This window comes from Methylosinus sp. PW1, from assembly GCF_000745215.1.
Lineage (GTDB): Bacteria > Pseudomonadota > Alphaproteobacteria > Rhizobiales > Beijerinckiaceae > Methylosinus.
The window spans coordinates 1,510,495-1,968,707 of sequence record NZ_JQNK01000009.1 but is presented as its reverse complement, the minus strand read 5'-3'; the positions used below and the strand labels follow the sequence as shown (position 1 = coordinate 1,968,707).

415 protein-coding genes, 4 tRNA genes, 6 pseudogenes, 1 CRISPR repeat array and 1 riboswitch (2 of these 427 only partly in view) are annotated in these 458,213 nt (G+C 65.2%); of the genes and pseudogenes, 226 read left to right on the top strand and 199 right to left on the bottom strand.

From position 1 onward, the window contains the following. Nucleotides 1-290: the 5' portion of an amino acid permease gene (locus K369_RS18990; RefSeq protein WP_036293309.1), read on the bottom strand. It extends 1,186 nt beyond the left edge of the window; the window shows 290 of its 1,476 coding nt (coding positions 1-290); the start codon lies at nt 288-290; the stop codon falls past the left edge of the window. Nucleotides 291-600: 310 nt separating this feature from the next. Here K369_RS18990 and K369_RS18985 point away from each other — a divergent pair, with 310 nt between their 5' ends. Next, nucleotides 601-1,572, top strand: a complete 972-nt coding sequence (locus tag K369_RS18985) for an LLM class flavin-dependent oxidoreductase (protein ID WP_051949408.1) — start codon at nt 601-603, stop codon at nt 1,570-1,572. Nucleotides 1,573-1,651: 79 nt separating this feature from the next. Here K369_RS18985 and K369_RS18980 read toward each other — a convergent pair whose 3' ends face one another. After that, on the bottom strand, nt 1,652-2,146 hold the full coding sequence (locus K369_RS18980; protein ID WP_036293307.1) for a heme-binding protein: 495 nt from the start codon (nt 2,144-2,146) through the stop codon (nt 1,652-1,654). A gap of 299 nt (nt 2,147-2,445) precedes the next feature. On the opposite strand from K369_RS18980, the gene K369_RS18975 reads away from it, so the two are divergent. The 12 genes from K369_RS18975 to K369_RS18920 all read left to right on the top strand — a co-directional run bounded on the left by K369_RS18975 (nt 2,446) and on the right by K369_RS18920 (nt 15,331). Beyond that, complete coding sequence (locus tag K369_RS18975; RefSeq protein WP_036293302.1) at nt 2,446-3,075, top strand: helix-turn-helix domain-containing protein; 630 nt, start codon at nt 2,446-2,448, stop codon at nt 3,073-3,075. A gap of 246 nt (nt 3,076-3,321) precedes the next feature. Then, on the top strand, nt 3,322-4,269 hold the full coding sequence (locus K369_RS18970; RefSeq protein WP_018267496.1) for a family 2A encapsulin nanocompartment shell protein: 948 nt from the start codon (nt 3,322-3,324) through the stop codon (nt 4,267-4,269). A 200-nt stretch (nt 4,270-4,469) separates the two neighbouring features. Continuing rightward, complete coding sequence (locus tag K369_RS18965) at nt 4,470-6,674, top strand: family 2A encapsulin nanocompartment cargo protein cysteine desulfurase (RefSeq protein WP_036293301.1); 2,205 nt, start codon at nt 4,470-4,472, stop codon at nt 6,672-6,674. Nucleotides 6,675-6,940: 266 nt separating this feature from the next. Beyond that, nucleotides 6,941-7,384, top strand: a complete 444-nt coding sequence (locus tag K369_RS18960) for an Rrf2 family transcriptional regulator (RefSeq protein WP_024881605.1) — start codon at nt 6,941-6,943, stop codon at nt 7,382-7,384. Between the two features lie 249 nt (nt 7,385-7,633). After that, nucleotides 7,634-9,967, top strand: a complete 2,334-nt coding sequence (locus tag K369_RS18955) for a DUF1549 and DUF1553 domain-containing protein (RefSeq protein WP_198033160.1) — start codon at nt 7,634-7,636, stop codon at nt 9,965-9,967. 37 nt (nt 9,968-10,004) lie between these two features. Next, the gene (locus K369_RS18950; RefSeq protein WP_036293300.1) at nt 10,005-11,462 is read left to right on the top strand and encodes a DUF1501 domain-containing protein; all 1,458 of its coding nucleotides are present in this window, start codon (nt 10,005-10,007) and stop codon (nt 11,460-11,462) included. Between the two features lie 128 nt (nt 11,463-11,590). After that, entirely contained in the window at nt 11,591-12,004 is a 414-nt protein-coding gene (locus K369_RS18945) for a hypothetical protein (protein ID WP_024881602.1), read from the top strand. Between the two features lie 20 nt (nt 12,005-12,024). Next, on the top strand, nt 12,025-12,915 hold the full coding sequence (locus K369_RS18940; RefSeq protein ID WP_036293297.1) for a dienelactone hydrolase family protein: 891 nt from the start codon (nt 12,025-12,027) through the stop codon (nt 12,913-12,915). A 19-nt stretch (nt 12,916-12,934) separates the two neighbouring features. Continuing rightward, nucleotides 12,935-13,462 carry a sulfurtransferase gene (locus tag K369_RS18935; RefSeq protein ID WP_051949547.1) on the top strand — a complete coding sequence of 176 codons (528 nt, stop codon included), beginning with the start codon at nt 12,935-12,937 and terminating at the stop codon, nt 13,460-13,462. A 7-nt stretch (nt 13,463-13,469) separates the two neighbouring features. Further along, on the top strand, nt 13,470-14,033 hold the full coding sequence (locus tag K369_RS18930) for a peroxiredoxin (protein ID WP_036293294.1): 564 nt from the start codon (nt 13,470-13,472) through the stop codon (nt 14,031-14,033). Nucleotides 14,034-14,065: 32 nt separating this feature from the next. Continuing rightward, the gene (locus K369_RS18925) at nt 14,066-14,557 is read left to right on the top strand and encodes a cytochrome c (protein ID WP_036295858.1); all 492 of its coding nucleotides are present in this window, start codon (nt 14,066-14,068) and stop codon (nt 14,555-14,557) included. Nucleotides 14,558-14,587: 30 nt separating this feature from the next. Continuing rightward, nucleotides 14,588-15,331: a cytochrome b/b6 domain-containing protein gene (locus K369_RS18920; RefSeq protein WP_051949407.1), complete on the top strand. Its 744-nt coding sequence runs from the start codon at nt 14,588-14,590 to the stop codon at nt 15,329-15,331. 206 nt (nt 15,332-15,537) lie between these two features. Here the strand turns inward: K369_RS18920 and K369_RS27395 are convergent, their stop codons facing one another. Further along, nucleotides 15,538-15,903 carry a hypothetical protein gene (locus K369_RS27395; protein ID WP_156967979.1) on the bottom strand — a complete coding sequence of 122 codons (366 nt, stop codon included), beginning with the start codon at nt 15,901-15,903 and terminating at the stop codon, nt 15,538-15,540. 30 nt (nt 15,904-15,933) lie between these two features. Between K369_RS27395 and K369_RS27390 the strand changes: the two genes are divergently transcribed. After that, on the top strand, nt 15,934-16,296 hold the full coding sequence (locus tag K369_RS27390) for a hypothetical protein (RefSeq protein ID WP_156967978.1): 363 nt from the start codon (nt 15,934-15,936) through the stop codon (nt 16,294-16,296). Nucleotides 16,297-16,739: 443 nt separating this feature from the next. Here K369_RS27390 and K369_RS18910 read toward each other — a convergent pair whose 3' ends face one another. Then, entirely contained in the window at nt 16,740-18,785 is a 2,046-nt protein-coding gene (locus K369_RS18910) for a hypothetical protein (RefSeq protein WP_156967977.1), read from the bottom strand. Between the two features lie 97 nt (nt 18,786-18,882). On the opposite strand from K369_RS18910, the gene K369_RS18905 reads away from it, so the two are divergent. The 3 genes from K369_RS18905 to K369_RS18890 all read left to right on the top strand — a co-directional run bounded on the left by K369_RS18905 (nt 18,883) and on the right by K369_RS18890 (nt 28,770). Next, the gene (locus K369_RS18905) at nt 18,883-19,458 is read left to right on the top strand and encodes an invasion associated locus B family protein (protein WP_051949406.1); all 576 of its coding nucleotides are present in this window, start codon (nt 18,883-18,885) and stop codon (nt 19,456-19,458) included. Nucleotides 19,459-19,761: 303 nt separating this feature from the next. After that, complete coding sequence (locus K369_RS18895; RefSeq protein ID WP_051949405.1) at nt 19,762-27,279, top strand: hypothetical protein; 7,518 nt, start codon at nt 19,762-19,764, stop codon at nt 27,277-27,279. 93 nt (nt 27,280-27,372) lie between these two features. Beyond that, nucleotides 27,373-28,770 (top strand): M48 family metalloprotease, encoded by a 1,398-nt coding sequence (locus K369_RS18890; RefSeq protein WP_036293288.1) that lies wholly within the window; start codon nt 27,373-27,375, stop codon nt 28,768-28,770. Between the two features lie 34 nt (nt 28,771-28,804). Here K369_RS18890 and K369_RS18885 read toward each other — a convergent pair whose 3' ends face one another. Together K369_RS18885 and K369_RS28305 are read right to left on the bottom strand one after the other, a co-directional pair. Then, nucleotides 28,805-29,212 carry a type II toxin-antitoxin system HicB family antitoxin gene (locus tag K369_RS18885; RefSeq protein ID WP_036293281.1) on the bottom strand — a complete coding sequence of 136 codons (408 nt, stop codon included), beginning with the start codon at nt 29,210-29,212 and terminating at the stop codon, nt 28,805-28,807. A 40-nt stretch (nt 29,213-29,252) separates the two neighbouring features. Next, nucleotides 29,253-29,573 (bottom strand): type II toxin-antitoxin system HicA family toxin, encoded by a 321-nt coding sequence (locus K369_RS28305; RefSeq protein WP_084570824.1) that lies wholly within the window; start codon nt 29,571-29,573, stop codon nt 29,253-29,255. On the opposite strand from K369_RS28305, the gene pdxA reads away from it, so the two are divergent. The 7 genes from pdxA (at nt 29,527) to rplA (ending at nt 33,986) form a co-directional block, all read left to right on the top strand. Beyond that, entirely contained in the window at nt 29,527-30,528 is a 1,002-nt protein-coding gene (gene pdxA, locus K369_RS18880) for a 4-hydroxythreonine-4-phosphate dehydrogenase PdxA (protein ID WP_036293277.1), read from the top strand. The genes K369_RS28305 and pdxA overlap by 47 nt on opposite strands. Next, nucleotides 30,525-31,388 (top strand): 16S rRNA (adenine(1518)-N(6)/adenine(1519)-N(6))-dimethyltransferase RsmA, encoded by an 864-nt coding sequence (gene rsmA / locus K369_RS18875; protein WP_036293276.1) that lies wholly within the window; start codon nt 30,525-30,527, stop codon nt 31,386-31,388. The genes pdxA and rsmA overlap by 4 nt, the downstream gene beginning before the upstream one ends. Before the next feature lie 33 nt (nt 31,389-31,421). Further along, nucleotides 31,422-31,643 carry a hypothetical protein gene (locus K369_RS18870; protein WP_036293274.1) on the top strand — a complete coding sequence of 74 codons (222 nt, stop codon included), beginning with the start codon at nt 31,422-31,424 and terminating at the stop codon, nt 31,641-31,643. Between the two features lie 175 nt (nt 31,644-31,818). Then, complete coding sequence (gene secE / locus K369_RS18865; protein WP_036293272.1) at nt 31,819-32,010, top strand: preprotein translocase subunit SecE; 192 nt, start codon at nt 31,819-31,821, stop codon at nt 32,008-32,010. Between the two features lie 60 nt (nt 32,011-32,070). Then, on the top strand, nt 32,071-32,601 hold the full coding sequence (nusG, locus tag K369_RS18860; protein ID WP_024881586.1) for a transcription termination/antitermination protein NusG: 531 nt from the start codon (nt 32,071-32,073) through the stop codon (nt 32,599-32,601). A 247-nt stretch (nt 32,602-32,848) separates the two neighbouring features. Further along, nucleotides 32,849-33,277 (top strand): 50S ribosomal protein L11, encoded by a 429-nt coding sequence (gene rplK / locus K369_RS18855; protein ID WP_018267520.1) that lies wholly within the window; start codon nt 32,849-32,851, stop codon nt 33,275-33,277. 4 nt (nt 33,278-33,281) lie between these two features. After that, a complete protein-coding gene (rplA, locus tag K369_RS18850; protein ID WP_018267521.1) occupies nt 33,282-33,986 on the top strand; it encodes a 50S ribosomal protein L1 in 705 nt (234 codons plus the stop codon). A 39-nt stretch (nt 33,987-34,025) separates the two neighbouring features. On the opposite strand, the gene K369_RS18845 is transcribed toward rplA, so the two are convergent. Together K369_RS18845 and K369_RS26660 are read right to left on the bottom strand one after the other, a co-directional pair. Then, on the bottom strand, nt 34,026-34,646 hold the full coding sequence (locus K369_RS18845; protein WP_084570734.1) for a PAS domain-containing protein: 621 nt from the start codon (nt 34,644-34,646) through the stop codon (nt 34,026-34,028). A gap of 264 nt (nt 34,647-34,910) precedes the next feature. Beyond that, complete coding sequence (locus K369_RS26660; RefSeq protein ID WP_156967976.1) at nt 34,911-35,249, bottom strand: hypothetical protein; 339 nt, start codon at nt 35,247-35,249, stop codon at nt 34,911-34,913. A 458-nt stretch (nt 35,250-35,707) separates the two neighbouring features. Here K369_RS26660 and rplJ point away from each other — a divergent pair, with 458 nt between their 5' ends. From rplJ to rpoC, 4 genes are all read left to right on the top strand, one after another. Next, nucleotides 35,708-36,229: a 50S ribosomal protein L10 gene (gene rplJ, locus K369_RS18835; protein ID WP_018267525.1), complete on the top strand. Its 522-nt coding sequence runs from the start codon at nt 35,708-35,710 to the stop codon at nt 36,227-36,229. Nucleotides 36,230-36,281: 52 nt separating this feature from the next. Continuing rightward, entirely contained in the window at nt 36,282-36,659 is a 378-nt protein-coding gene (gene rplL, locus K369_RS18830) for a 50S ribosomal protein L7/L12 (protein WP_018267526.1), read from the top strand. 151 nt (nt 36,660-36,810) lie between these two features. Beyond that, nucleotides 36,811-40,956, top strand: a complete 4,146-nt coding sequence (rpoB, locus tag K369_RS18825; protein WP_036293267.1) for a DNA-directed RNA polymerase subunit beta — start codon at nt 36,811-36,813, stop codon at nt 40,954-40,956. Between the two features lie 235 nt (nt 40,957-41,191). Continuing rightward, a complete protein-coding gene (gene rpoC / locus K369_RS18820; protein ID WP_036293265.1) occupies nt 41,192-45,382 on the top strand; it encodes a DNA-directed RNA polymerase subunit beta' in 4,191 nt (1,396 codons plus the stop codon). Nucleotides 45,383-45,683: 301 nt separating this feature from the next. Here the strand turns inward: rpoC and K369_RS18815 are convergent, their stop codons facing one another. From K369_RS18815 to K369_RS18795, 5 genes are all read right to left on the bottom strand, one after another. Continuing rightward, on the bottom strand, nt 45,684-46,859 hold the full coding sequence (locus tag K369_RS18815) for an IS4 family transposase (RefSeq protein ID WP_036289774.1): 1,176 nt from the start codon (nt 46,857-46,859) through the stop codon (nt 45,684-45,686). Between the two features lie 170 nt (nt 46,860-47,029). Further along, the gene (locus K369_RS18810; RefSeq protein ID WP_245278244.1) at nt 47,030-47,890 is read right to left on the bottom strand and encodes a hypothetical protein; all 861 of its coding nucleotides are present in this window, start codon (nt 47,888-47,890) and stop codon (nt 47,030-47,032) included. 67 nt (nt 47,891-47,957) lie between these two features. Continuing rightward, a complete protein-coding gene (gene infC / locus K369_RS18805) occupies nt 47,958-48,485 on the bottom strand; it encodes a translation initiation factor IF-3 (RefSeq protein WP_024881579.1) in 528 nt (175 codons plus the stop codon). Nucleotides 48,486-48,685: 200 nt separating this feature from the next. Continuing rightward, on the bottom strand, nt 48,686-48,913 hold the full coding sequence (locus tag K369_RS18800) for a zinc ribbon domain-containing protein (protein ID WP_036293264.1): 228 nt from the start codon (nt 48,911-48,913) through the stop codon (nt 48,686-48,688). Nucleotides 48,914-48,991: 78 nt separating this feature from the next. Continuing rightward, nucleotides 48,992-49,609 carry a DUF2239 family protein gene (locus K369_RS18795; protein WP_036293263.1) on the bottom strand — a complete coding sequence of 206 codons (618 nt, stop codon included), beginning with the start codon at nt 49,607-49,609 and terminating at the stop codon, nt 48,992-48,994. 122 nt (nt 49,610-49,731) lie between these two features. Here K369_RS18795 and K369_RS18790 point away from each other — a divergent pair, with 122 nt between their 5' ends. The 3 genes from K369_RS18790 (at nt 49,732) to K369_RS18780 (ending at nt 51,797) form a co-directional block, all read left to right on the top strand. Beyond that, nucleotides 49,732-50,916 (top strand): sorbosone dehydrogenase family protein, encoded by a 1,185-nt coding sequence (locus K369_RS18790; protein WP_036295843.1) that lies wholly within the window; start codon nt 49,732-49,734, stop codon nt 50,914-50,916. Between the two features lie 69 nt (nt 50,917-50,985). Next, nucleotides 50,986-51,294, top strand: a complete 309-nt coding sequence (locus tag K369_RS18785; RefSeq protein ID WP_051949403.1) for a DUF1778 domain-containing protein — start codon at nt 50,986-50,988, stop codon at nt 51,292-51,294. 11 nt (nt 51,295-51,305) lie between these two features. After that, nucleotides 51,306-51,797: a GNAT family N-acetyltransferase gene (locus K369_RS18780; RefSeq protein ID WP_051949402.1), complete on the top strand. Its 492-nt coding sequence runs from the start codon at nt 51,306-51,308 to the stop codon at nt 51,795-51,797. On the opposite strand, the gene K369_RS18775 is transcribed toward K369_RS18780, so the two are convergent. Beyond that, the gene (locus K369_RS18775) at nt 51,794-52,945 is read right to left on the bottom strand and encodes a MiaB/RimO family radical SAM methylthiotransferase (RefSeq protein WP_036293258.1); all 1,152 of its coding nucleotides are present in this window, start codon (nt 52,943-52,945) and stop codon (nt 51,794-51,796) included. The two genes, K369_RS18780 and K369_RS18775, sit on opposite strands and share 4 nt — an antisense overlap. Further along, nucleotides 52,942-53,808: a diaminopimelate epimerase gene (gene dapF / locus K369_RS18770; RefSeq protein ID WP_036295841.1), complete on the bottom strand. Its 867-nt coding sequence runs from the start codon at nt 53,806-53,808 to the stop codon at nt 52,942-52,944. The genes K369_RS18775 and dapF overlap by 4 nt, the downstream gene beginning before the upstream one ends. A gap of 90 nt (nt 53,809-53,898) precedes the next feature. On the opposite strand from dapF, the gene K369_RS18765 reads away from it, so the two are divergent. Next, on the top strand, nt 53,899-54,648 hold the full coding sequence (locus tag K369_RS18765) for a GyrI-like domain-containing protein (RefSeq protein ID WP_036293256.1): 750 nt from the start codon (nt 53,899-53,901) through the stop codon (nt 54,646-54,648). Between the two features lie 16 nt (nt 54,649-54,664). Here K369_RS18765 and K369_RS18760 read toward each other — a convergent pair whose 3' ends face one another. The 3 genes from K369_RS18760 to K369_RS18750 all read right to left on the bottom strand — a co-directional run bounded on the left by K369_RS18760 (nt 54,665) and on the right by K369_RS18750 (nt 55,844). Further along, nucleotides 54,665-54,952, bottom strand: a complete 288-nt coding sequence (locus K369_RS18760; RefSeq protein ID WP_036293254.1) for a DUF1778 domain-containing protein — start codon at nt 54,950-54,952, stop codon at nt 54,665-54,667. A 98-nt stretch (nt 54,953-55,050) separates the two neighbouring features. After that, nucleotides 55,051-55,275, bottom strand: coding sequence for a helix-turn-helix transcriptional regulator (locus tag K369_RS18755; RefSeq protein WP_036293252.1), 225 nt, complete (start codon nt 55,273-55,275; stop codon nt 55,051-55,053). Between the two features lie 5 nt (nt 55,276-55,280). After that, on the bottom strand, nt 55,281-55,844 hold the full coding sequence (locus K369_RS18750) for a DUF2975 domain-containing protein (protein WP_036295839.1): 564 nt from the start codon (nt 55,842-55,844) through the stop codon (nt 55,281-55,283). 118 nt (nt 55,845-55,962) lie between these two features. Here K369_RS18750 and K369_RS24910 point away from each other — a divergent pair, with 118 nt between their 5' ends. From K369_RS24910 to K369_RS18730, 4 genes are all read left to right on the top strand, one after another. Further along, a complete protein-coding gene (locus K369_RS24910; RefSeq protein WP_051949400.1) occupies nt 55,963-56,595 on the top strand; it encodes a hypothetical protein in 633 nt (210 codons plus the stop codon). A 94-nt stretch (nt 56,596-56,689) separates the two neighbouring features. After that, on the top strand, nt 56,690-57,391 hold the full coding sequence (locus K369_RS18740) for a TerC family protein (protein WP_036293250.1): 702 nt from the start codon (nt 56,690-56,692) through the stop codon (nt 57,389-57,391). A 2-nt stretch (nt 57,392-57,393) separates the two neighbouring features. Then, nucleotides 57,394-58,224: an alpha/beta hydrolase gene (locus K369_RS18735; RefSeq protein ID WP_051949399.1), complete on the top strand. Its 831-nt coding sequence runs from the start codon at nt 57,394-57,396 to the stop codon at nt 58,222-58,224. An 88-nt stretch (nt 58,225-58,312) separates the two neighbouring features. Further along, nucleotides 58,313-59,299: a phosphoribosylaminoimidazolesuccinocarboxamide synthase gene (locus K369_RS18730; protein WP_051949398.1), complete on the top strand. Its 987-nt coding sequence runs from the start codon at nt 58,313-58,315 to the stop codon at nt 59,297-59,299. 61 nt (nt 59,300-59,360) lie between these two features. Here the strand turns inward: K369_RS18730 and K369_RS18725 are convergent, their stop codons facing one another. Both K369_RS18725 and rpsU read right to left on the bottom strand, forming a co-directional pair. Continuing rightward, a complete protein-coding gene (locus tag K369_RS18725) occupies nt 59,361-60,236 on the bottom strand; it encodes a tetratricopeptide repeat protein (protein WP_036293248.1) in 876 nt (291 codons plus the stop codon). Nucleotides 60,237-60,342: 106 nt separating this feature from the next. Further along, on the bottom strand, nt 60,343-60,582 hold the full coding sequence (rpsU, locus tag K369_RS18720; RefSeq protein WP_018267543.1) for a 30S ribosomal protein S21: 240 nt from the start codon (nt 60,580-60,582) through the stop codon (nt 60,343-60,345). 303 nt (nt 60,583-60,885) lie between these two features. On the opposite strand from rpsU, the gene K369_RS18715 reads away from it, so the two are divergent. Together K369_RS18715 and thrS are read left to right on the top strand one after the other, a co-directional pair. Continuing rightward, nucleotides 60,886-61,740, top strand: a complete 855-nt coding sequence (locus tag K369_RS18715; RefSeq protein ID WP_036293246.1) for an NADPH-dependent oxidoreductase — start codon at nt 60,886-60,888, stop codon at nt 61,738-61,740. A gap of 297 nt (nt 61,741-62,037) precedes the next feature. Continuing rightward, the gene (gene thrS, locus K369_RS18710) at nt 62,038-63,972 is read left to right on the top strand and encodes a threonine--tRNA ligase (protein ID WP_036293244.1); all 1,935 of its coding nucleotides are present in this window, start codon (nt 62,038-62,040) and stop codon (nt 63,970-63,972) included. 98 nt (nt 63,973-64,070) lie between these two features. Here thrS and K369_RS18705 read toward each other — a convergent pair whose 3' ends face one another. Together K369_RS18705 and K369_RS18700 are read right to left on the bottom strand one after the other, a co-directional pair. Further along, entirely contained in the window at nt 64,071-65,480 is a 1,410-nt protein-coding gene (locus tag K369_RS18705; RefSeq protein ID WP_051949397.1) for a HAMP domain-containing sensor histidine kinase, read from the bottom strand. Then, the gene (locus K369_RS18700) at nt 65,477-66,154 is read right to left on the bottom strand and encodes a response regulator transcription factor (protein ID WP_036293242.1); all 678 of its coding nucleotides are present in this window, start codon (nt 66,152-66,154) and stop codon (nt 65,477-65,479) included. The genes K369_RS18705 and K369_RS18700 overlap by 4 nt, the downstream gene beginning before the upstream one ends. Nucleotides 66,155-66,459: 305 nt before the next feature. Here K369_RS18700 and K369_RS18695 point away from each other — a divergent pair, with 305 nt between their 5' ends. From K369_RS18695 to K369_RS18670, 6 genes are all read left to right on the top strand, one after another. After that, nucleotides 66,460-67,320: a MetQ/NlpA family ABC transporter substrate-binding protein gene (locus tag K369_RS18695; RefSeq protein WP_036293238.1), complete on the top strand. Its 861-nt coding sequence runs from the start codon at nt 66,460-66,462 to the stop codon at nt 67,318-67,320. A gap of 46 nt (nt 67,321-67,366) precedes the next feature. Continuing rightward, nucleotides 67,367-68,461: a methionine ABC transporter ATP-binding protein gene (locus K369_RS18690; RefSeq protein ID WP_036293236.1), complete on the top strand. Its 1,095-nt coding sequence runs from the start codon at nt 67,367-67,369 to the stop codon at nt 68,459-68,461. Then, a complete protein-coding gene (locus K369_RS18685; protein WP_036293234.1) occupies nt 68,442-69,116 on the top strand; it encodes a methionine ABC transporter permease in 675 nt (224 codons plus the stop codon). Before K369_RS18690 ends, K369_RS18685 begins: the two co-directional genes overlap by 20 nt. Nucleotides 69,117-69,209: 93 nt before the next feature. Beyond that, nucleotides 69,210-70,361 carry a PLP-dependent aspartate aminotransferase family protein gene (locus K369_RS18680; RefSeq protein ID WP_036293229.1) on the top strand — a complete coding sequence of 384 codons (1,152 nt, stop codon included), beginning with the start codon at nt 69,210-69,212 and terminating at the stop codon, nt 70,359-70,361. A gap of 342 nt (nt 70,362-70,703) precedes the next feature. Next, complete coding sequence (locus tag K369_RS18675; protein WP_245278243.1) at nt 70,704-72,794, top strand: protein-disulfide reductase DsbD; 2,091 nt, start codon at nt 70,704-70,706, stop codon at nt 72,792-72,794. A 27-nt stretch (nt 72,795-72,821) separates the two neighbouring features. After that, nucleotides 72,822-73,514: a redoxin domain-containing protein gene (locus K369_RS18670; protein ID WP_084570732.1), complete on the top strand. Its 693-nt coding sequence runs from the start codon at nt 72,822-72,824 to the stop codon at nt 73,512-73,514. Between the two features lie 198 nt (nt 73,515-73,712). On the opposite strand, the gene K369_RS18665 is transcribed toward K369_RS18670, so the two are convergent. After that, nucleotides 73,713-74,048: a hypothetical protein gene (locus K369_RS18665; RefSeq protein ID WP_036293225.1), complete on the bottom strand. Its 336-nt coding sequence runs from the start codon at nt 74,046-74,048 to the stop codon at nt 73,713-73,715. 36 nt (nt 74,049-74,084) lie between these two features. Here K369_RS18665 and K369_RS18660 point away from each other — a divergent pair, with 36 nt between their 5' ends. From K369_RS18660 to K369_RS18645, 4 genes are all read left to right on the top strand, one after another. Next, a complete protein-coding gene (locus tag K369_RS18660) occupies nt 74,085-74,498 on the top strand; it encodes a hypothetical protein (protein ID WP_036293223.1) in 414 nt (137 codons plus the stop codon). 301 nt (nt 74,499-74,799) lie between these two features. After that, the gene (locus K369_RS18655; RefSeq protein ID WP_036295818.1) at nt 74,800-75,255 is read left to right on the top strand and encodes a (2Fe-2S)-binding protein; all 456 of its coding nucleotides are present in this window, start codon (nt 74,800-74,802) and stop codon (nt 75,253-75,255) included. Nucleotides 75,256-75,268: 13 nt separating this feature from the next. Then, a complete protein-coding gene (locus K369_RS18650; protein WP_036293220.1) occupies nt 75,269-77,446 on the top strand; it encodes a molybdopterin cofactor-binding domain-containing protein in 2,178 nt (725 codons plus the stop codon). 210 nt (nt 77,447-77,656) lie between these two features. Continuing rightward, complete coding sequence (locus tag K369_RS18645) at nt 77,657-78,370, top strand: DUF4375 domain-containing protein (RefSeq protein ID WP_051949396.1); 714 nt, start codon at nt 77,657-77,659, stop codon at nt 78,368-78,370. 287 nt (nt 78,371-78,657) lie between these two features. On the opposite strand, the gene K369_RS18640 is transcribed toward K369_RS18645, so the two are convergent. The 3 genes from K369_RS18640 to K369_RS18630 all read right to left on the bottom strand — a co-directional run bounded on the left by K369_RS18640 (nt 78,658) and on the right by K369_RS18630 (nt 82,785). Further along, a complete protein-coding gene (locus K369_RS18640; protein WP_084570731.1) occupies nt 78,658-79,938 on the bottom strand; it encodes a PepSY domain-containing protein in 1,281 nt (426 codons plus the stop codon). Nucleotides 79,939-80,015: 77 nt separating this feature from the next. After that, complete coding sequence (locus K369_RS18635; RefSeq protein WP_036293210.1) at nt 80,016-82,337, bottom strand: TonB-dependent siderophore receptor; 2,322 nt, start codon at nt 82,335-82,337, stop codon at nt 80,016-80,018. Between the two features lie 82 nt (nt 82,338-82,419). Beyond that, nucleotides 82,420-82,785, bottom strand: coding sequence for a hypothetical protein (locus tag K369_RS18630; RefSeq protein WP_036293204.1), 366 nt, complete (start codon nt 82,783-82,785; stop codon nt 82,420-82,422). Nucleotides 82,786-83,085: 300 nt separating this feature from the next. Between K369_RS18630 and K369_RS18625 the strand changes: the two genes are divergently transcribed. The 8 genes from K369_RS18625 (at nt 83,086) to K369_RS18595 (ending at nt 94,722) form a co-directional block, all read left to right on the top strand. Beyond that, nucleotides 83,086-83,763 carry a response regulator transcription factor gene (locus K369_RS18625; RefSeq protein WP_036293201.1) on the top strand — a complete coding sequence of 226 codons (678 nt, stop codon included), beginning with the start codon at nt 83,086-83,088 and terminating at the stop codon, nt 83,761-83,763. Then, nucleotides 83,760-85,133, top strand: a complete 1,374-nt coding sequence (locus K369_RS18620) for a HAMP domain-containing sensor histidine kinase (protein WP_084570730.1) — start codon at nt 83,760-83,762, stop codon at nt 85,131-85,133. Before K369_RS18625 ends, K369_RS18620 begins: the two co-directional genes overlap by 4 nt. Nucleotides 85,134-85,581: 448 nt before the next feature. Continuing rightward, nucleotides 85,582-86,559, top strand: coding sequence for a recombinase family protein (locus tag K369_RS24905; protein WP_051949394.1), 978 nt, complete (start codon nt 85,582-85,584; stop codon nt 86,557-86,559). A gap of 110 nt (nt 86,560-86,669) precedes the next feature. Continuing rightward, the gene (locus K369_RS24900; RefSeq protein WP_051949393.1) at nt 86,670-87,335 is read left to right on the top strand and encodes a hypothetical protein; all 666 of its coding nucleotides are present in this window, start codon (nt 86,670-86,672) and stop codon (nt 87,333-87,335) included. 322 nt (nt 87,336-87,657) lie between these two features. Beyond that, nucleotides 87,658-88,545, top strand: a complete 888-nt coding sequence (locus tag K369_RS18610) for a transporter (RefSeq protein ID WP_084570729.1) — start codon at nt 87,658-87,660, stop codon at nt 88,543-88,545. Between the two features lie 36 nt (nt 88,546-88,581). After that, the gene (locus K369_RS18605) at nt 88,582-90,231 is read left to right on the top strand and encodes a cytochrome-c peroxidase (protein ID WP_051949392.1); all 1,650 of its coding nucleotides are present in this window, start codon (nt 88,582-88,584) and stop codon (nt 90,229-90,231) included. Nucleotides 90,232-90,353: 122 nt separating this feature from the next. Continuing rightward, nucleotides 90,354-93,137 (top strand): Crp/Fnr family transcriptional regulator, encoded by a 2,784-nt coding sequence (locus K369_RS18600; protein ID WP_036293197.1) that lies wholly within the window; start codon nt 90,354-90,356, stop codon nt 93,135-93,137. A gap of 22 nt (nt 93,138-93,159) precedes the next feature. Further along, nucleotides 93,160-94,722, top strand: a complete 1,563-nt coding sequence (locus K369_RS18595; protein ID WP_084570728.1) for a hybrid-cluster NAD(P)-dependent oxidoreductase — start codon at nt 93,160-93,162, stop codon at nt 94,720-94,722. 181 nt (nt 94,723-94,903) lie between these two features. Here the strand turns inward: K369_RS18595 and K369_RS27770 are convergent, their stop codons facing one another. Then, nucleotides 94,904-95,134, bottom strand: coding sequence for a hypothetical protein (locus K369_RS27770; protein WP_245278242.1), 231 nt, complete (start codon nt 95,132-95,134; stop codon nt 94,904-94,906). Between K369_RS27770 and K369_RS18590 the strand changes: the two genes are divergently transcribed. From K369_RS18590 to K369_RS18575, 4 genes are all read left to right on the top strand, one after another. Continuing rightward, complete coding sequence (locus K369_RS18590; protein ID WP_245278241.1) at nt 95,133-96,074, top strand: alpha-amylase; 942 nt, start codon at nt 95,133-95,135, stop codon at nt 96,072-96,074. The two genes, K369_RS27770 and K369_RS18590, sit on opposite strands and share 2 nt — an antisense overlap. Nucleotides 96,075-96,232: 158 nt before the next feature. After that, nucleotides 96,233-96,493, top strand: a complete 261-nt coding sequence (locus K369_RS18585) for a hypothetical protein (protein WP_036293192.1) — start codon at nt 96,233-96,235, stop codon at nt 96,491-96,493. Between the two features lie 83 nt (nt 96,494-96,576). After that, nucleotides 96,577-97,422: a DUF692 domain-containing protein gene (locus K369_RS18580; protein WP_036293186.1), complete on the top strand. Its 846-nt coding sequence runs from the start codon at nt 96,577-96,579 to the stop codon at nt 97,420-97,422. Continuing rightward, nucleotides 97,419-98,210 carry a DNA-binding domain-containing protein gene (locus tag K369_RS18575; protein WP_036293183.1) on the top strand — a complete coding sequence of 264 codons (792 nt, stop codon included), beginning with the start codon at nt 97,419-97,421 and terminating at the stop codon, nt 98,208-98,210. Before K369_RS18580 ends, K369_RS18575 begins: the two co-directional genes overlap by 4 nt. A gap of 11 nt (nt 98,211-98,221) precedes the next feature. Here K369_RS18575 and K369_RS18570 read toward each other — a convergent pair whose 3' ends face one another. The 6 genes from K369_RS18570 to K369_RS18535 all read right to left on the bottom strand — a co-directional run bounded on the left by K369_RS18570 (nt 98,222) and on the right by K369_RS18535 (nt 102,478). After that, nucleotides 98,222-98,707, bottom strand: a complete 486-nt coding sequence (locus tag K369_RS18570) for a DoxX family protein (RefSeq protein WP_036286808.1) — start codon at nt 98,705-98,707, stop codon at nt 98,222-98,224. Further along, on the bottom strand, nt 98,704-99,465 hold the full coding sequence (locus tag K369_RS18565; RefSeq protein WP_036295804.1) for a DNA-binding domain-containing protein: 762 nt from the start codon (nt 99,463-99,465) through the stop codon (nt 98,704-98,706). The genes K369_RS18570 and K369_RS18565 overlap by 4 nt, the downstream gene beginning before the upstream one ends. 14 nt (nt 99,466-99,479) lie before the next feature. Then, entirely contained in the window at nt 99,480-100,349 is an 870-nt protein-coding gene (locus K369_RS18560) for a DUF692 domain-containing protein (protein WP_036293170.1), read from the bottom strand. 40 nt (nt 100,350-100,389) lie between these two features. After that, complete coding sequence (locus K369_RS18555; protein ID WP_036286815.1) at nt 100,390-100,674, bottom strand: DUF2282 domain-containing protein; 285 nt, start codon at nt 100,672-100,674, stop codon at nt 100,390-100,392. Between the two features lie 1,047 nt (nt 100,675-101,721). Next, a complete protein-coding gene (locus tag K369_RS18540) occupies nt 101,722-102,273 on the bottom strand; it encodes an RNA polymerase sigma factor (RefSeq protein ID WP_036293166.1) in 552 nt (183 codons plus the stop codon). 10 nt (nt 102,274-102,283) lie between these two features. After that, nucleotides 102,284-102,478: a DUF2892 domain-containing protein gene (locus K369_RS18535; RefSeq protein WP_371033320.1), complete on the bottom strand. Its 195-nt coding sequence runs from the start codon at nt 102,476-102,478 to the stop codon at nt 102,284-102,286. Between the two features lie 282 nt (nt 102,479-102,760). On the opposite strand from K369_RS18535, the gene K369_RS28045 reads away from it, so the two are divergent. Together K369_RS28045 and K369_RS28300 are read left to right on the top strand one after the other, a co-directional pair. After that, complete coding sequence (locus tag K369_RS28045) at nt 102,761-102,934, top strand: GDCCVxC domain-containing (seleno)protein (protein WP_305727892.1); 174 nt, start codon at nt 102,761-102,763, stop codon at nt 102,932-102,934. Nucleotides 102,935-103,093: 159 nt separating this feature from the next. Next, nucleotides 103,094-103,288 (top strand): annotated as a pseudogene (locus K369_RS28300) (ATP-binding protein); the annotation flags it as partial. Nucleotides 103,289-103,527: 239 nt separating this feature from the next. Here the strand turns inward: K369_RS28300 and K369_RS18525 are convergent. Both K369_RS18525 and K369_RS18520 read right to left on the bottom strand, forming a co-directional pair. Continuing rightward, nucleotides 103,528-104,904: a multicopper oxidase family protein gene (locus tag K369_RS18525; RefSeq protein WP_036295796.1), complete on the bottom strand. Its 1,377-nt coding sequence runs from the start codon at nt 104,902-104,904 to the stop codon at nt 103,528-103,530. 20 nt (nt 104,905-104,924) lie between these two features. Next, on the bottom strand, nt 104,925-106,286 hold the full coding sequence (locus K369_RS18520; RefSeq protein WP_245278240.1) for a TolC family protein: 1,362 nt from the start codon (nt 106,284-106,286) through the stop codon (nt 104,925-104,927). 606 nt (nt 106,287-106,892) lie between these two features. Here K369_RS18520 and K369_RS28295 point away from each other — a divergent pair. The 5 genes and pseudogenes from K369_RS28295 to K369_RS18505 all read left to right on the top strand — a co-directional run bounded on the left by K369_RS28295 (nt 106,893) and on the right by K369_RS18505 (nt 114,301). After that, the gene (locus K369_RS28295; RefSeq protein ID WP_371033319.1) at nt 106,893-106,991 is read left to right on the top strand and encodes a DUF2905 family protein; all 99 of its coding nucleotides are present in this window, start codon (nt 106,893-106,895) and stop codon (nt 106,989-106,991) included. Nucleotides 106,992-107,043: 52 nt separating this feature from the next. Continuing rightward, a pseudogene (locus tag K369_RS18515) lies at nt 107,044-109,251 on the top strand (copper-translocating P-type ATPase); the annotation flags it as partial. 90 nt (nt 109,252-109,341) lie between these two features. Next, complete coding sequence (locus K369_RS28290; protein ID WP_371033328.1) at nt 109,342-109,899, top strand: OmpA family protein; 558 nt, start codon at nt 109,342-109,344, stop codon at nt 109,897-109,899. A gap of 470 nt (nt 109,900-110,369) precedes the next feature. Beyond that, nucleotides 110,370-111,746: a 3' terminal RNA ribose 2'-O-methyltransferase Hen1 gene (locus tag K369_RS18510; RefSeq protein WP_036293165.1), complete on the top strand. Its 1,377-nt coding sequence runs from the start codon at nt 110,370-110,372 to the stop codon at nt 111,744-111,746. Further along, nucleotides 111,743-114,301, top strand: a complete 2,559-nt coding sequence (locus tag K369_RS18505; protein ID WP_036293164.1) for a polynucleotide kinase-phosphatase — start codon at nt 111,743-111,745, stop codon at nt 114,299-114,301. Before K369_RS18510 ends, K369_RS18505 begins: the two co-directional genes overlap by 4 nt. Nucleotides 114,302-114,466: 165 nt before the next feature. On the opposite strand, the gene K369_RS18500 is transcribed toward K369_RS18505, so the two are convergent. Further along, nucleotides 114,467-118,285: a hypothetical protein gene (locus K369_RS18500; protein WP_036293162.1), complete on the bottom strand. Its 3,819-nt coding sequence runs from the start codon at nt 118,283-118,285 to the stop codon at nt 114,467-114,469. 814 nt (nt 118,286-119,099) lie between these two features. On the opposite strand from K369_RS18500, the pseudogene K369_RS26650 reads away from it, so the two are divergent. Continuing rightward, a pseudogene (locus K369_RS26650) lies at nt 119,100-119,228 on the top strand (group II intron reverse transcriptase/maturase); the annotation flags it as partial. A gap of 36 nt (nt 119,229-119,264) precedes the next feature. On the opposite strand, the gene K369_RS18495 reads toward K369_RS26650, so the two are convergent. Genes K369_RS18495 through K369_RS18485 form a run of 3 tightly spaced genes read right to left on the bottom strand, consistent with a single transcriptional unit; the run spans nt 119,265 to nt 121,976 of the window. After that, nucleotides 119,265-120,167, bottom strand: coding sequence for an energy transducer TonB (locus tag K369_RS18495; protein WP_051949389.1), 903 nt, complete (start codon nt 120,165-120,167; stop codon nt 119,265-119,267). Continuing rightward, nucleotides 120,167-120,970, bottom strand: a complete 804-nt coding sequence (locus tag K369_RS18490) for an ABC transporter ATP-binding protein (protein ID WP_036293161.1) — start codon at nt 120,968-120,970, stop codon at nt 120,167-120,169. The genes K369_RS18495 and K369_RS18490 overlap by 1 nt, the downstream gene beginning before the upstream one ends. Then, the gene (locus K369_RS18485; RefSeq protein ID WP_036295779.1) at nt 120,963-121,976 is read right to left on the bottom strand and encodes an iron ABC transporter permease; all 1,014 of its coding nucleotides are present in this window, start codon (nt 121,974-121,976) and stop codon (nt 120,963-120,965) included. The genes K369_RS18490 and K369_RS18485 overlap by 8 nt, the downstream gene beginning before the upstream one ends. Nucleotides 121,977-122,352: 376 nt before the next feature. On the opposite strand from K369_RS18485, the gene K369_RS18480 reads away from it, so the two are divergent. The 4 genes from K369_RS18480 (at nt 122,353) to K369_RS18465 (ending at nt 128,524) form a co-directional block, all read left to right on the top strand. Then, on the top strand, nt 122,353-123,996 hold the full coding sequence (locus tag K369_RS18480; RefSeq protein ID WP_245278239.1) for a nitrogenase component 1: 1,644 nt from the start codon (nt 122,353-122,355) through the stop codon (nt 123,994-123,996). A 111-nt stretch (nt 123,997-124,107) separates the two neighbouring features. Then, on the top strand, nt 124,108-126,339 hold the full coding sequence (locus K369_RS18475) for a TonB-dependent siderophore receptor (RefSeq protein WP_051949387.1): 2,232 nt from the start codon (nt 124,108-124,110) through the stop codon (nt 126,337-126,339). 18 nt (nt 126,340-126,357) lie between these two features. Continuing rightward, nucleotides 126,358-127,395, top strand: coding sequence for a hypothetical protein (locus K369_RS18470; protein WP_036293151.1), 1,038 nt, complete (start codon nt 126,358-126,360; stop codon nt 127,393-127,395). A 1-nt stretch (nt 127,396) separates the two neighbouring features. Then, complete coding sequence (locus K369_RS18465; protein WP_036293149.1) at nt 127,397-128,524, top strand: ABC transporter substrate-binding protein; 1,128 nt, start codon at nt 127,397-127,399, stop codon at nt 128,522-128,524. Nucleotides 128,525-128,719: 195 nt separating this feature from the next. Here K369_RS18465 and K369_RS18460 read toward each other — a convergent pair. Continuing rightward, nucleotides 128,720-129,543, bottom strand: a pseudogene (locus K369_RS18460) (FecCD family ABC transporter permease). A 263-nt stretch (nt 129,544-129,806) separates the two neighbouring features. Continuing rightward, complete coding sequence (locus K369_RS18455) at nt 129,807-130,250, bottom strand: winged helix-turn-helix domain-containing protein (RefSeq protein WP_084570822.1); 444 nt, start codon at nt 130,248-130,250, stop codon at nt 129,807-129,809. Between the two features lie 171 nt (nt 130,251-130,421). Between K369_RS18455 and K369_RS18450 the strand changes: the two genes are divergently transcribed. From K369_RS18450 to K369_RS18440, 3 genes are read left to right on the top strand one after another with little or no spacing between them, the layout of a single operon-like run. After that, nucleotides 130,422-132,695: a TonB-dependent siderophore receptor gene (locus K369_RS18450; RefSeq protein ID WP_036293146.1), complete on the top strand. Its 2,274-nt coding sequence runs from the start codon at nt 130,422-130,424 to the stop codon at nt 132,693-132,695. A gap of 14 nt (nt 132,696-132,709) precedes the next feature. Then, nucleotides 132,710-133,735, top strand: coding sequence for a radical SAM protein (locus K369_RS18445; protein WP_036293144.1), 1,026 nt, complete (start codon nt 132,710-132,712; stop codon nt 133,733-133,735). Beyond that, entirely contained in the window at nt 133,735-134,862 is a 1,128-nt protein-coding gene (locus K369_RS18440; protein WP_084570722.1) for an ABC transporter substrate-binding protein, read from the top strand. Before K369_RS18445 ends, K369_RS18440 begins: the two co-directional genes overlap by 1 nt. A gap of 25 nt (nt 134,863-134,887) precedes the next feature. Here the strand turns inward: K369_RS18440 and K369_RS18435 are convergent, their stop codons facing one another. The 3 genes from K369_RS18435 to K369_RS18425 all read right to left on the bottom strand — a co-directional run bounded on the left by K369_RS18435 (nt 134,888) and on the right by K369_RS18425 (nt 137,663). Further along, nucleotides 134,888-135,475 carry a hypothetical protein gene (locus tag K369_RS18435; RefSeq protein ID WP_156967974.1) on the bottom strand — a complete coding sequence of 196 codons (588 nt, stop codon included), beginning with the start codon at nt 135,473-135,475 and terminating at the stop codon, nt 134,888-134,890. 273 nt (nt 135,476-135,748) lie between these two features. Next, the gene (locus K369_RS26645; RefSeq protein ID WP_198033157.1) at nt 135,749-136,696 is read right to left on the bottom strand and encodes a hypothetical protein; all 948 of its coding nucleotides are present in this window, start codon (nt 136,694-136,696) and stop codon (nt 135,749-135,751) included. Nucleotides 136,697-136,979: 283 nt separating this feature from the next. Then, nucleotides 136,980-137,663 (bottom strand): hypothetical protein, encoded by a 684-nt coding sequence (locus tag K369_RS18425; RefSeq protein WP_156967972.1) that lies wholly within the window; start codon nt 137,661-137,663, stop codon nt 136,980-136,982. Between the two features lie 1,267 nt (nt 137,664-138,930). On the opposite strand from K369_RS18425, the gene K369_RS18420 reads away from it, so the two are divergent. Continuing rightward, nucleotides 138,931-144,540, top strand: coding sequence for a DUF3320 domain-containing protein (locus K369_RS18420; RefSeq protein WP_051949384.1), 5,610 nt, complete (start codon nt 138,931-138,933; stop codon nt 144,538-144,540). Between the two features lie 305 nt (nt 144,541-144,845). Here the strand turns inward: K369_RS18420 and K369_RS18415 are convergent, their stop codons facing one another. The 5 genes from K369_RS18415 to K369_RS18395 form a co-directional block, all read right to left on the bottom strand. Beyond that, complete coding sequence (locus tag K369_RS18415; RefSeq protein WP_051949383.1) at nt 144,846-146,840, bottom strand: AAA family ATPase; 1,995 nt, start codon at nt 146,838-146,840, stop codon at nt 144,846-144,848. Beyond that, nucleotides 146,837-147,169, bottom strand: coding sequence for a DUF6634 family protein (locus K369_RS26640; RefSeq protein ID WP_156967970.1), 333 nt, complete (start codon nt 147,167-147,169; stop codon nt 146,837-146,839). The genes K369_RS18415 and K369_RS26640 overlap by 4 nt, the downstream gene beginning before the upstream one ends. A gap of 84 nt (nt 147,170-147,253) precedes the next feature. Continuing rightward, nucleotides 147,254-147,562, bottom strand: coding sequence for a hypothetical protein (locus K369_RS18405; protein ID WP_156967969.1), 309 nt, complete (start codon nt 147,560-147,562; stop codon nt 147,254-147,256). 302 nt (nt 147,563-147,864) lie between these two features. Then, nucleotides 147,865-148,437 carry a hypothetical protein gene (locus tag K369_RS18400; RefSeq protein ID WP_036293123.1) on the bottom strand — a complete coding sequence of 191 codons (573 nt, stop codon included), beginning with the start codon at nt 148,435-148,437 and terminating at the stop codon, nt 147,865-147,867. Next, nucleotides 148,434-148,772: an HNH endonuclease gene (locus K369_RS18395; RefSeq protein WP_036293121.1), complete on the bottom strand. Its 339-nt coding sequence runs from the start codon at nt 148,770-148,772 to the stop codon at nt 148,434-148,436. Before K369_RS18395 ends, K369_RS18400 begins: the two co-directional genes overlap by 4 nt. Before the next feature lie 95 nt (nt 148,773-148,867). On the opposite strand from K369_RS18395, the gene K369_RS18390 reads away from it, so the two are divergent. The 11 genes and pseudogenes from K369_RS18390 to istA (K369_RS18340) all read left to right on the top strand — a co-directional run. Beyond that, nucleotides 148,868-149,179, top strand: a complete 312-nt coding sequence (locus tag K369_RS18390) for a helix-turn-helix transcriptional regulator (protein ID WP_036293119.1) — start codon at nt 148,868-148,870, stop codon at nt 149,177-149,179. A gap of 32 nt (nt 149,180-149,211) precedes the next feature. Further along, nucleotides 149,212-149,895 (top strand): type I restriction-modification system subunit M N-terminal domain-containing protein, encoded by a 684-nt coding sequence (locus tag K369_RS18385; protein ID WP_036293117.1) that lies wholly within the window; start codon nt 149,212-149,214, stop codon nt 149,893-149,895. Nucleotides 149,896-150,155: 260 nt separating this feature from the next. Then, on the top strand, nt 150,156-152,483 hold the full coding sequence (locus tag K369_RS18375) for a CRISPR-associated helicase/endonuclease Cas3 (protein WP_036293114.1): 2,328 nt from the start codon (nt 150,156-150,158) through the stop codon (nt 152,481-152,483). A 76-nt stretch (nt 152,484-152,559) separates the two neighbouring features. Continuing rightward, the gene (locus K369_RS27275; RefSeq protein ID WP_198033155.1) at nt 152,560-152,790 is read left to right on the top strand and encodes a hypothetical protein; all 231 of its coding nucleotides are present in this window, start codon (nt 152,560-152,562) and stop codon (nt 152,788-152,790) included. Between the two features lie 64 nt (nt 152,791-152,854). Beyond that, nucleotides 152,855-153,529 carry a type I-C CRISPR-associated protein Cas5c gene (gene cas5c / locus K369_RS18370; protein WP_036293113.1) on the top strand — a complete coding sequence of 225 codons (675 nt, stop codon included), beginning with the start codon at nt 152,855-152,857 and terminating at the stop codon, nt 153,527-153,529. Further along, nucleotides 153,526-155,319 (top strand): type I-C CRISPR-associated protein Cas8c/Csd1, encoded by a 1,794-nt coding sequence (cas8c, locus tag K369_RS18365; protein ID WP_051949378.1) that lies wholly within the window; start codon nt 153,526-153,528, stop codon nt 155,317-155,319. The genes cas5c and cas8c overlap by 4 nt, the downstream gene beginning before the upstream one ends. A gap of 3 nt (nt 155,320-155,322) precedes the next feature. Then, the gene (gene cas7c, locus K369_RS18360) at nt 155,323-156,204 is read left to right on the top strand and encodes a type I-C CRISPR-associated protein Cas7/Csd2 (protein ID WP_036293112.1); all 882 of its coding nucleotides are present in this window, start codon (nt 155,323-155,325) and stop codon (nt 156,202-156,204) included. 14 nt (nt 156,205-156,218) lie between these two features. Then, complete coding sequence (gene cas4 / locus K369_RS18355) at nt 156,219-156,845, top strand: CRISPR-associated protein Cas4 (protein ID WP_036293109.1); 627 nt, start codon at nt 156,219-156,221, stop codon at nt 156,843-156,845. Between the two features lie 6 nt (nt 156,846-156,851). After that, nucleotides 156,852-157,898 carry a type I-C CRISPR-associated endonuclease Cas1c gene (gene cas1c, locus K369_RS18350; protein WP_036293107.1) on the top strand — a complete coding sequence of 349 codons (1,047 nt, stop codon included), beginning with the start codon at nt 156,852-156,854 and terminating at the stop codon, nt 157,896-157,898. A gap of 13 nt (nt 157,899-157,911) precedes the next feature. Further along, entirely contained in the window at nt 157,912-158,202 is a 291-nt protein-coding gene (gene cas2 / locus K369_RS18345) for a CRISPR-associated endonuclease Cas2 (RefSeq protein ID WP_036293104.1), read from the top strand. A 285-nt stretch (nt 158,203-158,487) separates the two neighbouring features. Next, nucleotides 158,488-163,436: direct repeats of the CRISPR family, unit length 32 nt; unit sequence GTCGCCCGTCGCGCACGGGCGTGGATTGGAAC. Nucleotides 163,437-163,561: 125 nt separating this feature from the next. Then, nucleotides 163,562-164,194 (top strand): annotated as a pseudogene (gene istA / locus K369_RS18340) (IS21 family transposase); the annotation flags it as partial. A gap of 159 nt (nt 164,195-164,353) precedes the next feature. On the opposite strand, the gene K369_RS24880 reads toward istA (K369_RS18340), so the two are convergent. Together K369_RS24880 and K369_RS18330 are read right to left on the bottom strand one after the other, a co-directional pair. Then, nucleotides 164,354-166,135: a hypothetical protein gene (locus K369_RS24880; protein ID WP_051949377.1), complete on the bottom strand. Its 1,782-nt coding sequence runs from the start codon at nt 166,133-166,135 to the stop codon at nt 164,354-164,356. A gap of 284 nt (nt 166,136-166,419) precedes the next feature. Further along, nucleotides 166,420-166,496, bottom strand: a tRNA-Met gene (locus K369_RS18330). A 187-nt stretch (nt 166,497-166,683) separates the two neighbouring features. On the opposite strand from K369_RS18330, the gene yidD reads away from it, so the two are divergent. Further along, nucleotides 166,684-167,049, top strand: a complete 366-nt coding sequence (gene yidD, locus K369_RS18325) for a membrane protein insertion efficiency factor YidD (protein ID WP_036293101.1) — start codon at nt 166,684-166,686, stop codon at nt 167,047-167,049. Here the strand turns inward: yidD and K369_RS18320 are convergent. Further along, nucleotides 167,013-167,900 (bottom strand): hypothetical protein, encoded by an 888-nt coding sequence (locus K369_RS18320; RefSeq protein ID WP_036293098.1) that lies wholly within the window; start codon nt 167,898-167,900, stop codon nt 167,013-167,015. The two genes, yidD and K369_RS18320, sit on opposite strands and share 37 nt — an antisense overlap. A 72-nt stretch (nt 167,901-167,972) precedes the next feature. Continuing rightward, on the bottom strand, nt 167,973-168,350 hold the full coding sequence (locus tag K369_RS18315; RefSeq protein WP_036293095.1) for a DUF6477 family protein: 378 nt from the start codon (nt 168,348-168,350) through the stop codon (nt 167,973-167,975). Between the two features lie 139 nt (nt 168,351-168,489). Here K369_RS18315 and K369_RS18310 point away from each other — a divergent pair, with 139 nt between their 5' ends. The 3 genes from K369_RS18310 to K369_RS18300 all read left to right on the top strand — a co-directional run bounded on the left by K369_RS18310 (nt 168,490) and on the right by K369_RS18300 (nt 171,850). Then, nucleotides 168,490-168,861, top strand: coding sequence for a helix-turn-helix domain-containing protein (locus tag K369_RS18310; RefSeq protein ID WP_036293092.1), 372 nt, complete (start codon nt 168,490-168,492; stop codon nt 168,859-168,861). Further along, nucleotides 168,858-169,706 (top strand): DUF6456 domain-containing protein, encoded by an 849-nt coding sequence (locus K369_RS18305; RefSeq protein ID WP_036293090.1) that lies wholly within the window; start codon nt 168,858-168,860, stop codon nt 169,704-169,706. The genes K369_RS18310 and K369_RS18305 overlap by 4 nt, the downstream gene beginning before the upstream one ends. Nucleotides 169,707-170,068: 362 nt before the next feature. Further along, nucleotides 170,069-171,850: an ABC transporter ATP-binding protein gene (locus tag K369_RS18300; RefSeq protein WP_036293087.1), complete on the top strand. Its 1,782-nt coding sequence runs from the start codon at nt 170,069-170,071 to the stop codon at nt 171,848-171,850. Nucleotides 171,851-171,867: 17 nt separating this feature from the next. Here K369_RS18300 and K369_RS18295 read toward each other — a convergent pair whose 3' ends face one another. The 3 genes and pseudogenes from K369_RS18295 to K369_RS18285 form a co-directional block, all read right to left on the bottom strand. Continuing rightward, on the bottom strand, nt 171,868-172,809 hold the full coding sequence (locus tag K369_RS18295; protein WP_036295751.1) for an S-adenosyl-l-methionine hydroxide adenosyltransferase family protein: 942 nt from the start codon (nt 172,807-172,809) through the stop codon (nt 171,868-171,870). A gap of 69 nt (nt 172,810-172,878) precedes the next feature. After that, entirely contained in the window at nt 172,879-173,178 is a 300-nt protein-coding gene (locus K369_RS18290) for an addiction module antidote protein (RefSeq protein WP_018267576.1), read from the bottom strand. A 4-nt stretch (nt 173,179-173,182) separates the two neighbouring features. Continuing rightward, nucleotides 173,183-173,461 (bottom strand): annotated as a pseudogene (locus tag K369_RS18285) (type II toxin-antitoxin system RelE/ParE family toxin); the annotation flags it as partial. Between the two features lie 394 nt (nt 173,462-173,855). Here K369_RS18285 and K369_RS18280 point away from each other — a divergent pair. The 3 genes from K369_RS18280 (at nt 173,856) to K369_RS18275 (ending at nt 175,667) form a co-directional block, all read left to right on the top strand. Then, nucleotides 173,856-174,452 (top strand): hypothetical protein, encoded by a 597-nt coding sequence (locus K369_RS18280; protein WP_036293085.1) that lies wholly within the window; start codon nt 173,856-173,858, stop codon nt 174,450-174,452. 550 nt (nt 174,453-175,002) lie between these two features. Next, nucleotides 175,003-175,293 (top strand): hypothetical protein, encoded by a 291-nt coding sequence (locus K369_RS26635; protein WP_156967968.1) that lies wholly within the window; start codon nt 175,003-175,005, stop codon nt 175,291-175,293. A 26-nt stretch (nt 175,294-175,319) separates the two neighbouring features. Beyond that, nucleotides 175,320-175,667 (top strand): hypothetical protein, encoded by a 348-nt coding sequence (locus tag K369_RS18275; protein WP_156967967.1) that lies wholly within the window; start codon nt 175,320-175,322, stop codon nt 175,665-175,667. Between the two features lie 67 nt (nt 175,668-175,734). On the opposite strand, the gene K369_RS26630 is transcribed toward K369_RS18275, so the two are convergent. Both K369_RS26630 and K369_RS26625 read right to left on the bottom strand, forming a co-directional pair. Then, nucleotides 175,735-176,598, bottom strand: coding sequence for a hypothetical protein (locus K369_RS26630; protein ID WP_156967966.1), 864 nt, complete (start codon nt 176,596-176,598; stop codon nt 175,735-175,737). 264 nt (nt 176,599-176,862) lie between these two features. Further along, nucleotides 176,863-177,480, bottom strand: a complete 618-nt coding sequence (locus tag K369_RS26625; protein ID WP_156967965.1) for a hypothetical protein — start codon at nt 177,478-177,480, stop codon at nt 176,863-176,865. A 246-nt stretch (nt 177,481-177,726) separates the two neighbouring features. On the opposite strand from K369_RS26625, the gene K369_RS18265 reads away from it, so the two are divergent. Continuing rightward, a complete protein-coding gene (locus tag K369_RS18265; RefSeq protein ID WP_036293078.1) occupies nt 177,727-178,281 on the top strand; it encodes a recombinase family protein in 555 nt (184 codons plus the stop codon). A 56-nt stretch (nt 178,282-178,337) separates the two neighbouring features. Here K369_RS18265 and K369_RS18260 read toward each other — a convergent pair whose 3' ends face one another. From K369_RS18260 to K369_RS18240, 5 genes are all read right to left on the bottom strand, one after another. Then, the gene (locus K369_RS18260) at nt 178,338-178,850 is read right to left on the bottom strand and encodes a DUF6876 family protein (RefSeq protein ID WP_156967964.1); all 513 of its coding nucleotides are present in this window, start codon (nt 178,848-178,850) and stop codon (nt 178,338-178,340) included. Nucleotides 178,851-179,010: 160 nt separating this feature from the next. Further along, nucleotides 179,011-179,616 (bottom strand): hypothetical protein, encoded by a 606-nt coding sequence (locus K369_RS27270; RefSeq protein ID WP_051949376.1) that lies wholly within the window; start codon nt 179,614-179,616, stop codon nt 179,011-179,013. Nucleotides 179,617-179,661: 45 nt separating this feature from the next. After that, entirely contained in the window at nt 179,662-180,444 is a 783-nt protein-coding gene (istB, locus tag K369_RS18250) for an IS21-like element helper ATPase IstB (protein ID WP_036286363.1), read from the bottom strand. After that, on the bottom strand, nt 180,434-181,963 hold the full coding sequence (istA, locus tag K369_RS18245; protein WP_156967678.1) for an IS21 family transposase: 1,530 nt from the start codon (nt 181,961-181,963) through the stop codon (nt 180,434-180,436). Before istA (K369_RS18245) ends, istB begins: the two co-directional genes overlap by 11 nt. Nucleotides 181,964-182,152: 189 nt before the next feature. Further along, complete coding sequence (locus K369_RS18240; RefSeq protein ID WP_051949375.1) at nt 182,153-182,497, bottom strand: MobC family plasmid mobilization relaxosome protein; 345 nt, start codon at nt 182,495-182,497, stop codon at nt 182,153-182,155. Between the two features lie 144 nt (nt 182,498-182,641). Between K369_RS18240 and K369_RS18235 the strand changes: the two genes are divergently transcribed. Further along, the gene (locus tag K369_RS18235) at nt 182,642-183,277 is read left to right on the top strand and encodes a hypothetical protein (RefSeq protein WP_156967963.1); all 636 of its coding nucleotides are present in this window, start codon (nt 182,642-182,644) and stop codon (nt 183,275-183,277) included. 5 nt (nt 183,278-183,282) lie between these two features. On the opposite strand, the gene K369_RS18230 is transcribed toward K369_RS18235, so the two are convergent. Continuing rightward, a complete protein-coding gene (locus K369_RS18230) occupies nt 183,283-185,277 on the bottom strand; it encodes a DUF6538 domain-containing protein (RefSeq protein ID WP_084570721.1) in 1,995 nt (664 codons plus the stop codon). Nucleotides 185,278-185,345: 68 nt separating this feature from the next. After that, nucleotides 185,346-185,435, bottom strand: a tRNA-Ser gene (locus tag K369_RS18220). A gap of 220 nt (nt 185,436-185,655) precedes the next feature. Between K369_RS18220 and K369_RS18215 the strand changes: the two genes are divergently transcribed. The 6 genes from K369_RS18215 to K369_RS18190 all read left to right on the top strand — a co-directional run bounded on the left by K369_RS18215 (nt 185,656) and on the right by K369_RS18190 (nt 192,331). After that, on the top strand, nt 185,656-187,089 hold the full coding sequence (locus tag K369_RS18215) for a M23 family metallopeptidase (protein ID WP_245278238.1): 1,434 nt from the start codon (nt 185,656-185,658) through the stop codon (nt 187,087-187,089). An 80-nt stretch (nt 187,090-187,169) separates the two neighbouring features. Next, nucleotides 187,170-188,984, top strand: a complete 1,815-nt coding sequence (locus tag K369_RS18210; RefSeq protein WP_036293068.1) for an ABC-F family ATP-binding cassette domain-containing protein — start codon at nt 187,170-187,172, stop codon at nt 188,982-188,984. A 109-nt stretch (nt 188,985-189,093) separates the two neighbouring features. Further along, nucleotides 189,094-189,810 (top strand): ribose-5-phosphate isomerase RpiA, encoded by a 717-nt coding sequence (gene rpiA / locus K369_RS18205; protein ID WP_036293066.1) that lies wholly within the window; start codon nt 189,094-189,096, stop codon nt 189,808-189,810. A 48-nt stretch (nt 189,811-189,858) separates the two neighbouring features. Then, the gene (locus K369_RS18200; protein WP_036293064.1) at nt 189,859-190,410 is read left to right on the top strand and encodes a DUF2059 domain-containing protein; all 552 of its coding nucleotides are present in this window, start codon (nt 189,859-189,861) and stop codon (nt 190,408-190,410) included. A 92-nt stretch (nt 190,411-190,502) separates the two neighbouring features. Beyond that, nucleotides 190,503-191,870 carry a glutathione-disulfide reductase gene (gor, locus tag K369_RS18195; RefSeq protein WP_036293062.1) on the top strand — a complete coding sequence of 456 codons (1,368 nt, stop codon included), beginning with the start codon at nt 190,503-190,505 and terminating at the stop codon, nt 191,868-191,870. 98 nt (nt 191,871-191,968) lie between these two features. Then, nucleotides 191,969-192,331 carry a cupin domain-containing protein gene (locus K369_RS18190; protein ID WP_036293060.1) on the top strand — a complete coding sequence of 121 codons (363 nt, stop codon included), beginning with the start codon at nt 191,969-191,971 and terminating at the stop codon, nt 192,329-192,331. A 144-nt stretch (nt 192,332-192,475) separates the two neighbouring features. Here the strand turns inward: K369_RS18190 and K369_RS18185 are convergent, their stop codons facing one another. Together K369_RS18185 and K369_RS18180 are read right to left on the bottom strand one after the other, a co-directional pair. Continuing rightward, complete coding sequence (locus K369_RS18185) at nt 192,476-194,983, bottom strand: TonB-dependent receptor (protein ID WP_036293058.1); 2,508 nt, start codon at nt 194,981-194,983, stop codon at nt 192,476-192,478. Nucleotides 194,984-195,063: 80 nt separating this feature from the next. Further along, the gene (locus tag K369_RS18180) at nt 195,064-195,435 is read right to left on the bottom strand and encodes a DUF2946 family protein (RefSeq protein ID WP_036293056.1); all 372 of its coding nucleotides are present in this window, start codon (nt 195,433-195,435) and stop codon (nt 195,064-195,066) included. A gap of 139 nt (nt 195,436-195,574) precedes the next feature. Between K369_RS18180 and K369_RS18175 the strand changes: the two genes are divergently transcribed. The 12 genes from K369_RS18175 to K369_RS18120 all read left to right on the top strand — a co-directional run bounded on the left by K369_RS18175 (nt 195,575) and on the right by K369_RS18120 (nt 204,544). Further along, nucleotides 195,575-195,955: a DUF2946 family protein gene (locus K369_RS18175; protein ID WP_051949373.1), complete on the top strand. Its 381-nt coding sequence runs from the start codon at nt 195,575-195,577 to the stop codon at nt 195,953-195,955. Between the two features lie 180 nt (nt 195,956-196,135). Continuing rightward, nucleotides 196,136-196,777: a MotA/TolQ/ExbB proton channel family protein gene (locus tag K369_RS18170; protein ID WP_036293052.1), complete on the top strand. Its 642-nt coding sequence runs from the start codon at nt 196,136-196,138 to the stop codon at nt 196,775-196,777. Beyond that, on the top strand, nt 196,777-197,322 hold the full coding sequence (locus tag K369_RS18165; RefSeq protein WP_036293050.1) for a biopolymer transporter ExbD: 546 nt from the start codon (nt 196,777-196,779) through the stop codon (nt 197,320-197,322). The genes K369_RS18170 and K369_RS18165 overlap by 1 nt, the downstream gene beginning before the upstream one ends. After that, nucleotides 197,319-198,032, top strand: a complete 714-nt coding sequence (locus K369_RS18160; RefSeq protein WP_036293048.1) for a hypothetical protein — start codon at nt 197,319-197,321, stop codon at nt 198,030-198,032. Before K369_RS18165 ends, K369_RS18160 begins: the two co-directional genes overlap by 4 nt. 114 nt (nt 198,033-198,146) lie before the next feature. Further along, nucleotides 198,147-198,428 carry a hypothetical protein gene (locus K369_RS24875; protein ID WP_156967962.1) on the top strand — a complete coding sequence of 94 codons (282 nt, stop codon included), beginning with the start codon at nt 198,147-198,149 and terminating at the stop codon, nt 198,426-198,428. Between the two features lie 28 nt (nt 198,429-198,456). Further along, nucleotides 198,457-198,954 (top strand): hypothetical protein, encoded by a 498-nt coding sequence (locus K369_RS18150; RefSeq protein WP_036293046.1) that lies wholly within the window; start codon nt 198,457-198,459, stop codon nt 198,952-198,954. A gap of 53 nt (nt 198,955-199,007) precedes the next feature. Further along, nucleotides 199,008-199,394 carry an energy transducer TonB gene (locus tag K369_RS18145; protein WP_245278237.1) on the top strand — a complete coding sequence of 129 codons (387 nt, stop codon included), beginning with the start codon at nt 199,008-199,010 and terminating at the stop codon, nt 199,392-199,394. A gap of 61 nt (nt 199,395-199,455) precedes the next feature. Beyond that, nucleotides 199,456-200,727 (top strand): sialidase family protein, encoded by a 1,272-nt coding sequence (locus K369_RS18140; RefSeq protein ID WP_036293044.1) that lies wholly within the window; start codon nt 199,456-199,458, stop codon nt 200,725-200,727. Between the two features lie 103 nt (nt 200,728-200,830). Next, entirely contained in the window at nt 200,831-202,153 is a 1,323-nt protein-coding gene (locus tag K369_RS18135; RefSeq protein WP_156967960.1) for a hypothetical protein, read from the top strand. A 70-nt stretch (nt 202,154-202,223) separates the two neighbouring features. Continuing rightward, on the top strand, nt 202,224-202,748 hold the full coding sequence (locus K369_RS18130) for a hypothetical protein (protein ID WP_036293038.1): 525 nt from the start codon (nt 202,224-202,226) through the stop codon (nt 202,746-202,748). Nucleotides 202,749-202,766: 18 nt separating this feature from the next. Beyond that, a complete protein-coding gene (locus K369_RS18125) occupies nt 202,767-204,119 on the top strand; it encodes an O-antigen ligase (RefSeq protein ID WP_036293035.1) in 1,353 nt (450 codons plus the stop codon). Continuing rightward, nucleotides 204,116-204,544, top strand: a complete 429-nt coding sequence (locus K369_RS18120; RefSeq protein ID WP_036293032.1) for a hypothetical protein — start codon at nt 204,116-204,118, stop codon at nt 204,542-204,544. The genes K369_RS18125 and K369_RS18120 overlap by 4 nt, the downstream gene beginning before the upstream one ends. A gap of 78 nt (nt 204,545-204,622) precedes the next feature. On the opposite strand, the gene K369_RS18115 is transcribed toward K369_RS18120, so the two are convergent. The 8 genes from K369_RS18115 to moaA form a co-directional block, all read right to left on the bottom strand. Next, nucleotides 204,623-205,168: a transcription termination/antitermination protein NusG gene (locus K369_RS18115; RefSeq protein ID WP_084570720.1), complete on the bottom strand. Its 546-nt coding sequence runs from the start codon at nt 205,166-205,168 to the stop codon at nt 204,623-204,625. 300 nt (nt 205,169-205,468) lie between these two features. Further along, nucleotides 205,469-207,796, bottom strand: coding sequence for an ATP-dependent helicase (locus tag K369_RS18110; RefSeq protein ID WP_036293029.1), 2,328 nt, complete (start codon nt 207,794-207,796; stop codon nt 205,469-205,471). 91 nt (nt 207,797-207,887) lie between these two features. After that, nucleotides 207,888-208,679 carry a DNA-binding domain-containing protein gene (locus tag K369_RS18105; protein WP_036293026.1) on the bottom strand — a complete coding sequence of 264 codons (792 nt, stop codon included), beginning with the start codon at nt 208,677-208,679 and terminating at the stop codon, nt 207,888-207,890. Then, the gene (locus K369_RS18100; protein ID WP_036293023.1) at nt 208,676-209,521 is read right to left on the bottom strand and encodes a DUF692 domain-containing protein; all 846 of its coding nucleotides are present in this window, start codon (nt 209,519-209,521) and stop codon (nt 208,676-208,678) included. Before K369_RS18100 ends, K369_RS18105 begins: the two co-directional genes overlap by 4 nt. An 89-nt stretch (nt 209,522-209,610) precedes the next feature. Next, nucleotides 209,611-209,841, bottom strand: coding sequence for a hypothetical protein (locus K369_RS18095; protein WP_018267602.1), 231 nt, complete (start codon nt 209,839-209,841; stop codon nt 209,611-209,613). A gap of 174 nt (nt 209,842-210,015) precedes the next feature. Continuing rightward, nucleotides 210,016-210,891 (bottom strand): NAD(P)-dependent oxidoreductase, encoded by an 876-nt coding sequence (locus K369_RS18090; protein WP_018267604.1) that lies wholly within the window; start codon nt 210,889-210,891, stop codon nt 210,016-210,018. Nucleotides 210,892-210,956: 65 nt separating this feature from the next. Continuing rightward, the gene (locus K369_RS18085; RefSeq protein WP_036293020.1) at nt 210,957-211,724 is read right to left on the bottom strand and encodes a transporter substrate-binding domain-containing protein; all 768 of its coding nucleotides are present in this window, start codon (nt 211,722-211,724) and stop codon (nt 210,957-210,959) included. Then, entirely contained in the window at nt 211,721-212,761 is a 1,041-nt protein-coding gene (moaA, locus tag K369_RS18080; protein WP_036293017.1) for a GTP 3',8-cyclase MoaA, read from the bottom strand. The genes K369_RS18085 and moaA overlap by 4 nt, the downstream gene beginning before the upstream one ends. Before the next feature lie 140 nt (nt 212,762-212,901). Between moaA and K369_RS18075 the strand changes: the two genes are divergently transcribed. Continuing rightward, nucleotides 212,902-213,279 (top strand): gamma-butyrobetaine hydroxylase-like domain-containing protein, encoded by a 378-nt coding sequence (locus tag K369_RS18075; RefSeq protein WP_026599617.1) that lies wholly within the window; start codon nt 212,902-212,904, stop codon nt 213,277-213,279. Between the two features lie 55 nt (nt 213,280-213,334). Here the strand turns inward: K369_RS18075 and K369_RS18070 are convergent, their stop codons facing one another. The 4 genes from K369_RS18070 to K369_RS18055 all read right to left on the bottom strand — a co-directional run bounded on the left by K369_RS18070 (nt 213,335) and on the right by K369_RS18055 (nt 216,760). After that, entirely contained in the window at nt 213,335-213,919 is a 585-nt protein-coding gene (locus K369_RS18070) for a L,D-transpeptidase (RefSeq protein WP_174242360.1), read from the bottom strand. Between the two features lie 228 nt (nt 213,920-214,147). Continuing rightward, nucleotides 214,148-214,558, bottom strand: coding sequence for a MucR family transcriptional regulator (locus K369_RS18065; protein ID WP_020493755.1), 411 nt, complete (start codon nt 214,556-214,558; stop codon nt 214,148-214,150). A 377-nt stretch (nt 214,559-214,935) separates the two neighbouring features. Beyond that, nucleotides 214,936-216,462: an FAD-dependent oxidoreductase gene (locus K369_RS18060; protein WP_036293006.1), complete on the bottom strand. Its 1,527-nt coding sequence runs from the start codon at nt 216,460-216,462 to the stop codon at nt 214,936-214,938. A 97-nt stretch (nt 216,463-216,559) separates the two neighbouring features. After that, on the bottom strand, nt 216,560-216,760 hold the full coding sequence (locus K369_RS18055; RefSeq protein ID WP_036293003.1) for a hypothetical protein: 201 nt from the start codon (nt 216,758-216,760) through the stop codon (nt 216,560-216,562). A 166-nt stretch (nt 216,761-216,926) separates the two neighbouring features. Between K369_RS18055 and K369_RS18050 the strand changes: the two genes are divergently transcribed. Together K369_RS18050 and K369_RS18045 are read left to right on the top strand one after the other, a co-directional pair. Next, nucleotides 216,927-217,445, top strand: a complete 519-nt coding sequence (locus K369_RS18050) for a CDP-archaeol synthase (RefSeq protein WP_245278236.1) — start codon at nt 216,927-216,929, stop codon at nt 217,443-217,445. 151 nt (nt 217,446-217,596) lie between these two features. Beyond that, nucleotides 217,597-218,424, top strand: a complete 828-nt coding sequence (locus tag K369_RS18045) for a c-type cytochrome (RefSeq protein WP_036293000.1) — start codon at nt 217,597-217,599, stop codon at nt 218,422-218,424. Nucleotides 218,425-218,433: 9 nt separating this feature from the next. On the opposite strand, the gene K369_RS18040 is transcribed toward K369_RS18045, so the two are convergent. After that, the gene (locus K369_RS18040) at nt 218,434-219,255 is read right to left on the bottom strand and encodes a serine protease (RefSeq protein ID WP_036292998.1); all 822 of its coding nucleotides are present in this window, start codon (nt 219,253-219,255) and stop codon (nt 218,434-218,436) included. A 183-nt stretch (nt 219,256-219,438) separates the two neighbouring features. Beyond that, nucleotides 219,439-220,398, bottom strand: coding sequence for a metallophosphoesterase (locus tag K369_RS18035; protein ID WP_036295721.1), 960 nt, complete (start codon nt 220,396-220,398; stop codon nt 219,439-219,441). A gap of 225 nt (nt 220,399-220,623) precedes the next feature. On the opposite strand from K369_RS18035, the gene K369_RS18030 reads away from it, so the two are divergent. Then, nucleotides 220,624-221,145 carry an Hsp20/alpha crystallin family protein gene (locus tag K369_RS18030; protein WP_036295718.1) on the top strand — a complete coding sequence of 174 codons (522 nt, stop codon included), beginning with the start codon at nt 220,624-220,626 and terminating at the stop codon, nt 221,143-221,145. A 64-nt stretch (nt 221,146-221,209) separates the two neighbouring features. Further along, nucleotides 221,210-222,160, top strand: coding sequence for an endonuclease/exonuclease/phosphatase family protein (locus tag K369_RS18025; protein WP_036292995.1), 951 nt, complete (start codon nt 221,210-221,212; stop codon nt 222,158-222,160). A 2-nt stretch (nt 222,161-222,162) separates the two neighbouring features. Here K369_RS18025 and K369_RS18020 read toward each other — a convergent pair whose 3' ends face one another. Then, a complete protein-coding gene (locus K369_RS18020; RefSeq protein WP_018267618.1) occupies nt 222,163-222,564 on the bottom strand; it encodes a DUF3775 domain-containing protein in 402 nt (133 codons plus the stop codon). Between the two features lie 3 nt (nt 222,565-222,567). Next, on the bottom strand, nt 222,568-223,308 hold the full coding sequence (locus K369_RS18015) for a nicotinamidase (protein WP_245278235.1): 741 nt from the start codon (nt 223,306-223,308) through the stop codon (nt 222,568-222,570). On the opposite strand from K369_RS18015, the gene K369_RS18010 reads away from it, so the two are divergent. Beyond that, nucleotides 223,309-224,220, top strand: a complete 912-nt coding sequence (locus K369_RS18010; protein WP_245278234.1) for a hypothetical protein — start codon at nt 223,309-223,311, stop codon at nt 224,218-224,220. Here K369_RS18010 and K369_RS18005 read toward each other — a convergent pair. Genes K369_RS18005 through K369_RS17995 form a run of 3 tightly spaced genes read right to left on the bottom strand, consistent with a single transcriptional unit; the run spans nt 224,204 to nt 227,750 of the window. After that, a complete protein-coding gene (locus K369_RS18005; RefSeq protein WP_036292989.1) occupies nt 224,204-225,574 on the bottom strand; it encodes a nicotinate phosphoribosyltransferase in 1,371 nt (456 codons plus the stop codon). The genes K369_RS18010 and K369_RS18005 overlap by 17 nt on opposite strands. Then, nucleotides 225,571-227,091 (bottom strand): ribose-phosphate pyrophosphokinase, encoded by a 1,521-nt coding sequence (locus K369_RS18000; protein ID WP_084570719.1) that lies wholly within the window; start codon nt 227,089-227,091, stop codon nt 225,571-225,573. Before K369_RS18000 ends, K369_RS18005 begins: the two co-directional genes overlap by 4 nt. Next, nucleotides 227,088-227,750, bottom strand: a complete 663-nt coding sequence (locus tag K369_RS17995) for a dienelactone hydrolase family protein (RefSeq protein WP_036295709.1) — start codon at nt 227,748-227,750, stop codon at nt 227,088-227,090. The genes K369_RS18000 and K369_RS17995 overlap by 4 nt, the downstream gene beginning before the upstream one ends. A 112-nt stretch (nt 227,751-227,862) precedes the next feature. Here K369_RS17995 and K369_RS17990 point away from each other — a divergent pair, with 112 nt between their 5' ends. From K369_RS17990 to K369_RS17975, 4 genes are all read left to right on the top strand, one after another. After that, on the top strand, nt 227,863-228,429 hold the full coding sequence (locus K369_RS17990) for an HPF/RaiA family ribosome-associated protein (RefSeq protein ID WP_036292986.1): 567 nt from the start codon (nt 227,863-227,865) through the stop codon (nt 228,427-228,429). A gap of 72 nt (nt 228,430-228,501) precedes the next feature. Beyond that, nucleotides 228,502-229,149, top strand: coding sequence for a phosphoribosyltransferase (locus tag K369_RS17985; protein ID WP_036292983.1), 648 nt, complete (start codon nt 228,502-228,504; stop codon nt 229,147-229,149). A gap of 12 nt (nt 229,150-229,161) precedes the next feature. After that, nucleotides 229,162-230,280: an alanine dehydrogenase gene (ald, locus tag K369_RS17980; protein ID WP_036292980.1), complete on the top strand. Its 1,119-nt coding sequence runs from the start codon at nt 229,162-229,164 to the stop codon at nt 230,278-230,280. A 1-nt stretch (nt 230,281) separates the two neighbouring features. Then, nucleotides 230,282-230,743 (top strand): YbhB/YbcL family Raf kinase inhibitor-like protein, encoded by a 462-nt coding sequence (locus tag K369_RS17975; RefSeq protein ID WP_036292977.1) that lies wholly within the window; start codon nt 230,282-230,284, stop codon nt 230,741-230,743. A 6-nt stretch (nt 230,744-230,749) separates the two neighbouring features. Here K369_RS17975 and K369_RS17970 read toward each other — a convergent pair whose 3' ends face one another. The 5 genes from K369_RS17970 to K369_RS17950 form a co-directional block, all read right to left on the bottom strand. Next, nucleotides 230,750-231,325, bottom strand: coding sequence for an LptA/OstA family protein (locus K369_RS17970; protein WP_051949543.1), 576 nt, complete (start codon nt 231,323-231,325; stop codon nt 230,750-230,752). A gap of 43 nt (nt 231,326-231,368) precedes the next feature. Continuing rightward, nucleotides 231,369-232,064 carry an LPS export ABC transporter periplasmic protein LptC gene (gene lptC, locus K369_RS17965; RefSeq protein WP_036292974.1) on the bottom strand — a complete coding sequence of 232 codons (696 nt, stop codon included), beginning with the start codon at nt 232,062-232,064 and terminating at the stop codon, nt 231,369-231,371. A gap of 113 nt (nt 232,065-232,177) precedes the next feature. Continuing rightward, nucleotides 232,178-232,792, bottom strand: coding sequence for a ribonuclease D (locus K369_RS17960; RefSeq protein WP_036292971.1), 615 nt, complete (start codon nt 232,790-232,792; stop codon nt 232,178-232,180). 87 nt (nt 232,793-232,879) lie between these two features. After that, entirely contained in the window at nt 232,880-233,353 is a 474-nt protein-coding gene (locus tag K369_RS17955; protein WP_036292969.1) for a CYTH domain-containing protein, read from the bottom strand. A 17-nt stretch (nt 233,354-233,370) separates the two neighbouring features. Then, complete coding sequence (locus K369_RS17950; protein ID WP_036292968.1) at nt 233,371-233,970, bottom strand: hypothetical protein; 600 nt, start codon at nt 233,968-233,970, stop codon at nt 233,371-233,373. 228 nt (nt 233,971-234,198) lie between these two features. On the opposite strand from K369_RS17950, the gene K369_RS17945 reads away from it, so the two are divergent. Next, on the top strand, nt 234,199-236,421 hold the full coding sequence (locus K369_RS17945; protein WP_036292965.1) for a tetratricopeptide repeat protein: 2,223 nt from the start codon (nt 234,199-234,201) through the stop codon (nt 236,419-236,421). A 34-nt stretch (nt 236,422-236,455) separates the two neighbouring features. Here K369_RS17945 and K369_RS17940 read toward each other — a convergent pair whose 3' ends face one another. Both K369_RS17940 and K369_RS27760 read right to left on the bottom strand, forming a co-directional pair. Continuing rightward, on the bottom strand, nt 236,456-236,734 hold the full coding sequence (locus tag K369_RS17940) for a hypothetical protein (RefSeq protein WP_051949370.1): 279 nt from the start codon (nt 236,732-236,734) through the stop codon (nt 236,456-236,458). Next, the gene (locus tag K369_RS27760) at nt 236,731-237,183 is read right to left on the bottom strand and encodes a hypothetical protein (RefSeq protein ID WP_245278233.1); all 453 of its coding nucleotides are present in this window, start codon (nt 237,181-237,183) and stop codon (nt 236,731-236,733) included. Before K369_RS27760 ends, K369_RS17940 begins: the two co-directional genes overlap by 4 nt. Here K369_RS27760 and K369_RS17935 point away from each other — a divergent pair. Both K369_RS17935 and ftsH read left to right on the top strand, forming a co-directional pair. Next, nucleotides 237,082-237,717: a TetR family transcriptional regulator gene (locus K369_RS17935; protein WP_371033327.1), complete on the top strand. Its 636-nt coding sequence runs from the start codon at nt 237,082-237,084 to the stop codon at nt 237,715-237,717. The genes K369_RS27760 and K369_RS17935 overlap by 102 nt on opposite strands. A gap of 133 nt (nt 237,718-237,850) precedes the next feature. Further along, the gene (ftsH, locus tag K369_RS17930; RefSeq protein ID WP_036295697.1) at nt 237,851-239,719 is read left to right on the top strand and encodes an ATP-dependent zinc metalloprotease FtsH; all 1,869 of its coding nucleotides are present in this window, start codon (nt 237,851-237,853) and stop codon (nt 239,717-239,719) included. 162 nt (nt 239,720-239,881) lie between these two features. On the opposite strand, the gene leuB is transcribed toward ftsH, so the two are convergent. Then, nucleotides 239,882-240,994 carry a 3-isopropylmalate dehydrogenase gene (gene leuB, locus K369_RS17925; protein ID WP_036292963.1) on the bottom strand — a complete coding sequence of 371 codons (1,113 nt, stop codon included), beginning with the start codon at nt 240,992-240,994 and terminating at the stop codon, nt 239,882-239,884. Nucleotides 240,995-241,227: 233 nt separating this feature from the next. Between leuB and K369_RS17915 the strand changes: the two genes are divergently transcribed. The 3 genes from K369_RS17915 to K369_RS17905 all read left to right on the top strand — a co-directional run bounded on the left by K369_RS17915 (nt 241,228) and on the right by K369_RS17905 (nt 244,053). Beyond that, nucleotides 241,228-241,695 carry a hypothetical protein gene (locus K369_RS17915; RefSeq protein ID WP_036292959.1) on the top strand — a complete coding sequence of 156 codons (468 nt, stop codon included), beginning with the start codon at nt 241,228-241,230 and terminating at the stop codon, nt 241,693-241,695. A 117-nt stretch (nt 241,696-241,812) separates the two neighbouring features. Beyond that, nucleotides 241,813-242,301 carry a preprotein translocase subunit SecG gene (gene secG / locus K369_RS17910; RefSeq protein ID WP_036292957.1) on the top strand — a complete coding sequence of 163 codons (489 nt, stop codon included), beginning with the start codon at nt 241,813-241,815 and terminating at the stop codon, nt 242,299-242,301. Between the two features lie 123 nt (nt 242,302-242,424). Continuing rightward, entirely contained in the window at nt 242,425-244,053 is a 1,629-nt protein-coding gene (locus tag K369_RS17905) for a CTP synthase (RefSeq protein WP_036292955.1), read from the top strand. A gap of 506 nt (nt 244,054-244,559) precedes the next feature. Here the strand turns inward: K369_RS17905 and K369_RS17900 are convergent. Beyond that, nucleotides 244,560-245,072, bottom strand: a complete 513-nt coding sequence (locus K369_RS17900) for a hypothetical protein (RefSeq protein WP_036292953.1) — start codon at nt 245,070-245,072, stop codon at nt 244,560-244,562. Nucleotides 245,073-245,277: 205 nt separating this feature from the next. Between K369_RS17900 and K369_RS17895 the strand changes: the two genes are divergently transcribed. Both K369_RS17895 and K369_RS17890 read left to right on the top strand, forming a co-directional pair. Next, on the top strand, nt 245,278-246,678 hold the full coding sequence (locus K369_RS17895; protein WP_036292951.1) for an ATP-binding protein: 1,401 nt from the start codon (nt 245,278-245,280) through the stop codon (nt 246,676-246,678). Next, on the top strand, nt 246,675-247,328 hold the full coding sequence (locus K369_RS17890) for a response regulator transcription factor (protein WP_018267644.1): 654 nt from the start codon (nt 246,675-246,677) through the stop codon (nt 247,326-247,328). The genes K369_RS17895 and K369_RS17890 overlap by 4 nt, the downstream gene beginning before the upstream one ends. A gap of 402 nt (nt 247,329-247,730) precedes the next feature. Here the strand turns inward: K369_RS17890 and K369_RS17885 are convergent, their stop codons facing one another. Both K369_RS17885 and K369_RS17880 read right to left on the bottom strand, forming a co-directional pair. Next, a complete protein-coding gene (locus K369_RS17885) occupies nt 247,731-248,387 on the bottom strand; it encodes a DsbA family protein (protein WP_036295694.1) in 657 nt (218 codons plus the stop codon). 62 nt (nt 248,388-248,449) lie between these two features. Further along, nucleotides 248,450-249,139: a fumarylacetoacetate hydrolase family protein gene (locus K369_RS17880; RefSeq protein ID WP_036292949.1), complete on the bottom strand. Its 690-nt coding sequence runs from the start codon at nt 249,137-249,139 to the stop codon at nt 248,450-248,452. A gap of 128 nt (nt 249,140-249,267) precedes the next feature. On the opposite strand from K369_RS17880, the gene K369_RS17875 reads away from it, so the two are divergent. After that, a complete protein-coding gene (locus K369_RS17875) occupies nt 249,268-250,518 on the top strand; it encodes a glycerophosphodiester phosphodiesterase (protein ID WP_084570718.1) in 1,251 nt (416 codons plus the stop codon). Nucleotides 250,519-250,557: 39 nt separating this feature from the next. On the opposite strand, the gene K369_RS17870 is transcribed toward K369_RS17875, so the two are convergent. The 4 genes from K369_RS17870 to K369_RS17855 all read right to left on the bottom strand — a co-directional run bounded on the left by K369_RS17870 (nt 250,558) and on the right by K369_RS17855 (nt 255,114). Beyond that, nucleotides 250,558-251,751, bottom strand: a complete 1,194-nt coding sequence (locus tag K369_RS17870; RefSeq protein WP_084570717.1) for a DUF1624 domain-containing protein — start codon at nt 251,749-251,751, stop codon at nt 250,558-250,560. 246 nt (nt 251,752-251,997) lie between these two features. Beyond that, nucleotides 251,998-252,963 (bottom strand): Hsp33 family molecular chaperone, encoded by a 966-nt coding sequence (locus tag K369_RS17865; RefSeq protein WP_051949368.1) that lies wholly within the window; start codon nt 252,961-252,963, stop codon nt 251,998-252,000. A 16-nt stretch (nt 252,964-252,979) separates the two neighbouring features. Next, entirely contained in the window at nt 252,980-253,930 is a 951-nt protein-coding gene (gene argF / locus K369_RS17860) for an ornithine carbamoyltransferase (RefSeq protein WP_036292946.1), read from the bottom strand. Further along, nucleotides 253,927-255,114, bottom strand: coding sequence for an aspartate aminotransferase family protein (locus K369_RS17855; protein ID WP_036292944.1), 1,188 nt, complete (start codon nt 255,112-255,114; stop codon nt 253,927-253,929). The genes argF and K369_RS17855 overlap by 4 nt, the downstream gene beginning before the upstream one ends. Nucleotides 255,115-255,715: 601 nt before the next feature. Here K369_RS17855 and K369_RS17845 point away from each other — a divergent pair. After that, the gene (locus K369_RS17845) at nt 255,716-256,258 is read left to right on the top strand and encodes a GcrA family cell cycle regulator (RefSeq protein ID WP_036292940.1); all 543 of its coding nucleotides are present in this window, start codon (nt 255,716-255,718) and stop codon (nt 256,256-256,258) included. A 46-nt stretch (nt 256,259-256,304) separates the two neighbouring features. Here K369_RS17845 and K369_RS17840 read toward each other — a convergent pair whose 3' ends face one another. The 4 genes from K369_RS17840 to pdxH form a co-directional block, all read right to left on the bottom strand. Further along, nucleotides 256,305-256,811 (bottom strand): hypothetical protein, encoded by a 507-nt coding sequence (locus K369_RS17840; protein ID WP_245278231.1) that lies wholly within the window; start codon nt 256,809-256,811, stop codon nt 256,305-256,307. A 22-nt stretch (nt 256,812-256,833) separates the two neighbouring features. Beyond that, entirely contained in the window at nt 256,834-257,091 is a 258-nt protein-coding gene (locus K369_RS17835) for a hypothetical protein (RefSeq protein ID WP_024881389.1), read from the bottom strand. 80 nt (nt 257,092-257,171) lie between these two features. Further along, entirely contained in the window at nt 257,172-257,798 is a 627-nt protein-coding gene (locus K369_RS17830) for a TIGR02301 family protein (protein ID WP_245278230.1), read from the bottom strand. A 103-nt stretch (nt 257,799-257,901) separates the two neighbouring features. Beyond that, nucleotides 257,902-258,510, bottom strand: a complete 609-nt coding sequence (pdxH, locus tag K369_RS17825; RefSeq protein ID WP_036292936.1) for a pyridoxamine 5'-phosphate oxidase — start codon at nt 258,508-258,510, stop codon at nt 257,902-257,904. Between the two features lie 92 nt (nt 258,511-258,602). On the opposite strand from pdxH, the gene K369_RS17820 reads away from it, so the two are divergent. The 3 genes from K369_RS17820 (at nt 258,603) to K369_RS17810 (ending at nt 262,159) form a co-directional block, all read left to right on the top strand. Further along, nucleotides 258,603-259,064: an RT0821/Lpp0805 family surface protein gene (locus K369_RS17820; protein WP_036292933.1), complete on the top strand. Its 462-nt coding sequence runs from the start codon at nt 258,603-258,605 to the stop codon at nt 259,062-259,064. A 158-nt stretch (nt 259,065-259,222) separates the two neighbouring features. After that, complete coding sequence (locus K369_RS17815) at nt 259,223-260,185, top strand: DnaJ C-terminal domain-containing protein (protein WP_036295682.1); 963 nt, start codon at nt 259,223-259,225, stop codon at nt 260,183-260,185. A 117-nt stretch (nt 260,186-260,302) separates the two neighbouring features. After that, entirely contained in the window at nt 260,303-262,159 is a 1,857-nt protein-coding gene (locus K369_RS17810; RefSeq protein WP_036292931.1) for a cation:proton antiporter, read from the top strand. Between the two features lie 11 nt (nt 262,160-262,170). Here K369_RS17810 and K369_RS17805 read toward each other — a convergent pair whose 3' ends face one another. The 7 genes from K369_RS17805 to pdhA form a co-directional block, all read right to left on the bottom strand. Further along, nucleotides 262,171-263,733 carry an ATP-dependent DNA helicase RecQ gene (locus tag K369_RS17805; RefSeq protein WP_084570716.1) on the bottom strand — a complete coding sequence of 521 codons (1,563 nt, stop codon included), beginning with the start codon at nt 263,731-263,733 and terminating at the stop codon, nt 262,171-262,173. Nucleotides 263,734-263,736: 3 nt separating this feature from the next. Further along, on the bottom strand, nt 263,737-264,357 hold the full coding sequence (locus K369_RS17800) for a response regulator transcription factor (RefSeq protein WP_018267663.1): 621 nt from the start codon (nt 264,355-264,357) through the stop codon (nt 263,737-263,739). A 267-nt stretch (nt 264,358-264,624) separates the two neighbouring features. Continuing rightward, nucleotides 264,625-265,119 (bottom strand): hypothetical protein, encoded by a 495-nt coding sequence (locus K369_RS27265; RefSeq protein WP_198033150.1) that lies wholly within the window; start codon nt 265,117-265,119, stop codon nt 264,625-264,627. A gap of 30 nt (nt 265,120-265,149) precedes the next feature. Beyond that, nucleotides 265,150-265,353: a hypothetical protein gene (locus tag K369_RS27260; protein WP_198033149.1), complete on the bottom strand. Its 204-nt coding sequence runs from the start codon at nt 265,351-265,353 to the stop codon at nt 265,150-265,152. A gap of 250 nt (nt 265,354-265,603) precedes the next feature. Further along, nucleotides 265,604-266,725: a dihydrolipoamide acetyltransferase family protein gene (locus K369_RS17790; RefSeq protein WP_036292927.1), complete on the bottom strand. Its 1,122-nt coding sequence runs from the start codon at nt 266,723-266,725 to the stop codon at nt 265,604-265,606. Next, on the bottom strand, nt 266,722-267,702 hold the full coding sequence (locus K369_RS17785; protein WP_036295676.1) for an alpha-ketoacid dehydrogenase subunit beta: 981 nt from the start codon (nt 267,700-267,702) through the stop codon (nt 266,722-266,724). The genes K369_RS17790 and K369_RS17785 overlap by 4 nt, the downstream gene beginning before the upstream one ends. Then, entirely contained in the window at nt 267,695-268,780 is a 1,086-nt protein-coding gene (gene pdhA / locus K369_RS17780) for a pyruvate dehydrogenase (acetyl-transferring) E1 component subunit alpha (RefSeq protein WP_036295672.1), read from the bottom strand. The genes K369_RS17785 and pdhA overlap by 8 nt, the downstream gene beginning before the upstream one ends. A 146-nt stretch (nt 268,781-268,926) precedes the next feature. Here pdhA and K369_RS17775 point away from each other — a divergent pair, with 146 nt between their 5' ends. Continuing rightward, nucleotides 268,927-270,048 carry a Glu/Leu/Phe/Val dehydrogenase gene (locus K369_RS17775; RefSeq protein ID WP_036295669.1) on the top strand — a complete coding sequence of 374 codons (1,122 nt, stop codon included), beginning with the start codon at nt 268,927-268,929 and terminating at the stop codon, nt 270,046-270,048. A 59-nt stretch (nt 270,049-270,107) separates the two neighbouring features. Here the strand turns inward: K369_RS17775 and K369_RS17770 are convergent, their stop codons facing one another. The 8 genes from K369_RS17770 to putA all read right to left on the bottom strand — a co-directional run bounded on the left by K369_RS17770 (nt 270,108) and on the right by putA (nt 282,020). Beyond that, nucleotides 270,108-271,289, bottom strand: a complete 1,182-nt coding sequence (locus K369_RS17770; RefSeq protein ID WP_036292925.1) for an acetyl-CoA C-acyltransferase — start codon at nt 271,287-271,289, stop codon at nt 270,108-270,110. Then, on the bottom strand, nt 271,286-272,335 hold the full coding sequence (locus K369_RS17765) for an enoyl-CoA hydratase/isomerase family protein (protein ID WP_036292923.1): 1,050 nt from the start codon (nt 272,333-272,335) through the stop codon (nt 271,286-271,288). Before K369_RS17765 ends, K369_RS17770 begins: the two co-directional genes overlap by 4 nt. After that, complete coding sequence (locus tag K369_RS17760) at nt 272,332-273,252, bottom strand: hydroxymethylglutaryl-CoA lyase (RefSeq protein WP_036292921.1); 921 nt, start codon at nt 273,250-273,252, stop codon at nt 272,332-272,334. The genes K369_RS17765 and K369_RS17760 overlap by 4 nt, the downstream gene beginning before the upstream one ends. Beyond that, nucleotides 273,249-275,237: a biotin carboxylase N-terminal domain-containing protein gene (locus K369_RS17755; protein ID WP_036292919.1), complete on the bottom strand. Its 1,989-nt coding sequence runs from the start codon at nt 275,235-275,237 to the stop codon at nt 273,249-273,251. The genes K369_RS17760 and K369_RS17755 overlap by 4 nt, the downstream gene beginning before the upstream one ends. Continuing rightward, complete coding sequence (locus tag K369_RS17750; RefSeq protein WP_036292917.1) at nt 275,227-276,027, bottom strand: enoyl-CoA hydratase-related protein; 801 nt, start codon at nt 276,025-276,027, stop codon at nt 275,227-275,229. Before K369_RS17750 ends, K369_RS17755 begins: the two co-directional genes overlap by 11 nt. A gap of 7 nt (nt 276,028-276,034) precedes the next feature. Then, entirely contained in the window at nt 276,035-277,642 is a 1,608-nt protein-coding gene (locus tag K369_RS17745; RefSeq protein WP_036292915.1) for a carboxyl transferase domain-containing protein, read from the bottom strand. Nucleotides 277,643-277,694: 52 nt separating this feature from the next. Further along, a complete protein-coding gene (locus K369_RS17740; RefSeq protein WP_036292913.1) occupies nt 277,695-278,864 on the bottom strand; it encodes an isovaleryl-CoA dehydrogenase in 1,170 nt (389 codons plus the stop codon). Nucleotides 278,865-278,954: 90 nt separating this feature from the next. Then, on the bottom strand, nt 278,955-282,020 hold the full coding sequence (putA, locus tag K369_RS17735) for a bifunctional proline dehydrogenase/L-glutamate gamma-semialdehyde dehydrogenase PutA (protein ID WP_036292912.1): 3,066 nt from the start codon (nt 282,018-282,020) through the stop codon (nt 278,955-278,957). A gap of 246 nt (nt 282,021-282,266) precedes the next feature. Between putA and otsB the strand changes: the two genes are divergently transcribed. The 3 genes from otsB to otsA are packed head-to-tail and all read left to right on the top strand — an operon-like array spanning nt 282,267 to nt 286,212. Continuing rightward, nucleotides 282,267-283,016: a trehalose-phosphatase gene (gene otsB, locus K369_RS17730; RefSeq protein ID WP_036292910.1), complete on the top strand. Its 750-nt coding sequence runs from the start codon at nt 282,267-282,269 to the stop codon at nt 283,014-283,016. After that, on the top strand, nt 283,013-284,827 hold the full coding sequence (locus K369_RS17725; RefSeq protein ID WP_036292908.1) for a glycoside hydrolase family 15 protein: 1,815 nt from the start codon (nt 283,013-283,015) through the stop codon (nt 284,825-284,827). Before otsB ends, K369_RS17725 begins: the two co-directional genes overlap by 4 nt. Next, nucleotides 284,824-286,212 (top strand): alpha,alpha-trehalose-phosphate synthase (UDP-forming), encoded by a 1,389-nt coding sequence (otsA, locus tag K369_RS17720; RefSeq protein WP_036292906.1) that lies wholly within the window; start codon nt 284,824-284,826, stop codon nt 286,210-286,212. Before K369_RS17725 ends, otsA begins: the two co-directional genes overlap by 4 nt. Before the next feature lie 185 nt (nt 286,213-286,397). Here otsA and typA read toward each other — a convergent pair whose 3' ends face one another. From typA to K369_RS17700, 4 genes are all read right to left on the bottom strand, one after another. Beyond that, complete coding sequence (gene typA / locus K369_RS17715) at nt 286,398-288,218, bottom strand: translational GTPase TypA (RefSeq protein WP_024881364.1); 1,821 nt, start codon at nt 288,216-288,218, stop codon at nt 286,398-286,400. Nucleotides 288,219-288,496: 278 nt separating this feature from the next. After that, on the bottom strand, nt 288,497-289,678 hold the full coding sequence (locus K369_RS17710; protein WP_036292904.1) for a hypothetical protein: 1,182 nt from the start codon (nt 289,676-289,678) through the stop codon (nt 288,497-288,499). Nucleotides 289,679-289,974: 296 nt separating this feature from the next. Continuing rightward, nucleotides 289,975-291,318: a TAXI family TRAP transporter solute-binding subunit gene (locus K369_RS17705; RefSeq protein WP_245278229.1), complete on the bottom strand. Its 1,344-nt coding sequence runs from the start codon at nt 291,316-291,318 to the stop codon at nt 289,975-289,977. A gap of 151 nt (nt 291,319-291,469) precedes the next feature. Next, a complete protein-coding gene (locus tag K369_RS17700; protein WP_036292899.1) occupies nt 291,470-292,717 on the bottom strand; it encodes an argininosuccinate synthase in 1,248 nt (415 codons plus the stop codon). 128 nt (nt 292,718-292,845) lie between these two features. Between K369_RS17700 and K369_RS17695 the strand changes: the two genes are divergently transcribed. From K369_RS17695 to K369_RS17675, 5 genes are all read left to right on the top strand, one after another. Beyond that, nucleotides 292,846-293,286, top strand: a complete 441-nt coding sequence (locus tag K369_RS17695; RefSeq protein WP_036292896.1) for a transcriptional repressor — start codon at nt 292,846-292,848, stop codon at nt 293,284-293,286. Between the two features lie 381 nt (nt 293,287-293,667). Beyond that, entirely contained in the window at nt 293,668-295,611 is a 1,944-nt protein-coding gene (locus K369_RS17690; protein WP_036292893.1) for a PrkA family serine protein kinase, read from the top strand. Between the two features lie 37 nt (nt 295,612-295,648). Continuing rightward, nucleotides 295,649-296,956 carry a YeaH/YhbH family protein gene (locus tag K369_RS17685; protein ID WP_036292890.1) on the top strand — a complete coding sequence of 436 codons (1,308 nt, stop codon included), beginning with the start codon at nt 295,649-295,651 and terminating at the stop codon, nt 296,954-296,956. Further along, nucleotides 296,956-298,479: a SpoVR family protein gene (locus K369_RS17680; RefSeq protein ID WP_036292887.1), complete on the top strand. Its 1,524-nt coding sequence runs from the start codon at nt 296,956-296,958 to the stop codon at nt 298,477-298,479. Before K369_RS17685 ends, K369_RS17680 begins: the two co-directional genes overlap by 1 nt. A 228-nt stretch (nt 298,480-298,707) precedes the next feature. Continuing rightward, nucleotides 298,708-299,328 carry a TetR/AcrR family transcriptional regulator gene (locus tag K369_RS17675; protein ID WP_036292884.1) on the top strand — a complete coding sequence of 207 codons (621 nt, stop codon included), beginning with the start codon at nt 298,708-298,710 and terminating at the stop codon, nt 299,326-299,328. On the opposite strand, the gene K369_RS17670 is transcribed toward K369_RS17675, so the two are convergent. Then, the gene (locus K369_RS17670) at nt 299,325-300,890 is read right to left on the bottom strand and encodes a ClC family H(+)/Cl(-) exchange transporter (protein WP_036292882.1); all 1,566 of its coding nucleotides are present in this window, start codon (nt 300,888-300,890) and stop codon (nt 299,325-299,327) included. The two genes, K369_RS17675 and K369_RS17670, sit on opposite strands and share 4 nt — an antisense overlap. A 208-nt stretch (nt 300,891-301,098) precedes the next feature. Here K369_RS17670 and K369_RS17665 point away from each other — a divergent pair, with 208 nt between their 5' ends. Then, nucleotides 301,099-301,581, top strand: coding sequence for a DUF2852 domain-containing protein (locus K369_RS17665; protein WP_084570715.1), 483 nt, complete (start codon nt 301,099-301,101; stop codon nt 301,579-301,581). 67 nt (nt 301,582-301,648) lie between these two features. On the opposite strand, the gene K369_RS17660 is transcribed toward K369_RS17665, so the two are convergent. Beyond that, a complete protein-coding gene (locus tag K369_RS17660) occupies nt 301,649-302,464 on the bottom strand; it encodes an outer membrane protein (protein WP_036292881.1) in 816 nt (271 codons plus the stop codon). Between the two features lie 195 nt (nt 302,465-302,659). Here K369_RS17660 and K369_RS17655 point away from each other — a divergent pair, with 195 nt between their 5' ends. Both K369_RS17655 and K369_RS17650 read left to right on the top strand, forming a co-directional pair. Then, the gene (locus K369_RS17655; RefSeq protein WP_036292879.1) at nt 302,660-303,595 is read left to right on the top strand and encodes an extensin family protein; all 936 of its coding nucleotides are present in this window, start codon (nt 302,660-302,662) and stop codon (nt 303,593-303,595) included. A gap of 109 nt (nt 303,596-303,704) precedes the next feature. After that, the gene (locus tag K369_RS17650) at nt 303,705-304,730 is read left to right on the top strand and encodes a sulfate ABC transporter substrate-binding protein (protein WP_051949366.1); all 1,026 of its coding nucleotides are present in this window, start codon (nt 303,705-303,707) and stop codon (nt 304,728-304,730) included. Between the two features lie 47 nt (nt 304,731-304,777). Here the strand turns inward: K369_RS17650 and K369_RS17645 are convergent, their stop codons facing one another. Further along, entirely contained in the window at nt 304,778-305,455 is a 678-nt protein-coding gene (locus K369_RS17645) for a peptidoglycan-binding protein (protein WP_036292877.1), read from the bottom strand. Next, on the bottom strand, nt 305,448-307,244 hold the full coding sequence (locus K369_RS17640) for a PAS domain-containing sensor histidine kinase (RefSeq protein WP_245278228.1): 1,797 nt from the start codon (nt 307,242-307,244) through the stop codon (nt 305,448-305,450). The genes K369_RS17645 and K369_RS17640 overlap by 8 nt, the downstream gene beginning before the upstream one ends. A 244-nt stretch (nt 307,245-307,488) precedes the next feature. Here K369_RS17640 and K369_RS17635 point away from each other — a divergent pair, with 244 nt between their 5' ends. The 3 genes from K369_RS17635 to cobU all read left to right on the top strand — a co-directional run bounded on the left by K369_RS17635 (nt 307,489) and on the right by cobU (nt 309,273). Beyond that, entirely contained in the window at nt 307,489-307,866 is a 378-nt protein-coding gene (locus K369_RS17635; protein ID WP_036292875.1) for a hypothetical protein, read from the top strand. 82 nt (nt 307,867-307,948) lie between these two features. Then, on the top strand, nt 307,949-308,371 hold the full coding sequence (locus K369_RS17630) for a SufE family protein (protein WP_036292873.1): 423 nt from the start codon (nt 307,949-307,951) through the stop codon (nt 308,369-308,371). 386 nt (nt 308,372-308,757) lie between these two features. Next, nucleotides 308,758-309,273, top strand: a complete 516-nt coding sequence (gene cobU / locus K369_RS17625; RefSeq protein WP_036292871.1) for a bifunctional adenosylcobinamide kinase/adenosylcobinamide-phosphate guanylyltransferase — start codon at nt 308,758-308,760, stop codon at nt 309,271-309,273. On the opposite strand, the gene K369_RS17620 is transcribed toward cobU, so the two are convergent. Further along, nucleotides 309,252-309,803, bottom strand: a complete 552-nt coding sequence (locus tag K369_RS17620; RefSeq protein WP_036292869.1) for a TetR/AcrR family transcriptional regulator — start codon at nt 309,801-309,803, stop codon at nt 309,252-309,254. The two genes, cobU and K369_RS17620, sit on opposite strands and share 22 nt — an antisense overlap. Before the next feature lie 112 nt (nt 309,804-309,915). On the opposite strand from K369_RS17620, the gene K369_RS17615 reads away from it, so the two are divergent. After that, a complete protein-coding gene (locus tag K369_RS17615; protein WP_036292867.1) occupies nt 309,916-310,224 on the top strand; it encodes a carboxymuconolactone decarboxylase family protein in 309 nt (102 codons plus the stop codon). Nucleotides 310,225-310,241: 17 nt separating this feature from the next. Here K369_RS17615 and K369_RS17610 read toward each other — a convergent pair whose 3' ends face one another. The 3 genes from K369_RS17610 to K369_RS17600 all read right to left on the bottom strand — a co-directional run bounded on the left by K369_RS17610 (nt 310,242) and on the right by K369_RS17600 (nt 313,335). Continuing rightward, nucleotides 310,242-310,940, bottom strand: coding sequence for a spore coat biosynthesis protein F (locus K369_RS17610; RefSeq protein WP_036292865.1), 699 nt, complete (start codon nt 310,938-310,940; stop codon nt 310,242-310,244). A gap of 82 nt (nt 310,941-311,022) precedes the next feature. Beyond that, complete coding sequence (locus K369_RS17605) at nt 311,023-312,579, bottom strand: pyridoxal-dependent decarboxylase (RefSeq protein ID WP_051949365.1); 1,557 nt, start codon at nt 312,577-312,579, stop codon at nt 311,023-311,025. Nucleotides 312,580-312,618: 39 nt separating this feature from the next. Then, a complete protein-coding gene (locus K369_RS17600) occupies nt 312,619-313,335 on the bottom strand; it encodes a uracil-DNA glycosylase family protein (protein WP_245278227.1) in 717 nt (238 codons plus the stop codon). A gap of 210 nt (nt 313,336-313,545) precedes the next feature. Here K369_RS17600 and K369_RS17595 point away from each other — a divergent pair, with 210 nt between their 5' ends. The 3 genes from K369_RS17595 to queC all read left to right on the top strand — a co-directional run bounded on the left by K369_RS17595 (nt 313,546) and on the right by queC (nt 316,288). Then, a complete protein-coding gene (locus tag K369_RS17595) occupies nt 313,546-315,096 on the top strand; it encodes a HAMP domain-containing sensor histidine kinase (RefSeq protein WP_036292862.1) in 1,551 nt (516 codons plus the stop codon). 61 nt (nt 315,097-315,157) lie between these two features. Then, on the top strand, nt 315,158-315,532 hold the full coding sequence (locus tag K369_RS17590; RefSeq protein WP_036292860.1) for a DUF4180 domain-containing protein: 375 nt from the start codon (nt 315,158-315,160) through the stop codon (nt 315,530-315,532). 36 nt (nt 315,533-315,568) lie between these two features. Beyond that, nucleotides 315,569-316,288 carry a 7-cyano-7-deazaguanine synthase QueC gene (queC, locus tag K369_RS17585; protein WP_018267707.1) on the top strand — a complete coding sequence of 240 codons (720 nt, stop codon included), beginning with the start codon at nt 315,569-315,571 and terminating at the stop codon, nt 316,286-316,288. Here queC and K369_RS17580 read toward each other — a convergent pair. Genes K369_RS17580 through K369_RS17570 form a run of 3 tightly spaced genes read right to left on the bottom strand, consistent with a single transcriptional unit; the run spans nt 316,264 to nt 321,506 of the window. Then, entirely contained in the window at nt 316,264-316,770 is a 507-nt protein-coding gene (locus tag K369_RS17580) for a GNAT family N-acetyltransferase (protein ID WP_051949364.1), read from the bottom strand. The two genes, queC and K369_RS17580, sit on opposite strands and share 25 nt — an antisense overlap. Next, entirely contained in the window at nt 316,767-317,117 is a 351-nt protein-coding gene (locus K369_RS17575) for a DUF1491 family protein (protein WP_036292858.1), read from the bottom strand. The genes K369_RS17580 and K369_RS17575 overlap by 4 nt, the downstream gene beginning before the upstream one ends. Nucleotides 317,118-317,171: 54 nt before the next feature. After that, nucleotides 317,172-321,506, bottom strand: a complete 4,335-nt coding sequence (locus K369_RS17570) for a DEAD/DEAH box helicase (protein WP_036292856.1) — start codon at nt 321,504-321,506, stop codon at nt 317,172-317,174. Between the two features lie 188 nt (nt 321,507-321,694). Here K369_RS17570 and K369_RS17565 point away from each other — a divergent pair, with 188 nt between their 5' ends. Continuing rightward, a complete protein-coding gene (locus tag K369_RS17565; protein WP_245278226.1) occupies nt 321,695-323,959 on the top strand; it encodes a response regulator in 2,265 nt (754 codons plus the stop codon). 49 nt (nt 323,960-324,008) lie between these two features. Continuing rightward, nucleotides 324,009-325,127: a PAS domain S-box protein gene (locus K369_RS17560; RefSeq protein ID WP_036292850.1), complete on the top strand. Its 1,119-nt coding sequence runs from the start codon at nt 324,009-324,011 to the stop codon at nt 325,125-325,127. On the opposite strand, the gene K369_RS17555 is transcribed toward K369_RS17560, so the two are convergent. Further along, complete coding sequence (locus K369_RS17555; RefSeq protein WP_036292847.1) at nt 325,102-325,965, bottom strand: dimethylarginine dimethylaminohydrolase family protein; 864 nt, start codon at nt 325,963-325,965, stop codon at nt 325,102-325,104. The two genes, K369_RS17560 and K369_RS17555, sit on opposite strands and share 26 nt — an antisense overlap. 79 nt (nt 325,966-326,044) lie before the next feature. After that, nucleotides 326,045-327,277, bottom strand: a complete 1,233-nt coding sequence (gene rocD / locus K369_RS17550; protein ID WP_036292845.1) for an ornithine--oxo-acid transaminase — start codon at nt 327,275-327,277, stop codon at nt 326,045-326,047. A gap of 216 nt (nt 327,278-327,493) precedes the next feature. On the opposite strand from rocD, the gene K369_RS17545 reads away from it, so the two are divergent. Next, nucleotides 327,494-329,026, top strand: a complete 1,533-nt coding sequence (locus tag K369_RS17545) for an aldehyde dehydrogenase family protein (RefSeq protein WP_036292842.1) — start codon at nt 327,494-327,496, stop codon at nt 329,024-329,026. Between the two features lie 20 nt (nt 329,027-329,046). Then, nucleotides 329,047-330,432: a VOC family protein gene (locus K369_RS17540; RefSeq protein WP_036295652.1), complete on the top strand. Its 1,386-nt coding sequence runs from the start codon at nt 329,047-329,049 to the stop codon at nt 330,430-330,432. On the opposite strand, the gene K369_RS17535 is transcribed toward K369_RS17540, so the two are convergent. Continuing rightward, the gene (locus tag K369_RS17535) at nt 330,403-330,996 is read right to left on the bottom strand and encodes a phosphatase PAP2 family protein (RefSeq protein ID WP_036292841.1); all 594 of its coding nucleotides are present in this window, start codon (nt 330,994-330,996) and stop codon (nt 330,403-330,405) included. The two genes, K369_RS17540 and K369_RS17535, sit on opposite strands and share 30 nt — an antisense overlap. 224 nt (nt 330,997-331,220) lie before the next feature. Then, nucleotides 331,221-331,448, bottom strand: a complete 228-nt coding sequence (locus K369_RS17530; RefSeq protein WP_036292839.1) for a hypothetical protein — start codon at nt 331,446-331,448, stop codon at nt 331,221-331,223. A 375-nt stretch (nt 331,449-331,823) separates the two neighbouring features. Here K369_RS17530 and K369_RS17525 point away from each other — a divergent pair, with 375 nt between their 5' ends. The 12 genes from K369_RS17525 to K369_RS17470 all read left to right on the top strand — a co-directional run bounded on the left by K369_RS17525 (nt 331,824) and on the right by K369_RS17470 (nt 342,316). Continuing rightward, complete coding sequence (locus K369_RS17525) at nt 331,824-333,689, top strand: methanol/ethanol family PQQ-dependent dehydrogenase (RefSeq protein WP_036295650.1); 1,866 nt, start codon at nt 331,824-331,826, stop codon at nt 333,687-333,689. Nucleotides 333,690-333,808: 119 nt separating this feature from the next. Then, a complete protein-coding gene (gene moxJ, locus K369_RS17520) occupies nt 333,809-334,702 on the top strand; it encodes a methanol oxidation system protein MoxJ (protein ID WP_036292837.1) in 894 nt (297 codons plus the stop codon). A 31-nt stretch (nt 334,703-334,733) separates the two neighbouring features. Then, nucleotides 334,734-335,315, top strand: coding sequence for a cytochrome c(L), periplasmic (gene moxG / locus K369_RS17515; RefSeq protein ID WP_036292835.1), 582 nt, complete (start codon nt 334,734-334,736; stop codon nt 335,313-335,315). Between the two features lie 130 nt (nt 335,316-335,445). Further along, on the top strand, nt 335,446-335,697 hold the full coding sequence (locus K369_RS17510; protein ID WP_245278292.1) for a methanol dehydrogenase [cytochrome c] subunit: 252 nt from the start codon (nt 335,446-335,448) through the stop codon (nt 335,695-335,697). A gap of 156 nt (nt 335,698-335,853) precedes the next feature. After that, nucleotides 335,854-336,885 (top strand): MoxR family ATPase, encoded by a 1,032-nt coding sequence (locus tag K369_RS17505; RefSeq protein ID WP_036292833.1) that lies wholly within the window; start codon nt 335,854-335,856, stop codon nt 336,883-336,885. 16 nt (nt 336,886-336,901) lie between these two features. After that, the gene (locus tag K369_RS17500) at nt 336,902-337,747 is read left to right on the top strand and encodes a DUF58 domain-containing protein (protein ID WP_036295643.1); all 846 of its coding nucleotides are present in this window, start codon (nt 336,902-336,904) and stop codon (nt 337,745-337,747) included. Between the two features lies 1 nt (nt 337,748). Further along, complete coding sequence (locus tag K369_RS17495; RefSeq protein ID WP_036292832.1) at nt 337,749-338,657, top strand: hypothetical protein; 909 nt, start codon at nt 337,749-337,751, stop codon at nt 338,655-338,657. Next, on the top strand, nt 338,654-339,685 hold the full coding sequence (locus tag K369_RS17490) for a vWA domain-containing protein (protein ID WP_036292830.1): 1,032 nt from the start codon (nt 338,654-338,656) through the stop codon (nt 339,683-339,685). Before K369_RS17495 ends, K369_RS17490 begins: the two co-directional genes overlap by 4 nt. After that, the gene (locus tag K369_RS17485; RefSeq protein WP_036292827.1) at nt 339,682-340,284 is read left to right on the top strand and encodes a hypothetical protein; all 603 of its coding nucleotides are present in this window, start codon (nt 339,682-339,684) and stop codon (nt 340,282-340,284) included. Before K369_RS17490 ends, K369_RS17485 begins: the two co-directional genes overlap by 4 nt. A gap of 10 nt (nt 340,285-340,294) precedes the next feature. After that, nucleotides 340,295-341,296, top strand: a complete 1,002-nt coding sequence (locus K369_RS17480; protein WP_036292824.1) for a VWA domain-containing protein — start codon at nt 340,295-340,297, stop codon at nt 341,294-341,296. Next, nucleotides 341,293-341,817 carry an SRPBCC family protein gene (locus K369_RS17475; protein ID WP_018267733.1) on the top strand — a complete coding sequence of 175 codons (525 nt, stop codon included), beginning with the start codon at nt 341,293-341,295 and terminating at the stop codon, nt 341,815-341,817. Before K369_RS17480 ends, K369_RS17475 begins: the two co-directional genes overlap by 4 nt. A gap of 4 nt (nt 341,818-341,821) precedes the next feature. After that, the gene (locus K369_RS17470) at nt 341,822-342,316 is read left to right on the top strand and encodes a hypothetical protein (RefSeq protein ID WP_036292819.1); all 495 of its coding nucleotides are present in this window, start codon (nt 341,822-341,824) and stop codon (nt 342,314-342,316) included. A gap of 95 nt (nt 342,317-342,411) precedes the next feature. On the opposite strand, the gene K369_RS17465 is transcribed toward K369_RS17470, so the two are convergent. Together K369_RS17465 and K369_RS17460 are read right to left on the bottom strand one after the other, a co-directional pair. After that, entirely contained in the window at nt 342,412-343,818 is a 1,407-nt protein-coding gene (locus tag K369_RS17465; RefSeq protein ID WP_036292816.1) for a mannose-1-phosphate guanylyltransferase/mannose-6-phosphate isomerase, read from the bottom strand. A 250-nt stretch (nt 343,819-344,068) separates the two neighbouring features. Continuing rightward, nucleotides 344,069-347,284 (bottom strand): helicase-related protein, encoded by a 3,216-nt coding sequence (locus K369_RS17460; protein ID WP_036292813.1) that lies wholly within the window; start codon nt 347,282-347,284, stop codon nt 344,069-344,071. A gap of 713 nt (nt 347,285-347,997) precedes the next feature. Here K369_RS17460 and K369_RS17450 point away from each other — a divergent pair. The 5 genes from K369_RS17450 to K369_RS17430 all read left to right on the top strand — a co-directional run bounded on the left by K369_RS17450 (nt 347,998) and on the right by K369_RS17430 (nt 354,176). Beyond that, a complete protein-coding gene (locus tag K369_RS17450) occupies nt 347,998-348,426 on the top strand; it encodes a GtrA family protein (protein WP_051949363.1) in 429 nt (142 codons plus the stop codon). Continuing rightward, nucleotides 348,423-349,361, top strand: a complete 939-nt coding sequence (locus tag K369_RS17445) for a glycosyltransferase family 2 protein (protein WP_036292807.1) — start codon at nt 348,423-348,425, stop codon at nt 349,359-349,361. The genes K369_RS17450 and K369_RS17445 overlap by 4 nt, the downstream gene beginning before the upstream one ends. A 32-nt stretch (nt 349,362-349,393) precedes the next feature. Further along, entirely contained in the window at nt 349,394-350,173 is a 780-nt protein-coding gene (locus K369_RS17440) for a hypothetical protein (protein WP_051949362.1), read from the top strand. A gap of 4 nt (nt 350,174-350,177) precedes the next feature. After that, the gene (locus tag K369_RS17435; protein WP_051949361.1) at nt 350,178-351,740 is read left to right on the top strand and encodes a hypothetical protein; all 1,563 of its coding nucleotides are present in this window, start codon (nt 350,178-350,180) and stop codon (nt 351,738-351,740) included. A 120-nt stretch (nt 351,741-351,860) separates the two neighbouring features. Further along, on the top strand, nt 351,861-354,176 hold the full coding sequence (locus K369_RS17430; protein ID WP_036292804.1) for a Tex family protein: 2,316 nt from the start codon (nt 351,861-351,863) through the stop codon (nt 354,174-354,176). 13 nt (nt 354,177-354,189) lie between these two features. Here K369_RS17430 and K369_RS17425 read toward each other — a convergent pair. Further along, a tRNA-Gly gene (locus K369_RS17425) sits at nt 354,190-354,263 on the bottom strand. Nucleotides 354,264-354,502: 239 nt separating this feature from the next. Here K369_RS17425 and K369_RS17420 point away from each other — a divergent pair. Further along, entirely contained in the window at nt 354,503-354,868 is a 366-nt protein-coding gene (locus K369_RS17420) for a TIGR02300 family protein (RefSeq protein ID WP_036292802.1), read from the top strand. Nucleotides 354,869-354,930: 62 nt separating this feature from the next. On the opposite strand, the gene K369_RS17415 is transcribed toward K369_RS17420, so the two are convergent. The 3 genes from K369_RS17415 to K369_RS24870 form a co-directional block, all read right to left on the bottom strand. Beyond that, complete coding sequence (locus K369_RS17415) at nt 354,931-355,968, bottom strand: cytochrome-c peroxidase (protein ID WP_036292798.1); 1,038 nt, start codon at nt 355,966-355,968, stop codon at nt 354,931-354,933. Between the two features lie 518 nt (nt 355,969-356,486). Beyond that, nucleotides 356,487-356,564 carry a pyrroloquinoline quinone precursor peptide PqqA gene (gene pqqA / locus K369_RS17410; RefSeq protein WP_099831855.1) on the bottom strand — a complete coding sequence of 26 codons (78 nt, stop codon included), beginning with the start codon at nt 356,562-356,564 and terminating at the stop codon, nt 356,487-356,489. Nucleotides 356,565-356,887: 323 nt separating this feature from the next. After that, nucleotides 356,888-357,283: an ester cyclase gene (locus tag K369_RS24870; protein WP_051949360.1), complete on the bottom strand. Its 396-nt coding sequence runs from the start codon at nt 357,281-357,283 to the stop codon at nt 356,888-356,890. Nucleotides 357,284-357,367: 84 nt separating this feature from the next. On the opposite strand from K369_RS24870, the gene K369_RS17400 reads away from it, so the two are divergent. Further along, entirely contained in the window at nt 357,368-357,850 is a 483-nt protein-coding gene (locus K369_RS17400) for a MarR family winged helix-turn-helix transcriptional regulator (RefSeq protein ID WP_198033147.1), read from the top strand. A gap of 37 nt (nt 357,851-357,887) precedes the next feature. Here K369_RS17400 and K369_RS17395 read toward each other — a convergent pair whose 3' ends face one another. From K369_RS17395 to K369_RS17380, 4 genes are read right to left on the bottom strand one after another with little or no spacing between them, the layout of a single operon-like run. Beyond that, nucleotides 357,888-358,700: a formylmethanofuran dehydrogenase subunit C gene (locus K369_RS17395; protein ID WP_036292794.1), complete on the bottom strand. Its 813-nt coding sequence runs from the start codon at nt 358,698-358,700 to the stop codon at nt 357,888-357,890. After that, nucleotides 358,701-359,606, bottom strand: a complete 906-nt coding sequence (gene fhcD, locus K369_RS17390; protein ID WP_036292791.1) for a formylmethanofuran--tetrahydromethanopterin N-formyltransferase — start codon at nt 359,604-359,606, stop codon at nt 358,701-358,703. Beyond that, on the bottom strand, nt 359,594-361,228 hold the full coding sequence (locus tag K369_RS17385) for a formylmethanofuran dehydrogenase subunit A (RefSeq protein WP_036292788.1): 1,635 nt from the start codon (nt 361,226-361,228) through the stop codon (nt 359,594-359,596). The genes fhcD and K369_RS17385 overlap by 13 nt, the downstream gene beginning before the upstream one ends. Beyond that, a complete protein-coding gene (locus K369_RS17380) occupies nt 361,222-362,319 on the bottom strand; it encodes a formylmethanofuran dehydrogenase (RefSeq protein WP_036292786.1) in 1,098 nt (365 codons plus the stop codon). Before K369_RS17380 ends, K369_RS17385 begins: the two co-directional genes overlap by 7 nt. A 310-nt stretch (nt 362,320-362,629) precedes the next feature. On the opposite strand from K369_RS17380, the gene K369_RS17375 reads away from it, so the two are divergent. The 3 genes from K369_RS17375 to prfB all read left to right on the top strand — a co-directional run bounded on the left by K369_RS17375 (nt 362,630) and on the right by prfB (nt 367,241). Then, a complete protein-coding gene (locus K369_RS17375; protein WP_036292784.1) occupies nt 362,630-364,753 on the top strand; it encodes a S9 family peptidase in 2,124 nt (707 codons plus the stop codon). 318 nt (nt 364,754-365,071) lie between these two features. Then, nucleotides 365,072-366,007: an outer membrane beta-barrel protein gene (locus K369_RS17370; RefSeq protein ID WP_036292782.1), complete on the top strand. Its 936-nt coding sequence runs from the start codon at nt 365,072-365,074 to the stop codon at nt 366,005-366,007. A 102-nt stretch (nt 366,008-366,109) separates the two neighbouring features. Continuing rightward, a protein-coding gene (prfB, locus tag K369_RS17365) for a peptide chain release factor 2 (RefSeq protein ID WP_156967955.1) occupies nt 366,110-367,241 on the top strand; the annotation gives its coding sequence in 2 pieces (ribosomal slippage) (nt 366,110-366,178 and nt 366,180-367,241; 1,131 coding nt in all). A gap of 105 nt (nt 367,242-367,346) precedes the next feature. On the opposite strand, the gene glnA is transcribed toward prfB, so the two are convergent. The 4 genes from glnA to sseA form a co-directional block, all read right to left on the bottom strand. Further along, a complete protein-coding gene (gene glnA, locus K369_RS17360; RefSeq protein WP_036292778.1) occupies nt 367,347-368,756 on the bottom strand; it encodes a type I glutamate--ammonia ligase in 1,410 nt (469 codons plus the stop codon). A 98-nt stretch (nt 368,757-368,854) separates the two neighbouring features. After that, the gene (locus tag K369_RS17355) at nt 368,855-369,193 is read right to left on the bottom strand and encodes a P-II family nitrogen regulator (RefSeq protein ID WP_018267758.1); all 339 of its coding nucleotides are present in this window, start codon (nt 369,191-369,193) and stop codon (nt 368,855-368,857) included. Nucleotides 369,194-369,478: 285 nt separating this feature from the next. Further along, nucleotides 369,479-370,498 (bottom strand): glutamine synthetase beta-grasp domain-containing protein, encoded by a 1,020-nt coding sequence (locus K369_RS17350; protein ID WP_036292776.1) that lies wholly within the window; start codon nt 370,496-370,498, stop codon nt 369,479-369,481. Between the two features lie 319 nt (nt 370,499-370,817). Continuing rightward, nucleotides 370,818-371,687, bottom strand: coding sequence for a 3-mercaptopyruvate sulfurtransferase (sseA, locus tag K369_RS17345; protein ID WP_036292774.1), 870 nt, complete (start codon nt 371,685-371,687; stop codon nt 370,818-370,820). 117 nt (nt 371,688-371,804) lie between these two features. Between sseA and K369_RS17340 the strand changes: the two genes are divergently transcribed. Further along, nucleotides 371,805-372,221, top strand: a complete 417-nt coding sequence (locus K369_RS17340) for a hypothetical protein (protein WP_036295615.1) — start codon at nt 371,805-371,807, stop codon at nt 372,219-372,221. Between the two features lie 97 nt (nt 372,222-372,318). Next, a complete protein-coding gene (locus tag K369_RS17335; RefSeq protein WP_036292772.1) occupies nt 372,319-373,236 on the top strand; it encodes a DUF3108 domain-containing protein in 918 nt (305 codons plus the stop codon). A 13-nt stretch (nt 373,237-373,249) separates the two neighbouring features. Here K369_RS17335 and K369_RS17330 read toward each other — a convergent pair whose 3' ends face one another. Next, complete coding sequence (locus tag K369_RS17330; protein ID WP_084570710.1) at nt 373,250-373,651, bottom strand: DUF1190 domain-containing protein; 402 nt, start codon at nt 373,649-373,651, stop codon at nt 373,250-373,252. A 716-nt stretch (nt 373,652-374,367) separates the two neighbouring features. Here K369_RS17330 and K369_RS17325 point away from each other — a divergent pair. Continuing rightward, on the top strand, nt 374,368-375,228 hold the full coding sequence (locus tag K369_RS17325; protein WP_245278225.1) for a response regulator transcription factor: 861 nt from the start codon (nt 374,368-374,370) through the stop codon (nt 375,226-375,228). Nucleotides 375,229-375,243: 15 nt separating this feature from the next. Here K369_RS17325 and K369_RS17320 read toward each other — a convergent pair whose 3' ends face one another. Beyond that, on the bottom strand, nt 375,244-376,047 hold the full coding sequence (locus K369_RS17320; RefSeq protein ID WP_036295609.1) for a YdcF family protein: 804 nt from the start codon (nt 376,045-376,047) through the stop codon (nt 375,244-375,246). A gap of 100 nt (nt 376,048-376,147) precedes the next feature. Continuing rightward, nucleotides 376,148-377,824 (bottom strand): electron transfer flavoprotein-ubiquinone oxidoreductase, encoded by a 1,677-nt coding sequence (locus K369_RS17315; RefSeq protein WP_036295606.1) that lies wholly within the window; start codon nt 377,822-377,824, stop codon nt 376,148-376,150. A gap of 578 nt (nt 377,825-378,402) precedes the next feature. Between K369_RS17315 and K369_RS24865 the strand changes: the two genes are divergently transcribed. Beyond that, the gene (locus tag K369_RS24865; RefSeq protein ID WP_051949358.1) at nt 378,403-380,031 is read left to right on the top strand and encodes a TIR domain-containing protein; all 1,629 of its coding nucleotides are present in this window, start codon (nt 378,403-378,405) and stop codon (nt 380,029-380,031) included. Between the two features lie 624 nt (nt 380,032-380,655). Here K369_RS24865 and cobS read toward each other — a convergent pair. Next, a complete protein-coding gene (gene cobS, locus K369_RS17305; RefSeq protein ID WP_018267775.1) occupies nt 380,656-381,654 on the bottom strand; it encodes a cobaltochelatase subunit CobS in 999 nt (332 codons plus the stop codon). Nucleotides 381,655-381,720: 66 nt separating this feature from the next. Continuing rightward, nucleotides 381,721-382,329: a J domain-containing protein gene (locus K369_RS17300; RefSeq protein ID WP_018267776.1), complete on the bottom strand. Its 609-nt coding sequence runs from the start codon at nt 382,327-382,329 to the stop codon at nt 381,721-381,723. 105 nt (nt 382,330-382,434) lie between these two features. Here K369_RS17300 and K369_RS17295 point away from each other — a divergent pair, with 105 nt between their 5' ends. The 6 genes from K369_RS17295 (at nt 382,435) to K369_RS17275 (ending at nt 385,885) form a co-directional block, all read left to right on the top strand. Further along, nucleotides 382,435-382,722, top strand: coding sequence for a BolA family transcriptional regulator (locus K369_RS17295; protein ID WP_024881269.1), 288 nt, complete (start codon nt 382,435-382,437; stop codon nt 382,720-382,722). A gap of 132 nt (nt 382,723-382,854) precedes the next feature. Next, a riboswitch (TPP riboswitch) is annotated at nt 382,855-382,998 on the top strand. A gap of 27 nt (nt 382,999-383,025) precedes the next feature. Beyond that, the gene (locus K369_RS17290; protein WP_036292770.1) at nt 383,026-384,087 is read left to right on the top strand and encodes an FAD-dependent oxidoreductase; all 1,062 of its coding nucleotides are present in this window, start codon (nt 383,026-383,028) and stop codon (nt 384,085-384,087) included. Next, complete coding sequence (gene thiS / locus K369_RS17285) at nt 384,056-384,205, top strand: sulfur carrier protein ThiS (protein ID WP_018267780.1); 150 nt, start codon at nt 384,056-384,058, stop codon at nt 384,203-384,205. Before K369_RS17290 ends, thiS begins: the two co-directional genes overlap by 32 nt. A gap of 53 nt (nt 384,206-384,258) precedes the next feature. Then, the gene (locus tag K369_RS26615; RefSeq protein WP_156967954.1) at nt 384,259-384,402 is read left to right on the top strand and encodes a hypothetical protein; all 144 of its coding nucleotides are present in this window, start codon (nt 384,259-384,261) and stop codon (nt 384,400-384,402) included. 44 nt (nt 384,403-384,446) lie between these two features. Continuing rightward, complete coding sequence (locus tag K369_RS17280; protein ID WP_156967953.1) at nt 384,447-385,241, top strand: thiazole synthase; 795 nt, start codon at nt 384,447-384,449, stop codon at nt 385,239-385,241. Then, nucleotides 385,238-385,885, top strand: a complete 648-nt coding sequence (locus K369_RS17275) for a thiamine phosphate synthase (protein ID WP_084570708.1) — start codon at nt 385,238-385,240, stop codon at nt 385,883-385,885. Before K369_RS17280 ends, K369_RS17275 begins: the two co-directional genes overlap by 4 nt. Here K369_RS17275 and K369_RS17270 read toward each other — a convergent pair. Together K369_RS17270 and K369_RS17265 are read right to left on the bottom strand one after the other, a co-directional pair. Next, nucleotides 385,851-386,612 carry a quinoprotein dehydrogenase-associated SoxYZ-like carrier gene (locus K369_RS17270; protein WP_036295598.1) on the bottom strand — a complete coding sequence of 254 codons (762 nt, stop codon included), beginning with the start codon at nt 386,610-386,612 and terminating at the stop codon, nt 385,851-385,853. The two genes, K369_RS17275 and K369_RS17270, sit on opposite strands and share 35 nt — an antisense overlap. Before the next feature lie 139 nt (nt 386,613-386,751). Next, on the bottom strand, nt 386,752-387,675 hold the full coding sequence (locus K369_RS17265) for a quinoprotein relay system zinc metallohydrolase 2 (protein ID WP_036295595.1): 924 nt from the start codon (nt 387,673-387,675) through the stop codon (nt 386,752-386,754). Nucleotides 387,676-387,986: 311 nt separating this feature from the next. Between K369_RS17265 and xoxF5 the strand changes: the two genes are divergently transcribed. The 6 genes from xoxF5 to K369_RS17235 all read left to right on the top strand — a co-directional run bounded on the left by xoxF5 (nt 387,987) and on the right by K369_RS17235 (nt 393,963). Further along, nucleotides 387,987-389,822, top strand: a complete 1,836-nt coding sequence (xoxF5, locus tag K369_RS17260) for a lanthanide-dependent methanol dehydrogenase XoxF5 (RefSeq protein WP_036292765.1) — start codon at nt 387,987-387,989, stop codon at nt 389,820-389,822. Nucleotides 389,823-389,957: 135 nt separating this feature from the next. Further along, nucleotides 389,958-390,437 (top strand): c-type cytochrome, methanol metabolism-related, encoded by a 480-nt coding sequence (locus K369_RS17255; RefSeq protein WP_036292763.1) that lies wholly within the window; start codon nt 389,958-389,960, stop codon nt 390,435-390,437. 62 nt (nt 390,438-390,499) lie between these two features. Beyond that, entirely contained in the window at nt 390,500-391,396 is an 897-nt protein-coding gene (locus K369_RS17250; protein WP_036295591.1) for a substrate-binding domain-containing protein, read from the top strand. Further along, on the top strand, nt 391,393-391,947 hold the full coding sequence (locus K369_RS17245) for a PQQ-dependent catabolism-associated CXXCW motif protein (protein ID WP_036292761.1): 555 nt from the start codon (nt 391,393-391,395) through the stop codon (nt 391,945-391,947). The genes K369_RS17250 and K369_RS17245 overlap by 4 nt, the downstream gene beginning before the upstream one ends. Nucleotides 391,948-392,050: 103 nt before the next feature. After that, nucleotides 392,051-392,641, top strand: coding sequence for a TetR/AcrR family transcriptional regulator (locus tag K369_RS17240; protein WP_036292759.1), 591 nt, complete (start codon nt 392,051-392,053; stop codon nt 392,639-392,641). 14 nt (nt 392,642-392,655) lie between these two features. Continuing rightward, a complete protein-coding gene (locus K369_RS17235) occupies nt 392,656-393,963 on the top strand; it encodes a glycosyltransferase (protein WP_036292756.1) in 1,308 nt (435 codons plus the stop codon). A gap of 401 nt (nt 393,964-394,364) precedes the next feature. On the opposite strand, the gene K369_RS17225 is transcribed toward K369_RS17235, so the two are convergent. The 10 genes from K369_RS17225 to nikR form a co-directional block, all read right to left on the bottom strand. Then, on the bottom strand, nt 394,365-394,736 hold the full coding sequence (locus tag K369_RS17225; RefSeq protein ID WP_036292751.1) for a DUF983 domain-containing protein: 372 nt from the start codon (nt 394,734-394,736) through the stop codon (nt 394,365-394,367). 4 nt (nt 394,737-394,740) lie between these two features. Beyond that, nucleotides 394,741-395,358 carry a Uma2 family endonuclease gene (locus K369_RS17220; protein WP_036292749.1) on the bottom strand — a complete coding sequence of 206 codons (618 nt, stop codon included), beginning with the start codon at nt 395,356-395,358 and terminating at the stop codon, nt 394,741-394,743. 39 nt (nt 395,359-395,397) lie between these two features. Then, on the bottom strand, nt 395,398-397,194 hold the full coding sequence (locus K369_RS17215; protein ID WP_036292747.1) for an Eco57I restriction-modification methylase domain-containing protein: 1,797 nt from the start codon (nt 397,192-397,194) through the stop codon (nt 395,398-395,400). 43 nt (nt 397,195-397,237) lie between these two features. Further along, nucleotides 397,238-397,510, bottom strand: coding sequence for a DUF2442 domain-containing protein (locus K369_RS17210; protein ID WP_084570820.1), 273 nt, complete (start codon nt 397,508-397,510; stop codon nt 397,238-397,240). Further along, the gene (locus K369_RS17205) at nt 397,500-397,766 is read right to left on the bottom strand and encodes a DUF4160 domain-containing protein (RefSeq protein WP_036295588.1); all 267 of its coding nucleotides are present in this window, start codon (nt 397,764-397,766) and stop codon (nt 397,500-397,502) included. Before K369_RS17205 ends, K369_RS17210 begins: the two co-directional genes overlap by 11 nt. A gap of 10 nt (nt 397,767-397,776) precedes the next feature. Next, nucleotides 397,777-399,783, bottom strand: coding sequence for an RNA polymerase sigma factor RpoD (gene rpoD, locus K369_RS17200; RefSeq protein WP_018267794.1), 2,007 nt, complete (start codon nt 399,781-399,783; stop codon nt 397,777-397,779). A gap of 240 nt (nt 399,784-400,023) precedes the next feature. Further along, nucleotides 400,024-401,937: a DNA primase gene (gene dnaG / locus K369_RS17195; RefSeq protein ID WP_036292743.1), complete on the bottom strand. Its 1,914-nt coding sequence runs from the start codon at nt 401,935-401,937 to the stop codon at nt 400,024-400,026. Nucleotides 401,938-402,299: 362 nt separating this feature from the next. Next, nucleotides 402,300-403,484, bottom strand: a complete 1,185-nt coding sequence (locus tag K369_RS17190) for a DUF2235 domain-containing protein (protein WP_036292741.1) — start codon at nt 403,482-403,484, stop codon at nt 402,300-402,302. A 161-nt stretch (nt 403,485-403,645) separates the two neighbouring features. Next, nucleotides 403,646-405,919 carry a TonB-dependent receptor gene (locus tag K369_RS17185; protein ID WP_036292738.1) on the bottom strand — a complete coding sequence of 758 codons (2,274 nt, stop codon included), beginning with the start codon at nt 405,917-405,919 and terminating at the stop codon, nt 403,646-403,648. A 105-nt stretch (nt 405,920-406,024) separates the two neighbouring features. Then, nucleotides 406,025-406,483, bottom strand: a complete 459-nt coding sequence (nikR, locus tag K369_RS17180) for a nickel-responsive transcriptional regulator NikR (protein WP_036292736.1) — start codon at nt 406,481-406,483, stop codon at nt 406,025-406,027. Nucleotides 406,484-406,671: 188 nt separating this feature from the next. Here nikR and K369_RS17175 point away from each other — a divergent pair, with 188 nt between their 5' ends. Further along, nucleotides 406,672-407,790: a HupE/UreJ family protein gene (locus K369_RS17175; RefSeq protein ID WP_036292734.1), complete on the top strand. Its 1,119-nt coding sequence runs from the start codon at nt 406,672-406,674 to the stop codon at nt 407,788-407,790. 64 nt (nt 407,791-407,854) lie between these two features. On the opposite strand, the gene K369_RS17170 is transcribed toward K369_RS17175, so the two are convergent. Continuing rightward, nucleotides 407,855-408,037, bottom strand: a complete 183-nt coding sequence (locus tag K369_RS17170) for a hypothetical protein (protein WP_036292732.1) — start codon at nt 408,035-408,037, stop codon at nt 407,855-407,857. Nucleotides 408,038-408,168: 131 nt separating this feature from the next. On the opposite strand from K369_RS17170, the gene K369_RS17165 reads away from it, so the two are divergent. Together K369_RS17165 and K369_RS17160 are read left to right on the top strand one after the other, a co-directional pair. Then, nucleotides 408,169-408,882, top strand: coding sequence for an RluA family pseudouridine synthase (locus K369_RS17165; protein ID WP_036292730.1), 714 nt, complete (start codon nt 408,169-408,171; stop codon nt 408,880-408,882). Between the two features lie 90 nt (nt 408,883-408,972). Beyond that, nucleotides 408,973-409,674, top strand: coding sequence for a GDSL-type esterase/lipase family protein (locus K369_RS17160; protein ID WP_198033145.1), 702 nt, complete (start codon nt 408,973-408,975; stop codon nt 409,672-409,674). Here K369_RS17160 and K369_RS17155 read toward each other — a convergent pair. From K369_RS17155 to K369_RS17140, 4 genes are all read right to left on the bottom strand, one after another. Next, the gene (locus K369_RS17155; protein ID WP_036292728.1) at nt 409,640-410,074 is read right to left on the bottom strand and encodes a heme-binding protein; all 435 of its coding nucleotides are present in this window, start codon (nt 410,072-410,074) and stop codon (nt 409,640-409,642) included. The genes K369_RS17160 and K369_RS17155 overlap by 35 nt on opposite strands. Nucleotides 410,075-410,146: 72 nt before the next feature. Beyond that, a complete protein-coding gene (locus K369_RS17150; RefSeq protein WP_036292726.1) occupies nt 410,147-411,823 on the bottom strand; it encodes a mucoidy inhibitor MuiA family protein in 1,677 nt (558 codons plus the stop codon). Nucleotides 411,824-411,905: 82 nt separating this feature from the next. Beyond that, nucleotides 411,906-413,171: a cytochrome-c peroxidase gene (locus K369_RS17145; RefSeq protein WP_036292724.1), complete on the bottom strand. Its 1,266-nt coding sequence runs from the start codon at nt 413,169-413,171 to the stop codon at nt 411,906-411,908. 123 nt (nt 413,172-413,294) lie between these two features. Beyond that, the gene (locus K369_RS17140) at nt 413,295-413,789 is read right to left on the bottom strand and encodes a DUF2165 family protein (RefSeq protein ID WP_036292721.1); all 495 of its coding nucleotides are present in this window, start codon (nt 413,787-413,789) and stop codon (nt 413,295-413,297) included. 63 nt (nt 413,790-413,852) lie between these two features. Here K369_RS17140 and K369_RS17135 point away from each other — a divergent pair, with 63 nt between their 5' ends. The 3 genes from K369_RS17135 (at nt 413,853) to K369_RS17125 (ending at nt 415,718) form a co-directional block, all read left to right on the top strand. Next, complete coding sequence (locus tag K369_RS17135) at nt 413,853-414,515, top strand: GDSL-type esterase/lipase family protein (protein ID WP_036292718.1); 663 nt, start codon at nt 413,853-413,855, stop codon at nt 414,513-414,515. Between the two features lie 84 nt (nt 414,516-414,599). Further along, the gene (lysM, locus tag K369_RS17130) at nt 414,600-415,091 is read left to right on the top strand and encodes a peptidoglycan-binding protein LysM (protein ID WP_036292716.1); all 492 of its coding nucleotides are present in this window, start codon (nt 414,600-414,602) and stop codon (nt 415,089-415,091) included. Between the two features lie 174 nt (nt 415,092-415,265). After that, nucleotides 415,266-415,718, top strand: a complete 453-nt coding sequence (locus K369_RS17125; protein ID WP_245278224.1) for a DUF3617 family protein — start codon at nt 415,266-415,268, stop codon at nt 415,716-415,718. A 4-nt stretch (nt 415,719-415,722) separates the two neighbouring features. Here K369_RS17125 and K369_RS17120 read toward each other — a convergent pair whose 3' ends face one another. Both K369_RS17120 and pyrE read right to left on the bottom strand, forming a co-directional pair. Next, a complete protein-coding gene (locus K369_RS17120) occupies nt 415,723-416,055 on the bottom strand; it encodes a c-type cytochrome (RefSeq protein ID WP_036292713.1) in 333 nt (110 codons plus the stop codon). A gap of 29 nt (nt 416,056-416,084) precedes the next feature. After that, nucleotides 416,085-416,681 (bottom strand): orotate phosphoribosyltransferase, encoded by a 597-nt coding sequence (pyrE, locus tag K369_RS17115; RefSeq protein WP_051949357.1) that lies wholly within the window; start codon nt 416,679-416,681, stop codon nt 416,085-416,087. Between the two features lie 308 nt (nt 416,682-416,989). On the opposite strand from pyrE, the gene recA reads away from it, so the two are divergent. The 4 genes from recA (at nt 416,990) to K369_RS17095 (ending at nt 422,741) form a co-directional block, all read left to right on the top strand. Next, nucleotides 416,990-418,069, top strand: a complete 1,080-nt coding sequence (recA, locus tag K369_RS17110; protein WP_036295576.1) for a recombinase RecA — start codon at nt 416,990-416,992, stop codon at nt 418,067-418,069. Nucleotides 418,070-418,311: 242 nt separating this feature from the next. Further along, a complete protein-coding gene (alaS, locus tag K369_RS17105; RefSeq protein ID WP_036292710.1) occupies nt 418,312-420,978 on the top strand; it encodes an alanine--tRNA ligase in 2,667 nt (888 codons plus the stop codon). Then, a complete protein-coding gene (locus K369_RS17100) occupies nt 420,975-422,246 on the top strand; it encodes a cyclic nucleotide-gated ion channel (RefSeq protein ID WP_051949356.1) in 1,272 nt (423 codons plus the stop codon). Before alaS ends, K369_RS17100 begins: the two co-directional genes overlap by 4 nt. Before the next feature lie 66 nt (nt 422,247-422,312). Then, entirely contained in the window at nt 422,313-422,741 is a 429-nt protein-coding gene (locus tag K369_RS17095) for a universal stress protein (RefSeq protein WP_036292708.1), read from the top strand. A gap of 125 nt (nt 422,742-422,866) precedes the next feature. On the opposite strand, the gene K369_RS17090 is transcribed toward K369_RS17095, so the two are convergent. Together K369_RS17090 and K369_RS17085 are read right to left on the bottom strand one after the other, a co-directional pair. Next, nucleotides 422,867-423,355: a hypothetical protein gene (locus tag K369_RS17090; RefSeq protein WP_036292705.1), complete on the bottom strand. Its 489-nt coding sequence runs from the start codon at nt 423,353-423,355 to the stop codon at nt 422,867-422,869. A gap of 133 nt (nt 423,356-423,488) precedes the next feature. Beyond that, nucleotides 423,489-423,980, bottom strand: coding sequence for a Spy/CpxP family protein refolding chaperone (locus K369_RS17085; RefSeq protein ID WP_036292702.1), 492 nt, complete (start codon nt 423,978-423,980; stop codon nt 423,489-423,491). A 409-nt stretch (nt 423,981-424,389) separates the two neighbouring features. Here K369_RS17085 and K369_RS17080 point away from each other — a divergent pair, with 409 nt between their 5' ends. After that, nucleotides 424,390-425,013, top strand: a complete 624-nt coding sequence (locus K369_RS17080) for a transglutaminase-like cysteine peptidase (RefSeq protein WP_036292698.1) — start codon at nt 424,390-424,392, stop codon at nt 425,011-425,013. Nucleotides 425,014-425,055: 42 nt separating this feature from the next. Here the strand turns inward: K369_RS17080 and K369_RS17075 are convergent, their stop codons facing one another. Then, entirely contained in the window at nt 425,056-425,583 is a 528-nt protein-coding gene (locus K369_RS17075; protein WP_036292695.1) for a gamma carbonic anhydrase family protein, read from the bottom strand. A gap of 161 nt (nt 425,584-425,744) precedes the next feature. Here K369_RS17075 and K369_RS17070 point away from each other — a divergent pair, with 161 nt between their 5' ends. Next, nucleotides 425,745-426,401 (top strand): hypothetical protein, encoded by a 657-nt coding sequence (locus tag K369_RS17070; RefSeq protein WP_036292684.1) that lies wholly within the window; start codon nt 425,745-425,747, stop codon nt 426,399-426,401. Nucleotides 426,402-426,410: 9 nt separating this feature from the next. Here K369_RS17070 and K369_RS17065 read toward each other — a convergent pair whose 3' ends face one another. After that, a complete protein-coding gene (locus K369_RS17065; RefSeq protein ID WP_036292681.1) occupies nt 426,411-426,806 on the bottom strand; it encodes a DUF3126 family protein in 396 nt (131 codons plus the stop codon). 175 nt (nt 426,807-426,981) lie between these two features. Then, a complete protein-coding gene (locus K369_RS26610) occupies nt 426,982-427,509 on the bottom strand; it encodes a hypothetical protein (protein WP_036292678.1) in 528 nt (175 codons plus the stop codon). A 199-nt stretch (nt 427,510-427,708) separates the two neighbouring features. On the opposite strand from K369_RS26610, the gene K369_RS17055 reads away from it, so the two are divergent. The 8 genes from K369_RS17055 (at nt 427,709) to K369_RS17020 (ending at nt 434,853) form a co-directional block, all read left to right on the top strand. Next, nucleotides 427,709-428,329 carry a DNA-3-methyladenine glycosylase I gene (locus K369_RS17055; protein WP_051949355.1) on the top strand — a complete coding sequence of 207 codons (621 nt, stop codon included), beginning with the start codon at nt 427,709-427,711 and terminating at the stop codon, nt 428,327-428,329. Between the two features lie 125 nt (nt 428,330-428,454). After that, nucleotides 428,455-429,114 carry a BglII/BstYI family type II restriction endonuclease gene (locus tag K369_RS17050; RefSeq protein WP_084570705.1) on the top strand — a complete coding sequence of 220 codons (660 nt, stop codon included), beginning with the start codon at nt 428,455-428,457 and terminating at the stop codon, nt 429,112-429,114. Further along, nucleotides 429,095-429,742 (top strand): MT-A70 family methyltransferase, encoded by a 648-nt coding sequence (locus tag K369_RS17045; protein ID WP_198033144.1) that lies wholly within the window; start codon nt 429,095-429,097, stop codon nt 429,740-429,742. Before K369_RS17050 ends, K369_RS17045 begins: the two co-directional genes overlap by 20 nt. Before the next feature lie 16 nt (nt 429,743-429,758). Further along, nucleotides 429,759-430,379 (top strand): HD family hydrolase, encoded by a 621-nt coding sequence (locus tag K369_RS17040; RefSeq protein ID WP_036292672.1) that lies wholly within the window; start codon nt 429,759-429,761, stop codon nt 430,377-430,379. 48 nt (nt 430,380-430,427) lie between these two features. Next, nucleotides 430,428-430,940 (top strand): tyrosine phosphatase family protein, encoded by a 513-nt coding sequence (locus K369_RS17035; protein ID WP_018267826.1) that lies wholly within the window; start codon nt 430,428-430,430, stop codon nt 430,938-430,940. A 10-nt stretch (nt 430,941-430,950) separates the two neighbouring features. Then, on the top strand, nt 430,951-431,970 hold the full coding sequence (locus K369_RS17030) for an NAD regulator (protein ID WP_036292669.1): 1,020 nt from the start codon (nt 430,951-430,953) through the stop codon (nt 431,968-431,970). A gap of 128 nt (nt 431,971-432,098) precedes the next feature. After that, nucleotides 432,099-432,908, top strand: a complete 810-nt coding sequence (locus K369_RS17025) for a hypothetical protein (protein ID WP_036292666.1) — start codon at nt 432,099-432,101, stop codon at nt 432,906-432,908. Nucleotides 432,909-433,167: 259 nt separating this feature from the next. Beyond that, a complete protein-coding gene (locus K369_RS17020) occupies nt 433,168-434,853 on the top strand; it encodes a DUF882 domain-containing protein (RefSeq protein WP_036292663.1) in 1,686 nt (561 codons plus the stop codon). A 165-nt stretch (nt 434,854-435,018) separates the two neighbouring features. On the opposite strand, the gene K369_RS17015 is transcribed toward K369_RS17020, so the two are convergent. Further along, on the bottom strand, nt 435,019-435,621 hold the full coding sequence (locus tag K369_RS17015; protein ID WP_036292661.1) for a hypothetical protein: 603 nt from the start codon (nt 435,619-435,621) through the stop codon (nt 435,019-435,021). A 101-nt stretch (nt 435,622-435,722) separates the two neighbouring features. On the opposite strand from K369_RS17015, the gene K369_RS17010 reads away from it, so the two are divergent. Next, on the top strand, nt 435,723-436,061 hold the full coding sequence (locus K369_RS17010; protein WP_036292659.1) for a hypothetical protein: 339 nt from the start codon (nt 435,723-435,725) through the stop codon (nt 436,059-436,061). 124 nt (nt 436,062-436,185) lie between these two features. On the opposite strand, the gene K369_RS17005 is transcribed toward K369_RS17010, so the two are convergent. The 4 genes from K369_RS17005 to K369_RS16990 form a co-directional block, all read right to left on the bottom strand. Continuing rightward, nucleotides 436,186-436,656: a 2TM domain-containing protein gene (locus K369_RS17005; protein ID WP_036295562.1), complete on the bottom strand. Its 471-nt coding sequence runs from the start codon at nt 436,654-436,656 to the stop codon at nt 436,186-436,188. A gap of 161 nt (nt 436,657-436,817) precedes the next feature. Then, the gene (locus K369_RS17000) at nt 436,818-438,173 is read right to left on the bottom strand and encodes a (Fe-S)-binding protein (RefSeq protein WP_036295558.1); all 1,356 of its coding nucleotides are present in this window, start codon (nt 438,171-438,173) and stop codon (nt 436,818-436,820) included. Between the two features lie 43 nt (nt 438,174-438,216). Further along, nucleotides 438,217-439,083, bottom strand: coding sequence for a class I SAM-dependent methyltransferase (locus K369_RS16995; protein WP_051949354.1), 867 nt, complete (start codon nt 439,081-439,083; stop codon nt 438,217-438,219). A gap of 92 nt (nt 439,084-439,175) precedes the next feature. Next, nucleotides 439,176-439,982, bottom strand: coding sequence for a bifunctional 2-polyprenyl-6-hydroxyphenol methylase/3-demethylubiquinol 3-O-methyltransferase UbiG (locus K369_RS16990; RefSeq protein WP_051949353.1), 807 nt, complete (start codon nt 439,980-439,982; stop codon nt 439,176-439,178). Nucleotides 439,983-440,147: 165 nt separating this feature from the next. Between K369_RS16990 and K369_RS16985 the strand changes: the two genes are divergently transcribed. After that, complete coding sequence (locus K369_RS16985; RefSeq protein ID WP_036292656.1) at nt 440,148-440,834, top strand: sulfate transporter family protein; 687 nt, start codon at nt 440,148-440,150, stop codon at nt 440,832-440,834. Between the two features lie 25 nt (nt 440,835-440,859). Here K369_RS16985 and K369_RS16980 read toward each other — a convergent pair whose 3' ends face one another. Beyond that, nucleotides 440,860-441,864 (bottom strand): complex I NDUFA9 subunit family protein, encoded by a 1,005-nt coding sequence (locus K369_RS16980; RefSeq protein WP_036292653.1) that lies wholly within the window; start codon nt 441,862-441,864, stop codon nt 440,860-440,862. 167 nt (nt 441,865-442,031) lie between these two features. Between K369_RS16980 and K369_RS16975 the strand changes: the two genes are divergently transcribed. From K369_RS16975 to queF, 5 genes are all read left to right on the top strand, one after another. Then, nucleotides 442,032-442,116: transfer RNA gene (locus K369_RS16975), tRNA-Leu, on the top strand. Nucleotides 442,117-442,210: 94 nt separating this feature from the next. Continuing rightward, a complete protein-coding gene (locus K369_RS16970; protein ID WP_036292651.1) occupies nt 442,211-444,118 on the top strand; it encodes a hypothetical protein in 1,908 nt (635 codons plus the stop codon). 111 nt (nt 444,119-444,229) lie between these two features. After that, on the top strand, nt 444,230-444,805 hold the full coding sequence (locus tag K369_RS24860) for a DUF2939 domain-containing protein (protein WP_051949352.1): 576 nt from the start codon (nt 444,230-444,232) through the stop codon (nt 444,803-444,805). Beyond that, on the top strand, nt 444,802-446,142 hold the full coding sequence (locus tag K369_RS16960; RefSeq protein WP_036292647.1) for a peptide MFS transporter: 1,341 nt from the start codon (nt 444,802-444,804) through the stop codon (nt 446,140-446,142). Before K369_RS24860 ends, K369_RS16960 begins: the two co-directional genes overlap by 4 nt. A 32-nt stretch (nt 446,143-446,174) precedes the next feature. Beyond that, a complete protein-coding gene (gene queF / locus K369_RS16955) occupies nt 446,175-446,636 on the top strand; it encodes a preQ(1) synthase (protein WP_018267840.1) in 462 nt (153 codons plus the stop codon). Between the two features lie 6 nt (nt 446,637-446,642). On the opposite strand, the gene kdsA is transcribed toward queF, so the two are convergent. Both kdsA and K369_RS16945 read right to left on the bottom strand, forming a co-directional pair. Continuing rightward, nucleotides 446,643-447,497, bottom strand: coding sequence for a 3-deoxy-8-phosphooctulonate synthase (gene kdsA / locus K369_RS16950; RefSeq protein WP_036292644.1), 855 nt, complete (start codon nt 447,495-447,497; stop codon nt 446,643-446,645). Nucleotides 447,498-447,531: 34 nt separating this feature from the next. Beyond that, the gene (locus tag K369_RS16945) at nt 447,532-448,431 is read right to left on the bottom strand and encodes an SDR family oxidoreductase (protein ID WP_036292643.1); all 900 of its coding nucleotides are present in this window, start codon (nt 448,429-448,431) and stop codon (nt 447,532-447,534) included. A gap of 77 nt (nt 448,432-448,508) precedes the next feature. Between K369_RS16945 and K369_RS16940 the strand changes: the two genes are divergently transcribed. Next, entirely contained in the window at nt 448,509-448,958 is a 450-nt protein-coding gene (locus K369_RS16940; protein WP_036292641.1) for a helix-turn-helix domain-containing protein, read from the top strand. 12 nt (nt 448,959-448,970) lie between these two features. On the opposite strand, the gene K369_RS16935 is transcribed toward K369_RS16940, so the two are convergent. From K369_RS16935 to K369_RS16895, 9 genes are all read right to left on the bottom strand, one after another. Next, nucleotides 448,971-450,278 carry an HlyC/CorC family transporter gene (locus K369_RS16935; RefSeq protein WP_036292638.1) on the bottom strand — a complete coding sequence of 436 codons (1,308 nt, stop codon included), beginning with the start codon at nt 450,276-450,278 and terminating at the stop codon, nt 448,971-448,973. A 4-nt stretch (nt 450,279-450,282) separates the two neighbouring features. After that, nucleotides 450,283-452,076 (bottom strand): 3-dehydroquinate synthase, encoded by a 1,794-nt coding sequence (gene aroB / locus K369_RS25670; RefSeq protein ID WP_084570704.1) that lies wholly within the window; start codon nt 452,074-452,076, stop codon nt 450,283-450,285. A 47-nt stretch (nt 452,077-452,123) separates the two neighbouring features. Further along, complete coding sequence (locus K369_RS16925) at nt 452,124-452,834, bottom strand: NUDIX hydrolase (RefSeq protein WP_036292636.1); 711 nt, start codon at nt 452,832-452,834, stop codon at nt 452,124-452,126. Continuing rightward, nucleotides 452,831-453,736 carry a PhzF family phenazine biosynthesis protein gene (locus K369_RS16920; protein WP_036292634.1) on the bottom strand — a complete coding sequence of 302 codons (906 nt, stop codon included), beginning with the start codon at nt 453,734-453,736 and terminating at the stop codon, nt 452,831-452,833. The genes K369_RS16925 and K369_RS16920 overlap by 4 nt, the downstream gene beginning before the upstream one ends. Nucleotides 453,737-453,807: 71 nt before the next feature. Then, nucleotides 453,808-454,269 carry a nuclear transport factor 2 family protein gene (locus tag K369_RS16915; RefSeq protein WP_036292632.1) on the bottom strand — a complete coding sequence of 154 codons (462 nt, stop codon included), beginning with the start codon at nt 454,267-454,269 and terminating at the stop codon, nt 453,808-453,810. Between the two features lie 23 nt (nt 454,270-454,292). Further along, nucleotides 454,293-454,757: a nuclear transport factor 2 family protein gene (locus K369_RS16910; protein ID WP_036292631.1), complete on the bottom strand. Its 465-nt coding sequence runs from the start codon at nt 454,755-454,757 to the stop codon at nt 454,293-454,295. A 151-nt stretch (nt 454,758-454,908) separates the two neighbouring features. Then, nucleotides 454,909-455,928, bottom strand: a complete 1,020-nt coding sequence (gene ilvC / locus K369_RS16905) for a ketol-acid reductoisomerase (protein ID WP_024881201.1) — start codon at nt 455,926-455,928, stop codon at nt 454,909-454,911. A gap of 207 nt (nt 455,929-456,135) precedes the next feature. Then, nucleotides 456,136-456,687, bottom strand: coding sequence for an acetolactate synthase small subunit (ilvN, locus tag K369_RS16900; protein WP_036292629.1), 552 nt, complete (start codon nt 456,685-456,687; stop codon nt 456,136-456,138). A gap of 79 nt (nt 456,688-456,766) precedes the next feature. Further along, nucleotides 456,767-458,213, bottom strand: partial view of an acetolactate synthase 3 large subunit gene (locus K369_RS16895; protein WP_036292626.1) — the 3' portion only. Its footprint extends 326 nt past the window's final position; 1,447 of the gene's 1,773 nt are visible here — the last part of the coding sequence; the start codon falls outside the window, past its right edge; the stop codon is at nt 456,767-456,769.

Here is a 458,213-nt window from a genome sequence, read left to right as displayed (position 1 = left end):
GCGAGCTCCGAATAGCAGAGCGCCACGAAAGCGCAGACGAGTCCGGCGAGCGCAAAGGAGATGACGACGCCCGGCCCGGCGAATTTCGCCGCGACCGTGCCGGTGAGCACGAAAATGCCGGCGCCGATGATGCCGCCTATGCCGAGCGCGGTGAGCGAGACCGGCCCCAGCGCGCGCGCAAAATTGCCGCCTTCCTCGAGGTGATTTTCAGCGATGATTTCGTCGACGCTCTTGCGGGCGAAAAAATTGCGCGTCGGCGCGGATGCGCCGGTCGTCGTGTCTTGCACCACGAGGAGACCCCTTCTCAGCGAATGGCGTTCGCGCGAAAGCGCGCAGCCCCTGATCGGGGCGCGATTATGGTTGCGCTGTGAAAAGGTTACAAGAGGCGCAGGCTCGAGCAGGCGTCATCGTGGGCGTCGTCCCGGGCGTTGTCGCATTTCCGACGCGGGCTTCGCGTCGAAGGCGTGGGCGAAACGGCTCGCGCGGCGGAATCTCGCAGTTCTGCGCATAAAAATCGAGGTTTTCACACGGGCGGCTCGGTTGTTGCAGGACTTACCTTCAATTTCCCCGGCGCGTGGCCGGGCCAGCTGGAGCGGCGCGATGAATCCGCGTTTTGGTTACCTGTGCCTGTTCGACAATCCGACCTTGGAGGCGGGCCGCGCATTGACGCGCCAGCTCATATTGGTGCGCGAGGCCGAGCGCATGCGCTTCGACGATATCTGGTTCGCCGAACGTCATTTCGACGATTATTTTCCGAGCGGCGCCAACTCTGTCATGCTCGGCTATGCGGCAGGCGTCACCATGCGGGCGCGCATCGGCTCGGCGTCCTTTCTGCCGGCGCTGCGCGATCCGATCCAGCTCGCCGAAGATGTCGCCAGCATCGATCTCTTGACCAAGGGCCGGTTCAGCTTCGGCGTCGCCAGCGGCGCCGATTTTCCCAAGCAGACGGTCAATTTCGGCGTCGCGCCGGAAGACGCCAACGAGCGTGGCCTGGAGGCGCTGGAGCTCGTCGAGCGCCTGCTGCTGGAGGGCGAGGTCACGCATAAGGGCAAATATTTCCAGGTGGAGAAGCTGGGCCTCTCGCCGCGGCCGGAGCAGAAGGTTCCGACCTGGATCGCGACGACGACGGAGAGCACGATCCGCCTCGCTGCGCGCAAGGGCTATGGGCTCATGGCGTCGGCGACCTGCACGAATGACGAGCTGCATCGCATTCTCGGCGTCTACAAAGACGAGGCGCCCGATGGCGACCCGCGTCTGGTGCTCGCGCGCTTCGGCTTTGCGACACAGGAACGCGCCGAGGCGGTGTCGATCGCGACCCCCTATCTCGAGGATTTCTGCGCCAAAGCCAACGCCGCGCGCGCCGAGGGCGAGGCGGCGCTCGATCCGCAGGCGCTTTTGTCCATGTCGCTGGTCGGCAGCTTCAAGGAGGTCGCGGACCAGGTGAACAGTCTGAACGAGGAGTTCGGCGTGCATGGCATAGCGATGGCGCCCACCACCTCGCAATTCGACACGGTGAAGCGCTGTCTCGCGGCTTTCGTCGACGAGATTCGTCTGCGTCTGCCGGTGGATTGATCGAGCGCTTTCCGATCGAACGGAAAGCGCTCTCGAGGCGAGAGAGCCGCTCGGCCGAGCGGCTCTCCGATCTGTTGCTCTATTTGAGCTGATCGGCGACCTTTTCGATGCCGGCCTTGGCGCAGGCTTCGTCCTTGTCGCCGCCAGGCGCGCCGGAGACGCCGACGGCGCCTATCACCACATCGCCCGCCTTGATCGGCAGAGCGCCCTGCGCCGCGATCACATTGGCGAGATGCACGGCGCTCAGCGTCGGATTGTCCTTCACGCGCTGCGCGAACTCGCCGGAGGGCGTGCGGAAGGTGCGCGATGTGTAAGCCTTACGATGGCTGTTCTCGAAAGTATGCGGCGAGGAGCCGTCGCCGCGAATGGCGATGAGGATCTGGCCCTGGTCGCCGACGACCGTCACCGAGATGCGATAGCCCTGCTGATAGCAGACGTCATAGGCGGTCTGCGCGATGGCGAGCGCGGTCGGGGTCGGCAGGATCTTCTGCGTGAGCAGCTCGGCGTTGGCGGGCGCCGCAGTCGCGGCGATGGCGCCGAGAGCGACGAAAGAGGCGAGGAGTTTCGACGGCATGGGCTCTCCGGGGAAGAGGAAATTCTGCTCTGCATCCCCGACGGGGATGATAAGCCGATCAATGTTATAGAATTAATTAGCCGTCAAGGCCACGCTCTAGCGCTGAGGACGGGATGATCTCGGTCGCGAACACGCCGCCGGGCGCAGTGAGCATTCTCCTAAAATGCAAAGAAAAGAACGAAAAATCCGCAGTGTGGCGAATAGGTCGCGCTCGCCGAAGAAAAGCCGCGAGCCCGTCATAATTCTTGACCGCGGCCGAAGCGACAGATTAAAAAATATTTAGAAAATAGGAGTTGTCGATGGGTAGATTCCAGCGTGCGTCCGACTCCGAGCCGCCCCGCAGCGAGGGCTCCGAGCGCCTCGCCGATACGGTGGCGCAGCGCCTCGAGCGGCTGATCGCCCGCAAGGGCCGCTCGCTCGAGCGGCTCGCCGAGCTGAGCGGCGTCGAGCTGGACGAGCTGCGGTCGATCGAGTCCGGGGCCAAGGCGCCGACGATCGCCCATTTGTGGCGCATCGCCAATGCGATCGGCGTTCCCTTCGGCAGCCTCGTCGCCTCGCAGGAACGCAGCGGCGTGCTCGTCATGCGCAAGGCCAGCCCCCGGCTGATCGGCTCGCAGGACGGCAATTTTCTCTCGCGGCCCTTGTTTCCCTATGACAGCGCCCGGCCCGTGGAGTTCTATGAGGTGACGATCGCGCCGCTGCATCAGGAGCGCGCCGAGGCCCATGCCCCCGGCGCGAAGGAGACGCTGGTCGTCGCGCAGGGCGAGATCGAGATCATCGCCGGCCGCGAGCCGCCGGTGACGCTCGCCGCGGGCGACGCCGTCGATTTCCTCGCCGATGTGCCGCATAGCTATCGCAATCTCGGCGAGACGCCGGCGAGCTTCTTTCTCGTAATGTCCTATGCCGCGGCCGAGACGGGCGAGGCATGAGGGCGAAGCTCACACACTATATCGTTCTTGTAGACGTATAGTAAGTGAATATAAAAAGATAAGTATTGGAAAGTAGTAAAATTTTCTATTCAGAATACTATTGATTTGCATGGGGGACGACTGTAGTTATCGCTCGCGGTTCGGATTCGTCCCGCCGCGCTTTTTCGATGACGGCCGACGTTCATCGGCGTCCGCGCGAGCTGAGGCTCGCGCCGGCGCCGGGCGCATCGTTCGAGGAATGAACCCATGACCACGGAACCAGAAGTCCGGCGGACGCTGAGCGAATCTGCGGCCCGCCAGCTCGCCAATGCGACCAAGACGAGAGCGCAGTGGTCGGGCATTACGCCGCGCTGGCTCGTGTCCTTTCTGCCTTGGACGCCCGTCGAGGCCGGCATCTACCGGCTGAACCGCGTCAAGGAAGAGGGCGCCCTCACCGACGCCGACGTGACCTGCAGCCCGGCCCGCGACCGCGACGCCGATCTGCCGGAGACCTTCGTCGATTACGAGGATCATCCGCGCGAATATTCGATGAATGCGGTCACGACCGTGCTCGACGTGCAGACTCGCGTCTCCGATCTCTACAGCCATCCTTACGATCAGATCCAGGAGCAGGTCCGCCTGCTGACGGAGAAGGTCAAGGAGAAGCAGGAGAGCGAGCTCATCAACAACGCCGAATACGGCTTGCTCGCCAACGCCCATCCGTCGATGAAAATCAGGACGCGGACGGGCGCGCCGACGCCGGACGATCTCGACGAGCTCATCACCAAGGTCTGGAAGGAGCCGGCCTTCTTCCTCGCGCATCCGCGCGCCATCGCGGCCTTCGGTCGCGAATGCACCCGTCGCGGCGTGCCGCCGCCGACCGTCACTTTGTTCGGCTCGCCCTTCATCACCTGGCGCGGCCTGCCCCTGGTGCCGAGCGACAAGCTCTTCATCGACGAGAACGGCAAGACCAATATTCTGCTGCTGCGCACGGGCGAGAAGAAGCAGGGCGTGATCGGCCTGTTCCAGCCGGGCATTCCCGGCGAGGTGGCGCCGAGCCTTTCGGTGCGCTTCATGGGCATCAACCGCAAGGCCATCGCCTCCTATCTCATCTCGCTCTATTGCTCGGCCGCCGTGCTGACGCATGATGCGCTCGGCGTGCTCGAGGGCGTCGAGGTGGGCAAGTTCCACGATTACGGCGACAAATACGTCTAAGTAATGAGAAGAGGGCGTTTCCACCTCCCCCTGGAGGGGGAGGTCGAGCGCCACAGGCGCTCGGGAGGGGGTGCTCCCCGAGTCTCGGGGCCGACCCCACCCCGGACCGCCTGTGGCGGTCCGACCCTCCCCCTTAAAGGGGAGGGTAGGCGCTTCCGCCCTGCGCGGAAGGAGATACGTCAAGACGAGGAACGAGGATCATGTCTTCTGCGCCGTCCAATTCCGCGGCCTTCGGCGCCAGCGCGCCGGACGCGCCCTCCGAGGAGACGCTGACGCGCCATGGCGCGCCGTCCTTTCCCGATCCGGCCATGATCGCCCGCCTCGCCAATGCTTTTTTCCAGGCCTCGCCCAGCGAATCGCCGGCGACGCTCTCTCCCGGCGCGCCGATCGTGCCGCCGACTCTTCCCGAGGCGCCGGCCCCCTCCATCGTCACCAGCGTCGCGCCCTATGCGCCGGCGCGGGCGCCCGTGGGGCCGCCGGACGTTCCGCCGACGACGATTCCCTCCATCGCGCCGACGCCCAATCTCTCCGCGCCCTCGGCGCCGGTCGGCTTGCAGCCGGCGGTCCCGCCCTATGGGCTCTCGGATGTTCCGCAGCCGGGCGCTTCCGCCGGGGCCTTCGAGCCGGGAAGCCCTTCGGCGGCGGCGATCGATTATTCCGCCATTCCAAACACGCTGGCGCAATATGGCGGCGCCGCGCCGGTGCAGGCGCCGGCGCCTTATGGCGGCTATGATGCGGACGCCGCTCCGGGCGGCGTGAAGGCCACGCCGGCCGACAATCTCTATTTCCTGCGCGAGCGCGCGCCCGCGGTCGCGCCGGGCTCCGTTCCCGCAGTCACCTCGCTCTCGCTCGTCGACCGCTATGATACGGATGTCGCGCCGGCGCCCGCCGTCGCCGCCCCCGATGCTGCGCCGGAGAGCTTCGCCTATTCCGGCCCCTCGGAGGCCGATCCGCATCGCGTGTCGGACGCTTTCGCGCTGGGGACGCCCAATGTCGCCATGCCGGAAATCTCCGGCCAGGAGCGCAGCTTCGCGCCCGGCGCCGCTGGTCCCGCCGCGACCGATTCGCTCTATTTTCTCGATCGCGCCGGCGCCGTTCCCGCCGCGCCGAAGACGGCTCCGCAAGAGTCGCAGGGCTATGCGCCGCAACTCGCCGCCAGCGCGCCGGCGAGCCGGGCGGCCTTCGACCCCTATGCGGTGAAGCGCGACTTCCCCATTCTGCAGCAGCAGGTGCATGGCAAGCAGCTGGTCTGGCTCGACAACGCCGCGACGACGCAAAAGCCGCAGGCGGTCATCGACCGGCTCGCCCACTTCTATGAATATGAGAATTCCAACATTCATCGCGCCGCCCATGCGCTGGCGGCGCGCTCGACCGACGCCTATGAGGCCGCGCGCGAGAAGGTTCGCCGCTTCCTGAAGGCGCCTTCGGTCAAGGACATCATCTTCGTGCGCGGCGCGACCGAGGCGATCAATCTCGTCGCTCAGGCCTGGGGTCGCCGCAATGTGCAGGCGGGCGACGAGATCGTCGTCTCCTGGCTCGAGCATCACGCCAATATCGTGCCCTGGCAGCAGCTCTGCGCCGAGAAAGGCGCGCGTCTGCGCGTCGCGCCGGTGGACGATCGCGGCCAGATCATCCTCGAGGAATATGAGAAGCTGCTGAACCCCAAGACGCGAATCGTCTCGGTGACGCAGGTCTCCAATGCGCTCGGCACGGTGACGCCGGTGCATGAGATCACGGCCATGGCCCATCGCCATGGCGCACGCGTGCTCATCGACGGAGCGCAATCGGTCTCGCATATGCCCGTGGACGTTCAGTCGATCGGCTGCGACTTCTTTGTCTTCTCCGGCCATAAGGTGTTCGGCCCGACGGGAATCGGCGTCGTCTATGGCAGGGACGACGTGCTCGCCGACATGCCGCCCTGGCAGGGCGGCGGCAATATGATCGCCGACGTCACCTTCGAGAAGACCATCTATCAAGGCCCGCCGGAGCGTTTCGAGGCCGGCACCGGCAATATCGCCGACGCCGTGGGCCTCGGCGCGGCGCTCGATTATGTCGAATCCATCGGCATGGAGGTGATCGCGCGCTATGAGCATGATCTCCTCGTCTATGCGACGGAGAAGATGCGCATGGTGCCGGGCCTCACCTTCATCGGCACGGCGGCGGAGAAGGCGAGCGTGCTCTCCTTCGTGCTCGACGGCCAGCGCACCGAGGAGGTCGGCAAGGCGCTGGACCGCGAGGGCATAGCGGTGCGCGCCGGCCATCATTGCGCGCAGCCGATTCTGCGCCGCTTCGGCCTCGAGGCGACCGTGCGGCCGTCGCTGGCCTTCTATAATACGTGCGCCGATGTCGATGCCCTGGTCGCTGCGCTCCTGCGCCTGCAGAGCGGACGCGCCGGCTTTTTCTAAAGGACGCCGCTCATCGTTCCTGGTTGCGTGATCCGATCCGATCGGCTCGGATCACGCATCTCGATTCCAGTCCCTGAGCGAATTCTGATCGATAGAACGTTCCATTCGATCGGGTCGCGCTCGCGCGGCGAGAAAAACCTTCTTTCGTGACGCCGCAGCGCATCGTCCCGATCTTCTCCCGAACGTTTCGACGAAAGGTCTATCGTCTTTATTGACTTCCTGACTCGCCACTAATAGTCTACTGTTTTTATAGACGAGGTGGCCAGATGCTGACGAAAAAGGGCAAATACGGCATCAAAGCCATGAGCTATCTCGCGCGTTTCGAGCCGGGGCGAACGGTGCCGGTGCAAGAGATCGCGACGACGCAGCGCATCCCCAAAAAATTTCTGGACGCGATTCTCTGCGAGCTCCGCAATCTCGGCTATGTCAGCTCCAAAATGGGCAAGGGCGGCGGCTACACGCTGGCCCGCCCGGCCGAGACGATCACCGTCGGCAATATCATCCGCGCGCTCGACGGTCCGCTGGCGCCGCTCCCTTGCGCCAGCAAGACGCGCTACCAGCCCTGCGACGATTGCGTCGATGTCGAAAAATGCGCCGTCCGGCTGGTGATGCAGGATGCCCAACGGGCTCTGTCCGGCGTGCTCGACAATTGCACGCTCGCCCATGTTCGCGACCTCGCCGATGAGGTCGCGCTCTGCTACGAGATCTGATCTTCCAATCGCTTCGGAATTTCGCGTAAGGCGCCTCGGCGCGCGCCACGCCATGCGCGCGACGACCTGCGAAACGCTGCTTTTTTCGAAGAGAAGTCGATCTTCTTTGTAGACTTAATGGATATAGTCGCCTAAAGTCCCCCTCGAGCCACGAAGATGCGAGCGTGCAATGGCGCGCCGACGGAACGCGGTCGTCACGTAAGCATATGACGCCGATAGGCAATAGAGAAAAGACGAGGTTGCGGGCACATGACGAAGACCTTGAAAAGATCCGTGATCGCAATGATGTTGAGCGCCTCTGCGGCCGCCCTCGCGATCGCCGAAGAGCAGAAGGCGCCGGCCGCCGCCACGACCGAGTCGCCGCGCGCGAGCAAGCCACATTGGGCGTGGCAGCCGGCCTACCAGCCCTTCGCGCCGAATGTGCAGAACAAGGACTGGTCGCATTCCTCCTTCGACGCTTTCGTGCTCTCCAAGATCGAGGCGCGCGGCCTGACGCCTTCACCCGACGCCGATCGCGCCACCTTCATTCGCCGCGCCACGCTGGACGCCTGGGGCCTCATCCCGACGCCGGAGGAGGTCGCCGCCTTCGAGAACGACAAGAGCGCGGACGCTTATGAGAAGCTCATCGACCGTCTGCTCGCCTCGCCGCGCTATGGCGAGCGTCAGGCGCGCTTCTGGCTCGACCTCGCGCGCTATGCCGACAGCACCGGCTTCCAGAACGACAATACGCGGCCGAACATGTTCCGGTATCGCGACTATGTGATCAAGGCGTTCAACGACGACAGGTCCTACGCGCAATTCATCCGCGAGCAGATCGCCGGCGACGAGATCGCCCCTGGCGATCAGGAGGTGCTGGTCGCGACCGGCTTCCTCGCCGGCTACCCGGACAACAGCAACTCGCGCGATCTGGTGCAGCGCAAATATCAGATCACGACCGATATGGTCGACACGGTCGGCCAGGCGATCCTCGGCACGACGGTCGGCTGCGCGCGCTGCCACAATCACAAGACCGACAAGTTCACGCAGAAGGACTATTATTCTCTGCAGGCCTTCTTCGCCAACACCGCCTTCGACGAGAAGGTCCCCGCCAAGAAGGGCGAGGTGGAGGCCGAGTTCCAGAAGGAGCAGGCCGTCTATAATGAGGCGACCAAGGCCATTCGCGCGCGGCAGAAGGAGATCATCGACTCTGTCCGCGAGGCGGCGCTGAAATATCATAAAGAGCGCTATCTCACCGACAGCCGCGACTCGATCTTCAAGCCGAAGGATCAGTGGAACGCGCTCGACCGCTGGGTCAATCACCGTCTCGTCGCGGTGACGGACGATGCGGCGCTCGCCGGCTTCCTGCGCTACGCCGCCGACGACAAGGCTGCGCCGGAGCACAGCGAGGAGATCGTCAAGAAGGCGGAGGAATATCAGAAGCTGACGCAGGAGCTGCGCAAGTTCCAGAATCTGCGCTCCAACAAGGGCTCGCTGAACTTCACCGCCGCCACCGAGCTCGGCCATAGCGACGCGCCGCCCACGCATATTCTCTTCGTCGGCAATCACGAGAAGCCGCTCGATGAGGTGCAGCCGGCCTTCCCCGAGGGCATCACGAGCGAGCTTCCGGACATCAAGCCGACGGCGACCTCCTCCGGCCGCCGCACGGCGCTCGCCGATTGGCTGGTGAGCGAGAAGAATCCGCTCACCGCGCGCGTCTTCGTCAATCGCGTGTGGAACCAGTATTTCGGCAAGGGCATCGTCGGCACGGTCAGCGATTTCGGCAAGGCCGGCGACAAGCCCACCAATCAGGAGCTGCTCGACCATCTCGCCTTCACCTTCGTGAAGGACGGCTGGAGCGTGAAGAAGCTGCATCGCTCCATCCTGCTCTCGGCCACCTATCGCCAGTCCTCCGATTATCGCGAGGATGTGGCCAAGGCCGATCCCGAGAACAAGCTGCTGGCCGTCTTCCCGCGCAAGCGTCTCGAGGCGGAGGAAATCCGCGATTCGATCCTCGTCGCGTCCGGTAAGCTCAACGAGCGTATCGGCGGCCCGAGCGTGTTCCCGCCCGTTCCGACGAATTTCGCCGGCGGCGGCAATTTCAATCAGGATCCCGCCTGGGTCGTCTCGAAGGACCCGAAGGATCACACCCGCCGCAGCCTCTACATCTTCACGCGGCGCAGCCTGCCCTATCCCCTGCTGGAGACGTTCGACATGGCGAACGCACAGCAGATTCACAGCAAGCGCGATGTGACGACGACGCCGCTGCAGGCGCTGACGCTCTACAACAGCGAGCTCGTCTTCCAATGGTCGCAGGCGCTGGCGGGCCGCGTGATCGAGGAGGCCGGCGACAATGAGGCCGCGCAGCTCGATCGCCTCTATCTCGTGCTGTTCGGCCGCAAGCCGAGCGAGCCGGAGGTGAAGGCGCTGCACGCCTTCCTCGATCAGCATCAGAAGACGATCGCCGAGAAGGCCGAGAACGGCAAGCTCTCGATCGCGGTGCCGGTGACGACGAAAGCGCATTTCGTCGATCCGCTGCGCGCCTCGGCCTTCGTCGATCTCGTGCACACGGTCGTGAACAGCAACGACTTCGTCTACCGCTTCTAAAAGACACCACAGCAATCTGAACCGAGGGGAGCATCTCATGCTCATCAAGACATCGCGTCGCGAATGGCTGCGTAGCGCGGCCTATGGAGTGGGTGGTTTCGCTGTTTCCGGCATGATGCCGGGCGGCGGCTGGTTCGGGGTTCCCGAGGCCAACGCCGCGGCGACCTTCGTCGATCCGCTGACGCCCAAGCAGCCGCATTTCCCGGCCAAGGTGAAATCGGTCATCTGGGTGCATCTGGACGGCGCGCCCAGCACGCTCGATCTCTACGACTATAAGCCGGAGCTCGAGCGGCTCGCCGGCCAGGATATTCCGGCCTCGTTCCTCGAGGGCATCAAGACCTCGACCCAGGGCGGCGTCGGCAAGCTCTTCGCCTCGAAGCGCAGCTGGAAGCAGTATGGCCAGAGCGGCGCTTGGTTCTCGGACCTGCTCCCCAATCTCGGGCAGCACGCCGACAAGCTGACCTTCGTCAAGTCCAGCGTCACCGTCGGCGCCACGCACGACATCTCGATCCTGAAGCTCAACACCGGCGATCTTTCCCCCGGCCGTCCTTCGCTCGGCGCCTGGGTCGCCTATGCGCTCGGCTCGGCCAATCCCGATCTGCCGCCCTATGTCGTGCTCTATGGCGGCCAGCGCGAGCCGCGCGCGGGCTCGGTCAATTGGAGCTCGGGCTTCCTGCCGGCTGTCTATCAGGGCACTGCCTTCCGTCCGGGCGCCCAGCCGATCCTGCATCAGGCTCCGCCGGAGCTGATCGGTCTACAGCAGCAGCGCGAGAGCCTCGATCTCCTGCATCAACTCAACGACATTCGCTCCGCCTCGCGCCCGCAGGACAGCGAGCTCGCCGCGCGCACCAATTCCTATGATCTCGCCTATCGCATGGAGGCGACGGCGCCGGAGGCGGTCGATCTCTCCAAGGAGACCGAGGCGACCAAGGCGCTCTACGGCCTCGACGACGAGGCGACGCGTGACATGGGCACGGTGCTGCTGCGCGCCCGCCGTCTCGTCGAGCGCAATGTGCGCTTCGTGCATGTCGTGTCCGGTCCGATCGCCGGCCTCGGCCAGGGCGACGACGCCAATTGGGACGCGCATCGCCAGCTCGAGCGCAATCACGGCGCTCATGCGCGCGCGATCGACAAGCCGATCGCCGGCCTGCTCGCCGATCTGCAGGCGCGCGGTCTGCTCGACGACACGCTCATCGTGTGGACCTCGGAGTTCGGCCGCACGCCTTACGGCCAGAGCGGCGATGGTCGCGACCACAATCCCTGGGGCTACACCCAGTGGCTGGCCGGCGGCGGCCTGAAGCACGGCATCACCTATGGCCGTACCGACGAGCTCGGCCTCAAGACCGTCGAGAATCCGGTCGACACCTATGATCTGCACGCCACCGTGCTGCAGCTCCTGGGCCTCGATCATCTCAAGACGATCTATCTGCGCGCCGGCCGCGCCGAGCGTCCGACGGTCGTCTACGGCAAGGTCGTGAACGACATTCTCGCCTGATCAGACTCGCCGGAGCCCTCGAGGCTCCGGCGTGACACGCTGATCTAGCTCGCGGCGCGCGTTGCGAGATCGCAGCGGCGTGTCCTCGGCACAGACGAAACCTCGAGGCAGGATTGTAAGAAAGCGCCATGAGCCGCATCTCCGCTTATCGAAATTCTTATGCGCGTCTCGCCCTTTGCGCGATCCTGATCGCCACGCCCGCGCTGGCCGCATTGGACCTGCGCGATTACGACGACGATCTGATGCGCGATCTCGAAAAGACGATCAAATATTTCGAGCCGGACATCACCGCGCAAAATTCGCAGGCCGCGAAAGAGGATGCGGAAGTGCTGCTCGACGGATTCCGCTATACGGAAGATTATTTCGCCAAGCGCGGCAAGGACGACGCCGTGGCGATCTCCCGTGATGGATCGCGCCTCATCGCCGATGTCGTCGCCAAGGTCGACAAAGGCGAGTTCGACGCCGCCGCCGCTTCCGCGCGTGAGGCGACGCAAGTCTGCAAAACCTGCCACGAAATTTACAAGCCCCGACTCGCACGTTGAGAGACCCGAGGAACAGACCCATGACGCGTAAGACCGCAAACGAGTTCCCGCCCGGAATATTGAAGCTCTTCGATCTCTTCGTGCATGGCGACATCGACCGTCGCGGCTTTGTCGAGGGCGCCAAGAAGATCGCCATCGGCGCCGCCGCCGCGACCGCTTTCCTCGACGAGCTGCTGCCGCGCTTCGCCGAGGCCGAGGTCGTCAAGAAGGACGATCCGCGCATCGTCGGCAAGAATCTCGAGGTTCCCTCGCCGGACGGCAATGGAACGGTGAAGGGCTATTTCGTGCAGCCCGCCAAGGTGGAAGGCAAGCTGCCGACCGTCCTCGTCATCCACGAGAATCGCGGCCTCAATCCACATATCGAAGACATTGCCCGCCGCCTCGCGCTGGCCAATTTCATCGTCTTCGCGCCGGACGCTCTGGCGCCGCTCGGCGGCTATCCGGGCGACGAGGACAAGGCCCGCGAGCTCTTCACCAAGCTCGATCAGGCCAAGACGCGCAATGATTTCATCGCGGCTTTCGGCGCGCTGAAGAATTCGCCGCTCGGCAATGGCAAGGTCGGCGCGGTCGGCTTCTGCTATGGCGGCGGCGTTGTCAATTTCCTCGCCACCAAGCTGCCCGATCTCGCGGCCGGCGTTCCCTTCTATGGCGCGCAGCCGCCGGCCGAGGAGGTCGCCAAGATCAAGTCCCCGCTGCTCATCCAATATGCGGGCGTCGACGATCGCATCAACGCCGGCTGGCCGGCCTATGAGACGGCGCTGAAAGCCGCTCATGTCGATTATCAGGCTTTCGTCTATCCAGGCGTGCAGCACGGTTTCAATAATGACACCACGCCGCGCTATGACGCCGCGGCCGCCGAGCTCGCCTGGAAGCGCACGGTCGACTTCTTCAATGCGCGTCTGCGCGCCTGAGAAAGAAAAGGAAACAGCCATGCGAGCCTCGACGCTCTTCCTCGGCCTGGCGCTCGGCGCGGCGTTTTTCGTCGCCAGCGCCGATGCGCAGCAAGCCCCCGCTCCCGCCGCGGCGCCCGTCACGCCGCAGAATGATCCGGCCTATACCTATAAGACGCTGCGCCTCAATCGCGCCGCCTTCGACGCTCTGCTGGCGAAGCCGGAGGATCTTCTGGTGCTCGACATTCGTCGGCCCGACGAACTGATCAAGAATGGCGGCTTCCCGGTGTATCTGAGCATCCAGACCAAAGAGGTTCAGAAATATCTCTCCTATATTCCGCGTGACCGTCTCATCGTCACCGTGTCCAATCGCGCGCATCGCGCCGGCGCCGTCGGCGATATTCTCGCCGGCCTCGGCTTTCATGTCGTCGGCGCGATCGGCGTGCTCGATTATCAGGACGAAGGCGGAACTCTGACCAAGATCGCGCCGCCGGCCCCCGCCGCGACGGCCGCGGTCGCCGCTCCCGCCGCCGCTCCTGCCGCGGCGCCCGCCACTGCCGCCAAGTGAGGCCAAAATGCGTAAGCTCGCGATTTTCACAGCTCTTTCGGTCGCTCTCGCGGCTGTCCCGGCCTCCGCTGCGTTGAAATCGGGCGCGTCGGCGCCCGATTTCAGCGCCCAGGCCGCCATAGGCGGAAAGGACTTCGTCTTCTCTCTCGCCGAGGCGCTGAAGAAAGGCCCCGTGGTCCTCTACTTCTACCCCAAATCCTTCACCCGCGGCTGCACGATCGAGGCGCATGAGTTCGCCGAGAATTACGACAATTTCGCCGCGGCCGGCGCTTCGCTGATCGGCGTCTCCGCCGATACGATTGAGACGCAGCGCGATTTCTCCACCAAGGAATGCCGCGACAAGTTCCCCGTCGCGGCGGACGCGAATTTTTCCGTCATCAACGCCTATGACGCAAAGCGCGACCGCCCGACACAGAATGGCGACACGGTTTCCGACCGCATCTCCTATGTCGTGACGCCGGACGGCAAAATCGGCTTGACCTTCGTCAGCTCGGACCCGATCAAGCATGTCTCGGAGACGCTCCAATTCGTGCGGCAATGGCAAGAGAGCCATAAAGCCGGCAAGATTTGAGCATTCAAACCTCGGAATATAAAGGGACGATCATGAGTCTGTATTCGAAGCGCTCGCTCGCTCTCCTCGGCGGCGCGCTCATCGCCGGTTGCGTCGCGCTGAATTCCGCCTCCGCGCAGGCGCCCGGCCCGACGCCGGCGAAAATCGCGGTGGAGAATCGCAAGGCGGAATTCGTGCTGATCGGCAATTTCTTCCGCTGGTTCGGCGCCGTCGCCAGAGGCAACGCCCCCTATGACGAGGCGGAGGCCAAGAAGCGCTCCGAGCGCATCGCCTATATCGCCGGCCTGCTCGACGAATCCTTCCCCGATGTCTCCAATGTCGGCGAGCCGGACAGCAAGGCGAAAGCCGAAATCTGGAAAGAGAAGGCGGAATTCGACAAGAAGCTCGCCAAGTTCAAGGAGGACGCCCGCGTCTTCGCCGATGCGATCGGCAAGGAGAAGGGCGCGACGGAAGCCTTCAAGACCGCGGTCGCCAATCTCGGCCAGGATTGCAAGGGCTGCCACGACTCCTACAAGGCGAAGTAGTCAGGCCAAACGAGCGCGGCGAGACGTAAGATGACGGTGATCGACAGGCCGCCCAACACAGAGGCGGCGGAGGCGCAATCGAAAGAAGAGCGTCTTGTGTGGGATTTGCCGGTGCGGCTGTTCCACTGGTCGCTCGTCGTCTCTTTCGTCGGGGCCTATGTGACCAACAGGCTCGGCGTCGCCTGGTTCGATTGGCATGTCCGCTTCGGCTACGCCGTCCTTACGCTCGTTGCGTTTCGCGTGCTCTGGGGCCTCTTCGGCGCCAAGCACGCGCGCTTCGCCAGCTTCCTGCGGCATCCGCGGGAGGCATGGCTGTATGCGCGAGGCCTGCTGCGCGGCGGGGCGCCGCTCTACGCCGGGCATAATCCGCTCGGCGCGCTGATGGTCGTCGGTCTGCTGCTCGGCCTATTGGCGCAAGCGGGCATGGGCCTTTTCGCCAATGACGAGATTTTCAATGTCGGCCCCTTCGCCGGCGCGGTGAGCAAGGAGACGAGCCTGCTGCTCACCTCGCTGCACAGGAAGGGATTCTATGTGCTGGCGGCGGCCGTCTTCATTCATGTCGCGGCGGTGATCGCCTATGTGCTGGTGAAGCGCGAGAATCTCGTGCGCGCAATGGTCACGGGCTATAAGCGCGCCGAAACCGTGCATCCGAAGGACGAGATCGCCAGCTCCCGCCTGCCGCTGGCGGCGGCGCTGCTGCTCGTCGTCGCCATTGCTCTCACCGCGCTGACCTCGATCGCGCCTGTGGCCAGCGCCGGGGGCGATGGGTTTTGAAGGGAGGTAAAAAAAAGGGGGCAAAGGACACCACAACGCTGGTGGCTCCTCGTAACCGAGCGCCGATCGAGTGTGGGACCCGAAGCCGCTTTTTTGCGAGAGTATCTCAAATAGCTGCTACTCGGATTTCTGATAGATTGATTTCTCTTTGAGAGGCGACGCCAATCGACCGAACGGGCTCCGTTCGGATGGCAAGCGCGGCAGCTTCAGTTCGGCAACGACCTCATCAAATATTCCCAACCGATTCGCATACTCGCCTCGACTTCGGCGTCCATGACGTTCTTCCAGCACAAGTCGTCGGTGATCGGCTCTAATTCGGTTTTCGCCCGGTCCGGCGATCCGTCTTCCAATTCCTTCCGCGTGTTGAGCCGCAGCGCACGGAACAAGAAATATTCGGCGCACAGAATGCGCCAAAACACCGGATGCGTGCCGGGATGAAAATTGGCGATGATTTTTGTCAGCGGCGCGAGAGCTCGCAGCAGAGTCGAATTCGGCAGGGCGAGCGTCTTCTCGAATTGTCCGAATGTGATTATCCGCCGTTTTTCACCTTCGACGTCGATGAGCGCTTCCATCAAATTGTCTAGGCGGCCGAGGAACACCCCTTGCTTGATGACGCCGGAATTCGCGGAGCTATCCGCGCGGTTTCGATAATCGGGAATAGCCGGGTCGAGCGCGGCGAATTGAAAGTCCCGCGTGAACGCCCGATAGGAAGCGTCGGAAAGAGCGAATGCTCGCTTGACCCAAGGATCGAGCGTCAAGTCACGATGGGTCAATTGCGTCCGCAAGAGATAGGCGATCGCGAGCGGAGCCAGCAGTTGGAACAATGTCGATCGAATATAATAGCCGCGGCCGCTGTCTTCCATGAGTTCGCCCGAAAGTGCGCCCGTCGACGCGACCAGCCGACCTTCTCGGGCTTCGCGCGCCAAGCTTATCACGCGTCCGATCGCTACTCCGGCGTTTTGTGAAAGCTGGAACAACAATGGCTCGCATTCCTGATAGAGGCGTCTGCGAGCGTCGTACTCATAGGCGCGCCGCGCCGAAGCCGCGGAAAGACGCTCCTCCTCGGATTTCGAGAAGGCGGCGAGCTGGAGATCGCTCTGCAATTTGATGGCAGCCGTGAGACGCGCGATCTCCTCGTCGCTTCGGCGTTTCAGACCAACCAGCTTTTCTTGCAGCTCGGCGTTGAAAGCGGCGATCTTCCGATCATTTGCCCGTCGCCGAAACTCATTGAAAATCAGCGCGGCGAATGACAGCAGCGCACAAACGATCGAGGCTGTCGCGGCAATGATCGCCGCCGCGACCACGGCATTCGGATTCGCCGCAGGAGCGTTCTGCGCGAATGCAGGCGTATTCAGCGACAAAGCGAGCGCCAAAATTTTGACGATACTGCGAAAGGTTGCTTTAATGGTCACGGCTTCAACCCCGTTGATTTCATTGCTCGCGATCTCAAGGCGACGCCTTCCTTATAAATAATCGACGTCGGATCGATAGAAATTCGAGGATTGCCTTTTATCGCTCCCTCGAGCAGAAGGTGGAATGGAATAAGCCTTTCAGGGTCTACATATGTATTGAGAAGTTCCGCTATCGAATTTTTGGCGATCATGCTCTCGAATAATTCGAAGTCCGACAGCGCCATCAGAGTCGGCGACATTATTCGTATATTGCAGAGCCGAAATTCTCCTGCCGCCTCCTGGATCGCCTCTCTTGCAAATTCCCGGATCGCGCTCGCGAACTCGCGCGCGAGAAAAGGCGGAAGCGCAGGGGGGACGACGCTCGTGTCTTGCAGCAATAGCAGCGGAACGATCGTCTCGACACCCGCGAAAAGTGTCGGGTCGTCCGGGATCATTGTCCGTTCCACGACGCCGACGATCGATCTCGCCAGCTGCCCGATGCCTTTGTTGGTCTTTCCGTAGCTCGCGAGACGATCTCGGATCGCAGTGACGAATGCGGCGTCGCCATATTCCCACAGCGCCTTTTGCGGCAGCCACGCCGTCTTGCATTCGATCATTATCAGAATTGGGCCTTCGCGAATGCATATATCGGTTATTTCGCTCCTGCCCGCTTTCGGATTCGCGACGACGATTCGCTTCGCGTCTCCCGCGCGCATCGCCGCCGACCGCAGCAGCCGGATGACATAGGTTTCGATCGCCGCCCCGAACGACGCGAACAGGTTGGCGGCGGGAACGCCATCGGAGAGGAGACGAAACAAGGGACCGAGCCACAGCTTGTCTTGCAGAAACATTCGGTCGGAAAGAACAACCGAACCACGCTTCGTGCGGACGAAAGGGCGGGCGCGCAGAGGCGCGGTGTCGAACGGAGTGTCCTTCGTAACGACCTTGTCTCTCTGACGCTCGAGCAACCCTTCGCGCAGCGCATCTATGTTTTGCGTCTCGAGCACGAGAAACGCTTCTAGCCGAGAACGCGCTTGGGGAGGAATGTCTTTCACCGTCGTGATATCGATAATGCCGAAATCCTGCATGCGGCGTCGCGGGTTTGGCGCGAGATCTCCCGTCGTGAGCCGCTCGGCCAGCATGACGCAGCCGAGCCACTCGTCCAGCGACATGCCGACCAGCGATTCGAAGCGAGAAAGCCAGAGTGGATTGCTCGAAAAAAACGCGTCGCAAAGCAGCATCGCGGAACGGCCGAGGACTTGCGCATCCTTGCGGAGCAAGCCTTCTTGCATTTGAAACATTTGAGCGAATATCGGAAGGCTGTAGCTCGCCTCTGTCTCGGTCGTCGTCTCCTTATCGAGCGCCGGCCCGCTCTGCGCTCTGACGATGCGTTCGAACGCCGCCATCCTCGCGCAGTATGACGCCCTCATCAACACCATTGGGTCCGAAAGCATCAATTCTGATTGCTCCGTATCGCGATCGTTGCCGAGCATCGCCGCCAATCTGAACAATTCGAGCAGGTCCGGCCTCTGAAAGCACGAGAGGTAGACGCCGCGCGGTCGGCCCGCGCGCTTCAGCACCGCGCGCATTCGGCGGATTTGCTCGCCGGAGAAAAAGTAAGGAGAGAGCAGGGAGTCGAATTCGTCGCGCAGACCGCCGCAGATCGAACGCAGAAGATTCAATCGCGCGCACCAGACGAGCAAAGCCGACCGATCGACAGTGGATATGCATTCGATGATTTCCTGGTGAGGATCGCTGCCTGGTTCCGGAAAAAACAAGAGGAATGGCGCTTCCGCCAATCGAGCCAGAGGGATGTCTTTTTTTGCTTTCATATCGGCCGTCTCTGCCTTAGGCCATTTTCGAATGCAGGCTGAAATTCGATGATCTATGATGAGCGCGTGCGCGTGCGCATGCCTCGCCAACGTCGGGGCGAGCGAAAGTCGATCGAGACGTACGCCTGACGATAGTGTGTTTTTGGTCGCGATACTATTTCTTGTTTCTTTCAATTCGAAGACGAGGTCTGCGTCATATGTTGGGCGGCAGGGTAGACCGATGAGCGACATGCGGACCCGCTCAGTCGAGCTTGAGGCCGGGCGTTCGCTGGGGTAATCAGTCGTCGCGCTCCGCCTATCCGATCGTCTTCGCGCGTCGAGGCTCGTCATGGCTCGTCCAATCGCATCGGCTCTCGTCCTGCTTCTGCAGATTTCCGTCGCTCATGCGCTGGACCGGCCGAGCGCGCCTGCGCGTGCGGCGGCGCCGGCAAAGGCGCCCGCCGCTTCTCCCACAGGAGAGGCGCCGCGCGTGTTCGGCGATTGGCAGCTGCGTTGCCTGGCGGCCGGAGGCGCGCAGACGTCGCATCGCAGCTGCGAGATTTTGCAATCCGTCCTCGTCAAGGACAAGAGCGCGACGATCGCGGAGATCGCCTTCGGCAAGCCGGATGGCGCGCAAGGGCTTTCCATGACGATCGTCGTGCCGGTCGATGTCGCCTTTCACGCGGCGCCGCGCGTGACGGTGAGCGACGCCGATCCGCAGCCGCTCGATCTCGTCTGGCGGCGCTGCGCCGCGTCGGGATGCTTCGCCAGCGTTTCTCTCGCCGAGCCGATTCTCGCCCGCTGGCGCGCTCACGACGGCATGGGACGCATCGCCTTCAAGAGCGCGGCCGGGCAGGATGCGGCGCTGCCCGTCTCGTTTCGCGGCCTCGCGCCGGCGCTGGATGCGCTGGCGCGGGAGCATTGACGATCTGTGGCATAATTGCCACAGCCGTTGAAATTCGGCGAACGCCAGACAAAAAACAGAAATTCATAGAAACACTTAAGTAATTCACTTAGTGGGCGTTTCCGTCCGCTGCGCAGCCGCGCCCCCCGCTGAACGCGCAGCTGTGACCTTGCTGCGCTCCCCGATCGAAAATAGAAATCGCATAAGTGGAAATGCGCGAGTCGGCCCGCGTCGGCCTCGCTCGACGTGATTTTTGTCGTTTGAATTTCGACGAGTTCTGGAGACTATCGAATGACCCGTTTGTCCGGCCGTCACGGCGCTAGCGTGAGTTCCCCATCCGCGGGCCTTTCGATCGGCAGTTCTCATAGAGGCGGGCTTCTGCTCGGCGTCTCGGCGCTCAGCATCGCTCTCTCGGTCGGACTTTCCGGGCCGGTTCACGCCCAGCAGGCGGGCGGCGTCGGCGGCAATCCGGGCGGCGGAACCAGCGGTTCCACGACGGACGCGGTCGGGACGGTCGGCGGCAATGCGAGCGCGGCGCTCGGCGGCGGCGGCGGCGGCGGATTGGGCTCGGCGGGCGGCGCGGGCGGCGGCGGCGTGGCCGCGGGCGGAGCGGGCGGCAATTCCGGTTTCGGCACTGATACGGCGGGAGCGGCCGGAACCAATGGCGCCGCGAATCAGGGCGGCGGCGGCGGTGCCGGCGGCGGCGCCTTCACGGTCAACAACACATTCAACGTCTTCGCCCCTCTCACCGGCAAGGCCGGCGGAGCGGGTGGCGCGGGCGGGGCTGGAGCCGGCTCGGGCGGCGGTGGCGGCTCCGGCGGCGGGCTGGTGCTCAAATCCCTTCCTGCCGCAGGGGCCAGCACGGTCAGCGCGGCGGGCGCGGCCACCGGCGGCTCGGGCGGCGCGGGCGGCTCCGCCACTGCGGTCAGCGGCAATGGCGGCTCGGGTGGCGGCGGCGGCGCCGGTCTGTTCACCACGGCCGTGGCGGGCGGCGGCGGCGCCAACAGCACGATCACGGTCCAGGGTTCGATCACCGGCGGCGCGGGCGGGGCCGGCGGAGCAGGCGGCTCGGGCTTCGGCGTCGGCGGCGCTGGCGGCAATGGCGGCGCGGGCTTTGCCGGCTCCAACTTTACGATCGACAACTCGGGCGTGATTCAGGGCGGCGCCGGCGGCCTCGGCGGCGCGGGCGCTAGCGGGGCCGGAGCGAATGGCGCGGGCGGCGCCGGCATTGTCGGCAGCGATCTCACCATCAAGAATTCCGGCCAGATCATCGGGACCGGCGGGGCCAACGCCCTCACCCTCACCGGCGGCGCCAATACGCTGACGACGACAGGCGCAGGCGCGCTGACCGGAAATATCGGTCTCGCCGGCGGCGTGCTGACCTTCGACCAGAACACGCCCGGCGCGGGCAATGCGGCCTCCTACGCCAACAGCATCACCGGCGCGGGCGCGATCACGGTCGATGCGGGCGCGAATTCGGTCACGCTCTCCGGCGCCAACAGCTTTACGGGCGGCGCCACCATCAAGAGCGGCGCGCTGACGATCGGCTCTGCCAGCGCCCTCGGAGCCGGGGATGTCAATTTGATCGCGGGCGGCGCGACCGCTCCGACGCTCCGATCGACGGTCACGACGACGCTGACCAATTCTCTGAAAGTCGCGTCGGGCGTCTCCGCCACCATCGGCGCCGGCGCCGGAACAGCTCTGACCATCGCGCCCGGCGCGGGCAATGTATTGACCTTGAACGGCGGCGCGGGAACCGCTCTGCATTTCGGGTCGGCGACCGACTCGGGGGCTGTCGTTTTGACGCCCGCTTTCGCGGCCGTCACCAACGCTGGCGCGCTGTCCGTGGACGGCGGGACGCTGTCGCTGGGCAATCTGAACGCGGCCACCGTCGTCGGCGCGCATGAGGGCGGCCTCAATGTCGGCCAGGATGCGACCACAAGCGCGACGCTGGACGCCAATGGTCAGTCCTTCATCGCCAATAATCTGACCGGCTCGTCGAAAGGCGTCATCACCAATAATGGCGGCGTCGCCAGCACGGCCACGACCCGCAACACTGTGGACACGGTCTATTCCGGCGTTATCCAGGACGGAGCCGGCAAGGTCGCGCTCGATGTCCAGGGTTCGGGCGGCGCGACGCTAACCCTCGCGGGAAGCAACACCTACACCGGCGCGACCAATGTCGCGGCCGGTCAGACGCTGAAGGCCGGCGTCGCCAACGCCTTCAGCCAGGGGAGCGCGACGATCATCGCAGGAACGCTGGATCTCGGCGGGGCCGGCGTCACGCAGAATATCGATACGGTCAATCTCGCCGGCGGCCGCATTCGCAATGGAGGCTTGACGAGCGCCAATGGAATCGTCTCCGCGGGCGGCTTCGTCGAGAGCGTCTCCGGCTCCACCGGTCTGACGACGACGGCGGGCGTCACCAATCTCGAGGGCGTCAACGCCTATTCCGGCACGACCACGGTCAACGCCGGAACGCTGCGACTGAACAGCGCCACCGGCCTCAGCGGCGCGAGCGCGCTGACGGTCAATGCGGCGGGGACTTTCGATCTCAATGGGTTCAACGCCACGGTGGCCGGCATAGGGGGGACCGGAACCGTCACCACCAATGGCGCCGCCGCGAAGGTGACCTACGGCCTTGCCGCGGATTCGACCTTCGCAGGCGTGATGCGCGATGGCGCCGGCAAATTGTCGACGCAGGTGTCTGGCGGCAAGACGCTGACCGTCACAGGGCAGAATATCTATTCGGGAACGACTCAGATCGACGCCGGCTCCGGCCTCACGGTCGCGGCGGGCGGCGGCGTCGGCACGGCCGCCAATCATGCGGGCGCCATCAATGTCGATGGAGCGCTGCTGATCAAGTCCGGCGGCGTGGTCGATGCGCAGTTCAATACTCTTACCAATCAGGGCACCGTGACCATCGAGGCCGGCGGCGGCCTCACGGACCAGTTCGTCAATCGAGGCGTCGTCAACAACTCCGGCGTGGTGACCGCGTTTTTGCAGAATGGACCGGGCGGCGTCGTGACCAATTCGGGGCCGACCGGCATCTGGCAGGGCGGTGTCGGCGCCAACGCTGGCTCCATCGTCAACCAAGCGGGGGCCACCTGGATCGGTAATGTCGGCGGCCCCAACCAGGGTTTCATAGACAATCGCGGCAATTGGATCGGCAGTATCGCCAACTTCTTCGGAGTGAGAGGCGGGTCTGTTCAAAACAGCGGAACGATCACTGGGACCGTTAACAATGGCGGGACGTTCAACAATCTTGCAGGTGGCGTCGTCAACGGCCTAGTTACCCAAAGCTTGGGGAGAGTTGCGGTGACGAACAATGCGGGCGTCTTCAACGGCGGCGCCCTGGTCACTGGCAGTGTGCTCATAAACAACAATCTCATAGTCGGAGCGGCCAAAGTCACTGGCGGCCAGCTCGACAATAATGCGACGATCTCCGGCGCCGTCGATAATTCCGCGACCTTCAACAACTACGCCGGCGGCAATGTCACGGGCGGGCTGAAGACATTGGGAACGGCGACCAACGCCGTCGGCGCGACGATCAGCGGCGGCGTCAATGTGACGGGCGGAACATTCACGACGCAAGGCGTCGTCAATGGCGGCCTGACCAATTCGGGAACGACCAATGCTCAAGGGACGATTAATGGAATCGTCAATAATCTCGCCGGATCGTTCAATGTCACCGGCGATCTGAAGACCGATGTGGTGCAGAACTCGGCCGGCGCGACCGTCGATATTTCAAAGGGAACGGTCTCCGGCGCGTCAAGCTCATTGGCCGTGAACAACGCCGGCTTGATCATCGTAAGAGCTTCGGCGACGCTCACCGCGCTCGGCGGGGTGACCAACTCGGGCGCGATCTCGGTCTTGGTCGGCGGCAAGGTCAATGACGCGCTCACCAATACCGGCTCGGTTTTCAATTCCGGCATCTACAACGGCGATCTCATCAATTCCGGCGCTGCAGCGACGGTGACCAACCTAACGACAGGCCAGTGGACTGGAAACGTGCTGTCGAACTCGGCCGGCGCAAAGATCGTTAACCAGGGCGCTTGGTTCGGTAGCGTCTCCAACACGGGGGGCTCGATCGCCAGTGCGTCAAACTGGATCGGCAACGCCGTCAATTCGAGCGGAACCATTTCCAATGGTGGCGTATGGAGTGGCGCGCTGACCAATGACTTCGCTGGAACCTTTCAGAATTTGTTCGCTTCTTCCAGGCTCACCGGCCTGTTGACGACGTCCGGCGCGGCGACCAGCGCCGGCACTCTGGATGGCGGCGCGCTCGTCCTCGCCGGAACGCTGAACTCGACGGGAACGATCAATAATGGCGCGACCGTCACGGGCGGAACGCTGACGACGAGCGGAACCGTCAATGGCGGCCTCGTCAATGGCGTAGCCGGCACGGTGCTCGCCTCCGGCGCGATCAATGGGCAGATCGACAATAGCGGCAAATTCACGCTGACGGGCGCGCTCGCCAATAATGGCTCGACCGTCAACAACAACGCCGGCGCGACGCTCGACGTCAATTCGAACAGCTTCACCAACATAGGCGCGCTGAACAATAATGGCGCGATCGCCATCGCCGGCGGCAGCCTCGCGGTGAATGGAACGCTCACGCAGGCCGCGGGCTCGATTCAGAACGCCGGCGGCGCGATCGCCGCCAATGCGATCACCGAGACCGGCGGCATCATCGCCAATAGCGGGACCATCGGCGCGACGACGAATTTCGCGGTCAATGGCGGCGTGCTGACCAATAACGCCGGCGGCGTGGTGACGGCCGCGGCGCTCACCGTGGGCGCCGGCGGGACGATCAACAATAATGCGACGATCACCTCGGCCGCCGCGATCCAGAACGCCGGCCTCGTCAACAATAATAATGGCGGAACGCTGAACGGCGGCCTCGTCAATACGGGGACGCTCAACAATAACGCCGGCGCCATCCTCAATGGCGGGCTGACCAATAGCGCGACGGCGACCAATGACGGAACCGTCAATGGCGGCGTCGCCAATAGCGGCTCCTTCACGACGACGGGCGCCGTCACTGGCGGGCTGGTCAACGCCGCGGCGGGCGTGACGAAAGCGGCCGGCTCCATCGCCGGCGGCGTGACCAATACGGGCTCTTTCACCGTCACCGGCGCGCTCGCCAATGGCGCGGGCAATTTCGCCAATAATGGCGCGGGAACGCTCGTCGTTCAGGGCGGCGACTACACCAATATCGCCACTCTGACGAATAGCTCGACCGCCGCGACCGGCGTCTCCGTCTCCGCGGGCCGCACGCTCTCGGCGGTCAATGCGACCAACAATGCGGGCGCGACCATCGCCAATTCCGGCAATTTCGTTTCGGCGAGCACGATTCAGAACGCCGGAACCTTCAATAATTCGGGCGCGGTCTCGGGCCTCAACAATAGCGGCGCGTTCAATCAGCTGACTGGCGGCTCGCTGACCGGCGGGCTGACGAATAGCGGAACGGCCAATGTCGCCGGCTCGCTCGCCGGCGGCGTGACCAATACGGGCTCCTTCACCGTCACGGGCGCGCTCGTCAATGGCGCGGGCGGCTTCGCCAATAATGGCGTGGGAACGCTCTTCGTCACCGGCGGCGACTACACGAATATCGGCGCTTTCGTGAACAGCTCCACCGCGGCCGCGGGCGTTTCCATCGCGGCCGGCCGCACGCTGAGCGCGACCGGCGTGATCAACAGCGCCGGCGCGACGATCGTCAACGCCGGAACGCTGGCGTCCACTGGCGCGGCGATCCAGAACGCGGGAACGCTGACCTCGACGGGCGCGCTCACCGGCGGCTTTATCAACACGAATCTCGCCAATGCGGCTGGCTCGATCGCCGGCGGCGTCGCCAACACGGGGACATTCACCGTGACCGGCGCGCTCGCCAATGGCGGCGGCGATTTCGCCAATAGCGGCGTGGGAACGCTCTCCGTCTCCGGCGGCGATTATACCGGCGTCGGCGCGCTGACCAACAGCTCCACCGCCGCGACCGGCGTGACGATCGCCTCCGGCCGCACACTCTCGGCGACCAGCGCGACGAACGGCGTCGGCTCGACCATCGCCATCAACGGCGGCGCGCTGCTGACGACCAATGGCTTCGTCAATCAGGGCAAGGTCAACGCCGCCGGAGCCATCGGCGGCGGCGTGACCAATACGGGGACATTCAATGTCACCGCCGCGCTCGCCAATAATGGCGGCAAGTTCGACAACAATGGCAATGGCGCGCTGATCGTCGGAGCGGGCGACTACACGAATATCGGAACGCTGACCAACAGCTCGGCCGGCGACGCCACGGCGGGCGCGCAGTTCCAGGGGATCGGCGTGTCGCTCGGCCATGGCCGCACGCTCGGCGCGACCAGCGTCGTCAATAATGCGACCATCGCGCTCGGCGACCGCACGACCAATACGACGGTCAATTCCGTCATCGCCGGCAATCTCACCAATAATGGGACGCTCGATCTCGCCGCGGCGAATCAGGTGGTCGCCAATGGCGCGACAGCGGCGGCGCTCGCCAATTCGCTCACCGTCAACGGCAGTTACACGGGCGGCGGCGTGCTGAATGTGGCGGCGCGCTTCGCCGATCTCGGCGGACAGCGGGCCGGCGAGCTGCTGGTGAACGGCGCCGGCTCCGGCAATGTGACGACGGTGATCGTCAATCCGTTCCAGAATCAGACCGGCTTTTTCGCCAGCCCGATCCTGATCGCCAAGACCAATCCCGGCTCGACATCGACATTCCAGCTCGGCAACGCCACCACCAGCATAGGCGCCGCGCAGGCGCTCAATACGGGCCTCGTGAGCTTCAACCTGCAGCAGCTCAGCCCCGGCCAATGGTATCTCGTCCCCAATCTCGACACCGGATCGCTGTCGGCGATCGGCGGTAGCGTCGCCTCGGCGGTCGCTTCGGCGACCACCGGCTTCTTCCAGAGCGCCTCGGCCTTCGTGCAATCGCATCCCGACGCGAAGCCAAACGCCGTCGATTTCGGAATTTGGACGCGCGCCGCCGTCGGCCGTTCCGATCTCTCGAGCTCCTCCAGCGCGCCGACCGCCGCTGGCGGCACGGCCGTCACCAATGAGAAGACGCGCACGCTCTACAGCGGCTATCAGGTCGGCCTCGACGCCTCGCTCTCCAACATAGAGAACACGCAGATCAATCTGCACGGCGGCGTGATGGCCGGCCAATATCTCTCCAATTCCTACGATCTCCTCGGCTCCGGCACTCGGACGCGTTTCGACGTGCCATTCGTCGGCGTCTATGCGGTGGCGACCGGCTTCGGCTTCTTCGCCGATGTGCAGTTCCGTCACGATTTCTGGAACGCGGACATCACCAATTATCGCGCCGGCCTCAATGAGAAGCCGTTGGAGGGCCGCGGCTGGGCGGGCTCCGCCTCGCTCGGCTATCATTGGGATCTGCCCAATGATTGGTTCATCGAGCCTTCGGCCGCGATCAATGTCACCAGCGTCGATTTCGATCGGCTGCAGGTGGCGGCGGGCACGACGCCGGCCTATCTCGTGCTCGACACAGTGCGCTCGACTCTCGGCCGCGTCGGCTTGCGGGCGGGAACCTCCTTCGTCCTCGACAATAAATACGCGTTCCAGCCGTTCGCCTCGGTCAGCGGCTGGAACGAGTTCGAGACCAGCCTGAAGGAGAGCTTCCAGCAGAACGTCACCTATGTGCCGATCTCCGTGTCGCGCTCCGGCGCTTTCGCGCAATTCGGCCTCGGCGTCTCGGCGCAGATCATCGACACCGGATGGGTCGGCTTCGTGCGCGGCGACTATCGCACCGGCGAGAAGCTGAGCGGCGCCGCGCTCAATGGCGGCGTGTCCTATCGCTTCTGAGCGGCTGCGCCGTCCCTCGCGAGAGGCGGAAGGAGAGCCTTCCGCCTCGTGACGCGGTTTGCTTTCCGTCCCCGCTTACGCCACTCTCCGCCGATGGATCGTAAAAGCGGCAAGCGGCGGACGCTTCTCACCGGTCTCCTGATCTTCGCGCTCTGCGCGCCAGCGCGCGCGGAGGAAGACGGCCCGCGCGTGTCGATCATCCGCGACGCGGAGATCGAGCAATTATTGCGGGACTACACCGCCCCCGTGCTGAAGGCGGCGGGGATTCACAGCGAGGCGGCCAAGATCATTCTGGTCGGCGACCGCTCCTTCAACGCCTTCGTCGCCGACGGGCAGAAGATCTTCGTCAACACCGGCGCGCTGATGGAGGCGAAGACGCCCAATGAGATCATCGGCGTCCTCGCCCATGAGACCGGCCATATCGCCGGCGGCCATTTGGCGCGCGGGCGGCAGGAGCTCGCCAAGGCGACCATCCTCTCCGTCGCCGGAATGTTGGCGAGCGCCGGCGCCATGGTCGCCGCGCGCGGCGCCTTCAACCGTCGCGACGGGCAGGTGGGCATGGATTCCGCCGGCGCCGTCGGAATATTGCTCGGCCCGCAAGAGGCGGTGAAGCGCTCGCTGCTCGCCTATCAGCGTGGCGAGGAGCAGGCCGCCGATCGCATGGCGGTGCGCTTCCTCACGGCGACGCATCAATCCGCCAAGGGCATGCTGGAAGTGTTCAACCGCTTCGCCAGCGAATCCTTGTTCAAGACGACGGCGATCGACCCGTATCTGCAATCGCATCCGCTGCCGAACGAGCGCATCTCTAATCTCGATCAGGCCGCGAAGCAGTCGCCCTATTTCGATGTCCCGGATTCGCCGGCGCTGCAGGCGCGTCACGATCTGATGCGCGCCAAGCTCGTCGGCTTCATGGGCAATTCCGGCGAGGCGGCGCGGCGCTATCCGATCTCCGATCTTTCGCTGCCGGCGCGCTACGCCCGCGTCACCGCCGATAATCGTTTCGGCCGGCTGGAGGAGGCGCTGCGCGGCGCCGACGCGCTCGTCGCGGCCGATCCGAAGAACCCTTACTTCTGGGAGCTGAAAGGGCAGATTTTGCTGGAGGCCGGCCGCGCCAATCAGGCCATCGCGCCTTTGCGCAAGGCGGCGGCCATCGCCGGGCCGGCGGCGACGCCGATCCGCGTGCTGCTCGGCCATGCGCTGGTCTCGGCCGACGATCCCAAGCTGCTGAACGAGGCGGTGAGCGTGCTCGCCAACGCCACACAGCGCGACGAGGACAGCGCCGACGCCTGGGAGTTTCTGTCCATGGCCTATTTCCGCAAGGGCGAGAACGCCAAGGCGCAGCTCGCGGCGGCCGAGGGTCTCTTCGTCGCCGGCAAATATGTCGAGGCGCGCACCCAGGCGACGCGCGCCCAGGCGCAGTTCAAGGAAGGCACGCAAGGCTGGCTGAAGGCGGATGATATATTGACCTATCGCCCGCCGGGAAGCGAGTGAGGCGATCCCCCGGCCCTTTGCCGAGGCGCGTTCTTCAGGTGGATTGCTCGGTGAGCCGGCGCTTTGCGGCCTCGGCGAGAAATGACGATCGCGTCTGGCCAGCGGCGCGAGCCGCGCGATCGACGCGTTCGAGCAGGTTCTCGTCGATCGAGATGTTCACGCGCACGGCGCGGCTCGGAAGCTCGACCTCCACAGCGGCGATGGTCGCGTGGTCGAACCACTCCTCCACTTCTGGATCGGCGCGCAATTGCGCGACATTTCGCAAGTGAGGCAGCGGCTCGCCATCGGCCGTCATTCCCTCGACATGAAGTGCGAGCGCCTGGCCGCCTTTGAAGATCGCTTCATCGATGGAGTCACCGACGCTGACGCAGCCTGGAAAATCAGGAAAGGATATTCCAAATTTGCCGCTCTCCTCGTGAATGAGCGCAATCGCATGACTCATTCCGCGTCTCCCTCGCCCAGCTTCTCGAATCCAGCCGCCTTCACCAGGGCCAGCCCGCCTGCTTGTAAATCGACCGCAATGTTCCCGTCGGGAACTCCTTCGCGCCGGCGTCTATGGTCACTCGGCCCGGCCGGACTGGATGCGTGTATTGAACATGATCGCCGGGACCCTTACGAGAGATGCGCCAGCCGTCAGCGTGCAAGCGCGCCTCAATGTCTTTTCGCTTGTTGCTGCGTCCGGCGCGGCCCAAAAGATAATCCTCGCCCTCTTTGTGTAAATATACACAAGGGCCACGAATTCGTCGAGGCGCTGAATTGACCACGCTTCCCCTAGCCCTCACCCAGGGCGACCCTTCCGGCATCGGCCCGGAGCTGACGCTGAAGGCCTATGCCGCGCGCAAGACGCGGGCTCTGCCGCCCTTCTTCGTGCTCGCCGATCCGGCGCAGCTCGCGCGGACGGCGGCGGCGCTCGGGCTCGAGATCGCGCTGCGCGAGGTCGCGCCGGAGGGGGCGGCGGCGGCTTTCGACGCGGCTCTGCCGGTCGCGCCGCTCGGCCTCTCGGTTCGTGGCGCTCCCGGCGCGCCCGAGCCTGCCGACGCCGCGGCGACGATCCTCTCGATAGAGCGCTCGGTCGAGCTGGTGGCGGCGGGGAAAGCGCGCGCGCTCGTCACCAATCCGATCGCCAAAAATGTGCTCTACGCCGCCGGCTTCGCGCATCCGGGCCATACGGAGTTTCTTGCCGCGCTGGCGGAGCGGCGGTTCGGCCGCCCCTTCCGCCCGGTGATGATGCTCTACTCGGAAGAGCTCGCCGTCGTTCCAGCGACCATCCATGTCGCGCTCGCCGAGGTTCCGCGCCTTCTCACCCGCGAGCTGCTGGTGGAGACGGGCGTGATCGTCGCCGCTGATCTTTCCTCCCGCTTCGGCCTCGCTTCGCCGCGCCTCGCTTTCGCCGGCCTCAACCCGCACGCCGGCGAGAGCGGCGCCATGGGCCGTGAGGAGATCGAGGTGATCGCCCCCGCCATCGCCGAGCTGCGCGGGCGGGGGATAGACGCCACCGGCCCGCATCCCGCCGATACGATGTTCCACGCCGCCGCCCGCGCGCGCTATGACGCCGCCATCTGCCCGACGCATGACCAGGCGCTGATCCCCATAAAGACGCTGGCCTTCGATCGCGGCGTCAATGTCACTCTGGGCCTGCCCTTTGTGCGCACATCGCCGGACCATGGCACGGCTTTCGACATCGCCGGCAAGGGCGTCGCCGAGGCGACGAGCCTCATAGAGGCGATCCGCCTCGCCGACCGAATGACGGCGCGATGATCGACGATCTGCCGCCATTGCGCGAGGTGGTCGCGCGCCATGGCCTGATGGCCAGCAAGGCGCTCGGCCAGAATTTCCTCTTCGATCTCAATCTCACCGCCCGCATCGCCCGCGCCGCCGGGCCGCTCGAATGCGCGACCGTCGTCGAGATCGGGCCTGGGCCGGGCGGCCTCACCCGCGCGCTGCTCGCCGAGGGGGCGGGGCGCGTCATCGCGGTGGAGCGCGACTCGCGCTGCATTCCGGCGCTGCGCGAGATAGAGGCGCGCTATCCTGGGCGGCTAGTCATCGTCGAGGGCGACGCGCTGGCGCTCGATCCGGCGGAACTGGCGCGGCTGCATGGGCTCGGCGGACCGGCGCGCATCTGCGCGAATCTTCCCTATAATATCGCCACCGAGCTGCTGGCGCGCTGGATCGAGGCGGAGCCTTGGCCTTCGGTGTTCGACCGCTATGTGCTGATGTTCCAGCGCGAGGTCGCCGAGCGCATCGTCGCGACGCCGGCGCAGCGCGCCGATTATGGCCGTCTCGCCGTGCTCTGCGGCTGGCGCACACGCGCGCGCATTTTGTTCGACCTCTCGCCCTCGGCCTTCACGCCGCCGCCCAAGGTGACGTCCTCCGTGGTGGAGCTCATTCCCAACGCCGCCCCGCTCGCCTGCGATCCGAGGCTCCTGTCGCAGGTGACGCGCGCGGCCTTCGGCCAGAGGCGAAAAATGCTGCGCCAGAGCCTGAAGTCGCTGCCGAAGCCGGGCCTCGACGTCGCCGCTCTGCTGGCGCGGGCGGGCATAGAGGAGACGCGCCGCGCCGAGGAGATCGACATCGGCGGATTCGTCGCATTGGCGCAGGCTCTGGCTGTCCTATCTTGACTCTGCGGCGCCTATCTTCGAGGAGCGGCAGTAATGGCGAAATTCTATTTTGCGGCGGTGGAGACCGAGGAAGGCCTGCGCGCCGAGCTCAAGATCGCAACCCCTTATTCGCTGGCGGCGGATGTCTTCGATCCGAGCGAGAGCTTTGCTGATTACGAGGCGAAGCTGGACGGCGCCTTGCGTGAGCTGGAGCGCACGCGCGAAGAGGCGCGCGCCTGGTTCGCCAAGCATAATGGCGCATCGGCGGCCGGGTGAGGGCGCGTTTTCCCGGGGCCTGAATTTCCGCTTGGCGGCCCCGCCTTACTCGATTATAAGCACCAGATGCGTGGCGCGCGGCCTGGGGCCTCGCGCCGCGACTGTTTTGTGGCGGTCCCGATGAGTCCCGTGGCCGCGGTCCTCGGCTCGGTGAAACATCTCGACTCGGTGAAGCATGGCCAATCCGTTTCAGTTCCTGCAAGAAGTGCGCTCGGAAGCGAGCAAGGTCGTGTGGCCGACCCGCCGCGAGACCCTCATCACCTCCGGCCTGGTGGTCCTCATGGTGCTGGCCGCGAGCATTTTCTTCGTCGTCGTCGATCAGGGGCTGCGACTCGCCGTGGGCATGCTGCTGCGGATCGGCCAGTAAGGTCGAGGAACCCGCCGGCGCGCCGATCGTCGAGAGCGAAATTTTGGAGCTTGTCGCGCCGTGAGCATGCGCTGGTATATCGTCCACGCCTATTCGAACTTCGAGAAGAAGGTCGCCGACTCCATTCGCGAGGGCGCCGCGCAGCGCAATCTCTCCGATCAGTTCGAGGAGATTCTCGTGCCGACCGAGCAGGTCATAGAGGTGCGCCGCGGCCGCAAGGTCAGCTCGGAGCGCAAATTCTTCCCCGGCTATGTGCTGGTGAAATGCGACCTCTCCGATCAGGTGTTCTCGCTCATCAAGAACACGCCGAAAGTGACCGGCTTCCTCGGCGCAGACAATAAGCCGATGCCGATCAGCGAGGCGGAGGCGATGCGCATCAAGGGCCAGGTGGCCGATGGCGTCGAGCGCCCGAAGCCCTCCATCTCCTTCGAGATCGGCGAGACGGTCCGCGTGGCCGACGGCCCCTTCGCCTCCTTCAACGGCGTGGTGGAAGAGGTCGACGACGCCCGCTCGCGACTCAAGGTGGCGGTGTCCATCTTCGGCCGGCCGACGCCTGTGGAGCTGGAATTCGCGCAGGTGGAGAAGGTTTGATTCCACGAATTCCCTCTCCCGCTCGCGGGAGAGGGTGGCCCGGCGTAAGCCGGGTCGGGTGAGGGCGCTTCGAGAGTCCCCATCCGTCGCGCATTTGCGCGACGCCTTCTCCCGCGAGCGGGGGAAGGAAAAAGCCGTGGCGGGCGCGCCCCTGTCGCCAGGGGGATCACGCGTCGGACCACGAACTGCAACCGGCGGCTCGGGACGCGGAAGCGTTCCCGGGGCCGCTCAATGTTGGAGATGAGACATGGCGAAGAAAATCGCCGGCTACATCAAGCTGCAAGTGCCGGCGGGCGCGGCCAATCCGTCGCCGCCGATCGGTCCCGCGCTCGGTCAGCGCGGCCTCAACATCATGGAATTCTGCAAGGCCTTCAACGCCAAGACGGCGCAGATGGAGAAGGGGACGCCCATCCCCGTCATCATCACGGCCTTTCAGGATCGCTCCTTCACCTTCGAGCTGAAGCAGCCGCCGGTCTCCTACTTCCTGAAGCAGGCGGCGGGCGTCAAATCGGGCTCGAAGACGACCGGACGCGGTTTCGTCGGCCAGGTCACACGGGCGCAGATTCGCGAGATCGCCGCGAAGAAGCTGCAAGACCTCAACACGACGTCGATCGAGTCGGCCGCGTCGATGATCGAGGGCTCCGCCCGTTCCATCGGCCTCGAAGTGGTGGGGTGAGATCATGGCCCATATCGGAAAACGCATCGCCAAGGCGCGTCAGGCCGTCGAGCGCACCAAGCTCTACCCGGTCGAGGAAGCGATCAAGCTGGTTCGCGCCAACGCCACCGCCAAATTCGACGAGTCGATCGAGATCGCGATGAATCTCGGCGTCGACCCCAAGCATGCGGACCAGATGGTGCGCGGCGTCGTCAATCTGCCGAATGGCACCGGCCGCACGCTGCGCGTCGCCGTCTTCGCCCGCGGTCCCAAGGCCGATGAGGCCAAGGCCGCCGGCGCGGATATCGTCGGCGCCGAGGATCTCGTCACCATCGTCCAGGGCGGCACGATCGAGTTCGATCGCTGCATCGCCACCCCGGAGCTGATGCCGCTGGTCGGCCGCCTCGGCAAGGTGCTCGGCCCGCGCGGCCTGATGCCGAACCCCAAGGTCGGCACGGTGACGATGGACGTCGCCGGCGCGGTGAAGGCCTCCAAGGGCGGCGCCGTCGAGTTCCGCGTCGAGAAGGCCGGCATTGTGCAGGGCACGGTGGGCAAGACCTCCTTCGAGGAGGGCAAGCTCGCCGAGAACATCCGCGCCTTTGTGGATGCTGTGGCCAAGGCCAAGCCCGCCGGCTCCAAGGGCACCTATATCCAGCGCGTGGCGCTCAGCTCCACCCAGGGGCCTGGCGTCAAGGTGGATGTCGCGACGCTCGGCGCGACGCAGGCGTGATGCGAGGCGGCTCGCGATCGAGCCGCCGACGCCGCGAGATTATCGACGCGAGGGATCATCCTCTCGCGTCGAGCCGTCCGCGCCCCCTTCATAGACGGTGAAGCGCGGCCGTCTCTGCAGATCGCGCGTCGGCGTTCCGGGCGCGAGAGGCAAAACCAGCGCCGTTTCCTCGCCGAGCACACGCAGCGATACGATATGCAGCGCCTCGACCGGCGTGCGCCCGAGCCATAGCGGCCGCTCGCCGGGCGCGAGGGAGCCGAGAACGCGCGCATGTGTTTTTCCGAAATAGCGGATCGGCAGGAGCAAGAGCTCGAAATCGACGATTTCGATCCCTCCGACCAGAAACCCCTTGGCTCCGGCGATGACAGGGGTCGTGTCGTCCGTGACGATGCGCAGGATCGTTTTCACATCCTCGCGCCCGGACTCGCTCCATATTCCGAGAAAAGAACGGCTCCTCCGCTCGGGCGGCCAAAAGGCGCCGACGCGTGCGCCGCAGAGCCCGGCCGGAACGAAATAGCTCAGCTCCGTCTCAATGACGAAGGCGTCCGAAAGAGTGACGAAGGCTTTCGCCAAATCCATCTCATGGCAGTCCGGGGCCGCGCGCTCGCCTTTGAAGCCCCTCCAATACTCGTACAAAATTCTGTTGGCTGGATGTCTCATGCCGCCTCCCGCCCATAGAACGATTCCCTCCGCCCTCGAGTGTCCGTGCACGTCTATGTCTTCGGGTCGACGGGCATGGCGGTTTGCGACGAAACCGCGGCGCGACGCCCGAGATGATCGAAGCTGCCGCGCGCCCTCGTGCGAGCCGCGCGCAGGCGCGCGACGCGCCGGGTCGCGAGTTTCGACAATTCATGTGTCCGAACAAGCATTTTCGCCAAATGATCCGCGGGAAAGATTCGAGGTAAACAGAACCTCTTTCTTTTGCTATGATGCGAAAGCATCGCTATTGTCTGAATTGCGAGACTCAAAATGTTCGAAAAGCCATGCGCTCGAGGCGGCATTGTCGATCGAGGACTCCTCACGGCCCGTAGCAGCGGTCTCGAGAACGTCAACGAGGCGCTGCGCCGGGCTCTCGGTCACTCGATCATCGGTTTCGTCATCGCTTTCGGCTTTGCGAAGATCGCCTATGTCGAAGCTCGAGCGATCCTCCTGGAGAGTCGCGGCTTTTTCAGGGCTGGACCCTAGCTTTGGCGCAGGGCGGCCGCTCGGGCCGGGGCAAAATTTTTGCTTGGCAAATGTCGCGGCCCCCTTTAATAAGGCCATTCCGGGGTCGGCCAGCGTTCGCGACCCCGTTTTCAGATATCAGCTTCCGTCGAACCGAGTCCCCAGATGCGGGAGAAGGCGAGACGGTGGATAGGCCGGCGGACCCGGGGGAGATTCCTCGCGTCCCGTCCGGCCATGTCCTGTCCGAGACTGCCGGCGCCTGTCCGAGGCTCACCCCGAGGACGGCTCAATCGGCTCGCTGGACGGCGGAGCCCTCCGCCCCCGACGAGCGGCCTGCATAGACGGGGAAGACCGGAATTGTAGGGCCGGCGCGGCGCTTTTCAAAGCTCGCGCGCGGTCTTTCGAATTTGGTTGGCGCCCCTCTGATCCGAGGCGAGGCCGTTTCGGCCTCAGCCGAGGGGACAGGATCTACGGCGCCGTCGTTCCCGCCGCTCTCGCGGCGATGCGACGGCTCATCGCAACGGCGGGGCTCGTCCCCGCTCGAGGAGAGAGCAACCGTGGACAGAGCGGAGAAAAAGCAAGCCGTCGCGGCGCTGAACGAGGTCTTTGCGAAGACCCCGGTCGTCGTCGTGGCGCATTACTCCGGCCTGACCGTCGCCCAGATGCAGAAGCTGCGCAAGCAGGCTCGTGAATCTGGCGCTTCCGTGCAGGTCGCCAAGAACCGCCTCGCCAAAATCGCTCTCGACGGCACGAGCGTCGCCTCTATCGGCCCCCTTCTCAAGGGGCCGACCCTGATCGCCTATTCGGACGATCCGGTGGCGGCGCCCAAGGTGGCCGCAGCCTTCGCCAAGGATCACGACAAATTCGTCATCCTCGGCGGCGCGCTCGGCGCCCAAGCCCTCGACCCCGACGGTGTGAAGTCGCTCGCGACTCTCCCGTCGCTCGACGAACTGCGCGCAAAGCTCGTGGGCCTCATCCAGGCTCCCGCGACCAAGCTGGCGCAGCTCACGACCGCTCCGGCCTCGAAGCTGGCGCGCGTGGTCCAGGCCTATGCCGACAAAGACGCGAACGCGGCCTGATAGGCGGCGCAAATCCAACCAAGCAGAACCGAATTCGAAGGACTGAAGCAACATGGCTAATCTCGAAAAGATCGTCGAAGACCTGTCGAGCCTGACCGTGCTCGAGGCCGCCGAGCTGGCGAAGCTCCTCGAGGAGAAGTGGGGCGTCTCGGCCGCTGCGGCCGTCGCCGTCGCCGCCGCTCCGGGCGCGGCCGCCGCTGCGGCCCCGGTCGAGGAGAAGACCGAGTTCAACGTCATTCTGGCCGCCGCCGGCGACAAGAAGATCGAGGTCATCAAGGAGGTCCGCGCGATCACCGGCCTCGGCCTCAAGGAGGCCAAGGATCTGGTCGAGGGCGCTCCCAAGCCGGTCAAGGAAGGCGCTTCCAAGGACGAGGCCGAGAAGATCAAGGCCGCCCTCGAGAAGGTCGGCGCCAAGGTCGAGCTCAAGTAAGACGAAAACTCCCCTCTCCCGCCATGCGCGGGAGAGGGTTTTCGGCACGGATGACCAGGAGCGAATGGCGAATAGCGAATAGCGAAAGACACCGGTCCTTTCGCTATTCGCAACTCGCTATTCGCTTTCAATAAGAGGATCGAGAGGCGACATGGCTCAGACTTCGGCGCAAACTTTCTCCGGTCGCAAGCGTGTCCGCAAATTCTTCGGCCATATCCGCGAAGCCGCGGAAATGCCCAATCTGATCGAAGTTCAGAAAGCTTCCTACGACCAGTTCCTGCTCGTCGACGAGCCTGCGGGCGGGCGTCCCGACGAGGGTCTGCAGTCGGTCTTCAAATCCGTTTTCCCGATTTCCGATTTCTCGCAGGTCGCCCTGCTCGAATTCGTGCGCTACGAGTTCGAGCCGCCGAAATACGACGTCGACGAGTGCCGACAGCGCGGCATGACCTTCGCCGCGCCGCTGAAGGTGACGCTGCGCCTCATCGTGTTCGATGTCGATCCCGACACGCAGGCGAAATCCGTCAAGGACATCAAGGAGCAGGACGTCTATATGGGCGATATGCCCTTCATGACGGCGAACGGCACCTTCATCGTCAATGGCACGGAGCGCGTCATCGTCTCGCAGATGCACCGCTCGCCGGGCGTCTTCTTCGACCATGACAAGGGCAAGAGCCATTCCTCCGGCAAGCTGCTGTTCGCGGCGCGCATCATTCCCTATCGCGGCTCCTGGCTCGACATAGAGTTCGACGCCAAGGACATCGTCTATGCGCGCATCGACCGTCGCCGAAAAATTCCGGCGTCGTCGCTGCTGTTCGCGCTCGGCATGGATGGCGAGGAGATTCTCTCCACCTTCTACAACACCATCACCTTCAAGGCCTCCGGCGACAGCTGGCGCCAGCCCTTCGACCCGGAGCGTCTGAAGGGACTGAAGGCCGTCAACGACATTGTCGACGCCGACACCGGCGAGGTGATCGTCGAGGCGGGCAAGAAGCTCACCGCGCGCGCCGCTCGTCAGCTCGCCGAGAAGGGCGTGAAGGCGATCAAGATCCAGTCCGAGGATCTCTACGGCCAGTTCCTCGCGCAGGATCTCTATGATCCCTCGACGGGCGAGATTTTCGCCGAGGCCGGCGACGAGATCACGGTGAAGTCGCTGCCGCTGCTGGTCGAGAAGGGCTTCGACGAGCTGCCGGTGCTCGACATCGACCATATCAACATCGGCCCCTACATCCGCAACACGCTGGCGGTCGACAAGAACTCGTCGCGCGAGGAAGCGCTGTTCGACATCTACCGCGTCATGCGTCCCGGCGAGCCGCCGACGATGGATACGGCGGAGGCGATGTTCTATTCGCTGTTCTTCGATCCCGAGCGCTACGACCTCTCGGCCGTCGGCCGCGTGAAGATGAACATGCGCCTCGACCTCGACGCGCCGGACACGATGCGCGTCCTCCGCAAGGAGGACATCGTCGCCGTCGTGCGCGCGCTCGTCGATCTGCGCGATGGACGCGGCGAGATCGACGACATCGACCATCTCGGCAATCGCCGCGTGCGCAGCGTCGGCGAGCTGATGGAGAACCAGTATCGTCTCGGCCTCCTGCGAATGGAGCGCGCGATCAAGGAGCGCATGTCCTCGGTCGACATCGACACGGTGATGCCGCAGGACCTCATCAACGCCAAGCCGGCGGCGGCGGCGGTGCGCGAGTTCTTCGGCTCGTCGCAGCTCTCGCAATTCATGGACCAGACCAATCCGCTGTCGGAGATCACCCATAAGCGCCGCCTCTCGGCGCTCGGTCCGGGCGGTCTGACGCGCGAGCGCGCCGGCTTCGAGGTGCGCGACGTGCATCCGACGCATTACGGCCGCATCTGCCCGATCGAGACGCCGGAAGGTCCGAACATCGGCCTCATCAACTCGCTCGCCACCTTTGCGCGCGTGAACAAATACGGCTTCATCGAGGGTCCTTATCGCCGCGTGCGCGACGGCAAGGTGACGGATGAGGTCGCCTATCTCTCCGCCATGGAAGAGCAGAAATATCACGTCGCCCAGGCCAACGCCCCGGTCGACGCGGAGGGCAATCTGCTCGAGGATCTGGTGCTGTGCCGTCACGCCGGCGATGTCGTGCTCGTCCCGCGTGAGCGCGTCGACGCCATGGACGTGTCGCCCAAGCAGCTCGTCTCGGTCGCCGCGGCGCTCATTCCCTTCTTGGAGAATGACGACGCCAACCGCGCGCTGATGGGCTCCAACATGCAGCGCCAGGCCGTGCCGCTGGTGAAGGCCGACGCGCCGCTGGTCGGCACCGGCATGGAGCCGGTGGTCGCCGCCGACTCCGGCGCCGCCATCGCCGCGCGCCGCGCCGGCGTCGTCGATCAGATCGACGCGACCCGCATCGTCATTCGCGCGACGGAAGAGCAGGACCCGACCAAGCCGGGCGTCGACATCTATCGTCTGATGAAGTTCCAGCGCTCGAACCAGTCGACCTGCATCAATCAGAAGCCGCTGGTGAAGGTCGGCGACTATGTGAAGAAGGGCGACATCATCGCCGACGGTCCCTCGACCGATCTCGGCGATCTGGCGCTCGGCCGCAATGTGCTCGTCGCCTTCATGCCGTGGAACGGCTACAACTTCGAGGACTCGATCCTTCTCAACGAGCGCATCGTCAAGGACGACGTCTTCACCTCGATCCATATCGACGAATTCGAGGTGATGGCGCGCGACACCAAGCTCGGCCCGGAGGAGATTACCCGCGACATTCCCAACGTCTCGGAAGAGACGCTGAAGAATCTCGACGAGGCCGGCATCGTCTATATCGGCGCGGAAGTGCAGGCGGGCGACATTCTTGTCGGCAAGATCACGCCCAAGGGCGAGAGCCCGATGACGCCGGAGGAGAAGCTGCTCCGCGCCATCTTCGGCGAGAAGGCCTCCGACGTTCGCGACACGTCTCTGCGCGTGCCGCCGGGCGTGCAGGGCACGATCGTCGAGGTGCGCGTGTTCAATCGCCATGGCGTCGAGAAGGACGAGCGCGCCCAGGCGATCGAGCGTGAGGAGATCGAGCGTCTCGCCAAGGACCGCGACGACGAGCTCGCCATTCTCGACCGCAACACCTACGCCCGTCTCTTCGAGATGCTGGTCGGCAAGATGGCGATCGCCGGGCCGAAGACCTTCAAGAAGGACCAGCCGCTCAGCCAGGCGATCCTCGACGAATATCCCCGCTCGCAGTGGTGGACCTTCGTCGTCGAGGACGACCATCTGATGGCCGGCATAGAGGCCGTGCGCAAGCAATATGACGAGTCGAAGAAGGGTCTCGAGAACCGCTTCCTCGACAAGGTCGAGAAGCTGCAGCGCGGCGATGAGCTGCCGCCCGGCGTGATGAAGATGGTCAAGGTCTTCGTCGCGGTGAAGCGCAAGATCCAGCCCGGCGACAAGATGGCCGGACGCCACGGCAATAAGGGCGTCGTCTCGCGCATCGTGCCGCAGGAGGACATGCCCTTCCTCGAGGACGGCCAGCCGGTCGATATCGTGCTGAATCCGCTCGGCGTGCCGAGCCGCATGAATGTCGGGCAGATTCTCGAGACGCATCTGGGCTGGGCCTGCGCCGGTCTCGGCAAGCAGGTGGGCGCCGCCGTCGACGCCTATTTGCGCAGCAAGGATGTGGCGCCGCTCAAGGAGAAGCTCGTCGACATCTACGGCCCCAACGAGTCGCTGAAGAGCCTCGACGAGCCGACCTTGGTGGAAGTCGCGAAGAATCTGCGCCGCGGCGTGCCGATCGCGACGCCGGTCTTCGACGGCGCGCGCGAGAAGGACATTGTCGAGATGCTGACGCGGGCGGGGCTCTCCTCCTCCGGTCAGGTCACGCTCTTCGACGGGCGCACGGGCGAGCCCTTCGATCGTAAGGTGACGGTCGGCTACATCTATATGCTGAAGCTGCATCATCTCGTCGACGACAAGATCCATGCGCGCTCGATCGGTCCCTATTCACTGGTCACGCAGCAGCCGCTGGGCGGCAAGGCCCAGTTCGGCGGACAGCGTTTCGGCGAGATGGAGGTGTGGGCGCTCGAGGCCTATGGCGCGGCCTACACGCTGCAGGAGATGCTGACGGTGAAATCCGACGACGTCGCCGGCCGCACCAAGGTCTATGAGTCGATCGTGCGCGGCGACGACACTTTCGAGTCGGGCATTCCCGAGAGCTTCAACGTGCTCATCAAGGAAATGCGCTCGCTGGCGCTCAATGTCGAGCTCACCTCGGCCGAGCCCGAGGAGGGCGACGAGCCGCCGCCCGAGACGACGGCCGAGGCGGCGGAATAAAGCCGCCATTCTTCCTTCTCCCGCAGGGCGGGAGAAGGTGGCCCTCGCGTCAGCGAGGGTCGGATGAGGGCCGGCGCCGCTCGCGCGAGCCTTGAAGGACCCTCACCCGACCCGGCGTCGCCGGGCCACCCTCTCCCGCAAGCGGGAGAGGGGCGCGCACCGAGGTTTATGGGCGCGACGGACAAAGATGGCGAGCCCAGCCGCTTCATCCGTCCTGCGTCTCTAGGAGAAGACCATGAATCAGCAAGAGGTCATGAATCTCTTCAATCCGGTCGTCCAGCCGCAGGCGTTCGATCAGATTCAGATTTCGATCGCGAGCCCGGAGAAAATCCTCTCCTGGTCGTTCGGCGAGATCAAGAAGCCGGAAACGATCAACTACCGGACCTTCAAGCCGGAGCGCGACGGCCTGTTCTGCGCCCGCATCTTCGGTCCGATCAAGGATTACGAGTGCTTGTGCGGCAAGTACAAGCGCATGAAATACAAGGGCGTCATCTGCGAGAAATGCGGCGTCGAGGTCACGCTGGCGCGCGTGCGCCGCGACCGCATGGGCCATATCTCGCTCGCGGCGCCGGTCGCGCATATCTGGTTCCTGAAGTCGCTGCCCTCGCGCATCGGCCTTCTGCTCGACATGACGCTGAAGGACCTCGAGCGCATCCTCTACTTCGAGAGCTACATCGTCATCGATGCGGGCCTCACGCCCTTGAAGGAGCGTCAGCTCCTCACCGAGGACGAATATTTGCGCGCCCAGGACGAATATGGGCAGGACCACTTCACGGCGATGATCGGCGCCGAAGCGATCCGCAAGATCCTCGAGTCGATGGATCTCGAGGGCATCGCCGCGCGCCTGCGCACGGAGATCGCCGAGGCCACCACCGAGCTCAAGCCCAAGAAGCTCGCCAAGCGCCTGAAGATCATCGAGGCCTTCATTCAGTCTGGCAATAAGCCGGAGTGGATGATCCTGAAGGAAGTCCCGGTCATTCCGCCGGACCTGCGCCCGCTGGTCCCGCTCGACGGCGGCCGCTTCGCGACATCGGACCTCAACGATCTCTATCGCCGCGTCATCAACCGCAACAATCGTCTGAAGCGGCTGATCGAGCTGCGCGCGCCGGATATCATCATCCGCAACGAGAAGCGCATGCTGCAGGAGGCCGTCGACGCTCTGTTCGACAATGGCCGCCGCGGCCGCGTCATCACCGGCGCCAATAAGCGTCCGCTGAAGTCGCTGGCCGACATGCTGAAGGGCAAGCAGGGCCGCTTCCGTCAGAATCTGCTCGGCAAGCGCGTCGACTATTCCGGCCGCTCGGTCATCGTCGTCGGCCCGGAGCTCAAGCTCCATCAATGCGGCCTGCCGAAGAAGATGGCGCTCGAGCTGTTCAAGCCCTTCATCTATTCGCGCCTCGACGCGAAGGGCCATTCGGCCACGGTGAAGCAGGCCAAGAAGCTGGTCGAGAAAGAGAAGCCGGAGGTGTGGGACATCCTCGACGAGGTGATCCGCGAGCATCCGGTGCTGCTCAATCGCGCGCCGACGCTCCATCGCCTCGGCATTCAGGCCTTCGAGCCGGTGCTGATCGAGGGCAAGGCGATCCAGCTGCATCCGCTCGTCTGCGCCGCCTTCAACGCCGATTTCGACGGCGATCAGATGGCCGTGCACGTCCCGCTGTCGCTGGAAGCGCAGCTCGAGGCGCGCGTGCTGATGATGTCGACGAACAATATTCTGCATCCGGCCAATGGTCAGCCGATCATCGTGCCGAGCCAAGACATTGTTCTCGGCCTCTATTATCTGTCACTGGAGCGTGACGGCGAGCCCGGCCAGGGCATGGCCTTCGCGGATCAGGGCGAGATCGAGCATGCGCTCGCCGCCAAGTCGATCACGCTGCAGACCAAGATCAAGGGCCGCGCCTGGACCTACAATGAGAAGGGCGAGCGCATGTCGAAGATTTTCGACACGACGCCCGGCCGTCTGATCCTCGGCCAGCTGCTGCCGCGCAACCCCAAGATTCCCTTCGACGCAGCCAACAAGCTGATGACGAAGAAGGAAATCTCCAACATGATCGACACCGTCTACCGCAACTGCGGTCAGAAGGAGACGGTCATCTTCTGTGATCGCATCATGTCTCTCGGCTTCCGCGAGGCGTTCAAGGCGGGCATCTCCTTCGGCAAGGATGACATGGTCATTCCGGAGACGAAGGAGCGCATCATCACCGAGACGCGCAGCGCGACGAAGGAGTATGAGCAGCAGTACAACGACGGCCTCATCACCCAGGGCGAGAAATACAATAAGGTCGTCGACGCCTGGATGAAGTGCTCGGAGAAGCTCGCCGAGGAGATGATGATCCGCATCTCCACCGTCCGCAAGGACGAGCATGGCCGCGATCTGCCGATCAACTCCATCTATATGATGTCCCACTCGGGCGCCCGCGGCTCGCCCGCGCAGATGAAGCAGCTCGCGGCGATGCGCGGCCTCATGACCAAGCCCTCGGGCGAGATCATCGAGACCCCCATCATCTCGAACTTCAAAGAGGGCCTCACCGTTCTCGAATACTTCAACTCCACCCACGGCTCCCGCAAGGGCCTGTCGGACACGGCGTTGAAGACCGCGAACTCGGGCTATCTCACGCGTCGTCTCGTCGACGTGGCGCAGGATTCGATCATCACCACGGTCGATTGCGGCACCGAGAAGGGCATTCGCATGCGGGCGATCATCGACGCCGGTCAGGTCGTCGCCTCGCTCACCTCGCGCATTCTCGGCCGTACCGCGGCGGAGGATCTGCGCGATCAGCAGGGCAAGATCATCGTCCCCAATGGCGAGATGATTCAGGAGTGGCATATCGAGCCGATCAACGCCGCCGGCATTCAGGAGGTGAAGATCCGCTCGGTGCTGACCTGCGAGTCGAAGAACGGCGTCTGCGGCAAATGCTACGGGCGCGATCTCGCCCGCGGCACGCCCGTCAATATGGGCGAGGCGGTCGGCGTCATCGCGGCGCAGTCGATCGGCGAGCCGGGCACACAGCTCACCATGCGCACCTTCCACATCGGCGGCGCGGCGCAGCTGGCGGACCAGTCCTTCATCGAGTCCAACTTCGAAGGCACGGTGCATATCCGCAACCGCCATGTGGCGCGCAACTCGGATGGCGATCTCATCGTCATGGCGCGCAACGTCGCGGCGGTGATCGTCGGGCCGGACGGCGTCGAGCGCGCCGTCAACCGCATCCAATATGGCGCGCGGCTGAAGGTGGACGAAGGCGACAAGATCAAGCGCGGCGACCGCATCGCGGAATGGGACCCCTATACCCGTCCCATCGTCAGCGAGGTGGACGGCGCCATCGGCTTCGAGGATCTGGTCGAAGGCCAGTCGGTGACGGAGACGGCGGACGAGTCGACCGGCATCACCAAGCGCGTCGTCATGGATTGGCGTCTCAACACGCGCTCGGCGAGCCTCAAGCCGGCGATCGTCATCAAGGGCGCCGACGGCAAGGTCATCAAGCTGCAGCGCGGCGGCGACGCTCGCTACACGCTGCCGGTCGAGTCGATCATCGCGGTCGAGCCGGGCGGGCAGATCAAGGCCGGCGACATTGTCGCGCGTATCTCGCTCGAGAGCGCCAAGACCCGCGACATCACCGGCGGTCTGCCGCGCGTCGCGGAGCTGTTCGAGGCGCGCCGTCCCAAGGATCACGCGATCATCGCGGAGATCTCCGGCACAGTGCAATTCGGCCGCGACTATAAGAACAAGCAGCGCCTCTCCATCGTCCCGCATGAGGAAGGCGCTGATCCGGTCGAATATCTGATCCCCAAGGGCAAGCACATCCATCTTCAAGACGGCGACGTCGTGGAGAAGGGCGACTATATCGTCGACGGCAATCCGGCGCCGCACGACATTCTGGCGATCAAGGGCGTGGAGGAGCTGGCCGCTTACCTCGTCAATGAGATTCAGGAGGTCTACCGGCTGCAGGGCGTCAACATCAACGACAAGCACATAGAAGTGATCGTGCGTCAGATGTTGCAGAAGGTCGATATCGTCGACGCCGGCGACACCGGCTTCCTCGATGGCGAGCAGGTCGATCTCACCGAGCTCGAGGAGGCCAACGCCAAGGCGCTGGAGGAGGGCGGCAAGCCGGCCCATGGCACGCCGGTTCTGCTCGGCATCACCAAGGCCTCGCTGCAGACGCGCTCCTTCTTCTCGGCGGCCTCCTTCCAGGAGACCACGCGCGTGCTCACCGAGGCGGCGGTCAATGGCAAGGTCGATCCGCTGGTCGGCCTCAAGGAGAATGTCATCGTCGGCCGGCTGATCCCGGCGGGCACGGGCGCGGCCATGGCCAAGTTCCGTGGCATCGCAACGGGCCGCGACGATCTCATCATCACGCAGCGCGCCGCCGAAGCGGAGACGCGCCCGACGACGCCGCGCCTGCCGCCCGCCGCGGCGGAGTGAGGCGAGACGCTTTCTCTCCCTCTCCTCCACAGAGGAGAAAGAGAGGCCAGCGCAGAATGAAAAAGGCCGCCAGCGATGGCGGCCTTTTTCATGCTGGTTCAGGGCTGTTCGAGCGGACTCGAAGCTGCGTCATGTTCGGAAAATGGCCGGCGCCCTCATCCGACCCGGCTTTGCCGGGCCACCTCCCACGAGTGGGAGAAGGATTCGCGCCGAATCTATGTGGGTGCGCGGACTTCGATTGCAGAACCAAAAAAACAGCTCGCGTCCCTTCTCCTGCTTGCGCACGGCTGTCCGGGGAAACTCAGGCATAGATCATCTCGATCTGGCAGTCGGACTTCCACCGGCTCGGCACGCGATATTTGGGCGGCGGCTCGTCGATCGATGCGACGGGCCGGCGCGCGAACAGGAAGCGGCCAGCCAGCTCGGCGAAGCGCAGCGGCGGCAGAGTGACGCCGTGGCTGTGCGCGGCGATGCGCAGCAGCAGGAAGGCGATCATCGCCGCCAGCAGCTGAAGCTTGATGGCGTTCTCGTTCTTGCCCAAGAACTTGCGGATCGAGAGATGCTGCTTCAGCCAGCGGAACAGCAGCTCGATCGCCCAGCGCGCCTTGTAGAGCGCGGCGATCTCCACCGCATCGCGGGTCATGTCGTTGGTGATCACCTCGATGATCGGCGATTTCGTCCGGCTCGCCGCGTCGCGCTCGATGCGGATGCGGCGCAGGCGCATCCGCAGCTTGGAATCGCCCTTGCTGGCCAGCGCGACCTCGCTGTCCGCGAGCACGGTGAAGCCGTCGCCGCGGGTCTTATCGAGCGGCCGTTCGGCGACGACCTTCAAGCGCGTGTTGGTCTTTGGCCGCGTGACGAAGAGCGCCCCGGCGTCGTGAATGCCCTTCCACCATTTGAAATCATAATAGCCCTTGTCGAAGACATAGGTGGCGCCCGCCTCGATCGGCGTCTTCTTGCCGATGGTGACATCATTGACATTGGCGAGCGTCACCTCGACGCGATAGGGACGGTCGGCCCCGCGATCATAGGCGACATGCATTTTGAGCCCGTGGATGCGGCCGTTGGAGCGGGCGAACGCATGGAACTTGCTCAAAGGGATGGGGGTCGAGTCGATGAGGCGGAGCATCTCGGCTCCCTCGCGCCGCGTCTTGCGGTCGAGCGTCGCGGCGAGCAGAGCGAAGAGATCGGCGAAGACGGCGACGGGCCGGCGGGCGCTGGCTTCGGCGAGCGTCGAGCGCGCGAAACGCCCGACGCCCAGGTGATAATGCCCATTGGCCTCGGCGTTGAAGGCGGCGACGAGGGCGCGCAGGCTGACGACCGCGCCCAGCTGCGCGAAGATCAGCGCCACCAGATGGCTCCAGCTCCTGAAGGATTTGTCGTAGGCGTCGCCGCCGTGACGATCCACGATCTTCTGGAAGCTGCGACGATCGATCGGTTTGAGAAGCTCGACGAAGACGCTATTCTCGAGGCGCATGTCCGGCTCTTTCTTTCTGAGTCTCGACAACCAGAAAGTACCCCGAAACTCTCGGGAAAGCCGGGCATGCGCCCGCGACCTATCGACTCATTCCCCGGACAGCCGTGCTGCTTGCGGGAGAAGGTGGCCCTCGCTTCAGCGAGGGTCGGATGAGGGGCCACGACGCCGGCTCAGCGTTTCTTCTTCTTCCCCTCGGCTTCCGCCGTCTTTTTGAAGCCGCTCGCCAGCTGCGTGCCGAGCGTGAGAGCGCGCGCCTCTGTCACGCGCAGCGCGCAATAGCCGAAATCCGCCTCCTGCACATAGGAGCGGCAAATCTCCTCGCGGCGCGCGGAAAAGCCGGCCTGCTCGCGGACGAGTTCCTTGCGCTGGCCCTTTTCCGATTTCATCTTGTCGTAGAGCGCCTTGTAGTCGTTGCGCACCGTCTGCTCGATGCGGGCGCGCATGGTCAGCATCTCTTCGGCGCGCTTGGGGTCGAGCTCGCCGGCGCCCATGCCCCAGAGTCCATTGGGGTCGGCGCGGCAATCGGCCTGCTTCAGCTCGCATGCCTTGCCTTCGGAGCTGACCAGAATCGCGCCGTCGAGCGCGTCGAAGCTGAAGGGGCAGGCAGGAAACTCCACTTCATAACGAAGAAGACCGCCGGTCGTCTGCCGCGGCGTCAGGCGCAAGGGCTCGGATACCTCGATCCGGCAGGTTTCCCCAGAGCGCGTCAGCCGATCGCCCACAAGCGACAGCCGCGCCACCTCGAGCGCGCCGCCACGCCGTTGCAGCTCGATCGAGCCGCGCGCCTCGCCATCTTGATAGAGGATGCGTCCGACGATCGTCTCCTCGCTCGGCGGCTTGGGAGCGACGGGCGTCACGGCGGCGCGGGATTTGGGCTTGGCGCCGGGCTCGACGGGGGCCGCGACAGAACCCGCCGGCGCCGGCGCGACCGCGCCCGGCAGCGCCATCTGAGCGATGGCGCCGGTCGTGGCGGGGAGCGCCGAAAGAAGCGCCGCGCCGGAGAGAATCGCGCGGAGAGAGACGATGGACATGAAAGACAACAAAGACTGAAAGACGCGGCCTCGGCAAGTGCGGATCGAGGCCCCGCCCGAAGCCGCGTCAGCGCGGCGCCAGCACCATGATCATCTGCCGGCCTTCCATGGAGGGCTCGAGCTCGACCTTGGCGATAGTCGCCGTCTCCGCCTTGACGCGCGTCATCAGACGGTAGCCGATATCCTGATGCGCGATCTCGCGACCACGAAAACGCAATGTGACCTTGACCTTGTCGCCCTCCTCGAAGAAGCGCTGCACGGCTTTCATCTTCACATCATAGTCGTGCTCGTCGATGCCGGGGCGGAGCTTGATCTCCTTGACCTCGACGATCTTCTGCTTCTTGCGGGCCTCGGCGGCCTTTTTCTGCTCGAGAAATCGAAATCTGCCGTAATCGAGAATTTTGCAGACCGGCGGCTCGGAATTGGGCGCGATCTCGACGAGATCGAGCGCAGCCGTTTCCGCCAGAGAGAGGGCGTCGACAAACGGAACCACGCCGTGGTTCTTGCCTTCCGAGTCGATCAGTTGCACCTCGCGCGCGCGAATCTCCCGGTTGATGCGCGGACCCTCCTTCTGTGGGGCCGCGGTGCTCTTCATTGGACGGCGAATGGATGTTCTCCCTTCAGGATGAATTCGATCGTCTTCCGATCCGATCCGATGCGCGAGAGAAAGCGGCGTGAGCCGTCATTTCCCCCGGGGCTACCCGGCGGAGGGCCGACGCCGAAAGAATCTCACTCTCTTCGACGAAGTCAACCGTCGATATAGAACTATTCGCGGCGAACGCCTGAAATTCGCGCTCAGCCGCAATCGGCGAAGGCGGGGCAGGAGGCGCCGCAGCCGCCCGCTCCGCCCATGGAGGCGCAGGAGGCTTCGGTCTCGCCGCCGCTCGCCGGCTTGGCGATCAGCGAGAGCTGGCGCGTCAATTCGACGCCGCCGCAGGCCGGACAGGCGGGAATTTCGTCCGAGCGCACCAATGTCTCGAATTCATTGTCGCAGGAATTGCAGCTATAGGCGTAGAGCGGCATTTAAATCCTCGTCGCCGGAAGCGGATGTCGCGCGTTACATGCGCTCCCGACCGCGCCATTGCAAGCCGGGAGTCCCGCTCACGCGCCGCCTGCTTCGGCGAGGCGCAGCGCATAGGCGCGCACATCCTGTGGCCAATCAGCCATGATCGATTCGAATCGCGCCGCATCGCCGGCGAAGAGCGCGCGCAACGCTTCCTCATAGCCGGGAAGATTTCCCGCTATGGCGGAGAGAAAGCGATAGGCGGCCTCGCGCGCCTCGCGCTTATGGCTCTCCGTTCCGCCCTCGCGACGCGCAGTCTCGACGAGGCGGCGCAGCGTCGCCGAAGCGCCGCCCGGCTGCGCGGCGAGCCAGTCCCAATGGCGCGGCAGCAGCGTGACCTCGCGCGCGACAACGCCGAGCCTCGGCCGTCCGCGACCGCGCGCGCCTTCCTCCGCGCCTTCCGCCGGAGCGGCGTCGCTGCGCTCTCTGCCGGGAGAGGCGGCGGCGAGCCGCGCGATGATCTCCGGCTTGGCGCCGCGCAGATCGAGATCGACCACCTCGCCGGTGGCGTCGTCGAAAGTGAGGACATAGCCATCGGCCGCATCGGCGTTCTTCACCGCCAAGGCGACCTCGACCAGCGGGCCGGCGGCCAGAATGCGGCCGTCGGCGAAAGCGGCGCAGGGCCGCGACAGGCGGGAGAGAGCGTCTTTTTCCATGCGCAAATTATACCCGGTATAAATTTGTTGAGTCAATAATACCCGGGATAAATATTTTGCGCGGCGCCGGCGGTCTGCGCCCCTATCTCTCCGAGAGGCGCGGCCGCCCCGGAGATTCCCCGATGATCGCCCGTTTCCTCCTCTGCCTTTTCCTGAGCGCGACCTTCTTGCTGAACGCCGATGCGGCGCCTTCGGCGCAGGACGAGGCGAAGCAAATCGAGAAGGACCTGCGCCGCATTCAGCTGCCGGAGGGGTTTTCCATCTCGCTCTATGCGCTGGTTCCGCACGCGCGGACGCTCGCCATTGGCCCGCGCGGCGAGGCGATTTTCGTCGGCACGGATGCGAGCCGCATTCATGTGCTGATTCCGGGCGGCGAGCGCGCCGCCTCGGTCGAGACATTCGCGGCGGATGCGCCTTTCGTCATTCCGCATGGGCTCTGCTTCGACGCGGAGGGAACATTGTTCGTCGTCGAGCAGAATCGCATTTCGAGCTTTGCTTCAGCCGAGAGCGACTGGCGCCGGCTCGCCTGGAAGGATGCGCGCAGCCTAGCGCCGCAAGGCGGGCTCATCCCGGTCGCCGAGCAGAGCGCCAATCACACGACGCGCATCTGTCGCGTCGGGCCGGACGGCAAGCTCTATGTCTCGCTGGGCCAGCCCTACAATGTCACGCCGCGCGATAAGCTCGAGCTCTATGAGCGCATCGGCATGGGAGGCATCATCCGCATGAATCGCGACGGCTCCGGCCGCGAGGTTTTCGCGCGGGGCGTTCGCAATTCGGTCGGCATGGATTTCGACCCTGCGGACGGAACGCTCTGGTTCACCGACAATCAGGTCGATCGCATGGGCGACGACACGCCGCCCGGCGAGCTGAATCGCGCGCCGCGGGCGGGACTGCATTTCGGCTTTCCCTGGTATGGCGGCGGCCATGTGCGAACTTACGAATATTCGCGCGATACGCCGCCGGAGGGCGGCGTCTTTCCGCAAGTGGAGGAGGCGCCGCACGCCGCCGATCTCGGCATGATCTTCTATCGCGGCTCGGCTTTCCCGCCCTATTATCGCGGCGGGATTTTCTCGGCGCAGCACGGCTCCTGGGACCGCACCATGCCGGTCGGCGCGCGCGTGATGTTCACCCGCGTCGGCCCGGAGGGAAAGCGCGGCGTCAGCGAGCCTTTCGCGGAAGGGTGGAACAATGGCGATCCGCAATATCTCGGCCGGCCCGTGGATGTGGCGGAGCTGCCGGACGGATCGCTGCTGGTGACGGACGACCAGAATGGGGCGATCTATCGGATCGTTTATAGGGCGCCGTGACGAATGTCGTTTTGTGTTGACACTATCCACACAAAGGCCTTTCAATAGCTGATCGCGGAGGAGAGTCGAATGCCGACCCGGGCGTCGAAACAGCCGGCGGCGCCGGCCAGAGAACGTCACGACTCCACAGTGAATGTGCGCATGTCGACGACGACGCGCAATCTGATCGACACCGCGGCCTCGCTCCTCGGCAAGACGCGTAGCGAGTTCATCACGGAGAGCGCTCGGCAGCATGCGGTCGACATATTGCTCGACCAACGTCTGTTCGTGCTGAACGAAAAAGACTTTGCGGAATTCGAAGCGGCGCTGGATCGGCCGCCGCCGCCCAATGAAGACCTCAGAGCGCTGCTGAAGAAGAAGCCTCTATGGGAGAAATAGAGCGCGGGGCGATGTTTCATGCGCCCGCGCGGCTCGATCCGACCAAGCATGATTTTCGGTCCTTCGATTGCGGCAAGCCGTCGCTGAACGAATGGCTGAAGCAACATGCGGCCGCGAGCGAAGGACGTAGCGCGAGAAGCTATGTCGCCTGTGAGGGCGATACGGTTATCGGCTATTACTGCATTTCCGCGGGCTCGATCGAGCGAGCGGCGATGCCTTCGAAGGTCCGCAAGCACGGACTGCCCAATCCGATCCCGGTGAGCGTCATCGGCAGGTTGGCGCGGGATCTACGCTACGCGGGCAAGGGGCTGGGGGACGATCTGCTCGCCGATACGCTGAAGAGAATTCTCTCCGCGTCGCAGACGATCGGCGTGCGAGGCGTGATTGTCCACGCGCTCGATGAGGAGTCGGCTCCGTTCTATACGAGACGTGGGTTTCTTCCCTGCAAGCTCGGCGAGCGGACGTTTTTTATGCCGATCGAAACAATCGAGCGCGCGATCTAAACCCCGCTCGACGCCTTCCCGTCATGCCCCGTCACGCGAACATCCAGCATGCGCCCCGCTTCCGCGCCGGGCGTGCGGATGGGAGTGAAATCTTCGGCGCGGGCCATGCCGCCTTTTTCCGTCAGCACACGCAATGTCTTGCCGATCTGCGCGTCGAGATGGCGGATGAGCGCCGCGTCTCCGGCCGCGCGCAGGCGGGCGGCGCGTTCTTTCACCAATGCGCCATTGACCTGCGGCATCAGCGCCGCCGGCGTTCCGGGACGCGGCGAATAGGGGAAGACATGCAGATGCGTCAGCCCGCATTGCTCGACGAGAGCGAGCGTGCGCGCGAACATGTCTTCCGTCTCGGTGGGAAAGCCCACGATGAAATCAGCGCCGAAGACGATATCCGGCCGCGCTTCGCGCAGCTCGGCGCAAAAGCGGATGGCGTCGGCGCGCGAATGCCGGCGCTTCATGCGCTTCAGAATGAGGTCGTCGCCGGCTTGCAGCGAGAGATGCAGATGCGGCATGAGCCGCGGCTCGCTGCGCATGCAGTCCAACAGCTCGGCGTCCGCCTCTATGCAGTCGATGGAGGAGAGCCGCAGCCGCTCGAGCTGCGGCAATTCCCGCAGCAGCGCGCGCGCGAGTCCGCCGAGCGTAACGCCCTCGGCGGAATAGCTGGTGAGATCGACGCCGGTCAGCACGATCTCGCGCTTGCCGCTCTCGACCAGCCGCCGCGCCTCGGCGACGACCTCGGCCGGCGCGATGGAGCGCGAGGGGCCGCGGCCCAAGGGAATGATGCAGAAAGTGCAGCTATGGTCGCAGCCGTTCTGCACGGCGAGAAAGGCGCGCGTCTGCCCCTCGGCGGCGCTGTCGGCGCGCGGCGCGCCCGGCTCGGCGAGCACGCGCGCGACGCCATCCATTGCGGCGAAGCTCGCGGGATCGATGCGCGCCGCGCAGCCGGCGACGACGATCTCGGCCGCCGGCCGCTCGCGATGAAGGCGGCGGATCGCTTGCCGCGCCTGGCGCGTCGCCTCCGCCGTCACGGCGCAGGTATTGACGATGACGCGCTCGCTTTGCGCGCCGGCGCGCGCCTCGCGCAGCAGCCGCTCCGAATCGACGTAATTGAGGCGGCAGCCGAAGGTGACGATGTCGACCGCGGCGCTCACGCGTCCAGCTCGGCGAAGAAGCCGGCTTCCAGCTCCGTCTCGAATTCGAGCTCGACGTCGCCGGTCATCATCACATGATCGTCCGGCCCCCAGGCGATGACCAGCTCGCCGCCGGGAAGGCGAATGCGCGCCTCGCGCGCCGAGAGGCCGGCGCGGGCGGCCGCCACCAGCGTCGCGCAGGCGGCCGAGCCGCAGGCGCGCGTCTCGCCCGTGCCGCGCTCCCAGACGCGCAGCAAAATCTCATCCGGCGCGACGATCTTGGCGAAGGAGATATTGGCGCGCTCGGGGAAGAGCCTGTGATGCTCGAGCTGCGGCCCGAGCGTGGCGAGATCGAGAGCGAGCGGGTCCTCGACGAAGAAGACCGCATGAGGATTGCCCATATTGACTGCCGAAAAGGCGGCCGGCGCCCCCTGGACTTCAGGCGCGAGCGGCACATTTCTCGTATCGGGGGCTTCGGCGGCGAGCGGCACGTCCCGCCAGCCGAGACGAGGCGCGCCCATATCGACGGTAAAGCGCGTCTCGCCCGCGCGCCATGTGCGCACCGGGCCGGCCTCGGTCTCCAGCGTCAGCGCCTCGCCTTCGCCGGCGCGGCCGAGCACATAGGCGACGCAGCGCGTGCCATTGCCGCAGGCGGCGGAGAGCGAGCCGTCGGTATTGTAGATGCGCATATAAGCGTTCGCGTCCGCATGGCGCGGCGCATGCAGGACCATCAGCTGGTCGAAGCGCAGGCCGGGGGCGCGGGCGATGGCGCGCGCCTCGGCGGGCGCGACCTCGAGGCCCGCGCGGCGCAAGTCGAGAACGAGAATTTCATTGCCGATCCCGTTCATGCGAAAGATCGGGAGGCCGGCGAGCGGGCTGGTCATCATGCCGTTCATTTCCTGTTACAGGCGTATATAGAGAATCGAATCGCGACGCTATGGCCGGCGCCCGCGCTTTCAAAGAGGACGAGACCCATGAGCAATTCGAGCGATGAGGGCTTCACGCAGAGATTGAAGCGCGCTTGGCCCTTTGTCGCGGGTCTGGCCGTTCTCGCCGTCGTCGCGGGAGCCTTTTTCGGCGCGACATCCACTCCGCCGACCTCCACCGCCGTCGTGACGGCGCCGGGCGCGCAGGTCGCGGCGGAGACGCCGCAAAAGCCCGCGCCCGCCGCGCCGGACAGCCCCGTCGCGCCGAAGCCGACGCTCGACCTCAACGAGCCCTCTCAGGCCGAGGCGGAGGCCCAGGCGCAAGCCGACGCCGTCGCCGGCCAGGCGACCGATATCATTGCCCGGCCCGTCCTCAAATTGCGCGGGCAGGGCACATGGACGGAGGGGCTCAAGACGCTCTCCGAGGCTATCTCCAGCCTGCGCATCGCCGCCTCCAAGGCCGGCCTCACCGCGGACGGCCGTCCGCTGGTCGCCTTCACCGAGACGGATGACAATGGCTTTCATTTCGAGGCCATGCTGCCGCTGACGCGCCCGCCCGAGGCCAAGGCCAAATTCGAGCATGGCGTCGAGGCCGGCGCCTCGCCCGCCGGCAAGGCGCTGAAGTTCCAGCATCGCGGGCCTTATGAGGAGATCGACTCGACCTATGAGGCGATCACCGCTTTTCTGGACGAGAAGGGTCTCGACACGAAAAATCTGTTCGTCGAGGAATATCTCACCGATTTGAAGACCAGCGACGACGATGGGCTCGAGGTGGATATTTATGTGTTCTTGAAGTGAGAGCAGGACTCCGCGGTCACTTCGGAGCCTCGACGAGTCGGCGATAGGCGTCGGCGGCGCGCAGCAGCCCCGGCGCCGGCGTCGTTGGGTCGAGGACGGCGTCAGCGAAAATTCGCTGATCTTCCACCGAGAGACGGATGACCTGTGTTTCTGCGATCGTGCGCAGCGCCGCTTCCAGCGCGGCGACGGCCACGAAATCACCGACGCTGCGGCCTTGGATTTCGGCGGCGCGTTCGATCATGGCCAGCGCCTCCAATCCGAGACGTACTTCCAGCTTGGCCGTTCGCTCATTGTCCTCGCTCATGACGTCTCCGAAAGTCAGCAAAATTATGTATGCGCGCTGTGAGGCAAAGCAGCCCGCGGTAGCGGGACAATGCTCCGTGCGCTGATTTGCCGGACAAATCAACCGCCCTTCTCCTGCTCCTCCGGCCGATATTCCAGAATGTCGCCCGGCTGGCAGTCCAAGACCTCGCAGATTTTCTCCAGCGTATCGAAGCGAATTCCTTTCACCTTGCCGGATTTCAAAAGGCTCACATTCTGCTCGGCGATGCCGATACGTTGCGCGAGATCGCGCGAGCGCATCTTGCGCCGCGCGAGCATCACGTCGAGATTGACCACGATCGCCATGGCGCTCACACGAATTGCGCGTTTTCGCCGGCGATGTCGGCGGCGGTCTTGAAGATATGCGCTATGGCGATCAGCATCAGCAGGAAGATGACGTTCAGCAGATCCTCGAGCTTTATGTAGCCGTGATGGCTCTGCGCATAGGGAAGATGCGAGGCGATGGCCAGAATGATCGCGGAGCGCATCGCCATGTCCAGAAGGACTGTGATCAGTCCGATGACGCCCGCGCGCCGCAGCCATAGCGCCGCCTCCGCGGAGAAGACGCCGCCCTCGAGATAGAGGCTGAACACGCGCCACAGGCAAAAGCAGATGACGGCGACAAAGACCCAGACGAAGAGGCTCAGCGCCGTCGCCGCCGCATATTGGCCTTGCGAAGCGCCCGAAACGTCGATCTGCAACAGCTCGCGAAAGTGGCGCTCGACCTTTCCGGCGTCGGCCCAGAAGGTCAGTATCGCGAGGAGATCGGCCGCCGCGAAGAAAACGACGAGCGCCCGAATTGTTTGGCAGATCCATCCGATGCGCGCCCGCAGCGCGGAAAGACGCGGGTCTTGGAAAGCAATGGCGTCGATCATGGGATTCCATCCTTTCGGCGGCTCGGCAAAATGGCCAGCCAGCGCGATTAAAATAATTTGACGCATATTATTTTTAATGTCAAACATGAAAATATCATCGAACAACAGGAAGCGATCCATGACCCGTGGCCTCCCGTCTCTCGCGCTCGCCTCTGCTCTTTTTCTTTCGGCCTGCAACGGCGTTCCGCTCTCCACGCAGTGGAAGCTGCGCTCCTTCGATCTCTCGACCGCCGATGTCGCTCCGCTCCGCGTCGCCTTGCGCGCGCCCGATTGGCTCGAGCCGACGCCGACGAGCGCGCGCGTCGTCGCCACCTATTGGCGCGAAGGCGAGGAAGCGGCGAAGCGCGTGCTGACGATTCGCCTCGTCCCCGCCGCGCATGCGGAAGACCGGCCCATTCTCGCCGGGCTCGACTCGGCGACGAACGGCGGGCTGATGGTTTTCGAGGCCGACAGGCGCGATCTCGCCGCCATTCGCGCCGCGCAGGAGGAGGGAAAGCGCTGGCGCGAGAGCGGCGCGAAAGCCCATGGCGCGCTCGATCTCGAGGGCGGGCTCTATTGCCGCCGCGCGGAAATCCCCGCTGGCGCGGTGATTTTCGACGTTTATGCGCATGCGGATGACGCGCTCGGCTGGCTGCCTCTGCTGCTCGGCCATGACGCGCATCCGCCCGGCGCGGATGAGAAGAAGCTCGCCGAATTCATGCCGCCTTGCGCGCCGGCGCCGGCCGATGTCGCGGCCAAGACGCGGCGATAGCGCGAAGCGCCACCGATCTCGCTGGCGCTCGCCCCATGAAGCGCGATATGATCGCGCGCATACTGCCCTCGGGCAGGGTTGGACACCCAAGTCAATGAACGGCGACGAGCTTTCCGTCGGCTTCCAAGTCTTAGAGATCATCTGGATCGATCTGCTTCTCTCCGGCGACAATGCGATTCTCATCGCTCTCGCCTGTCACAAGCTTCCGAAACAGCAGCGACGATGGGGCATTTTGCTGGGCGCGGGCGGCGGCGTGCTGCTGCGTATCGCCTTCGCCTTCGTGGTCATTCAGCTCATGGCGATTCCGGCGCTCAAGGCGCTCGGCGGGCTGATGCTGCTCGGCGTCGCCACCAAGCTGCTCGTCGACGAGACCGAGCATCATATGGAGGCCAAAGAGGACCTCTGGGGCGCGGTGGCGGCCATCATCATGGCCGATGCGGTGATGTCGCTCGACAATGTCATCGCCATCGCCGGCGCGGCGGAAGGCTCCATGCCGCTCATCATCTTCGGCCTCGCCGTGTCGGTGCCGATCGTGGTCTTCGGCGCCGGCCTGCTGATGCAGGCGCTGTCGCGTTTTCCCATTCTGGTCTGGGCGGGCGCGGGCCTGCTCGGCTGGATTTCGGGCGAGCTCATCGCCAGCGATCCGATCTGGGAGAAATTCGGCTGGACCGCGCCGGCGCATTTCGAGCTCGGCGCCTCTATCGCCGGCGCCGTTCTCGTGCTCGTCGCGGGCTTCATCGCGGTGAAGCTCGATGAGCGCGCCGAGGCGCGGCGCAAGGCCGAAAGCGGAGGCTGACCATGGCGCTGGCGTTGCTGAAATGGGCGGCGCTCGTCGTTGTCGGAGCCTATGTTCTGGCGGCGGCGGCGCTCGGCCTGTTTCAGCGGCGCCTGCAATATCTGCCGGACATGCGCCAGATATCGCCGCAGCAGGCGGGGCTCTCCGGCGTCGAGGAGCTGAAGCTCGCGACCTCGGACGGCGAGACGATCGTCGCCTGGCATGCGCCGCCGCGCGAGGGGCGGCCGGTGCTGCTCTATTTCCACGGCAACGCCGGCGGGCTCGTCGATCGCGTCGCGCGCTTTCGATTTTTCTTGGGCGAAGGCTATGGCTTTCTCGCCATCGCCTATCGCGGCTATGCCGGCTCCAGCGGAACGCCGACGCAAGAGGGCCTGATACGCGACGCCGAGGCCGCCTATGCGGAGGCCCGCGCCCGCGGCTATGGGCCGGAGCGGATCGTCATTGTCGGCGAATCATTGGGCTCGGGCGTCGCGACGCAGCTCGCCGCGCGGCGGGAGGCGGCGGCGCTGGCGCTCGACTCGCCCTTCTCCTCGGCGGCCGATGTCGCCGAGACGCGCTATGGCTTTCTGCCGGTGCGCTGGCTGATGCTGGATCAGTTCCGCTCCGATCTCGCCATTCGCGACGTGCATGTTCCCGTGCTGATCGTGCATGGCGACAAGGATGGCGTGGTGCCGATCGCGCTCGGCCGCAAGCTCTTCGATCTCGCCAATGAGCCGAAGCGCTTCGTGCTCGTGTCCGGCGGGCAGCATCTGGTGCTGGGTTTGCCCGATGTGTTTCCGCGCGTCGCCCGCTGGGTGGACGCCGCCCTCGAGACCTCGATCGTGAAACGATAATGTCCAATAAGACGGCCAGCGGACATTAGCCGTCGCGGCTTCAAAGGCGCGCTAACGACAAGACCGCGAGGCGGTCAGGGAAACCATCATGTCCACGATCGACGAAACCAGACTGGCGGCCAGCCGCCACCAAGTGATGAGGGAGGCGATCGACACGCGCCTGCCCGGCCTCTACCGCGGCAAGGTGCGCGACAACTACGACCTAGCTGACGGGCGGCGTATCCTGGTCACGTCCGACCGTTTGTCGGCCTTCGACCGGATCCTGTGCTGTATTCCGTTCAAGGGCCAAGTGCTGAATGGCATCGCCCGCTGGGCCTTCGAGCATACCGCCGACCTCTGCCCCAACCACGTGCTGGACTACCCCGACCCGAACATCGTCGTTGGCCGGCGCCTAGAGATCCTGCCGGTGGAGATCGTTGTGCGGGGCTATTTGGCGGGCACGACCAGCACCTCGATCCTGACCATGTACCGGGCTGGTCGCCGGCAGATGTACGGACAACTGCTTCCCGACGGCCTCGCCGACAATCAGGCGCTCGAGACGCCGATCATCACCCCCACCAGCAAGGCCGCCGACGGCGCTCATGACCAGCCGCTGACTGAAGGCGAGATCCTCGCGAGCGGGTTGCTCAGCGAAGGCCAGTGGCGGCAGGTGAGCGAAGCCGCCCTCGCTCTGTTCGCCCGAGGCCGAGCTCTGGCCGCTGAACGCGGCCTGATCCTCGCCGACACCAAATATGAGTTCGGGCTCGACGCCCAGGGAACCCTCCGCCTCGCAGACGAGATTCATACCCCCGATTCCAGCCGCTACTGGCGGGCGGACACCTATCCTCAGCGCCTGGCCGCCGGGGAGCGCCCGGACAGCTTCGACAAGGATGTGATCCGCGAATGGGTCGCCGCGCGATATGATCCGTACGGGAATGATGTCCCGGAAATCCCCCCGGAACTGATCTGGAAGACCGCGCTGACCTACGTCGAGGCCTACGAGCGAATCACCGGACGGGCGTTCGAGCCCCCTCCACCCGCGCCACCGGTGCACGAGCGCGTGCTGGCGGCTCTGGGGAATTTCCACGAGCGTTGAGATCTCGTGCATCCGCGTTGCGCTCGTCGAGCCGCGGCGTCTCTAGGCGAGCGCTCGAGGCTCAGCCGCGCGAGGAGCCCTGTTTCGCGATCGGCTGCTGCGGATCGAGCGCCAGAGCGCGCTGATAGGATTCCGCCGCCTTCTGGCGATTGCCCTTGCGCTCATAGGCGAGGCCGAGCCAGGCCCAGGCCGGCGCGCTCCTATTGTCGACATTGAGCGCCGCGTTGAAATCCTCGATCGCCTTGTCGTAGTTGCCGAGCGTCACGAGGCTCTCGCCGCGCGCCTGATAGGGCGCCGCCGCGAAAGGATCACGGTCGATGGCGTTGTCGAAATCGGTGACGGCGCGCTGATTGTCGCCGCGCTTCTGATGGATCAGCCCCCGCGCGTGAAAGGCTTGCGCGCTCTCGGGATTGAGCTTGATCGCGGCGTCGAGATCGGCGAGCGCCTGATCGAGATTGCCCTGCGCGCGCAACAGATTGGCGCGGCCGATATAGGCCGGCGCGTGGCTGGGGTTCACGTCTATGGCGCGGTCGAAGTCGAGCCGCGCCTGATCGTTGCGGCCGATCTGGCGGAAGGCGAGAGCGCGATTGGTGAAGGCGGCGGCGCTGTTGGGCTCGATCTTGATCGCCTGGGAGAAATCGGCGATCGCCTCCTGGAACTGGCCGATCTTGGCCAGCGCAACGCCGCGCGTATTATAGGCCTCCGGCGTCGGATTGCGGCGCACGACCTCGGAGAGCGACTCGATATTGGCGTTGGCGGCTCTCGGATCGGCGGCGTCGGTCTCGGCGAAGCCGCGTCCCGGCGGCCGAAGCACGCCGGCGGTCTCGCAGCCGGCGAGGGCGAGCAGAGTCAGCATTGCGACGCCCGCGCGCAGAGGCGCGCAGCGGCAAAATGTGAGGGACGTCCGGCGAACCGCCGATCCGAGCGGCAATTCCATTCCGTCCGACCTCCTCAGACAAGTCCTGAAAGCGCTTCGAATGCGCGACGAAGACGAATGATAGCGGGCAATTCGGCGAGATTTCGACGCGCCCGCCTTTTTTCGATCAGCGGCCGCCGACGGCGGGCTTCGCCTTCACGGGCAGCAGGCCTTCGCGCTGCAGCTTCTTGCGGGCGAGCTTGCGGGCGCGGCGCACGGCCTCGGCCTTCTCGCGGGCGCGCTTCTCCGAGGGCTTCTCATAATGGCCGCGGAGCTTCATCTCACGGAAAATGCCTTCGCGCTGCATCTTCTTCTTCAGCGCCTTGAGAGCCTGGTCGACATTATTGTCGCGGACGAGAACTTGCACGAAGCGATCCTGTTTCTAGAGGCGGCGCGCGCCCCGGGTGGAGACGTTGCTGCGGGTGAGAATAGTCGGTCGGGCGCTGACGGAGCGCCTGACCCGTGCGCGGGGGATTAACAGAACTGCCCGGCGTTGTCCACAAGGAGCGGCTCGGACGCCGCCGCTATCCGTACAAGCCGAGGGGTCGGCGCCTGCGCCGTCCGCTTCCTCTTTTCCGACGGCGCAGGGTGGATTTTTGCGGCCGCTTTCGCCACCATGCCGCAAAGCGCGCGTAAGTGCGCGCGTCACGCGGCGTTTTCTGGAGACGATATGAACAAGCCGATCACCAAAGGGGAATTGAGCGCGGCCGATGGCGCGGAGGCGATCCGCGCCCGCTATCGCCGCGACGACTCGCCCACGCCGCCCGTTTGGAACGAGACGCTCGATCTTCTGCTCGCGCATCGGTCCATCCGCGCCTATCTGCCGGAAAAAATTCCCGCGGAGACTCTGGCGACCGTCGTGGCCGCCGCGCAATCGGCCGCCACCTCCTCCAATCTCCAGGTCTGGAGCCTCGTCGCCGTGGAGGACGAGGCGCGCAAGAGCCGCCTCGCCGATCTCGCCGGCAATCAGCAGCATATTCGCGACGCGCCTTTGTTTCTTCTGTGGCTCGCCGATCTCTCGCGGCTCGAGAATATCGGCAAGGAGCAGGGCCGCGACGGGGCGGCGCTGCCCTATCTCGAAATGTTCCTCACCGCCGCGATCGACGCCGGCCTCGCCGCGCAAAATGCGCTGGTCGCGCTGGAGTCTCTCGGCTTCGGCGGGGTCTATATCGGCGGGATTCGCAACAAGCCGGAGGAAGTGGCGAAGGAGCTGGACCTGCCGCCGGGCGTTTTCGCCGTCTTCGGCATGGCGGTCGGCCGTCCCGATCCGGCCAAGGCCGGCGGCGTGCGCCCGCGCCTCGGCCAAGGAGCCGTTCTGCATCGCGAGCAATATGCCTGGAACGAGGCGCAGCGCGAGGCGGTGAAGACCTATGACGAGAAGTTCCGCGATTTCCAGAAGGAGGCGGGCCTGCCCGAGCAAGGCTGGATTCGCCAGGCGCTCTCCCGCGTGCGCGGCCCGGAGAGCCTCAGCGGCCGCGATCGGCTGAAGGAGGCGCTGCGGGCGCTGGGATTCGCGTTGAAATAAGAGCGATTTCGCCGAAGGGCGCTCCACCCTCCCCTTCATGGGGAGGGTCGGCCGGCGTCAGCCGGACGGGGTGGGGAGCCCCGAGATTCGGGGCGTCACCCCCTCCCGAGCGCCTTCGGCGCTCGACCTCCCCCTCGAGGGGGAGGTGGAAACGCCTCTTCCGGCATTCGGCCGATCGACCCCGCGCCAGCGATTGCCAAGCGCGACATGCTTGCCTTATCAAGGCCCCCGGCCCATCTCGGGCCGAAAGCGACTTACGCCGACTTGTATCGGCGAGTGGGCGCATGAGGAGAGCATATGATCGCCGTAACCTTCCCCGACGGGGCGTCCCGTCAATTCGAGCCCGGCGTCTCCGGCCTCGATATCGCCAAGAGCATTTCCCCTTCCCTCGCCAAGCGAACGGTCGCCATGGCTCTCGATGGAGAGCTGCGCGACCTCGTCGATACGATCGACCGCGACGCCAAAATCGAGTTCGTCGGCCGCGAGGATCCGCGCGCGCTGGAACTGATCCGTCACGACTGCGCGCATCTGCTGGCGGAGGCCGTGCAGGAGCTGTTTCCCGGCACGCAGGTCACCATCGGCCCGGTGATCGAGAACGGCTTCTATTACGACTTCTATCGCGCCGAGCCGTTCACGCCGGACGATCTTCCCGCCATCGAGAAGAAGATGCGCGAGATCGTCGCGCGTGACGCCGCCATCACCAAGGAAGTCTGGAGCCGCGACCAGGCCAAGACCTATTTCACCGCCAAGGGCGAGGCCTTCAAGCGCGAGCTGATCGAGAGCATTCCCGGCGGCGAGGACTTGAAGATCTATCGCCAGGGCCATTGGCTCGACCTGTGCCGTGGCCCGCATCTGCCGTCGATCGGCAAAGTCGGCACCGCCTTCAAGCTGATGAAGGTGGCGGGCGCCTATTGGCGCGGCGATCACAACAACCCGATGCTCTCGCGCATCTACGGCACCGCTTTCGCGAAGCAGGAGGACCTCGACGCCTATCTGCATCGCCTCGAGGAGGCCGAGCGCCGCGATCATCGGCGCTTGGGCCGGGAGATGGATCTCTTCCATTTCCAGGAGGAGGGGCCGGGCACGATCTTCTGGCACGAGAAGGGCTGGGCGCTGTTCCAGAGCCTCGTCTCCTATATGCGCCGGCGCCAGAAGGCCGCGGGCTATCGCGAGGTGAACACGCCGCAGGTGCTCGATCGCGCTTTGTGGGAGACCTCCGGCCATTGGCAGACCTATCGCGAGAACATGTTCCTCACCAAGACCGAGGACGAGCGCATTTTCGCGTTGAAGCCGATGAACTGCCCCGGCCATGTGCAAATCTTCAAAAACGGGCTGAAGTCCTATCGCGACCTGCCGGTGAAGATCGCCGAATTCGGCATTGTGCATCGCTACGAGCCGTCGGGCGCGCTGCATGGCATGATGCGCGTGCGCGCCTTCACGCAGGACGACGCGCATATCTTCTGCAATGAGGATCAGATCATGGAGGAGGCGTTGAAGATCAACGACCTCATCCTGACGATCTACAAAGACTTCGGCTTCGACCATGTGGTGGTGAAGCTCTCCACCCGGCCGGAGAAGCATGTCGGCTCCGATGAAGCCTGGGCCAAGGCGGAGGCGGCGCTCTACAAGGTGCTCGACGAGCTGAAGGCGCGCGGCCTCGAGACCGGCGTCAATCCGGGCGAGGGCGCCTTCTATGGGCCGAAGCTCGAATATACTTTGCGCGACGCCATCGGCCGCGAATGGCAATGCGGCACGACGCAGGTAGACTTCAATCTGCCGGGCCGTTTCGGCGCCTTCTACATCGGCGCCGACAGCGAGAAGAAGACGCCGGTGATGATCCATCGCGCCATGTTCGGCTCGCTGGAGCGCTTCACCGGCATATTGATCGAGCATTACGCCGGTCATCTGCCGCTGTGGCTCTCGCCGCTGCAGATCGTGGTGTGCACCATCACGCAGGACGCCGACGACTATGCGCTCGAGGTCGCGGCGGAAGCGCGCAAGCTCGGTCTTTCGGTCGATCTCGATCTGCGCAATGAGAAGATCACCTATAAGGTGCGCGAGCATTCGCTGGCCAAGGTCCCGGCGCTGCTCGTCGTCGGCAAGAAGGAGGCGGCCGAGCGCACCGTCTCCATTCGCCGTCTCGGCTCGCAGGCGCAAAGCTCGGCGAGCCTTTCCGACGCGCTGGCCGCGCTCGCCGCCGAGGCGACGCCGCCGGATGTGAAGCAAGCCTGAGCTGCGAGACGAAGGGCGGGGCCGGCGGCGGAAAACGCCCCCGCGCCCCGCTTACTCTTCACACGGGAGAGCGCCCGCACGCGGGCTCTCGGTCGCCGTCAGGGTCGCGCGTGATCGCTCTCGTCTCGCGCCTCGCGGCGGCGCGCCGGGAAGGACAGCGCGAATGTCGCCCCGCCTCCCGGCGTGGTCTCGACGCCGATGCGGCCGCCGAGCAATGCAATCAGCTCCTGGACGATAGCGAGGCCGAGACCGTTTCCGGGCGTTTCGTCGCTGCGCCGCCAGAAGGGCTCGAAGATGAGCCCCCTATGCTTTTCATCGACGCCCTCTCCATGATCGATCACGCGAATCGTGCGATCGGCGCCGACCCGCACGAGCACAGTCCCGCCCTCCGGCTCGGCGCGCAACGCATTGTCGATGAGATTGGCGAGGGCGCATTCGATCGCGACGCGATTGCTGCGCAGCGCGACGGGCGCCGCGGGCGCCTCGAAGGCGATGCGACGGCGGGCCTTGAAGATCAGCGGCGAGTAATCGGCGACGATGCCGCGCGCGACGGCGCTGAGATCGAGATCTCGATCCGGCGACGCTTGGCCTTCGGTCAAGCGCGCGGCGACGAGCATCTGCTCGACGATCAGTTGGATGCGGCGCGTGTCGCGCTGGAGATCGACGCGAAAGCCGCGTTCCTCCGGGTTTTCGAGGCGCGCGCGCAGGATCGCGACCGGCGTGCGCAATTGATGCGCGGCGTTGGCGGTGTAGCGCCGCATGCGCGCGACGCTGGCGTCGAGACGCTTCAGCGTTCGATTCACCGCATCGACGAGCGGGCGGATCTCGCTCGGCGCATCATCGACGCATAGGCCCTGGCCGAGCGATTCGAGATCGATGCGTTCGGCCGCTTCCGCCGCGCGCCGCAAAGGGGCGAGGCTGCGTCGCACGGCGAGCCAGGCGACTGCCGCCGAAACGGAGAACACCACCGCGAGATAGAGGCTCTGGGAGACGAGCTCGTTTCGAAAAGCGTAGACGACATCCTTCCAGTTGAAGGTCATGCCGCCAGAGGCGATGAATAGGTTCCCGGTCGGAGTCTTCCAGCGCCAGACGGAGGCCGCCGTGCGACGGCCTGCATCGGAGATGAAGAAAAAGTCGAGCCCGCGCGTCTCCACCGAAGTGATCCCGATGAGCGCCGCGGAAATATCCTCGGAGGAGCCGGGGAGAGCCGGTCCGCGGATCGACTCCAGAGCGGCGTAACGCAAAGTCGGGGTGCGTCGCATCTCGTCGCGGAGCGCCGCATTGGGCTCGATATGCCGCGTTCCGTCCGCGTCCCGCACGATCGATTGCAAGACAAGATCGCGAATATAGTAATAGCTGTAGAATTCATCGATCCAATAATCATTGGCGCCGACGATGCCGAGCCCGCCGAGCGCCGTGGTTCCGAGCCATGCGACGACGATGGCGATGAGCTGCATATAGGACAGATCGACGATCAATCGGCGCGTGAGCGAGGGCGGCGGCCTCATTCCTCCGTCTCGCAGAGAAAATAGCCGACGCCGCGCACCATATGAATGTCGACGCGCGCCTCGAGCTTCTGCAGGCGCGCGCGCACGCGCGAGACGATGATCGTCAACGCATGCGACTGCACAGGCTCGTCGAAGCCCCAAATCTCCGAGGCCAGAGCCTCGCGCTCCGCGACACGGCCGGCGCGGCGCACGAGCCCCTCGAGCAGCGCCAGCTCGCGATGATGGAACACGGCGGGCCGGCCGTCGATGGCGACGGCGCGCGTTGCGGGGTCGAATTCCAGCGCGCCGACGCGGATCGGCGGGGCGGCGTCGGCGCCCGGGCGGCGCAAGGCCGCGCGTATGCGGGCCATCATCTCGTCGAGGTCGAAGGGCTTGGTGAGATAGTCGTCGGCGCCGGCGTCGAGGCCGTTGATGCGCTCGTCCACCGCATCCAGCGCGGAGAGGACCAGCACGCGGCTGCCGGGCTGACGCCGTCTGATCTCCGGGACGATGGCGAGACCATCCCCATCCGGCAGTCGCCGATCCAGCATGGCGACGGCGTAAGAATGCGCCCGCAGCGCCTCCAGCGCATCGCCCACCGAGCCGACATGATCCACCGCGAAACCATCGCGCCGCATTCGTCGCCGGATTTCTCCCGCGAGCTCGCTCTGATCTTCCACCAAGAGAATTCGCATGGGCGCCGCTCCCTGCGTTTCGACTGGACATGCTCCCGCAAAGCGAGAGCGAGGCTGAAGTCTTCCTCGGTCCCGGGCTGCATGGCAAGCGCCTGCGCCTGCTTCGAGCGGCGAGAACGGGGGCGACGCTTTGAGCGCCCTCCGCGATTCTGTCGAGGCGAGCCGGCGGGCGTAGTCGATCGCCTCCTCGTTCGAGACCTGCTCGCCGGTTCGGCGTGGTTCCCGATCGATCGCCAACTATATTGACATTCCCGATAGGGTTAGCTCTTTTTGTGCTGAGATCACGCGGCCACAGGATCGACGCAATGACCAGGGCTCCAAACAGAGCGGGACGCGCTTCCACCGAAGCGGCCTTAGTGAAATGCGTTCGCCGTTCGATCTTCTGGCTCGCGCTGGCTTCGACTCTCGCCCTTTCCGCTCTCACGCTTCTCGCGGCGCCGGCGGTCGCGGCCACAGTGCGTGTCGGCATTATCGGCGGCGAGGATGAAGACCTTTGGAAAGTGGTGGCGGCGCAGGCCGCCGCGAATGGGTTGACCATAAAGACCGTCGTCTTCAACGACTACACCCAGCCCAACGAGGCCTTGGAACGCGGAGACGTCGACGCCAATGCGTTTCAGCACAAGCCCTATCTCGATAATCAGATCAGGACGCGCGGCTACCACATCACGCCTGTCGGCTTCACCGCGGTCTGGCCGATCGGCCTCTATTCGCGCAAGGTCCGTTCTCCGGCCGATTTGCCGAAAGGCGCGATCATCGGCGTTCCCAACGATCCGTCGAATGAGGGGCGCGCATTGATCCTCCTGCAACGGGTCGGGCTGATCGAGCTGCGCGACGGCGCGGGCATACTCGCCACGACCGCGGACATCGTCGATAATCCGAAAGGTCTCGTGATCAAGGAGCTCGACGCCGGCGTCGTCGGTCGCGTCATCGACGACCTTTCGGCCGCGGTGGTCAACACCGATTGGGCGCTCAAATCCGGGCTGCGCGTCGAGGATCGCATTGCGCAGGAGCCTGTCGCCGACAATCCTTACCGGAACTTCATCGCTGTAAAAGCCGGCCGTGAGAACGAGCCCTGGGTCAGGACGCTCGTCGGCGCCTATCAGAACGACGTGGTGAAGAACGCGCTGACAAAAATCTTCCATGGGACAGGCCTTCCCGCATGGTGAATTCCATGGCCGGCGTCCACAATGACGATTGCCCCGAAGGTCCCGCTTGAACGCGCCGACGTTTTCCTTCGACGCATCGACGCTCGACTCGTCGAGCGAGAGCGGCCCGCCGCCTGTCGTGCGGCTGCGCGAGGTGACGAAGCGGTTCGGTGGGACGATCGCCTTGGACCAGGTCTCGCTCTCGATTCGCCGCGGCGAGGTTCTCGGCCTCATCGGCCGCAGCGGCGCCGGCAAGTCGACGCTCATCCGCTGCCTCAATGGTCTCGAGCGCCCCGACAGCGGCGACGTCGAGATCGAAGGGCGTTCGATCATCGGGCTCAGCGAGCGCGAGCTGCAGCCGTTCCGTCGTAGAATCGGCATCGTCTTCCAGCACTTCAATCTAATGTCGGCGAAGACCGTGGCGGGCAATATCGCTTTGCCGCTCGAGATCGAAGGCCAGCCGCGCGCCGCCCGCAAAGCGCGCGTCGCCGAGCTGCTCGATCTGATCGGGCTCGCCGACAAGGCGAGCGCCTATCCGGCGCAGCTCTCCGGTGGCCAAAAGCAGCGCGTCGGCATCGCGCGCGCTCTCGCCGCGCGACCGGCGCTGCTGCTGTCGGACGAAGCGACGTCCGCCCTGGATCCCGAAACGACGGACGCGATCCTGGAATTGCTGCGGGATATCAACCGCAAGCTCGATCTCACCATCCTATTGGTGACGCATGAAATGAGCGTTGTTCGCGCCATCGCCGACCGCGTGGCGGTGCTCGACGGCGGGAGAATTGTCGAAGAAGGGCCGAGCTGGCGTATCTTCGCCTCGCCGGGCGCCGCGACGACCCGCAGCCTTCTGCGCGCCTTTCGACCGACATTGCCGGACGAGCTCGCGGCGCGCCTCGTCCCCGGCCGGGGAGAGCGAACCCTGCTGAAAATCGTCGTCATCGGCGCTGAGGCGCGCGCGCCGCTGCTGGCGGATCTCGCCCTCGCGACGGGTCTGCGCGCCACCCTGGTCCACGGCGGCGTGGACCGCGTGAATGGCGAGGAGATCGGCGCGCTGTTTCTCGAAGCCGATGGGCGCGATCAAGCGCGATTTTCCGCTGCGCTGGACTATCTGCGCCAGCGCGCGAGCGGGGCGGAGGTTCTCGGCCATGTCGCCGGCGATGATTGAGCTGCTCTGGCGAGCTTTCCTCGAAACTCTGGTCATGACAGTGGCCGCCGGGTTCGTTTCGCTCGCGCTGGGGCTGCCGCTCGGACTGCTGCTCGTCATGACCGATCGAAACGGAATCGTCGAGCGCGTTTGGCTCAACCGGCTGATCGGCGCGGTCGTGAACGCGGTCCGATCCGTTCCGTTCATCATTCTCCTCGTCGCGGCGATTCCGCTCACGCGATGGATCGTCGGCACGTCGATCGGCGTTGCGGCCGCCATCGTTCCCTTGTCGCTCGCGGCGATCCCCTATTATGCGCGCATCGCCGAGCTGTCCTTTCGCGAGGTCGATCCGGGCCTGATCGAGGCGGCGCGCGCGATGGGCGGCAGCCGTTGGACGATCGTTTCGAAAGTGCTGATTCCAGAAGCGCTGCCGGGCCTCACGAGCGGCTTCACCGTGACTCTCGTGACGCTGATCGGCGCTTCCGCCATGGCGGGGGCGGTCGGCTCGGGCGGGCTCGGCGATCTCGCCATTCGTTACGGATATCAGCGCTTCGAGACCAATGTCATGATCGTCGTCGTCCTCCTGCTCATAGCGCTCGTGTCCGCGCTGCAATGGGTCGGCGACAAGGCCTCGGCGAGGTTCGACAAGCGAAAGGGCGCGAATGCAAAATCGTGAAGACCGCCCCTGCGCGCCGGTTCGCTGCTCGACGGCGCGCTTCTCATATTCGAAGGCTCGCAGCCTTCTTCCGTCAAATCGAGGTCCGCACGCATGACCGAGCCTGAAACTATAGCCGCGCAAGCCGGCGGAAAGGTCGACGCCTCCGTCGGCGCGCTCATCCCGCCCATTCATCCGTCGACGACCTATGAGCGCGGGCGCGACAACAGCTTCCCGGAAGGGCGTATCTATTCGCGTCCCGACAATCCGACATATGCGGTCGCCGCTCAGACATTGAACGCGCTGGAAGGAGGGGCGGAAACGCTTCTCTTCTCATCGGGAATGGCGGCCGCCACGTCTGTCTTTCTCGCTCTGGACCCTGGCGATCATGTGATTGCGCCTAAGGTCATGTATTGGGCTCTGCGTGGCTGGCTCGCCGATTTTGCGACGCGCTGGGGCTTACGCATCGACTTCGTCGATCTGGCGGATGCGGCTGCTCTCGAAGCCGCGGTCCGCCCCGGCGAGACGCGTCTCGTCTGGGTGGAAACGCCCGCCAATCCTCTGTGGACCATCGCCGATATCGCCGCGGCGGCGGCGATCGCCCATCGCGCCGGCGCGCGGCTCGCAGTCGACTCCACTGCGGCGTCGCCCGTGCTCACGCGGCCATTGTCGCTCGGCGCCGATCTCGTCGTTCATTCCGCGACGAAATATCTGAATGGACATTCCGACGTGGTGGCGGGCGCCGTCGTCGCCGCGCGACGCGACGACTTGTGGGATCGCATTCGCGCGATCCTGGCGCGCAACGGCGCCGTGCTCGGGCCATTCGAGGCATGGCTTCTGCAGCGCGGGCTGCGCACCCTTTTCCTGCGGGTGCGCGCGCAGTCTCAGTCGGCGCTCGCGCTCGCCGAGCGGCTCGCCGAGCACGCGGCCGTCTCGGAGGTCCTTTATCCCGGCCTTCCCGGCTTTCCGGGCCATGAGGTCGCCCGGCGACAGATGCAGGGGGGCTTCGGCGGCATGTTGTCCATCCGCGTGAAAGGCGGCGCCGCAGCGGCGATCGCGACCGCCGCGCAAGTGACGATTTGGAAGCGCGCGACGTCGCTCGGCGGCGTCGAGAGCCTGATCGAGCATCGCGCGAGCGTCGAAGGGCCGGGAACGCCGGTTCCAGGCGATCTGCTGCGCCTCTCGACGGGAATCGAATCCGCCTCCGATCTTTTCGACGATCTCGCCCGAGCGCTGGACGCCGCTGCGGCGAAAGCGTTCCCTTGATCTCGAGGCTCTAGCGCGCTACCGCCGCGGAACGCGACGGCGGCCGCTTCGGCTCTTCGTCGCCGACGTCTTGAGCGGCACTCCTCGCGGATGCGCGCGAGGCGGATTGACGTAGCCGATTATTCAGATAGTTTTACTATGTTTCTAGCGCTGAAATGCTCCGGAGTCCCGTAGCGCCCCGGTCGAAGACAATTGGCGTGGGGCCGAAGCCGTCGATCGCGGATCTAGCCGAAATCTCGATGCGCGGCGAGGATCCACGCAAAGCAAAAGGGACAGAGCATGCGCCAAGACGCTCGACGTCGCTCATCATCGATCGTTCTTCTCGGGGCGTTGGCGACGCTCTTGGGCGCACCGTTCGGCGCAAAGGCCGCGGAGAGCGATGCGCAGTCGAGCCCACGCGCCACCGTCACCTTGATCAGCGAGGCGGACAGTGTCGCGCCCGGCCAGAGCTTCCGCGTCGGATTGCGCCAGAAGCTCGCGCCGCATTGGCACACATACTGGAAAAATCCGGGCGACGCCGGCGTCGCTCCGAACTTGTCCTTGAAGCTGCCCGAAGGCGCGACGGCGAGCGAGATCGCCTGGCCCGGTCCTGATAGCATCGCGGTCGGTCCCGTGCGGAATTTCGGCTATGAGAATGAGATCGTCCTCCCCGTCACGGTGACCGCGCCCGCGACGATCGAGCCCGGTCAGACCTTCTCCATCGTGGCGGAGGCCGATTGGCTGGTCTGCGCGAAGCAATGCATTCCCGAGACCGGGAGCTTCCGGCTGGACCTGCCGGTTTCCGCCGTCTCGATCCCGGCGAGCGGCGACGTCGCGGCCGCGTTCGCTGCGACGGACGCCCGCCGGCCGGAGCGACGCGGCTGGACCGCGCACGTCACGGACGAAGGCGCGGCGCTCGCGCTGACCGTCGAAGGCGGCGATATCTCTCCGCAGGCGGTCAAATCGGCCTTCTTCTATCCGGCCGAATGGGGCGTCATCGTCCATGCGGCCGCGCAGCAGCTCAGCGTCGAGGATGGCCGGCTTCGTCTCGCCATCGAGAAAGGCCCGGTTTTCACGCCGCAGAGCGACGCTTCTGGTCTGCTGTCGATCTCCGGCGACGATGGACGCGCACGCTGGATCGAGATTGCGCCGAGCGTGGACGCTGCGCCGATCATCGGCGGGACGGGCGGCGGGGCGAGGCTCGGCGTCTCCGTCAGAGACGCCGAGAGCCTGCCGCTGGGGCAGGCGGCGCTCTTCGCTTTTCTCGGCGGCCTCATCCTCAATCTGATGCCCTGCGTCTTTCCCGTTCTCGCCATCAAGGCCGCCGCCGTCGCCAGACTGTCGGGCGGCGCGCTGCGCGAGGTGCGTCTGGCGGGCCTATTCTACACGCTCGGCGTGCTGGTCGCTTTCGTGGCGCTCGCCGGCGCTCTGCTCGCCGCGCGCGCCAGCGGCTCTGCGGTCGGTTGGGGTTTCCAATTCCAATCGCCGATTTTCGTCGCCGCGATGAGCTGGCTGCTGCTCGCGATCGGCCTGAATTTATCCGGCGTCTTCGAGATCGGGCTCACGGCGACCGGCGCCGGCCAGAGCCTCTCCCAGAAACAGGGACACGCGGGCAGCTTCTTTACCGGCCTGCTGGCTGTGGTCGCGGCGACGCCTTGCACGGCCCCGTTCATGGGCGCCGCGGTCGGCGCGGCGCTGGCCTCGCCGCCCTTCGTCTGCCTCGCGCTTTTCGTCGCCCTCGGGTTCGGCCTCGCCGCCCCCTATGCGCTTCTGAGCCTCTTTCCTCGGCTGGCCCGGCTCCTGCCGCGTCCGGGCGCCTGGATGCTGCGCCTGCGTCAGGGGATGGCCTTTCCGATGTATGCGTCGGCCGCATGGCTCGTCTGGGTCCTCGCGCAGCAGGCGGGCGACCTCGGCGTCCTGGTCGCGCTCGCGGGCGCGCTGCTCGTCGGCTTCGGCGCCTGGACCTATGGCGTCGCGCAGCAGGGAAGCGGGCGCGCGTTGCTTCCGCGCGGACTCGCCGCGGCTTCGGCGGTCGGTCTCGTCATCCTCCTTCCGCAGCTCGGCGCGGCCACGACGCCGAGCGTCGCGGCGACAGCGTCCTCCGCCGGCTCCGAGCCGTTCAGCAGCGCGCGCCTCGCCGCGCTCCGGCAGGAGGGCAAGCCCGTCTTCATCAATCTGACGGCGGCCTGGTGCATCACCTGTCTCGTGAACGAGCGCACGACGCTTTCCACCGCCGCCGTGAAGGACGCCTTCCAAACCGGCGGCGTCGCCTATCTCAAGGGCGATTGGACCAATCAAAACCCCGAGATCACGGCCTTTCTCCGCAGCTTCGCCCATGACGGCGTGCCTTTCTACGTCTTCTACCCCCCGGGCGGAAAAGACGCCGTGCTTCTTCCCCCGGTCCTGACAGAAGCGGCGGTCGTGGAAGAGCTGCGGCGAACCATCGTCAACTGATCCTTCGAGCCAAGACAGGAGATTTGCATGTCGAAAATTCGATTTTCGTCGGACGACGGCCGCCCGCAGGCTCCCGCGATCGATCGCCGCGAGGCGCTGGTCGGCGGCGCGACGGCGGGCCTCGGCATTCTCGCAGCCGGCGGCGCTCTGCTGCGCAGCGGCCCTGCTCTCGCGGCGCCACAAGTCGGCCAGCCCGCACCCACTTTCTCCGCGACCGACACCAAGGGCGTCCTGCGTAGTCTCGCGTCCCTGAACGGCAAGGTCGTCGTTCTGGAGTGGACCAATGCGGAGTGCCCCTTTGTCGCCAAGCACTATAATTCCGCCAATATGCAGAAGCTGCAGAAGGAAGCGACGGCCGCCGGCGCGATCTGGCTCTCGATCATCTCCTCGGGGCCGGGGGAAGAGGGATATGTTCAGGCCTCGACGGCGAATGCGCTGACGGTCGCCCGCGACGCCGCGCCGACGGGCGTGATCCTCGATCCGGACGGAAAGATCGGCCACGCCTATGGCGCGCAGACGACGCCGCACATGTATATTATCGACGCCAAGGGCGTGCTGCGCTACGTCGGCGGGATCGACAGCATCCCCTCGACACATGTCGCCGACGTTCCGAAAGCCCAGCCATTGTTCGAGGAGGCGTTTCTCGCCGTGAGCCAGGGCCGGCCGGTGAAGAACGCCGTGACGCGGCCTTACGGCTGCTCCGTCAAATATTCCGTCTGACGCGCACGCGGCCCGACGCCGAAAGCGACGCCCGGCGGCGTTCCACTTCCGGTCCGACTGCGCGTCATTCGCGACATCGGTCGGCTGGTCGAGGGAAGACGCTGCGCCGCGCGACATCCAATTCTTCGCGGATTGGGAGCGCCCGAGCGCGTCGACGCTACGCGCGCTGGGGTAGCGACAGCCATCGGCCGTGACCAATCATTCGTGGTCAAATAGGATGCGGCGGGCGAACACGGCCTTCAGGCGCTTGCCGGCAGTCTCGCGCGCAATGCCGAAGGCGTCGGCAATGTCGTCGAGCGCCGCGCCGGTCGCCGGCGTCGCGGCTACGCGCGCCTCGGCGGGGGAGACCGAACATGCGCGAGAAGAGCTTCGGGCGGGACCGGACTCGAATAGCGACTGCAGCTCGTCGGCAGGAGGTCGCCAATTCACGAATCCAATTAGGAAAAATCTGATGACGACCAAGGTTTGGCGAGCGATGTCGCCGCAGCTCGCGTAGCCTTCGAAGCCCTCGAAACCGCAGGCGTCGAGCCCCATCGCAGCGGCGTCACGGGTGCGGACAAAAGCCAAAGGATGATCGATATGGCAATCAACGTAGGATTCAGATCTATCGAAAGCGGATCTGTCGCCAATGGCGGCGAAGACATTGTTCTTCACGCCAAAGCCGATGACGCCGAGGCGAATGTTTTTCTTCCCGCCGACGAGGCGCCGCGCCTGGCTCTTCTTCTCCTGCAGCTATCTCAGATCGCCCGCGATGTCCGTTCGCACAATGGTCCGATCGACGTCCCTATCTTGGAGGGAGAGGCGCTCGAGGTCGTCGAGGAACCGACGTTGCGACGGAAAGTCGTACAAATCCGTCTGGCGTCGGACGCTGCGGGGCAGGGCGCGAAAGCTGCAATTCTGCGTCTATCTCTCCCGCCTGACTTGCTGTCCAGATTCGCCGAATCAATTCTTCGACCGTCGCAAGAAGAAGAGCCCGTTCGATGAGCGGCGCGTGCTCGCCTCCCCTTAGATTCGTCGAGGAAAACGGCGGGGACCGGCTATGAAGATCGGGAAAGTGGCGCGCGAGAGAAGGACGTCATGAGCATGCCGCGTCGCCGAGCATCCGACCCCCACGCCCCGAATGTCTGACGGAGAGCGCGCCCCGGCGATTTCCATGTGAGCTGATTTTCGTGAGCTGATTTTCAGGTTTCCCCGCCTCCGGCGCTCGCGGGGGCGCGCAGGCTCTTTCCTAAATATGACCGATTTGATAGAAAATGTGAAATGGCCGCCGTTGGAGAGGCATTGCATGACGACCCTTACGCTGACCGTCAATGGGCGTGGCTACGACATAGACGTCGCGCCGGACACGCCGTTGCTCTGGGCGATCCGCGAGAATATCGGCCTCACGGGCACGAAATACGGTTGCGGCATCGCGCAATGCGGCGCTTGCACCGTGCATGTGGACGGCGAGGCGGTGCGCGCTTGCAGCGTGCAGGTCGGCGATGTCGTCGGCAAGAAGATCACCACCATAGAGGGGCTCGGCCGGGACGGCGCTCTGCATCGGCTGCAAGAGGCGTGGATCGCGCATGATGTGCCGCAATGCGGCTATTGCCAGAGCGGGCTGCTGATGGCGGCCGCCGCACTGCTGCGCGAGAATCCGCGTCCGACCGACAAGGACATAGACGAGGCGATCACCAATATCTGCCGCTGCGGCACGTTCCAGCAGGCGCGTGAGGCCATTCACGCCGCCGCCAAGGCCTGAGGGGAGAACAATCATGACGCAATCTCTCTCCCTCGGCCGGCGCGGCTTTATCATCGGCGGGGCCTCGCTCGGCGCGGGGCTGGCGCTCGGCCTCGACATTCCCGGCGCCCCCAGGGGCGCTCTCGCCGCGGAAGGCGCACCGGAGGTCAACGCCTGGGTGGTGGTGAAGCCGGACGATACGGTCGTCATTCGCATCGCCCGCTCGGAGATGGGCCAGGGCTCGCTCACCGGACTCGCGCAGCTCGTGGCCGAGGAGCTCGAATGCGACTGGTCCAAGGTCACGACCGAATATCCGACGCCGGGCCAGAGCGTGGCGCGCAATCGCGTATGGGGCGATTTCTCCACCGGCGGCAGCCGGGGCATCCGGGGCTCGCATGATTATGTCCGCAAGGGCGGCGCGACGGCGCGCGAGATGCTGATCCAGGCCGCGGCCGACGAATGGAAGGTCCCAGCTACAGAATGCAGGGCGCAGAGCAGCATCATCACTCACGCCGCCTCCGGCCGCTCCACGAGCTACGGCAAGGTCGCCGCGGCGGCCGCGCTGCTGAAGCCGCCGGCCGACCCGCCGCTGAAGGACCCGAAGGATTGGAAGATCGCCGGCAAGGGCCTGCCGCGGCTCGACACGGCCGACAAGACCAATGGCAAGATGGTCTATGGCATAGATTTGAAGCTGCCGAACATGCTGAATGCGGCGATCGCCGATTGCCCGGTTTTCGGCGGCCGGCTGAAGAGCTTCGACGGAGCGAAGATCGCCGGGCTGCCCGGCGTCGTGAAGGCGATAGCGGTGGGCGACACGGCGGTGGCCGTGGTGGCGGACACATGGTGGCGCGCCAAGACGGCGCTGGACGCTCTGCCGATCGTCTGGGACGAGGGGCCGAATGCTGCGGCCTCCAGCGCGGCGACGGCCGCGTGGCTGGCCGAGGGGCTGGACTTCGCAGAGGCCGCCGTGGTCGGCAATCGCAACGGCGACGCGAATGCGGCGATCGCCGGCGCGGCCAAGGTGATAGAGGCGGTCTATTCCTATCCGCATCAAAATCACGCGCAGATGGAGCCGTTGAACGCCACGGCGCTCTATACGCCGCAGCGCTGCGAGGTTTGGACCGGCACGCAGAACGGCGAAGCCGCCTTCGCCGCCGTGGTCGCCGCCTCGGGCCTGCCGCCGGAAAAATGCGAGGTTCACAAGATCATGCTCGGCGGCGGCTTCGGCCGGCGCGGCTTCACCGATTACGTCACCCAAGCGGTGCTTCTCGCCAAGCAGTTTCCCGGCCGGCCGGTGAAGCTCTTGTGGTCGCGCGAGGAGGATATGGCGCATGGCAAATATCATCCGGTGACGCAATGCCGGCTCGTCGGCGGACTCGACGCGCAGAACAAGCTCGTCGGCCTGCATATTCGCCTGTCGGGTCAGTCGATTCTGGCGAGCGTGCGGCCCGAGGCGATCAAGGACGGCGTCGATCCGGCGGCTTTCCAAGGGCTCGCGCCGAGTGGCGACGCGCAGATCGGTTATGACGTCCCTCACCTGCTCGTCGAGCATTCGATGCGCAATCCGTCGGTGCCGCCGGGCTTCTGGCGCGGCGTCAACATCAATCACAACGCCATCTATCTCGAGAGCTTCATCGACGAGCTGGCCCATGCCGCCGGCGCCGAGCCTCTGGCCTTCCGCCGCGCGCTGATGAAGAACCGCCCCAAGCAACTCGCCGTGCTCGACGCCGTGGCGGAGCGCATCGGCTGGAGCGCGCCGCCGCCCGCCGGCGTGCATCGGGGGATCGCCTCCTTCATGGGCTATGGCAGCTATGTCGCGGCGGCGACGGAAATTTCCGTGCAGGATGGCGACAAGATCAAGATCCATCGCATCGTCGCGGCGACGGATACGGGCTATGCCGTCAATCCGGCTCAGATCGAGCGGCAGGTCGCGGGCTCCTTCGTCTACGGCCTCTCGGCGCTCTTCTATGGGGCCATCACGGTGAAGAACGGCCGCGTCGAGCAGAGCAATTTCGACAATTATGATTCGATGCGCATCAAGGACATGCCGAAAGTGGAGACGATCGTCATGCCGAGCGGCGGCTTTTGGGGCGGCGTCGGCGAGCCGACGATCTGCGTCGCCGCGCCCGCCGTGCTCAACGCGTTTTTCGCAGCGACCGGAAAGCGTATTCGCAGCGTCCCGCTGAAGACCACCAATGTCGCATTTGCATAGAGCGCTCTCCGATCCGGCGGCATCGTCTGGTCGGCGAGAATTCGATCGAAGAATCTAGATTTTCTCCGATCCGATCGGATCGTAGGCGAGTCACGCGCCTGCGCAATTCCCGCGCGCAAAAACGCAATCGTCGTCGACCAGAGCGCGGTCGACTCCACCGATCCGGACTATGACATCGTCCAGGCCAATATCGACTTCCTCAACGATCTGTTGGCGCAACATATTCGCTTCGACGAAATGTCACAGGAGGCGCTGCGCAGCTATGAGGTCGATTATTATCTGGCGCAGATGGAGAATGGCGGCTTCCCGCAATTCGTCCTCAATTCGCGCTGGCATGTCGATTCGGTGCGGCTGATCCGCGAAGGCCTGGCGGCGATCGGAGCGAAAAAGCATCTCTCGCTGTTCGACGAAGGGGGCCGCCTCGTCGATTCACTGGGCAGGGCGCGGCTGACGAAATTCCTCGCGACGACGATCTATGATTACGGCAAGAGCGCCGAACGCGCCGCGCTCGAAGCGATAGACGAGCGCTTTTTCGGTTTGGACAAGACAGAGGATCTGCGTGGTCTCAACCGCGCGTGGCTTCGCGCGCATCCTGCCCTCGCGCCGGCAGGCGCGGAGCGCATATCGGCGGAAGTCCGGCGGCGCGGCGAGCAGCTTCCCGATCGCGCCGCGCGTATCGCCGCAGCCCAGGCCGCCGCGCCCCGCTACATGAAGCTCATTCGCGCCCTGGTCGCCAAGGCGGGCCAGCGGCTCGACCGCGTGACAGCCGGCGATCCGACGCGCGAGTTCGCCGGCGCGCCGACGACCGCCTGGTATTTCCTCGCCGATCAAGGCCTCTTCCACATGGTCGACGCCAGCGGCAAAGCCATCATGTTCCGCGGCCGATCAACAACCGATCGCGTTTGCGAGATCGACGCGCCGTGAACGGCAGGAGCATGTTTGGTTCGTCACGACGCGGGGCGCATGGAGATGCTCATCGCGACCTCGACGGCGGCGCGATTTCGCCGACGCCGAAGCCGGCGATGGTCCGGTCGTTCGGCAAGCGTCGGCGGTCGCTGCTTCGTCGATCGCATTCCTCACAATTCAACGACAGGATCACGAGGGAGAGAGACGAGCGATGCGCCATGGGTGAGGCGCGCGGGCTCGGAACGAGCGCGGCGCGTCAATGAGCAATTGGCGAAGAAAAACAATGGAACAGATTCCTCCATTCGTTATCGTGAATGGCCTGTCGCGGCTCGCGTACGCGCGTCGGCTTCGAGCCGCGGCTCCTCCCCGGTGGAGCGTGCGGTCGAGTGATTCGTGGAAAGCTTTCGCGCGCGCCGCTTCTTCCACCATATGTAGACGCCGGTGACGGAGAGCAGCGTGACGAAGAGGCCGAGCGCGCAGACGAAGATCTGGAACGGCCGGCCGAACACGCGCGTCATATGCAGCGCATAGAGCCAGCTCTCGACCGTATTGCCGACATGCTCGCCCGTCGGCAGATGCAGCCGAACGAGCGATCCGTCATCGCCATCGAAGAAGATCGATGTGCTGCCGCCCTTGGGCGAGCGCTCGAAAACGTCGCGGTCGGTGCGGATTTGATAGCTGTAGAGCCCGCCCATGGGGCTATAGCCGAGGCTGAGCGGCGCGACGACCTTGAAGCCGCGCTGCTCGGCGAGCTCGGCGGCGAGGCGCTCGCCAATGGCCTGCGCCGCGCGCCAGTCGAGCGCGGGCGCGTCATTGGGGCGGCGCGCCATCATGTCCTTCATGAGGGCCATCGGCGATTGATAATCGAAGACCCTCTCTGTGACCCAGAAATAGACCGGCTTCATATTGAACAGCACGCTCGACCAGGCGAAGACGAAGAGCATCGGCCACAGCCACAGGCCGCTCGCGCGATGCAGGTCGAGATTGACGCGATAGGCGCCGCCGCGCCATTTCACCAGCCACGCCGTCTTCCAGCGCCGGAAAAAGCCGCCGAGCGAATTGGGCAAAGTGAGATAGAAGCCGACGAAACAATCGATCGACCACGCGATGGCCACTATGCCGAGCGTGAACGCGCCGAGGGGTCCGAGAACCAAGGTCCAATGCAGTTTGTAGATGAAGGGCATGAGATTGACGAGCCCTTCGGAAATGTCGCCGCGCATGCGGCGGCCGAGCTCTTTTCCGGTCCAGGGATCGAGAAACAATTGATCGAAGCCCGTGACCTCGCCGGGCTTGCCGGTCGCCGGATCCATGGGCCGGGCGAAGCTGACGAGGATCTGATCGGGCTCCGCATAGAGCACGCTCGCGACGCGCCGGTCGAGGACGATTCCCTGCGCGCTCTGCGCGAGAGCGGCGAGGTCGAGCGGCGGAACGCCCGCGCGCGGCTCAGCGAAGAGCTGCGGCGCGAAGACGCGCTCGAGCTCGGTGTTGAAGGCGAGCAGGCTGCCGCTGAGGGCGACGACGACGAGAAATCCAGTCATCGCCAGACCGATCCAGCGATGCAGAAAGACGAAAAAAGAACGGATCATTGTATGGCCTCCTGATGAATTCGACACGCCGGCGGCTCGTGGGCCGCCACCCTCGGCCGCCGGCGCGTCTCGGTTCGCTAGAATTTCACTTTCAGCGAGCCGACGAAAGTGCGCGGCGCGCCGTAGGCGGCGTTGAGTCCGCCGTCGCTGCTCTCGAAATATTTCGCGTCGGCGATATTCACGACATTGAGCTGGGCTTCGATCGGCACATTCTGGAACAATAAGCGATAGCCGACCATGGCGTCGAAGCGCACATAGGCGGGAAGCTGCCAGGAATTGGTGGCGTTTCCCTGCCGCTCGCCATTGGCGTAGAAGCCGGCCCCGAAGGCGAAGCCCTCCTTGGCGCCCGGCGCCGTGTCGTATTTCACCCAGAGATTGCCGGCGTGGCGCGGAACTCCCGGCCAGCGCTTGCCGAGAATGGCGCCCGTGCCGGTGACATTGCTCTTGAGGACGATCGCGTCGCTGTTCGTGTAGCTGCCGATGATGCTGATGTTGTCGGTGACCTGCCCCGCCACGTCCAATTCGAGGCCGCGATTGCGCACCTTGCCGGCAGCGATCTGGAAGCTCGAATTCGGAAAGCGTGGGTCCGATGTCAGAATGTTCGAGAGATAGAGATCGAAAGCGGCGATCGATCCGGTCAGCCTTCCGTCGAAGAGACTCGCCTTGGCGCCGACCTCGAATTGCTGCCCTTCCTGAGACTTGAGCGGCGTGGCGTCGGCGCTCTGCGCCGCCGCGTTGGAATTGCCGAAAGATTCCGCATAGCTCGCATAGATCGAGAAATTCTCGTCGAGCTTCACCAGCAGGCCGCCGTTCGGCGAGATTTTTCGCTCGGTCCGGTTCCCTTTCCACGACGGATTATAGTGGCCGTCGCAGAAGGGATAGCACTGCGCGCCGGCCGCCGTTTGCGTGACGCCGGAAATTTCTTGGTTGACGTCGAAGGCGACGTCGTAACGGCCGCCAATCAGGAAGTGGATGAAATCCTCGTAGGAGATGTCGTCCTGGACGTAATAGCCGAAGTTGACCTGATTGGAGCGAGACAAAAGGTTGCCCGAGCCTTGGCCGACGAATCCGTGCAGCGAGTAATAGTCGATGCCGCCATAATTGGGCGCCCAGACGTCGAGAGCCGGGATCGGCTGCAATGGAAAGCCGGCAGGCGGCGTGCCAGGCGGATTGTCGCCCTTGTACACCTGATGATACCAGAAGTAGTCGAAGCCGAAGAGCAGCTTGTGCTTCAATGGTCCGGTTTCCACCTCGCCATTCACGTCGAGATTTAGAGAATACATGTCGCGATAGCCGCGGCTCCAGCTGAGCTTGCGGTTCATTTGGCCGGTTGTGAGATTATAGCCGCGCGAGAGGATATAATATTGCATTTCGTCGGCATGATTATAGTGGAGCCTGTTCGTCACCGACCATTGATTGTCGAAACGATAGGTCCAATCCGCTGCGACGAGAATACGCTCCATTACATCGGGAAATTCGTCGTACCATTTCGGGTCCATCTGCGTCCAATTGCGCGGAAGGCCGGCCGGGCGGCCGACGAAACCAGGAATGGCGTAGCTCTGCGCCAATGCCGGGACCATCTGGCCGTAGCTGCCGCGGCTGGCGGTCTTGAGATGGTCGTATTGGAAGGAGAGATTCGCTTCGAATTGCTCGGTCGGCCGCCAGGCGAGCCGCGCCAGAACCGAGCCATTGTCGCGATGCCGGAAGTCGATGAAGTCGTCGGCGCGGTCATAGACGCCGATCACGCGGTAGAGGAGCGTCTTCTCCTTGTCGAGCGGCCCGGTCGCGTCGACGGTGGTGCGTGAGAGCCCCCAGCTGCCGAACTGCTCCTGCATGCTGTACGCGGCCTCTTCCTGCGGCCGCTTGGTGACGAAATTCACCATGCCGCCCGGCTGAATGCGCCCATAGAGCATGGCGGCCGGCCCTTTGAGGATTTCGACGCGCTCGATGAAGGCCGTGTCCGACGCGTTGGCCACGCCGGTCAGCTTCAGCCCGTCGCGATAGGTGTTGTTGCCGTTGGAAAAGCCGCGGATCAGAAAGGCGTCGTAATAGGTGAACAGGCCCGTCTGCACGCCGGAGACGAATTTCACCGCCTCCTGTGTGTTCAGGATCTGATTGTCCTCGAGCACTTGTCGCGGAATGACGACCACGGCGCGCGGCGTGTCGATGAGCGGCGCATTGGTCTTCGTGGCCGAGAAGGCGTTGCTGCGCGCATAGCCGGTCTGCTTGCCGTCGTCGAGCGAGGAGAGCTGACCCAAATTGCGTCGCGCGGGAGCGCCATTCTGCTCTCCAGCGACGTCGATCGCGGGCAGCGTCTCCTGCGCGAGGGCGGAGGCGGTGAAAGAAACGAGCGGAAATGCGCCGGCGAAAACGCCGCGCATCAATTTCGAACGATGCATGTCTCATGTCTCCTGGCGTGGCGCAGAGGCCGACGCGAGCCGAATTGAGGGCGCGGCACGGAAGCGAGCCGCGTTCATTGGGTCAGGAGAGCGTCGGCGGCGCGCGCGACGACCAGGAGCAGCCCCATCCGAGCGGCTTCCGGGGGAGGCGCGGGGGCGCGATGCGGCGCGCGGAGGCGGTGGAAAAGAAGAAATGGGCGAGCGTCGTCGGCGCATGCGTGGTCGCCAAATCGAGCCCGCCGCAGCCGCCGGCCACGCAGAGAATGCAGCACTGACCGGTCCGGCCCTCCTTCGCCGGCGTCTCATCGCCATGCCGAATGTCGCCGCAATGATCGGCGAGGGACGCGCCGCCTCTCACATGCGCCCATCCGAGCTCATGAGCGTTCGCGCCGCCGATCGACATCAGCGCCTGCAACAGCGTCAGGCAGATGATGAACCAATAACGCAAGGCCGCTCCCCGCCGCTGGATAAGGGCCTCGAATCGTTATGCTCGTTCGGTAACTTGGTCGTAACACAGCGGCTCGCTCGAACGGCGCACGCCCCGGGGCGCCAATAAAAAGATATAGTAATATCAATTAATTGATATCATTCGATGCGCCGAGGCGGCGAGATCGCGCGGCGCGGCGACGCGAATTTGGGCAAGTAGTTGCAAATTCGACACAGTTGCGAAAATGATCGCTGGGAGAGGCCGTTCGAAGGAGCGAATGCTTTCTCATGGTACGGAGCGTCGTGGCGGCGGGAGCTCTTTGTGCGCATTCTCATAGTCGAAGACCAGCGCGAGATGGCGGCGCTGATAGCAGACCGCATCGATGATGCGGGATTCGTGACGGACCATGTCGGCGACATCGCCGAGGCGTTGGAGGCGCTGCGGACCAGGGACTATCCTCTGGTGCTGCTCGACCGCCGCCTTCCGGACGGCGACTCGATCGGCGCGGTGCCGACGATCCGCCGCTTGCGGCCCGGCATTCGCATCGTCTTCGTCACCGCGCTGCACGCGACAGACGACAAGATCAGCGGCCTCGACGCCGGGGCGGACGACTATCTCTCCAAGCCTTTCGACGCCGACGAGCTGGTGGCGCGCATCAGGGCGAGCCTGCGGCGTCCGGGCGGACGCTCGCAGCCGCCGATCGTCGTCGGCAATCTGTCCTTCGATCTCGAAGCGCGCGAGGCGCAAATCGCGGGGCGGCCATTCGTGCTGCACAGGAGGGAGTTGCTGCTGCTCGAGGCCCTCGTGCGGCGAGTGGGGCGCGCCGTCACCCACGATTCGCTGTTCGAGGATATCTACGGCTTCGGCGAAGCGGCGCAGATCGACGCGCTGAAAATGCTGGTGTCGCGCCTGCGCCAGCGCCTCGAGAAGCAAGCGGCCGGCGTCGAAATTCATGCCGCGCGCGGCATCGGCTACCTCATTCGCAAGGCGCGCGCGTGACTAGGCGATCTTTGTCCTCGCAGCTCGTCGTCTCTTGGGTGGCGACGCTCGCGATCGTCTTCTTTACTCTGCCGGCGACGGTCTATCTGCCGCTCGCCGCTCTGCGCATAGGCGACATTGCCGAGGTCGGCCTCGAGAGCTGGACGACGCGGCGAGCCCGCGGTCTCGTCATCGACGCGCTTCGCGCGGACGCGTCCGGAACGATGCGCATCGAGGTCACGCATAGCCTTCTCGTCCATATGCGGCGCAACCCGGAATTTCGCTTCGCCGTTTTCGAGCCGAAGGATGGCGCTCTGCTTCCGGGCTCGTCCGCGGAACTCGCGTCCAACTTCGACGCGAGCGCCAATGTCCAGAGCTTCGGGACGATGTTTCATCTCGCCGACGATCCCAACCCGGACGCACGCGGCTATGACCGAATAGCGGAGACGCCGATCGGAAGAATGCGGATCATCGTCTATGGCGCATATTTCCATTGGGACGACGTGCTTCAGCAGCTCTACAATCATCTGAAGCTGATTAACTTCGTCGCCTTCGTTCCGCTGTGCGCGGCGGTGGCGGCCGTCGCATGGTTCGTTGTCCGCCGATGCCTCGCGCCATTGCGGTCCGCGGCGGCCGAGGCTGCGGCGGTCGACGTGAACTCGCTCGACCGGCGGATCGCGCCGAGGGATCTGCCGACGGAGGTCCTTCCTTTCGTGGAAGCGGTCAACAGCGCTTTCGACCGCGTTCGTGACGGCGTCGAAAGGCACCGCCGCTTCACCGCCAACGCCGCGCACGAATTGCGGACGCCTGTCGCCATTTTGAGGGCGCGAGTGGACAGGCTGTCCGATATGCCGCTCAAGCACGACATCGAACGCGACGTGCGCCGAATTCAGACGATTGTCGATCAATTGCTGATTTTGGCGCGGCTCGGCGGCGGATCCGACAAGAAAAGCGACCGCGAGATCGACCTCGGCCGCACAGTGCTCGCGATCACTGCGGACTATATGCCGATCGCCATCGATAATCGCCGCAATATCGCATTCGAGCCGCCGCCCGCGCCGGTCGCCGCGCGGATCGACGGCTGGGCAGTCGAGAGCATCGTCGCCAATCTCGTCGAGAACGCCGTGCGCGCGGAGCCCGAGGGCGGCACGGTCGTCGTCCGCGTTCTCCCCGAAGCGGTGATCGAGGTCGCCGACCATGGCGAAGGCGTCGCGCCCGACGACAGAGAGCGTATTTTCGAAGCCTTCTGGCGCAAGAACGACGCGTCGCGCGGCGCAGGCCTCGGACTCGCGATCGTGCGTGAGCTGCTCGACGAATTGCATGGCTCTATCGAGGTGCGGACGACCGAAGGCGGCGGAGCGACATTCGTCGTGCGGCTGCGCTCGGCGTGAGCTCACGACGCCGCATCGATCTATGTCGGACGGCGGCCGACTGAAAGGCTCGAACTCGCGTGAGAATTTAGCTCGTTCCGGCCGGTTTCGGTGATGAGACGGCGGAAAATGAAATCGGCGCCCCGATCGCGCCCGCTTTGGACCTGGAAACGAGAATGTCGGCTATCGGCGTGATCGGACGTCCGCCCTTTGAAAGGAACGGGTCTCTCTTCGGGTCAAAGAACTAAATTGCTCTCGCGGTAGTTTGCGGCCGGCGTTTCTGGCGGGCTGCGGGTAACGGGTGTTCGGCGAACTGGCTGAAGATCGCGGGGTTAGCAACCTCGCTTCAGACAGGAGCAGCGCATGACAGAGGAGCGCGTCACCCCGCTTCGCCAGCGCATGATCGAAGACATGACCATCCGGCATATGGCCTCGGAGACCCAGCGCGATTACATCCGCGGTCAAGACCTTGGCGGGCTTCCTGGGCCGATCGCCGGATGCCGCCACGGCCGAAGACCTGCGTCTTTTCCAATTGCACTCGACCGCGACCCACGTCCGCCCGCCGACGATCAACATGACGGTCTCAGCGGCCGGCATATGGCCTCGGAGACCCAGCGCGATTACATCCGCGGTCAAGACCTTGGCGGGCTTCCTGGGCCGATCGCCGGATGCCGCCACGGCCGAAGACCTGCGTCTTTTCCAATTGCACTCGACCGCGACCCACGTCCGCCCGCCGACGATCAACATGACGGTCTCAGCGTTGCGGTTCTTTTTTGGCGTGACGCTCGATCGGGCCGACGCGACCCGCCATCTGACCTTCGTTCACGAGCCGCACAAGCTGCCGGTCGTGCTCAGCCCCGATGAGGTCGCGCGACTGCTGGAGGCGGCGCCCGGCGTCAAATATAAGGCCGCGCTCGGCGTCGAGAAGGATCCAGACGATCGAGTGCGGGAAGCCCTGCTGCTGGTGTTCTCGAAGTTCGACGAGCTTCGCAGCGCCCGCCAAGTTCATTTCTGGTTGCGAGAAGAGGGCATCGTGCTTCCCGCCAATTCGCGGCGAGCCGAGGCGCCCGGCGTCGTCTGGAAGTTGCCCGCATATAACGCCGTCCACAACATACTGACCAATCCGATTTACGCAGGCGCTTATGCATTCGGGCGGACAGGGAGCCAGGTCAGCGTTGTCGAGGGCCGCAAGCACATCCGTCGCGGTGTGCGCCACCCGATCGCCGAATGGGACGTGCTGCTCAAGGAACAGCACGAGGGTTATATCACCTGGGACGAGTTCGAGCGCAATCAGCGCCTCATCGCCGACAATGCGACCGGCATGGGGCGGACGATTGCCAGAGGAGCGGTGCGCCGCCAAGGCGAAGTGCTTCTCGCGGGACTCCTGCGTTGCGGTCATTGCGGCCGCAAGTTGCAGGTGCACTACAGCGGCAAGCTCGGGCGCTAAAATTGCTACGGCGCCCGGCTGAACCATGGAACGGCGCGCTGCATTTCGCTGGGCAGTCGTAGCGCTGACGCTTCCGTTGGCGCCGAGGTGCTGCGCGTCCTGGCGCCGCCGTGGTTGCGGAAAAGCGGCCGCCGCTCGGCGAGACCGAGCGCAAGCAATTGCTCGCGCTCGGCGCCGACCTGACGCGCGCATGGTCGCACCCCGCTGCGACAGCCGGCGCCCGCAAGCGGATACTGCGCACAGCGCTCCATGAGATCGTGGTGACGAAGAGGGGCGCCATCGTCGATCTCGTCCTACACTGGCAGGGCGGCGATCACACGGCCCAGCAAATCGAGCTCAGGCTCAACGCGGCTGGTCGGCGCCATACACGCGTTCCGGAGGATACGATCGCCCTTGTCCGCGAACTGGCCAGACTAATGCCAGACGCTCAGATCGCGCGACTGCTCAATCGTTGTGGCAAGCCGACGGGTCATGGCAATGGCTGGACGGAGCGGCGTGTGCACGGCTTCCGCAAGCACCACGAAATCATGGCTCACCGGGACGGCGAGTGGGCCGAACGCGGCCAGATCACGCTCGATGCCGCGGCAGAGATCATCGGCGTGTACAAGATGATCGCGCTACGCATGATCAAGCGCGGCGACATCGAGGGACGGCGGCCCTGTCCCGAAGCGCCATGGGTCATTAAGTCCGCCGACGTCGCCGCATTCGCGGCAAAGACGCCGCCGAAACGACCGGTAACACCAAACAGCGCTCAAGCGGGCTTTGATTTTCAATAGATAAAAGGTGCGCATTATGACGCGTGGCCGCTGGGGCATTCCAAATTGGAAAGTACCGTGCGCTATCTCGGCATAGAGGTCGACGACGCTCTCAGCATTTCAGAGCAAGTCTATCTTTGAACCGAACCAGTATCGAGGCGCAAGCGAACGCGCTCGTCCGCCTCATCGCGCGCATGTCTATGCGGCGTCAGATGCCCGGTCCGCTCGGGTAATCGCCCGGCCGACCCTCGCGAAAGTTGCAACTCCCGGTCGGGATTGACATCCAGCTTCACCGGAACGATTAAAGGATCATTGATACGGTCAAGCTTCGCGGGGGCGGGCGATGTTAAATTGGAAGCGCTTCGGCGCGGCAGCCTTTGCGCGTGCTCATATCGTCATAGCGTCGATTCTCGCATCGACATTGTGCTGCGGGCCATCTTTCGCTGGATCGATCCAGCAGCCTGGACTAATGGCGGGCCTGCCGGAAGGCTGGGCTCCGGAGCCTGGCCTCTATGGCGTCATGGCCTTCAATTCCGGCGCCGACGAGAAGTTCAACTCGACGGTCGGCGTGCCGGCCTTTCTCAATTTCTCCACGCCGCTAGAAGTCGCCGGCGCGCGCGTGCAATTCAAGACGGTGCCGCTCGTCGTCGCCAACGTCAACATGCAGGGCCTGCATCGAATCGGCACTTACAATTCCTATGTCGGCTCGTGGTTCTCGTGGTTTCTCGGCCATGGCTTCAATGTGGCGATCGGCGAAGGCGCATGGATATCGACGGGCTCGCCGCTGACGCGCGCGCTCGGCACTGATTTCACGGCGTTTCAGCAGAATCTCGCAATTACCTACTTGCGCGACAATTGGAACATCACGCTCAACAGCTTCTATGCGACGGGCCACACCAATCCCTTCGCGAGCTCGCCGCAGACGTTGAATTTCGATTTGACGGCGATCAAGCGCGACGGACGCGCCGAATGGGGCTTCATCGCCTTCAGCGAGGTGGACCTCGACAAGCCCTCGGTCGGCTATATGAACCGGCAGAGCTCCGTCGCGCTCGGCGCGCTCTACGGCTATCTGATCGGCAATCAGATCAGCGCGCAAATCAAGCTGTCGCATACTTTCTACGCGAAGAATACGGCGCGCGACACGCGGCTCGGCATTCAGTTCATCATCCCGATCTACACGCCGGCCGCGCCCGCGCCCTCCAATGCCGCAGAGGCGCTCGCGGCGCGCTAGCTCAACATTTAAAGCTCGGACGAGCGGGAGACTTCGATGGACATCCGAACCGTTCTCGCGGGAGCCGTTCTGTCGGTGAGCGCCATTGTCGGCGCGGCGGCGAATGACGACGGACGCGGCGGCGCGTCTCTCGATCGAGAGTTGCGCGCCTATATCGCCGAGCATCACCTGACCGGCGACGCCGTCGACAGCCGCAAGCTGCCGATCTCGCCGCTGTCCGACCCGCTGCCGCGCCTCGGCAAGCTCTTGTTCTGGTCGAAAGGCATGAGCCCGGGCAAGGATGTCGCCTGCGTGACCTGCCATCACCCTATGCTCGGCTTCGGCGACGCGATGCCGCTGCCGGTCGGCGTCGGCGCCAATAATCCCGATCTGCTCGGCCCTGGCCGCAAGCGCGTCGAAAAGCCCGGCATGTTCCCGCCTTTCGGAACCGGCGATTCGGCCATGCCGCGCAATTCGCCGACGCTGATTGGCCTCGCCTTCTGGGATCAGTCGATCACTTGGGACGGCACTGTGTTCAGCACGACCGGCACGCCCGGCATGAGCGGCGTCGACGGCCGCATCGTCGCGCCGGTCGATTCGCCGCCGGTGCGGGGGATGTTCAACAATTTCATGCTGCCGCGGCAGGAATACATCTCCTATGAGGAGAAATTCAAAGACGGCATGCCGATCAGCTCGGGGCATGGAATGTTCCCGACCGCGGTCAACGCCGCCATGCGCGGCAAGGCCTATGGGGGAGCCGGCAGTCCGCAGACGCCGGGCGCTACCGATCTCGAGGTGCGCCAGAAGCTCGCAGCGCGCTTCGGTGGCTATGGCGATCCGAACGAGCAATTCGCCAAGAATGAATGGCTGCCGCTGTTCCGCGCCGGCTTCAAGGATTATCAGTCGCCGCCCGAGCAGCTGGTGACGGCCAATAATATCTCGATCGCCCTGGCCGATTACGAGCGGACCATGACGTTCACCCATACGCCCTGGCGCGCCTATGTGCGCGGCGACAGCCATGCGATCAGCGAATCGGCCAAGCGCGGCGCGCGGCTGTTCTTCGCGACGGCCGAACAAGGCGGCGCCAATTGCGCGTCCTGCCATTCCGGCGATTTCTTCACCGATGAAAAATATTGGGTGCTCGCCGTTCCGCAGATCGGCCGTGGCAAGACCGACCTCGACACGATCGAGGACGGCATCGATGATTGGGGCCGCGCGCATGTCACCGGCCATCGCGACGACAAATATGCCTATCGCACGCCGACGCTTCTCGGCGTCGAGGTGACGGCGCCTTTCGGCCATAGCGGGGTTTACAACACCCTCGAGGACATCGTCCGGCATCATCTCAACGTCGAGCGCGCCGTCGCGAGCTTCGATTACAAGACGATCCCCGCGACTGGCGGCCCGATCAACTCGAAATTCGCCAAGGACCACACGCAAAATGCGCTCGACATGCTCCGCTCGCAGCGTGAAGATAAGATGCCCGGAGTCATTCGCGACGTCGAGCTGACCGACCGACAGGTGGCCGACATTTTGAGCTTCCTGAAATCGCTCACCGACCCCTGCCTCAAGAGCAATAAATGCTTGGCGCAGTGGATTCCGAATGCGAGCGATCCGGATCCCGATGGCCTGCGGCTCTGCGCCGTCGACCAGCGCGGCCGCGAGTTCCTGCCCGGCTCGTGCCGGAGGTCGAACGCGCGACGCTAGAAAGTTGCGGCGTTTGCGCAAGAGCACAGCGCCGAATTGTCGGCTAATCTATCGCATCGATCGGCGCATATGCGCCGATCGAACGGGGGGCATAGGTGCTATCGCAGACTTCCGAGCGTTCCATGCGGAACGTCAGAGTCATCGTGCTGATCGCTTGGGGCGCGCTCATCGCCGCCTTGTTCTACGATCCGCTGACAGCATGGCTCACACTGCCCGATTCGGGCAGCCCGTTTCGGATCGGCGAGGATCCAGTCGTCATTCAGGGCGCGCCGCGCTATTCGACGCCTTATTCCATGACGAACCGCATTTTCTGGACGATGGCGGTGCCGCTCGTCCCCTTCTCGATCATGCTGCTCGGCCATGAATTCTGGCGTCGCGTCTGCCCCCTTTCGCACGCCAGCCAGTTCGCCCGCATGTTCGGCTTCGAGCGTAAGCTGCCGAATTTGAATCGCAAGACGGGACGGGTCGAGCGCATATTGGCGCTGCTGCCCTCGCAATCCTGGCTACGCCGCAATCATTACTATTTCCAGCTCGGGTTTTTGACGCTGGGTGTGACGGGTCGCATCCTCTTCTACAATTCGAGCCATATCGCTCTCGCGGCGGCTTTCATCTTCATCATCTCTTTCGCGATCTTCGTCGGCTTCACATATGGCGGCAAGAGCTGGTGCAACTATTTCTGTCCGACGGCGGTGGTGCAGCAGATCTACACCGGTCCCGGCGGCCTCTTCGATTCCAAGCCGCACATCGAGCGCGTGGCGATCAAGCAATCCTCCTGTCGCGCTTCGACCGACGCCGCCGACCGCAGCATTTGCGTCGGCTGCATGACGAATTGCCCGGACATCGACCTCGAAAATAATTATTGGAAGGCCGTCGATCTCGATCAGAAGCGGAACGTCTATTATCTGTTTTTCGGCCTCGTTTTTGGATTCTACACTTATTATTTCATCTATTCCGGCACATGGGACTATTATATGAGCGGCTACTGGACGCATGAGAGCGACCAGTTCGGCGCGTTGCTGAAGTCCGGCCTCTATATCGGCGGTCACGCCTATCCGGTTCCGAAGATCGTCGCCGCGCCGGCCTATATTCTCCTCTGCATGGGCGTCTCATTCGGACTGTTCGTCGCTTTGGAGAGGTTCTATGCTTGGTGCGCCGCAGCGCGCGGCGTCTCGCTCTCCAAGGCGCAGCGTCGGCACCATATGTTGACGATTTCGGGCTTCGCCGCTTTCACTTTCTTTTACGCTTTCGCGGGCCGGCCGAATATTCTGCTGATGCCGCCCATCGCCATCAAGCTCATCGATCTCGCCATTGCCGCGACCTCGGTCGCTTGGCTCATCCGCTCGCTGACGCGCAACGCGGATCTCTACCGGCACGAGAGCGTCGGCCATGCGCTGCGGCAGGAACTTGAGCGCCTGGGCTTTCGATCGGAGGCGTTTCTGGACGGTCGCTCGCTGGACGAGCTGTCCGCCGATGAAATCTATGTGCTCGCCAAGACGATCCCCAACTTCTCGGTCGACCAGAAGCGCAACGCCTATCGCGCCATTCTCGCCGATGCGCTCGCGACGGGTCAGACGCGCTCCTCGGAGAGCTTGAAGCTGCTGCGGGATTTGCGCGTCCAGCTCGGCCTTTCCGACTCCGACCATGACGCGATCGCCCATGCGCTCGGCGTCGAGGATCCGTCGCTGTTCAACTCCGATCTCGCGCGAACTGTCGAGGAACATGCGCGACGGCGGAACTATCGTGAATTCGTGATCGATCTCGTCCAAAAGGGGCTCGCGGCCGGCGTCGCTCCAAAGGCCTGGCTGGCGCGGGCGGAGACGTTCGCCTCGATCCGGCAGATGCGCAATTGGTTCAATATTTCCGATGAGGAGCATGCCGAGATCGTCGGCGAGGCGACCAATGATCAGACGCGGCTGACGGAGCGGATCGAGGCCCTGTCGCATTCGCTGAAATGGACCGAGGCGGCGCGCTTCACGCTCTCGCACGAGAAGCGGCCGGAGGCGTCGCTGCTGGCGAAGACGATCGTCAAATGGCAGGCTCAGCTCGTGCGGGAAATCGTCCATCTCGCCGCGACGCTCGATGACGCCGCGCGCGCAGCGGAACTCGTGCGGCCGATCGCGCTCATTCTCGGGACGGAGGGAAAATCCGCCCTCGCGGAAACGATCGATGCGGCGCCCACCGCATTGCGCGACGCTATTCACGCGGCCAGAACCATGGCTTCCGCATCCTATTTCGAGATCATCGAAATGTCGCGGCCGGCGGATGTGGTGTTTCGGACCTTTCTCGACGATCGCGACGCGCTCGTGCGCGCGCTCGCAGTCTCCGCGCTCGCGGCCGAATCCGCGGAAGGCGCCGCTCTCGCCCGTGAGATGTTCGCTCACAGCGAGGCCCTGCCGCCTCTCGCCGAGGAGATCGTCGCCCGCGCCAAGCATGGCGAGCGCTCGCCCATCGTGCTGATCATGGCGGAGCTCCTCGTCTCCTCGGTATTCTCGCGCGTCGATCTGTCGGAGCTCGCCGAGATCGCTCGCCGCTCGACGATCGAGCGCCATCCGAAAGGGACGCAGATCTGCCGTCAAGGCGAAAGCTCCGATGGCATGTTCGTGCTGGTTCGCGGAGAGACCATCGCGTGGGTCGCCGACAAGAACGGTCGTGAAATCATCGGTCGCGGCAACGCGGGCACTGTGTTCGGCGAGCTCGGCGTCATCAGCGGCCGGCCGCGCGCGGCGTCGGTCGAGGTGACGAGCGACGAAGCGACCGTGATCGCAATTCCGCGAAGCGCCGTCGACGATCTGCTCGGGCGCGATGCGAGCGCCGCGCAGAGCATATTGAAGACCGTCACGGGCTATCTGCTCGACAATATGGCCGCCGCATCGGCCAAAGCGAAACAGGAATTGCAGACATCATGACAGCCGCTGGCGGACGCCGATCATGACAGCAACGAAAGACAAAGCCATGGCGGTCGTCGAGCTGCCGATGCTGCTCTTCCTGCGGATCGCCGATGGCGACGGCGCGATGTCGGCCTTGGAAATGGAGCGTTTCGACGCTCTGCTGCACTCTCCCGACTGGTGCCGCTCGCCTCTGCTGCGTCAGTCGCTGCCGCTCACGGAGCGCGACAAGGGCGCCTTGTGGCGTCGCTATGTCGATGGCGATCTCGCTGTCGATTCGGGCGCCGTCGCGGCGGCGCTCGACAGTGTGCTCGCCGAGATCCCCTCCGAGGAGCAGGCCATCTTCGAGCAGGACCTGCTGTCCTTCTCGCGTCGAATTCTCGAAGCCGCCGATCGTCACGCGGGATGGTTCAGGACCGATCAGAAGGCGCATGTTTCCTTCGAGGCTCTCGGCGAGCTGATCCGGCGGCCGTCCGCCCGTGGACACGCCGCCGCTCTGTATCGCATGTCGAAGACCCGGCCGGTCCCGACGGATAGCGACGGCGCGCTGCATCTGGCGCTCGCCGGAGACGATAGCTTCTGGCGAGGCGGCAAGCTGTCCTTGAGCTGCCTGCGCGTCATCGACGAGACGCATGACGTCAAGACCTTCGACTTCGTCGCCGAGCCGCGGAAGTTCTTCTGCTACGAGCCCGGACAATTCGTCACGCTGGAGCTGCCGATCGACGGGCGGATGGTTCGCCGCAGCTACACGATCTCGTCGTCGCCCTCGCGGCCGCATATTCTCTCGGTGACGGTCAAGCGCGTCGAGAATGGCCTCGTCTCCAATTGGCTGCACGATCACTTCCGGGCGGGCATGACGCTCTCGGCCGATGGCCCCTATGGCAAATTCACTTGCGTCGACGGCGCCGCCGGACCCTATCTCTTCATCTCCGGCGGCAGCGGCGTCACGCCGGTCATGTCCATGGCGCGCTGGCTGCTGGACACGGCCGCCGACGCCGACATTCGCTTCGTGCATTTCGCGCGACGTCCGGAAGATTTCGTCTATGAACGCGAGCTTCGAATGCTCGAGGCGCGCTTTCCCAATTTTCGCTGCGCCTTCGCTTGCTCTCGCGCGACGCCGGACGAATGGAGCGGCCCGGTCGGGCGCTTCTCGATCGATCTTCTGTCGCTGCTCGCGCCCGATATGATGTCGCGAGCCGTTTATCTCTGCGGTCCCGACGGCTTCACGGAGAGCGTGCGCGCCGGCCTGACGGAAGCAGGCTTCGACATGTCGCGATTTGCGCAGGAGAGCTTCGGCGGAGCGCCGAGCCCCGCGGCTGCATCGGCAAAGCCGGCCGATGCGCCGCCTGCAAAAATCGTCTTTTCGACGAGCGGCAAGGAGATCGAATGCACGAGCTCCGATTATGTGCTCGACATCGCGCTCGCCAATGGAATCGAGGCTGCGAATTCCTGTCGCGCCGGCCAATGCGGCGTCTGCAAGACGACAGCGCTCGAAGGAAAGGCCGTCCATGATTGCACGGATAGCCTCACCGAGGAGGACATCGGCCTCGGATTGATTCTCGCATGTCGAGCAAGGCCCGAAGGAATCCTGGTCGTCGATCTTTGAGATCCGTTCCGGTCGATATCGCGATTCGGCTGCTCATCACGAGCTACGCGAGGACGCGCGGACTCGTCGCGAGAGCGTTGCCGAAAAGACACACATGCAGGCAAATAGCTACGGAAACACGCGGGAAATAGAATTTCAGACTTAAGCTAGAGCATTCACTCCCGTAGTCTCGGCGCTCGATTTACATCGTTTCGGGGCGCGGATCGAAATCGCATCGATCCGTTGGAGCGGGGGCAATAATGAAGAAATTTTCTGCCGTATCGGCAATGGCGCTCGCCTTGTCCGCAAATGCTGCGCATGCGGAGGACGTATCGTCCGCCAGCGGCTGGCTCGCAACGGCGGCAGCGGCCGCGCCGGCCGCTGCGCCCGCGCCATTGGCCCCGGCGCCCATGGGCGTTTTCGGCGCCGACATGCCACCGCCTGAGAAGCTCGTGCTCTCGATCACGCCGAACTTCGCCAATCTTTCGGGCATGAGGATCGGCACGCGCAATGTGTCGAACGAATATATCGTCAACAACGTCCCGTTCTTCCTCAACCCGACGCGCACCGTGCGCATCGTTCCTCAGAACATCGCGGCGAAGACGCAGGTGGTCGGCCTCGCCTATGGCGTGACAAAGGACTTCTCGCTGGTCTTCACCGGCGGCATGGGCGAGAAAAATCTGGAGCCGCTGACCTTCAGCGGCGCGACGGGCAGCCAACAGCGCGGAAGAAGCTATGTGGGGACGGTCGGCCTCGTCGACTTCTCCCTGTCGGGCATCTATCGCGTCTATCAGGACGACATCCACCGCATTCAGATCAATCTCGGCTTCTCCTTTCCGACAGGCAGCAATCACGCGACCTTCAACGGCCTGCTTCTGCCGGACGGCTCGCGCGCCCTGGTCCGCGCCTTCTATGGAATGCAGCAGGGCACGGGAACTTTCGACATCATGCCGGGCGTCGTCTATGCGGGCCATCTCGACCAATGGTCCTGGGGCGTCTCCTATCGCGGACGCCATCCGCTGGCCGCCAATCCGCAAGGCTACATGTGGGGAAATCTGCATGAGTTCAACGGCTGGGCGGGCTACACCTGGATTCCGGGCCTGACGACGACGTTTCGCGTGCTCGGCTCTGTGCAGGGACGCATCGCCGGCTTCGACCCGGAGATTCGCGGAATCGCCGCGCCGACCAATCCGCTCTTCTATGGCGGCAAGCGCGTCGAGCTGTTCGGCGGTTGGACGGTCAGCGGAAAGTTCATCGGATTCGACAATCTGACGCTCGCCGCGGAAGCCGGTCTTCCAGTCTACCAGGATCTCAACGGCCCACAGATCATGAAGAACTGGCAGGCGGGCATGTCGCTGCGTCTGCGAATTTAGTCCGCCGAGGCGCACGGCGTTCGTGAGAAAGAATTTTTCCAAGAGCCGCACGCCTTGTGTAATTTTTCTCTCCGGTGGACGTATAAACGACAGGCGAGCTCGGGCTTCCGAGCTCGCCAGGTCGCTTCCGAAGCGACCGAACGTCCGAGGAGACAAGAATGAAAACCAATATCGTTTCAGGCGTCTCGATTGCAGCTGCCGCGGTCGCTCTCGCGGTGAGCGGCGCCGCCGTCACGCCGGCGCTCGCCAAAAAGGCTCCCGTCCATTGCGCGGGCGTCAATGCTTGCAAAGGCAAGAGCGCGTGCAAGACCGAGAGCAGCGCCTGCAAGGGGCAGAATGCCTGCAAGGGCCAGGGCTGGCTGCCGGTCAAATCCGAGAAGGCCTGCAAGGCGAAGGGCGGCACGGTCGCCCAAATGTGATCGCGTCGGCGCGGGCGACTGTCATGCGCGCGCCCGCGCCGATTTCCATTTCGTAAATCACATCATCGCTCGGGAGGATCGGCATGAGCGCGCCGTCATCGCTCGGTTTCGGGCTCGGGCTTCGATCGACCTATTATCCGATCATTCTGGAGCAGAAGCCCAGCGTCGATTGGTTCGAGATCATTTCTGAAAATTATATGATTCCCGGCGGACGGCCGCTCGCTATTCTCGATCGCATCCGCGCCGATTACCCGATCGTGATGCATGGCGTCTCGATGTCGCTCGCCTCCACCGATCCGCTCGATCTCGACTATCTCGGTGCGCTGAAAGCGCTGGCGGAACGCGTCGAGCCCGCGTGGATTTCCGATCATCTGGCCTGGACAGGCGTTCACGGCGCCAATCTGCATGATCTCTTGCCGATCCCCTATACGCGCGAAGCGCTCGATCATGTCGTGGACCGCATCCGCCGTGCGCAGGATTTTCTCGGCCGTCGGCTGCTCGTCGAAAACGCGTCCACCTATACGACCTTCCAAGAGTCCGATATGGAGGAGTGGGAGTTCCTGACGGAAATGGCGCAGCGCGCCGATTGCCTGCTCCTGCTCGACGTGAACAATATTTTCGTGTCCGGCTTCAACCACGGTTTCGACGCCGAAAAATTCATGGATTCGATTCCGGTCGAGAGAGTCGCGCAAATGCACCTCGCCGGGCATACGAGCTATGAAACGCATAAGATCGACACGCACGACCAGCCTGTCTGCGAGGAGGTTTGGACGCTCTATGAGCGCGCGCGAATCCGCTTCGGCGACGTTGCCGCCATGGTCGAGCGGGACGACAATTATCCGCCCTTCGAGGAGTTGCTCGCCGAGATGGAGCGCATGCGCGAGATCGCGCGCCGAGCCGACCAGTTCCGCGCGCGGAGCGCGGCATGACGCTGCGCGAGCTGCAAGAGCGCTTTCAGGCCGGCGTGCTCGCAGGGCTCGAATCCGGCGAGACGGCGATTCTCGATTCGCTTCGGGATTCGCCGCGCGCCGATCGCAAGACGCTGTTCGGAGTCTATGTCGACGCCTATCGCCTGCGTCTCGCCGAATTCATCTCCAATGATTTCCCGACTCTTCGGGAGTTCATGGGCGATGACGCCTTCGGCGCTCTGGTCGAGGCGTATATCGCCGCGGCGCCGTCGCGCCATCGCAATGCGCGATGGTATGCGTGGCGTTTGCCCGAGTTCATGCGCGAGAGCCCGCAGTGGAGAAGCGACCGAGCGGCCTGTGATCTCGCGCTGTTCGAGAGAGGCTTGGCGGATGCGTTCGATGCTGCGGATGCTCCGACGCTCGCCATAGACGCGCTGGCCGCCACAGAGGCTGAAGACTGGCCGCGACTGGTCTTCGAATTTCATCCGAGCGTCGCGACGCTCGACCTCGCCAAAGGGGTCGCGCGCCTCTACGGCGCGCTCGTCGATGGGGAGGAGGCCGAGCGCCCCGATCAAGAAAGCGTCGAAACGATTCTCATCTGGCGCAGAGACGACGAGCCCGTCTATCGCGAGATCGGCGAGGACGAGCGTCTCGCGCTCATCGAGGCGCGAGACGGCAAGAGCTTCGGCGATATTTGCACGCTGCTCGAGTTTCAGAACAATGACGAGACTCTGTTGCAGCGCGCCGCCGGGTTCCTCGCGCAATGGTTCACAGACGGTCTGGTGACGAGAATTTCGCTGTCCGCGTGACGCGCCCGCTCTCACATATGCGCGCACCGGCGCGGCAGCAGGCGATCGATCGAAACGACGCCCGGTCCGCGCGCGACGACGAGCAGCAGGCAGGTCGCCCAGACGCCATGCGTCGGCCATGCGTCGGGATAGACGAAGATTTCGATCACCAGCGTCATGGCGAGCAGCGCCGCTGCGGCGAGCCGGCTCGCGAGACCGAACAGGAGCAGAACCGGAAAAACATGCTCCATGATCGTGGCGGCATGCGCCGCGACGACGGGATCGAGCAGCGGCAGCTTATAATCTTCCTTGAAGAGATAGACGGCGTTTTCCGAGACGCGCCAACCCTCGAGCTTCGTCTGTCCGGACTGCCAGAAGACGGCGGCCGGGAAAATGCGGGCGCCGAGCGCGATGAGGGAATAGGGAATGCGTTCGAGCGCCCCGATCACGCGCTGCGTGAGGACGCAGAGCGACGCTCCCGATGCGGGCCGCGTCGCTTCATGAGCGGAATCATTCATGTGTCACCTCTGAATGCAGTGAAAAATCCTGCCGTGAGCGCCTCGACGAGCGCCATGGACAAATCGAATGCCGGCTCCTCGGCGATCGCGGCGCGAACGGCGTCGCCGAATTCGGCGCCCGCGGCGAGGCGCTGAAGGAAGGCCGCTCCGCCGGGCGCGAGGCGATGTGTCTCGACGCGCATTCGCGGACGGGTCACGAGAGCGTCCTCGGCGTCCCAATGCTCGAGCGGCGCCGCCTCGGCTTCGCCCGCGTTCATCGCCCATATCGTCACCATCGGATGATCGGACCGCAGGACGAAGGCCGATGGGTGAATTTCGAAAGTGAGCTCCGCCAGACGATCGGGAGCGACCGAGGCCAGCGATAGCGGCGACAGCGGCTCTCTGTCGACGGCGTGATAGGCGCGTACGCGCGCATCCTCGAGCCGCGCGACATCGGCGAGATAGGGCAGCTCAGAAGCGGGCGCGAAGCCCGCGACGAAATCGGCGAAATCCTCGCCATATTCGAGCAGCACAGCGGAGGTCGGCGGCCGCAGGAGCACGAACTCGCGCGCCATTGCGGCGAAAAATTCTTCGCCCACGAGACGCTCCACCGCGGGAAAGCGTGTGGCCAGCGCCCGGATGAGCCCGCCGATGACGCTATTGCGATAGACCTCGAAACGATCGGCGGCCGCGCCCCTCTCGGAAACCAGAGAAGCAGGCGCCGCGAGACGCGCCTCGCGCAGGGCGGCGGCGAATTGCGCCTGCGCTCTCTCCCACATTCGCGCGGTCTCTCTCATGCGGCCCGCCGCGCTGCGCCGTCGAGAACGGATTGCGCGCGCTGCGCCTCCTGCGCGAGCGCCGCCCATTCGGGCGTTTCATTGTCCCATTCGACGAGGGTCGCGACAGGACCTGTCTGCGCGAGCGCCTGACCGAAAAGCGCCCATACGGCCTCGCCCACAGGGGCGCAATGGGCGTCGAGCGCAAAAGCCTCGCCACGCGCGCCGCGCGTCTCGAAATGGCCGGCGAGATGGATTTCGCGCACATGAGCGAAAGCGAATCTGGACAAATAGGCCGCCGCGTCGAAGCCCTTGTTCGTCGCCGTCACATAGATGTTCTCGACGTCGAGAAGCAATCCGCAGCCGCTGCGATCGGCGATCTCGGCGAGAAACTCGGGCTCGGAAATCTCCGTTTCCACGAAAGAGAGATAGGTCGCTGGATTTTCCAGCAAAATCTGCCGCCCGAGACAGCTCTGGATCTCGTCGACCTTCTCGATCGCCCGCTCCAGCGTTTCGCGCGTGTAGGGCAGCGGCAGGAGATCGTTGAAGAAGACGCCGCCATGCGTCGACCAGGCCAGATGCTCGGAAATGCTCTCCGGCCGATAGCGGTCGCAGAGAGCGCGCAATCGCTCCAAATGTCGACGATCGATCGGCTCGCTGGAGCCGATCGAAAGCCCGACGCAGTGAATCGAAAGCGGATATTCCTGGCGAAGACGCGAGAGCTGGCGATGCGGCGGACCGCCATCGCCCATGTAATTTTCCGCGTGAATCTCGAAAAACCCCACGGAAGGCGCGCCGGAGAAGATCGCATCGAAATGCGCCGGCTTGAAGCCGACCCCGGCGAGAGCAGGAAGACGGGACGAAAAGGTCGAAACGGTTTCGCCCATGCCGCTCCCCGCGCGCCTTTGTGACGGAATGTCGCGAAGATCAGGTGCGCCGCTTGAGCGCCTCCAGCGAGCCATTGCCGAAGGGCGTCTCGATCGAGACGCAGGTCCCGCGCGGAACATATTTCCAGGCGTTGCCTTGATAATCGATCTTGGACGATCCGGCGCAGGTCGTTCCAGGGCCGGCGGCGCAATCATTTTGACCCTTGAGGGCGACGCCGAAGCATTTTTCCTTGCCCTCTTCCTCCGCCGGAGCGGCGGAAGCCAAGAGGGTGAGAGCCGTGGTGAGCGATCCCACCAGCGCGAGATTGAAAGAACGACGATCCATCCAATGCCTCCTCTTATGAGCCGAAGCCGGCCTGCAAGCTAAATTCGCGCAACTGGGAAAATTGTTACGGACTCTCGATTCCCCGCGCAAGCGCGCCGGAGACCGCAGACGCGATGGGAAGCCCCTGGCTGGCGCCACGACCGATCGAGACGAGTTCTACCGACGCAGCGCAACCAATTGATCCGCCGCCAGACGGCCAATTCAGCGAGCTTTTGAATAATGGCGCAAGAGCGCAGCTCCGTCCGGCGAGGTCCAGTCCACTTCGCCGGTGATATAGCCGACCACGCGTCCTCGAGGATCGATCACGTAGGAAATCGGCATGCCGCGAAGAACAAAAGGCGCCTCTCGCGTTTCGGACGGTGGCGTGGCGATGCGGCCCTCGGGGTCGAGGAACGAAAGGAGATGCGCGACCCCGGCTTGCCATCGATCCGTTCGAACGTCACGGGCGGCGCCTTGGTCTGTGGTCGGAGTTCGATGAACTGCGACGTGGCCGACATTAGTGACGGCGGAGCGTCTGATTCCGATGCGGCCGCGGCGCTCGCCGAAACGGCGCCGAGAAGAGTAGCGACCATGGCGGCGCGGAGCAGCCGGACCGCCATGATGTGCTTCGGAGGCCGGGCGATCGTGCGAGGCGCCGCCCAATCCTTGTCGCGAGGAGCAGGACCGGGGCCTAGTAGTCGGCCCCGGCGATCACATCTCGGCAACCGTGCCGCCCTGCGCTGTGCAAGCTTCGGCGGAGTCGGCGGGCGCCCACCCTCGACCCTTGCAGGCGTTCAGGCCCTTGCAGGAGCTGTTCGCACTCTTGCATGCGCTCAATCCTTTGCAAGAATTGATGCCAACGCAATGCACAGGATTCGCCGCCGTCTTAGCGAGCGCGCTCGTCGCTGCGCCATTGATAGCTAGGGTAACCTCGGCGATGGCGAGCGACGCTCCGTATGCGACCTTTATCTTCATAGCTTTATTCCTTTTTGGTTCGGCTCGAAATCGAGCCCATAGCTTCGAGCGGCTCTCGATGCGAAAGCCCAGTCCCGAATTGTATTCGGCTTTTCAGAGGCGATCCTGCGCGGGATAGGCCGCTGACGAGTCGACGCCGATGAGATATTCTCGGACCAATAAGCGCCCCCGACGCAAGCGGGCTTTGGCGGTTTGGACGGTGATTTCGAGACGCTCGCAAATCTCGGCGATCGTCATCTCCTCGAAGTCACGCAAAAGGATCACGTCCAAATAATGAGCGGGCAAGGATTCGAGCGCGAAGGCCAATTCCATTCGTAGCTCGTCCATCGGACGCGCTGCGAGCCGTTCCGCGATCCTTTCCTCGTCCAACTCCTCGTGGGCGACCATCCGTCGCGACAATCGTCGGCATTCGCGACGGACGACCGTGAACAGCCAGCCGGCGAAGGATGCCGCCGTTCTCAGCGTACTCAAGCGCTGCACGACAATCAGAAGCGCCTCTTGCACCGCGTCATCGATCTCGCTGATCATGCAATGGCGCGTGGCGTAGCGGCGCGCGTCGAACCGGCACTCGGCGAGTAGACGGTCCAGCGCTGCGGCGTCGCCTCCTTGGGCGCGGACGACGAGATCGTGCGAGCAAGCCGCCATCGCCTTCCCCTCAGTGACCGAGCCGACGACCCACCATGGCGCAAGCAGGGCAAAAGCCCAGCAGCCCGCTCGTCATCGCCATGAGGCCCACGGCGCCGACGCCCCAGCCGGCCGGCGTCGCGCCGAGATAGGAGACGGAAGCGGCCACGAGCGCTAGTCCCAGCGCCACTCTGGCGACGCGTTCCCAGCCAGGAACATTCTTCACATATAGCATTTTTCCATCTCCCATCGTGGCCGAGGATCGTTCCTCGACCGATAGGAGGATCGGAAATCGATAAAAGATTCGCGGCCACCAAAAAATGTTACCGCGGGGCGGCGCGCAGGCCCGGCGCCGACACTGCCCGCAGGCTGACGCAGCACCTGAGGTTGTCGATAACGTCTGCGACACACGGAGGCCGCGCCGTTACAGCGCTGCTCAATTTTTTCGTAGAATGAAATTCGTCTTTACAATCACGCACCCGGATTGTGGCCATCGTCCGACTGCGCAATGCCAACGGATGCTTGCTTGCGCTTCTGCGAATGCAAGGGCGGTGAATCGCTTCTCGAGCCGAAGCAGGGAGGGGATTGTTGCGTTATTTACTCTCAAGGCGATACGCTATGTCCTCTGATTCAAGGAGAGCGGGAGAACATGGTCAATACGAGGGACGCAGATCTGGCGTAGCCATCTCGTCAGGCCCAATATCGAACGAATGACCACTGTTGGTTGGGAAAGCCGACATAGGGTGGGTCTCCTCGAATGGCCGGTTTTGGACTGCTCGCGACCGGCTTCCATCAACAGATCGCGGCGTTTCACGAGGCCGGGCTCGATCACCAATGGGACTACCTGCCGTTCAGCGGCTCCGGCGGAGCGCTGCTGTTCCATCTGCTGAGCAAGCTCTACGAGCGGACCAGCGTCATCATCACGACGAATCTGAGCTTCGGCGAATGGGCCGCAGTCTTCGGCGACGCCAAGATGACGACGGCTCTGCTCGATCGCCTCACTCACCGCTGCCATATCCTCGAAACTGGCAAGTGGGTGAGGAAAAAAACCTGCGAGCCGTCGCGTCGGCTTCGTCCGGCGATGACAACTTTTTTTCACATGCTCGAATTCGAGCTTTCGTGTCTGCGCCAGCTAAAAAGGACCAAGCCGACCTTGTCCATTCGATCTGCGGACGAAAACTTGTCTTTGCGCCGGCTCCGATCGGCGAGGTTCGTTGCCGCTGATTTCCTTGCTACGTCTCCCGCGGCGCTCTCAGTCTAACAATTTTTCTTTGTTCAATGATGCTCATGGTGGTGTTGGCCGGATGGCCCCGCCGCAGGGCTTTTCGTGCTCTTCATTCCTTCATGTCGCGACGCCTCTGCCGGTCGACCCCCGACGTCGTGAGCCACGGTTCCTTCCGGAAACTCGTAAGGACCTGGGTCCTTATAGTCGTTGCGAGCCAGTCCCTCTCGGATTTTCATGAGCGTGAACATGCCGCCCATTTCGATAGGTCCGAATTGGCCTGTTCCCGTCATCATGGGAAGCGCGTTATCTGGCCCCGGCATGTGCATCGACGCCATATCGCCCATCCCGGACGAACCCATGGGCATGTAACCCGGAACCAGTTTGGCAATCGCTTTGGCAACTCTGGGGCTCTGCTTTGCTCCGATGAAAGTTCTCAAATCATGTCCCATCGCATTCATCGTGTGATGCGACTTGTGACAATGCAAGGCCCAGTCGCCCGGATTGTTCGCGACGAGCTCGAAGGCGCGAATCGTTCCGACGGGGACATCGACGGTCGCTTCGGGCATTTGCGCAGATCGAGGAATCCAGCCCCCATCCGTGCCGGTGACGTAAAAATGGTGGCCATGCAGGTGAATCGGATGATTTGTCATGGTGAGATTGCCCATCCGCACGCGCACACGATCGTTCAAACGTACGACGAGCGGATCGATGCCAGGAAAGACGCGATTGTTGAATGTCCACATATTGAAGTTCGTCATCTCCACGACCTTCGGCACATAGGTCCCGGGATCGACGTCATAGGCGCCCAGCATGAAGACGAAATCGCGATCGACCCTATGCTGCTCGGGATCGCGCGGATGCACGACGATCATCCCCATCAGGCCCATCGCCATCTGCACCATTTCGTCCGAATGCGTATGGTACATGAAGGTTCCGCTCGTCTTCGGCTCGAATTCGTAGACGAAGGTCTTGCCCGGCGGAATATGAGGCTGCGTGACGCCGGCCACGCCGTCCATGCCGTTCGGCAACAAGATTCCATGCCAGTGGACCGAGGTTGGTTCCGGCAGCTTGTTCGTCACGAAAATGCGGACCTTGTCGCCTTCGACCGCCTCTATGGTCGGACCGGGCGATTGGCCGTTGTAGCCCCAAAGATGCACTTTCATCCCGGGCGCGAACTCACGCACAACGGCTTCCGCGACGAGATGGAACTCTTTGACGTCTTCCTTCATGCGCCATGGCAGGCTCCACCCGTTCAATGTCACGACGGGATGAAATTCGGGACCATTCGGGGGAAGCAGCGGAGGTCGCGTCTCCGCGCTCGTCGCATAATGCGCCTCTGGAATGCTCGCCGCCTGCGCGCGGCCGCTCAGAGCGGCGACGCTCACATATCCAGCCGCGGCGCCGATGAAGCTCCTTCGAGACATCATTGTCTGTCTCTCCTCCTGCGTCACTGGCTGGTCGCATCCATCCGCGATACGGACGTCTCTTCGACTCGCGTTTCGACTCCGCCGATGACCGCGGCCCGAAGATCGGCGTCGGCGAGCCAGAAGTCGCGTTTGGCCTCGATCGCCGCGATGTTCGCCATTATCCTCTGGCGCACCTCGGCGAGCAGCGGGAAGACGTCGATCAGCATCGCATTGTATCGCCGCAGGCTCTCATCCGTGATGATTTTGCGCAGCGGCAAAATCTCGCGCTGGTAATGATTCGCTACGTCCCATGTGGAGCGATAGGTCTGATACGCTAGGCGCGCTTCGGACCGAACGTCGACGGCTTTCGCCACGAGGCGGTTGAACGCCTGCATATAGTTCTGCTCCGCCTCGCGCGTGCGCGCCTCGCCGAAGTCGAAGATCGGAATCTCGATCGTGGCGCCGGGGCCAAAAACCCTGAATCGAACACGCTCGGTGTCGATCGTCCCGTCACTCGAAACTCTGGTGACGATTTCCCGCGTGTCCTTGTAGACGCCGGAGAGTTGGAAGACATTGACGAAGCGAGTCGCTTCGACGAGCCCGCACGATTTTGCGAGCGCATCGAGCTCTATGCCCTCGACGAAAAGATCGGGGCGACGCGCCACCGCTTCCTGCTCGACCATGGGCATGCTCTTTGGACGAGAGGGCGGCGCCGGCAAGGAGCCGGGAAGCTTGAAATCGAGATTATCGCCCCACAGGCCCAGCGACCGGATCAGCTGCTCACGTTCCGCGATCGCTCGCTGGCGCGCCTTCGCGAGCTGAGCAGCAAGATCGGCGTAGAACACTTGCTCGCGCGCCTGATCGAGCTTGTTCATCGCGCCGGTCTCGCCCAAGGCTCTGGCGAGCTGCGCGGCCGATTCGGCCGTCGAATTCGCTTTATCGAGAGAAGCGACGAGCTCCTGCGCCGCGACCGCGCGATAATAGTCTTTGCGTGCTCGGGCCGCGAGCCGGAGCGTTTCCTCGGCGGCCCGCAGCTGCGCCCGATGAAAGCGATCTGCAGCGATCTCCGCCCGCGCCGGCAAAGTCGCCAATGCGAGAATATCGGCGGCGATGATCGCCTCGAGCTCCAATTTCAATGGTCCGGCGATCCGCGAAATTGAAAAGCTCGGGTTTGGCGGAAGGACCGCGTTCACCATCGCCGCTTCCGCGGAGCCCAATGCATTATACGCCGCCTGAAGGCTACGATTTGCGAGCAGGGCGATTTGCACCGTCGAGTCTGCGGTCAGCGCTCGCGAGAGCAGAAGCTCGACGCGAGCTCGAGCGGATGCGGCGTCGTCCAGCGTGCGGATCGCTAGCACGTCCTTTTCGAGCGGGCTACCGGCGACGTCCGCGACGATGCTCATGCCGCCGTCGTCTGAAAAGCCGACACAAGCGGAAAGCGTCATGGCGGAGAGCAGCGCTGCGCCGGCTCGAAGTCTCTGGGCGATCCGCCGCCGTCGCAGCGTCGATGGAAAGCATGGGAGCCGATTCAATGCTCATGCTCCGAACCGCCGTGACGCCCTTGCTCCGACGATCGGGCCAGTTGCGCATTTTGCTCTTTCCAGGAGCCTGGCTGGACCGGCCGCTGGCTGATGTAAGAGCCGATCGTAGATCGATAATGCGTAGCAGGCGCGGGCATCCCGACGTCGAACGGTTCAGGCGCAATAAACGGCGGCGGAACTGGCGCGCAGCCATGAACTGTTCCGACGATCAAGGAAGCCGGGCCAATCTTCTCCAGGATGCAGATAAAGAATAAATATTTTCGCTTCGGCTTAGCGGCGGAAGTTTGTGGGCGCCACGACATTGAGAGGCCTCGGTAGCAGGGGATTCTTACGCCAGCCACCGAATCACTACGAAAGACGCTAACTCGCTCATGCGCGGAAAAGCTATTGGTTGCTTCACGAACCCCTCGGGCGGCGCGCTGAAGAACCGGCGAGCGGTTCGGCGTCGGCCGCCTGCCCGGGGACATAGTGGTCGAACGCGGCGATTTCCGCCTCTATATTCCCTTCACGACCTCGCCGATCGTCAGCGTCGCGCTGAGCGTCGTATCCTGCTTTTTCAATCGATGACCGCCGTTCCGAATGCCGTGATCGGCGCCCATTGTCTCTGAAGGGTTCTCCAATGGCCCATGAGCACGCCCATCATCGCTCGCATGAGGAGCGTGTGTCCGCTCCGGCAGGAGCCACGCTAGACGAAAGCGCCGGGCGAAGCTCTCGCCCGGAGGCGATCTACACCTGCCCGATGCATCCGCAGATTCGGCAGCCGCAGCCCGGCAATTGCCCGATCTGCGGAATGACGCTCGAGCCCGTCGTCGCGAGCGCCGAGACCGGGCCGAGCCCGGAGCTCGTCGACATGACGCGGCGATTCTGGATCGGCCTCGCCCTCGCCGTTCCTGTCCTCGCTCTGGAGATGGGCGGACATTTTCTCGGCCTGCATCGATTGCTTTCACCGCAGCTCTCTAATTGGATTCAATTCGTTCTCGCGACACCCGTCGTTCTGTGGGCCGGCTGGCCGTTCTTCGAGCGGGCGGCGAGGTCCCTCGTGACGCGCGATCTAAACATGTTCACGCTCATCGCCATGGGCACGGGCGTGGCCTGGGCCTATAGCGTGCTCGCGACTTTTGTCCCGACCCTGTTCCCGCCGGCCTTCCGCAACGCCGACGGCTCGGTCCCAATCTATTTCGAGGCCGCCGCGGTCATCACTGTCCTCGTTCTGCTCGGCCAGGTGCTGGAGCTGCGCGCGCGGGAACAGACCGGCGGCGCGATTCGCGCTCTGCTCGATCTCGCGCCGAAATCCGCGCGGCGCATCGCGGCCAATGGCTCGGACGAGGACATTCCGCTCGAAAATGTCGCGGTCGGCGATCGACTTCGCGTGCGGCCCGGCGAAAAGATTCCCGTCGACGGCGCGCTGCTCGACGGCCGCAGCTCGGTCGACGAATCGCTCGTCACCGGCGAGTCGTTGCCGGTGACCAAGGCCGCCGGCGACCATGTCATCGGCGGCACGCTCAACCAGACCGGCGGCTTCGTCATGCGCGCCGACAAGGTCGGCCGCGACACGATGCTCGCGCGCATCGTCGAGATGGTCGCCGCGGCGCAGCGCAGCCGCGCTCCGATCCAACGGCTCGCCGATCAGGTCTCCGGCTGGTTCGTTCCGGCCGTCATCGCTGTCGCCGTCCTCGCGTTCATCGCCTGGGCGCTCTGGGGACCGGAGCCGCGCATGGCCTATGGCCTCGTCGCGGCGGTGTCCGTCCTCATCATCGCCTGCCCCTGCGCGCTCGGCCTCGCGACGCCGATGTCGATCATGGTCGGCGTCGGACGCGGCGCGCAGAGCGGCGTGCTCATCAAGAACGCCGAAGCTCTGGAGCGCTTCGAGAAGATCGACACGCTCGTCGTCGATAAGACTGGCACGCTGACGGAGGGTAAGCCACGGGTGACGGACATCCGACCGACAGCGGGGCTCGCCGAGAACGAGCTGCTGCGTCTGGCCGCGAGCCTCGAACGGGCGAGCGAGCATCCGCTGGCGCAGGCGATCGTGCAATCGGCGCTCGCGCGCGGGCTCGAGCTCTCCGAAGCGAAGGACTTCGATTCGCCGGTCGGCAAAGGCGTGACGGGGGTGGTCGACGATCGATCGCTCGTTATCGGCAATCGTCGTTTCCTGGATGAGATCGGCATCGACGTCGGCGCCGCCGACGCGGAGGCCGAGCAGCTCAGAGAAGACGGCGCCACGGCGATTTTCGTCGCCATGGACGGCGCCGTCGCCGGCGTGATCGGCATAGCCGATCCCGTCAAGGAGACGACGCCCGCCGCTCTGCAGGCGCTGCGGAAGGACGGCGTTCGCGTGGTCATGCTGACGGGCGACAATTGGACGACGGCGCGCGCTGTGGCGAAGCGGCTCGGCATAGACGAGGTCGAAGCCGAGATTCTTCCAGAAGACAAGAGCGAGGTGGTGAGCCGGCTGAGGACAGCCGGCCGCGTCGTCGCAATGGCGGGCGACGGCGTCAATGACGCGCCGGCGCTCGCCGCCGCCGATGTCGGCGTCGCCATGGGGACGGGAACCGACGTCGCGATCGAGAGCGCCGGCGTCACCTTGCTGAAGGGCGATCTGCGGGGCATCGTCCGCGGTCGGCGCCTCTCGGCCGCGACGATGCGCAACATTCGCGAGAATCTCTTCTTCGCCTTTTTCTACAACGCCGCCGGCGTGCCCGTCGCCGCCGGCGCGCTCTACCCGGCCTTCGGCCTGCTGTTGTCGCCGACGATCGCCGCCGCGGCCATGGCGCTGTCCTCGGTGAGCGTGATCGCCAACTCGCTACGGCTGCGCCGATCACGCATCGACGAGCCGGCCGCTACCGACGCCCTCCGCCGCCCGGCCGGCTCGAGACGCTCGATATTGGCGGGGGCGACGGCCACCGCGCTGGCGATCGTGGCCGCTCTGGCGTGGTGGCGCCCATGGCGGCCGGGCCTTCCCGTCGCCGAAACGCCGCCGCTTCCATCAGCGCAGTCCGAGGCAGCGCCGCCGGCCGGGGCCGTTCCGGTTCTCCCGACGGAGCGCTCAGCCGAAACGCAGAAAGCGGAAACGCGATCCAGTGTCACTGCGAGCGAAGGGGTGGAGTCGAAGTTGCGCGCATTCCTCGTCGGCGAGGCGCCTTCCGCGCGAGAACTCGTCTGGTTCGAGCTCGACGGCGTCGCTTTCGAGCCGCGTGGAGAGGGCCTGCGGCCTGCCGCGCAGGCGCAATTGCAGGCGGTCGCCGACATTCTGGCGGTCCATCCCCGCGTCAGAGCAACGGTTGCAGCTTATGGAGATACCAAGAAGCTGTCCAAGCGACGGGCGGAGGCGGTGGTAGCCGCATTGGCGCGCCTGGGTGTCGACGCCACTCGGCTCCGTGGACTGGCGCTCGCGTCGAAGCCCTCAGTCGTTACGGGATCGAGCGAAAATTCCGCGGCGGACAGCGGCTTGCTGCTCGGTGTGCGGCCGAAGTGACGCCTGCTCAGTTCACCGAGAAGGTCGCCGGCGAAAGTCGACGACAGCAGATAAGACGGTCGAGATTTTGAGGGTCAGCGCATGCCAATATCCGTCGTAACGACGAATTCGAGAGCGCCATTGATGGTAGCGCCTTCGTAGCAGCACGGCGTCGAGCCAGCAAATCACTAATTATATGAAACTAATCGAAAAACTATGTTCTTGGTAGCGGAGGAGGGACTCGCTACCAATAGACACGTAACTTGTTGATTCTACCGAAAAACCCTATCCGGCCACCGCGCCGTCCAATGGTGACACTGATACATCATGGTGGCGCCTGGATGCAAGATCGTGGACCATCGGCGTGTGGTTCAGGCGTCATCGACGTCGAGCGCCGCCCTGCGCTCGCCACTCCTGCCCAAGACAAGTCGAAGCTCGCCTGCTATAGGCTTCCGCGCCGAACACATTGCCGAGCAAGCTCGATATCCGTCATGTATTTGTCCATCGCCACCACGCATGCGCCGGCCACCGATCTCGGCTTTCTGCTGATGAAGCATCCCGATCGCGCTCATGACCTCGAGCTGTCCTTTGGACGCGGAACCGTGTTTTTCCCGCAGGCCGACGTGGAGCGCTGCGAGGCGGCGCTGGTCCTCGACCTCGATCCGGTCGCACTCGTGCGCGGCCGCGGCGGCGCCGAAGGGGTCGCGGATCAATATGTCAACGACCGTCCCTATGCGGCGTCGTCCTTCCTCTCGGTCGCGCTCAACAAGGCGTTCCGCACGGCGATGACCGGCGTCTCGCGCGAGCGGCCGGAGCTCGCGGCGACGGCGATCCCGCTCGAGATCGTCGTCGCGCCTCTCCCCGCGCCGCGCGACGGCGATTTGCTGGAGCGTCTCTTCGGGCCGCTCGGCTGGACCGTGGAGGCGCGCCGAATCGAGGGGGCGGACGGCCCCTCGCGCTATGTCGAGCTGCGGCTCGCGGGGACGCTGCGCCTCGCCGATGCGCTCGGTCATCTCTATGTGCTGATCCCGGCGATGGACGCCGATAAGCATTATTGGGTCGGCGACGACGAGGTGGAGAAGCTCGTCGCCAAAGGCGGCGCCTGGCTCGTCGGGCACTCCGAGCGCGAGACGATCGCGCGGCGCTTCTTGAAGAACCGCCGCAGCCTCGCGCGCGCCGCCCTCGCGCGTCTCGCGCCGGACACCGAGGCTGAGGAGGGTCTGGAGGACGAAAAGACGCCGCCGCGCGAGGAGGCGCTGGAGGCGCCGCTGCGTCTGCACGATCGGCGGCTCGACGCCGTCGTCGGCCTGTTGAAAGAGGCGGGCGCGCGCAGCGTCGCCGATCTCGGCTGCGGAGAAGGCCGGCTGCTGCAACGTCTCGTCAAGGAGCGAGGCTTCGAGCGGATCATCGGTCTCGACGCCTCCACCCGCGCGCTGGAGCGCGCCAGAGAGCGGCTGAAGCTCGATCGCGCCGGCGGTCCTTCCGTGGAGCGGTTGAGCCTGCTGCATGGCGCGCTCACCTATCGCGACGCGCGCTGGGCCGACGTCGACGCCGTCGCCCTCGTCGAGGTGATCGAGCATCTCGACGCCGATCGCCTGCCGACGCTGGTCGAGATCGTCTTCGGCGCAGCGCGTCCGAAGACCGTGATCGTGACGACGCCCAACGCCGAATATAACGCCCTGTTCGATGCTCTGCCGGCGGGCGCCTTCCGTCATCCCGACCATCGCTTCGAATGGACTCGCGCGCAATTTCGTGATTGGGCGCAGGCGAGCGCCGAGAGCCACGGCTATTCGGTCGCTCTTTCCGGCATAGGCGAGGAGCATCCAGAGCTCGGCCCCGTCACACAGGTCGCGGTGTTCTCGAGATGAATGCGCCTCTCCCGACCCTCCTCGACATTCCCGATTTCTGCCTCGTCGTGCTGATCGGCGCGACGGGCGCGGGCAAATCGAGCTTCGCGTCGCGCTGGTTCAAGCCGACGGAGGTGATCTCCTCGGATCATTGCCGCGGTCTCGTCTGCGACGACGAGACAGACCAATCCGCCTCGGCCGACGCTTTCGCGCTGGTTGCCGCCATTGCCGAGAAGCGGCTGAAGAACCGCCGCCTCGCGGTGATCGACGCGACCAATGTGCGCGCCGCGGATCGCAAATCCTGGGTCGAGCTCGCGCGCCGCTGGCATGCGCTGCCCGTGGCGATCGTCGTCGATCCGGGCCTCGATGTCTGCATCGAGCGGAACAAGACGCGGCCGGATCGCGATTTCGGCCCCGGCGTGCCGCAGCGCATGATTCAGGAGATTCATCGCGGCCTGCGCGGCCTCGCCAATGAGGGCTTTCGGCAGATTTGGAAGCTGTCCTCGGTCGCGGCGATCGAGGCCGCGGTCGTCGAGCGCCGCCCCATGTGGACCGACAAGCGCGACGATGTCGGCCCCTTCGATGTGATCGGCGACGTGCATGGCTGCCTCGACGAGTTGCGGCGGCTGCTCGAAGCGCTCGGCTATGTCGTCGAGGGCGATGGCGACGCCGTCTTGGCCCCGCATGGCCGCAAGCTGGTCTTCGTCGGCGATCTCGTCGATCGCGGTCCGGATGTTCCGGGCGTTCTGCGCCTCGCCATGGCTGCGCAGGAGGCCGGCGTCGCCTATGTCGTGCAGGGCAATCATGACCGCAAATTGTCGCGCTGGCTCGAAGGCCGAAAGGTCACGGTCGCCCATGGGCTTCAGGAGTCGATCGATCAGCTCGCCGAGGAGCCGGCCGAGTTCCGCGAGCGCGTGAAGACTTTCCTCGCGGATCTCCGCAGCCATTATTGGCTCGACGGCGGCAAGCTCGCCGTCGCCCATGCCGGGCTGAAGGAGGAGATGATCGGCCGCGGCTCGCCCGCGGTCCGCGAGTTCGCTCTGTTCGGCGAGACGACGGGCGAGACGGATGAGTTCGGCCTGCCGGTGCGGCTCGACTGGGCGGCGAATTATCGCGGCCGCTCGGCAATCGTCTATGGCCATACGCCGACGCCGGATGCGGAATGGGTCAACAACACCATTTGCGTCGATACGGGCTGCGTCTTCGGCGGCAAGCTCACAGCGCTGCTCTGGCCGGAGCGGGGACTGGTCGAGGTTCCGGCGGCGCGCGTCTATTGTGAGCCGGCGCGCCCGCTCGTCGCCGCGCCGGAGACCGCCTTGCAGGCCGAGGCGGATCGACTTCTCGATCATGCCGATGTGTCGGGACGGCGATGGATCGACACGACGCTGCTGCGGCGCATTCCCATCGCCGAGGAGAATGCGGCGGCGGCGCTCGAAGCAATGAGCCGTTTCGCCCTCGCGCCGCAATGGCTCGTCTATCTCCCGCCGACCATGTCGCCGGTGGAGACGAGCGCGCGCGACGGCTTTCTCGAGCGCCCGGAGGAGGCCTTCGCCTTTTTCCGCGAGCGCGGCCAAAGGGAGGTCGTGCTCGAGGAAAAGCACATGGGCTCGCGCGCCGTCGTCGCGCTCTGCCGCGACTCCGATGTCGCGCGGCGGCGCTTCGGCGTCCTCTCCGGCGAGAGCGGCCAGATATGGACGCGCTCCGGCCGCGCCTTCTTCGCCGACGGCGCCGAATGCGAGGCGCTTCTCGCACGGCTGCGCGCTGCCTGCGACAGCGCCCGCCTCTGGGAGACGCTCGCGACCGACTGGCTCCTGTTCGATGCGGAAATCATGCCCTGGTCCGCCAAGGCCTCGGCGCTGATCGAGCAGCAATATGCGCCGGTCGCCGCCGCGAGCCACGCCGGGCTCGCCCTCGCCCATGACGCCGCCGCGCGCGCCGCGGCTCGCGGCATTCCTGTCGAGGCGCTGCGCGATCGGCTCGCGATCCGCGCCGAGAAGGCAGCGCGCTATGGCGAGGCATGGAAGCCCTATGTCTGGCCGGTTCGCTCGCTCGACGATTTGCGCATCGCCCCGTTCCATCTGCTGGCGAGCGAGGGCGCCACGCATTTCGACAAGGACCATCTCTGGCACATGTCGATCGCCGAAACATTGGCGGCGACCGGCGCGCAGAATGTGGCGACGACTCGCTGGCGTCGCCTGGCCCTAGACGACACGGCGGCCTGCGAGGAGGCGACGCGCTGGTGGGAGGAGCTGACATCGGCGGGCGGCGAAGGCATGGTGGTGAAGCCGCGAGACTACATCGCGCGCGGCGCCAAGGGGCCGATCCAGCCGGCGCTGAAGGTGCGCGGCCCGGAATATTTGCGCATCATCTACGGCCCGGAATATGATCTGCCGGAACATCTCGAACGCCTGCGCCAACGCGGCCTCGGCGCCAAAAGGACCAACGCCCTGCGCGAATTCGCGCTCGGCCATGAAGCCCTGACGCGCTTTACCGCCGGCGCGCCCCTGCGCAAGACCCATGAATGCGTTTTCGCGATCCTCGCGCTGGAGAGCGAGCCGATCGATCCGAGGCTCTGAATTACAGGGTTTCCAACGCGGGGGGCTACTCTCATCTCGCTTTGGCTTATGGGTAATGTTGTCCAAGATGCGCCATTTCAAGCCATTCCTCGATCGGTGGATGAACGACCGCTCCTGCCGGGATCTGCCATACGTCTGCCAGTGAACGGCCGGGCAGCACGCGCACTAGCGACCGTATAAATTATCCTCCAGCGACCGGATGACGGCATCGAGCATGCTACTCGCCCAATCGCCCAGAACGCGGTCGTCGACCCATGCCGCCAATGGCGCTTTGAAGCTCGTGAGATGCGGGTTGAGCGAGCCACCCCAGGAGCTGGGATAGATGCGCAGGCGGAGAGCGTCCCGGAACCGCTTGGAGCCGCCGTACAATTTGGCGAGGCGCTGCAACGCCGAATGCCAGGCCCAGGTCTCGCCCTTTTGCTCAAGGATCGGGAAGAAGCTCAGCAGGAACCCGATCCGGGCATCCGGGTCGCCGGCCACCCAATCGAGCATGAGCTTGAGCGGTGTTTCAAACAGCGCGCCCGGGCCCGTGCGCGAGACGTCAAAGGCGAAGAGCTTGGTCGCCGAGGTGATCGAATTAAGGCGCTCGCGCTCGACGCGCGTCGCGATCTCATAAAAGCCAGCGAGCACCGGCCAGACTTCTTTCGGCGCGCCCTTGACGACAATCGCGAGCGCGCCGCGCAGGGCGTCCGAAGGACGGCCATGGCGCCCGCCCGTCGTCCGACAGGCATTCTCGATCTGAAGGGCAAAATTCCGGGCGAAGTCGTCATCGATGGCACCGGATGCGTTGAGCAGCCGTAGCAGACGGTCGTAGTTGTAATCGGCATTCGACGCGTTGCCCTCAGCGTCGTCAGCGATCGACGGCGACAGAATGGTGCGCTTCACCAGGTCGATGATCTCCGGCGTCAGCGCGTTACGATCATGCGTGACCATTGAGAGGATTTCGAGCGCAGCCCAGGCACCACCGTCATCTCCGCGCTCGATCAGCGCGGTGATCAATCTCCCGAGCGCGCCGGGCGAGACATCGTTGAGCCTTCTGCCATGAGAAATGACGACGGCCTGCCGGGGTATGACGTTGCCGTCGCGGACGTCATTGGCGAAGTCGTCTAGTCGCTCGTCCGTGACCCGGAGCGACATCACGATGTACATCGGGTTCGCCGCAAGTATTACGGATTTCCTTGCGATCGCGACGAGCTCATCGAGGTCGTCGGCTCGATCGGCAAGCCTGCGGTCGAGTGCCGAGAGGAGCGAGCTGACGAAATTCACGCCGGCACGGGTGCGGCTCGCATCGAGCGCCTCGACGGCCTGCTCGAAAGCACCGAGCGGATCTGGCAGCTCGACAGCCAGAGCGTGAGCGAAGGGGTGAGGGGCGTTCATCTCTTGGCTCGCCATAGTGCGGATGACGCGCGCGAGCTGGCCCGGATTGCGCGCGATTCCGGGTGCCAGAGACTGCGCGCGCCGGGCCGAATATTCGAAGTCCGGATTCGCCTGATCCTGCGCATAGCGCTTGTCGGGATCGTGGATGTCCGAGACCCAGAAGCGGCTGTAGAGCAGCGCCTGATCAACCGGGTCCGTAGGGAGTGTCGCGTCATAGAGGGCGCGAACCGCTCGCGAAAAATTGGTCGGTTTTTCAGGCCGATCGAAATAGAGCCATTCGCCAATGCTCTTCGTCGCGCCGAAATAGTGGTCCGAGGCCGCGACGACCTCGCGGACGAAGGCATCGATGGTCGGGAGAAGCTCGGGCATCAGCAGATTGCGCAGGTCACCGGCAACATTGTCCTCGATGGCGGGACGCAGCTCAGGATCCTTGCGCCAGACTTCGCGCAGCCGGTCGAGCGCCCAGTTGAAATAAGAATGGATCGTGCCGTTGTCGGCGGGCACCCATTCGGGGCGATAAGGTTCTGCACCGACCTGCTCGAACTCGTCGGAGCGCGAGATATAGGTCTGGATCATCGCGCCCAGCGCCTCGACGCCGGCCCGCCTGATCCGCGGATCGTCCTCCTCAAGCGCGTGCTCGAGCGCCTCTCGGCGACGGCGATCGTCGGCCTGCGTTCCAGCCAATGCGACCTGGAAAAGCTGCCGCAAAAGCTTGACGACCGGGGGCGCGCCCTCGGTGTCCGCGACAGCCGCAAGGCGCAAGATCATCTGCGCGGCCGGCCTGAAGCTGTCCCGACGGCCAGCGAGCAGGCGCAGGGTGTCGACCAGCCCATCAGCGTACCGGATCGCGGCCAGCTCGTCGAGCGGCATACGGCCGATGACGAGGAAAAGAGCGGTCGCCATCCGGTCGGGTTCGACCCGAGCGAAGGCGAGAAGATAGGGCGCGGCAACCGGATCGAGGATTTTGGCGTCGGCGAATGACTCACGCAGAAGGGCGTAGATGACCTCACTCAGCGTCCGCGACCGGGCGAGGAAGCGCCAGCGCGCGAGCATCGCATCGCGATGCTGCGGCAAGGCGCGGCCGAGAAAGTCGATGAGGGTGGAGGGACGTAGATAGTCGAGGCGCCGCAGCGCGAGAAAGTCCGCGATCGGCCGGGGCTGAGCATTCATCGCGCCGTAGTTCCGATCGACCAGATGCTGACCGGCGGCGATGACGAGACTCTCGTACATCAGCTCGCCCTTCATATGGACCAGCGTCTCGGCAATGTCGTCGAACTCTTTGGGATTTTCATCGGGCGAGAGCTTGTCGAACAGTGACAGGCACTCGAGTGCGCGCACGGTCTCACGCTCGGCGCCGGCCGCGTGGAGGATCTGCTGAGCGACATCGTCGACAGACTTTAGGATGCCCTTTTTTTCGTAGCTCTCACTCGCAAGCACGGCGATCCGAGGGAAACCATCGCAGAGGTCGGCGATATAATCGAGTTCGTCCGCCTTCGCCTTCGGCAGGCCGGCCTTGAGGATGCCTCTGATCGTCGCGCGGTCGGCCTTGGTCAGCCGGATCATCACGCAGTGATCGTCATGGTCGATGCCGTCGGGACCGATCGTGATGACGCGGAGCTGGCTATCCTCGGTGAGGGCAAGCGCGTTGAGCTTACGGGCTTCCCCGAGCGGACATCCGTCGACCACGAGGATCGCGCCGGATCCTTCCTTCACGATCTGATTGGCGACGTCCCAAAGCCTCGATCTGACCTCGCGATAATCGCAGAAGATGAAGTTGGCGGTGGTCAGCCCACCGAGCAGGCCCGTGCTGGTAATGAGGGCATGATAGAGGGCACGAGTCTTGCCGATACCCGACGCCCCCCAGATACGGGCAGATGAGCCGGCCTCGTCCAGCTCATCGGCGAGACGCGCGGCGAGCTGAGAGAAGTCGATCGCATCAGCGTCATATGGACCGAGCGAGAATTTACGGTCGGGGCTGTCGACGAATGCCGGCGTCGCGATATCGACGCGCTTGCCCCACTGCTCGAGGGTCGAGAAGCCAGCGAGGTCGATTGCGGCGTGCATCTGCTTGATCCAGACAGCGACAGCCGGATGGGCGCTCGCCCACGCTGCAAGCCTGTTGCCTTCATAGACATGGACCCCAGCGAGCTTGGTCGGGTCGCCGCCGGCAGTCGTTATGCCCTTTCGTATGGCGGCAACGCGATCAGCAGGCTTGGCGCCGACCAGCGGCTTGGCGGTGATGCCGATATAGGTTCCGCCGCGATCGAGCACACCTTTGAGCGCGTCGTTGAGCGCCTTCTCCTTGATCCTTTTTGTCTGAGTTTCCTTGGTCCAGACCTCCTTCTCCCATTGGGCGTTACCATAATCCTTCGCCTTGCACTGGAAGACGATGTCGCGGCTGGGAAAGTAATCGGTCGAGGACTCGCCACCCTTCCAAAAGACGGTGCCATCCTGGCCGCCGTCGGCGACCGTGATCTGAAGAGGCACTTCGACACTGCGCAGCGGAACGCCGGCTTTGCGGGCTTCGGCAAAGAGCAGGCGGCGCAACAGCTCGACGAGCTGGTCGCCGGTGAAGTCTTTGAGTTCGTCGGAGTGGACGGTGAACATCAGCCTTCCTAGCGCAAGCGCACCGTCGGCGAAACTAATGGTTAGCTCACCGACCGAAGGTGAGCCCTTGCGGCGCAAAGGGGCTGATCCCCCAGCTATTTGCAAAGCAAGAACAGGAAACGCGCCTGGGCGGCGTTCGGAGCTACCGGGCCGGATTCTAGCCAGCTTTGTTCATTTTGAAGTGCGGTGCCAGCGAAGACCGGAACGTCGACTCCTGCTGCGAGCGGTCATTCATCGACGACAGAGGGGATGGCAGCAAAGGGTCGTGTGTTACGAGCGCGCTGTCGCGAGTATCGGCGGCGCTCAACTATACGAGAGATGAAGGAGGGCCCTTCGAGTTCGGCAATCAGGTGCTGATCTCAAGCCACCGCAAGCAGCTTCGGTCAAGAGCCGTGGCTGTGAGCGTTGCGGAAACGCCGGGACATGATCCCGGCAGGCAAGGTCGAGAGAGGCGAGCGAAAGCAAACCGTCGATGAAGTGTCGAAAGCGGTTTAGGCGATGTCAAAACCGGGGGGTGACCCTTCCTCCGGGATAAGTTCGGGGGATACCTGATACGGCCCGAGCGGCATCCGGCATGTAGGCGGCGCGAAGCTCGACCAGGCTTTCGTATGGAACGTGAGAACCTGGGCTCCGTCACGCCGATGGCGTGAAGCGACAAGCCACAAGCGGCTCCAACCGCGAGGGCGAAAGTAGCTATGCGGAGCACAGGGACGGAGCAGCCCGTAGTAGTGATGAAGGTTCTGTAATGGGGCTGGAGCGAAGGGGCTGCGTTGTTCAGCCGAGGCCACGGGCCAACCGGCGACGGGAGGAGTCCGTGGACAAGGTAAAGCCGTTCGACATCCCCAAACGGGAAGTCTGGGAAGCCTTCAAGCGTGTGAAGGCCAACCAGGGAGCGGCTGGAGTCGATGGACAGTCGATTGCGGAGTTCGAGGCCAACCTTTCGGGCAAGCCGAGCGGTAGGTAGGCGATGTAGGGCCGATCACCTCGAGAGATCGAAGGAAATGACGACGCTTCCGCGGAAATATCCGCCGGGCGGCGGTGGCGGACGGGATACGGCCAGCATCTGATGCACGGCGGCGTCGATTGCGCCATTGCCCGAGGAACGCGTGATGCCGTGGCTGGTGACGGCGCCTGACGGTCCGATCGAAAAGACGACGCCGACCGAGCCGGTCGCGCCTCTCTCGCGGGCGCTCGGCGGATAATGCTTGTGGCGGTTGATCTCGGCCGAGACCAGCGCCGCATAGGCGGCGTTGGACATGCGCGGCGCGTCGCCGGCGCCCTCCCGCACGCCGGCGCGCACGGCGGCGGCGCCCGATTGCGCATGCGCCGCCTGTTGGCGGGCGCGCGCCTGCTCCAAGCGCGCGACGCGTTGCGCCGCCTGGCGCCGGGCCTCTTCCATCTTCTCCTTGCGCTTCTTCTCCTCCACGCGGCGCCAGTTCTTCTGCGCATTCTCGATCGGCGGCTGTTCCACCGCGTCCGACGCTTCTATCTGCGGCAAGGGCACGGACAAGAGGTCCGCCGTCTCGGCGGGCGCGCGCTCCTTCGGCTTGGCGACGTCCGGATCCTCGCGCAAAGTCGAATCGGGCGCGGCGGCGGGCGTGGGGTCGAGCGCGAAGGTCGGCGCGGCGTCCGGCGTCGGCGAGACGCTCGTCTCGGTCACCGTCTCGCCTTGCGGCACGAGCTCGACGCGCACATCCTCGAGCGGCGTCGGCTTGTCGACGACGAAAGCGATGAAGCCGATCAATATCGCCGCATGCGCGCCGAGGGCGACGCCGATCGCCAATGGCCGCAGCCAGGCCGGCAGAACCGTTTCCTCATGTGCGCGAGATCGCGCTGCGAGAGAAACCTCGCGTGGAGTCTCGTCCGTCATAGCGGCGCTCATCAATCTGCTCCGACGATCTCGTCGGAGCGAAGACGCGCCGTCTTGGCAGGCACGAGGATCGGCGCGATGGTCTCGATCTCGCGACCTTCGTGCTCGAAGGCGATGCGCTTCAGCGGCGCGCGATAGAGCGAGCAGAGATTGTCCTCGGTCAAAATCTCGCGCGCTCTGCCGCAGAGATAATCGGCTTGCCCGCGCATCAGCAGCGCCTCGTCGGCGACCGCCAACGCATGATGCGGATGATGCGTCGTCATCACGATCGTCAGCCCGTCGTCGCGCGCGAGGGCGGAGATGCGCTCGAGTACCAGCGACTGGTTCTCGAGGTCGAGCGCCGATGTCGGCTCGTCGAGAACGAGAATATCGGCTTCCGCGACTAGCGCGCGCGCGAAGATGACGAGCTGGCGCTGGCCGCCCGAGAGCTCGCCGAAGGGCCGCTCGGCGTAATCGGCCATGCCGAAGCGATCGAGCGCGGCGAGCGCCGCCGCCTCGTCGGCGCGCGAGGGCTGCGAGAACAGGCCGATCTTTCGGGCGCGCCCCATCAGCGCCATGTCGAGCGCGGTATAGTCGAAGGTGACCTCGAAGAGCTGCGGCACGAAGGCGATGCGCCCATTCACCGTAAGGGAGCCCTCGCAGGGCTTCAGCGCGCCGAAGAGGAGATGCAGCAGCGTCGTCTTGCCCCGGCCATTGGGGCCGAGCAGCGCGAAGACGCGGCCGCGTGCGACGCGCATGTCGCAATGGTGCAGCACCCATTGGTTCGGCCGATAGAAATAGCCGAGGTCGGTAAGGGCGATCGCCGGCTCACTCACGCATCCAGCCTTTCGATTGCGTCTTCCAGAAGAGGAAAGCGAAGACCGGCGTGCCGACCGCGCTGGTCAGTAGGCCGATCGGAATCTCCTGCTCGGTCGCGCTGCGCGCGATATCGTCCATGGCGAGGAGATAAATGCCGCCGAGACAAGCGGAGGTCGGCAAGAGGCGTGTATGCTCCGGCCCGACCAGCATGCGGGCGAGATGCGGCACGATGAGCCCGACCCAGCCGACGCCGCCCGAGACGGAGACCTGCGCGGCGACGAGCAGGGCCACGAGGCCCATCAGACCCCAGCGGAGCGCCTCGACATTGACGCCGAGCGCCGCGGCGTCGGTCTCGCCCAGCGAGAGCAGATTGATGCGCCAGCGCAAGGCGAGCAGCGCCGTGCCCGCAAAGAGCGTGACGCAGGCGACGATCGCCACTTTGTCGTAAGTGGCGCCGGCGAAGCTGCCGAGCAGCCAATAGACGATGGAGGGCAGCTTCACCAAAGGATCGGCGAGCGTCTGCAACAGGCCGACGAGCGAGCCGCAGAAGCCGCCGACGATGACGCCGGAGAGCACGAGAGCGAGCGTGCTGGCGCGTCCGGTGAGCCGAGCGAGCGCGAAAGCGGCGGCGAGCGCGCCGAGGCCGGAGCCGAAGGCGAGGCCGACAATGGCGAGCGGCGGCCAGGACAGCATTATGGCGGCGACGCCGCCGAGCGCGGCGCCGGACGAGACGCCGGCGATCTCTGGCCCGACGAGCGGATTGCGGAAGACGCCCTGCATCGCCGCGCCCGACATCGCGAGCCCCATGCCACATAGCGTGACAAGCAGAATGCGCGGCATGCGCACGATCTCGACGACGACCCAGGGGGCGTTCTCGTAATCGCCGACGGCGTTGATCGGGAAGGTGGTGAAGACGATGCGCGCGACATCCGCGAAAGGCACGGGATAGCGGCCCAGAGTCAGCGAGAAAAGCATCAGCAGAAAGAGCAGACCATAGAGCAGGATCGGCAGGCTCTCGACGATGGGCCCGTGAGTCGTCCCCGAATCGACGTCGGCTGCGAATGCCACTGCTCCACTCCTCGTTCACGCTATGTAGGAGAGATATATTGCATGAGTGCGCCATGGCGCAAAAGCCGATTCTTGCGGCGCCGATGGCATTTTCTTGCGTTCCGACCGATATTTGGCGTCCATGATGAGGGCGGAGCGGCGGCACGCTCGGCGTGTGGAAGGCCAGCTCGAAGGAGCGAAGCGCGCGCTCTTTCCTGATTTTGCGGCCGCTGCGCCGCGTCGAAAACCGGAAGATCGCTTGTCGGTTTTCAGACAAGTAATTATCTGTTTGCAAACAAATAAAAAAATGTTGACAGCGACGCTGGAGGCTACCGTTATATAGGAGCCATACATGACGAAGGTCGCCAATCCGGGCATGCGTTCGCTCAACCCACTCCTCCCAAAGAAACAGAAGGGTCTCGCGATCCGATGGCGTACCGGCCCGTCCGCGGGGATGGTCGGAATCACGCCGAAGCGATCGCCATCCGCGCCAACGCCCGAGAGCGCGACCGCCGCGGCCGATTACAAGAAGGATCCGCGCGGCCGCAAGCCCAAGAGCGAGCGGCCGGTCGAACCGCCGCGCGAGCGCATGTCGATGGATCGACTGCCCGAGCCGCCGACGCGGCCCCATGCCGACGCCGGGCTGCTGCGCTATTGCACGGGTTCTTTCATAGGGGAGAGCAATAGCGGCTGGGGCGCCAATCTCGATATGGCGCCACTCGTCCACGGCCCGGTCGGCTGCGGTGTCTTCTCGCAGGCGACGCGGTTCGTCGTGCCAGGATTCGTGCAAGGCGTCGATGGATTCGCGGCGCTGCACGCCTGCACCGATCTGCGCGCCGAGGATATGGACGACGACGGCGACGCGCGTCTCGCCCGCGCGCTCGACGAATTGAAGACGCTGTTTCCGCTGGCGCGTGGCGCGACCATACTGAACGAGGACCCGATCGCTCTGATGAACGCCAATGCGCGCGGCGTCGCCAAGATCAAGGCGCGCGCGCTCGACATGCAGATCATTCCGATCGCAAGCGAATCCGCGCGGATCAACTGCACTTATGTCGTCGACACCGCCGCGGCGCTGAAAGCCGCGCAGAGCCGCGAGAAGCAGGCGCGCTCGAGCGCGCGCGACGTCGCTCTGACCTTTTACCGCGACGCCGCCGGCCTCGTCTGGATCGTCGATCGGCTGCTGCGCGACATCGGCCTGCGGCCGATCCATGTGCTGACAGGCTCCTCCTCGAGCGATCTCGCCAAGGCGAGCGGCTGCAAGCTGGTCATCGGCTTTTCGCTCGGCCAGGAGCCGCCGCGCGACCTGCGCGCGGGTGGCTATGCGCAGCTTCTCCACACTTGGTTCGGCGCGCCGATTCAATGGACCTGCTTCGCGGGGCCTTCGGCGACGGACGCCGCGCTGCGCGCTGTCTCCGCGCATTTCGGCCCGCAGATTCAGGCGCGCGCCGAACGCGTGATCGCGAAAAATCGCGCCGCGACAGATGCTGTCGTCGCGCGCTATCGACCGCGGCTGCAGGGAAAGCTGCTGCTTCATTTCAAGCCCATGACGCAGGATCAGCTCGAGCCCTTCCGGCTGCTCGGCATGCGGATCGGCGATGTCACGGGATGGACGGGCAAGACCGGCGCCCGGCGCCAGCCGCGGCGCGTCTGCGACGGCGAGACGCCGAGCGCCGGCGCTGTCGAAGCCTATCTCGCCGAGGCGGCGCCTGATCTCGTTCTCGGGCTCGAGCGCGACGAATACGATTGGCGCAAGCGCGGCCTCCCCGCGCTGCCTTTATCGCCGCTCTTCGATCGCAAGGGCAATCACTATTGGGGATATGACGGATTCGCGCGATTGGCCGACGCGCTCGACCGCCATCTCGCCGCGCCCTGGCGTGGGCTGCTCCGCGCGCCCTGGATGGCGGAGACCACTCCGAGGCCCCCGTCCTCCGGCGCCGACGGCCGATCGCAATCGGCGGCGCGCAAGCGGCGCGACGCTTTCGAATTTTCATGAGCGACTAGCGCAATTCCACGCGCGACCAGACGGCGGCAACGGCGACTCGCGAGAGGCGCCGAACGGGGACGCGCGCGTCGCGACGCGCGCAGCAAAATGGGGAATGGGGATATGAACGCATTCGACCTGAAGGCCAAGATCGCTCGACGCCCGGCGATGACGACTCTCGCCTCCGGCGTCGCGCTGATCGTCGGCCTCGATCACGCCGCCGCGCAGGAGGCGACGCCGTTGCCGCCGATCACCATCACCTCCGATCGCGGCGAGCCCGCCGCGGAGGGGAGCGAAGCCGCAGGCTATAAGCCGAGCAAAGTGAGTAATCTCGGTCCGCTCGGCGCCAAGGCCATTCTCGACACGCCTTATTCGGTCAATGTTCTCTCCGCCGATCTCCTTGAAAATCTACAGGCATGGAAGCCGGACGACATCTTCAAGGTCAGCCCCGTCATTCAGCTGCGCACGACGACGGCCCGCGGCGCCTCGCCGAATTTTAAAATTCGCGGCTTCGCTTTCGCCAATAGCTCGGGACGCGCGGAAGACGGCTTGCGCACGCAAAATCTCGCGATCAACCCGCTCGAGGACAAGGAGCGGGTGGAGATCTACACCGGCCTCACCAGCTTTCTCTATGGCCCGAACAATGTCGGCGGGCTGATGAACTACGTCTACAAGCGACCGACGGATAAGCCGCTCGCCGATGTCACCATCGGCAACTACGGCGGCTTGTCGCCCTATCTGCATGGCGATTTCGGCGGGCCGATCGACAAGGATGGGCAATTCTCCTATCGGCTCAATATCGTCGGCCAGACCGGCGACGCGCCAGTCGACCAGCAGAGCGTGAAGCGCGACGTTCTCACCGCCGCTCTTGCGTGGCGCCCGGTTCAGGACATGTCCTTCACCTTCATCGCCTCGCATATGGATTTCGATGTGCGCGGCTCCGATCCATTCTGGAGCTTCGCGACCAATTCCGATGGCTCCAGCAAGGTGCGCCATCCGGGCGCGCCCCTCCCGACGAAATATTACGGTCAACCTCTCTCCGCCTTCGACACGCAGCGCGATCGCGTCGGTCTCGATTTCAAATGGAAGATCGACGACGTCTTCACCGCGCGCGCGGCCTATTCTTATAATATGAATATGACGCGCAATAATTTCTATACGAATAACTCCGTCTCCAATCTCAATCTCACTTACAGTCAGACCACCGCGCATAATTCCAACTCGCGCGAGTTCGGCAATTCCGGCTACGCTTTCGTCGACGCCGTCTTCGACACGGGCTTCATCCATCACAAGGTGACGGCTGGATTCTACGGCGACGATTATCGCTCCACGCGCGATCCGGAGAGCTTCAATTCCTGGACGATCAACGGCCTGCCCTATGCGACGCCGCTCTATTTCGCCGCGCCCGGCTGGTATTCGTCGACCGTCGGGCCGAACAGGACGTCGGGCTACAATAATGAGAAGAACGTCATTCTCGGCGACGAGATCAAATTCGACGAGCATTGGTCGCTGCTCGTCGGCGGCAATTACACCTGGGTGCACGGCACGAATTTCAATGTCACGACCGGCGCCGTGACCTCCGCCTATGACCAGAGCCGGCTCTCGCCGAGCGCATCCTTGATCTTCAAGCCGCTCGACTGGATCTCGACCTATGCGACCTATAGCGAATCGCTGCAGGGCGGCCAGGTCGTGCCGAGCAGCGGAACGCCGGTCTACACCAATGGCGGCCAGACGCTCTCGCCCTACGTCGGCCGTGAATATGAGATCGGCGCCAAGGCCGACGTCGATGGCCTGCTGCTCACCGCGGCCTTTTTCCAGATCGAGCAGGCGCTGCAATATGCGCGCTACAACGGCAACAGCACTTATACTTATGTGCAGGACGGCCGGCAGCGCAATCGCGGCGTCGAGCTCACCGTCACTGGCAATCTCTATGAAGGGTTGCGCATCTTCGGCGGCGTGACGCTGCTCGACCCGCGCGTCACGCAGAGCAATACGTCTGCGACGGCGCCCACCATCAACGGCAAAGTCCCGACCGACATTGCGCGCACCGAAGGAAAGGTCACATTGGAATATGATCTTCCTTTCCTGCCGGGCGTCACGCTGACGGGCGGCTATTATTTTACCGGCCAGCAGGCGGTCGATCGCCTCAACACGGAATATCTGCCCTCCTTCGCCACGCAGGATGTCGGCTTCCGCTATCGCACCTCCGAATTCTTTGGTCGGAAATTGCCGCTCGGACAGGAGCTCGTGCTGCGTTTCAATGTCTCCAATGTGGCGAACAAGGACTATTGGATCGCCTCCAATTATGTCGGCTCGCCGCGCACCTTCGCCGTGTCGGCGCAGCTCAAATTCTGACGCGGGAAAGATGGGCGCATGACGCTGCGACGCCAAGCCATACATGTGCATGCGAAGCTCTTTCCATGCGCCCATAGCTGCAAATATTGCCTGATGGGCGACAAGACGCTCGCCCGCATGGATTCGGCGCGCTTCTCCAGAGTCGTCGAGCGGTTGCTCGAATGGGAGGAGCAGAACAGGGAGGCCGCTTCCGTCGGCTATGTGCTCAACTACACCTCCGATTATGATCGTGCGACGCTCGAGCTCATCCAGGCGCTGGATCGGCGCTTTCCGAGGCGCTATCCGCCTCTTTCGGGCATTACGCTCGGCGGCCTGCGCGAGCGGAGCAGAGACGAGCTGCGCGAATGGCTCCTCGAGCGACAGGCGTTCGGCTGCAAGACGGTCCATGCCTCGCTCGCCGGCGTCGGCGCGGTTCACGATCATTGGAACGGCAGGCGCGGCAATTTCGATCTCATCATGTCGACGCTCGAGGTGGCAGGCGCGCTCGGCATGGCGCTCGGCGCGCGGCTCTTCGTCGCCACGAGCACGCTCGCCGATCTGCCCGCGCTCAATGCGCGATTGGATCGGCTGCCGCAAAACCCCGGCGGGTGGCGCTATCTCTGCCCATTCTTCTATTTCGGCTGGGGCGTGCGGCACGAGGACGAGCGGATCGACGAGAGGACGCGCGACACCCTCCGCAAATGGCTCGAGGCTCTGCCGGAAGGGTCTATGCGCGACGAGGTCTGGCGATCCGAGCGCGAATGGATCGAGCGCATTCGGTCGGAGGAGGCGGAGCCGCGCGAATTCGATCTCATCATCAATGTCGACGACGACAATATCGATGCGCTGGAGAGCATGAGCGGCGCGGCGATCGTCGACGATTACCGGACGCGCACGCGCGCCGCCTATGCCGCCATTCCATCGCTCGCGGAATTATGCGATCGCTACGGCGATCGTGACGGGACGAAGATCTATCCGCTCCAGCGCTGCGTGGAGATGAAATGGCTCGATCTCCATCTCGCGGAGCATCCGACCGATTTCGAGCGTCAGCTCACCCATCTGCAAATGGGAAACTGAGATGCGCCATCGGCGATCGAGAGGCGGTGACGGTCGCCTGCAAAGCGCCGGCTTCGCCGTCGCTTGCGGACTCGCTCTCGTCATCGGACTGCTCGCGCCGAAGGTCCGGCCGAAAGCCACGCGCGCCTCGACGTCGCCCTATGTCGACATGCTGGGCCGCGCGCATGATTTTTCCGCGCCGCCGCGCCGCATGGTCTTCACCGCCAATATTCTACCGACCTTTCTGTCATTGACTCACAGCCTCGACAGAGTGGTCGGCGCGAGCGAGCTCGGCCTGTCGTCGATGAGAGCTGGCCTTCTCGATCGAGTATTTCCGCAGGCGAGGGGGCTCGCTCGGGTCGGCGGCTTCGACATCCCGAATTTCGAGGAAACGTTGAAGCTGTCGCCGGACGCGGCGCTCGGCTGGGCGGCGCAATTCCGCATTTTCGAAAAAGCGCCCGCCCTAGAATTCGTCGCCTTCCAGAACAGTTTTCCGCTCATGCGGAGCGAAATCGGGCTGTGGCGCAAAATGGCGGAACTCTGCGGGGCTTCGGCGATCGTCGGCCCCACTCTCGCGCGTTATGACGCGGATATGGCGGCGATCGCGGCGAGCCTGCGCGGCGACGAAAAGCCCGTGAGCGTGCTCGCCGTCGTGGCCAATTCCGCGAAAAGCTGGGTCGGGGGATCGAAATATTATCTCAATGAGCGGCTCGATCTCGTGCGCGGCGTTAATGTCGCGCGTGTCGGCGCGGCGACCGCGACTTTCTCGCTCGAGCAGCTGGCGCTCTTCGATCCGGACGTCATTTTGCTGCAGGCATTTCCTGCGCCGCTCGATCCGCGCGCTCTCCTCGACGATCCCGCCTGGCGGCTGCTCCGTGCGGTTCGCGCCAGCAAAGTCTATCGCATGCCGGATTTCCCGAATTTTCTCGCGCCCGTGTTCGATCCGCTGCTCGTGCGATGGCTGGCCGAGCTGCTGCATCCAGGCGTCGATGCGGGCGATATGCGCGTGGCGGTGCGCCTCGCCTATCATGACGCCTTCAGCTATGATCTCGACGACGAGGCCATCGACGAGTTGCTCGCCGTCGAGGCCAATCGACGCTCCTTCGGCTATGGCCGCTTCTCATCCGAGCGGCGCGCGTCCGCGAAGTGAAGAGACCGAGACAGGCTTTCGGGGCGGCTTCTATCTAGAATTTGAAGGGACTTCTACTTCTGATCGCGGAGACCAGTAAACGCATCGGGCCTCCGCTATTTGTGCAATTGCTCGTCGTCGGATGCGGTGCTGCGTCATAGCCTGCCTCATGTGGATCCGCTGCGCACATGAGTCTAAAGCCTCGAGAGAACTAGTCTAGATGCCGACCAGCATGCGCGCCATATGCGGCACGATCAGCCCAACCCAGCCGACGCCCCCGCTGACCGAGACTTGCGCCGCCACCATGACGGCGACGAGCCCCATCAATCCCCAGCGCAGCGCCTCGACATTCACGCCGAGCGCCTCCGCGTCCGTCTCGCCGAGCGACAAAAGATTGATCCGCCAGCGCAGGGCCAGCAACAATGTCTTGGCGACGAGCGTCACGCTGGCGACGATCGCCACTTTTCTCCATAAGTCGCGCCGGCGAAGCTGCCGAGCAGCCAATAGACGATCGAGGGGAGCTTGGTCATCGGATCGGCGAGGGTTTGCAACAGGCCGACGATCGCGCTGCAGAAGCCGAGGATGATGACGCCGGAGAGGACGAGCGCCAGCGTGGTCGCGCGGCCGGCGAGCTTCGCCAATCCGAAAGCGGCAGCGAACGCCAGCAGGCCCGAGCCGAACGCCAGGCCGACGATCGTGAGCGGCGGCCAGGAGAGCAGGATCGCGGTGACGCCGCCGAGCGAAGCTCCGGAGGAGACGCCGGCGATCTCCGGCCCGACGAGCGGATTGCGAAACACGCCCTGCATGGTCGCGCCCGCCATGGAAAGCCCCATGCCGCACAGAGTGACGAGCAAAATGCGTACGATCTCGACAACCACCCAGGGCGCGTTCTCGTAATCGACCTTGGCGTTGATGGGGAAGGTGGTGAAGAGGATGTGGGCGATGTCGGCGAAGGGGACAGGATAGCGCCCTAGCGTGAGCGAAAACAATATCAACGCCACAAGCACCAGGAAAAGAAACAGCGGCAGGGTCTCGACGATCCGATTACGGTATGTATCGCCCCGAGCGACTACACCGAACGCCAAAGAACCGACTCCTGGCTGGCGACGCCGCTCCCGGGCGACCGAGTATCGCTATATAGTCGCCTTTTATCGCATGCAAGATCGAAGACGCAAAAGGTGGTCGTTCCGGCGCCGAAGCGCATGCAGTTATCCGCCCCTCCCATCGACGGCAAAATCCCCGCTCGCTTTGGGCTGAGACAATTGGAGGATGCTGGAGAAGGATCGCGACGGTGAGCGCGCGTTCATTTGTTCGTCGCCACCGCCTCCGCCGTCGTTCGACGTGACGTCATTTGCTCGCCGTAATGCCGAATCCGCGCCCATTTGGCGATTTCCGGAACGGCTTCATGATCTTCGCCGAGAACCCCCTCCAACGCGACGAGATGCTTCTCGAGCGCATGATAAGCATCATCCTCCATCGCTCGATAGATAGAAACGAGCGTCTTTCCGAGAGGTGTGAGCGACGCTCCGCTTCCCGCAACTCTCGATCTTGCTTCGACGACGGGTTCTGGAAAGCTCTCATTCATCAGTTTCACCACAGACCAAGCCTGACGAAACGTCATGCCCGCCTCGCGCGCTCCGGCCGAAATCGAGCCGAGTCGATCGATTCCTTCGAGCAACGCCGTGCGGCTCGGCCCCAAGTTGCGGCCCGACGCGAAATCCAATCGGAGAAACATATAGGCAGGCATTTCCGTTCCCATATTCGTATTCGAGTCGTGATTCAGACGCCGTCGACACTAGCCGAAACCGCCGCGAATGGCGAGAGCACCTCTTCATATGAATTAAATAACCTATGATATTGACTTCATATGTATCTCATTTATATAGCTGCTTAGAGCCAGAAGCTAAGGGGTAAGACAATGGGAGATCGAGCAGGGTACGGGCGTCGCCGTGGCGACAGGAAGGCGATTGCGACGACGCCCGCGATTGGTCTGCTTTGCGTCGCCGCCATCCTTCCCAGCGTCGCGTCGGACGAGGCGCATGCGGACGAGGCGACGTCGCTCCCTCCGATCGATGTCGGCGCATCGGCGCCGCCTACGCGCGACCAAGCGTTGCAGCGGGACGGCGCGGCCGGCGACGGCTATCGCGCGAACCTGCTATCCAGCCCCGGATTCTTCGATCAGCAGAAGATTCTGGATCTGCCCTACTCCTTCAGCGTCGTTTCTTCCGATTTCATCACCAACACCCTATCGCCGTCCGGCGACAAGGCTCTCGCCATGACGCCCAGCGTTCAGGTGACGTCGAGCGACAGTTCGGGCGTAGGCGCGCGCTATCTTTCGCGCGGCTTCAACATGACGACGGCGATCGACGGATTCGTGCAGAGCATGGGAAATTTCGGCTCGATCGCGGTGGAGGACAAGGAGCGCATCGAGCAATTGTCCGGAGTGTCCGGCTTCCTCTATGGCGCGACCAATTATCAGGTCGGCGGCGTCGTGAATTACGTGACCAAGCGACCGACCGCGACGCCGCTCGCATCGATCACCGTCGGCAACCGCGGCGGGACGAGCGGTTATGCGCACGGAGACTTCTCCGGGCCCCTCTTCGGCTCCGACAGGATCGGCTATCGCATCAACGTCGCCGGCCAGGGACTCGGAGACACTGCGATCCAGAATCAATCCATCCGAAAAGGGCTGATCAGCGGCGCGCTCGATTTCAGATTGACCGATACGACGCTCATACAGCTCGATTATTCGCATCAGGATTGGAAGATATGGGGCCCGACGCTGACTTGGGATCTCAGGGGGCTCTATGTCTCGGCGCCGGACCTTTCGTCGCGAGGAGGCGCGCCACGCTTTTCCTACGCCGAATGGATCAACAATCGCGCTGGCGTGCGCTGGCGCTCCGACCCCGTCTCGTTCCTGAGCCTGCGCGGCGGATTCCAATACAACGACACAAAAGAAAATTTTCTCTACGCGACGAATCTGCAAGTCGCCAATGACGGCTCCTATTCGCAGTTCCTGAACAAATCCATCGGCTATGACGTGAGGGACTTCGACGGCAACGCCTTCGCCGATCTGAAGTTCGATCTCTTCGGAACGAAGAGCACCTTCACGACGGGCTATTCGATCCATGACAGCATATTGCTGCAGCCGGCGAGCAATCGGCAGCTCGCCTACCCAAAGGGTTTCAATCTTTTCAATGATGACCAGTCGTCCACGGCCGCTCAAAACGCATCGGCCCTCGCGGCTGGGCTCAACCCGAATGGAAGCGGCCCCGCCTACAAATCGTGGCAATATCGATTTCAGTCCATTCCTTTCGTCGAGCGGCTCGAGATCGGCGAAGCTCTCACACTCTTGATGGGAGCGAATTATGCGCGCGTCACGGAATGGGATTGGGACACTAGCCTCGGCAGCAGCACGCTCGGCCAAGTGACGGGTCGCTACTCGGCCTCACGGATGAGTCCGAGCGGGTCGATCATTTTCAAGCCGATTCCCACCGTGTCGACCTATTTCACCTATCAAGAAGGGCTGACGATCGGCGGCGTCGCATCGCAGACCTATCGGGGACTTCCTGTCAGCAATCCAGGCCCTGCGCCGGCGCGCGCCAGCAAGTCCTTGGAGGTCGGAGCGAAGGCGACGATCGGCGATATGCTGGTCACCGCGGCGTTGTTCGACATCACGCGCTCGAGTTCCGTCTATGCCCTCGATGCGTCGGGAACATCCTATACTTATTCTCCCGATGGACTCGAAGCCCACAAGGGCGTCGAGATCGGCGTCTCCGGCAAGCTCACCGACAATATCTCCTTATTCGGTGGCGGAACTGCAATGGATACGAAGATCACGAGCCAGCCCAACAATCCGTCGCTCGTCGGGCAAATGCCATCCGGCGTCTCCAATTATTTGGCAAAGCTCTACGGCGAATATAGTGTGGACGAAATTCCGGGCCTCACTCTCACGGCCGGCTTCCAATATTACAGCCGTCAGCTGATCACCAATGCGTCGACCGGGCCGCTACTCTATATCCCTGGCTACGCCGTCGCCAGCCTCGGCGGCCGCTACAAGTTCGATCTCTACGGCAAGCAAACGACTTTCGCTCTCAATATCGACAACCTCACCAACCACAAATATTGGTCGACGCCCAGCCTGCCAGGCGAACCACTCACCGTACGCCTTTCGGCGACGATGCATTTTTGACCGGGCCACGTTCCATGGCGCCCAAGCGGAATGTGCGGATATCCACGATCTGGCTCGCCGGCGCCGTCCAGCACTGCGCGCACGCCTGTTCCTACTGCTCGATCGGCGACAAGGCGGGCGGACGCCTTCCTCTTGAACATTTTCTGGATTTTGTCATGCGCTTCGCGCGGCTGTTGCCGCGCGATGGCGACAAGGAAGTGAAGGTTCACCCTATCGTCCACTACTCCTATGAATATGGAGCCGAAGGCGCGCGCCGTATGGAGCCGATGCGGCGCGCCTTCGGCCTCCCCACGCTCGAGCAGATCACGACCGGCGGACTACGGCTTCGTGACGAAGCGCAATCGCGAGCCTGGCTCCGAGACTGGCGCGATTTTGGAGTAAGAACAATTCACGCCACTTTCGCCGGCATGAACGAGACGCACGACAGCTACAATGGCCGCCGCGGCGATTTCGATTATCTTTGGATGTTGCAGAAAGTCGCCGCCGAGCTCGGCATGGAACTCGGGCAGAGCCTGCTGCTGACCAAGACGACAGCGCCGAGAATTTTGGAGCTCGTCGAAAAATTGAAGACGCTGAATGCGCCTCTCGATCATCGCTGGGTCTTTCCCCCGGCCTATATGGGCCATGGCAAGGCTCTCGAAGCCGACCGCATCGGTGAAAGCGAGCGCGACACATTGCCGAGAGAATTGTGCGAGATGCGTTCGCCCCATTTCGCGACTTGGCGCTCCGAACGCGAATGGTTGAAGGAGCTGGCGACGGAACAGACTCGGCAGGAGGAGGTCTTCTGCAACGTGCGTCTCGACGTCTCTCGCATCCAGGCGTTCGAAACGAAGGAGTCATCGGAGATCACGAAATCGCTGATCGACAGGGCGAGACGCGCCTATGAGGCGATTCCGCCGCTCGGCGAGCTCGCGCGAGAATTCGGCGATCGCACGAACGAGCGCATCTATTTGCATCGCTATGAGATCGAACGCCTGCTCGTCGATCGCTTTCTCATATCGATTCCGACGTCTTTCGAACGCGATCTGACGGAGCTCTGATGGCTTCAGCAGAACGGACTCGATTCCGCTACCTCGAAATCTTCGCGGTGACGCCATTGCTCGCCGTCCTGCTTTCCTTGGCACCGCCAAGGGTCTCGCCGCGTGAGCAGCAGAGCATGCGCGCCGAATCGCCGCGCCGCACTGTTCTCCTCGCGCCGCTGCTCGCGGCCTATGCGACCCTCGACTATGGCCTCGAGCACGTCGTAGGCGCATCGACTTTGGCGGTGCGGCGGCACCAGACGGATTTTCTCAATCGGCTCTATCCGCTTCCCATCGGCGTCGATGCAACGGGTGAGTTTCACCTGCGGGACGGCGAGCAAATTCTAAACCTTCATCCTGACGCCGTGGTTGTCTGGGAGCATTCCACTGATGCGGCGCGCAGTCTCGGCTTGCCGGCGACCGCGATCGGTGGCGCCGAGGTCGATCTCGAGGCGCGTCTGCGCATCTGGACGTCGATTGGCGCGTTGACCGGAAATTCAGAGAGAGCGCGACGTCTCGCGGACGCATTTCGGGTGGAGCGCGAAGCGCTCCAGGCGAGCCTCAAAAGGACGAAAGAGAGCCCGCGCGTCATAGTTTTCAACGGTGCTGACGGCGGTCTCGGATATCTTGGTCACAATCGATTCTATCTCACCGACGAGCTTCGATTCGTCGGCGCCAGAAATGCCGGTCCGTCGACATGGGGACTGGTCGATGTGGAAGCGGTCGCGCGGATCGATCCGGACGTCATATTGCTCGACTCGACGATCAGTGACCAGCCGCCCGGGAAGCTGTTCGAGTCGTGTGTATGGCGCATTGTCCGCGCGGTGCGCGATCGAAGAGTCTATTTGATGCCGAGATTCAATTTTTTCACTCCGCCTCTCGACGAGCCCCTCCTGCTTCGATGGCTAGCCGAAATTCTCGATCTGGATGCGACGAGTTCGATTCGACGCCGCTATGCGGAGGCGCTCTTCGAAATTCATCGTGCGATTCTCTCCGAAGAGGATGCCGACGCTTTGCTCTTTGTTCGAGAAAATCGCGATTCGGCGGGCTATGCACGCTTCATGCGTCGCGGCTCAATCGAAGACGATGGGGTCGATCGTGGCCGGTCCGATGCAGGAGTGTCTTGCGCTTCATGGCCCTCGCGCTAAGGTTGTCGGCCCGACACTCGAACCGCTATCCGTGGCGTTCGCGGATGTCGCTCGATGGACCCGGCTTGCTCACGAATTCCTCTTCGAGCTTGGCGATGTCGGGCAGCTTGCCGGCGTCCAAGATCGCGTCGAGACGCTCGGCCAAAGCAATCTCGATGGCTTCGCGGGCCGAGGCCAGAACCAGCAATCCGACCATCGTCCGGCAGGCGTCTCTTTGCGGCAAGGCGGCGTCCAGGGCCGCCCAGGCGCGGGCGTAGGCGGCGCGTGGAAAGAGGGCTTCGCGGTAGACGAGGTAGCGCAGGGCTTGCGGTTTGCGCCGCAGCGTGCCGATCAGATGATGATAATCGATCGCGTGGCCGCGCGCGCGGTCGGTGCGCACACGGGTCATGCACATGACCGGATCGGGCCCGAGGAAACATTCCAACCGGTCGTCGAACAGACGCACTTCGATCTTTTGGCCGATCAGCCGGGATGGGACCGAATGAAGCACCCGGGCGACATTTATGGTGCTGTTGCGCGTGACCTTCGCCGATACTGTCGCGAAGTCGGTTGTCCGGCGCCTGGGCAGGGTTGACGGCCTCGATGTGCCAAAGTGGAGGCGGTCACAAGTCATGGGGGCAATTGATAGACACTGATGGTCGCTGTCCGCTGCAATGAGGCCCACCGGCACCGCCTGCTTTCGGCGAAACCGGACGTTCGCCCTGCGGGAGAGACGGGTCTCCTTCGGGTCAAACTTTCACGTTCGCAGGGTGGCGCCGTCGCGGACCTTGTACCTTTTCAGAACAGCCGACTCGTCGAGGGTTCAATTTTCGGGAGCTCGAAATCGGGCGTCGCTGCCAGCCAGCATCTGCGATCGATTTGGCCTCGGGTAGCCAGACCGCGCAGGTCATAGGAGACCAGACCGCCGCCCGATCCTGTTCTTGACCTCGTCTGCCTCGACTCCCAATTCGTCTGCCACGAGCTGCCATGCCGCGAGCAGGCGCGCGAGGCCCAATTCTACAGCGGGGCGCAGTGATCGTTCGATGTCTCGGACGTCGGCGTCGCTCACCGCATCCGTCAAGGACACTCGATATCGCTCTTCGTGATCGACCTGGACGAGAGTGATCCGTCCATCGAGCCAGGCGAGCATTCCGAGCTGGAAAGACTCGACGAGCCTTTTGCCGGCTTTCGTCAATTTTTTTGCGGCGGCCGTCTCTAGCGCTAATCGCCGCTGCTCGAGCGCTGCCTCGGTCGCCGCGCATCGCCGCTCGCGTTCGGCCACGGCCTGCTCGGCGGCAATGCGTGCATTGTCCGCGATCACCAGCTCCGATCGCAGCCGATCCAGTTCGTCGCTCTCCGAGCGGATGAACTCGCGGGCCTTTTCGGTCTCTGCCTTGGCGGCGTAGGCTTCCGGCGACAAACGGTCGGGGCCACGCGCCTCCTTTTCGCGGCCGCGCTCGATAGTCGGGTCGAGGTTCGCTCGGACGAATTCCGTCCAACTATCCTGTAGAGCAGCGAATGTATTTCTTGTCTTGTATTGCGCCTGTAATTTCGTCAGGGTAGGACTGACAGACAAGAATTTCTTTCCGGTCTTGCTCGTCGTCATCGGCGCCACGAATACGTCGACCACCCCGGCGCCTTTTTCATCGAGATCCATTCTGGCGCTCAATAGCGACGTCTCTCCGAAAGTCTTCTGCGCCCATGTGATAGCGGCGTCGAATAGCAGGCGATTGCGCGGATTCTGCGGATCGTGCTGATCGCCGGTTTCCATCAGCCATCCAACACTTACGACGCAAATCAGATGCCCGACCGGCGCCGTGTTCCCGCGTTGGATGGCGCCTGTGGCGGCCTGCATGCATCTCAGGTCCTCCAAGTAGTCGAATCGCAGGCCGCCACAGACGCCATCCTCGCGCCAAGGATGCGACGCAAAATTTCGGCCGCTGTCCGCGTCAGGCCGGACTCTGAGTCTGGAGGTGTCGTCGAGGCGATTGGCATGGTCGCTCGCCGCTTGGATCTGCCTGCCATTCTTGAGACGCGAGAGACGGACGGAAGCGAAGTGCACGGCCTGGCTCCGAGGTGCGGTGATCGGGTCCTCCCTCCCGCCGAGATTTGCGATCTCGTCGGATTACGAACCATTTTCATCCATCGCGCAGGAACTCGGGGATTTCGGGGTCGCTGCTCTGTGTCGGGCTCTCGATCGCGGGTGCCGCGCTGTTCATTCGCATCGCGAACGGCGGCTCGCCGTGCTCCTCGAGGGCCGGGGCCAGCGAGGGCGCCAATTCGCCGTCGATCTCGACATTGTCATCCGCGATGATCGGCGGGGCGTCGTCCTGCTGGAGCCGGTCGCCTTCCGGGGTATCCGCAGGGGTGGAAGGCGCCGGCGCGGGCGTGACCGCGTCGTTTTGCCCAGCGGATTTCTGCTCGGCCTTGGGCCGCCCACGTCGCCGGGCAACCGTGACGCTCGGGGCGGGCTCGACCTCGACCTCGATCTCGGACTCGCGCCGATCAGAATCGTCGTCCGGGGCTTCGCCGCCGGAGGTGTCGCCGCCGGAGGTGTCGCTCTCGGCGCCATTCGGCGACGGCGGCAGGCTGATGGCGATCACCTGCCCGCGGACCGCCTCCACGAGCGGGATCACGATCGACGGCGCGGCCCGCCCCTGCCACAGGCAGCAGGCGATTCCATGCGTGCGTCTCGCGTCCGTGTGGCAGGTGAGGCCAAGCTCGATGAGCCTTTGCGCGAGGGCTGGAGAGGGCTTCTGCGGCAGGACGAGCACGAGATCGCAGGGAGTCGTATCGATCGCCGGAGGATCGACCGTCGGCACAGCGTCGCCGCGAGCCTCGAGCGCCGCGCGTTGGGATGGATCGTTCAGCATTTCCGCGGCGATTCCGATCGCGCCGTAGATCATTTTTGGGGTGACGCCGCCGATCGGTCGGTCGAGATGAGCTTTGAGCGCCTCACGGCCGGTCCGTCTCCACATGGCATCGATGGCTTTGGAGGAAGCAGAATGCAACAAATGGAGCGCCTCGGCCTCGCTGGCGAAAGCGGCTGGGTCTGGCATGATCATTGGCGGCACCGATGTGTTAATCGAGATCGATGCGTAAGCGTCACTCGAGATTTTTGCTCTGTCAATAGCGTATATTATTTTTCTGCGATCAAACTAACCTTTGTAGCCTCGAGGCTATTCCCGGGCCCCGCGTTCACATGTCGTTCTTTATGGACTAATTGATCGTCTCATCGGTCAACTTTCGTTAGAAACCTTGCAAAGATAGGCGGTCCTCGCCCGAAACGGCCGTTGTCTGGAGGGGTACCATTAAGCTTCCGCCAATCCGTTGCATCTTGCCGAATGGCGCCGGCTCAGGCGCGACGGAGCCGTCCAAGGCCTCGCTATCGTCGCGTCCGATCGCTGCGTAAGATAGACGACTGAAAGAGGTCGCATGATCGTCGCGAATCGACCATCGGCGCGAACGTTGGGAACGGTGGTAAAGGAGTGGCCGGCGACGCCGAAAAAAACGCTGACAGCGGGTAACTGGTAAAACCCGTAACACGCTATGAGTTTTTCTCGCGGGTTGCGGCGCCTCGCCCACGAGTTGGCGTGACGTCATCGTAACTCTTCGTTTCAAAAATAGGCTTAAAATCAATAGCTTGAAGAGAGAGCTCGCGACGCATTCTCGGGTTGAGCCGAAAAGGCGTCGAATGGCGCACGCATCACCTCGCTCTAGATGTGATCGCCAATCAAGCGGCAGCATACTCCTGGGAATGTAGGCCCTCATGAGCGCAGGTGGCGCGGCGCAAACGCATCACCTCGGTTTCGAACTCGAAACGCAGTTACGCCTGCTCGTCCTCCGATCGGAGCGAACGCCGGTAAAGGAGTGGCCGGCGACGCCGAAAAAAACGCTGACAGCGGGTAACTGGTAAAACCCGTAACACGCTATGAGTTTTTCTCGCGGGCTGGCTTGGCTGATCGCGTTTTGCCGAATATCGTCACCAGCCAGAGCGCAGCGGCCTGCCCGGTCATTGCGAGGGCGGTCGGAGCTCGATCGAACTCTGAATAGAATTCTTTTCATCCTGAATGAGGGAAGTGTATTTCGATGGACGCCATTGTTCATCCCGAAGACGAAAATATCTCAGTATTTCAAAGCAATCTCCCGATCGCCGAAAAGCTCGATCGCGCGCGCATGGAACTGCTGGACCTCTCGGCGCGAAATCGGCTGCTCAACATGCCGCGTTCCGCCAAGGCGGGACGATCGCTCGAAATCGTGGATGAGAAGAGCGCTGAAGTCTTTCGCCTGCTGATACGAGAAGGCAAGGTCTTCACCTTCGTCGCCGGAAAGGCGGCGCGCGCGAGCGATGGCGAGCCGGAGGGGGAAAGCGACGAAATATCGGACCTCGCCCAGCCCGAAGACGATGTAGCGGATGAGCGCGGCGTGTTCACCAGACATTCCGACACGCGGCTCCAGACCCGGCTGACGCCGAAAGGGCTTCAGAAGCGACTGCTCGAGCTCTATTACGACGCGCGCACGCTCGAGGAGGAGCAGGGCGTCAACATCCTCTATCTCACGCTCGGCGCGCTGAAGTGGATTGATCCGGGGAACGCGGCCAATATTCGATTCGCGCCGCTGCTGCTCGTTCCGGTCGCCCTCGAGCGCGGCAATGCGGGCGAGAAGTTCAAGCTTCGTTCGCGGCCGGAGGAATTCGCGTCGAATCTGTCGCTCGAAGCCTATCTCGAACGCATCCACGGCATACGGCTGCCGGATTTCGAAGCGTCCGATAGCTTCGACCCGATCGCCTATATGGACGGTGTGGTGGAGGCGGTCACGGAAAAGCCGGGCTGGGCCGTCCAACATGACGACATGGCTCTCGGCTTCTTCTCCTTCGCCAAATTCCTCATGTATCGCGACCTCGACCCCGAGACTTGGCCGGATCATGCGCGGATCAGCGATCGGCCGCTGATCCGCAGGCTGCTCACCGACGGCTTCGACGGCTCGGAAGGCATGATCCACGAGGACGCCAAGATCGATCCGTTCATTCCGCCCGCCGAGATGGTGCACATCGTCGACAGCGACAGCAGCCAGGCGCTCGCCATTCACGAAGTGCGGCGCGGACGCGACATGGTGATCCAAGGGCCGCCCGGAACCGGCAAGAGCCAGACGATCGCCAACATCATCGCTTCCGCCGTGGCGGACGGAAAAGCGGTGCTGTTCGTCGCGGAGAAAATGGCGGCTCTGGATGTGGTGAAGCGCCGGCTCGACGCCACCGGCGTGGGCGACGCCTGTCTGGAACTGCATAGCAACAAGGCCAATAAGCGCGCTTTGCTCGAAGAACTGCGCCGCACATGGGAGCTCGGGGCGCCGAGGGGACCGGATGCAGGCTCATTGTGCGCACGTTTGACGGAAGCGCGAGACGGGTTGAACGCGCACGCCGCGAGAATGCACCAGCCCCATGCCGCGGCCGGGTTGACGCCCTATCAGGTGATTGGACAGCTCGTCCGCCTGCGGCTCGCAGGCGAAAGGCCTAATGATATCGAGCTGCAAGCTCCTGCGGAATGGACGGCCGATGGATTCTCGGAACGCCATGCGGTGCTTTCCGAGCTGGTCGAGCGCGTCGAGGCGATCGGCACGCCTGACGATCACATCTGGCGCGGCGTCGGGCTCGCCGCCGTCACGCCATTGGAAGTGGATCGCCTGACCACGCGTTTCGCGGCGCTCAGTGAACGGCTCCACGCGCTCGAGGCATCGCAGGTCGACCTCGCGTCGATTCTCGAGCGCGCGCCGGCGACGACGCTCGACGAGCTTTCCCCGGTCATCGCGCTCGCTCGACGCATCGCCGCCGCGCCTGACCTTTCCGGCGCGGCGCTCGGCGCGACCGCCTGGGTCGACAATCGCGAGGCGATCCAAACGCTGCTGGTGAATGGCGCTCGTTATGCGAGCCTCCGAACCGATTTGGCGAGCGTCTTCCATGACGAGGCGTGGGAAACGGAGACCGCGCCGCTTCGCGAGATTCTGGCGCTGTTGCCGCCCGCCTTCTCTTCGGCGGCTTTCGAGCGCCTTGGGACTCTGGTCGCCATTCTCCCGCGCCTCGCCATAGAGGCGAAGGGGCTGGCCGACACAATGGCCTTTGCGACGCCGCTCACGCTCGCCGATGTCCGGCGTCTCATGCAGATCGGCGAGCGCGTCGTAGCGGCGCCGGTCGCGAGCGCCGAAGCCTTTGCGAATGATCTTTGGAACGATAACGTCGAGCGCGCGGCCGATCTCGCCGACGCCATTCGCTCGCTCGAGCAGGCGCGAGCGGAGATCGGCGCCAGCCTGTCGGATGCGGCTTGGACGATGGATTTGTCGGGCGCGCGGACGACGCTCGCTTATCACGGCGACGGATTCTTCAAAATTCTGAGCGGCGAATGGCGACACGCCAACGCCTTGGCTCGCTCCGTCCTCCGTAGCCCGGATCAGCCATTGGCGGATACGCTCGCGCAGCTCGATGCGCTCATCAGGGGGCAAGCCGCCAAGCGGCTGATCGAGAGCGACGACGATTTCGGACGAAAAGTCTTCGCCTCGGACTGGAGGAGCGACCGTTCCGCTTCGGCGCCATTGTCGGCGCTCGTCGAATGGATGCGGTCACTGAAGGGGCTAGGCGATGAGCCGCGACGTGTCGCGGCGAATAATCCAGACCGTGAGATGATCGCATCCTGCATGGAGCGGACCGCGAAGCTTCTCGTCGAGGCGGCGCCGGTCGTCAAAGCGCTCTGGAACGAGCTGCCGGAGCGCGCCCTATTGTTCGGCGCGGCGCCGACGGCGGACAGGGCCGAACTCGCTCCTATGCTCGATGCAGCGAGAGGATTCCACTCCGCCGACCGAGCCGTGGCGGCGCTCGAGAAGGCCTCGTTCACCATTCTAGCTGTTCGGCTGGATATGCTCGCTCTCATCGCAGAAGGGCGCGCATGCGCCGAGGCGCTGGCGTCGGGTGAGACGCTCGGCTGCTCCGCCTTCGGCGTGGCTTGGCGCGGCAATACATCCGAGTGGAGCATGCTGAAGAGCGCCGCCGACTGGATCGACGGCAACGGTGACACCCGGCTCTTGGCGAGTCGGATCGAGGACCGACGAGCGCTCGCCGATCGGGCCGATGCGATCGAAGGAGACCGGTCGTCGCTCGTCGCCGATCTCGACGCCGCATTCACGGCGATGTCCTTCGACCTCCCAAGAGGTTTCGGGTCGGCGACCATCGGCCTCGTGTCGCTCGAAAATCTGCGACAGCGACTCGGCGATTGGGCTGCCGGCGGTGAGCAATTGTCCAAATGGGTCGCCTATCGAGATCGCGCGGACCGAGGGCGGACGCTCCGCTGCGCAGAGGTCGTCGGCCGTCTGGAGGATGGCAGGTTGAAGGCCGGCGAGGTCATCCCAGCGTTCGAGATGGCCTATTACGAAGCCGTCCACGCGGATCAGGTGCGTCTGGCGCCGGAACTCGGTCGGTTCGACGGAACTCTGCATGGCCGCAAGGTGCGCGAGTTCGTCGATCTCGACCGTCAGCGGATGGCGATGGCCGGCCTCGAGGTCGTGCGCGCGCATCACAAGCAGATTCCCCCTCGGGACGGCGGCTCCGTCGGTCCTTTGGGCGCGCTTCGCGCTGAAATTCAGAAGAAGCGCGGTCACATGCCGATCCGCAAGCTCATGGAGAAGGCCGGGCCGGCGGTGCAGGCGCTCAAGCCGGTCTTCATGATGAGCCCCCTCTCCGTGGCCCAGTTTCTCGTTCCGGGCGTGTTCGATTTCGACCTATTGGTGATGGACGAGGCGAGCCAGATCCAACCTGTCGACGCGCTCGGCGCCATCGCGCGCGCGAAGCAAGTCGTCGTGGTCGGCGATCCGAAACAGCTGCCCCCGACAGCCTTTTTCTCGAAAATGACCGGCGCCGTCGACGATGACGATGAGGATGACGGCGGCCGGGTCGCGGACATAGAGAGCATCCTCGGTCTATTCACGGCCCGTGGCCTGCCGACGCGAATGCTCCGATGGCATTATCGCAGCCGGCATCAGTCACTGATCGCGGTCAGCAACCGCCAGTTCTACGAGGGCAAGCTCTTCATCGTTCCGAGCCCCTATACATCCGAAGCCGGCATGGGATTGCGCTTCCATCACATAGAGCAAGGATTGTTCGAGGCCGGCGGCTCCCGCACCAATCAGATCGAAGCCAAGATCGTCGCGCAGGCGATAGCAGCTCACGCGCGCGAGCATTCGAATCTATCGCTCGGCGTCGTCGCGTTTTCGGTCGCTCAGCGACGCGCGATCCTCGACCAGTTGGAGCTCATCCGCCGCACATTGCCGCCGGAGACGGAGGCGTTTTTTCAGGCGCATCATGCGGAACCGTTTTTCGTCAAGAACCTGGAAAACGTGCAAGGCGACGAGCGCGACGTGATCTTCATCTCGGTCGGATACGGGCCCACGACGCCAGGAGGCCGTGTTCCGATGCGCTTTGGACCGCTCGGCGCGGAAGGCGGCGAACGGCGCCTGAATGTGCTGATTTCTCGCGCCAAGCAGCGCTGCGAAGTCTTCGCCTCATTGACCGACGAGGATATCGAGCCGGATTTCGCGTCGACCCGCAAGGGCGTCTTCGCCTTTCGCCTGTTCCTGCATTATGCGCGGACAGGGAGGCTGACCTTGGCGGAGAGCACCGGTCGCGACCATGACAGCGTGTTCGAGGAGCAAGTCGCCAAGGCTCTCCAGGCTCGCGGCTATCAGGTTCACCGTCAGGTCGGACTCGCAGGCTTCTTCATCGATCTCGCCGTCGCCGACGAGGATCGGCCCGGCCGTTATCTGCTTGGGATCGAGTGCGATGGCGTCGCTTATCACGATTCCCGCTCGGCGCGCGACCGCGACCGGCTGCGGCAATCGGTGCTCGAAAGTCATGGCTGGACCATTCATCGAGTCTGGAGCGCAGATTGGTTCCAACGTCCGGCCGAGCAGCTCGACCTCATCATCGCCAAAATACAAACGGCCAAGGAGGAGCACGACGCTACGACCACGAGAGCGACTCGCGCGGCGCCGGTCGACATCGTCACTATCGAGCGGGAGGACGTCACAGAGATCGGCCTCGTTCCCGTTGGTGAAGAGTCTCAGAGTTCGAGCGACGCCTATATCGAAGCAGTGTTGAGCCGGCCCTCGGCTTGGGCCGGTGAATTGCACGAAGCGCCGATCGGTATCCTGATCGCGCTCGTCGAAGAGGCGGTGCGGATCGAAGGTCCCGTTCATTCTGACGAAGTCGTCAGTCGTATTCGCGACGCTTTCGGTCTCAAAAGAGCGGGAAATCGTATTCAGCAAGCAGTCGAAGCGGCGATTGGCGTCGCCGTTACAACTGGTCGGATCGAAAGCGTGGTCGATTTCCTGTCGATTCCCAATTCGCCTGTCCGCGTTCGAGACCGAAGCTCCGCAACCTCGCAGATGCTGCGACGAGCAGAAATGCTGCCGCCTTCGGAAATCCGCTCAGCCGTAGTCGATGTCGTGCGGCGCAATTTCGGTGCGACCACCGATCAGGTCGTGCAATCGGTTTCTAGGATGTTCGGCATCAGATCGACCGGCGCGAACGTGCGAGACGTCATCCAAAGGCAGATCGACGACGCGCTCGAAGGAGGAGTGCTGACGATGCAGGCCGGCGTTCTCATGTGTGTCGTGGGCGATGAAACATCGAATGAGGAATTGGTTCGAGAAACATAGTGCATATCGGGCTTATCGCCTCCTGTAAGCTTCCAACGAGAAAGCGATCACTCCTGGTTGCAATGTGGAGACGCCAACAATACGGCACAGAGTCTAGGTGACTAGGCTGCTGGCGACACCCGTGGGACGCATTCGACCGTGCTGTCTATTTCATTGTTTTGTCGGGCTCGACGATCGGCCTCGTCGAGGACAGCGCTCTCGATCACACGGACCGGCGAACTCGGCGGCGCGGTAGACGTTGGCGCCGAGCCGCTCGCGCACCGTTCATAGGCACGCGACGACGTCGTCGAGGAGGTCGCCGTCCCTCATGAATTCCTCCCGCGAATATTCGGGCCGCGAACCTTCGGGCCGGGCTTGGCGTTCTTCGCTCCGTCCTTCGGGCCGCCGCTGCGGACCGGCGGCGTCGCCAACAGGGCGGCGACGTCGTCCCCGGTCAGGAAGCGGCGGTCGAGCAGCGCGTCGGCGATGCGCTCGACGTCGGCGCGGCGCTGGCGCATCAGGTCTTTCGCGCGGGCGTGCAGCCGGGCGAGATCCGCCTCCACGGCGGCGCGCAATCCATGATCGAAGGCCAGCGAACCGGCCGGGTCGGGCCGGTGCCGCAGCGTGTCGCCCAGCCCGTGGGCGCCGTGCCCGTCGGCCAGCGCGCGCGTCGCCATCGCCAGATCGACGACCGCGCCGGTGGACGCCGCGCCGAGGACGACCTCCTCGGCGGCGCGCCCCGCGAGCAGCAGCGCGACGCCGGCGTCGAGGTCGGCGCGCGTCGGGAACTCGGGCCGGCGCCCGGCGGCGCGGGTCTCCCCGCCGGCGTCGCCGCGCGCCACGATCGAGGTCGAGGCGATGGTCAGCCCCGCGTCGAGATAGGCGACGCAATGCCCGGCCTCGTGGACGGCGGCGACGCGCCGGTCGGCGGGCGAGCGGTGATCGGGCGGCGCCACGACACGCAGCAGGTCGTCGAGCCCGGCGTCGCGGCGCGCGGCGCGAGCGGCGTGGAGGACGTCGCGCGCCCAATGCGCCGCATGGGCCGGCGTCGCGCCGGGCCCGGCGAGGCGGATCGTCGCGACGAGATCGGCGTCCGAGACGCCCGAGAGCGCGTCGCCGAGCCGCCAGTGCAGGATCCGCGCGAGCGTGTCGGCTCCGGGCGGAGCGACGTCGATGCGCGTCAGCCGGCCCGGCCTGACGGCGGCGGCGTCCACCGCATCGGCGAAATTCGAGGCGGCGACCACGATCACGCCGGCGTGATCCTCGAGCAGGGTCAGAACCAGGGTGACGATCGGCGTCCAGAAGTCGCGGCCGCGCCGGTCCATCGACGCCCGGTCGGGACAGGCCGCCTCGAACTCGTCGATGCAGAGGACGCAGGCGCCCGCGGCGACGGCGGCGGAGCGCGCGGCGTCGCAGATGTCCTGCATCGCTCTGGCGATGGTGCCGAGATGGCCCGCGTCGCCGCCGCGCGCGAACATGCGTCCGCAGGAATCGACGATCAGGGGGACGTCCATGGCGCGGGCCAGCGACGCGGCGAAGGTCGTCTTTCCCGCGCCGGGCGGGCCGGCGAGCAGCACGCCGGGCGTCCGCACGTCGCGCCAGCGGATTCGACCGGCGCGATAGTCGGCGACGCCCGACGCGATGTCCTGCGCCAGCCGGCGCAGATCGGCGGGCAGGCAGTCGATCGGCGGGATGTCGTCCGCGTCGCCGATCGCGCTGACGGTCGCCGCCTTCTTGGCGTCGGCGGCCCGCATCAGATTGGCGACGACGTCGCGCGCCGCCGCGCCGGGGCGGAAGGCGCAGACGATCTCCGCGAAGGAGAGCCCGAGGGCGATGTCGTCGGGCACGTCCGCTTTGCCGCGCGCGAACTTTCTCATGAGCCGGCGAAGGATCGCCGCGCCCGGCGCCATGACCGTGACGCGAGCGTCCGCCGCCGAGAGAAGCGCGGACGGCAGGAACCGTTGCGGATCCTGCGAGACGCCGACGACGGAACGCCCTCCCGCGAGATCCGCGGCGACCCCGTCGTTGCCGTGCGCGGGATCGTGGTCGCGACGGGATGAGCCGTCCCGCGGCAGGCAGACGAGCTGGTGCGGATCCTTGCGAAGGGCGCGCGCGATCGGATCGCACCAGTCGGCGCCGGGCACCTGGACGACCACGGCCACCGTATCGCCGCGACGGATGCGCCGGCGCAGATCCGCGGGCAGGGCCGCCCCGAGGCAGGCCCCCGCCAGCGCGTCGGCGACGCCGCTCGGCGCCGGCACGTCGTCGTCATCGTCGGGGCGGTCGAAGAGGTCGTCTCTGAGATGCGAAAGCTTGCTCATTGATCCCTCCCGCGCGCCGCGCCGCCGGGACGGCCGAGGCGATAGAAGCGGCTCGCCGTGCGCGCCCAGCCGGCGTCGGCGTCGAGCGCGAACAAATCCGAGGTGATGATGGGCCTATGATCCGTGAGCACGGGATGGCCGGTCGTCAAGCCCGCGAGCGCGGGTCTCGCTCGCGCGACGACCACCCACTGATCGAGGATCGGAGCGGCGCCGAGATCATTGTCCGACGGGCGTCCCTCTGCGAGGAGGCGCTCTATATCGTCTGCAAGAAGCCTCGCTCGCCAAATGATTTCGGCCGGATCATACCCAAGAAATAACGTGTCACACATAACCTACACTCCAGAAAAATTGCCTGTCCAAGTCGCGGTGATGCACCGACGACAAAAGTGCGCCGTCCGGCGCGCGCTTTGCTGTCATTGCGCGATGCGAGATTGACGACGACGCGGCGACCGCGACGCGCAAGGCGTCCGGATCACCGGCGCGGAGCCCCACCCATCCGCGATGAGGTCGCACGCGAGCGATTTTTGGCGACACAGGCCGAAAATGAGGATTTCGCGCGCAGCGGCATCGCCATGAAGGACGTGGAGCAGCGTGGCGGACATCACGGCGTCGACGGCGTCGGCCGGAGCGCTCTTGTCATGGAGCGTGCGAATGGCGCGAGCGATCGCGACCGCCGCATCGTCACGGGAGGCGCGCCAGTCGGCGCCGAAGAGGTGCGCCAACTCCCGCGACAACGCGGCCTCATGCGCGCTCGTGAAGGCATTGGCCGGAAGATCTCTCCACCAAACGAGCGAAGACGACGCTCGATGAAATTCGATGTCATGATAGGGACGCATGCATAGCTCTCCTGATCGCGCTCGCACCGAGCGCGTCGAAATTCGGGAATCGCGGGAGCCGGATCAGAACGACGTCGGAAACGGCCCCCGCGGACACAGGGATGAAAGTCAGGAGCAGCTTTTCAGCTCTCGCCTCGCCACGCCGGGCCGTGCAATGCCTCGCCGGGCCACGCCCCGCCACACCGCGGTCAATCGAGCACCTTCACGGTGAAGCGCCCGAATTTGGGTCTCCAATCGCCGAGCCCCTCCCTGGAGCCGGCGATCTCGAGAATTTCGATCACGTCGCGACGATTCAGCACCGTCGGCAGGAATTCCGCGCAGACGGTCGCCCGCCATGTCGGAAAACGGGCGCGCGTCCGCATGGTGCGAGACCCGGCCACATTGACCGGATAGCGAAAGCGAAAACTCCGATCCGCCCACAGCTCCTCGACGTCGCGCGGCCCGTCGTAGCGAAGCGTCGCTGGATCGGCGCAGAGGAAGCCGGCCTTTCCCGCCTTGCCTTTCCGCTTGGATTTGGCGGCGGCGATGAACGCCGATTCGATCGCTTCTGCCGGAATGCAGGGTTGTCCTTCATTCAGCCAGAGACCGCCGAACCATTCCGTGCGCGCGATTTCCTCGTGGTCCGCGGCCGTCTTGTCTCGTTTCGCCGTAAGCCTCCTGAGGCCGATGGCGATGTCGTCGAGCGGATCGACAAGCCGCGAGGAATGCATCAGCAGAGGACGAATCCCCTCGATCTCGAAGTGGATCTGCTCCGCGCTCATCGGCGTGCTCCGCGTCTGGCGGTCGGGTCGAACAAGGAAACCGGACCGACGAGCGGTCTCCTGACGTCGGCGGTCACCGGGCGCCGGCGCGCATATCGACGTCGCCGGAGATGGTCGGTGATCACGCGATGGCAGTCACGGCAGACGGCGAGCAGGTCGCCAGGCTCTTCGCGCCCCAGCCGTTCGTAGGTCCGGTGGTGCGCTTCGAGGCCCGCCTCCGCGCCCTCCGCGTTGCAAATGCGGCATCGGTGTCCTGCGGCGACGAATTCCGCAATTCTCACCCGGCTATCGCGCCAGGCAGCGCTGGCGATGTAGGCCTGATAAAAGGTCTTCATGGGATACCTGTTTGCTCCTCTCTTCGATGACATTTTGCATCCGAAGTCGGGTTTTGCAACAGGTTCGGTGACAAAATGCAATCGATGTAGGCAATATGGTTAACAGCGAGTTAACAAATCTCGTCTGGCCGTCGCCGCGGCTCATTCGCGCGGCGCGCGGCCTGGTCGGCATCGACCAGGGCACGCTCGCCGCGCTCGTCGGCGTGACGCGGCAGACGGTCGCCAAGATCGAAGCCGACGAAAGCGCCCGCATGGATCCGCGCCGCCGGAAGGTCCTGCTCGACTTGGCGACCGCTCTGGAACAGAACTACGGCGTCGAATTCATCGAGCCGCGCGACGGCGCGGGAGAGGGCGTACGATATCGAACGGCGAGGGTTCACGCCTCGATTGGGAATGACCGCAGATAGACGATGAGATTTCAGGCATTCAAGGGACAGGCATGAGCAACGGCGATCTGAACTGGATCACGAACTTCATCTGGGGCATTGCCGATGACGCGCTACGCGACCTCTATGTCCGCGGCAAATACCGAGACGTCATCCTGCCGATGACGGTTCTCCGCCGGCTCGACGCCGTGCTGGAGCCGACCAAGCAGGCTGTCCTGACGATGAAAACCAATCTCGACAAGGCCGGCGTCGCCAATCAGGACGCCGCCCTTCGGCAGGCGTCTGGACAGGCGTTCTACAACACCTCGCGCTTCACCCTGCGCGATCTCCGCAACCGCTCGAGCCAGGCGCAATTGAAGGCGGACTTCGAAGCCTATCTCGACGGCTTCTCGCCCAATGTTCAGGAAATCCTCGAGAGCTTCGAGTTCCGCAACCAGATCCCCAAGCTGTCGAAAGCCGACGTTCTCGGCACATTGATCGAGAAGTTTCTCGACTCCTCCATCAATCTCGGCCCCAAGCCGGTCCTGAACGGCGACGGCTCGGTGAAGCATCCGGGGCTCGACAATCACGCCATGGGCACGATGTTCGAGGAGCTGGTCCGCCGCTTCAACGAGCAACCGCGAATATCGACGCTGAGCGCGCCAGAGGAGGCGAAGTGGCCCGCCGCCTCTATCGTACCCTCGATGACAATGACGTCATTCGCGGCTATGCCGAGACGCTACAGGGCCAAATCCTGAGACAAGGAGCGAAGCGTGTTCGTCCGCACCGAGGCGACGAGGCTCGGCGTCGACATCAGCTTCCGCAAAAAGCGATCCAGCGAAAGACGAGTGCTCGACGCGGCGTCTGTCGCCGCTTGTCCTGAGGCCGAGCTCTCTGCACCCTGAAAGCCGTCGAGAGCTTGCTCGAGAGAGACTTCGACGTTCATGGAATGGGCTAGATCGAAAGACGAGCCTATCATAAGCTCGGATTTTATCGGTCTCGACTTGGAGCGGCCGCGATGCCGATTTATGCGCATTCGACAGACCGTCCGGACGAGTCGACCTGGGAACCGCTCGAGAAGCATTTAAAGCAAGTAGAAGATTTGGCGGAAGCCCGGGCGGGCAAGTTCGGCGCTGCGGACTACGGAGCAAAGGCCGGTTGGCTGCATGATTTCGGCAAGGTCGATCCACGGTTCCAGGCCCGGTTGAGAGGGGCCAAGGCGCCCTTCGATCATGCGGGGCCGGGTGCGGCGTTGGCCCGGGAGCTTTTTGGCGTTTTTGCGGGCCTTCTCGCCCCCATCATAGCCGGGCACCATACGGGATTGATGGACGGAACACGGGATGGTGAGGCCAGCGTCGACATCACGCCGCTCGATGAACGGTTGGGATATTGCGTGGGGGATCTGGAGCAGCAGAAATCCCTGTGGTCGGCCGAAGGACTGACATTCCCGGCGCCGCCAAGCGCGCCGCCAGTCAAACCGCGCAAGGAATCGGGCCGCGACGACGGCAGTGTGAGCGCGGCTTTTTGTCTCTCATTCTTCACGCGCATGGTCTTCTCGGCGCTGGTGGACGCGGATTTCCTCGCCACCGAGGCGTTCTACGCAAAATACGAACGCCGGAATATCTCGCGCGGCTTAGGCGAGTTTGCGCTCGCCGATTTGAAGCGAAGGCTCGATGACTTTCTGGCTGCGAAATGCGAGAGGGCGCGCCGCGAGCATCCTGGGCCCTTGAACGACGCCCGCGCCGCGATCCTCGCCTCGGCCCGCGCCAGCGCCCATACCGGCCAGGGGATATTCACTCTCGCCGTGCCGACCGGAGGCGGCAAGACGCTCGCCTCGCTCGCCTTTGCGCTCGATCATGCGATTGCTAAAGAACTCGATCGGGTCATTGTGGTGATACCCTTCACCTCGGTGGTGGAGCAGACGGCGGAGGTCTATCGAGAAGCATTCGGCGATTTGAAAGGCGCCGTGCTGGAGCATCACGGCGCTTTCGACGACACCAAGATCAGGCGCGAGGGCGACGCGCCGGAGATGCGCGACAAGCTGAAGCTAGCGCAGGAGAATTGGGATGCGCCGATCGTGGTGACGACGGCGGCGCAATTCTTCGAGAGCCTCTTCCACAACAAGAACGCGCGCTGCCGCAAGCTGCATAACATCGCTCGATCGGTGGTCATTCTCGATGAGGCGCAAACCTTGCCTCTGCCCGTGCTGAGGCCGATCGTGCTGGCGATCGACGAGCTGGCGCGCAATTACCGAACCACGATCGTGCTGTCGACCGCGACCCAGCCGGCCCTGCTGGAGCGGCCCGCTGAGTCGGAAAAATCCTTTGTCGGCGGCCTGCGCGACGTTCGGCCGATCATCGCCGACGAGACGCCGCTGTTTCAGGTTCTAAAACGCGTGGAGATCGAATCGATCGGCAGGCAGGACGACGCGGCGCTCACCGAACGGATCTTGCGGCAAGGTCAGGCGTTGACCATCGTCAATACGCGCAAGCATGCCCGCGAATTGTTCGCTCTCATCCGCCGCGAGGATGGCGCACGGCATTTGTCCACCATGATGTGCGCAGCGCACCGCTCCGAGGCGCTCGACGCGATCCGGCAGGATTTGGCGAACGAACGGCCGGCGCGCGTGATCTCGACCTCGCTGATCGAGGCGGGCGTCGACATTTCCTTTCCCCTCGTGCTGCGCGCCGAGGCCGGGCTCGACCAGATCGCGCAAGCGGCCGGACGCTGCAATCGCGAGGGCCGGCGAGCCGCGTCGGAGAGCCGCGTTCTGGTGTTCGAAGCGGCAGACGGGAATGGCCATCCCGAGATGCAAAAGCGATGGTCGGCGACCAAGGAGGTCTGGCGCAGGCTGGAACGCGGAGAGCTCGAAGGCTCGCTGCTCGATCCGCCCGCGATCGAGGCCTATTTCCAGGCGCTCTTCTGGCTGAAGGGAGACGCCGCGCTCGACGAATACGAGATATTGAAGCTGTTGCGGGCCTATGCGCCAAAACGAGGGCAGCCGTTGCAATTGCCGATGGAATCGATCGCGCGGCGGTTCAAGATGATCGACGACGCAATGGCGCCCTTGCTGATCGGCTGGGACGAGACGGCGCGAAAGGAGATCGACGCGCTTCGTCATGCGGAATGGGTGGGCGGTGTTGCGCGCCGGCTGCAACGCTATCTGGTGAACGTGCCGCCGCGGGATCGCGCCAGGCTGATCCAGCGACGAGCCGCCGAAGTGATCCAGCCCGAGCGCTTCGGCGAGCAGTTCGTCGTGCTGTCGGATATGGGCCTCTACCGCGCCGACGTCGGGCTCGACGTGTCGGACCCGGCGTTCGAGGAGGCAAGGCGTTTGATTGTTTGATCTATTATGGGCATGAACTTGACTTGCAATGATCGATGGCTTTAGAACGATCTCCGTCGACAAAGGAGATTCGGCCATGGAGCGGCTCTGGTTCTGGACGCAGCTTTCTAAGGTGCTGGAGTTTCGATTTCTTTTTAGGGGAGAGGTGGAAATCTCCATAGGGAAGTTACCTGCGCCGCCCCCGAACGAACCTCCTTCTCGTCGTGGATTGGAACATGCCGATAATCGATCTCGTGAGGAGAACGGGGGACGGAACACACGCGTGTTCCGTCCCGATTTCAGTCGATCGAACAAAACTGTTGATTGAAATAAGCCGCCGTTGCACGGCGCGCCCCCACGGCCGAGCATGAGCTCGATTTTGGGAGGCTGCATTGACCGATTCGACCCGGGATTTTGGTCTGAAATTGCATGTCTGGGGCGAGCGCGCCTGTTTTACTCGGCCCGAGATGAAAGTGGAGCGCGTCTCCTATGATGTGATGACGCCCTCGGCGGCGCGCGGCGTTGTCGAGGCGATTCATTGGAAGCCGGCGATCCGCTGGATCATCGATCGCATTCATGTGCTGAAGCCCATCCGCTTCGAGAGCATTCGTCGCAACGAGGTGGGCTCCAAGATTGCGGAATCGAGCGTGCGGTCGGCGATGCGCTCTGGGCGGCTCGACGAGCTCGTCACGCTGGTGGACGAGGATCGCCAGCAGCGCGCCGCCACCGTGCTGCGCGACGTGGCCTATGTCATCGAGGCGCATTTCGAGCGCACCAGCAAATGGGGGCCGCAGGACAATGACGCCAAGCACATCGACATGGCCCGTCGACGCGCCCGTTCCGGCCAGTGCTTTCAACGGCCCTGTCTCGGCGCGCGCGAGTTCGCCGCGGATTTCGAGCTGATCGAAGGCGAACCGCCGCCGGCCATTTCCGAAAGCCGCGATCTCGGGTTCATGCTGCTCGATATCGATTTTTCAGCCGGATCCCGCCCGGTGTTCTTCCGCGCCGAAATGATCGACGGCGTCATCGAGCCGCCGCGCATGGAAGATGCGAGGGCGAAGCGATGAGCATGCTCGCGGCCCTGGTCCGGCGCTACGAGCGCATGGCGGCGAAGGGCGAGGCGCCCGTGCCGGGGTATTCCTCGGAGAAGATCGCCTATGGCGTGACATTGGCGGCCGATGGCTCGGTCGTCGACGCGGTCCCGCTCGGCGAGCTGGTGAAGGGCAAGCTCGTTCCCGAGAGCATGATCGTGCCGCAGCCGGTCAAGCGCACGGTCGGCATCGCGGCGAATCTATTATGGGACAAGACGTCCTATGTGTTCGGCGCCACCGATCCGGCCAAGGAGTCGAAGCGTGCGGCGAAGAAGGGATTGAGGCCCGGCGCCGAGGAGTTCGGCGCCTTCCGACAGCGCCAGCATGAGGCGATCGGCGAAACGGAAGACGTCGGCCTGAAGGCGTTTCTGGCGTTTCTCGACGGCTGGGATCCCCAACGCTACGATGAGTTGCCACATGCGTCGGACATGCTGGACGCCAATGTCGTCTTCCGGCTCGACGGCGACGACTGGCTTCACAATCGACCCGCGGCGCGAAAAATCGTCGCGGGCTCGGCCGGCGCCGGAGGCGCCGCCGGGCTTTGCCTTGTGACCGGGCAGGATGCGCCGGTCGCGCGGCTGCATCCCTCCATCAAGGGCGTGCGCGGAGCCCAGTCGTCGGGCGCGGCGATCGTATCCTTCAATCAATCCGCCTTCACCTCCTTCGGCAAGGAGCAGGGCGAGAACGCCCCCGTCTCCGAATATGCCGCCTTCGCTTACACCACCGCGCTCAACGGGCTTTTGGCGGAACGCCGCAACCGCGTGCAGATCGGCGATGCGACGGTGGTGTTCTGGGCCGAACCGGAAGGCGAGGAGGAGCCCTATGACGCGGAAAACGTCTTCGCTGAGATTTTCGGCGTTTCCGCCGAAACGGGCGCCCCCGAGTCCGCGCCCGCTCCAGACGCCGAGACGCAGGAGCGCGACCTCCTCCAAAAGCTGGCGATGATCGCCGAGGGCCGGGCGGTCCCCGGCGCCTCCGTCAGTCCAGCGACGAAATTCTACGTCCTCGGCCTCTCTCCCAACGCCGCGCGCATCTCAGTGCGCTTCTGGCTGGACACGACGATCCGGCAATTGGCGCAAAGACTGACGCGGCATTTCGAGGATCTGCGGCTGGAGCCGCCGCCATGGAAGACGCCGCCGAGTTTTTGGCGTCTGCTCGTCGAGCTCGCCGCACAACGCAAATCCGAGAACATTCCCTCCCATCTCGCCGGCGAATTCGCTCGCGCGGTTCTGACTGGCGGCCACTATCCGCTGTCACTGCTGACCCTGGTTCTCTGCCGGCTTCGCGCCGATCACGATGTCAACGGCCACCGCGCGGCGCTCATCAAGGCCACCCTTTCTCGTTTCAACAAGGAGGTTCCCGTGTCGCTTTCGCGAGACGAACCCGATTCCGCCTATCGCCTGGGGCGACTCTTCGCCGTGCTCGAGGTCGTGCAGCGCGCCGGAGTCGGCGATGTGAACGCCGGTATTCGCGATCGATACGTCGGCGCGGCGTCGGCAACGCCTTCACGCGTCTTTCCCATCTTGTTGCGTGGCGCGCAGGATCATCTGTCGGCGGCGAAAAAGAAGGGCAAGAAAGGCTGGGCGATCAGTCTGGAAAAGGAAATCAGCGAGATCATGGGAGGCCTCGGCGCGGCGAAGCCGTTCCCGCCCTCGCTGGATCTCGACGGGCAGGGGCGATTCTTCGTCGGCTTCTATCACCAGCAGGCCGAGCTTTTCACCAAACGCACCCCCGAGATCGAAGCCGTCGACGACACCGAGGAATAGCCCATGTCCGCCATTACTCATCGCTATGATTTCGTCTATCTCTTCGATGTCGCCAACGGCAATCCCAACGGCGATCCTGACGCCGGCAATCTGCCTCGTCTCGATCCAGAAACCGGCCTCGGCCTCGTCACCGACGTCTGCCTGAAGCGCAAGGTGCGCAACTTCGTCTCCCTCGTTCGCGGCGACGAGCCCGGCTACCGCATCTACATGGCCGAACGCGCTGTGCTGAATTTGCAACATCGTGAGGCATATGCGGCGACGGGACTGACGTCGGAGCCCAAGAAGCTGCCGAAGAAAGAAGAAGAGGCGGGAGCGCTCACCAAATGGATGTGCGATCAATTCTTCGACATCCGCACTTTTGGCGCGGTGATGTCGACGGAAGTCAACGTCGGCCAAGTGCGTGGACCGATCCAACTCACCTTCGGCCGCTCGCTCGATCCGATCGTCCCCTTAGAGGTGTCGATCACGCGATCTTCGGTGACGAATGAGAAGGATGCGCTCTCCAACGACCGCACCATGGGCCGCAAGCACATCGTCCCCTACGGCCTCTATCGCGCCCACGGCTTCATCTCCGCCCGCTTGGCCAATGACGCGAGGAAGGGCACCGGATTTTCCGAGGAGGATCTCTCCCTGTTCTGGCGGGCTCTCGGCGAGATGTTCGATCACGACCGCTCGGCGGCGCGCGGCGAGATGACCGCCCGCCGCCTCATCGTCTTCGAGCATGAGAGCGATCTCGGCAACGCCCCGGCCTCCAAGCTGTTCGAGCGTGTGAAGGTGCTCCGCGCGCCCGGCTCGGACGGTCCGCCGCGCAGTTTCTCCGACTATCTCGTGACTTTGGACGAGGCGCCGCTGCCGGCCGGCGTCAAGGCGCTGGATCTCATCTAAAGGGAGAGGGGGTCATGGACGAGGCCGATCTGATCCCCCTCTCGGCGCTCCAGCACATGCTCTATTGCCCGCGCCAATGCGCGCTGATTCACGTCGAGCAGGTCTGGAGCGAGAACCGCTTCACCGCCGAAGGGCGCATCCTGCATGACAAGGCCGATCAGCCGGGCGCATCGCGCCGGCGCGGCGTGCGCACAGCCACCGCCATGCCGATCCGCTCGATCGCGCTCGGTGTGTCTGGCGTCGCCGATGTCGTGGAACTGCATGAACGGGACGGACGCATCCATCCCTTCCCGGTCGAATACAAGCGTGGGTCGCCGAAGGCGCATCGCGCGGACGAAGTTCAGCTATGCGCCCAGGGCGCCGCGCTGGAGGAAATGTTCGGCGTCGAGGTTCCGCAAGGCGCGCTCTTCTATGGCGAGACGCGGCGCCGTGTCGCGGTCGCCTTCGATGCCGATTTGCGCCGATTGACCGCGCAAACCGCGGCCGCTGCACGAGCGATGATCCTTTCCGGCTCGGTTCCTCACGCCGCCTATGAGGCCAAACATTGCCGGGCCTGCTCGCTGCTGGAGACATGCGCGCCACGAGCGACGGCGGACGGCGGTCAGGTGGCGCGGTGGATCGCACACATGATCGAGGGGTGAGATGCAATGGTCGACCGCCGCTACCTCAACACGCTTTATGTCTCCACCGAAGGCGCCTATGTGCACAAGGACGGAGAGAACGTCGTGGTGGAAGTGGAGGGCGTGGAGCGTCTGCGTGTGCCGATGCACAAGCTCGGCGCCATTGCGCCATTCGGCCGTGTCACCATTTCCGTCGGCTTGACGGCGGCGGCGATGGAGGCGGGAATCGCCATCACGCATTTGACCGAGCATGGCCGCTTTCTCGCCCGCGTCGAAGGGCCGGTCTCCGGCAATGTGTTGTTGCGGCGCGATCAGTTCCGCGCGCATGAGAGCGCGGCGGCGAGCGCGACTTTCGCTGCGGCGATCATCATCGCCAAAGCGTCCAATCAGCGCGCCGTGCTGCAACGGGGGTTGCGCGATCATGGCGACAGCTTGGACGAGACGGCTAGAAGCGCTCTCCAATCTGCGATCGATCATCTGGCCGACGCGTCCCGTCGTTGCCTGAAGCCGCAAACGCTCGACGAGGCGCGCGGCGTGGAGGGCGAAGCCGCGCGCGCCTACTTCGGAGTATTCGATCATCTGATCCGCGCCAAGGATCCGGGTCTACGATTTGGCGCACGCTCGCGCCGTCCGCCGCTCGATGCGGTCAATGCGCTCCTCTCCTTTCTCTACACCTTGCTGGTTCACGATTGCCGATCGGCGCTCGAACGCGTCGGCCTCGATCCGGCTGTCGGTTTTCTGCACCGTCTGCGTCCTGGACGCCCGAGCCTGGCGCTGGATCTGATGGAGGAGCTGCGCCCCCATCTGGCTGATCGGCTGGCGTTGACCCTGATCAATCGCGGCGAGATCGGCGTCAAGGATTTCCGTCGATTCGAAAACGGCGCCGTGCTCCTCGGCGACGACGCCCGCAAGCAAGTGCTGACGGCGTTTCAGGAGCGCAAGCGCGAGGACATCGAGCATCCTTTTCTGAAGGAGAAGCTCGCCATCGGCCTGCTGCCGCACATTCAGGCGCAGCTGCTGGCCAAGGCTGTGCGCGGCGATCTCGACGGTTATCCGCCGATGATCTGGAAATAGGAGCGAGACCCGTATGATGGTGCTCGTCAGCTACGATGTCGAAACGGTGACGGCGGCGGGCCGCAGGCGGCTGAGGCGAATCGCCAAAGCCTGCCGAGATGTCGGCCAACGTGTGCAGTTCTCTGTCTTCGAATGCGAGGTCGATCCGGCGCAATGGGCGATGCTGCGGGCTCGTTTGATCGGCGAGATCGATCCGGACAAGGATAGTCTTCGCTTCTATTTTCTCGGCAGCAACTGGCGCCGCCGCGTGGAGCATGTCGGAGCCAAGCCGGCTGTCGATTTCGACGCGCCGATGATCATATGAGCCGATGCTCGAATGCCGACACGGCTATTCTAGTTCGGAAAACGTCTTCGCAATTTCCGGAAATTTCGGTTTCGGCGTCGGGCCGGAACAGCAGCAGGATTTTCCGAGCGCGAACGCCGAGCGGCTGGCCAGAGGCCGGAGGGTTCGCGGAGCCGGAAAAGAGCTTGTTATCAACTACCTGACGATCTGCGTTCGCAGGGTGGCCTCCTGTCCGAGCGTTCAATCGCATCGGTTCGCGCGCAGATCTCGATTTTGTTCATCCGATCAATGTCCTATCTTGGCGCGGTCGCCCGTCGCGCACGGGCGTGGATTGGAACACGAACTCGATCCCGATCGAGAACCCGTTGCAGAGGTCGCCCGTCGCGCACGGGCGTGGATTGGAACCCTGACACCGACCCGGAAACATCCGGGAGGGTTGTCGCCCGTCGCGCACGGGCGTGGATTGGAACACGCCCGTGTAGCCGACGATATGACCGGCGGACGGCGTCGCCCGTCGCGCACGGGCGTGGATTGGAACATCTTGGCGAGATTGACCGGAGCCGAGCCGAAGGTCGCCCGTCGCGCACGGGCGTGGATTGGAACGGGCGACGCCGTCGTCCTCGACGGCACAAATGACGTCGCCCGTCGCGCACGGGCGTGGATTGGAACAGGCTGCTGGCGTTGAACGCGCCCCGATCGGGCCGTCGCCCGTCGCGCACGGGCGTGGATTGGAACTGGTTCAGCGGCCGCCGCGCGTCGGGGTCATCCTGTCGCCCGTCGCGCACGGGCGTGGATTGGAACGCTTCTTCAATGTCAGGCTGAGCGCATCCTGTGCGGTCGCCCGTCGCGCACGGGCGTGGATTGGAACGAATCCGGTGCCGCCGCCAAGTTTCGAGCGTCGAGGTCGCCCGTCGCGCACGGGCGTGGATTGGAACATCGCCGCGCCGCCGAAGATCGTCGCCATGCCGAGTCGCCCGTCGCGCACGGGCGTGGATTGGAACCAACCGGACGGCGTCGTCCAAGTGTTGAACGACGTGTCGCCCGTCGCGCACGGGCGTGGATTGGAACGACAAGGAGGCCACGACCGCGCTCGCTAATCGCGTCGCCCGTCGCGCACGGGCGTGGATTGGAACACTGCGTACCTGGACGTGAAGAAGCCGACGCAGATGTCGCCCGTCGCGCACGGGCGTGGATTGGAACACCCAGCGAGCGTTGAAGACCTGATTTCACGCTGGTCGCCCGTCGCGCACGGGCGTGGATTGGAACTCAGCACAGGTGCAGAACGCGCCGTGCGTGCATGGTCGCCCGTCGCGCACGGGCGTGGATTGGAACTCATCGAGAATGACCCATCCGACTGCCGGCTTTGGTCGCCCGTCGCGCACGGGCGTGGATTGGAACGATCATCCGCGCGCGCGGCTATCTGAAGCATTTCGTCGCCCGTCGCGCACGGGCGTGGATTGGAACACGCCAGCCCGGTCTCGGTCGGAGGCGCACCGAGAGAGTCGCCCGTCGCGCACGGGCGTGGATTGGAACGCCGATGCTGGCAGACGCCCGCGCCGAAATCGCGTCGCCCGTCGCGCACGGGCGTGGATTGGAACACGGCCAACACCACGAACGGCTCGCCGACCCTCAGTCGCCCGTCGCGCACGGGCGTGGATTGGAACTCTTTGGAGTCGCTCAATCTCACCCGCTCCGATTGTCGCCCGTCGCGCACGGGCGTGGATTGGAACCTCATTCACACCGCTATTCCGAGCCGAGATCGCCGTCGCCCGTCGCGCACGGGCGTGGATTGGAACTTCAGCTCGGCATTCTCGGCGGCGAGCCGGCGCGTCGCCCGTCGCGCACGGGCGTGGATTGGAACACCTTCGCCGAGCCGGAAGGCCCCGCCCCCGGCCGTCGCCCGTCGCGCACGGGCGTGGATTGGAACGTCCTCTCAGGTCAGGGCTTCGGAGAGTTGCGTGCGTCGCCCGTCGCGCACGGGCGTGGATTGGAACTGGCCAGCCCGCGGCCGACGCCGCAGCCGGGGCCTGCTCGTCGCCCGTCGCGCACGGGCGTGGATTGGAACTGGCCAGCGGTTCCGAACAGGCCGGCGAGCGGGGTCGCCCGTCGCGCACGGGCGTGGATTGGAACACCTGTCCGGAGAGCGACAAATCATCGGCCATCTGTCGCCCGTCGCGCACGGGCGTGGATTGGAACTCTCGGCTCGTCAAAACCGTCTCCGGCGATCGCAGTCGCCCGTCGCGCACGGGCGTGGATTGGAACCGCGACTTTTCCGGCCTGCCCAGCCCACGCCCCCGGTCGCCCGTCGCGCACGGGCGTGGATTGGAACCACTTGCCTTGCTCGGTATCCATGCCGACGAGATGTCGCCCGTCGCGCACGGGCGTGGATTGGAACGGCGCGAAGCCCGTTGCGATGCAGCTTCGCATGCGGTCGCCCGTCGCGCACGGGCGTGGATTGGAACTCGCGCGAGGCCGCCTTGTCGGGCGAGAAATTCATGTCGCCCGTCGCGCACGGGCGTGGATTGGAACGCTCAGACGCTTGGCGCAGCTCTCGGCGGCCTTGAGTCGCCCGTCGCGCACGGGCGTGGATTGGAACAAGGCGAATGCTAATGCGGCGGCGGTGAATGCTAATGTCGCCCGTCGCGCACGGGCGTGGATTGGAACGAGCGAAGATGCTGTAGAGCGATCGAAGGACATTTAGTCGCCCGTCGCGCACGGGCGTGGATTGGAACCGTATGGAGGAGTTCGCGCCCGGATGCGACGTGAGTCGCCCGTCGCGCACGGGCGTGGATTGGAACACCATCGGTTCCGTCGCCAACAACAAATACACCTTCGTCGCCCGTCGCGCACGGGCGTGGATTGGAACAACTGGGGTTGCGCAGATCAGCTCTGGCGCTTGGGTCGCCCGTCGCGCACGGGCGTGGATTGGAACAAAACGAGTTCCCCGAATATTTCCAGGAACGCCCCGTCGCCCGTCGCGCACGGGCGTGGATTGGAACAGAGCTACGTCGCTCAGGCGATCACTCCCCTGCGTCGCCCGTCGCGCACGGGCGTGGATTGGAACAATCGATTGGGCAGTTCTATGCTGTCGATGATGAAGTCGCCCGTCGCGCACGGGCGTGGATTGGAACTTCGCGGATGCGGCAGCGATGTGCCGTGCCCAGGTCGCCCGTCGCGCACGGGCGTGGATTGGAACACCGCGAGATTCCTCTTGGCGCTCGAAGATCGCCGGTCGCCCGTCGCGCACGGGCGTGGATTGGAACTCCGCGCCGTCGTCGTCGAGACGGCGATCTCCGCGTCGCCCGTCGCGCACGGGCGTGGATTGGAACCATCATGCGGCGCTCGAGCGGATTGGACGCATAAGTCGCCCGTCGCGCACGGGCGTGGATTGGAACACCGTGATCGTGACCTCGGTCACATTGGATCCGCGTCGCCCGTCGCGCACGGGCGTGGATTGGAACTGGCTGTGTCTCTCGCCGCTATCGGACGCGCCTCGTCGCCCGTCGCGCACGGGCGTGGATTGGAACCAGCGACCTCGCGTCGATATATTGCGCGGCGACGTCGCCCGTCGCGCACGGGCGTGGATTGGAACGACCCACTCGCCGGTTTTCGACGGATGCGCTTGGCGGTCGCCCGTCGCGCACGGGCGTGGATTGGAACTCGGCGAGCTGCGCCCCGAGCTTCGGGCGAGACATGTCGCCCGTCGCGCACGGGCGTGGATTGGAACCGGCTACACCGGCTACAATTTGATCGACCTTCTCGGTCGCCCGTCGCGCACGGGCGTGGATTGGAACAGTTCGGGCTCGACAACCGCACGGGGCTCGGTGGCGTCGCCCGTCGCGCACGGGCGTGGATTGGAACCGACGAACCTACGCTTTACATCTGCGCGACGGATGTCGCCCGTCGCGCACGGGCGTGGATTGGAACCGCCAGCGATTTCGCGCCGAACGACATATATTGCCAGTCGCCCGTCGCGCACGGGCGTGGATTGGAACATCCTCATCCGCTGCGCCGTCGTATCGATCCCCGAGTCGCCCGTCGCGCACGGGCGTGGATTGGAACCGCGCCCCCGAGCGACACATGCGCGTCGCGCGTGAGTCGCCCGTCGCGCACGGGCGTGGATTGGAACATTTGAATGTCCGCCGAATAGGCTTTCGTCGGCGTCGCCCGTCGCGCACGGGCGTGGATTGGAACAGATCGCCGCCAATTCCTTTGCCGGAATGGGCGGGTCGCCCGTCGCGCACGGGCGTGGATTGGAACCGCCGCGCACGCGCTTATCGGCAATGGCGCGGCTCGTCGCCCGTCGCGCACGGGCGTGGATTGGAACCGACGCAGCGCATTACGATCGATGATGATCTGAGTCGCCCGTCGCGCACGGGCGTGGATTGGAACGTTATAATCGTCGCGCAAATCTAAGATCGCAGGAAGTCGCCCGTCGCGCACGGGCGTGGATTGGAACCGATCTTCGCCAGAGCAGGCGCTGGGGGGCTCGCGTCGCCCGTCGCGCACGGGCGTGGATTGGAACAAGCTCACGTTCCGCCGCCTCATACGCGGCGATGGTCGCCCGTCGCGCACGGGCGTGGATTGGAACCATTGCCCGGCAGTCGGGACCTGTCCATAGGTCCAGGTCGCCCGTCGCGCACGGGCGTGGATTGGAACGCGATCTCGGCGGAAGCCACGGGCGAATCTTTGTGTCGCCCGTCGCGCACGGGCGTGGATTGGAACCAGGACGTCGGCGTCTCGCTCGCCGCCGGCCAGGTCGCCCGTCGCGCACGGGCGTGGATTGGAACACGTCGGTATCGCCAATCCTCGGCGGCGCAGGCGGTCGCCCGTCGCGCACGGGCGTGGATTGGAACTTGCCTTCCCCGCGAGCGGCTGGATATGAGCGAAGGTCGCCCGTCGCGCACGGGCGTGGATTGGAACGCGACCTTGTCGCCGCTATTGAGCGTCTTGATCTGTCGCCCGTCGCGCACGGGCGTGGATTGGAACCGTCAGATGCGGACCTCGTGACTATCGAGGCGGGTCGCCCGTCGCGCACGGGCGTGGATTGGAACTCGCGGGCGGCCGTCGCTGGCGCGCGCTGCGCTGTCGCCCGTCGCGCACGGGCGTGGATTGGAACCAAGCGCGAGGCCGCCGACAAGGCGCGCGCCGAAGCCGTCGCCCGTCGCGCACGGGCGTGGATTGGAACGACTTGCGCACCGAGACGATGCGTCTCCCGCCGATGTCGCCGGTCGCGCACGGGCGTGGATTGGAACTCGATCCTCAAGGATATCATCGCCTGTTATTCGGCGTGCAATTTTGACTGTACACGGCGGCGTAAAAGCTGGCCACATTGGAGGCGGACCATTTCCGAAGCGTGATTCGGAAGAGGCGGCCGGGGATGTTTGCGGTGGAGACCTATGCAGCGGTTCGACAGTTTGTTTTCATTGAAGGAAAGAGCCGGCGGGAAGCGGCGCGGACATTCGGCCTGAGCCGCGACACGATCGCCAAGATGTGCCGCTACTCGGCTCCTCCCAGCTATGTGCGGACCAAGCCGCCGGAGCGGCCGAAGCTCGGACCGTTGGTTCCAGTGATCGACGCGATCCTGGAGGCCGCCCGGACGGCGCCTCCCAAGCAGCGGCATACGGCGAAGCGGATTTTCCATCGATTGCGGGACGAGTACGGCTTTGCCGGCGGCTACACGGTGGTGAAGGATTATGTGCGCCTAGCGCGGACGCGCTCGCGGGAAGTGTTCATTCCGCTCGCCCATCCGCCAGGTCACGCGCAAGTCGATTTCGGCGAATGCGTCGGCGTCATCGGCGGCGCCCCGATGAAGCTGCATTTTTTCTGCTTCGACCTGCCACATTCGGACGCCTGCTTCGTGAAGGCCTATGCGACGGAGACGACCGAGGCGTTTCTCGACGGCCATGTGTCGGCTTTCGCCTTCTTCGGAGGCGTACCCCTGTCGATATTGTATGACAACACGAAGGTCGCCGTGGCGAAGATCCTGGGCGACGGCCAGCGCAAGCGCACAATCCCGCATCGCTGGCCTAATTTTGCGCCGCCCCGCCGGCCGGAAACCTCTCCGCCGTTGAACACATGAGGTGAATGTCGCCGTGCCGCCACAGGTTCCTGCCTCGCCTCCCGGGCTCAGTAATCGGGCGCCGGTCGAACAGATCGATCATTCGAAATGTCAGACGATCGGCGCCGGCGTGAGTTCGCCATATTCGGCTTTCAGCTTGGCCGTGAGCAAAATATTGGCGATATCGAATTGGACCTTCAGCTCGGTCCCGAGCGCCGCTCTCGCCTCGTCGAGCGTCAGGTCGATCGGACCGTAATTGCCGGGCACGCCCTGGGCCGCGTGTCCGAAAAGCCGATCGCGAATCCGCTGCGGCAATTTCATCGCGTCGTACCAGCCCGCCAGGGTGTGCCTTCCGCTGTAGAGCGTGAGGAAATCGCGTTCGAATTCATGCGCGCCTCGGACGTACTGCCAGGACTTGCTCAGATAGTGCCCCCACATTTCGCGGCCGCTTCCAGGGTGGCGATAGACATGCCAATCCGGAAAGAGCCGCGTTTCCCCGCGCGCCTCGAGCGCGATTTTCAGGTCGACGATTCCGAGGTCGACGATGAGGCTCGGGATGGGAACGCGCCGATAGGCGTTGTCCGTTTTCAGCTCGCGAGACTTTTCCCCTTTCGCTTTTTTGGTTTTCGTCTTCTCGCGGCGCATGTCGATGAACCAGAACTCTCCATCCCGAACGATATCGCTCGTGCGCAGCTTACCGATCTCCGACGGCCGCAGACCCATGAATATGTGCAGGATGTATCCCCAATAGAGCCCGTTCTGGACGAAAAATCGACCAGGCTGCCAGATATGCGCCGGCGATTCGCAGCCGGTGAAAAGCGGCAGCGCGAAAAATCTCAGCAATTCTTCGTCGCGGAACGCGTCGCGCGGCTGCGGCGCGACGAGGGCTGCGCACTTCGCATTGAACGTGAAACCGGGCGCATTCCAATCGGTCTTCGCCTTCGCCCATTCCAGGAATGAATTCATCGTCCCAAAATAGGTGTTCTCGACCGTCGTCGAGCTGATCCGCGTAAGATTGTCGATGCCCTCGAGCTGACCGTAGAGGTAGCGGGAGTACAGTGATTTTCGATGCTCGCCGGGGATATCTTTTCGGCCCGGAATTTCCGTCAGGGCCTGCTCGAGACTCCGCAGGTCGCGCGCGCTGATCTCCGCGAGGCGCTTGTCGCCGAGGAATTCCAACGCGAATTTCAGCACGCGGCCATGAGACTCGTCGCCGCGCCGATCTCCATATTGCTGGGCGAGGGCGGCGAGCCGATCGTCGATCGCCTGCGCGAGCGTATCATGATGGGCGAGGTCGTCTTTTTCCTCATGAGGCGCCTCGGTGATGGGCGCGGGCGCCGGCGCGGCAGGGGGAGCTTCTGCGATGGGTGGAGCGGTAGCCAGAATTCCGAATCCGTCGCCGAATTCGACAAAACTCTCGTCGCGCCCCCATTCCGAGACGATCCGTGTGACCGTCGTGCCGTTGTCCAGCTCCGGACGGCTTCTGAGCGTGGCGGAATAGTCCGGCCCGCGCCCCTTCGGCAGTCCGAACTTCGCTTTTATTTCGGGGGTCATTTCGATGGCCCCGGACAGGTCCACTTCGAGCGGCTCTCGCGGCGGCCGAGGCGGGTCCTTCTCTTTCCTCCCGCGGAGCGCTTCGTCGATCATGATGTTTCGCTCGACGAAGCTCTTCCAGACCGGCCAGAATTCCGGCGAATGGACGCCGATCGGATGGCCGATCGCCCGGGTGGCGGAGACGAGGCAGAGGCCGGCGCGCTCGAGCATCTCCCATTCGACCCGCTGGTCCTCGGTATAGGGACCAGGCACAAGCATGGCCTCGACGATCTGGTCGAAATGGCGCACCGCCTGAGTGCGGTAATCGGGGTCTATTCTGAACTCGGCGACGATCGGCATGATACGCGACAACCTTCTCAGCGCGACCGCGTAGGAGGCGGTCCGCAGTGCGAATCGGACATGTTTTTTAGGGTCGCCGGGATTCGCGAAAGGGTCAAACCGGATCTGGAACCAATAGCGGCCGTCCCGCCGCATTAAAAAGCTCGCCCGCGCCATGCGCATTCCACCGCTGTTCGGCGTGGCTCATGAACGTGGCCCTTCGACACGGAAGGGCCACGGAGAGCCGACTACCAGCGGACGGCTAAACCATTGTACGGATTGGATTGTTTCGGCGTTACGGCGAGTGGTAGCGGAGGAGGGATTCGAACCCCCGACACAAGGATTATGATTCCTCTGCTCTAGCCGACTGAGCTACTCCGCCCCGCGTCCTCTCGGACGAGCGTCGGCGGATATAGTCGACCGTCGTCAAAAGTGTCAAGCCGTGGTCCAGGGAATTGTCGCTCACGGCGATCGCTTCGGCTTTGGAGGCGCGGGGCTTTTGGTCCGGCTGCGTCGGCCTTCGCCGCGAACGATTCCGTCACGCGACGTGGGCGTGATAAAGTGACGCCATGATCGGATCGCTTCCCGCGCGGGCCGCTCGCGCGCTCATCCTAGTCTATCGGCTCAGCCTCTCGGCCTTCATCGGGCGCGAGTGCCGCTATTTGCCGAGCTGTTCCGAATATGCGGATGAGGCGATCCGTCGCCATGGCCTGTGGGCCGGCGGCTGGATGGGCTTTGGGCGTCTGTGCCGCTGCCGGCCGGGCGGCGGCGAAGGCTATGATCCGGTTCCGCTGGCGGCGCCGGCGGCTGCGCATTCGCTCGCGCCCTGGCGCTATGCGGCGTGGAGCCGCCCGCCCATCTGCGAGGCCGTCGAGAGCCGAGATCGCGCGCGGGAAGATCAGGACCGCGCCATCAGCTCCAGGGCGAGGCCGTAGATGCGCAGACGGATCGGCTCGGGCAGAGCGCGCAGCGCCTCGAGATAGGTCTGGCCGAGGGCGCAGGTCTTCTTGTCGTCGAAGGGGGGATCGGGCGTCTTGCCGTCCAGCAGCGAGTCGATCTCCGGCTTGCGCAAGCCGCGCGCGGCCAGCGCCTTTTCCAGAGCGCGGAAATCCTCCTCGCTCGGCGCCGAGCGCTCCAGCTGCTTGGCCTGGCCGCTGGCGATGGCCTCGAGGCCGACCACCGCCATTTCCGCGACCAGCGCGCGCCGCCGCGCCGCGAAGCTGTGGAAATCCTGATCGACGCCGCCATAGAGAAAAGCCGCGCAGAGCTTCTTGTTCTCGGCGGAGATGGCGCGTAGCACATCGAGCTGAAGATCGAAGACGCGGGCGAGGACGAGCGGCTCCGCCTTGGCGGCGAGCACGCCGCGCGCCTGGCGCAGCCGGCGCACCGATTCGGCGAGATAGAAATCGACGCTCGCCGTGTCCGCGCCGACGCCGGGCTCCTGCGCGAAAGTCTCTATGGCGGCGGCGTAATCGGTCGGAAAAGCCTGGCGCATGCGTTGAAAGAACGATCTGTATTCCTCCGTGGCGGCGATCGCCTGCTCTATGCGGGCGCGGGCGGTGAGGCGGGGGGCCGCCGGCGTCGGCGCCGGCTCGGTCGCGGCTTCGGCCAACTGCGCCGTGTCGGCCTCGGCGAGATGAGGCTCGGCGAGACGCGCCGGCTCGATGATATGCGCCGGCTCGGCGAATTTGCGGCCGGGGCCGAGCGCCATCATCACCAGTCCGAGGCCGAGACAGAGCGCGACGATCGCGCCCGTCGCCAGAGCGAGCAGCCTTTCCAAGAACATGGTCGGTCTTTCGATATGCCCGCTCGGGGAATGGAGCTTCGAACGCAAACACCAATGGAAAGGCTTTCTAGCTCAATCCCGGCGGCCGACAAAGAGCGGGCCGGGCGCGCCGGCCTTCACGACCGCGCGCGCGTCTCCCGGCGCTACGCGGGCGAGCCGCAGCGCGCGCGCCCGCTCGGCGCGATGCGCCACGAGAAGCGCGATATGGCGCGAGAGATCATAGCTCCAATGTCCGGCGCGGGCGCGCTCGGCCCGCAGCGCGCGCTCGAGCTCCTTCAGCACCACAGCGGCGGCCTGCGGCGTTTCGGCGGCGATGACGCTGCGCGGCAGGCGATGAAACGAGCGCAGAAATTCCTCGCGGCGATAGGCCTCGGCTTTTGCGCGCAGCGCGCTGTGCAGGCTTTCCCGCGCGGCGGCGGGCAGGCGATCGGATGACAGCGAATTGCGCATGAGGGTCCTCCCGCGTCCGAGCATGGGCGAGGAGTGGGGGATGGGAATAAGTTTTTTATCCGTTATATAGGATTAAATTCATGATAGCGTCGGGGACGTCGCCGGCCGAGGGGCCGCGGCGCCTGCACAGGCGAGACGAATGGCTCCCCGACGAAGCGATCATTTTCTGTCATCGGCGCTCTGCGCCGCCGCCGCTGCGGCCGCCTGTGGCGTCCCGGCCGACGCTCTGCGCAGCGCGCGCCGCGGGCGCGCCAATGTCGCTGGTGCGCGCCATCTCGCGGTCTATCTCGATCATGTCGCTTTCGGCGCGAGCCTTTCGGCCTGCGCGCGCGCTTTCGCGCGGGATCGCGCCAGCGTCCGCCACGCCTGCGCGCGGGTGGAGGACCGCCGCGACGAAGAGAATTTCGATCGCGCCGTGGCCGCGCTGGAACAGGCGCTGCGCGCGCAGCGGCGCCTCATCGAGACGATCGCTTCTTCCTTCAGCTCACATCCAACCGGAGACGATTCATGAGTGGCGTTCAAAGACAGAGAGACGAGACCGAGGCGCGCGCGCTGCGCCGTCTGCTGGAGGCGATGAGCGAGCCCGGCGCGCAGACGATGGCCGATCCGCTCGGCGCGCGGTCGATCGTCGTCGCCGCGCCGCGCAAAGGCGTCACGGTCGCGCGGGCGCGTCTCGCCGAAAGCATCGCCGATATAGCGGTGGCGCGCGGATTGGCGCGCTGGGACGGCGCCGGCGAGGCGCGCCGTCTGCATCTGACAGATGAGGGGCGCGCTCATCTGAGGCGCCTCGCGGCGCCGGCCGAGGCGAACCCCTTTTTCGCGCAGCACAGCGCGCTCGCGCCGCGCGTGGTCGAGAAGGGCGCGCGCCCGACGCTGGTCAATGAGGGCGAGAGCCCGCTCGCCTGGCTCGCGCGCCGCAAGGATCGCGACGGCCGTCCATTTCTCGCGCCGGAGCAGATCGAGGCCGGCGAGCGCTTCCGTCGCGATGTGACGCAGGCCGCCATTCTCCAGCGCGTCACCGCCGATTGGGAGGCGGCGATCGGCTCCGCGCGCGGCGGCGGCGCGGGCGCCGATATCGCCAATGTGGCGATCGACGCGCGTCGGCGACTCTCTCTCGCCTTCGATGCGGTGGGGCCGGAGCTCGGCGGATTGCTCACAGACGTCTGCGGCTATTTGAAAGGCCTCGAGCTCGTCGAGAGCGAGCGCGGCTGGCCGCAGCGCTCCGCCAAAGTGGTGCTGAAAATCGCGCTCGAGCGGCTCGCCCTGCATTATGGGCTGGCGGCCGAGGCGCAGGGGCCGGAGCGCGCGCGCCATTTGCTGCATTGGGGCGCGAAGGATTATCGTCCTACCCTCTGATGCGCCGAGCGGCGCCGGCGCGGTTGACAGAGCGGCGCTTTGGGCGCATGAATCTCGCCATATTGCACTGCAATATGGCGCGTCGCATCGGCGACGCTCGTCATCTCTATCGGGGAGTCGCCATGATGAAATTCGTCATGTCTCATCGTTCCCCGGGCCGCGCCTAGAGAGTTCAGGCAGTGAGCCCGGTTCGAAAATACCGGGCTGCTCTCTCGCGCATGTCGCTCTGCCGATCCTGTCGGCTCTGACGATCTTCTCACGAAAGACATTCCCGGAAACAGCCGCGACGCAGCTTCGTCTCGCGTCGCCTCGCGCCCATTCACGAAAAAAGGGATCGGGACGTCTCGCGTCCCGCAGGATTCATGTCCGCCTATTTGACCACGCTGCGCTTCGCGCTCCGCTATTGGCTTCTCTCGCCGCGCCTGCTCGCGGCGATGCTCGTCGCTCGCCTCGTCTCCAATGTCGTCGATGTCTTCGTTCCGGTGGCCTCCGGCCATCTCGCCGATGTCGTCGCCGGCGAGAGCCGAGAGCTCGCGCCGGCGCTTTGGGCGCTCGCCGTGTTTCTCGGCACGGTGCTGCTGTTTCATTGCCTGCGCAATTTCGTCGCCTTCTCCGTCTGCCACGTCGCCGCTCACGCCATGGCGGCGCTGGTGCGCGATTCCTTTGCGCGCGTGCAGCGCTTCTCGGCCGATTGGCACGCCAACGCCTTCGCCGGCGCGACGGTGCGCAAGATCACGCGCGGCGTCTGGGCTTTCGATTCGCTCAGCGACACGCTGATCTTCGGCATGCTGCCGGCGGCGACGGTGATTGTGGCGATCACCTGTCTCTTGTCCTGGCGCTGGCCGCTGCTCGGCCTCGTCGTCGCGATCGGCATTTCGCTGTTTCTGGCGATGGGCGTTGGCCTTTCGCTCGGCTGGATCAGCCCTGCGGCGCAAGTGTCGCAGGCGCTCGATTCCGCTGTGAGCGCGCGGCTCGCCGATTCGATCACCGGCAATCAGATCGTCAAAGGCTTCGCCGCCGAGAAACGCGAGGATGCGAGCTTCACCGCGCTCGTGACCGAATGGCGCAAGCGCACGCTGATCTCCTGGTATCGCGGCACGACGGTCGGCCTGCTGCAGGCCGTGGTGATGATCGCCATGCAGGCGACTTTGCTCGGCTGCGGGCTGATGCTGTGGTCACAGGGCGGCATGTCGACCGGCGATGTGGTGAGCCTCATCGGCATACAGGGGCTCATCAACGGCTATTTGCGCGACATTGGCGAGCACGTGCGCAATCTGCAGCGCGCCGTCAACGAGATGGAGGATGTCGTCGAGTTCGACGCGCAGGAGCCCGATGTGATCGATGCGCCGGGCGCGACGCCGCTGGTGGTGAAGCGCGGCGAGATCGTCTTCGACAATGTGACCTTCGGCTATCCGAATGCGCGCAGGAAGCTCTATGAGAATTTCTCGCTGACGATCCGTCCGGGCCAGCGCGTCGGCCTCGTCGGCGCCTCGGGCGCCGGCAAGACGACCTTCGTCAAGCTGCTGCAGCGCCAGTTCGATCTCGACGCCGGCCGCATTCTCATCGACGGCCAGGACATCGCCTTCGCAACTCAGGCCTCGCTGCGGGAGGCGATCGGCATCGTCGCGCAGGAGCCGATCCTGTTCCATCGGCCGCTCGGCGAGAATATCGCCTATGGCAGGCCTGATGCGGCGCAATATGAGATCGCGGAAGCGGCGCGTCTCGCCCATGCGAATATGTTCATCGAGCGTCTGCCCGACGCTTATGAGACGCTGGTGGGCGAGCGCGGCGTGAAGCTCTCGGGCGGAGAGCGCCAGCGCGTGGCGATCGCGCGCGCAATTCTCGCGGCGACGCCGATATTGGTGCTGGACGAGGCGACCTCCTCGCTCGATTCCGTGTCCGAATTCCATATTCGCGCGGCGATCGAGCAATTATCGGCCGGCCGCACGACGATCGTCGTCGCGCATCGCCTATCGACGGTGCGGCGGCTCGACCGCATATTGGTGTTCGACCATGGCCGCATCGTCGAGGACGGCGCGCATGAGGAGCTGCTGCGCCTTTCGGGCGGCGTCTATCGGCGCCTGTTCGAGACGCAGGTCGGCGCCGGCGACTCGCTGGAAGAGGCGATCGAGCGGGCGGGGTGAGAGCCCCGCCCGGGCGCTCACTTCTCGGCCTGGCCTCGAGGCGCGTGCGCAAGATCGGCGCGCGAAAGCTCGATCGTCCAGTCGGGGCCGGAGTCGACGCCATAGCTCTTGGCGAAATCGCCGAGATTGAGCGCGACGGCCATGTCGAAGAGGCTGTTGACGTAGACGAGCGGGCGCCCCTGCGGAACGTCGCCGAATGTGCGCTCATAGGGCGCGTCGAGAGCGGCGACGAGCCGATCGCCGTGGCGAATGCGCAGACGCACCGGCTCGCCCAGCGAGATCTTCAACTCGTCGAACAGGGCTTTCGGAATGTTCGACCACACATTGCCGAAATGCGCGTCGAGCACGGGAATGATTCCGCTGACCGCATCGCCTTTGCGTTCCGCCGCGCGATAGGGAATCGTGACCAGCGCTTCTGGCGGCAGCTTGCGGCCGATCTGCTCGAAGCTCTGCGCGCCCGCCGCCAGACGCGCGCCGGCATAGGCGAAAATATCGCGGCCGTGAAATGTGTGGGATTGCTCGGAGCCGGGCCGGCGGTTCACGCTCTCGTCGATCTCGCGCACTTCCTTCACGCCCTCGCGCTCGGCGACCAATGTCAGCAGCCCATTGTTGGGCGCGAGGAAAAAGCGGCCGCTCAGCGTCTCCAGCGCAATGGCCAACCGCCCCGTTCCGACGCCGGGATCGACGACGGCGACGAACACGGAGCCTTTCGGCCAATATGGCTCCGCCTGATAGAGGCGATAGGCGCCGGCGAATATGCTTCCAGGATCCTCATGGCTGAGATCGGCGACCAGGAGATCCTGCGAAATGGAATAGGCGACGCCTTTCATCGCGGCGACGGCGCCGTCCGCCGTTCCGAAATCCGTGAACAGCACCAGCGGCGCGCGCGCCGCGGCGACGCCGCAAGAGAGGCAGAAGAGAAGGGCGGCGACGAGCGCGCGGAGCGACGAATGAAGCATGGGCGTTCCAATCTCGGAGGCCGGGACGCGGGCCTCGCGTCTTATGAAAAAATGAAAGCGCAACGCCGGTCACGGCGTCGTCGAAGAGGTCGGAATCAACGCGATCTTTACGTTCAGCGCGCGCAAGACCGCGCTGATCGTCTCGAACCGCGGATGGGAGCCGGGGGCGAGGGCTTTATAGAGACTTTCGCGTCCGAGCCCGGCGGCGGCCGCAACCTGCGCCATGCCGCGCGCCTTCGCCACTTCCGAAAGCGCGGCGAGCAGAACGTCGGAGTTTTCGTCCTCTGCCGCGGCCGTCAGATATTCGGCGATCGTTTCCTCGTTATCGAGATAATCGGACACGTTGAAGGCGGCGAAATTCTTGGTCATTGCGTCACTCCTTCAGCTCCCGCGCCAATTCCTTCGCGCGCTCGATGTCGCGTCGCTGCGAGCCCTTGTCGCCGCCGCAGAGCAGCACATAGACGGTCGCGCCGCTCCTGACGAAATAGACGCGATAGCCCGGCCCATAGTGAATTCGCATCTCCGACACGCCTTCCCCGACAGGCTCGCAATCGCCGAAATTGCCATGCGCGGCGCTCGTCAGCCGCGCCAATATGCGGGCCTTGCCCTTTCGATCGACGAGACCGGAGAGCCATTCGTCGAACGAGCATGAACATGTCCGACTGTATCCACGTGGATACGGAAAGACAAGGTAGCCGCAGGTCGCCGCGCGGCAAGCGGACAGTGTGGCGGCCTGCCGACAACGGACATAAGCATTCAAGCGGCCTTGAACGCGGCCCGGCTTGCGAGCTTGGATATTGGCGTTCGCGGCGTCCTGGCCTTGCCGCTGTACGCATTTTCCGACGAACAGATTGAACGTGTTTCGGACAAGTTGCCGTTGATTTGAAATCAACCGGGGTGGGCATGAGTGCCGCGCCCGTCTTGGCTGTGCGGTAGATCGAATGAGCTCCGGTCAACCGCTTTGAGCCCGCCAGCCGCCCGCTGGCAGGCTTTTTTTATGTGCTACGTTTCAACGAAGACAAGATGAACGATTCGGAAGCCTCGTTATGAGCCACGACGAAGTGAAGCGCGCGATTATCAATCGGGGTAAATTGCCGCCCATGTTTCCGACGCACGGCCATTCACCGGAGTTTTGGGAGCAACTTGGCCGGACTGTCGCGACCTTCGGATTTCTTGAAGAAGTCCTAGGCAAAGCAATATTCGCTTTCACCGCAACCCGGCAGTACAGCGCCGAAGAAGTCGATGCGGCTTATCAGTCTTGGTTGCCTCAGCTTGAGCGTGCTTTGACCGATCAGCTTTGGAATTTAGCCGAATCTTTCGGAAAGGCCGCGCGTGACAATCCGGCTACCACAACCGAAAACATAGGTGAACTGATTGATGACATTAAGAAGGCAACCGTTATTCGCAACGTGCTTTGCCACGGTTCTTGGCGACTACCAGACGAAAGCGGCGCATCCACGCCGCTATTTATCAACCGGAAGAACGAAAAATTCGATACTGCAATTGACCTTGCTTATTTGAAACAGGTTCAGGTGCATGTCGTAGGTTTGATTTGCAGCGTCATTGACACTGTGACGCATATGGGCTGGCAGTTTCCGGGCGGTGCAGGGCCGGGAAAGCCGATCGTGTCGGCATTGTTGTAGCTACAGCCCAATTCAATTCAAACGCCAGTGGCGTCTTGTTGTGGAAGTTTATGTGGGCTGGCTTCGGGTCGCCGTCGTAAGTTATAGATTTTATTAGTGCCGTGGCGGAGAGGGAATATGCGAAGGCGACCCTCAAAGTTAACCCTATGACGATCAACGAACTTTCAGGCGCTGCCTCTCGGTTAATGTGTTGCAGCTTGTGTATCCGATCATCCTCCTCGCATCAAGACCGAATGTTGATGGAAGCCGATCGCAAAGAAGCTCACGATTAATCGAAGCTTCTCCAGGCAGATGGTTACGACATTGCATATATTTGCGGTATAATATTATGTTTATTCAGTATACGATATAATCTGCATGATATAGCACAGTAACTATAATCTAACTTGTTGGAATTGTTCAAAAATATGTCGCCAAAGGCATTGAATTTTGCTGGATTAAGCCCTATATTATCATTATCAAATCAGCAGATTGGCGATCATCTATTCAGCGTTGTGAGCGAGTTGTGCTGCTTTGAGGTTGTAGCGTGGTGTCGGAGGTTGAGCGTTCCATGAAACTCAAAGTATCCCGCGACTTTGAAGTCGCTGAAATGCCGAAGAGCGTCGGTGGTGGCTATCGAATTATCTATCGAAGTCGCGCCTTAGGAGGAGCGTGCATCATAGCATGGGAGGAGAACCCGGCCACGGAAGCTCTCGCGGGGCCTTTTGTCAGCGCCGCAGAAGCCGAAGCGGCCTTGGAGAAGTTTGTCTCGGAAGTGAACGGTCGTTCAAGAGGGCGTATTTCACGCGCGGCTGTCGATGCTAGGCAGATGCTCTTCGATTTTTGTCGGAATGCCGCGTAAGTCAGCGTAAATAAAGGATGATCACGATGGAAGCGACGGTGACGTTTCCCAAGGTTACAATGATCGACCAGCGGACCGCGCTCGTCGAGTTCAAAGATGGCAAAACGTGTCGGGTCTGGGACGCTGAGGCCCTTGGGAAGGGCAGAGACGCCATTCTCGAACTCGCGTTCAAGGCCAGATGGGAGGCGCTCGGCCCCGAGACGCAAGACTCTCCGAAGGTGGAGCGGCTGCCCGACATGGCGCTGGTCATGTTTGGAGATGGAGAGATGTGTCGGGTCTGGGACGAACAGGCCCTCGCAAAGGGTCGTGAGGCGATTCTCGAAATCGCGTACAGGCTTAGGAAAGAGGCCCTTGGCCCTGATGAGACACCATGAAATTAAGCCTCGTGTCTCGCGGATAGGCTGAGGTCCTCAAAACTCGAACTCAGCCTGTCAAAATAGTCTATTTCACGAGGAACGCACTTAGCGCCGGCGTATTTTTCAGAATATGCTGTGCTTTATCAGCGACGGATTCATCCAGAATATTTGCCGACTTTAATACGTCGATAATAGTTGCTACGGCCTCCTCCCGCTTGCTGGGGATTTTGATGCCTTCAATGAACGCGATTGCCTCTGCCTGTCCACTCAGATTTTTAGAGGCGGGGTCTTTTTTAGCCTGCCTAATTTTTGAGTCATCGACAAATTTGTAAGTCTCGTCTAATATATCTTCTATTATCCCACTCCACTGGTCTTCTGAATAGTGCAGCGGGGTCCAGTCATCTGTGCCGACTCGGGAATACAGATTTCCTACAAGCCAGCCAAGTTTTGCCTGAAACTCTTTTTCTAGACCGATGCTCCTTGCGGCAATCAGGACGTCATAATGCTCATTACATTTAATAGAAACAGAAAGTCTCAGGAATGCACATGATCTATCAAGGCCGACCTGGGCATCTGCATGAAGATAAAAGAACTCTTGATGATTATTATTCAACAGTTTTTTAATAAACTCGCGCAAGAGCGGCTTTTTACCTTTCTCTATAACCGACGCAAGACGCAGAACTGGATGGGTCATATACTTATCTGCTTCATGCTGAAGCACAACAGGCAATGGACGAATTGCAGCTAAGGAAACGTAGCGCGCCTTTGGGCTACCATCTCGCTTTACCAGATCGCATGACTGGGTAAGAACCAAAAAGTGGGTGTAATCAGGACTATTATAATAAGGATGATATTTCCCAATTATCTCATTTAACTCGGGGGTGCGTTTTATTACATCTCCCTGTTGAAGGTCGTCACCAGACGCAGGCTCCCTATACGTGAAGTGCATCTTGAACTTCCCACCTAGATTAATTTGGGTCCGCAGTCGAGACTTTGGGCAACCCTCGATTGGCGATCAAGTTGGCCCGCCGTTTTTGAACCGCTTCGGAATTGTAAACGAAAGCCATCCGCCGGCCGCTCGACAGCCGTACAGAGACGATTTCCGCAGATCCTACCACTGCGTTTGCGGTGTCAGTAACGGGTTTCGTGCTCACCGACACGCGCCGAGCCCCCGCAACCGGATTCGCGAGTGCGGTGCAACCCTCTTTTTCGGTCATTGGACGCTCTCTTCCTCTACGTTGTATATTTTTTTCAGTATCGATCGTGCTTCGTCGCGCAGCAGCGCGACCTTCCCCTCCACGATCGTCATGGCTTCTTTTGGCGTTGCCACGTCCCAGTGAAAGTTCAGGTGAAAGGAGATGCCTCGCTCATTATGGGTTAAGCGAAGATTTAACGTTTTGTCATCGAGCTTGATTCTTCGTATTACGGAGGTCTCAGAGATGTCCCATCCTTCGCTGCTGATCAGCGGCTTGTCGCGCAGGTCAAATAGCGAAAGCAACTCTGGCATGGGCTCTGGTTCAAAGAAGCCAAAGTTCACGCCGATTGAGCTTACTGGGGTGATAGGCAGATTATCGAGTAGACGTACCGTAGCCTTTTCTGCTTCATCGATAGTTGTCGTAGACGAAGCAGCAATAATAACCCGATCAGGTGAAGGAATAAGCTGAGTAGTACCGCTTACCATCTTCAAGCCTGCCTGACCGGCGCCTAATAGTACTTCGATAGATATTTCCTTCTCTTCAAAAATCTTTTCGCATACCCAATCGGGATTAAGAATCGCGACATTCCAATTGCCGATGACGACGATGGTCCATTCACTTATATTCGGTTTCACGACTTCCGCCCTTCATAGCACACAGCTCTCTTGGTGGTCTCGAATCAACCTGTCAAGCAGGGCAACCGAAAAGAATCAGAGATGGCGTACAGCGTCAATTGAGAACGGTGACCGAAAACGAACGTTTTTGAGACCATGGCCCGGCCGGGGGGATTGAAGAAATCGTGCGATTTTATGCGTCTCAAAACCGGTCTTGAAAAAGGCGTCTCAGTATGCCAGCTTGCTAACGAGTTTTGAGACTCTTCAATGCGGATCGGCTACGCCAGAGTATCGACCTTCGATCAGAACCCCGACCTCCAGAGCGAAAAGCTCCGAGAGGCGGGGTGCGAGAAGATAATAGTGGAGCGGATGTCGAGCGGCCGAGAGCGGCCTGAGCTGACGCGCCTCCTGCGGGACATCCTCCGTGAAGGAGACACTTTGGTGATCTGGAAGCTGGACCGGCTGGCCCGATCGCTGAAGCAGCTCATCGAAACGGCCGAGGACCTGAAGGCTCGTGGGATCGGCCTCGTTTCTCTGACCGACGCCATCGATACCTCTTCACCTGGCGGGATGCTCGTTTTTCACATGCTCGGCGCCATCGCCGAATTCGAGCGCGCACTGATACGTGAACGGACCGTCGCCGGGCTCGCGGAAGCGCGTCGAAAAGGAAAAAAGGGCGGTCGGCCGCGAAGCCTTTCGCAAAAAGACGCCGCAGCGGCCGCGGCTCTGCTCGCCGCCGGTTCCCTGACCTCTAAGGAAGTTGCCGCCAGATTCGGAGTCTCCAAGGCCACGCTGTACCGCCATATCAGCGCGACCGCTTGACACGGCGAGCGCCGGCACCCGGCGCTCCGAGCGCTGTCGCCGCCATGCATTGGTTCTCAATATTCACTCGGCAGCAGGATCACACCGTCGGCGAAATAGAGAATGATCTCGTCCAGCGGGAAATCCGTGTATGGGATGCGCTTGCGATATACCGCCTTTCCATTGCCGTCCTCGCACGCGAGTGAACCGGCTTTCTTCGCGAGGTCCACCCGCAGCCGCCAGAGTTGGAAGCCTTCGACAGCGACTTTCCTATGCCGTTGACCGAAAGCGATCTCGTCGAGCAGCCAATATGCGCCGGCGCGGTCGGCGGCGAATTTCGCGCCATCGGTGAAGAGGACGCCGCGGGCAAGGTTGTGGCGATGCCAATTCTCCGTCCCGGTGAACTGTCGCAGGTCGTCGGCCGTGATCGTTCTGTTGCCTTGCATTGGTGGTCCCCTTTTCGGCATGAGCCGCACGTCGCGCGTGCGGGTCTGGCCGTCGCCGAGACCGGGGTGTGCAAGGCGCAATGAGAATCGGCGCGAGTGGTGCGGGCGCAGCCGAAGGCGAGCCACGGTCGCGTCGATTCTCATTGCGCCGCGCCGAGGGGCTGGCCCCTAAGCGAGAAACTCGCCGCCACGAAGCGGCCGACGAAGGAGATAGAAGTAGGATCAAACCCTTTGATTCGCGCTTTGATTCGGCCTTTGATTCGTCTTTTGATCTGACAAATAACATTTTGATATAATGAGGCTTTTACGATGCCTCGAGCAGCCTCGGATCGGAGGCGGATCGATCGGGTTCCTTCGTCGCATCTGTCGTTTTCGCGCCGTATTGCTCGGGATGTTGCTCGCACTCTTCCCGAACGCGGTTCAGCCAAGGCTCATACCAACACCATGTTTTTCCGACCGCTATGGCACCGTAGCCCTTGGCGGGGTTCCTGGCGTCGAGCCTTTTCCATAGCCTTGTATGGCATTCCATATTGAACCGGCTCCACCCCTCCGCCTTCATGAGTTGCACGATCTCTTTCGGAAGATATTTCTTCTTCTCGACCTCCTTCAGCGCTATGGCGAATTTCTCCGCGACTTCCGAGCCCGGCGGTACAATCTCGACGGCAAGATCGGCGTTCGGCGCCCGGTTGGCGGTCTTATGGACCATGAAGACGCGGAAGGCGTAACGGGGATCGGCTTGCTGGTCGGGGGTCAGATGGCGTTCGAACTCGTCCATCATCGATTCGACATTGCGCGGCAAACCGCCGGCGCGCTTCAAGACTGCGAGCTGCTCTGGACTGAAGGTCACGAATTGCAGCGCGATCGGCAGACGACTGTAGATTTCCGTCGAGATTTGACCCGGGATTTCCATTGAGAAGTGACCCGGGTTGAAGATGGCTTGCGGCTCAGTCGGTCGTCAAGTTTTGGTCTTTTCCTTTGCAGGTTTGTCCGCCTTCGCCGAGCTGTCCTTGAACCGGAAGCTGTCGTTTCCAGTTTCGAGGATATGGCAGCGGTGAGTGAGGCGATCGAGCAGAGCCGTCGTCATCTTGGCGTCCCCGAAGACGGCGGCCCATTCGCCGAAGCTCAGATTCGTCGTGATGATGACGCTGGTTCGCTCGTAGAGCTTGCTCAGCAGATGGAACAGCAACGCCCCGCCGGAGCCGCTGAACGGCAGGTAGCCGAGCTCATCGAGGATGACGAGATCGGAATGAACGAGCCGCGCCGCGACTTGGCCCGACTTGCCTTGGTGCTTTTCGGCTTCGAGCGCGTTTACGAGCTCGACGGTGGAGAAGAACCGCACACGCTTTCTGTGATGCTCGATCGCCTGGACGCCGATCGCTGTCGCCAGATGCGTCTTGCCCGTGCCAGGTCCCCCGACCAGGACGGCGTTATGCGCATCCTCGAGGAACTCGCAGCGATGAAGCTGGCGCGCGAGCGCCTCGTTGACCTCACTGCTGGCGAAGTCGAAGCCGGCGAGATCGCGATAGTTCGGGAACCGCGCGGACTTGAGCTGGTAGGCGATCGATCTCACCTCCCGGTCGGCGGTTTCCGCCTTCAAGAGTTGCGACAGGATCGGCAGCGCGGCCTCGAAGGCCGGGGAGCCTTGCTCGGTCAGCTCGCTGACGGCTTGCGCCATGCCGTGCATTTTGAGACTGCGCAGCATGATGACGATGGCGCCGGCGGCGGGATTATGACGCATGGCGCGCCTCCCGACCCTTGCGCAGCGCGTCGTAACGCTCGACATTGGCCTGCGGCTCGGTGGTGAGCGTCAGCGCGTTGGGCGGTTTCACGGGCGGCGCGTCGACCGGCTTGCCGTCCACCAAGCGATGCAACAGGTTCAAGATGTGCGTCTTGGTCGGCGCGCCGGCCTCCAGCGCCAATTGGACGGCGGTCAGCACGGCCTGCTCGTCGTGCTGTAGGACCAGAGCCAAAATCTCGACCATCTCACGGTCGCCTCCCGGCTTCTCGAGCATGCGCTGTTGCAGCGTCCGTAAGGCGACCGGCAGTTCCGCGAAGGGCGCGCCATTGCGCAGCGCGCCCGGCTTGCGCTGGATGACGGAGAGATAATGCCGCCAGTCGTAGACCGTCACGCTCTTGTCGTCATGCGACCGGGCGAAGACGCGGGCGTGCTCGCACACGATCTGCCCCTCGGCGGCGACGACGACGCGCTCAGGGTAGACCCGCACGCTGACGGGGCGATTGGCGAATGAAGCCGGCACGCTGTAGCGATTGCGGTCCAGATGGATCAGGCACGTCGGCGTGACCCGCTTGGTGTGTTCGACGAAGCCGTCGAATGGCCGCGGAGGCTGCATCAGTTGCGGAACCTCCTCGCGCCAAGCCTCCGCGATCGTCCCCGGCTGCGCGCTGTGCGGAATCTCGGCCCACAGCTCGCGGCATCGCGCCTCCAGCCAGTCGTTGAGCGCCGCCAGCGACGGAAAGCTCGGGATTGGCTGCCAGAGGCGATGACGAGCATCCTGAACGTTCTTCTCGATTTGCCCCTTTTCCCAGCCGGAGGCCGGATTGCAGAATGCGGCCTCGAACAGGAAGTGGCTGACCATCGCGGCGAAGCGGGCGTTGACCTGGCGTTCTTTGCCACGCCCGATCTTGTCGATCGCGGTGCGCATGTTGTCGTAGACGCCTCGCCGGGGCACGCCGCCCAGCACGCGGAAGGCGTGGTTGTGGGCGTCGAAGAGCATCTCATGCGTCTGCTGCGGGTAGGCGCGAAGGAAGAACGCACGGCTGTAGGAGAGCTTGAACTGGGCGACCTGCAACTTCGTCCGCTCGCCCGCGATGATCGCCCAATCCTCCGACCAGTCGAACTGGAACGCCTCGCCGGGCAGAAACGTCAGCGGCACGAACGCGCCGCGCCCGCAGGTCTGCTGCTCCCGATGCCGCGCCGCCTTCCACTCGCGCGCGAACGCCGCCACGCGATTGTAGGAGCCGTCGTAGCCGAGGGCGACCAGATCCGCGTGCAACTGCTTGACCGTCCGCTTCTGCTTGCGCGATTTTGCGGCCTCCTGACGCAGCATGTGCGCCAGCTTGTCGGCGAACGGATCGAGCCGGCTCGGTCGATCGGGCGTGGCGAACCCCGGCTCCACGCTGTCCGAGCGCAGGTATTTGCGCACCGTATTGCGCGACAGCCCCGTGCGTCGCGCAATCTCCCGGATCGAAAACTCCTGCCGATATCGCCAGCGTCGGATGACGCTCAATAACTCCATGTCGATCACTCCAAGGTCCCCCACGACGGTCGAGGGGGAAAGGTTCGAACATGGGTCAGTTCTCGGTGGAAAAACTCGTGCTGCCTGGGTCAGCTCTCAGTGGAAATCAACAGTCTTCCTCCTTGAGAAGGTGCGCGGCGAGATTCGCGGCGTCTCGCGCCGAACGCCCATGGCGGACGTGCGTGATAATCACGACAATCGCGCCAATTCGCTGAGCTTTGCATCGATGGCGGCAAGGCTCGCGAGGATCGGCGCCAATGCGGCCGCATCGACGCGCCCGCCCGAATTCGCGACCCGCGCGAGCTGATTGACGTTATTTCCGACGCGCCCAATTTCACCGGTCGCCTCGCGGACCGCTTCGGCGACCTCGCCGCGGTTCTTGGGAAGCGGCCGAACGCGCTTCGTTCCGATAGCGGCGCGCACGGCCTCGGCGGCGAAAGTCGCGGGGCCGATGCCGAGGGATGCGGCAGCCTTTCTCATAGCGTCGTCCTCATCGGGACGCAGTTTGAATGAACGCGGCACAGTCGCGGGCATGATCGGGGTTCCACAGGGGGCGGCGCCCCCTTGGCCAGCCTGTGCGGTATCACCGCACACTGCTGGCTTTGCGTCGTGATTGCATTGAGATTCGCACAGGTTCCATGAGTGTCAAGGTAGCACCGCTAGAGCTGAGTCGATTTTTTGCGAAATAGAGAGTCGCAGGAGTCATGGTTCCAATTTCAAATTTTTAGCAGTGCTACCATTGCTCTACCAACAAAACTCGGGGAGCATGATCTCATCACCAGTTCTGGAATGGGAATCATGCCCAAACAATTCATCAACGATCGCTTCGACGCTGTGTCAGGCGGCTTTGTGCGTTTCGTCGTCGATGGCGCGGGGCGGATATTGTCTCGTGATGATCTCGATCCGCCTGCAAAGCGTGCGCTGCTCGCCCATCTTCTCGAGACGCGCCTCACACGCTCCGACCGCGGCTCTCTTTATGACATCTTGCGCGCCGCCGGCGTCCTGAAGCCGGCGGCGCTCGGCGGTCCCCTGCTCATGTCGGTCAGTTCGAGCGAAGACTCGCTCGACAGTGCCGAGGCCATTGCGCGCAGAGTGGGTCTGACGATTCAGAATTTCGTCCTCGCCGGCTGGGTGCTGGTGTTCGTGCTCAACCGACCTGGCGTCAGGCTTCCTGCGCTCGAAGACATCGAACCAGATTTTCCATATGTGCCGAATATCGCGCCCGGCACGCCACCGCCCGATTTTCAAGCGGAAATTCTGCTCGCCGAAATTTATGCGGACGCGCCCGGCGGATATGTCCCCCCTCGACCTTGAACAGATCAAGCGCCGTCATCGATTGGTTCTGCGTCGGCGAACGCCGGCAGTCCGATCCAATCCGATATTTGTGGGTTATGATTTGGACTGCGTTCTCGGCCCTGCCTGCTTGCACGGGCCTGCCGGCGCCGGGTGGCGCGCTGCGTATCCTCGGCTCGCTCCTTGGCGCCGTCGTATGGCGCCAGATTCCATTCCTCGGGAAGAGAGAGATGGGCGAGCAGCCTCATTTCGTCATTACGAAGCGCCTTCGTTCCATATTGGACCGCAATGCCTTGCAAGCTGTGCCCGGTCTGCAAAGCGATGGTGCGTTCCTCGACTTTTTGCGCGCGCGTCCAATCCTTGTATGTATGGCGCAACGCATGAAAGACCTCCACCCGGTCCTTTTTTAGGCCCCATAGCTCGAACAGGCGCTGAAACCGTTTAGAGGCGGCATTCGTTGGTCTCGGCGCCTTCTTCGAAGGATCGGACCTATAGCGATGGAATGCGGGAAACACCCACCCCGATTGTTGTTCGGCCCATGCGACGAAGCCCAGCGAGACAATTTTTTCATGCAGGACGATGAGGCGACGGCTGTTGCTGTTCTTGACCCGTCGATCGCTGTTGCCGCCGGGGTTGCTCGCATAACGCGTCAAGTCCAGCACGTAGCATCCATTCATCAACATGACGTCGGTTCCACGAAAATAGACGAGTTCTCCGAGACGCGCGCCGGTCAATAGGGCGAGAAGCGGCATCCAAATTTCTTCCGCGGAATCCGCTCTTGCGGAATGAAACAGGAGGCGGTTGACAGATTCGTAGGACAAGCCGTGACGGATGATCGAATATCCGAGGGCCGCCACACGTATCGTCGGGGTATTTTCGAATGCGTAGGCGACCTTGTTTTCCGCGCAGAGCCACCGTATCGCTGTTTTAACTCTGCCGACATAGTTCGTGAGAATGGTTTTCTCACATAGATATCGGGTCTTTGGACAACGACGATTTTGGTTTTCTTCGATAATCTCTTTGAAGCTCATGTTTTCCCAGCGAGTGCCGAGCGTATGCCGTTCGGGGAGAAATGTGAGCTTATTGGCGAATTGCTGAATGTCCGTCAGCGAATAGGCGGCAACCTGCTTGTCGCCGATCAGGTCGATGAAGTCTCTGACCTTCCTTGCAAGCATCGCAACCTCTTTCGCTGCGACGCCTTTGAGTTCGCGATCCTGCAAGAAAGCGGGAAGGCACTCCGACAGCAACGGCCCCCGGTTGTCGAGCCGGCTGATGAGGTCCCCACTGATGTCTTTGAGGTCGGACACCTCGGAAATCGCAGCATCGGCCGACACAATCGTTTTTTTCGCCTCGGACAGCACTTCGAGGCGTGCGACACCCTCCGCGACGATTTGATCTTTCAGGCCGACCGTCTCTGCTTGGGAGGCGGCGAGCTTGCGCTTCATGCTGGCGATTTCCGTTACGCGGTCCTGATCGCGCTCTGCGTCTATTTCGGCCTCCTGCATCTCATGCTCGCGCCTTTCGGCCTGCACGAGGTTGCGCTCGTGGGTTTCCGCGACGAAATCGGCATATTCTCGCGCGATATCCCGTGCCTTTTCATGAAGCCCCGCGAGCATGCCTTCGAGAATTTGGCTGCGCTTCTCGAAAGCAGCAATTATTTCGTCGGCGGAACCGTGTCCTCGCTTCTTGGGTTTTTCGATGCCGGCCTGAGGGGACAAGACGTCTTGGATTTCGGCGAGAAGCGCATTCAAAATCCGCCCCCGCGGGTCGCGATGTTCCCCGGCCGCATACTGTAGGGCGCCGAGGCCGCCCAATCGCTTTTTCAAAACCGACATGTCCGAAAACCATCGCTCGGCCGCCCCGGCGAGGACGCGGGCATAACGGGACGCGTCCTTGTGATCGCTGGCGGGAAGCGGCAGGCGGAGCGGCGTCTTGCCGAGGTGGGAGGCGAGGTCCTTGGGGACCGCGATCTGGAACCAGAACTTGGAGCCCCGCCGCCAAAGATAAGACGCGCCCGCCATGTGTATGCCGCCGTGTATCTTGCAGCGGCAACGCCTAAAATTTTATTGATTCATCATAGGATTGTAGATGGCGGAGAGGGAGGGATTTGAACCCCCGATACGGTTGCCCGTATGCCGCATTTCGAGTGCGGTGCTTTCAACCACTCAGCCACCTCTCCAGGGGCGAAAGCGGGGACTTGCCCCGCTCGCGGCGAAGCGCCCAATAGCACGCGTTCGCCTCGGCGATCAAGGCTCGAAACGCGATCCTTTCGCCCAGCCTCGCTCGAGGCTCCCGCGGCAGATTTGCCGATCGTTAACCTTAATGAGGTGTAACAGGCCGCCGACCTCCCCTCGCGCGCTCGCGGCTCGCGCGCCGGGGCGGTCCTCTGGAACATGCGCATGCCGAAAGCCAACGATCTCAGACCGCGACAAAAGCGGCTTCCTTTCGTCGTCGAATTCACGCTCGCCTCGCGCCGTCGGCGGCTGGAGCTGTCGCCCCCGACGCTCGCCGTGGCGGGTCTCGTTCTGCTCGGGGCGGGGCTGCTCGCGCCTTGCGCGGCCGCCTATCTCGCGTTTCGCGACGACATGCTCGCCGAGCTGGTCGATCGCCAGACTCAGATGCGCTACGCCTATGAGGATCGGCTGGCCGCCATGCGGCTACGGCTCGATCAGGCGACGAGCCGGCAGTTTCTCGCCCAGGGCGATGTCGAGAGCAAGGTGCAGACGCTGGTCGCCCGCCAGGCCAAGCTGGAGACGCGGGCGGCGCTGGTGGCGCGGCTCGTCGAAGGCGTCGCCTCCAAGGATGCGGCTCCCGCCGGCGTGACCGCGCAGAGGCGCGCGCCTTCGGTCGCCGCGCCGGCTGTGGGCGGGCCGACTGTGGGATTGCCTTCCGGCGTCAGCGCCTATGCGCCGGCGCAAGAGGAGCGGCCGGAGCCCTTCGCCGGTTTCGACAAGCCACAGCCGGAGGGCCTCGAGCTACGGCTGCGACGCGACGAAGATGCGCCCGCCAACTCTTCGGGCACGCCGACGGCCGAGCGCCGCGGCGCCTCGGCGGAACTCGCGCCGCAGGCCGAATCGCCCCGCCTCGCGGCCGAGGCTGGCCTGCCGATGCAGTCGCGCCTCGCGCATTTGGAGGCGTCGCTCGATCACGCCGAGCGGGAGCAGACCCAGCGCCTCGGCCGGCTGGTCGAGCCGATTCGGGCGGCGACAGCAAGGCTGCGGCGCGCTTTCGATGTCGCCGGCCTGCCGGTCGAGCGTTTTCTTCCCAAGGGTCGCGCCAAGGCCGGCGCTCCTCCCGAGAGCTTCTCCGGCGGGCCTTTCGTGCCGGCCGAGCGCAATGATCTCTTCGAGCGCGAGCTCAGCGCCGCCGAGACCGCCGCCACAACGCTCGAGGGCCTGCGCAGCGCGCTGCCCAGCGTGCCGCTGCGCAAGCCGCTCGCCGGCGCGCCGGAAACCACCTCCAGCTTCGGCTATCGCACCGATCCTTTCTTCGGGCGGGCGGCGCTGCATACGGGCGTCGATCTGCGCGATGATTACGGCTCGCCCGTGCGCGCGACGGCGGGCGGCGTGGTCGTCAACGCCGGGCCGAGCGGCGGCTATGGGCAGATGGTCGAGATCGACCATGGCTCCGGCCTCGCCACGCGCTATGCGCATCTTTCGGCCATTTCCGTTGCCCTCGGCCAGGAGGTCGCGCCGGGCGAGACGGTCGGGCGGCTGGGCTCGACGGGCCGCTCCACCGGGCCGCATCTGCACTATGAGGTGCGGGTGGACGGCGAGCCGGTCGACCCCTCGCGCTTCCTGCGCGCCGCCTCGACATTGGCGGAGAGCCATTGAGCCGGGCTGGCGTTATGGGGCGAGTGCGATAAAAGACGCGGGGCCGGCCTCGTCCCGCCGGCGCGGACATATCGGACCCCATGGCCCCGCCACCCCTTTTGACGCTCCAGAATGTCGGGCTGACGCTCGGCGGCAAGCCGCTTTTCGAATCGGCGGATCTCTCCGTCTCGCCCGGCGAGCGGCTGTGCCTCGTCGGCCGCAATGGCTCGGGCAAATCGACCCTGCTGCGCATCGCCGCCGGCGAGGTGGAGGCGGATTCCGGCGCCCGCTTCCTGCAGCCGGGCGCGAGCCTGCGCTATCTGCCGCAGGAGCCCGATCTCTCGAAATTCGACACCACGCTGGATTATGTGGTCGACGGCCTCGGTCCGACCGACGATCCCTATATCGCCAAGGCGCTGCTGCTCGAGCTCGGCCTCACGGGCGAAGAAAATACGCGCAGCCTCTCCGGCGGCGAGGGCCGCCGCGCCGCGCTCGCCCGCATCCTCGCGCCGGAGCCGGACGTGCTGCTGCTGGACGAGCCCACCAACCATCTCGATCTGCCGGCGATTCTCTGGCTCGAGGAGCGGCTCGCCGGCCTGCGCTCGGCGATGGTGATCATCAGCCATGATCGCCGCTTCCTGCAGGATTTGACGCGCTCGACGGTCTGGCTCGATCGCGGGCGGACGCGCTATTTGTCGCGCGGCTTCAAGGATTTCGAGGCCTGGCGCGACCGCGAGTTCGAGGAAGAGGAAAAGCAGCAGCACAAGATCGACCGCAAGATCGTCGCGGAAGAGCATTGGCTGCAGCATGGCGTCACCGGCCGCCGCAAGCGCAATCAGAAGCGCCTCTCCGATCTTCATGAGATGCGCGCGCGGCGGCGCCGGCATGTCGGGCCGACGGGCGACATAAAGCTCGAGGTCGCCGAGGCGCAGACCTCCGGCGCGCTGGTGGTCGAGGCGCGGGGAATTTCCAAGGCTTTCGGCGATCGGACCATCGTCGATAATTTTTCGACGCGGGTGATGCGCGGCGATCGGCTGGGCATTGTCGGCGCCAATGGCGCGGGCAAGACGACGCTCATCAAAATGCTGACGGGGACGCTGGCGCCGGACGGCGGCCATGTGCGGCTCGGCGCTTCGGTCGAGATGGCGACGCTGGATCAGAGCCGCGCCAGCCTCGATCCGCAGACGACATTGAAGGACGCGCTGACCGGCGGCGGCTCGGATTTCGTCGAGATCAACGGCCAGCGCAAGCATGTCGTCGGCTATATGAAGGACTTCCTGTTCGGGACCGAGCAGGCGCGCACGCCCATCGGCCGGCTCTCCGGCGGCGAGCGCGGGCGCCTGCTGCTGGCCCGCGCGCTGGCGCTGCCGTCCAATCTTCTGGTGCTGGACGAGCCGACCAATGATCTCGATCTCGAGACGCTCGATCTCCTGGAGGAAATGCTCGCCGATTATCCCGGCACGCTGATCGTCGTCAGCCATGACCGCGATTTTCTCGATCGCGTCGCCACTTCCGTGCTGATGTCGGATGGGAATGGCCGCTGGCTCGAATATGCCGGCGGCTATTCCGACATGGTGGCGCAGCGCGGCGAGGGCGTGCAGGCGCGAAGCGCCGCCGCCGCCCCGCGCGAGGAGAAGGCGAAAGCGGCGAGCGCGCCGCGGCCGAAATCCGCCGCCAAGCCGCGCCTCTCCTTCGCCGAGCAGCATGCGCTGACGACGCTGCCGGCGAAAATGGAGGAATTGCGCGGCAAGAGGGAGAAGCTGCAGAAGTTCCTCGACGATCCCGGCCTCTATGCGCGCGATCCGGCGAAATTCGCCGAGGCCGGCAAGCTCCTCGCGAAAGTGGAGGAAGAGCTCGCCGCCGCCGAGGAGAACTGGCTGGAGCTGGAGATCAAGCGGGAAGAGATCGGCGGGTGAGGCGCGTCACCCTCCCCCTTTGAGGAATTGCCGGCCGCCCGCCGTTGCTTTCGGCCGACGAAACGACTATCCGCCTTTTCTCCCAATCGACCGACAGAGGACGCCGCCCATGCCCGCCCCTTCCGCCGATGAGCTGAAACGACAGGCGGCCGCCGTGGCCCTCGAGGCCGTCGCGCCGGGAATGCGGCTCGGGCTCGGCACGGGCTCGACGGCGGCGCATTTCGTCGATCTGCTCGGAGCAAAGGTGAAAGCGGGGCTCGAGGTGCTCTGCGTTCCCACTTCCGAGCGCACGCGCGCGCAGGCCGCCGCGCTGGGCGTGCCGCTGGCGACGCTGGATGAGGCGCCGGAGCTGGACCTCACCGTCGACGGCGCCGACGAGCTCGACGCGAAAATGCGCCTCATAAAGGGCGGCGGCGGCGCGCTGCTGCGGGAAAAAATCGTCGCTGCGGCGTCGAAACGCTTCATCGTCATCGCCGACGAATCGAAGAAGGTCGAGACGCTCGGCGCCTTTCCGCTGCCGGTGGAGATCGATCCTTTCGGCGCCGAGGCGACGCGGCTGCATGTCGAGCGCGCGGCGAAAAAACTCGGCCTAATCGGGACCGTCGGCCCGCGGCTGAAGCCTGACGGCCATGTTTTCGTCACCGACGGCGGCCATTTGATCCTCGATTGCGCATTCGGCGCGATTTCCGATCCTGACGCGCTGGCTGATCGCCTCTCCGCCATTCCCGGCGTCGTCGAGCACGGATTGTTCATCGGCCTCGCCACGGCGGTGGTCGTCGCCGGCCGCGACGGCGTCTCGACGCTGGGCCGGCTGGGCGCGGCGTAACGAAGCGACGCAAAGCCGCCGAATTGGTTTCACGAGGAGACGTCCCGAGTGATTTTTCGCCTGACGATCGGTTTCGCCGCGCTCATTCTGGCGACCGCCGCCATCGCCGCCGAGCAGCGGCCGGGCGCCGCCCCTGCGGCGGCCGTCTCGCCGCCCATCGCCTCGGCTCCCACGGTCGTGGCGACGCCGGCGCAGCTGGCGCTGGCGCGCACCATCGTCGTCGATTCCGGGATCGCCTCGTCTTTCCGGCTCATCATTCCGCAATATCTCGAGCAGATCGCCCTTTCGGTGACGCGCACGCGGCCAGAAATGGTGCCGGACCTCAATCTCGTCCTCGCCGCCGTGCGGCCGGAGTTCGACAAGAAGGTCGAGGAGATGATCGACAGCGCCGCGCAGCTCTACACGCAGCGCTTCTCGCCCAAGGAGCTCGAGGATGTCGCCGCCTTCTTCAAGAGCGCCTCGGGCCGCAAATATGTCGGCATGCAGCCGCTGCTGATGAGCGATATGTTCGTCGCCATGCAGGCGTGGTCGCAGAAGATTTCCGTCGACATGATGACGCGCGTGCGCGAAGAGATGCGCAAGAAGGGCCACGAGCTCTAGCCGCCCCATGAACGGAGAAATCTGGAGCGGGCGAGCTCTGGCGGGACCCGTGCGGGCCTTTCGCCCTCGGGTCGCAGATTCCGGGGTTCGAAATGGCAGAGCATGATTATGATCTCGTCGTCATCGGCGCAGGCTCGGGCGGCGTTCGCGCGGCGCGCATCGCCGCCGGCTATGGCGCGAAGGTCGCGATATGCGAGGAGTTCCGCATCGGCGGAACCTGCGTGATCCGCGGCTGCGTGCCGAAAAAGCTCTATGTGATGGCGAGCCGCTTCCGCGATGATTTCGAGGACGCCGCCGGCTTCGGCTGGCGCGTCGGCGAAGTGGCGTTCGACTGGAAGGCGCTGGTCGCCGCCAAGGAGGCGGAGATCACCCGCCTCTCCGGCCTCTATGCGCAAAATCTCGAGAAGGCCGGCGTCGAGGTCATTCGTGAGCGCGGCGTGATCGCCTCGCCGAATGAGGTGTCATTCGCCGGCGGCAAGCTGGTCTCGACGCGTTACATTCTGGTCGCCACCGGCGGCGCGCCGACGCTGCGGCCGGACATTCCGGGCCTCGAGCACGCCATCTCGTCGAATGAGATTTTCGATCTGCCGGAATTGCCGAAGAGCCTGCTGGTCGTCGGCGGCGGCTATATCGCCGTGGAGTTCGCCAGCGTCTTCGCGCGGCTCGGCTCCAAGGTCCATTTGTCGCTGCGCGCCGATCTGCCCTTGCGCGGCTTCGACGAGAATTTGCGCCGCCTGCTCGACGAGGGCCTCGTCAATGCGGGCATAGAGATTCACCGCGGCGCTCTGCCCACCAGGCTCGAGAAGACCGCGGGCGCGCTCGTCGCGACGCTGCAGAATGGCGCGCGTCTCGACATAGACGCCGCGCTTCTGGCGACAGGCCGCGCGCCGCTGACGCAGGGCTTGGGGCTCGAGGCTTTGGGCGTCGCGATGAAGGAGAGCGGCGCGATCATCGTCGATGATTATTCGCGCAGCAATATTCCGTCGATCTACGCCGTCGGCGATGTGACCGATCGCATCAATCTGACGCCCGTCGCCATTCGCGAGGGGCATGCTTTCGCGGACACTGTGTTCGGCGGCAAGGATGTCCGCGTCAGTCACGATCTTGTGCCGACCGCGGTGTTCACCACGCCGGAGATCGGAACCGTGGGCCTCACCGAGGCCGAGGCGCATGCGAAATACGGCCGGCTCCATGTCTTCGAGACCAGCTTCCGGCCGATGCGCGCGACGCTGTCGAAGCGGGCCGAAAAAGTCTTCATGAAGATTTTGGTCGAGGCCGCCGGCGATCGCGTCGTCGGCGTGCATATTCTGGGACCGGAGGCGGGTGAGATGGCGCAGCTTCTCGCCATTTCGCTGCGGCTCGGCGCGCGCAAGGCGGATTTCGACGCGACCATGGCGCTGCATCCGACGCTCGCCGAAGAGCTGGTGACGATGCGCACGCCGAGCCGCATCGTGGAATAGCGTTTCCTGTCGAAGCGGACGCCGGCACGGCGCCGCGACCGCGTTCGAAACGAGCCGATACGAGAACGAACGCCAATTTCCCGAGGAGTTCCCTCATCATGCAGCAAGGCAACATCGCCGCTAAATTTTCGGCGTTTTCGGAGCATTGGAGGCCGAAGGTCATCGCGTCCACGAATGGACAAGAGGTCAAGCTCGCGAAGGTTCAGGGCGTCTTTCCTTGGCATCTTCACGAAGACTGCGAGGAGATGTTCGTCGTCTGGAAGGGACGCTTCCGGGTCGAGCTCAGGGACAAGATCGTCGAGATGGGGCCGGGGGAATATATCGTCGTCCCGCGCGGCGTCGAACATCGCACAGCCGCAGACGAGGAGGCCGAAATCATCATCTTCGAGCCCGCGGAGACGCGCAATACGGGCAATGTCGTCGATGAGACCTTCACCGCTCCGCAAGGCGTCGTGATTTGATGTCTGCCACCTGTGGGCGAACAGTCATCGACCCGAATCTCTCGTGACGCGTCACGACACCGCATGGGGAATCGTCTCGAGCAGAGGCGCTCGATCCGCGTGACGAGGCGATCCGAGCGTTTCGGATCGCCTCGCTTTTCACTCTTACTTCACGAAGGATATGTCGAACAGCGGCGGCTCGTCGCCTTCGAAAAAGACGCCGCGCTCGCCCTTGTCGCGCCCGAACTCATATTTGCCCGAGATCACGAAAGTGCGCTGCGGGAAGGGATGGAACAGGAAGTATTTGTAATTGCCGATATTGTCGACGCCGAAGTCGAAGGAGAGATGCTTGTTCCATTTGTAATGGATCTTCGTGTCGACGACGAAGAAGCGGTCGAAGCTCTGATAGACGCCATGAGCGATGTCGTTATTGGCGAGCGTCGTCCACATCTGGCCCTGATAGCGGGCGGCGACGGTGAAGGCCCAATGATCGTCCGGCCGATAGGTCGCCTGCATGGTCGCCCGCCAATCCGGCACATTGGGCACGCGCTTGCCGGCGACCGAGAGCGCCCAATTGTCGTAGTTCGTGCCGCCTGACGGCGCCCATTTGCTGTCAGAAATGACGCGGGCGTTGAGATAGGTCACGCTGCCGACGAGCTCGAGCCCTTTGACGACGACATTGTCCTTGCGCGCCGCGAGCTCGACGCCGCTGTTGCGGACGCGATCGACATTGGTCGTCTGCGAGGCCGTGAAATTCTGCCCGGTGACGAAAGTGCTCTGCGAAATGATCGCGTCGCGCACTTCCTCGTCGAACAGAGAGACGCGCACCGAGCCGTCCGCGCCGATCTTGCGCTCGACCGCGAGCTCCTTGCTGAGCGCCACTTCCGGCCGCAGATTGGGGTTGGGATTGACCACCGTTCCCGTCGCGCCCGGGATCGTCGTCAGATTATAGAGCTCCTTGGCGGTCGGAAAGCGATTGGCGAGGCCGATCGAGCCGGTGATCGTCCAATCATCGTCCGGCGTCCATTGCAGCGAGCCCTTGGGCGAGAAGCGCGTGTGATAGAGATTGGGCTGATAGATCGGCAGCATGCTCGCCGCCGTCGCCGTCGAGCCGAAGCCATTGGCGGTGATGCCGCCGAGCGATTGATTATAGCCATCCGTCGCGGCCCAATGCTCCCAGCGGCCGCCGACCGTGAATTTGAACTCCTTCGAGATCTTCCACGAATCTTGCGCCCATAGGGCCTGGGTGCGCGTCGTGCCACTGCCGATGGAGGCGGCGACGCCATAGGACGAGGCCATGCCGCTCGTCCAATTGGTGGTGAGCCAGGTGGGATTGTTCAGATGGAACTGGTCCCCATGCAGGCCGAAGCTGATGTCGTGGCCCGCGAGAACGCCGTCCGGGCGCAGAATGCCCTTGAGGTCGAGCAGCGTCCAATAGGTGCCGTTGTAGCGGACGTCCTTGCCGGTCGAGGAATAGCCCACCGGCGCGGCCGTATAGGGCGAGCGCTGGTCGGATTGCAGATAGGTGAAATGCGAGGCGGAGACTTCGAAGTCGAAGGGGCCGCCCGTGTTGGATTTCACCGCCAGCGCATTGGTGAGCATCTTCTCCTGGATGCGGTAATAGCCGCTGCCGAAGCTCTGCATCGCCGAGGAGCCGATGCTGCCCGTTCCGCTCGCCGCGCCGAAAGCCTGGAGGCCGCCGGAGACATAGGATTGCGGGATAGAGGTTCCGTCATTGCTCCAGAATCCGAGCGTGTAGGTCGCGCGAATGGTCGGCGAGAAGTCATAGGCCAATTTCAGCTTGGCGTTGATCTGATCGTTCTCGAGATTGCCGGAGGAGCCGAGAACGGTGGCCGGCCCGCCGAATTTGGTGTTGCCGAAATAGGCGCCCGGCCAGCCATACAGGCTGCTGGACGTCACATAAGTCAGCGGCTCCGTCGTGCCATGGGCGTAATTGCCGGTTAGGAACCAGGAGAAATCGCCGATCTTGTCGCCGACGGAGGCGCTCGTCACTTCGGTGTGGAACAGCTTGCTCGTTCCATAGAGCGAGAAGTCCTGCAGCGAGACGCTCTGCTTGGCGGTGACCTCCAGCTTGTCGGGCATGCGCGTGGTGATCTGCAGCACGCCGCCCATGGAATTGCCCGGATATTGCGCCGAGAACGGCCCGTAGAGCATGTCGACGCGCTCGATCTCCTCCGGCGCGACGAGGCCCCAGCGCGGGGCGCCGATGCTGTTGTCGTTGCCGATGAGGGCGGTCAGCAGCAGATCGTCGGCATAGACGAGGCTGCGGGCGCTCGACGCGACGCCCCAGGTGCGCGTCTGCAGCACGGCCTGCGTGTCGCCGTTGTTGCGTTTGCGGACGAACAGGCTCGGCAGATATTTGACCACGTCTTCCGTGTCGATGACGTTGATCGTCTCGTCGATCTGCTTGCGGGTCACGCTGGCGACGGTGTTCGGCAGATCGAATTTCTGCACGAAAGCCGGCTTGCCATCCGGCAGAGTGGGCGACCACACGGAGGCCGGCGCCGGCCGGCGCGACTGCGCGGGCTGCCCCTCGCCGCTGATGTCGATCGTCGGCAGCGACTCCTGGGCGCGGGCCGGGAGAATGGCGGCGGAGCAGGCGATGAAGAGCGCGCCGGCGGAGACGCCGCGCAGCAGATGGTGGCGATACATTTGTGATGTCCTTCCCTGACGCCCTCTCTTCGAGGGCGCGCGTCGAATTGCGGCGCTTTTTGCGCCGCGGCCATGTCGCGTCAGGAGAAGGAAGGCGGCGCGCGGGTCGGCGCATTGTCGTCGTCGCGCGAGAAGGGCGCGCCGGCGAAGGCGAAGAAGGCGCCGGCGGCGCGCGCGCGCGGGGGCTGCGACGCCACCCACGCCAGAGTAGTCAGAAGCGGGGGCGCGCCGGCGCCGAGCTCGCAGAAGGCGCAGGCGCCATGCCGATGCGATTGGTCGCTTTTGGGAGCCTGCTTGCCGAGCTCCTCCGCCGCGGATGCGTCGCCCGCCTCGGCATGGGCGACGAGGCAGAGGCGGGCCATCTCGCCATGCGCGCGCATGCCGCCGAGAGGCGCGGTCAGCGCCTGGCCCAGCAGGGCGAGAAGGAAGAGGAACTTGGCGATCGCCGCCATCGCGCGCGTTAACTCTATCGATAAACCAGCTGCGAATTAGCGCGCTTCGCCAGATAAATCCAAGACCCTGCAGATTGTCAGAAGTTAAAAAATCCGTTAAGAGACATTTATGTCACACACGGGGGGACAGCGCAGAGAAATGCGCGCGATCTGCGCGATCGCCGCTGTTTGTGCGCTCGTTTTCGCCCTCCTCGTTTCTGGCGCGCCGCATCGTCTTTCGAGCGCCGCCGTCCACGCGGGCGATCAGGCCGCTCGCGCCATGTGTCATGACGCGCTCGCCGACGCGGATGTCGGAACGCCGGACAGGCCGATCAAGAAAGGGACGAGCTGCCCCTGCTGCCTCGCCGCGCATTCTGGTCCGGCGGTGTTGCCCGATCGCGTTTTTGTCGCCCTGCGCCGTGAGGCCATAGCGCGGCCCGCCGTCTATCGAGCCTATGCCGCCGCGCGGCCGTCCTTCGCCCTATCGCCGGCGGTCAATGGCGCGCGTGCGCCTCCCGCCGATCTCGTCGCTCTCATCTGACGACAGGCCGATCCCGCGCCTCGCGCGCGGGATCGACGAAACAGGGTTTCGACGGGTCCTCCCCTCCTATCGAGAGAGAGCGGGGCATCGCCGTCGGACGAACAAAATCATAAGCAACAACAATCTGCTGATCCGCGGCGGCGTCGCGAGATCGGGGAACCCCAAGCGCGAGTGCGTCCTATGGATTACGGCTCAATTTCTCCTGTCACCATGTTCCTGAACGCCGGCCCCGTGGGCAAGGTGGTCATGGCCGTCCTGCTGCTGGCGTCGGTCTGGACCTGGGTGCTGATCGTCGAGGGCGTCGTCGCCGTCGCGCGCATCGGCAAATCGGCGCGCGCTGCGCGCTCGGGCGGCCCGGCCGGCCTGCTCGCGCCGATCGAGGCCGCAGGCGAGCACGCGGCCTCCTTCGATCTTCCCGGGGAGTCCATCGGCGAGAAGCGCGAGCGAGTCGCCGAGATCATGAGCCGCGTGGGCCGCGAGCTGATGACCAAGGCGGAGGGCGGTCTGCCCAATCTCGCCGTCATCTCCTCTGTCGCGCCGTTCGTCGGCCTGTTCGGCACGGTGTGGGGCATCATGACCAGCTTCGCCGGCATCGCCCAATCGCAGGACACCAGCCTCGCCGTCGTCGCGCCGGGCATCGCCGAGGCGCTGGCCGCCACCGCCTATGGCCTCGCGGCCGCCATCCCCGCCTCGGTCGGCTATAACCGCATCGGCGCGGCTTTCGCGCGCGCCGGCCAGCAGGTCGCCCATTATGTCGAGGACAAGGCGCTCGACGCCACCAGCGGCCACATCGTCACGGCCAGAAAGCGGGAGGCCGCGTGATGGCCGGACTTCCGACGCGCTTCAAGAATGGCGACAGCCTCTATCAGCCGCTCGCCGAGATAAATGTGACGCCGCTCGTCGACGTCATGCTGGTGCTGCTCATCATCTTCATGGTGACGGCGCCTCTGCTCGCCAAGGGCATGAAGGTCAATCTCCCGCAATCCAAGGCGGCGCAGCCGCTCAATCCCAAGGAGCCGATCGTCGTCGCCGTCTCCAAGGACGGCAAGGTGGCGCTCGGCGCCGATGAGGTCTCCGCCGAGGCGCTCGTCGACGGCATCAAGGCGATGATGGGCTCCGACACGAGCCGCATCGTTCATGTTCGCGGCGACAAGGAGGCCAATTACGGCGAGGTGATCGCCGTCATGGACAAATTGGCGACCAATGGCATCACCCATATCGCCATACTCACCGACTCGCGACCCAAGGGCGCGGCGACTCCCGCCGCAGCCGCGACGGCCGCTGGAGCGAAGCCCGCCGCAGCGAGCCCGGCTCCTGCGGCGGCGGCTCCTGCGGCGGCGGTTCCTGCGGGAGGGGCGGCGAAATGACGGATGCGATCCTCTCCTCCTTCGAGCATGAGGGGACGCCCATCGGCGCCCCGTCGCCCGTCACGCCCGCTTGGCTGCGGCCGGCGAGCCTCGCCGGCGTCGTCCTCGCCCATGCGGCGGTCGGCTGGCTTCTGCTGAAGCTGGCGGTCCCGAGCATCGCCAGCCTCGACTCGGTGAGCATGGAGCTCATCCCGCAGGGCGAATATTTCGAGTCGCAGGAAGTGAGCGCCGCGGAGGAAGAGCCGCCGCCGCCCGAGGAGATCGAGCAGCCCGATCTCGCCATTCCGCCGCCGCAAGTGATGGCGCCCGATGCGCCGTCGCTGCCGCAGCAAAAAGAGATCGTCGAGAAAAAGAAGAAGGTCGTCGAGAAGAAGAAGGACGTCGATCGCGACAAGAAACGCGAGGCCGTCGCTCAGCGCCGGATGGGCGCGCCGGAAGGTCAGTCGCAGAGCGACGGGATGTCGCAGAGCGCCTATAAGGCGCTGCTCGCGGCGGCGATCCGCAGCCACACGCCGGGCAGCTCCGCGCTGGGCGAGGGCACGGCGCATTGCACCTTCAATGTGACCGCCGGCGGCGGAATCACCAGCGTCTCGGCCTCTGGCTCGTCGCCCGCCCATGCCGCTCTCGCGCGACGAATATTGGCCTCGGTCCACGCGCCGCCGCCTCCGGGCGGAGCCTTCTTCGCAAGTCAGAGCTTCCATTTCCACTGACGCGACGAAAAGATCGAGAGACGCGAAATGAGATTGTGGTCGCTGACGATCGCCGGTATGATTTTCGTCCGCGTCCTCGCCGCAGCAGACGCCGCCGCAAAGCCGCGCGCTCCCGTGGAGCCAGCGGCGAATGCGTCGGTTTCGGCGGCGGATCACCTGTACAAATCGCTGCTGGCGCAGGCGATCCGTCGCCACACGCCGCGGCGAGCGACCATCGGCCGCGGCGATGCGTTTTGTAAATTCCTCGTCGGGAAAAGCGGCGGCATTACGATCATCGCCGCGTCGGGCTCGTCGCCCGCTCATGCGACCCTGGCGCGGCGGATCATCGAATCGCTCCGCGCGCCGCCGTCGCCCGACGGGGCCTTTGTCGCCTCCCAGAGTTTTCACTTCGACTGAGCGCAAAAAAAAGATCGAGGGACGTTCAATGAAAAGAATCGCGATATTGATGATCGCCGGGCTCGTCTCCGGCTCCGCTTTCGCGGTCGAGGGCGAAGCGGCGGCTCCTGCTGCGGCCGAATCCGCCGCCGCGCCTGCTCCCGCCGCGACCGAGCACAAGGCCACGGAAGCCAAGCCCAAGGCCAAGCCGCAAAAGACCGCCGACAAGGAAAAGAGCAAGGACGCGGACAAGAGCAAGGACAAGAAGCAGGCCGAGAAGGCGAAGCCCGCCCTCTCCAAGCAGGCCTATGTCAAGCTGCTCGCCGCCGAGATCAGGCGCCACACGCCGAAGGCCTCGGACGCGCAGACCGGCTCCATCCATGTCGCCTTCACGATCGGCGCCGGCGGCCGCGTCGTGTCGCACAAGGTGCAGAGCGTATCGAATCCGGCGCTCGAGCCCGTCGTCAATCAAATCCTCGCCGCGGTGCATACCGTGTCGCCGCCCGGCGGCTCCTTCTCCGCGGTGCAGGAATTCAACTTCCACTGATGCGGACCTCGCGCGGCGGCCCTGAAGCCGCCGCGCAAAACCAATGCGGACCCATGATGAAACGTGCGACGCTCGTCCTTCTCCTCGCTCTCCCCGCCGCCGGCGCTCTCGCGACGGAGGCCGACAAGCCCGGCGCCTCGGCGGCGCCCGCGGCTGCCGCGCCGGCGACGACGGCCTCCTCCGGCCTCTCGCAGAGCAAGTTCCTCGGCCTGCTCTATAGCGAGATCGCCAAGCGCACGCCGATGACGAGCCCCGCCGGTCCCGGCTCGGCGACGGCGAGTTTCCACATCGACGCCGCCGGCAAGATCGACAAGGTGACGATCGCTCAGTCGAGCAGCCCGAAACATGCGGATATCGTCCGCAAGATCCTCTCCGGCCTGATCGCCCCGCCGCCGCCCGGCGGCTCCTTCGAGGGCTCACAGAGATTCAACTTCCACTGACGCGCCGACGGCGCGCGCCGTCCATTGCTTCCGATCCTCATTCGCTGAGAAAGACATCGCCATGAAACGCGCCGCGCTCGCCCTCCTCGCCCTTGTCGCCGCATCGAGCGCGCTCACGCAGGAAAAAGCCGGCCGCGGCGAGAAAATGGGCCAGATGGCCCACGCCGCGCCGCCGGCCTGCGCCGATCCGCTGCCCAAATGCGCGGTCAGCGCGACGCCCTCCTTCGGCGCCGATGGACGGCTGTGGCTGACCTACGCTGTCGCCGGCAAGGTCTATGGCGCGGTTTCCAGCGACAATGGCAAGAGCTTCGCGCCGCCCTTCGTCATTGCGGCGCCGGCGGGAACGCTGGACGACAATGGCGAGGCGCGGCCCAAGATCGTCGCTCTCGCCGATGGGACGCTGGTGGCGAGCTTCACCACGCGGCCGGAGAAGAGCTATGACGGCACGGTCTTCGTCACGCGCTCGACCGACGAGGGCAAGAGCTTCGCACCGCCGCAGCCGCTCGTCGACGACAAGGGCCAGCGCTTCGAGACCTTCATCGTCGGCCCCAAGGGGCGCCTCTACGCCGCCTGGCTCGACAAGCGCGACGCCGCCAAAGCGAAGGCCGCCGGCGAGAGCTTCGAGGGCAGCGGCATAGCGGTCGCCTGGTCCGACGACGCCGGCAAGAGCTTTTCCGGCAAGAGCATTCTGCTCGATCACAGCTGCGAATGCTGCCGCATCGGCGCGGCGCTGGATCGCGACGGCCAGCCCGTCTTCATGTGGCGCCATGTGTTCGAGAATAATCGCCGCGACCATATGGCCGCCAAGCTCTCCGCCGACGGCAAGACGCTCATCGGCTCGCGCGTCAGCCTGGACGATTGGGCGACCGCCTGCCCGCATCAGGGGCCGGCCATGGCGATCGACGCCGCCGGACGCTGGCATATCGCATGGTTCACGCGCGGCAAGACGCGCCAGGGCCTGTTCTATGCGCGCAGCGAGGATGGCGGAAAGAGCTTCTCCGAGCCCCAGCGCATCGGCGACGCCGAGCGCGCGCCGCAGCGTCCGCAGCTGCTCGTCAGCGGCGGCAAGCTCTACCGCGCCTGGAAGGAGTTCGACGGAACGCTGACCACCGTCCTCGCGCAGAGCTCGCGCGACGGCGGCAAGAGCTTCGACGCGCCGCGCGCGCTGGCGCAAACGGCGGAAGCGTCGGACCATCCGCTGCTCGTCGAGAGCAAGGGCGTCGCCTATCTCTCCTGGCTCACGCAGCAGGAGGGCTACAGGCTCTTTCCGCTGGAGCGCGGCCACGCCGAGTCGGCGCGCAAGTCCACCGCCGGGCTCGCGACGCAGCGCTGAGCGGGCGCCCTTACGGGTAAGACCGGATAGATCGCTCTGCGTTCCGCGCGCTATGTCGGCGACGCCCGCGATGCGCCGCGGGCGCAGCGAGGCGCCGTCTTCGATGAAGCGATCGATCATCTTCGGCGCGCAGAGCGTCGCCCGCCGCCTCGGCCGGCTGGAGCCGCGACACATCCTCGCCTATCTCGTGATCGCCTCTCTCGCCTGGCGCATCGTCTGGCATGGGCTCTCCGCCCTGCTGGCGCCGCATGATCCGCGCACGGCGCTCGTCTTCGATGCTGCCGATCCGACGACGCTCATCCAGCTCGCTCAGCGCGAGCTGGCGCCGAACGATGATGGGCGCGCCGAGAGCGCGCGGTCGATCGCGGCGCGGCTGCTGGCCGTCGATCCGCTCGCGCCCGGCGCCTTGTCGCTCTATGGCAAAGCGGTGGCGCAGCTCGGCGATGCAGAGCGCGCCGAGCGAATTCTGCGCCTCGCCGCCGCGCATCTGCCGATCGATCTCGTCGCGCACGCCTGGCTCTATGACAGCGCGCTCGCCAATGGACGGCTGCTCGAGGCGCTGGATGAGCTGGACACGCTGCTGCGCGCGCGTCCGTCGCTGGCGCAACAGCTCGCGCCGTCCCTACAGGCGATGCTGAGCTCCGGCGCGGCGGTGGAGGACCGTTTCTTTCGGCAGCTGGCGGCGGCTCCGCCCTGGCGCGCCGCCATTGTCGCCGAGCTGGCGCCCATCATCAAAGATCCGAATGCGCTGCTTCGTCTCTTCGCCCGTCTGCAGGCGTCCAAAGCGCGTCCTTCCGATGCGGAAATGAGCGTGCTTCTCGCGCGGCTGCTGCGCGATGGTCTCTATGACGAAGCCTATGCTGCCTGGCTCGCGCATCTGCCACAGGAGCGGCTCGCCCAGCTCGGCCTGCTCTACAATGAGCGCTTTCAATATCCGGTTTCCAATCTTCCCTTCGATTGGACATTCACGCCGACGAGCGGCGCGACGATCGCGCTGACGGAAGAAGGCGGACGCAAATCGCTGAGCGTCGAATTCTACGGCGCACGCGTCGCTTTCTCGAATGTAGCGCATATGCTCATGCTCGCGCCCGGACGATACGCATTCACCGGCGCCGCCGGAACAGACGATCTCGACAATGAGCTGGGGCTACGCTGGCGAATCTATTGCGCGGCGAATCCGTCGCAGACGCTGGCGACGACGCGGCTATTGAAGAAGACCACTCCGCTGCGCGCGTTTCGCGTCGAGCTCACGGTGCCGAGCGAAGGCTGCGATGCGCAATGGCTCAAGCTCGAGATTCCGGTGCGAATCGTTTCCGACGCCGACGTCAGCGGCAGCGCGCACTATGTGAATCTCGCAGTTGAAAGTCTCGCGAGGGCGTCTAGCTCGAGCAATGCGGCAGGCGCCATCGTGCATGACCGCAAATAGACCGGCGATGGCGCGAATGCTAGCGTCGAATCACGCCCCGCTCGGGCGATTTGGCTAATCGGGGGTTTCAATGAAGAGAATTTTAGCGACCATCGCCATTTTCGGCTGCTGCGCGCAAATGGCTTACGCCGAGAGCGCGGCCGTCGGCTCACAGCCGAATCAGCGCCGCGGCGTCTGCGCCGTCGGCGAAGCGCGCCTGACGAATGTGAAGGGCGGCGTGCTTCTGTCGCGCGGCGGCTCGTTCACGGAGCTGCGTGACGCTGCGCCTCTGTCGCCGGGCGACCGCATTCTCGTGCGCGAAGGCTCCGCGAGCGTCACGGTCGGCGACAAGCCGGCGGTGCGCGCAGACACGGGCGCGATGGTGACGATCGCCGAAAACGACGGCGTCATTTGCGCGAAGCGCGTCTCGTCCAATCCCGAGACCGTCGGCCAGGAGAGTTCATTCGATCCGGGGCCTTATGTCGCCGGCGGCTTCGCTGCGATCATCGTGGGCGTGGGCGTGGGCGTCGGCGTCGGCGTCTCCAACACGGGCGCGAGCAATGACGATCAGCAGCGCAACGCCGCGCTTCTTTTGCTGCAATCCTTGAGCAATTGACGCGAGCGCGGGTCGCTCATGCGCATGACCGAGATGTTCTGCGGCGTCGCTATAGCGGCGGCGCTGATCTTCGGCGGCGCGACGCAGAAAGGCGGCGTCTCGGATGTCGTGGCGCAGCTCGCGGCGCTTCCGCTGCTGGCGCTGGTCTTGCCGGACATAGGCAGGAGCCTCGCGGGCCGCGGTTGGATCGCGGCCCTACTCGGCGTCAGCGTCGCCGTTCCGCTGCTGCAGCTCATTCCGCTCGCGCCCTCGGTTTGGAACATGCTGCCGGGGCGTGACGCCGTCGCCGACACCTATCGCATCGCCGAGCTTTCTCCGCCATGGCTCGGCCTTTCCGTCGCGCCATGGGCGACGTCGATCAGCCTTCTCGCTCTGACTGCGCCGATCGCCATTTTTCTCGGCGTCCTGTCCTGCCACGCGGAGGAGCGGCGGCGCCTGATGCTGCTCGCCACAGGCATCGGCGTCGCGACCGTCCTGCTCGAGGCGATGCAGATCGTGCAGGGCGAGAAGAGCGCGCTTCGATTCCACAGCGACGCTGACGTCGGCCTTTTCGTGAACAGAAATCACACGGCGGCCTTTCTCTATTCGCTGACGCCGCTCGCCGCCTATGCGCTGGAGCGATATTTGTCGCGGCGTTCCACCTATGGCGTGCTGTCGGTGTTCGCGCTGTTCATGCTTTTCACGCTCGGCCTCATGATGACGGGCTCACGCTCGGCTCTGCTGTTCGGCCTCGTCTCGGCCGCGCTCACCTATGCGCTTATTCTCGGCGACCGGCTCGGCGGCGCGAGAGCCGGCAAGGCCGCGGTCTATTTCGTCATCGCGCCGGCGCTCATCGTCACCGGCCTGCTGGCGCCCTATTTCGGGCTCACGCAAATCATCGATCGCTTCACGGGCGCAGATATCGCCGCCGATGCGCGCTGGACGGTGTTCCACGTCTCCTTCGACACGATGCAGGCCTTCTTCCCGTTCGGCTCCGGCCTCGGCACATTCGATCGCGTCTATCCGCTGTTCGAGCCGACGAGCATGATCGTCCCGGCGATCGTCAATCATGCGCACAATGACATTCTCGAATTGGCGATGGAGCTCGGGCTCGTCGGCGTGCTGCTCGTCCTCTGCTGGCTCGCCGCGACGCTGATCGCCGCTGTGCGCAATTTCAGCGAGACCGATACGGCGCTGAGAAAGGAGCGCTTCGCCGCTCTCATCGTCGTCGGCCTGCTGTTCGCGCATTCGACGATCGACTATCCATTGCGAACTTCGGCGCTCGCCGCCATCTTCGCCATGTGCTGCGCCATCGTCTGCAAAAATAGATCGAGCCGGTCCGCGCGCCGCGACGAGCGCCCGGCGCGGACGGAACTCGTCCACGAGCTATGAGCGCGCGGCGCAGCTCTCTGGCGCTCGCTCTTCTGCTCGCCGGATGCCAAGGCGCGTCAGTGACGCGCGATGCGGGCGGCAATCTGCGCGCCTATATGGACGAGGCGCGACGGCTCGACGCGCGCGGCGCGCAAAAAGCCATTCGCGGCGTCTGCGCATCCGCCTGCACGATTTATCTCGGCCTGCGCAATGTCTGCGTGGAGCCCGGCGCGCAATTATGGTTCCACGCCGCGCATCTGCCCGATGATCCCAGCCCCGACAGTCTCGGCTCGCTCGAGATGCTCGCTTTCTACCCCCCGCGCGTGCGCGAGTGGGTCATGCGATCGGGGGCCCTCGACAGCACGGATTTCGACAAGGCCAAAATGCTGTCCGGCGAAGCGCTCATCGCAATGGGCGTGCCCGCTTGCCGCGATGCGTCGCTCTAGAGTGTTTTCGAGCGAAGTGCGAACCGGTTCGCGTGAGGAAAACAGGACAGAACAGGGAAATCTAGAGTGATTTCTCGTCTAGCAGGCGTCGACCTGCTCCGACGTCAATTTGACCTTGACCGGACGGCTGAGCAATTCCATCAGCACGACGATGCGGTCGCGCTCGTCCATGTCGATGATCGTGGCGACGAAATCGTGGAAGGCGCCGCCGGTGATGCGCACCTTCTGGCCGATCTCGAAGGGGCGTGACCGCGCGACGATCACGCCGTCGATCTCCCTTATTTTCAAATCATCGATGAAATCGCCGGGAAGAAAGCTCGGCCTCTCGCCGGAGCGAACCAGCGCTCTCACCCCGAAGGTCGAGCAGATCGGACTCCAGCGCGTTTCTGGCGCCAACTCCACAAAAATATAGCCCGGAAACAACGGCCGTGAGACCTCTCGCGTGCGACGCGCATGCCGAACGCGCTCGAGCACGAAGGGGCAATAGACATGGAATTGCTGACGCATCAGATTTTCGAGGGCGAGACGCTCTCGATAAGGTTGCGTGCTCACCACCGCCCAGCCCAGTGCGCGGCGGTTGGAAACGCCTTCGACGACATGATCCGAATTTTGATACGACGCCATGAGGAACCTCGAAATGAGACAAAGACAAAGATCATCGGCCGACGCGGAGGTCACGCCGGATTCTGTTAGCGTTTAAAATCTAAAAGGCGCGACGAAACACGACGACGTTCTCGCACGTCATAGGACGAGGAGGTGTCGATACGGCTTCGCGTCGGATGGTCAGGCGCTCTTCACGAGCGGCGGCTCGACAAACATCATGATCAATCCGCTTTCTGTTGACGCAATGCGGCGATCATATACGGCCCGGTAATAAATTGTAAACGCCCGGCGCCTTGTGGACGGCGCGCCTAGCCTGCGTGATTATCCGCGCTGGACAAAGCTCTCCAGCACCATCTTGCGTCCGGCCTTGTCGAAATCGACCTGCAGCTTGGCGCCTTCGACATTGACCACTGTGCCCGGCCCGAACTTCTGGTGAAACACGCGCACGCCGATCGTGAAGCGCGCGCTCGTGGAGGATTTCGCCAGCACCTCGCCTTCTATCGTCGGCGGCGCGCGGCGCGATGCGGGCTTGCTCGCGCCGCTCTCGCGCGAGGCCTGCGCGCGCTTCCAGCCCGGCGTCGAATAGCTCGAGCCATAGCTATCCATATTGGCGAAGCGCGACACGCCGTAGGAGCCATATTGCGAGCCGCCCGAGGCTTCTCTCACCTCGACATTGGCGGCCGGCAGATCATCGAGAAAACGCGAGGGCAGAGTGGTCTGCCACAGGCCATGAATGCGCCGATTTGTCGCGAAGAAAATTTTCAGCCGTCGCTTGGCGCGCGTAATTCCCACATAGGCGAGACGGCGCTCCTCCTCCAATCCGGCGCGGCCATTGTCGTCCAGCGAGCGCTGATGCGGAAACAGCCCTTCCTCCCAGCCGGGGAGATAGACGGTCTCGAACTCGAGCCCTTTGGCGCCATGCAGCGTCATGATCGACACGCGTCGCTGATCGGCGGCCTCATCCGTCTCCATCACCAGCGACACATGCTCGAGGAAGCCCGAAAGATCGGGGAATTCCTCCATGGCGCGCACCAGCTCCTTCAAATTCTCGAGCCGGCCGGCGGCCTCGGGCGTCTTGTCGTCGCGCCACATTTGCGTGTAGCCGGATTCGTCCAGCACCGTCTCGGCGAGCTCGTTCTGCGGCATGGTCTCGATGAGGCTGCGCCAGCGATCGAAATCGGCGATCAGCGCGCGCAATGTCGCGCGCGGCTTGGGCTTCAGCTCCTCCGTCTCGACGATGACGCGCGCAGCCTGCATCAGCGGCGTGCTCTCGCGGCGTGAATATTCGTGCAGCACCTGCAGCGTGGCGTCGCCCAATCCGCGCTTGGGCGTGTTGACGATGCGTTCGAAGGCGAGATCGTCGAAAGGCTGCGCGACGCAGCGCAGATAGGCGAGCGCGTCGCGTATCTCCAGCCGCTCGTAGAATCGCGGGCCGCCGATCACGCGATAGGGCAGGCCGAGCGTGATGAAGCGCTCCTCGAACTCGCGCATCTGGAAAGACGCGCGCACGAGAATGGCGATCTCCTCGAGATCATGTCCCTTGCGCTGCAATTGCTCGATATCTTCGCCGATCGCGCGCGCTTCCTCCTCGCTGTCCCACACGCCGGTGACGCTGGGCTTCTCGCCATCGGCGCCTTCGGTGAACAGCGTCTTGCCGAGCCGTCCCTCATTGCGCGCGATGAGATGCGAGGCCGCCGCGAGAATATGCCCGGTGGAGCGATAATTGCGCTCGAGGCGCACGATTTTCGCGCCGGGAAAATCCTTCTCGAAGCGCAGAATATTTTCGACCTCGGCGCCGCGCCAGCCGTACACGCTCTGATCGTCGTCGCCGACGCAGCAGACATTGTGCCGCCCCTGCGCGATGAGGCGCAGCCAGAGATATTGCGCGGTGTTGGTGTCCTGATATTCGTCGACGAGAATATATTTGAAGCGCTGCCGATAGTCGTCGAGCACATCGGCGTTCTCGCGGAAGAGCCGCAATGTCTCGAGCAGAAGATCGCCGAAATCGACGGCGTTCAGCACCTTCAGGCGCTCCTGATAGAGCGCGTAGAGCTTCTTGCCCTTGCCGTCGCCGAAGCTCTGCGCCTCGCCGACAGGGACGTGATCCGGCGAGAGGCCGCGGTTCTTCCATGCGTCGATCTGATGCGCCAGCGCGCGCGGCGGCCAGCGCTTGTCGTCTATGTTCTCGGCCTGCAGCACCTGCTTCATCAGGCGGATCTGATCGTCGGTGTCGAGAATGGTGAAGTTCGACTTCAGCCCCGCCAGCTCGGCGTGGCGGCGCAGGATTTTCGCGCTGATCGCGTGAAACGTGCCGAGCCATTGCAGCGCCTCGGCGCCGGGGCCGGCCAAGCTCTCGATACGCTCGCGCATCTCGCGCGCGGCCTTGTTGGTGAAGGTGACGGCGAGGATTTCCCAAGGCCGCGCCCGCCCGCTGGCGAGAATATGCGCGATGCGCGTCGTCAGCACGCGCGTCTTGCCGGTGCCGGCGCCGGCGAGAACCAGCAGCGGGCCGTCGATGGTCTCGACGGCGGCGCGCTGCTCGGGGTTCAGCGCCTCGAGAAAGCGCCCGCGGCCGGCGAGCGCAGCGGCGCGCGCGGCGACGCCTCCTTCGAGCGGCGTGAAGTCTTCCGGCGGCGCTTGGCGTGACAAGGCGATTCTCCTTCGAAGCGGGGAGAATATAGGAGAACGGATGGCGAATCACCGTCCGATTCTCGATATGCCCCCGAATGTGGAGATCGCGTCAGCCCTCTTCGTCCACCTTTGCAGCCACCACCAGCCCTTCCTGGAACCAGCCGGTGAGCATTTGCGCCAGGCGCTCGGGCGAGGCGTCGGCGTGATCGCGGAAGGCGGCCATTTGGCAGATGTCGCCGAAAGCGTGGCCTTCCATCGCCAGCGACAGCGCCATGGCCTCGTCCGCCTCCAATTCGCAATGGACGGAGTCGAGATCGGCGCGCCAGATCGCGACATGGCCGTGGCCCTCGCCGCGCGGCGGCAGGTCCTGCTGCTCCATCGCCGCCTCATGCGTCGCGATCGTCCCTTCCTCCAGCTCCAGCACGATGAGGCTCGGATGAAAGGCGAAGGAGAGGCGCGGCCATTGCTCGGGCGCGAAGGCGGCGAGCTCGGCGATCGCCAGCGGCTCGGCGTCGGGCGCGTCGAAAGCATCGGTGAGCGCGCGCTCGAGCAGAGCGAGGTCGATCGCCCGCGCATTGTCGCGCCATTCGTCCTGCTCGCGCAGGAAGTCGGGAAAGCGCGTCGTGTACCAGCGCGCGTTGCGCTCGCGCGAGGGCTGCGCGCCGATATAGGCGTCGGCGAGCGCGTCGAAGGCCGTTTCGCCGATCAGCGCGCGAACGGCGGGGAAATCCGCCGCCAGAAATTCGGCGAGCCTCGCGCGATAGGCGTTCACATAGACGCCGAAAAGCGTGGTGCGGTCGGCTTGGCGCGAATTCTTCACCGATTCGAGAATGCGCGCGCCATCCTCGGCGCCGGCCAGCACGCCGGCCTGGAACAGGGCCTGCAGCTCGGCGAGCCTCATGCGGCGCTCCTTGCGCTTTCGGCGTCTATGCGCGCGGCGATCTCGCGCATATGGCCGAGCTCTGCGAGCAATTCGTCGAAGGGCGGGAAATTATCGTCGCGCTCGATCATGGTGGAGACCGCGCCGAAGCGCCGCCGCGCGCGCTCATAGAGCGCCCACACCTCGTCGCAGACCGGCTGGTCATGCGTGTCGATGCGATGCGTGCCATTGTCGGTATGGCCGGCCATATGGAATTGCGCCACGCGATCCGGGTCTATGGCGTCGATGAACGCATTGGCGTCGAAGCCGTGATTGAAGCTCGAGACGAAGACATTGTTGACGTCGAGCAGCAGCAGGCAGTCGGCGCGCCGCGCCAGCTCATTGACGAAGGCCCATTCGCTCATCTCGGATTCGCGAAAGGCGACATAGGTGGAGGCGTTCTCGACGACGAGCCGCCGGCCGAGAAAATCCTGCACGCGCATCACCCGCTCGGCGACATGGGCGAGCGCTTCCTCCGTATAGGGAATCGGCAGGAGATCGTGCAGCGTCACGCCATGCACGCCGGTCCAGGCGAGATGGTCGGAGACAAAGGCCGGCTCCACGCGCTCGGCCAGCGCTTTCAGCTCGCGCAGATAATCGAAATCTAGCGGATCGGTGGAGGCGAGCGACATTGCGACGCCATGCATGACGATCGGATAATCGGCGCGCACGCGCTCCAGCATGGCGGTCGGCCGGCCGCCGCCGATCATGTAGTTTTCCGAGATGATCTCGAACCAGTCGACGGCGGGGCGCGTCGAGAGAATTTCATCGTAATAGATCGGCCGCAGTCCGAGGCCGTGTCCCAATGGGGCGGGTCTGCTCATCTCTCGCGCTCCAAATGCTCTTTCGCGCCGCCCCCGCCGCGAGAATCGATCGCGCCCCGCATGGCGCGCGATCGACGGCTTCGATCGGCTCAACGGCCGGCGCAGGAACCCTTGGCGCTACAGGAGGCCTTATGCCCCTTGTGGTGCTTGCAGACGCCCTTTTTGGTCATGCACTTCGTCTTGCCGCCGCACTGGCCTTTTTCCATATTGCAGACGTGTTTGGAATGCTTGGCGGAAGCCTGCGTCGAAACGCCGCCCGCGAGCGCCAGAGCGATCGCCGCTGCGGCGATGGTCGAGCCCGAAACGATCTTGGCTTTCATTTTTTTCTCCCATCCTCGCTCTCGAGTCCCGGAGGGCGAGAGAGCGTGACCTGGACCTCCCCAGGTCCGGCGCGACCATAACACTCGCCGAAGGATTTGAAAGCGCGCTCCGATTCGCGCATCCGCCTCCGGTTGGCGGCCGCGCTCGCGCTTTTCATTCTCGCCGGCTGCGCCCTATCTGCGCAGCCGCGCCATCAGGCTCGACGTATCCCAGCGTCGGCCTCCCATATTCTCCACCTCGGCGTAGAATTGATCGACCAGCGCGGCGACCGGCAGGCTGGCGCCATTGCGGCGGGCCTCGGCGAAGCAGATGCCGAGGTCCTTGCGCATCCATTCGACCGCGAAGCCGAAATCATATTCGCCGGCGAGCATGGTCTTGTGGCGATTCTCCATCTGCCAGGATTGCGCCGCGCCATTCTTGATGAGATCGACGACCGCCGCTCCGTCCAGCCCGGCGCGGCTGGCGAAATCCAGCGCTTCGGCGAGGCCCTGGACGAGGCCGGCGATGCAGATCTGATTGACCATTTTGGTGAGCTGCCCGGCGCCGGACGGCCCCATCAGCCGGCTGGCGCGCGCATAGGCGGCGAGCACGGGCTCGACGCGGGCGAAATCCTCCGCGTCGCCGCCGCACATCACCGTGAGCGCGCCATTCTCGGCGCCGGACTGGCCGCCGGAGATCGGCGCGTCGAGAAAGCCGAAGCCGCCCTTTTTGGCGTGAGAATAGAGCTCGCGCGCGACCTCCGCCGAGGCGGTGGTGTGGTCGACGAAGACCGCGCCGGCCTTCAGCGCGCGAAAGGCGCCGTCCTCGCCGATCGTCACCTGGCGTAGATCATCGTCATTGCCGACGCAGGAGAAGACGAAATCCGCGCCCTCGGCGGCGAGGCGGGGCGTCGGCGCCGTCCGCGCGGAAAATTGCGCGGCGAAGCGCTCGGCTTTCTCCGCCGTGCGATTATAGACGACGACCTTGCGCCCGCCGCGCGTGACGAGATGGCCGGCCATGGGATAGCCCATCACGCCCAATCCGATGAAGGCGACGGTCAGCTCGGTCATTTGTCGGTCCTCTGCGGGTGAGATGCGAGAGCGGGGAAGCAAGCCTCAGGCCCGCCTGCATCCGCTCAGCGTATGTCGAAATCGAAATATTTGCTGCGGATCGCGCGATAGGTTCCATCGGCGACGATCGCGTCGAGCGCGGCGTCTATCGCGCTCTTCAGCTCCGTGGCGCCCTTGCGCAGGCCATAGCCGAAGCCGCCGCCGAAATAGGCCGCGTCCTGCGGCAGATCGGCGATGATGCGGCAGCAGCGCCCTTCCTTGCGCTCGCGCAGAAAATCCATGGCCGCGAGCTTTTCCTCCGCGACGACGTCCACGCGCCCCTCGGCGAGGTCCAGCATGGCGGCCTCGAGCGTCGCATAGCGCTGCACCTCGCTCTCCTTGAGCTTGTCCTCCGCATAGGCCTGCTGCGGCCCATCCGCGACGACGCCGATGCGGGCGCCCTGCAGCGCTTTCGGGTCGGCGCTCACGAGCGCCGATTGCCGCTGCGCGATCAGCGCCGAGGGCGTATGGGCGTAGGGCTTGGAGAAGTCGATTCTGCGCAGCCGCTCCTCATTGATCTCCATGGCGGAGACGACAAGATCATATTGACGGTTCTCGAGCCCGAGGACGAGGCTCTCCCACTCCTGCGTGACGAAGACGCAATCGGCCTCTATGCGGCGACAGATCTCGCGCGTCAGATCGATCTCGAATCCGGCGAGCTGATTATTGGCGTCGAGATAGTTGAAGGGCGGCCGCGCGCCTTCGCTGGCGACGCGCAAATGGCGCGGCTCGGCGGCGGCCGGGCACAGGAGAAGGGCGATGGCCGCCGCGGCGGCGACGAGGCGCCGGATCATCCCCCGGTCGTGCTCATATGCCGCGCCACGGCCGGCGCGCGCGTCGAGCGGTCGATGATGAAATCATGGCCCTTGGGCTTGCGCGCGATCGCCTCGTCTATGGCGGCGTTGAGCGAGGCGTCGGTCGGATCGGCGCGCAGCGGCGCGCGCAGATCGGCGGCGTCCTCCTGGCCGAGGCACATGAACAGCGTGCCGGTGCAGGTGACGCGCACGCGATTGCAGGATTCGCAGAAATTATGCGAGAGCGGCGTGATGAAGCCGACGCGCCCGCCGGTCTCGGCGACGCGCATGTAGCGGGCCGGGCCGCCGCTGCGATAGTCGATCTCCGTGAGCGTGAAGCGCTCGGCCAGACGCTCGCGGACCAAAGTCAGCGGGATGTATTGGTCGACGCGCTCGCCGCCGTCGATCTCGCCGAGCGGCATCACCTCGATGAAGGTCATGTCCATGCCGCGCTCATGGGCGAATCGCGTCAGCGCGACGAACTCGTCCTCATTGACGCCTTTCAGCGCCACGGCGTTGAGCTTCACCTCGAGGCCGGCGCGGAGCGCGGCGTCGACGCCGGCGAGAACGCGCTCATGGTCGCCGGTGCGCGTCAATTGTCGGAAACGCTCCCGATCCAGCGTGTCGAGCGAGACATTGACGCGCTTGACGCCGCAATCTACCAGCGCCTGCGCGAAGCGCTCGAGCTGCGAGCCATTGGTGGTGAGCGTCAGCTCCTCCAGCCGGCCGGAGAGCAGATGGCGCGAGAGACGCTCGAACAGCGAGAGAATGTCGCGGCGCATCAAGGGCTCGCCGCCGGTGATGCGCAGCTTGCGCGTCCCCCGCTCGATGAAGGCCGTGCAGAGCCGGTCCAATTCCTCCAGCGTCAGCAGGTCGCGGCGGGGCAAAAATTGCATGTGCTCGGACATGCAGTAGACGCAGCGGAAATCGCAACGATCCGTCACCGATACGCGCAAGTAGGAGACGGCCCGTCCGAACGGGTCGACGAGCGGCGCGGGGGCCGTCGGATCATAGGCGATTTTCGGATGCGGATTCATATAGTCGACCGTTTGCGGCGTCCCGTCCTGCGTATAGGCTCCAAGGGAGGTTCCTATATATTGACGGAATGGCCGCGCGTGAAGCCCCAAGGTATCGATGCGGCGGGGCGGGCGGCCGACCAGACGATCGGGAGAAGACCATGGCCGACGCGGATATTTGGCCGAGCGAAATACGCCTGATGGAAGAGGGGCGGAAGCTCAAAGTGAGCTTCGAGAATGGGGCGAGCTATGATCTTTCGGCCGAGCATTTGCGAGTGCGCAGCCCCTCGGCCGAGGTGCAGGGCCATTCGCCGGAGGAGCGCAAGACCGTGGGCGGCAAGCGCAATGTCGCCATAATCGGCGTCGCGCCGGTCGGCCATTACGCCGTGCGGCTGGATTTCGACGATCTCCACAACACCGGCATCTACACTTGGGGCTATCTCCATGAGCTCGGCGCCGGCGGCGCGGCGGATTTCGCCGCCTATGAGCAGGAGCTCGCGGAAAAGGGCCTGGATCGGGACCGTCCGGGCGAGCGATAAAAAAGCGCGCCGAACCCTTTCGGGCGCTCGGCGCGCGATCTTACGGATTTGGAGATCAGCGGGTGACGATGACTCGCGCGCCGACGCGCACGCGCTCATAGAGGTCGACGACATCCTCATTTGTCATGCGGATGCAGCCGGAGGAGACGGCCTGGCCGATGGTCTCGGGCTCGTTGGAGCCGTGGATGCGGTAGAGCGAGCCGCCGAGATACATGGCCCGCGCGCCGAGCGGATTGGTGAGGCCGCCCTGCATATGGCGCGGCAGATCGGGGCGGCGGCGCAGCATTTGCGCGGGCGGCGTCCAATCCGGCCATTCGCGCTTGCTGGAGACGACGCGCGTGCCGGTCCATTCGAAGCCCGGCCGTCCGACGCCGACGCCATAGCGGATCGCCTGATTATTGCCGAGCACATAATAGAGCCGCCGCTCATTGGTCGAGACGACGATGGTGCCGGGCGAATAGCCGCCGGGGTAGGACACGATCTCGCGGGCGACTGCGGTCGCCTGCGGCCGGCCGTCGGCCGGCTGCTGCTGTCCACGCGGACTCAAATCGAACAATCCGGCCAAGCCCCCTGTTTCGTACGCAGACCCGGCCGAGCAACCCATGAATGAAATGCACAGAGCAACTGCGATACGCCGCATGAGCTTCCCCCATTCGCCTCTAGTGACAACAATCGAGCGGCCACGGCCGCCGGAGCGGCCGTGTTGCGAGCCGGACGCGGGTCCGGCGTCGTTTCCTCGCACACCCTCGCTCTAGGCGAAAGCGGGCGGAAAGAATTTAAAAAATACGATTTGACGAAGCGGCTGCGGCGCGGCCTGCAACCTATGGGCGCGCCGAACTCGCGGCGCGCCTTCATCAGTCGTTCGGGATCAGCGGCCGCCGCGGCGGCGACGCTGCTGGCCGAGGCCCATCTGCTTGGCGAGGGTGGAGCGCGCCTTGGCGTAATTCGGAGCGACCATCGGATAATCGGCCGCAAGACCCCACTTCTCGCGATATTCTTCCGGCGAGAGACCGTATTGCGTGCGCAGATGGCGCTTGAGAGACTTGAACTTCTTGCCGTCTTCCAGGCAGATGATGAAGTCGTTCGTCACCGACTTGCGCACCGAAATGGCGGGCTTGGGCGCTTCCGCCGGCTCGACGACGACGCCGGAGCCGACCCGCATCAGCGCGCCATAGACTTCATTGATGAGGCCCGGAAGATCGCCGGCGGGAACCGAATTATTGCTCACATAGGCGGAAACGATGTCGGCCGCGAGTTCGATGTTGTTCGTCGATGTCATATCTTCACTCTTCACTTTCTCGTTTCGGCGCCGGAAGTCCTGACACGGCGCGGTCGACGGGGAAAGCCCGGCAAGCTCGGGGCGGGCAAGTCAGCGCCGTTTCGACCGCAAAGACATTTGCGGGTATACATCAATGCTCTACCCGTCGCAACTAATTCCTAACCAAGCGTCACTAAATCTGGGCATAAATATTTGTCGCGACTGCTACGTAGAACTACGCTCGAAAATCGAGCGGCCGTCGCCGTCGCCGTTTGACTTGCTCGGCCAGGCTGTGGGCGCGTCCCAGAAAGAACCGGCCATGGCTCGGTAGAAGAATGGGCCGAGCGCATATCTCGAATCGAAGTCGAATGCGTCATCCGCGTGCAGACTATGCTCGCTCAACCGCCAGTCGACGCTTCCAGCTCGGCTTCCACGCGTAGATTGTCCAGATCGCGGCCGATCGTCGCTATCGCCATTCTGTGATCCCGCGAGAAATAGGTCACGATGCAATCCCTCTTCTCGAGGTCGCCGACGATCTCGACGCGATCCCAGGCGCCGGCGTGCCCGACATAGGCGATGGTCATGTCGTAATGGCGGCTCCAGAAGAAGGGCGGGGCCTCGAAGGGCTCCTTCGCGCCGAGAATATTGCGCGCCGCCGTCTGCCCTTGGCGCTCGGCGGTGACGAAATGCTCGATTCTGATCCGCTCGCCGCTGCGGCGATCCGGCCAGCGCGCGATATCGCCGGCGGCGAAGACGTTCGGAGCGCTGGTTTCGAGATATTCGTCGACGAGGACGCCGTGATCGACGGCGAGGCCGGCCTCCTCGGCGAGCGTCGTGAGCGGGCGCACGCCGACGCCGACGACGACGGGATCCGCCGGAACGCGCGCGCCGCTCGCCAGAGCGACATGATCCTCGCCGATGGCGACGACGCTCTCGCAAAGATGAAAGACGACGCCATGCGCCTCATGCGTCGCGCGCACCAGCCGGCCTATGTCCTCGCCCAGCGTCTTCTGCATGGGCGTCGCATCCGGCGCCACGACATGGACCTCGAGCCCGCGCTCGCGCAGCGCCGCGGCGGCCTCGAGGCCGATGAAGCTCGCCCCGATCACCGCGACGCGCGAGGCGCGCGCCGCCGCGGCGATGAGCGCGCGGCTGTCGGCGAGGCTGCGCAGATAATGCACATGCGGCAGCCCGGCGCCGGGAATTGTCAGGCGCACCGGCTCGGCGCCGGTCGCCAGCAGCAGCGCGTCATAGCGTAGCGGCTCGCCATGCTCGAGTGAGACCAGCCGCGCCCTGGGGTCGATCGCGCGCACGCGTGTCGCCAACAGCAGCTCGATGCGCCGCTCCTCGTAATAAGCGCGCGGGCGCAGCGGCAGCCAGTCTTCCGGCGCCGAGCCGGCGAGATAATCCTTTGACAGATTGGGGCGGTCATAGGGGGCGGCGGCGTCGGCGCTGACCATGACCAGCGAACCGGAATAGCCCTCCTCGCGCAGCTCATGGGCGGCGGCGAGCCCGGCCGCTCCGCCGCCGATGATGACGACGCGTCCGAGCGTCGGCGGCGCCGCGCGCTCTGGCGCCTGGGGATCGATCGTCTCCATGGCGAAGAGGAGATCGCCGCGTCTTTCCGCGCGCCAGCATGGAATGGGGTCGAGCGCCGGCGCCCGCAGCGCCCGTCCGTCGCGCAGGCTGAAGCAGGCGTGATGCCAGGGGCAGCGGATCGTGTCGGCGACGACCAGCCCCTCGCCGAGCGGACCCTGATAATGGGTGCAGGCGGAGCCGATGATGGAGAATTCATCGCCGCGGCGGATCAGCAGCGCCGGCGCGGCGCCGACGCGGCCGGAGAGAATGGCGCCGTCGGCAATATTGGCGACGTTGACGCCGAGCGAGAAATCGGGGCCATCGGCCGCTGCTGCGCCCTCGCCCATGACCGGCCTCGGAGACTATAGGCTCTCCCGCGCGGCGGGATATCGCAGCTCATGTAGAGAGGCGCTCTTGCTCCGACAAGGATGCGCCGCGCGAAACCTACCTGGCGCAGCCGTGCTCGCCGCGGCTGCGCAAATGCCGCGCGACGATCCGCTCAGCCTCCTCGAGATCAGCGAATACGGCGCCCTCGAGCGCGGCCAGAGCCCCTGAGGCGCCGCAAAATCTCTTGCATTCGCCCTCGGTCACCAAAAGCCCGACGGCGATCTGATCGACGAAGACGAAATCGACATTGCTCGGCATGGGCGTCCTCGAGAGCCTTCTGAGCGAATCCTGTAGCGTGAATGCTAGGAGCGCAAGTCCATAAGTCAACAAGATTAGTCGAATATTTGGCCGCATGACGCCGCGTCCGCCTCCGCTATATTGCCGAGGGAGCCATGAGCCCTGGCGCGTTCCGCGAGGATGGGACATGGCGAGCATGGGACATGGCGAGGATGGGATGGATGGCGCCCTGATTCTCCGCTTGCTGCTTCTGCTGATCGTCGCCAATGGCGCGCCGGTGCTCGGCAAAAGGCTGCTCGGCGACGTCTTCGCCCGCCCCGTGGACGGCGGCGCCCGCTTCTTCGACGGGCGGCCGCTGCTCGGCCCCGCCAAGACCTGGCGCGGTCTTCTTCTCGCCGTGCTCGCCGCCGCCTGCTGCGCGCCGCTGGTCGGCTTTCCCGCCCATATCGGCGCATTGCTCGGCGCTTTCGCGATGGCGGGCGATCTTTTCTCGAGCTTCGTCAAGCGCCGGCTCGGCCTCGCGTCCAGCAGCCGCGCGCCGGGGCTCGACCAAATTCCCGAGGCGCTGCTCCCGCTGCTCGCCATGGCCGCCCCGGCGCGCCTCGGGGCAGGGGAGATCGTCATCGTCACCGGCCTGTTCTTTTTCGGCTCGCAGGCGCTCTCGCGGCTCATGTTCGATCTGCGCGTCCGCGAGCGGCCGTTCTGACGACGGGACAAATCGCCCGCGCGATCGAGACTTTTTTGAAATGAAGCGAGCCTCGCCGCCGCCTATGTTGGCGCGGCATTCTCGAGCTAACGGATAGGCTGTGCTCTCTGCTTCTGCTCTCGCATGGGCGCGTTCTCTGGCGTGTCGCGCCTTGCTGCCGCTCTGCCTCGCCGCCCCGGCCGCCGCCGCCGATATCGATCGCGGCCGTTATCTCGTCGAGGCGCTGACCGCCTGCGACAATTGCCATACGCCGCGCGGCCCCGACGGCTATCGGCTCGACAAGCGCTTTTCCGGCGGCTCGCAGACTTTCAATGGCGAAAATTACAGCGTGCGCGGCCCGAATATTTCTTCCGACGCCGCGGCCGGAATCGGCTCCTGGAGCGATGGGCGGCTGACGGCGGCGATAATCGCCGGCGTCGGGCCGCAGGGGCGTCTCGCGCCGGCCATGCCGTCGGAATATTATCGCATATTGACCGCGCGCGATCTCGAGGCGGTCATCGCCTTTCTGCGCACGGCTGCGCCGGTGGAGGCCGCGCGGCCCGCGCAGCGCCGCGACGGCGAGCAGAAGGCCGGGACCTTTCCCGGCGCCGAGGCGCCTTTCGAGGAGAGCGCGCTCGACGATCCGCTGCGGCGCGGCTTCTATGTCGCGACTCTGGCGCGCTGCATGGAATGCCACAGCGGCGAGACCAATGGCGCGCTCGATCATAAGGAGAAGCTCGGCGCCGGCGGCAAGCTGTTCCGCACGCCGGCGGGAACGGCGGTCGGCGCCAATATCACCCAGCATCCGACGGCCGGGATCGGCGCCTGGAGCGACGCGGAGATCAAGGCCGCGATCGTCGCCGGCGTCGGCCGCGACGGCAAGCCGCTCAAGCCGACCATGGCCAATCTCTCCAAGGCGCATTTCTCGAAGATGACGCCGCGCGATCTCGATGCGCTCATCCTCTGGCTGCGCACGATTCCGCCCCGCGCGGGGCAGTGATGCGCCGCTCTAGCGCGCGTCCGCCCGAAGATTGGCGCGAATAGCGTCCAGCAATTCGCCCTCGAACAACAGCGCCATGCCGAAATGGCGCTCCATGTCGAAATCTCGGCGCGAATTCATGTCCAGCGAGGCGCTGTGCATGGCGATGAGCCGCCCATCGTCGCTGAAAATCCCCGAGCCCGAGCCGCCATAGCCGTCGTTGCAATCATGCCGCGCGCGGCGAATTCCTGCCTCCGTCGGCGCGTCGATCTGGCGAATCTGGCATTCCTCTATGCTGGTCGCGCGGCGGAAATTGGAGTGGCCGGCCGGCGACACCATCACCACGCGCAGAGTCTCGACGCCGGTCGGCAGCGCCGGAGCGTCGGGGATCGGCTGCGGCGCTATATCGGCGTCCACCGGATCGCGCAGGCGCACCAGCGCCCAATCATCGGTGATGTTCAGCGATTTGGCGTCGCGGGCGAAGCCGAAGCGAAGGCTGTCGATGTCGAAGGCGTATTCTTTCTCGCCGATGGAGAAAGCGCAATCGTCTATGGGATGCGTCGGCCGCAGCTTGCGATCGACGAAATTATGCGCATTGAGCACGACGAGGCCGCGGTCGCCGATCAGCCAGGCGGCGGCGGCGCGTTCCGGCACGCCCTCCTCCGTGCGGCACGTCAGCACGCCGGCGCCCGGATAGCGGCGAAAATCCTCCTCCGCCATGAAGCGCCGCGCCTCCCGCGGATAGAGCGCCGCCAAGGCCGCGGCGGCGCTGGCCGCGAGCAGCAGGGCCGCGACGACCGTCGTCGAGAAGCCAGAAAGACCTGCGCCCGCAACCCGTATGACGCCTCTCATCCCGCGTCCTTTCCTTCACGCCTCCGTCATATTCTAGAGTCGTTCCGGTTCAGATTGAACCGGAACGACTCTAGATTTCCTCGTTCCGGCGTGTTTTCTTCACGCGAACCGGTTCCCACTTCGCTCGAAAACACTCTAGCGGGTGAGGCGAAGCTCGACCAGATGCGCGGGCGACTTCGCCGCTCAGGCGGCCCGCAGCCGATGCAAGGTGATCTCTGGCGGACAATTGAAGCGCACCGGCAGCACGGAAGAGCCGGCGCCGACCGACGTATAGCCTTGCATGTCGTGATATCGCCAAGCGCCGGCGCCATAGGCGCGCGGCAGCACGGAGTCGAGCGTGAGCGCGACGCCGCCCGGCAGGCAGATCTGCCCGCCATGCGTATGGCCGGCGAGCAGAATATCGAAGCCCGCATGCGCCGCCTGACGGAAAATCTCCGGCGTATGCGAGAGCAGCAGCGAGAATTCGCCTTGCGGTATCGCCTCGCCGGCCTTGGCGATATTGTCGACGCGAAAATAATGCGCGTCATCGACGCCGGCGACATGAATGCGCGCGCCGTCGCGGACGAATGTCTCGCATTCATTGAGCAGAACGCGCATTCCCATTTGCTCGAGGCCCGGCGTCATCAATATGGTGTCGTGATTGCCGAGCACGGCGAGGATCGGCGCGCGCAAAGTCGCGCGCAGCTCCGCCATGCCCTCCAGCGCCGCCGTGTGGGACCCGTGCGTCGCGCCGCGATAATCGCCGGTGAGCACGCAGAGATCATAGGCGAGATCGGCGACCATCGCGCGCAGCCGCGCCATCGCGCCCGGACACATATCGACATGCAGATCGCTCAAATGGAGAATGGCGAAGCCGTCGAAGGCGCGCGGCAGCCGCGCGCTGACGATCTCATTCTCGCGTAGCCGAAGCTTCTCCGCATTGGCGAGACCGCGGCGGTAGAGCCCGACGGCAGTGAGCGCGGCGCGGATCAGCAGCGGCGAGGCGGCGAGATTCTCGGGGTGAAAGAAATTGAGGCCCTGGCCGAAGATCTGCGCCTCATGGTCACGCTCTATGCCGAGCCTCTGGCGCGCATGCAGCCGTCCGAGCCGCGCCTCCAGCGCGCGCATGATGTCGTCCTCGGTCGGCGTCGGCTCGTCGGACATGTCGCAGCGCTCCATTCAAGAGCAATATAACCGGCCGCGACAATTTGCCTATGGCGTCGCCCCGCAGCGAAAGCCTTCGCTTTCGATCGCTTCTCATCCTATCCGCGCTCCGCCGACGCAATGCGCCGATTGTCTTTTCGCGCGGCGCTCCTACGTCACAGGCGTCGTGCGAGTCGCGCCGGCGCGCGCGTCACGCCGATCGTCCATTTGAAAGAGGAGGCGGAAATGGCGGAAGCGCAGACGAGAGTTCCCGTGAGAGAATCGAAGGAGACGCTGCCGAACTCTGGATTGTTCGACTGGCATCCTCTCGAGACGTTGCGGCGGCAGATCGATCGCTTGTTCGAGGATGCGCCCTTCCAAAAGGGCGCGACGCCCGATCTCGAGCCTTTCGGCCGCTTCGGCATCGGCTGGGCGGCGACGCCCGCGGTCGATCTCGTCGAGAAGGACAAGGAATATCAGATCACCGCGGAGCTTCCCGGCATAGACGAGAAGAATGTCGAGGTGAAGCTCTCCAATGGCTCGCTCATCATCAGCGGCGAGAAGAAGGAGCAGCGCGAGGAGAAGGACAAGGGCTATTTCCTCTCCGAGCGTCGCTATGGCTCCTTCCGCCGCGCCTTTCGCGTGCCGGAGAATGTCGAGTCCGACAAGATCGACGCGACCTTCGCCAAAGGCGTGCTGACCGTGCATCTGCCCAAATCGGCGCAGGCGCAGAAATCCGAGAAGAATATCGATATAAAGGCCGCGTGAGCGGCGACGGCAATCTCCCTCTCCCGCCGCGCGCGGGAGAGGGCGCGAGACGGATTTTCGACGAATGGCGGGCCATTTTCGCCTCGCGACCTTCAACATAGAGAATTTGGACTGGTCGCCATCGGCGCAGGACGAATTCGATCGGCGCCTCGCCGTGCTGCGTCCGCAACTCGCGGCGATCGACGCCGATATTCTCTGCCTTCAGGAAGTCGATGCGCAGCGCGAGGCCGCGCATGCGCCGCGCCGCTTCATCGCGCTCGATCGTCTCGTCGAAGGCGGCGGCTATGCGAATTTCTTCCGCGCGACGACCTCGCGTCCGGGCGGCGACGCGCCCGCCGATATTCACAATCTCGCGCTGCTCTCGCGCTGGCCCGTCGTCGAGCATCGCCAGCTCTATCACGACATCATCGCGCCCTGGCGCTGGACTCCGCCGGCGGAGACGAGCGTCCCGCAGCCGATCGACATTCTGTTCGAGCGGCCCATTCTCTATGCTCGCGTCGATCTCCCCGATGGGGCGGCGCTGCATGTGCTGAATTTGCATTTGCGCGCGCCGCGCGCCGTGCCGCTGCCGGGCGAGGCCGATCGCAAATCGAGCCGCGCCTTCGCGGAAGGCCAATGGCTCGCCGCGCAAAAGCGCGAGGGCCAGGCGCTCGAGGCGCGGCTCTTCGTCGATCGCATTTTCGATGTGGAGACTGCGCCGCTCATCGCCGTCTGCGGCGATCTCAACTGCGACGCCTATGATGCGCCCGCGCGCATTCTCTGGGGCGCGGAGGAAGCCGCGGCCGGGCCGCGCAGTCTCGCGCCGCTCGCGCTGCGCATAGAGGAGCGCGCGCGCTTCACCGTGATTCACGCCGGCCGCAAGACGCTCATCGATCAGATATTGGCGTCGCCCGCACTCGCGGCGCGATGCGAGGAGGTCGTGATATCGAATGAAGGCCTCGCCGACGAGGCGACGGCGCAAGATCCGATTCTCGGCTCGCTCCACGCGCCGCTCGTCGCACGCTTTCGTCTTTGAGACTATTGCCGATCGTCCTCGAAGCCTTCGCAGCTCTCGTCGAATTCGTCGAGCCCCGCCTCCAGATAGCTCGCCAGCAGCGGAATGCCGAGCAGATATTTCGAGGTCGGCCCTTTGCGTCGTTCCTTCGCCTGAATGACGGCGGAATCCCAATCATCGGCGGTGAAATCGCCGCGTCCGACCCAGACGAGCGCGACCAGCTCCGCCTGCTCGTCATCGTCCATCGCCTCGATGAACTCGACGAGCTCGCGCCGATTGGGCGACCATCCCTCCTCCGTCAGCACGCTCACGAATTTGTCGTCGGAAGGATTGGAGGCGTCGGGCCGCATGCCTTCGTCCTCGGCCTCCAGCTCGCGCGCCTTGACGATGACGAAGCAGACTTTATCGGTATTGATTTCCGGCATGGCTCACGTCCTCGCGATGTGATCGACGTCATATGGGGCGCGGGACGGCTCGATCACGGTCACGCCGGCGGCGCGCATTTCCGCGCGCGCCTTCTCGCCGCCCTCGCGCGTCACCGGCCGCGTGGCTTCGCGCAGCACATGAGTCTCGAAGCCGAGACGCGCGGCGTCGATGGCGCTGCATTTCACGCAGAAATCTTCGGCGAGCCCCACGATGAAAATGCGATCTATGGCGCGCCGGCGCAGCTCCTCCGCGAGGCTGGTGCCGTCGAAATCGGAATATTGCTCGCGCTCCGCACGCTTGGCCTTGGAGACGAAAAAAGCGCCCGGCGGCAGGCGCAGCTCAGGGTGAAACTCCGCGCCTCTGGTGCCGCGCACGCAATGCTGCGGCCATTCGCCGCCCTGCGCGGCAAAGCTCACATGGTCGGGCGGATGCCAGTCGCGCGAGACGATGATCTGCGTTCCGGAGCGGCGCGCCTCGTCGATGACCTCATTGACGACCGGGAGAATCTCCTCGGCCTTCGGAACAGCGAGCTTGCCGCCAGAAAAAAAGTCGAGCTGAAGATCGACGATCAGCAGAGCGTCGGTCGAGCGCAGCCCTATCTTCTTTCGCATCATCGCGACCCCCTCCAATGAAGCCGCCTCATGTCCTCGCCGCAAGACCGAGCGCCATCCGATCGCCTCGCCCAGGAGCTGCAGCGCCAGCTCGCGCGCGCGCCCGTCGGCGTCGATGTCGTAGAGACACATATGTCTCGCCTGTTCCTCGCGGGAGACCGCGTCTATAAATTGAAGAAGCCCGTGCGCTTCGCCTTCCTGGATTTTTCGACGCCGCGCGCGCGTGAGGCCGATTGTCGCGCAGAGCTTCGGCTCAATCGTCGTCTCGCGCCGAATGTCTATCTCGATGTGGTTCCGGTCACGCTCGCCGATGGACGATTGTCGATCGGCGGCGCAGGCGAGACCGTCGATTGGCTGGTCGAGATGAAGCGCCTGCCGGCCGAGCTGATGCTCGATCGTCTGCTCGTGAGCGGCGCCGTCGACACGCATCGGATCGAGGCGCTCGCAACGCGCCTCGCGATCTTCTACGCCGGCGCTGAACGCTCGACGATTTCCGCGTCGGATTATGTCGCGCGCTTCTCGCGCGAGCAGGCGGAAAATCGACGCATCGTCACGCTGCGCGATTTCGCGCTCGATCATTGCGACGCCATCTCTCTGCTCGATCGCGTCGATCGCCTGCTGGCGGAGCAGGCGCCGGCGCTGGAGGCGCGCGTGCGCGAAGGGCGCATCGTCGATGGACACGGCGATCTGCGGCCCGAGCACATCTGCTTTTGCGAGCCGCTGGCGATTTTCGATTGTCTCGAGTTCAATGAAGAATTGCGGCAGGTCGATCCTTTCGACGAGCTGGCCTTTCTCGATCTCGAATGCGCTCTGCTCGGCGCGCCGCAGATCGGCGCGGCCATTGTCGAGGCCACGGCGCTGCGTCTGCCGGCTCCGCCGCCGCCCGCGCTCTTCGCGCTCTACGGCGCTTGCCGTGCGCTGCTGCGCGTTCGCCTCTCGCTCGCTCATCTGCTCGATCCCGCGCCGCGTCACAAGGACAAATGGGAGCCGCTCGCGCGCCGCTATCTCGCGCTCGCGCGTGAGCGCCTCACGCGCATCGGGTGAGATGCGGCTGTCTCGCGCGGGGGGCCTTGCGCGTGAGAGACGCCTCCACCTCGCGCTCAAATTCGGCGAGGCTCACGCTGATCGTCACCGGATAGGGATTGGCGCAGGGCGAAAGGCCGCGGGCGTCGGACGGCAGCGCCGCCATCGCCGCGCGCGCATGCTCGCGAATGTCGGCAAGGCTCGGATGCGGCTTCACCAGCTCGCCGTCGCGCATCACCGGCTCGAGCAATGGAACGCCGGAGTAGCGTTCGTCCTCGCGCGCGATGACGTCGCGCAGCGCGACGCCATCGTGGAATTGGCGGAAGATCTGCTTGCGGCCCGGCAGATTGCGCTTGCCGGGCGACAGCTTCATGCGCCCCTCGCCGGCGAATTCCTCGAGCTTATAGGCGATATCGAGCGCCGGCGCGTCGGTGGACGCCGCCATTTCCGTGCCGACGCCGAATGCGTCGATCGGCGCATGCGAGGCGGCGAGCTTGTCGATGAGCGTTTCGTCGAGTCCGCCGCTCGCGACGATCTCGACGCGCGTGAGCCCGCCTTCGTCCAATATGCGCCGCGCCTGCCGCGACAGCGCATCGAGGTCGCCGGAGTCGAGCCTTATCGCATGCACGTCGAAATCGGCGCCCATTTCCTGCGCCAGCGCGACGACTCTGCGCACGCCTTCCAGCGTATCAAAGGTGTCGACCAGCAGCGTCGCGCCGGGAAAGATGCGCGCATAGGCCTCGAAGGCGGCGGCCTCCGAAGGGCATGCCTCGATGAAGCTGTGCGCCATGGTTCCGGCAACGGCGATGTCATGCGCTCTGCCCGCGGCGAGATCGGAGGTGGCGGCGACGCCGGCGATATGAAAAGCGCGCGCGCCTTTCACCGCCGCGTCGAAGCCTTGCGCGCGGCGCGCGCCGAAATCGACGATGGCGCGTCCGCGCGCGGCGAAGACCACGCGCGCCGCCTTGGAGGCGAGCATCGTCTGCAGGCCGATCTGATTGAGGATCAGCGTCTCGACGATCTGCGCCTCGCCGATCGGCGCCGTCACTTCGAGAATGGGCTCATTGGCGAAGAAGGGCGTGCCCTCCGGCAGCGCGCGAATGTCGCCGGTGAAGCGAAATCGCGCGAGCCAGTCGAGAAACTCGCGCCCAAAGCCGAGCGAGGAGAGATAGCGCAAATCGTCTTCCGAAAAGCGCAGCTCCTGCAGCTCTCTCAGCACATCGGCGAGGCCGCAGGCGAGCAGGAAATTGCGCGCCGGCGGCAGGCGTCGGACGAAGAGGCCGAATGTGGCGCGGCGTTCCGCCATGCCGAGCTCGAAATAGGCGCGGAGCATGGCGATCTCATAGAGATCGACGAAGAGAGCATTTGCGGTCATGGGGCGCCTTTCGGACCAGTGTCGAGCAATTCGTCTATGGAGCCGCCGCTATGGAGACGCGTGATCGCCTCGGCGAGCAGCGGCGCGACGCCGAGCGTCACCAGGCGCCCGCGCAAGCGTTGCGCGACAGCTTCGTTCAGCGCGACCGTGTCGGTGACGACGATCTCCTCGATCGGCGCTTCGCGCAGCGCGTTCTCGGCGTCGCGCGCGAAGAGTCCATGTGTCGCGGCGAGGAAGATGCGCGTCGCGCCATTGGCCCGGCAGGCGCGCGCGGCGCGCGCCATCGTGCCGCCGCTGCTGATGAGATCGTCGAGAATGACGACCGCGCGGCCCGCCACGTCGCCGGCGAAAATCTCGCCGGCGATCTCGCCCATGCTGCGATGCTTGTCCATGAAGCCCTTCGCGACCGGATGCGCGAGGATGGTCTCGAGGCGCTGGCGGAACAGCTCGGCGCGCTTCTCGCCGCCGAGATCGGGCGAGACGATCGCCGCAGGCTCGGCGCCGAGCCGATGCGCGAAATAGCGCGCGAACAGCGCCTGCGCGTCGAGCGCGACCGTCTCTATGCGAAAGGCGTTCTGGAACGCCGCGATATTATGCGCGTCGATGGCGACGATGCGATCGGCGCCGATCGCCTCCAGCAATTGCGCGACATAGCGCGTGGCCACAGGGTCGAGCGGCTTGGTGCGGCGATCCTTGCGCGCATAGCAGAGATAGGGCGTGACGGCGGTGACGCGCGCGGCGCCGGCGTCGCGCAGCGCGCCGATGAAGAAGAGAAGGCGCAAGAGCTTGTCGGCGCCGCTGTCGCCCGTCTCGCCCTCGAGGCTCGAGAGGACATAGACATCCTTGTCGCGCACGCCGACGAGCGGCCGCGTCTTGCGCTCGTCATCCTCGAAGCGGCGCTCCTCATGCGGCGAGAGCGTGATCGCGAGCGTGCGCGCAACGCGCTCGCCGAGCGCGCGGCTGGAGCCGAGCGCGAACAGCACGATCGCCTCGTCTGTCGCCGGAGGCGGCGGCTCACGCGCCGGCGCCGGCGCTTCATAGCGCTGAATGTTCAAAGCGCCGAGCACGGCGCCGAGCGCGCCATCGGCGAGCGCGAGCGGCGCCGCGAGCAGCTCGACCCCGGCGCGGTCGCGGCCCTTCTCGACAAGCGTGAACTCCACGAGCGCGGGCTCGCCGATGCGCAAGGCTTCATCGAAGAGACGACGCAGGCGCACGGCGCCGCGACGGTTGGGCGCCTCGCTCAAGCGCGCGCCTTCCGCGACGGCGCCGAGCAGCAGCGCCACAGCCTTGGCGCCGATCACGATCTCATAATCGCGGGTATCCGGCACCGCGCGAAAGGCGAAGCCGCCATGGCGCAGATCGGCGACGACATCGGCGAAGGTCGGCGCGACGCCGCGGCGCGAGGCGCGCCAATGCTCGAGCGCGTGGCGCGTCTCGACGCCGATCGGCCGCGGCGCGAGATCGATGCGCTCGAAGAGACGCTTCAGATGAGGTTGCGTCTCGGCCAGCGTGGTCATTCGAGCCTCTCGCTTCGATCGCGCGGCGCCAATTTCTCGGCCAGCCATTCCGCCGCCAGCGCGGCGACCTGCTCCAGAGTTCCAGTCTCCTCGAACAAATGTGTCGCGCCTAGCACGACGTCGAGCCGTGCGTCGCGCAAGCGTCTCGCCGCGATGCGATTGAGATTAAGAACATCGAAATCGAGTCCGCCGACGATGAGCAAAGTGGGCGCGCGCACATGCTCGAGCGCATGGCTCGCGAGATCTGGACGTCCGCCGCGCGAGACGATCGCTTTCACCTTTTGCGGCCGTTCTACCGCCGCGACGAGAGCCGCGGCCGCGCCCGTGCTGGCGCCGAAGAGGCCGATCGGCAGCTCGCAGAGCAGAGGCTCGGCCGCTGCCCAATCGATCGCCTCGACGACGCGGCCGGCCAGCAAGGGAATGTCGAAGACATTGCGGCGGTCCTCGGCTTCTTCCTCGCTCAGCAAATCCATCAGCAATGTCGCGAGGCGCCGCTCGCGCAGCGCGGCCGCGACGAAGCGATTGTGCTGGCTGAAGCGCGAGGAGCCCGAGCCATGCGCGAAGATTATCGAGCCCTGCGCAGCTTCTGGAACTGCGAGCGAGCCGCCGAGCCGGCGCGGCCCGACGGCGACCTCGAATTCGGCGATCGGCGTCGTCATGATGCGCATCCTTCCGCCAGCGGCGACGAGACATCCTTCGCCACGCCCTATGTATCTATCGCGCCGCTCGCGCGAGCGGCGAAATTCGCGTCACTAGAACGGAGGCTCGGCCATGCAGACGACGCCGGAAATCGACTTTCAGGGCATGGAGGCCTCGCCGCAGGCGCAGGCGCGCATCGCGCATCAGATCGATGAGCTGGAGACGCGCTTCGGCCGCGTCACCGCTTGCCGCATCGTGGTCAAGGCGCCGAGCGCGCGTCATCACACGGGCGGGCAATATGAGATCAACATACGCCTCGCTCTGCCAGACGGGCGCGAGGCGATCGTCGAGCGCACGCCGCCGCAGGACGAGCGCTATCAGGATTTCGAGTTCGCGCTCAATGACGCTTTCAAGCGCGCGCGCCGGCGCCTGCAGGATCAGGTGCGGCGCCTCGAGGGACATGTGAAGCAGCACGCCGAGCCCGCGCTCGGCGTCGTGCGCCGGCTGATGCGCGAGGATGGCTATGGATTCTTAGAAAGCGCGGATGGACGTGAACTCTATTTTCACCGCAATAGCGTTGAAGGCGCGGGCTTCGATGCGCTCGAGCGTGGCGATCGCGTGCGCTATGTGCCTGAAGACGCGGAGGATGGCCCGCAGGCCAGCGCGGTGCGGCCGCTCGGCGAGCGCGCGCCGTCGTGAGCGCGCCCTCGCATCGCGGCGGCGGCCGACTATATCGAAGGCGTCGCGCATCCGCGCCGGAGCAGGCGAGCCATGCCGTTTCGAGATCGTGACGACGCAGGTCGCCGCCTCGCCGATGCGCTCGCCGCGCATGTCGGCGAAGTTTGCGTCGTCTATGCATTGCCGCGCGGCGGCGTTCCCGTCGCCGCGTATATCGCCGAGAGGCTGAAGGCGCCGCTCGATCTCGTGCTGGTGCGCAAGATCGGCGTTCCCTATCAGCCGGAGCTGGCCATGGGCGCGATCGCCAATGGCGGCGCGCCGATCATCGTGCGCAATGAGGATGTGATCGCCGCCGCGGAGGTGTCGGAAGCCGTCTTCGATTCCGTCTGCGCGCGTGAGCGCGCCGAGCTCGAGAGACGGCGCGGCGCCTATCTGCGCGGCCGGGCGCGGCCGGATGTCGCCGGCAAGCTCGCTGTCGTCGTCGACGACGGCGTCGCGACCGGCGCGACGACGCGCGCGGCGTTGCGCGCGGTTCGCGCGCTGCAGCCGCGCAGGCTCATTCTCGCCATTCCCGTCGCGCCCACCGATGCGCTCGTAGCGCTGCGCCACGAGGCCGATGCGATCGTCTGCCTCGAGGATTATCGAAGCTTCGGCGCGATCGGCTTCTTCTACGAGAATTTTCGCCAGATCGAGGATGAGGAGGTGATCGAGATTCTCGATCGCTTCTCGCCGCTCGCATGATCGGAGAGCCTGATGCGCGTCGGCGCGCCCAAGGAAATCAAAGACAATGAGTTTCGCGTCGCGCTGACCCCGGCGGGCGTCTACGAGCTCGTGCAGCGCGGGCATTTCGTCATGGTGGAGAGCGGCGCCGGCGTCGGCGCCGGCATTTCGGACGGCGATTTTCAGACGGCGGGCGCCGCGCTGACGGAAGGCCCGGAGGCGATTTTCGCCACGGCCGATCTCATCGTGAAGGTGAAGGAGCCGCTGGCGCAGGAGCGCGCGCGATTGCGGCCCGGACAGCTGCTGTTCGCCTATCTGCATCTCGCCGCCGATCGCGCGCAGGCGCTCGATCTCCTGCGCTCCGGCGCGATCTGCATCGCTTACGAGACCGTGACCTCGCCCTTCGGCGGCCTGCCGCTGCTGACGCCCATGTCGGAGATCGCTGGGCGGCTGGCGCCGCAGGCGGGCGCGCGCTGCCTCGAGAAGATCATGGGTGGGCGCGGCGTGCTGCTCTCCGGCGCGCCGGGCGCGCCGCCGGCGGAGACGCTGATTCTCGGCGCCGGGACCGTCGGAACGCAGGCGACGATGATCGCGCTGGGCATGGGCGCGAGCGTCATCGTCGCCGATCGCGGGGCCGAGCCGCTGCGGCGCCTCTCGGCGCGTTTCGGCAATGCGCCGCGCACCATATTCTCGACGCCGACGGCGATAGCGGAGCTGGTGCGGCGCGCCGATCTCGTCATAGGCGCGGCGCTGGTTCCCGGCGCGGCGGCGCCCAAGCTCGTCAGCCGCGGCATGGTCGCGGGCATGAAAGCCGGCGCCGTCATCGTCGATGTGGCGATCGATCAAGGCGGCTGCTGCGAGACATCGCGGCCGACGACGCACTCCGATCCCACCTATGTCGTCGATGGCGTCGTGCATTATTGCGTCACCAACATGCCGGGCGCCGTGCCGCGCACCTCCACATTCGCGCTCGCCAGCGCGACTCTGCCTTTCGTGCTCGCGCTCGCCGACAAAGGGATCGGCGCCTTGCGCGACGATCCGCATCTTTCCGCCGGCCTCACAGTGGCGCGCGGGGAGATCGTCAACGCCGCCGTCGCCGCGGCGCTCGGCCTCGCTGTCGCGCCGGCGGAGAAATTCACGACAGGAGCGTAATATGCGGCTGCTATCGCCCGCCTTCGCCCATGGGGAGGAGATACCGCGCAAATACACATGCGACGGCGCCAATGTCTCGCCGCCGCTGAGCTGGAGCGGCGCGCCCGCGCAGACCAAGAGCTTCGTGCTGCTCTGCGACGATCCAGACGCGCCGGCCGGCGTCTGGCGCCATTGGGCGGTCTATGATCTCTCGCGCGACGCCACAGGATTGCCGGAAGGCGCCGGGCGTCCAGGGCCGCAGCGCGGCTTCTCGCAGGGGATCAATGATTTCGATGGCTCCGGCTATGGCGGGCCATGTCCGCCGCCGCGCCATGGCCCGCATCGCTATCGTTTCCGGCTGCTCGCCTTGTCCACGGCCTCGCTGGCCGTTGCGCGCAAGGAGCCGAGCTGTCTCGAGGTGGAGCGCGCCGCCAATGAGGTCCTGCTCGAGGAGACGGCGCTGGTCGGCGCGTATCAGCGCTGAGCGCGCTCAGTCGGCGCGGCGCTCGGCGGCGGGAGCGGGCTCTTTCTTCTCCTTCTTCTCGCTTTTGGCCTCGCTGGGCGTGAAGATGCTGCGCACGCGCTGGCCGGGCTTCTCCACGACAGTCGCTTGGCCGGTCGATGTGTCATAGATGAGCTTGTCGCCCTTCACGACGCTGTCGCCCTGGGTGAGCGTCACATTGCCGAAGAGATAGACCTTGTTCTCGCTGCGGTCATAGCTGCCGCGATCGCCCGTGCCGATCTGATCCTTGGAGACCAGAGTCACCGGCCCTTCGGCGTCTATGTGGCGAACGCGGTCGCTGCCGCCATTGCTCTCCTGGCCCTGCTGCGGCTTGTCGAGCAGCAGGATGAGGCGCGAGGCCTTCAGCGTGGAAGGGCCGTTCACGACGACGACGCCGCCCGAATAGATGAGCTTCTGCTCCTTGTCGAAATAGTCGAGCTTGCCCGCGTCTATGTCGACCGGGTCCTTGGCGCCGGCGCCGGGGAGAATGCCGCCGGAGCGGCCTTTGGCGGCGAGCGGCGCTGCGGCCAGAAGCGCGGCCGTGAAGATGGGAATCACTTTCATCGTGATCATTTTGCTGGCGATCTTTTTCATTTGGCGATCATTTTCATGGAGACGATCCTTCCGCCGCGCCGGCGTCGTCGTCGCCGGGAAGCGTCGTATGCACTGCGCCGGAGAATGTCGCGCGTCGCTCGCTCTGCGAGAATTCGACCGATTGCGACGTCACCACCGATTTGTCCAGCGTCAGCCTGGTCGGACGGTCGGAGGTCACGATATTGCCGCGAAAATCGATCACCGCGGCTTCCGTGCGCAAATCATAATGCTTGCCGTCGAAGATGCGCGCGCCGCCGGAGAGATCGGCGCGGTCGCTCTTGGCGTCATAGAGGCCATGTTCCGCCGTCAGCACGACATTGGTCTCATTGTCGCTCTGTATATGCACCTCGAGCTGCTCCAGCTCGAACACATCGGGCTTGGCGATATCCTGAATGCCGGTGCGGGCGTGCAGCTCATAGGGGCGGCCGTCCTTGCGATAGCCGACGAGCTTGGGGCTTTCTATGGTGATGCGCGTGCCCTGCATGGCGATGCGCGAGAAGCGCAGATCGGCCGGCAGAAAGCGCAGAGAATGGAGCGCCACGCCCACGGCCACGGCGGCGACGATCGCGCCGCTGCCCCACAGCAGCCAGCGCCGCAGCCGGGCGACGCGCTGGGAATGGCGCCGCGCCTGCGGAATGGCGTCGCGTCTCGGCGCGATGATGGAGGCGAGCCGATCGCGTCTGTCGGTCGGCGACGAGGCGTCGTTCATTCTAATTCTGCCCGCCAATTCTGCGCGTCATCCTCGATCTGGGTTCCGGCCACGCTCAAAAACGCTCCGGCGCCGCCGCGAGATAACGCCGGCCGCATGGCGAATTCGAGGCGTCACTCATGCGAGAAAATATCGGTCTCCGGCCAGCCCGCGAGATCGAGCCGCGCGCGCGTCGGCAGAAACTCGAAGCAGCGGGCCGCGAAATCGGCGCGGCCCTCGCGCGCCAGCATGGTGTCGAGCTTCTCGCGCAGCGCGTGGAGATAGAGCACGTCCGAGGCCGCATAGGCGAGCTGCGCGTCCGAGAGCGTCGCCGCGCCCCAGTCGGAGGATTGCTGCTGCTTGGAGATTTCCACGCCGAGCAATTCGCGCACGAGATCCTTCAGCCCATGGCGATCCGTGTAGGTGCGGATGAGCTTGGAGGCGATCTTGGTGCAATAGACCGGCTCCGCCATCACGCCGAAGGTCTTCGCCAGAATGGCGATGTCGAAGCGCGCGAAATGGAAGAGCTTCAGCACCTTCGGATCGGCGAGCATGCGCGTCAGATTGGGCGCCGCGGTCTGGCCCGGCGCGATGCGCACCAGATCGGCGTCGCCATTGCCGCCGGAGAGCTGGACGAGGCAGAGCCGGTCGCGATGCGGATTGAGGCCGAGCGTTTCCGTGTCGATGGCGACGACGGGGCCGAGATCGGCGCCGTCCGGCAGGTCGCCCGTATGCAGGCGGATGGTCATGGGCTTTTGATTCGCTTTCTCGAGGGAGAGCGATCTTTAGCCGATTTCCGGGGGCTTTGTCGAAGCGGGGGGGGGGGCTCCGAGCCGTTATGGCGTGTTCCAATAGCCGAAGGGCCGCTTCGACAATTCAGAGTTGAAATAGCGCGGATCGCCCGAGACCTCGCGGCCGAGCCAGCCCGGGCGGTCGAAGCTCTCCTCCTCGGAGCCGAGCTCGATCTCGGCGATGATGAGCCCGTCATTTTCGCCCAGGAACACGTCCACGGTCCAGATATGGCCGCCGAACACTTCCTCATAGCGCGTCTTCTCGATCAGCGGCCGCTCGCACAGGCGATCGAGCATGATCTGCGCATCCTCGACGGGAACGGGATATTCGAATTCCGAGCGGGTGACGTTGGAGGTTCGGCCTTTGATCGTCAGAAAGGCGGCGCCGCCGGCGATGCGCACGCGCACCACGCGATCCTCGGCGCGCGAGAGATAGCCTTGGCGAAAGGCGACGCCGTCGTTGCGCGGCCGCCACAGCTCGCGCGTGACCAGAAACTTCCGCTCGATCTCGACGCCCATTCCTTCCTCCTCCTGCTTCAGATCGCCAGAGCGGCGGCGCGCTCGACGCCTTTGGGAAAATTCACATTGAGCCGCGGATCGGCGTCGAGCGCGGCGAGCGCCTCGGCGAGGCGACGCTCGTCCTCGCTCTCCAGCGCGACGCTCTCCATTGGCGCGGAGCCGATCTGCATCCGCACGAATTCCGCCGCGCAGCCGCGAAAGGAGAAGCGCAGCCGCGACTTTCGCACCGCGACGGCGCGCAACGCGGGGCAGGGCGCGACGATCTCCGCGAGAAAGCGCGCTTCGCCATAGGCGGCGCGATCGAGCCGGCTCAGCGGCAGCGGAAGCGCCAGGGCCGCGGCGGCGGCGGCGAGATCCTCCGCCGTCACCGGAAAGGGCGCCCGAAAGGCGGGCTCCCACAATTCCAGCCCATCGTCGACGCGCAGCAGACGCTTCACCTCGAGCGCCTCGTCGCGAATCTTCGCAGAATGCGGCGTCAGCGCGTTCAGCAGATAGGTCTCGTCGCTGCGGCGCGGCAGGCTCGTCGGCGAGCCGAGCCGGCTTTCCAGCGCCGCGAGATCGGCGCCGAAGATGCGCCATTCCCAACGTGGCGTCGCATTCGGCTGGAGCGCGTCCATGGGACCTCTCACTCTCACGGCGAGCGCCGCTGGCGCGCAGCCTACCGAGGCTTGCAATCGGCGTCGTGACGAATGACGCATCGACACGACATTTAGCGCGGCGGCGGCCGGAGAGGATGGCGCGATCGTTCGCTGTTCAGAAACACGGCGAATAAGATGGCGCAACATCGGCGTCCGAGATAGAGCACAGATGTGGCCTCGGCCCGATTCGTGGATCACTCGCGACGCATGAACGACATCACGCCGGATTCGGCTTTTCGACAGGCGCGCGCGCGCCATGAGGCGGGAGCGATCGACGAGGCCGCGGCGCTCTATCGCGGCGTTCTCGATCGCTGGCCGGAACATGCCGACAGCCTGCATCTTCTCGGCCTGCTGGAGGCGGAGCGCGGCGCGCCGGAGACGGGCCTCGCGCTGATCGCAGAGGCGATGGCGATAGCGCCTGGACAGGCCATCCATCACAACAGCCGCGCGCTCGCTCTGCGCGCGCTGGGGCGGCTCGAGGAGGCGGTCGTGGATTATCGCGCCGCGGTCGCGCTGCGGCCGGACTCCGGCGCGCTGCATTGCAATCTCGCCAGCGCGCTGATGGAGCTCGGCCATGGCGCCGACGCCGCCCGGCATTACGCCGAGGCCGCGCAATGCGCGCCGGATCAGGCCGTCATCTGGTACAATCTCGCCAATGCGCTGGCCGAGATCGGCCCCGCCGCGCAGGCGGAGGCGGCCTTTCTGCGCGCAATAGAACTCGAGCCGCGGCTCGTCGAGGCGCAAGGCAATTTCGGCCGCTGGCTGATGCGGCGCGGCCGCTGGAGCGAGGCCGCCGCGCGTCTTACCGTCGCCGTGCGTCTCGCGCCCGGCGACGCCAATTACTGGAACAATCTCGCCGTCGTGCTGCAGGAGCTCGGCCGCCATACCGAGGCGATCGTCTGCTATGAGAGCGCGCTGGCGCTGAAGCCCGATCTCTCCGACGCGCATTACAATCTCGGCTGTCTGCTGCATCTCGAGGGACGCACCGATGACGCGGTGGCGCGCCATCGCGCAGCCATCGCGGCCGATCCCGGCCACGGCGGCGCGCGCATTGCGCTGTGCATGGCGGAGCTGCCGATCCTCTATGGGACGCAGGAGGAGGTCGCCATTCGCCGCGCGCGCTATGCGCAGGCGCTCGCAGCGCTCGTTGCTTCCGCGCAGGATGCGGCGATCGCCGCCGCGCTCGCGCCGGCGATCTCCGCGACGCAGCCCTTTTTCCTTCCCTATCAGGGCGAGGACGATCGGCAATTGCAGTCGCTCTATGGCGAATTCGCCTGCCGCACGCTCGCGCAGGCGCATCCCGCCGCGCCGCTCGCGCCGCCGCCGGCGGCGGGCGAGCGCATTCGCGTTGGAATCGTCAGCGGCTTCTTCTGCCGCCATACCGTGTTCCGTCTTTTTCTCGAGAGCTGGATCGAGAAACTCGATCGCGCTCGTTTCGAGATCATCGGCTTTCATACCGGCAAGACTGAGGACGCCGAGACGATTCGCGCAGCGCAGGCCTGCGACCAATTTCCGCGCGAGCCTTCGACGCCGGAAGGTTGGCGCGAGGCCATTGTCGCCGCGGCGCCGCATGTTCTGCTCTATCCCGAGATCGGCATGGATCCCGTGTCGGGCTGGCTGGCGGCGCAGCGTCTCGCGCCCGTGCAATGCATGGCCTGGGGCCAGCCGGAGACGAGCGGCATGCCGACGATCGACCATTTTCTGTCGAGCGCGCTGATGGAGCCCGAAGGCGCCGAGCGTTTCTATACCGAGCGTCTCGCGCTTCTGCCCAATCTCGGCCTGCATTACAAGGCGGAGACGCTCGCGCTGCAAAAGCTCGATCGCTCGCTCTTCGACGCCGAGCCGCACGCGCCGATCTTCTTCTCGGGCCAAGCGCTCTACAAATATCTGCCCTGCTATGATTCCGTCTATCCGCGCATCGCCGCGGCGATCGGACCGTGCAAATTCCTCTTCATCGCCTTCGCCAAGAGCGAGGAGGTGACTGCGGTCTTCCGCGCGCGGATGCAGCGCGTCTTCGCCGCCGCGGGACTCTCCGCTGAAGATCATTGCGTGATTTTGCCGCAAATGCCGCAAGAGCTGTTCATCGCCACAGCGGCCGCGTCGGATGTCATTCTCGACACGCCCGGCTGGTCCGGCGGCCGCTCGACGCTCGATCTGCTCGGCGCCGATCGCCCGATCGTGAGCCTGCCGGGCGCGTTCATGCGCGGGCGCCATACCGCCGCGATTCTGCGCCGCATCGGCTGCGAGGAGACCATCGCCTCCTCGCTCGATCATTATGTCGAGATCGCCGTGCGGCTGGGGCGCGACCGCGCTTTTCGCGCCGGGCTCGCCGCCCGCGTCGCCGCCGAGAAGCGCAGAGCCTTCGAGGATATGGATTATATTCGCGCGCTCGAGGATTTTCTCGAGGCGGCCGTGCGCGGCGGCCGTTGAAGGACGGCGCCGGCCACGGCCGGTTTTCGCCGGCTCAGATCTTCTGGAGCGTTCGCTTTTTGGCGACGGCGACGACGCCGGTCGAGGCTTCGCGCGCCGGCGAGCGGCGACGCGGGGCAGGGGGCGTGAAAAGGAAGCTGCGCCCGCCGAGCACGCCGCGATAGGGCGCGCTCGCGTCGTAGCGCGTGAGATCGAAGCTGACGTAAGTGTTCGGCACGCCGACCGAGAGCACGGCCTCGTCATGGGCGATGACGTCGACCTCGAGCGCCTCGTCCGGTCGATCAGGGTCCAGAAGGTGAATGCGTCCTTTCATCTCATCCTTCTTTCTTCGTAGCGACGCTCGATGGAATGATCGATGCTCCAGACGATAGCGGCGTCGCCGAAGCCTGGCGGAATCGGCTGCGCTCTCATTTGGCGTGCTGCAATGACGGCTTCGAAAGTCATCGCCGATCGAAATATCTTCGCGCTCGCTCCAGCAGCGCAGAACGAGGTGGAAAATACGTGAGACTCGAAAAAAGTCAACAATGTTGAGTCGGCGAGCCGCAAATCCGATTGACCACCGGCGATGCGCGCATATTTTGCGCGCGTACGGGCGGGAAGGATTTCGAGATGCAGGCGAAGCGCAAAGAAAGCCGCGGCGGAGAGAAAACGCGCGAGCGCATTCTCCAGGCGGCGCTCGCGCGTTTCGGCTCGGCCTCCTATGAGGACGTCAAGCTTCGCGACATAGCGGCCGATGTCGGCGTGGATGTCGCGCTCGTCCACCGCGCCTTCGGCTCCAAGGAGCAGCTCTATGCGGCGGCGCTGACGGCCTCGCGGGCGAAGGAGCGGCCGGTCGTCTCGGAAGGGAGCAGCCTCAGCGCGCAATATGCCGAGGGCCTGTTCGGCGAGCGCGAGAATGAGACGCTGGAGATCGTCGTGCGCTCCATGACCAATCCGCAAGCGCGCGAAGTATTGCGTATGCGCAGCGGCCCGGAATTCATCGGCCCTATCGCCGCCACGCTCGAAGGGCCGGCGGCGCAGGAGCGCGCCATTCTCTTCAACGCCTGCCTCTTCGGAATCTCGATATTGCGCCAAGTCCTCGGCGAGGAGGCGCTCCAGGACGCCAATGCGGCGACCATGCGTCCCCTGATCGAGCGTGTGCTCGCCGCCTGCCTCGCGCCACAAGGCGCAGTCGAGGAAGTCGCGGCCGAGATAGCGAGCGCGCCTCCAGCGCTCGAAGCGCGCCGAGCCGAAGCTCGTCCTATAAAAAAGAAGGCGGCGCGAGGGGCGCCCGAACGTTCCGCTGCGCGCAAATAGCGGAGAGGCGCCTGCGACATGCGCGCCGATGGATAAGCTCGCGGCGGCGCCTATATTCCATCGGCGCGCCTCGTCTCTTTCGCGTATGCGCGCGGACGCTCGGTCCAGCTTCAGCGACGTGGAGGCGAGATCAATGGAGCCCCCGAAGGATAAGCCCTGGTCCTTTCATCTCGCCTATTTTCTGCTGGCGCTGATCGGCGTGCTCATATTGCAGCAGATGTGGACGGTCTATCGTCAGACCGAGGTCGTTCCCTATAGCGAGTTCCAGAACCTCCTGCGCGACAGCAAGATCGCCTCGGTCGAGGTCGGCGCCGACATGATGCGCGCGACGCTCGAGGAGCCGATGAAGGATGGGCGCAAGCAGATCGTCGCCGTGCGCGTGCCGACCGACATCGCCGCCGAGCTGCAGGCCGCCAATGTCAAATATTCCGGAATCGTCGAAAACACCTGGGTCTCGACCCTGCTCTCCTGGGTCGTGCCGATCGCCCTCTTCTTCCTCGTCTGGAGCTTTTTGTCGCGCCGCATGACGCAAGGCTTGGGCTCGGTCATGCAGATCGGCCAGAGCCGCGCCAAGATTTTCGTCGAGACGGATGTGAAGGTCGGCTTCGCCGATGTCGCCGGCGTCGACGAGGCGAAGGCGGAATTGCAGGAGATCGTCGCCTTTCTGAAGGACCCCAAGACCTATGGACGCCTCGGCGCGCGCGTTCCCAAAGGCATTCTTCTCGTCGGCCCGCCCGGCACCGGCAAGACTCTGCTCGCCCGCGCGGTGGCGGGCGAGGCGGGCGTGCCCTTCTTCTCCATCACCGGCTCGGAATTCGTGGAGATGTTCGTCGGCGTCGGCGCCGCGCGCGTGCGCGATCTGTTCGCTCAGGCGCGCGCCTCCGCGCCGTGCATCATCTTCATCGACGAATTGGATGCGCTCGGCCGCGCGCGCGGAATATCGGGCCTTTCCGGCGGCCATGACGAGAAGGAGCAGACGCTCAATCAATTGCTCGCCGAATTGGATGGATTCGATCCGAGCGCCGGCGTCGTGCTGCTCGCCGCCACCAATCGGCCCGAGGTGCTCGATCCCGCGCTGCTACGCGCCGGGCGCTTCGATCGGCAGATTTCCGTCGATCGGCCGGACAAGATCGGCCGCGCCGCGATCTTGAAAGTGCATTTGCGCAAGATAAAGCTCGGCGCCGATATCGATCCCACGCAGATCGCGGCGATGACGCCGGGCTTCACCGGCGCCGATCTCGCCAATCTCGTCAATGAGGCGGCGACTCTGGCGACGCGCCGGCGCGCGGTCTCGGTGACGTTGGACGATTTCACCTCTGCGATCGAGCGTGTGATCGCCGGGCCGGAGAAGCGCAATCGCCTGCTGCATCCGCGCGAGCGGCGCATCGTCGCCTATCACGAGATGGGCCATGCGATCGTCGCCATGGCGCTGCCGGATATGGATCCGATCAAGAAGGTCTCGATCATTCCGCGCGGCATGGGCGCGCTCGGCTATACGATGCAAATGCCGACCGAGGACCGCTATCTGATGACGCGCTCGGAGCTGATGAATCGCATGACGGTTCTGCTCGGCGGCCGCGCGGCGGAGATGAATGTGTTCCACGAGGCGACCACCGGCGCCGCCGACGATCTGCAACGCGCGACCGAGATGGCGCGCTCCATGGCGACGCGCTACGGCATGGAGCCCGCGGTCGGCCAAGCCTCCTATATCGCCGAGCGGCCGCGCTATCTCGACTTAGCCGATCTCGGCCAGCGTTCCGAGGCGAGCGAGGAGACGAGCGCGCGCATCGATCGCGCCGTGCGCGATCTGGTGGAGGACGCCTTCGCGCGCGCGACACGGATATTGAAAGCCTGCGCGAGCATTCACGAGGAGACGGCGAAGCGGCTGCTCGATAAGGAGACGTTCACGGAAGAGGAGTTGGAGCCGATACGGGATGAGGTGAAGGCGCTGATCGATGCGCGCGCCCTTCTCCCACTCGTGGGAGAAGGTGGCCCGGCGTAGCCGGGTCGGATGAGGGCTCTCAAGGCTCGCCGGATGTTCGAAGGTCGAGAGCGGTCGTCCATGCGAGGCGCCGAGATTTTGGCGCTCTCATCCGACCCTCGCTGACGCGAGGGCCACCTTCTCCCGCGAGCGGGAGAAGGAAGAACCCCGCGACCGTCGTCGTCACCCCAATGTCTTCTTCAGCTCCGCCAGAATCGCGTCGCCCATCTGGCTGGTGGACACAGGCTTGTCGTTCGGCCCGGCGATATCGGCCGTGCGCAGGCCGGCGGCCAGCACATCGGCGATCGCCTTGTCGATCGCGTCGGCGACTGGGATCAGGCCGAAGGAATAGCGCAGCGCCATCACCAGCGAGCCGATCATGGCGATCGGATTGGCGAGCGCCTTGCCGGCGATGTCCGGCGCGGAGCCGTGGCAGGGCTCGTAGAGCGCCTTGCGCTTGCCCGTGGCGGCGTCCTCCCCGCCGAGAGAGGCGGAGGGCAGCATGCCGAGCGAGCCGGTCAGCATGGAGGCGACGTCCGACAGAAGATCGCCGAAGAGATTGTCGGTGACGATCACGTCGAACTGCTTGGGCCGGCGCACGAGCTGCATGCCGAGCGCGTCGGCGAGCATATGCTCGAGCTGCACATCGGAATATTCGCGCGCGTGCAGGGCCGTCACCACCTCGCGCCACAACAGGCCGGACTTCATCACATTCGCCTTCTCGGACGATGTGACCTTGTTGGAGCGCTTGCGGGCGAGCTCGAAGGCGATGCGGGCGATGCGCTCGATCTCATAGGTCTCATAGACCTGCGTGTCGACGCCGCGCTTCTGGCCATTGCCGAGATCGGTGATCTCCTTGGGCTCGCCGAAATAGACGCCGCCAGTCAATTCGCGCACGATCATGATGTCGAGGCCGTCGACGAGATCGGGCTTCAGCGAGGAGGCGTCGACCAGCGCCGGATAGCAGATGGCGGGGCGCAGATTGGCGAAGAGGCCCAAGTCCTTGCGCAGGCGCAATAGGCCGGCCTCCGGGCGCACGTCATAAGGCACGCCGTCCCATTTCGGCCCGCCGACGGCGGCCAGCAGCACGGCGTCGGCGCTCTGGGCCAGGGCCATGTCGGATTCGCTGATCGCCTGTCCATGGGCGTCATAGGCGGAGCCGCCGACGAGGCCCTTCTCCGTCTCGAAAGCGGCGACGCCGGAGGCGCTCAGAAAGGCGATGAGCTTTTCGGCCTCGGCGATGATTTCCGGGCCGATGCCGTCGCCCGGCAGGAGAAGGAGCTTGTAGGCGGCCATGAAATCCTCTCTATCTCTGGTTCTCGGGGTTGCGCCGTCAATAAGACGCGCGTCGTCGCAAGGCAACATCGCGGAGAAATCCATCGTGATGCGACAATCTGTCCGAGGCCGTCGGCTTGCCGGGATCGCGACGGCCGTGCAGCCTGCGTTCCGAGCCCCATAAGGAGCCCCGCTTCGCGCCCGTCGCATTTGGACGGCGTGAAGGATAAAAACGAAAAGAGGAGACGCGTTTCATGTCGAAATCGAAGATCGTGGCGGCCGCTCTGCTCGTGGCCGCGCTCACCGCCGGCCGCGCCGAGGCCTTTTGCCTGTTCTCCTGCGAGCCGACCGCCGACAACGCCCGCTCGGTGTTCGAGAACCGGCTGAAGAAGAAGTTCGACGCGGATGCGAAGGTGGTGAAGTTCGATGTGTCGCGCTTCTGGCGGCTGGATGTCGAGGGCGCCGGCCATCACGCCGTCGAATTCTACTTCACCGGCTCGGTGGAGTTCCCCAAGGGCGCCAATCTCGACTGCAAGCCGGACGAGGCCGGAGCGGTCAAGGCCGGCTGCTCGACCAGCAAATATTTCTCGACCACCGTCTCCAATCAGGAGATCAAGGATCGCCAATATATAGAGCCGGGCGCCAAGCTCGACTTCAGCGACGAGACCCGCTTCGACCAGGACCCGAAGGGCTGGAGGGGCCAGGACGGCAATTTCTATTGAGCCGGCGGCAGTCGCCGCCCCTTCCCTAGTCCCGCGCAATTGGTGTAGAAGGCCCGCGACAAGAAAATGCGCGGGCCGCGGGGCGGGCGGAAACCGGGCGCCGGGAGACAGCGGTTCATGCAGCAGGTTATCATCGTCATCCACCTGATGGTGGTGGTCGCTCTCGTCGTGCTGATCCTCTACCAAAAGTCGGAGGGCGGCGCGCTCGGCATTGGCGGAGGCGGCGGCCTGTTCACGGGCCGCGGCCAGGCCAACGCCGTCACCCGCGCCACCGGCATTCTGGGCGCCATCTTCTTTCTGACGAGCATCGCGCTGACCGTTCTTCCGGCCTGGGAGCGCGGCAGCGGCGAAGGGCTCGATCCCGCCAAGCTGGAGCTGAAGGAAGTTCCGGCGGCCGGGGCGCCGGCGGCCGGCGCCTCGACGCCGGCTCCGGCCGAGAAGAAAGAGAGCATCTTCGACCAGCTGCAGCGCGTCCAGCAGCAGCGCCAGGGCGCGACGCCGCCGGCCGCAGAGTCGCCCGCCGCCGCTCCGGCGACGGAAGGCGCGAAGGAGCCGGAGGCGAAAGCCCCGGAGGGCGCGGACAAGGCTCCGGCCGAGCAGAAGTGAGGCGCGGGCGGCTCGCGAGGGCCGCCCTTCGCAGCTTCGGCCAGCGAACGGCCGGTGGAATTCCGCCGGCCGACGAAAAAAGTCTTTTCCGAATCGATCCAGAGGCGATAAGCGTAAGCTCCCATGGCGCGGTACATCTTCATCACCGGCGGCGTGGTCTCCTCACTCGGCAAGGGCTTGGCGTCAGCGGTGCTCGGAGCATTGCTTCAGGCGCGCGGCTACACGGTGAGGCTGCGCAAGCTCGATCCCTATCTCAACGTCGATCCTGGCACGATGAGTCCGTACCAGCACGGCGAGGTCTTCGTGACCGACGACGGCGCCGAGACCGATCTCGATCTCGGCCATTATGAGCGTTTCACCGGACGTCCCGCTTGTCGCCAGGACAATGTGACGACCGGGCGCATCTATCAGGACATCATCGCCAAGGAGCGGCGCGGCGACTATCTCGGCGCGACCATCCAGGTGATCCCTCACGTCACCAACGCCATCAAGGAATTCGCCCTCGAGGGCAATGACCATGTCGATTTCGTCCTGATCGAGATCGGCGGCACGGTGGGCGACATTGAGGGCCAGCCCTTCTTCGAGGCGATCCGCCAGCTCGGCAATGAGCTGCCGGAGAAGCATTGCATCTATATCCATCTGACGCTGCTGCCCTTCATCCCCAGCGCCGGCGAGCTGAAGACCAAGCCGACGCAGCATTCGGTGAAGGAGCTGCGCTCCATCGGCATTCAGCCGGATATTCTGCTCTGCCGCACCGATCGCGAGATCCCGCGCGAGGAGCGCCGCAAGCTCGGCCTCTTCTGCAATGTTCGCGAGAACGCCGTCATCGAGGCGCGCGACGCCGCCCATATCTATGACGTGCCGCGCGCCTATCACGCCGCCGGGCTCGACGCGCAGGTGCTCGCCGCCTTCGGCATAGACCCCGCGCCCAAGCCGGATATGAGCCGCTGGAATGCGGTGACGCAGCGCGTCAACAATCCCGAGGGCGAGGTGACGATCGCCGTCGTCGGCAAATACACCGGCATGAAGGACGCCTATAAGAGCCTCATCGAGGCTCTGGCGCATGGCGGCATCGCCAATCGGGTGAAGGTCAATCTCGACTGGATCGAATCGGAGGTGTTCGAAAGCTCCGATCCGGCCGCCCATCTAGAGCATGTGAACGGCATTCTCGTGCCCGGCGGCTTCGGCCAGCGCGGCGCCGAGGGCAAGATTCTCGCGGCCCGCTTCGCCCGCGAGCGCGGCGTTCCCTATTTCGGCATTTGCTTCGGCATGCAGATGGCGGTCATCGAGGCGGCCCGCGCCCTCGCCGGCATAGAGAAGGCCAATTCCACCGAATTCGGCCCCTGCGAGGAGCCCGTCGTCGGCCTGATGACCGAATGGCTGCGCGGCAATGCGCTGGAGCAGCGCTCCGCGACCGGCGATCTCGGCGGCACCATGCGGCTCGGCGCCTATCCCGCGCATTTGAAGCCCGGCTCGCGCATCGCCGCCATCTACGGGCGCTGCGACATATCGGAGCGCCATCGCCATCGCTACGAGGTGAACGACGCCTATCGCGAGCGGCTGGAGGCGCATGGCCTCTCCTTCGCCGGTTCCTCGCCGGATGGCGTGCTGCCGGAGACGGTCGAGATTCCCGACCATCCCTGGTTCATCGGCGTGCAATACCACCCGGAGCTGAAGTCGCGCCCCTTCGAGCCGCATCCGCTCTTCGCCAGCTTCATCGAGGCGGCCAAGGCGCAGAGCCGGCTGGTGTGATACAGTCGCCGGGATGATCGCTTCGGCCCGGCAAACACAATCCCCTCATCCTGAGGCGCTTTTTGTGGAACGCAAAAAGCCTCGAAGGATGCTCCAGAAGGCGCGGCGGCCGTCCTTCGAGACGGCCCCTTCGGGACCTCCCCAGGATGAAGGGGCTGTTGCTTTGTCTGCGTGCCGATCAACCGGAAATCGTATGATTGGCCGGGAAGGTGGAAAAGTGAGCCTGGCTATTCCGCTCGCTCTTCATCGAGGCGGCCAAGGCGCAGAGCCGGCTGGTGTGAACAGTCGCCGGGATGATCGCTTCGGCCCGGCAAACACAATCCCCTCATCCTGAGGCGCTTTTTGCGGAATGCAAAAAGCCTCGAAGGATGCTCCAGAAGGCGCGGCGGCCATCCTTCGAGACGGCCCCTTCGGTGCCTCCTCAGGATGAAGGGGCTGTTGCTTTGTCTGCGTGCCGATCAACCGGAAATCGTATGATTGCCCGGTAGGTGGAAAAGCGAGCCTGACTATTCCGCTCGCTCGAGGCTCCGAGCGATCGTCGGCGCCGCCTCTGCATTCCCCGCCCGCCACGCCGCGCGGACGGCGAGAAAGGCCGCCGTCAGAAACCCGACCGTCGTCAGAGTGAAGCTCACCCCCGCGATCAGCGGAAAATGCGGCTCGACCGGCGGCAGCGTCGCCGGATCGATCTTCGGCCTCAGCGCCCGCAGCGCGAAGGACAGCGGGTTGTTGAACGTGCCGAAGCAGATAGAGACGATCATCCAGATCGGCGGCCGTATCGCGTATTGGCGGAACAGCAGCGCGAAGACGAAGACGAACTGCGCCATCATCAGATAGTCGATATGAGCGCGGATGAGATCGTCACGCCGGGGGATGGCGTGGGCAAGCGCGCTGTCCGGGTAGAACAGGGTAAAGCCCAAGACCCAGGCGATGGCGAGCGCCATGCCCAGCAGCAGTGCGGCGAAGGCGAGCAGAAAGGCGTTGCGCGACGGCAGGCGCGCCGCGATCGATGGCTGTCTCATCGTAAATCTCCGAAAGCCCCGGCAGGGGAGAGGCGCGATCCTGCCCGCTCCCCGCCGCGCGCCCTAGAGCGCTCGAGCCCGCGTCGCGCCGGGCATTTTGCCCGATTTTCCCGAGGGGAAGCGGAGCGACGGCCGGATCGCATTGGCGGTCAAGGCGATTCCTGCTTTACTCGGCCACGCTGGGAGAGAGCCGGAGCGAAGCCCGATGCAATTGATCATTCGCCTCATCATGCGACTCGTCGCCATTGTGGGCTTTTGCCTCGCGCTCGCCATCGGCTGGGTGATGGACGACGCCAATCGCTCCATCCGCGCGGAGACGCAAGCCTCGGCGGAGCGCGTCGCCCATGAGCTCGAGCATCTCTTCTGGCGCGAGATTCTCTGGCGCGGCTCCATGCGGCGCGACAATATTTTGCCTATTCCCAATTGGGAGTCGCTCGCCACTTTGAAGCTCGTCTCGCCCGGCGTCTGCATCACTTTCGCGCCGGGGACGGAGGAGCCGCGCGTGCTGTGCAGCCAGATGGACGGCGTCGGCGTCGAGGCGCCGCAATGGTTCACCCACGCTTTCGATCTTCTGTTCGGCGCGCCGGCGCCGGTGTCGCGGCCGCTCACCGTGCGCCAGCCGGAGACGGGCGCCGTGGTGGCGCGCGCCGATTCGGCGGCCGCCGTGCGGCAGGCCTGGCGCGAGATTTCCATCGTCGCCGGCGTCGCCGCCTCCATGGCGGTCGGCGTCTGCCTGCTGGCGGCGCTCGCCATCTTCCATGCGCTGGCGCCGACGCAGACGATCGTCGACGGGCTGCGCCGGCTCGAGAAGGGCAATTACCGCCACCGCGTCAAATCCTTCACCAGCGGCGAGTTCGGCCTCATCGCCCGCGCCGTCAACGACCTCGCCGAGCGATTGGCGCAGACGACGGCGGAGCGCGTCGCGCTGACCAAGCGGCTGTTCGAGGTGCAGGAGGAGGAGCGCCGCGCCCTGGCGCGCGATCTCCATGACGAGTTCGGCCAATGCCTGACGGCGACCAGCGCCTTCGCCGCGGCGATAGAGGCGGGGGCCTCCGACCGGCCCGATCTCGCCGCCGACGCCCGCTCCATCGGCAAGGTGGCGCGGCGCATGACGATGACGCTGCGCGAGGCGCTGGCGCGGCTGCGCTCGCAGGATTTGGACGAATTGGGCCTCGAGGCCTGCCTCGTTCAGCTCGTCGCCGGCTGGAATGCGCAGACGGCGCCGCGTGCGGTCGTGCATCTCGATCTGATGGGCGATCTCGCCGGCGTGCCGCCCGCGGTCTCCACCAGCGTCTTCCGCATCGCGCAGGAATGCCTCACCAACGCCATGCGCCACGGCCGGCCGAGCGAGGTTTTTCTGCGCGTGGAGCGCCTCGCCTCCAATGACGGCGTTGTCGCGCTCACTGTGGAGGACGATGGCGAGGGCGATCCGACGCGCATCGATTTTTCCGCCGGCCATGGCCTGCTCGGCATGCGCGAGCGCGTCTCGGCCTTCGGCGGCAGCCTCTCCATCGACCGCGCCGCGCATGGCGTCTGCGTCGCGGCGCGCATTCCGCTGGCGCCGGCCAATTCCAACGCCGCCGGCGCATTCGGACGGGCGGCGTGAGCGGCGTCTCGGTCCTGCTCGTCGACGATCATCCGATCGTGCGGGAGGGCTATCGTCGCCTGCTGGAGCGCCAGCCGGGCTTTCGCGTCGTCGGCGAGGCGGACAGCGCCGCCGCGGCCTATCAGGCCTATCGCAAATTCTCGCCCGATGTGGTGGTGATGGATTTGCAGCTCGCCGGCGGCGCCGGCGGGCTGGAGGCGGTGCGCCATATTCGTCAATGGGACAAGAAGGCGCGCATTCTCGTCGTCACCATGCATGACGCCGCCGCCTATGCGCTGAAGGCGTTCGAGGCTGGCGCCAGCGGCTTCGTCACCAAGGGCGGCGAGGCGGCCGAGCTGGTCCGCGCGGTGGAGACGGTCGCCCATGGCGGCCGCGCGCTCGGCGACGACATAGCGCGGGAGATCGCGGCGGAGCGCCTCGCCGAAGGCCGCTCGCCGCTCGACGATCTCGGGCCGCGCGAGACGGAGATTCTGCGCCTCGTCGCCTCCGGCCGCACGACAGAAGAAATCGCCGGGGCGCTCAATCTCAGCGCCAAGACGGTGCAGAATTATCACTATCAGATCAAATCCAAGATGGGCGCCCGCACGGACGCGCATCTCGTCTGGCTCGCCATCGGCGCCGGCTTGGTCGGCGGCGAGGGGTCGATGTGAGAAGAAGCGCCCCCTCCCTCACCCTCCCCCGCTTCGCGCACGGCTGTCCGGGGAAAAATATCGCGCAACGCATGCGAGTCTTTGGAGGCAGTGTTGCAATCCACGATGGGCGCTTTCCGCGTGCTTTTCAACGTCCGCTGCTTGCGAACGTCCGAGAAAGAGAGCGGAGAGGCGCTTCGAACGCAGAAAATACAACCTGCGCGAATCCTCCAACACGTTGGCTACAACCGAAAAACTTTCCCCGGACAGCCGTGCGCTTCGCGGGAGAGGGAAGGCGGCGACGTTACGCGAAACGTCGATGAAGCGTGCAATCTGCTCCCTCTCCCGCGAAGCGGGGGAGGGCTGGGGAGGGGGCCTTCGGGCTCGAATACGTCCGACCCGCCGGCCTCGCGCCGACGCCTCTTACGACTTCGCCTTCTCGGTCAGAATCTTCTCGAGGTCGGCCTCGGGAATCTCGCCGCTGTATTTGTCGCCATTGATGAAGAAGGTCGGCGTCGAATTAATGCCGAACTTCTCCGCCGCGCGGTCGCGCACCTTGCTCACATTCTCGAAGAGCTGCTGATCCTTCAGCGTCGCCTCGAATTTCTCCTGGCCGAGCCCGGTCTGCTTCAGCACGCCGGCGAGGCCGTCGAGCGGCTTGTCGACGAAGGCCCAGTTCTTCTGCTGCGCGAAGAGCAGATCGACCACCGCGTCGCGCTTGTCGCCGGCGTTGCGCGCCAGCATGAAGGCCGCCGTCGCCAGCGGATCGAGCGGGAACTCGCGCAGGATGAACTTCACCTTGCCGGTGTCGATGAACTTCTTCTTCAGCGCCGGATAGACGTCCTTGTGGAAGGCCGCGCAATGGCTGCAGGTCATCGAGGCGTATTCGACGATGGTGATCGGCGCGTCGGCCTTGCCTTCGACGATATCCGGCAGGGCGTTCGGCCCCATCAGCTCCTCGACCGGGATTTTGCCGCTCGGCGCCTTCTGGGCGAAGGCGGGCGCGGCGAGGCCGAAGACGGCGAGAGCCGCCGCGGCGAGCGCGGCGCGACGGGAAAATCGAAGGTCGAAGCTGGGCATGGACGCTCCATAGGGTCGCGGAACGGGCGGACCATAGAGCATTTTCGCGCCGTGGGGAATCGCTACCCCACGGTCAGCGCGACGCTTCCCACGCCTTCGATCTCGCCCGTCACATGGTCCCCGGAAACGATCGGCCCGACGCCGGCCGGCGTGCCGGTGAAGATGAGATCGCCCGCCTCCAGCCGCGCGAATTGCGACAGGATCGACACGATCTCCGCGACGCTCCAGATCATGTCGGAGAGATCGGCGTCCTGCCGCGCCGCGCCATTCACGGCGAGGCTGATGCGTCCCTTGCCCGGATGGCCGATGCGCGCGGCCGGCGCCAGCGCTCCCAGCGGCGCGGAATTGTCGAAGCCTTTTGAGAGGTCCCAGGGCCGCCCGGCCTTGCGCGCCTCGCTCTGCAGGTCGCGGCGGGTGAGGTCGATTCCGGCGCCATAGCCGAACACATGGGCGAGCGCGTCGGCGCGGGGGATATCCGCCCCGCCGCTCCCGATCGCCGCTGCCAGCTCGATCTCATGATGCAGGTCGGCGGTTCGCGGCGGGTAGGGGATGGTCGCGCCGCTGGCGACCACGGCGTCGGCCGGCTTGGAGAAGAAGCAGGGCTGCTCGCGGGAGGGGTCCTTGCCCATCTCGCGCGCATGGGCGGCGTAATTCTGCCCGACGCAGAAGATGCGCCGCACGGGAAAGCGCCGGGCGTCGCCGGCGATGGCGAGCGCGGCCGGCGCCGGCGGCGGAAACAGATATGCGCTCACTGCGAAACCTCTCGTTTCTGCGCGGAACAAGGGCGGCGGCGGCGCGAATGTCGCGCCGCCGTCATACCTCTGAGAGACTGGCCATCTATCGGAGCGATGTCAAAAGCACATCGTTTCGAGGTTATTTCATGATCGAGCTTCTGTCCCGCGCATCATGCGCGCTGATCTGCGCCGCGCTGCTCGCGCCGCTGTCCGCCGTCGCCTCCGAGGAAGGTCCCCAACGTCCCATCGTCATCGGCCATCGCGGCGCCGGCGGCTATGTTCCCGAGCATACGCTCGAATCCTACGCTCTCGCGATCGAGCTCGGCGCCGATTTCATCGAGCCCGATCTCGTGTCGACCAAGGACGGCGTGCTGATCGCTCGTCACGAGCCGAACATCATCGCCACCACCAATGTGAAGAGCCTGCCGCAATTCGCCAATCGCAAGCGCAAGGCCGTCGTCGACGGCGTCGAGCAGGAAGGCTATTTCGTCAGCGACTTCACCTGGAGCGAGATCAAGCAGATCGGCGCCGTGCAGGCCTTCGCCGAGCGCGATCCCGATTTCAACGGCCGCTTCCGCATTCCGAGCTTCGACGAGATCATCGAGCTCGCCAAGCGCAAGGGCCGCGAAGAAGGCCGCGTCATCGGCGTCTATCCCGAGACCAAGCATCCGACCTATCATCAAATGATCAACCTCCCGCTCGAGGATCGCCTGCTCGCCGTGCTGACGCGCCATGGCTGGAACCATCATAGCGCTCCCGTCTTCATCCAGAGCTTCGAGCAGGCCAATCTGAAATATCTGCGCAAGAAGACGACGGTGCGGCTGATCCAGCTCGTCGACGCCAATGACGTCAATCCCGACGGCTCGCTGGATTTCACGCCGCCCTATGACCGGCCTTATGATTGGGCCGTCGCCGGCCGCCAAGGCAAATTCGCCGATCTCCTGAAGCCCGCCGGCCTCGCCGAGGTTCGCGCCTATGCCGATGGCGTCGGGCCGTGGAAGACCTATCTCATCAGCTCCGCCTGCATCAAGATCGTCAACAACGCCTGCGCCGACGCCAATGGCGACGGCTCCGTCAATGAGGCGGACCGCAAGCTGCTGCCGCCGACCTCTGTCGTCGCCGACGCCCATGCGGCCGGCCTGCTCGTGCATCCCTATACGTTCCGCAATGAGCAGCGCCGTCTCGCCAGCGACTACAAAGGCGTTCCGGTCAATGAATATCTGACCTTCTACAAGCTCGGCGTCGATGGATTGTTCAGCGATTTCGCCGATACGGCGGTGACGGCGCGCTCGCTGTGGGCGCTGAAGACCGACCCCGATGCGGCGAAATGTCTGGTCAAAGGCCTCTATGGCCATGACTCCGTGTGCCGCGGGCTGCGCTGGCTCAACGCCAATTGAGACGAATGACGGACGGCGGCGGATAACGCCGCCGTTCCTTTACAAATAGCTCAGCCACCAGTCGCGCCGGCGTCGCTTGACGCGCGCGAACCAGGCGCAGGCCGGATAGATGGCGGCCATAACCAAAATCCACATGACATAGGCGCCGGCAAGGCCGAGGCCGTAATTCTCGGGCGGCGGGCCGCCGCTCTCGAGGCCTTTGATATCGACGCCCTTCGCGATGGCGACGAGCAAGGCCGCGGCCAGCATGGCGTAGAGATGCAGCACATAGGCGAAGAGCGGAACGCGGCCGAAAGTGGCCAGCACGCGCCCGAAGGCGCCGCCCGCCCGCTCCAGCGCCGGCAGCAGCAGAAACCCGACGCCGAGCGTCACCAGCGCGTAATGCAGCGAGGGCGGATATTTGGTGACGTTGAGGAAGGACAGCGCCGTTCTGACGCCTTCCGGATAAGTCAGCCAGAGCCGGACGTCGCCATAGACGCCAGCGAAGCGTAGCACGACAAATCCCGCGAGAAAGGCGAGGCCGAGCGTGACGAGCGCCCGCATCCGACGTTCATGCGGCCATAGGAAGATCGGCGCGAGACCATAGCCGAGCGCGATGACGCCGATCCAGGGCAGCACGGGATAATAGACCTGGCCGCGCAGGCCGAAAGGCAGCGGCCCTTTCTCATGCAGCACATTCCACAAGGGCGCGAAGCCGCCCAATTGCGCCGCGTGAACGCCATCGAAGAGATTGTGCGAAAGCAAGATTGCCGCGCCGATCGCCAGCACGACGCGCGTCGGCAGATGGATGAGCGCCGAAAGCGCGATCATGCCGCAGCCGATCGCCCAGAGCGTCCCGAGCTCGATCGCGCCTGAGCCCACCGTCCACACCGGGCTGATGATGAAGATGTCGAGCAGGATCAGCCACAGCCCGCGCGTCCACAAGAAGCGCGACAGCGCGCCGCGATCCTCGAGCGAGAGGCCGTGCAGATAGGCCGAGACGCCGGCGAGAAAGGTGAAGGTCGGCGCGCAGAAATGGGTGACGAAGCGGGTGAGGAACAAAGCGGGATAGGTGCGTTCGAGATCGGTCGGATCGAAGCGCAGCGCATCGGCGTCGAAGAAATCGCGCACATGGTCCAGCGCCATGACGATGATGACGAGCCCGCGCAGGCGATCGATGGAGAGAAGGCGCGTTCCTGCGGTGAGCGCGGCGTCGTGCGGGACGCTCGGGATTTTCTCTATCGTCTTCGTCATGACGTCTCTCCGTCGGTTCCAGCTCAATGAATAATGAAAGATGCAGTTTCTGATCGATTGGTTCGCGCGGGTTCGCCGCCTTCCTTCTCCCCGCGTGCGGGGAGAAGGTGAGGATGAGGGGCTCGGGGCGTTTTCCGTCTGTGGCTCACGCCCCGAGCCCCTCACCTCGGCCCTCTCCCCGCAAATGGGGAGAGGAAGAACGCTTCGAGGCATTCAGCCGTAAATCATATGGGAGCAGCGCCCGCGCTACTCGAAATCCGCCGGGTCGAACTCGCGCAGCGTGCGGCAGAATTCGCAGGTCACGCCGATGCGGCCATTGTCGCCGATCATGTCGCGGCGGTCCTGCGGCGCGAAGCTGCGCAACAGATTGGCGATGCGATCCGTCGAGCAGCGGCAGGATTCGACGATTCTGCGCGTCGGATAGACGGTGACGCCGCGCTCGTGGAACAGCGAATAGAGCAGGCGCTCGCCGGAGAGTCCCGGATCGACCAGCTCGTGATCCTGCGTCGTCGCCGCCAGCGACAGGCCTTCGACCCAGGCGTCCTCTTCGTTGTCGTCCGAAAGGGCGGCGCTCGCGGGCGCGTCGCCGGGATCGAGATCGCGCGGACGCACGGGCGTCCCCGGCAGATATTGCAGCAGCAGGCCGCCGACGCGCCAGCTGCGCCCGGCGGGCGTCACGCTCTCGGCCACGGCGAGGCGCACATAGCTCGGAATCTGCTCGGACTGGCGGAAATAGCGATGCGCCGCCTCGGCGAAGCCTTCGCCCTCCAGCGGCACCACGCCCTGATAGCGCGCGGCGTCGCGGTCGTGCTCCATGGTCAGCGCCAGATGGCCGCGGCCGAGCAGATCGCCCGGAGCCATCCCGGCTTTGACGCGGCTCTCGTCGTAGCGCGCGAAGCCGCGCAGCTTTCCGGGCGCGTCGAAATCGACGACGATCATATCGACCGGCCCGTCGCCGCGCGTCTGCAATTGAAAGCGGCCATGCGACTCGATCAGCGAGCCGAGCAGCGTCGTCAGCGCGGCGGCCTCGCCGAGCAGGCGCGCCACGGCCGGCGGATAATCATAATGGGTGAGGATGGAATGCGCCGCCGGCCCGAGCCGCGTCAGACGCCCGCGCAGATCGAGCGGCTCGACCGCGAAGGGCAGCAGGCTGTCGTCCTCGGCGAAGGGCGACGCCGGCCGGGCGATGGCCTCATCCGCCCGTCGCGTCATTTGCGCGCCCGCTGCGTCATGGCCCGTTCGCTCCGAAAACCCAGGCGAGCACGCCCTTTTGCGCGTGGAGGCGGTTCTCCGCCTCGTCGAAGACCACCGATTGCGGGCCGTCGATCACCTCGTCGGTCACTTCCTCGCCGCGATGCGCCGGCAGGCAATGCATGAAGATCGCGTCCTTGTTGGCCGCTTCCATCAGCTTGGCGTTCACCTGGAAGGGCGAGAGCAGCGCATGGCGGCGCGCCTCCTCCTGCTCGTCGCCCATGGACACCCAGCAGTCGGAGATGACGGCGTCGGCGCCGGAGACGGCCGCGAAAGGATCGGCGGTGAGATTGAGCCGCACGCCATTGGCGCGCGCCCATTCCACCAGCTCGTCGCCGGGCGCGAGCTCCGGCGGCGTCGCGACATTTATGGTGAAGTCGAAGGGCTTCGCCGCATGGACCCAGCTCGCCAGCACATTATTGGCGTCGCCGGTCCAGGCCACGGTGCGGCCCTTTATCGGGCCGCGATGCTCCTCGAAGGTCAGCACATCGGCCATCACCTGGCAGGGATGCGAGAGCTTGGTGAGCCCGTTCACCACAGGCACGCTGGCATAGCGGGCGAGCTCGGTGAGATCGTCATGCGAGAGAATGCGGATGACGATGGCGTCGACGAAGCGCGACAGCACGCGGGCGGTGTCCGCGATCGTCTCGCCGCGGCCGAGCTGCATCTCATGGCCCGTCAGCATGATCGTCTCGCCGCCGAGCTCGCGCATGCCGAGATCGAAGGAGACGCGCGTGCGCGTCGACGGCTTGTCGAAGATCATCGCCAGCGTCTTGCCGGTCAAAGGCTGATAGCTCGAGCGCGCGCCGCGCACGCGCGCGGCCTTTATCGCCGCGGCGATATCGAGAATGCGTCGCAGCTCCGTCGGCGGAAGCTCGGAAATATCGAGGAAATGACGGACGCCCGTCAGTGGCGAATGGACGGTCATCGCGCGGCTCCGGCGCTCTCCAGCTTCACACAGGCGGCGTCGAGCCGCCGCGCGGCTTCGGCCAGTTCGTTCTCGCCGACGATCAGCGGCGGCAGCAGCCGCACCACATTGTCGCTCGCGGGAATGGTCAGCAGCTTGGCCTCGCGCGCCGCAGCGGCGAAGTCGCCATTGGGCACGCGCGTTTTCAGGCCGAACATCAGCCCCTCGCCGCGCACGCTCTCGATGATCGAGGAATGGCGATCCTCGAGCTCGGCGAGCTTTTGGCGGAACAGCACGCCGAGGCCGGCGACGCGCTCCACGAAGCCCGGCTCCAGCACCACATCGAGCACGGCGTTGCCGACAGCTGTGGCGAGCGGATTGCCGCCATAGGTGGAGCCATGCGCGCCGACGGTCATGCCCTTGCCGGCCTCCGCCGTGGCGAGGCAGGCGCCGAGCGGAAAGCCGCCGCCTATGCCTTTGGCCAGAGCGGCGATGTCCGGCCTCACGCCGGAATGCTCGACCGCCAGGAAACGCCCGGTGCGGCCGATGCCCGTCTGCACCTCGTCCACGACGAGCAGCAGCCCATGCGCGTCGCAGAGCTCGCGCAGGCCGGCCAAAAAGCGGGGCGGCGCCGCGCGCACGCCGCCCTCGCCTTGAATAGGCTCCAGCAGCACGCCGGCCGTCTGCGGGCCGACGAGCGCGCGCACGGCCTCGAGATCGCCATAGGGCGCCTGGTCGAAGCCGTCGGTCGGCGGGCCGAAGCCGTCGAGATATTTGGGATTGCCGCCGGCGGCGATGGTCGCCAGCGTGCGGCCGTGGAAGGCGCCCTCGAAAGTGATGAGGCGATAGCGCTCCGGCCGACCTTCCACCGCATGGAATTTCCGCGCCGTCTTGATCGCGCATTCGACCGCCTCGGCGCCCGAATTGGTGAAGAAGACGAGATCGGCGAATGTCGCCTGCGCGAGGCGGCGCGCGAGGCGCTCGGCCTCTGGAATCTGAAAGAGATTGGAGACGTGCCAGGGCTTCGCCGCGGCGGCCGTCAAGGCGCCGACGAGATGCGGATGGCCATGGCCGAGCGAATTGACCGCGACGCCGGCGCCGAAGTCGAGATAGCGCTCGCCGTCGCTGGCGGTGAGCCAGGCGCCTTCGCCCCGCTCGAAGGCGAGATCGGCCCGCGCATAGGTCGGAAACAGCGCCGAAACCACTTGGCGACTCCTTCGGAGAGACCTCGGCTCGCCGGCGCCCGTCGGGTCGCGCCGCCATGCAGCGGCCGCCATGCAGCGAGGGTCTGAAAATCAAAGTGCCGCCCTTCTGGGGCGGCATCTTTCTCGTGGAAACATTCTAGGTCCTCCCCTTGCGCGGGTCAAATCCCATTCCCGCCGCATTCTTCGAGGCGACGCGGCGCCGGGACTGCGGCGAAACGACGGCGCCGGAGCCGTCGCGATCGACCGCGCGACAAAGCCGCCGTGCGCCGATGACGCATATAGAGACGTTCGCGCGCGGCGAAATGCGCCGCCAGATGCGCCGCCATGCGTGAAATCCCATGCGTTTCGACGCCCATAGTGAGTCTTTCGCGCAACACCTGCGGGGAATGAGCGGCATTACCTTGTGGGGAACGCTGTTTCGCTTGCCAGGGACTCTTGCGCGTGATTCAACTGGTAGAGTAGCGTTCGCGTCATCGCCCACGACATCTCGTGTGGCGCCTTCATTCGAGTGTGTGCGCGTCTTGTCGACTCCGGCGTCGCCGGTTGCGCGAGCGTTCGCCGATTCTCTCGGCTGAAGCCGGCTTAATCGAGGAGGACCTTAATGTCCTGGACCGACGAGCGCGTCGAGATGCTACGCAAGCTCTGGAACGACGGCCTCAGCGCCAGTCAGGTGGCTGCCGAGATCGGCGCAGGCATCACGCGCAACGCCGTTATTGGTAAGATTCATCGTCTCGGACTCGCGCAGCGCGCCAAGACGCCCATAGCAGCGCGTCCACGCGTCGCGAAACCGCAACGCCCGCAGCAGGTCGCCGCGCCGCGGATGCATCACGGACATGCGCCCGCTGTCGTCGGCAATGTCGCGCTGGCTCTCGCGCCGCGCGCGCTGGTGATGCCGGACGCCCGTCCGCAAGAGGAAGTCGTCATTCCAATGTCCGAACGCGTCACGCTGATGGAGCTCAGAGAGTCGATGTGCCGTTGGCCGATCGGCGATCCGACATCGGCCGAGTTTCGCTTCTGCGGCGCGCGCTCGCCGGGCGGCGGCGGCAGCCCCTATTGCGGTTATCATTCGCAGATCGCTTATCAGCCCGTGCAGGATCGTCGCCGCGCGCGCGATCAGCTGCGCTCCGCCGCGCGTCTCGCCTGAGGCGCGTTCGTCGGGCGCCGCGCGTCTCGAGATCAGCTCGGCGCGCTCATTCCGCGTTCCAGAAATAGTGCCAGACGCCATCCGCGCCGACGCCGATCCGCATCACCTTCGGGCGGCCGTCGGCATTGGACGCGGCGAGATCGGCGAAGCGCACGCAGGCCCAGAGCGCGCGCGCCTCTTCCTCGCTCGCCGGCGGCGCGGGACGTCGCGCGAAAGCGGGCCATTCATAGCTCTCGAACGGCCCGCGCGCGATGCGCAGAAAAGGCTGCGACAATACGGCGCGCGCGAGCGAGAGCGTCTCGCGTCCCGCGCGATCGAATGAGAGCGATTTCAAGGTCTCGATCGGATCGGCGCCCGCCGGCCGCCGCGCGCCGCGCTCGAACAAGGGGCGCACCTCGTTCCAGTCGATCGGAATGCGCAGCGCTTCTATGTCGCCCGTCTCGCAAGCGGCGAGGATCTTCTCGCGCAGCGCGCGCACCGGCGCGGGCAGAGCGGAAAGATCGCGCAGCGGCTCGGAGAGCGTCTCGACAACTGGTTTTATCGGCTTTTTCACGCGCGTAAGCGGAAAAGCGCGCTCAATGGCGCAGGCCGCTCGAGAATTCGCCGTCGCGCAAGCGCCGCGGCAAACGTTCCACGAAAGCCGCGACCTCCTCCTCGCCGTAAGTGGCGACGAGCTCGTGCAGCGCCGCCGAGAGCGCGACATGGGCGAAGGAATCCCCTTCGATCCCGGCGAGCGCGGCTTCCGCGAAAGCCTCGGCGAGATAAGCGAGCGCGACTCGCCGCTGCTCGGAGCCGGCGGCGTCGTCCAATGTGGAGGAAGGAAAGCCCGTCATGCGATCACTCTAATCAACGGCGGCGCGACACGCGAGACGGGTCCTTGCCGGAGGGTTAACGCACATCCGCGTTTCCGACCTCAGGAATTCCCGTAACGATACGCAATATCGTGCGCGATGCGGCCGCCTTCGTCGAGATAGCGCGAGATGGCCAGGCGCGCATTGGGCGTGCAGGAGCGATAGGTGGTCTCATAGCCGCGAAAGCCGCGGTTGAAGGCGCCCGTCAGCTTTAGCCGGCGCTGGCCCGTCTTGGCCTCCGCCTCCAGCAGCGAGCTCATTTTGGCGCGCCAATCCTCGCCATCCTCGGAGCCGCAGAGATCGCGCAGATAGGAGAGCGCGCCGAGTATCTCGGAAAGTCGCAGCAATTGCGGCTCATAGGGCGGCGGCGGTCCTTCGGCGGCGGGTTGTTCGGCGTTGGGCTGCGCCTGCTGCTTGCCTCCTGGCGGCGTTTTCGCCGCGTTCTTCTTCTTCGGCTTGGCCTTGCCCTGCGACGGCGCCTGCTCGATCACGCGTGGCGCCGAATGCTGCTGGCCCCAGCCGAACAGGCTCTGCAGAAAATCCTGCGCGCGCGCCGGCTGCGCGAACAAGGCGCAGGAGAGCGCGAGGGGAAGGGCGAGCCTGAAGGCTCGCGGTCCAGAGCCCGGCCAGGACCGCGAGCCTTCAGGCTCGCTCTTCGTCGTGATCCTTCTGTCTGACGAGAATGGCATCGCTTCGCCTCTTTCGAGTCCGATGATCCGGCCGATCGCTTCGCTGCGTCTCCTTCTCCCCGCAGGCGGGGAGAGGAAAGGCGGCCAACGCCGCACGACTGCGTCAAGGATAGAGCCGCGCCTTGGCCCAGCCGGCGCCCTCGCGAGAAAATTGCACGCGATCGTGAAGGCGGAAGGGCCGATCCGCCCAGAACTCGATCGCGACCGGAAGGATACGATAGCCGCGCCAATGCGGCGGCCGCGGCACCTCGCCGAGCCCGAAGCGCGCGGCCTGATAGGCGACCGCCTTCTCGAGCGCGAAACGGCTCTCCAGCGGCTGCGACTGGCGGCTCGCCCAGGCGCCGATGCGGCTGTCGCGCGGCCGGCTGGCGAAATAGGCGTCCGCCTCCGCCTCCGACACGAGCTCGACAGGGCCGCGCAGGCGCACTTGGCGGCGCAGCGATTTCCAGTGGAAAAGCGCCGCCGCCTTCATCGTGGCGGCGAGCTCGCGGCCCTTGGCGCTCTCGGCGTTGGTATAGAAGGTGAAGCCGGATTCGCCCCAATCCTTCATCAGAACCATGCGGGAATCCGGCAGGCCGGTCTCGTCCACCGTGGAGAGCGCCATCGCTTCGGGAACGTCGGGCTCGCTCGCCTTCGCCTCCCCGAACCACTCGCCGAATAATGCGTAGGGTTCGGAGGCCTCGCAGAAGTCACTCTGTTTTAACCCCTTCACGGGAAAATCCTCAGCTGCCGCCGAAGCGATGGCGGTGGTCCTGGTGGTAAGGCAGCGCATTGCACGACCTGCGAGACACACATAACGCCGCCGTGGCCGCTTCTCAAATCGGTCTCGCCGCCGCGCGTCTGCTCGCAGCCACGCTGATGGCGGCCGCGCTCGGCGGCTGCTCTTTCGCCATTCCCGGCGGCGAGCCGGCCCCGGCCTGGAAGAATGTCGGCGACGATGTGACCGGCTCCATCCCGCATAAGACCACGCCGACGCTCTCGCATTCGCTCGACCAGGAGGATTGGCGGCGCGCCAATGCGGCTCTCGGCGTCGCGCTCGATCCTCAGGGCGCCGGCGCGACGGTCAATTGGGACAATCCCGAAAGCCATGCGCGCGGCTCCTTCACGCCAGTCGGCCAGCCCTATCCTTCGGACGGCAAGGTCTGCCGCGCTTTTCTGGCGGAAGTCGGGACAAAAGAGAGCCACGAGCAATTGCAAGGCACGGCCTGCCGCGACAAATCCGCGGATTGGGCGCTGATCGACGTGCGGCCCTTCCGCAAGGCCTGAGAAATCTGGCCTGACCCGTCCGGCCTGAAAAATCAGCGGTCTCGTCATCCGACCTTCGCCGCATCCTTGCGCGCGGCCGCCACTTCTCCCAAATAGGCATGTCAGACATGAGCGTCCGCGCCGCATGAGGCGGGCGCCACTATGGGCTTTTGAAGAAAATGCGCGATCCATATGATGTCCTGGGCGTCGCCAAGACGGCGAGCGCCGCCGAGATCAAGAAGGCGTTTCGCAATCTCGCGAAAAAATACCACCCCGACCAGAACAAGAACGACCCCAAGGCCAAGGAGAAATTCGCCGAGGCCAATTCCGCCTATGAGATTCTCGGCGACGAGAAGAAAAAGGCGCAATTCGACCGCGGCGAGATCGACGCCGAGGGCAAGCCGCGCTTCACCGGCTTCGAGGGCTTCGGCGCGGGACCGGGCGGCGGCTATCGCGGACAGCGCGGCCCTGGCGGGGCCGAGCATTTCGAGTTCCATTTCGGCGGCGACGCTCCGGGCGGCGGCGGCCGCGCCGGCTTCGACCCCTCTGATCTTTTCGCCGATCTCTTCGGCGCCGGGGCGGGCGGACGCCGCGGAGCCCGCGCGCCGCGCCGCGGCGAGGATGTCGCGCTGCAAGTGACCATCTCGCTGGCCGAGGCGGTGAAGGGCGGCAGCACGCGCGTCTTTCTGCCCAGCGGCCGCACGCTCGATGTGAATATTCCGGTCGGCATAGAGGACGGCAAGCAGATTCGCCTGCGCGGCCAGGGCCACGCCGCCCCGCCCGGCGGCGAGCCCGGCGACGCCATCGTCACCGTCCATGTGGCGCCGGACCCGCTGTTCGCCATCTCCGGCCGCGATCTGAAGCTCGATCTGCCGATCTCTTTCTACGAGGCGGTTCTGGGCGCCAAGGTGGCGGCGCCGACGCTCTCCGGCAAGGTGGAGCTGACCATCCCCGCCGGCTCCAATGGCGGCCGCGTGCTGCGCCTGCGCGGCAAGGGACTGCCGGCCGCCGATGGCAAGCCGGCCGGCGATCTCTATGTGACGCTGCGCGTGCTGCTGCCGGAGGGCGCCGACGCCGAGCTCGAGGCCTTCTCCCAAAAATGGCGCACGGCCAGGCCCTATGATCCGCGCAAGGGAATGTGAGACGGGCGCATCGCCTTCTCCGCCGGCAAGGAGAAGGCGGAGCCCCAGAAACGGCTTCGTGACCGCGCGCCCGCTCCCTTATGCTGAAGCCCGAATCGGTGACGGGAAAGGACGGCGATGTCGGGGGCTGCGGCGTTTCAGTGGGGCGAATATCGCGAGGCGCTGCTGTTTCTGGGCACGGCGGGAGTCGTCGCGCCTTTGTTTCATCGGCTGCGCATCAGCCCCATTCTCGGCTTTCTGCTCGCCGGCGCGGCGCTCGGCCCTTTCGGCCTCGGCAAGCTCGCCGAGCGCCATGAGCTTCTCTCCGCGATCGCGCTGAGCGATCTCGAGGGCGTCGCCAAGATCGCCGAATTCGGCCTCGTCTTCCTCTTGTTCATGATCGGCCTCGAGCTCTCCTGGGAGCGGCTCGCGCGCATGCGCATGCTGGTCTTCGGGCTCGGCCTCTCGCAGGTTCTGCTCTGCGGCGGGGCGCTGGCGGCGGCGGGCGTGTTCTGGGCCGGGCTCGGCCCCGCGCCGGCGACGCTGCTCGGCGCGGCGCTCGCAATGTCCTCGACGGCGATCGTCATTCCGCTGCTCGCCGAGCGCCGCCGCCTCAACCGCGCCGCCGGCCGCGCCGCCTTTTCGGTGCTGCTGCTGCAGGATCTGATGGTGGCGCCGCTGCTCTTCCTCATCTCCTTCCTCTCCGATCCGCAGGTGGAGAGCGAAGGGCTGAAGGCGCTGCTCGCCTTTCTGCCGGCGCTCGCCGCCATGGGCGCGCTGATTATCGCCGGCCGGCTGCTGCTGCGGCCGCTGTTCCATCTGGTGGCGGCGGCGCAATCGATCGAGCTGTTCACCGCGGCGAGCCTGCTGGTCATCATCGGCGCCGGCGTCGCCAGCGCGGCGGCGGGATTTTCCATGGGGCTCGGCGCCTTCATCGCCGGCCTGCTGCTCGCCGAGACCGAGTTTCGCCGCGAGATCGAGGTGACGATCGAGCCGTTCAAGGGCCTGCTGCTCGGCCTCTTCTTCGTGTCCGTCGGCGCGGGCCTCGATTTCGACCGCGTGATCGAGGATTTGCGGCAGGTGCTGGTCATCGCCATTGGCCTCATCGTGACCAAGACGCTCATCGTCTTTCTGCTCGGCCGCGCCTTTCGCCTGCGCCCGCGCATAGCGGCGGAAGTGGCGCTGCTGCTCGCGCCCGGCGGCGAGTTCGCCTTCATTCTCGTCGGCGCCGCCATCGCCTCCGGCGTGCTGCCGAAAAATCTCGGCGCCGACGCCATGCTCGCCGTGACGCTCGGTCTCTTCGTGCTGCCGGCGCTGGCGCGGCTCGGCGAATGGCTCAATCCCGGCCGCCGGCTGCAAGACGATGAGGCGGAGTTCGGCCATCTCGCGCCGGAGGGCGAGATCGCCGCCGGCCGCGTCGTCATCGTCGGCTATGGGCGCGTCGGCGCGCTCATCGGCGACATGCTGAGCCGCCACGAGATTCCTTACGTCGCCGTCGACAATGACGTGAAGCTCGTCGCGCAGACGCGCGACAAGGGCGTCGATATTTATTGGGGCAATTGCATGCGGCGCGAGTTTTTGATGCGCCTCGGCGTGGCCCAGGCGCGCGCGCTGGTGGTGACGGTGGAAAATCCTCAGGCCGCGCAGGAGATCGTCCGCCTCGCGCATCAGGAGCGCGCCGATATGACCATTGTCGCGCGCGCCCGCGACGCCTGGCACGCCACCCATCTCTACGAGCTCGGCGCCAGCGACGCGATACCGGAGACGATCGAGTCGAGCCTGCAGCTCGCCGAGACGGTGCTCGTCGATGTCGGCGTGCCCATGGGCTATGTCATCGCTTCCATTCATGAGAAGCGCGACGAATATCGCAAGCTGCTGCAGCCGACCGGCGAGGAGGCGCGCCAACGCGCCGCGCGCGCTTCGACGCGTTTGCGGGAGCTGAAGAAAAGGCGCGCGCGGCCGGCGCCGGAGGCGGAAGCGGAGGGGGAAGGTTAGGCCGTCTCCTTCTAAGCCTCCGCGACCATGCGCAAAAATTCCTCCGCGGCGATGACGCTCTCGCCATCGAGCGCCCTTGTGACGGCGAGGCGCCGCAGCGCGGCGTCGCTCGCCACTGCGCGCGGAGCGAGACGGCGGCGTTTTGCGATATCCAGCCGCAAATGCAGCAATCGCCGATAGAGCCGCTCTTCGGCGACGCTGAGCGGCCGCTCCTGCTCCGGCCCCAATGAAACGCTCGCCGCCATCGCCACGGGATCGGGCGCCTCCTCCGGCTCGTCGAGCCTCTCGGCGCCGGCGCCGGCGAAGCGGGCGAGAACGGCCACGCGCCAGCCGAGCGCGACGAGGCCCGCACGGCGCGGCAGCGCCAGCAGGCCGCCGCGGCAATTGTCGCAGCGTCCGCAGCGGCCGCTCTCCTCGCCGAAAGCGGCCAACAGCGTCTGGAAGCGGCAGGCGGGGGTGAGGCAGAGGCGCGCCATGGCGCGTCGCCGCTCCGTCTCGCCGAGCGCGACGGGATCGTCCGCCGGCGGCGCGAAGCCGAAGCGGCCGGCGAGCTCGCGCGGATCGAAGAGGGCGAGCGCATCGGCCGGCAGGCCGTCGCGGCCGGCGCGGCCGATCTCCTGATAATAGGCCTCGATCGAATCGGGCGGGTCGGCGTGGACGACGAAGCGCACGTCCTTTTTGTCGACGCCCATGCCGAAGGCGATGGTCGCGATCATCGCCACGCCGGCGCGTTCGAAGAAAGCGTCCTGATGCGCCGCGCGCGTCGCCGCATCGAGGCCGGCGTGATAGGCGAGCGCGTCGAAGCCGAGCCCGCGCAGCGTGGCCGCCATAGCCTCGGCCTTGCGGCGCGAATTCACATAGACGACCCCGCTCTCTCCCTCCCGCCGGCGCAGGAAGCGCGTCAGATGTCCCAGCGCATCGCCGCGGGGACGGAAAGAAAGGCGCAGATTGGGCCGCGCGAAGGAGGAGACGAAAACTTCCGGCGCGCGCGTGAACAGGCTGGCGATAATGTCGGCGCGCGTGCGCGGGCCGGCGGTCGCCGTCACCGCCAGCACCGGCGCGCCGAGCCGTGCGGCGATCTCCCCCAGCCGGGCGTAATCCGGGCGAAACTCATGCCCCCAATGGGAGACGCAATGCGCCTCGTCCACGGCGAGCAGCGCGACGCCGGCGGCGCGCAAGAGCGCGATGGTCCCGTCTCCGACGAGGCGCTCCGGCGCGAGATAGACGAGCTTCGCCCGCCTGCCGGCGATGGCGGCGAGCGCCGCGCCATGCTCCACCTCGCTCTGGCCCGAATGGAGCGCGACGGCGGCGACGCCCGAGCGTGCGAGGCCGCGCAATTGATCGCGCATCAGCGAGATGAGCGGCGAGACCACCACGACCGGCGCTGCGCCCATGGCGGCGGGCAATTGATAGAGCAGGGATTTGCCGGCCCCGGTGGGCATCACCGCGAGCGCGTCGCGCCCCTCGAGCAGCGCCGCGACCACGGTCGCTTGTCCCGGCAGAAAATCCTCATGGCCGAAGCGCGCGCGCAGCACGCGCCGCGCCTCTTCCATATCGGCGGGCGGGCGGCGCAACGGTCAGAAGGAGGCGGCGCGCGGGACGAGCACGGAAATGCGCACCAGCTCGGAGAGGCTCTTCACCTGCATCTTCACCATTAGCCGGGCGCGATGCGCCTCCACTGTGCGGACGCTGATGCCGAGCTCATGGGCGATGATCTTGTTGGGGCGGCCCTCGAGCACGCCCACCAGCACCTCGCGCTCCCGCGCCGTGAGGCTGGCCAGACGGTCGCGGGCGATTGCCGCCTCCGAGCCGCGGCCATCGCCCGCGCCGCGAAGACCGAGCGCCTGGCGGACAGAGCGGAGCAGCGTCTCCTCGCCGAAAGGCTTCTCGAGCAGATCGACGGCGCCCGCTTTCATCGCCTGAACGGCGAGCGACACATCGGCATGGGCGGTGATGACGATCACCGGCAGATCGAGGCCGCGCGCCTTGATCTCGGCGAGCAGCTCCAGCCCGCTCGTGCCCGGCATTCGCACATCGGTGACGACGCAGCCGCCATCGCCGGGGCGGAGGCCGGCGAGAAAGTCGCGCGCGGAAGCATGGGCGCGAACGTCGAAATCCGCCATTTTCAGAAGAAGCGTCAGCGAGTCGCGAACGGCGGCGTCATCGTCGATGACATGCACGATGGCCGCGGCGCTCATGCGCGCGCTCCGCCCGGCCGAGGCCGAAAGGCGTGGTCGCCGGAAATGCCAAGATCGAAACAGTCTACCGATTGCATAAAGAACGGGTCCGACCACCCGAGCGTTTTGCGCCTCGACAGGCGCGTCGGGCCGGGATGATCCTATGTGGCGCGTCGATTGGCAATAGCCGCGTGACGCCCGCGTGACGCGCGTCCATCCGGCCGAGGACGCGCCTTCCAGAGTCCCTTCGGTTCGGAACGACCCGGCGGGACTCTGGAGCCGGAAGCTCTAGCGCTCGCCGCGCAGATAGGACGCCCGCGCGCCGAAGCGGGCGACGATCGGGTCGCCGCCACAAAGGGACTCCGGTGTCTCGCCCTGCGCGTCGCGGCGTCGGGGCCGGCGCCCCTCGCGAAAGAAGGACAGCACCACGCCCGGCTCGCGCAGAGGGGCGTTCCGGCCGCGGCGGGCGTCGACATAATGGCCGAGCAGCGCGGCCTCGAAAGCCGCCTCGCTCTCGGCGTGACGGACGAGGCCCGCCTCCGGATGGGCGGTGAGCAGCAGGCGCAGCACGATCAGCAGATCGGCGGCGCGGATCGTCACGCCGAGATCGAGAAAGCCGCGCAGATCGGCGACGATCATCTCGCGCACGGCCTCGAGCCCACGATGGCCGTTGAGCAGATAGCTCTCGAGCAACGCGTCATGCTCGCAAGAGGGGATGGCGCCGAGAACCAGCTCGTTGGAGGCCAGGCCCGTCTGGGCGGCGCATTGCGACACGGTAATCATGAGAAGCTCCTTACGCGTTACGCAAACTCGTTACAGTTCGATTGAAGGGCGATCAGCCGGCGGCAAATGAGGCCCGGCTATCGGCGAATGGGCAAAGCGGATCGGCAAAGACGAGAAGCCGAAAGAAATGCTCAAATTGATCGATTGCGTGCGGAGATCAAATTGATCCATGGACGTCATCAGCGCCAATTCTCCCTGGGCGGCGAGATTGCAGCGGGCCGCGCTATCCGTCAATACTTGTTAGCGGCCAATTCCAAAATTAGGACATGTACTTATGCGACGCATCGGCGCCGCTGGCTGTCACGAAAATCGTTCTATATCAATATATTATGATATAGGCCGGCATGGGGTGAGACACGGGATTTTTACGATCGTCTGTGAAATAATAGAAAATTCTATTCATTTATCGATCGAATATACTACAAATATATTCAAATTCTATGCGTTTTGCCCGACGATATGGCGAAGGCGCCGCCGCGCTCTTTCACGCCGCGCGGCTAAGATCGGCGATCACCGCGCCGAGAAAGCGCGCGGCCTCGCCGCCGGTGACGACGCGATGGTCGAAGGTGAGGCTCAGCGGCAGCATGCGCCGCGCGACGGGGCGGCCTTCGTCATCGGCGACGATCGCGCGGCGAATGCGCCCGGCGCCGAGAATGGCGACGGTCGGCGGCAGCACGATTGGCGCGGCGTAGCGCCCGGCGATCATGCCGAAATTGGAGAGGGTGATGGTGGCGCCGCGCAATTCCTCCGGCGGAATGCGCCGCGCCTCAATATCGGCGCGCATCTTGTTCAGCCCGGCGCGCAGATCGGAAGGATCGCGCTCGGCGACATTGCGCAGCACGGGCACGAATAATCCGCCTTCCGCCGAGTCGACGGCGATGCCGAGATCGATGGCGGCGAGCACGCGCCGCGCCAGCGCATGGGATTCGAACCAGGCGTTGAGTCCCGGCTCGACGCGGCAGCCCGCGACGAGCGCGCGAATGAGCCGCAATGTCGTATCCTCGCCCTGACCCCAAGCCTCTATGTCGGCGTCGTCCACCACTGTCGCCGCGGCCACCTCGGCTTGCGCCAACGCCATATTCTGCGCCATGGCGCGCCGAAATCCGCGCAGCGGCTCGGGCGGCGCGGCCTCCGACAATATGCGCGCCACGCGCTGCACATCGCTCGCGGTGATGACGCCATCGGCGCCGGAGGGCGTCACCATTGCGAGATCGACATCGAGCCGCCGCGCCAGCGCGCGCACCGCCGGCGTCGCGCGCAGGCCGGCGCCATTGCGCCCGAGCGGCGCCGCGCCTTCCTGCAGCACGCGGCCGCTCGTTTCCATCGCGCCGACGACGGTTCCCTTATCCTCTCTCGCGCGCGGCTCTTCGCCGTCGCCGGCGAAAGCGATGAGCGGGCCGCCGATGCGAATGATCTCGCCCGCCTGTGCGAACAGCTTTTCGATGCGCCCGGCTTGCGGCGACGGAATCTCGACGACCGCCTTCGCCGTCTCCACGGAGACGAGCGGCTGATCCAGCGCGACCTCCTCGCCGGGCGCGACATGCCATTGCACCAGCTCGGCCTCTTGCAGGCCTTCGCCGAGATCGGGAAGCTTGAAGACGCTCATGCCGCCTCCATCGTTTTGCGCACGGCGTCGGCGATGCGCGCGACGCTCGGCAAATATTGTCCCTCGAGCCGCGCCAGCGGCATCACGACGTCATAGCCGGTGACGCGCCGCACCGGCGCTTGCAGAAAATACAATCCGCGCTCGGCGATGACGGCGGCGATCTCCGCGCCGAAGCCCGCGGTGCGCGCGGCCTCCTGCACGATGACGCAGCGGCCGGTCTTCTCCACCGAGCGCAAAATGGTCTCGGCGTCGAGCGGCTTCAGCGTCGCAATGTCGATGACCTCGCAATCGACGCCTTCGCTCGCGAGGCTGTCGGCGGCGGCGAGCGCCTCATGCAGCATGCCGCCCCAGGCGATCAGCGTGACGTCGCGTCCCTCGCGCGAGACGAAGCATGTGTCGAGCGGCAGGCTCTCGCCATCGTCGATCACCTCCTGCTTGAAGAGGCGATAGAGCCGCGTCGGCTCGAGGAAGACGACGGGATCGGGATCGCGAATGGCTGCGAGCAGCAGGCCATAGGCGCGGGCCGGCGAAGAGGGAATGACGACGCGCAGGCCGGGCGTATGCGCGAGCATGGCTTCGGGGCTTTCCGAATGATGTTCCGGCGCGTGAATGCCGCCGCCATTGGGCGCGCGCAGCACCATGGGACAGCTGAGCCGCCCGCGCGTGCGATTGCGCAGACGCGAGGCGTGATTGATGAGCTGATCCAGCGCCGGATAGATGAAGCCGCTGAATTGAATCTCCATCACCGGCTTCAGCCCCATCGCCGCCATGCCGACGGCGACGCCGGCGATGGCCGCCTCGGCGAGCGGCGTGTCGAGAACGCGCCCCGAGCCGAAGCGTTGCTGCAGGCCGAGCGTCGCGCGAAACACGCCGCCATTGACGCCGATATCCTCGCCGAGAAGCAGCACGGCGGGATCATGCTCCAGCGCATGCGCGAGCGCGCGATTGACGGCCTCGACGAGAGTGAGCTCAGCCATGGCCGCCATCCTCCGGCGCGAAGCGCCGCGCTTCCTCATATTGATCGCGCATCGATTCCGGCAGCTGCGCGAAGAGATGATCGAACATCGCCGAGAACGCCTGCGGCGGCGTCGCGAGATAGGCGGCGACCGCGCGCTCCACCTCATCGGCGCAGTCTTTCGTGAGGCGCTTCTCCTGCTCCTCGCTCCATAATCCCCGCGTCGCGAGATATTTGCGCAGCCGCGCGATCGGCTCCTTCTCCGCCTCGCGCCGCACGATCTCGACGTCGCGATAGCGCGAGGCGTCATCCGCTGTCGTGTGGTCGCCGAGCCGATAGCTCAGCGCCTCTATGAGCGTCGGCCCGCCGCCGTCGCGCGCTTTCTCTATCGCCGCATGCGCGACATGGCGCATGGCGATCACATCATTGCCATCGACCTGACGTCCCTCGACGCCGGCGGCGACCGCTTTTTGCGCGAGAGTCGCGGTCGCCGATTCCATTTCGCGCGGAGTCGAGATCGCCCATTGATTATTATTGATGACGACGACGAGCGGAACGCGCCAGACGGCGGCCATGTTCAAGGCCGAGTAGAAATCGCCGGTCGACGCGCCGCCATCGCCGAGGATTGTCACCGCGACGCGTTTCTCATTGCGCAGCTTGAAGGCGTAAGCCGCGCCCGCCGCATGCGCCACTTGCGTGCCGACGGGAACGCAGATGGGAAAGTCGCTGCGCGGAACGGCGTAATCGCTGCCGCGCTCGTCTCCGCCCCAATAGACGAGATTTTCCACCATCGTCATGCCGCGCAGCAATTGCGCGCCATGGTCGCGATAAGACGGCGCGAGCACATCTTCTCCGCGCATGGCCGCGCCTATGCCGACGCCGATCGCCTCCTGCCCGAGAGCGGAGGCGAAAGTGCCGAGCTTGCCGGTGCGCTGCAGAGCGATGGCTTTTCCGTCATAGGCGCGCGTTCGCGCCATGGCGCGATAGAGGCCGAGCAGAAGCTCGGGGTCTATCGCCTCGCGCGGCGTCGCCGGGTCGAGCTCGCCCGACGCGGAGAGGAAACGAAGAAAGTCGATCTGGAAGGAGACGCCAATGGTCATCGGGCCTGCCTCGAGCTTCGTCAGAGTGACGTAAGGCGCCGCCTCGCGCTTTTCATCCGCCCTAGGGAATTTTTTGCTGCGTGAGCCGAAGAGCGCTTGAATCGCTCGCGCGCGCGCCCAGTTCATGATCCATGTCCGCGTCGTCCCTGTCCGCGTCGTCCAAATCAGACGCTTTCCCCTTCGTCGACGAATTCGGCCCGGCGAAAATCGTCTATGTGAGCACGCCGGGCGTCGGCCTCGAGGCGATCGTCGTCATCGATAATATCGCCGCCGGCCCCGCCATAGGCGGCGTGCGCATGGCGCCGGATGTCGGCGTCGAAGAATGCTTCCGCCTCGCCCGCGCCATGACGTTGAAGAACGCCGCCTGCGGTCTGCGCCACGGCGGCGGCAAATCCGTCATCTTCGGCGATCCTGCGATGCCTCCGCAGGAGAAAGAGCAGCTCATTCGCGCCTTCGCCAAGGCGATCGAGCCCTTGACCGATTACATTCCCGGCCCGGACATGGGTACGAACGAAACCTGCATGGCCTATGTGCATGACGAGATCGGCCGCGCCGTGGGATTGCCTGCCGTGCTCGGCGGCGTTCCGCTCGATGAGATCGGCGCGACAGGCTATGGCGTCGCCATAGCCGCGGAGGCGGCCGCGCCATCCGCCGGGCTGAAGCTCGAGGGCGCGCGCGTCGTCGTCGAAGGCTTCGGCGCTGTCGGTCGGCACGCCGCGCGATTCCTCGCGCGCAAAGGCGCGATATTGGTGGGCGCTTCCGACCGCCGCGGCGCGATCTATGACGCGGCCGGACTCGACATTGACGCATTGGCGCAGATCCGCAGCGAAGGCCGCAGCGTCGCCAGCCATGCGCGCGGCGAAGCGCTGGCGCCCGATGCGCTGCTCGCCGCGCCTTGCGATATTTTCATCCCCGCCGCGCGGCCGGATGTGTTGCGCGCCGATAATGTCGGCGGCTTGCAATGCAAGCTCGTGGTGCAGGGCGCCAATATTCCGGCGACCGCCGAGGCGGAGCGCATCATGTTCGAGCGTGGAATCGTCAGCGCGCCCGACTTCATCGCCAACGCCGGCGGCGTGATCTGCGCATCCGTGGAATATGCCGGCGGCGACGAGAAGGCCGCTTTCGCGGCGATAGAAGAAAAGATTTCCCGCAACATGCGAGAGATCATCGCGCGCGCTTCCACAATGCGCGTCTCATTGCGCGACGCTGCGACAGCGCTGGTGCAGGAGCGTCTGCGCAAGATGATGGCGACGCAGCGCTGGCGCTAGAGTTCAATTCTGTCGTGTTTTCTTCACGCGAACCGGTTCCCACTTCGCTCGAAAACACTCTAATTCACCGTCTCTATCGCCACCGCCGCCGCCTCGCCGCCGCCGATGCAGAGCGCGGCGACGCCGCGTCGCAGCCCATATTTGCGCAGCGCCGCGAGCAGAGTGACGACGATGCGCGCGCCCGAGGCGCCGATCGGATGACCGAGCGCGCAGGCGCCGCCATGCACATTCACCTTTTCGCGCGGCAGATCGAGCTCGCGCATCGCCGCCATCACGACGACGGCGAAAGCCTCGTTGATCTCGAAGAGATCGACGCTCGACAGCGGCCAGCCGAGGCGCTCGGCGAGCTTGCGCATGGCCGAGATCGGCGCCGTCGGAAACAGATTGGGCGGCCCCGCATGGGTCGCATGGGCGCGAATGATCGCCAGCGGCGCGAGGCCGGCGCGCTCGGCCCGCTCCCGCCGCATCAAGGTCAGCGCCGCGGCGCCGTCGGAAATGGCGCTGGAATTGGCCGCCGTCACCGTGCCGCCCTCGCGAAACGCCGGCTTCAATTTCATGATCGCCTCGATCTTCGCTTTCGACGGCAATTCATCGCGCGTGATCGTCGTGTCATGCGCTTCGATCGGCGCGATCTCCCAGTCGAAATCGCCCTGCTGCGCCGCACGCCGCGCGCGCTCGAGCGAGAGCGTCGCATAATCATCCTGCATTTGCCGCGTGAATTGATGCGTCGTCGCGCAATCCTCGGCGAAATCGCCCATCAGACGGCCCTTGTCATAGGCGTCCTCGAGCCCGTCGAGAAACATATGATCGAGGAGCTTCTTATGCCCCATGCGATAGCCTTCGCGCGCGCGCTCGAGCAGATAGGGCGCATTGCTCATGCTCTCCATGCCGCCGGCGACGATGGCGTGCGAGCTGCCGGCGAGCAGTTGGTCATGCGCGAGCTGGATCGCCTTCATGCCGGAGCCGCACATTTTATTGATCGTCACGCAGCCCGCGGCCTCCGGCAGACCGGCGGCGAGCGACGCCTGCCGCGCCGGCGCCTGGCCGAGGCCCGCTGTCAGCACGCAGCCCATGAGCACATCGTCGATCTGATCTGTCGGCGCGTCGGCGCGCGCCACCGCGGCGCGAATCGCCGCCGCGCCGAGCTCCGGCGCCGAAACTCTCTTCAGCTCGCCGAGCATCGCGCCGATCGGCGTGCGCGCCGCGCCGATGATGACCACGGGATCGAAGCTCTCGCTCATGTCCAGGCTCGAAATTCGAACTCCGGCGCCGCGCCGCCATCGAGCAGCGCCTTCACCGAGGCGTCGTCCACTTCCGCGAGCGTCGCCGGCGACCAATGCGGATCGCGATCCTTGTCGATGACGGCGGCGCGAATACCCTCAAAGAGATCATGCGTCGAAAGAAGATTGCAAGCCGTGCGAAATTCCTGGCGCAGGCACGCTTCCAGATTTTCCGCATCCGCCGCGCGGCGCAGCAGCTGCAGCGTCACTTTCAGGCTCGTCGGCGAGCGCATGGCGAGCGTCGCCGCCGCCTCGCGCGCGAACTCCGAACCCTCTGTCTCGAGCGCGGCGATGAGGCGCTCGACGCTCGAATGCGCCGTCACGCGCCGCAGCAAAGTCTCGTGTCGCGACAAGGCGCCGAGGCCGGATGATTTGGCGAAGCGCGCCAGCAGCGGCCGCAGCTCTTCCGCCTCGCTTATATCGCTCAGAAGGGCGAGCAGCTCTGGCAGCGAGGCCGAATCCACGAGCACATCCGCGAGCCCGGCGAAGATCGCGTCATGCGGACCGACCGTCATGCCGGAAAGCGCCATGAAGCGCCCAACGCCGCCATTGCGCGTGAGCAGCCAGGAGCCGCCGACGTCGGGAATAAAGCCGATCGCCGTCTCTGGCATAGCGAGACGCGTGCGCTCCGTGACGATACGAAAATTGCCATGCGCGGAAAGGCCGACGCCGCCGCCCATGACGATTCCATCCATCATCGCGACATAGGACTTCGGAAAGGCGGCGATGCGCGCGTTCAGCCGATATTCCTCGCGCCAGAACGTCTCATAGAGGCTGCGGTCGCCGACGCGCAACTCATAGAGCGCGCGAATATCGCCGCCGGCGCAAAAGCCGCGTTGGCCCTCGCCCGTCACCACGACGGCGACGATCTCCCGATCGGCGCCGAAGGAGTCGAGCGCGGTGGAAAAATCGCGCACCATATCCAGCGTCAGGCTGTTCAGCGCCTTCGGCCGGTTCAACGACAGGCGCCCGACCTTGCGCGTGCGAGAGACGAGAATATCGCTCATGCGCGGCGCCTTTTCTCGCGCTGGAGAAGCGATGCGCGCGCGGCGCGGCTCGCCGTCTCGCGTCCGAGGCTTTCGCAAATGAAACCGCCTGCATCTATCAGCGCGGCGAGATCGACGCCCGTCTCGATTCCCGAACGCTCGAGCATATAGACAACATCCTCCGTTGCGACATTGCCGCTCGCACCCGGCGCGAAGGGACAGCCGCCGAGGCCCGCGACGGATGCGTCGACGACGCCGACGCCCATCTCTACGCAAGCGAATATATTGGCGAGCGCCTGGCCATAGCTGTCATGAAAATGAACCGCGATCTGCGCCAAGGGAACGTCGCGTCCGACCTCTTCCACGAGCCGCCGCGCTTGCAAAGGCACGCCGACGCCGATCGTGTCGCCGAGTGAAATCTCGTGGCAGCCGAGCGCTGCGAGATCGCGGGCCAGCGTCGCGACGGCGCGTGGCGCGACCTCGCCTTCATAGGGACAGCCGAGCGCGCAGGAAATATAGCCGCGCACCTCGAGCCCTGCGCCGACCGCCGCTTCGACGACGGGCGCATAACGCGTCAGGCTCTCCGTGATTGTGCAGCCGATATTTTCTTTCGAAAAGCTCTCGCTCGCCGCGGCGAAAATGGCGACGCCGCGCACGCCGCAAGCGAGCGCTTCCTCGAGTCCGCGCGTATTGGGAATGAGAACGGACAGATGAACATGCGGCGGCAAACGAAGATGTGCGAGCACGCGCTTGGTATCCGCCATTTGCGGAACGCGATTCGCCGAGACGAAGCTTCCCGCTTCTATGTCGCGCAGCCCCGCCGCGGCCAGCTTCTCGATCAGCGTGACCTTGGTCTCCACTGAAACCATCGCGCTTTCATTCTGCAGGCCGTCGCGCGGGCCGACCTCGACGATGCGCACGCGTTGCGGAATCTTCATGCCGCTTCTCCCTCGGCGAAGACGATCAGCCGCTCGCCCTGCCGCACCATATCGCCGATCGTCGTCCGAATCTCCGATATGCGCCCGTCTCGCGGCGCCGACAATGCGATTTCCATCTTCATCGCCTCGAGCATGACGAGCGGCGCGCCTTTCTTCACGCTCTCGCCGACGCTGGCGAAGAGTCCGGTGACGCGCGCCGGCAGCGGCGCCGCGAGCGCCGCCTCGTCATCGCGTTCCGCGCGCGGCGGCGCGAGCGGATCGACGAGCGAAAGCTCGTGGTTGCGTCCATTCCATATGATGACGAAGCCTTTTGGGCGCTCGACGATCGAAAGCTTTCGCGCGACGCCGTCGATGCGCAGGCTCATGTGTTCTGCGTCGCTCTCGAGCGCGACGAAATGCAGCGACTTGGGGGTTTGCAAGCGGAAGGCGCCCTTGGGCAGGGGCGCGATCGTCAAGGGAATGTCGCGATCCTGGAAACGGACGAGCAGCTTCTGCCGCGCCGCGCCATTCAGGCGCCAAGCGTCGCTCGCATCCCAAGGCGTCTCCTCATTGCGCTCGGCGCGAAGACGGCGTAGCCGAGCGGCGGCGCCCGCTGCGAGCACGAGGGTTTCGGCGTCCTCGTCCAGCGCTTCCGATCCCGCGAGGATAAGCTCGAGATGACGCGGAAGAAATCCCGTGTCGATCTCGCCCGCGGCATACGCTTCGCTGTCGAGAATTGCGCGCAGCAACAGCAGATTCGTCTCCACGCCCACGATCTCGCAATCACGCAGCGCCGCGGCGAGCTTTGCGCGGGCGGTCTCTCGGTCTTCGCCATGCGCGACGATCTTGGCGAGCAGCGGATCGTAGAATGGCGTTACCGCATCGCCTTCACGCACGCCGGTTTCGACACGAATAGCGCCATCCTCGCGCGGCGTGCGCCAGTGCTCGAGCCGGCCGACACAAGGCAGAAAATCGCGCGCCGGCGTCTCCGCATAGAGTCGCGCTTCGATCGAATGTCCATGCGGCGCGATCTCGTCTCGGCGCGCGGGCAGCTTCTCGCCGGACGCGACGCGCAGCTGCCATTCCACGAGATCGACGCCCGATATCATTTCGGTGATCGGATGCTCCACCTGCAGCCGCGTGTTCATCTCGAGAAAGTAGAAGCTGTCGTCCTTCACGAGAAATTCGACCGTTCCGGCGCCGATATAGGAGACCGCGCGCCCGGCGGCGAGCGCGGCCTCGCGCAAGGCGTACCTCAGCTCTGTCGAAAGGCCCGGTGCGGGCGTCTCCTCGATGATCTTCTGATGACGGCGTTGGATCGAGCAGTCACGTTCTGGGAAAGCGACGAGGGCGCCATGCGCATCGCCGAAAATCTGCGCTTCTATATGCCGCGCGCCATCGAGCGCCTTCTCGATCAGCAGCGAATCGTCGCCGAATGCGGACGCCGCCTCTCGCCGCGCGCTCTCGATCGCGCCGCGCAGCTCGCCCCGCGTCGCGACGCGGCGCATGCCTTTGCCGCCGCCGCCCGCCGAAGCCTTGACGAGCACGGGAAAGCCGATGCGTATCGCCGCTGCGGCGAGGCTCTCGATATCTTGCGCGCCGTGAAAGCCCGGCACGATCGGCACGCCGGCGCTTTCCATCAATGCGCGTGCGTGCGTCTTGGAGCTCATGAGACGCATGGCTTGCGGCGTCGGTCCGATGAAGACGAGGTCGGCCTCGGCGCAACGCTCCGCGAATGCCGCGTTCTCGGAGAGAAAGCCATAGCCGGGATGAACGGCCTGCGCGCCCGCGCGGCGCGCGGCGGCGATGATCTTGTCGATTGCGAGATAGCTCTCGCGCGCTGGCGCCGCGCCCAGTGGATAGGCTTCGTCGGCGAGCGCGACATGACGCGCCTGCGCGTCGACGTCCGAATAGATGGCGGCCGCGATGACGCCCATGCGCCGCGCGGTCGCGATCACGCGGCATGCGATCTCGCCCCGATTGGCGATGAGAATCTTACGAAGCATCGTCGCGATCCCGTCTCCAATAGGGGGCGCGCTTCTCGAGGAAAGCCGCGAGACCCTCCTTTCCTTCCGCAGATGCGCGCCGCGCGGAGATCCGCTGCGCCGTCTCGCGCATCAGCGCTTCGTCGATTGGTCGTTCGGCAAAGAGCGCCACGGAGGCTTTCGCCTCGGCTTGCGCGCCGGGCGCGCCGGCGAGCAGCGCATCCACGATGCGCGCGACTCGCGCGTCCAGCTCTGTGGCGGGGGCGATCTCGTGAACGAGGCCGAGCGCGCGCGCCTGTGTCGCGGAGATCGTCTCGGCGCTGAGAAAATAGCGTCGCGCCTGGCGCGCGCCGATCGCGCGCTGAACATAAGGACCGATCACCGAGGGCGTGAGGCCGATCCTCGCTTCGCTCAAGCAAAAGCTCGCGGCATCGCTCGCGACGGCGATGTCACAGCAGGCGACGAGGCCGACGCCGCCGCCATAGGCCGGGCCATGGATCCGCGTGAGCGTCGGCTTGGGCAGCGTGTCGAGCGCGCGCATCGCGCGCGCGAGCAGAAGCGCATCCTCTTCATTGGCGCGCGGCGTGTCTGCGGCGACGCGCTTCATCCATTCTATGTCGCCGCCGGCGCAAAAGGCGGGGCCGTCGCCAGCGAGCAGGAGAATGCGCGTCTGCGAATCGTTCGCTGCACTTTCCAGAGCCGCGATGAGCTCGACGACCATTGCGTGGTCCAGCGCATTGCGACGCTCCGGTCGTGCGAGCGTGAGAGTGGCCACGCCGCGGGAATCGAGTGACGAGCGAAGAAGGGACATTTGCGCCTCACATGCGGAACAGGCCGAATCGCGTCGCCTCGAGCGGCGCATTGGACGCCGTGGCGAGAGAGAGCGCAAGCACGCGGCGCGTATCCGCCGGGTCGATGACACCGTCGTCCCAAAGACGCGCGCTCGCATAATAGGGGTGGCCTTGCCGCTCATATTGCGCGCGGATTTGCGCTTGATAGGCGTCATGGTCGGCTTGCGGCCAATCGCGCCCTTTGGCGGTGTAGCTGTCGCCGCGCACGCGGGAGAGAACATCGGCCGCCTGCTCTCCGCCCATCACGGAGATGCGCGCATTGGGCCAGCTCCACAGGAAGCGCGGACCATAGGCGCGGCCGCACATCGCATAATTGCCAGCGCCGAAGCTGCCGCCGACGATGACTGTGAATTTCGGAACAGCGGCGGTCGCCACCGCCGTCACCATTTTTGCGCCATCCTTGGCGATGCCGCGCGCCTCATAATCACGACCGACCATGAAGCCGGTGACATTCTGCAGAAACAGCAGAGGAATCCCGCGTTGCGCGCACAGCTCGATGAAATGTGCGCCCTTGAGCGCGCTTTCGCCGAACAGCACGCCATTATTCGCGAGCACGCCGATGCGATAGCCGCAAATATGCGCGAAGCCGGCGACGAGCGTCTCGCCATAGAGCTTCTTGAACTCGTCGAAATCGCTCGCATCGACGAGCCGCGCGATCAGCTCGCGCGCGTCATATTGACGGCGGCGATCGGTCGGAACCAGACCATAGATCTCCATCGGATCATAGAGCGGCTCGCGCGCCTCGCGCTTCTGCAGTGACGGCGACGGCGCCGCGCCGAGCGTCGCGACGATGTCGCGCGCGATGCCGAGCGCATGGCCGTCATTCTCCGCATAATGATCGACGACGCCGGAGCTGCGGGCATGTACTGTGGCGCCGCCCAATTCTTCCGCTGTCACGACCTCGCCTGTCGCGGCGCGCACCAGCGGCGGCCCGGCGAGAAAAATCGTGCCGGTATCGCGTACGATGATGGACTCGTCCGACATTGCGGGCACATAGGCTCCGCCGGCCGTGCAAGAGCCCATGACGACGGCGATCTGCGCTATGCCCGCGGCGGACATTTGCGCCTGATTATAGAAAATGCGGCCGAAATGATCGCGATCGGGAAACACCTCGTCCTGACGCGGCAGATTGGCGCCGCCGCTATCGACGAGATAGAGGCACGGCAGGCGGTTCTGCGCGGCGATCTCTTGCGCGCGCAAATGCTTTTTCACGGTCAGCGGAAAATAGACGCCGCCTTTCACGGTCGCGTCATTGGCGAGGATCATGCAGGCGCGGCCGCAAATGCGCCCGACTCCCGCGATGACGCCGGCGCAAGGCGCCTCGCCGTCATAGAGATCATAGGCGGCGAATTGGCCGATCTCGAGAAAGGGCGACATGGGATCGATGAGCGCGTCTATGCGGTCGCGCGCTGTCATCTTGCCGCGAGCGACATGCTTCTCGCGCGCAGCCGCGCCGCCGCCTTCGGCGATGCGTGAGGCGGTTGCGCGCAGATCGGCGACGAGGCCGCGCATCGCCCGCGCATTGGTCGCGAATTGCGCAGAGCTCGTATCCAAGCTCGTCTCCAGAACTGTCATTGCCAAATTCTCTCTTGGCCAATTCTTTTCTTGCGGCAGCTCGCCTCGACCGTCACGCAGTTTCGCTGTAAAGCTCACGGCCGATCAGCATGCGACGAATCTCGCTGGTGCCGGCGCCGATCTCATAGAGCTTGGCGTCGCGCAGCAGCCGGCCGGTTGGATAATCATTGATATAGCCATTGCCGCCGAGGCATTGGATGGCTTCGAGCGCCATTCGCGTCGCGCTCTCCGCGGCGAAGAGAATGGCGCCGGCGGCGTCCTTGCGCGTCGTGCGGCCCCGGTCGCAGGCGCGCGCGACGGCATAGACATAGGCGCGCGCCGCATTTTGCGCCGTATACATATCGGCGAGCTTGGCCTGCATGATCTGGAACTCGCCGATCGGCTGGCCGAATTGCTTGCGATCATGCACATAGGGCACGACAATATCCATGCAGGCGCGCATGATGCCGATCGGCCCCCCGGCGAGAACGGCGCGCTCATAGTCGAGCCCGCTCATCAGAACATTCACGCCGCGCTCCGGCAGGCCGAGCACATTCTCTTCTGGAACCTCGCAATCGCTAAACAGCAATTCGCATGTGTTGGAGCCGCGCATGCCGAGCTTGTCGAGCTTTTGCGCGGGCGTGAAGCCTTTGAAACCCTTCTCTATGATAAAAGCGGTAATGCCATGCGCGCCTGCGGCGGGTGCCGTCTTGCCATAGACGATGACGACATCGGCGTTGGGACCATTCGTCACCCACATTTTATCGCCATTCAGCACATAGCGGTCGCCGCGCCTTTCTGCGCGCATCGACATATTGACCACATCGGAGCCGGCGTCCGGCTCGGACATGGCGAGGGCGCCTATGTGCTCGCCGGACACGAGCTTGGGCAAATAGCGTCGCTTCTGCTCGGATGTGCCGTTGCGACGCAGCTGATTGACGCAGAGATTGGAATGCGCGCCATAGGAGAGGCCTACGGAAGCTGAGGCGCGGCTCAGCTCCTCCATAATGACGACATGCTCGAGATAGCCGAGCCCGGCGCCGCCATATTCTTCCTCGACGGTCACGCCGAGCAGACCGAGCGCGCCCATTTTGGGCCAGAGATCGGAAGGGAAGTCATTCTCGCGATCGATCGTCGCGGCGCGCGGCGCGATCTCTCGCGCGGCGAAAGATTCGACCTGATCACGCAACATGTCGGCGGTTTCGCCAAGCGCGAAATCGAGCGAAGGAATCCAGTGACGCATCGGTCCCGAGCCTCCGGACGCGATAAAAGCCTATATTTGGCGGGCGCATCGCGTTTCAAGACCGAGAACGCTGGCGGAGCCTCATTAGCGTCACTCCTTCATCGCCAGCAGTCGCGAGTCGCCGCCGAAGGAGGCGGTGTTGATCGTCACCGTCTCCTCGCGCAAGAAGCGGCGCAGATAGTCGGGGCCGCCGGCTTTCGGCCCGGTGCCGCTCATGCGCGATCCGCCGAAAGGCTGGCTGCCGACGACGGCTCCGATCATGTTGCGATTGACATAGAGATTGCCGGCAGGCGTCGCCTCCGCGAACATGCGCATGCGCGCCTCTATGCGCGTGTGCAGACCCATTGTGAGGCCGAATCCATTTGCGGAAATTTCATCGATGAGAGTCGACAAATCCTTTTCATCCTCTGCGCGCCAGGTCGCAATATGGAGGACGGGACCGAAAATCTCCTCGCGCAGATCGCCGGCGCGATCGAGCTTTACGATATGCGGCGCGACGAAGCTGCCGCGCTGCGGCGCCTCGCCGGCGTAGAGCACGCGCCCTTGCGCGCGGCGCTGCGCCAAATAGTCGTAAAGCCGCGCTTGCGCCGCGCTATCGATGACGGGGCCGATGTGTGTGGAAGGATCGCGCGGATCGCCGATGCGCAGCTCCTTCGTCGCGGCGATCAGCATGGCGAGCGCGTCCTCGGCGATATCGTCCTGCAGGCAGAGAAGACGCAGCGCCGAGCATCGCTGCCCCGCGGAACGAAACGCCGACGCGAGCACGTCGTCGACCACTTGCTCGAGCAGAGCTGTCGAATCGACGATCATCGCGTTGACGCCGCCGGTCTCGGCAATGAGCGGAACGATCGGCCCATTCGACGCCGCGAGCGTTCGGTTGATGGAATGCGCGGCTTCGCTCGAGCCGGTGAAGACGACACCGGCGACATGCTCGTCCGCCACGAGCGCAGCGCCGAGTGCGCCGGCGCCCGGCATATAATGAAGAGCGTCGCGCGGGACGCCCGCTTCATGCAGAAGCGCGACGGCCTCGCGCGCGACGAGCGGCGTCTGCTCCGCGGGCTTGGCGATGGCGCAATTGCCGGCCGCGAGCGCAGCGGCGACTTGGCCGAGAAAAATCGCCAATGGAAAATTCCATGGCGAGATGCAGACGAAAATGCCACGCCCACGCCGTCGCAAGCGATTGTCTTCGCCCGTCGGACCGGGAAGATTCTCTTCAGCGCAGAGCCGCCGGGCCTGCTCCGCATAATAGCGGGTGAGATCGGCCGCCTCCCGTATTTCCGCGAGCGCATCGTCGAGCGTCTTGCCGCCCTCTCGTTGCAGCAATGCTATGAGAAAGCCGCGGCGCGCCTCGACGAGATCGGCGGCGCGCTCGAGAATGGCGGCGCGCGCTTCTACAGGCGTCGCCTCCCATGCGGGAAAGGCGCGTGAAGCTATCGCTATTGCGGCGCGGGCGGTTTCGACATCGGCCTCGACGATGGAGCCGATGAGCGAAGAATCGATCGGGGAACGCAATTCGCGCGGCGCCAGCGCGCTGGGTCCAGACGATGGCGTGGCGGTTAGAATGGCGGGCGCCGCGTCTCTCTCGGCGAGCAATGCCGCGAGCGCGTCACGATCGCCGAATTCAACGCCTTTGGAATTTGCGCGCAAGGGCCGATAGAGATCGGCCGGGAGCGGCAAGCGCGAATGACGCGCGCGCGACGTCGCGCCGATGATCGCGCCGGGGGAGGCGAGCAATTCGTTCTCCGGCGTCGCAGCGTCCGCTGCGCGCGCGACGAAGGATGAATTGGCGCCATTTTCGATGAGCCGCCGCACGAGATAGGCAAGCAGATCGCGATGCGGGCCGACCGGCGCATAGACGCGGCAGCTCGCGTCCCTCTGCTCTTCGAGCAGCGCCCCGAACAGCTCTTCGCCCATTCCATGAAGGCGCTGGAATTCATATTGTGTGGGGTCGCCCGAACGCTCGACGATCGTCGCCACTGTGGCGGCGTTATGTGTTGCGAATTGCGGGAAGATGCGCGGCGCGGCGAGCAGACGATCGGCGCAGGAGATGTAATTCAAATCTGTCATCGCCTTGCGCGTGAAGACAGGATAGTCGGCGAGGCCGCGTTCCTGCGCGCGCTTGATCTCCGTATCCCAATAGGCGCCTTTGACGAGGCGGACCATGAAGCGCCGATCATGCGCTTGTGCGAGCGCCTCCATATGGTCGATGACCGCGGCGGCGCGCTTCTGATAGGCCTGAATCGCGAGGCCGAATCCGTCCCAGCCGGCGAGCGAGGAATCGGCGACGACAGCGTCGATGACGTCGAGCGACAGCTCGAGCCGATCCGCCTCTTCGGCGTCGATGGTGAAGACGAGATCGTGACTACGGGCGAGGCGTGCGAGCTCGAGCAGCCGCGGCGTCAGCTCGCGCAGCACGCGCGCGCGCGACAAGGATTCGAAGCGCGGATGCAGCGCGGAGAGCTTGACGGAGACGCCCGGCCGCTGCGGAAGCGCGCGTGCGCAGGCCTTGGCGCCTATGGCGTCGATCGCCGCCGCATAGGCTGCAAAATAGCGTTCGGCGTCCGCGGCGCTGCGTGCGCCTTCGCCGAGCATGTCGAAAGAATAGCGCCAGCGGTCATCGGCGGAGGCGCGCGCGAGCGCCTCGTCGATCGTCTGGCCGAGGACGAAGTGACCGCCCATCAGCTTCATCGCCTGCCGCGCGGCGCCGCGCAGCGCTGGCATGCCGAGACGCCGCGCCGCTTGCGCGACGAGTCCGCGCGGAGTTTCGTCTGTGGCGAAAATCTTGGTCGATAATCCGAGCGCGAAGGCGGCTGCTTGCACGAGCAGCGCATCGGAAGCCGGCGCGTGGCGATCGAAGGCGCCGGCGGCGAGCTTGTCGGCGATGAGAAGATCGAGAGTGGAATCGTCGGGCACGCGAAGCAGCGATTCGGCGAGGGCCATGAGCGCGAGCCCTTCGCGCGTCGACAGCGAATATTCCTGCAGCAGCTTCTCCACATTGCCCACGCCCTTCGGCGCGCGCATGGCGGCGAGCAGGCGCCGCGCGAGCGGCTCGACGCGGGCGCTCCGCTCGGCGTCGCCCGGCTGCGACAGGAGTTTCGCCGCGATCTCTTCATCGGCGGGAAACCAAGGCGCGTGAAACGGCTCGACAGGCGGCATATCATTCGTCCCGAACGATGGCGCGCAACCGGCGAAGCTCGTCGAGAAGAGACGCGAGCGTCACTGTCACGATGGTCGCACATCGTCATTGAAAAGGTGGAAGTCGTCCATAGTTGTTTCACAAGCGAAGGCGGGAACACGCCGATCGCGAGAGGGCGCGCCGGCGCGAACGTCGCCGTTTCTACCATTCGACATGAGCACGACAAGTCGCTGCGGCAAGATGCGCCAGAGGGAGACGCTCGAATAATGTTGCCCAATGTCGACGATATCGGTCGCTTCGCGCTGTTTCTCGATCTCGACGGCACAGTCGCGGAGATCGCCGAGCGGCCGGAGGCTGTGCGGGTGGAGGCGGCCACGATCGCGCTGCTCGATGCGTTGCGGCGCACGGCGGGCGACGCTCTCGCTGTCGTCTCGGGCCGCGACATCGCCGTTATCGACGCGCTTCTCAGCCCGCTGCGTCTGCCCGTCGCCGGCGTGCATGGATTGCAGCGTCGCGACGCCGCCGGCCGCATGCATGGCGCCGCTGAAGGTGGCCGCGATCTCGACGCTGTCGTTCGTACGATCACGCAAGGCCTAGATGGCGAGCAGGGCGTCGTCGTCGAGCGCAAGACGGGCGCGGTCGCGTTGCATTATCGCCTTCGGCCGGAGCTCGAGGAGAAATGCCGCGGCCTCGCCGAGCGCGCGACGCGCGAGCGTCCCGATCTCGAGATTCTGCCCGGAAAGAAGGTTTTCGAGATTCGACTGCAAGGAGCCGACAAGGGAGATGTCATCGAGGCCTTTTTGAAGGAGGAGCCCTTTCGCGGCCGCATGCCGATTTTCGCGGGCGACGATGTGACCGATGAGGTCGCCTTCGGCGCCGTCAACGCGCTCGGCGGCCTCTCCATCAAAGTGGGGAGAAGCGCCACACTGGCGCGCTATAGAGCGGCGGACTTGCGCGAATTGCATCGCTGGCTCGCCGATCTCGCGCGCGTGTCGCAAGCGGAGCGCGCGCGATGAGCGATGCGCAGAATCATGAGCGCAAGATCAGCGATCTGGAGCTCGGCGTGGTCGGCAATTGCTCTTTCGCCGCGCTCATCGATCGCGACGCCAGCGTGGTGTGGTGCTGCCTGCCGCGCTTCGACGGCGATCCCGTGTTCCACAGCCTGCTCGGCTCGCCGCCGGACATGGAAGACAGCGGCTTTTTCGCGATCGATCTCGAGGATCGCGTGCACAGCGAGCAGGATTATTGCGGCAACACGGCGGTGCTGGAGACGGTGCTGCATGGCAAGCAGGGCTCTGTGCGCGTCACCGATTTCGCGCCGCGCTTTTTCTGGCGCGATCGCCTCTATCATCCCAACATGCTGATCCGCCGGTTGACGCCGGTGTCCGGCACGCCGCGCATTCGCATTCGGCTGCGTCCGCGCTACGATTACGGCGCGGCTCTTCCCAGCCTCACCTTCGGCTCGCATCATATTCGCTATGTCGGCCCGCATTCGGTGTTGCGGCTCACCACCAATGCGCCGCTCGATTATGTGCGCGAGGAGACGCTGTTCAATCTGAGCAGCCCGATCGATCTCGTGCTCGGCCCGGACGAGACATTGCATGAGGGGATTGCGCATACGGCGCGCAATTTCGAGGAGCGCACGCGCGACTATTGGCGCCGCTGGGTGCATCGTCTGGCGATTCCGTTCGAATGGCAGAGCGCGGTTCTGCGCGCCGCGATCACGCTGAAGCTCTGCACCTATGAAGGAACCGGCGCCATTGTCGCCGCGCTGACGACGAGCATTCCCGAGGCGCCGGACACGCAGCGCAATTGGGATTATCGCTATTGCTGGGTGCGCGACGCTTATTTCGTCGTGCGCGCGCTCAATCGCATGGCGGCGATGCGCAAGATGGAGAATTATTTCGATTGGCTGATGAATATCGTCGCCTCGGCGGCGGGCTCGCATATTCAGCCGGTCTACGGGCTCGGTCTGGAATCGGAGCTCACCGAGCGCATCATTCCCAATCTTCCCGGCTATCGCGGCATGGGGCCGGTGCGCGTCGGCAATCAAGCCTATCAGCATTTTCAGCACGATTCTTATGGCAATGTGATACTCGGCGTCGCGCAGGCCTTTCTCGACCGGCGCCTCATGTCGCCGCCGACGCGCATGGATTTCCTGCGGCTCGAGGATATGGGCCGGCAGGCGCTCGCCTGCTATGACAAGCCCGACGCCGGCATGTGGGAGCTGCGCTCGCGCGCCCGCATCCATACGACATCGAGCCTCATGTGCTGGGCGGCGGCCGATCGGCTCGCGCGCATCGCCGATTACATAGGCGAGCCGGAGCGCGCGCGCGATTGGCGCATCGAGGCGGAGCGCATCAAGCAGGTGATTCTCGAGCGTGCCTGGTCGCAGAAGCGCCAAGCCTTCGTCGAATCGCTCGACGGTGAGCATCTCGACGCCGGCGTGCTGCTGATGACGGAGGTCGGCTTCATCGATCCCAATGATCCGCGCATGGTCTCGACGCTCGAGCAGATCGAATCTGCGCTCGGCCGCGGCGCGCATATGATGCGCTATGAGGCGGCCGATGATTTCGGCGAGCCGACGACGGCCTTCACCACCTGTTCCTTCTGGCGCATCGACGCGCTCGCGCGCATGGGCCGGCGCGAGGAGGCGCGCGATTATTTCGAGGCGCTGCTGGCACAGCGCAATCGGCTCGGCATGATGTCCGAAGACATAGACGTCAAAACCGGCGAAGCCTGGGGAAACTATCCGCAGACCTATTCCATGGTCGGCGTCATCAACTGCGCCATGAGGCTGTCGCGTTCTTGGGAGAAAGCCATATGAAACGCCTGGTCGTCGTCTCCAATCGCGTCGCCGATCCCGGCTGCAGCCAGGCCGCCGGCGGGCTCGCGGTGTGCATTCTCGACGCTCTGCGCAAGCGCGGCGGCGTATGGTTCGGCTGGAATGGCGAGATCGTGCCGGACGATGCGGAGATCGACGTATCGCGTGTGAAATTCGACGAGCTGACGCTTGCCACAATGCCGCTCACCGAGCGGGATTATCGCGATTATTATCTCGGCTTCGCCAACGCCGCGCTATGGCCCGTGCATCATTATAGGCTCGATCTCGCGCGCTTCACGCAAGAGGCGATCGACGGCTATCGCCGCGTCAATGATCGCTTTGCGGAAAAGCTAGCGCCCATGCTGAAAAGCAATGATCTCGTCTGGGTGCATGATTATCATTTCATTCCGCTCGGAGCGGCGCTGCGCGAGCGCGGCGTCTCCAATCGCATCGGCTTTTTCCTGCATATTCCGTTTCCGCCGCCGGATGTGCTCTGCGCCATGCCGGAGCACGAATGGCTGATGAGCGCGCTCGTCGAATATGATCTCGTGGGCTTTCAGACGAAGACCGACCAAGCCAATTTCTTGCGCTTCATGTGCGACTTCATGCAGGGCGAGATGCTGACGCCAGATCTCGTGCGCGTCGGCGGCAAGACGGTGACGGCCTCCGTCTTCCCTGTCGGCATCGACGTCGATTCTTTCGCCGCCATGGCGGAGAGCCCGAGCGCCGCCAAGCGCATCGAGAGGCTGCATCGCGCCGGCGAGCCGCGCATAAATGTCATCGGCGTCGATCGGCTGGACTACACCAAAGGCTTGCCGGATCGCTTGCGCTCCTTCAAGCGCCTGCTGGAAATCTATCCGCAGAATTGCAAGGCGGTGACGCTGATGCAGATCGCGCCGCCGACGCGCGAGGATGTGCAGGCCTATGCCGATATTCGCCACGAGCTGGAGGCGCTGTCGGGCGAGATCAACGGGCAGTTCGGCGATTTCGACTGGACGCCGGTGCGCTATCTGCATCGCCGCGTCGATCGCGACACTCTGGCGGCGCTCTATCGCGGCTCACAAGTGGGGCTGGTGACGCCTCTGCGCGACGGCATGAATCTCGTCGCCAAGGAATATGTCGTGGCGCAGGACGCCGAGAACCCCGGCGTGCTGGTGCTGTCGCGCTTCGCCGGCGCGGCGGAGGAGCTGCAGGAAGCGCTGATCGTCAATCCTTACGACGCCGATGAGGTCGCCAATGCGATGCAGAGGGCGATCGTGATGCCGCTCGCCGAACGCAAGCAGCGTCACGCGGCGCTGCTGGCGCGCGTGCGCAAGCATGATTCCTTCAATTGGATGGACGGATATTTGCGCGCGCTCAGCGCATGCCGCATGCCGCTGGCGGCGTGAAGCGCGCTTCCTTCTCCCACTCGTGGGAGAAGGTGGCCCTCGCGTCAGCGAGGGTCGGATGAGGGTCCGGGCCGCCGCTGTGCGTTTTACATTTTAAGAGTCTGCGAACCGCCGAAGCCCTCATCCGACCCGGCTGCGCCGGGCCACCTTCTCCCGCAGGCGGGAGAAGGAAGCGCGCGTCGAGATTAGGCCACGGCGGCCGATTTGCCGCGCGCGCGCTTGCGCTCATTGGGGTCGAGGTAGGTTTTGCGCAGGCGGATCGACTTCGGCGTCACCTCGACCAGCTCGTCGTCCTCGATATAGGCCAGCGCCTTCTCCAGCGTCATCTTGATCGGCGGGGTGAGGCGCACGGCCTCGTCCTTGCCGGCGGCGCGGATGTTGGTGAGCTGCTTGCCCTTGAGCACGTTGATCTCGAGATCGTTGTCGCGCGTATGCTCGCCGACGATCATGCCGCGATAGACCTTCCAGCCCGGCTCGATCATCATCGGACCGCGATCCTCGAGCTTCCACATGGCGTAGGCGACGGCCTCGCCCTGCTCATTGGAGATCAGCACGCCATTGCGACGGCCGACGATCTCGCCCTTGTGGTGCGAATAGGAGTGGAACAGGCGGTTCATGATCGCCGTGCCGCGCGTGTCGGTCAGCAATTCGCCCTGATAGCCGATGAGGCCGCGCGTCGGCGCATGGAACACGAGACGCAGGCGATTGCCGCCCGAGGGGCGCATCTCGATCATCTCGGCCTTGCGCTCGGACATTTTCTGCACGACGACGCCGGAATGCTCCTCGTCGACGTCGATCACGACCTCCTCGATCGGCTCCAAAATCTCGCCGTCCTCGTCCTTCTGGAACACGACCTTCGGACGCGAGACGCCGATCTCGAAACCCTCGCGGCGCATGGTCTCGATCAGAATGGAGAGCTGCAATTCGCCGCGGCCGGAGACGATGAAGCTCTCGCCGCCGGGCGAATCTTCGACGCGCAGCGCGACATTGCCCTCGGCCTCCTTGAACAGGCGGGCGCGGATCATGCGGCTCGTGACCTTGTCGCCCTCGGTGCCGGCGAGCGGCGAGTCGTTGACGAGGAAGGTCATGGAGAGCGTCGGCGGGTCGATCGGCTGCGCCTGCAGCGGCTCATTGACCTCGAGCGCGCAGAGCGTGTCGGCGACATTGTATTTCTCGAGGCCGGCGATGGCGACGATGTCGCCCGCCTCCGCCTCGTCGATCGGCTGGCGCTCGATGCCGCGGAAGGCGAGAATCTTGGAGACGCGGCCTTGCTCGACGACCTTGCCGGTGCGGTCGAGCACCTTCACCGCCTGATTGGGCTTCACGCTGCCGGCGAAGACGCGGCCGGTGACGATGCGGCCGAGATAGGGATTGGCCTCGAGCAGCGTGCCGAGCATGCGGAAGCCGCCCTCTTCGATCTTGGGCTCCGGCACATGCTTGATGACGAGATCGAACAGCGGCCCCATGCCGTCCTGCGGGCCGGTCGGCTCCTCGGCCATCCAGCCCTGCTTGGCGGAGCCGTAGATGATCGGGAAGTCGAGCTGCTCGTCGGTGGCGTCCAGCGCGGCGAAGAGGTCGAACACCTCATTGACGACCTCGCTGATGCGGGCGTCCGGCTTGTCGACCTTGTTGATGGCGACGATCGGGCGAAGGCCGATCTTCAGCGCCTTGCCGACGACGAATTTGGTCTGCGGCATCGGCCCTTCGGCCGCGTCCACCAGCACGATGGCGCCATCGACCATGGAGAGGATGCGCTCCACCTCGCCGCCGAAATCGGCGTGGCCGGGGGTGTCGACGATATTGATGCGCGTGTCCTTCCAGGCGATGGAGGTCGCCTTGGCCATGATGGTGATGCCGCGCTCTTTCTCGAGATCGTTGCTGTCCATCACCCGCTCGGCGACCCGCTGATTTTCACGGAAGGCGCCCGATTGCCGGAGCAGCTGGTCGACGAGCGTCGTCTTGCCGTGGTCGACGTGGGCGATGATGGCGATGTTGCGCAGCTTCATGGGATTAGGGCCGATCGGTTCGCGGGCGAAGCGCGGCCCGGCGCTCCTTTCGGGCGCGAGGCGGACCGCGGCTTTTTGCAGTGCGGCATCTCATACAGGAGCGCGACGCGAATGGGAAGCGTTGCGGGCTTTCGTTGGGCGCTTTTGCCCCAGAGCCCCGGCACGCTCAGGCTGGCGGTCTCCCGGGGACGGTTCGGTTGCAGCCGCCGAGGATTGCCTCCGGCGCCCCGCGGACGGCTCTGCGAAGTTCGTCACGCGGCGATGGGCGCCGTTCCGTCTTACTCCCAAATAGCGCCAATCGGACCGAGGGTGCGCTCGACTCCCTCCAGCGCTCCCTGGACCTCCTTCGGATTCAGCCGCTTCGCCCAATCGACGAGCGTATCCAGCCGCTCTTGCAATTTGCCTCGATCCATGTCCGCCACGCCCTCGAGAATGAGGGACATGACAGCCGCATTGCGCGCAGAGAGGCGTTCGAGAATGACATTGTCCTCGATCGCCGACGCGAACCCGCCCGTCTTCGACAAGACGCCCCCGGATGAGCCCCAAATAATGTAGACTCCAGCTGCTTTTTCTAGGTGGAAGTTCTGCTGTAGAATCCAAATAGCCCACAGCTGTCTTTCGATTTGACGACGGACGCGTCCCCAATTTATCTGCGATGGCGGCTCATAGCCATAATAGTAATAGTCAGTCGCCCATTTTTTTCTAACTTTATCCAGCGCATCGTCGATCATCTTATATCCGGCGATTTCCTGCGCCTGGCGATTTTGGCGAGCGATCCGGGGATTCAGGCCATATAATTTCATAACCAATGCATCGCCGATCGTGGCCGACGAGTTCATAACCTCCGCCAAATGATTCACGGCGCTGGTCACAGCACGCTTTTGCTTGTTCACCTCTTCCCAAAGGCGTTGCCCGAAGGCGGCGGCGTTCGGCGAGTATGCGATCGTGGCGGCCGATCCCTTTTCATCCGGCGGGAGATCGGATTTTCCGGGAGCAAGACTGTCTCTGCCTTTTTCGACGAAGAGACCGGCCAAGTCCTTCCCCATGTCGCCGAACCATTTCGCTTTGAACTCATCGGGTATTCGGGGAAGCCACTTTTTGGGAAGCCACACCTGCAGACCGCCCGGTCCGACAGGAGGGGCTCCATAGGCGGAAAATAGTTTCGGCCCCAGCTTGAGCTCCAATGCGGCTCCGAGCCATGCGACAGCGCCGATCGAGATCAATTGCAGCACGAACATCGATCGTTCCCACGAGCGACGTTGCTCCTCTTCGTGCGCTTTCAGCATATCCGCTTGATCTTTGGCGGCGTCGTCGTGGGCCGCGACGAGCAGGTCGAGAAAGCCGGTTCGCCGATTGGTCCATTTGTCGAACTGCTGCTCCAGCTCCTTATTCAAAAGTGTCAGGTCATTTATTGCGTGCTGTTTCAGCGCAATTGCGAGCAGGTCGCGATCCGACGCCATAATATTCTCCGTAAAGCGATCAGGTAATGATATCGACGAGCATGACCCGAACCGGCCATCCATCTGGCTCGCCGCAATTTGCCTAATGGCCGTCGAGCCGCCATCCGAACTCGGCTGTCGTTGGTCGACAGCACGATTCGACGCGCCCCCGCGCCGTTGAATTAGGGGCGACCTGGCGTGGTCCCGCGAAATCGCGTGCTCCATCCGGTCGCGCGCCATGGTCGGCTTACGCGTTCTCGCCCGCAGAAAATGTGCGCCAGCGCACATCCGTCATCGGAACGTCCTTTGCCGGGCGGCTATTCCGCGATGCGGATGTTCTTGAACGGCGTCACCGTGGCCTCGCCCTTCGCCTCGCAGAGCGTGCGGCGGCGGTCCTGGATCGCCAGCCGCGCCTGGTCCAGCGCCAGCGAGACCACATGCAGCGAGGTTCCGTCCATATTGCGCAGGCGCAGATCCGCGACGGAGCTGACCAGCGCCTGGTCCAGCTCGCGCTCATAATCGTCGAGCTCGGCGAAATCCTGCGCCGCGCGGGCGGCAGGCAGAATCTCGAGCAGGCGCTCGATCAGCCGCTCGGAATGTTCGTGCGTCTTCGTCCGCATGCGGCTGGCGAGCGTCGCCGCGGCCGAGCCGAGCAGTGAGGCCAGCATCGCGCCGAGATAGAAGAAGTCGCTGTATTTGTCGAAGAAACCGCGTTCCTCGCCGTCGATGAAATCGATCACGCCCTGATGCGCAGGCACGACCGAATCCTTGTCGGTGGAGGGCGCCTCCATATTATTGGCGAGCGGCGCGAGCGCGGCGATGGCCGAGCGGCTGGTGAGAAAAGCGCGCGTCGTCTCGCCGGCGACATTCCCCTGGAGCGACGGCCGCGCCACCAGCAGCACGGCGACGCTGGTGGTCTCCAGCGCCTGGTCCGGGCGGGGCGGATCGCCGCCGAAGGCGCCATGGACGATCTCGGTCGGCTCGAGCGTCGGATAGCGCTTGGCGATCGCCTTTGCCTCCGCCACCGGCAGGAAGACCGGCGGCTTGCCCTTGGCTCCGCTCGCGGCGATCTTGCGGATGACGTCGCTGGCCGGGCCGATCTGCGGAATGGCGACCAAAAAGACGGCGTCGATCTTGTGTACGCGGAGCGCCGCCTCGACCTCGGCTGGCTGTAGCGTGACTGTCGCAAGTCCCTGCTCGGAAATGTCATATTGAGCCAGGATTGTCTCGAGCAGCCGGACATTGCCGCGCCCGCCGGCGATCTCCTGGACGACGCCGATCGTCTTGCCGCGCAGATCGGCGACGCGCTTGATCTTGGAGCCGCCAGGCGCGACCAGCACGGCGGCGTTGCGATGCAGGACGACGATGGCCTGCGCCGAGGGCGGCAGCGCGTCGCTGCGCGCCACGACCAGCTCGGCCGAGCCTTGCTCCAGCGCGGCGGCGGCGGCGGCGGCGTCGGCGACCGGCGTGATCTTCAGCCGCACCGGCTCGTGCTGATGGGAGAAAGTCTGCGCCGCCGCGGTGAGCAGGCGGAAATCCTGCGTCCCTTGAACCACGGCGACGCGCAGTTCCGACGGCCGGTTGTAGAGATGGAGCGCAGTCGCCACCCCGCCGACGAGGGCGAGGCAGACGATCAGCGCTACGAGAATGGTTCGCAGCATGGGATCAGCCTCGGGTGTGAAGCCGAACTTCCTCATATAGTGCGACCGTTTCTCGATTTATCGAAGGCGAAGTCGTGGAGGCGGGAGCGTTTCTGGTCCAGAGCGTTTCCGGCCCGTGTCCGACCGGAAACGCTTCTTTCTCAGCTCGGCCTCAGGGCTTCGCTTTCGCGCCGCGGGCGCCGCGCTTGGCCAGCGTGCGCAGGCGCAGGGCGTTGAGCTTGATGAAGCCCTCGGCGTCGCGATGGTCATAGGCCACCGCGCCCTCCTCGAAGGTGACGAGCTCCTTGTCGTAGAGCGAATAGGGGCTCTCGCGGCCGACGACATGGACGGAGCCCTTGTAGAGCTTCAGCCGCACGCGGCCGGTGACGAGCTCCTGGCTCTTGTCGATCAAGGCCTGCAGCATCTCGCGCTCCGGCGCGAACCAGAAGCCGTTGTAGATCAGCTCGGCGTATTTCGGCATGATCTCGTCTTTGAGATGCGCCGCGCCGCGGTCCAGCGTCACGCTCTCTATGCCGCGATGGGCGATGAGCAGAATGGCGCCGCCGGGAGTCTCGTACATGCCGCGCGACTTGATGCCGACGAAGCGGTTCTCGACGAGATCGAGACGCCCTATGCCATGGGCGCGGCCGAGCTCGTTGAGCTTGGTCAGCAGCGCAGCCGGCGAGAGCGCCACGCCATCGACGGCGACGGCGTCGCCCTTCTCGAAATCGACGGTGACATATTGCGGGACGTCCGGCGCCTTTTCAGGATCGATGGTGCGGGAATAGACATAATCCGGCACTTCCTCCGCCGGATCCTCGAGCACCTTGCCCTCCGAAGAGGTGTGCAGAAGATTGGCGTCCACAGAGAAGGGCGCGTCGCCGCGCTTGTCCTTGGCGATCGGAATCTGGTTCTTCTCGGCGAAATCGATGAGCGCGGTGCGGGAGGTCAGGTCCCATTCGCGCCAGGGGGCGATGACCGTAATGTCCGGCTCCAGCGCGTAATAGCCGAGCTCGAAGCGGACCTGATCATTGCCCTTGCCGGTGGCGCCGTGGCAGACGGCGTCGGCGCCGAGCCTGCGGGCGATCTCGATCTGCTTCTTGGCGATGAGCGGGCGGGCAATCGAGGTTCCGAGCAGATAGAGCCCCTCATATTGGGCGTTGGCGCGGAACATGGGGAAGACGAAGTCGCGGACGAACTCCTCGCGCAGATCCTCGATGAAAATATGCTCGGGCTTGACGCCCAGCAGCTCGGCCTTGGCGCGGGCGGGCTCCAATTCCTCGCCCTGGCCGAGATCGGCGGTGAAGGTCACCACCTCGCAGCCATAGGTCGTCTGCAGCCATTTGAGGATGATCGAGGTGTCGAGGCCGCCGGAATAGGCGAGAACGACGCGTTTGATGTCTTTCTTGGAGCGGGTCATTCGAGATTCTTCTTTCGGCGCCGCCTCGCGCGGGCGCGCATCGCGCCGCGACTATAGAGGCGCGCCGCGCGCGCGCAAGCCGGCGCGGGCGCTCTCGTCAGGACGGCCGCGGCGCGCTACAATGCGCCATGACCATCAAGCGAGCGGCGCCGGGGACGACGGCGCGGGGCCTCACGCCGGCGCGCCGCGCCGCGCTGAACATTCTCACCAAGGCGAACCGGCCGGTCGGCGCCTATGAGATGATCGATCTTCTCGCCGACGAGAGCGGCAAGCGCCCGGCGCCCATCTCGGTCTATCGGGCGCTCGGCTATCTGCTGGACCAGGGCCTCGCGCATCGGCTGGCCTCCCGCAACGCTTTCGTCGTCTGCGGCCATGCGCATGAGGCCGGCGAGCCGGTGATCTTCCTCATTTGCGACGAATGCGGCGAGGTGAGCGAGGCGACGAGCCCGGAGCTGACGCGCGGCCTCGCCGGCCTCACCGCGGCGGCCGGCTTTCAGCCGCGCACGCGCGTCGTCGAGATCGCGGGCCTGTGCGGACGCTGCGCCGCGGCGGAGGGAAAAGCGGGCTGAGCCGCTCCTTCTCGAGAACTTTACCATCGGGAAAAGGATTGGTGTCGACGCGGCCGCCGAACTTCGCCAATATCAGCGATCGCGCCCCAGTTGATATCGACGGCCCGTGTGGAGCGGGGATCGGCGCCAGAGTGATGTCGACGCCCTCGGCGAAGAGGGAATCGCAACCGTTACGTCTACCCTGAGCAGACAATGATGCTCATATGACAGGAGACGAGCTTCCCGCCGCGACCGGCACAAACCTTGCCTCGAATGCCCTGAGCTCGGTCTTTTGGCCATCGACAGGGGTGGGGCGGTCGACGGCGAAGACGAGAGGGCGGCCGATGGATTTCGAGCCGTCTCGGGAATCGTGAGCCATAGCGCTCCAGCGACAGGTGCCCCATGACGAACTCCGACGTTTTTGCGGATTTTGCGAGGTCCTACAGAGGCAGAAGAGCCGTCGAGATGACGCTCTCCGAATACCTCGATCTATGCCGCGAGAATCCGAAGACCTATGCGAGCGCAGCGGAGCGCATTCTCGACGCGATCGGCGAGCCGGAGCTGATCGACACATCGCGCGACCCGAGGCTCGGCCGCATCTTCATGAACCGCACCATCCGCGTCTATCCGGCCTTCGCCGAATTCTTCGGCATGGAGGAGACGATCGAGCGGATCGTCAGCTTCTTCCGCCATGCCGCGCAGGGGCTCGAGGAGCGCAAGCAGATCCTCTATCTGCTCGGCCCGGTCGGCGGCGGCAAATCCTCGCTCGCCGAGCGCCTGAAGGCGTTGATGGAGATCGATCCCATCTATGTGCTCAAGGCCGGCGACGAGCTGTCGCCCGTCTTCGAGAGCCCGCTCGGCCTCTTCGATCCGGCGACGGCGGGCGACATGCTCGAGCAGCGCTACGGCATTCCGCGCCGGCGCCTCAACGGGCTGATGAGCCCCTGGTGCCTCAAGCGTCTCGACGAGTTCGGCGGCGACATCACCAAATTCAGCGTGGTGAAGATCACGCCTTCGCGTCTGCGCCAGATCGGCATAGCCAAGACCGAGCCGGGCGACGAGAATAATCAGGATATTTCCTCGCTCGTCGGCAAGGTGGATATTCGCAAGCTCGAGAATCTCGCGCAGGCGGACCCGGACGCCTACAGCTATTCCGGCGGCCTCAACCGCGCCAATCAGGGCCTTCTCGAATTCGTCGAGATGTTCAAGGCGCCGATCAAGATGCTGCATCCTCTGCTGACGGCGACGCAGGAGGGAAATTACATCGGCACCGAGAATATCGGCGCAATTCCCTTCTCCGGCATCGTCATGGCCCATTCCAACGAGGCGGAATGGCAGAGCTTCAAGAACAACCGCAACAATGAGGCCTTCATCGATCGCATCTATGTGATCAAAGTGCCTTATTGCCTGCGGGTGACGGAAGAGCAGCATATTTACGAGAAGCTGCTGCGCGGCTCCGAGCTGGCCGAGGCGAGCTGCGCCCCGAGCACGCTGGAGATGCTCGCCCGCTTCATCGTGCTCTCGCGCCTGAAGCCGCACGAGAACTCCAATCTCTTCTCCAAGATGCGCGTCTATGACGGCGAGAGCCTGCGCGAGGTGGACCCGCGCGCGCGCAGCATGCTCGAGTATAAGGACGCCGCCGGCGTCGACGAGGGCATGGACGGCTGCTCGACGCGCTTCGCCTTCAAGGTGCTGGCGGCGACCTTCAACCACGACACGGTCGAGGTCGCGGCCGACCCGGTGCATCTCATGTATGTGCTGGAGCAGTCGCTGCGCCGCGAGCAGATGCCGCCGGAGATCGAGAAGCGCTATCTCGAGTTCATCAAGGCCGAGCTCGCGCCGCGCTACGCAGAATTCATCGGCCATGAGATTCAGAAAGCCTATTTAGAGTCCTATCAGGATTACGGACAGAATCTCTTCGACCGTTATATCGACTATGCCGACGCCTGGATCGAGGATCAGGATTTCAAGGACCCGGACACGGGACAGCTGCTGGACCGCGACCTTTTGAACCAGGAGCTGACCAAGATCGAGAAGCCCGCGGGCATCGCCAATCCCAAGGACTTCCGCAATGAGGTGGTGAAGTTCGCGCTGCGCTGGCGCGCGGCCAATGAGGGGCGCAATCCCTCCTGGGCGAGCTATGAGAAAATCCGCGACGTCATCGAGCGGCGCATGTTCTCCCAGGTGGAGGAACTGCTGCCGATCATTTCATTCGGATCGAAAAAAGACACGCAGACAGAAAAAAAACATGCAGAATTCGTAAGCCGCATGATGGCCCGCGGCTATACAGAGCGCCAGGTGCGCCGTCTGGTCGAGTGGTACATGCGCGTAAAACAGGCCGGCTGATCGTAAGGCGAGCCGGCGAAGAACGGGTGATGGAACGATGCACATCGTCGATCGTCGGTTGAACCCCGGAAGCAAGAGCTTCGCGAACCGCCAGCGCTTTTTGCGCCGCGCCAAGGATATGGTGGAGAAGGCGGTTCGCGAGGCGAGCAAGGACCGCGCGATCGGCGATCTCGAGAGCCCCGGAGAGATTTCCATTCCCTCCGAGGGCACGCGCGAGCCCACATTCCGCCACACGCAGGGCTCGCGGCGCGATCTCGTGCTGCCCGGCAATAAGGATTATGTCGAGGGCGATCTCATCGAGCGCCCGCGCGGCGAAGGCGAGGGCGAAGGCGGCGGCGGCCAGGTCGGCCGCGGCGATGGGCAGGAGGACGCCTTCCGCTTCATCCTTTCGCGTGACGAATTTCTGAGCATATTCCTGGACGATCTCGAGCTGCCCGATCTCGCCAAAAGGCGCGTCGCGCAGACGGAGAAGGAAGGTCTGCGCCGCGCCGGCTACACCACCACCGGCACGCCGGCCAATCTCGCGCTGCATCGCACGCTGCAAACGTCGCTCTCGCGGCGCATCGCGCTGAAGCGGCCCAAGCAATCGACGGTCGACGATCTCGAACGCCGCCTCGCGGAGGCGCAGAGCCGCGACGACGCCGAATCCGAGCGCCTCGCCGCCGAGCTCGAGGCGCTGCGCAACAAGAGGTCGCGCATCTCCTATCTCGATCCGATCGATCTGCGCTATCGCCGCTTCGAGCGTTTTCCCAAGCCTGTGACGCAGGCGGTGATGTTCTGCCTCATGGACGTCTCCGGCTCCATGACCGAGCATATGAAGGATCTCGCCAAGCGCTTCTTCATGCTGCTGCATGTGTTCTTGACGCGGCGCTACAAGCGCGTCGAGATCGTCTTCATCCGCCATACGGATCGCGCCGGCGAGGTGGACGAGGACACATTCTTTCGCTCCGCCGAGACCGGCGGCACAATGGTCTCCTCCGCTCTGCAGGAGATGCTGAAGGTCATTCGCGAGCGCTATGATCCGGGCGTGTGGAACATCTACGCCGCGCAGGCCTCGGACGGCGACAATCTCTCCAGCGACAATCCGCAGACGCGCGAGCTGCTACAGAACCAAATTCTGCCGCTGTGCCAATATTTCGCTTATGTGGAAGTGAGCGGGCCGAATGCCGAGACGCATGGCTATGTGCCGCATCACGGGCAGAGCTCGCTATGGCTCACCTACGCCGCGCTGCAAAAGGAAAGCGAGAAATTCCAGATGCGTCGCGTCTCCCGGCGCGAGCATATCTATTCCGTGTTCCGGCAATTGTTCCAACGGCGCGCGGCCAAGACGGCGGAGGTCGGCTGATGCGCGGCGAGCTGCTCTATGAAGGCAAGGATTGGGATTTCGGCACGATCCAGCGCATCCACGACGCGGTCGCGGACATTGCGCACAAGGAGCTCGGGCTCGACACATTCGCCAATCAGATCGAGATCATCACCGCCGAGCAGATGCTCGACGCCTACGCCTCGACCGGCATGCCGCTCTTCTACAAGCATTGGTCGTTCGGCAAGCGCTTCGCCCAGCACGAGGGCATTTATCGAATGGGGCTGCAGGGCCTCGCCTATGAGATCGTCATCAACGCCGATCCTTGCATCAGCTACATAATGGAGGAGAATTCCGCCACTATGCAGACGCTGGTGATCGCGCACGCCGCCTTCGGCCACAATCATTTCTTCAAGCATAATTACCAGTTCCGGCAATGGACCGATCCAGAAGGGATTCTGGATTATCTCTCCTTCGCCAAGGCCTATATCGCCAATTGCGAGGAGCGCTACGGCCATGCGGAGGTGGAGCGCCTGCTCGACGCCGCCCATGCGCTGATGCCGCAAGGCATAGACCGCTATCCGCGCAAGCGTCCGCTCAATCTCCATATGGAGGAGAAGCGCGAGCAGGATCGCAAGGAGGAGCGCGAGCGCGTCTATGACGATCTGTGGCGCACCGTCCCCGGCCGCGCGCATGGCGCGAAGCAATTGGCCAGCGACAAGCGCCGCGCCCTGCTCGGCCTGCCGCAAGAGAACATCCTCTACTTTTTGGAGAAGGCCGCGCCGCGTCTGAGACCCTGGCAGCGAGAGGTGCTGCGCATCGTGCGGCTCATCGCGCAATATTTCTATCCGCAGCAGCAGACCAAGGTGATGAACGAGGGCTGCGCCACCTATTGCCATTATCGGCTGCTCGGTCGTCTGCACGAGACCGGGCGGATCGACGACGGCAGCTTCCTCGAGTTCCTCACCTCGCACACCAACGCCACGCGGCAGCCCTTCTACGACAGCCCGTCCTATAATGGCGTCAATCCTTATGCGCTCGGCTTCGACATGATGCGCGACATAGAGCGCATCGTGCGCGAGCCGACCGAGGAGGACCGCTATTGGTTCCCCGAGATCGCCGGAACCGGCGATGCGATGGAGGTGCTGCGCCACGTCTGGGCGAATTACCGCGACGACAGCTTCATCGCGCAATTCCTGAGCCCGCGGCTCATTCGCAATTGGCGGCTGTTCCATGTCGTCGACGATCGTGAGCAGCCGCATCTCGAAGTGTCGTCGATCCACAATGAGCGCGGCTATCGCGATCTGCGCCGCAGCCTCGCGGCGCAATATGACGTCGGCGGCTATGCGCCGGACATTCAGATCGTCGATGTCGATCTCGCCGGCAATCGCAAGCTCGTGCTGCATCATCGCGTGCGCGACGGCAAGATGCTGGAGCTGACCAACGCCGCAATGGTGCTCGGCCATCTCGCCAATCTGTGGGGCTATGAGGTGCTGCTGCAGGAGATCGACGCCGGCACGGAGCAGGTGCTGAAGGAGCATATGGTGCGGCCGGAGGCGGGGTGAGCTTCCGCCTTCTGGAGCCCCTCGTGCTTTTAAGACGCCCGCTATGCGGGCTCCTCAGCATGAGGGGGTGCTCTGGGTCACACAAGCGTCCCTCATGCTGAGGAGCGGCCGAAGGCCGCGTCTCGAAGCACGCGCGGCTGATCGGTTCGAGGAACGACGGCCCACTTCCCTTCGGCGTCCATCTGTGCGACGGCTGCGCGAACGCTTCGCCTCACGCATGCCGCACGAATGACCATCAAGCGCAAATATCACCATGGCGCCCTCAAGGAGGCGCTGGTCGAGGCTGCGCTCGAGCTGCTGGCGGAAGGCGGGCCGGCCAATCTCAGCCTCGGCGAGGCGGCCAAGCGCGTCGGCGTCACGGCGGCCGCGCCCTACCGTCATTTCGCCAGCCGCGAGGATTTGCTGAACGAGGTCGCCCGGCGCGGCTTTCTCTCCTTCGGCTCGGCGTTGGAAAAAGCCTGGGACGAAGGACGGCCGGAGGCGGCGGCGGCCATGTGGCGCATGTGCGCCGCCTATCTCGCCTTCGCGCGTGAGGAGCCCGGCCTCTACGCCGCAATGTTCGGCTCGGCGGCGACGCTGGCGAGCGAGCCCTCCGCCGACGCCGCCGATCATGCGCTGGATATTCTGTGGCGCTCCGTGGTGGCTTTTTTGCAGCAGCGGGGCGTTGCGGCGCAGGGCGCGCGCAAGCTGGCGTTGCAGCTCTGGGCGCTCGCCCATGGCGTCGCCATGCTGACCATCTCCGGCCATCTCGACGCCGCCAAGGGGCTCGATCCCATCCCCGTGCTCGACGCCGCCGCGCGCAATCTCATGGAGTCCGCCGCCCGCCGCGCGGAGACCTCCTCCGTTTAAGTCTCCGCCCGCCGCGCGAGACGGGCGGAGCGCTCCTTCAGCGCGTCATAGATCGGCTCGTTGCGGCAGACGGCGGCGATGGCCATGGCCGCGAAGCAGGCCGCCAGCATGGGCAGCAGCAGCTCGGAATTATCGGTCATCTCAGTGATGAGGATCATGCCGGTGAGCGGCGCGCGCACCACGGCGGCGAAAAACGAGGCCATGCCGATGAGCGCGAATTTCATTCCCATGGTCAGCGCGTCCTCGCCCGGAATCATGAGGCCGAAGAAGAGCCCGATCTCGGCCCCGAGCGCCAGCAGCGGCGCGAACAATCCGCCCGGCGTCCCCGCCGCATAGGAGACGACGCCGAGCGCGAATCGCAGCGCGAAGACCAGCGGCAGGGCGTCGAGCGCATAGGCGCCGTCGAGCGTCTTTTGCGTGAGATTATCGCCGCCGCCGCCGAGATCGGGCGCGAGAAAGCCGATGGCGCCGACGCCGGCGCCGACCAGAGCGGCCTTCGCCTCCGCCGGCAAGGGCGAGCGATCGGCGAAGTCCAGCGCGCGGAGAATGGCGCGATTATAGGCGAGGCTGGCGAGCCCCATGGCGGCGCCGAGCGCGAGGCCGAGCGGAACATCGAGCGGCCCGACGGGATAATGCGTCGCGACGCGCAATTCCGGCTCCGGCCCGAGCAGCAGCCGGACGACCGATATGGCGCCGACCGAAGCGCCGAGCGCTATGGTCGCATGGCGCATATCGAAGCGGCGCAGCAATTCCTCGAGCACGAAGGCCGCGCCGGCGAGCGGCGCGTTGAAGGCGGCGGCGAGCCCGGCTCCGGCGCCCGCGGCGAGCAGCGATTGCTGATCGCGCCAATCATAGCGCAGATAGCGGCCGAACTGATGCGCGAGCGTCGCGCCCATCTGCACCGATGGCCCTTCGCGGCCGAGCGCGAGGCCGGCGCCCATCGCCAGCACGCCGCCGATGAATTTCACCGGCAGCAGCAGCGGCGGGGAGGGCGGCTCGCTGCCGTCGATCACCGATTCGACATGCGGAATGCCGCTTCCCACCGCCGCCGGGACGAAACGGCGCACGAGATAGGCCGCGAGCCCAGTGGCGAGCGCCGCGCCGGCGACCATGATCGCGAGGCCGAGCAGCGGACGCTCCGCGAACCGTTCGGGAATGGCCATGCGCATCCGCCCGGCGGCGTCGAGGATGAGGCGGAACACGCCGCAGAGCATTCCGACCGCGACCCCTGCGAGCAGCGAGACGGCGCCGAGCGGAAACAGGCCGCGCAGTTCTGATGGCGGCTCGGGCGCCTCCTCGGCCGGGGCGGCGTCGGCGACATGGGATTCGATCACGACATCGCTGGTCTCGCCGAGCAGCAGCAGGCGTTCCGCTCCAGCGACGCCGACCAGCGCCAGACGGCGCGAGCGGCCGAGCGCCAGCGCGACCGAGGCGGCGCGCGCGCGGCCCTTGCGCCTGCGGCGGCCGAAGGCGAGGTGGAACAGAAAAGGCAGCGCCCCGGCGCCGATGAGCGTCGCCAGTGCTAGGAGCGCGCTTGCGTCCACGTCGGAGAAATCGGTCATGGAAACGATTCGCGAGAGAGGTCGCGTGCAGGATAGCGCGGCGCGGCGCGAGAGACGAAATCGGCTGGGATGCGCCGGCGGAGGCGGAATCTTTGGCGGACCCCTTGCGAAACAACAATGTTAATGTATGTTACATTCACATTGCGTCGTCGGCGCGCGGATCCACCGCGCGCGCCCGCGATGAGCGAAGGAACTGGAGAGTCCGAACATGGGCTGTCATCGTCACTCCCGCATGGGCCATGAATCTCACTATCGCTTCGGAGACGGCGGACGGCCATGGAAGCCGCTCGAGCTTCTGGCGATGGTTCTGGGCTTTATCGTCTTCTGGCCGATCGGCCTCGCTATCGTGCTCTTCAAAGTGTGGCAGCGGAAGATGGGCTATGAGGGCGATCTCTTCGCCTTCGCGCAGGAGCGCGCGGCCGATGTCCAGGCCCGCTGGAAAGAGGCGACCGGCCAGCCCGGCCCGACCGGCGGCTGGCGCGGTCCGGGCTTCATGCGCTCCTCGGGCAATGTCGCTTTCGACGATTGGCGCGAGAGCGAGCTCGCCCGCCTCGAGGAGGAGCGCCGCAAGCTCGCCGAGGCGGAGCGCGAGTTCGCCGAGCATATAGACGAGCTGCGCCGCGCGCGTGATCGCGCGGAATTCGAATCCTTCATGCGCGCGCGCCGGGATCGCGGCGAGCCGCAGAGCTGAGCGTCTCCGCTCTCGAAGAGCGCCGCGGCCGGAAACGGCCGCGGCGCTTTTTTATTCGGGCCGCAGGTCAGAAGTGATAATTCACGCCGACGCGCACGACATGGCCCTCGAAGCGCGCCGATGTGTGGGAGGCGGCGAAGGGGCCGACCGGGCGGAACAGAGTGAAGCTCTGCTCGAGGCGGCCGAGGTCGTAGCGCAGATATTCGAGCTTCACGCTCCAATTGGGATCGAATTTCCATTCGGCGCCGCCGCCGGCCGCCCAGCCGATCAAAAGATCGGAGGCGCTCGTCGCGCCGGCGCCGAAGAATCCATTGTTCGCGGAGAATTGGAACACGGAAGCGGCGCTGCGCACGCCGCCATAGGCGAGGCCGCCGGTTCCGTAGAGCAGCAGCGTCGGCGTCGCCAGATAGCCGACGCGCCCACGCGCCGTGCCCAGGAAATCGAGGCTCTTCGACGCCCGATTGTCCGAGAAGAAGGTGTTGGCGGCGAAGCGCGCTGTGACCAGAGTGTCGGAGCCGCCGTCGCCCGTCGCCAGCCCTTGGAAATCCGCCTCGAAGCCGAGGACGAAATCGCCGAGCTGATAGTTATAGCCGGCCTGGCCGCCGCCGATGAAGCCGTCCGAGCCGGCGCGAAAGAGGCCATTGGCCTCCGCCGCCCAGGCGATGATCGGCGCGAGCGGCGACAAGGAGGTCGACGACAGAGCGAGGCTGCTGTCGGATTGGAACGTGTAGCCGGCGTTCACGCCGGCGTAGAAGCCGGTCCAGAGCGGGGGCGCCGGAGCCGCGATCGGAGCCGGGGCTTTGCGTGACGGAAGATCGGCGGCGACCGCGCCGCCGGAGGCGAGGGCGAGCATCGCCCCTGCGAGACAGAATCGTGTGGACATCGCTGAACTCTTTTCCAAATTCGAAATCGAAAGGGATTTGAGCCATTAGGCTCGATTCGCACTAAGCGATGATACGGAGAGATTCGTCAAACCGAAATTTCCGGCCGCCGCGCCATTCCGGCTAACGTTCGAGAAACGCTGGCGTTAACCAAATTTCTCGACGTCGCGTTAACGCCCCGCCGCCATTGTCGCGGCATGGCTCGCCGCATAACGCCATTGCTGCTGCTCACCCTCGCGCCGCTCGCCGCGGCGGGGCTGTCGGGCTGCGGCTTCATGGCCAAGCCGCAGCGCCCGGCCTGGCGCGCGCACGCCGAGAACGCCTGCCTCGCCGAAAAGCGCGTGCAGCCCACCGCCTATGTGCAATTCGCGCCCGAGATTGACGGTCCGGGCATTTGCGGCCTCACCAGGCCGCTGAAGGTCACTGCGCTGCAGGGCGGCGCGGTCGCCTTCAACGCGCGGGCGACGCTCGACTGCTCCATGGTGGCCGAGCTCGACCAATGGCTCGCCGATGTGGTGCAGCCCTCGGCCATGGCGCGCTTCGGCCAGCCGGTGGCGCAGATCAACTCCATGGGCTCCTATTCCTGCCGCGGCATGAATGCGCAGGCGGGCGCGCCGCTCTCGGAACATTCCTTCGGCAATGCGCTCGATATCGGCGGCTTCGTGCTCGCCGACGGGCGCGAGATTTCCATCGTGCGCGATTGGACGCATGGCGAGCAGCAGGTGAAGGATTTTCTCGCCGAGGTGCATGGCGGCTCCTGCCGGCATTTCACCACTGTGCTGTCGCCCGGCTCCAACGCCTTTCACTACAATCATATTCATGTCGATCTCGCCATGCATGGCCGCAATGGCGATCGGCATATCTGCAAGCCGGTTCCGCGTGACGTCGCGCCGCCGCCGGGCCAGGATCCGCAGCTCGTCGCCCATGGGCCGGACGACGACGATGTCGACACGCCCGGCGCCCAGCCGCCGCTCGCCGCTTTTCAGGCGCAGGCCTCGCGCGGCGGCGTCAATGACAGCCTCATCCTCGCCGCGCCCATGCCGCCCGTGCGGCCGAAGCCCTCGGCGCTCTCGCCCGAAGGCGGGCCGAAGGATTGGGACGTCACCTCCAGCATCCGCCCGCACGCGCGCTGATTCTCGCGCGGGTTGCGCTGGGCGCATGATTGCCGATATGAATGTCGATCTCATAGACTAGGAGCGCTTTCCGATCGAACGGAAACCTCCGATATTCTTATGGAGCGACATGCAGACGACGTCCGGTCTTTTCCCGTATCGCGGGTTCTTGCGCGCCATCGGCCTCGCGCTTTCATTGAGCTTCGCGTCGGCGGCCTGCGGCGAGACTCTGCTCAACGTCTCCTATGATCCGACGCGGGAGCTGTTCAAGGCCGTCGACAAGGCCTTCGCCGCCGATTGGAAGAAGAAGACCGGCCAGGACGTGCAGATCCAAGCCTCGCATGGCGGCTCCGGAGCGCAAGCGCGCTCGGTGATAGAGGGGCTCGCCGCCGATGTGGTGACGCTCGCTCTCGCCAACGACATAGACGCCATCGCCAGCAAGACCGGCAAGATTCCGGCCGATTGGCAGAAGCGCCTGCCCAATAATTCCTCGCCCTACACTTCGACGATCGTGCTGCTCGTGCGCAAGGGCAATCCCAAGGGGATCAAGGATTGGGACGATCTCGCCAAGCCCGGCGTCGTCGTCGTCGCGCCCAATCCCAAGACCGGCGGCGGCGCGCGCTGGAACTTTCTCGCCGCCTGGGCCTATGGCTTGAAGAAGTTCAACGGCGACGAGGCCAAGACGACAGAATTGGTGAAGGCGATCTACAAGAACGCGCCCGTGCTCGACTCCGGCGCGCGCGGCTCCTCCACCACCTTCGCTCAGCGCGGCTTCGGCGACGTTCTCATCGCCTGGGAGAACGAGGCCTTTCTCGCCATAGACGAGTTCGGCAAGGACAAATTCGAGATCGTGGTTCCGTCGCTATCCATTCTCGCCGAGCCGGCGGTGTCGATCGTCGACGGCAATGTGGACGCCAAGGGAACGCGCAAGGCGGCGGAAGCCTATCTCGGCTTCCTCTACACGCCGGCCGGTCAGGCGCTCATCGCCAAGCACGGCTATCGCCCATCGAAGCCGGAATTCGCCGCGCCAGCGGATTTGAAGCGCTTCCACAAGCTCGATCTGGTGACGATCGACAAGGTCTTCGGCGGCTGGCCGGCGGCGCAGAAGAAATTCTTCGTCGATGGCGCGCTCTTCGACGAGATGCAGAAGCCCTGACGCGAAAGCGGCGGACGCTGGAGTCCGCTGCTCTTTCCCCTTTTTCGTCAGTGCGCGGCGACGCTCGCCTGGCCTTGCAGCTTGCGCAGCAGCTTTTGCGTCACCTCGCCGGTGACGGGAAGGTGATTGTCGCGCTCATATTTCTCGATCGCCTGCTTCGTCGCGCCGCCCATCTTGCCATCCGCATGCAGCGCATAGCCGAGCTTGGCGAGCGCGCGCTGCGCGGCCTGCACATTCTTGTCGGCTTCACTGGCCTTGGGCGCGTCCTTATTCCCGAGCAGCGCCCCGATCGCGTCGCGTTTCTCGCCGCGCGCCGGGTCCGGCTTGGCGGCGGGCTTGGGCGCCGCATGCGCGACCGGCGCGGGCTGGATGGATTGCAGCTGGGCAGGCGCTGTCGCGGCCTGCGGGCGCGCGGGCGGCGACGGCGCCTCGACCGCAGCGCGGGACTCCGGCGCGCGGGGTTCGGGCGCAAAGGCGCGGAACAGCGGCGCCGGATGGCGTCCGTCCTGGAAATACAGCGCATTCAGCGGCACGCCGATCGCCGTCGCGCCGGCGAGGCTGAGAAAGACGACGCCGCGCCGACGTCCGCCGAACAGCCTGGTCAGCGCGCCTTTCTTATTGGCCTTGGCCTTGTCCTTGGCGCCGCGGCCGCGCCGCTGCGTCTCGCCGCGATCCTCGTCGCGGAGCAGAAAATCATGATTTGTGCCGGCGAGAGCTTCACGCAATTTTCTTCACCCTGTCTTCGGCGGCCTCGAGCTCCTCGGCGGGACGGATGACGCCGCGGCGGGCGATCGTCTCGATCCTGGCGAGAGCGGGGGCCTTGTTCTGAAAGGGACGGCAATCGAGGGGCAGGCGCACGGTGACGCTGGTGCCGCTGCGCGGCGCGCTCTCCACCGCAATGGTTCCGCCATGCAGGCCGACGAGGCCGCGCACCACGGAGAGACCGAGGCCGGTGCCTTCATAGGCGCGATCATGGCTGGCGCTGGCCTGGAAGAAAGGATCGCCGAGCCGGCCGAGATCGGCGGCGGTAATGCCGATGCCGCTGTCGATGACGGAGAGCGCGAGGCAATTGCCGTCTGGATAGAGACGAATGCGCACGCGGCCATTGGCGGGCGTGAACTTCACGGCGTTGGAGAGCAGATTGATGATGATCTGCTTGCAGGCGCGCTTGTCGCCGACGATCTCCTCGAGCCGCTCGGTATAATCGCGCGAGAGCGTCACCTGCCCCTGCTCGGCCTTCAGCTGCATCATGCTCACGCATTGATCGACGAGCTCGGGCAGAGAGAAGGGCTCGGGCGAAAGCTGCATGGAGCCCGATTCGATCTTCGACATGTCGAGGATGGTGTTGACGACGGCGAGAAGATGCTGGCCCGAATTGCGGATGATCTCCGCATATTCGCGCCGCTTGGCCGGATCGGCCGGCGCGAGCTGCTCGCTCGCCAGCATTTCCGAGAAGCCGATGATGGCGTTGAGCGGCGTGCGCAGCTCATGGCTGACATTGGCGAGGAAGCGCGTCTTGCCGGCGGCGGCCATCTCGCTCTCGCGGCGCGCCGCCTCTATCGTCTCGGCGGCGTGGCGCTGGGCGGTCACATCGCGCAGAATGCAGACGACGCCGGCCGTGCTCTCGCCAGCGGCGGCCTCCACCAGGCTGCTGCGCGCCTCGAAGAAATGAAACACCGGCTCCACGAACTCGCCGCGTTCGTTGCGCGCATGGCCAATGCGCAGCCGCAGCGTGGCGCGCATCGCCTCGCCAGTGGCGATGGCGTCGGAGACGAGCTTGAGGAAGGCCGGACGATCGCCGACATGGACGCGCTGGAAAAAGCCGCGTCCCATCAATTCGCGCGCGTCGAGCCCATAGGTCTTGGCGGCCTCGCCGACGACGGAGGCGACCGCGCCGCCCTCGTCGAAGCCGATAACGAGATCGCCCGCCGCCTCGGAGACGAGCTGCAGATCGCGACGATTGCGCGCCTCGGCCTCGGCGCGGACCGTCTCCACCTTCGCCGCGCTGCGGGCCAGCAGCACGACATAGAGGACCAGCGGCGCAGCCAGCAGCGTCTCGAAAAATCCGCCGACCGACGCGGCGGTCAGCGCGGCGACGGCGAGCACGACGAGAGCGGCCGCGGCCGTCGCCGAGATCAGCGCGAGATCGCAGGCGAATGTCGCCTCTATGAGAGCGAGCGCGCCGAAGGGCGCCGCAGCGCCGACATGCGCGCCGGTGAAGAGGCAGGCCGCGGCGAGCGCCAGCCAGCCGAAGGCGGCGATTGATTGCGCGGTCTTCAGATTGTCGAGGCGCAGCAGCGCGACCACCGACAGCAGCGGCAATTGCGCCAGAGCGAAGATCGCGCTCTCGCCGAGCGTCGGCGCGCCATTGACGACGATCCACAGCGGAGCCGCGATCAGCACGCCGGCGGCCAGAACGAGATGCGACAGGAGGAAGGCTTCGCGACGCGCGCGCTCCATCGAATCGATCGCGCGCCCGGACTGCGCCAGACGCTCGATCCATTCATTCGACACGGTCGCCCAAGGTGCAGCTGGCTTACGCAAAATCACACGCTCCCGGATTGAGGGCAATGTGACAAATCGGTCTTAAGTGACTGCTAAACCGACCACAGAAATGGAAGATTTCGGGTTTTACGGGCTTTGAACGACGCATATGGTTTGCGACTTCTTAGCCCCGCGCCTTTACGAAGCGGTAAGGGCGGCGCGCCATCGTTTCTCTCGCGCGGCGGCTCCCCGCCGGCGAAGCGAGGCGGCGGCCGTGGGATTTCTCTTCAAGAGCCTGTTTTTCTTCGGGGTCGTCTGTCTCGTCATTCTGCGGGACGCCGAGCGCCGTCCTGCGCCGCGCGCGCCCGCCGTGGCGGCGCGCATCCCTGCAGGGGCTTTCGCCGATCCTCCCGCGAGGCCGCGAGCCGCCGCTAAATCCGAGCCATCGAAATCCGAGCCCTCGCCCGTCGCCTTCGCCCGCGATGCGCTCGCCGATCTCGCCGAGGAGGCGTCCAGCCGAATCGTCGCTGTCGCGCGTGACCATTGCATGGCGCATCCGATGGATTGCCTGCAGGCGGCGGAGCGAATCGGCCGCGCGACGGCTTCGGTCGAGCCGCCGCGGCGGCCCGCCGGCCTCGGCGCGGCGCCGTGATTGCATCGTCGCTGGCGATTGCGCCAAAACGGACAGTGGCCATATAACTGTCGGAAAGGCGTCTCGAGCGGGCGAGCGAACAATGGTGATAGACGAGATCATCGGCAATTTCGAAATGCTCGACGAGTGGGAGGATCGGTATCGATATCTCATCGAGCTCGGCCGCACTCTGGAGCCGCTGCCGGATGAAGCCCACACCGAGGAGAACAAGGTGCGCGGCTGCGCGAGCCAGGTCTGGCTCGACAGCAAGGTGATTCGCGAGGGTCGCGGCGCGCCGCTGCTGTCGCTGCGCGGCGACAGCGACGCCCATATCGTGCGCGGGCTCGTGGCGCTGATTCTCGCGCTCTATTCCGGCCGTCCGGCCGATGAGATCATCGATCTCGACGCCATGCCGCTGTTCACCGAGCTCGGCCTTGCCCAGCATCTGACGCCCCAGCGCAGCAATGGCGTCCGCTCCATGGTCGAGCGCATCAAGAACGAGGCGCGCGCCGCTCTGGCGGCGTGAGCCTCGCCCATCCCGCCGCTCGGCGCTATCGGATCCGCACATCCTCGCCCCCGCGACGTCATGGCCGGGCTTGTCCCGGCCATCCACGCCTGGACGCCGAAGCGTCTCTGAAGTTTGGCGTGACGCGGAAGCCCACGGGCAGCCGGCCTGGGGGACGAATCCGAAGATAGCGGGCGCTTTCCTTTAGCTTCTCAGTTGCTTGGCGTGGATGGCCGGGACAAGCCCGGCCATGACGGCCGAGTGCTTCGCAATGTGTGAAGCCGCTCGACGGGGAAAGGGGCGCCTCTGGCGCATCGTCCCGAAAAGTGCGAAGCGATTTTCGCAATCGAACGCGCAAGTCCAAATAGGGGCCGGCGCCGCGCGCATGTCGCTCGGCGCCGTCGGGAATGACCGAAAATCCAAATGTGACCTTCGTCCTCGGCGGCGCACGCTCCGGTAAGAGCGCCTTCGCCGAGCGGCTCGTGACCGCCGAGCCCGGCCCCTGGACCTATATCGCCACGGCGCAGGCTTTCGACGCGGAGATGCAGAGCCGCATCGCCGCGCATAGAGAGCGGCGCGCCGGGGATTGGCGCACGGTCGAGGCGCCGCAGGCGCTCGCCGCGGCCATTGTCGCAGCGCCGCCGGAGCTTCCGCTGCTGGTCGATTGCCTCACGCTCTGGCTGACCAATCGCCTGCTCGCCGAAGCGGATTTGCGCGCCGATCGCGCCGCGCTGCTCGAGGCGCTCGCCGAGCGGAGGGCGTCGACCGTGCTCGTCTCCTCGGAGGTCGGCCTCTCCATTGTGCCGGAGAATGCGCTGGCGCGGCGCTTTCGCGACGCCGCCGGCGAGCTGCATCAGGCTGTCGCCACAGCGGCGGGGAGGCTCTATCTCGTCGTCGCCGGCTATCCGCTCGTGGTGAAGTGACGCGCGGCCAAGCGCTCCGTCACCTTCTCCAGCATCGCCGGATCATCCATGGCGCGGGCGAGCAGAACGCCGCCCTCGAAAGCTGCGAGTATCGCCTCCGCCTCGGCCGCCTCGCCGCGCAAGGCGAGGCGCAGCCAGGCCAGCGTCTCGGCGAAGAAGCGCCGCGCTTCCGCGCCCACCTCGGACGGCAGGCCGCCCACTTCCGCCGCCAACATGCCGAAGAGGCACATGCGCTTCTTCTCCGCCACTGTGCGGCGGAACATTTCCGCCACCAGCGCCACCGCCTCGGCCGGCGTTCGCGCCTGTGGATCGCCCAGCTCCGCGAGGCAAAGATCGGCGTAGCGCCGCGCCACGGCGGCGACCAGCGCCGGCTTGGTGGGGAAAAAATAATGGACGCTGGCGCTCTTCACCCCGACATCGGCGGCGATGTCGCGAAAGCTCACGCCATTATAGCCGTAGCGGCAGAGCCGCTCCTCCGCGCTGTCCAGAATCCTCGCGGCCGTAACCTCGCCGCGTCGCGCCGTCGCCATTCCACTCCGTCCTTCCGCCCGGGAGTAGCGCCATTGACAGGCACTTCGTCAATGGCGCATTGTGCGAACCTATCATCTGATAGGTAAGCTTTGATCTCCGGGAGGCAAGCCCATGTACGATATGCAGAATGTGAAGCGGCTGAAGAAGATCGGCGACTCGGCGCCCGCCGCATGGGAGGCCTTCAGGCAATTCGACGCCGCGGCGATGGCCGACGGCGCTATTCCCAAGAAATACAAGGAGCTGATCGCCCTCGCCGTGGCGCTGACGACGCAATGCGCCTATTGCCTCGAGATCCACCGCAAGCAGGCCATCGCCGCCGGCGCGACGGAGACGGAGCTGGCCGAGACGGTCTTCATCGCCGCGGCGCTGCGCGCCGGCGCCGCCGTCACCCATGGAACCCATGTCGCCGGCGTGGAATAGGCGTATGGAAAAGCGCGCTATTGCGCCGCCAGCCGATCGGCGGCGGCCAATATTTCGGCGAGCGTGAAATCCGTGCGGCCCTCGAAGCTCTGAAAAATCGCTTCTATGCGCGGCAGATCGGCGAGGCTCTCGACGTCGAGCCGCACATCCGGCCGCGCGACCTCCGGCGGGGCCTTCAGGCTCAGCGGGCGGTAGATTCGGCCATTCTCGCGCAGAAAAGCCGGGCTGCGGCGACGCTGCTCCGGCTCGCCGCAGCGTTTCTCGGCCTCGGTCAGCGCGGCGGCGGTGAAGCCGTCGATCTCCATGCCGCGCGGATAGGCCGGCGCCAGCGTGTTGCCGATCCAATCCAGCATTCCATCGGTCATTTGCAGCAGATCGGCGACCTGGGTGACGAGCGCCGGATCGATGAGCGGATTGCGGGCGTCGAGCGAGACGCCGCCCTTGGCGCCGGCCGCCGCCATCGCCGCGAGCTGGCGACCGATGAGATCGTCGCGCGCGCCGGTCTGGCATGGCGTTCCGCGCGCGGCGCAAAATTCGCGGATCGGCGCATCCTCCGGCTCGTCGCTGGTGGTGACGACGATGCCGGCGAGCTTTTCCGCATGGGCGAGACGATCGAGCAGCCGCCCCAGCAGCGGCGCGCCGGCGAGCGGCGCCAGCACGCCGGTCGCTCGGCCGTCCTGCGTCGTCGCGGCGGAGATGATGGCGAGGACGTTCATGAACGCCGCCTTTCGTGAGCGGCCGCCCTCGGCGGCCTTCCTCGCACGATAAAAGCAAGCGATACGCCAGCTCGCCGCTCGCTCAATCCTGCGAGAGCGGCTCGCCTTCCTCGCGCGGCGTCGGCAGCGGCGCCAGCGGCGGCTCGCCGCGGGCGCGTTGCGCGGCGCGCTCCAGCATTTGCATGAAGTCGTCTATGTCCGCCTCGCGCGTGCGGTGATTGAAGATCGCCGCGCGGATCGTCGGATGTCCGTCGAGCAGAGTGAGCGACGGCGCCGCCTCGCCGCTCTCATGCAGCTCCATCACGATCTCGCGATTGAGCCGGCCGCTCTCGTCATCGTCCTTCACGCCGAAGCAGACGACATTGAGCGCCACTGGCGCGCGCATCTCGAAAGTCTGCGAGGCTTCGATATGGCCGCGCAGCCGCTGCGCCAATGCGCAGCTTTTCTCGATGCAGGCGCCGAGCCGCCGCGCGCCGAAGACTTCTATGGTGAACCAGGTCTTCAGCGCGCGAAAGCCGCGCGAGAGATCGGCGCCGAGATCGCAGGGCCAAATTTCGCCGGCCGCGAGCCCACGCGGCGCGCGCGTCAGATAGGCGGCGTTGGCGGCGAAGGCGCGGCGATGCGCCTCCGGGTCGCGGACGAGGAAGAAGCCCGCGTCATAGGGCACATGCAGCCATTTGTGGAAATCGAAGGCGACGGAATCGGCGCGCTCGAGGCCCTTCACCAAAGGCTTCAGCGCCGGCGAGAGAACGGCCAGCGCGCCGAAGGCGCCGTCTATGTGGAACCAGAGATCTTCCGCCTTCGCTATGTCGGCGAGCGCGTCGAGATCGTCGATCGCGCCCGTGTCGACCGCGCCCGCCGTGCCGACGACGAGAAACGGATGCAGCCCCGCCGCGCGATCCTCGGCGATGGCGCGCTTCAGCTCGTCGATGCGCAGCGAATGCGAGCCGTCCGACTCGATGAGCCGCAAATGGCGCGCGCCGAGGCCGGCCAGCTCCATGGCCTGCCGCACGCAATTATGCGCCTCCCGCGAGGCATAGGCGACGAGCTGCTCCTCGAGCGCCTTGAGCCCGTTCTTGCGCACATTCTTCTCGCCGAGCGCATGCTCGCGCGCGACCAGCAGCGACAGGAAATTGGCGATGGAGGTGCCGGTGACGAAGACGCCGGAGGCGTCCAGAGGGAAGCCGAAAGCCTCCGCCATCCAGGCGGCGATCTGCCGCTCGACGTCGAGCGCGATGTGATTGCGGCCGCCGCAATTGGAGTTGAGCCCCGCCGCGAGCATTTCCGCGATCATGCCCACAGGCGTGCCGGCGCCCTGCGCCCAGCCCATGAACAGCGGATGGATATTGCCATTGGCGTAGGGCTGGATGAAGCGCTCGAAATCTTCGAGCGTGGCGGAAAGGCCCTGGCCCTCGGCCGGCAGCGGGCGCCGGAAGCGCTCGCGCGCCTCCGCTGAAGGCTCGCGCCAGACCGGCCGCTCGCGCAGAGTCGCGAGATGGTCGATCATGGCGTCGAGCGCGCGATGGCTCTCGGCGCGGAACGCCTCCCAATCCGTGGGATCGAGATCCGCGGGCGAGGCGTCTGCGGGCGCCGGGACGGCCGCGCCGATCGGCTTCGGCGGCCGTTGTGAGTGGTTCATTCCCGCTTTCATCCTCGGGAGCTACGTCGTTGGACAGGACTAATCAGCTTTCGCGCTGCGAAGCAATATCGCCGCGCCGAGCGGCGCCGCTTCCGCTCTCGCCGGGCCGGCCGCCCCGGCCAGCCGGGCGACCTCCGCCCGCACCACCGGCAAAAGCTCCTCCGCGAACCAGGGATTGCGCTTCAGCCAGGCCGTGTTGCGCCAGGAGGGGTGCGGCAGCGGGATGATCCTCGGCCGCAGCGCCGAAAGCTCCCGCCAGCGTCCGACCGTTTCAGTGACGCTCGCGCTCGCGCGCAGCGCGACGCCGAGACGGCGCAGATGATAGGCCTGCGCATATTTGCCCACGGCCAGAACCGTCTCCACCCGCGGCAGCGCGGAAAACAGCGCGTCATGCCAATGCGGCGCGCATTCCCGGCGCGGCGGCAGATCGCCGCCATGGGCGTCATAGCCTGGAAAGCAGAAGCTCATGGCGGCGACGCCGATGCGCGAGACGTCATAAAAGGTCTCGCGGTCGACGCCCATCCAATCGCGCAGCCGGTCGCCGGACGGATCGTCGAAGGGAAGGCCGGAGCGATGCACGCGCATTCCGGGGGCCTGGCCGGCGATCAGCAGCCGCGCGCGCGGCGAGACGCGCAGCACCGGCCGCGGCTCATGCGGCAGAGGCGCGCCCTGCGGCCGCTCGACGCAGATGCGGCAGGCGCCGACATCGGCGAGGAGCGCGGCCAGAACGGCCTCGCTTTCGGTGGAAAAGGTCACTTTTGCGTTCCCTCGCGGGACCATTCCATCAAATTCGACAAATGTCGTGAGTCCCCCGTTAACGTTTCCGTCCCATTATCGGCGACGCTCGACCTGACGCCTAGATTGCGGAGAATTATTTCGGCTTCTGGAAAGGGTCGTGACGGCGTTTCCCTTTATGGGGTCGCCGTTCGAAGGCGAGAATTTCGTTGCTTGCGGGTCCAGCGTATCATGAATGACATAACCGCCGAGATGATCGAGCGAGGCCGGGGCAAGGATCCGCGCGTCGTCGCCGAGCGCCGTCGTCGCAGCGCCGAGGTGCGCGCGGCGCGTGAGAAGCTCACCACCTCGGACACGGGACATCGCGGCTGCGACGTCGGCCTCTTGCGCGCCTACGCCTCCGCCCGCATCCATTCCGCTGTGCCGGCCACGGCGCTCATCGCCATGGTGGCGGCGCTCACCCGCTATTGGATGGAGGGCGAGCTCGACATCATCTGGACCGTGCTGGCCTTCTCCAGCTTGCTGCTGTGCTACGGCCTCGCCAAGAAGCTCGAGCGTCTTTCCGACGACGAGATCAATGTCGTCGGCTGGCGCAGCAAATTCGTCGCCGCGGAATTTCTGCACGGCCTCGTCTGGGCGGCGATGGCGCTGCTGCTGCTGCAGGCGAGCGATCCCAACGCCAAGGCTTTCGTCACCGCCATGCTGATGCTGGCGGCGGCCTTCAACACGATGGTGACGGCGACCATACCCTTCGCCGTCTATGCGACGATCACGCCCATGTCGCTCGCCATCGTCGTCTGCCTGCGCATAGACGGGATAGAGGATACGAGCCTCTCGCTGCTGGCGCTGGTGGGCGCGGCGCAGGTCTTCTTCGTCGTGCTGGCCAAGCGCTTTCATCATGTGACGCGCGAGAGCCTGTTCTTCCGTATCGAGAAGGACGATCTCATCGGCGAGCTCGAGCACGCCAAGGCCAATTCCGACGAGGCGCGCCGCCGCGCGGAGGAGGCGAATCTCGCCAAATCGCGCTTCCTCGCCACAATGAGCCATGAGCTGCGCACGCCGCTCAACGCCATTCTCGGCTTCTCGGAAGTGCTGAAGAACGAGCTGTTCGGCGTCCATGCGGTGGCGGCCTATAAGGACTACTCGCAGGACATTCACTCGAGCGGCCAGCATCTCCTCATGCTCATCAACGAGATTCTCGATCTCTCTCGCGTCGAGGCGGGCCGCTATGAGCTGAAGGAGGAGAGCGTCTCGCTTGCCGGCGTCGTCGAGGATTGCCGCCATCTGCTGACCATTCGCGCGCAAAAGCGCGGCATAGAGATGATCGAGGCCAAGGAGCCCGATCTCCCGCGCATTTGGGCCGATGAGCGGGCGGTGCGGCAGATCGTGCTGAACCTCTTGACCAACGCCATCAAATTCACGCCGCAGGGCGGACAGGTGACGCTCAAGATCGGCTGGACCAGCGCCGGCGGGCAATATGTGGCGATCCGCGATACGGGTCCGGGCATTCCAGAGGAGGAGATCGCCGTCGTCATGTCCTCCTTCGGCCGCGGCACGCTGGCGCAGAAGAATGCGGAGGAGGGCACCGGCCTCGGCCTGCCCATCGTCAAGGGCCTCGTCGATCTGCACGGCGGTCTGTTCAAGCTGAAGTCCAGAGTGCGCGAAGGCACGGAGGCGATCGTCGTCTTCCCGCCGGAGCGCGTGATGAACGCGCTGCCGAAATTCGACGACGACGCCCCGCAATTCGCCAGCGTCGAGCGGCGGAGGAATGCGGCGGCGTGAGGACGCCGGACGCGATTTCCGCTAGAATTGCCTCCCATCGAAGCAAGAGAAGGCAGGCGATATGACGGATATCGCGCGTGACATCCATGGCGTTCGCACGCTGCTCTGCTGCGCAGAGGGCGCAAAGCTCGAGACCGAGCGCGACGCCAATGCGTTTGTGAGCGCGGCCTGGGAGCATCAGGCGAATTTGGTGGCCATACCGGTCGCTCGTCTAACGGAAGACTTCTTTCGCCTCGAAACGCGCATCGCGGGCGAAACGATTCAGAAATTCGTCAACTACAGTCTTCGATTGGCGATCGTCGGGGATATATCCGCTCATACGGATCGAAGCCGATCGACGCGCGATTTCGTCTATGAAGCGAATCTTGGGCGATCCATATGGTTCGTCGACGATATCGACGCGCTGACTCGCAAGCTCTCGGCGCTGCGTTCCTGACGCTCCGCCGGCGGCGAACCATAGAGAGGCATCGTGTTGACGTCAGACTCCGCCCTCGTCCTCTTCTCCGGCGGGCAGGATTCCGCCACCTGCCTCGCTTTCGCGCTCTCGCGTTTCGCGCGCGTCGAGACGGTCGGCTTCGACTATGGCCAGCGTCATCGCGTCGAGCTCGAGCAGCGCGGCGTGCTGCGGGAGGGACTAGCGCGCATCTCGCCGCTGTGGGCGGAGCGGCTCGGCGAGGATCACACCATCTCGATAGAAGCGCTCGGCGCCATCTCCGACACGGCGTTGACGCGCGAGGCGGAGATCGCCTTCGACGCCTCCGGCCTTCCGAACACTTTCGTGCCGGGGCGCAATATTCTCTTCCTCGCCTTCGCGGCGGCGCTCGCCTATCGACGCGGGATCGGCAGTCTCGTCGGCGGCATGTGCGAGACGGATTTTTCCGGCTATCCCGATTGCCGCGACGCGACGATCCGCGCGGTGGAGACGGCGCTGACGCTCGGCATGGATCGTAAGCTCGAAATCCTCACGCCGCTGATGTGGATCGACAAGGCCGCGACCTGGAAGCTTGCCGAGGAGCTGGGCGGCGAGCCGCTGGTGCGGCTCATCGTCGAGGAGAGCCACACTTGCTATCTCGGCGAGCGCGGCAAGCGTTTCGACTGGGGCCATGGCTGCGGCGAATGTCCGGCCTGCCGGCTGCGCGCCGCCGGCTGGGAGAAATATCGCGCGGCTCAGCCTTCCGGCGCGCCGAGCTGACGAAACATCACGAGGGCGTCGACGAAGCCCTGCGTCGGATGCCGGAAGGCGCGCGGCAGCCGGCCGACGATCTCGAAATCGAAAGAGCGCCATAGGCGTATGGCGCGGACATTCGTCTCGACGACGAAGTTGAATTGCATGCCACGAAAGCCGCGCTCGCGCGCATGATCCAGCGAATGCGCGCACATTGCGCGCGCGACGCCGCGACCGGCCGCTTCGGCGCTGGTCATATAGCCGCAATTGCAGATATGGGCTCCGCCGCCGGCCTGATTGGCGCGCAAATAATAGGAGCCGACGATCCTCCCTTCGTCGTCTTCCGCGACGAAGGTCTCGCGATCTGCGCCCAGCCAATAGGCGAGGGCGTCGGCCTCGGCCATGTCGCGATCGAGCGCATAGGTCTCGCCGGCGCGGATGGTCGGGCCGATGACGCGCCAGATCGCCGGCGCGTCGCTGCCTCGAGCGCGGCGGATCGATCGGATCACGCCGCTCGAGCCCCTATGTCGACGAAGCTCTTGCCCTCGCGATCCTCGATCTCGACCAGCCACAAATCGGGGTCGAAGGCGATCTCCTTGCGGACGCGCTCCTCCGCCTCCAGCGGCGTCACCCATTCTTCGGCGTGCAGACGCGCGAACAGGCGATCGACGCCCTCCGGCAAATCCACGCTCTGCGGCGCGGGACCGAGCAGCGCCGCGCGTCCATCCAGCCTGTCGATCTTCACGAAGATCGCGCCGGCTTCCTCGGAGCCGCGGCGGCGCAGCATGGCGACGGAGCCGGCCGTCTCGGCGCGGCGGATGAGGGCGGAGACGAAAAAGTCGGATCGAAGACGCATGAATTCTTTTCAGCCATTCGAGCCCGTCCGCGCAAGCGCTTTCGACCATGCCGCTCACGCCAGATCGGCGAGCTGCCCCCGCGCCGCCGAGCGGATGAGGCGCTTTTCCGCCTCCCACCGCGTCGCTTCGTCGACGCTCGTCAGAAATTCGATTCTGCCGCCCGCCAGCGCGGCGATCGGCAATCCATCGCGATAGAGCAGGCGATTGCCGGTGAGCGCGGCGAGCTTTCCGCCCGGCGTCAGCACGCCGATGAGATTGAGCGGATCAGCCGCCGACAGCGACACATAACGCCCATCGGCCGGCCGGCGGCGAATCTCGCGCAGCAGGCCGACGGCGTCCGGCAGCGCATATTGCTCGCCGGAAAAGCCGGCGACGAAACGCCCGCCGCGAATTTCGCCGCGCGCCTCGAGCCTTCGATAGACGCGCAAGAGATCGCGCCAGGGCGGCAGCCAGCCGCCTTCGCGCGCCAGCAAGCGCCAGAAGACGACGCCATAGCGGCGCAGCAGCGCCTGCGCGATGTGCTCCACGCAAGCGTGACGCGCCTGCGAGCCCGGCGCCGCATAGGCGCGGCGAATGAGCGACCAGCGGCCGGCGCTCTCCATGCCGAAGGAGAGCACCTTGCCGCGCCGCCGCGCGCCGTCGAAAGGCTTGCGCTTCTCGGAAGGCACGAGCAGCGCGCGCAGTCCGCCGAAACTGTCCGAGGTGATGAGGCCGAGCGCGGCCAGCTCGCCCAGCGCGGTCTCCAGCTCGGAGCGCAGCAGCCGCGAGGCGTCGACCAGCTCCTCGAAGAACAGCGCCCCCTCGGCGCGCAGCGTCTCGAGCGCCAATTGCGCGCGGCCGCTCAGCGCCGGCGGCTCGGCGGGCGTCGCGATCGAGGTCCAATCGGCTAGGCGTCGCCGCTCCAAGAGAGCGATCGGCGAGCTTTTGATCGGCGAGACCATGCGGGCGCCCTTGGCGGCGGCGGGCGGCGTCAGCCGCGCCCAGGCGATGCGGCCGGAGAGGCAGAGCGAGTCGAGATATCCGGTCTCGTAATCGGCGAGGCGCGCCGGGAGGATTTCCGTCTCCCAGGCGCCCGCCGGCGCTTCATATCCCTCGAGGCCCGAGAGCGCGGCGGGCAGCGCCTCCGGCCCTTTCAGCCTCGCCTCCTCGGCGACATGCTGCCAATCGAAGAGGAAGCGCAGGAAGTCGCGCGCCGCCACCGGCTCGATCTCCGCGCGCAGGCGCTTGATCGTATAGTGGTGGATGCGCGCCAGCAGGCGGCGGTCGCACCATTGCTCGTCATTGGCGCCGGGCAGGAAGCGCCCCCGCATGATCGTGCCTTCCGCCTCCAGCGCGACGAGCGCCGTCGTAAGACTCGCGGGCTCGAGGCCGAGCGCCGCGGCGAGCCCCGTCTGCGTGACCGGCCCCAGCCCCTCGAGCCGGCCGCGCAAAATCTCGATCAGCGCCTGCTCGGCCGACCACAGCGCCGGCGCCTCGCTCTCGGGCGGCGAAATCTTCGGCGCCAGCCGCGCCTTGGGCCAGAGCGCGTGAAATTGCGTCAGCCGCTCGGCCGCGACCCAAAAGGTCGCCGCCCCGGCCTCGAAACGCGTGGCGCGCTTTTGGTGGGCCAGCGCCTCGAGCCAGCCGGCCCAGTCCGGCGCGGCGGCGACCTCCGCCTCGGTGAGGCAGCCGATCCAAAGAAGCGCGTCATGCAGCTCCTCCGGGTCGATGGGCTCGGGCCATGCCTCGCTCTTCACGCGCGCGATCGCCTCCTCGTCCAGCCGGCCGAGATCGGAGGCGCTCTGCGGGTCCTGCCAGCGGCGCGCCATCACCGCCTGCGCGCGGCGCTCCTCGAGCGGCGCGTCGTCGAGGAAGGCGTAAGGCCGCGCGGAGAGCACCTCCAGCGCCAGCGGCGAAGGCTGGGTGAGATCGCAGGCGACGACGCGCGCCTCGCCCAACTCCATGCGCCGCAGCAGACGCTCCAGCCCGTCTATGTCCATCGCCTCGTGCAGACAGTCCCAGATCGTCTGGTTCGTCAGCGGATGGTCGGGAACCTCGCGCTCGCCGGTGAGATTTTCGGCGCAGGCGATCTGATCGGGAAAGACGGCGGCGACGAGATCCTCCGCCTGCATGCGCAGAAATTGCGGCGGCGTCTTCTTGCCGCCCTGGAAGCGTGGCAGAGCGAGCGAGATTCCCGCCGTCCAGCGCCAGCGCGTCATGAACATGGGCGCCGTCAGCATCGCCTGCACCAGCACGCCGCGCACGCTGTTGGAATGAAGATATTTCGCCACCTCGGCGAGCTCGAAACTATGCGCCGTGGTGAGCGAGAGCAGGATATTGTCCTCCGTCGCCGCCGCCTGCAACTCGAAGTTGAACTTACGGCAAAAGCGCTTGCGCAATGCGAGGCCGAAAGCGCGATTGATGCGCCCGCCGAAGGGCGAATGCACGACGAGCTGCATTCCTCCCGCCTCGTCGAAAAAGCGCTCCAGCACGAGGCAATCCTGCGTCGGCAGCACGCCGCCGAAGGCGCCGAGCGCGCCGGCGAGGTATTCGACCAGCTGCTCCGCCGCGGGCGGCGCGACGCCGACCTCCTCCATCAGCCAGCGTTGCGCCTCGCCGCCGCCGGGGTCTCGGCGCAGACGCTCGGCGATCTCGCCGCGCAGGCGCGAGACGGAGAGGGACAGCTCGTCGGCGCGCGCCGGCGCCTCGCCCAGCCAGAAGGGAATGGTCGGCGGCTGGCCCTGCGCATCCTCGACGCGCAAGGTCCCGCGCTCGACGCGCTGCACGCGATAGGAGGCGTTGCCGAGCTGGAAAATATCGCCGGCCATGCTCTCGACGGCGAAATCCTCATGCACCGTGCCGACAATGTGATTCTCCGGCTCCAGCAGCACTTGATAATCGGCGGTCTCGGGGATGGCTCCGCCGGAGGTGAGCGCCGTCATGCGCGCGCCGCGCCGCTCGCGCAGAACATGATTCACCGCATCGTGATGCAGCAGCGCGCCGCGCCGTCCGCGCCGCGTCGCATAGCCCTCGGCGAGCATCTTCACCACATCGTCGAATTCGGCGCGCTCCAATGCGCGATAGGGCCAGGCGCGCTTGAAACGCTCGAAGAGCTCGGCTTCGCCCCACTCCTGCGCCGCGACCTCGGCGACGATCTGCTGGGCGAGCACGTCGAGCGGGCGATGCGGAATCGTCAGCCGATCCAATTCGCCGCGCCGCACGCTGTCGAGCAGCGCCGCGCATTCGACGAGATCGTCGCGCGACAAGGGAAACAGCCGCCCCTTGGGCAGGCCGCCGACGACATGGCCGGAGCGCCCGACGCGCTGCAGAAAGCTCGCGATGGAGCGCGGCGAGGCGATCTGGCAGACGAGCGTCACATCGCCGATATCGATGCCGAGCTCCAGCGACGCGGTTGCGACCAGCGCTTTCAGCTCGCCGCGCTTCAGCCGCTGCTCGGCGAGCAGGCGATGCTCCTTCGCCATGCTGCCGTGATGCGAGGTGACGGCCTCCTCGCCGAGACGATCCGACAATTCCCGCGCGATGCGCTCGGCGAGGCGGCGCGTGTTCACAAAGACGAGGGTGGTGCGATGCTCGGCGATCAGCTCGGCGAGCCGGTCGTAGACCTGAGCCCAGACCTCCGCCGACATCACCGCCTCGAGCGGCGCGCCGGGAACCTCTATGGCGAGATCGCGGGCGCGATGATGGCCGGAATCGACGATTCCCGGCTCGCGCGCCGGCGTCGCCTGCGATCCCGCGCCGACCAGAAAATGCGCCACCGAGGAAATGGGATTCTGCGTGGCGGAGAGGCCGATGCGCTGCAATCCGTCGCCGCAGAGCGCGGCGAGCCGCTCCAGCGAGAGCGAAAGATGCGCCCCGCGCTTATTGGGCGCGACGGCGTGAATCTCGTCCACGATGATGGCGCGCGTCGTCGACAGCGCCTTGCGGCCCGATTCGGAGCCGAGCAGCACATAGAGCGATTCGGGCGTGGTCACGAGAATATGCGGCGGGCGCTTGCGCATTCGCTCGCGCTCGGCGGTGGGCGTGTCGCCGGTGCGCACCAGGACGCGAATATCGACGTCCGGCAGCTCGGCCTGCCTCAGCTTGTCGCGCACGCCGGCGAGCGGCGCCTCGAGATTGCGGCTGACGTCATTGGACAGCGCCTTGAGCGGCGAGACATAGACGATGCGGGTCTCATCCGGCAGCGTCCCGGCGAGACCCTGGCGGATGAGATCGTCGATCGCCGCCAGAAATGCCGCCAGCGTCTTGCCGGAGCCGGTGGGCGCGGCGATCAGGATATTTCGGCCGGATTTGATTTGGGGCCAAGCTTCTGCTTGCGCCGGCGTCGCATTGCGGAAATGATCGGCGAACCATGCCGTAACCGCCGGATGAAAAAGGTGCGACAGATGCATGGCCGTGAGGAGAGCGAGCCCTGGGGAGAGGTCAGGCTAGCGGCGATCGGGCCGCGCGCCAACCATGAGATTTGGGAATTTCGCTGCGCCAGGACAAGCGCGCGGCGGCTTCAGCCACATTTCGGGCCGGACGGGAGGCGGACGCTCGCGGCGAGCGGACGACCCGCCATTGCGCCGAGAGGATGTTCATGCGCAGCAAATTCATCGATACCTCGTCGTTTCTCTATGCCGGCTTCGCCATTCTCGCGGCGTCCCTGTTCGCCGCCTTCGCCTTCGTCGGCAAGCAGGCGACCGACTATCGCGACGTGGGGCAGCTCATCGGCGAAAAGCGGATTCATCACAGCATACTCGATCGGCTCCAAGAGGCGGAGTCGGCGCAGCGCGGCTATTTGCTGACCAATGACGCGGCCTATCTCGCGCCCTTGGACGTCGCGAAGACGCGCATAAGCGCGGATTTCGACGCTCTGCTACGCGTGAGCGAGCCGGGCGAAGAGCGCAATGCGCTGGAGATGCTGCGCGCGCTCGCCAATGAGAAGCTCGCCGAAATGGCCAAGACCGTGGAGCTGCAGGCGGCCGGACGGCATGAGGACGCCGTGGGCATCGTGCGCGCAGGCTCCGGCAAAGCCTTCATGGAGCAGCTGCGCGTCGGCCTCGACGACAAGACCGCTCGCCAGCAGCAGCTGATCGACGCGCAATCGCGCGCCGTGGAGACCAACGGCTCGCTGCTGCGCGCCGGCGCGGCGCTCGCCATCTCCATCACCATTCTCATCGGCGCGGCGACCATCGCCGTGCTGCGCGGACGGCTCGAGGAGATCGCGGCGGCGCAATCGGAGCTGCGCGACGTCAACGCCGCCCTCTCCGCCGAGGCGGCGCAGCGCGAGCAGCTCGCCGAGCAATTGCGGCAATCGCAGAAGATGGAGGCGATCGGCCAGCTCACCGGCGGGCTCGCGCATGATTTCAACAATATGCTCGCCGTCGTCATCGGCAGCGTCAATCTCGCCAAGCGGCGGCACGCCACCGATCCGGCTGAGACGCTGCGCTATCTCGACAGCGCGTTGGAAGGCGCCGAGCATGCGGCGACGCTGACGCATCGGCTGCTCGCCTTCTCGCGTCGCCAGCCGCTCGCGCCGGAGCCGATCGATCCCAATAAGATGGTCTCCTCCATGGCCGAGATGCTGCGCCGCACGCTGGGCGAGGACGTGCGGCTGGAGGCGGTCTTCGCCGGCGGCCTGTGGCGCGCCTATGCGGATACGAGCCAGCTCGAGACGACGATCCTCAATCTCGCGCTCAATGCGCGCGACGCCATGCCCCAGGGCGGGGCGCTCACCATAGAGACGAGCAACGCCTATCTCGACGAGGAATATGCCGCGCGCGAGGTGGGCATACCGTCCGGCCAATATGTGCTGATCGCCGTCACGGACACCGGAACCGGCATGAGCCGCGAGACGGTCGCGCGCGCCTTCGATCCTTTCTTCACCACCAAGCCCGCCGGGCGCGGCACCGGGCTCGGATTGAGCCAAGTCTATGGCTTCGTGCGCCAGTCGGGCGGGCATGTCCGCATCTATTCGGAGCAGGGGCTCGGCACGACGGTCAAGCTCTATCTGCCGCGCCATCACGGCCCCGCCAGCGCGACGACCACATCCACGCCGCCTGCGCGCACCGCGCCGCGCAGCGAGAAGAGCGAGACGATCCTCATCGTCGAGGACGATGTGCGCGTGCGCGACCTCACCGCCGACACGCTCGCCGAGCTCGGCTATAGCGTGCTGGCCGCAGAGAGCGCCGCCGCCGCGCTGCGCCAGCTCGAGGTGAACCCGAATATTTCGCTGCTGTTCACCGATGTGGTGATGCCCGACACCAATGGCCGCAAGCTCGCCGAGGAGGCGTGGAAGCGCCGGCCCGATTTGAAGATTCTCTTCACCACCGGCTACACGCCCAACGCTGTCGTCCACAATGGCGTGCTGGACCCCGGCGTCGAGCTGATCGTGAAGCCCTATTCGATCGATCGGCTGGCGCGCAAGGTGCGCGATGTGCTGGACGGCGGGCGCGCCGCTCCGCCGGAGACGAAGACGTCGCGGCGCAAGGTCATGATCGTCGACGATGACGCGGCCGTGTGCGAGGCCATGGCGGAGCTGCTGCGTCTCGAGAACTACGAGGTCGGCGTCGCCAGCGACGGAATGCGCGCGCTCGAGCTGGCGCAGAGCTTCAAGCCCGATGTCGCTCTGCTCGATCTCGGCCTTCCGATCATGGACGGCTATGAGACGGCGCGCCGGCTGCGCGCCGCGCCGGAGGGGCGCGATCTGCTGCTCATCGCCTCCACCGGCTCCGGTGGAGACGAGGTGCGGCGGCTCTGCGAGGCGGCGGGATTCGATCTCCATCTCGTCAAGCCGATCGATCTCGACACGCTGAAGACGCTGATCGACGGCCAAAAGCCGCACCCCTCTCGTTCCGCGTGAGGCGCTCCCCATATAGAGGCGCCGAAGGATCAGCGCATGGTCAGCGCCAATGCATGCGACGCCCGCACAGCTGAAGATGATCGTCGAATCCGCCTTCGCCGCGCGCTTTCTGATCGCCGACGATCGCATCCTCTATGTCAATCGCGCGACCGAGGACATGTTCGGCTATTCGGCGGAGGAGCTCGTCGGCCGCACCGTCGATATGCTGCTGCCGGATGACGTGCGCGTCCGCCACCCAGGCCTGCGTGAGGAGTATTACAAGGCGCCGCGCCGCATACTGCTCGGCGTCGACAGGGATGTTCGCGCGCGCAAGAAATCGGGCGTCGAATTTCCCATTCATCTCGGCCTCGCGCCGATTCGCGAGGACGGACGCCTATACGTCGCCGTGACCGTGTTCGATATCTCGCATCACAAGGAGATCGAGCGTCAGCTCGTCGAGCGCGCCGAGGAGCTTCAGCTCGCCAATGAGCGTCTGGCGCGCTTCGCCTATATCGCCTCGCATGATCTGCAGGAGCCGCTGCGCAAGATCGCCGCCTTCGCCGATATCGTCACCGCCTCGATCGCCAAGGGCGATCTCGGCGAGGCCGCGCATGCGGGCGAGGTGGCGCGCGCCTCGGCGCTGCGCGCGCGCCAGCTGGTCGACGGGCTGCTCGCTTTCTCGCGCCAGGTCTCGACGCCGCCGCGGCTGGAGACGCTGGACATTCGCCGCGAGATCGAGGCCGTCGTCTCGGATTTCTCCGAGCTGATCCGTCAGACGCAGGCTCAAATCGCTGTCGCCGTTCCGCCGGGCGTGCTGATAGAGGCCGACAAGCCGCAATTCGAGCGCTGCCTCTCGAGCCTGCTCTCCAATGCGATCAAATATCGCAAGCCTGGCCACACGCCGAATATTCGCTTCTTCCTTCGGCGCGAGCCGGAGCTCGCCCTTTCGGTCGCCGATGACGGCATAGGCTTCGAGCCGAAATACGCCGAGGCCATATTCGAGCCGTTGCGCCGGCTCCACAGCTTCACGCAATATCCCGGCGCGGGCGTCGGCCTCGCTCTGTGCAAATCCACATGCGAGCGCCACGGCTGGCGCATAGAGGCCGATTCGCAGCTCGGCGCCGGCGCGACATTCACCATGACCTTTCCGCACGGCGAGAAGGTTAGTCCTCTGCAAGCTTCAGCGTGAGGCATTTGGCGGCGCCGCCGGCCTTCATGAACTCCGAGAGCGGCGTGACGACGGGCGCGAAGCCCGCCGCGCGCAAGCGCCGCTGCAACTGCGGCGAGGCGTCGTTCATCGCGAGACCGCTATCGAGATCGACGGCGTTGCAGGCAAAGCGCATCGCATCCGCTTCGTCGATCTCTATGCGCTTCTCGGGCGGAACGATCGCCTCGATCGCGGCGCGTGAGGCGGCGTCGAAAGCCGGCGGATAAAACATCAGCCAGCCGCCCGCGAGCGGGCAGAAGCAAGTGTCGAGGTGATAGAAGCGCGGATCGATCAGCCGCAAGCCGATCACGCGCCGCCCGACGATGCGCTCCAGCGCCGTCGGCGCCTCTTCGGCCGAGCGCATGCCATGGCCGCACCAGACGATCTCGGCGCCGCGATCGATGAGCGCGTCGCCCGCGCCCTCGAAGGGCAGATGCTCCGGCCAAGCTGCGATGCGAAAGCCGCGCGCCTCGAAGAAGGCGCGAAACAAGGGCTCCTCCGGCCGCCGCTCCTCGGCGCGAAAGCGGCTGACGACGGCGATGTTTCCGAGCACGAAGCCGGCGTTGGCGGTGAACACCATATCCGGCAGGCCCGCCGCCGGCGTGATCAGCTCCACCTCGGCGTTCTCTGCGACGAGCGCGCGCAGATTTTGCCATTGCTCTCGCGCGAGCGTGCGCGTGGTGCGGCCGATCTGATGCTCCATCCAGGGATTGATGACATAGCGCACGTCGAAATCATCCGGCGCGCACATCAGCACGCGCTGGCGCCGCTCCTCGCGCGGCGCGCGCGCGGGCTCGAACATGGAATGCGGCTGCGTCATCGCGAGTCCTTTCGTTTCCTGGCATGAAGACGGCGCCGAGACTGCTCCGTCCCGGCGCCGCAATGATGACAGGCGGCGATCAGCTCGCCAGTGCGCGCTTGGCCGGACGCGCGCGCTCGACCAATTCGGCGAGCGTCTCCTCGAAGCGATCGAGCGCCCAATCCAAATCCTCGCGCGCGATGACGAGCGGCGGCGACAGGCGCACGACGCTGTGATGCGTCACGGTGGAGAGCACGCCCTTGTCGCACAGCATCTCGCAGACCTCGCGGCCGGTGGCGTAGCGCGGATCGATCTCGGCGCCCGCCCACAGGCCCTTGCCGCGCACGTCGCGCAGCGCGGGACTGTCGATGTTGCGCAGACGGCGCAGCATATGCTCGCCCAGGCTCGCGCTGCGCTCGACGAGCTTCTCGTCGCGCATCACATGCAGCGCCTCGAGCCCCACCGCCGCGGCGAGCGTGTTGCCGCCGAAGGTCGAGCCATGCGAGCCGGGCGTGAACATATCCATCAGCGCGCGCGTGCCGACGAAAGCGGACACGGGCAGCACGCCGCCGCCGAGCGCCTTGCCGAGCATGACGCCATCGGGCTTCACATTCTCGTGCTGGAACGCGAACCAGGCGCCGGTGCGCCCGAGCCCCGCCTGCACCTCGTCGACGATGAGCAGCAGGCCGCGTGCGTCGCAGAGCTTACGCAGGCCGGCGAGCCAGCCGACCGGCGGAACGATGACGCCCGCCTCGCCCTGCACGGGCTCGACCATAATGGCGACCGTATCGGGACCGATCGCCGCTTCCGTCGCCGCGAGATCGCCATAAGGAACCGCGCGGAAGCCGCCGCCATAGGGACCGAAATCGTCGCGATAGGACGGCTCCGAAGAAAAGCCGACGATGGTCGTCGTGCGGCCATGGAAATTGCCCTTGGCCACGATGATCTCGGGATTCTTCAAGCCGCGCACGCGGCGGCCATAGCGGCGCGCCGCCTTGATCGCGGTCTCCACCGCCTCGGCGCCGGTGTTCATCGGCAGCGCGACATCGAGGCCGGTGAGATTGCACAGCTCCGTGAGGAAAGCGTCGAGACGATCGTCGTAATAGGCGCGCGACGGCACGGCGAGACGCTGCGCCTGCTCGGTGAGGACTTTCAGAATGCGCGGGTGTGCATGGCCATGGCTCACCGCGGAATAGGCGCTCATCATATCGACATAGCGGCGACCGTTCACATCGAACAGAAAGGCGCCTTCGCCGCGCGAGAGCGTGATCGGAAGCGGCGCGTAATTGCGCGCGCGATGCGGATTGTCGACGGACTTGACGTTGGCGTTCATGAACGAGTGACCTCGCTGGTTCGTTATGTGGGCGTCGCCTCGACGATTTGCATCAGTGCGGGCGATCGGCGGCTCACGGGACACGACGCCTCTGCGAGCCATTCTCTCGTGGAGCGCGTCGTTACGCCGCTCCGACGTTCGCGTTGCAAATACATCGAACACGGGGTATTTGCGAGACAAATAAAGCAGCAAAACGGCGAGATGGGAAGCACAGCTATGGAATCATGTGCAACAGCCAACGATATCGCAGCGAGAGCTGAAGAGCTGCTCTTTCGTATTACTGTTCCGTCTGCGCTATTCCGCGATGGGAATTTGCAAGTGCGAACACCGATTACCGGCGAAGTCATCGCCAGAGTAAAAACTGAAGACAGCGATGCTTTAGATGCGGCGATCGGCGAGGCCGACGCCGCCTATCGCAAATGGCGCAATATTCCGGCGCCGCGACGGGGCGAATTGGTGCGCCTATTCGGCGAGGAATTGCGCTCGGCCAAGAATGAGCTCGCCGAGCTCATCACCATAGAAGCCGGCAAGATCGTCTCCGAAGCGCGCGGAGAAGTGCAGGAGATGATCGACATTTGCGACTATGCCGTCGGCCTGTCGCGTCAGCTCTACGGCCTCACGATCGCCACCGAGCGTCCCGGCCATCGCATGATGGAGACATGGCATCCGCTCGGCGTCGTCGGCATCATCTCCAGCTTCAATTTCCCGGTCGCCGTCTGGGCCTGGAACGCCGCCATAGCGCTCGTCTGCGGCGATGCGCTGGTGTGGAAGCCTTCGGAAAAAACGCCGCTGACCGCGCTCGCCACACATGCGCTGTTCGAGCGCGCTTTGGCGCGCTTCGGCGAGGCGCCCAAAGGACTCTCGGCGCTCGTCATCGGCGGGCGCGAGCTCGGCGAGAAGCTCGTCGACGATCGCCGCGTCGCCCTCGTCTCGGCGACCGGCTCCACCGCCATGGGGCGCGCTGTCGGGCCGCGGCTCGCGCAGCGCTTCGCGCGCTCCATTCTCGAGCTCGGCGGCAATAACGCCGCCATCGTCTGTCCGTCGGCGCCGCTCGATCTCGCTGTGCGCGCCATCGCCTTCGCCGCTATGGGCACGGCCGGCCAACGCTGCACGACGCTACGCCGCCTCATCGTGCACGAGTCCGTTTATGATCAGCTGATCGGAAGGCTCTCGCTCGCCTATGCCTCGGCGCCGGTCGGCGATCCGCGCGAGGGCAAGACGCTCATCGGCCCGCTCATCGACGGCGATTCCTATCGCGCCATGCGACACGCGCTGGACGAAGCCGCGACGATCGGCGGAAAAATCTACGGAGGCCAGCGCCTGTTCGCGCAGGAGCGGCCGGACGCTTATTACGCGCGGCCGGCGCTGGTCGAGCTGGCCGAGCCGGCGCCGGTCTCGCGCCGCGAGACTTTCGCGCCTATCCTCTATGCGATGAAATATCGCGAGCTGGACGAGGCGCTGCATATGCAGAACGATGTGAGCCATGGCCTGGCCTCGTCCATCTTCACCACCGATCTGCGCGAGGCGGAGCGTTTTCTCTCCGCGGAAGGGTCCGATTGCGGCATCGCCAATGTGAATATCGGCCCGTCCGGCGCCGAGATCGGCGGCGCCTTCGGCGGCGAGAAGGAGACCGGCGGCGGCCGCGAGGCGGGCTCCGATTCCTGGAAGGCCTATATGCGCCGCGCCACCAACACGATCAATTATTCGAGCGCTCTGCCGCTCGCGCAGGGCGTCGTCTTCGACGTGTGATCGATCTCGAGGAGTCCGACATGACCGAGACCCATGTTCCCGCCGATACGATCCGCTCGATCTTCTCCGCGGCGATGACGCAAATGTATCGCGACGAGGTGCCGCGCTATCAGGAGATGACGCGCATCGTCGGAGAGATCGACGGCGAGGCGCTGGCGCGCGATCCAGCGCTGGAGGCGCGGCTGCGCCGCTCCGGCGCTTTCGATCTCATCGGCGTCGAGCGCCATGGCGCCATTCGCGTCGGACGGCCGGAGGAGCTCGCGGGGCTGCGGCGGCTCTTCACCGTCATGGGCATGTATCCGGTCGGCTATTACGACCTCACGCCCGCCGGCGTGCCGGTGCATTCCACATGCTTTCGGCCTGTCGAGACGGAGTCGATCAGGCGTTGCCCTTTCCGCATCTTCACCTCGCTCTTGCGTCCCGAGCTGATCGAGGGCGAGGATTTGCGCCGCGAGGCGCAGGAGATACTTGCGCGTCGACGCATCTTCACGCCGCGCTGCCTGCATCTCATCGAGATCTTCGAGGCCAATGGCGGGCTCGGCGAAGCGCTGGCGATCGAGTTCGTGCATGAGGCGTTGCATACGTTTCGCTGGCGCGGCGAGGCGACCGTCACCGCCGGCGTCTATGAGGCCTATCGCAAGGCGCATCCGCTCGTCGCCGATGTCGTCTGCTTCCACGGACCGCATATCAATCATCTGACGCTGCCGACGCTCGACATAGACGCAGTGCAAAAGGCGCTCGCCGAGCGCGGGCTCGATCCGAAATCCATCGTCGAAGGTCCGCCGCAACGCAAGTTCCCGATATTGCTGCGCCAGACGAGCTTCAAGGCCATTGCCGAGCCCGTGCGCTTCGCGGGACGCGACGCGGCGCGCGGCGAGCATCGCGCGCGCTTCGGCGAGATCGAGCAGCGCGGCGCCGCCCTCACGGCGAAGGGTCGCGCGCTCTATGATCGATTGCTCGCCGAGACGCTTGCCGCCAATCCGCCGCGCGATGGCGCGATCACCGATTATCGAGCCGAGCTGGAGCGCCGCTTCGTCGCCTTCCCGGACGACGCCGCGACTTTGCGCGCGCAGGGCCTCGCTTTCTTCCGCTATGCGCCGGGCGAGAATCGGAGCGCGACAGGCGATGCCGAAACTTTGCTGCGCGAAGGCGCGCTGATTGCGGAGCCGATCACCTATGAGGATTTTCTGCCGGTGAGCGCGGCGGGAATCTTCCAGTCCAATCTCGGCGAAGGCGGCCGCCGCGAGCTATCGGCTTCGGCCAATCGCGAAGCGTTCGAGCATGCGCTCGGAACCAAGGTCGCCGATGAGACAGCGATTTATGCGCATGAGGAGAAAAGCTCGCTGGAGCGCGCGCTCGCCGTACTCGGGCAGCGATCACCAATGGCCGAGAATGCAGGCCGATAGCGGATAGCCCATGGCGAGGCCGAGCGTCACGCCGCCGAGCACATCGCTGGGGTAATGATGCGCGGTGGCGATGCGCGACCACGCCATGGAGAGCGCGAGCGCGGCGGCGGAAGCGGCGGCCGAAGGCCAGGCGAGAACGATGGGCGCCAGCACGCCGCTGAGCGTCATCATATGGCCGCTCGGGAAGGAATGCTCGTCGAGTATCTTCAGAAGCGACGTCAGCCGCGGATCGACGTGAAACGGGCGCTTGCGTCCGATGCGCTTCTTGATGAGCGGAAACAGCGTGTGCAGCAGCGCGGCGTTGAGTCCGCCGAGCGCGATCACCGGCCAGGCCTCGCGTCCGACGAGCCAGAAGATCGCCGCGGCGAGGATGGGATAGATCCAGCCATTGCCGAGCTTGCTGATCGTGATCGCGAGCATTCGGCCCAGCGTGAATTGCGTGGAGCGCGCCAGAAAATGCACGCCGACGAGATCGGCGCGCAGCAGGCGCTCGCGCCAGAGGAGCAGCGTCTCGGCGAGAACGAGACGTTCGAGTGAGAGGCGGCGGTTCGAAGCGAGCAGCATGGCGAGAAAGCTAGGCGCCGCGTGCTGCCGTTTCGTGACACATGAACGACGTTTCGATTGCAGCGCGCGCCGCGAACGTCACATCATTGTCAATCACGCACGCGAGCGCGCGTGCGCAGAATGGGATAGATCGCGAGCTTCGGCGCAGCGCGGCGCACGAGGTTTTTTTCGCCGCCCGCGAAGCTCGCGCCGATCCGGCAAAGTTTCCCGAAGGTCCACGAGCCCTATTTGGGCGTCTCGGCCTCGGGCGTCGTGGGTGCGGGGTCGAAGAGGAAATAGCGCCCGCCCAGCGCGCCCTCGAATGGCCTGCCGTCGCCGGACCGTCGCAATTCGAAATGGATCACCGTGTTCGGCACGAGCACGCGAAGCGTCGTCTCGGAGCGCGCCTCGACGGAGACCTGCAGCGGCTCGTCCGCGCGGTCGACATCCGTCAGCCAGATGAGCCGTTCCATATCGGTCCTTCCGCAATCCGCTCGCTCTCTAGAACCGACGATTAAGGCGCCGCCAGTTTGGCGACATCTGGGCGCGACTGCGGCCTCGGCAGGACGTCTCGCCCGAGCCGGTCGTGAGGAAGACGCCACATCGATGCCGAATCTTCCCGCGTCAGATTACCGACAAATCATACAGACAGAGGCGCGGCCGAAAACCTATATCTCGCCGGCCCCGCCCTCCGCTTTTTCGCGGTGATCATGTGGCGACGACGTCGAGGACGAGGGCCGACAAACAAAGACATGGCTCGAGAGATCGCGAGCCGATGCTTCACGAGGCGACATCTCCATTCCGCTCTGCGATCCGCCGGGCGATGGCTGTTGCAGGAGGACTCGTCGATGAGGAAACTACTGAATTCGGTATCGCTGCTCGCCGTGCTGACGGTGGCGCCGATCGGCGTCGCTTCGGCCAACGACAAGCTCGACCAGCTCTCCAAGAGCGAAGACAACTGGGTGATGCCCGGTAAGAACTATCATTCGGACAATTACAGCACGCTGACGCAGATCAACACGAGCAACGTCAAGGATCTGAAGGTCGCCTGGACCTTCTCGACCGGCCTGCTCAACGGCCACGAGGGCGCGCCGCTCGTCGTCGACGGCAAGATGTATATTCACACGTCTTTCCCGAACAACACTTTCGCGCTCGATCTCGACGATCCGACCCGCATCCTCTGGCAGGACAAGCCGAAGCAGAATGCGGCCGCTCGCGCGGTGGCCTGCTGCGATCTCGTCAACCGCGGTCTGGCCTATTGGCCGGGCGACTCCAAGACCCCGCCGCTCATCCTGAAGACGCTGCTCGATGGTCATATCGAGGCGCTCAACGCCAAGACCGGCGAGCTCCTGTGGAAGATGGAGAATTCCGACTATAAGGTCGGCTCCACGCTCACCATTGCGCCCTATGTCATCAAGGACAAGGTTCTCGTCGGCTCCTCCGGCGCGGAGCTCGGCGTGCGCGGCTATGTGACGGCCTATGACGTCCACACGGGCGAGCAGGCGTGGCGCGCTTACGCGACCGGCCCGGACGAGGACGTGCTGCTGGGCAAGGACTTCAACAGCAAGAACCCCCATTACGGCCAGAAGGGCCTCGGCACCTCCACTTGGGAAGGCGACGCCTGGAAGATCGGCGGCGGCACCAATTGGGGCTGGTACGCTTATGATCCGGGCACGAACCTCTTCTACTACGGCTCGGGCAATCCGGCGCCGTGGAACGAGACGATGCGTCCGGGTGACAATAAATGGACGATGACCATCTTCGGTCGCGACATCGACACGGGCGAAGCGAAGTTCGGCTATCAGAAGACCCCGCATGACGAGTGGGACTTCGCCGGCGTGAATTTCTTGACGCTCACGGAGCAGAAGGACAAGGAAGGCAAGGAGCGCAAGCTCCTGACGCATCCGGACCGCAACGGCATCGTCTATACGCTCGACCGCACCAATGGCGATCTGATCTCGGCCGATAAGATCGACGACACGGTCAACGTCTTCAAGACGGTCGATCTGAAGAGCGGCCTGCCCGTTCGCGATCCGGAATATGGCACCCGCATGGACCATCTCGGCAAGGATATTTGTCCTTCCGCCATGGGCTATCACAATCAGGGCCATGATTCCTACGATCCGACCAAGCAGCTGTTCTTCCTCGGCGTGAACCACATCTGCATGGATTGGGAGCCCTTCATGCTTCCCTATCGCGCGGGTCAGTTCTTCGTCGGCGCGACGCTGAACATGTATCCCGGCCCGAAGGGCGATCGTCAGAAAGGCGAAGGCCTCGGCCAGATCAAGGCCTACAACTCGATCACCGGCCAGTTCAAATGGGAGAAGTTCGAGCGCTTCGCGGTTTGGGGCGGCACCACGGCGACGGCCGGCAACATCGTGTTCTACGGAACGCTGGACGGCTTCATCAAGGCCCGCAACAGCGATAATGGCGAGCTGCTGTGGAAGTTCAAGCTTCCCTCCGGCGTGCTCGGCTATCCGATCGTCTACAACCACAAGGGCACCGAATATGTCGCCATTCTCTACGGCGTCGGCGGTTGGCCGGGAGTGGGCCTCGTGTTCGATCTGCAGGACCCGACCGCCGGCCTCGGCGCGGTGGGCGCGTTCAAGCAGCTCGCCAATTACACGCAGATGGGCGGCGGCGTCGTCGTCTTCTCGCTCAATGGCAAGGGTCCTTATGACGATCTGAGCCTCGGCGAATATAAGGCTCGCTGATCCATCGGCAGTCGTCGGCCGCGTCCTCCCCTGTTCGCGACCGACACAGCGCGTCGCCCGGATGCATGAAGCGCGTCCGGGCGGCATCGCCACACATGCAAACTGATCGGATCGCTCCCATGTCGCGTATCACCTCTCCGCGTCTCGTCGCCTCTGGACTCGCTCTGGCGCTGCTGACCGGCGCCGCCGGCGCTCTCGCGCAAGCGACGAAGCCATCGGCCGCCGCTTCTGCGAGCAAGGCCGACACATTGCGCATCTGCGCTTCGGAGGCGCAGTCGCCGCTCTCCCTCAAGGACGGCTCCGGCCTCGAGAACCGCATCGCCGTCGCGCTCGCCGAGGCGATGGGCCGCAAGGTGGAATTCGTCTGGTCGTCGAAGCCGGCGATTTATCTCGTGAGGGATTATCTCGACAAGAACCAGTGCGACGTCGTCATTGGACTGGACACGGGCGATCCGCGCGTCGCGACGAGCAAGCCCTATTTCCGCACCGGCTATGTGTTCGTGACCAAGGCCGAGAATAATCTCGACATCAAATCCTGGTCCGATCCGCGCATCAAATCCTTCAACCACATCGCCGTGCCATTCGGCTCTCCGGCCGAGGTGATGCTGAAGGAGATCGGCGAATATGAGAACGACATGGCCTATCTCTATTCGCTGGTGAATTTCCGTTCGCCGCGCAACCAATATACGCAGATCGACCCCGCGCGCATGATCGGCGAGGTGGCGAGCGGCAACGCCGAGCTGGCGTCCGCCTTTGCGCCCGACGTGGCGCGCTTCGTCAAATCCTCACCGACGCCTCTGCGCATGACGCTGATCGACGACGATTCCAAGCGCAGCGACGGACAGAAGATCGGGCAGCACTATGACCAATCGGTCGGCGTGCGCCTTTCGGACAAGGAACTGCTCGCGCAAGTGAATGCGGGCCTCGATCGCGCCAAGCCGAAGATCGACCAAATCCTCACGGCGGAAGGCGTTCCGCTTCTGCCTATCGTCAATCCGGTCGCAGCGCACTGACGCTTGGCGAATATCGAAGAGACCGACAAAAATGAAATCGAGCAAGAAAAAGGCCTGTGTCCTGATCGGCGGCGCCTTCGCCAGCCTGATCGCCCTGTCGGCGATCGCGCAGAATGCGGGCATCACCTTTCGCAACACGATCACCGGCGAGGTGCTGAACTTCGACGACGCGCTTCCCGAGGGCAAGGATACGCCCGGCGTGAAGAAATTCCTGCAGACGGGCGTCAATCCCTACAATGAGGATGTGAGCTGTCTGAAGCAGGGCGAGCAGCTCTTTCTCTCCGCTTGTTCTGGCTGTCACGGCCATTTGGGCGAAGGCAAGATCGGACCCGGCCTCAACGATTCCTATTGGACCTATCCGCAGAACGCGACCGACGAAGGATTTTTCTCGACGATCTTCGGCGGCGCTCAGGCGTCCATGGGGCCGCAATACGCCAATCTTCAGCTCGACGAAATGCTGAAGGTCATGGCCTGGGTCCGCCATCTCTATAAGGATCCCGTTGCCGGAGCGACCTGGCTGACGCCGGAGCAGCGCGCGAAATACAAGCCCTATCCTGGACACGAGACATTCCCCGATGATCCGCCCGGTCAGTGCAAGACCTCGGCAAAATGAACGACGTCGGGAAAATGAAAGTCGCGCATGCGTGAGCGGCGCGACGGACGCGGCGCGAGCTGCGGATAAATTGGAGGAAGGCACGATGGGAGTTTTGAAGATTGCGGCGGCCCTCGGCGTCGCGTTCGTCATGAATGCGGCTGCGATCGGCGCAGCCTCGGCCTATGACGGCACCAAATGCAAGGCGCCCGGCGATTGCTGGGAGCCTAAGCCCGGCTTTCCTGAAAAGGTCGCGGGCTCGAAATACGATCCCAAGCATGATCCCAAAGAGCTCGCCAAGAACCAGTCCGCGATAGCGGCCATGGAAGAGCGCAACAAGAAGCGCGCCGAGCACTTCAAGAAGACGGGCGCGTTCGTCTACGACGTCACCAAGATTCCGTAAGCGCTCGCGCGAGAATGCCGTTCCCGCGCCCCCGGGGACGGTCGTCATGCGGCCACGATCCGGGTCCGGCGTCATTCGACAACAACGCGTCGGACCCTCTTCCCGGGATCGTGGCCGCAACGTCCTTTCTTCCGACGAGACGTTGGATCGTTCAGCGTGACAGACACCGCCGAAACCGACGCCGTCTTGGCCGATTGGCGCGCCAAGGCGCAGGAATTCGAGACACGCGTCGCGCGTGTCGTGCTCGGCCAGAATCGCGTCATTCGCTTGGTGACGATCGCCATTTTCGCGCGCGGCCATGTGCTGCTGGAAGGCGACGTCGGCGTCGGCAAGACGACGCTTCTGCGCGCCGTCGCGCGCGCGCTCGGCGGCGCCTTCTCGCGCATAGAGGGCACGGTCGATCTCATGCCGAGCGACCTCCTCTATCACACCTATCTCGCCGACGACGGCCGCCCACGCGTCGAGCCCGGCCCGGTGCTGCGCCATGCGGAAGATCTCTCCATCTTCTTCTTCAACGAGATCAATCGCGCGCGCCCGCAGGTGCATTCGCTGCTGCTGCGGCTGATGGCGGAGCGCAGCGTCACCGCTTTCGATCGCGAATATTCCTTTCCGGCGCTGCAAGTCTTCGCCGATCGCAATCTCGTCGAGCGGGAGGAGACATTCGAGCTGCCCGCGGCCGCGCGCGACCGCTTTCTCATGGAGATATCCATGAAGACGCCCGCCGACGCCGGCGCCCGCCGCGCGCTGATCTTCGATCCGCGCTTTCACGACGTCGATCGCCTGCTCGACGAGATCGGCAAGCCCGTCTTCGACTATCGCGCGCTCGGCTCTGTCGCCGAGCTCATCCAGAATCGCGTCCACGCCAGCGAGACGCTCGAGGCCTATGTGGCCGCGCTCTGGGATGCGCTGCTCGATCCGCACGCCGCGGGCGTCGCTCTGCCGAATGTCGAAATGCGCGGCCTGGTGCGCGGCGGCGCGAGCCCGCGGGGCCTCGCCTTTCTCGTGCGCGCGGCGCGCGTGCGCGCCTGGCTCGAAGGTCGCGACGCGCTCACGCCGGAGGACATTCGCGAAATCTTCCTCGAGACGATGGCGCATCGCATCTTCGTCGATCCGATCTATGCGATGCGCGGCGACGATATCGTTCGCGATCTGTGCCGCGCCGCTTTCGCGACGGTCCCGGCGCCGTGAGACGCGAGGCGTGACGATGAAGCGCTTCGACATCGCCTATCGACCGCGCGGCCGCGTCTCCAACGGCTCGATCGGCGCGCATGGCGGCGTCGATGTCGGCGGCATAGGCGTGTTTCGCGATCATGCGCGCTTCATTCAATTTCCCGACGCCCGACGCATCGACATTCGCGCGACCATGCGCGACCCGACCGGCGAAACGCATGTGCGTCGTTTCGAGCAGCGCAATTCCATCGACGTCTATGCGCTCGTCGATCTTTCCGCCTCCATGGGCTTTCACGGCGCCGCGCGCCGTCTCGATCTCGTCGCCGATCTCTGCACGGCGCTCGCCTTCTCGGCGACGCGCATCGGCGATCGCTTCGGCCTCGTCGCCTGCGACGAGACATTGCGCAATGATCTTCTGCTGCCGGCGACGCGCGCGCGCGGCGCCGCGGTCGCGGCTGCCGAGCGCTTGCGCATTGCGGAGCCGCGCGGCGCCTCGGCGAAGGCGCTGACGCAAGCCGCCGGCCTCATCGCCGGGCGTCGCAAGCTCGTCCTGCTGATCTCCGATTTCCACTGGCCGCGCGACTTTGCGACGCGTCTTTTCGGCCTGCTGGCGCAGCATGATCTTGCGCCCATTCTCGTCGCGGATTCGACGGAAGACCTCGAGCTTCCACACTTCGGCCTCGTCGAGCTCGACGATCTCGAGAGCGGCGCGCGGCGGCTCGTCTTCATGCGCCCGAGCCTGCGTCGCCGCTGGCTCGCACGCGAGGCCGAGCGGCGCGATGCGCTGCGTCGTCTCGCGCTCGCGCATGGGCGCCCGCCTTTCGTCATGACAGACTCTTTCGACGCCGACGCGATGTCGCGTCATCTGCTCGGTCTGTGACATGCGCGCAGCCCTGCTCGCTCTTTCGCTTCTTCTCGCTCTGGCCGCGCCCGCTGCGGCGGAAGTGAAATCCGTGCGTCTCTACGCTGATCGCAGCTTCGGCTTCTTCGTCGGCGATCTGGTGAATGTGCGCCTCGAGATCATCGCCGATTCTGCCTCCCGCTTGCAGACGGCGTCGCTGCCGCGCCCCGGCGCGCTCGATTATTGGCTCGATCTGCGCGACGTCCATGTTCGCGAGCAGCCCGTCGGCGGCGGCCTCACGCGCTGGGACATAGAGCTCGTCTATCAGCTCTTCTATGTCGCGCTCGATGTGCGCAATCTGCAAATCCCGCCTTTTCCTCTGCGCTTTCTGCGCGAGGGCGACAGCGAGATCGCGCGCGCGCCGGCCTGGACGATCGGCGTCTCGCCCTTGCGCGAGGTGCTGCCGGCGCGCCGCGACAATCCCACCGATTACATGCGCGCGGATCGCGGCGTCGCGCAAGGCGACGCAGCCGCGCCGGCGGCGCGCGCAGGCGTGTTCGCAGCGCTCGCAATCGGCGCGTTGGCGCTGGTCGCGCATGATCGCGGCTGGCCGCCGTTTCATCGTCGGCGCGCGCGCGTCTTCGCGGCCGCCGCGCGTCGCATCGCCGCGCTGACGAAGCGTAACGACGAATCCTCGCGCCGCGCCGCATTGCTGGCATTGCATCGCGCGATCGACGAATCCGCGGGCCGCCGCATCTTCGCAGAGGACATAGACGCTTTTCTCTCCGAACATGCGGAATTCGCATCGGTGAAAGTGCCGCTCGGCCGCTTCTTCAATAGCTCGCGTGCGCTTTTCTTCGGCGTCGGCGATGCGGGCGTCGAAGTCGCGGCGACAGAGCTGCTCGCGCTGGCGAAAACATTGGCGGCGTTGGAGAGGAGCGCGGGATGAGCTTCGGCCTCGCCTCTCCGCTCGCGCTTTTCCTGCTGCCGCTGGCGCTGGCGCCGCTGCTCTTCTCGCCATTGCGGCTATCGCCCATATCTTCCATCGCCGCGGCCCCGCAGGATGCGCTCTCGACGTTCATCGCATGGGCGCTGCGCCTCTTCGCCAGTCTCGCCATAGGCGCGAGCGCGCTCGCCGTCGCCGGGCCGTTCCGCGAAGGCCGCGCCATTCAGCGCTATGGCGAAGGCGCGGAAATCTCGATCCTGATCGATCGCAGCGCGAGCATGAACGAGACATTCGCAGGCCGCACGCCGGCGGGCGGCGAGGAGTCGAAAGCCTCCGCCGCCAAGCGAATCATGACGGATTTCGTCGACCGGCGCGCGCATGATCTCTTCGGCGTCACCGCCTTTTCGACCTCGCCGATCATGGTCATGCCGATGACCGATCATCGCGCGGCGGTGCGCGCCGCGATTCAGGCGATCGACCGGCCGGGCCTCGGCTACACGAATATCGGCCGCGGCCTCGCAATGGCGCTGTCGCAATTTCCTGCGGGCGGCGAGATCGAATCGCGCGTGATATTGCTCGTCTCCGACGGCGCCGCCGTCATCGATCCGCGCATTCAAGATCAGCTGCGCGCCGATTTCCGCAAGATCAGGCCCAATCTCTATTGGCTGTTTCTGCGCACGCGCGGCTCCAAAGGCATAAGCGATGAGCCGGACGCCGGCGAGCTGGACACGCCGCAGGCCTTGCCGGAGCGCCATCTCGATCTCTTCTTCAAATCGCTCGGCGTCGGCTATCGCGCTTTCGAAGCCGAAGGCCCCGCCGCTGTGGCCGACGCCATAGCGGAGATCGATCGGCTCGAACGTCGCCCCTTCCGCTATGCGGAGCGCATTCCGCGCAAGGATTTGACGGACCAGAGCCTCGTCGTCGCGGCGCTCGCGACATCCGCGCTGATGGTCGCGAAATTCGCCGAGACGCGGCTGAAGCAATCGGCGCGCGCGCCCGCGCCGCGGCGAGCGGCGAGGAGCGCCGCATGAGCGAATCCCCGCGCGCGCAATATATGCAGACGCTCGTGCGCTTCTTTGCGCGTTGGCGCTCGACGCTTCTCCTCGCGCTGCTCGCCGTGGCGCTGGCCGGAGCGTTGCAAAACGCCGTCGCCACACGGCGGGCGCGCATCGACAATGCCGCGATCGGCGCGCTCGCCGCCGGGCGAGATGTCGAGACCGATTCTGCTTCCGCGCCCGAGCTCATCGCCGCGCGCGTCGAATATCTCGCCGCGCGCGAGGAATTCGACAAGGCGCGCGCGCTGCTGGAGCCGCTCGACGCCGCCGGCCGCGAGGAGCTCTCCGCCATCGCCCATTATGATCTCGGCAACGCCTTGCTGCGCCGCGCCTTCGATCTGCTGGAGCGCGGCCAGCTCGAGCCGGCCGGTCCTTTCGTCGAGCTGGCGCGTCGCGAATATCGCCGCGCATTGCAATTTCAGCCGGCGTTCTGGGACGCGAAATATAATCTCGACGTCGCCGCGCGTCTCGTGCGCGACAATCCGCAGCTCGAGCATTCGGGCGGCGACGAGCTGCCGGCGGACCCCAAGAAAATCTGGACCGACATTCCCGGCGCGCCCAAGGGGCTGCCATGACAGGTCCACGATGATGATCGCCCGCTTGCGCGATGCGCGTTTTCTCTCGCTCGCCTTCGCTTTGGCGGCGCTCGCCGCCGCCTTTGCGTTTCCGCGCGCCGACGCGGTTCGCAATGGCGTCGATCTGCTGGCGACGCTGGACATCACCGGCAGCATGAACACGCGCGATTATTCGCTGGATGGCGCGCCGGCGAGCCGCATCGAATTCGCCAAGCGGGCGTTGCGGCGGCTCGTCGCCGATCTTCCTTGCCCCTCGCGCGTCGGCCTCGCCATCTTCACCGAGCGCGAGCCCTTTTTATTGTTCGAGCCCATAGACGTCTGCGAGAATTTCGCCGCTTTGGACGCCGCGATCGGCGCGCTCGACTGGCGCATGGCCTGGGAGGGCGACAGCCGCATCTCCGCCGGCCTGTTTCGCGCGGTCGAGATGGCGCGGCGCGTCGGCGCCGATCTTGTCTTCATCACCGATGGGCAGGAGGCGCCGCCGCTGCCGGCCTATGGCGCGCCGGTCTTCGAGGGCGCGCGCGGCGAGATTTCGGGGCTCATTCTCGGCGCCGGCGGCTATGAGCCCGCGCCCATTCCGAAATTCGACGATCGCGGCCGCGAGACCGGCTTCTATGGCGTGGACGAGGTGCCGCATGAGAGCCGCTTCGGCCTGCCGCCGGCGGGCGCGGAGCAGCGCGAGGGCTATAATCCGCGCAATGCGCCATTCGGCGGAGAGATGCGCGCCGGCACGGAGCATCTCTCCAGCCTGCGCGAGCCTTATCTGCGCCAGCTCGCCGAGACCACAGGCCTCGGCTATGCGCATTTGGAGAAGCCGGATGGGCTCGCGAGCGCGATTCTCGCGGTCGCGCGGCCGCGGCCGAGCCTCGCGCCGATCGATCTGCGCCCCGCCTTCGCGGCGGCGGCGCTCGTCGGTTTCGCCACCCTCTATCTCATCGTCCCGCTCGCGGAGATTTTCGCGCGGCGACGCCATTCCCGTCTCGCAACCACGCTCCCGAGGAGAATAGAGTGAAACCGAAAATCGCCCTCCTGGCCCTGCTCTTGTCTATCGCGCCGGCGCTGGCGCATGGCCCGACGCCGATCAAGGTCGATGAGAAGATCACCGTCGCCGCCGATCCCAAGGCGGTGTGGGCGCTCGTCGGCCATTTTGGCGCGCTCGACTGGCATCCCGATGTCGCCAGCGTAAAGGCGACCGGCGGCGACGCCAATGGCGCGGTGCGCGAGATCACGCTGCGCAAGGGCGGCGTCGTCACCGAGAGCCTCGACGAATATGATCCGCAGCAGATGAAGCTCAGCTATCGCATGTCGGACGCCAATCTCGACGCTCTGCCGATCAGCTCCTATTCGGCGACGCTCGCTGTGAAGCCGGCGGCGGGCGGCGGCAGCGAGGTGCAATGGTATGGCCGCCTCTATCGCGGCGACACCAGCAATGAGCCGCCGGACAATCTCAATGACGACGCCGCGCGCGAGGCGATGACCACCTTTCTGAAGGATGGGCTTCAGGGTCTCGCCAAAAAGCTGCAAGGCAAGTGACGTCATGAGAGCGCCGCGTCTCGCCGCCCTTTGCGCGACGCTCGCGGCGCTGCTCTGCGCCTGCGAGGAAACGGCGCAGCAGCGCGAGGCCGTGGAGGTGAAGCGCAAGGACGAGCTGCCGAAATGGCTGACGCCGATCGATCGCGTCGATCCCGCCTATTGGCTGGCCGCGCGCAAGAGCGGCGGCGCGGCGGTGGAGGGCAGGGTGGCGCGATTGCAAGCGGCGCTGGATATCGGCGGCGCGCATTTTCTCGAGGCGCCGCGAATGCTCGCCAATCGCGCCGCGCAGCTCGGCGATATGCTTTCGGAGATCGGCGCGGCGGAAGACGAGGCGCAATCGATCGAGAGTCTCGCGCGCGTCGCGGCGGCGACGGGAAGCAAGCAGACCTTCGGCGATCTCTGCCAGCATTATTTCAACCTGCGCAAGCAGGGCGCGACGCGCGACGCGGCGCTCGCCGACTTATTGGAGCGCTATAGCGTGCAGAAGCGCGGGCAATAGGCGACAGGGGAGCAAAAAATTGCGAGCCCGAAGGCTCGCGGTCCAGGATGCGCTTTGGACCGCGAGCCTTCGGGCTCGCCTATTGGCGAACCGCGTCAGCCGCGGTTGTAGACGTCCTGCAGGCGCACGATATCGTCTTCGCCGAGATAGGAGCCGGTCTGCACCTCGATGATCTCGAGGTCGATCTTGCCCGGATTGCTCAGGCGATGAATGCAGCCGATCGGCAGATAGACCGATTCATTCTCGTGAACCAGCAGCGTCTCCTCGTCGCGGCCGACCTCCGCCGTGCCCTTGACGACGATCCAATGCTCGGCGCGATGAAAATGCTTCTGCAGCGACAGGCGCGCGCCCGGCTTCACCACAATGCGCTTGACCTGATGCCGATCGCCGGAGTCGACCGACTGATAAAAGCCCCAGGGGCGGAAGATGCGCTTGTGCTCGCCGGCCTCGCGGCGGTTCTCGCGCTTTAATTGATCGACGAGCTGCTTGACATTGTCGCCATGCTCATGGCCCAGAACCAGCACCGCGTCCGGCGTCGTCACCACAATGACGTCGTCGACGCCGACGACAGTGGTCAGCGTCTCGTCCGAGCGCACATGCACATTGCGCGACTCGCGCACGACGCCATTGCCGCGCACGGAATTGCCCTGTTCGTCGCGCTCGGTCAGCTCCCACACGGCGCGCCAATTGCCGACGTCCGACCAGCCGATGTCGGCCTCGATCACCGCGGCCTTGCGGGTCTTCTCCATCACCGCATAATCGATGGAGGTCTTCGGCGCGCGCGCGAAAGATTCGGCGTCCAGCACCAGAAAATCGAGATCGGCGCGGCCGGCGTCGATCGCCTTTTCGGCGGCTTCGAAAATCGCCGGCTCGAAATGGGCGATCTCCGCCTGCATCACATCGGCGCGGAAGATGAAATTGCCGCTGTTCCACAAATAGCCGGCGTCGATATAGCGCTGCGCGGTCTCGCGATCGGGCTTCTCGACGAAGGCCTCGAGGTTGAAAACGTCGCTGGCGATGCGCTCGCCGGGGCGAATATAGCCATAGCCGGTGGCCGGAGCGTCGGGCTTGACGCCGAGCGTGACGATATAGCCGTCCGCGGCGGCGGAAGCCGCCTTCTTGCAGAGCTCGACGAGGCCTCGTGGGTCGCGCACCACATGATCGGCGGCGAGCACGACGACGATGGTCTGCGGCGAGCGGCGCGCGGCGACGCCCGCGGCGACGGCGACCGCGGCGGCCGAATCACGCCGGGTGGGCTCGAGGACGACATCGGCCGCGGCGCCGATGGCGCGCAGCTGATCGGTGACGAGGAAGCGATAATCGGCGTTGGAGATGATGACGGGCTTGTCGAAGGCCTCGTCCGCCAGCGTCTGAATGGTGGTCTGGAAGGTCGACAGCTCGCCGATGAGCGGAATGAATTGTTTCGGGAGAGTTTCCCGCGACTCGGGCCATACGCGCGTGCCCGCCCCGCCGCACATTATGACTGGAAGTATCTTCGTCATGTATCGCCTTTCGGTGGAAGGCCGTCGTCCAACGCCGCGCTCCTCATGAGACGACGGCGAGGGACCGGATCTCGCCCACGGCCCGCAAGTCGGGGTCGACGAGGCCCGCTAGCATAGGCTGCGCCAATGCGCCAAAGATTACGTCAGCAATAGGCCGAACGACCGGGATTTGGCAAGTCGGCGCAATCGCTTCGAGCGAATCTGCGCGCTCGGAACGGGGCCGACATCACCAGTCATTTGAGGCGAAATTTCAGCTCTTGCCCTTTTTTTCGAGCTCGGCCTTCAGCGCCAGCAGCTTGGCGAAGGGCGAATCGGGATCGGGCAGACGCTCTTTCTCTCGTCTTTCGGGCGGCGGAGAAAAGCCATTGCCGCGGCGGCGGTCGTCCCGCGGCGGGCGACTGTCGCCGCGCGGCCCGTCGCTGCGCGGCTTGCCGCCGGAGCGGAAGCCGCTCTCCTTGCGGGCGTCCTGGCGCGGCCGATGCTCGGAATGCTCGCCCTCGCCTTGCTCGGGTCGTCGGCCGCCGCCCTGGCCATGGCCTTGCCCCTGTCGCGGACCGCGGGGGCGCTCCCCGGCCGGCCGCGCGGCGCGCTCCTCCTGACCCGGAGCGCCGCCCTGACGCCGGCGCGGCGCTTGCGGGACATGACGCTGCAAGGTCCAAATCTCGATCGGCGCGGGCTCGGTCGCGGTCGGCTCGGCGCTCGCCTCGGCCGGGCTCGCTTCCGTCTCGCTCGCTTCCGTCTCGGCGGCGATGGCTGCCGGCTCCTGCGGCGCAGGCGCCTCTTCCGCGGGCGCCTCCTCCACGGCTATCTCTTCCACGGCCGGGGCGGGGGCCTCCTCCGTCGCTGCGACGGCCTCCGCGACAGGCTCGAGCGCCTCCACCGGCTCGGCGGCCGATTCGCCGCTCTCCGATTCGGCGCTCTCCTCGGCTGCGGCCGGAACGGGCGCGAGCGGCTCGGTCGCCGCCTTGGCCAGCAGCGGCACGGTGATCGCCGGCCCCTGACGCTCGGCCGATTGATAGCCGAGCGAGCGCAGAATGGAGGCGAAGGCCTCGCCCGCGCAGCCTGTGAGCGAGGTCATCGCCACTGTGACGACGAAACCCTCGCCATCGGCGGCGCCGGCCGGCGGATCGCCGGCGGTCACGCCGGGGCGATAGGCGCTCGCCGGGCGGATGAGATCGGCGAGCCGCTCCAGAATATCGACGCGCACCACGCGCTCGCCGCAGACGCGGAAGCCGGCGGCGCGATAGAAGCCCTTGGAGATCGCCGGATCGGCGGCGAAGGAGGTGCGGCCGGAGGCGGCGAGATGCGGCACCTCCTCGAGGCCCTTGAGATTGTCGAGCCCGCCATGCTTCAGGCCCCACAGCAGGGCGGCGAGCGAGCGCGGCGCCGGCTTCAAGAGCTGCGGCAGATAGAGGTGATAGGCGCCGAAGCGCACGCCCTTCTTGCGCAGGGCGGCGCGGTCCTCCTGGGAGAGCGTCTTGATGTCGCGCGCCACGCGGCTGCGCTCCAACACGCCGAGCTCTTCGGCCAGCTGAAAGGCGATGCCGCGGGAAACGCCCTCGAGCCCCTCGCCCTTCTCCAGCTCCTCCAGCGCGCCGAGCAGCTTCTTTATATGCTGGGCCAGCCACAGATCGAGCCGCTGCTGCACTTTCTCCAGCGCCGCGCCGGTCAATTGCTCGTCCGCGAGCAGGCGGACCACCGGGGTCAGCACGGCGGCGCCGGGCGCGATCTTGCCGACAGGCTCGCCGAGCCAGCGAATGGTCCCGTCATTGCCCAGCAGAAAAGCGTCGTCCACCGCGTCGAACACGCGGGCGGCGCGCGCCTCTATCTCGCCGGCGAGGGCACGCTGCGCGGCGGCGTTCAACGCCTTCGCCGCTTCGCCCGTGGCCTGCGGGTCGGCCGTGAAACGAAATCCCTGCAACTGTCCGACATGCTGACCTTCGACCATAACGTCGCCGGCAGTAGTGATTTCGGCTTCGAGCATCGCGTTCTCTCTCAGGCGGCGCATCAGCACGCTGGTGCGGCGATCGACGAAACGCTGCGTGAGGCGTTCGTGCAGCGCGTCGGACAGACTGTCCTCTACCTGACGCGCGACGCTCTGCCAATGCTCTGGATTCTCGAGCCAGCCGGAACGATTGGCGATAAAGGTCCAGGTGCGCACCTGGGCGAGCCGCGCGGACAGCGTGTGAATGTCGCCGTCGATGCGGTCCACGGCGGCGATTTGCTTTGCGAACCAATCGCCTGGGATCAATCCGCGGCGCACCACATAGCCATAGACGGCGAGCGCCAGCTCCGCATGAGCGGCCGGCGAGGTCTTGCGATAATCTGGAATCTGGCACACGTCCCAGAGTCTCATAATATCTGCAATTGTTTTCGTGTTGCGCTGCACAGTCTCGTCGCGCGCGGCGACCTCGAGCACCATCTGATCCTCGGCGGTGCGCGCCCGCAGCAGGCATTCGTCGGGGGAGGCGCGCTCCAGCGATTCGGTCAGCGTCTCGATCGAATCGAAATCGAGATCGCCATTGCGCCATTGCAGCGCGACCAGCGGATCGAACCAATGATTCTCCAGCGCCTCCACCGTCTGCTCGTCGAAGGGCGGGCAGCGGCCGGTGCTGCCGAAAGTGCCGTCATTCATGTTGCGGCCGGCGCGGCCGGCGATCTGCCCCATTTCCGCCGCGGTCAATCGGCGATGGCGCCAGCCGTCGAACTTGCGGTCGGCGGCGAAGGCGATGTGGTCGACATCGAGATTGAGGCCCATGCCTATGGCGTCTGTGGCCACGATGTAATCGACGTCGCCATTTTGAAAGAGATCGACCTGGGCGTTGCGCGTGCGCGGCGAGAGCGCGCCGAGCACCACCGCCGCGCCGCCGCGCTGACGCTTGATCCATTCGGCGATGGCGTAGACATCCTCGGCCGAGAAGGCGACGATGGCGCTGCGCGGCGGCAGCCGCGCCAGCTTGCGCTCCCCGGCGAAGGCGAGATGCGACAGCCGCGGCCGCGTGAAGATCGGAACGCCCGGCAGCAGCCGCTCGATGAGCGAGCGCATGGTTTCCGCGCCGATCAGCAGCGTTTCCACACGGCCGCGCCAAAACAGCAGGCGATCGGTGAAGACATGGCCGCGGTCGAGGTCGGCGGCGAGCTGAATCTCGTCGACGGCCACGAAATCCACATCGAGATCGCGCGGCATGGCCTCGACGGTCGAGATCCAATAGCTGGGCGCGCGCGGCTTGATCTTCTCCTCGCCGGTGACGAGCGCGACATTCTCCGTCCCCACCCGCTCGGCGACGCGCGTGTAGACCTCGCGCGCGAGAAGACGCAGCGGCAGGCCGATCATGCCCGTCGGATAAGAGAGCATTCGCTCTATGGCGTGGTGGGTCTTGCCGGTGTTGGTCGGCCCCAGAACGGCGGCGACGCCGGCGGTCGACGGTCGCACGCCCGGCGCGGCCGGTTTTTTGGCGGTGAGCATGGGGCTCATGATTTTTCTTTATATTTCACCTCGAGCCCCGACGCGAGCCCGGCTCCCCGAATCGATAGCGGCGATCGTCCCGGAATGGAACGACGAAGATCGCGCTATTTTACGCTTCGAACAGGCGTCGAACGAATCGCGGCCGAAACGACGACGCTTTTCGAGTCACGCTCTGTTCGCTCGAGATATGGTTGCTCCTCGCGCCTGCGAACGCTATGGCTTCCAAATCTCGCCTTTTGCTGCAGCTTTGTATGGCGCGTCGCGCAGGGAAGCGCGCGGACTCCGCCGCGCCTTCTTGTCAACACGCCAATTGCGACGTCCCGACGACGACGGCGTTAAGCTTTGGAATCTTGCCGGAACGGACCGCGCACGAATCGGCGATCTCGCCGTGTTGCCGCGCCGTTCCCGCGAGGTCTCGAGGCTTTCGCTCCGCCGACGCGCTATTTCGCGCCTCGCCGGCGCAAGGATAGCGACGCCGCATTTACCTCTCTGTCTCGAAATCGGACGTTTCCGCGCGCGCTCGCAGCGTTCGGAGCGTCTCTCGCCCGGCCTGTCGCGCGCTCGCGCGCCGCCCCAATGTGATTCGCGCGGCGTCGGCAGGGTTAACGCGCTGCGTGGCGCGAGCGCGCGCCGCGCTGCGGCGTAAGCCGAGCGTTAACCTTTCGTAAGCCATGATCCGCCGCGACAGCCACGCCCAGCGGATGGACAGAGCATTGGCAGAAAACAAGCGTGACTTCCGATCGAGCGTCGCGGCGCTCGCTCTCGCGCCGAGCCCGCGGGCGCTGCGATTCTTCGCCGTCGGCCTGCTCAACACGGCATTCGGCTATGCGATCTTCTATTTCGTCTGGCGCGCGACGCAGGATTCGACCGTCGCGGCCGGCGTCTCCACGGCGATCGGCGCCGCGTTCAATTTTCTCTCCATCGGCCGTCTCGTCTTCGGCTCCGCCGATCCGCGCTTTCTCGGCCGCTTCATCGCCGTCTATGCGGCGCTCTTCATCGTCGATGCGCTGGCCCTGCGCGCTCTCGAGCATTTGGGCGCCGAGGCGGCGCTCGCGCAGGCGGCGATGACGCCGGTTCTCGCGACGCTCTCTTATCTCCTCAATCGCGACTTCGTTTTCCGCAGGGGAGCCGGCGGCGCATGAAAACCATCTCCATCGTCACGCCCTGCTATAATGAAGAGCTGAACATTCGCGAATGCCATGCGGCGATCGCAGCGCTCTTCGACGGCGAGCTGAAAGACTATCGCCGCGAGCATGTGTTCTGCGACAACGCCTCCACCGACCGCACCGCCGAAATATTGCGCGAGCTCGCCGCCGCCGACCCTTGCGTGAAGGTCATTCTCAACGCCCGCAATTTCGGGCCGATGCGCTCCAACTTCAATGGCGTGATGGCGGCGAGCGGCGACGTGGTTCTGCTGCTCATGCCGGCCGATCTGCAAGATCCTCCCGAACTGCTTCCGCGCTTCGTGAAGCTCTGGGAGGAAGGCGCCGAAATCGTCTATGGCATTCGCCAGACGCGCGAGGAGCGCGCGCTGATGCGCACGTTGCGTGGACTCTACTACCGGCTGCTGACCGGAATGTCGGAATTCTCGCTTCCGCCCGGCGTCGGCGATTGCCAGCTCGTCGACCGCAAGGTCGTCGACGCGATGCGCCGCATTGACGACGCCTATCCGTTCATGCGCATGATGACCTTCGAATGCGGCTTCAAAGCGGTCGGCGTGCCCTACACATGGGTCGAGCGCCGTCGTGGCGTCTCGAAGAACTCGCTCCTGCATCTTGTCGATCAGGGAATGAACGGGCTCGTGACCTTCAGTCTCGCGCCGCTGCGATTCGTGCTGTTCCTCGGCTTCGCCATCGCAGGCCTGTCGCTCGCCTACGCCTTCGTCAGCCTCGTCCTGGGCCTCGTCTACTTCCGAACGCTCGCGCCGCCCGGCGTGATGACGATCATCGTCGCTGTGTTCTTCTTCGGCGGCGTGCAGCTCTTCTCGATCGGCATTCTCGCGGAATACATCCTCGCCATTCACGGGCAGGTGAGGCGCAAGCCCGTGGTGTTCGAGCGCGAACGCATCAATTTCTGATTTCGTCCGACCCCGAAACGGAGACCATCGTCATGACCGAAGAGCAGACCGCCGATTTCTCGCCGCGCTCGTCGAAAACCGAGAAAGCCAATCGCGATGCCTTCGCGCGCGTCTTCTCCTCCTCGCCGATCCCGCCGGCCGAGCTCGTCTATTCACAGCTCTCGCTCTATCTGAGCCGGCAGGAATTGTCCCGCATGCTGGCCTTGAGCGATCTCTATCGCAGCCATGTGCTCGAGACGAACGGCTCGCTGTTCGAATTCGGCACCTGCTATGGCCGCACAGCCGCGCTGCTCACCAATCTGCGGGCGATTTTCGAACCCTATAATTTCACCCGCAAGCTCGCCGTTTTCGATACATTCGCAGGGCTTGCCGGCTGTTCGGCCAAGGACGGAACGCATGAATCTGCGCAGGACGGCGCCTACAGCTCCGGCGCGGGCTACGAGAACCATCTCGCCGCGGTCCTGCGCCATCACGAATCCGAAGCGCCGATCGCGCATATCGGCAAGCACGAGATCGTCAAGGGTGACGCGGCGCAGACGCTCGACGCCTATCTGCGGCGCCATCCCGAGACGATCGTCGCGCTGGCCTACTTCGATTTCGACATCTATGCGCCGACCAAAGCCTGCCTAGAGCGTCTGCGCCCGCATCTGACGCGGCGCTCCGTGCTGGTCTTCGATCAGCTCAACTGTCCCGAATATCCGGGCGAGACCGTCGCGCTCGCGGAGGTCTTCGGCCTCGGCCGCTGCGACATTCGGCGCTCGCCGCTGACGCCCTGGATATCCTATGTCGTCGCCGGCGATCTGATCGGGTGACGCTTTGAGCTTCGTCCCTCACTCTTCGACCGACGACGCCTCGAAAGAGAGTTCGGCGCCGCCGCGCGCCGCCGAGGCGGGCGCAGCTCCTCGGCGTCCGCGAAACCTGCGCTTGCTGCAGGCGGGCGTATTCGCATTCCTGCTCTGCAACGCCGCGCTCGCAATCGGGTTCGGCGCGGTCGGCGCTGCGCCTGTTCTCGCAGGCTGCGCGCTCGCGGCCTTACTTCTCTTCTCTTTTCGGCCGAAAGCGGACGGCCTGCTCGCCGCGCCCATAGATGCGAGAACATTCGCCGCCTGTCTCGCGCTCGCCTTCGCGCTGCTGCTGCTCGGCGGCGAGACGCATCTCTTCTACGCCAATCTCGATTGGCTGGTGCGCGACGCCGTTCTCTCCGATCTGACGCGGCAGGGCTTTCCGCTCTTCTATCGCTATGAGGGGCAGGATTATCTGCTGCGCGCGCCGCTCGGCATGTATCTCCTCCCCGCTGTGATCGGACATTTTGCGGGGCTCGTCGGCGCGCATATCGCAATGCTGGCGCAAAATGCGCTGCTGCTCGGCGTCTGCCTGTACTTCATCGCAAAGCTCGCCGGCGCGCGCGCGGCGCCTTTTCTCGCGCTCTTCATTCTATTCAGCGGGCTCGACATTCTTCCGCATCTCTTGCGCGAAGGGCTCGAATTGCCGGACCATCTCGAATGGTGGAATTCGTCGATTCAATATTCCTCGCATGTCACGCAATTGTTCTGGGTGCCCAATCACGCGCTGCCGGGCTGGTGGGCGGCGCTGCTGCTGCTGCTGCTGGCGCGCGAGGAGATCGATCTCGCGCTCGTCGCCATTTTCTTCGCGGCCTCGCTGCTGTGGTCGCCGCTCGCCGCCGTCGGCGCCGCGCCGCTCATCGGCTTTTGCGCGCTGCGTCTGCGCGGCGCGCTCTTCTCATGGCGCAACATAGCGGCTGCTGCTGCAGGTCTCTGCTTTCTGCCGATCGCGCTCTATCTCACGATCGACGCGGAATCGGTCAAGCATGGCTGGCTCGCCGCGACGCCGGGATTCGCGCTGCTCTATCTCGCCTTCATTCTCGTCGAGATTCCACATGCGGCGATTCTCGTCGCGGCGCGCGACAAAATCGCAAAGAGCGATCATGCGCTCTTCGCCGCTTGCGTGATCGTGCTGCTGGCGCTGCCCTTCTATTACTTCGGCCCCAATAATGATCTCGCGATGCGCGCCTCCATGCCGGCGCTCTTCGTGATCGCTTTCGCCTATGCGGGAGTCGCCGTGTCGACGCCGCGCGACGGCGGCCGTCTCGCGTCCCTAATATCGGCGATCGTCATCGTCTCCGCCGCGACGCCGGCGATGGAGATTAAGCGCGCGCTGGTCTCGCCCGCTTTCGCAATATCGGATTGCGATCTTCTGACCAGCTGGCGCAAGATCGATCCTTCCATCTTTCCGACCAATTATCTCGCGCGCATCGAGACGCTTCCGGCCTGGCTCGGCGCGGCGAGCGAAGCGCGGCTCGAGATCGAGCGGCGAAGCTGCTGGCCGACGCATCCGCATCTGCCCGATTCGCGCAAATGAGGCCGCGGCGCGACGCGCCGGGGATGTCCACAGAATTTCGCTCATCACATTTGGCTTTTGACTTGGCGCCGCGCCGAACGCTAAAAACGCGCCTCTTTGAACAGCCGACAAGGATAGCGCATGGCGTCGATCGTCGAACGAATCAGCACGGAGCTCTCCGCGAAACCTTGGCAGGTGGAGGCGGCCGTCGCTCTGCTCGATCAAGGTTCGACCGTGCCCTTCATCGCCCGTTACCGCAAGGAGGCGACGGGCCAGCTCGACGATATCCAGCTGCGTCATCTGGAAGAGCGCCTGCGCTATTTGCGCGAATTGGAAGACCGCCGCAAAGCGATTCTCGATTCCATCGAAGCGCAGGGCAAGCTCGACGACGCCTTGCGCGCGACCATAATGGACGCCGACAATAAAGCGCGGCTCGAGGATATTTATCTTCCCTATAAGCCCAAGCGCCGCACCAAGGCGCAGATCGCGATCGAGGCCGGTCTCGCGCCGCTCGCCGAAGCGCTGCTCGGCCATCCCGAACGCGACCCGAAAGCGCAGGCCGAGCCTTTTGTGAACGCCGAGAAGAATGTCGCCGACGCGACCGCCGCGCTCGAGGGCGCGCGCGCCATTCTCGTCGAGAGATTCGCGGAAGACGCCGATCTCATCGGCCGCTTGCGCGAGACCTTCTGGACGCAAGGCCTGATGAAATCGAAAGTGCGCGCCGGCAAGGAGGCCGCAGGCGCGAAATTCTCCGATTATTTCGATTTTTCCGAGCCGCTGGTGAAGCTTCCATCGCATCGCATATTGGCGATGTTCCGCGGCGAGAAGGAGGAGATGCTCGATCTTGAGATGCTCCCCGAGCCGAGCGAAGGCGCCGTCGGCTATGAGGGGCAGATCGCGCAGCGTTTCGTCATCGCCGATCGCGGCCGCCCGGGCGACCGCTGGCTGCTCGACACTGTGCGCTGGGCGTGGCGCACCAAGATCGAGCTGCATCTTTCCGTCGATCTGCGCACGCGCCTGTGGCGTCTCGCGGAGGATGAGGCGATTCGCGTCTTCGCCGCCAATTTGCGTGATCTTCTGCTCGCGGCGCCCGCCGGCGCGCGCGCGACGCTCGGCCTCGATCCGGGCTTTCGTACCGGCGTCAAGGTCGCGGTCATCGACAAGACCGGCAAGATCGTCGCGACGACAGCCATTTATCCGCATGAGCCGCAACGGCGCTGGGATGAATCTCTCTCCATTCTCGCCAAGCTGGCGCGCGAGCACGGCATAGAGCTTATCGCCATCGGCAATGGCACGGCCTCGCGCGAGACCGACAAGCTCGCCGGCGAATTGATGACGAAATTCCCGGAGCTGAAGCTCACCAAGATCGTCGTCTCGGAAGCGGGCGCGTCTGTTTATTCGGCGTCCGAATACGCCTCGCGCGAATTGCCCGATCTCGACGTGACGCTGCGCGGCGCCGCCTCTATCGCGCGCCGCCTGCAAGACCCGCTCGCGGAGCTGGTGAAGATCGAGCCCAAGGCGATCGGCGTCGGCCAATATCAGCATGACGTTTCCGAGGTGAAGCTCTCCCATTCGCTCGACGCCGTCGTCGAGGATTGCGTGAACGCCGTGGGCGTGGACGTCAACACCGCCTCCGCGCCGCTGCTGGCGCGCGTGTCCGGCGTCGGCGAATTGCTCGCCTCCAACATCGTCGCGCATCGCGACGCCAATGGCCCCTTCCGCACGCGTGACGCGCTGAAGAAAGTGCCGCGTCTCGGGCCGAAGGCTTTCGAACAGAGCGCGGGCTTCTTGCGCATCGTCGACGGCGACGATCCGCTCGATCGCTCCGGCGTGCATCCAGAGGCCTATCCTGTGGTGCGGCGCATTCTCGCCGCCGCCAAGGCCGACATAAAGCAGCTCATCGGCAATGCGGCGGAGCTGCGCAAGCTGCGGCCGGCGCAATTCGTCGACGAGAATTTCGGCCTGCCGACCGTCACCGATATTTTCGCCGAGCTGGAGAAGCCCGGCCGCGATCCGCGCCCCGCCTTCAAGACCGCGACCTTCCAGGAGGGCGTGGAGAAGATTTCCGATTTGAAGCCCGGCATGATTCTCGAGGGCGTCGTCACCAATGTCGCGGCCTTCGGCGCCTTTGTGGACATCGGCGTGCATCAGGACGGGCTCGTCCATATTTCGGCAATGTCCAAGACCTTTATCAAGGACCCGCGGCAGGCGGCCAAGCCCGGCGATATCGTCAAGGTGAAGGTGCTGGAGATCGACGCGCCGCGCAAGCGCATCTCGCTCACCATGCGGCTCGACGACACGCCGGATCAGCGCCAGGCCCCGTCGGGCGGCCAGCGCCGCGACGGCGGCGGCGCGAGCCCGCGCCAGATGCGTCAGCCGGAGCCGCAAAAGGGCGCAGGCGCGCTGGGCGAGGCGCTGCTGGCGGCGATGCGCACGCCGCAGAAGAATGGTCGGTGAGCGGAGCGAAAGCTGGAGCGGGTGAAGGGAATCGAACCCTCGTATTCAGCTTGGAAGGCTGCTGCTCTACCATTGAGCTACACCCGCGGTGACGGAGATATGCCAAGTCGCGCCGCGCTTGGCAATGGCCCTCGCGCGGCCGGCGCCGCTCCAAAGGCGCGATTTTCGGCGATTGGCGTGCAAACCGGGGCTTTTCGGCGCATGCGGCTTGACAGGCTCGCGTTCGATTTCTCATTTGACAGCCGGGCAAGGGCAAACTAACCGAGCGCCCGACCAAAGTCTCCACGGGCGGTCCCACACCGCTCTATCTCGAGGATGCAAGGACCGTGGCCAAACCCGAACTCGGCGCCAAGCGCCAATGTCAGTCTTGTGGCGTCAAATTTTTCGATCTGAACAAGGATCCGGTCGTCTGCCCGAAGTGCGGAGCGATTTTCCATATCGTGACGTCGCGAATCGCCTCCCGCAATGTCGATCCCGACGAGGCGGCCGAGGGCGAGAAGGACGCGGAGATCGTTTCGCTCGACGAGGTGGAGGCTGCCGAGAACAAGGCCGAATCGATCGAGGCGGACGAGGACGTCGAGATCGACGATGCGGCGGAGGAGGACGACACCTTCCTCGAGAATGAGGAAGAGGAGGACGACGACGTCGCCGGCCTCATCGACGGCGACATCGACACGGATGAAGAAGGCTGAAACGAAAACGGCGGTCCCGAGTTTCGGGGCCGCCGCTTTTCTGAGCACGATTGTTTTCAGAATTATTTTTTCGCCGGCTCGTCCGGGAAGGGCGTGAGCGCGGAGTAATTGGCCGGCACGGGCTGCGTCAGCGCGCCGAGGAAAGCGGTGATCGCCGCCACATCCTTGTCGGAGAGGTTCGCGCCCAATTGCGCCTTGGCCATCACGCGCACGGCCTGCGGCAGCTCGGCCACCGAGCCGTCGTGGAAATAGGGGCCGGTCTTGGCGACATTGCGCAGGCTCGGGACCTTGAAGACATAGAGGTCCGCGTCATTCTTGGTCACATCGGCGCGGCCCTTGTCCGGGTCCTTTGAGCCCGTCTGCTTCCAATAGTCCTCGACGACGCCGAATTTGGAGAATGCGGTTCCGCCGAGTCCGACGCCGTCGTGACAGCCGGCGCAGCCGGCATCGACGAATTTGCGCAGGCCTTCCTGCTCGGCCGGCGTCAGCGCCTTGGCGTCGCCATTCAGAAACGCGTCGAAGCGCGTCGGCTGCGGCAGCGTGCGCTCATAGGCGCCCAGCGCCTTGCCCCAGTTCTTCTGCGTCACCGGGTCCCCCTCGCCGGGGAAGGCCTTGGCGAAGGCCTCCGTATAGCCGGGGATGGATTTCAGCTTGGCGATCACCGTCGCGAAATCGGGATTGCCGAAGCTCACCGCGCCGGTCGGCGATTTCTCGGCCTGATCCTCGATCGATTCGCGATCGCCGCGCCAATGCGCCTTGAACTGCAAAGCGGCGTTGAAGATCGTCGGCGCATTGCGCGGATTGAGCTTGCCGAGCACGCCGAAGGATTTCGGCAGCCCGTCGGCGCCCTGCTTCTCGGGCAAATGGCAATGCGAGCAGCTGACATTGCCGTCGGCGGAAACGCGATTTTCGAAGAACAGCCGCCGGCCGAGCTCGGCCTGGGCGGATGTGGCGCTCGGCGAGGCCGGCAGAGGCGCAAAAACGCGCTTGGCGTCGGCGAGGAGCGAGGCGTCGGCTCCGGCGGCCAGCGCGGCCGTGGCGACCGTCAGCCCCACGGTGGCGAGCGCTGTCAGCAATGCAGATTTTCCGAAAGACGTCATGATGGTCCGCCGTTTCTCGACTGTCTGGAATTCTCGGGAAAGCCGGGCTCTCGCTCGGCGCGCGCATCCTGTATCCATTTCTGAGACCCGGCAAGGTCGCGCGCGCAAAATCATACTTCGCAGCTGGGATTGATGTGAGCGCCGGCGCCGTGAAGGGCGATCGGGCGCTGCTCTCGAGCGAGGAGGGGACTGCGCCGGATGGCGCGGTCGGCCGCGCAGCGTGTCCCGCGCGATCGCAAACGATCGTGGGCGATCATTCTCATTCATGGCCTCCTGCGATGGAGCCGGCGCCCGCCGCGGGCTGGCCCCGTCGAAATCTCGTCGAAGCCCGCGTCGTGTGCGAGGCTCGATCTTCCCGCGAACGTAGCGCGGCTTCTCGGTGACGATCAAGACCGCTGCATGGGAAGCAAAAAATAACGAGCCGGTAAGAAGGTCGCCTCCTCGAGGGAGAGCGGGCTTCTTACCGGCTCGCAAAATTCATTCGCCTCGCGAGGGAGGCGACGCGCGAAATCTACAAATTAGATTTCGGCGGATTCGTAGCTGGTGATTTCCATGCCGACGCAGACTTCGACGATCACCGGGGCGGTCCATGCCATGTTCATCTCCTCCGTTCGAAGAAATCGCCCTTTCGAGGCGAAAGTCTCATCCCGCTTCTCGCTGCTTTGCGCTTGGCCGCATGAGCCGGCAGGTTTGAGCTAGGCGATTGACTAGCATGAAGCTCCGCCCCACGCAATTCGGCAATTTGAGACGGCGTGTCGTCAAATCTTCCCGACATCGCCGCAACCTATGGAAGTCGCGAGAGGAGCGGCGTTCGCCGCGGCGGCCCCGCGCGGCTGTGATCGGGCAATCCTCCCATATGAGGCCGGCGGCTCGCCGACGAATGAGATTTCGGATCAGGCGTCCCGCCTCGCGGCCGCGGTCAAAGCGTCACCGCTCCGATCTGCTGCAAGACACCCAATCGATCGACTTGTAGCCATGCCCGGGCGAGCTTGCCGTCGTCGGCGTGATAGATGGCGATGCCCTCTTGAACTGCCATCTTGCCTGTCGCAGCGACGTTGGCCAGCGGTCCGAGCTGCGCCGCCCGGAATCGCCAGCGCAGGCACACCTTGTCGTCCGCCGCGAACAAATCCTCGATCTCGAATCGGAGGTCGGGAAAGGCCGTGACCATGCGTTCGATCGTCCGCCGGAAACCCTCCGGGCCGCTTTCGCCATTCGCGCCGACGAAATCCGGCGCCAGATAGTGGCCCAGTCGGTCCAGCCGACGTTTGTTGAGACAATCCTCATAGAGGCCTTCGACGAGCTCGGCCGGCGTCATGACGCGCCCTCCATTGACAATATGTTGTCTTTTGTCAGTTTGACAATATATTGTCAATATCTCGGATGTTCAGGGAGATCGATCATGCCTACGTCGCGCGGCGACGCCCTGAGCGGGCTCGTATGGGAGATATTGCTGACCGCGGGCCGCCTGACGGAGTTCGGCAATAGGCTCACCGCGCCCTTTGGACTGACCGCAGCCCGTTGGCAGGTCATGGGCGTCATCGTCCACCGAGCGGCGACCATAGCGGAAATCGGCCGCCGCCTGTCGCAGAGCCGGCAGGGCGTCCAACGTTTGGGCGACGAACTGGTGCGGGAGGGTCTTGCGCTCTACAGCCTCAATCCGAAGCACGCGCGCGCAAAGCTGCTCGGCCCTACGCCGCAGGGCGCAGCGGCGTATCGAGAGGTGATGAAGCTGCAAGCCGAGTGGATGGACGCTCTATCCGCTGAAATGCAGATCGAGGACATCGCCGCGGCGCGCGCGCTGCTGGCGACGCTCGCGTACGGGCTGGAAGAAGGCCGAATGCGAGAGGCAGCGCAAGTGCGCGAGCGCTCGTCGAGCGGCTGAGGTTCGACGTCGGCGTATCGGCGCTGCTACGCGTGGCTCACGCCGGCAGCAGCACCTCGCCCTTGCCGAACACCGCCGTGTCGCCGGCGAAGCGCTGCAGACGGCCGGAGAGCAGGCGCGAGGCGCCGCGGCTCTCTCCCGCCAGCGATTTGGCGAAGAGCTTGGCGAAGCCGAGATTATGCGCGCCGCAATCCACGTAAGTCGGTCCGAGCTCGCGCTGCTCGGAGAGCACGATTGTCGCGCGCTTGTTGAGATAGCCGATGCGCTCGCCCTCGGCCGTCCCCAGCACGATGATCGTGCCGGCGATGGCGCGCGAGCCCAAATCCTCGCCCGCGTCGCCTTCGACGATGATAATGCCGCGGCGCAGCCGATCGCCGGCGCGCGCGCCGACGCTGCCGCGCACCACGACGCGCCCGCCGGACATGCCGGGAATCTCGCCCGCCAGCGGCGCGCCCAGGAAATCCCCGGCGTCGCCGTAAATATCGATATTGGCGCCGGCCGATTGCGAGGCGGCGTAGGGGCCGGCGTCGCCGGCGACCGTGATCGTCCCGCCCTTGGCCGCGCGGCCGAGCTGCGCGCCGACATCGCCTTCGACGTGAATCTCGAAGCCCGGCAGCAGCTTGGCGCCGAGAAGATCGAAGCGGTCGGAGCCGCCGTCGAAGCGCACCGAGCTGACGTCGCCGAGCTTCACCTTGAAGATGTCGCCGACCGTCACGCTCTCGCGCGTCGTGCCGATGGAGAGGGACTCGATTTCCTTCGCCGAGCGGCCGACGAGCCGATCGGGCGTCAGGGGCGAGAGGTCGAGCCGCTGGTCGGGCTCGGCTTTCAGCGTGAAGAGAAGCGGCTTCACTTACACGAGATCCTTCAGATGATAGTGGAAGGGGCCGAGCTTGCCGCCGTAATTGCCGGCGCCGACGCGTTTCGCGCCATTCTTGGGGCCGAGCGCGATGATCGCCTTGAGGCCGGCGCGCATCCCCGCCGCGACCGCCTCGCTGGTGAGGCCGTCGATGACGATCTCCAGCACGCAGCCGATATCGGCGTCGAGCGCGCTATTGGTCGCGCCGCGCAGCGTCGGACAATAGGCGTCATTGGTCGAGGCGCCCATGCCCTTATATTTCGAGCCGACCTTGGAGCCGGAGCGCACCACGCCGCCGGGGAAGGGCGCGATGGCGTCGGGCGTCGCATGGACGGCCTCCACCGCGGCCTCGGTCGCGCGCATGGTGCTGGCCCAATCCTCGCCCATGATGAGCAGATTGCCGCCGCCGACCGATTTCTTGGTGAGGCCGACGGAAGATTCCGCCAGGAACTCACCGTCCATCACCGGCACGCGCCAGTAGCGGCGGCCGTCGATCGCCTTGGAAATCTGCCATTTGTCGCCGAATTGGCGCATCGAGTCGCCGACCTTGATCTTCGCCTCGCCGTCGAAGGCGGAGAAGACGGCCGAGCCGGGACATGTCAGCACGCATTGGCCGATGCGATTGACCAGCGCCTTCTCGACGCTCTTGGGCGAGAAGCCGAAGAGCAGCACGCGCACGCCCGGACGGCCGTCCGGCGTCTCGCGCGGCGAAAGCTCGCGGTCGATGCCGGCCTCGCAGTCGCAGCCGATGACCGACGTCGCGTAGCCGGTCATTGTGGTGGCGGCCTGCAAGGCCCATTTGCGAGTCGGCGCGGTGACGACCACGCCGGAGCCGGTCATCGGAAAGGCCTCGGCGAAGCTCTCGTCGATGCGGATTCCCTTGCGGATCAGCTGCGGCATGGGACCTCCGCAAAGGCGTCGGCGTTGGGGAGGGCGGCGTCCTGCACCTCGAACAGGGAGCGCGGCAGGCCGTAGAGCCCGTCGTAATATTTGTCGAGGCGGCTGTTGATCGCCCGGTCGTAGTCCGGCCGCACGCGCAGCGTCCTTCCCTTGGTGTAATGCGAGACCTTGCCGTCGCGCACGACGAGATTGCCGTCCTTGAAGACATAAGCGGCGCTGCGGAACATCGCCGCCTTGTCCTTTTGCGGCTTGTAGACCGCGACGTCGCCGACCGAGCCGACGCCCAATTGGCCGCGATCTTCGAAGCCATAGAGCTTGCGCGGCGCGGCGCGCGTCATGGTCGCGATCTCATAGAAGGAATATTCGCGCTTCAGCGCCGGAAGATTGGTCAGCTCCAGCACATCGGCCGGCAGGCGCGAGCAATATTGCGCGCGCTTGTCGGCGCTCATCAGCAGAGCGAAGACTTCCGGATAGGTGGTGAAGGGCGCGCCGTTCGGATGGTCGGTGGTGAAGAACACCTGCATCGGATCGTCGACGAGCAGGAACAGCTCGAGGCCCGCCGCCCATTGCACCGCGTTGAAGAAGTCCGAAACGCGGTAGGAATAGGGCACGACGCCGAGGCCGTTGGAGTCGCCGTCGAAGATGACGCCCTTCTTCGGCCGGCCGCCGGGCAGGCTGTTGAACTGCTTCATCACATCGGAAGAGATGGTGACGATATCGGCGAACATCACCTGACCGACGTCGACGGTGACATTCTTATTGGCGTTGATCTTCTCGGCGAATCTCGCCGCCGCCGAGGAGAAGCCGTTCTTTCCCTCTGTGCCATAGGCGTAGAATTGCACATGGGCGAGATGCAGCGGCAGGCCCTGCGAGGAGTCGATCGTCGCCAGCGCCGTCTCGACATTGCCGGGCAGGCCGAGATTATTCATGTGCAGATGCAGCGGATGGCGGATCTTGGTGGCGTTCACCGCCCGCTGCAAGGTCTGGAAAATCTCGCGCGAGGAGAGGCCATATTCCGGCACCACATCGTCGAGCGAGAAATGCCGGACATTCTGCTTGAAGGCGTCGACGCCGCCGGCATTGACGCATTTGACGCCGATCGCCCGCGTCGCCTCCAGCGTGGCGCCGATGTAATCGACCACAGAATCCTGAGTCGCGCCGTCGCGGAAGGCGGAGAGGAGGAAATCCTCATTGCCGAGCACCGTCAGGAAGCCCTTGTCGATGATCGGAATATCGGCGAGCTCGAGATGGGCGTGCAGCGCGTGATGCGGCGACACCGCCGGCTCTATGACCGTGGTGTAGCCCATTTGCGCATAGAGGCGGCCGGTCTCGAAAGTGGACCAGCCGGCCGTCGACAGCGGCGTGTTGGCCGGCCGCGGCCGATGCGCGCGATGCGCCTCCGGCAGCAGCAGGCGGGCGGTGTTCACGCCGCCGCCGGCGATATGGGAGTGAATGTCGATGGCGCCGGCCATGACGATATGGCCGCTGACGTCATGCTCGACGTCCGGCGTCCGGCCGGCGGGCGGCGCGACGATGCGGCCGTCCTCGATATAGAGATCGCCCACGCCGTCCACGCCATTGACGGGATCGACGATATGGCCGCCGCGAAGGCAGATCAGCACGGCAAGTCCTCCGAAAATTTGGCGCTGATGGCGGCGATGGCTTGCGCCACGCTCGGCAGCGCGGCCGGCGCGCTCGCCCGCCGCAGCACCATGGAGCTGGTCTCCTGCGCGAATTCCACCGCGTCGTAATTCTCGCCCGGCTTGCCGACGGCGATGAACAGCCCGCGCTTGGGCGCAGCGCCCGGCGGTCCGAGCGTTATGAGCGGAATATCCGCCGCCTCCCAGGGCGGCGGCTCGCCGTCATAGGCGGAAATCCACAAGGCGGCGTCGGCCTCGCCGCTCTCGACGAGCCGGCTCGCCTCGAAGCGCCAGGTGTCATGCTCCGGATAGCCGCGGCCAAAGCCCGTGCGCGGCGGAAAGCCGGTCATCCAGGCGGAGGTCTGCAGCACGCCCGTCGCATCGGCGCGGCCGCCGATCGGCACGCCGGTGAAGCGCGTCGTGGCGTTGAGCTCGGTGATCATGCCCTGCAGCATTTCCACCATCAGCGTGTCGAGCCCGGCCGCCGCCCAGACGGCGACGCCGAAGCGCGCCGATTTCAGCGCATCCGCAGCCGCGTCGAGCTTTTTGGCCGCGGCCGCCGAAAGCGCCACGGGCCGTCCGCCGACGCGCGCGCGCAGCGCCGCCAGCACGCCGGGAAGCTCGGCCTCGGTCGCCGGAATGGTCTCGACCTCGACGCCCTCGATCTTGGCCTCGCCCCGCTTGGGGCCGACCCAGAGCACGCGGCGCTTGGTCTTGCCGCCGTGGACGGTGTCCTTGTCGAGCGCGAGGCGATCGAAGATCGCCGGCCAATAGCCCGCGAGCCCTGGACCGACCAGCAGCACGAGGTCGGCGCGCACGCGCGCCTCATTGGGCGTCGTCACGAATATCCCCGCGGAGCGGACGACCTCGAGGTCGGCCAGCGAATCGCGCGAGGCGAGATGATCGAAAGCGCCTCTCAGCCGCTCGGCCAGCAGGATCGCGGCCTTTGCTCCCGCCACATCGGCGCCGAGACCGGCGACGAGGGGGAAATTCGCGGCTTGCAGGATTTCGGCCGCTTTTTCGTAGGCGTCTTCGGAAGAAATGGATTTGCCGTCGAGCGTCGCGTTGCTCATTGCCCCAACCGATGTTTCCACCACGCCCGGGTTTGCGCCCAGGCATTTTTTGTCCGCTCCCGGCGCGACGGCCGAAAGCGAAGGCAAGAGCGGCGCGGCCCCTCGCCGGAGCCTGCGTCGCGCGCTATGCCTATCAGCCACGGCGCAGGAAGTCGAGACATCGAAGCGCCCCAATTCTATTCACGGGTCGAGGCCCGACAAACCGGCCGGCGTCATTGCGAGCCGCAGGCGAAGCAATCCAGAGTCGCAGGCCGGACTCTGGATTGCTTCGCTCCGCTCGCAATGACGCCCCCGAGCGAGGAATCAGCCAATGGCGGCATCCGCCGACACATCAAAAGCCTTCGCCCTTGCCGGCGCCGTCCCGCCGACCGCCGAGAAGCGGGAGAGCCGGCGCGTGACCCATGGCCGCGTTCTCGACGACCCTTACGCCTGGCTGGCGGCCGAGAATTGGCGCGACGTGCTGAGCGACCCCGCCACGCTGCCGGAGGACATAGCCGCGCTGGTGCGGGCCGAGAACGCCTATTGCGGGCAAGTCCTCGCCCCGCTTTCGAAGCTGCGCGAGACGCTGCAGGCGGAGCTGCGCGGCCGCATAAAGGAGGACGACAGCGAGCCGCCGTGGCCGGACGGCGCCTTCGCCTATTTCGAGCGCTATCGCGAGGGCGGCGAGCATGCGCTCTATTGCCGCACGAAGCGCGACGGCGGCGCGGAGACGATCCTCTTCGACGGCGACGAGGAGGCGGGCGAGGAACATTTCTTCGACATAGGCGAGATCGATCATTCGCCCGATCATGCGCAGCTCGCCTGGAGCGTGGACGACAAGGGCTCGGAATATTATGCGATCCGTACGCGCGCTTTCGCCGACGGAAAGGATCGCGCCGATGTCGTTCCGCATACGGACGGCTCCATGGTGTGGAGCGCCGATTCCAAGAGCTTCTATTACGTTCGCGTCGATGACAATCACCGCACGGCGCAGGTCTTCCGCCACGATATCGGCGCCGATCCCGCGAGCGACGCGCTGATCGTCGAGGAGCGCGATCCCGCGTGGTTCGTCTCGCTCGATCGCAGCCGTTGCGGGCGCTTCGCCATCGTCGCCATTCGCGGCCATGACGCCAGCGAATGCCATCTCGTCGATCTGCGCGACAAAAATGCAAAGCCGCGCCTCGTCGCGAAGCGCGAGCCCAAATTGCGCTATGACGTCGAGCCGCATGGCGATGATCTCTATATTCGCTCCAACGCCGACGGCGCCGAGGATTTCGCGATTTTTCGCGCGCCTCTGATCACCACGACGCGCGCCGATTGGCGCCCTGTGGTTCCGCATGTGGCGGGACGGCTCATCGTCATCGGCACGGTCTATGCGCGTCATCTCGTCTGGGTGGAGCGCGCCAATGGCCTGCCGCGCATTCTCATTCGCGCGATCGAGAGCGGCGAGGAGCACGCCATCGCCTTCGACGAGGAGGCTTACGCGCTCTATCTTCTGCCCGGCCTCGAATTCGACACGGACACGCTGCGCTTCACCTATTCCTCCATGACGACGCCGGAGGAGACCTATGATTACGACATGCGCACGCGCGCCCGCACGCTGCTGAAGCGCGAGGAAATCCCTTCCGGTCACGACCCCAAAAATTATGTGACGCGCCGCTTCTTCGCCAAAGCGGCGGATGGCGCGGAGGTTCCGGTCACTCTGCTGCATCGCGCCGATTTTTCGCCCGGCGCCGGCGCGCCGACCCTTCTATATGGCTATGGCGCCTATGGGCATCCGCTGTCGGCGAGCTTCGATCCTCATGCGCTGTCGCTGGTCGATCGCGGCTTCGTCTATGCGCTCGCCCATACGCGCGGCGGCGCGGACAAGGGCTGGAGCTGGTACGAGAAGGGCAAGCTCGAGCATAAGCCCAACACATTCTCGGATTTCATCTCTGTGGCGCGCCATCTCGTCGCGACGGGCTATGCGAGCCGAGGCGGAATCGTCGCGCAAGGCGCCAGCGCCGGCGGCATGCTGATGGGCGCGATCGCCAATCAGGCGCCGGAGCTGTTCTCGGGAATCATCGCCGGCGTTCCTTTCGTCGATGTGCTGACCACCATGCTGCGCGACGACCTGCCGCTGACGCCGCCCGAATGGGAGGAATGGGGCAATCCGATCGCCGACGTCACGGCCTATGATCGGCTCGCCTCCTACTCGCCCTATGACAATGTGGGCGCGAAGACCTATCCCGCGATTCTCGCTCTCGCCGGCCTCACCGATCCGCGCGTGACCTATTGGGAGCCGCTGAAATGGGTGGCGCGCCTGCGCGAGCGCATGGCCGGCGGCGGTCCCGTTCTGCTGCGCACCAATATGGAGGCCGGCCACGCCGGCGCCTCGGGCCGTTTCGAGCGGCTGGAGGAAGTGGCGCTGGAATGGGCCTTCGCGCTCGCCTGCGCGGGGAAGGCGGGTGTGTGACATGAGCGCGAAGAGCGCGGCTTGCGGCTTCCGGCTGATCGGTTCGCGCGGTATTTGCCGCCCTCCTTCTCCCCGCATTGCGGGGAGAAGGTGCGGATGAGGGGCCGGGGGCGTTTTCCGTCTGTGGCTCACGCCCCGAGCCCCTCACCCCGACCCTCTCCCCGCCAGCGGGGAGAGGGGGAACGCGCCGAACCATTCAGCCGGAAGCCGTATCATTCCCGGCGCGCTCCGTGATCGCCGCAAATTGTTCGAGTCTCGTCGGGTCAGCACAGTTCCCCGATAAGCGCGAATCGAATCGCGCGATCATGGGGGCTGTCGATGAAGAGGCTCGCGGCGACTTTCGCCTGCATTCTGTCCGGCGTTGTCGCGGCGTACGCGGAAGAGGCGGCTCTCGCGAAAATCGTCGCGCCCGCTGTCGTCGTTCCGCTTCCGCCGCCGCTGTGGGGCGGCGTCTATGTGGGGCTCAACGCGGGCTGGGGTTTCGGCGGCTCCAATGACGTTCCGACATTCGGAACCTCGATCTATGATTGGGCCGCGGGCGCGCTCGGCATGCCTTTCGGCTTTTCCTCGCCCTATGTCACCGGCCTCGCGCGCCTCGAGCAGAGCGGCTTTGTCGGCGGCGCGCAGCTCGGCTACAATCATCTGTGGTCGCCCAATATACTGCTCGGCGTCGAGACCGACATAGACGGCGCCATCATCCGCGGCTCCGGCTCCTCCCAGGGCTTCGCCGGCGCGGTGGACGCGGATGACCTGTTGCATCTGCAGACCGGCGTGGCGAGCACGCGCGCCGGGCTCTCCTGGCTCGGCTCCTTGCGCGGCAGGCTGGGCTATGTCGTCGCGCCCAGCCTGCTGGTCTATGGGACGGGCGGCCTCGCCTATGGCGGCGGCTTCGCCAATGTCTTCACCTATGGCGCCCATTGGCATCCGCTGGACCCGATCGGCCATCCCGACAATCCGGTGACGCCCAATTGGGGCAATTACAGCGACACGCGCACGGGCTGGATCGCGGGCGGCGGCTTCGAATTTATGTTCGCGCCGCGCTGGAGCCTGAAGGTCGAAGGGCTCTATTACGATCTCGGCTCCGCGACTCTCTCGACCTCGCCGAGCGCCGTCATCAACCCGGAGGCGCCGGGCTCGATCGCCATTCTCAACATTGCGACGACGCGCGTGAAATATGACGGCGCCATAGCGCGATTCGGCGTCGATTATCATTTCGGCTGGGTCGATCCGCCGCCGGTGGTGGCGAAATACTAGAGCTTCGGAGCACGCGCCGCCGGGGGCTTCATCTTTCGCGCGTCTTGCTCTAATAGCTCCGGCCTCGGGCCGCCGGCCCTGAGCCCAAAAGGGAAGAGACACATGCGCGCCGAGCCGCTTGCGCTGAAAGAACAGATCGAGCAGTCCATGGGACTGCTGAGGAGGCATCTTTGACGTCGAGACTTCAACGCGCCGTCTCGCCGAGCTGAACGCCAAAGTCGAAGATCCCGATCTCTGGAACGACGCCGAAGCCGCGCAGAAGATCATGCGCGAGCGCACCCAGCTCGAGGATCAGCTCGGCTCCATCGCGCGGCTCGACCGCGACCTTGAGGACGCCATCACCCTCGTCGAGCTCGGCGAGGCCGAGAATGACGCCGACACTGAGAAAGAAGGCATAGCGCAGCTCGTGGCGCTGCTGAAGGAATCGCGCGAGCGCCAGATCGAGGCGCTGTTCTCGGGCGAGGCCGACGGCAACGACACTTTCATCGAGGTGCATTCGGGCGCCGGCGGCACCGAGAGCTGCGACTGGGCGCGCATGCTGTTCCGCATGTACGCGCGCTGGGCGGAGCGCAAGAAGTTCAAGGTCGAGGTGATCGAGGAGACCGCCGGCGACGAGGCCGGCATCAAATCGGCCACTCTGCTGGTCAAGGGCATGAACGCCCATGGCTGGGCCAAGACCGAATCGGGCGTGCATCGTCTCGTGCGCATCTCGCCTTTCGACTCCAATGCGCGGCGGCACACGAGCTTCGCCTCGGTCTGGGTCTATCCGGTCATCGACGACAAGATCGACATTCAGGTCAACGAATCCGACTGTCGCATCGACACCTATCGATCGTCCGGCGCGGGCGGCCAGCACGTCAACACGACGGACTCGGCCATTCGCATCACCCATATTCCGTCCGGCATCGTCGTCGCCTGTCAGGCGGAGCGCTCGCAGCACAAGAACCGCGCCACCGCCTGGAACATGCTGCGCGCTCGCCTCTATGAGATGGAGCTGGAAAGGCGCGAGGCGGAGGCCAATGCGGTCGAAGCGTCGAAGTCCGAAATCGGCTGGGGCCATCAGATTCGCAGCTATGTGCTGCAGCCCTATCAGCTGGTGAAGGATTTGCGCACCGGCCACACCTCCGGCACGCCGAGCGAAGTGCTGGACGGCGAGCTCGACGATTTCATGCAGGCCTCGCTCGCCCAGCGCGTGCTCGGCGGCGGGCCGGAGAAGGTCGAGGACGTCGACTGATCTTTCGGCGCGAGGCGAGGGGTTTCGTCCTCGCCCAATCGCTCGGACAAGCAAAAAGGGCGGCCTTGCGGCCGCCCTTTCGCATATCCACGATCGTCGGAACGATCAATAGGAGTAATAGAGGTCGAACTCGACCGGATGCGGGGTCAGGTCGACGCGGATGACGTCCTGCGTCTTCAGCTCGATGTACGAGTTGATGAAGTCGTCGTTGAACACTTCACCGGCTTTCAGGAACTCGCGGTCCGCGTCGAGGCTGGCCAGCGCTTCCCGCAGCGAGGCCGACACGGTCGGGATCGCCTTCAGCTCCGCCGGGGGCAGATCGTAGAGGTCCTTGTCGGCGGCCGCGCCCGGATCGATCTTGTTCTTGATGCCGTCGAGGCCGGCGAGGAGGAGCGCGGCGAAGGCGAGATAGGGATTGGCCGTCGGATCGGGGAAACGCACCTCGAGGCGCTTGCCCTTCGGGCTCGCGGAATAGGGGATGCGCACCGAAGCCGAGCGATTGCGCGCCGAATAGGCGAGCAGCACCGGCGCCTCGAAGCCCGGGACCAGACGCTTATAGGAGTTGGTCGTCGGATTGGTGAAGGCGTTGAGCGCCTTGGCGTGCTTGATGATGCCGCCGATATACCACAATGCTTCCTGCGACAGGCCGTTATACTTGTCGCCGGCGAAGACGGGCTTGCCGTCCTTCCAGATCGACTGGTGGACGTGCATGCCCGAGCCATTGTCGCCAAAGACCGGCTTGGGCAGGAAGGTCGCCGTCTTGCCGTAGGAGTGCGCGACCTGATGGATCGCATATTTGTAGATTTGCAGATGATCGGCGATCGTCGTCAGCGTGCCGAACTTCAATCCGAGCTCGTGCTGGGCCGAGGCGACCTCGTGATGGTGCTTCTCGACCTTGGCGCCGAGAGCGGCGATGGCGGCGAGCGCCTCGCTGCGCAGATCCTGGAGCGAGTCGATCGGCGGCACCGGGAAATAGCCGCCCTTGGTGCGCACGCGATGGCCGAGGTTGCCGCCCTCATAGGCCGTGTCGGTGTTGGTCGGCAGCTCGGTCGAATCGAGAGTGAAGCCGGTGTTGTAGGGGTCGGTCGACCAGCGCACGTCGTCGAAGATGAAGAATTCGGCTTCCGGGCCGAAATAGGCGGTGTCGCCGATGCCGGTGGACTTCAGATAGGCCTCGGCCTTTTTGGCGATCGAGCGCGGGTCGCGGGCGTAGGGCTGACCGGTCAGCGGCTCGACGATGTCGCCGGTGATGATGAGCGTCGAAGCCGCGAAGAAGGGGTCGATCACCGCAGTGGCGAGATCGGGAATGAGCGTCATGTCCGACTCGTTGATCGCCTTCCAGCCGGCGATGGAGGAGCCGTCGAACTGAATGCCCTCGTTCAGCGCTTCCTCATCGACGATCGACACGTCGAAGGTGACGTGCTGCCACTTGCCGCGCGGATCCGTGAAGCGGAAATCCACATATTTTACGTCATTGTCGGCGATCTGCTTGAGAACGTCCTTGGCCGTGGTCATGTCGTGGAGCCTCTGTTCGAAGTGGACGATCGAGTCCAGCGCGGGAGACGAGAATGAAGCCGCAGAGCGGAGGGGCTTTTAAGTGAGAGCCGCGCGGATCAGATCGCGTCCGCGCCGGTCTCTCCCGTGCGGATGCGGACGGCGCCTTCGACATTCGAAACGAAGATTTTTCCGTCGCCGATGCGTCCGGTTTGCGCGGCTTTGCGGATGGCCTCGACGGCGCGGTCCACCGCATCGTCGGCGAGCACGATCTCGATTTTCACCTTGGGAAGAAAATCGACCACATATTCCGCGCCGCGGTAGAGCTCCGTATGCCCCTTCTGGCGACCAAAACCTTTCGCCTCGGTGACAGTAATGCCTTGCAGGCCGGCGCCTTGCAGCGCCTCTTTTACTTCATCGAGCTTGAAGGGTTTGATGATCGCCTCGATTTTCTTCATTCACCTTTCCCCGCATCGCTCATGCCCCTCGCGCCGAAACTCAAGTCCGATCCGGCCGAGGAACCGACGGGGCTCATAGCATTTGCTGTCAAAATGTTCCACGAATAAAATTCATGCGGCCAACCGCAGACCACGCCCAAATTATGGGCGGAGCCTGCGATCGGCGCATTCGCGTCATCGCTCTCTCAGCGGAAGTCTCGGACGAAGCTCATGCTTCGTGGCGATGTCTTCCGCCGTCCCGTAGCGTCGGCTTTGTCGAATTTTACAAAGCCGAGCGCTGCGTCCTCAGCGCGTGGGGACGGTGGAGATGGTCTTGAGGATTTGCGAGGCGATCTGGTAGGGGTCGCCTTGCGAGTTCGGGCGGCGATCTTCCAGATAGCCCTTATATTCGTTCTTGATGAAGCTGTGCGGCACGCGGATCGACGCGCCGCGATCCGCCACGCCCCAGCTGAAGGTGTGGATCGACGCCGTCTCGTGCAGGCCGGTCAGACGCATGTGATTGTCCGGGCCATAGACGGCGATGTGATCGTCCTTGGCTTTCTCGAACGCGCTCATCAGCTGCTCGAAATAGGCTTTGCCGCCCACCTCGCGCAGATAGGTCGTCGAGAAATTGGCGTGCATGCCCGAGCCGTTCCAATCGGTGGCGCCGAGCGGCTTGCAGTGGAACTCGATGTCGATGCCGTATTTCTCGGCGAGACGCAGCAGAATGTAGCGCGCCACCCACATCTCGTCGGCCGCCTTGCGGGAGCCCTTGCCGAAGATCTGGAATTCCCACTGGCCCTTGGCCACCTCGGCGTTGATGCCTTCGTGGTTGATGCCGGCGGCGAGGCAGATGTCGAGATGCTCCTCGACGATCTGGCGCGCGATGTCGCCGACATTCTTGAAGCCGACGCCGGTGTAATAGGGACCCTGCGGAGCCGGGAAGCCCGCCTCGGGGAAGCCGAGCGGGCGGCCGTTCTTGTAGAAGAAATACTCCTGCTCGAAGCCGAACCAGGCGCCCGGATCGTCGAGGATGGTGGCGCGGGCGTTGGACGCATGCGGCGTCACGCCGTCGGGCATCATCACCTCGCACATCACCAGCGCGCCATTGGTGCGGGTGATGTCGGGGAAAACGGAGACCGGCTTCAGAACGCAGTCCGAGCTTCTTCCTTCCGCCTGCTTGGTCGAGCTGCCGTCGAAGCCCCACAGCGGGAGCTGCTCCAATGTCGGGAAGCTGTCGAATTCTTTGATCTGGGTTTTGCCCCGGAGATTCGGCACGGGCGTGTAGCCGTCGAGCCAGAGATATTCGAGCTTGTACTTGGGCATTTTTATTCGCCTCCTTACCCTTGATCGACGCTCGACGCGGCGCCGTTCGACTGCGCCGGCGGCAGAGCCGAAACCGTCGACGGCCCGGCCTGCTCAGCACGGCTCATGCCAAAGCCGGGCGGAGCTAGATCGTAGGCGCCTTTAGGAGGAGGAAGACGCGGCCGTGCGCGCTTTTTTCGATATTATATTGTTTTTGTGACAAATCGCATCTGCAGGCATGGTCCCGCATGATCTGGCGAGACAGGGCGCGGCGCCTCGCTATGCCCGAGGCGCCGCTATCTAAAGCATTTTGCCGCCTTGTTTTTTGGCAGACGCCGCTTCAGCCGGCGGCGCCGACGACCGGCAGCTCCGCGCGCGCGCCCCATTCGGACCAGGAGCCGTCATAGACGGTGGCGGGTCGGCGTCCCGCCGCGGCCAGCGCCAGGCTCAAGATCGAGGCGGTGAGGCCGGAGCCGCAGCTCGCGATCACCGGCCGCTCGAGGTCGATCTTCGCCGCCGTGAAAATCTCCTCGAGAGCGGCGGGGCTTTTCAGCCGCCCCTCGGCGATGAGATTGCCGAAGGGCAGGTTGAGCGCGCCGGGCATATGGCCGGAGCGCAGGCCAGGGCGCGGCTCGGGAAGGCTCCCTGCGAAACGCTCCGCCGAGCGCACGTCGACGACCTGCGCCGAGCCGTCCGCCAGCGCGCGCGACACATCGGCGGCGTCGGCGACCAGCGCATGGTCCATGCGTGCGGTGAAATGCCGCTGCGGGCGATGGCTCTCGCCCTGCTCCAGCGGACGGCCTTCCGCCGTCCAAGCCGGCAGGCCGCCGTCGAGGATGGAGACGTCGGTGAGGCCGAAGACGCGCAAGGTCCACCAAAGGCGCGGCGCCGAGAACAGGCCGAGGCTATCATAGACTACGGCGCGCATGCCGTCGCCGAGGCCGAGCTTGCGCGCCGCCGAGGAGAAGGCGACCGGATCCGGCAGCATATGCGGCAGATCGGTCGAATGGTCGGCGATGGCGTCTATGTCGAAGAAGACGGCGCCGGGAATATGGGCGTCGACAAATTCGGCGCGCGGGTCGCGGCCGGCGGCGGGCATGTGCCAGGAAGCGTCGAAGATGATGACGTCCGGCGCGTGGAGATGGTCGGCGAGCCATTGCGTGGAGACGAGCAGCGTCTCGGGATCGATGTTCGGAGCGGCCGTCGTCATGCGATTCTCCCGTCGATCCGCGGCTGCGCCCGCGATAGCGTCGGCGCGGCGATCGTTGTAGCAATGTATCAGAATCGATTCGCTTCCAAAATCGCCGAAAAGGCCGAAATCGATACCATGCTCGAGATTCCAGGCAAGGCCTGCGGTCCCTGCGCCTTCTGCTGCAAGGTGCTGGAGATCGAGGAGTTCCCCAAGAAGGCCGGCGTCTGGTGCCCGCACTGCACGCAGACCAATGGCTGCGCCGTCTACGCCACGCGACCGGACGTGTGCCGCGACTATCATTGCCTCTGGAAGGAGGAGCGCTCGCTCGGCGCGCAGCTGCGGCCGGACAAGGTCGGCACGCTGCTGATGGATGATCCGGACAGCGACGAATATCATGCGGTCTGCGATCCCGAAAAGCCGTTTTCCTGGCGCAATCCTCTCGTATTCAAGCATCTCGTGAGCGAGGCGAAGTCCGGTCGCATCGTGGTCGCCAAAGCGGGTCTGCGCGCATGGCGCATATTCGCCGACGGCAGCTGGCAGGAATGGGCTTGAGACGAGCCTTTGGTCCTCCGGCGCGGCCCGAGCATCGACAAGCGCCCGCGCCTGGCCCATCGTGGCCAGGATGATTCGATCGATCGCAGGTCTTCGAATGGCGTTTCTCTCATCCGTTCAGGGCGGAGCCGGGCGCGGCAGGGCCGTAGCGCTCGTCCTGTCCCGGCTCGCCTTTCCGGGGCTCGTGACGCTCGCCGCGCTCGCCGTCGCCACGCCCTGCGGGGCGGAGACGCTCAAGGCGAATTTCGCGCTGAGCCTGCTCGGCCTCTCGATCGGCCACGCCTCGGCCAGTGGAGTCATCGAGGGCCGCAGCTACCGCATCGACATTTCGATGCGCACCACCGGCCTCGCCTCTCTCGTCAACGACACGCGCGGCGCCGCCACCGCCTCCGGCGCGCTGTCGAGCGAGGGGCTGACGCCGACGAGCTACGCCAACACCACCTCCAACACCTATGAGACGCGCACCGTCCGCATGTCGCTCGCCGGCAATTCCGTGCGCGCCGTGCATGTCGATCCGACGCCTTGGGACCTGCCTGTCCGCATTCCGGTGACGGAGGGCAACAAATCCCACATCACCGATCCGGTGAGCGCCCTCATCATGAGCGTCCCGGCCAGCGAGCCGCTGGTCGGCCCCTCCGCCTGCAATCGCACCATTCCGGTCTTCGACGGCGTCACCCGCTTCGATGTGACGCTCTCCTTCGTCGAGATGCGCAATGTGGAGACGCACGGCTATTCCGGCCCGGTGTCGGTCTGCGCGGCGCGCTATCGTCCGATCGCCGGCCATCGGCCGGACAGCGCCTCGACGCGCTTCATGGCGGAGAATAGCGACATCACCGTTTGGCTCGCGCCTCTGCAGACGGCGCATGCGGTGGTGCCCTATCGCATGGCGCTGCGCACCAATGTCGGCATGCTGACCGTCGAGCCGGCGGAGTTCCATCTCGGCGGCCGTCGCCAGGCTGCGGATAGATCGTCCGCAGATAGATCGGCTCCGGAGCGATCGGCGGCCGATCAATAAAGGCGTGGCCCGCTCAGTCGATGCGGATCTCGCGCGTCTTCTTGCGGTTCAGCCGGTCGGATTCATATTCGAGATAGCGCACTTCTCGCGGCTCGGCCGATCCCGGCGCGAGGCAGAAGGAGGGCGCGGGCGTGAAGCGCCCATCCGCTCCCGCGAAACATTCCGAAAAGCGCACCTCGCAATCGAAGGACGCGTCCGTGCGCGGCGCGACCTTCGCCACCAGCGCGCGGGCTTTCTCCACCGCGCTGGCGCAGAGCTCGGCACCCAACCCGTAGGCGCGGCATTGCTGGACGGTGGACATATAGCGGCCGTCGCCCGTGCAGGCGGGCATGCGGCGATAGCCGAAGAACCAGACGGCGCTGGCGAGCGTCGCAATGCCGGCGACGGCGATGAAGGCGAAGGAGGGGCGAGCCATGGCGTCGGTTTTCTTTTTTCTTCGTCGAGCCGCAGCTTCATTAACTGCGCCGAGCGGGTCTCCGCAAGCCCCATCCGTCGGCGTGGGGGCGGCGCCGCATCTTGACAAGCCTCTAAGGCTACAATAATTGCGACCGTCATGCTGCGAGCGTGGATCGCGGCTTCGTTCGGCGGTTCGAGGAGAACAGCGCCGGGCGCGAATAACGTCGGCGCGTCGCGAGTTGCAGCCAGCATTCGCGACGTTCTCGGAATTCGAGCCGGCGACGATATCCACCAAAACGTATCGCACGTAGAGGCGAGACTTCGCCGACCATGGGTGATATCGTGGCTTTGCTGGCAGCCTGAACGAAGTCGGGCGTTAAAGGAGGAGGAAGCGTTATGGGAGCAATTCTCGAGCTTACGAGCTATGCGGCGACCCCGGTGGGCATGATCGCGGTCATCGCGCTCGGCGCCGCCGCTTATTTCGCTGCGCGCTGGGTCCTGAGCGACTGACGCTTCAGACCGGCTACGGATATGATGCGGCGCATCGGCGGGTCCGATGCGCCGCTTCTTTTTGCGCATTTCTTCCAAATTCGGCGGCTTTGACGCAGCGTGAAACGCGCGCCGAGGCTTTCCAATGGAAGCCGCAGGTTATATAGTCCGGCCTACCCACTCGGGGGGCTTCGCCGTCCGAGCCCGTCCCGGCTGCGTCGGCAGCGTTTCACTTGGAGTGGTCACTTGCAGTGGTCCATGGCCTCGACGTCTTCGACAAGGCTCGGAGATGAGCGACCGCGCGCCATCGGGCGTCCCGTCCCGATCCGCGCCGCCGCCATGCAGGCCGCCGCCGAGGGCGCGCCCTCCGCTCTGCGCCATAAGGCCGAGCGCTCCAGCGACGACCGCGACGAGAATGGCGCGACCTTTCCGATCGACGTCGCCATCGCCGACAAGAGCCCGCTGATCCTGGCCGGGCTGGAGGCGCTGCTCGCCGACGACCGCCGCTTCAATCTCGTGCTGAAGGTCACGGACGGCGAGGAATTTCTCGACGCCGCCAAGCTGCAGCGCTTTCAGATCGCCATCATCGGCTGGCAATTGCCGACGCTGCACGCGCGCGAGGTGCTGCGCGCGCTGTCGCGCCAGCCCTCCGCGCCCAAGATCGTCGTCTATAGCGGCACCAACGACCCGGCCGCGCCGGCGGAGACGCTGCAATTGGGGGGCGCCGGCTTCGTCAGCAAGCGCGCTCCGCCGGAGCGTCTGCTCGATGTGCTCGCCTCAGTGGCGGCCGGCGATATGGTGTTTCCCTTCGTCGACATCCGCAAGATGCGCGCCGATCCGCTGGAGAATCTCACTCTGCGCGAGCGCAGCCTGCTGTCGGCGCTCGGCTCCGGCCACACCAACAACCAACTCGCCAAGGATTTCGGCGTCTCGATCAACACGATCAAATTCCACTTGCGGAATTTGTTCGAGAAGCTCGAGGTGCGCAATCGCGCCCAGGCCATCGCGCTATTCCTCGAGATGAAGCACGGCTCCTGGACGGCGGCGACGCCGGGCGGCCGCGCCGAGTCGGCGGGCGCCCGCGGCAAGAAGCCGCCGCGCGACTGAGGCGCCGCGCGCCGCTCAGCGGCCGGGCTCTGGCTCCGGAAACAGCGCGTCGGTCTTGCCGGTCAGCCGATAGGCGAGGAGGCCGACCCATTCATGCGCCGCTATGTCGACGAGCTTCAGCTCGTCGGCCGCGCGCATCCGCACGCTGAACGGCGGGCGCAGGCCGGTGTGATAATTGACCGGATAGGCGACGACCGGAAAGCCGACGCGGCGGAAAATCCCCATGGAGCGCGGCATATGGCTCGCCGAGGTGACGAGCAGCCAGCGCTCGCCGGGCGCGGGCCGCGCCAGCGCCAGCGCATTGACGGCGTTTTCCCATGTATTGCGCGAGCTGTCCTCGAGGATGACGCGCCCGGGCTCGACGCCGAGCTGCGGAAGCAGCCGCCCGACGATCTCGGCCTCGGAGCCGGCGGCGCCGAACAGCCTGCCCGAGCCGCCGGCGAAGAGCAGCCTGGCTGCCGGATAGCGGCGCGCCAGCTCGACCATGGCGACCACGCGCTCGCCCGCCTCGGTCAACGCCGCGCCGCCGCGCAGGCGGCTCAGATTCTCGTCGATCGCACCGCCGAGCACGACGATTCCATCCGGCGCGGGCGCGTCGTCGGCGACCTGCGGAAAGCGGTTCTCCAGCGGATAGAGCAACAGCTCGCCGAGCGTGGTGAAGGACAGCAGCAGCAGCGCCGTCACGCCGAGCGCCGCCAGAACGCGCCCCTTTGCGGCGAAGCGGGTGAAAGAGAGCGCCGCGCCGACGGCGGCGAGGGAAAGGGCGACATGCAGAGGCGTGACGAAGAATTCGCCGATCTTGGAAAGAATGAAAAACATCGTCGCTCGAATTGTCTGGAGGAAGCGGCGCGCGTCTCGCTGCGCGCGGATCACGCGCGCAGCGATAAGCGATGCGGATCACATTGGTGAGGCGCCGCGCTCACATATTCGGATAATTCGGCCCGCCGCCGCCTTCCGGCGGAACCCAATTTATGTTCTGCGCCGGGTCCTTGATGTCGCAAGTCTTGCAGTGCACGCAATTCTGCGCGTTGATGACGAAGCGCGGATCGCTCTTCGTCGCCTCCTCCGCATAGACCACCTCATAGACGCCCGCCGGGCAATAGAGCCGCGCCGGCTCGCCATAGAGCGGCAGATTCTTCTCGATCGGGACCGACGGATCGCGCAGCGTCAGATGGCAGGGCTGATCTTCCTCATGGTTCGTGTTGGAGACGAACACGGAGGACAGCTTGTCGAAGACCGCCTTGCTGGTGAGCTTCGGATAGACGATCGGCGTCACCTGCGAGAGCGGCTTCAGGCAGGCGTAATCCGGCTTGCCATGCTTCAGCGTGCCGAACAGCGAGACGCCGAACAGCTCATTCGTCCACATGTCGAAGCCGCCGAGCGCAATGCCGAGCTTGGTTCCGAATTTGGAGAGCAGCGGCTTCACATTGCGGACCGGCTTCAAATCCTTGCCGATGTCGCTGGTGCGCCAGGCGGCGTCATAGGCCGTCACCTCGTCATGCGCGCGGCCTTCCGCCAGCGCCGCCGCCACATGATCGGCGGCGAGAACGCCGGACAGCACCGCGTTATGCGAGCCCTTTATGCGCGGGACATTCATGAAGCCGGCCGAGCAGCCGATCAGCGCGCCGCCGGGGAAGGTCAATTTCGGCACGCTCTGCCAGCCGCCCGAGGTCAGCGCGCGCGCGCCATAGGCGAGGCGCTGCCCGCCTTCCAGAACCGGCGCGATGGCGGGATGCGCCTTGAAGCGCTGGAACTCGTCGAAGGGCGAGAGCGTCGGATTGGAATAGTTGAGATAGACGACGAAGCCGACCGAAACGAGGTCCTCGTCGAAATGATAGAGGAAGGAGCCGCCGCCCGTGTCGTCGGCGAGCGGCCAGCCGACCGAATGCTGCATATGGCCGGGGCGGTGCTTCTCCTTGGGGATGCGCCACAGCTCCTTGAGGCCGATGCTGAATTTCTGCGGCTCGCTCTTGGCGTCGAGCGCGTATTTCTTCAGCAGCTCCTTGGCCAGCGAGCCGCGCGCGCCTTCCGCGATCAGCGTATATTTGCCGCGCAGCTCCATGCCGCGCGTAAAGCTGTCCTTGGGCGCGCCGTCGCGGCCGACGCCCATATCGCCCGTGGCGACGCCCAGCACCTCGCCCTTCTCGCCATAGAGCAGCTCCGCGCCGGCGAAGCCCGGATAGATTTCGACGCCGAGCCCCTCCGCCTCCTGGGCCAGAAAGCGCACGACGCTGGCGAGCGAGCCGATGAACTTGCCCTCATTGCTCATCAGCTTGGGATTGACGACATGCGGTATGGTGACGGCGCTGGTCGAGGTCAGCCAGAACATGTCGTCGCTGGTCACTTTGGTCTTCAGCGGCGCGTCGTCGCGGCCGCGCCAGTCCGGCAGCAGTCGGTCGAGGCCGATGGGGTCGATGACCGCGCCGGAGAGAATATGCGCGCCGGGCTCCGAGCCCTTCTCGATGACGACGACCGAGAGATCGGGCGAAATCTGCTTGAGGCGGATCGCGGCGGAGAGGCCGGCCGGGCCGGCTCCGACGATCACGACGTCGTAATCCATAGCTTCGCGCGGGGGCAATTCTTCTGTCTCAGCCATCGTCTTTCCCATTTCCGGGCGCGATCCCTTTCGGGCGCAGTTCGAGACGCGAGGGGAAGGCCCTCGCGTCGGCGAATTTGGAATGAGAGCGATTTCACGTTTTTTCGAAAGAGGAAACCCCCGCGCCACGGATTCGGGGCAAGTTTTTCGCCCCGCGCCCGGCGACAGCGCATCGAATGCGTCTATCCTCATCGCCCCCCGCCGTCATGGCCGGGCTCGTCCCGGCCATCCACGCCAGGACGTTGAAGCGTCATGGACGTTTGGCGTGACCTCGAAGCTCCGGCGGCGCCCGCCGTGGGAGGAATCCGTCGATAGCGCGCCAGGAGCAGACGTCTGTCCGTCCGAGAAGCGGAAATTGAGCCTTAGACTCAGGTATTTGGCACTGCACCGCATATCCGTGGCCGAAATTCAGGGCAGCATGTCTCTAGCGCGCTCGCAGGAAAACGCGTCGCATGGGCAGGCGGAACTCCCGCCAAGCGCTGTTTGAATTGCGTCGAAAAGGCTCCTTGAGGGAAATGTGACGATCGCTCATTCTCGCATATGTTGTGGCGATCGAATTTCGAAATCGAGTCGCCTTCATGCAGAACAGAGATCCACTCGCCTTCTTGAGTTATGTCCGAGATGACGACGCGCATGACCTTGGCCGCATATCAGATCTGAGAATGCGCCTCGCAGGCGAAGTCCGCATGCAGACCGGCCGTCCCTTTCCGATCTTTCAGGACCGCAATGACATAAATTGGGGTGAGCAGTGGAGGGAACGAATCAAGGGGGCGATCGACAGCATCACCTTCCTGATCCCAATCATGACGCCGAGCTATTTTCGTAGCCATATGTGCCGTGAAGAGTTCGAGGCGTTTCTACTTCGTGAGCGCGCGCTTGGCCTTCCTCGCCTGATTTTGCCAATCTACTACGTCTCAGCCGACGAAATGGACGAGGCGGCCAAGCATCCGGACGATATGGCAACGGTTCTACGAGAGCGAAACTGGTCGGACTGGCGTGAACTGAGATTTCCTCCGCTCGACCATCCGAACATACGCGAACAGATTGCGACACTCGCAAAAACCATCAAGCAGACGATGGTCGAGTTGCGCGCCGAGATTGACGCTGCAACTCAAAGCAAGCTGCAACTGGTCCAAGCCGTGCCGTCACCACCACCTCCCCCTCCGACTGAGGCCGCAGCTCCGCAGTCCGCCATTGTCGAGAATCCGCTTGCGATCCCCGTGGCGCGGGTCGAAAAAGCCTCAGCAAGCGCTCTCAAGCGCGCGCAGAAACAGCCTTACTACGTGTACACGACGAAATTTGACGAGGTGATCAGCCCCCGCCAGCTGATGTCATCTGACGAAAGTCTCCGTCTGCACAAAACTCTCCTTAAAACTATTCGTGCACAGTCCCTGGAATTTGCCGACGCGATCGAAAGCGGAGCCGCCGAGATAGCTGACGTCGCAAACAAGCAGGAAGTTTCGATTTCTATCCTGATTGACAATTCAGGAAGCTTGCGCGGAAAAATGATTGAAGACGTTGCCGCATGGACGTCGATCGCATCCTCGATCATGTCGAGTGCTGGTGTCAGCAACGAGATCTTGGGATTCACCACTAAGGCTTGGAAGGGTGGTCAGTCGAGGGAAATGTGGATATCTGACGGCAGGCCCGCCCTTCCTGGCCGCTTGAATGATCTCCGCCACATTGTATACAAGAGCTTCGACGAGACGTTTCAGGAAGCAGACATCAACTTCTCGGCTATGATTAGGGAGGGCCTTATAAAAGAAAACATCGACGGCGAAGCCCTCTTATGGGCCTATTCCCGTTTGCAGCGCCGTCATGCCGAACGTAAAATCCTCGTTGCTTTGAGCGATGGCGCTCCCGTCGACGATTCAACCGTGTCGGTGAACCCCGCGGCTTTCCTGAATGCCCACCTCCAATCAAGCGCTGCGTGGATAAGGTCGCTGGGCGAAGTTGAGCTTTATGGTGTGGGTATCGGACACAACGTCGACGCCTATTACGGGGCTAGCAGCCCTACACTCGATGATCGACAGATAGGCCCAGACCTCCTGACCCTCCTATCTCTTATTTTGCGCCGTGATATTCCGGCAGTCCGGGCATTCCAGAGAGCAGTTGCGCACCCCGACGAGATACCTACATTGCAGCTATCTCGTCCCGTGAAACGTCGTCGCCGGAAGAAGGCGTCACCCGACGATACCATTTCCTGAATAGCTGTCGTCATCTGTTCGCGCCGCCCCTTGACGCATCCTGAAAATATTCCTATATCCCTCTCGCTCCCGCCGACGCAAGGGCGCGTTCCTCGGGTCATGGACCGCGGGCGGGGGCCGGCTCCATCCGGGACGGCGACCCCCGTCCCTGGACAGGCGGCGCGTCGCCGGGCCGGCGTTTCTCTCCCGTCCATAGGGAGGGCGAGAGCCGTTCCGTGATCCCAGGCATTCGGAAGCGATCGGGTCTTGCCCGTGAAAACCCAGAATTCGCGGGTCCGAAAGCGCCTCGGGACGTCGACGAGAAGGCGAAGCGGCGTTTCGGGACGCTCCGAAACCACGAATATCTCTTCGCGCTGCGGCCGAAAGGTGTCGGAGCGTCCCGAGCCGCCCCTCCTCCCCCGCCGCCGCGAGGCGGCCGGGCGCTTCGGCGTGGGAGGATGATAGTCCTATCCTAAAGCCGTCGCGCATGAGAGGGAACGAGCGCGCTCGGGAGGGGATGCTCCCGAGTCTCGGCAGTTTCACCCATCCCGTCCGGCCGTAGGGCGTTCCATAAAGAACGCCCGTCGCAAGCGCCGGCCGCCCCTCCCCCCTAAAGGGGAGGGTGGATAGGTTGCGCTCGAGGGCTCAGGACATCACCACATTCACCGCGCTCTCGGGCAATTCCTTGCCGAAGCAGCGCTGGTAGAACTCGGCGACGAGCGGACGCTCGAGCTCGTCGCATTTGTTCAGGAAGGTGAGCCGGAAGGCGAAGCCGACATCGCCGAATATCTCGGAATTCTCCGCCCAGGTGATGACCGTGCGCGGGCTCATCACCGTGGAGAGATCGCCGGACATGAAGGCGTTGCGCGAGAGGTCGGCGACGCGCACCATCTTATTGATGGCGTCGCGGCCTTCCTTGGTGGCGTTGAAGCTCTTCACCTTGGCGAGCACGATATTGGTCTCGGCGTCATGCGGCAGATAATTGAGCGTCGAGACGATGGACCAGCGGTCCATCTGGCCCTGATTGATCTGCTGCGTGCCGTGATAGAGGCCCGATGTGTCGCCGAGGCCGACCGTGTTGGCGGTGGCAAAGAGGCGGAAGGCGGGATGCGGACGGATGACGCGGTTCTGATCGAGCAGCGTCAGCCGGCCGGAGACTTCCAGCACGCGCTGAATGACGAACATCACATCCGGGCGGCCGGCGTCATATTCGTCGAAGCACAGCGCGATATTGTGCTGGAGCGCCCAGGGCAGAATGCCGTCGCGGAACTCCGTCACCTGCTTGCCGTCCTTCAGCACGATCGCGTCCTTGCCGACGAGATCGATGCGCGAGACATGGCTGTCCAGATTGACGCGCACGCAAGGCCAGTTGAGCCGCGCGGCCACCTGCTCGATATGCGTCGATTTGCCGGTGCCGTGATAGCCCGTGACCATCACGCGGCGGTTGCGGGCGAAACCGGCGAGAATGGCGAGCGTCGTCTCGCGGTCGAAGAGATAGTCGGGATCCTTGTCCGGGACATGCTCGGTCCGCTCGGAATAGGCGGGAACCTCGAGATCGGAGTCGATGCCGAATAGCTGGCGCACGGAGACTTTGAGGTCCGGCAGGGGCGCGGACCCGGCCGCTTTGTCGCTTGGGGTTGACATTGATCCTCCGTTTCGCCGACGCGCGCTCGCGACATTCGCGCCGGCAAGGCCTGGTCAAACGCTTGTTCAAACGAGCTTGGCGGCCCGCAACGTCTTATATGCGTGAATGATCTCCCGCAGTCTTTCCTCGCAGGAGCGATCTCCGCCATTGGCGTCGGGATGGTGACGTTTGACGAGCTCCTTATAGCGCGTCTTTATCGCCTCCGCACCGGCGGTCTCATCCAATCCGAGCGCATTCAGCGCCTTGATCGTCACCGCCGAATAGCGCGGGCTCGCCTCCGCCTGCGGCCGGGCGCGATGCGCCCGCTGCCGGTAGAGGCCCATCGGATCGGCGAAATTCTCGGGCCGCAGCGGGTCCTCGCGGAAGGAGGCCTGTCCGCGCTTCACGCCCATGGACCAGGTGGGGCGATGGCCGGTGGTGGCGTCGTCCTTCAGGTAACGGGCGACATCCTCGTCGCTCATTCCGTTGAAGTAATTGTATGAATTATTATATTCCCGCACGTGCTCCAGGCAGAAGCAGAAATATTGCCCCTCGCGCAGCCGTCCCATGGGCGCGCGATGGGCGCCCTCCGCCTCGCAGCCGGGGGCGTCGCAGCGAAAACGAGTCTCGCGGCGCTCCTGCCTCTGCTCGGGCTTCACGCGGATACGATCGAAGAGGGGCGAATTCAAATCCATGGCGCTGCATTATGGTAGACTGGCCGCAGGCTGCAAGCGGAACCCGACGCCAATTTCAATCGGCGGGAATTTTGCTTGGACCGAGGCGACGAGGAGGATTCCACTATGGCCGAGCAAGGCAATATCGGCGCCGTCCAGGCCCGCATCCGTTCGAAGCTGACCGAAGGGCTCGCGCCCGTCACCTTGAAGGTGATCGACGAGTCCGACAAGCACGCCGGGCATGGCGGCCACCACCAGGACGGCGAGAGCCATTTTCGAGTCGAGGTGGTGAGCGAGGCGTTCGCGGGCAAGAGGCTCGTCGAGCGGCATCGCATCGTCAACACGCTGCTCGCCGAGGAGCTGGCGACGCGCGTTCACGCTCTGACGATCACGGCGCGCGCTCCGCAGGAGTAGTGGCGGCAGGCGCTCGGCTTCCTCGTCCTTCGAGACGGCGGCTGCGCCGCCTCCTGAGGATGAGGAAACCACCCCATCGCTCGGCCTCCATGGCGGCCCCGCTTGACGCGCGGCCCCACCTGCGCGAATCTCGGTCTCGCCCAGGGGAGCCTCGCCGCCTGCGCGCTGCGGCGCGCGGCAAGAGGCTGAGAGGCCGGATGGCTGGTGACAGCGGCTCGGCGACCCTTCGAACCTGATCCAGTTCGCGCTGGCGTAGGGAGGTCGCATGTTCCTGATATTCCTCGGCCCTATCGGGCCGTATCGATGCTGATCGGCGTGATCGGCGCCGGCGTCGCCGGCCTGACCGCGGCTTTCGAGATCGCTCGCGCCGGCGCGCCCTTCGGCGCCGAGGTCGAGCTGGTGGAGAGAGCGGCGGGGCCGGGCCGCGGCTGCTCGCATTTCGCCGGGGGCATGATCGCGCCCTGGTGCGAATTGGAGAGCGCCGAGCCCATCGTCGCGACGCTCGGCGAGGAGGCGCTCGCCTTCTGGACCAAGGACATTCCCGTCGCGAAAATCGCCGGCAGCCTCGTCGTCGCGCCGCCGCGCGACCGCGCCGAGCTGACCGAATTCTCCCGCCGCACCCGCTGTTTCGAGCGGCTGGACGCCGATGGCCTCGCGGCGCTGGAGCCGGCGCTCGCCGGGCGATTCTCGGCCGGGCTCCATTTTCCGCAGGAGGCGCATCTCGAGCCGCGCGCGGCGATGGCGGCGCTGTTCGAATGTTTGCAGACAATGGACAATGTTCGCATCCGGCTCTGCGCCGATTCTGTCCCGCGGGCGGATTGGATCGTCGATTGCCGCGGCTTCGCCGCGCGCGGCGAGCTGGCGGAGCTGCGCGGCGTCAAGGGCGAGATGCTCGTGCTGCGCAGCGAGGAGATCGAATTGTCCCGCCCCGTCCGCATGCTGCATCCGCGCCACCCGGTCTATGTGGTGCCGCGCGGGCAGGGCGTGTTCATGGTCGGCGCGACGATGATCGAGAATGAGGAGCGCTCCCGCGTCACCGCGCGTTCCATCGTCGAGCTGGTCAATTCGGCCTTCGCCATTCATCCCGCTTTCGCCGAGGCGGAGATCGTCGAGACAGGCTCGGATGTGCGCCCCGCCTTCCCGGACAATCTGCCGCGCATTTCGCGCCAGGGCCGGACGCTCTCTATCAACGGGCTCTATCGGCATGGATTTTTGCTGGCGCCGGCGCTGGCGCGCCGCGTCGCGCGCTTCCTCTTCACGGGCGAGATCTTCCCGGAGGTCATGAATGCGAATCAGGGTGAATGGGCAGACGCTCGAGGTCGAGGCGCCCACATTGGAGCGCCTCATCGAGGAATTGGGCTTTAGCGAGCAGACCATCGCCACGGCGGTGAATCAGGAATTCGTGCGCAGCAAGGATCGCGGCGAGACGCTGCTGGTCGAGGACGATACGATCGAGATCGTCACGCCGCGGCAGGGAGGGTGAGGGGCTCGTCGAACTTGCTACCTCCTCCACGCACTCCATGTTAGGGTCGGCCCATGAGCACGATCGTCACGGAAATCGACAGCGACGTTCAACACGAGTTCGCCTTGCTGAAGGGCGAGTTCAACACCGTGAAATGGATGCTCGCGACCAACATCACGCTCACGCTTCTGGTGCTCGGAAAGCTGTTCCTGCACTGATGGCCGATGCGGTTTCCGGTCGAGCCCCGAACCAGCCGAATGCGATGACTGCGTCTCTCCTCCTCTATGGCGAGGTCCTATCCTCCCGCTTCCTGCTCGGCACGGCGCGCTATCCTTCGCCCGCGATACTCGCCGAGGCGATCCGCGCCGCGGGGGCGGAGGTCGTCACCGTCTCGCTGCGGCGGGAGGCCGGAGGCTCGCGCGCGGGCGAGAGCTTTTGGCGGCTCATTCGCGAGCTGGGCGTGCGCGTGCTGCCCAACACCGCCGGCTGCCGCACGGCCAAGGAGGCCGTCGCCACCGCGCAAATGGCGCGCGAGCTGTTCGGAACCAATTGGATCAAGCTCGAGGTCATCGGCGAGGAGGACACGCTCCAACCGGACGTCTTCGGCCTGGTGGAGGCGGCGCGCATCCTCAGCGACGACGGCTTTTGCGTCTTTCCCTATACGACAGAGGATCTCGTCGTCGCGGAGCGGCTGCTGGACGCCGGCTGCCGCGTGCTGATGCCCTGGGCCGCGCCGATCGGCTCCGGCCGCGGGATCAACAATCTCTTCGGCCTCCGGGCGCTGCGCGCGCATTTTCCCGATACGCCGCTGATCGTGGACGCCGGCCTCGGCGCGCCATCGCAGGCGGCGGCGGTCATGGAGCTCGGCTTCGACGCGGCGCTGCTCAACACGGCGGTGGCGCGCGCCGGCGATCCGATCGCTATGGCGCGAGCCTTCGCGCTCGCCATAGAGGCGGGCCGGGCGGCCTATCTCTCCGGCCTGATGGAGCCGCGCGACATGGCGGCGCCCTCGACGCCCGTGCTCGGCCGCGCCTTCGGCGATGGATTCGAGGCATGAGCGCGATTTCGCTCGATCCCTTCTATCTCATCGTCGATTCCGCCGATTGGCTGCCCCGGCTGTTGCCTTGCGGCGTGCGGCTCGTGCAATTGCGCGTCAAGGATCGGGAGGAGGCGGCGCTGCGCGCGGAGATCGCCCGCGCTCGCGACCTTTGCGCCGCCCATGGCGCGCTGCTCGTCGTCAATGATTATTGGCGGCTCGCCATCGAGCTTTCCTGCGATTTCGTGCATCTCGGCCAGAGCGATCTCGACACGGCCGATATCGCCGCGATCCGCGCGCATGAAATAAGGCTCGGCGTCAGCACGCATGACGAGGCGGAGCTGGAGCGGGCGTTGGCGCTCGCCCCCGATTATATCGCGCTGGGGCCGATCTATCCCACCTTGCTGAAGCAAATGGCCTTCGCCCCGCAGGGGCTGGAGAAGATCGGCGTCTGGAAACGCCGCATCGGCGCGATTCCGCTCGTCGCCATCGGCGGGCTGACGCCGGAGCGCGCCCGCGCGGCGCTGGCGGCGGGGGCGGACAGCGCCTGCGTCGTCACCGATATATTGCGCGCCGCGGAGCCGGAGGCGCGCGCCCGCGAGTGGGTGGAGGCGACGGACGAAAAGCGTCTCACGACGCTCCGCCGATCGGCCATTCCCCTTTGAACACATTGCCCTGATTGTCGCGCGCCTCGACGCGCATCACCTTGGCGCCATTGGGCTTGTAGGCGAAGCGGAAGCTCGGATCCTCGGACAGGGAAATTCCGCCCTCCATGGAGAAGATCAGCGCATCGCCCTGACGCACTTCCACCTTGTCGACATAGTGAGCGGGAATATAGGCGCGGGTGAGCGGGTCCATCTGCAATCCCGAATTATTGGGATGGCGGATCATGATCTGCGCCTCGCGCAGCGCGGGATTCTCGCTCGGCAGCTCGCGATATTTCATCTTGCCGAGATTGGCGGAGGCCTCGTCCTGATCCTTGATCGCCGGAGCCGAGCAGCCGCCCGAGGCCTTCACGAATTTCACCACAGAATGCAGCGCGCCATCGCCCGTTTGGCTGACGACATGCACATTGGTGTAGGAGTTCACGCGCACGCGCGTCTCGATCTTCGTGACGCCGGCGCCCTCGCCGAAGGAGAAGGCCGCCGCCATGGGCATGGGATTCTCGTCGATGACCAGCGTCGCCGCGCGCAGGCCGGGCGCGAGCAGCGAGATGGTCATCGGCACGATGGCCGCGTCCTCGGCCCGCTTCGGCGCCTCCAGCGCCACCACGCCCTCATGCGACGCGATCGGGCGATCGTGGAAAATATCGGTGACGAGGCCCGGCCACGGATCGATCTTCTGCTCCTGGGCCAGCGCCGCGCCGGCCGAAAGGCAGAGCGCCGCGACCATCGCGAGGGAGCGCGGGAGAGACCGTGAGCCGCGGGGCTCGCTCTCATTCGGCGATTTGCGAGCCTGAAGGCTCGCGGTCCAAGGGCTCATCTGCCTTCCTCCGGTATCTGTCGAACATAGCGCTGTGAACGCGGCCGGCTCAAGGGGCCTCCCATTCCAGCTCGGCGAAGCCGGCCGTGGCGTTGCGCGTGTGATAATCTTCGAACAGCAGCCAATTGGGCTTTTCGCCGCGGCCGGCGGTCGTCACCGCGCGCGCGAGAGTCTCGCCTTTGGCGATATCGGCGCGCAAATCGCGGGTGAGATGGTCGAGATAGGCCTTTTGCGCCTCCAGCGCCTGTGGCCAGGGAGCGACCGCCGGCCCATGGCCCGGCACGACGCGGACGGCCTCGATCTTCCGCAATTCCTCGATGACGGAAAGGAAGCCCAAAAGGCTGCCGTCGACGATCGGCACATGCTGCAGAAACAAGAGATCGCCGGTAAAAAGCGTGCCGCTCTGCGAATCGAGCACGGTGAGATCGGAATCGCTATGGGCGGTGCGCCAGGCTTTCAGCGTGATCTTTCGCCCGCCGAGATCGAGAATCGTCTCGCGCTCGACGGTGAGGGTCGGCGGAACCAGAATCACATCGTCGAGCAGGGCGCCCATCGCCTCACGGAAAGAAGAGAGATAATGCGGGCCGCGCGCCGCCATGGCGCGGGCGAGATTCTTGTGCCCGACGAAGACCGCTCCCGTGTCTCGAAAGGCAATATTCCCGAAAATATGATCCGGATGGACGTGAGTGTCGATGACATAACGGATCGGCTTGGTCGTGCGCTGCTGCAATGCAGCGAGGAAAGCCTCGCCCTCCGCGCGGCTGCCGCCCGTGTCGATGACCGCGACCGCCTCCGCCCCGACAATGGCGCCGAGATTGGCGATGCCGCCGAGGTTGTCGCGGGACATCAAGGCTGTCACGCCCTGATGGGCGAAGACTCCCGGCGCGATCTCGGTCAGCTCGAAGCTTTTCGCGCCGCCCGCGACGAGGCAGAGAAACGCAATCGCGAGCCTTCGAATAGTGCGTTGCAGCATCGGTTTTTCAGCCTTGTTTTTCGCCCGTTTCACGCGCGAAATCAGGAAAGTCGGGAATGGTATTTGGGGATTGCGCTTCAATTCTGTGCGACATATTATCCCGCCGTTTCCGACCTAAAAGAGGCTTTCCGGCCGGGAACCGGAGAGCATCTCGACGGAGATAGGGGCGGAGCTGCGGGCGCGGCGTTTCCGTCCGATCGCCGTGAAAAAAAGAGGAAACGGCTTCCCAAAGCCTTAGGGCGTCGGAAAGGCGCGATGTCGGCGGCGTGGCCGGGCCTTTTGCACGGTGACGTCGTCAGGAGGAAAAGCTCATGCATAAGCTGTTGTTGTCGACTTCGGTGGGGATTCTCGCGCTGTTCGGGGCCGGCGTGGCGAACGCCGCCGACGAGCTGCTCGATCTCCAGAAGAATCCGAAGGATTGGGTTTTGCCGACCGGCGACTACGCCAATCTGCGTTACTCGAAGCTGAAGCAGATCACCACCGAGAACGTCGGCAAGCTGGCTCCCGCCTGGAGCTTCTCGACCGGCGTGCTGCGCGGCCACGAAGGCGCGCCGCTCGTTCTCGGCGACGTGCTGTATCTGCATACGCCGTTCCCCAACATCGTCTACGCCCTCGATCTCAACAACGAAGGCAAGATCCTCTGGAAGTATGAGCCCAAGCAGGATCCGAGCGTCGTTCCGGTCATGTGCTGCGACACGGTGAATCGCGGCCTCGCCTATGGCGACGGCAAGATCTTCCTGGCCCAGGCCGACACCACTCTCGTCGCTCTCGACGCCAAGACCGGCAAGCTCATCTGGTCGGTGAAGAACGGCGATCCGTCGAAGGGCGCCACCTCGACCGCCGCTCCGCACGTCTTCAAGGACAAGGTCCTCGTCGGCATCGCCGGCGGCGAGTTCGGCGTGCGCGGCAGCATCACCGCCTACAACATCAAGGACGGCAGCCTCGCCTGGCGCGGCTATTCGGAAGGTCCGGACTCCGAGGTTCTGCTCGACCCCGAGAAGACCACCCATCTCGGCAAGCCGGTCGGCAAGGATTCGTCTCTGAAGACCTGGGAAGGCGATCAGTGGCAGATCGGCGGCGGCACCACTTGGGGCTGGTATTCCTATGACCCGGATCTGAACCTGATCTACTACGGCTCGGGCAACCCCTCGACCTGGAACCCCGCGCAGCGTCCCGGCGACAATCGCTGGTCCATGACCCTTTGGGCGCGCGACCTCAACACCGGCGTCGCCAAGTGGGTCTATCAGATGACTCCCCACGACGAGTGGGACTATGACGGCATCAACGAGGTGATCCTCGCCGATCAGACGATCGGCGGCGTGGCCCGCAAGACCGCCGTCCACTTCGATCGTAACGGCTTCGGCTACACGCTCGATCGCGTCACCGGGGAGCTCCTCGTCGCCGAGAAGTATGATCCGGCTGTCAATTGGGCGACCAAGGTCGATCAGGACAAGAACTCGCCGACCTATGGCCGTCCGCTCGTCGTCTCGAAATATTCGACGCAGCAGAACGGCGAGGACGTGAACACCAAGGGCGTCTGCCCGGCGGCTCTCGGCTCCAAGGACATGCAGCCCGCGTCCTTCAATCCGGACACCGGCCTGTTCTATGTGCCGACCAACCACGTCTGCATGGACTATGAGCCCTTCCGCGTCAGCTACACCGCGGGTCAGCCTTATGTCGGCGCGACGCTGGAGATGTTCCCGCCGCCCGGCGACAGCCACATGGGCAATTTCATCGCTTGGGACGCCCGCGTCGGCAAGATCGTCTGGTCCAACAAGGAGCAGTTCTCGGTCTGGTCCGGTGCGGTCACGACCTCCGGCGGTCTCGCCTTCTACGGCACGCTCGAGGGCTATCTGAAGGCGGTCGACCTGAAGACCGGCAAGGAGCTCTACAAATACAAGACTCCGTCGGGCATCATCGGCAACGTGATCACCTATGAGCACAAGGGCAAGCAGTATGTCGCGGTTCTGTCCGGCGTCGGCGGCTGGGCCGGCATCGGTCTCGCGGCCGGCCTGTCCAAGAGCAACGAAGGCCTCGGCGCGGTCGGCGGCTATAAGGCGCTGTCCGATTACACCGCTCTCGGCGGCGTGCTGACCGTCTTCGCGCTGCCCGACTACGCTCTGCCGATCGTCGCTCCGGCGAACTGATACGGCCAATAAAAAGATCAGCGCTCGGCGAACGCTCCTGGCGCGCGCCGAGCGCCTTGTTTGTGTGGATGGAAACTGCTGGAGGATGGAGTAATGAGACTGCCGCTCGTCGGGGCCGTTGCCCTGAGCGTCTTCATGGGTGTTGGAACGACCGTGCGCGCCGAAGCGCCGGGAGACCCGACCGCGGTCAAGGAAGTGGACGGCAAGTGGTTCGACTCGCAGAGCAAGCCGACCTATAAGGTGCAGGCGGACGGCACGGTCGATTGGTACACTTTCTCCGGCTATCGCCGCTATCACGCCGAATGCCACGTCTGCCACGGCCCCAACGCCGAGGGCTCGACCTATGCGCCGGCGCTGAAGAATTCGGTCAAGAACTTCAATTACGAGGAGTTCTACGGCATCGTCGTCGGCGGCCGCGAGAACAAGCAGGCGGGCAATGACAGCGTCATGCCGGCTTTCGCCGACAATAAGAACGCCATGTGCTATATCGACGACCTCTACATCTATCTCCGCGCCCGTTCGACCGAGGCGGTCGGCCGCGGCCGTCCGGAGAAGAAGGCAGAGAAGCCGCCGGCTTTCGCCGAGGCCGAAGCGAAGTGCATGAGCGCCAAATAGTGATCGAGCGTCAGTCGAGGCTTCGCGCGCCGGCTGGCGGCGAAACCGGCCGAGGGCTCGTCATGTCGCGTCGTCTCATATTTTCCCTGGTCGCCGTCGCGGGCCTGCTCGCGACGGCGCCCGCCTATTCCCAATCGCCCGGTCTCGTGGCGCGTCCCCAGGGGAGCGTCGATGACGCGCGCGGCTCGATCGAGCTGATCGACCCCAAGGTTCTGCGCGTCTGCGCCGATCCGAGCAATCTTCCCTTTTCCAACAGCGCCGGAGAGGGGTTCGAGAACAAGCTCGCGGAGTTCCTGGCCAAGAAGCTCGGCAAGGATATCGCCTATTCCTATTATCCGGGCGCGACCGGCTTCATCCGCAACACGCTCAATGCGCATTTGTGCGATGTGGTGATGGGAATGCCGCAGGGCGACGATCTCGTTCAGCCCACCAATCCCTATTATCGGACCTCCTATGCGGTGGTCTATCGCGCCGGCTCCGATCTCGAGGGGCTGACGTCGCTCGCCGATCCGCGCCTCGCCCAGAATAAGCGCATCGGCCTCGTCGCCAACACGCCGCCCGGCAATCTCCTGGCCCGCCATCGGCTGCTCGCGGCGGTGAAGCCCTATCCGCTGGTCGTCGACACCCGCGTCGACGCGCCCGGCGCCGATATGATCCGCGATCTCGAGAGCGGCGCGATCGACGTCGCGATTCTCTGGGGGCCTTTCGCCGGCTATCATGCGAAAAAATCCGGCGGCCGGCTGAAGCTGGCCTTGCTCAGCGGGGACAAGGGCGCGCGCATGAGCTTCCGCATCGCCATGGGCGTTCGCCATTCCGATCAGGAGTGGAAGCGCGAGCTCAATCGTATCATCGCCCAGAATCAGAACGAGATCGACCGATTGCTCGCCGATTTCGGCGTGCCGCTGATCGACGAATCCGACGCGCCGATCGCGCCGGCGCCCACCGCGTCCACGCCATGACGCGCTGGCTCGGCCTCGCGCTCGGCCTTGTCTTTCTCGTGTCGGCGCCCGCCGCCGCCGAGACCGTTCCCGAGCCGGAGGGCTATCGCCTCTCCGATTTTCGCGCCGCCGTGCCCGCCACTCTGCGCGGCGCCCGTGTGATCGACACGCAGCAGGCCTTCGCCCTATGGCGCGACAAAGCCGCTGTCTTCGTCGATGTCCTGCCGCGCCCGCCTAGGCCCGCCGGCCTGCCGCCCGAGGCCGTCTGGCGTGACAAGCCGCGTTTCGACATTCCGGGCAGCGTCTGGCTTCCCGAGACCGGCTATGGCGAATTGCCGGATGCCTCGCTCCGCTATTTCGAAAGCGGCCTCGCGCGCGTGACCGCGAAAGACCAGAGCCGCCCGCTGGTCTTCTACTGTCTCGCCGATTGCTGGATGTCGTGGAACGCCGCCAAGCGCGCGCTCGCGCTCGGCTATTCCAACGTGTCCTGGTTCTCGCAGGGCACGGATGGCTGGGCCGCCGCCGGCCATCCGCTGGAGCCGCGCGAGCCCGAGCCCCGCGCCGACAAATAGGCCGCTCGCTTTCGACAGTCAGATCTCGTTCGGATTCATTTCGACCAGAGGCGTCTCGGGAGCCCGTTGACGCTTGCGGAAATTTCGTGATACTAACTGTATCATGAAATTGACGAGCAAGCGAAGCTATGTCCAAACGGCGCGCGCCGCCGCCTCTCTCGAGACCGAGGAGGCAATTCTCGCGGCCTTTCGCTCTCTATTGGAAGAGCGCTGGTACGATGAGATCACGCTCGACGATGTGGCGCAGCGCGCCGGCTCGACGCGGCAGACCGTCATCCGCCGTTTCGGCGGCAAGGCCGGTCTGCTCGCCGCCTTCACCCGCCAGATCGGCAATGAGATCGAGACGCGCCGCGCCGCCACAAAGCCCGGCGATCTCGCCGGCGCGGCCGCGACAGTGGTGGCCGATTACGAAACGGCCGGCGAGATGGTGCTGCGTCTGCTGTCGCTCGAAGGGCGCATCCCGGAGATCGCCGCGACGCTCGAGATCGGCCGAACAGGCCATCGGCGCTGGGTCGAGCAGACATTCGCGCCGCGCCTCGCTGCTTTTCCCGAGGGCGAGCGCCTCACGCGCCTCTCACATCTGCTCGTCGCGACCGACGTTTGGAGCTGGTTCCTGTTTCGACGAACGCAGGGGCATTCGGTCGACGAAACCGTGCGGCTGATGTCCGCGATGATTGCTGAAATTCTGCATTGAGGAGTGATGGATATATGACCTCGCGAACCGACAGATCCCGTCTGCTCGTGCTCGGCTGGGAGGGCGGCGGCAATGTCCCGCCGACGATCGCCGTGATCCGAGCGCTTTCCGCGCGGGGACATGACGTGCGCTTCATCGGCGACGACAGCATATTGCCGCAAGCGCGCGCCGCCGGCGCCCGCGTCGCGCGGTGGAAGCGCGCGCCCAACCGGCCCGACCGTTCGCCGCAGAGCTGCTTTGCGCGCGATTGGGAGCAGCCAGACGATCTCTCCGGCTTCGTCGCCTGGGCGCGGGCCATTTTTCTCGGCCCGGCGCTCCGCTATGCGGAAGATGTCGTGGAAGCCGCGCGGGCGGAGCCGACCGACGCCATCATCGGCTCCGATCTCCTGTTCGGCGGAATGGTCGCGGCCGAAGCGCTCGACCTTCCCCATGCGCTGCTCGCGTTCAATGTCAGCCTCGTCCCATTGCCCGGTCATCCGCCTTTCGGGCCGGGCTTCTTCCCTGCCGCCAATGACGATGAGCGCCGCCGTGATCGTGAGGTCGCCGTCATGGTCGACGCGATGTTCGACGGCTTCCTGCCGCAGATCAACGCCGCACGCGCCCGTTTCGGCCTGCCGCCGCTGACCCGGACGCTCGATCAGTTCCGCGCCGATCTGCTGCTGCTCTGCACGGCCAAGGCTTTCGATTTTCCCGTCGACGAGCTGCCGCCGCATGTGCGCTATGTCGGGCCGCTGCTCGAGCAGCCGGGATGGGCGGTCCAAGGCGCTGCGCCGAATTTCGATGGCCGGCCGACCGTGCTCGTTTCCTTCAGCACGACCTATCAGAAGCAGGAGGCCACGCTCGCCGCGGCGATCGAGGCGCTCGGCGCGCTTCCCGTTCGCGGCGTGGTGACGCTCGGCGCCGCGCTCACAGGGCGTTCGCTTCCCGCGCCGCCCAATGTCGAGATTCTCGACAGCGGCTCGCATGACGACATCATCCGGCGCGCCGCCTGCGTCGTCACCCATGGCGGCCATGGCACCACTCTGCGCGCGCTTCGCGCCGGCGCGCCGGTCCTCGTTCTGCCCATGGGCCGCGACCAGGGCGAAAACGCTGCGCGCGTCGAATATCACGGCGCCGGCATTCGGCTGCCGCGCGAGGCGAGCGCGGCCGAGATCGCCGCCGCCATCCGCCGGCTGCTGGATGAGCCGAGCTTCGCCCGCAATGCGCAAAAGCTCGCGCGGGCGATCGCGGAAGAGGGTGGCGGCGCCGCGCGCGTCGCCGATGAGGTCGAAGCGATGATCCGCGCCGCGCGGGCGCCGCTGCGCAACGCCGTAGGAGCGTGAGCGGGCGTCGCGCTCGCTCATGAAATGAAAGGACGAAAAATGATCTCCGCTTGGTTTCTACGTTTTGGAATGATTTTCGCGCTCATCGGCACGGCGCTCGGATTGCACATGGGCGCGGCGCATGATTTCGCTCTCGCCCCCGTGCATGCGCATATAAATCTCGTCGGCTGGGTCGCGATGTTTCTGGCGGGCCTGTTCTATGAGGCGCATCCAGAGCGCGCGGCGCGGCTCGCCGTCGCGCATCTTTGCCTCGCCGTCGTCGGCCTGTCGCTGATGGCCCCGGGAATTGCCGCTGTCCTGCGCGGTCTCGCCTGGGGCGAGCCGGTGACGATCGCCGGCTCGGTCATGACTTTCGCAGCGACGGCGATCCTCGCCTTCAACGTCTTTCGCGCGGCCCCGCGTCAGTCCGTCTTCTTCGACAGCGACCACACCGCCGCGATGAAGAATCCTTTGCAGAGCGGCAGCAGCAGCAGGGTGGAGACGATGGTCGCGGACAGCACCAGCGCCGCCTCCGCGCCGTAGGACAGCGTTGCGCGCGTCTCCAGAAAGATCAGCAGCGGAACGATGATATGGGCGACGACGCCGATGGTGAGCCAGGCCGGGCCATCGTCGGCGTCGACGCCGATGAAGCTCTCCGCGCAATGCGGGCAGGCGTCGGCGCGCTTCAGATAGCCGTCGAAGAGCGCGCCGGACCCGCAACGCGGGCATTTGCGCAAAAAGCCGCGCAGCAGCGCGGTGGTCGTCGAAGGCCGGGCGATCGTCGTCGGCGTCATGGGATCACTGCTTTTCCGCGCCGGGCGTCACGCCGAGCTCGGCGAGGCTGAAGGCGAGCTCGGGCGCGAGCATGGGCTCGAGGCGCGCGGCGCCGGCGAGCTCGACGATCTCGGCATAGCCCGCCGCGCCCAGCCGGCGATGGATGAAGGTCACGGCCCGAACGGCGTCGACGACCCAGACCTCGCGCACGCCGAACGCCGCATAGACGCTAATCTTGCGGCCCTTGTCATAGGCGAGGCTCGAATCGGCGACCTCGATCGCCAGCAACACCGCTGGCCCATCGAGGGCCGTCAGCGGGAGGCCACGTGGGAAGACGCAGAAATCGGGCTCGACGAAGGTGCGCGCATCGAGGCGTAGCGTCGTTTCCGGGGCGACCTCGAGATGTGAGGGCGCTGCCTTGATAAGGAAGCGATTAACCGCGATCTTCACCCATTCGTGTCGGGCGCCCCTGGGCGACATTGGCACGACCTCCCCGCCGATCAGCTCGAACCGCTCGTCTTCATCGATAATGCCGGCGCGGAGCATCTCCTCGATTTCCGCCACGCTCCAGCAGCGCCGGGGGAGTCCCTCGGCGGCCTGAGTCTCGAGCGGAAGGCCGATCGGGCGCAGATGCGGGTTCATGCAGCGCAATATAGCGCAATCCGGGCGGGATTTCGCGTGTCAATATTGGTCGGCGAGCGTGGCCTCCAGCAATTCCGCCTCCGCCGCCGACAGGCCGAAGAGATCGTAGATCAACGCATCGATCTCCCTTTCCCGGCTCTCGATCTCGGCGGCGAGGCGCCCGGCCGCGTCGGGCTCGGCGGCTGCGACGCAATTGGCGCGCGCCAGCGCCGCGAGCCGTTCTGCGACAGGGGAGGCGAGATCGGGCAGCGGCAGCGGCTCCAAATATTGCGCCTTCAGCCGCAGCCGCCATTTGCCGCCGCGCAGCGGATTGGAGACGGAATGCAGCACGAACCAGCAGAGCCGCGAATTGAGAAAGGCGAGCAGAGCGAGATCGGCGCAAGGCAGGCAGAAGCAGGTCGCGTCGATGAGGCCGCCGCTTTCGTCGAGCGCGAATTTCGGCCCCTGTGAAATATCTGGAAACACGATCTTGGGCGCCGCGAAGCCGGCGCGATAGGCGAGCTGCGCCTGTTGCAGCTCGAACCATTTTTGTCGCGTGGCGCGGCGCTCCAGCCGCTCGCGCAGCGGCGCGAGCCATGCCGCCACGGCCGGATATTCGGCGATGTCGAAAGCGCCTTTCGGCGCATCGACGAGCCTGTCCTCGCTCGCGGCGCGCCAGCGTCCGATGCTTCCACCGCGACAATAGGGCTTCAAAATCTCGGCGCTGCGCGGATCGGCGGCGACGAGCGCGTCGCGCGTCGCGTCGTCGATGACGAAAGCGTCGTTGAGCCCCGTCTTGATCCCCCAGAGCGGCGCGCCATAGGTCTCTCGCAGCGTCTTGCGGCCTTGCGCGATCTTGTCGCGCAGACGCGCCAGCGCCTCCTCCTCGAAGCGCCAGAAGGCGGCGCCGAGCCGCGCCTGCGGCATGGGCCGCGCATTCTCCGCGAACACCGCCTCGAGGTCCTTCGGCGCGCGATCCTTCAACAGCAGAAAGGAGAGATCGCCGCGGTCTGCGCTCTTCTTCAGCGTCACGATCGCCGGATAGGTGACGACATCGCCGAAGACGCGCACATCGCCGAAATCGACGACGCTTTCGATCGTCGCATTCCCGGCGAGGAAGCGGCGCAGGCTCTCGCCGGCGCCGGTGCGAAAGAAGCTCGACGAGGAGATGAAGCCCAGCCGTCCGCCCTCTCTCAGCAATCGCACGCCCTTCTCGAAGAAATAGGCGTAGAGATCGGCGCGCTCGGCGGCGACGGCGTAATGTTTCGCGAGATAGGGTTTCGCCGCTTTGAGATATTCCATCCGCACATAGGGCGGATTGCCGATGACGATATCGAAGCCGCCACGCGCCGCACTATCGTCGATGAGGCTGTCGCCGACGCGCAAATTGTCGTCAGTCGCCGCCTCGGACCGCGAGCCTTCAGGCTCGCTCGTCGTGGTGATCTTCGGACATCGGCTCCACAGCGCGCGGCGTGCGGCCTCCACCGCGCGCGCATCTATGTCCATGCCGAAGAGATTATTGGCGATCGTCTCGCGCGCGGCATCGAGCGCGATCATCGCGCCGAGCGCAATCTCCTTATAGCGTCGCGCCATTTCGTCGAAGGCGGCGTCGAGAAGCGCGCCGTCGCCGCAGGCGGGATCGATGATCTTGAAGGACCACAGCGCGTCGAGCCATGCGCGCCAAAAGGCAGGCGTCTCGCATCCGCCATGCCGCGCGAGGAGAGCCGCGCGCCGCTCGTCGAGCGACAGCGCAATGGTTCGGGCGACGAGAAAACGGGCGATGGGAGCAGGCGTGTAGACGACGCCGCGGCGCTTGCGTCCTTCGGAAAGCCGTCCTCGGGAGACTGGTTCATCCATGAATACGAAGGCGCCGACTGTTGTCGCTTAAGGCGGCGACGGATTATTCCGCCGCGAGCGGCCCCGACAATTCGTCGACGGCTTCCATTTCCATCCGCAGCCAATCCGGGCACATATCGTAGCCGTTCGGCCATGTCGGCGCGCCGTCCTCGAGCCGGACCTTCGCAAAAAAATCGGGATCACGAAACGGAATCGCCATCGGACCTTCCTCCCGAAGGAGCGAGGAGCAGTCGTGAAGGCCCGAGGCGCCGTCCTGAAAACGGACAGCGATGCAGTAATGGCCGACTGCCGCGATCTGAACGACCTTATTCAGCATCGAGCCCATCGATCTGCTCCAAAGGCAAGCCCGTCTCGCGGCGACGCCAGTTCGCCTCGAGCGCCTCTCGATTGAGTTTCGCCCACTCCCGGACGAGCCGCAAGGCCGTCGCGGGTAATTCGCCTTTCAATATATCCCCGGTTCCGATGGCGACCTGCGCTTCGTGGTCGCCATAGATCGCATGGAAATGCGGCGGAGCATGATCTTTGAGGTACATTCGAATGGCGATGCCGTAGAACGAAGCGATCGTCGGCATCGCCAATAGCTCAATTGTCCAAGAAGCTCCGCAGCTTCCGCGACCGGCTCGGGTGCTTCAGCTTACGCAGCGCCTTCGCCTCGATCTGGCGGATGCGCTCGCGCGTCACCGAGAACTGCTGGCCGACCTCCTCGAGCGTATGGTCGGTGTTCATGCCGATGCCGAAGCGCATGCGCAGCACGCGCTCCTCGCGCGGGGTGAGGGAGGCCAGCACGCGCGTCGTCGTCTCGCGGAGGTTGGACTGGATCGCCGCCTCGATCGGCAGAATGGCGTTCTTGTCCTCTATGAAGTCGCCGAGATGCGAATCCTCCTCGTCGCCGATCGGCGTCTCGAGGCTGATCGGCTCCTTGGCGATCTTCAGCACCTTGCGCACTTTCTCCAGCGGCATGGCGAGCTTCTCGGACAATTCCTCCGGCGTCGGCTCGCGGCCGATCTCGTGCAGCATCTGGCGCGAGGTGCGCACGATCTTGTTGATCGTCTCGATCATATGCACCGGAATGCGGATCGTGCGCGCCTGATCCGCGATGGAGCGGGTGATCGCCTGACGAATCCACCAGGTGGCGTAGGTCGAGAATTTATAGCCGCGACGATATTCGAACTTATCGACCGCCTTCATCAGGCCGATATTGCCTTCCTGGATGAGGTCCAGGAACTGCAGGCCGCGATTGGTGTATTTCTTGGCGATGGAGATCACGAGGCGCAGATTGGCCTCGACCATCTCCTTCTTGGCCTGCCGGGCCTCGCGCTCGCCCTTTTGAACCATATGGACGATCTTGCGGAACTCGGCGATCTCGAGGCCCGTCTCGGTGGCCAGCGCGTGAATCTCGCCGCGCAGCTCCTTGATCCGGTCTTTCTCGTTGGCGACGAATTCCTTCCAGCCGCGCGAGCCGAGCTTGGAGACGCGCATGATCCATTTGGGATCGAGCTCCGAGCCCTGGAACTTGTCGATGAAGTCCTCGCGCGCGACGCCCTGCGCGTCGGCGAGACGCAGCAGCTTGGTCTCATAGCCGATGAGGCGCTTGTTGATGTCGTAGAGCTGCTCGACCAGCGCCTCGATACGGTTCTGGTTCAAGGAGAGAGACTTCACATCGGTGACGATCTCTTTCTTGAGCTGCTTGTATTTGCGGTCCTGCGCCGGGGTCAGAGTCTCGTTCTTGAGCTTGTTCTCGACATTCTGATCCTGCAGCCGGCGCAGCTTCTTGTACGCATCGGCGACGCGGGCGAAAGTTTCCAGAACCTTGGGCTTCAGCTCGGTCTCCATGGCGGAGAGCGAGACGGAATTCTCGAGGTCGTCCTCCTCCTCGAAGGCCTCCTCCGGCGGCGCGCCGGCTTCGCCCAGCGCGGCCGGCGGCGAGCGCGGCGCGGTGGCGGGCGCGAGATCGGACGGCGTGACCGGCGGCTTGGCGTTCTTGCCCTCGGGGCCGGCGTAGGTCGCCTCGAGATCGATGATGTCGCGCAGCAGGACCTTGCCGGCCTCCAGCTCCTCGCGCCAGATGATGATGGCCTGGAAGGTCAGCGGGCTCTCGCAGAGACCGGCGATCATCGCCTCGCGGCCGGCCTCGATGCGCTTGGCGATGGCGATCTCGCCCTCGCGCGACAAGAGCTCGACCGAGCCCATCTCGCGCAGATACATGCGGACGGGATCGTCGGTGCGGTCGGCGGGCTCGGAGGTGCGCGTCGCGACGGCGGTGGAGCGCGCGGATTCGACGACCTCGCCGCCCTCGGCCTCCTCCTCCTCCTGCTGCTCCTCGCCCTCGGCGTCGTCGGGATCGTCGCCCTCGGAGACGGTGATGCCCATCTCCTGCAGCATGGCGTATACGTCCTCGATCTGGTCGGAGGAGACTTCCTCGGACGGCAGAACGGCGTTCAGCTCGGTATAAGTGACGAAGCCGCGCTTCTTGGCGAGCTTGATCATCCGCTTGACGGCGGCGTCGTTGAGGTCGAGCAGAGGACCGTCGGCGGTTTCCACCGCCACCGCGCCCTCGTTTTCGACTTTCTCGTCGTCTTTTTTCGCCATTCTTCGCTCCAAGCCCCACCCCACGCCGCCATTCCGAGCCGAAGGCTGCGCCATGCCGGGATCGTTCACTTTTCCGCTCGCCGCATTTTAACGAAAAACCACAGCGTCGACCGCATGACAAGACGGCGGACCCCGCAGAGGACCCTACCGATTCGCCCGAGCCCACAGTCGCGGCCAGGGCTTAACTTTCGCCTAACCAAATCGGTAGAGCTTTTGCTCGTCGTCCGATCGGCTTGCGGGTCAAAGGCTTCTCGCCGAACGGCCCGATTGTGAACCGAACCCGTCGAGAGCGGCTTCGGTTCCATCGAGCGCGTTCAATTGCGCCTGAATATCGCTTAATCTCGCGGAATCTTGCTCGTTGGGCGCGATCGCCAACCTCGCCTCGATTTTCCGCAGCTCTTTATCTAATGCGCGCACGCGATGTTGCAAGACGAGAGCTTGGCGCAGGCTCTCGGCGGCGTCGGCCGGGGCCGCCTCGGCGCGCACGCTCCACAGCGTCGCATGGGCGCCCATTCCCGCCAATTTCTCGCAAAATGCTTCTAGCCCGGCGGCGGCGGCGGCGCGAGCGAATTCTTCGCGCCCGCCGGCCCCGTCGGCGAGGCTCCGCACCAGCACGGCGCGCAGTCTCTCGCCCTCCGCCGAGGCGAAGTCCAGCGCCGTCACCGCCTCGAGATGGGCGGCGAGCAGCTCCGGGTGATTCAGGAGAATCAGCAAAATGAGCGCTTCTCGCGGCGCGATGGCCGGCTTCGTGCCGCGATAGAGCGGAGAATTGGCGAGCGCCGCGCCAATGGTCAGCGGGCCGCGCATGGGCTCTGCGTCGCGGCGGAAGCGCTGCGGCGGGCCGGAGCGGCGGCCTTCAGGCCGGCGTTGAAATTGGCCGCGCACGCGGCCGAACAGCGAATCGCAGCGGTCGGAAAATTCTTTCTGATAATGCCGGCGCAAGGTCTCGTCGGCGATGGCGCGGCCGAGCTCGGAGAGGCGGCGCTCGAGCGCGGCGCGCCGCTCGGGCGTGTCGAGCGGGACGCCCTCCGTCTCCCGCGCCCATATCAGATCGACCAGCGGGCGCGCCGCGGCCACGGCCGTGGCCAAGGCGGAAGGGCCGGCGGCGCGCAAGAGCTCATCCGGGTCCTGCCCGTCCGGCAGCAGCACGAAGCGCAGGCTGCGGCCGGGTCCGATCAGCGGCAGAGCCGTGTCGATCGCCCGAAAGGCGGCGTTGCGGCCGGCCTTGTCGCCGTCGAAGCAGAGAATCGGCTCCTCGGCGTGGTTCCACAGCAGGCCGCATTGCTCGGCCGTCAGCGCCGTGCCCAGCGGCGCCACCGTCTGCGGAAAGCCGGCCGCGGTCATGGCGATGACGTCGACATAGCCCTCGACGGCGATGATGTTTCCCGCCTCATGCGCCGCCTTGCGGGCGTTGTGCAGATTGTAGAGCGTCGCGCCCTTGTGGAAGAGCGGCGTCTCCGGCGAGTTGAGATATTTGGCCTTGGCGTCCTTTTCCATCGCCCGCCCGCCGAAGGCGATGACGCGGCCGGAGCGGTCCGCGATCGGAAACATGATCCGATTGCGGAAACGATCATAGGGGACGGCGATGTCCTCGCCATGGATGAGCAGGCCGGCCTCGATCATCGTCTCGACGCTCGCGCCCTTGCCGGCGAGATGGTCGCGCAGCGCATAGCGTTCGCCCGGCCCGAAGCCGAGCCGAAATTGCGCCTGCTCCTTTTCACCCAGCTCGCGGCGGGCGAGATAGGCGCGCGCCTCGGCGCCGGCGGGGCCGCGCAGCTGCTTCTCGAAGAATTGCGCCGCCCATTCCAGCACCTCGGTCAGCGAGCCGCGGCGCTGCTCCGCCTCCTGCGCCTCTTTCGTCTCCACCGGCATGGGCAGGCCGGCCATTCCAGCGAGCCGCTCAACCGCCTCGGGAAAGGAGAGGCCCTCCGTCTCCATCAGAAAGGTGAAGCCGTCCCCATGCTTGCCGGAGGAGAAGTCGTGAAAGAAGCCCTTCTTGTCGTTGACATAGAAGGAGGGCGTCTTCTCCGCCTGGAAGGGCGAGAGGCCCCGCCATTCGGGTCCCGCCTTCTTGAGCTTGACCTTCTTCGACACCACGGCCGAGACCGGCACGCGGGCGCGAATTTCATCGAGGAAGGAGGGTGGGTATCGCATCGTGTCTGTTATGGCCCTCGTCGATCGAGCGAAGCTGCTCGCGCCCCCTCCCCAGCCCTCCCCCGCTTCGCGGGAGAGGGGGCAGAGTCGGCGCGTCATCCATGTCTCGCGAATCGGCGCCGCCTCCCTCTCCTGCGAAGCGGGGGAGGGTGAGGGAGGGGGCCTTTCGATCGTCGGATCGAATGACGCAGGCCACTAGTAGCATTGTCGGCGCATTCGGCGCGCGCCGAATGGGCCTTTTGCCCGCTAACCACACGGGATCGGCGGCGCGTTCGACATGGAATGCGATCGTATATACGAAGTGCTTCGGCCAGCGCTAGGCCAGGGCAAATCGATCATTCCGTCGAAGCGCCGAGCGCTCCTCACGCCGGCTCGCGCACTTTCTCCTCCTCTGGCTCCTTTGCGCCGGGGAGAGCGGCCAGCTGCTTCGGCCGATAGGCGGGGTCGATCTCCGCTTTCTCGCGCACGGGGGCGAAATCCTCGCTGGAATCGATGGGGCGGATGTAATCGCCGCTCCAGGTCACATATTTGGCGAGGCGCTGATCCTCGAGCGGATAGACGGAGGGCAGGCCGAGCGTCGCCGGCAGCTTCACCAGCAGCACGGTCGCCAGACGATAGAGGAATGTCTGGCTGTTCTGAATCTTCTCGGCCGGATCGGGTGCGAAAGGCCGGGTGAAGGAGAGCTTCACATTGGCGAAATTCAAAAGCTTCAGGCCATTCTCCGCGGCGCGCTCGGCCATCCACACCAGCGCATAGTCGGAAAGGCCGTGCTCCTCATAGCCGCCGCCGACATTGGAGTGCACGCCCGGAAACCAGCGCTGCGCATAGAGCGGGTTGCTGCTCGCCGCATTGCGCTCGCGGTGATAGTCGGTGAGCGCGATCGGCGTCGGCCGGAAGGGCCAGCGGCGCTCGTCCGCCGCCAGCGCGTGATAGGCGGAATCGACGCTCGTGCTCAGCGTCACATCGTGAAAGCTCGTGTGGAAGAATTTGTCGATGAGCCGGCCGATAATTTCGCCATAGGGCGCGCCGAGCGCGCCGACCGTGTCCCATACGCCGAGGAATTTGATCTTGGCCGGATAGGGATGGCAATTCTCGTCGCGGAATGTCTGCGCGGAGGCGCCGCCCGGGCGCCATTCCGCGGCCCTGTCCTTGTAATGGTCATAGGCGATGGAGACGAGCGGCAGATTCCAACGCTGCAGCACGCCGAGATTGTGAATGAGCCCGGCGATGCTGCGCGCCGTATACGCGCCGCGGCTGAAGCCGAAGAGATAAATATCGTCGCCTGGCTCGTAATTGCTGACGATGAAGGCGTAGGCGTCCTTTATGTTTTCGGAAATGCCGAAGCCGAATGCGCCGCCGACGACTTTCTCGTCCTTCCGCGTGCCGACGCCGGCGATATAATGGGTGAGCTGCGGATTGCCGTCGGAGTCGGCGAAATCCGTGCCTTGGAGCATGCGGACGACATTGGTGCCGCGCTTGGTCGGCTCGTTCCATGTGCCGTCGCAAAAGATGACGAGCTTTTTCTTCTCGGGCTTGGTCGCGGTCATAATCGTCTCTTTCGCAAAGAGCTCGGCGCGCCGAAAAAATCACGCGCCTTAGATAAGGAATCGCATCGACGAAGGAAAAGCCCGCGCCCCGCGAAACGCTCAGCCTAGCCGAGCTTTTCGCGGGGCGCCAGATCGATGCATGAAACGGATGCGACGAGAACTCAGAAGGGCAGCGGGCCGGTGATCGACACGCGCACGGCCGGCGGCTCCATCGGCTTGAAATGACGGCCCATGACGCCGACGCCGCAGACACTCCCCGGCGCGACGCCGGCCTTGCACAGGCCATAGAGCGGATCGGAGGGGATCAGCGATCCATAGCCATAGGTGATCATGTCGGAGCGCGAATTGGTGACGTTGAAAGCGTCGGCCTGAATGCTCCAGCCATTGTCGAAGCGATAGCCGGCGCGCAGATTGAGCGTTCCGGTCGCTGGCGATTTGAAGGCGCCGTCCTCGGTCAGCGGGCGCTCGCCGAGATAGCGATAGCGCAGCGCCGCGAAGGGGCCGGTCGCCTCGCCCACCTCGATCTGGCCCATGGCGACGATGTTGGGCGAATCGGGAATGTAATTGCCGGGGGCGTTGCCGACATAGGTTCCGTATCCGATCGCGTCAGGCGACAGAAGATCGATCCAGGCCAGCGCCTGCTGCTGGTCGACGCCGCGGAAGCGCGCATGGGACAGCGACACGCTGCCCTCCATGCGCAGCCAGGAGGCGGGCGTGTAGTGGTTGATGATCTCCACGCCATAGCGCCGGCTCGGCCGGCCGAAGGCCGTGCTGCCGGAGTCGCCCTCGAATTGATTTTCCGAATCATTGTTCAGCCACCAGAAGGCGACCGAGGATTCGAGCCCCTCGAGCAGGCGCGTGGTCCGCACGCCGATCTCGGCGCCGCGCTGCTTCACCAGCAGGGGAATGGTCGCCACGCCGGAGCCGTCGGCCGGGCTCAGCCGGGTCACGGTTCCGCGAACGTCGGTCGAATGCAGCCCCTCGCCGAAATTGAGGAAGAGCTCGGTCTGCTCGAAGGGGCCGATAACGACGCCGACCTTCGGGCTGCCCATCGTCGCCGATTTGGAGCCGCTGTTCCAAGGGCCGGTCCAGATCGGAGCGCCATTCTCGTCCTTGGGCGCGGAGAGCGGATCCTGGAGGCTGCCGACGCTGGCGGCGAAATAGTCGAAGCGCACGCCGCCGGTGGCGCGCAGCCAGGGCGTGAAGCGGACCGTGGTGTCGGTCCAAAGGCCGACGCTGCCTTCCGCCACATGGCTGTTGGTTATGGTGTCATAGGGCTGGCGCCGCCAGCTGTCCTGAAGGCCGAGACGAATATTGTCGTAGCGGCTCTCGAGGCCGATGCGCGATTCGATCGGCAGGCCGGCGAGCTCGTATTTATAGGCGTGCTGCGCGTTGACGCCGAGCACTGTGCGCCGGTCGAACTGGCGGAACTGGTCGCCGACGTCGGGATGCGAGAGGAAATAGGTGAAGTTGTTGTAGAGATCGAGCGTCGAGCGGATGGCGTAGGCTTCCACGCGCGAGGAATGCGCGCCCTCCGTCTGGCTCCAGCGCGCCGATAGGCTGAAGCGCGAGGCGTCGCCGCCATCGGTGCTGTCGATATTGCCCCACAGCGGAAGGACGCCGCCATAGACGGCGCGCGAGGGAATCTGGTCGGTGGAGAACCAGCGATTGGCGTAGGCCATGGCCGTGATCGAGAGGCCGTCCTCCTGCGTGCCGCGCGACCAGCGCAGCACCGAATTGATCTTGCGCATCTCGTCCGGCCGCGTCCAAGGGCCGTTATAGATGCTGGATTCGATGGCGGTCAGCAGATTGCCGCCATTCACCTCGAAGCTCTTGGCCCCGAGCAGGCGGCCATAGGCGAAGCTGCCGCCCGTCGCCCGGAAGAAGCCGCGATCGAGCTTGTCGATATACTGCATATCGACCGCGCCGGCCGACGAGAAATCGCCCTTGTCGGCGTAATAGGGGCCTTTGCGGCCGACGACGGAGGAGAGCAGCTCCGGGATCAGAAAATTGGCGTCCGCATAGCCCTGGCCGTGGCCATGGGTGCGCATGTTGATCGGCATTCCGTCCAGCGTCAGCGAGAAATCGGTGCCGTGGTCGAGCTGGAAGCCGCGCAGAAAATATTGGTTCGCCTTGCCCTCGCCGCTGTGCTGCGTGACCGAGAGGCCGGGGACGATCTCGAGCGCCTCGCCCGGACGCGCGAAGGGAACGGCGTTGACCTGCTGGCCGCTGAAGACGGTCTCGCTGGCCGCCTCGATCCTCACCTTCGCCTTTTGCGCTTCATCCGAGCGCGCGGCGGCCGCCGCCGGCGTCGCGGCCGCGATGGGCGCGCCGACGTCTATGTCCGGGAGAGCCTCCTGGGCGATGGCGGCGGCGCCGAAAAGGGCGACCGCCAGGGCCAATGCCGAAACTTCGCCAACTCGCCGGCCAATCATCTCCGCCCCCTCGTATGATTTTTTTATTATCAGATCATACGAGCGCGGCCGTGGCAACGACCCGCCTACGGATTTACCCGGAGCGTTGCATTTGTGTCACAGGCCTCAGACGTGGCTGTGGCCGTGGTGGGGCTTTGGCGTGGAGGCGCTCTCTGGCGAATGCGCTTCCGCCGGCGCGACGACGAGCTGGCCATAGCGCACGCCGCGCTCGCCGATCACATGCCGGGCGAAATGCTCGACCTCCGACTTTGCGCCGCGCAGCAGCGAAACCTCGAGGCAGGTTTCGGCGTCGACATGCACATGCAGGGCGGCGATGGAGAGATCGGCGTGGCTGTGATGGTCGTGCATCAGCCGCTTCGACAATTGCCGCGTCTCGTGATCGTAGAGATAGACGAGCGCGCCGATGCAGGGGCGGTCGCCGCCGTCGGCCTCGGGCTTTTTCAGCAGGCCGGCGCGCACGAGATCGCGCACCGCCTCCGAGCGATTCTGATGCCCGCCGGCCTCCATATATTGGTCGAGAGCGGCCATGAGATCGTCGTCGATGGTCATGGTGACACGCTGCATATCGGACGCTCCCCTCGCGGCGGTCCAGGATTCCAACGAAAAGCTCCCGCCGCATGTCGTTGTTTTTACCCGTCCGGGCGCGGCCCTGCAATCGCGCGCGGGCCGAGAGGCGCGCGGTCTTGTCCATTTTCGCGGCGTCGGGCATTGTCGCGGCCCCGGCCGTCAGGCTTGCCCGGAGTCCATCGAAAATGAGCTGGTCGTTGAAATGCCTGCCGCTCGTCGTCGCCGCATTGCTCGCATCGATCGCGCCGGCCTTCGCCCATACGGCGGATATTTCCACCGCCAAGATCACGCCCGAGAAAGACCACTCCTATCAGGTCGACGTCGGCTTTCTGGCGACCGATCTCGAGCGCATCTTCTCACAGACCATGGCGGAGCGCTCCGGCGTCGAGCTTTCGCAGCCGGGCGTGCTGGAGACCGAGATCGGCAAGCTCATTCAACGCCGCGTCGCCATGCATGACGCCGACGGGCACGCCTGCGCCGGCCGCGTGGACTATGCCGGCGAGGACCCCAGCAATGCGGACAGCGCATTGGTGAAGCTGAAGTTCGACTGCGCCAGCGTTCCCGGCCAGATTTTCTACGACGCGAAAGCGCTCCTGGCCGCCGCCGGCTCCAAGGCGAAGCATCTCGTCACGCTGACCGGCGCCAACGCCGGCGAGACCATGCTCTATCCCGCCGATGCGCCGCTCGATCTCTCCAAGCCGCTGGAGACGGTGTGGCAGCTGATGTGGAAATTCGTGCAGGCCGGCGTCGAGCATATTCTCACCGGCTACGACCACATTTCCTTCCTCATCGCCATTCTTCTCTGGGCGACGCGCGTCTGGCCGGTGGTGAAGATCGTCACCGCCTTCACGGTCTCGCATTCGGTCACGCTGTCGCTGGCGGCGCTCGATATCGTCACGCTGCCCTCGCAATGGGTGGAGGCGGCGATCGCGGCGTCGATCATCTATGTCGCGGTCGAGAATTTCTTCTCGCGCCGCGTCGATGGACGCTGGCGCGACACGTTTCTCTTCGGCTTTGTTCATGGCTTCGGCTTCGCCAGCGGGCTGAAGGAGCTGGGCGTCCCGGCGAACGCCGTGCTGCCGGCGCTCGCCTCCTTCAACATAGGCGTCGAGCTCGGACAGGTGGCGATCGTGCTGGTCTTCGTGCCGGCGCTGCTCTTCATCGACAAGCAGACCGGCGGCAAGCGCAGCCCGCAGCTCGTCTATGCGCTGTCGGCCGTCATCGCGCTGCTCGGCGCCTATTGGCTACTGGAGCGCGTCGGCGCGCTGGATTTCGTGCTCGCGCATCTCGGCCATTCGGCTTGAGCGCAGCGGGAGCGCGGCGGCTTCGCGCAGCCGCGCTCCGTCGAATGGGCGTCGCTCGGCCGGGTCATTTGGTGACGATGAAGGACCCGAGAATGCCGCCGAGCAGCGCGCCGATGATCACCGTCCCGATCGCGGCGGGAAAGCCGACGACGCCGGCGCCCATCACGGCGCCGAGCACGGCTCCGACCCCCGCGAAAATATAGGCGTTCCGCGTCATCAGGCGGTCGACTTGGTCTTCTTCGGCCATGGTTCTCTCCGTTGTTCTCTATTGCTGGCCCTCGGACGAAGGGCTGGCTCCGCATGTCTCTAGCTAGCGCGCGCCACGCGGCGGCAAGGGCGGGCCGCCTGCCCTCACGCGAAATCGCCGATTCGTTTAGGATGACGCCCATGACGCCGGATGATCTCGTTTCGCGCCTCCTCTATCGGGACGGGCTGATGCTCGTCGTCGACAAGCCCGCCGGCCTGCCCGTGCATCGCGGCCCCAAGGGCGGCGAGAATCTGGAGGACCATTTCGACGCTCTGCGCTTCGGCCTGCCGCGCGCGCCGGCGCTCGCCCATCGGCTCGATCGCGACACCTCCGGCTGCCTCGTGCTCGGCCGCCACCGCAAGGCGCTGGAGCGGCTCGGCAAGCTGTTTCACGACGGGCGCATCAAAAAGACCTATTGGGCGATCGTCGAAGGCGCGCCTTCCGCGGAGGAGGGCCATATCGACATGGCGCTCGGCCGGCTCGATTCGACGCGCGGCTGGTGGATGCGCCCCGATCCGCTGGGCCAGCCGGCGCAGACGGATTGGCGTGTGCTGGGCCGCGCCCGCGACGCGCAGGGCAACGATCTCGCCTTCCTCGAGCTGAGGCCGCAGACCGGCCGCACGCATCAGCTGCGCGTTCATTGCCAGGCCATGGGCTGGCCCATGCTCGGCGATCCCGTCTATGGCCACGGCAAGCGCGAAGGCGCGCCGCCGCTGCATCTTCACGCGCGCGAAATCGACATTCCGATGCGCGAGAACAAGGAGCGCATCGTCGTGCGCGCCCCGGCGCCCGCGCATATGCGCGAAGCGCTGGCGCTCTGCGGATGGCGCGCGGAGGCGGAATGATCTTTCTCCCTCTCCCCGCGCGAGCGGGGAGAGGGCCGGGGTGAGGGGCTCGGGGCGTTTTCCGTTTGCGGCTCATGCCCCTGGCCCCTCATGCTCACCTTCTCCCTGCGAGCGGGGAGAAGGAAGGCGGCGGAGGCCGCGCAAATCTATCCGGGGGCGCGCATGACCACGCCGGTTCGCATCTGCTTTTTCGGCGACAGCCTCGTCAATGGAACCGGCGACGATGATGGTCTCGGCTGGGTGGGCCGGCTCGTCTCGCGCGAGCGCCGGGCGGGGCGCGACGTCACCGCCTATAATCTCGGCGTCTGCCGCGACACCAGCGCCGATATCGCCGCGCGCTGGCGCGAGGAGGCGCGCCGCCGCCTGCCGGAAGATTGCGACGCGCGTCTGCTGTTTTCCTTCGGCGCCAATGATTGCGTGGAGGAGGAAGCGGGCCGCGCGCGCGTTCCGCTCGAGGAGACGCTGGCCCATGCGGAGCAAATGCTGCGCGAGGCTATGACGCGCGCGCCCGTATTGATGGTGGGGCCGTTTCTGCCGGGCGCAGCGCGGATCGATGGTCTGTGCCCGCGATTGCAAAAGCTCTGCGCCGCGCTGCGCATTCCCTATATCGAGACGCGCGGCTTCGCTGCGCGCTGCGGCGTGCTTTTGCAGGAGGCGGCCGCCGGCGACGGCGCCCACCCCAATAGCGGCGGCTATGCGGCGCTGGCCGATTTCATCGGCGCGGCGCCGCAATGGCGCGCGTGGCTCGACCGCGGACTCACGTCCGCCAAGGATGCGCCGGCAGATCGCTGACGCCGACGACGGCGACGCCGGCCTGCGCGACGGCGTGGTCATTCTCCACCGAGCTGCCGCTGACGCCTATGGCTCCGACCAGCACGCCATCCTCGTCGACGATGGGCAGGCCGCCGGGGAAGGTGATGAGCCCGTCATTGGAATGCTCAATGCCGAAGAGCGGGCCGCCCGGCTGCGACAGCTTGCCGATCTCGCCCGTCGGCATGCCGAAGAAGACGGCCGTCTTCGCCTTCTTGATCGCAATGTCGATGCTGCCGACCCAGGCGTCGTCCATGCGATAGAAGGCTTTCAGATCGGCGCCGGAATCGACGACGGCGATGCACATTTTCGTGCCGAGCTCGGCGGCGCGCTTGCGTGCGGCGGTGATGGCGGCTTCCGCCGCGGCGATATTGACATGCATCGGGGACTCTCCTCGTCGCGCGAGCGCTGCGACACGACACAAATGGCTACGCCGAAGTCCCTTTCAAGTCCGTCACCTCGGCGCGATCGGCGCCGGTTGTGTCACAATGTCGCGCTCCGCCGGCCATTTCACGCGATAGGCGAGGCGCAGCTCTTTCGTCTCGCGCGGCTTGGCGTCGAAGCTCCAGCCCATCACGCCGCGCTTGTCGGCGATCTGCTTCGTCGTGGGCGCGGTCGTCTGCGGCAGAGTCTCCACCGTGATGGCGGTATTCTCCGAAAACGGAATCTGATCGACGACCCTCACCGGAACGATGAAATCGTGCAGATTCTCGACCGTCGTCTTGAAGTCGCGCGTCTCGTATTTCGTCTGGCCGAACCAGCTCGGCTCATTCTCGAGGCGCTTGACCGGCGCGCGCGCGACCTTGATCTTGTCGTCGGCGCCGAAGCCGAGCTCCACCGCCTCTCCCGGCGCGACGAAAGCGATGCGGCTCTGCCCCACATGCATTCCGTCGCGCTGCACGGCGACAGGGCCGGCCAGCAGCGGCGCGTCCTCCTCATTGACGATGCGCGCCTCGAGAAAAGCCGTGGGATCGAGCGCCGGCGCGATGCGCGCGGCGAGCGTCGGCGTCATGCGGCGCGCGGAGAGAATAAAGCTCTTCGTCGTCCCGTCGCCGGGCGCGCCGACGCGGCCGGAAATTTTGAAGCTCGCCTGAAAGGCGTTGGATTCGAGCGCCGCCGTCTGCTGCTCCGCGGGCGCAGGCTCGGGCGCCGCAGCGGCGGCCATCGGCGCTTCCGCCGATCTGCGCATCTGCCGCTCCATCGTAGCGGGCGCCGCGGCTTTCGGCGCATAGACGATCGGCGGCTCGTAGAAGCTCACGCGCTGCGGCTGCACATCGGGCGCCGCCGCGCCGCGATGCGCGCGCGTCGTCGAGACGGAGAGCGCGACATCGTTCCAATCCTCGCCCGTGCTCTGCGTCACCGCGGCGCGGCGAATGAATTCGAGCTGCGGCTTGCCCGCCGCGCCGCTGGTCTCGAGTCGCGCGTCATAGGCGGGCCGCCAATAGGCGCCGGCGACGAGATAGGAGAGGGACAATTGCAGCCTCCCGCCGCTCGCCGATTCGACGGCGATGGCGATCTCGCGCGACGGGCGCCGCGTCGCGCGCGCGCCTGTTCCCGACTCCAGCGCATGGATCTCGTCGTCGAGCTCCTTCGCCTTGACGCGGGCGCCGCGCAGTTCCTCGCCGGTTCTGGTCAATGCGGAGGCGATGGCGTCGAAGGCCGCGTTCCATTCGCCGATCGCGAGCGGCCGCGTCTCGGGGCCGAGCTTCTCCGGCCCGGCCTGCGAATAGCGCGCGATCATGGCCTGCTTGGCGGCGAGCGCGTCCAGCGTCACTTGCAGGCTCTCGCGCGCAGCGCGCAATTGCTTCAGCTTCGCTTCGATCGCCGTGTCCGGGGCCTGCGTCTCCGCCGGCGCGAGCCGCGCCTCGACGGCGCCGATCGTCACGCGCCCATTCGCCTCGCCGGAGACGCGCAGCGAATCGGCGTCGAGCGCGAAGGGAAGATTTTTGAGGAGAATTGTCGCGGCGCCGGCGGGAAGATCGATCGCCGCTCTGCGCGTCACTGTGGCGGCGTCGGGATGGACGATGACGCCGTCGATAATTGATGTCGCCTCGACGATCGTCTCCTTCGCCCATGCGGGGGTGAGAGCGATCGAAGACACGCAAACGAGCAGAAGCACGCGAAGCCGCATGGGCCGCCTCCTCGAGGGAAAGAAGGCGGCATCCGGCCCTATGCTTATGTCCTTTTCGCGGCGGCTCTCGTCCCTATGCGCGCTATCTCTCCGCCTTCGCCGCGGGCCGGTCGGTCAGCGTGCGCAGAAAGGCGACGATGGCGTCGATCTCGCTCTCGTCGATCCGCGGCGTCTCGTCCGGCTTGCGATCATAGGGAACTTCCTTGACGTTCACATTGTCGTGGAACGTCTCCGGCAGATCGTCGTATTTCGCGGTCGCGCCCTCTTTCTTGGGATACCAGCGCGCAGGATCGGTGTCGCGCGTCGCATAGAAGGCCACGACATCGCGCAGGCTGGCGAAGACGCCATTGTGCAGATAGGGGCCGGTGACGGCGATGTTGCGCAAGGTCGGCGCCTTGAACTGCCCGCAGAGGCTGTCGATGGCGTAGCCCTTGGGCGCGACCTTGGCGAGCCCTTCCCGCTTGCAGAGGCCGAGATCGACAAATGCGGGGTCTTTGTTGTCCGGTATGGCGGCGTTGCGCGGCGCGCCCAGCGCGTCATAGCTGAAATCGGTGAACAGCCAGTCCTGCGGATGGCGCGATTTCTCCTCGCCGACATGGCAGGCGATGCAATTGCCCTTCTTCTTGTCCTTGAACAGCGCGAAGCCCTTCGCCTCTTCGGCGGTCAATTTCTCGCGTCCGCGCAGAAAATCGTCGAATTTGGACGAGAAAGGATGAAATCGCTCGCTGCTCTCATAGGCGGCGACAGCATGCGCCAATTTGTCGAAGGCCGCATCGCTCTCGAAAATCTTCTCGCCATAGAGGCGCCGCGCGAGATCGGCATAGGCGCCGGATTTTATCTTCTCGACCACGGCGGCTTTCGACGGATTGTTCATCTCGCGCGGATTGAGCAGCGGCCCTTCCACTTGCGCGGCGAGATCATCCGCGCGGCCGTCCCAAAATTGGCCGCCGACGGGAACCAGCTCGGTCTCGCCGGTCTCCTCGTCCTTCTTCTTCATGAAATGAAAGCGCGGGCTGAAGGACACATAGCCGAGCGTCGGCGTCTTGCGCGTTCCGAGCGCGTCCGGCCGGCTGCCGCGCGCCAGCGCCGCTATGGGCGAGCCATTATTGCCCTGAAACGCCTTGGCGGGATCATGGCAGGAGGCGCAGGAGAGGCCGGCGGGCTCCGAGAGATTCTTATCCTCGAAAATTCGTTTCCCCAGCAGCTCCCGCTGCGAGAGACGAGCCTCATCGGCGGCGCGCGCATCGCTCGTCGTCGATTCGAGGCTCGTCGCCGGCGAGGCCGCGACGAGCAGAAATAAAAACGCGCGCGACAATGTCGAGAGGCGCGATCGAGCGGCGAGCGCCATTTTCAGTTTCTCCGATCGCGAGAGGGAACTCTCCGAATGAGCGGCGCGCGAAATCTAGTGAGGGAGCGACAATCCCGTCAAACTCCATAGATTGGATAGGTTCCAAACAATGCTCTCGCCGCTTCAGCCGCGCGGGGTCTCCGGCTGCGCGACGAAGAGCAGGATGAGGCCGAGCGAGCCGATGAATCGAAACGCCGGCTGCTGGAAGTTCCAATCAATGGAACGCCACATCTGGAACCATTCGCCGCCGATGATCATGAAGCCGAAGAAATAGAGCGCGAAGCCGAGCGCGAGCCCGCCGATGGCGCATTGCTTCGCCGCTTCGAAGCGCGCGGCCTCATCCTTTCGTGCGCCAAAAAGCCGCAGCGCGCCATAGAGGCAGAGCGCGCCGAAGGCGAGCTCCGTCGCGATGATCCCGGCATAGAGCAGCCGCTGAAGCGAGTCGGAGACTATGGCGCGGCTCATCAGCGCGGCGTCGGCATGGGTCGTGTCCATGGCGACGACATGGCGAAGGACCTCGAAATTCGTGTCATAATCGAAAATATTGCCGAGCCCGGCGACGAGGCCGAGCAGGCCGGCGCAGGCGGTGAGCAGGATCTTGGCGATGCGAGCGATCATGCGTGCGTCCTCCCCAGTGTCTATTCGGATCTATGTTCCGCCGATGACGCGGGCGAGGCGGCGATGACGACAATTACGACATTGGCGCAAATTCTTTTCATTCTCGTCATCCTCCCGCTGCTCTTCGGCGCGCTGATCGTCGCCTCCGACGGCGGCGCGCGGCGCGCATTTCGCATCGCGCTGCATCGCCGCGTCGCGCATCTGCGGCCGCCGCGCTACGCCATCGTCGGCGATAGCCTCGCGGCGCAATGCGATTGGCGCCCGCTCCGCCGGCGTCCTTTCGACGTGCTGCGCCTCTGCCTCGGCGGCGCGACGTTGAAGGATATAGGTGCGCAAATCGTCGAGGCGCGCATGATGGGCGCGCGCTGCTTCGTCATCGACGGCGGCTTGAACGATCTCTTGTTCGACGAGGCGCCGCTCGCGCAGATCGAAAATGATTTTCGCGCGCTGCTGCGCCGCCTGCCGGAGGATGCGCGCGGCGTTCTGATGCTCGCGCCGCATGTCGCCGATGCGGCGATGGCGCCGCGCATAGACGAGATCAATGCGCTGATGCGCGCGCTCGCCGAGGCGCGCGGGCTCGCCGTCGTCGATCTCGCGCCGCAGCTCTCGCACAATGGCGCGCGGCGGCCGGAGATGACCGATGACGGCCTGCATTTCTCGCCGCTCGCCGCGAAGCTATGGGTGCGGGCGGCGAAAGAGCGCCTTCTTCGCGATGGGCTCGCCTGAGCGCGGCGCGCCCTATGTAACGCGGCGCGGGCGCAATTCCACCGGCGCTCGCGCTCACGCCAAAGCGCGAAGGAGGTCGTAAAAATGGGTCTCTTCAATTTCTGGAACAACTCGAAGAGCGGCGAGCAGATCGACAAGAATGCGCCGTCGCCCAAGGGCGCGACCGAGAACGCCGCCGCGCCCGCCGATGAGCTGAAGAAGGAGATCGAGAAGAAGGGTCTCGACGCCTCTAAGATCGAAATCTCGGTCGAGGGCGACAAGGTGAAGCTCGGCGGCAAGGCGGCCTCCACCAGCGACGCCGAGAAGATCGTGCTCGCCGTCGGCAACACCAAGGGCGTCTCGCAGGTCGAGAGCAATATCGTCGTCGGCAAGCAGGAGACGGAATCCTTCTTCTACAAGGTGCGCCAGGGCGACACGCTGTGGAAGATCGCCGAGACGCAATATGGCCAGGGCAAGGGCGGAAAATACGAGGAGATTTTCGCCGCCAATCGGCCGCTGCTCTCCGATCCCGACAAGATCTATCCCGGCCAGGTTCTGCGCATTCCCAAAGCCCAAGGCGCCGCGGGCCAGGCCTGATTCTCTGTCGCGCGGCCTCCTTCGGGAGGCCGCGTCACGCCGCCAGGAAAAAACGGATGCGCGCGTGGGAGCTATTCTCGAAATGCGCGCGCGACATCGAAAACGAATTGCCTCGCAAAGGCGCGCGTCACATAGTCCGCGCCGCAAAAAATCCTACGTGATCGAGGCGAAGCGTTGAACCTATGCATCTATCGTCGCGCGCCCTATCTTGCGATGCTCGCAGCGACCTTGTCTCTCTCCGTCATTGCGAGCGCGCGCTCGTCGCGAGCGGACGAGCTGCCGCAGCGTCGGCCCGGTCTCTGGCGCATAAAAACAATATCGCCGGACGTGGGATTGCAGTCGCATGACGTCTGCATCGAGGCGGGCGACGGCATCCTCGGCGCTCCGCAGGACAATTGCACGAAGCCGACGGTCGAATCCGCGCAAGGCGGCGAGGTCATCGTCACCTTCTCATGCGATCTCCACGGCGCGCGCGAGGTGACGAGCCTTTTGTTCACCGGCGACTTCTCGAGCTGGTATCGCGCGCAATCGAAGACGACGCTCACGCAAAAGAGCGGCGTCGCGCGCGAGCGCTCCGGCTTCACCATAGACGCGAAATTTCTGCAGCCAGAATGCCCGAAGCCGTGACGCCTCAACGCTCGGGCGCGAGGCCGACGATATAGGCGGAGAGCGAGTCGATCTCATCCGGCGTGAGGATGAGATTGGGCATGTTCCGATGCGAGCTGCGCAGGAAAACCTTTATCGCCAGCTCCGTCGTCGAGGGCATGCGCGCCACATCGACGAAGCTCGGCGCCTTGGCGGCCTCGTTCTCGGCCGGCGTCTTCTCGTCTATGCGATGACATTCGACGCAGAGCGAGGCGGCGAGGCGCCGCCCGGCCGCAGGATCGCTCGATTGCGCGAGCGCCGGCGCCGCGACGCCTCCGCAAGCGAGGAAGGCAAGGACCATCGGCGTCGCGCGATTCATGGGCTCTCCCTCCGAAACAGCATGCGAAGCTATATTGTAAAGTCGCCGCGCTTGAAGATCGACACCAGCGTGACTCCCTTTTCGGCGAGCTTTTCCGCCGCGCCTTCCTCACGGTCGACGACGACCAGCGCGCGCGTCGCTCTCGCCTGCGGGTGCTCCTCCGCCATGCCGGCGATGGCCTCCAATATAGAGCCGCCCGTGGTCGCCACATCGTCCACGATCAGCGTCTCCCCATCCTTGGGCACATAGCCGTCGATGCGCTCCTTGGCGCCATGGCCCTTGGCCTCCTTGCGCACGAAGAAAGCGTCGACCGGAGCGCCTTTGGGAAAGCTCACCGCGGCGATGGCCGCCACCAGCGGCACGGCGCCCACGGCCAGCCCGCCGACGCCCTTTATCCCCTGCGCCTTCATATAATCGACGACGATATCGGCGATGAGATGCGCGCCCTCCGGCAGCATGGTCGTCTGGCGCAGCTGGAAGAGATAATTGCTCTTGCGGCCCGAGGAGAGCGTGAAATCGCCGCGCAGCAGCGAATGCGTGTCGATCAGCCGATGCAGCCGCGCCCAGCGCGGATCGGCGGGGTCGATAACGGCGTCGGGACGGGAAGGCGCGCGCGTGTCGCTCATGGGCTGTCGAAACTCCGCTGTCGATCATGAGAAATAGGCCGAGGGCCGGCTGCGGTCCCTTACGCCGAGGAACTCGCGGACTTCAAGCCGGTTCCATTCCTCGGCTCGCGCCGGGGCCGCGCCCAGCCGGACTGCGCGGGAAAAATCACCGAGAACAAAAAAAGAACTTGGCGACGAGAACAAATGGGATACAATCTGCCCATCCGATCTTCTGTTCGCCACCGATCCAATCATCACAAGTCTTTCGCCCCGGGGCCGCATCTCGCGTTGCGCCCGCCGCCCGACCCGTGCCAGAAGGAATCATCGCCGTGAGCCAAGCCAATCTCCGCCTCGTGGAAGGAACATCCGTGGACAAGACCAAGGCGCTGGACGCCGCTTTGTCGCAGATCGAGCGGGCCTTCGGCAAAGGCTCGATCATGCGGCTCGGCAAGAATCAGAAGGCCGTCGAGATCGAGACGATCTCCACCGGCTCGCTCGGCCTCGATATCGCTCTCGGCGTCGGCGGCCTGCCGCGCGGCCGTGTCGTGGAGATCTATGGGCCGGAATCATCGGGCAAGACGACGCTGACGCTGCATGTGATCGCCGAGGCGCAGAAGAAGGGCGGCGTCTGCGCCTTCGTCGACGCCGAGCATGCGCTCGATCCGGTCTACGCCCGCAAGCTCGGGGTCAATCTCGAGGAGCTGCTGATCTCGCAGCCGGACACGGGCGAGCAGGCGCTGGAGATCACCGACACTCTGGTGCGCTCCGGCGCGGTGGATGTGCTCGTCGTCGATTCGGTCGCCGCGCTGACGCCGCGCGCCGAGATCGAGGGCGAGATGGGCGAGGTGCAGCCCGGCCTGCAGGCTCGCCTGATGAGCCAGGCGCTGCGCAAGCTCACCGCCTCCATCTCCCGCTCCAACACGCTCGTCATCTTCATCAATCAGATCCGCATGAAGATCGGCGTGATGTATGGCTCGCCGGAGACGACGACCGGCGGCAACGCCTTGAAGTTCTACGCCTCTGTGCGTCTCGACATTCGCCGCATCGGCTCCATCAAGGACCGCGACGAGGTCACCGGCAATCAGACCCGCGTGAAGGTGGTCAAGAATAAGGTGGCGCCGCCGTTCAAGCAGGTCGAGTTCGACATCATGTATGGCGAGGGCGTCTCCAAGGTCGGCGAGCTCATCGATCTCGGCGTGAAGGCCGGCGTCGTCGAGAAATCCGGCGCCTGGTTCTCCTACGACAGCCAGCGTCTCGGCCAGGGCCGCGAGAACGCCAAGACCTTCCTCAAGCAGAACAAAGAGGCGGCCGAGCGGATCGAGCAGGCGATCCGCGAGAATTCCGGCCTCATCGCGGAGCGCATTCTCGACGCCGGCGGCGAGGGTGAGGGCGACGGCGACGAGGACTGAACGCGGGAGGCCACCCTTCAGGGGGAGGGCCGGACGGCGCAGCCGTCCGGGGTGGGGTCGCGGCGCGAAGACTCCCGAAGCGTCATCCCCTTCCGCGATCGGCGCCGCCTGTTCCACTTCGCGGACAAATGCTCTAGAAGGGCTCGGTTCGCGCCGGGCCTTTTCCTTTTCCCAGCGACGGTTACGGCCGAGCGCGCGTTCGATGGCATTTCGAGCCGAACAAGCGGGCGACAAGAACCGATATGAGTGGCGTCAACCAGATCCGTTCGACCTTCCTCGACTATTTCTCGCGCAATGGACACGAGAAGGTCGCCTCCTCGCCGCTCGTCCCGCAGAACGACCCCACGCTGATGTTCACCAACGCCGGCATGGTGCAGTTCAAGAATGTCTTCACCGGCTTCGAGAAGCGCCATTACGCGCGCGCCACCACGGCGCAGAAATGCATGCGCGCCGGCGGCAAGCACAATGATCTCGACAATGTCGGCTATACCGCCCGGCATCTGACCTTTTTCGAGATGCTCGGCAATTTCTCCTTCGGCGATTATTTCAAGGAAGGCGCGATCGAGCTCGCCTGGAACTTCGTCTCCCGCGAGCTGGCCCTGCCGCGCGAAAAGCTGCTGGTCACCGTCTATCACGACGATGACGAGGCGTTTTCGCTGTGGAAAAAGATCGCCGGCTTCTCCGACGATCGCATCATCCGCATCCCCACGGCCGATAATTTCTGGAGCATGGGCGACGTCGGCCCCTGCGGCCCTTGCTCGGAGATTTTCTTCGATCAAGGCGACAGCGTCGCCGGCGGCCCGCCCGGCAGCCCGGACGAGGATGGCGACCGGTTTCTGGAGTTCTGGAACCTCGTCTTCATGCAATATGATCAGACCGCGCCCGGCGAACGCGCGCCCTTGCCGCGGCCTTCGATCGACACCGGCATGGGCCTCGAGCGCATCGCCGCCCTTCTGCAGGGCGTGCATTCGGTTTTCGAGATCGACCTCTTCCGCCGCCTCATCGGCGCCGTGGCCGACGCGACCAATGTCGATTCGGCCGGCCCACAGGCGGCGAGCCATCGCGTCATCGCCGATCATTTGCGCGCCTCGGCCTTTCTCGTCGCCGATGGCGTGACGCCCTCCAATGAGGGCCGCGGCTATGTGTTGCGCCGAATCATGCGCCGCGCCATGCGCCACGCGCAGCTTCTCGGCGCCGCCGAGCCTTTGATGCATCGCCTCGTCGGCGAGCTGGTCTCAGAGATGGGCCTCGCCTATCCCGAGCTGACCCGCGCCGAAAGCCTCATTCGGGACACGCTGCTGACCGAGGAGACGCGCTTTCGTCAGACTCTCGTGCGCGGCCTCTCCATCCTCGACGAGGAGAGCGCCTCGCTCACGGCCGGCGCGAGCTTTTCCGGCGAGACCGCCTTCAAGCTCTACGACACTTACGGCTTTCCGCTCGATCTCACCGAGGATGCGCTGCGCCCGCGCGGCATCGTCGTCGACAAGGCCGCTTTCGAGACCGCCATGGAGCGCCAGCGCGCCGAGGCCCGCAAGGCCTGGGCCGGCTCCGGCGAGACCGCGACCGAGGCCGTCTGGTTCGCGCTCGAGGAGCGTCTCGGCGCGACCGAATTTCTCGGCTATGACCGGGAGAAGTCCGAAGGCCAGATCGTCGCCCTTCTCCACGAAGGCGCAGAGACCTTCCGGCTCGAGACGGGCGCACGCGGCGCCGTGCTGCTCAATCAGACCCCTTTCTACGCCGAATCCGGCGGCCAGATCGGCGATATGGGCGTGATGCGCGCCAAGGGCGTGCGCTTTCGCGTCACCAACACGCAAAAGAAGGTTCACGGCCTCTTCGTCCATGAGGGCGTGGTGGAGGAGGGCGCGCTCGTCCCCGGCCTCGCCCTCGAGCTGGAAGTCGAGCACGCCCGCCGCAACGCCGTGCGCGCCAATCATTCGGCGACGCATATTCTGCATGAGGCTTTGCGCCGCGTGCTCGGCGATCATGTCGCGCAAAAGGGCTCGCTCGTCGCGCCGGACCGTCTGCGCTTCGACTTCACCCATCCAAAGCCGCTGAGCGAGGACGAGATCGCCGCCGTCGAGCAGATCGCCAATGAGGTGGTGCAGGACAACGCCCCGGTCGAGACTCGGCTGATGGGTCAGGACGAGGCCATTCGCTCCGGCGCCCGCGCTCTGTTCGGCGAGAAATATGGCGATGAGGTGCGCGTCGTCGCCATGGGCCATGCCCCCATCGACGTCGATCGCGCCTTTTCCGTCGAGCTCTGCGGTGGCACCCATGTGCGTCGCACCGGCGACATCGGCCTCATCAGCATCGTCTCGCAGGGAGCCGTCGCCTCCGGCGTGCGCCGCATAGAGGCCAAGACGGCGGAAGGCGCCCGCGCGCAGCTCGTTTCCGAGGCCAAGGCGCTGCGCGAGATCGCCGCGCTCGTCCGCGCCTCCGTCGAGGACGCGCCCGCCCGGCTCGCGAGCCTGATCGAGGAGCGCAAGAGCCTGGAGCGCGAGCTCGCCGACGCCAAGCGCAAGCTGGCCATGGGCGGCGGCGGCAATGGCGGGGCGGAGCCGATCCGCGAGGTGGCCGGCGTCAAGCTCTTCGCCAAAGCGGTCAGCGGAATAGACGCCAAGGATTTGAAGTCGCTCGTCGATGAGGCCAAGAAGACGCTCGGCTCCGGCGTCGTCGCCATCGCCAACGCCTCGGCCGACGGCAAGGCGGGCGTCGTCGTCGGCGTGACGGCCGATCTCACCGCGCGCTACAACGCCGTCGATCTGGTGCGCGTCGCTTCCGAGAAGCTCGGCGGCAAGGGCGGCGGCGGACGGCCCGATCTCGCTCAGGCCGGCGGGCCGGACGCCACCGCGCTCGAAGCTGCGCTGACGGCGATCGAGGACACGCTGCGGGCCAAGGCGGCGCAGTGAGCGAGCGAGGCGCCGCCGCGATCGAGGAGGCGCCATCCTGCCTCCGTCGCCGCGTCCATATTCTGCTCGACAGCGGCGGCGTCGGCGATCGCGCCGCGCAAATCACCCATGGCGCGCTGATGGCGCTCGTCATCCTCTCCGTCGGCGCGGTGATCCTCGAATCCGATCCCGACCACGCCGCGCGCTATGGCGCGCTCTTCTGCGTCGTCGAATATGTCGCCGTCGCCGCTTTCAGCGTCGAATATGCGCTGCGCATTTGGAGCGCGCCGGACCATGCGCTCTATGCCGCCATGCGCCCTGGGCGCGCGCGGCTCGCCTTCTTCTGCTCGGTTTCGGCGCTGGTCGATCTCATCGCCATCGCGCCATTCTATCTTTCCGTCATCATCGCCGCGGATCTCCGCGTGCTCTTATTCCTGCGCCTCGCGCGCTTCTTCAAGCTGGCGCGCTATTCGCCGGGCATACGCTCCATCTTCGCCGTGCTGGAGGCCGAGCGCAAAGCGCTCGCCGCTTCCGGCATCGTGCTGTTCGGCGTGGTGCTGTTCATGGCGACGGCAATGCATATCGCCGAGCATGACGCGCAGCCGGAGGCTTTCCGCTCCATTCCCGCCGCCATGTGGTGGGCGATCCAGACCATCGCGACTGTCGGCTACGGCGATGTGGTGCCGCATACGCCGGCGGGCCGCGTCATCGCCGCAATCTCCATGGTGATGGGCTTCGTCATGCTCGGACTGCCGGTCGGCATCGTCGCCACCGCTTTCGCGGAGGAGATTCACCGGCGCGATTTCGTCGTCACCTGGAGCATGGTGGCCAAGGCGCCGCTGTTCGCCACGCTCGACGCATCGGCCATCGCCGAGATCATGCGTTACCTGCGCGCGCAATCCCTGCCGGCGGGCGCGCTGGTCGTGCGCCGCGGCGAGCCGGCGCATTCCATGTATTTCATCGCCGCCGGCGAGGTGGAGGTGGAACTGCCGAGCGGGCCGGCGCGGCTCGGCGAGGGGCAGTTCTTCGGCGAGATCGCGCTTTTGCGCAAGACGCGGCGCACCGCCAATGTGCGCGCCGCGACGCCGATAAAGCTGCTGATTCTCGACGCTTTCGACCTACATGTTTTCACGCAGCGCAATCCGGAGATCGGACGCCATATAGAGGCGGTCGCGGCGAGCCGCTCGGAGTTCCGGCCCGTGGCCCCGGAAGGCGGTCTGCGCGAAGGCGATCTCGTGGAAGCGGAGATCGATGCGCGCGACCTTCCGCCGCAGGAGAACGGCCCGTGAAGGCGAGAGGACGCCCCTGACAAAACGGGCGCCCACGTCTTAGATCAATGAAAGGAGGGAGCGCTCATGCATGAGAAAATCCTCATTCCGCTCGATTTGACAGAGCCGGACCTCACGCGGCTCGCGCTGGACGAGGCGCTCGCCCTCGCCAAGGGCTCGTCGCAGCCAAAGCTTCGGCTCATCAATGTGCAATCTCTGGTGCCCGTCGCCTTCATCGACTACATCCCGCCGAATTTCGACGAGGAGCTGCGCACGTCGGCGGAGCAGGAGCTCGCCGATGTCGCGGCCAAGATCGACTATCCCAAGAATCTGGTGACGACGGTGGTGCGCTTCGGCGCGATCTATCCGGAGGTGCTGGCGGAGGCGGAGGAGTGGGGCGCCGATCTCATCGTGCTCGGCTCGCATCGGCCGGCCATGTCCACCTATCTGCTCGGCTCCAACGCCAAGACCATCGTCCGCCACGCCAAATGCTCCGTGCTGGTGGTGCGGCGATAGAATGTTCGCGTGAAGAAAGCGCGACCGAGCAATGAGATCGAGCGTCGTTCCGGTTCGATCCGAGCCGGAACGACTGTTCGGGAAAGCGCCCTCGGCCAGTCTGCCCAAACGCGCCGGAACGGCGCTCAGTCCTTGCGTTCTCTCTTGGCGCGCACGCGCTCGCGGACGCATTCCTGAATGAAGGCGCGCTGGATCGCCCGTTCTATCCCGCGCGCGGCGGCCTCCTGCCGGCATTGCTGCCGCTCGACGCGCGTCGACACGCGGCCGAAATAGCAGCGTCCCAAAAAGGCCTCGCGTTCCGGCCCGACGAGGTTGCGCTCATTGGCGCGCCCCTGGCAGGCGTGGCGGATGCGTCGCGCTTCGAATTTGGTGAGCCGCTTGCGCACGGGCGCCGGCGCCGGCTGCGCCGATTTGCCCGCGAGCGCCGGAGGCGCGGCGGGCGCAGAGGGTGTGACAGGCGCGGGCTCCAGCGCCGGCGGCTTGTCCGCGCCATTGGCGGCGAGAGCCGGCGACGCCGGCGTCGCGGCCGAAAGGGCGCAGATCAGCAGTCCCCAAAATCCGACGGCGACGCGGCGGGCGGGGCGGGCGCTCGAGGCGAGCGAAACGGATGTCATTTTCTTGTCTCGCGGCGAGGGGCGGGATTACGAGCTTTGTCTACTTGGGCAGATAGACGATTTGGGCAGATAGACGATTTTCATCGATCGAGGGAGGCGGCTCGCGCATATTCGCAGTCATCGACGCTGGCCATCAGCCGTTCCGATCCGGGCGCATGCCGCGGCGGCGGAACAGATCATGCGCGCCGAGCACGTCGCGGGGCAGCACGCGATCGGCGATGCGGCGCTGCTCGTCGGAGAGCGAGGCGAAGAAGCTGCTCTCGGCGTCGGCGAGGGCGCGCAAATTTTCCACATGGCGGCTCAGCCGATCGGCGCGGGCGCGCAGCGGCGCGCCGGGGTCGCGTGGGGCGCTGTCGCGATTGCGGTCGATCGCCGCGGCGACGATGGCGGCGTCGCGATCTTGAACCAGAGCATGCAGCTGTTGCGCGAAGGCGGAGAATAGCCGCTCCTGCTCGCCGGAGAGGCGCAGGGCGAGCCGCCATTCGTCCATATGGCTCTCGAGCGGATTGCGCCTGGCGACAAAGGGGTTCTCCGCCGCGCGATTGAGCGGCTCGGCGATCGGCGCATCTGCGACGACGAAGGCCATGAGGCTCACCGCCAGAGCGATAGCGAAGCGCAGCAACATCGTCTTAGAACCCCGATGCAAACTCGGAACCCCGATCGAAACTCGAATCCGGTCCCTACGCCGCCTTTGAGACCGAACCATGGCCGCCGCCGTAATTTCGTCGCTCGTCGCCGCCACGGCAAGCCCGTTAACGACGATTCCGGGGCTCATGTTAACGAATCGGCCCTCCATGGGCAAAAAGCCCCGTCTCGGCCCGTGGACGCGCCGCCGCGCGGCGGCGAGAACATGGCGTAATTTCAGCGGCCTATTGAAAATACCCCGAAATTCCGCCTATTTCGGTCATCTCTTGGTATACTTACAAAAATTGTCGTCAAATCTAAACGGATTGGCCGAAAAACTGAGCTATCGACTTACGGAGCAAGCAAAACAATAAAACTAATCTCGTCTCCACATCGGGGAGACGACGAAGATGTTGGGTAGAGTAGCGAGACTGACGATGAGCGCGGCGCTGGCCAGCGCGGTCTCCATTTTGGGAACGGCGCCCGGCTGGGCGGGCTCGGAGCATCTGCTCCACGCGGCCCTCGGACCGGAGACGAGCGTGCCCTATGGCTGGCTGGATTTTTGTCATCGCTATCGCGGCGAATGCGCCGCCGAGGCTTCCGCCGGGCCGCGCGACATCGATCTCACCGCCAAAGCCTATAAGGACATTCAGCGCGTCAACGCCCATGTCAATCATGCGATCGAGCCGGTCTCGGACATGGATCATTGGGGCGTCGTCGACCGCTGGGACTATCCCACCGACGGCAAGGGCGATTGCGAGGATTATGCGCTGATGAAGCGCCGCCTGCTGGTCGAGCTCGGCTATCCGCGCGCCGCGCTGCTGATGACGGTGGTGAAGGAGAAGAATGGCGATGGCCATGCAATATTGACGGTGAAGACCAATCGCGGCGAGTTCGTCCTCGACAATATGAACGATGCTGTGCGGCCCTGGACCAACACGCCCTATCGCTTCGTCAAACGCCAGTCGCAGCTCGATCAGAACGTCTGGGTCGTGATCGACGATCCCAACGCTCCGCTCTTCGCCGCGCGCTGAGCCGGCGCGCGGCGCGCCCTTCGGCAGGGCGCGCCGCGACGGTCAGATCGCCTCCAGCCCTTTGGCGTAGCGCTCGGCGTTCTCGACATAATGTTTCGCCGATTCGAGATTGCGGGCGAGCGCGCCTTCGTCCAGCGTGCGCACGACGCGCGCCGGCGAGCCGACGATCAGGCTGTTGTCGGGGAACTCCTTATTCTCCGTGACCAGCGAATTGGCCCCGACGAGGCAGTTGCGGCCGATCTTCGCGCCATTGAGGATGGTCGCGCCCATGCCGATCAGGCTGGCCTCGCCGATGAGGCAGCTGTGCAGAATGACGCCATGGCCGATGGTGCAATCGGCGCCGATGACGAGCGGAAAGCCCATATCGGTGTGGAGGACGCTATTGTCCTGAATATTGCTGCGCGCGCCGACCGTGATCCATTCATTGTCGCCGCGCAGCACGCAGCCGAACCAGATGTTGGCGTCCTCCTCGAGCTGCACGCGGCCGATGACTTGAGCGTCGGGCGCGACCCAGAAGCGGCCGGAGGCCGGGACGCGCGGCGCGACGCCGTCGAGCTTGTAGAGAGGCATGGTCCTGGTCTCCCGCGCCCCTCTTTGCGGTCGGCCTCGGAGCGAGGCGCGAGGGGCGTTCGCCGACCTTCTAGTGTCTTTGGCCGAAAGAGGAAACCGCGCGCCGCGGGCCTGAATCGGCTAAGCTCGCCGAATCGGCTTCGCTCCACTTTCTTTGGATCATGCGCCTCTTCCTCGTCGCTCTGATTTTGGCTCTGCTCGTCGCGGCGGGCTATCGCTTCACGCGCAAGACCGATGCGGCCGAGCCGGCCATTGTCGCCGCCGGCCTCGGCGAGGCGCGCTTCGCCTATGCGCCCGCCTATGCGCGCGACGATTCGACGCGCTACGGCGGCGCGCCGGACCGCCTCTCCTTCGTCGCCGTGGCGCCGGATTTCGGGCCGCCGCAAAAGCCGAGCGCCGATCCGCGCCGGCGCGCCGCGGAGGAGCTGGATCCGATGCGCATCTTCGTCACGCTCGCGCCGCGCGAGGAGGCGCTCGATCCGGCCGAGCGACCCTCGCGCCTCTATGCGCGATTTCTGGAGAGCGAGGTCTGGGGCGGGCCGGGCGGCCTCGTCATGCGGCGCTTCGAGCCGGGCACGCCCTATGAGCTGGAGCTGCTCTATCTCGCGCCGCCGGAGGGCCGGGATTTTTTCGCCCGCTGCCCGCGTCGCGACGCCGGCTTTCTCGGCTCGGCGCCCTGCATTTGGGCGCTGCGCTGGAAGAATCTGGATGTAGAGGCGCGCTTTTCCGCCGCTCTGCTGCGCGATTGGGAAGAGCTCGCGCGTGGGCTGCGCGCCTTTCTGGCCTCGATCGACGCCGATCGGCCGCGTCCGCGCTGAGGCGGGCGCTCAAAAATCGTCGAGGTCGAAGTCCAGAATGGCGATCTGCAGCGTGTAGCTGGTCTGCTTGGCGTCGTCGGCGGAGATGACGCCGAGGAAATCCTCGCCGCTGTTCAGCTCGACGGAATCGGTCTTGCGGCCGCGCGGCGCGACGGTGAGCTTGTCGTTCTCGAACAGCTTGCGCAGATAGGACTGCAGAGTCTCGCGGCCTACGGGCAGCTTCATCGCGAAGGCGAAGGAGCGGTCGCCGTCCTCGTCGTCCACGACGATGGAGGCGACCTTGCGCTCGCCGAAATGAACCGCGGCGTCGTCGGGGTTCTTGGGATCGGCGGTCACGCGAATCCCCTCATTGCCGAGCGCCTGGCGCAAGAAGGCCTGCAGCTTGCGCAGCTCGATCTTCTCCATACGGCTCCCCCGCTTCGCGCGCCTCTTGCCGAGCGCCTCGCCGTCGTCTCGCGGCCCGCAGCCTGTGCCACGAAAAGCCGCCGCGCCGCAAGAGGGGCTCCCGCCGGGGGCGGCGCAATGAAAAAGCCCGGCGCGATGCGCCGGGCCATGTCGAGCGGCGGCGTTGGCCGAGGCTTCACTCGCCCGCGGCTTTGAGGCGCTTGTTGCACTCGCTCCAATATTTCGGCCAGGTGGCCTTGGGGTCGGCCTTCAGCAGCTCGGCCTTCTTGGACTTCCATTCGGCGCCGCATTTCTTCTGGCGCGCGGCCTGGGCGGCCTTGCCTTCGGAGACGGGCTTGGCCGGCTTGGCGGCGGTGGTCGGGGCGGGGGCCGGAGCTGGAGCAGGCGTGGCCGTCGTCGGCGCGGGGGCCGGCGCCGGGGTCGGCTCGGGCGCGGCGGCGGCCGGAGCAGGGGCGGGGGTCGGTGCGGGCGCGGCGGCGGCCGGCGCGGTCTCGGCGGGCTGCTCGGACAGGCGCACGCGGCAGGCTTTCAGAAAGTCCTGCCAGCTCTGTCCCTTCAGCTCATTGGCGGCCTTGGCGGCTTGATATTGCGTGCCGCATTCCTTCAAAACATTCGCCTGCGCTTTCGCTTCACCCGTGGCGGCGACCGCCAAGCCGACCGCGAGGGCGCCGACGGCAGCGTAAGAGACGAGACGGATCGACATCAAATTTCTCCTTGGTGAGCGCCGTCGCCAATGATGATTCGTCGGCGCAAACGGCTCCCGACGGCCGCACTGCGAGCACGGCCTGTGCCAATTGTCTTGCATCGGGGCAGGGGCCGCAAGCTCGCCGGGACCGTAATCCGGATGTTATGAAACGCTCTTTGGGCTCAGATGGCGCACGGAAAGCGTGAGGGAAGGGGCGATGGCCGCCGAAAGAGAAAATCCACGCGCCTGGCGCGACGCCGCGGCGCTGCTTCATCCAGATGGCGTTTTGCGTTGTCCGTGGGCCGGTTACGATTCGCTCTACGTCGCCTATCACGACGAGGAATGGGGCCGCCCGGAGCGCGATTCGCGCGCGCTCTACGAGAAGCTGATTCTCGATGGCTTCCAGGCCGGCCTCTCCTGGATTTCCATCCTGCGCCGCCGCGAGGGCTTCCGCGCCGCATTCGAGGGTTTCGATCCCGATCGAATCGCGCGATTCGACTCCGCCCGCGTCGAAGCTCTGATGCAAAATCAGGCAATCATCCGCAATCGCGCCAAGATCGAAGGCGCCATCGCCTCCGCGCGCGCCTATTTGGAGCTCGAGGAGAGCGTGGGATTTTCCAATTATCTCTGGGGCTTCGTCGATGGGACGCCGATCGTCAACCGGCCCCGGACGACGGCCGACATTCCGACGCAGACCGACATCTCGCGCCGCCTCGCCAAGGATCTGAAAGCGCGGGGCTTCGCCTTCTGCGGCCCGACCATCGTCTACGCCTTCATGCAGGCGGTCGGCATGGTCGACGACCATCTGGCGGAGTGCCATTGCGCGAGCCATTCTTGAACGCCCTGGGGAAAAGCGATCTTCTCTTTCGTTTGTTCTGTTTGTGTTCTTGGCGGCAAAAATTCTGGGCGTTATGATCGCCATGCTACGGCTTTTGTTCCGTTCCGTTGAACCCACAATGTCGGATGTCGACCCTCCACCTCGTTCCAGAAGATATTTCAAGCCTCTATGAGACCCATGAATGGCGAAACGCGGCCGGCGTCTTGCTGACGGCGCATCCTGATGAGTGGGCCGAGATTTTGGAGGCGCTGAGAGGGTTCCGGTTCCGCGCATCCGATGTGCTCGCGCCGGGCAAGAACAAGTCCGATCTCGCGAAAGGTCTCGATAGCGCTCTGCTGAGACATGGCTGGCGGGAGACGCAGTTCCAAACGGCCGTAAAGGTTGACGATGTCGTGCGAGAAAGCCCGACTCACAAGGTGGACTGCTATAAGAACCGCGTCGCCCTCGAAGTGGAATGGAACAATAAAGATCCATTTTTCGACCGTGACCTCAATAATTTCCGACTACTTTTCGACCTCAACGTCATCGATGTCGGCATTATCTTGACCCGCTGTTCCGAGCTTCAGGCGATTTTCAACCGTCTGGGCAAAGGAAAGAGCTATGGCAACTCCACCACTCACATGAAAAAGCTGATCCCACGCATCATGGGCGGCGGCGGGGGAGGTTGTCCCATACTGGTTTTCGGCATTGGCGCGAAACTGTTCGTCGAAGACGTTCCGCTGGCTGAAATTCCACCTTCGAATGATTCGACGGATGAGAGAGACGATGACGAAAGCGAGCGCTGACCTGCTGCAGGACCTCGGACGATCGCGTTTCGGCGTGGTCTTGGCGGATCCACCCTGGCGTTTTGCGAACCGCACCGGGAAAATGGCGCCGGAACACCGCCGCCTCTCGCGCTATGGCACAATGGAGGTCGAGGAGATTTGCGCTTTGCCGGTGGCCGAGGTGGCCAAGGAGACTGCCCATCTCTATCTCTGGGTGCCTAATGCGCTGCTGCCTATGGGGCTCGAGGTGATGTCGGCTTGGGGCTTCACCTATAAGTCTAATTTGATCTGGCACAAGGTCAGGAAAGATGGCGGATCGGACGGACGCGGCGTCGGATTTTATTTCCGAAACGTCACAGAGATGATCTTGTTCGGCGTGCGCGGAAAAAACGCTCGGACTCTTGCCGCTGGACGTCGGCAGGTCAATTTTTTGGCGACGAGAAAGCGGGAGCATTCTCGAAAGCCCGACGAGCAATACGATCTTATCGAAGCGTGCTCGGCTGGCCCTTATCTCGAGCTTTTCGCGCGTGGGAAGAGAAAGGGCTGGTCGTCCTGGGGCAATCAAGCCAGTGACGATTATTATCCGAGCTGGGACACCTATGCCTATCATTCGGGTGTGACCGGTGTGGCCAACATGAGCGAAGAGTGATGGACGCAGCGACCGCATGAGGCCGCCCAAGACCCGAACTGTGCCAGGCGCCCCTCGCGCCTGGCAGCGCATGCTGTCCGGCCGGCGGCTCGATCTGCTCGATCCCTCGCCGCTGGATGTGGAAATCGAGGATATCGCCCATGGGCTGGCGCGCGTCGCCCGCTGGAACGGCCAGACGCACGGCTCACATATATTCTCGGTCGCCCAGCACAGCCTGCTGGTCGAGGAGATCGCCTGCGCGCTCTCGCCCGGGCTCGGACGCGAGGGGCGGCTGTTCATGCTGCTCCATGACGCGCCGGAATATGTGATCGGCGACATGATCTCCCCCTTCAAAGCCGCCATCGGCGACACATACAAGAGCGTGGAGAAACGCATTCTGACGGCGATCCTGCTGCGCTTTTCTCTGCCGCCGGAGCCGGACGCCGCGCTGTTGCGTCTCTCCAAGCGGGCGGATCGCGCCTCGGCATTTTTCGAGGCGGTGAGGCTCGCCGGCTTTACACGCGGGGAAGCCGAGCGCATCTTCGGCCGTCCGGCGGTCGCGCCCGACGCTTGCGCGCAGGCGTTGGAGCCGCTTTCGGTGGAAGAGGCGCAGCGGCGCTTTCTGGCGCGCTTCGCCGAGGTCGAGCAGAGCGCGTAGCGACGTATGAGAGCGTGAGGCATCGAAGTGACACAGAACGGGTGAGACATGGCGCACCTCTATGTCTGTTCGCTCACGAAGGTCGTCGACACGGTGCGCGCCAGCGGCGCGCGCTCGCTCATCACAATCCTCACCGCCGGCTCCTCGCTGGCGCGGCCGAGCGAGATCATCCCCGAGCGACATTTGCGGCTCGCCGTCTCCGACATAGACGCGGATCAGGACGGCCATGTGCTGGCCAATCGCGCGCATATCGAGAGCCTTCTGGCCTTCGCCGGCGCGTGGGACCGGCGTGAGCCGCTGGTCATCCATTGCTACGCCGGCGTCAGCCGCTCGCCGGCGGCGGCCTTCATTCTCGCCTGCGCGCTCGCCCCGCAGCGGGCGGAGAGCGAATTGGCGTCCGAGCTGCGCCGCGCCTCGCCTACCGCCACGCCCAACCGCCGTCTCGTCGCTTTGGCCGATCGCATTCTCGCGCGCGACGGCCGCATGTCGGCGGCCATAGCCGAGATCGGCCGCGGCGCGGATTGCTACGAGGGGGCGCCCTTCGCGCTCGAGCTCGCCTGACACGCATGACATGACGAGCTTCGAGCCTCGGCGCGAGCCGCCTGCATCTTCGCGCGACTCGGAAGGACCGCTGCCGGTCGCCATCGGCCTGACGGCGGCGATCGTCGCGGCGCAGGAGGACGAGCCGCTCATCCTCACCGTCGCCGCCACGGGCGAGGACGCCCGCGCCGCTCTGCCCTCCGGCCCTTTCGATCCGGTGCGTCACCGCACTTTCGAGATCGGCCTGCGCGCCTGGGTCGCCGAGCAGACCGGCATGTCGCTCGGCTATGTCGAGCAGCTCTACACTTTCGGCGACCGCGGCCGCCACGCCCGCGCCGGCGACCGCGATCCGCATGTCGTCTCCGTCGGCTATCTCGCGCTGACCCGCATCGCCGAGGAGCAGGCAGAGGAGATCCGCGGCTTTCGCAGCTGGTACGAGTTCTTCCCCTGGGAGGATTGGCGCGGCGGCCGGCCCGAGGCGATGGAGGCGACGATATTGCCCGGCCTCTCGGCCTGGGTGGAGGAGGCGCCGGATGCGCTCTCCTCCTCCGGCCTGCGGCGGCGCGACCGCGTCAATCTTCTGTTCCGCCCGCAGGGCAGGGGGTTCGACGAGGAGAATGCGCTCGAGCGCTATGAGCTGCTCTATGAGGCGGGACTGGTGGAGGAGGCCTGGCGCGACGGCCGCGAGGCGGCGCTGAAGCGCGGCATGAAGCCGCCGCCGCTCGGCGCGCCCATGCAGCACGATCATCGGCGCATTCTGGCGACGGCGATGGGCCGGCTGCGCGCCAAGATGAAATACCGCCCGGTGATCTTCGAGCTGATGCCGCCGGCCTTCACGCTCACCGAGTTGCAGCGCACGGTGGAGGCCATCGCCGGCCGCCATTTGCACAAGCAGAACTTCCGCCGTCTCGTCGAGACCTCCGCCGCCGTGGAGCCGACGGGGGAGGTGTCGCTGAAGACCGGCGGCCGCCCCGCGGCGCTTTTTCATTTTCGCCGCAATGTCTTGCAAGAACGTCCTGCGCCCGGCCTCAGGGTCGGAATCAGAGGATGATCCGACGGGCGATCGGATGGGTCGCCGTCCAGCCGACCGCTCGAGGATGATCCGGCCGTTAAGAGACTATTCACCCTGTCATGGTGAATTTTCTCTTATCGGACGTCAGTAGAGCGTAGGGGTGTTGCTTGAGCTATCTGTCGCCGCCGCCTGCTCCGGCGCCGGTCATCGTCTATAAGGACGTGGGCGGTTTCGTCTCGGAGTATCAGGCGCAAACGGAAATCTATCGCCGCGAGGGCCGCGAGGTTCGGCTGCACGAATGCCGGTCCGCCTGCACAATGGCGCTCAGCCTTCCCAATGTCTGCGTCTATCCCGACTCGCAGGTCAAATTCCATTTGGCCTATAATCCGATAGACCGTCAGACCGACGCCGGCGTCTCCGCCGAGCTGTTCAATTACTATCCGGCGGCGGTGCGCGAGCGGCTCGGCTATCTCACTCGGCAATATCGGGTGCTGAGCGGCAATGAGCTGATTTCGCTCGGCATTCGCAATTGCAACGGCAGCGACCGCACAGTGGTCGCCAGCCGCGCCCGCCGCGGCGCGCAGACGGTCGCCGCCGCCGCGCCGGCCGCCGATCCGCTCGGCGATCTCGCGCAAAAGGTGCGAGGCGCAGTGTCGCAGGCCTTCGCCGATCCCGCCGCGCCGCCGCAGGGGCCGATCCGCCTCGCCCTCGCCGAGCGCGATCGGCTGTCGGCGAGCCGGGCCATAGATTCGACTCCGACCGCCTCCATCCGCGCCAATGAACCCGCGCCGATCGAGGCGCCCGAGCCGCCCCGCCGCCCGCCTTCCGCTGCCTTCACCAGCGCAGATGCGCAGCAAGCGCCGCATTCGGAGCCTTTGCCGGAGATGGCCGCCTCGGCGCCGCTGATCCCCGGCGGGCAGCCGATTTTGGCCTCCGGCGCCTTCGTCCTGCCCCTCGCGGGAGGCGTGGCGCATTGACTTTCAACGGGAACTCGACATTGTGTCACTCTGACGGCTGGGCAATTTTTCGCCATTATGTCGAAATAGCGTCCTTGCCTTACGCGCGAATCCGATTCGCTCGTCTCGAGAAGAGGCCGGGTCCCGCGTCGCCGAGGCGCCGATAGGGACGAAGCCGCGATCGATCTGCCGATCGATCGTCCGTGCGTTCGGCGCTCGCGTCTTGCAATTCATTTCGTCGGGCCTTCTCGCCCGTCGACCAGCGGAAAGAACAGACGTTTTGGACGATCGGCGGGAAGGCGCGCCTCTCCTCTCACGACGGTCTATCGCGCGGCTCGCGAGCGCCGCCGCAGCGCTCGTCACGGCGCTGGCTCCGTCCTTCACCGAGAATGCGGTCGCCAATGGCGAGACGCGCACGCTCTATCTCTTCCACAGCCACACCAAGGAGCAGATCGCCGCGACCTATCTGGTCGGCGGCCGCTATGATTCCTCGGTGCTGGAGCAGCTGAACTGGTTCCTGCGCGACTGGCGCCGCGACGAGCCCACCAAGATGGACCCGCATCTGTTCGATGTGGTGTGGGAGGCCTATCGGCAGGCCGGCGCGACCGAGCCGGTCCATGTCGTCTCCGCCTATCGCTCGCCGGAGACCAACGCCATGCTGCGCCGCCGCTCGCGCGCCGTGGCGAAGTTTTCGCAGCACATGCTCGGCAAGGCGATGGACACCACAATGCCGGGCATGTCCATGGAGCAGATCCGCGAGGTCGGCATGCGGATGCAGCGCGGCGGCGTCGGCTATTATCCCACCGCCGGCACGCCTTTCGTGCATCTCGACGTCGGCGGCGTCCGCTCCTGGCCGCGCATGAGCTACGACCAGCTCGCCCGCCTGTTCCCGGACGGCAAGACGGTGCATCTGCCGACCAATAACCAGCCGCTCGCGCGTTACGAGGAAGCCAAGGCCGAGATCGAGGCGCGCGGCAACGGCGCCTATGTTCCGGCCGTCGAGCGCCAGAGCAAGGGTCTCTTCGCCATGCTGTTCGGCGGCGGCGAGGAGGACGAGGACAGCGCGATCGCCGCGGCCCCGCCGCCCGCTGCGCGCAAGCAATGGGCCTCTCTCGCGCCGCGCCGCTCGGGCCGCGTCTCGGCCGACGCCGAGGAGGAGAGCGCCGAAGCCGCTCCGGCGCCGAGCCGTCGCGAGCAGGAGCGCATCGCCGTGGCCGAGCGCAATCTGCCGCGCGGCGAGACTCAGATGCGCGCCGAGCCGGTCGCCGTCGAGCGTCCGGCCGAGCGGCAAAAGCCGGTCGCCGTGGCCGCGCTCGGACCCTCCGCCGAGGAGGCGAAGATCGACGCCAAGCTCGACGCGGCTCTGGCCGCGCCTCCGCCGCCCCGGCGGCCCATGTTCCTCACTGTCGCCGGCGCGCCGCTGCCGCCCACGCGGCCGAGCGAGTTCGGCGCCCTGGCCAGCGCGCCCGCCGCGCCGCCCGCCCGCCGGGCCGGGGGCGCCATCGCCAGCCTCGTCGATCTCAGCGCCGCCAGCCTGCGCGGCGGCGTCAGCGAGGAGGCGCATAATGTCCCGCCGCCGCCGGCTCGCCCGGCGCAGCAGGCCGTCGCCAAGCCGGAGCCGCTGCTCGCCTATGCGCCTTCCGCCGCGCAATCGCTTCCCTATGGAAGCGATCTCGCGCCGGAGCTGCGTCTGCCCGCCGCCAAGCCGGCGCCGAGGCCCGCGCCCGCCAAGGTGGAGCTGGTCCCGGCGCGTCTCGACCGCTCCAATTTCCAGGCGCTGACGACCGGCGTGTCCGCCAGCCGGCTGCCCGGCGGAACGGCGCTCGGAACCACTCTCGCGGCGCCGCGCTCCGCCGCCCGCGCCGACACGGGGCTCTTCGCGCCCTCGACCTCGAGCGGACAGGCGCAGGCTTTCGCCGGGCAGGCGGCGATCTTGCCGACCGATCGGTTCGTCTCTGCGCGCTGAGCTCGCCCTCGCCCGATAGTCGTAAGCGCCCCCTCCCTCACCCTCCCCCGCTTTGCGGGAGAGGGGAACGGCCGGCATTGCGCGAAATCTCGAATGAAGAGCGGAATCTGCCCCCTCTCCCGCGCAGCGGGGGAGGGCCGGGGAGGGGGCTTTCCCGGCTCTAAATCAGTCCTTTATCTCGGTCTGAATGGTGTAGATGTCATAGGGCGGCGTCGCCTCGCCATTGGCGTAGGGCTCTGCCTCGCCGATCGCGCCATCGGGCGCGACCGAGCGGCGGACGATGCCGGCGAGCGGCCCGCCGTAGACCTGGATCGCGATCGAAACCTCCTCTGCCAGCGCATTGGCGAGGGCGGCGGAGGGGCCTGTCTTGGAAAGCCGCGCTTCGACCGCGCCTTTCTCCAGCGTGCGCGCATCTTCGGCCGCGCCGGGCGGGCGCCGCGCCACCGCGCCGCGCAAGACGCCGGCGATCTCCCAGACCCCCGGCTGCTCCAGCGACAGGCCGGCGCCGCCGGCGAGCACGGAGGCGACGACGGCGAAGCGCTCCTCGCCGTCGCTGTAGAGCTGGAATTGCCGTCCCCGCCCGGGCAGAGCCTCGGCGAAAACCGCCGGCAGGCAATCGTCGCTGGCGACGAGGCGGGTCATGAGATCGCGGCCGATGAGAAGAATCTCCCGCTCGCTGTCGGCGAGCTCGACCATCGACTGAATATCCCAGATGAATCGTTTGAGCGCCGGCGGAACCGGCCCTCTCTCGGTCGCGTGTGAGGTCATGCCTCCAAAAATGCAAGCGTCGCGCCATTGCCGCCCAGCGGGCTGGCGCCGCAATTGATGGAGTCTCCTGTCGCAGGACCTCGGGAGACGGAGCAAGGGCGGTGATAAAGGACTATATCCCGGAGCTGAGCGAGGTGCGCATGGTGCGTCGCGCGCCGGAACGGCCTTTCGCGCTCAATGGCGCCGACGCGCGCTATGTCGAAGCCTGCCTGCGCGACTTCGAGGCGGCTTTCGGACTCGACGCCTATCCGGGCGTTCCGTTCGAGCAAATTCCGGGGCGCGCGCTGATCGGCGACCTCATCGACTGGTGGCGCGGCATGGACCCGGAGGGCGAGGCGCAACAGAACGCACACTCCCGCCTGCCCGGCGCGATCCGCCTGCTCGACACCGTCTCGGCGCTGATGGAGGAGCTGTCCCAGCGTCGCGCCGGGGAGAGCTGAGGCGCTCGCGGTCACGACTGTCGGATATCGAACAATCGCGGCCCGGTCGCCGCTCCTTCCGCGCGGATGCGACTCCGCGCGGCGAGAATCGGCGAAATGCGCGCCTGACGGCGGGCGCCACGCGTCATAACTTGCGCCCCAAAAATTTCTCCGCCTCGCGCTTTTCCCATTCTGCATTGAAGAAGGGTATTTTGTCGAAGACCGACAGACCGTGAAGCGCGAGGCCGACGCCCCAGCCGAGGGCGGGCCAGACCGCCCAAACATAGCGGGGATTCGTGAGCAGATTGATGGCGAACAGAGCGCCGATGACGGTGGCGTATTGCACGGCGTGCAGATAGAAGCGCTTCACTTTGCGCACATGGGCGAAAGCGAGCGCCTCGGCCGCCTCGTCTGCGTTGCTTGCGGGAGCGGGCATGTCGACCTCCTGGAGTTGAGAGAGATCGATCTCGAAAACGGACGCCAGAGCTTTCGCGCTCTCGAGGCTAGCGGAATTGCCGCGCTCGATGCGCTGGATCGTTCGTACGCTGAGGCCGCTCACAGCGGCGAGCTGCTCCTGCGACCAACCGCGTTGAAGCCTGAGTTTTTGAACCAGCATGGCGATTCCCGTTTCGAGTTCGACACGCTCTTCTTTCGCCTCGCGCCGAATTCGCGCCACGTCGCCGACCCGACTGGCGCGCCAGTGTCGGGTTATATCAGACGATTGTCGGATTGTTGTCAGGTCGTGGCGGGGGCGGCGGCCGTCTGAGCCGCCGTCGGTTATTTCGTTGCCAGCGCGTCGCGTAGCAGCAGCGCGATATGGCGGGCCTGGCGGCCGCTGCCGTGCTCGATCTGGTGGCGGCACGAAAAGCCATTGGCGATCAGCGGCGCGTCGGGCGCGGCGTCGCGCATCGCCGGCAGCAGCGACAGCTCCGCCATTTTCATCGAGGTCTCGTAATGCTCCGCCTCGAGGCCGAAGCTGCCGGCCATGCCGCAGCAGCTCGTCTCGACGATGTCGAAGGTAAAGCCCGGAATCCAGCCGAGCACCTTCTTCGTCGCCTTCATCACGCCGAAGGCCTTCTGATGGCAATGGCCATGCACGACCGCCTTGGGCAGATCGAGCGGCTTCAGCGACAGGCGCAGGCCCTTGTTCTGATATTCGCGGGCGAGAAACTCCTCGAGCAGATAGAGCTGCTTGCCGAGATCGCCGACCTCCGGCCCGAGGCCGAGGCTGTACAGCTCGTCGCGCAGCGACAGCAGGCAGGAGGGCTCGAGGCCGATGATCGGCGTCTTGGCGGCGATCTCGTCGCGGAAGGCGGCGAGCACGCGCTCCGCCTCGCCGCGCGCCTTCTTCACCATTCCGGTGGTGAGGTATGTGCGGCCGCAGCAGAGCGGACGGTCCGGCTCCGCATCGGTCGGCGCCGGCTTGGCGATGCGCACGCTATAGCCGGCGTGCTCCAGCACCTCGACGGCTGCCTCGGCCACATGCGGATCGAAGTGATGGCAGAAAGTATCGACGAAGAGGATCACCTCGCCGCGCGCGCCGGCGGTCGCCGCCGCTGGGGCCGAGCGGACGAAAGCCGCGGGGGCCGGCTCCGGAAGGGGACGGCGGGCGGTGACGCCGATCCATTTTTCCGCGAGCTTGGAGAGAAGGCGCGAGCGATTGCGCAGGCGAATGGCGAAGCGCAGGAGCGCACGATGGCGGCCCGTCCATTCCGGCACGCCGCCGAACAGGCGCAGGCGCTTCGGCACGCCGACGATCTCATGGCGCTGGGCGAGATATTCGGTCTTGATCAGCGTCATATCGACGGCGCTGGGACATTCCTTCTTGCAGGCCTTGCAAGAGACGCAGAGGTCCATCGCCTCGTCGAGACGCGGATCGGCGAAAGCGCGCTCATCCGTGCCGTCGTTGAGCGCGGCCTTGAAGGCGGCGACGCGCGCCTCTGTGGAATGCTTGACCTCGCCGGTGACGCGATAGCTCGGGCACATGACGCCTTTGGCGGTCTTCTGGCAGTCGCGGCTGTGCATGCAGACGGCCACCGCCTTGGCGTAATTGCCGCCCGTCGCCGGAATGCCGGAATAGGCGTCGCCTATTCCGTAAGTGTCGTAAGCCGACCAGTCGAGAAATGTCTTCATGCCGCCCGTTTCCTCGGGCGGCATGGAAGCAATAATTACGCCGTCAGACGGCGGCGTGGGCTTCCTCGGCCGGGGCCGCGGCCTGCGCTTCGGCGGCCTGCTGCTCGGCGGGCTGCTCTTGCGGCGGCTCCTGCGCCGCGGGCTTGCGGCCATAGGTGATGATCCAGAGCCCGGCGCGGACCTGCTCTATCGCCTCATAGCCGGCGCGCTTGAAATAGGTCTCCAGCTCCTGCGGGGTCGAGGTCTTGCTGATCTGCGCCGGCCGCTCGAAGGGCGGCACCGCGCAATGCTCCTCGAAGAATTTCCAGCCGAGATCGGAGGTGATGTCCACATTGTCGACGAGCATGCGTCCGCCCGGCCGCAGAATGCGGAAGCCTTCCTTGATGTAATTGAAGCGATCCCATTCCTCGAGATGCATGAAGACGACCGTGCTGTAGACGACGTCGACGGAAGCGTCCGGCACGGCGGAGAGATCGAAGCCGCTGGTCGCGACCGTGCGCACATTGTCGAAAGCGGCGAGGCGCTGGCGAATATGGACGAGCATGTTCTCGGCGACGTCGGCGCCGATCCATTCCTTGCAGATCGGCGCGAGCGCGGCGCCGACGCGGCCGACGCCGGCGCCGATCTCCAGAACCACATCGTCCGGGCCGATGCCGACAAAGGACTGCAGCATGTCGCGCGTGCCTTCGCCCATCTGGCGATAGAGATCTTCGTCGATATAGCCGGAGACGGCCATTTTCGCGTCATTCTCGGAGACCGAGACGGAGTTCCAAATGTTCTTGTATTGGCTGCGGTTGAGCTTGACGTGCTCCACGGGGATGGGGGCGTTCTTCAGCCCGACCAGCGAACGAAGCGCGCGCAGGATGCGGCGGCCGATGGGGAGCTTCTTGGCGTTGTCCTGAATGCTCATGCCATTCCTCTGTGAAGAGGCGCCCGCTCGCCGCGCGCGCCTTCGAATCTATCCGCGGCGCGATGGAAACGCCGCCGCGCCGCGAGAACTCGTCAGTCGACCGAAGCGCTCCGTCTGGCGAAAACGGAAAATGTCGGCAGCACATTGCCCGCCGTCCCGATGATGTCGTTCAGCACGGTGACGTCGTCATAGCCGAGCGCGGCCAGCACGGCGAGTATGTCGTCCCTGTGCATCCAATTGGGAAAATCCATCGCGCCGCCGCAAAAGGCGACGCTGCGATCGCCATAGCCGCGCGCATAGAGACGCACGTCCAGACTTTCGAACTTCTGCGTGAATGTGTGAGGAAGCTGGTCGTCGTCGACCATGACCGTCCACAGATAGATGGCGTCGGCGCGCTCGGACAGGGCGCGCAGCAGCCGCAGCGGCTCGCGCATGTGATAGAGCACGCCGCTCGCGACGACGAGATCATAGCGCGGGCCGGCCTGCTCGAGCCATTGCACGAAATCGCCGAGATAGAAGCGCGTGTCGGGAAAATCGAGGATTTCCCGCGTCACCAGACATTTCAGAAAGGCGAGCCGGTTGGCCTCCACCGCGTCGATATGGGCGCCGGCCTTCGCCAGCATATAGGTGTGCGCCCCCTCCAGCGGACCGAGCTCCAGCACGCGGCGTCCGGCGAGATCGCCATAGCGCTCGATGCACCAGGTGATGCGCGGATCGTCGAAGGCCGGCAGCCGTCCGGCCGTAAGCCCCAATTCGACGGGAAAATGGCAGTTCCAGCCCGGAATGGCGTCGATGGCGTTCTGGTGCGAGGGCGCGCGCGTCTCCTCGCCGGAAAACAGGCTGGCGACAGCGACCTCCTCGGAGCGGGTGCGCCGTCTGAACCAATTTCGTCCTATCAATGCGAAAACCTCGCCTTTCGAATCCGGGCCGCGGCGCAGCCCCTAGCACAAAATCCACGGCTGCGCCTAACCCGGCGCGGCGGTCCTCGAGCGACGGTCTCGGCCCGGCTTGCGCCTGCGCCCGGCGCCCCCCATCTTGTCGGCGACTTCCGCCTCGGAGCCCCCATGCTGCAAGACGCCCTGGACGCCGCCCGTCAAATCTTCTCGCCGCCCTTTCGCAACGTTCTGCTCAAGAGCCTCGGTCTGACCTTCGTCCTGCTGGCCTTGGCCTGGACGGGGCTGGACAAGGCGGCGCTGTCTTTTCTCACCGCCGACAACTATTGGTTGCGCGCGGTCGTCACCTTCGCGACCGGCGCCGGGCTCGTCGTCGGCCTTGCTTTTCTCATCGCGCCGATCTCCATCCTCGTCGCGGGGTTTTTCCTCGACGATCTCGCCGATGTGGTCGAGGAGGAGATCGATCCGCACGGGCCGCGCGGGCGTCCGCTGCCGGCCGGTCAGGCGATGGTGATGGCGCTGCGCTTCGCGCTCGTCTCGGCGGGCGTCAATCTCGTCGCGCTCTTGCTGCTGCTCGTGCCCGGCGTCAACGCCATCGTCTTCGTGCTGGCCAACGCCTATCTGTTCGGCCGAGAATATTTCGCCTTCGCCGCGACGCGCTATTGCTCGCTGGAGGAAGCCCGCGAGCTGACCCGTCGCCATGCGACGACCTTGTTCCTCGCGGGCCTGTTCATCGCGGGCTTCGTCGCCGTGCCGGGCCTCAATCTGTTCACGCCTTTGTTCGGCGTGGCCTTCATGGTGCGCCTGCACAAGCGCCTCACGGCCCCTGCCGCCCGCGCGGAGGCGCGGGCGCGCTGAGGGCTGGAGAGGCGCTGGGCGCGGCTCAGGCGAGCCGCTGCGCCTGATATTGGCCGGTCTTGCGGTAGCGGTAGAGATAGGTGGGGACGATCGCCTCGATCGCCGTCGGCGTGACGCCGAGCCCTTGCAGCGTCAGCCCGGTGGCCTTGGCGTCGGCCGAGACCACATTGTCGTGGCGCAGCAGCTCCACCTGATCGACGGTCGTCGTCAGCAGGCTGGGGAAGAGGCCGAGCGAAAGCGAATGCAGCGTCTGCGTGATGCGGGCGATCAGCGCCCCCGTCGCGAAGGACAGCGGCCAGATTTTGACGTCGCGCTCGGCGACCTTCAGCGCATATTCGACCAGCGCGCGGAAGGTCTTCACCTCCGGGCCGCCGAGCTCATAGGTCGCGCCGGCCTGGGCGCGGCCGTCCACCGCCAGCGCCACGGCCTGCGCAACGTCGCCGACATAGACGGGCTGGAAGCGCGTCGCCTCGCCGATCACCGGCTCGAAGGGCAGATAGCGCGCCAGCGTTCCGAAACGGTTGAAGAACTCGTCCTCGGGGCCGAAGACGACCGAGGGGCGCAAGATCACCGCGCCGGGGAAGGCGGCGCGAATCGCGGCCTCGCCCTCCGCCTTGGTGCGGGCGTAGGCGGAATGGGAATTCTTGTCCGCGCCTATGGCCGAGACATGGACGAGGTGCTTCACGCCCGCCGCCACGGCGGCCTCGGCGACGGCCTTGGCGCCCTGCGCGTGCAGAGTGGAGAATTTCTGCTTGCCGCCCTCGGCCAGCACGCCGACCAGATTGACGACGGCCTCGGCCCCGCGCACGGCGGCGGCGACGGAGGCGGGATCGCGCAGATTGGCTTGCACCGGGAAAATCTGCCCCACCTTGCCGAGAGGCTGCAGGAAAAAGGCGAGATCCGGCCGCCGGCAGGCGACGCGCACGCGCCAGCCGTCCCGCGCGAGGGCCGCCACGACATGGCGCCCGATGAATCCCGACCCGCCGAACACCGTCACGATCCGCCCGGCATCCTTCACATCTGCGCTCATTCTTCGCCCCACGCCGCTTCGCTAAGGAGCGCTCGAGGATATCGCTCCGTTTCGGGCGGATGCTCTAGCGCGATTTGGCCGGAAAGGGAATGCGCCGCAGCAGCGTGAACGAAGCATGACGAGCGCCATTGACAAGCAGAGCGTCCGCCTCGTAAGAGAGCCGCGTTGCCCAGGTGGCGGAATTGGTAGACGCGCTGGTTTCAGGTACCAGTGGTGAAAGCCGTGGAGGTTCGAGTCCTCTCCTGGGCACCATCTCACTCTCGCAGAGTGTCTCGCTCCCTCCCGCAGAGCGTCTTGGAGCGCCGCCAATCCGACTCGCCGTCCATGCGCCGGGCCGAGGCCGAAAATGAAGAGAGCCCTTCTCGCAGGCGCGGCGATCATCGCGGGCGTCTCGGCGGCTCATGCAACGGACCTTCGCTTCGAGGACCTCGGCGCGCAGAGGGCGATCACGTCCATTTCCGCCTTTGGCGCGACCTGCGACGACGCTGCGCTCGCCGCGGCTGCGGCGGCTGGACGTACGATCGTCATCGACAGAGTGTGCGCGGTCTCGAACGACCTCGCTCTGTCCGGCGTGACGATGTGGCTCGTCGAGCGCAATGGAGGATTTCGGGTCGCGAATCGGAAAGCGCTGACCTTTGCGGATGGGGCGACGGTCGTCGCCGGCCTGTATCAGATTTTCAGCGGCCCTGGCGCGGTGAGGGGGCTGGCTTTTCCCAAGCCGGAATGGTGGGGGGACGCCGATCAGGCGGCGTCAGTGCAGGCCGCGCATGACAGCGCGAAATTCGCCGCGCTCCACCGCGGCGTCCTGACGCCGCGGAACACGAAATATGGCGTCGATCTCGGCTGCGGATTTTATTCTTTCACCCGCACGGTCGCGCTTTCCCCGGTGACATGGTTTCCGCTTCAATTCACCGGTTGCGCGGCGGCGCTCGGCGGCACGCGAATCATGGCCTCCGAGACATTCGAGGGCGAGGCGCTCGTCGATCTCCTCGCGCCTTCGTCCGCTTCCGAGCAAAACGCGTCATTCGATGTCGGTCAATTCCAGCTCGTCAACAATTCCGCCTATTCGGCGACGAGCCTTCTGCGCATCGGCAAGGATGATGGGACGTCGTTCAACCCCACGCAGCAGAACCGCATTCACGACATAGACTTCGAGAATTTCGTCAACGCCATAGAATGGCGCAATGGGCGCCTGATCGAATTTCGGCGCATCGGAATGTTCTCGACCGCGCCGCGCGCCTATTGTCTAAACATAAACCCGACGTCGAGCGCCGGCTCATTCGTCGGCGACGCCGATTTTTATCAAATGAACTGCACGCCCTGCCGCGGGACGCTGGCGTCCTGCTCCACCGGCGGAAACTACACGCGCAACATATGGATCAAGGCCGATCATGCCGGAACGGGCGTCGCGGGCCTGCGCTTCCATGCGTGGATCGGATATTACTCGGCGAAGAATGTGGAGATAGCGGCGTCGAACGGCGCCGCCATCTCGGACATATGGATCGACACCGGCTCGCAATTCGACGGCCATGGCGAGGAGGGCGGTCCCGTCAATGGCGGAATTGTCGAAGCGACGGCGACCGGGGCGGGGTCGATCATCCAGAATATCAACATCGGCAATATTTATGCGCGGGCGTCCTCGCCAAAGCATATCGGCAGCGCCTTCACTTTCTCTGCCGACGCGGACGCCGCAGCCGGCGTTGGCGTGAATTCGATAAGCATGGAGGGGACATGGATCGCCAATGACACAGCCGGCGGGGTTCTCGCGCATAACGTCCGCGGGCTAAAAATAGACGCGATATTCGCTTCGTCCGGGTTCGTCGGACAGACCGCCGTTCGGCTGGAAGGATCGACCGCGGATGTGACGATTCATCTCGACATGCAATATTGCCTCGCGCCTTATCTCTATGATTATGCCGTCGTGGCGCAGGACACGGTCGGGAATGTGAAGGTTTCGCCGTCCGCCGTCTCCGGCTGCGTCAGGACCCCTTCGTCCAATTCGTCGCGCGGGAGCGGGATCGACCTTTCGGGGCTCTGGCCGCGCTCTTCTGCCGACGGCCCGTCCGAGGCGAAGGAACTGGCGGCGCTGCTCGGCTCGACGGTCGCCTCTCTGCCCAGTTGCAATTCCGGCGCTCTCGGTAGAGTGGCCTATGTGACCGACGCGAGCGCAGCCATATGGGGCGCGAAGGTCTCGGGCGGCGGCGCGACGAAGACGCTCGCTATTTGCAACGGAACGAATTGGGTGGCGCGATGAGCGGCCGCGCCGAAGGGGCTTGCAAGCCGGCCCCGACGGGACGAGAAGCGGAGACCCGCATTTTTTAAAGATCCTGCAGCCCTGTTTCTGGCGGCTCCCGGGGAAACGATCATGCGACGCGCTCTAATCGCCGTTTTCGCCCTTCTCGCTCTTGCGCTTCTCTACGCCGGCTACGCCTTTCTCTCGCTGCGCCAGCTCGAGGCGGGCGTGAAGGCGGGCGACGCCGCGGCCATTTCCGATCATGTCGATTTTCCCGCCGTGCGCGCCTCCATCAAGGAGCAGCTTTCGGCCATCGTCATGTCGCGCGCGCTGGACGAGGCGGATAGGCGTCGCAGCGCCGGGGCGCGGCTCGGCGCCGGGCTGCTGGCGGCGATCGGCCCTGCGCTCATCGACACGGCCGTCGATCGCTTCGTCTCGCCCGCCGCCATCGGCGCTCTTCTGGCGCGGCGCGCGCCCGCGGCCGGCGGTGGGAGCGAAGCCGGCGGACAAGAGCCGAAGGAGCTCGATCTGCGTCGCTTCGCGCATCGCTTCCAGCTTCTGTCGCCGACGCGGTTTCGCATCACCCATAAGGATGGCGTCGCCATCGTCTTCGCGCTCACGGATTGGACGTGGAAGGTCGCCGATATTCGCATCCCGCCGGATATTCTGAAAAAGATCGTGCGGCCGGACGCTGGCGAGCCTCTGTGAGCGCGCGCTCGGCCGATCTTCTCGGCCATCCGAAGGGCCTCGCCTTTCTCTTCGCGACCGAGATGTGGGAGCGCTTCTCCTATTACGGTATGCGCGCTCTCCTCGTGCTCTATATGGTCGATCATCTGCTCGCGCCGGAGCGGGCGCAGCGCGTCATCGGCCTCGGCGCGTTGAAGCAGGGGCTCGAATTTCTGCTCGGCCCGCTGGCGCCGCAGCCTTTCGCCTCGCAAATCTACGGGCTCTACACCGGCTTCGTCTATCTGACGCCCATTCTCGGCGGATGGCTCGCCGATCGCTGGCTCGGGCGCCGCTACACGGTGATTCTCGGCGCGGCGCTGATGATGGCCGGCCATTTCATGATGGCGTCCGAAGGGCTGTTTCTGCTCGCGCTGGTCACATTGGCGCTCGGCAATGGCGCCTTCAAGCCCAATATCGTCACGCAAGTTGGCGGGCTCTATCGGCGAGACGATCCGCGCCGCGACCGCGCTTTCTCGATCTTCTATGTCGGCATAAATCTCGGAGCCTTTCTCGCGCCGCTTGTGAGCGGCACGCTGGGCGAGAGTTGGGGCTGGCATTACGGCTTCGCCAGCGCCGGAATCGGCATGGGAATCGGCCTCGCGATCTATCTTTCGGGCCTGCCGAGCCTGCCGCTCGAGGCCGCGCGCGCCCCGGTCGACGCGACTGCGACGCACGGCGATGGGCGCGCGCTGCTCGGCCTGCTGCTGCTAGCGCCGCCGGCCATTCTCTTTTGGGCGGCCTATGAGCAGCAGGGCAATACCATCGCGCTGTGGGCGGAGCGCTTCACCGATCGCCATGTCGATCTTCTGTTCTGGCGCGGCGAAATTCCTGTCACTTGGTTTCAGTCCGTCAATCCGCTGATGATCTTCCTCTTCACGCCGCCGCTGGTGGCGCTGTGGGCGCGGCTCGCCGCGGCGGGGCGGGAGCCCTCGACCATCGTCAAATTGTCGCTCGGCTGCTTTTGCCTCGGCCTTTCCTATCTGATCCTCGGCCTCGCCGCGGAGACGCGCGGGGAGGGGCTGTCGAGCTGGCTGTGGCTGGCGGCCTATTTCGCTTTGCTCACGCTCGGCGAATTGTGCTTTTCGCCGATCACGCTCTCGCTGGTGTCGCGTCTCGCGCCGCCGCGCTCGCGCTCCATGGCCATGGGCGCCTGGTTCCTCACAATGTTCGCCGGCAATTTTCTCGGCGGCTGGCTCGGCGGCTTCTGGTCGAGCCTCTCCGGCGCGGGCTTTTTCGCGCTCATCGCCGGCGCGGCCTTGGCTGCGGGCGCGATGATCGAGCTCGCGCGCCGCTTTCGCTTCGACCTCATTCCCGATTGACGCGCGCGCGCGTCGGGTTAAGAGCTTTGCGCATGACGAAGACGCATAAGGGCGCCGCGCTTCTCGGGCAGAAGGCGCCGCTGCCGCAATCGCCCGAAGAGGCCGAGCTCGACCTCGTCGCCAATCCGCATCCGGGCGAGACCTATCTCGTCCGTTTCGCCGCGCCGGAATTCACCTCGCTGTGCCCTGTGACCGGCCAGCCGGATTTCGCGCATATCGTCATCGACTATGCGCCGATGGAATGGCTCGTCGAATCGAAGTCGCTGAAGCTCTATCTCGGCAGCTATCGCAATCACGGCGCCTTCCATGAGGATTGCACCATTCGCATCGCCAAGGATCTCGTGGCCGCGATGACGCCGCGCTGGCTGCGCATCGGCGGCTATTGGTATCCGCGCGGCGGCATACCGATCGACGTCTTCTGGCAGACGGGCGCGCCGCCCGCAGGACTCTGGCTGCCGGATCAGGGCGTGCCGCCCTATCGCGGGCGGGGGTGACGCGCGCTATCGCAGCGCTTTCGCCAGCCGATCGAAGGGCAGCAGCATCTCCATCAGCGCCGGCAGATCGCGCAGAGCGATCATGTTCGGTCCGTCGGAGACGGCGCTGTCCGGGTCGGGATGCGTCTCGATGAAGAGGCCGGCGACCCCCACCGCCACAGCCGCCCGCGCCAGCACGGGAATGAAGCGCCGCTCGCCGCCGGAAGCGGCGCCGAGCCCGCCCGGCTGCTGCACGGAATGTGTGGCGTCGAAAATGACCGGAACCCCGGTCGTCTCGGCCAGAATAGGCAGCGCGCGCATATCGGAGACGAGGGCGTTATAGCCGAAGCTGGTTCCGCGCTCCGTGGCCAGCGCGCCGGCGGCGCCCTCGGCGCGCAGCTTGTCGATGGCGTGGCGCATGTCCCAGGGCGCGAGAAACTGGCCCTTCTTCACATTGACGACCCGACCCGTCCGCGCCGCCGCCGTTAGAAGATCGGTCTGCCGGCAGAGGAAGGCGGGGATTTGCAGAATATCCGCCACTTCCGCGACAGGCGCGCATTGCGTCGTCTCATGCACGTCGGTGAGGATGGGAAGGCCGAAGCGCTCCTCGATCTCGGCGAAGATCGGCAGAGAGGCGGCAAGGCCGAGGCCGCGTCCGGCGGAGCCGGAGCTGCGATTGGCCTTGTCGAAAGAGGCTTTGAAGACCAGGCCAATGCTCAGCCGCACGGCGAGCTCGGCCAGCGCCTGTGCGATCTCCAGGCCCTGCGCGCGGCTCTCTAGCGCGCAGGGGCCGGCGATGAGGGCGAGCGGCAAATGATCGCCGAAGGCGACGCGGCGAGTAGCGCCGACCGTGACCGTGGAGAAATCCGCCGCTTTGCTCATCCACGAAGCTTATCACCGATCGCGGCGCAGCGCGTCATTTGTGGGCGGCGGCGAGAGTCGCGAATGTCTGCGCGATGGTGACGGCGTAGGGCGTCGTCGGCCGGCCGATCAGCGCGCTGAGCTGGAGGCTATTGTCGAACAGCGCGCCCTTCGCCGCGCCCGCGTCGGAATCGGCCAGCAGAGCGGCGAATGCGCCCGGCAGGCCGGCGCCGACGAGAGCGCCGGCGAAATCGGCTTCGGGCAGGTTCTGATAGGCGATCTTTCGCCCCGCGACATCGCTGATCGCGGCGGCGAATTCCGCCAGCGTATAGGCCTCGTCTCCGGCCAGCTCATAGATGCGGCCGGCCTGATCCGCGCCCGTCAGCACGGCGGCCGCGGCCTCGGCGTAATCGGCGCGCGCGGCGGAGGCGATCTTGCCCTCGCCGGCGGCGCCGATGAAGACGCCATGCGCCAGCGCCGGGGCGATGGAGGCGGCGTAATTTTCCGTGTACCAGCCATTGCGCAGCAGCGCGAAAGGCGTTCCCGAGGCGCGCAGGAGCGCTTCCGTCTCGCGATGCTCCTGCGCCAGCGCCAGCGGCGAAACATCGGCGCGCAGAAGGCTCGTATAGGCGAGAAGGCCGACGCCAGCCCGCGTCGCCGCCGCTATGACATTGCGGTGCTGAGCCGCGCGCTGGCCCACCTCGCTCGAGGAGATCAGCAGCAGCCGATCGACGCCCACGAAGGCCGGGGCCAGCGTCTCCGGGCGGGAATAATCGGCGATGCGCAGCTCCACGCCGAGGGCGGCGAGGTCGCGGGCGGCGTCGCTGTCGGTCCGGCGCACGCCGGCGACGATGCGCGTCGCGGGAACGCTTCGCAGCAGCGCGGCGATGACGAGCCGGCCGAGCTGGCCGGTCGCGCCGGTGACGAAAATGCGCGGATGAGCGGAGGAAGTCATAGTGGCGTTCCTTTCGGTCTCGTTTCTGATATAAGGTCTCTAAACGAGACTTTAGAGCCCGTGAAGGAGGCAGTTTTTTGGGACAAGGGAACGCCGAGGGAACCGTCCCGATGACGGCGCGGGAGGAGCTCGCGCGCAAATTCGACGAATGGCGAGGTCTAGCGCTGGATGCGAGCCGCTGTCCGGTGCGCGATGTGCTGGATCGCGTCGGCGACAAATGGTCGACGCTGATCTTGATCGCGCTGGCCGGGGGACCGCAGCGCTTCGGCGCGCTCAATCGCGCGACGCCGGATATTTCCAAGCGCATGCTGACGCAGACGCTGCGCACGCTGGAGCGCGATGGGCTGGCGGCGCGCAGGGTCTATCCGACCAAGCCGCCGAGCGTGGATTATCGGCTGACGCCGCTCGGCGTCGCCATGATGGGGCCGCTCGCCGCGCTCATTCGCTGGGCGGAGCAGAGCCATTCGGCGATTGTCGCGGCGCGGCGGCGCTTCGACGAAGGGCCTGCCGAAGACAGCGCGGCGTGAGCTGGGCGCGCGTCAGGCCGGCTCCTTGGCCTCGGCGGGCGTCACTTTCAGCACGGTGATGCGGTTGCGCATCTTGCGCAGCACCTCGAAGCGGAAGCCGTGGAAGTTGAACACCTGCCCCGCCTCGGGAATGGCCGCCGCCTCATGGATGACGAGGCCGGCGATCGTCGTCGCCTCCTCGTCGGGGAGGCTCCACTCCATGACGCGATTGAGATCGCGCACCGGCACGGCGCCGTCGACGAGCACCGAGCCGTCCTCCTGCGGGCGAACGCCCTGCATGGCGAGGTCATGCTCGTCGCGAATATCGCCGACGATCTCCTCCAATATGTCCTCGAGCGTGACGAGGCCCATCACCTCGCCATATTCGTCGACGACCAGCGCGAAATGCGTCTTGCGCTTGAGGAAGGCCTCCAGCTGATCCTCGAGCGTCGTCGATTCCGGCACGAACCAGGGCTCGAGCGCTATGTCGTCTATGCTGAGCTTGGAGAAATCCGCCTGCGCCGCATCCAGCGCGCGCAAGAGATCCTTGGAGTGGACGACGCCGATGAAATTGTCGGGCCGGTCACGCCAGATCGGCATGCGCGTGAAGGGCGAGGCGAGAACCTCGCGCACGATCTGCTCGGGCGGCAGATCGGCGTCTATGGTGCGCATTTTGGTGCGGTGGATCATCACATCCGCGACATGCAAAACCTGAAGATCGAGCACGCCGCCGAACATGTCGCGCCAATTGCGCTCGACGGTTCCTTCTTCGTGCATGATGTCGACGGCGCTCTTGAGCTCGTCATAGGGCGAGAGCAGCGTGCGGCCATGGCCGATCTCGACGCCGGCGAGCTTCAGCACGCCGCGCACGAAGGCCTCTACCGCAAAGAGCAGCGGGCCGAAGACGGCGACGAACACGCTGATGATGCGGGCGACGCGCAGCGACAGCCGGTCGGGATGGTTGATCGCGACCGTCTTGGGCAGGACTTCGGCGAAGACCAGCAGCAGCGCCGTCATGATGATGGTGGCGTAGACGGCGCCGCTCTCGCCGGTGAGATAGACCAGCACGCTGGTGGTGAAGGCCGAGCCGCCGATATTGACCAGAGTGGAGCCGAGCAGCAGCGCCGCGATCATGCGATTGCGCTGGCGCAGCAGGCGATTGACCACTGCCGCGCGGCGATCGCCCTCCTTCTCCAGCGAGTGCATATGCGCATGGGAGGCGGCGGTCAGCGCCGTCTCGGAGGCGGAGAAGAAGGCCGAGAGAAGCACGCACAGCAAAACCACCAGGGACGCGACCCAGATGTCGACATTCTCGAGGCCAGCCTCCGCTCCGCCATGCATAGGGCTACTCGCGCGCGATTTCGTCTTTGAGGAAGCTGCGCAGTTGATCCACGTCTATGCCCTTGGCGACGAAGGAGCGTCCGATGCCGCGCGCCAGAATGAAGGTGAGCGCGCCTTTCTCGACTTTCTTGTCCTGGAACATGGCGTCGAGCATGGCGTCGGCGTCGTCGCGCCAGCCGGAAATGTCGCGAATGCGAGTCGGCAGGCCGACGCGGGCGAGATGGCGGCCGACCCGCTCGGCGTCCTGCAGGCTGCACAGGCCGAGCCGCGCCGAGAAGCGGAAGGCGCAGACGAGGCCGATGGCGACGCCTTCGCCATGGACGAGGCGCTCGCCGTCGTAACGCACGAGCCGCTCGAGGGCGTGGCCGAAAGTATGGCCGAGATTGAGCAGAGCGCGATCGCCCTGCTCGGTCTCGTCGCGGGCGACGATCTTGGCCTTGGAGCGGCAGCTCACCGAGATCGCCTCGACGCGGGCGGCGCGGTCGGCGAAGACGGCGGAGGCGTTGTTCTCCAGCCATTCGAAGAAGAAGGCGTCGTCGATGAGGCCGTATTTGACGACCTCGGCGTAGCCGGCGCGGAACTCGCGCAGCGGCAGCGTCGCCAGAGCGTCGACGTCGGCCAGCACCAGCGAGGGCTGATAGAAGGCGCCGACGAGATTCTTGCCCTGCGGCGTGTTGATGCCGGTCTTGCCGCCGACGGAAGAGTCGACCTGCGCCAGCAGAGTCGTCGGCACTTGCACGAAGCGCGAGCCGCGCCGCACGCTCGCCGCCGCGAAGCCGGCGAGATCGCCGACCACGCCGCCGCCGAGCGCCAGCACCACATCGCGCCGCTCGATGCGGGCCTCCAAAATCTCCTCGCAGACGCGCTGGAAGACGGGGAAGGATTTGGAGGCCTCGCCCGGCTCGACGATGATCGAGGCGGTGCGTATCCCGGCTTTCTCCAGGCTGTGGCGCAGCACGGGGAGCTGCAGCCGCGCGACATTGGCGTCGGTGACGACGGCGCAGGCGGCGCCCGGCGCGATGCGCGCGAGATGCTCGCCCGCCTGCTCGAGCAGCCCGGCGCCGATGATGATGTCATAGGCGCGGTCGCTGAGCCCCACTTCGACAGTCTGCGGCTCGACGGAGGCGGGCGGCGTTCGTGACGTCATGAATCTGTCGAAACCTCGTGTGGTCGCGCTCTCCGGCGCGCCATGCGCAAAGGCCAGCAGCGCGGCGATGGTCTCCTCGACCATCACCTCATGCGCCACATCGCGGGAGAGCACGGCGATGTCGGCCTGGCGGTAGACCGGATAGCGCTCGTCCATCAGCCGGCGCAGCACAGCGGCGGGGTCGCTCGTCTGCAGCAGCGGCCGGTCGCCCTTGCGGCGCACGCGGCGCAGCAGCACGTCATGCGCGGCGTCGAACCATAGCGAGACGCCGCGCTCCTTGACCCGCGCGCGGGTGGATTCGTCCATGAAGGCGCCGCCGCCGGTCGCCAGCACGCAGGGCTCGCCGGCCAGCAGCCGGGCGATGACGCGGCGCTCGCAATCGCGGAAATGCGCTTCGCCATATTTGGCGAAAATATCGGGGATCGACATGCCGGCCGCAGCGGCGACGATCTCGGCGTCGGCGTCCTTGAAGGGCAGGCCGAGTCGCTGCGCCAGGCGCTGGCCGATGGAGGTCTTGCCGGAGCCCATCATGCCGACGAGCACGAGCGAGCGGCCGAGCAGAGCGCCGCGAATGGCGCGCGCGCTGTCCTCGGGCGGAGTCTGTCCGCCCGGCCGCGCCGCACGGCCGCCGATCGCTTGCACTTTGCTCATGACGTACAATCTACACCGCGCCGCAAGGAAATTCAGCCCCCATTTGCTCATGTGGGCAGCAGCGGCTCGAGAAAACGGCGGATGAAGTGAAGCATTCTCGGCTCGGCGAGATCGGCGCGCCGCGCGGCCATGCGCACGCCGGCCAGCTCCGGCTTGCTCTGCGCGGCGATAAAGGCGGTCACGCGCTCTTCCAGCGCGGCGGCGGAGAGGGGCGACTGCGCGATTCGCATGCAGGCGACGCGCGGCCCGGCGAAGACGATGGTCCAGTCGGGCGAAAGCCGCACCTCATGCGCCGCAATGCCGGTCTCCTCCTCCAACTCGCGGAGCAGATTGGCCTCGAGATCGACGATCCCGTCGCGCAGATCGCTCGGGTCCGGCGTGCCGGCGGGGAAATAGATCGCCCCGGGGGCGGAGTGATCCGCCCCCATCTCGCCGAGCAGAAAGGCGCCGTCCGACGAGCGCAGCGCCGGCATGGAGAAGCAATTATGGACGCCGCCGCCCGGAAAGCCGAAATCCCGCCAGGCGAGGAAGCGCGAGAAGCGCGTCGTGAAGAATTTGACGCCGAGAATCCCATTCTCCCCGCGCGAGACTCCATGGGCGAGCAGCACAGGCCCGTCATAGAGCGAGGGGACGGCGGCGCGGCGCGTGGCCCAATGGGCGTCGATCTCCGCGCCGCGCAGCCGATCGAAGGCCCAATCATGCGGCTCGAGCACGCAATGCAGGGCGGCGGCGGCGGCGATCTCGATCTCGCCGCTCATAAATCCAATTCTCCGCGTTGCATTTCCACCGCATGTCCCGCCACTGTGACCGCGACGAGCCGGCCCGCCTCGATCCGCGAGCCGAGGATGATGCGGGAGGGACGGCCCATGGCGTAACCTTGCTCGATGACGAATTCGTGCTCGCCGTCCTCCGGCGCCTCGAAAGCGTGGGCGACGCCGGCGAAGGCCGCGGCGGCCGAGCCCGTGGCCGGGTCCTCGCCTATGCCGACGCCATTGGCGAACATTCGCGCGCAGACCGCGCTCGCCGGCTCCACCGTGTCGCTGGTGTAGAGATAGGCGCCGACCGCCTCGCCCATGACGGCCGGAAAGAGCGCCGGGTCCGGCCGCGCGCGATCCAGCGCCGCGCGGGAGGAGAGCGGAATGAAGACGAACTCCACCCCGGCCGAGAAGCGCGAGGGAATATGGCGGGCGAAGCCGATGTCCGCGGCCGAGAGGCCGAGCGCTTGGGCCAGCGCTTCGGCCTCCGGCGCCGGCGCTCCGGGGAGGGGCAGGCGCGGCGCGGCGAAGCGCGCGAGAACGGCGCGGGAGGCGTCCCTCACCACATCGCAGCGGACGAGGCCGATCTCCTCCTCGAGCGCGATGACGATTCCGTTGCGGGTCAGCATCTCCGGCGCGCGCTGCGTCGCGAGCAGGATCGCCGCGCCGATCGTCGGATGGCCGGCGAAGGGCAATTCGCGCGCTGGCGTGAAGATGCGCAGCCGCGCCGTGTTGATGGAATCGCGGGGCTCCAGCACGAAGACGGTCTCGCTCAGATTGAGCTCGCGGGCGATGGACTGCATCGTCGCCGTGTCGAGCCCGTCCGCGCCGAGCACGACGGCGAGCGGATTGCCGGCGAAACGATGCGTCGTGAAGACGTCGAGCGTGAAAAAGCGCAATCGCATGGGAGCGGCGGAGCCTCGGCTAGGGCCAAAAGGGACGGCTCAGGATCGGGACGGCGGGAGCGGGAGCAGGGTCAGGGCCAGGAGGGCTCGCCCTGAATGTTGAGAATGCTGATCGAATCGCGGAACTCGATCAATTCGACGATGAGCCCGTGCTCGAAACGTACGAAATCGGCGAGGTCGACGCGGCCCTCGAGGCCGGTGCCGCGATGGCGCCAGCGCACGCTTCGCCGGAGCGCGACGCGGCCGCCGTCGATGACGACATCGTCGATCATCGGCTCCGACTGGCAGAAGTCGACGTTGATGGCGCGCAATATATTGAGCAGCGCGTCGAGGCCCGTATGGCGCCCGGCATAGGGGATGCGCGTCTTGTCGCCGACGAACTCGCAGACGACATCCGGCGAGAACAGCTCGTGGATGACGCTGAAATCGCCGTTCTCGGCTGGCTGCGAGGCGAGCAGATCGAGGCGGCGACGGATTTCATCACGTTCCAGCCCCGGCGGGCGACGGGCGAAAAGCTCTTCGATATCGGTCATACGCGCCTCGATTCGCGCTTTCTTCAGGGGCGGGGCTCGTCTCTTTCGATGAGCTGGTCGTCGCTGAAGGGATTCCAGCCGTGATAATCGAGATACTCGAACACTTCGATGACCATGCCGTTTCGCCAGGACAGGAAATGCGCCATGTCCATGGTGGCCGTACGGCCGGAGTTGCGATGCCGCCAGGAGTTGCGCCATCGCACCGCCGTCATGGAGCCGTCCACCAATATGTCCAGCACCTCGCTGCCGAGGGGCTCGTAATCGACGTCGGTGAGACGAATATTCTCGCGAAACGCCTCGCGGCCGTGAAGGACGCCGGGAAGAAACAAGCCCTCTTTGGTGGCGTGATAGCGAACGATCACGTCCGGCGCAAAATAGCGCAGCATCTCCTCGATCTGGCCAGACATGCGCAGGCGCGTGATCTCGAAGACATTGCGTCTCAATTTGCGACGTTCCTCTTCGTCAGGCGCGTCGATTTTCGGCTGCATCGCGCCTCTCCGTCGCAAGGGCGGCGCCCCGGCCGCTCCTCTCTCGACGTTGCGTTCGATCCGAGCTGAGCTTCCCTATGGCGCTCTCCTTCGCACGCTCGACGGGAGCACGATCCAATCGGATCGGATCGTGCGCCCGATCGGAAGCGCTCTAGTTGCGGTCCTTGTCGACCAGCCGGTTCTTGCCGATCCAGGGCATCATCGCGCGCAGGCGTCCGCCGACCTCCTCGATCGGATGGGCGGCGTTGCGGGCGCGCGTGGCCTTGAACGACGTCTGGCTCACCTTGTTCTCGAGCATCCAGTCGCGGGTGAACTTGCCGGACTGAATGTCTTCGAGCACGCGCTTCATCTCCGCCTTGGTGTCCTTGGTGACGATGCGCGGGCCGGTGACATATTCGCCATATTCGGCCGTGTTGGAGACCGAGTAGTTCATATTGGCGATGCCGCCCTCATAGATGAGGTCGACGATCAGCTTCACCTCGTGAAGGCACTCGAAATAGGCCATTTCCGGCGCATATCCGGCCTCGACCAAAGTCTCGAAGCCATTGCGGATCAGCTCGACGAGACCGCCGCAGAGCACGACCTGCTCGCCGAAGAGATCGGTCTCGCATTCCTCGCGGAAGCTCGTCTCGATGACGCCGGCGCGGCCGCCGCCGATCGCCGAAGCGTAGGAGAGGCCGAGCTCGAGCGCATTGCCGGAGGCGTTCTGATGCACGGCGATGAGGCAGGGCACGCCGCCGCCCTTCAGATATTCGCCGCGCACCGTATGGCCGGGACCCTTGGGCGCGACCATGATGACGTCGAGATCCTTGCGCGGCTCGATGAGGTTGAAGTGGATGTTGAGGCCATGGGCGAAGAACAGCGCCGCGCCGGGCTTCAGATTCGGCTCGAGCTCGGCGGCGTAGATCTCGCCCTGCAGCTCGTCCGGCGTCAGCATCATGACGACATCGGCCCATTTGGCGGCCTCGGCCACCTCCAGCACCTTGACGCCGGCGCCCTCGGCCTTCTTGGCGGAGGCGGAGCCCTTGCGCAGCGCGACCGCGACCTCGGTGACGCCGGAATCCTTGAGGTTCAGGACATGGGCGTGGCCCTGGCTGCCATAGCCGACCACAGCGACCTTCTTGCCCTTGATCAGATTGATGTCGGCATCCCGATCGTAATAGACGCGCATATTCTCGCTTTCCCCCGCAGGACGACAGTCGGCCGTCGCTAGTCTTCAAGAGTTCCGCAACCGCCGGTCGCGCCGGCAGAGTCGGTTTCCTGATTGATTTTACGTGGCTTTTCTCTCGTCTCGGGAAGAACCGCAGGACGAGAGCGCATTTCGTAGACCTTTCTACGCGTCCCGCGCGCGAAGGTCAAAAATTAAGGATTTGCGCGGTCAGATCGGGTCCGGCCCGCGCGAGATCGCCGCCACGCCCGTGCGCGAGACCTCGACGAGGCCGATCGGGCGCATCAGATCGACGAATTCGTCGATCTTGTCGGGCTTTCCGGTCAGCTCGAAGATGAAGCTCTCGATGGTGGCGTCGACGACGCGGGCGCGGAAAGCCTCGGCCAGCTGCAGAGCGGCGTTGCGCTCCTCGCCCTTGCCCTTGACTTTCACCATGGCCAGCTCGCGCTCCAGCGAGCGGGCGGAGACGGTGAGATCGGTGACCTTATGGACCGGCACCAGCCGCTCGAGCTGATGCTGAATCTGCTCGATCGTCTCCGGCGTGCCGGAGGTGACGACGGTGATGCGCGAGAGATGTTCGCCATGCGCGACCTCGGCCACCGTCAGGCTCTCGATATTATAGCCGCGGCCCGAGAACAGGCCGACGACGCGCGCCAGCACGCCCGGCTCATTGTCGACCAGCACGGCGAGCGTATGCGTCTCCACATTGGAGCGCGACGTCGGCGAGGAATAGGGCGAGGGCGGGGAGAGGGGAGCGTTCATGTGTCCGTTTCCAGCGGTTAGCGAGTAGCGAATAGTCGAAAGCGGAGCAGCTCTATTCGCTACTCGCTATTCGCTCGTCTCACACCAGCATCTTGCCCTTTTCGTCGATGATCGAGCCGAGCTCGATTCCGGCGTCGTCGGAGAGATCGGCGAGCAGCATGTCGTTATGCGCCTTGCCCGAGGGGATCATCGGGAAGCAATTTTCGCCCTTCTCGACGAGGCAGTCGAAGATCACCGGCCCGTCATAGTCGATCATTTCCTGAATGGCGCGATCGAGATCGGCGGGGTCGGAGCAGCGAATGCCCTTGGCGCCGAAGGCCTCGGCGAGCTTCACGAAATCGGGCAGCGCCTCGGAATAGGAGTGCGAGTAGCGTCCGCCGTGCAGCAGCTCCTGCCACTGGCGCACCATGCCCATATATTCATTGTTCAGGATGAAGATCTTGACCGGCAGCCGATATTGGATCGCCGTCGACATCTCCTGAATGTTCATCAGAATGGACGCCTCGCCGGCGATATCGACGACCAGCGATTTGGGATGCGCGAGCTGCGCGCCGATCGCCGCCGGCAGGCCATAGCCCATTGTGCCGAGCCCGCCGGAGGTCATCCAGCGATTGGGCTCGTCGAAATGATAATGCTGCGCGGCCCACATCTGATGCTGGCCGACCTCGGTGGTGACGTAAGGATCGCGATCCTTGGTCAGCGCATAGAGCCGCTGCACGGCATATTGCGGCTTGATGACCTTGTCGGAATTGCGGAAGGCCAGCGACTTGCGGTCGCGCCATTCGTCGATCTTCTTCCACCAGGCGTCGAGCGGCTGCTTCTCGGCGTGCATCGCCTCGGCGCGCCAGATGCGCACCATGCTCTCGAGCACATGGCCGCAATCGCCGACGATCGGCAGATCGACCTTCACATTCTTATTGATCGAGGAGCGGTCGATATCGATGTGGATTTTCTTCGAGCCGGGCGAGAAGGCGTCGAGCCGTCCGGTGATGCGATCGTCGAAGCGCGAGCCGACGGCGATCATCAGATCGCAGTCGTGCATGGCGTTATTGGCCTCGAAAGTGCCGTGCATGCCGAGCATGCCGAGCCAATTGGGGCCGGAGCCCGGATAGGCGCCGAGGCCCATCAGCGTGGAGGTGATCGGGAAGCCGGTGAGCGACACCAATTCGCGCAGCAGCGTCGAGGCCGCCGGGCCGGAATTGATGACGCCGCCGCCCGTATAGAAGATCGGCCGCTTGGCGGCGGCCATCATCGTCACCGCGCGGCGAATGGCGTCCGTGTCGGCGTCGAGCTTGGGCTGATAGGTCTTGTGATGCACATTGCGCGGGCCGGTATAGGTCCCCGACGCGAATTGCACATCCTTCGGAATATCGATGACCACCGGCCCCGGTCGCCCGCTGGAGGCGACATAGAAAGCCTCGTGCAGGATGCGCGGCAGATCGGCGATATTCTTCACCAGATAATTATGCTTGGTGCAGTGGCGGGTGATGCCGACCGTGTCGCATTCCTGAAAAGCGTCGGAGCCG

Coding starts and splice junctions, on each gene's coding strand:
- K369_RS18135 (WP_156967960.1), top strand. CDS start 200,831: ATGAAGCGATCGATCATCTTCGGCGCGCAGAGCGTCGCCCGCCGCCTC.
- K369_RS17540 (WP_036295652.1), top strand. CDS start 329,047: ATGACCGAGACCCATGTTCCCGCCGATACGATCCGCTCGATCTTCTCC.
- K369_RS18435 (WP_156967974.1), bottom strand. CDS start 135,475: ATGACTTGTGACCGCCTCCACTTTGGCACATCGAGGCCGTCAACCCTG.
- K369_RS17485 (WP_036292827.1), top strand. CDS start 339,682: ATGAGCGAATCCCCGCGCGCGCAATATATGCAGACGCTCGTGCGCTTC.
- K369_RS18175 (WP_051949373.1), top strand. CDS start 195,575: ATGCGCGCGATCTGCGCGATCGCCGCTGTTTGTGCGCTCGTTTTCGCC.
- K369_RS17140 (WP_036292721.1), bottom strand. CDS start 413,789: ATGATCGCTCGCATCGCCAAGATCCTGCTCACCGCCTGCGCCGGCCTG.
- K369_RS26645 (WP_198033157.1), bottom strand. CDS start 136,696: ATGCAGGCCGCCACAGGCGCCATCCAACGCGGGAACACGGCGCCGGTC.
- K369_RS18890 (WP_036293288.1), top strand. CDS start 27,373: ATGGATCGTAAAAGCGGCAAGCGGCGGACGCTTCTCACCGGTCTCCTG.
- K369_RS17675 (WP_036292884.1), top strand. CDS start 298,708: ATGACCATCAAGCGCAAATATCACCATGGCGCCCTCAAGGAGGCGCTG.
- K369_RS17740 (WP_036292913.1), bottom strand. CDS start 278,864: ATGCGTCACTGGATTCCTTCGCTCGATTTCGCGCTTGGCGAAACCGCC.
- gor (WP_036293062.1), top strand. CDS start 190,503: ATGGCAGAGCATGATTATGATCTCGTCGTCATCGGCGCAGGCTCGGGC.
- K369_RS17565 (WP_245278226.1), top strand. CDS start 321,695: ATGCGCAGCAAATTCATCGATACCTCGTCGTTTCTCTATGCCGGCTTC.
- K369_RS18715 (WP_036293246.1), top strand. CDS start 60,886: ATGAACAAGCCGATCACCAAAGGGGAATTGAGCGCGGCCGATGGCGCG.
- K369_RS17615 (WP_036292867.1), top strand. CDS start 309,916: ATGTACGATATGCAGAATGTGAAGCGGCTGAAGAAGATCGGCGACTCG.
- K369_RS18050 (WP_245278236.1), top strand. CDS start 216,927: ATGGCGAGCATGGGACATGGCGAGGATGGGATGGATGGCGCCCTGATT.
- K369_RS17075 (WP_036292695.1), bottom strand. CDS start 425,583: ATGCCTCTCTACAAGCTCGACGGCGTCGCGCCGCGCGTCCCGGCCTCC.
- K369_RS17245 (WP_036292761.1), top strand. CDS start 391,393: ATGACGCGCTGGCTCGGCCTCGCGCTCGGCCTTGTCTTTCTCGTGTCG.
- moxJ (WP_036292837.1), top strand. CDS start 333,809: ATGTCGCGTATCACCTCTCCGCGTCTCGTCGCCTCTGGACTCGCTCTG.
- K369_RS26610 (WP_036292678.1), bottom strand. CDS start 427,509: ATGTCGATCCGTCTCGTCTCTTACGCTGCCGTCGGCGCCCTCGCGGTC.
- K369_RS18955 (WP_198033160.1), top strand. CDS start 7,634: ATGACGAAGACCTTGAAAAGATCCGTGATCGCAATGATGTTGAGCGCC.
- cobS (WP_018267775.1), bottom strand. CDS start 381,654: ATGTCAACCCCAAGCGACAAAGCGGCCGGGTCCGCGCCCCTGCCGGAC.
- K369_RS18190 (WP_036293060.1), top strand. CDS start 191,969: ATGCAGCAAGGCAACATCGCCGCTAAATTTTCGGCGTTTTCGGAGCAT.
- rpoB (WP_036293267.1), top strand. CDS start 36,811: ATGGCTCAGACTTCGGCGCAAACTTTCTCCGGTCGCAAGCGTGTCCGC.
- K369_RS17970 (WP_051949543.1), bottom strand. CDS start 231,325: ATGAAAGTGATTCCCATCTTCACGGCCGCGCTTCTGGCCGCAGCGCCG.
- K369_RS18685 (WP_036293234.1), top strand. CDS start 68,442: ATGTCGCCGGCGATGATTGAGCTGCTCTGGCGAGCTTTCCTCGAAACT.
- K369_RS18575 (WP_036293183.1), top strand. CDS start 97,419: ATGACGCTGCGCGAGCTGCAAGAGCGCTTTCAGGCCGGCGTGCTCGCA.
- K369_RS17465 (WP_036292816.1), bottom strand. CDS start 343,818: ATGACGAAGATACTTCCAGTCATAATGTGCGGCGGGGCGGGCACGCGC.
- K369_RS17570 (WP_036292856.1), bottom strand. CDS start 321,506: ATGCATCTGTCGCACCTTTTTCATCCGGCGGTTACGGCATGGTTCGCC.
- K369_RS27265 (WP_198033150.1), bottom strand. CDS start 265,119: ATGATTACCGTGTCGCAATGCGCCGCCCAGACGGGCCTGGCCTCCAAC.
- K369_RS17960 (WP_036292971.1), bottom strand. CDS start 232,792: ATGACCATCCGCCTGCATACGGGCGACCTGCCGGACGGCGCCGATCTC.
- fhcD (WP_036292791.1), bottom strand. CDS start 359,606: ATGCCGCAGCTGATCCGCAAGGGAATCCGCATCGACGAGAGCTTCGCC.
- K369_RS18740 (WP_036293250.1), top strand. CDS start 56,690: ATGAACGGCGACGAGCTTTCCGTCGGCTTCCAAGTCTTAGAGATCATC.
- K369_RS17400 (WP_198033147.1), top strand. CDS start 357,368: ATGCCTACGTCGCGCGGCGACGCCCTGAGCGGGCTCGTATGGGAGATA.
- K369_RS18705 (WP_051949397.1), bottom strand. CDS start 65,480: ATGAGGCCGCCGCCCTCGCTCACGCGCCGATTGATCGTCGATCTGTCC.
- K369_RS28045 (WP_305727892.1), top strand. CDS start 102,761: ATGCCAACGGATGCTTGCTTGCGCTTCTGCGAATGCAAGGGCGGTGAA.
- K369_RS17270 (WP_036295598.1), bottom strand. CDS start 386,612: ATGGTCGCGGCGCTCTGCCTTTCGGCCGGCGCGGCGCTGGCCCAGGAG.
- cas7c (WP_036293112.1), top strand. CDS start 155,323: ATGTCCGCCATTACTCATCGCTATGATTTCGTCTATCTCTTCGATGTC.
- K369_RS17165 (WP_036292730.1), top strand. CDS start 408,169: ATGACGCCCATGACGCCGGATGATCTCGTTTCGCGCCTCCTCTATCGG.
- xoxF5 (WP_036292765.1), top strand. CDS start 387,987: ATGCATAAGCTGTTGTTGTCGACTTCGGTGGGGATTCTCGCGCTGTTC.
- K369_RS18970 (WP_018267496.1), top strand. CDS start 3,322: ATGACCACGGAACCAGAAGTCCGGCGGACGCTGAGCGAATCTGCGGCC.
- K369_RS18495 (WP_051949389.1), bottom strand. CDS start 120,167: ATGAGCGCCGCTATGACGGACGAGACTCCACGCGAGGTTTCTCTCGCA.
- K369_RS18885 (WP_036293281.1), bottom strand. CDS start 29,212: ATGAGTCATGCGATTGCGCTCATTCACGAGGAGAGCGGCAAATTTGGA.
- K369_RS18610 (WP_084570729.1), top strand. CDS start 87,658: ATGTTAAATTGGAAGCGCTTCGGCGCGGCAGCCTTTGCGCGTGCTCAT.
- K369_RS18930 (WP_036293294.1), top strand. CDS start 13,470: ATGCGTAAGCTCGCGATTTTCACAGCTCTTTCGGTCGCTCTCGCGGCT.
- K369_RS17985 (WP_036292983.1), top strand. CDS start 228,502: ATGCCGTTTCGAGATCGTGACGACGCAGGTCGCCGCCTCGCCGATGCG.
- K369_RS17190 (WP_036292741.1), bottom strand. CDS start 403,484: ATGACCGCGACCAAGCCCGAGAAGAAAAAGCTCGTCATCTTTTGCGAC.
- K369_RS16910 (WP_036292631.1), bottom strand. CDS start 454,757: ATGCAGCCGAAAATCGACGCGCCTGACGAAGAGGAACGTCGCAAATTG.
- cas2 (WP_036293104.1), top strand. CDS start 157,912: ATGATGGTGCTCGTCAGCTACGATGTCGAAACGGTGACGGCGGCGGGC.
- K369_RS17680 (WP_036292887.1), top strand. CDS start 296,956: ATGCGCGGCGAGCTGCTCTATGAAGGCAAGGATTGGGATTTCGGCACG.
- K369_RS17150 (WP_036292726.1), bottom strand. CDS start 411,823: ATGCGGCTTCGCGTGCTTCTGCTCGTTTGCGTGTCTTCGATCGCTCTC.
- K369_RS17745 (WP_036292915.1), bottom strand. CDS start 277,642: ATGACAGTTCTGGAGACGAGCTTGGATACGAGCTCTGCGCAATTCGCG.
- K369_RS18565 (WP_036295804.1), bottom strand. CDS start 99,465: ATGTGGGAGAGAGCGCAGGCGCAATTCGCCGCCGCCCTGCGCGAGGCG.
- K369_RS18665 (WP_036293225.1), bottom strand. CDS start 74,048: ATGGGGCTCGACGCCTGCGGTTTCGAGGGCTTCGAAGGCTACGCGAGC.
- K369_RS17940 (WP_051949370.1), bottom strand. CDS start 236,734: ATGAAAGGACGCATTCACCTTCTGGACCCTGATCGACCGGACGAGGCG.
- K369_RS18470 (WP_036293151.1), top strand. CDS start 126,358: ATGACGCTGCGACGCCAAGCCATACATGTGCATGCGAAGCTCTTTCCA.
- K369_RS18165 (WP_036293050.1), top strand. CDS start 196,777: ATGGCCGGACTTCCGACGCGCTTCAAGAATGGCGACAGCCTCTATCAG.
- K369_RS26615 (WP_156967954.1), top strand. CDS start 384,259: ATGAGCACGATCGTCACGGAAATCGACAGCGACGTTCAACACGAGTTC.
- K369_RS18240 (WP_051949375.1), bottom strand. CDS start 182,497: ATGCCCGCGACTGTGCCGCGTTCATTCAAACTGCGTCCCGATGAGGAC.
- K369_RS17765 (WP_036292923.1), bottom strand. CDS start 272,335: ATGAGCGATATTCTCGTCTCTCGCACGCGCAAGGTCGGGCGCCTGTCG.
- K369_RS18940 (WP_036293297.1), top strand. CDS start 12,025: ATGACGCGTAAGACCGCAAACGAGTTCCCGCCCGGAATATTGAAGCTC.
- K369_RS17835 (WP_024881389.1), bottom strand. CDS start 257,091: ATGACGGGCTTTCCTTCCTCCACATTGGACGACGCCGCCGGCTCCGAG.
- K369_RS18975 (WP_036293302.1), top strand. CDS start 2,446: ATGGGTAGATTCCAGCGTGCGTCCGACTCCGAGCCGCCCCGCAGCGAG.
- K369_RS16980 (WP_036292653.1), bottom strand. CDS start 441,864: ATGAGCGCAGATGTGAAGGATGCCGGGCGGATCGTGACGGTGTTCGGC.
- K369_RS18960 (WP_024881605.1), top strand. CDS start 6,941: ATGCTGACGAAAAAGGGCAAATACGGCATCAAAGCCATGAGCTATCTC.
- K369_RS17215 (WP_036292747.1), bottom strand. CDS start 397,194: ATGGATGAACCAGTCTCCCGAGGACGGCTTTCCGAAGGACGCAAGCGC.
- K369_RS18595 (WP_084570728.1), top strand. CDS start 93,160: ATGACAGCAACGAAAGACAAAGCCATGGCGGTCGTCGAGCTGCCGATG.
- K369_RS17295 (WP_024881269.1), top strand. CDS start 382,435: ATGGCCGAGCAAGGCAATATCGGCGCCGTCCAGGCCCGCATCCGTTCG.
- K369_RS18145 (WP_245278237.1), top strand. CDS start 199,008: ATGATGAAACGTGCGACGCTCGTCCTTCTCCTCGCTCTCCCCGCCGCC.
- K369_RS18730 (WP_051949398.1), top strand. CDS start 58,313: ATGTCCACGATCGACGAAACCAGACTGGCGGCCAGCCGCCACCAAGTG.
- K369_RS17555 (WP_036292847.1), bottom strand. CDS start 325,965: ATGACGCAGCCGCATTCCATGTTCGAGCCCGCGCGCGCGCCGCGCGAG.
- K369_RS17170 (WP_036292732.1), bottom strand. CDS start 408,037: ATGGCCGAAGAAGACCAAGTCGACCGCCTGATGACGCGGAACGCCTAT.
- K369_RS18870 (WP_036293274.1), top strand. CDS start 31,422: ATGGCGAAATTCTATTTTGCGGCGGTGGAGACCGAGGAAGGCCTGCGC.
- K369_RS17460 (WP_036292813.1), bottom strand. CDS start 347,284: ATGCTCACCGCCAAAAAACCGGCCGCGCCGGGCGTGCGACCGTCGACC.
- K369_RS18585 (WP_036293192.1), top strand. CDS start 96,233: ATGAAAACCAATATCGTTTCAGGCGTCTCGATTGCAGCTGCCGCGGTC.
- K369_RS18950 (WP_036293300.1), top strand. CDS start 10,005: ATGCTCATCAAGACATCGCGTCGCGAATGGCTGCGTAGCGCGGCCTAT.
- K369_RS18130 (WP_036293038.1), top strand. CDS start 202,224: ATGAAGAGAATTTTAGCGACCATCGCCATTTTCGGCTGCTGCGCGCAA.
- K369_RS24910 (WP_051949400.1), top strand. CDS start 55,963: ATGACCCGTGGCCTCCCGTCTCTCGCGCTCGCCTCTGCTCTTTTTCTT.
- yidD (WP_036293101.1), top strand. CDS start 166,684: ATGATCGGATCGCTTCCCGCGCGGGCCGCTCGCGCGCTCATCCTAGTC.
- K369_RS17725 (WP_036292908.1), top strand. CDS start 283,013: ATGAGCGATGCGCAGAATCATGAGCGCAAGATCAGCGATCTGGAGCTC.
- K369_RS17885 (WP_036295694.1), bottom strand. CDS start 248,387: ATGCCCAGCTTCGACCTTCGATTTTCCCGTCGCGCCGCGCTCGCCGCG.
- K369_RS17845 (WP_036292940.1), top strand. CDS start 255,716: ATGTCCTGGACCGACGAGCGCGTCGAGATGCTACGCAAGCTCTGGAAC.
- K369_RS17090 (WP_036292705.1), bottom strand. CDS start 423,355: ATGACATCCGTTTCGCTCGCCTCGAGCGCCCGCCCCGCCCGCCGCGTC.
- K369_RS17280 (WP_156967953.1), top strand. CDS start 384,447: ATGACTGCGTCTCTCCTCCTCTATGGCGAGGTCCTATCCTCCCGCTTC.
- K369_RS18105 (WP_036293026.1), bottom strand. CDS start 208,679: ATGAGGCTCGCCGAGCTGCAGGCCCTGTTCCAGGCCGGCGTGCTGGCC.
- K369_RS17575 (WP_036292858.1), bottom strand. CDS start 317,117: ATGCGTCTTCGATCCGACTTTTTCGTCTCCGCCCTCATCCGCCGCGCC.
- kdsA (WP_036292644.1), bottom strand. CDS start 447,497: ATGAGCAAAGCGGCGGATTTCTCCACGGTCACGGTCGGCGCTACTCGC.
- cas1c (WP_036293107.1), top strand. CDS start 156,852: ATGGTCGACCGCCGCTACCTCAACACGCTTTATGTCTCCACCGAAGGC.
- K369_RS18510 (WP_036293165.1), top strand. CDS start 110,370: ATGTATTTGTCCATCGCCACCACGCATGCGCCGGCCACCGATCTCGGC.
- K369_RS17380 (WP_036292786.1), bottom strand. CDS start 362,319: ATGAGCAACGCGACGCTCGACGGCAAATCCATTTCTTCCGAAGACGCC.
- sseA (WP_036292774.1), bottom strand. CDS start 371,687: ATGACGACGGCCGCTCCGAACATCGATCCCGAGACGCTGCTCGTCTCC.
- K369_RS17620 (WP_036292869.1), bottom strand. CDS start 309,803: ATGGCGACGGCGCGACGCGGCGAGGTTACGGCCGCGAGGATTCTGGAC.
- rocD (WP_036292845.1), bottom strand. CDS start 327,277: ATGAACGCCAACGTCAAGTCCGTCGACAATCCGCATCGCGCGCGCAAT.
- K369_RS18070 (WP_174242360.1), bottom strand. CDS start 213,919: ATGCGGCGTATCGCAGTTGCTCTGTGCATTTCATTCATGGGTTGCTCG.
- K369_RS17415 (WP_036292798.1), bottom strand. CDS start 355,968: ATGACGTCTTTCGGAAAATCTGCATTGCTGACAGCGCTCGCCACCGTG.
- K369_RS17800 (WP_018267663.1), bottom strand. CDS start 264,357: ATGAGCGCCGCGGCCATCGTGCATGTCATCGACGATGACGCCGCCGTT.
- K369_RS18075 (WP_026599617.1), top strand. CDS start 212,902: ATGGCCGACGCGGATATTTGGCCGAGCGAAATACGCCTGATGGAAGAG.
- K369_RS17445 (WP_036292807.1), top strand. CDS start 348,423: ATGAAAACCATCTCCATCGTCACGCCCTGCTATAATGAAGAGCTGAAC.
- K369_RS17535 (WP_036292841.1), bottom strand. CDS start 330,996: ATGCTGCTCGCTTCGAACCGCCGCCTCTCACTCGAACGTCTCGTTCTC.
- K369_RS18180 (WP_036293056.1), bottom strand. CDS start 195,435: ATGGCGGCGATCGCCAAGTTCCTCTTCCTTCTCGCCCTGCTGGGCCAG.
- K369_RS18415 (WP_051949383.1), bottom strand. CDS start 146,840: ATGAGCAAGCTTTCGCATCTCAGAGACGACCTCTTCGACCGCCCCGAC.
- K369_RS18125 (WP_036293035.1), top strand. CDS start 202,767: ATGCGCATGACCGAGATGTTCTGCGGCGTCGCTATAGCGGCGGCGCTG.
- K369_RS17955 (WP_036292969.1), bottom strand. CDS start 233,353: ATGGGCGTCGAGATCGAGCGGAAGTTTCTGGTCACGCGCGAGCTGTGG.
- K369_RS17660 (WP_036292881.1), bottom strand. CDS start 302,464: ATGTCCACACGATTCTGTCTCGCAGGGGCGATGCTCGCCCTCGCCTCC.
- K369_RS18590 (WP_245278241.1), top strand. CDS start 95,133: ATGCCACCGCCTGAGAAGCTCGTGCTCTCGATCACGCCGAACTTCGCC.
- K369_RS17145 (WP_036292724.1), bottom strand. CDS start 413,171: ATGGCGCTCGCCGCTCGATCGCGCCTCTCGACATTGTCGCGCGCGTTT.
- K369_RS17080 (WP_036292698.1), top strand. CDS start 424,390: ATGTTGGGTAGAGTAGCGAGACTGACGATGAGCGCGGCGCTGGCCAGC.
- pyrE (WP_051949357.1), bottom strand. CDS start 416,681: ATGAGCGACACGCGCGCGCCTTCCCGTCCCGACGCCGTTATCGACCCC.
- K369_RS18065 (WP_020493755.1), bottom strand. CDS start 214,558: ATGACATCGACGAACAACATCGAACTCGCGGCCGACATCGTTTCCGCC.
- K369_RS17495 (WP_036292832.1), top strand. CDS start 337,749: ATGCGCGCAGCCCTGCTCGCTCTTTCGCTTCTTCTCGCTCTGGCCGCG.
- K369_RS18750 (WP_036295839.1), bottom strand. CDS start 55,844: ATGATCGACGCCATTGCTTTCCAAGACCCGCGTCTTTCCGCGCTGCGG.
- K369_RS26640 (WP_156967970.1), bottom strand. CDS start 147,169: ATGTGTGACACGTTATTTCTTGGGTATGATCCGGCCGAAATCATTTGG.
- K369_RS18755 (WP_036293252.1), bottom strand. CDS start 55,275: ATGGCGATCGTGGTCAATCTCGACGTGATGCTCGCGCGGCGCAAGATG.
- K369_RS17665 (WP_084570715.1), top strand. CDS start 301,099: ATGGGCTGTCATCGTCACTCCCGCATGGGCCATGAATCTCACTATCGC.
- K369_RS18090 (WP_018267604.1), bottom strand. CDS start 210,891: ATGACCGAGCTGACCGTCGCCTTCATCGGATTGGGCGTGATGGGCTAT.
- K369_RS16970 (WP_036292651.1), top strand. CDS start 442,211: ATGAAGAGAGCCCTTCTCGCAGGCGCGGCGATCATCGCGGGCGTCTCG.
- K369_RS17120 (WP_036292713.1), bottom strand. CDS start 416,055: ATGAATCGCGCGACGCCGATGGTCCTTGCCTTCCTCGCTTGCGGAGGC.
- K369_RS17160 (WP_198033145.1), top strand. CDS start 408,973: ATGCTCACCTTCTCCCTGCGAGCGGGGAGAAGGAAGGCGGCGGAGGCC.
- K369_RS18525 (WP_036295796.1), bottom strand. CDS start 104,904: ATGATGTCTCGAAGGAGCTTCATCGGCGCCGCGGCTGGATATGTGAGC.
- K369_RS18295 (WP_036295751.1), bottom strand. CDS start 172,809: ATGCTTCATTCGTCGCTCCGCGCGCTCGTCGCCGCCCTTCTCTTCTGC.
- K369_RS17095 (WP_036292708.1), top strand. CDS start 422,313: ATGCATGAGAAAATCCTCATTCCGCTCGATTTGACAGAGCCGGACCTC.
- rplL (WP_018267526.1), top strand. CDS start 36,282: ATGGCTAATCTCGAAAAGATCGTCGAAGACCTGTCGAGCCTGACCGTG.
- K369_RS17000 (WP_036295558.1), bottom strand. CDS start 438,173: ATGAAGACATTTCTCGACTGGTCGGCTTACGACACTTACGGAATAGGC.
- K369_RS18790 (WP_036295843.1), top strand. CDS start 49,732: ATGATCGCCCGTTTCCTCCTCTGCCTTTTCCTGAGCGCGACCTTCTTG.
- K369_RS17290 (WP_036292770.1), top strand. CDS start 383,026: ATGCTGATCGGCGTGATCGGCGCCGGCGTCGCCGGCCTGACCGCGGCT.
- K369_RS18420 (WP_051949384.1), top strand. CDS start 138,931: ATGGACGCCATTGTTCATCCCGAAGACGAAAATATCTCAGTATTTCAA.
- K369_RS18310 (WP_036293092.1), top strand. CDS start 168,490: ATGGCTCCCCGACGAAGCGATCATTTTCTGTCATCGGCGCTCTGCGCC.
- K369_RS18845 (WP_084570734.1), bottom strand. CDS start 34,646: ATGAGACATCCAGCCAACAGAATTTTGTACGAGTATTGGAGGGGCTTC.
- K369_RS18305 (WP_036293090.1), top strand. CDS start 168,858: ATGAGTGGCGTTCAAAGACAGAGAGACGAGACCGAGGCGCGCGCGCTG.
- K369_RS28305 (WP_084570824.1), bottom strand. CDS start 29,573: ATGCCGGAAGGGTCGCCCTGGGTGAGGGCTAGGGGAAGCGTGGTCAAT.
- K369_RS18475 (WP_051949387.1), top strand. CDS start 124,108: ATGAACGCATTCGACCTGAAGGCCAAGATCGCTCGACGCCCGGCGATG.
- glnA (WP_036292778.1), bottom strand. CDS start 368,756: ATGACCACGGCCAAGGACGTTCTCAAGCAGATCGCCGACAATGACGTA.
- K369_RS18760 (WP_036293254.1), bottom strand. CDS start 54,952: ATGAGCGAGGACAATGAGCGAACGGCCAAGCTGGAAGTACGTCTCGGA.
- secE (WP_036293272.1), top strand. CDS start 31,819: ATGGCCAATCCGTTTCAGTTCCTGCAAGAAGTGCGCTCGGAAGCGAGC.
- K369_RS18000 (WP_084570719.1), bottom strand. CDS start 227,091: ATGACCACGCTGGCCGAGACGCAACCTCATCTGAAGCGTCTCTTCGAG.
- lptC (WP_036292974.1), bottom strand. CDS start 232,064: ATGAACGACGCCTCGTCGCCGACCGACAGACGCGATCGGCTCGCCTCC.
- ald (WP_036292980.1), top strand. CDS start 229,162: ATGCGCGTCGGCGCGCCCAAGGAAATCAAAGACAATGAGTTTCGCGTC.
- K369_RS18815 (WP_036289774.1), bottom strand. CDS start 46,859: ATGCGCCTCGAGAATAGCGTCTTCGTCGAGCTTCTCAAACCGATCGAT.
- K369_RS18670 (WP_084570732.1), top strand. CDS start 72,822: ATGTCGAAAATTCGATTTTCGTCGGACGACGGCCGCCCGCAGGCTCCC.
- rpoC (WP_036293265.1), top strand. CDS start 41,192: ATGAATCAGCAAGAGGTCATGAATCTCTTCAATCCGGTCGTCCAGCCG.
- K369_RS17870 (WP_084570717.1), bottom strand. CDS start 251,751: ATGACGAAGACGATAGAGAAAATCCCGAGCGTCCCGCACGACGCCGCG.
- istB (WP_036286363.1), bottom strand. CDS start 180,444: ATGCGTCATAATCCCGCCGCCGGCGCCATCGTCATCATGCTGCGCAGT.
- K369_RS17470 (WP_036292819.1), top strand. CDS start 341,822: ATGAGAGCGCCGCGTCTCGCCGCCCTTTGCGCGACGCTCGCGGCGCTG.
- rplK (WP_018267520.1), top strand. CDS start 32,849: ATGGCGAAGAAAATCGCCGGCTACATCAAGCTGCAAGTGCCGGCGGGC.
- ftsH (WP_036295697.1), top strand. CDS start 237,851: ATGGAGCCCCCGAAGGATAAGCCCTGGTCCTTTCATCTCGCCTATTTT.
- K369_RS17050 (WP_084570705.1), top strand. CDS start 428,455: ATGTCGACCCTCCACCTCGTTCCAGAAGATATTTCAAGCCTCTATGAG.
- K369_RS16935 (WP_036292638.1), bottom strand. CDS start 450,278: ATGCATGGCGGAGCGGAGGCTGGCCTCGAGAATGTCGACATCTGGGTC.
- thrS (WP_036293244.1), top strand. CDS start 62,038: ATGATCGCCGTAACCTTCCCCGACGGGGCGTCCCGTCAATTCGAGCCC.
- K369_RS18275 (WP_156967967.1), top strand. CDS start 175,320: ATGGAAGCGACGGTGACGTTTCCCAAGGTTACAATGATCGACCAGCGG.
- K369_RS17685 (WP_036292890.1), top strand. CDS start 295,649: ATGCACATCGTCGATCGTCGGTTGAACCCCGGAAGCAAGAGCTTCGCG.
- K369_RS17560 (WP_036292850.1), top strand. CDS start 324,009: ATGCATGCGACGCCCGCACAGCTGAAGATGATCGTCGAATCCGCCTTC.
- K369_RS18660 (WP_036293223.1), top strand. CDS start 74,085: ATGATCGATATGGCAATCAACGTAGGATTCAGATCTATCGAAAGCGGA.
- K369_RS17440 (WP_051949362.1), top strand. CDS start 349,394: ATGACCGAAGAGCAGACCGCCGATTTCTCGCCGCGCTCGTCGAAAACC.
- K369_RS18210 (WP_036293068.1), top strand. CDS start 187,170: ATGGCCCCGCCACCCCTTTTGACGCTCCAGAATGTCGGGCTGACGCTC.
- otsA (WP_036292906.1), top strand. CDS start 284,824: ATGAAACGCCTGGTCGTCGTCTCCAATCGCGTCGCCGATCCCGGCTGC.
- K369_RS18725 (WP_036293248.1), bottom strand. CDS start 60,236: ATGGAATTGCCGCTCGGATCGGCGGTTCGCCGGACGTCCCTCACATTT.
- K369_RS27275 (WP_198033155.1), top strand. CDS start 152,560: ATGGAGCGGCTCTGGTTCTGGACGCAGCTTTCTAAGGTGCTGGAGTTT.
- K369_RS17595 (WP_036292862.1), top strand. CDS start 313,546: ATGAATGACATAACCGCCGAGATGATCGAGCGAGGCCGGGGCAAGGAT.
- K369_RS18030 (WP_036295718.1), top strand. CDS start 220,624: ATGGCGGAAGCGCAGACGAGAGTTCCCGTGAGAGAATCGAAGGAGACG.
- K369_RS17915 (WP_036292959.1), top strand. CDS start 241,228: ATGTCGAAATCGAAGATCGTGGCGGCCGCTCTGCTCGTGGCCGCGCTC.
- K369_RS18570 (WP_036286808.1), bottom strand. CDS start 98,707: ATGAATGATTCCGCTCATGAAGCGACGCGGCCCGCATCGGGAGCGTCG.
- K369_RS24880 (WP_051949377.1), bottom strand. CDS start 166,135: ATGCCGATCGTCGCCGAGTTCAGAATAGACCCCGATTACCGCACTCAG.
- K369_RS17275 (WP_084570708.1), top strand. CDS start 385,238: ATGAGCGCGATTTCGCTCGATCCCTTCTATCTCATCGTCGATTCCGCC.
- K369_RS17070 (WP_036292684.1), top strand. CDS start 425,745: ATGCGCCTCTTCCTCGTCGCTCTGATTTTGGCTCTGCTCGTCGCGGCG.
- K369_RS18640 (WP_084570731.1), bottom strand. CDS start 79,938: ATGATCCGTTCTTTTTTCGTCTTTCTGCATCGCTGGATCGGTCTGGCG.
- K369_RS18300 (WP_036293087.1), top strand. CDS start 170,069: ATGTCCGCCTATTTGACCACGCTGCGCTTCGCGCTCCGCTATTGGCTT.
- K369_RS17700 (WP_036292899.1), bottom strand. CDS start 292,717: ATGACCCGCTCCAAGAAAGACATCAAACGCGTCGTTCTCGCCTATTCC.
- K369_RS17810 (WP_036292931.1), top strand. CDS start 260,303: ATGTCGGGGGCTGCGGCGTTTCAGTGGGGCGAATATCGCGAGGCGCTG.
- K369_RS17055 (WP_051949355.1), top strand. CDS start 427,709: ATGGCCGCCGAAAGAGAAAATCCACGCGCCTGGCGCGACGCCGCGGCG.
- K369_RS18780 (WP_051949402.1), top strand. CDS start 51,306: ATGTTTCATGCGCCCGCGCGGCTCGATCCGACCAAGCATGATTTTCGG.
- typA (WP_024881364.1), bottom strand. CDS start 288,218: ATGAAGCTGCGCAACATCGCCATCATCGCCCACGTCGACCACGGCAAG.
- K369_RS18095 (WP_018267602.1), bottom strand. CDS start 209,841: ATGAAAGCCAAGATCGTTTCGGGCTCGACCATCGCCGCAGCGGCGATC.
- K369_RS18810 (WP_245278244.1), bottom strand. CDS start 47,890: ATGTCCATCGTCTCTCTCCGCGCGATTCTCTCCGGCGCGGCGCTTCTT.
- K369_RS18520 (WP_245278240.1), bottom strand. CDS start 106,286: ATGAGCATCGTCGCGGACGTCGCCGGTAGCCCGCTCGAAAAGGACGTG.
- moxG (WP_036292835.1), top strand. CDS start 334,734: ATGAAATCGAGCAAGAAAAAGGCCTGTGTCCTGATCGGCGGCGCCTTC.
- K369_RS17330 (WP_084570710.1), bottom strand. CDS start 373,651: ATGGCTCGCCCCTCCTTCGCCTTCATCGCCGTCGCCGGCATTGCGACG.
- cobU (WP_036292871.1), top strand. CDS start 308,758: ATGACCGAAAATCCAAATGTGACCTTCGTCCTCGGCGGCGCACGCTCC.
- K369_RS18500 (WP_036293162.1), bottom strand. CDS start 118,285: ATGTTCACCGTCCACTCCGACGAACTCAAAGACTTCACCGGCGACCAG.
- K369_RS17320 (WP_036295609.1), bottom strand. CDS start 376,047: ATGTTTTTCATTCTTTCCAAGATCGGCGAATTCTTCGTCACGCCTCTG.
- K369_RS17755 (WP_036292919.1), bottom strand. CDS start 275,237: ATGCTTCGTAAGATTCTCATCGCCAATCGGGGCGAGATCGCATGCCGC.
- K369_RS16995 (WP_051949354.1), bottom strand. CDS start 439,083: ATGAGCATTCAGGACAACGCCAAGAAGCTCCCCATCGGCCGCCGCATC.
- K369_RS18650 (WP_036293220.1), top strand. CDS start 75,269: ATGACGCAATCTCTCTCCCTCGGCCGGCGCGGCTTTATCATCGGCGGG.
- pdhA (WP_036295672.1), bottom strand. CDS start 268,780: ATGACCATTGGCGTCTCCTTCCAGATCGACTTTCTTCGTTTCCTCTCC.
- K369_RS17815 (WP_036295682.1), top strand. CDS start 259,223: ATGCGCGATCCATATGATGTCCTGGGCGTCGCCAAGACGGCGAGCGCC.
- K369_RS17040 (WP_036292672.1), top strand. CDS start 429,759: ATGAGGCCGCCCAAGACCCGAACTGTGCCAGGCGCCCCTCGCGCCTGG.
- K369_RS17895 (WP_036292951.1), top strand. CDS start 245,278: ATGCAATTGATCATTCGCCTCATCATGCGACTCGTCGCCATTGTGGGC.
- K369_RS17430 (WP_036292804.1), top strand. CDS start 351,861: ATGGCGTCGATCGTCGAACGAATCAGCACGGAGCTCTCCGCGAAACCT.
- K369_RS17605 (WP_051949365.1), bottom strand. CDS start 312,579: ATGAACCACTCACAACGGCCGCCGAAGCCGATCGGCGCGGCCGTCCCG.
- K369_RS17590 (WP_036292860.1), top strand. CDS start 315,158: ATGACGGATATCGCGCGTGACATCCATGGCGTTCGCACGCTGCTCTGC.
- K369_RS17750 (WP_036292917.1), bottom strand. CDS start 276,027: ATGTCCCTTCTTCGCTCGTCACTCGATTCCCGCGGCGTGGCCACTCTC.
- K369_RS17875 (WP_084570718.1), top strand. CDS start 249,268: ATGATCGAGCTTCTGTCCCGCGCATCATGCGCGCTGATCTGCGCCGCG.
- K369_RS18980 (WP_036293307.1), bottom strand. CDS start 2,146: ATGCCGTCGAAACTCCTCGCCTCTTTCGTCGCTCTCGGCGCCATCGCC.
- K369_RS18040 (WP_036292998.1), bottom strand. CDS start 219,255: ATGAGAGGCGTCATACGGGTTGCGGGCGCAGGTCTTTCTGGCTTCTCG.
- K369_RS18700 (WP_036293242.1), bottom strand. CDS start 66,154: ATGCGAATTCTCTTGGTGGAAGATCAGAGCGAGCTCGCGGGAGAAATC.
- K369_RS18580 (WP_036293186.1), top strand. CDS start 96,577: ATGAGCGCGCCGTCATCGCTCGGTTTCGGGCTCGGGCTTCGATCGACC.
- dnaG (WP_036292743.1), bottom strand. CDS start 401,937: ATGCGATACCCACCCTCCTTCCTCGATGAAATTCGCGCCCGCGTGCCG.
- K369_RS17655 (WP_036292879.1), top strand. CDS start 302,660: ATGGCTCGCCGCATAACGCCATTGCTGCTGCTCACCCTCGCGCCGCTC.
- K369_RS18085 (WP_036293020.1), bottom strand. CDS start 211,724: ATGATCCGGCGCCTCGTCGCCGCCGCGGCGGCCATCGCCCTTCTCCTG.
- K369_RS17945 (WP_036292965.1), top strand. CDS start 234,199: ATGAACGACATCACGCCGGATTCGGCTTTTCGACAGGCGCGCGCGCGC.
- K369_RS18230 (WP_084570721.1), bottom strand. CDS start 185,277: ATGGCGGGCGCGTCTTATCTTTGGCGGCGGGGCTCCAAGTTCTGGTTC.
- K369_RS18390 (WP_036293119.1), top strand. CDS start 148,868: ATGGTTAACAGCGAGTTAACAAATCTCGTCTGGCCGTCGCCGCGGCTC.
- K369_RS18540 (WP_036293166.1), bottom strand. CDS start 102,273: ATGGCGGCTTGCTCGCACGATCTCGTCGTCCGCGCCCAAGGAGGCGAC.
- K369_RS18925 (WP_036295858.1), top strand. CDS start 14,066: ATGAGTCTGTATTCGAAGCGCTCGCTCGCTCTCCTCGGCGGCGCGCTC.
- K369_RS17175 (WP_036292734.1), top strand. CDS start 406,672: ATGAGCTGGTCGTTGAAATGCCTGCCGCTCGTCGTCGCCGCATTGCTC.
- K369_RS18695 (WP_036293238.1), top strand. CDS start 66,460: ATGACCAGGGCTCCAAACAGAGCGGGACGCGCTTCCACCGAAGCGGCC.
- K369_RS18935 (WP_051949547.1), top strand. CDS start 12,935: ATGCGAGCCTCGACGCTCTTCCTCGGCCTGGCGCTCGGCGCGGCGTTT.
- K369_RS27770 (WP_245278242.1), bottom strand. CDS start 95,134: ATGTCGGCGCCGAAAACGCCCATGGGCGCCGGGGCCAATGGCGCGGGC.
- K369_RS17610 (WP_036292865.1), bottom strand. CDS start 310,940: ATGAACGTCCTCGCCATCATCTCCGCCGCGACGACGCAGGACGGCCGA.
- K369_RS18440 (WP_084570722.1), top strand. CDS start 133,735: ATGGCTTCAGCAGAACGGACTCGATTCCGCTACCTCGAAATCTTCGCG.
- K369_RS17695 (WP_036292896.1), top strand. CDS start 292,846: ATGACCATCAAGCGAGCGGCGCCGGGGACGACGGCGCGGGGCCTCACG.
- K369_RS17335 (WP_036292772.1), top strand. CDS start 372,319: ATGGCGTTTCTCTCATCCGTTCAGGGCGGAGCCGGGCGCGGCAGGGCC.
- K369_RS17670 (WP_036292882.1), bottom strand. CDS start 300,890: ATGACCGATTTCTCCGACGTGGACGCAAGCGCGCTCCTAGCACTGGCG.
- K369_RS18655 (WP_036295818.1), top strand. CDS start 74,800: ATGACGACCCTTACGCTGACCGTCAATGGGCGTGGCTACGACATAGAC.
- K369_RS17085 (WP_036292702.1), bottom strand. CDS start 423,980: ATGTTGCTGCGCTTCGCTATCGCTCTGGCGGTGAGCCTCATGGCCTTC.
- K369_RS17355 (WP_018267758.1), bottom strand. CDS start 369,193: ATGAAGAAAATCGAGGCGATCATCAAACCCTTCAAGCTCGATGAAGTA.
- K369_RS16920 (WP_036292634.1), bottom strand. CDS start 453,736: ATGCGATTGCGCTTTTTCACGCTCGACGTCTTCACGACGCATCGTTTC.
- K369_RS17185 (WP_036292738.1), bottom strand. CDS start 405,919: ATGATTGGCCGGCGAGTTGGCGAAGTTTCGGCATTGGCCCTGGCGGTC.
- nikR (WP_036292736.1), bottom strand. CDS start 406,483: ATGCAGCGTGTCACCATGACCATCGACGACGATCTCATGGCCGCTCTC.
- K369_RS18445 (WP_036293144.1), top strand. CDS start 132,710: ATGGCGCCCAAGCGGAATGTGCGGATATCCACGATCTGGCTCGCCGGC.
- K369_RS18735 (WP_051949399.1), top strand. CDS start 57,394: ATGGCGCTGGCGTTGCTGAAATGGGCGGCGCTCGTCGTTGTCGGAGCC.
- K369_RS17220 (WP_036292749.1), bottom strand. CDS start 395,358: ATGAACCCGCATCTGCGCCCGATCGGCCTTCCGCTCGAGACTCAGGCC.
- K369_RS18555 (WP_036286815.1), bottom strand. CDS start 100,674: ATGGATCGTCGTTCTTTCAATCTCGCGCTGGTGGGATCGCTCACCACG.
- K369_RS18560 (WP_036293170.1), bottom strand. CDS start 100,349: ATGGGCGAAACCGTTTCGACCTTTTCGTCCCGTCTTCCTGCTCTCGCC.
- K369_RS17235 (WP_036292756.1), top strand. CDS start 392,656: ATGACCTCGCGAACCGACAGATCCCGTCTGCTCGTGCTCGGCTGGGAG.
- K369_RS17300 (WP_018267776.1), bottom strand. CDS start 382,329: ATGGATTTGAATTCGCCCCTCTTCGATCGTATCCGCGTGAAGCCCGAG.
- K369_RS17500 (WP_036295643.1), top strand. CDS start 336,902: ATGAAGCGCTTCGACATCGCCTATCGACCGCGCGGCCGCGTCTCCAAC.
- K369_RS18265 (WP_036293078.1), top strand. CDS start 177,727: ATGCGGATCGGCTACGCCAGAGTATCGACCTTCGATCAGAACCCCGAC.
- K369_RS17950 (WP_036292968.1), bottom strand. CDS start 233,970: ATGGACGCGCTCCAGCCGAATGCGACGCCACGTTGGGAATGGCGCATC.
- K369_RS18005 (WP_036292989.1), bottom strand. CDS start 225,574: ATGACCGCAAATGCTCTCTTCGTCGATCTCTATGAGATCGCCATGCTC.
- K369_RS26630 (WP_156967966.1), bottom strand. CDS start 176,598: ATGCACTTCACGTATAGGGAGCCTGCGTCTGGTGACGACCTTCAACAG.
- infC (WP_024881579.1), bottom strand. CDS start 48,485: ATGAAGAGCACCGCGGCCCCACAGAAGGAGGGTCCGCGCATCAACCGG.
- K369_RS18480 (WP_245278239.1), top strand. CDS start 122,353: ATGACGAAGGTCGCCAATCCGGGCATGCGTTCGCTCAACCCACTCCTC.
- K369_RS18985 (WP_051949408.1), top strand. CDS start 601: ATGAATCCGCGTTTTGGTTACCTGTGCCTGTTCGACAATCCGACCTTG.
- K369_RS17015 (WP_036292661.1), bottom strand. CDS start 435,621: ATGACCTCACACGCGACCGAGAGAGGGCCGGTTCCGCCGGCGCTCAAA.
- K369_RS18375 (WP_036293114.1), top strand. CDS start 150,156: ATGCCGATTTATGCGCATTCGACAGACCGTCCGGACGAGTCGACCTGG.
- K369_RS18455 (WP_084570822.1), bottom strand. CDS start 130,250: ATGCCTGCCTATATGTTTCTCCGATTGGATTTCGCGTCGGGCCGCAAC.
- K369_RS18020 (WP_018267618.1), bottom strand. CDS start 222,564: ATGCCGGAAATCAATACCGATAAAGTCTGCTTCGTCATCGTCAAGGCG.
- K369_RS17490 (WP_036292830.1), top strand. CDS start 338,654: ATGAGCTTCGGCCTCGCCTCTCCGCTCGCGCTTTTCCTGCTGCCGCTG.
- K369_RS17370 (WP_036292782.1), top strand. CDS start 365,072: ATGAAGAGGCTCGCGGCGACTTTCGCCTGCATTCTGTCCGGCGTTGTC.
- K369_RS18320 (WP_036293098.1), bottom strand. CDS start 167,900: ATGTTCTTGGAAAGGCTGCTCGCTCTGGCGACGGGCGCGATCGTCGCG.
- otsB (WP_036292910.1), top strand. CDS start 282,267: ATGTTGCCCAATGTCGACGATATCGGTCGCTTCGCGCTGTTTCTCGAT.
- K369_RS17255 (WP_036292763.1), top strand. CDS start 389,958: ATGGGTGTTGGAACGACCGTGCGCGCCGAAGCGCCGGGAGACCCGACC.
- K369_RS17480 (WP_036292824.1), top strand. CDS start 340,295: ATGATGATCGCCCGCTTGCGCGATGCGCGTTTTCTCTCGCTCGCCTTC.
- alaS (WP_036292710.1), top strand. CDS start 418,312: ATGAGTGGCGTCAACCAGATCCGTTCGACCTTCCTCGACTATTTCTCG.
- K369_RS17785 (WP_036295676.1), bottom strand. CDS start 267,702: ATGGCTGAGCTCACTCTCGTCGAGGCCGTCAATCGCGCGCTCGCGCAT.
- K369_RS17030 (WP_036292669.1), top strand. CDS start 430,951: ATGACGAGCTTCGAGCCTCGGCGCGAGCCGCCTGCATCTTCGCGCGAC.
- K369_RS18795 (WP_036293263.1), bottom strand. CDS start 49,609: ATGGAAAAAGACGCTCTCTCCCGCCTGTCGCGGCCCTGCGCCGCTTTC.
- K369_RS18785 (WP_051949403.1), top strand. CDS start 50,986: ATGCCGACCCGGGCGTCGAAACAGCCGGCGGCGCCGGCCAGAGAACGT.
- K369_RS17545 (WP_036292842.1), top strand. CDS start 327,494: ATGGAATCATGTGCAACAGCCAACGATATCGCAGCGAGAGCTGAAGAG.
- K369_RS18140 (WP_036293044.1), top strand. CDS start 199,456: ATGAAACGCGCCGCGCTCGCCCTCCTCGCCCTTGTCGCCGCATCGAGC.
- K369_RS18015 (WP_245278235.1), bottom strand. CDS start 223,308: ATGTGTCTCTACGACATCGACGCCGACGGGCGCGCGCGCGAGCTGGCG.
- K369_RS18025 (WP_036292995.1), top strand. CDS start 221,210: ATGGCGGGCCATTTTCGCCTCGCGACCTTCAACATAGAGAATTTGGAC.
- K369_RS17205 (WP_036295588.1), bottom strand. CDS start 397,766: ATGCCGACGATCGCTTCGTTCTACGGCATCGCCATTCGAATGTACCTC.
- K369_RS18150 (WP_036293046.1), top strand. CDS start 198,457: ATGAAAAGAATCGCGATATTGATGATCGCCGGGCTCGTCTCCGGCTCC.
- K369_RS16915 (WP_036292632.1), bottom strand. CDS start 454,269: ATGACCGATATCGAAGAGCTTTTCGCCCGTCGCCCGCCGGGGCTGGAA.
- K369_RS17975 (WP_036292977.1), top strand. CDS start 230,282: ATGCGGCTGCTATCGCCCGCCTTCGCCCATGGGGAGGAGATACCGCGC.
- K369_RS16985 (WP_036292656.1), top strand. CDS start 440,148: ATGCTGCAAGACGCCCTGGACGCCGCCCGTCAAATCTTCTCGCCGCCC.
- K369_RS17525 (WP_036295650.1), top strand. CDS start 331,824: ATGAGGAAACTACTGAATTCGGTATCGCTGCTCGCCGTGCTGACGGTG.
- K369_RS18010 (WP_245278234.1), top strand. CDS start 223,309: ATGTCTCGCCTGTTCCTCGCGGGAGACCGCGTCTATAAATTGAAGAAG.
- K369_RS18280 (WP_036293085.1), top strand. CDS start 173,856: ATGAGCCACGACGAAGTGAAGCGCGCGATTATCAATCGGGGTAAATTG.
- K369_RS17250 (WP_036295591.1), top strand. CDS start 390,500: ATGTCGCGTCGTCTCATATTTTCCCTGGTCGCCGTCGCGGGCCTGCTC.
- K369_RS18945 (WP_024881602.1), top strand. CDS start 11,591: ATGAGCCGCATCTCCGCTTATCGAAATTCTTATGCGCGTCTCGCCCTT.
- K369_RS18450 (WP_036293146.1), top strand. CDS start 130,422: ATGGGAGATCGAGCAGGGTACGGGCGTCGCCGTGGCGACAGGAAGGCG.
- K369_RS18505 (WP_036293164.1), top strand. CDS start 111,743: ATGAATGCGCCTCTCCCGACCCTCCTCGACATTCCCGATTTCTGCCTC.
- K369_RS17510 (WP_245278292.1), top strand. CDS start 335,446: ATGAATGCGGCTGCGATCGGCGCAGCCTCGGCCTATGACGGCACCAAA.
- moaA (WP_036293017.1), bottom strand. CDS start 212,761: ATGAATCCGCATCCGAAAATCGCCTATGATCCGACGGCCCCCGCGCCG.
- K369_RS17900 (WP_036292953.1), bottom strand. CDS start 245,072: ATGAGACAGCCATCGATCGCGGCGCGCCTGCCGTCGCGCAACGCCTTT.
- cas4 (WP_036293109.1), top strand. CDS start 156,219: ATGGACGAGGCCGATCTGATCCCCCTCTCGGCGCTCCAGCACATGCTC.
- K369_RS18965 (WP_036293301.1), top strand. CDS start 4,470: ATGTCTTCTGCGCCGTCCAATTCCGCGGCCTTCGGCGCCAGCGCGCCG.
- K369_RS18400 (WP_036293123.1), bottom strand. CDS start 148,437: ATGAGCGCGGAGCAGATCCACTTCGAGATCGAGGGGATTCGTCCTCTG.
- K369_RS17770 (WP_036292925.1), bottom strand. CDS start 271,289: ATGAGCGAGAGCTTCGATCCCGTGGTCATCATCGGCGCGGCGCGCACG.
- ilvC (WP_024881201.1), bottom strand. CDS start 455,928: ATGCGCGTCTATTACGATCGGGATGCCGACATCAATCTGATCAAGGGC.
- K369_RS18465 (WP_036293149.1), top strand. CDS start 127,397: ATGCGCCATCGGCGATCGAGAGGCGGTGACGGTCGCCTGCAAAGCGCC.
- K369_RS18260 (WP_156967964.1), bottom strand. CDS start 178,850: ATGAGAATCGACGCGACCGTGGCTCGCCTTCGGCTGCGCCCGCACCAC.
- K369_RS17035 (WP_018267826.1), top strand. CDS start 430,428: ATGGCGCACCTCTATGTCTGTTCGCTCACGAAGGTCGTCGACACGGTG.
- K369_RS27270 (WP_051949376.1), bottom strand. CDS start 179,616: ATGGAAATCCCGGGTCAAATCTCGACGGAAATCTACAGTCGTCTGCCG.
- lysM (WP_036292716.1), top strand. CDS start 414,600: ATGGGTCTCTTCAATTTCTGGAACAACTCGAAGAGCGGCGAGCAGATC.
- K369_RS17135 (WP_036292718.1), top strand. CDS start 413,853: ATGACGACAATTACGACATTGGCGCAAATTCTTTTCATTCTCGTCATC.
- K369_RS17530 (WP_036292839.1), bottom strand. CDS start 331,448: ATGGAACGGCTCATCTGGCTGACGGATGTCGACCGCGCGGACGAGCCG.
- K369_RS18605 (WP_051949392.1), top strand. CDS start 88,582: ATGGACATCCGAACCGTTCTCGCGGGAGCCGTTCTGTCGGTGAGCGCC.
- K369_RS24865 (WP_051949358.1), top strand. CDS start 378,403: ATGCAGAACAGAGATCCACTCGCCTTCTTGAGTTATGTCCGAGATGAC.
- K369_RS17790 (WP_036292927.1), bottom strand. CDS start 266,725: ATGAGCGTCTTCAAGCTTCCCGATCTCGGCGAAGGCCTGCAAGAGGCC.
- K369_RS17905 (WP_036292955.1), top strand. CDS start 242,425: ATGGCGCGGTACATCTTCATCACCGGCGGCGTGGTCTCCTCACTCGGC.
- K369_RS17340 (WP_036295615.1), top strand. CDS start 371,805: ATGCTCGAGATTCCAGGCAAGGCCTGCGGTCCCTGCGCCTTCTGCTGC.
- K369_RS18120 (WP_036293032.1), top strand. CDS start 204,116: ATGAGCGCGCGGCGCAGCTCTCTGGCGCTCGCTCTTCTGCTCGCCGGA.
- K369_RS17005 (WP_036295562.1), bottom strand. CDS start 436,656: ATGCTGGTTCAAAAACTCAGGCTTCAACGCGGTTGGTCGCAGGAGCAG.
- K369_RS16925 (WP_036292636.1), bottom strand. CDS start 452,834: ATGAGCGGCGAGATCGAGATCGCCGCCGCCGCCGCCCTGCATTGCGTG.
- K369_RS17995 (WP_036295709.1), bottom strand. CDS start 227,750: ATGACGACGCCGATCGCCGAATTCGAGGTCGCCGTCGGGCCGCGCCGG.
- K369_RS18905 (WP_051949406.1), top strand. CDS start 18,883: ATGGCTCGTCCAATCGCATCGGCTCTCGTCCTGCTTCTGCAGATTTCC.
- K369_RS18060 (WP_036293006.1), bottom strand. CDS start 216,462: ATGGGCGAGGGCGCAGCAGCGGCCGATGGCCCCGATTTCTCGCTCGGC.
- K369_RS26660 (WP_156967976.1), bottom strand. CDS start 35,249: ATGGCCTTATTAAAGGGGGCCGCGACATTTGCCAAGCAAAAATTTTGC.
- K369_RS17265 (WP_036295595.1), bottom strand. CDS start 387,675: ATGCTGCAACGCACTATTCGAAGGCTCGCGATTGCGTTTCTCTGCCTC.
- putA (WP_036292912.1), bottom strand. CDS start 282,020: ATGCCGCCTGTCGAGCCGTTTCACGCGCCTTGGTTTCCCGCCGATGAA.
- K369_RS18385 (WP_036293117.1), top strand. CDS start 149,212: ATGAGCAACGGCGATCTGAACTGGATCACGAACTTCATCTGGGGCATT.
- K369_RS18680 (WP_036293229.1), top strand. CDS start 69,210: ATGACCGAGCCTGAAACTATAGCCGCGCAAGCCGGCGGAAAGGTCGAC.
- K369_RS16945 (WP_036292643.1), bottom strand. CDS start 448,431: ATGACTTCCTCCGCTCATCCGCGCATTTTCGTCACCGGCGCGACCGGC.
- K369_RS18215 (WP_245278238.1), top strand. CDS start 185,656: ATGCCGAAAGCCAACGATCTCAGACCGCGACAAAAGCGGCTTCCTTTC.
- aroB (WP_084570704.1), bottom strand. CDS start 452,076: ATGAGCAAAGTGCAAGCGATCGGCGGCCGTGCGGCGCGGCCGGGCGGA.
- K369_RS18290 (WP_018267576.1), bottom strand. CDS start 173,178: ATGACCAAGAATTTCGCCGCCTTCAACGTGTCCGATTATCTCGATAAC.
- K369_RS24870 (WP_051949360.1), bottom strand. CDS start 357,283: ATGACGCCGGCCGAGCTCGTCGAAGGCCTCTATGAGGATTGTCTCAAC.
- K369_RS18635 (WP_036293210.1), bottom strand. CDS start 82,337: ATGCATCGTTCGAAATTGATGCGCGGCGTTTTCGCCGGCGCATTTCCG.
- K369_RS17690 (WP_036292893.1), top strand. CDS start 293,668: ATGACGAACTCCGACGTTTTTGCGGATTTTGCGAGGTCCTACAGAGGC.
- rplA (WP_018267521.1), top strand. CDS start 33,282: ATGGCCCATATCGGAAAACGCATCGCCAAGGCGCGTCAGGCCGTCGAG.
- K369_RS24860 (WP_051949352.1), top strand. CDS start 444,230: ATGCGACGCGCTCTAATCGCCGTTTTCGCCCTTCTCGCTCTTGCGCTT.
- K369_RS17630 (WP_036292873.1), top strand. CDS start 307,949: ATGGTGATAGACGAGATCATCGGCAATTTCGAAATGCTCGACGAGTGG.
- K369_RS18920 (WP_051949407.1), top strand. CDS start 14,588: ATGACGGTGATCGACAGGCCGCCCAACACAGAGGCGGCGGAGGCGCAA.
- K369_RS17650 (WP_051949366.1), top strand. CDS start 303,705: ATGCAGACGACGTCCGGTCTTTTCCCGTATCGCGGGTTCTTGCGCGCC.
- K369_RS18395 (WP_036293121.1), bottom strand. CDS start 148,772: ATGAAGACCTTTTATCAGGCCTACATCGCCAGCGCTGCCTGGCGCGAT.
- K369_RS17155 (WP_036292728.1), bottom strand. CDS start 410,074: ATGCATGTCAATATCGCCGCGGCGGAAGCCGCCATCACCGCCGCACGC.
- K369_RS17990 (WP_036292986.1), top strand. CDS start 227,863: ATGCAGACGACGCCGGAAATCGACTTTCAGGGCATGGAGGCCTCGCCG.
- K369_RS18160 (WP_036293048.1), top strand. CDS start 197,319: ATGACGGATGCGATCCTCTCCTCCTTCGAGCATGAGGGGACGCCCATC.
- K369_RS18765 (WP_036293256.1), top strand. CDS start 53,899: ATGAGCAATTCGAGCGATGAGGGCTTCACGCAGAGATTGAAGCGCGCT.
- K369_RS18800 (WP_036293264.1), bottom strand. CDS start 48,913: ATGCCGCTCTACGCCTATAGCTGCAATTCCTGCGACAATGAATTCGAG.
- K369_RS17865 (WP_051949368.1), bottom strand. CDS start 252,963: ATGACGCGACGGGCGGATGAGGCCATCGCCCGGCCGGCGTCGCCCTTC.
- K369_RS17315 (WP_036295606.1), bottom strand. CDS start 377,824: ATGGCTGAGACAGAAGAATTGCCCCCGCGCGAAGCTATGGATTACGAC.
- K369_RS18170 (WP_036293052.1), top strand. CDS start 196,136: ATGGATTACGGCTCAATTTCTCCTGTCACCATGTTCCTGAACGCCGGC.
- K369_RS17375 (WP_036292784.1), top strand. CDS start 362,630: ATGGCGGCATCCGCCGACACATCAAAAGCCTTCGCCCTTGCCGGCGCC.
- pqqA (WP_099831855.1), bottom strand. CDS start 356,564: ATGGCATGGACCGCCCCGGTGATCGTCGAAGTCTGCGTCGGCATGGAA.
- K369_RS18185 (WP_036293058.1), bottom strand. CDS start 194,983: ATGTATCGCCACCATCTGCTGCGCGGCGTCTCCGCCGGCGCGCTCTTC.
- K369_RS17760 (WP_036292921.1), bottom strand. CDS start 273,252: ATGAAGATTCCGCAACGCGTGCGCATCGTCGAGGTCGGCCCGCGCGAC.
- K369_RS17065 (WP_036292681.1), bottom strand. CDS start 426,806: ATGGAGAAGATCGAGCTGCGCAAGCTGCAGGCCTTCTTGCGCCAGGCG.
- queF (WP_018267840.1), top strand. CDS start 446,175: ATGACGAAGACGCATAAGGGCGCCGCGCTTCTCGGGCAGAAGGCGCCG.
- K369_RS17830 (WP_245278230.1), bottom strand. CDS start 257,798: ATGCCATTCTCGTCAGACAGAAGGATCACGACGAAGAGCGAGCCTGAA.
- K369_RS18315 (WP_036293095.1), bottom strand. CDS start 168,350: ATGCGCAATTCGCTGTCATCCGATCGCCTGCCCGCCGCCGCGCGGGAA.
- ilvN (WP_036292629.1), bottom strand. CDS start 456,687: ATGAACGCTCCCCTCTCCCCGCCCTCGCCCTATTCCTCGCCGACGTCG.
- K369_RS18055 (WP_036293003.1), bottom strand. CDS start 216,760: ATGCCGAGCAATGTCGATTTCGTCTTCGTCGATCAGATCGCCGTCGGG.
- K369_RS17225 (WP_036292751.1), bottom strand. CDS start 394,736: ATGACGCCGACGACGATCGCCCGGCCTTCGACGACCACCGCGCTGCTG.
- K369_RS18600 (WP_036293197.1), top strand. CDS start 90,354: ATGCGGAACGTCAGAGTCATCGTGCTGATCGCTTGGGGCGCGCTCATC.
- K369_RS26635 (WP_156967968.1), top strand. CDS start 175,003: ATGAAACTCAAAGTATCCCGCGACTTTGAAGTCGCTGAAATGCCGAAG.
- K369_RS17350 (WP_036292776.1), bottom strand. CDS start 370,498: ATGCCCAAGTACAAGCTCGAATATCTCTGGCTCGACGGCTACACGCCC.
- rpoD (WP_018267794.1), bottom strand. CDS start 399,783: ATGGCGAAAAAAGACGACGAGAAAGTCGAAAACGAGGGCGCGGTGGCG.
- leuB (WP_036292963.1), bottom strand. CDS start 240,994: ATGGCCGCCTACAAGCTCCTTCTCCTGCCGGGCGACGGCATCGGCCCG.
- dapF (WP_036295841.1), bottom strand. CDS start 53,808: ATGACCAGCCCGCTCGCCGGCCTCCCGATCTTTCGCATGAACGGGATC.
- K369_RS18035 (WP_036295721.1), bottom strand. CDS start 220,398: ATGTCCGACGAGCCGACGCCGACCGAGGACGACATCATGCGCGCGCTG.
- rpiA (WP_036293066.1), top strand. CDS start 189,094: ATGCCCGCCCCTTCCGCCGATGAGCTGAAACGACAGGCGGCCGCCGTG.
- K369_RS18910 (WP_156967977.1), bottom strand. CDS start 18,785: ATGTCGCTCATCGGTCTACCCTGCCGCCCAACATATGACGCAGACCTC.
- istA (WP_156967678.1), bottom strand. CDS start 181,963: ATGGAGTTATTGAGCGTCATCCGACGCTGGCGATATCGGCAGGAGTTT.
- argF (WP_036292946.1), bottom strand. CDS start 253,930: ATGACCGTCCATTCGCCACTGACGGGCGTCCGTCATTTCCTCGATATT.
- K369_RS18100 (WP_036293023.1), bottom strand. CDS start 209,521: ATGAGCAGACCCGCCCCATTGGGACACGGCCTCGGACTGCGGCCGATC.
- rsmA (WP_036293276.1), top strand. CDS start 30,525: ATGATCGACGATCTGCCGCCATTGCGCGAGGTGGTCGCGCGCCATGGC.
- K369_RS17210 (WP_084570820.1), bottom strand. CDS start 397,510: ATGCTGAATAAGGTCGTTCAGATCGCGGCAGTCGGCCATTACTGCATC.
- K369_RS18115 (WP_084570720.1), bottom strand. CDS start 205,168: ATGGCGTCGTATCAAAATTCGGATCATGTCGTCGAAGGCGTTTCCAAC.
- cas8c (WP_051949378.1), top strand. CDS start 153,526: ATGAGCATGCTCGCGGCCCTGGTCCGGCGCTACGAGCGCATGGCGGCG.
- K369_RS17240 (WP_036292759.1), top strand. CDS start 392,051: ATGAAATTGACGAGCAAGCGAAGCTATGTCCAAACGGCGCGCGCCGCC.
- K369_RS27395 (WP_156967979.1), bottom strand. CDS start 15,903: ATGGAAGCGCTCATCGACGTCGAAGGTGAAAAACGGCGGATAATCACA.
- secG (WP_036292957.1), top strand. CDS start 241,813: ATGCAGCAGGTTATCATCGTCATCCACCTGATGGTGGTGGTCGCTCTC.
- K369_RS17045 (WP_198033144.1), top strand. CDS start 429,095: ATGACGAAAGCGAGCGCTGACCTGCTGCAGGACCTCGGACGATCGCGT.
- K369_RS17710 (WP_036292904.1), bottom strand. CDS start 289,678: ATGGCGTCGGATCGCGACCTGCTCGCAATTGCGCTGAAACAGCACGCA.
- K369_RS17705 (WP_245278229.1), bottom strand. CDS start 291,318: ATGCTGCGAACCATTCTCGTAGCGCTGATCGTCTGCCTCGCCCTCGTC.